389 protein-coding genes, 2 tRNA genes and 5 pseudogenes (1 of these 396 running past the window's edge) are annotated in these 461,373 nt (G+C 53.2%); 201 read left to right on the plus strand and 195 right to left on the minus strand.

What is annotated here, in order from left to right; all coding sequences use genetic code 11:
- On the plus strand, positions 1–849 hold the 3' portion of the coding sequence (locus HNV11_RS09950; RefSeq protein ID WP_171739520.1) for a LiaI-LiaF-like domain-containing protein. The gene continues 168 nt to the left of window position 1, outside the view; 849 of the gene's 1,017 nt are visible here — the last part of the coding sequence; the start codon falls outside the window, past its left edge; its stop codon occupies positions 847–849.
- 168 nt (positions 850–1,017) lie between these two features.
- Here the strand turns inward: HNV11_RS09950 and HNV11_RS09955 are convergent, their stop codons facing one another.
- The 17 genes and pseudogenes from HNV11_RS09955 to HNV11_RS10030 form a co-directional block, all read right to left on the minus strand.
- Positions 1,018–2,247: a multidrug effflux MFS transporter gene (locus HNV11_RS09955; protein WP_171739521.1), complete on the minus strand. Its 1,230-nt coding sequence runs from the start codon at positions 2,245–2,247 to the stop codon at positions 1,018–1,020.
- A 312-nt stretch (positions 2,248–2,559) separates the two neighbouring features.
- Positions 2,560–2,955, minus strand: coding sequence for a (R)-mandelonitrile lyase (locus HNV11_RS09960; protein ID WP_171739522.1), 396 nt, complete (start codon positions 2,953–2,955; stop codon positions 2,560–2,562).
- Positions 2,956–2,999: 44 nt separating this feature from the next.
- Complete coding sequence (locus HNV11_RS09965; RefSeq protein WP_171739523.1) at positions 3,000–3,575, minus strand: DapH/DapD/GlmU-related protein; 576 nt, start codon at positions 3,573–3,575, stop codon at positions 3,000–3,002.
- Between the two features lie 99 nt (positions 3,576–3,674).
- On the minus strand, positions 3,675–4,019 hold the full coding sequence (locus tag HNV11_RS09970) for a cyclophilin-like fold protein (RefSeq protein WP_240163895.1): 345 nt from the start codon (positions 4,017–4,019) through the stop codon (positions 3,675–3,677).
- 233 nt (positions 4,020–4,252) lie between these two features.
- On the minus strand, positions 4,253–5,251 hold the full coding sequence (locus HNV11_RS09975) for an NAD(P)-dependent alcohol dehydrogenase (protein WP_240163897.1): 999 nt from the start codon (positions 5,249–5,251) through the stop codon (positions 4,253–4,255).
- Between the two features lie 308 nt (positions 5,252–5,559).
- Positions 5,560–5,841, minus strand: coding sequence for an alpha/beta hydrolase (locus tag HNV11_RS23830; protein WP_205402750.1), 282 nt, complete (start codon positions 5,839–5,841; stop codon positions 5,560–5,562).
- A gap of 24 nt (positions 5,842–5,865) precedes the next feature.
- Positions 5,866–6,117 (minus strand): hypothetical protein, encoded by a 252-nt coding sequence (locus HNV11_RS23835; protein WP_205402751.1) that lies wholly within the window; start codon positions 6,115–6,117, stop codon positions 5,866–5,868.
- Positions 6,118–6,476: 359 nt separating this feature from the next.
- Positions 6,477–6,932: a Spy/CpxP family protein refolding chaperone gene (locus HNV11_RS09985; protein ID WP_171739526.1), complete on the minus strand. Its 456-nt coding sequence runs from the start codon at positions 6,930–6,932 to the stop codon at positions 6,477–6,479.
- Between the two features lie 8 nt (positions 6,933–6,940).
- Positions 6,941–7,405 carry a hypothetical protein gene (locus HNV11_RS09990; RefSeq protein ID WP_171739527.1) on the minus strand — a complete coding sequence of 155 codons (465 nt, stop codon included), beginning with the start codon at positions 7,403–7,405 and terminating at the stop codon, positions 6,941–6,943.
- Between the two features lie 69 nt (positions 7,406–7,474).
- Positions 7,475–8,047, minus strand: a complete 573-nt coding sequence (locus tag HNV11_RS09995) for an RNA polymerase sigma factor (protein ID WP_171742136.1) — start codon at positions 8,045–8,047, stop codon at positions 7,475–7,477.
- A 72-nt stretch (positions 8,048–8,119) separates the two neighbouring features.
- Positions 8,120–9,073, minus strand: a complete 954-nt coding sequence (locus tag HNV11_RS10000; RefSeq protein ID WP_171739528.1) for a transketolase family protein — start codon at positions 9,071–9,073, stop codon at positions 8,120–8,122.
- Between the two features lie 9 nt (positions 9,074–9,082).
- Entirely contained in the window at positions 9,083–9,652 is a 570-nt protein-coding gene (locus tag HNV11_RS10005) for a hypothetical protein (protein ID WP_171739529.1), read from the minus strand.
- The gene (locus HNV11_RS10010) at positions 9,646–10,629 is read right to left on the minus strand and encodes an AAA family ATPase (RefSeq protein WP_171739530.1); all 984 of its coding nucleotides are present in this window, start codon (positions 10,627–10,629) and stop codon (positions 9,646–9,648) included. Before HNV11_RS10010 ends, HNV11_RS10005 begins: the two co-directional genes overlap by 7 nt.
- 50 nt (positions 10,630–10,679) lie before the next feature.
- Positions 10,680–11,537, minus strand: coding sequence for a transketolase (locus tag HNV11_RS10015; RefSeq protein ID WP_171742137.1), 858 nt, complete (start codon positions 11,535–11,537; stop codon positions 10,680–10,682).
- Between the two features lie 56 nt (positions 11,538–11,593).
- Positions 11,594–12,043: a thioredoxin-dependent thiol peroxidase gene (gene bcp / locus HNV11_RS10020; protein WP_171739531.1), complete on the minus strand. Its 450-nt coding sequence runs from the start codon at positions 12,041–12,043 to the stop codon at positions 11,594–11,596.
- Between the two features lie 78 nt (positions 12,044–12,121).
- Positions 12,122–14,122 carry a M23 family metallopeptidase gene (locus HNV11_RS10025; protein ID WP_171742138.1) on the minus strand — a complete coding sequence of 667 codons (2,001 nt, stop codon included), beginning with the start codon at positions 14,120–14,122 and terminating at the stop codon, positions 12,122–12,124.
- A gap of 181 nt (positions 14,123–14,303) precedes the next feature.
- Positions 14,304–14,924: pseudogene (locus tag HNV11_RS10030) on the minus strand (fumarylacetoacetate hydrolase family protein); the annotation flags it as partial.
- A gap of 225 nt (positions 14,925–15,149) precedes the next feature.
- On the opposite strand from HNV11_RS10030, the gene HNV11_RS10035 reads away from it, so the two are divergent.
- Positions 15,150–15,980, plus strand: a complete 831-nt coding sequence (locus HNV11_RS10035) for a M48 family metallopeptidase (RefSeq protein WP_171739533.1) — start codon at positions 15,150–15,152, stop codon at positions 15,978–15,980.
- 76 nt (positions 15,981–16,056) lie between these two features.
- Here the strand turns inward: HNV11_RS10035 and sucC are convergent, their stop codons facing one another.
- Entirely contained in the window at positions 16,057–17,277 is a 1,221-nt protein-coding gene (gene sucC, locus HNV11_RS10040; RefSeq protein ID WP_171739534.1) for an ADP-forming succinate--CoA ligase subunit beta, read from the minus strand.
- Between the two features lie 140 nt (positions 17,278–17,417).
- On the opposite strand from sucC, the gene HNV11_RS10045 reads away from it, so the two are divergent.
- Positions 17,418–18,077 (plus strand): ABC transporter ATP-binding protein, encoded by a 660-nt coding sequence (locus HNV11_RS10045; protein ID WP_171739535.1) that lies wholly within the window; start codon positions 17,418–17,420, stop codon positions 18,075–18,077.
- 383 nt (positions 18,078–18,460) lie between these two features.
- Here HNV11_RS10045 and mtaB read toward each other — a convergent pair whose 3' ends face one another.
- Positions 18,461–19,792, minus strand: a complete 1,332-nt coding sequence (mtaB, locus tag HNV11_RS10050; protein ID WP_171739536.1) for a tRNA (N(6)-L-threonylcarbamoyladenosine(37)-C(2))-methylthiotransferase MtaB — start codon at positions 19,790–19,792, stop codon at positions 18,461–18,463.
- 444 nt (positions 19,793–20,236) lie between these two features.
- Here mtaB and HNV11_RS10055 point away from each other — a divergent pair, with 444 nt between their 5' ends.
- From HNV11_RS10055 to HNV11_RS10100, 10 genes are all read left to right on the plus strand, one after another.
- A complete protein-coding gene (locus tag HNV11_RS10055; RefSeq protein WP_171739537.1) occupies positions 20,237–21,265 on the plus strand; it encodes a glutamine synthetase beta-grasp domain-containing protein in 1,029 nt (342 codons plus the stop codon).
- 133 nt (positions 21,266–21,398) lie between these two features.
- Positions 21,399–23,588 (plus strand): glutamine synthetase III family protein, encoded by a 2,190-nt coding sequence (locus tag HNV11_RS10060; RefSeq protein ID WP_171739538.1) that lies wholly within the window; start codon positions 21,399–21,401, stop codon positions 23,586–23,588.
- Positions 23,589–23,674: 86 nt separating this feature from the next.
- On the plus strand, positions 23,675–24,862 hold the full coding sequence (locus HNV11_RS10065) for a M20/M25/M40 family metallo-hydrolase (RefSeq protein WP_240163899.1): 1,188 nt from the start codon (positions 23,675–23,677) through the stop codon (positions 24,860–24,862).
- 159 nt (positions 24,863–25,021) lie between these two features.
- Complete coding sequence (locus tag HNV11_RS10070) at positions 25,022–25,582, plus strand: hypothetical protein (protein ID WP_171739539.1); 561 nt, start codon at positions 25,022–25,024, stop codon at positions 25,580–25,582.
- Between the two features lie 94 nt (positions 25,583–25,676).
- Positions 25,677–26,522 (plus strand): AAA family ATPase, encoded by an 846-nt coding sequence (locus tag HNV11_RS10075; protein WP_171739540.1) that lies wholly within the window; start codon positions 25,677–25,679, stop codon positions 26,520–26,522.
- 75 nt (positions 26,523–26,597) lie between these two features.
- Entirely contained in the window at positions 26,598–27,806 is a 1,209-nt protein-coding gene (locus tag HNV11_RS10080) for a vWA domain-containing protein (RefSeq protein ID WP_171739541.1), read from the plus strand.
- Between the two features lie 67 nt (positions 27,807–27,873).
- Entirely contained in the window at positions 27,874–28,320 is a 447-nt protein-coding gene (locus tag HNV11_RS10085; RefSeq protein WP_171739542.1) for a hypothetical protein, read from the plus strand.
- Positions 28,321–28,368: 48 nt separating this feature from the next.
- Positions 28,369–29,067, plus strand: a complete 699-nt coding sequence (locus HNV11_RS10090) for a 16S rRNA (uracil(1498)-N(3))-methyltransferase (protein WP_171739543.1) — start codon at positions 28,369–28,371, stop codon at positions 29,065–29,067.
- A 26-nt stretch (positions 29,068–29,093) separates the two neighbouring features.
- Positions 29,094–29,750: a DUF4159 domain-containing protein gene (locus HNV11_RS10095; RefSeq protein ID WP_171739544.1), complete on the plus strand. Its 657-nt coding sequence runs from the start codon at positions 29,094–29,096 to the stop codon at positions 29,748–29,750.
- 103 nt (positions 29,751–29,853) lie between these two features.
- The gene (locus tag HNV11_RS10100; RefSeq protein ID WP_205402752.1) at positions 29,854–30,660 is read left to right on the plus strand and encodes an acyl-CoA desaturase; all 807 of its coding nucleotides are present in this window, start codon (positions 29,854–29,856) and stop codon (positions 30,658–30,660) included.
- Positions 30,661–30,727: 67 nt separating this feature from the next.
- Here HNV11_RS10100 and HNV11_RS10105 read toward each other — a convergent pair whose 3' ends face one another.
- Positions 30,728–31,255, minus strand: a complete 528-nt coding sequence (locus HNV11_RS10105) for a 5' nucleotidase, NT5C type (RefSeq protein WP_171739545.1) — start codon at positions 31,253–31,255, stop codon at positions 30,728–30,730.
- 209 nt (positions 31,256–31,464) lie between these two features.
- Between HNV11_RS10105 and HNV11_RS10110 the strand changes: the two genes are divergently transcribed.
- Both HNV11_RS10110 and HNV11_RS10115 read left to right on the plus strand, forming a co-directional pair.
- Complete coding sequence (locus tag HNV11_RS10110) at positions 31,465–31,956, plus strand: SgcJ/EcaC family oxidoreductase (RefSeq protein ID WP_171739546.1); 492 nt, start codon at positions 31,465–31,467, stop codon at positions 31,954–31,956.
- An 80-nt stretch (positions 31,957–32,036) separates the two neighbouring features.
- Positions 32,037–32,858, plus strand: a complete 822-nt coding sequence (locus HNV11_RS10115) for an AraC family transcriptional regulator (RefSeq protein ID WP_171739547.1) — start codon at positions 32,037–32,039, stop codon at positions 32,856–32,858.
- A 2-nt stretch (positions 32,859–32,860) separates the two neighbouring features.
- On the opposite strand, the gene HNV11_RS10120 is transcribed toward HNV11_RS10115, so the two are convergent.
- Both HNV11_RS10120 and HNV11_RS10125 read right to left on the minus strand, forming a co-directional pair.
- On the minus strand, positions 32,861–34,330 hold the full coding sequence (locus tag HNV11_RS10120) for a dihydrolipoamide acetyltransferase family protein (RefSeq protein WP_240163901.1): 1,470 nt from the start codon (positions 34,328–34,330) through the stop codon (positions 32,861–32,863).
- A 58-nt stretch (positions 34,331–34,388) separates the two neighbouring features.
- Positions 34,389–35,651, minus strand: a complete 1,263-nt coding sequence (locus HNV11_RS10125) for a competence/damage-inducible protein A (protein WP_171739548.1) — start codon at positions 35,649–35,651, stop codon at positions 34,389–34,391.
- A gap of 152 nt (positions 35,652–35,803) precedes the next feature.
- On the opposite strand from HNV11_RS10125, the gene HNV11_RS10130 reads away from it, so the two are divergent.
- From HNV11_RS10130 to HNV11_RS10140, 3 genes are all read left to right on the plus strand, one after another.
- Complete coding sequence (locus HNV11_RS10130) at positions 35,804–36,562, plus strand: DUF4197 domain-containing protein (RefSeq protein WP_171739549.1); 759 nt, start codon at positions 35,804–35,806, stop codon at positions 36,560–36,562.
- 101 nt (positions 36,563–36,663) lie between these two features.
- Positions 36,664–37,014, plus strand: coding sequence for a gliding motility protein GldC (gene gldC, locus HNV11_RS10135; protein WP_171739550.1), 351 nt, complete (start codon positions 36,664–36,666; stop codon positions 37,012–37,014).
- Positions 37,015–37,099: 85 nt separating this feature from the next.
- Positions 37,100–38,293: a thioredoxin family protein gene (locus HNV11_RS10140; protein ID WP_171739551.1), complete on the plus strand. Its 1,194-nt coding sequence runs from the start codon at positions 37,100–37,102 to the stop codon at positions 38,291–38,293.
- 67 nt (positions 38,294–38,360) lie between these two features.
- On the opposite strand, the gene HNV11_RS10145 is transcribed toward HNV11_RS10140, so the two are convergent.
- The 4 genes from HNV11_RS10145 to ispG all read right to left on the minus strand — a co-directional run bounded on the left by HNV11_RS10145 (position 38,361) and on the right by ispG (position 41,667).
- The gene (locus tag HNV11_RS10145) at positions 38,361–38,915 is read right to left on the minus strand and encodes a tetratricopeptide repeat protein (RefSeq protein ID WP_171739552.1); all 555 of its coding nucleotides are present in this window, start codon (positions 38,913–38,915) and stop codon (positions 38,361–38,363) included.
- A gap of 65 nt (positions 38,916–38,980) precedes the next feature.
- Positions 38,981–39,331 carry an MmcQ/YjbR family DNA-binding protein gene (locus HNV11_RS10150; protein ID WP_171739553.1) on the minus strand — a complete coding sequence of 117 codons (351 nt, stop codon included), beginning with the start codon at positions 39,329–39,331 and terminating at the stop codon, positions 38,981–38,983.
- 17 nt (positions 39,332–39,348) lie between these two features.
- On the minus strand, positions 39,349–39,537 hold the full coding sequence (locus tag HNV11_RS10155) for a DUF6728 family protein (RefSeq protein WP_171739554.1): 189 nt from the start codon (positions 39,535–39,537) through the stop codon (positions 39,349–39,351).
- A gap of 99 nt (positions 39,538–39,636) precedes the next feature.
- Entirely contained in the window at positions 39,637–41,667 is a 2,031-nt protein-coding gene (gene ispG / locus HNV11_RS10160; RefSeq protein WP_171739555.1) for a (E)-4-hydroxy-3-methylbut-2-enyl-diphosphate synthase, read from the minus strand.
- Positions 41,668–41,947: 280 nt separating this feature from the next.
- Between ispG and HNV11_RS10165 the strand changes: the two genes are divergently transcribed.
- Positions 41,948–42,259 (plus strand): hypothetical protein, encoded by a 312-nt coding sequence (locus HNV11_RS10165; protein ID WP_171739556.1) that lies wholly within the window; start codon positions 41,948–41,950, stop codon positions 42,257–42,259.
- Between the two features lie 33 nt (positions 42,260–42,292).
- On the opposite strand, the gene HNV11_RS10170 is transcribed toward HNV11_RS10165, so the two are convergent.
- Positions 42,293–43,270 carry an AAA family ATPase gene (locus HNV11_RS10170; RefSeq protein WP_171739557.1) on the minus strand — a complete coding sequence of 326 codons (978 nt, stop codon included), beginning with the start codon at positions 43,268–43,270 and terminating at the stop codon, positions 42,293–42,295.
- A gap of 92 nt (positions 43,271–43,362) precedes the next feature.
- The gene (gene prmC, locus HNV11_RS10175) at positions 43,363–44,211 is read right to left on the minus strand and encodes a peptide chain release factor N(5)-glutamine methyltransferase (protein ID WP_171739558.1); all 849 of its coding nucleotides are present in this window, start codon (positions 44,209–44,211) and stop codon (positions 43,363–43,365) included.
- A gap of 97 nt (positions 44,212–44,308) precedes the next feature.
- Between prmC and ribD the strand changes: the two genes are divergently transcribed.
- Positions 44,309–45,358, plus strand: a complete 1,050-nt coding sequence (ribD, locus tag HNV11_RS10180) for a bifunctional diaminohydroxyphosphoribosylaminopyrimidine deaminase/5-amino-6-(5-phosphoribosylamino)uracil reductase RibD (protein ID WP_171739559.1) — start codon at positions 44,309–44,311, stop codon at positions 45,356–45,358.
- 51 nt (positions 45,359–45,409) lie between these two features.
- On the opposite strand, the gene HNV11_RS10185 is transcribed toward ribD, so the two are convergent.
- The 7 genes from HNV11_RS10185 to HNV11_RS10215 form a co-directional block, all read right to left on the minus strand.
- Positions 45,410–45,919 carry a hypothetical protein gene (locus tag HNV11_RS10185; RefSeq protein WP_171739560.1) on the minus strand — a complete coding sequence of 170 codons (510 nt, stop codon included), beginning with the start codon at positions 45,917–45,919 and terminating at the stop codon, positions 45,410–45,412.
- 14 nt (positions 45,920–45,933) lie between these two features.
- Positions 45,934–48,888, minus strand: a complete 2,955-nt coding sequence (locus HNV11_RS10190; protein WP_171739561.1) for a TonB-dependent receptor — start codon at positions 48,886–48,888, stop codon at positions 45,934–45,936.
- 444 nt (positions 48,889–49,332) lie between these two features.
- Complete coding sequence (nagA, locus tag HNV11_RS10195) at positions 49,333–50,484, minus strand: N-acetylglucosamine-6-phosphate deacetylase (protein ID WP_171739562.1); 1,152 nt, start codon at positions 50,482–50,484, stop codon at positions 49,333–49,335.
- A 48-nt stretch (positions 50,485–50,532) separates the two neighbouring features.
- Positions 50,533–50,817, minus strand: coding sequence for a putative quinol monooxygenase (locus HNV11_RS10200; RefSeq protein ID WP_171739563.1), 285 nt, complete (start codon positions 50,815–50,817; stop codon positions 50,533–50,535).
- 39 nt (positions 50,818–50,856) lie between these two features.
- The gene (locus HNV11_RS10205; protein ID WP_171739564.1) at positions 50,857–51,600 is read right to left on the minus strand and encodes a shikimate dehydrogenase family protein; all 744 of its coding nucleotides are present in this window, start codon (positions 51,598–51,600) and stop codon (positions 50,857–50,859) included.
- Positions 51,601–51,603: 3 nt separating this feature from the next.
- Complete coding sequence (locus tag HNV11_RS10210) at positions 51,604–52,254, minus strand: DedA family protein (RefSeq protein WP_171739565.1); 651 nt, start codon at positions 52,252–52,254, stop codon at positions 51,604–51,606.
- A gap of 81 nt (positions 52,255–52,335) precedes the next feature.
- Positions 52,336–53,097 carry a phosphosulfolactate synthase gene (locus HNV11_RS10215; protein WP_171739566.1) on the minus strand — a complete coding sequence of 254 codons (762 nt, stop codon included), beginning with the start codon at positions 53,095–53,097 and terminating at the stop codon, positions 52,336–52,338.
- A 129-nt stretch (positions 53,098–53,226) separates the two neighbouring features.
- Between HNV11_RS10215 and HNV11_RS10220 the strand changes: the two genes are divergently transcribed.
- The 12 genes from HNV11_RS10220 to HNV11_RS10275 all read left to right on the plus strand — a co-directional run bounded on the left by HNV11_RS10220 (position 53,227) and on the right by HNV11_RS10275 (position 74,202).
- Positions 53,227–53,673 carry a PaaI family thioesterase gene (locus HNV11_RS10220; RefSeq protein WP_171739567.1) on the plus strand — a complete coding sequence of 149 codons (447 nt, stop codon included), beginning with the start codon at positions 53,227–53,229 and terminating at the stop codon, positions 53,671–53,673.
- A 139-nt stretch (positions 53,674–53,812) separates the two neighbouring features.
- Positions 53,813–54,130 carry a 50S ribosomal protein L21 gene (gene rplU, locus HNV11_RS10225; RefSeq protein ID WP_171739568.1) on the plus strand — a complete coding sequence of 106 codons (318 nt, stop codon included), beginning with the start codon at positions 53,813–53,815 and terminating at the stop codon, positions 54,128–54,130.
- A gap of 92 nt (positions 54,131–54,222) precedes the next feature.
- Complete coding sequence (gene rpmA, locus HNV11_RS10230) at positions 54,223–54,516, plus strand: 50S ribosomal protein L27 (protein WP_171739569.1); 294 nt, start codon at positions 54,223–54,225, stop codon at positions 54,514–54,516.
- A 132-nt stretch (positions 54,517–54,648) separates the two neighbouring features.
- Entirely contained in the window at positions 54,649–55,251 is a 603-nt protein-coding gene (locus HNV11_RS10235) for a NifU family protein (protein ID WP_171739570.1), read from the plus strand.
- Positions 55,252–55,447: 196 nt separating this feature from the next.
- Entirely contained in the window at positions 55,448–56,878 is a 1,431-nt protein-coding gene (locus HNV11_RS10240) for a DUF5723 family protein (RefSeq protein ID WP_171739571.1), read from the plus strand.
- A 149-nt stretch (positions 56,879–57,027) separates the two neighbouring features.
- Positions 57,028–59,136 (plus strand): ATP-dependent DNA helicase RecG, encoded by a 2,109-nt coding sequence (recG, locus tag HNV11_RS10245; RefSeq protein ID WP_171739572.1) that lies wholly within the window; start codon positions 57,028–57,030, stop codon positions 59,134–59,136.
- A 127-nt stretch (positions 59,137–59,263) separates the two neighbouring features.
- Positions 59,264–62,482 (plus strand): SusC/RagA family TonB-linked outer membrane protein, encoded by a 3,219-nt coding sequence (locus tag HNV11_RS10250; RefSeq protein WP_171739573.1) that lies wholly within the window; start codon positions 59,264–59,266, stop codon positions 62,480–62,482.
- Positions 62,483–62,496: 14 nt separating this feature from the next.
- Positions 62,497–64,359 carry a RagB/SusD family nutrient uptake outer membrane protein gene (locus tag HNV11_RS10255; RefSeq protein ID WP_171739574.1) on the plus strand — a complete coding sequence of 621 codons (1,863 nt, stop codon included), beginning with the start codon at positions 62,497–62,499 and terminating at the stop codon, positions 64,357–64,359.
- Positions 64,360–64,441: 82 nt separating this feature from the next.
- A complete protein-coding gene (locus tag HNV11_RS10260; RefSeq protein WP_171739575.1) occupies positions 64,442–65,149 on the plus strand; it encodes a hypothetical protein in 708 nt (235 codons plus the stop codon).
- A gap of 398 nt (positions 65,150–65,547) precedes the next feature.
- Complete coding sequence (locus HNV11_RS10265) at positions 65,548–68,835, plus strand: SusC/RagA family TonB-linked outer membrane protein (protein ID WP_171739576.1); 3,288 nt, start codon at positions 65,548–65,550, stop codon at positions 68,833–68,835.
- 20 nt (positions 68,836–68,855) lie between these two features.
- A complete protein-coding gene (locus HNV11_RS10270) occupies positions 68,856–70,706 on the plus strand; it encodes a RagB/SusD family nutrient uptake outer membrane protein (protein WP_171739577.1) in 1,851 nt (616 codons plus the stop codon).
- A gap of 106 nt (positions 70,707–70,812) precedes the next feature.
- Positions 70,813–74,202 (plus strand): VCBS repeat-containing protein, encoded by a 3,390-nt coding sequence (locus HNV11_RS10275; RefSeq protein ID WP_171739578.1) that lies wholly within the window; start codon positions 70,813–70,815, stop codon positions 74,200–74,202.
- 6 nt (positions 74,203–74,208) lie between these two features.
- Here HNV11_RS10275 and HNV11_RS10280 read toward each other — a convergent pair whose 3' ends face one another.
- The 6 genes from HNV11_RS10280 to HNV11_RS10305 all read right to left on the minus strand — a co-directional run bounded on the left by HNV11_RS10280 (position 74,209) and on the right by HNV11_RS10305 (position 80,456).
- Positions 74,209–75,969, minus strand: a complete 1,761-nt coding sequence (locus tag HNV11_RS10280) for an ABC transporter ATP-binding protein (protein WP_171739579.1) — start codon at positions 75,967–75,969, stop codon at positions 74,209–74,211.
- Positions 75,970–76,097: 128 nt separating this feature from the next.
- Positions 76,098–76,949 (minus strand): methylated-DNA--[protein]-cysteine S-methyltransferase, encoded by an 852-nt coding sequence (locus HNV11_RS10285; protein WP_171739580.1) that lies wholly within the window; start codon positions 76,947–76,949, stop codon positions 76,098–76,100.
- Positions 76,950–77,108: 159 nt separating this feature from the next.
- The gene (locus HNV11_RS10290) at positions 77,109–78,611 is read right to left on the minus strand and encodes a catalase (RefSeq protein ID WP_171739581.1); all 1,503 of its coding nucleotides are present in this window, start codon (positions 78,609–78,611) and stop codon (positions 77,109–77,111) included.
- Between the two features lie 256 nt (positions 78,612–78,867).
- Positions 78,868–79,563, minus strand: a complete 696-nt coding sequence (radC, locus tag HNV11_RS10295; protein ID WP_171739582.1) for a RadC family protein — start codon at positions 79,561–79,563, stop codon at positions 78,868–78,870.
- A 117-nt stretch (positions 79,564–79,680) separates the two neighbouring features.
- Positions 79,681–79,953 (minus strand): 30S ribosomal protein S20, encoded by a 273-nt coding sequence (gene rpsT, locus HNV11_RS10300; protein ID WP_171739583.1) that lies wholly within the window; start codon positions 79,951–79,953, stop codon positions 79,681–79,683.
- 104 nt (positions 79,954–80,057) lie between these two features.
- Complete coding sequence (locus HNV11_RS10305) at positions 80,058–80,456, minus strand: Dabb family protein (RefSeq protein ID WP_171739584.1); 399 nt, start codon at positions 80,454–80,456, stop codon at positions 80,058–80,060.
- A gap of 103 nt (positions 80,457–80,559) precedes the next feature.
- Between HNV11_RS10305 and HNV11_RS10310 the strand changes: the two genes are divergently transcribed.
- Positions 80,560–81,585: a zinc dependent phospholipase C family protein gene (locus HNV11_RS10310; protein WP_171739585.1), complete on the plus strand. Its 1,026-nt coding sequence runs from the start codon at positions 80,560–80,562 to the stop codon at positions 81,583–81,585.
- Positions 81,586–81,645: 60 nt separating this feature from the next.
- Here HNV11_RS10310 and HNV11_RS10315 read toward each other — a convergent pair whose 3' ends face one another.
- Positions 81,646–83,790 carry an FUSC family protein gene (locus HNV11_RS10315; RefSeq protein WP_171739586.1) on the minus strand — a complete coding sequence of 715 codons (2,145 nt, stop codon included), beginning with the start codon at positions 83,788–83,790 and terminating at the stop codon, positions 81,646–81,648.
- Between the two features lie 318 nt (positions 83,791–84,108).
- Positions 84,109–84,537 carry a ribose 5-phosphate isomerase B gene (gene rpiB / locus HNV11_RS10320; protein ID WP_171739587.1) on the minus strand — a complete coding sequence of 143 codons (429 nt, stop codon included), beginning with the start codon at positions 84,535–84,537 and terminating at the stop codon, positions 84,109–84,111.
- Positions 84,538–84,790: 253 nt separating this feature from the next.
- Between rpiB and zwf the strand changes: the two genes are divergently transcribed.
- Genes zwf through pgl form a run of 3 tightly spaced genes read left to right on the plus strand, consistent with a single transcriptional unit; the run spans position 84,791 to position 87,378 of the window.
- Complete coding sequence (zwf, locus tag HNV11_RS10325) at positions 84,791–86,293, plus strand: glucose-6-phosphate dehydrogenase (protein WP_171739588.1); 1,503 nt, start codon at positions 84,791–84,793, stop codon at positions 86,291–86,293.
- Positions 86,294–86,305: 12 nt separating this feature from the next.
- Positions 86,306–86,650 (plus strand): cupin domain-containing protein, encoded by a 345-nt coding sequence (locus tag HNV11_RS10330; protein ID WP_171739589.1) that lies wholly within the window; start codon positions 86,306–86,308, stop codon positions 86,648–86,650.
- A gap of 5 nt (positions 86,651–86,655) precedes the next feature.
- Positions 86,656–87,378 (plus strand): 6-phosphogluconolactonase, encoded by a 723-nt coding sequence (pgl, locus tag HNV11_RS10335; protein ID WP_171739590.1) that lies wholly within the window; start codon positions 86,656–86,658, stop codon positions 87,376–87,378.
- A gap of 20 nt (positions 87,379–87,398) precedes the next feature.
- Here the strand turns inward: pgl and HNV11_RS10340 are convergent, their stop codons facing one another.
- Positions 87,399–88,739 carry a histidine kinase gene (locus HNV11_RS10340; RefSeq protein ID WP_171739591.1) on the minus strand — a complete coding sequence of 447 codons (1,341 nt, stop codon included), beginning with the start codon at positions 88,737–88,739 and terminating at the stop codon, positions 87,399–87,401.
- Between the two features lie 209 nt (positions 88,740–88,948).
- Between HNV11_RS10340 and HNV11_RS10345 the strand changes: the two genes are divergently transcribed.
- From HNV11_RS10345 to HNV11_RS10455, 23 genes are all read left to right on the plus strand, one after another.
- The gene (locus HNV11_RS10345) at positions 88,949–89,362 is read left to right on the plus strand and encodes a hypothetical protein (RefSeq protein ID WP_240163906.1); all 414 of its coding nucleotides are present in this window, start codon (positions 88,949–88,951) and stop codon (positions 89,360–89,362) included.
- Between the two features lie 318 nt (positions 89,363–89,680).
- Positions 89,681–91,081, plus strand: a complete 1,401-nt coding sequence (gene fumC / locus HNV11_RS10350; RefSeq protein ID WP_171739592.1) for a class II fumarate hydratase — start codon at positions 89,681–89,683, stop codon at positions 91,079–91,081.
- A gap of 278 nt (positions 91,082–91,359) precedes the next feature.
- A complete protein-coding gene (gene glgP, locus HNV11_RS10355) occupies positions 91,360–93,015 on the plus strand; it encodes an alpha-glucan family phosphorylase (RefSeq protein ID WP_171739593.1) in 1,656 nt (551 codons plus the stop codon).
- A gap of 85 nt (positions 93,016–93,100) precedes the next feature.
- Positions 93,101–93,868 (plus strand): restriction endonuclease, encoded by a 768-nt coding sequence (locus HNV11_RS10360; RefSeq protein ID WP_171739594.1) that lies wholly within the window; start codon positions 93,101–93,103, stop codon positions 93,866–93,868.
- Positions 93,869–94,110: 242 nt separating this feature from the next.
- Positions 94,111–94,848, plus strand: a complete 738-nt coding sequence (locus HNV11_RS10365) for a LytR/AlgR family response regulator transcription factor (RefSeq protein ID WP_171739595.1) — start codon at positions 94,111–94,113, stop codon at positions 94,846–94,848.
- 258 nt (positions 94,849–95,106) lie between these two features.
- A complete protein-coding gene (locus HNV11_RS10370) occupies positions 95,107–95,742 on the plus strand; it encodes a hypothetical protein (protein ID WP_171739596.1) in 636 nt (211 codons plus the stop codon).
- A gap of 149 nt (positions 95,743–95,891) precedes the next feature.
- Positions 95,892–96,833: an NAD-dependent epimerase/dehydratase family protein gene (locus HNV11_RS10375; protein WP_171739597.1), complete on the plus strand. Its 942-nt coding sequence runs from the start codon at positions 95,892–95,894 to the stop codon at positions 96,831–96,833.
- Between the two features lie 70 nt (positions 96,834–96,903).
- Complete coding sequence (locus HNV11_RS10380) at positions 96,904–97,656, plus strand: tetratricopeptide repeat protein (protein ID WP_171739598.1); 753 nt, start codon at positions 96,904–96,906, stop codon at positions 97,654–97,656.
- Positions 97,657–97,786: 130 nt separating this feature from the next.
- A complete protein-coding gene (locus HNV11_RS10385) occupies positions 97,787–98,281 on the plus strand; it encodes a YybH family protein (RefSeq protein WP_171739599.1) in 495 nt (164 codons plus the stop codon).
- A 38-nt stretch (positions 98,282–98,319) separates the two neighbouring features.
- Entirely contained in the window at positions 98,320–98,859 is a 540-nt protein-coding gene (locus HNV11_RS10390) for a nuclear transport factor 2 family protein (RefSeq protein WP_240163907.1), read from the plus strand.
- Between the two features lie 83 nt (positions 98,860–98,942).
- Complete coding sequence (locus HNV11_RS10395; RefSeq protein ID WP_171739600.1) at positions 98,943–99,848, plus strand: alpha/beta hydrolase; 906 nt, start codon at positions 98,943–98,945, stop codon at positions 99,846–99,848.
- Positions 99,849–99,942: 94 nt separating this feature from the next.
- Positions 99,943–100,437 carry a RidA family protein gene (locus tag HNV11_RS10400; protein ID WP_171739601.1) on the plus strand — a complete coding sequence of 165 codons (495 nt, stop codon included), beginning with the start codon at positions 99,943–99,945 and terminating at the stop codon, positions 100,435–100,437.
- Positions 100,438–100,545: 108 nt separating this feature from the next.
- A complete protein-coding gene (locus HNV11_RS10405; protein WP_171739602.1) occupies positions 100,546–101,790 on the plus strand; it encodes a DUF1624 domain-containing protein in 1,245 nt (414 codons plus the stop codon).
- Positions 101,791–101,870: 80 nt separating this feature from the next.
- Complete coding sequence (locus HNV11_RS10410; protein WP_171739603.1) at positions 101,871–102,407, plus strand: GNAT family N-acetyltransferase; 537 nt, start codon at positions 101,871–101,873, stop codon at positions 102,405–102,407.
- An 83-nt stretch (positions 102,408–102,490) separates the two neighbouring features.
- Positions 102,491–102,895: a hypothetical protein gene (locus tag HNV11_RS10415; RefSeq protein WP_171739604.1), complete on the plus strand. Its 405-nt coding sequence runs from the start codon at positions 102,491–102,493 to the stop codon at positions 102,893–102,895.
- A gap of 18 nt (positions 102,896–102,913) precedes the next feature.
- Positions 102,914–103,426, plus strand: coding sequence for a YybH family protein (locus HNV11_RS10420; RefSeq protein WP_171739605.1), 513 nt, complete (start codon positions 102,914–102,916; stop codon positions 103,424–103,426).
- 114 nt (positions 103,427–103,540) lie between these two features.
- Positions 103,541–104,524, plus strand: a complete 984-nt coding sequence (locus HNV11_RS10425) for a dioxygenase family protein (protein WP_171739606.1) — start codon at positions 103,541–103,543, stop codon at positions 104,522–104,524.
- An 11-nt stretch (positions 104,525–104,535) separates the two neighbouring features.
- Complete coding sequence (locus tag HNV11_RS10430; RefSeq protein WP_171739607.1) at positions 104,536–105,024, plus strand: ester cyclase; 489 nt, start codon at positions 104,536–104,538, stop codon at positions 105,022–105,024.
- Between the two features lie 3 nt (positions 105,025–105,027).
- Positions 105,028–105,600, plus strand: a complete 573-nt coding sequence (locus HNV11_RS10435; RefSeq protein WP_171739608.1) for a YybH family protein — start codon at positions 105,028–105,030, stop codon at positions 105,598–105,600.
- Positions 105,601–105,671: 71 nt separating this feature from the next.
- A complete protein-coding gene (locus HNV11_RS10440) occupies positions 105,672–108,920 on the plus strand; it encodes a histidine kinase dimerization/phosphoacceptor domain -containing protein (RefSeq protein WP_171739609.1) in 3,249 nt (1,082 codons plus the stop codon).
- Between the two features lie 264 nt (positions 108,921–109,184).
- Positions 109,185–109,331, plus strand: a complete 147-nt coding sequence (locus HNV11_RS10445; RefSeq protein ID WP_205402753.1) for a hypothetical protein — start codon at positions 109,185–109,187, stop codon at positions 109,329–109,331.
- Positions 109,332–109,415: 84 nt separating this feature from the next.
- The gene (locus HNV11_RS10450) at positions 109,416–110,465 is read left to right on the plus strand and encodes a TolB-like translocation protein (RefSeq protein ID WP_171739610.1); all 1,050 of its coding nucleotides are present in this window, start codon (positions 109,416–109,418) and stop codon (positions 110,463–110,465) included.
- Between the two features lie 197 nt (positions 110,466–110,662).
- Entirely contained in the window at positions 110,663–111,112 is a 450-nt protein-coding gene (locus HNV11_RS10455) for a YybH family protein (protein WP_240163908.1), read from the plus strand.
- Between the two features lie 128 nt (positions 111,113–111,240).
- On the opposite strand, the gene HNV11_RS10460 is transcribed toward HNV11_RS10455, so the two are convergent.
- From HNV11_RS10460 to HNV11_RS10490, 8 genes and pseudogenes are all read right to left on the minus strand, one after another.
- Positions 111,241–112,887, minus strand: coding sequence for an amidase family protein (locus tag HNV11_RS10460; RefSeq protein ID WP_171739611.1), 1,647 nt, complete (start codon positions 112,885–112,887; stop codon positions 111,241–111,243).
- 291 nt (positions 112,888–113,178) lie between these two features.
- Positions 113,179–114,729, minus strand: a complete 1,551-nt coding sequence (locus HNV11_RS10465; protein WP_171739612.1) for a glucuronyl esterase domain-containing protein — start codon at positions 114,727–114,729, stop codon at positions 113,179–113,181.
- Positions 114,730–114,754: 25 nt separating this feature from the next.
- Positions 114,755–116,701, minus strand: coding sequence for a sialate O-acetylesterase (locus HNV11_RS10470; RefSeq protein WP_171739613.1), 1,947 nt, complete (start codon positions 116,699–116,701; stop codon positions 114,755–114,757).
- Positions 116,702–116,708: 7 nt separating this feature from the next.
- A complete protein-coding gene (locus tag HNV11_RS23920) occupies positions 116,709–117,749 on the minus strand; it encodes a hypothetical protein (RefSeq protein ID WP_394353886.1) in 1,041 nt (346 codons plus the stop codon).
- Positions 117,747–119,212: pseudogene (locus HNV11_RS23925) on the minus strand (glycosyl hydrolase 115 family protein); the annotation flags it as partial. The pseudogene HNV11_RS23925 and the gene HNV11_RS23920, both read right to left, overlap by 3 nt.
- 6 nt (positions 119,213–119,218) lie before the next feature.
- Entirely contained in the window at positions 119,219–120,307 is a 1,089-nt protein-coding gene (locus HNV11_RS10480) for an endo-1,4-beta-xylanase (RefSeq protein ID WP_171739614.1), read from the minus strand.
- A gap of 40 nt (positions 120,308–120,347) precedes the next feature.
- Complete coding sequence (locus HNV11_RS10485; RefSeq protein WP_171742145.1) at positions 120,348–122,225, minus strand: alpha/beta hydrolase-fold protein; 1,878 nt, start codon at positions 122,223–122,225, stop codon at positions 120,348–120,350.
- A gap of 93 nt (positions 122,226–122,318) precedes the next feature.
- Positions 122,319–123,095, minus strand: a pseudogene (locus tag HNV11_RS10490) (alpha/beta hydrolase); the annotation flags it as partial.
- Between the two features lie 46 nt (positions 123,096–123,141).
- Here HNV11_RS10490 and HNV11_RS10495 point away from each other — a divergent pair.
- Positions 123,142–123,893 (plus strand): IS5 family transposase gene (locus HNV11_RS10495; protein ID WP_171738033.1). Its coding sequence is split into 2 segments (ribosomal slippage): positions 123,142–123,457 and positions 123,457–123,893, totalling 753 coding nucleotides; the frame shifts between segments, so codons are not numbered across the junction.
- Between the two features lie 20 nt (positions 123,894–123,913).
- On the opposite strand, the pseudogene HNV11_RS10500 reads toward HNV11_RS10495, so the two are convergent.
- The 17 genes and pseudogenes from HNV11_RS10500 to HNV11_RS10580 form a co-directional block, all read right to left on the minus strand.
- Positions 123,914–124,258: pseudogene (locus HNV11_RS10500) on the minus strand (esterase); the annotation flags it as partial.
- 96 nt (positions 124,259–124,354) lie between these two features.
- Positions 124,355–125,434, minus strand: coding sequence for an esterase (locus HNV11_RS10505; RefSeq protein WP_171739616.1), 1,080 nt, complete (start codon positions 125,432–125,434; stop codon positions 124,355–124,357).
- Between the two features lie 12 nt (positions 125,435–125,446).
- On the minus strand, positions 125,447–126,610 hold the full coding sequence (locus tag HNV11_RS10510; RefSeq protein WP_171739617.1) for an esterase: 1,164 nt from the start codon (positions 126,608–126,610) through the stop codon (positions 125,447–125,449).
- Positions 126,611–126,676: 66 nt separating this feature from the next.
- On the minus strand, positions 126,677–128,773 hold the full coding sequence (locus tag HNV11_RS10515) for an alpha-L-fucosidase (protein ID WP_171739618.1): 2,097 nt from the start codon (positions 128,771–128,773) through the stop codon (positions 126,677–126,679).
- A gap of 64 nt (positions 128,774–128,837) precedes the next feature.
- Complete coding sequence (locus tag HNV11_RS10520) at positions 128,838–129,725, minus strand: alpha/beta hydrolase (RefSeq protein WP_171739619.1); 888 nt, start codon at positions 129,723–129,725, stop codon at positions 128,838–128,840.
- A 199-nt stretch (positions 129,726–129,924) separates the two neighbouring features.
- Positions 129,925–130,782: a sialate O-acetylesterase gene (locus tag HNV11_RS10525; protein WP_171739620.1), complete on the minus strand. Its 858-nt coding sequence runs from the start codon at positions 130,780–130,782 to the stop codon at positions 129,925–129,927.
- A gap of 36 nt (positions 130,783–130,818) precedes the next feature.
- On the minus strand, positions 130,819–132,393 hold the full coding sequence (locus HNV11_RS10530) for a glycoside hydrolase family 43 protein (RefSeq protein ID WP_171739621.1): 1,575 nt from the start codon (positions 132,391–132,393) through the stop codon (positions 130,819–130,821).
- Between the two features lie 139 nt (positions 132,394–132,532).
- Positions 132,533–134,215, minus strand: a complete 1,683-nt coding sequence (locus HNV11_RS10535; protein WP_171739622.1) for a glycoside hydrolase family 43 protein — start codon at positions 134,213–134,215, stop codon at positions 132,533–132,535.
- A gap of 183 nt (positions 134,216–134,398) precedes the next feature.
- Entirely contained in the window at positions 134,399–136,213 is a 1,815-nt protein-coding gene (locus tag HNV11_RS10540; protein WP_171739623.1) for a RagB/SusD family nutrient uptake outer membrane protein, read from the minus strand.
- A gap of 14 nt (positions 136,214–136,227) precedes the next feature.
- The gene (locus HNV11_RS10545; RefSeq protein ID WP_171739624.1) at positions 136,228–139,695 is read right to left on the minus strand and encodes a TonB-dependent receptor; all 3,468 of its coding nucleotides are present in this window, start codon (positions 139,693–139,695) and stop codon (positions 136,228–136,230) included.
- Between the two features lie 228 nt (positions 139,696–139,923).
- Positions 139,924–140,991 carry a FecR family protein gene (locus tag HNV11_RS10550; protein ID WP_171739625.1) on the minus strand — a complete coding sequence of 356 codons (1,068 nt, stop codon included), beginning with the start codon at positions 140,989–140,991 and terminating at the stop codon, positions 139,924–139,926.
- 54 nt (positions 140,992–141,045) lie between these two features.
- Positions 141,046–141,645 (minus strand): RNA polymerase sigma factor, encoded by a 600-nt coding sequence (locus tag HNV11_RS10555; RefSeq protein ID WP_171739626.1) that lies wholly within the window; start codon positions 141,643–141,645, stop codon positions 141,046–141,048.
- 478 nt (positions 141,646–142,123) lie between these two features.
- Positions 142,124–143,203, minus strand: a complete 1,080-nt coding sequence (locus tag HNV11_RS10560; RefSeq protein ID WP_171739627.1) for a glycoside hydrolase family 43 protein — start codon at positions 143,201–143,203, stop codon at positions 142,124–142,126.
- A 77-nt stretch (positions 143,204–143,280) separates the two neighbouring features.
- On the minus strand, positions 143,281–144,024 hold the full coding sequence (locus tag HNV11_RS10565) for a 3-keto-disaccharide hydrolase (RefSeq protein WP_171739628.1): 744 nt from the start codon (positions 144,022–144,024) through the stop codon (positions 143,281–143,283).
- Positions 144,025–144,198: 174 nt separating this feature from the next.
- Entirely contained in the window at positions 144,199–145,731 is a 1,533-nt protein-coding gene (locus HNV11_RS10570) for a malate:quinone oxidoreductase (RefSeq protein ID WP_171739629.1), read from the minus strand.
- Positions 145,732–145,844: 113 nt separating this feature from the next.
- Positions 145,845–146,585: a Mut7-C ubiquitin/RNAse domain-containing protein gene (locus HNV11_RS10575; protein ID WP_240163914.1), complete on the minus strand. Its 741-nt coding sequence runs from the start codon at positions 146,583–146,585 to the stop codon at positions 145,845–145,847.
- 72 nt (positions 146,586–146,657) lie between these two features.
- Entirely contained in the window at positions 146,658–148,394 is a 1,737-nt protein-coding gene (locus HNV11_RS10580; protein WP_171739630.1) for a DUF6909 family protein, read from the minus strand.
- A gap of 110 nt (positions 148,395–148,504) precedes the next feature.
- Between HNV11_RS10580 and HNV11_RS10585 the strand changes: the two genes are divergently transcribed.
- The gene (locus HNV11_RS10585; protein WP_171739631.1) at positions 148,505–149,482 is read left to right on the plus strand and encodes a DUF1028 domain-containing protein; all 978 of its coding nucleotides are present in this window, start codon (positions 148,505–148,507) and stop codon (positions 149,480–149,482) included.
- Positions 149,483–149,502: 20 nt separating this feature from the next.
- Positions 149,503–150,447, plus strand: a complete 945-nt coding sequence (locus tag HNV11_RS10590) for a DUF2279 domain-containing protein (RefSeq protein ID WP_171739632.1) — start codon at positions 149,503–149,505, stop codon at positions 150,445–150,447.
- Between the two features lie 7 nt (positions 150,448–150,454).
- Here HNV11_RS10590 and HNV11_RS10595 read toward each other — a convergent pair whose 3' ends face one another.
- From HNV11_RS10595 to HNV11_RS10615, 5 genes are all read right to left on the minus strand, one after another.
- Entirely contained in the window at positions 150,455–151,306 is an 852-nt protein-coding gene (locus tag HNV11_RS10595; protein ID WP_171739633.1) for a TIGR01459 family HAD-type hydrolase, read from the minus strand.
- A gap of 147 nt (positions 151,307–151,453) precedes the next feature.
- The gene (locus HNV11_RS10600) at positions 151,454–151,912 is read right to left on the minus strand and encodes a hypothetical protein (RefSeq protein ID WP_171739634.1); all 459 of its coding nucleotides are present in this window, start codon (positions 151,910–151,912) and stop codon (positions 151,454–151,456) included.
- Positions 151,909–152,727, minus strand: coding sequence for a hypothetical protein (locus HNV11_RS10605; protein WP_171739635.1), 819 nt, complete (start codon positions 152,725–152,727; stop codon positions 151,909–151,911). The genes HNV11_RS10600 and HNV11_RS10605 overlap by 4 nt, the downstream gene beginning before the upstream one ends.
- Positions 152,728–152,754: 27 nt before the next feature.
- Positions 152,755–153,201, minus strand: a complete 447-nt coding sequence (locus HNV11_RS10610) for a hypothetical protein (protein WP_171739636.1) — start codon at positions 153,199–153,201, stop codon at positions 152,755–152,757.
- 230 nt (positions 153,202–153,431) lie between these two features.
- The gene (locus tag HNV11_RS10615; RefSeq protein ID WP_171739637.1) at positions 153,432–153,959 is read right to left on the minus strand and encodes a hypothetical protein; all 528 of its coding nucleotides are present in this window, start codon (positions 153,957–153,959) and stop codon (positions 153,432–153,434) included.
- A gap of 510 nt (positions 153,960–154,469) precedes the next feature.
- Between HNV11_RS10615 and HNV11_RS10620 the strand changes: the two genes are divergently transcribed.
- Positions 154,470–156,890, plus strand: coding sequence for a hypothetical protein (locus tag HNV11_RS10620; RefSeq protein WP_171739638.1), 2,421 nt, complete (start codon positions 154,470–154,472; stop codon positions 156,888–156,890).
- A gap of 21 nt (positions 156,891–156,911) precedes the next feature.
- On the opposite strand, the gene HNV11_RS10625 is transcribed toward HNV11_RS10620, so the two are convergent.
- The 4 genes from HNV11_RS10625 to HNV11_RS10640 all read right to left on the minus strand — a co-directional run bounded on the left by HNV11_RS10625 (position 156,912) and on the right by HNV11_RS10640 (position 161,443).
- Positions 156,912–157,952 carry an aminoglycoside phosphotransferase/kinase family protein gene (locus tag HNV11_RS10625; protein WP_171739639.1) on the minus strand — a complete coding sequence of 347 codons (1,041 nt, stop codon included), beginning with the start codon at positions 157,950–157,952 and terminating at the stop codon, positions 156,912–156,914.
- 69 nt (positions 157,953–158,021) lie between these two features.
- Positions 158,022–159,380, minus strand: a complete 1,359-nt coding sequence (locus tag HNV11_RS10630) for a glutamine synthetase family protein (protein WP_171739640.1) — start codon at positions 159,378–159,380, stop codon at positions 158,022–158,024.
- Between the two features lie 206 nt (positions 159,381–159,586).
- Entirely contained in the window at positions 159,587–160,186 is a 600-nt protein-coding gene (locus HNV11_RS10635) for a hypothetical protein (protein WP_171739641.1), read from the minus strand.
- 204 nt (positions 160,187–160,390) lie between these two features.
- Positions 160,391–161,443, minus strand: a complete 1,053-nt coding sequence (locus HNV11_RS10640; RefSeq protein WP_171739642.1) for a S1C family serine protease — start codon at positions 161,441–161,443, stop codon at positions 160,391–160,393.
- Between the two features lie 190 nt (positions 161,444–161,633).
- Between HNV11_RS10640 and HNV11_RS10645 the strand changes: the two genes are divergently transcribed.
- The 4 genes from HNV11_RS10645 to HNV11_RS10660 all read left to right on the plus strand — a co-directional run bounded on the left by HNV11_RS10645 (position 161,634) and on the right by HNV11_RS10660 (position 167,800).
- Positions 161,634–161,810 (plus strand): hypothetical protein, encoded by a 177-nt coding sequence (locus HNV11_RS10645; protein WP_171739643.1) that lies wholly within the window; start codon positions 161,634–161,636, stop codon positions 161,808–161,810.
- Between the two features lie 62 nt (positions 161,811–161,872).
- Positions 161,873–162,280: a DUF4332 domain-containing protein gene (locus HNV11_RS10650; RefSeq protein WP_171739644.1), complete on the plus strand. Its 408-nt coding sequence runs from the start codon at positions 161,873–161,875 to the stop codon at positions 162,278–162,280.
- Positions 162,281–162,781: 501 nt separating this feature from the next.
- The gene (locus HNV11_RS10655) at positions 162,782–166,090 is read left to right on the plus strand and encodes a SusC/RagA family TonB-linked outer membrane protein (RefSeq protein WP_240163916.1); all 3,309 of its coding nucleotides are present in this window, start codon (positions 162,782–162,784) and stop codon (positions 166,088–166,090) included.
- Positions 166,091–166,138: 48 nt separating this feature from the next.
- Entirely contained in the window at positions 166,139–167,800 is a 1,662-nt protein-coding gene (locus HNV11_RS10660; protein WP_171739645.1) for a RagB/SusD family nutrient uptake outer membrane protein, read from the plus strand.
- Positions 167,801–167,894: 94 nt separating this feature from the next.
- Here the strand turns inward: HNV11_RS10660 and cdaA are convergent, their stop codons facing one another.
- The 6 genes from cdaA to HNV11_RS10685 form a co-directional block, all read right to left on the minus strand.
- Complete coding sequence (cdaA, locus tag HNV11_RS10665; RefSeq protein ID WP_171739646.1) at positions 167,895–168,716, minus strand: diadenylate cyclase CdaA; 822 nt, start codon at positions 168,714–168,716, stop codon at positions 167,895–167,897.
- A 112-nt stretch (positions 168,717–168,828) separates the two neighbouring features.
- A complete protein-coding gene (locus tag HNV11_RS10670; RefSeq protein WP_394353887.1) occupies positions 168,829–169,821 on the minus strand; it encodes a ribonuclease Z in 993 nt (330 codons plus the stop codon).
- The gene (locus HNV11_RS10675) at positions 169,787–170,203 is read right to left on the minus strand and encodes an STAS domain-containing protein (protein ID WP_171739648.1); all 417 of its coding nucleotides are present in this window, start codon (positions 170,201–170,203) and stop codon (positions 169,787–169,789) included. Before HNV11_RS10675 ends, HNV11_RS10670 begins: the two co-directional genes overlap by 35 nt.
- Positions 170,204–170,270: 67 nt before the next feature.
- Positions 170,271–170,420, minus strand: coding sequence for a hypothetical protein (locus HNV11_RS23930; RefSeq protein WP_240163917.1), 150 nt, complete (start codon positions 170,418–170,420; stop codon positions 170,271–170,273).
- Complete coding sequence (locus tag HNV11_RS10680) at positions 170,402–171,211, minus strand: phosphoribosylaminoimidazolesuccinocarboxamide synthase (protein WP_240163920.1); 810 nt, start codon at positions 171,209–171,211, stop codon at positions 170,402–170,404. Before HNV11_RS10680 ends, HNV11_RS23930 begins: the two co-directional genes overlap by 19 nt.
- Positions 171,212–171,238: 27 nt before the next feature.
- Entirely contained in the window at positions 171,239–172,246 is a 1,008-nt protein-coding gene (locus HNV11_RS10685; protein WP_171739649.1) for a nitrilase-related carbon-nitrogen hydrolase, read from the minus strand.
- Positions 172,247–172,454: 208 nt separating this feature from the next.
- On the opposite strand from HNV11_RS10685, the gene bshB1 reads away from it, so the two are divergent.
- A complete protein-coding gene (bshB1, locus tag HNV11_RS10690; RefSeq protein ID WP_171739650.1) occupies positions 172,455–173,174 on the plus strand; it encodes a bacillithiol biosynthesis deacetylase BshB1 in 720 nt (239 codons plus the stop codon).
- A gap of 143 nt (positions 173,175–173,317) precedes the next feature.
- Here bshB1 and HNV11_RS10695 read toward each other — a convergent pair whose 3' ends face one another.
- From HNV11_RS10695 to HNV11_RS10715, 5 genes are all read right to left on the minus strand, one after another.
- The gene (locus HNV11_RS10695; RefSeq protein WP_171739651.1) at positions 173,318–174,754 is read right to left on the minus strand and encodes a right-handed parallel beta-helix repeat-containing protein; all 1,437 of its coding nucleotides are present in this window, start codon (positions 174,752–174,754) and stop codon (positions 173,318–173,320) included.
- A 191-nt stretch (positions 174,755–174,945) separates the two neighbouring features.
- Entirely contained in the window at positions 174,946–175,944 is a 999-nt protein-coding gene (locus tag HNV11_RS10700; protein ID WP_171739652.1) for a hypothetical protein, read from the minus strand.
- A gap of 72 nt (positions 175,945–176,016) precedes the next feature.
- On the minus strand, positions 176,017–178,755 hold the full coding sequence (locus HNV11_RS10705; RefSeq protein ID WP_171739653.1) for a hypothetical protein: 2,739 nt from the start codon (positions 178,753–178,755) through the stop codon (positions 176,017–176,019).
- Positions 178,756–178,859: 104 nt separating this feature from the next.
- The gene (locus HNV11_RS10710) at positions 178,860–180,251 is read right to left on the minus strand and encodes a protoporphyrinogen/coproporphyrinogen oxidase (RefSeq protein WP_171739654.1); all 1,392 of its coding nucleotides are present in this window, start codon (positions 180,249–180,251) and stop codon (positions 178,860–178,862) included.
- Positions 180,252–180,362: 111 nt separating this feature from the next.
- On the minus strand, positions 180,363–181,124 hold the full coding sequence (locus tag HNV11_RS10715) for a glycosyltransferase family 2 protein (protein WP_171739655.1): 762 nt from the start codon (positions 181,122–181,124) through the stop codon (positions 180,363–180,365).
- A 304-nt stretch (positions 181,125–181,428) separates the two neighbouring features.
- Here HNV11_RS10715 and HNV11_RS10720 point away from each other — a divergent pair, with 304 nt between their 5' ends.
- The 3 genes from HNV11_RS10720 (at position 181,429) to HNV11_RS10730 (ending at position 184,941) form a co-directional block, all read left to right on the plus strand.
- Positions 181,429–182,358 (plus strand): EamA/RhaT family transporter, encoded by a 930-nt coding sequence (locus HNV11_RS10720; protein ID WP_171739656.1) that lies wholly within the window; start codon positions 181,429–181,431, stop codon positions 182,356–182,358.
- Positions 182,359–182,501: 143 nt separating this feature from the next.
- Complete coding sequence (locus HNV11_RS10725) at positions 182,502–184,247, plus strand: GMC family oxidoreductase (RefSeq protein ID WP_171739657.1); 1,746 nt, start codon at positions 182,502–182,504, stop codon at positions 184,245–184,247.
- Between the two features lie 55 nt (positions 184,248–184,302).
- Positions 184,303–184,941, plus strand: coding sequence for a gluconate 2-dehydrogenase subunit 3 family protein (locus HNV11_RS10730; protein ID WP_171739658.1), 639 nt, complete (start codon positions 184,303–184,305; stop codon positions 184,939–184,941).
- Positions 184,942–185,040: 99 nt separating this feature from the next.
- On the opposite strand, the gene HNV11_RS10735 is transcribed toward HNV11_RS10730, so the two are convergent.
- Positions 185,041–185,361, minus strand: coding sequence for a hypothetical protein (locus tag HNV11_RS10735; protein ID WP_171739659.1), 321 nt, complete (start codon positions 185,359–185,361; stop codon positions 185,041–185,043).
- Between the two features lie 295 nt (positions 185,362–185,656).
- Here HNV11_RS10735 and HNV11_RS10740 point away from each other — a divergent pair, with 295 nt between their 5' ends.
- From HNV11_RS10740 to HNV11_RS10755, 4 genes are all read left to right on the plus strand, one after another.
- Positions 185,657–186,088, plus strand: coding sequence for a MarR family winged helix-turn-helix transcriptional regulator (locus HNV11_RS10740; protein ID WP_171739660.1), 432 nt, complete (start codon positions 185,657–185,659; stop codon positions 186,086–186,088).
- 1 nt (position 186,089) lies between these two features.
- Complete coding sequence (locus HNV11_RS10745; RefSeq protein ID WP_171739661.1) at positions 186,090–187,418, plus strand: TolC family protein; 1,329 nt, start codon at positions 186,090–186,092, stop codon at positions 187,416–187,418.
- 31 nt (positions 187,419–187,449) lie between these two features.
- Entirely contained in the window at positions 187,450–188,559 is a 1,110-nt protein-coding gene (locus tag HNV11_RS10750) for an HlyD family secretion protein (protein ID WP_171739662.1), read from the plus strand.
- 75 nt (positions 188,560–188,634) lie between these two features.
- A complete protein-coding gene (locus tag HNV11_RS10755) occupies positions 188,635–190,191 on the plus strand; it encodes a DHA2 family efflux MFS transporter permease subunit (protein WP_171739663.1) in 1,557 nt (518 codons plus the stop codon).
- A gap of 81 nt (positions 190,192–190,272) precedes the next feature.
- Here the strand turns inward: HNV11_RS10755 and HNV11_RS10760 are convergent, their stop codons facing one another.
- The 11 genes from HNV11_RS10760 to HNV11_RS10810 form a co-directional block, all read right to left on the minus strand.
- Entirely contained in the window at positions 190,273–190,584 is a 312-nt protein-coding gene (locus HNV11_RS10760; RefSeq protein ID WP_171739664.1) for an AtuA-related protein, read from the minus strand.
- The gene (locus HNV11_RS10765; RefSeq protein WP_171739665.1) at positions 190,581–191,903 is read right to left on the minus strand and encodes an acyclic terpene utilization AtuA family protein; all 1,323 of its coding nucleotides are present in this window, start codon (positions 191,901–191,903) and stop codon (positions 190,581–190,583) included. Before HNV11_RS10765 ends, HNV11_RS10760 begins: the two co-directional genes overlap by 4 nt.
- Positions 191,900–193,195, minus strand: coding sequence for a CitMHS family transporter (locus HNV11_RS10770; RefSeq protein ID WP_171739666.1), 1,296 nt, complete (start codon positions 193,193–193,195; stop codon positions 191,900–191,902). Before HNV11_RS10770 ends, HNV11_RS10765 begins: the two co-directional genes overlap by 4 nt.
- 8 nt (positions 193,196–193,203) lie before the next feature.
- The gene (locus HNV11_RS10775; protein WP_171739667.1) at positions 193,204–195,231 is read right to left on the minus strand and encodes an alpha/beta hydrolase domain-containing protein; all 2,028 of its coding nucleotides are present in this window, start codon (positions 195,229–195,231) and stop codon (positions 193,204–193,206) included.
- Between the two features lie 91 nt (positions 195,232–195,322).
- Positions 195,323–197,659, minus strand: a complete 2,337-nt coding sequence (locus HNV11_RS10780) for a glycoside hydrolase family 3 protein (protein WP_171739668.1) — start codon at positions 197,657–197,659, stop codon at positions 195,323–195,325.
- Between the two features lie 139 nt (positions 197,660–197,798).
- Positions 197,799–199,445, minus strand: a complete 1,647-nt coding sequence (locus HNV11_RS10785) for a carboxylesterase/lipase family protein (RefSeq protein WP_171739669.1) — start codon at positions 199,443–199,445, stop codon at positions 197,799–197,801.
- A gap of 32 nt (positions 199,446–199,477) precedes the next feature.
- Entirely contained in the window at positions 199,478–201,055 is a 1,578-nt protein-coding gene (locus HNV11_RS10790; protein WP_171739670.1) for a carboxylesterase/lipase family protein, read from the minus strand.
- A 2-nt stretch (positions 201,056–201,057) separates the two neighbouring features.
- Positions 201,058–201,942 (minus strand): alpha/beta hydrolase, encoded by an 885-nt coding sequence (locus HNV11_RS10795; RefSeq protein ID WP_171739671.1) that lies wholly within the window; start codon positions 201,940–201,942, stop codon positions 201,058–201,060.
- Position 201,943: 1 nt separating this feature from the next.
- Complete coding sequence (locus HNV11_RS10800; RefSeq protein ID WP_171739672.1) at positions 201,944–202,855, minus strand: alpha/beta hydrolase; 912 nt, start codon at positions 202,853–202,855, stop codon at positions 201,944–201,946.
- A 3-nt stretch (positions 202,856–202,858) separates the two neighbouring features.
- A complete protein-coding gene (locus HNV11_RS10805; protein ID WP_171739673.1) occupies positions 202,859–203,734 on the minus strand; it encodes an alpha/beta hydrolase in 876 nt (291 codons plus the stop codon).
- A 40-nt stretch (positions 203,735–203,774) separates the two neighbouring features.
- Positions 203,775–207,845 (minus strand): glycosyl hydrolase, encoded by a 4,071-nt coding sequence (locus tag HNV11_RS10810; RefSeq protein ID WP_171739674.1) that lies wholly within the window; start codon positions 207,843–207,845, stop codon positions 203,775–203,777.
- A 155-nt stretch (positions 207,846–208,000) separates the two neighbouring features.
- Between HNV11_RS10810 and HNV11_RS10815 the strand changes: the two genes are divergently transcribed.
- On the plus strand, positions 208,001–208,759 hold the full coding sequence (locus HNV11_RS10815; protein WP_394353888.1) for an NUDIX hydrolase: 759 nt from the start codon (positions 208,001–208,003) through the stop codon (positions 208,757–208,759).
- A 68-nt stretch (positions 208,760–208,827) separates the two neighbouring features.
- Here the strand turns inward: HNV11_RS10815 and HNV11_RS10820 are convergent, their stop codons facing one another.
- Positions 208,828–209,220, minus strand: coding sequence for a response regulator (locus HNV11_RS10820; RefSeq protein ID WP_171739676.1), 393 nt, complete (start codon positions 209,218–209,220; stop codon positions 208,828–208,830).
- A gap of 421 nt (positions 209,221–209,641) precedes the next feature.
- On the opposite strand from HNV11_RS10820, the gene HNV11_RS10825 reads away from it, so the two are divergent.
- From HNV11_RS10825 to hemL, 4 genes are all read left to right on the plus strand, one after another.
- Positions 209,642–211,333 carry a CTP synthase gene (locus tag HNV11_RS10825; RefSeq protein WP_171739677.1) on the plus strand — a complete coding sequence of 564 codons (1,692 nt, stop codon included), beginning with the start codon at positions 209,642–209,644 and terminating at the stop codon, positions 211,331–211,333.
- Between the two features lie 117 nt (positions 211,334–211,450).
- The gene (gene yidC, locus HNV11_RS10830) at positions 211,451–213,304 is read left to right on the plus strand and encodes a membrane protein insertase YidC (protein WP_171739678.1); all 1,854 of its coding nucleotides are present in this window, start codon (positions 211,451–211,453) and stop codon (positions 213,302–213,304) included.
- A gap of 100 nt (positions 213,305–213,404) precedes the next feature.
- Positions 213,405–215,207 carry an amino acid ABC transporter substrate-binding protein gene (locus tag HNV11_RS10835; RefSeq protein WP_171739679.1) on the plus strand — a complete coding sequence of 601 codons (1,803 nt, stop codon included), beginning with the start codon at positions 213,405–213,407 and terminating at the stop codon, positions 215,205–215,207.
- A gap of 59 nt (positions 215,208–215,266) precedes the next feature.
- Complete coding sequence (gene hemL, locus HNV11_RS10840; RefSeq protein ID WP_171739680.1) at positions 215,267–216,553, plus strand: glutamate-1-semialdehyde 2,1-aminomutase; 1,287 nt, start codon at positions 215,267–215,269, stop codon at positions 216,551–216,553.
- 49 nt (positions 216,554–216,602) lie between these two features.
- Here the strand turns inward: hemL and HNV11_RS10845 are convergent, their stop codons facing one another.
- From HNV11_RS10845 to HNV11_RS10860, 4 genes are all read right to left on the minus strand, one after another.
- Positions 216,603–217,757, minus strand: a complete 1,155-nt coding sequence (locus tag HNV11_RS10845) for a glycoside hydrolase family 26 protein (protein WP_171739681.1) — start codon at positions 217,755–217,757, stop codon at positions 216,603–216,605.
- A 38-nt stretch (positions 217,758–217,795) separates the two neighbouring features.
- A complete protein-coding gene (gene mgrA / locus HNV11_RS10850; protein ID WP_171739682.1) occupies positions 217,796–218,797 on the minus strand; it encodes an L-glyceraldehyde 3-phosphate reductase in 1,002 nt (333 codons plus the stop codon).
- A 55-nt stretch (positions 218,798–218,852) separates the two neighbouring features.
- Complete coding sequence (locus HNV11_RS10855) at positions 218,853–219,725, minus strand: AraC family transcriptional regulator (RefSeq protein ID WP_171739683.1); 873 nt, start codon at positions 219,723–219,725, stop codon at positions 218,853–218,855.
- A 422-nt stretch (positions 219,726–220,147) separates the two neighbouring features.
- On the minus strand, positions 220,148–221,725 hold the full coding sequence (locus tag HNV11_RS10860) for a sulfatase family protein (RefSeq protein WP_171739684.1): 1,578 nt from the start codon (positions 221,723–221,725) through the stop codon (positions 220,148–220,150).
- Between the two features lie 324 nt (positions 221,726–222,049).
- Here HNV11_RS10860 and HNV11_RS10865 point away from each other — a divergent pair, with 324 nt between their 5' ends.
- Positions 222,050–222,895 carry a DUF1206 domain-containing protein gene (locus HNV11_RS10865; RefSeq protein WP_171739685.1) on the plus strand — a complete coding sequence of 282 codons (846 nt, stop codon included), beginning with the start codon at positions 222,050–222,052 and terminating at the stop codon, positions 222,893–222,895.
- A gap of 587 nt (positions 222,896–223,482) precedes the next feature.
- Here the strand turns inward: HNV11_RS10865 and HNV11_RS23935 are convergent.
- From HNV11_RS23935 to rbsK, 7 genes are all read right to left on the minus strand, one after another.
- Entirely contained in the window at positions 223,483–223,830 is a 348-nt protein-coding gene (locus HNV11_RS23935; protein WP_240163922.1) for a hypothetical protein, read from the minus strand.
- Between the two features lie 115 nt (positions 223,831–223,945).
- Complete coding sequence (locus tag HNV11_RS23940; protein ID WP_240163925.1) at positions 223,946–224,224, minus strand: hypothetical protein; 279 nt, start codon at positions 224,222–224,224, stop codon at positions 223,946–223,948.
- A gap of 78 nt (positions 224,225–224,302) precedes the next feature.
- Positions 224,303–224,785 (minus strand): DUF4249 family protein, encoded by a 483-nt coding sequence (locus HNV11_RS23945; protein ID WP_240163926.1) that lies wholly within the window; start codon positions 224,783–224,785, stop codon positions 224,303–224,305.
- Positions 224,786–224,833: 48 nt separating this feature from the next.
- Entirely contained in the window at positions 224,834–225,088 is a 255-nt protein-coding gene (locus HNV11_RS10875) for a hypothetical protein (RefSeq protein ID WP_171739686.1), read from the minus strand.
- Positions 225,089–225,438: 350 nt separating this feature from the next.
- The gene (locus HNV11_RS10880; RefSeq protein ID WP_171739687.1) at positions 225,439–226,434 is read right to left on the minus strand and encodes a GRP family sugar transporter; all 996 of its coding nucleotides are present in this window, start codon (positions 226,432–226,434) and stop codon (positions 225,439–225,441) included.
- Between the two features lie 9 nt (positions 226,435–226,443).
- The gene (locus HNV11_RS10885; protein WP_171739688.1) at positions 226,444–227,994 is read right to left on the minus strand and encodes an ADP-ribosylglycohydrolase family protein; all 1,551 of its coding nucleotides are present in this window, start codon (positions 227,992–227,994) and stop codon (positions 226,444–226,446) included.
- Positions 227,995–228,015: 21 nt separating this feature from the next.
- Positions 228,016–228,981, minus strand: coding sequence for a ribokinase (gene rbsK / locus HNV11_RS10890; RefSeq protein ID WP_171739689.1), 966 nt, complete (start codon positions 228,979–228,981; stop codon positions 228,016–228,018).
- A 206-nt stretch (positions 228,982–229,187) separates the two neighbouring features.
- On the opposite strand from rbsK, the gene HNV11_RS10895 reads away from it, so the two are divergent.
- From HNV11_RS10895 to HNV11_RS10930, 8 genes are all read left to right on the plus strand, one after another.
- Positions 229,188–229,739, plus strand: a complete 552-nt coding sequence (locus HNV11_RS10895; protein ID WP_171739690.1) for a hypothetical protein — start codon at positions 229,188–229,190, stop codon at positions 229,737–229,739.
- Between the two features lie 269 nt (positions 229,740–230,008).
- A complete protein-coding gene (locus tag HNV11_RS10900; protein ID WP_171739692.1) occupies positions 230,009–230,212 on the plus strand; it encodes a hypothetical protein in 204 nt (67 codons plus the stop codon).
- A gap of 234 nt (positions 230,213–230,446) precedes the next feature.
- Positions 230,447–231,979, plus strand: coding sequence for a TolB family protein (locus tag HNV11_RS10905; protein WP_317168102.1), 1,533 nt, complete (start codon positions 230,447–230,449; stop codon positions 231,977–231,979).
- 51 nt (positions 231,980–232,030) lie between these two features.
- On the plus strand, positions 232,031–232,798 hold the full coding sequence (locus HNV11_RS10910; RefSeq protein ID WP_171739693.1) for an NIPSNAP family protein: 768 nt from the start codon (positions 232,031–232,033) through the stop codon (positions 232,796–232,798).
- Positions 232,799–232,983: 185 nt separating this feature from the next.
- Entirely contained in the window at positions 232,984–235,128 is a 2,145-nt protein-coding gene (locus HNV11_RS10915) for an alpha-galactosidase (RefSeq protein WP_240163966.1), read from the plus strand.
- A gap of 24 nt (positions 235,129–235,152) precedes the next feature.
- Positions 235,153–236,232: an SGNH/GDSL hydrolase family protein gene (locus HNV11_RS10920; RefSeq protein ID WP_171739696.1), complete on the plus strand. Its 1,080-nt coding sequence runs from the start codon at positions 235,153–235,155 to the stop codon at positions 236,230–236,232.
- 40 nt (positions 236,233–236,272) lie between these two features.
- Complete coding sequence (locus HNV11_RS10925) at positions 236,273–236,509, plus strand: winged helix-turn-helix domain-containing protein (RefSeq protein WP_317168103.1); 237 nt, start codon at positions 236,273–236,275, stop codon at positions 236,507–236,509.
- A gap of 189 nt (positions 236,510–236,698) precedes the next feature.
- Positions 236,699–239,257 (plus strand): TonB-dependent receptor, encoded by a 2,559-nt coding sequence (locus HNV11_RS10930; protein WP_171739697.1) that lies wholly within the window; start codon positions 236,699–236,701, stop codon positions 239,255–239,257.
- 32 nt (positions 239,258–239,289) lie between these two features.
- Here the strand turns inward: HNV11_RS10930 and HNV11_RS23950 are convergent, their stop codons facing one another.
- The 5 genes from HNV11_RS23950 to HNV11_RS10945 all read right to left on the minus strand — a co-directional run bounded on the left by HNV11_RS23950 (position 239,290) and on the right by HNV11_RS10945 (position 242,649).
- A complete protein-coding gene (locus HNV11_RS23950; RefSeq protein WP_240163928.1) occupies positions 239,290–239,478 on the minus strand; it encodes a hypothetical protein in 189 nt (62 codons plus the stop codon).
- On the minus strand, positions 239,478–239,738 hold the full coding sequence (locus tag HNV11_RS23955; protein ID WP_240163930.1) for a hypothetical protein: 261 nt from the start codon (positions 239,736–239,738) through the stop codon (positions 239,478–239,480). The genes HNV11_RS23950 and HNV11_RS23955 overlap by 1 nt, the downstream gene beginning before the upstream one ends.
- Positions 239,739–239,803: 65 nt before the next feature.
- Positions 239,804–240,043 carry a carboxypeptidase regulatory-like domain-containing protein gene (locus tag HNV11_RS23960; RefSeq protein WP_240163933.1) on the minus strand — a complete coding sequence of 80 codons (240 nt, stop codon included), beginning with the start codon at positions 240,041–240,043 and terminating at the stop codon, positions 239,804–239,806.
- Between the two features lie 177 nt (positions 240,044–240,220).
- Positions 240,221–240,604, minus strand: a complete 384-nt coding sequence (locus tag HNV11_RS10940) for a LytTR family DNA-binding domain-containing protein (RefSeq protein ID WP_240163967.1) — start codon at positions 240,602–240,604, stop codon at positions 240,221–240,223.
- 38 nt (positions 240,605–240,642) lie between these two features.
- A complete protein-coding gene (locus tag HNV11_RS10945; RefSeq protein ID WP_171739700.1) occupies positions 240,643–242,649 on the minus strand; it encodes a glycoside hydrolase family 3 protein in 2,007 nt (668 codons plus the stop codon).
- Positions 242,650–243,053: 404 nt separating this feature from the next.
- Between HNV11_RS10945 and HNV11_RS10950 the strand changes: the two genes are divergently transcribed.
- The gene (locus tag HNV11_RS10950) at positions 243,054–244,061 is read left to right on the plus strand and encodes a glycosyltransferase (protein WP_171739701.1); all 1,008 of its coding nucleotides are present in this window, start codon (positions 243,054–243,056) and stop codon (positions 244,059–244,061) included.
- 86 nt (positions 244,062–244,147) lie between these two features.
- Positions 244,148–244,501 (plus strand): hypothetical protein, encoded by a 354-nt coding sequence (locus HNV11_RS10955; protein WP_171739702.1) that lies wholly within the window; start codon positions 244,148–244,150, stop codon positions 244,499–244,501.
- Positions 244,502–244,524: 23 nt separating this feature from the next.
- Here the strand turns inward: HNV11_RS10955 and HNV11_RS10960 are convergent, their stop codons facing one another.
- Positions 244,525–244,680 carry a hypothetical protein gene (locus tag HNV11_RS10960; protein WP_171739703.1) on the minus strand — a complete coding sequence of 52 codons (156 nt, stop codon included), beginning with the start codon at positions 244,678–244,680 and terminating at the stop codon, positions 244,525–244,527.
- A gap of 214 nt (positions 244,681–244,894) precedes the next feature.
- On the opposite strand from HNV11_RS10960, the gene hisS reads away from it, so the two are divergent.
- Entirely contained in the window at positions 244,895–246,271 is a 1,377-nt protein-coding gene (gene hisS, locus HNV11_RS10965) for a histidine--tRNA ligase (RefSeq protein WP_171739704.1), read from the plus strand.
- An 89-nt stretch (positions 246,272–246,360) separates the two neighbouring features.
- Here hisS and HNV11_RS10970 read toward each other — a convergent pair whose 3' ends face one another.
- The 15 genes from HNV11_RS10970 to HNV11_RS11040 all read right to left on the minus strand — a co-directional run bounded on the left by HNV11_RS10970 (position 246,361) and on the right by HNV11_RS11040 (position 262,184).
- Positions 246,361–246,633: a DUF4242 domain-containing protein gene (locus tag HNV11_RS10970; protein ID WP_171739705.1), complete on the minus strand. Its 273-nt coding sequence runs from the start codon at positions 246,631–246,633 to the stop codon at positions 246,361–246,363.
- Positions 246,634–246,749: 116 nt separating this feature from the next.
- Entirely contained in the window at positions 246,750–247,589 is an 840-nt protein-coding gene (locus HNV11_RS10975) for a class I SAM-dependent methyltransferase (RefSeq protein ID WP_171739706.1), read from the minus strand.
- Between the two features lie 56 nt (positions 247,590–247,645).
- Positions 247,646–248,044 carry an OsmC family protein gene (locus tag HNV11_RS10980; protein ID WP_171739707.1) on the minus strand — a complete coding sequence of 133 codons (399 nt, stop codon included), beginning with the start codon at positions 248,042–248,044 and terminating at the stop codon, positions 247,646–247,648.
- Positions 248,045–248,195: 151 nt separating this feature from the next.
- Complete coding sequence (locus HNV11_RS10985) at positions 248,196–248,666, minus strand: GNAT family N-acetyltransferase (protein ID WP_240163935.1); 471 nt, start codon at positions 248,664–248,666, stop codon at positions 248,196–248,198.
- 31 nt (positions 248,667–248,697) lie between these two features.
- A complete protein-coding gene (locus HNV11_RS10990) occupies positions 248,698–249,567 on the minus strand; it encodes a class I SAM-dependent methyltransferase (RefSeq protein WP_171739708.1) in 870 nt (289 codons plus the stop codon).
- Between the two features lie 149 nt (positions 249,568–249,716).
- Entirely contained in the window at positions 249,717–251,459 is a 1,743-nt protein-coding gene (locus HNV11_RS10995; RefSeq protein ID WP_171739709.1) for a cell division protein ZapB, read from the minus strand.
- A gap of 171 nt (positions 251,460–251,630) precedes the next feature.
- Positions 251,631–252,599 carry an NmrA family NAD(P)-binding protein gene (locus HNV11_RS11000; protein ID WP_171739710.1) on the minus strand — a complete coding sequence of 323 codons (969 nt, stop codon included), beginning with the start codon at positions 252,597–252,599 and terminating at the stop codon, positions 251,631–251,633.
- A 109-nt stretch (positions 252,600–252,708) separates the two neighbouring features.
- Positions 252,709–253,341, minus strand: coding sequence for a hypothetical protein (locus HNV11_RS11005; protein WP_171739711.1), 633 nt, complete (start codon positions 253,339–253,341; stop codon positions 252,709–252,711).
- A gap of 252 nt (positions 253,342–253,593) precedes the next feature.
- On the minus strand, positions 253,594–254,040 hold the full coding sequence (locus tag HNV11_RS11010) for a DUF1572 family protein (protein WP_171739712.1): 447 nt from the start codon (positions 254,038–254,040) through the stop codon (positions 253,594–253,596).
- Between the two features lie 83 nt (positions 254,041–254,123).
- The gene (locus HNV11_RS11015; protein WP_171739713.1) at positions 254,124–254,981 is read right to left on the minus strand and encodes a DUF5694 domain-containing protein; all 858 of its coding nucleotides are present in this window, start codon (positions 254,979–254,981) and stop codon (positions 254,124–254,126) included.
- A 272-nt stretch (positions 254,982–255,253) separates the two neighbouring features.
- The gene (locus HNV11_RS11020) at positions 255,254–256,009 is read right to left on the minus strand and encodes a hypothetical protein (protein WP_171739714.1); all 756 of its coding nucleotides are present in this window, start codon (positions 256,007–256,009) and stop codon (positions 255,254–255,256) included.
- A 237-nt stretch (positions 256,010–256,246) separates the two neighbouring features.
- Positions 256,247–258,385, minus strand: coding sequence for an AAA family ATPase (locus HNV11_RS11025; protein WP_171739715.1), 2,139 nt, complete (start codon positions 258,383–258,385; stop codon positions 256,247–256,249).
- Positions 258,386–258,604: 219 nt separating this feature from the next.
- On the minus strand, positions 258,605–259,198 hold the full coding sequence (locus HNV11_RS11030; protein ID WP_171739716.1) for a hypothetical protein: 594 nt from the start codon (positions 259,196–259,198) through the stop codon (positions 258,605–258,607).
- Positions 259,199–259,528: 330 nt separating this feature from the next.
- A complete protein-coding gene (locus HNV11_RS11035) occupies positions 259,529–261,148 on the minus strand; it encodes an aldehyde dehydrogenase (NADP(+)) (RefSeq protein WP_171739717.1) in 1,620 nt (539 codons plus the stop codon).
- A 109-nt stretch (positions 261,149–261,257) separates the two neighbouring features.
- Complete coding sequence (locus HNV11_RS11040) at positions 261,258–262,184, minus strand: sugar phosphate isomerase/epimerase family protein (RefSeq protein ID WP_171739718.1); 927 nt, start codon at positions 262,182–262,184, stop codon at positions 261,258–261,260.
- A 116-nt stretch (positions 262,185–262,300) separates the two neighbouring features.
- Between HNV11_RS11040 and HNV11_RS11045 the strand changes: the two genes are divergently transcribed.
- From HNV11_RS11045 to HNV11_RS11055, 3 genes are all read left to right on the plus strand, one after another.
- Complete coding sequence (locus tag HNV11_RS11045; protein ID WP_171739719.1) at positions 262,301–263,254, plus strand: threonine ammonia-lyase; 954 nt, start codon at positions 262,301–262,303, stop codon at positions 263,252–263,254.
- Between the two features lie 14 nt (positions 263,255–263,268).
- The gene (locus HNV11_RS11050; RefSeq protein ID WP_171739720.1) at positions 263,269–263,676 is read left to right on the plus strand and encodes a GNAT family N-acetyltransferase; all 408 of its coding nucleotides are present in this window, start codon (positions 263,269–263,271) and stop codon (positions 263,674–263,676) included.
- Between the two features lie 161 nt (positions 263,677–263,837).
- A complete protein-coding gene (locus HNV11_RS11055) occupies positions 263,838–264,077 on the plus strand; it encodes a hypothetical protein (RefSeq protein ID WP_240163937.1) in 240 nt (79 codons plus the stop codon).
- 98 nt (positions 264,078–264,175) lie between these two features.
- Here the strand turns inward: HNV11_RS11055 and HNV11_RS11060 are convergent.
- Positions 264,176–264,927, minus strand: a protein-coding gene (locus HNV11_RS11060) for an IS5 family transposase (protein WP_171738033.1) whose coding sequence is annotated in 2 segments (ribosomal slippage) — positions 264,176–264,612 and positions 264,612–264,927 — 753 coding nt in all. Because the reading frame shifts where the segments join, the coding sequence is not laid out codon by codon here.
- A 102-nt stretch (positions 264,928–265,029) separates the two neighbouring features.
- Between HNV11_RS11060 and HNV11_RS11065 the strand changes: the two genes are divergently transcribed.
- The 3 genes from HNV11_RS11065 to HNV11_RS11075 all read left to right on the plus strand — a co-directional run bounded on the left by HNV11_RS11065 (position 265,030) and on the right by HNV11_RS11075 (position 267,153).
- Positions 265,030–265,305 carry a PIN domain-containing protein gene (locus tag HNV11_RS11065; RefSeq protein WP_240163938.1) on the plus strand — a complete coding sequence of 92 codons (276 nt, stop codon included), beginning with the start codon at positions 265,030–265,032 and terminating at the stop codon, positions 265,303–265,305.
- A 70-nt stretch (positions 265,306–265,375) separates the two neighbouring features.
- Positions 265,376–265,753, plus strand: coding sequence for a DUF3471 domain-containing protein (locus HNV11_RS11070; protein WP_171739722.1), 378 nt, complete (start codon positions 265,376–265,378; stop codon positions 265,751–265,753).
- 83 nt (positions 265,754–265,836) lie between these two features.
- A complete protein-coding gene (locus HNV11_RS11075; protein ID WP_171739723.1) occupies positions 265,837–267,153 on the plus strand; it encodes a PQQ-dependent sugar dehydrogenase in 1,317 nt (438 codons plus the stop codon).
- A gap of 123 nt (positions 267,154–267,276) precedes the next feature.
- On the opposite strand, the gene HNV11_RS11080 is transcribed toward HNV11_RS11075, so the two are convergent.
- Positions 267,277–267,972 carry a 3-keto-disaccharide hydrolase gene (locus HNV11_RS11080; RefSeq protein WP_171739724.1) on the minus strand — a complete coding sequence of 232 codons (696 nt, stop codon included), beginning with the start codon at positions 267,970–267,972 and terminating at the stop codon, positions 267,277–267,279.
- Positions 267,973–268,261: 289 nt separating this feature from the next.
- Here HNV11_RS11080 and HNV11_RS11085 point away from each other — a divergent pair, with 289 nt between their 5' ends.
- Both HNV11_RS11085 and HNV11_RS11090 read left to right on the plus strand, forming a co-directional pair.
- Entirely contained in the window at positions 268,262–270,667 is a 2,406-nt protein-coding gene (locus HNV11_RS11085) for an ABC transporter permease (RefSeq protein WP_171739725.1), read from the plus strand.
- A 164-nt stretch (positions 270,668–270,831) separates the two neighbouring features.
- A complete protein-coding gene (locus HNV11_RS11090) occupies positions 270,832–273,303 on the plus strand; it encodes a glycoside hydrolase family 2 TIM barrel-domain containing protein (protein ID WP_171739726.1) in 2,472 nt (823 codons plus the stop codon).
- Between the two features lie 81 nt (positions 273,304–273,384).
- On the opposite strand, the gene HNV11_RS11095 is transcribed toward HNV11_RS11090, so the two are convergent.
- The gene (locus HNV11_RS11095) at positions 273,385–274,986 is read right to left on the minus strand and encodes a hypothetical protein (RefSeq protein ID WP_171739727.1); all 1,602 of its coding nucleotides are present in this window, start codon (positions 274,984–274,986) and stop codon (positions 273,385–273,387) included.
- Positions 274,976–275,581: an RNA polymerase sigma factor gene (locus tag HNV11_RS11100; RefSeq protein ID WP_171739728.1), complete on the minus strand. Its 606-nt coding sequence runs from the start codon at positions 275,579–275,581 to the stop codon at positions 274,976–274,978. Before HNV11_RS11100 ends, HNV11_RS11095 begins: the two co-directional genes overlap by 11 nt.
- A 172-nt stretch (positions 275,582–275,753) precedes the next feature.
- Here HNV11_RS11100 and HNV11_RS11105 point away from each other — a divergent pair, with 172 nt between their 5' ends.
- The 10 genes from HNV11_RS11105 to HNV11_RS11150 all read left to right on the plus strand — a co-directional run bounded on the left by HNV11_RS11105 (position 275,754) and on the right by HNV11_RS11150 (position 286,620).
- The gene (locus tag HNV11_RS11105) at positions 275,754–276,500 is read left to right on the plus strand and encodes an SGNH/GDSL hydrolase family protein (protein ID WP_171739729.1); all 747 of its coding nucleotides are present in this window, start codon (positions 275,754–275,756) and stop codon (positions 276,498–276,500) included.
- 234 nt (positions 276,501–276,734) lie between these two features.
- On the plus strand, positions 276,735–277,241 hold the full coding sequence (locus HNV11_RS11110; protein WP_171739730.1) for a VIT1/CCC1 transporter family protein: 507 nt from the start codon (positions 276,735–276,737) through the stop codon (positions 277,239–277,241).
- A gap of 170 nt (positions 277,242–277,411) precedes the next feature.
- Positions 277,412–278,668, plus strand: coding sequence for an efflux RND transporter periplasmic adaptor subunit (locus HNV11_RS11115; RefSeq protein ID WP_171739731.1), 1,257 nt, complete (start codon positions 277,412–277,414; stop codon positions 278,666–278,668).
- Between the two features lie 2 nt (positions 278,669–278,670).
- Positions 278,671–280,116, plus strand: coding sequence for a TolC family protein (locus HNV11_RS11120; RefSeq protein WP_171739732.1), 1,446 nt, complete (start codon positions 278,671–278,673; stop codon positions 280,114–280,116).
- 82 nt (positions 280,117–280,198) lie between these two features.
- Complete coding sequence (locus HNV11_RS11125; RefSeq protein ID WP_171739733.1) at positions 280,199–280,918, plus strand: ABC transporter ATP-binding protein; 720 nt, start codon at positions 280,199–280,201, stop codon at positions 280,916–280,918.
- A gap of 80 nt (positions 280,919–280,998) precedes the next feature.
- Positions 280,999–282,249, plus strand: coding sequence for an ABC transporter permease (locus HNV11_RS11130; protein WP_171739734.1), 1,251 nt, complete (start codon positions 280,999–281,001; stop codon positions 282,247–282,249).
- A gap of 82 nt (positions 282,250–282,331) precedes the next feature.
- The gene (locus tag HNV11_RS11135) at positions 282,332–283,486 is read left to right on the plus strand and encodes an ABC transporter permease (RefSeq protein ID WP_171739735.1); all 1,155 of its coding nucleotides are present in this window, start codon (positions 282,332–282,334) and stop codon (positions 283,484–283,486) included.
- A 58-nt stretch (positions 283,487–283,544) separates the two neighbouring features.
- A complete protein-coding gene (locus HNV11_RS11140) occupies positions 283,545–283,913 on the plus strand; it encodes a four helix bundle protein (RefSeq protein WP_171739736.1) in 369 nt (122 codons plus the stop codon).
- Positions 283,914–283,945: 32 nt separating this feature from the next.
- On the plus strand, positions 283,946–285,322 hold the full coding sequence (locus HNV11_RS11145) for a sigma-54-dependent transcriptional regulator (protein WP_171739737.1): 1,377 nt from the start codon (positions 283,946–283,948) through the stop codon (positions 285,320–285,322).
- Positions 285,319–286,620, plus strand: coding sequence for a sensor histidine kinase (locus HNV11_RS11150; protein WP_171739738.1), 1,302 nt, complete (start codon positions 285,319–285,321; stop codon positions 286,618–286,620). Before HNV11_RS11145 ends, HNV11_RS11150 begins: the two co-directional genes overlap by 4 nt.
- Before the next feature lie 100 nt (positions 286,621–286,720).
- Here the strand turns inward: HNV11_RS11150 and HNV11_RS11155 are convergent, their stop codons facing one another.
- The 3 genes from HNV11_RS11155 to HNV11_RS11165 all read right to left on the minus strand — a co-directional run bounded on the left by HNV11_RS11155 (position 286,721) and on the right by HNV11_RS11165 (position 292,010).
- A complete protein-coding gene (locus HNV11_RS11155; RefSeq protein WP_171739739.1) occupies positions 286,721–289,867 on the minus strand; it encodes an efflux RND transporter permease subunit in 3,147 nt (1,048 codons plus the stop codon).
- A gap of 121 nt (positions 289,868–289,988) precedes the next feature.
- Positions 289,989–291,131 carry an efflux RND transporter periplasmic adaptor subunit gene (locus HNV11_RS11160; protein WP_171739740.1) on the minus strand — a complete coding sequence of 381 codons (1,143 nt, stop codon included), beginning with the start codon at positions 291,129–291,131 and terminating at the stop codon, positions 289,989–289,991.
- A 177-nt stretch (positions 291,132–291,308) separates the two neighbouring features.
- On the minus strand, positions 291,309–292,010 hold the full coding sequence (locus HNV11_RS11165; protein WP_171739741.1) for a TetR/AcrR family transcriptional regulator: 702 nt from the start codon (positions 292,008–292,010) through the stop codon (positions 291,309–291,311).
- A 118-nt stretch (positions 292,011–292,128) separates the two neighbouring features.
- On the opposite strand from HNV11_RS11165, the gene HNV11_RS11170 reads away from it, so the two are divergent.
- The 3 genes from HNV11_RS11170 to HNV11_RS11180 are packed head-to-tail and all read left to right on the plus strand — an operon-like array spanning position 292,129 to position 295,962.
- Positions 292,129–293,145: an ABC transporter transmembrane domain-containing protein gene (locus HNV11_RS11170; RefSeq protein WP_171739742.1), complete on the plus strand. Its 1,017-nt coding sequence runs from the start codon at positions 292,129–292,131 to the stop codon at positions 293,143–293,145.
- On the plus strand, positions 293,138–294,496 hold the full coding sequence (locus tag HNV11_RS11175; RefSeq protein WP_171739743.1) for an HlyD family secretion protein: 1,359 nt from the start codon (positions 293,138–293,140) through the stop codon (positions 294,494–294,496). The genes HNV11_RS11170 and HNV11_RS11175 overlap by 8 nt, the downstream gene beginning before the upstream one ends.
- The gene (locus tag HNV11_RS11180) at positions 294,493–295,962 is read left to right on the plus strand and encodes a TolC family protein (RefSeq protein WP_240163939.1); all 1,470 of its coding nucleotides are present in this window, start codon (positions 294,493–294,495) and stop codon (positions 295,960–295,962) included. Before HNV11_RS11175 ends, HNV11_RS11180 begins: the two co-directional genes overlap by 4 nt.
- A gap of 12 nt (positions 295,963–295,974) precedes the next feature.
- On the opposite strand, the gene HNV11_RS11185 is transcribed toward HNV11_RS11180, so the two are convergent.
- The 3 genes from HNV11_RS11185 to HNV11_RS11195 are packed head-to-tail and all read right to left on the minus strand — an operon-like array spanning position 295,975 to position 298,802.
- Positions 295,975–296,475 (minus strand): O-acetyl-ADP-ribose deacetylase, encoded by a 501-nt coding sequence (locus HNV11_RS11185; RefSeq protein WP_171739744.1) that lies wholly within the window; start codon positions 296,473–296,475, stop codon positions 295,975–295,977.
- Between the two features lies 1 nt (position 296,476).
- The gene (locus HNV11_RS11190) at positions 296,477–298,153 is read right to left on the minus strand and encodes a S8 family peptidase (RefSeq protein ID WP_171739745.1); all 1,677 of its coding nucleotides are present in this window, start codon (positions 298,151–298,153) and stop codon (positions 296,477–296,479) included.
- On the minus strand, positions 298,107–298,802 hold the full coding sequence (locus tag HNV11_RS11195) for a hypothetical protein (RefSeq protein ID WP_171739746.1): 696 nt from the start codon (positions 298,800–298,802) through the stop codon (positions 298,107–298,109). Before HNV11_RS11195 ends, HNV11_RS11190 begins: the two co-directional genes overlap by 47 nt.
- A 208-nt stretch (positions 298,803–299,010) precedes the next feature.
- Between HNV11_RS11195 and HNV11_RS11200 the strand changes: the two genes are divergently transcribed.
- From HNV11_RS11200 to HNV11_RS11215, 4 genes are all read left to right on the plus strand, one after another.
- Entirely contained in the window at positions 299,011–300,168 is a 1,158-nt protein-coding gene (locus tag HNV11_RS11200) for a zinc-dependent alcohol dehydrogenase (RefSeq protein WP_171739747.1), read from the plus strand.
- Positions 300,169–300,201: 33 nt separating this feature from the next.
- Positions 300,202–301,251, plus strand: coding sequence for an SDR family NAD(P)-dependent oxidoreductase (locus HNV11_RS11205; protein ID WP_171739748.1), 1,050 nt, complete (start codon positions 300,202–300,204; stop codon positions 301,249–301,251).
- Positions 301,252–301,319: 68 nt separating this feature from the next.
- A complete protein-coding gene (locus HNV11_RS11210) occupies positions 301,320–302,408 on the plus strand; it encodes an NAD(P)-dependent alcohol dehydrogenase (RefSeq protein WP_171739749.1) in 1,089 nt (362 codons plus the stop codon).
- A 44-nt stretch (positions 302,409–302,452) separates the two neighbouring features.
- On the plus strand, positions 302,453–302,947 hold the full coding sequence (locus HNV11_RS11215; protein WP_171739750.1) for a DUF4126 family protein: 495 nt from the start codon (positions 302,453–302,455) through the stop codon (positions 302,945–302,947).
- Between the two features lie 102 nt (positions 302,948–303,049).
- On the opposite strand, the gene HNV11_RS11220 is transcribed toward HNV11_RS11215, so the two are convergent.
- The 4 genes from HNV11_RS11220 to msrA all read right to left on the minus strand — a co-directional run bounded on the left by HNV11_RS11220 (position 303,050) and on the right by msrA (position 306,884).
- Positions 303,050–304,096, minus strand: coding sequence for a hypothetical protein (locus HNV11_RS11220; RefSeq protein WP_171739751.1), 1,047 nt, complete (start codon positions 304,094–304,096; stop codon positions 303,050–303,052).
- Between the two features lie 108 nt (positions 304,097–304,204).
- Positions 304,205–305,233, minus strand: a complete 1,029-nt coding sequence (locus HNV11_RS11225; RefSeq protein WP_171739752.1) for a hypothetical protein — start codon at positions 305,231–305,233, stop codon at positions 304,205–304,207.
- 91 nt (positions 305,234–305,324) lie between these two features.
- Positions 305,325–306,056, minus strand: a complete 732-nt coding sequence (locus tag HNV11_RS11230) for a hypothetical protein (RefSeq protein ID WP_171739753.1) — start codon at positions 306,054–306,056, stop codon at positions 305,325–305,327.
- Between the two features lie 150 nt (positions 306,057–306,206).
- On the minus strand, positions 306,207–306,884 hold the full coding sequence (gene msrA / locus HNV11_RS11235; RefSeq protein ID WP_171739754.1) for a peptide-methionine (S)-S-oxide reductase MsrA: 678 nt from the start codon (positions 306,882–306,884) through the stop codon (positions 306,207–306,209).
- Between the two features lie 162 nt (positions 306,885–307,046).
- Between msrA and miaE the strand changes: the two genes are divergently transcribed.
- The 5 genes from miaE to HNV11_RS11260 all read left to right on the plus strand — a co-directional run bounded on the left by miaE (position 307,047) and on the right by HNV11_RS11260 (position 314,100).
- Positions 307,047–307,643 (plus strand): tRNA-(ms[2]io[6]A)-hydroxylase, encoded by a 597-nt coding sequence (miaE, locus tag HNV11_RS11240; RefSeq protein ID WP_171739755.1) that lies wholly within the window; start codon positions 307,047–307,049, stop codon positions 307,641–307,643.
- An 86-nt stretch (positions 307,644–307,729) separates the two neighbouring features.
- Entirely contained in the window at positions 307,730–310,705 is a 2,976-nt protein-coding gene (locus HNV11_RS11245) for a PD-(D/E)XK nuclease family protein (protein WP_171739756.1), read from the plus strand.
- Positions 310,706–310,999: 294 nt separating this feature from the next.
- A complete protein-coding gene (locus HNV11_RS11250; RefSeq protein WP_171739757.1) occupies positions 311,000–311,677 on the plus strand; it encodes a response regulator in 678 nt (225 codons plus the stop codon).
- 22 nt (positions 311,678–311,699) lie between these two features.
- The gene (locus HNV11_RS11255; protein ID WP_171739758.1) at positions 311,700–313,076 is read left to right on the plus strand and encodes a sensor histidine kinase; all 1,377 of its coding nucleotides are present in this window, start codon (positions 311,700–311,702) and stop codon (positions 313,074–313,076) included.
- Between the two features lie 211 nt (positions 313,077–313,287).
- Positions 313,288–314,100, plus strand: a complete 813-nt coding sequence (locus tag HNV11_RS11260; protein WP_171739759.1) for a sterol desaturase family protein — start codon at positions 313,288–313,290, stop codon at positions 314,098–314,100.
- A 51-nt stretch (positions 314,101–314,151) separates the two neighbouring features.
- Here the strand turns inward: HNV11_RS11260 and HNV11_RS11265 are convergent, their stop codons facing one another.
- On the minus strand, positions 314,152–315,558 hold the full coding sequence (locus HNV11_RS11265; protein ID WP_171739760.1) for a chloride channel protein: 1,407 nt from the start codon (positions 315,556–315,558) through the stop codon (positions 314,152–314,154).
- A gap of 215 nt (positions 315,559–315,773) precedes the next feature.
- On the opposite strand from HNV11_RS11265, the gene HNV11_RS11270 reads away from it, so the two are divergent.
- Positions 315,774–315,992 carry a heavy-metal-associated domain-containing protein gene (locus tag HNV11_RS11270; RefSeq protein ID WP_171739761.1) on the plus strand — a complete coding sequence of 73 codons (219 nt, stop codon included), beginning with the start codon at positions 315,774–315,776 and terminating at the stop codon, positions 315,990–315,992.
- A gap of 55 nt (positions 315,993–316,047) precedes the next feature.
- Here HNV11_RS11270 and HNV11_RS11275 read toward each other — a convergent pair whose 3' ends face one another.
- Positions 316,048–316,404, minus strand: a complete 357-nt coding sequence (locus HNV11_RS11275) for a SpoIIAA family protein (protein ID WP_171739762.1) — start codon at positions 316,402–316,404, stop codon at positions 316,048–316,050.
- Positions 316,405–316,580: 176 nt separating this feature from the next.
- Between HNV11_RS11275 and HNV11_RS11280 the strand changes: the two genes are divergently transcribed.
- The gene (locus HNV11_RS11280) at positions 316,581–317,525 is read left to right on the plus strand and encodes a PLP-dependent cysteine synthase family protein (RefSeq protein ID WP_171739763.1); all 945 of its coding nucleotides are present in this window, start codon (positions 316,581–316,583) and stop codon (positions 317,523–317,525) included.
- Positions 317,526–317,828: 303 nt separating this feature from the next.
- Here HNV11_RS11280 and HNV11_RS11285 read toward each other — a convergent pair whose 3' ends face one another.
- The 7 genes from HNV11_RS11285 to HNV11_RS11315 all read right to left on the minus strand — a co-directional run bounded on the left by HNV11_RS11285 (position 317,829) and on the right by HNV11_RS11315 (position 330,104).
- Positions 317,829–319,283 (minus strand): TolC family protein, encoded by a 1,455-nt coding sequence (locus HNV11_RS11285; RefSeq protein ID WP_171742153.1) that lies wholly within the window; start codon positions 319,281–319,283, stop codon positions 317,829–317,831.
- A complete protein-coding gene (locus HNV11_RS11290) occupies positions 319,261–322,482 on the minus strand; it encodes an efflux RND transporter permease subunit (protein ID WP_171739764.1) in 3,222 nt (1,073 codons plus the stop codon). Before HNV11_RS11290 ends, HNV11_RS11285 begins: the two co-directional genes overlap by 23 nt.
- An 89-nt stretch (positions 322,483–322,571) precedes the next feature.
- Complete coding sequence (locus HNV11_RS11295; protein WP_171739765.1) at positions 322,572–323,708, minus strand: efflux RND transporter periplasmic adaptor subunit; 1,137 nt, start codon at positions 323,706–323,708, stop codon at positions 322,572–322,574.
- A gap of 397 nt (positions 323,709–324,105) precedes the next feature.
- The gene (locus tag HNV11_RS11300; protein WP_171739766.1) at positions 324,106–327,246 is read right to left on the minus strand and encodes an efflux RND transporter permease subunit; all 3,141 of its coding nucleotides are present in this window, start codon (positions 327,244–327,246) and stop codon (positions 324,106–324,108) included.
- A complete protein-coding gene (locus HNV11_RS11305) occupies positions 327,246–328,340 on the minus strand; it encodes an efflux RND transporter periplasmic adaptor subunit (RefSeq protein WP_171739767.1) in 1,095 nt (364 codons plus the stop codon). The genes HNV11_RS11300 and HNV11_RS11305 overlap by 1 nt, the downstream gene beginning before the upstream one ends.
- A 9-nt stretch (positions 328,341–328,349) precedes the next feature.
- The gene (locus HNV11_RS11310; RefSeq protein WP_171739768.1) at positions 328,350–329,600 is read right to left on the minus strand and encodes a TolC family protein; all 1,251 of its coding nucleotides are present in this window, start codon (positions 329,598–329,600) and stop codon (positions 328,350–328,352) included.
- Between the two features lie 105 nt (positions 329,601–329,705).
- Positions 329,706–330,104, minus strand: a complete 399-nt coding sequence (locus tag HNV11_RS11315) for a hypothetical protein (RefSeq protein WP_171739769.1) — start codon at positions 330,102–330,104, stop codon at positions 329,706–329,708.
- A gap of 211 nt (positions 330,105–330,315) precedes the next feature.
- On the opposite strand from HNV11_RS11315, the gene HNV11_RS11320 reads away from it, so the two are divergent.
- The 3 genes from HNV11_RS11320 to HNV11_RS11330 all read left to right on the plus strand — a co-directional run bounded on the left by HNV11_RS11320 (position 330,316) and on the right by HNV11_RS11330 (position 335,242).
- On the plus strand, positions 330,316–331,647 hold the full coding sequence (locus tag HNV11_RS11320; RefSeq protein ID WP_171739770.1) for a Kelch repeat-containing protein: 1,332 nt from the start codon (positions 330,316–330,318) through the stop codon (positions 331,645–331,647).
- Between the two features lie 78 nt (positions 331,648–331,725).
- On the plus strand, positions 331,726–332,727 hold the full coding sequence (locus HNV11_RS11325; protein ID WP_240163941.1) for a DUF4249 domain-containing protein: 1,002 nt from the start codon (positions 331,726–331,728) through the stop codon (positions 332,725–332,727).
- A gap of 145 nt (positions 332,728–332,872) precedes the next feature.
- A complete protein-coding gene (locus HNV11_RS11330; protein WP_171739772.1) occupies positions 332,873–335,242 on the plus strand; it encodes a TonB-dependent receptor in 2,370 nt (789 codons plus the stop codon).
- 19 nt (positions 335,243–335,261) lie between these two features.
- Here the strand turns inward: HNV11_RS11330 and HNV11_RS11335 are convergent, their stop codons facing one another.
- Positions 335,262–337,337, minus strand: coding sequence for a glycoside hydrolase family 97 protein (locus HNV11_RS11335; RefSeq protein WP_171739773.1), 2,076 nt, complete (start codon positions 337,335–337,337; stop codon positions 335,262–335,264).
- 63 nt (positions 337,338–337,400) lie between these two features.
- Positions 337,401–338,414: a cation diffusion facilitator family transporter gene (locus HNV11_RS11340; RefSeq protein ID WP_171739774.1), complete on the minus strand. Its 1,014-nt coding sequence runs from the start codon at positions 338,412–338,414 to the stop codon at positions 337,401–337,403.
- 73 nt (positions 338,415–338,487) lie between these two features.
- Here HNV11_RS11340 and HNV11_RS11345 point away from each other — a divergent pair, with 73 nt between their 5' ends.
- From HNV11_RS11345 to HNV11_RS11355, 3 genes are all read left to right on the plus strand, one after another.
- Complete coding sequence (locus HNV11_RS11345) at positions 338,488–339,036, plus strand: NUDIX domain-containing protein (RefSeq protein ID WP_171739775.1); 549 nt, start codon at positions 338,488–338,490, stop codon at positions 339,034–339,036.
- A 102-nt stretch (positions 339,037–339,138) separates the two neighbouring features.
- Positions 339,139–339,780 carry a LysE family translocator gene (locus HNV11_RS11350; RefSeq protein WP_171739776.1) on the plus strand — a complete coding sequence of 214 codons (642 nt, stop codon included), beginning with the start codon at positions 339,139–339,141 and terminating at the stop codon, positions 339,778–339,780.
- Between the two features lie 4 nt (positions 339,781–339,784).
- Entirely contained in the window at positions 339,785–340,387 is a 603-nt protein-coding gene (locus HNV11_RS11355) for an HXXEE domain-containing protein (RefSeq protein ID WP_171739777.1), read from the plus strand.
- A gap of 29 nt (positions 340,388–340,416) precedes the next feature.
- Here HNV11_RS11355 and HNV11_RS11360 read toward each other — a convergent pair whose 3' ends face one another.
- Positions 340,417–341,970, minus strand: coding sequence for a GH3 auxin-responsive promoter family protein (locus HNV11_RS11360; RefSeq protein WP_171739778.1), 1,554 nt, complete (start codon positions 341,968–341,970; stop codon positions 340,417–340,419).
- Between the two features lie 81 nt (positions 341,971–342,051).
- Positions 342,052–342,828: a 5'/3'-nucleotidase SurE gene (gene surE / locus HNV11_RS11365; RefSeq protein ID WP_171739779.1), complete on the minus strand. Its 777-nt coding sequence runs from the start codon at positions 342,826–342,828 to the stop codon at positions 342,052–342,054.
- Between the two features lie 54 nt (positions 342,829–342,882).
- On the opposite strand from surE, the gene HNV11_RS11370 reads away from it, so the two are divergent.
- Entirely contained in the window at positions 342,883–343,413 is a 531-nt protein-coding gene (locus HNV11_RS11370) for a GNAT family N-acetyltransferase (RefSeq protein WP_171739780.1), read from the plus strand.
- The gene (locus HNV11_RS11375; RefSeq protein WP_171739781.1) at positions 343,410–344,354 is read left to right on the plus strand and encodes a glycosyltransferase family 2 protein; all 945 of its coding nucleotides are present in this window, start codon (positions 343,410–343,412) and stop codon (positions 344,352–344,354) included. Before HNV11_RS11370 ends, HNV11_RS11375 begins: the two co-directional genes overlap by 4 nt.
- Positions 344,355–344,401: 47 nt before the next feature.
- Here HNV11_RS11375 and trhO read toward each other — a convergent pair whose 3' ends face one another.
- A complete protein-coding gene (gene trhO / locus HNV11_RS11380; RefSeq protein ID WP_171739782.1) occupies positions 344,402–345,373 on the minus strand; it encodes an oxygen-dependent tRNA uridine(34) hydroxylase TrhO in 972 nt (323 codons plus the stop codon).
- 123 nt (positions 345,374–345,496) lie between these two features.
- Here trhO and HNV11_RS11385 point away from each other — a divergent pair, with 123 nt between their 5' ends.
- The 5 genes from HNV11_RS11385 to HNV11_RS11405 all read left to right on the plus strand — a co-directional run bounded on the left by HNV11_RS11385 (position 345,497) and on the right by HNV11_RS11405 (position 350,202).
- Entirely contained in the window at positions 345,497–346,141 is a 645-nt protein-coding gene (locus tag HNV11_RS11385) for a deoxynucleoside kinase (protein WP_171739783.1), read from the plus strand.
- 369 nt (positions 346,142–346,510) lie between these two features.
- On the plus strand, positions 346,511–347,011 hold the full coding sequence (locus HNV11_RS11390; protein WP_171739784.1) for a PleD family two-component system response regulator: 501 nt from the start codon (positions 346,511–346,513) through the stop codon (positions 347,009–347,011).
- A gap of 90 nt (positions 347,012–347,101) precedes the next feature.
- Positions 347,102–347,554, plus strand: a complete 453-nt coding sequence (locus tag HNV11_RS11395) for a PleD family two-component system response regulator (RefSeq protein WP_171739785.1) — start codon at positions 347,102–347,104, stop codon at positions 347,552–347,554.
- Between the two features lie 383 nt (positions 347,555–347,937).
- Entirely contained in the window at positions 347,938–348,801 is an 864-nt protein-coding gene (locus HNV11_RS11400) for a sugar phosphate isomerase/epimerase family protein (RefSeq protein WP_171739786.1), read from the plus strand.
- Between the two features lie 60 nt (positions 348,802–348,861).
- Positions 348,862–350,202 carry a Gfo/Idh/MocA family protein gene (locus HNV11_RS11405; RefSeq protein ID WP_171739787.1) on the plus strand — a complete coding sequence of 447 codons (1,341 nt, stop codon included), beginning with the start codon at positions 348,862–348,864 and terminating at the stop codon, positions 350,200–350,202.
- A 109-nt stretch (positions 350,203–350,311) separates the two neighbouring features.
- On the opposite strand, the gene HNV11_RS11410 is transcribed toward HNV11_RS11405, so the two are convergent.
- The gene (locus tag HNV11_RS11410; RefSeq protein ID WP_171739788.1) at positions 350,312–351,508 is read right to left on the minus strand and encodes a glycosyltransferase; all 1,197 of its coding nucleotides are present in this window, start codon (positions 351,506–351,508) and stop codon (positions 350,312–350,314) included.
- Positions 351,509–351,919: 411 nt separating this feature from the next.
- Between HNV11_RS11410 and HNV11_RS11415 the strand changes: the two genes are divergently transcribed.
- The 17 genes from HNV11_RS11415 to HNV11_RS11490 all read left to right on the plus strand — a co-directional run bounded on the left by HNV11_RS11415 (position 351,920) and on the right by HNV11_RS11490 (position 373,934).
- Positions 351,920–355,285 (plus strand): carbohydrate-binding protein, encoded by a 3,366-nt coding sequence (locus tag HNV11_RS11415; protein ID WP_240163942.1) that lies wholly within the window; start codon positions 351,920–351,922, stop codon positions 355,283–355,285.
- Positions 355,286–355,722: 437 nt separating this feature from the next.
- Positions 355,723–356,673: a glycosyltransferase family 2 protein gene (locus HNV11_RS11420; RefSeq protein WP_171739790.1), complete on the plus strand. Its 951-nt coding sequence runs from the start codon at positions 355,723–355,725 to the stop codon at positions 356,671–356,673.
- Positions 356,674–356,750: 77 nt separating this feature from the next.
- Positions 356,751–358,232: an O-antigen ligase family protein gene (locus HNV11_RS11425; RefSeq protein ID WP_240163943.1), complete on the plus strand. Its 1,482-nt coding sequence runs from the start codon at positions 356,751–356,753 to the stop codon at positions 358,230–358,232.
- On the plus strand, positions 358,219–359,439 hold the full coding sequence (locus HNV11_RS11430) for a glycosyltransferase (RefSeq protein WP_171739792.1): 1,221 nt from the start codon (positions 358,219–358,221) through the stop codon (positions 359,437–359,439). Before HNV11_RS11425 ends, HNV11_RS11430 begins: the two co-directional genes overlap by 14 nt.
- Before the next feature lie 4 nt (positions 359,440–359,443).
- On the plus strand, positions 359,444–360,301 hold the full coding sequence (locus HNV11_RS11435) for a TolC family protein (RefSeq protein ID WP_240163944.1): 858 nt from the start codon (positions 359,444–359,446) through the stop codon (positions 360,299–360,301).
- 4 nt (positions 360,302–360,305) lie between these two features.
- Entirely contained in the window at positions 360,306–360,713 is a 408-nt protein-coding gene (locus HNV11_RS23840) for a hypothetical protein (RefSeq protein WP_205402755.1), read from the plus strand.
- A 59-nt stretch (positions 360,714–360,772) separates the two neighbouring features.
- Entirely contained in the window at positions 360,773–362,539 is a 1,767-nt protein-coding gene (locus HNV11_RS11440; protein WP_205402756.1) for a GumC family protein, read from the plus strand.
- Positions 362,536–363,972: an MOP flippase family protein gene (locus HNV11_RS11445; protein ID WP_171739793.1), complete on the plus strand. Its 1,437-nt coding sequence runs from the start codon at positions 362,536–362,538 to the stop codon at positions 363,970–363,972. Before HNV11_RS11440 ends, HNV11_RS11445 begins: the two co-directional genes overlap by 4 nt.
- Before the next feature lie 29 nt (positions 363,973–364,001).
- Positions 364,002–364,958 carry a hypothetical protein gene (locus HNV11_RS11450; RefSeq protein WP_171739794.1) on the plus strand — a complete coding sequence of 319 codons (957 nt, stop codon included), beginning with the start codon at positions 364,002–364,004 and terminating at the stop codon, positions 364,956–364,958.
- Between the two features lie 170 nt (positions 364,959–365,128).
- A complete protein-coding gene (locus HNV11_RS11455) occupies positions 365,129–366,001 on the plus strand; it encodes an alpha-1,2-fucosyltransferase (protein ID WP_171739795.1) in 873 nt (290 codons plus the stop codon).
- 39 nt (positions 366,002–366,040) lie between these two features.
- Entirely contained in the window at positions 366,041–367,138 is a 1,098-nt protein-coding gene (locus HNV11_RS11460) for a glycosyltransferase family 4 protein (RefSeq protein ID WP_171739796.1), read from the plus strand.
- Entirely contained in the window at positions 367,138–368,235 is a 1,098-nt protein-coding gene (locus HNV11_RS11465; RefSeq protein ID WP_240163945.1) for an acyltransferase family protein, read from the plus strand. The genes HNV11_RS11460 and HNV11_RS11465 overlap by 1 nt, the downstream gene beginning before the upstream one ends.
- A 24-nt stretch (positions 368,236–368,259) precedes the next feature.
- Positions 368,260–369,126, plus strand: a complete 867-nt coding sequence (locus HNV11_RS11470) for a glycosyltransferase family 2 protein (protein ID WP_171739797.1) — start codon at positions 368,260–368,262, stop codon at positions 369,124–369,126.
- Complete coding sequence (locus HNV11_RS11475) at positions 369,119–370,597, plus strand: T9SS type B sorting domain-containing protein (protein WP_171739798.1); 1,479 nt, start codon at positions 369,119–369,121, stop codon at positions 370,595–370,597. Before HNV11_RS11470 ends, HNV11_RS11475 begins: the two co-directional genes overlap by 8 nt.
- A gap of 284 nt (positions 370,598–370,881) precedes the next feature.
- Complete coding sequence (locus tag HNV11_RS11480; RefSeq protein ID WP_171739799.1) at positions 370,882–372,126, plus strand: hypothetical protein; 1,245 nt, start codon at positions 370,882–370,884, stop codon at positions 372,124–372,126.
- 204 nt (positions 372,127–372,330) lie between these two features.
- Positions 372,331–372,618 carry a hypothetical protein gene (locus HNV11_RS11485; protein ID WP_171739800.1) on the plus strand — a complete coding sequence of 96 codons (288 nt, stop codon included), beginning with the start codon at positions 372,331–372,333 and terminating at the stop codon, positions 372,616–372,618.
- 215 nt (positions 372,619–372,833) lie between these two features.
- The gene (locus HNV11_RS11490) at positions 372,834–373,934 is read left to right on the plus strand and encodes a type I restriction endonuclease (protein ID WP_171739801.1); all 1,101 of its coding nucleotides are present in this window, start codon (positions 372,834–372,836) and stop codon (positions 373,932–373,934) included.
- 207 nt (positions 373,935–374,141) lie between these two features.
- Here the strand turns inward: HNV11_RS11490 and HNV11_RS11495 are convergent.
- Positions 374,142–374,223, minus strand: a tRNA-Leu gene (locus HNV11_RS11495).
- A 150-nt stretch (positions 374,224–374,373) separates the two neighbouring features.
- Between HNV11_RS11495 and HNV11_RS11500 the strand changes: the two genes are divergently transcribed.
- On the plus strand, positions 374,374–374,802 hold the full coding sequence (locus HNV11_RS11500) for a DUF3127 domain-containing protein (protein WP_171739802.1): 429 nt from the start codon (positions 374,374–374,376) through the stop codon (positions 374,800–374,802).
- Between the two features lie 62 nt (positions 374,803–374,864).
- On the opposite strand, the gene HNV11_RS11505 is transcribed toward HNV11_RS11500, so the two are convergent.
- Positions 374,865–374,940 (minus strand) — tRNA-Lys (locus HNV11_RS11505).
- A gap of 76 nt (positions 374,941–375,016) precedes the next feature.
- Here HNV11_RS11505 and HNV11_RS11510 point away from each other — a divergent pair.
- Complete coding sequence (locus HNV11_RS11510; RefSeq protein ID WP_240163946.1) at positions 375,017–375,742, plus strand: hypothetical protein; 726 nt, start codon at positions 375,017–375,019, stop codon at positions 375,740–375,742.
- A 149-nt stretch (positions 375,743–375,891) separates the two neighbouring features.
- On the opposite strand, the gene HNV11_RS11515 is transcribed toward HNV11_RS11510, so the two are convergent.
- Both HNV11_RS11515 and HNV11_RS11520 read right to left on the minus strand, forming a co-directional pair.
- Entirely contained in the window at positions 375,892–376,701 is an 810-nt protein-coding gene (locus tag HNV11_RS11515; RefSeq protein ID WP_171739803.1) for an SDR family oxidoreductase, read from the minus strand.
- An 85-nt stretch (positions 376,702–376,786) separates the two neighbouring features.
- Positions 376,787–379,042, minus strand: coding sequence for a T9SS type B sorting domain-containing protein (locus HNV11_RS11520; protein ID WP_171739804.1), 2,256 nt, complete (start codon positions 379,040–379,042; stop codon positions 376,787–376,789).
- Between the two features lie 70 nt (positions 379,043–379,112).
- Between HNV11_RS11520 and rlmD the strand changes: the two genes are divergently transcribed.
- Positions 379,113–380,561: a 23S rRNA (uracil(1939)-C(5))-methyltransferase RlmD gene (gene rlmD, locus HNV11_RS11525; RefSeq protein WP_171739805.1), complete on the plus strand. Its 1,449-nt coding sequence runs from the start codon at positions 379,113–379,115 to the stop codon at positions 380,559–380,561.
- Between the two features lie 85 nt (positions 380,562–380,646).
- Here rlmD and dnaB read toward each other — a convergent pair whose 3' ends face one another.
- Complete coding sequence (gene dnaB, locus HNV11_RS11530; protein ID WP_171739806.1) at positions 380,647–382,236, minus strand: replicative DNA helicase; 1,590 nt, start codon at positions 382,234–382,236, stop codon at positions 380,647–380,649.
- Between the two features lie 597 nt (positions 382,237–382,833).
- Between dnaB and HNV11_RS11535 the strand changes: the two genes are divergently transcribed.
- Positions 382,834–384,081, plus strand: coding sequence for a right-handed parallel beta-helix repeat-containing protein (locus HNV11_RS11535; protein WP_171739807.1), 1,248 nt, complete (start codon positions 382,834–382,836; stop codon positions 384,079–384,081).
- A 110-nt stretch (positions 384,082–384,191) separates the two neighbouring features.
- Here HNV11_RS11535 and HNV11_RS11540 read toward each other — a convergent pair whose 3' ends face one another.
- Positions 384,192–384,860 (minus strand): TetR/AcrR family transcriptional regulator, encoded by a 669-nt coding sequence (locus HNV11_RS11540; protein WP_171739808.1) that lies wholly within the window; start codon positions 384,858–384,860, stop codon positions 384,192–384,194.
- Between the two features lie 360 nt (positions 384,861–385,220).
- On the opposite strand from HNV11_RS11540, the gene HNV11_RS11545 reads away from it, so the two are divergent.
- Positions 385,221–385,613 (plus strand): response regulator, encoded by a 393-nt coding sequence (locus HNV11_RS11545; protein WP_171739809.1) that lies wholly within the window; start codon positions 385,221–385,223, stop codon positions 385,611–385,613.
- Positions 385,614–385,740: 127 nt separating this feature from the next.
- Here the strand turns inward: HNV11_RS11545 and HNV11_RS11550 are convergent, their stop codons facing one another.
- Together HNV11_RS11550 and HNV11_RS11555 are read right to left on the minus strand one after the other, a co-directional pair.
- Complete coding sequence (locus HNV11_RS11550) at positions 385,741–385,965, minus strand: hypothetical protein (RefSeq protein ID WP_171739810.1); 225 nt, start codon at positions 385,963–385,965, stop codon at positions 385,741–385,743.
- A 382-nt stretch (positions 385,966–386,347) separates the two neighbouring features.
- Positions 386,348–386,497: a hypothetical protein gene (locus HNV11_RS11555; protein ID WP_171739811.1), complete on the minus strand. Its 150-nt coding sequence runs from the start codon at positions 386,495–386,497 to the stop codon at positions 386,348–386,350.
- Between the two features lie 823 nt (positions 386,498–387,320).
- On the opposite strand from HNV11_RS11555, the gene HNV11_RS11560 reads away from it, so the two are divergent.
- The 3 genes from HNV11_RS11560 to HNV11_RS11570 all read left to right on the plus strand — a co-directional run bounded on the left by HNV11_RS11560 (position 387,321) and on the right by HNV11_RS11570 (position 389,339).
- Complete coding sequence (locus HNV11_RS11560; protein WP_171739812.1) at positions 387,321–387,653, plus strand: winged helix-turn-helix transcriptional regulator; 333 nt, start codon at positions 387,321–387,323, stop codon at positions 387,651–387,653.
- 9 nt (positions 387,654–387,662) lie between these two features.
- Positions 387,663–388,745 (plus strand): fatty acid desaturase family protein, encoded by a 1,083-nt coding sequence (locus HNV11_RS11565; protein WP_171739813.1) that lies wholly within the window; start codon positions 387,663–387,665, stop codon positions 388,743–388,745.
- A 237-nt stretch (positions 388,746–388,982) separates the two neighbouring features.
- Complete coding sequence (locus HNV11_RS11570) at positions 388,983–389,339, plus strand: hypothetical protein (RefSeq protein WP_171739814.1); 357 nt, start codon at positions 388,983–388,985, stop codon at positions 389,337–389,339.
- Positions 389,340–389,587: 248 nt separating this feature from the next.
- Here HNV11_RS11570 and HNV11_RS11575 read toward each other — a convergent pair whose 3' ends face one another.
- From HNV11_RS11575 to HNV11_RS11605, 7 genes are all read right to left on the minus strand, one after another.
- Positions 389,588–390,019 (minus strand): hypothetical protein, encoded by a 432-nt coding sequence (locus HNV11_RS11575; RefSeq protein ID WP_171739815.1) that lies wholly within the window; start codon positions 390,017–390,019, stop codon positions 389,588–389,590.
- Between the two features lie 218 nt (positions 390,020–390,237).
- Entirely contained in the window at positions 390,238–391,131 is an 894-nt protein-coding gene (locus tag HNV11_RS11580; protein ID WP_171739816.1) for a universal stress protein, read from the minus strand.
- Between the two features lie 215 nt (positions 391,132–391,346).
- On the minus strand, positions 391,347–391,739 hold the full coding sequence (locus HNV11_RS11585) for a hypothetical protein (protein ID WP_171739817.1): 393 nt from the start codon (positions 391,737–391,739) through the stop codon (positions 391,347–391,349).
- A 79-nt stretch (positions 391,740–391,818) separates the two neighbouring features.
- Positions 391,819–392,025, minus strand: coding sequence for a hypothetical protein (locus HNV11_RS11590; RefSeq protein WP_171739818.1), 207 nt, complete (start codon positions 392,023–392,025; stop codon positions 391,819–391,821).
- 66 nt (positions 392,026–392,091) lie between these two features.
- Positions 392,092–392,325, minus strand: a complete 234-nt coding sequence (locus HNV11_RS11595) for a hypothetical protein (RefSeq protein WP_171739819.1) — start codon at positions 392,323–392,325, stop codon at positions 392,092–392,094.
- A 37-nt stretch (positions 392,326–392,362) separates the two neighbouring features.
- Positions 392,363–392,563 carry a hypothetical protein gene (locus tag HNV11_RS11600; RefSeq protein ID WP_240163947.1) on the minus strand — a complete coding sequence of 67 codons (201 nt, stop codon included), beginning with the start codon at positions 392,561–392,563 and terminating at the stop codon, positions 392,363–392,365.
- A 166-nt stretch (positions 392,564–392,729) separates the two neighbouring features.
- Positions 392,730–393,230 carry a hypothetical protein gene (locus HNV11_RS11605; RefSeq protein WP_171739821.1) on the minus strand — a complete coding sequence of 167 codons (501 nt, stop codon included), beginning with the start codon at positions 393,228–393,230 and terminating at the stop codon, positions 392,730–392,732.
- 521 nt (positions 393,231–393,751) lie between these two features.
- Here HNV11_RS11605 and HNV11_RS11610 point away from each other — a divergent pair.
- Together HNV11_RS11610 and HNV11_RS11615 are read left to right on the plus strand one after the other, a co-directional pair.
- A pseudogene (locus tag HNV11_RS11610) lies at positions 393,752–394,152 on the plus strand (YihY/virulence factor BrkB family protein); the annotation flags it as partial.
- A 240-nt stretch (positions 394,153–394,392) separates the two neighbouring features.
- The gene (locus HNV11_RS11615) at positions 394,393–394,713 is read left to right on the plus strand and encodes a hypothetical protein (RefSeq protein WP_171739822.1); all 321 of its coding nucleotides are present in this window, start codon (positions 394,393–394,395) and stop codon (positions 394,711–394,713) included.
- Between the two features lie 28 nt (positions 394,714–394,741).
- Here HNV11_RS11615 and HNV11_RS11620 read toward each other — a convergent pair whose 3' ends face one another.
- Complete coding sequence (locus tag HNV11_RS11620) at positions 394,742–395,335, minus strand: Crp/Fnr family transcriptional regulator (RefSeq protein WP_171739823.1); 594 nt, start codon at positions 395,333–395,335, stop codon at positions 394,742–394,744.
- 160 nt (positions 395,336–395,495) lie between these two features.
- Here HNV11_RS11620 and HNV11_RS11625 point away from each other — a divergent pair, with 160 nt between their 5' ends.
- Complete coding sequence (locus HNV11_RS11625) at positions 395,496–395,912, plus strand: OsmC family protein (RefSeq protein ID WP_171739824.1); 417 nt, start codon at positions 395,496–395,498, stop codon at positions 395,910–395,912.
- A 378-nt stretch (positions 395,913–396,290) separates the two neighbouring features.
- The gene (locus tag HNV11_RS11630) at positions 396,291–397,145 is read left to right on the plus strand and encodes an N-acetylmuramoyl-L-alanine amidase family protein (RefSeq protein ID WP_317168107.1); all 855 of its coding nucleotides are present in this window, start codon (positions 396,291–396,293) and stop codon (positions 397,143–397,145) included.
- A gap of 59 nt (positions 397,146–397,204) precedes the next feature.
- Here the strand turns inward: HNV11_RS11630 and HNV11_RS11635 are convergent, their stop codons facing one another.
- Together HNV11_RS11635 and HNV11_RS11640 are read right to left on the minus strand one after the other, a co-directional pair.
- A complete protein-coding gene (locus HNV11_RS11635; RefSeq protein ID WP_171739825.1) occupies positions 397,205–398,083 on the minus strand; it encodes a c-type cytochrome in 879 nt (292 codons plus the stop codon).
- A 734-nt stretch (positions 398,084–398,817) separates the two neighbouring features.
- Positions 398,818–399,387 carry a type 1 glutamine amidotransferase domain-containing protein gene (locus tag HNV11_RS11640; RefSeq protein ID WP_171739826.1) on the minus strand — a complete coding sequence of 190 codons (570 nt, stop codon included), beginning with the start codon at positions 399,385–399,387 and terminating at the stop codon, positions 398,818–398,820.
- A 246-nt stretch (positions 399,388–399,633) separates the two neighbouring features.
- Here HNV11_RS11640 and HNV11_RS11645 point away from each other — a divergent pair, with 246 nt between their 5' ends.
- The 6 genes from HNV11_RS11645 to HNV11_RS11670 all read left to right on the plus strand — a co-directional run bounded on the left by HNV11_RS11645 (position 399,634) and on the right by HNV11_RS11670 (position 408,489).
- Positions 399,634–400,656, plus strand: coding sequence for a glycoside hydrolase family 43 protein (locus HNV11_RS11645; RefSeq protein WP_171739827.1), 1,023 nt, complete (start codon positions 399,634–399,636; stop codon positions 400,654–400,656).
- Positions 400,657–400,662: 6 nt separating this feature from the next.
- Complete coding sequence (locus HNV11_RS11650) at positions 400,663–402,957, plus strand: GH92 family glycosyl hydrolase (protein ID WP_171739828.1); 2,295 nt, start codon at positions 400,663–400,665, stop codon at positions 402,955–402,957.
- 31 nt (positions 402,958–402,988) lie between these two features.
- Entirely contained in the window at positions 402,989–403,813 is an 825-nt protein-coding gene (locus HNV11_RS11655) for an alpha/beta hydrolase (protein WP_171739829.1), read from the plus strand.
- Positions 403,814–403,976: 163 nt separating this feature from the next.
- On the plus strand, positions 403,977–406,826 hold the full coding sequence (locus HNV11_RS11660) for a glycoside hydrolase family 2 protein (protein WP_240163948.1): 2,850 nt from the start codon (positions 403,977–403,979) through the stop codon (positions 406,824–406,826).
- Between the two features lie 23 nt (positions 406,827–406,849).
- Complete coding sequence (locus HNV11_RS11665; RefSeq protein WP_317168108.1) at positions 406,850–407,533, plus strand: hypothetical protein; 684 nt, start codon at positions 406,850–406,852, stop codon at positions 407,531–407,533.
- Between the two features lie 146 nt (positions 407,534–407,679).
- Positions 407,680–408,489: a class I SAM-dependent methyltransferase gene (locus HNV11_RS11670; RefSeq protein ID WP_171739830.1), complete on the plus strand. Its 810-nt coding sequence runs from the start codon at positions 407,680–407,682 to the stop codon at positions 408,487–408,489.
- 297 nt (positions 408,490–408,786) lie between these two features.
- Here HNV11_RS11670 and HNV11_RS11675 read toward each other — a convergent pair whose 3' ends face one another.
- The gene (locus HNV11_RS11675) at positions 408,787–409,890 is read right to left on the minus strand and encodes a hybrid sensor histidine kinase/response regulator (protein ID WP_171739831.1); all 1,104 of its coding nucleotides are present in this window, start codon (positions 409,888–409,890) and stop codon (positions 408,787–408,789) included.
- 45 nt (positions 409,891–409,935) lie between these two features.
- Positions 409,936–413,568, minus strand: coding sequence for a sensor histidine kinase (locus HNV11_RS11680; protein ID WP_171739832.1), 3,633 nt, complete (start codon positions 413,566–413,568; stop codon positions 409,936–409,938).
- Positions 413,569–413,797: 229 nt separating this feature from the next.
- Here HNV11_RS11680 and HNV11_RS11685 point away from each other — a divergent pair, with 229 nt between their 5' ends.
- The gene (locus HNV11_RS11685; RefSeq protein WP_171739833.1) at positions 413,798–414,124 is read left to right on the plus strand and encodes a hypothetical protein; all 327 of its coding nucleotides are present in this window, start codon (positions 413,798–413,800) and stop codon (positions 414,122–414,124) included.
- A gap of 71 nt (positions 414,125–414,195) precedes the next feature.
- Here HNV11_RS11685 and HNV11_RS11690 read toward each other — a convergent pair whose 3' ends face one another.
- Positions 414,196–414,954: a response regulator transcription factor gene (locus tag HNV11_RS11690; RefSeq protein WP_171739834.1), complete on the minus strand. Its 759-nt coding sequence runs from the start codon at positions 414,952–414,954 to the stop codon at positions 414,196–414,198.
- Between the two features lie 571 nt (positions 414,955–415,525).
- On the opposite strand from HNV11_RS11690, the gene HNV11_RS11695 reads away from it, so the two are divergent.
- The 6 genes from HNV11_RS11695 (at position 415,526) to HNV11_RS11720 (ending at position 419,870) form a co-directional block, all read left to right on the plus strand.
- A complete protein-coding gene (locus HNV11_RS11695) occupies positions 415,526–416,629 on the plus strand; it encodes a sensor histidine kinase (protein WP_171739835.1) in 1,104 nt (367 codons plus the stop codon).
- Entirely contained in the window at positions 416,626–417,345 is a 720-nt protein-coding gene (locus tag HNV11_RS11700; RefSeq protein WP_171739836.1) for a LytR/AlgR family response regulator transcription factor, read from the plus strand. Before HNV11_RS11695 ends, HNV11_RS11700 begins: the two co-directional genes overlap by 4 nt.
- A gap of 244 nt (positions 417,346–417,589) precedes the next feature.
- Positions 417,590–417,760, plus strand: coding sequence for a Sec-independent protein translocase subunit TatA/TatB (locus tag HNV11_RS11705; protein WP_171739837.1), 171 nt, complete (start codon positions 417,590–417,592; stop codon positions 417,758–417,760).
- Positions 417,761–417,781: 21 nt separating this feature from the next.
- Positions 417,782–418,543, plus strand: a complete 762-nt coding sequence (locus tag HNV11_RS11710) for a dioxygenase family protein (RefSeq protein WP_171739838.1) — start codon at positions 417,782–417,784, stop codon at positions 418,541–418,543.
- A 20-nt stretch (positions 418,544–418,563) separates the two neighbouring features.
- Positions 418,564–419,154, plus strand: a complete 591-nt coding sequence (locus HNV11_RS11715) for a hypothetical protein (RefSeq protein WP_240163949.1) — start codon at positions 418,564–418,566, stop codon at positions 419,152–419,154.
- A complete protein-coding gene (locus tag HNV11_RS11720) occupies positions 419,154–419,870 on the plus strand; it encodes a pirin family protein (RefSeq protein ID WP_171739839.1) in 717 nt (238 codons plus the stop codon). Before HNV11_RS11715 ends, HNV11_RS11720 begins: the two co-directional genes overlap by 1 nt.
- An 88-nt stretch (positions 419,871–419,958) precedes the next feature.
- On the opposite strand, the gene HNV11_RS11725 is transcribed toward HNV11_RS11720, so the two are convergent.
- The 4 genes from HNV11_RS11725 to HNV11_RS11740 all read right to left on the minus strand — a co-directional run bounded on the left by HNV11_RS11725 (position 419,959) and on the right by HNV11_RS11740 (position 424,847).
- Positions 419,959–421,692 (minus strand): GMC oxidoreductase, encoded by a 1,734-nt coding sequence (locus tag HNV11_RS11725; protein ID WP_171739840.1) that lies wholly within the window; start codon positions 421,690–421,692, stop codon positions 419,959–419,961.
- Positions 421,693–421,734: 42 nt separating this feature from the next.
- Positions 421,735–422,274 (minus strand): gluconate 2-dehydrogenase subunit 3 family protein, encoded by a 540-nt coding sequence (locus HNV11_RS11730; RefSeq protein ID WP_171739841.1) that lies wholly within the window; start codon positions 422,272–422,274, stop codon positions 421,735–421,737.
- 87 nt (positions 422,275–422,361) lie between these two features.
- Positions 422,362–423,291, minus strand: a complete 930-nt coding sequence (locus HNV11_RS11735) for a sugar phosphate isomerase/epimerase family protein (protein ID WP_171739842.1) — start codon at positions 423,289–423,291, stop codon at positions 422,362–422,364.
- Positions 423,292–423,683: 392 nt separating this feature from the next.
- On the minus strand, positions 423,684–424,847 hold the full coding sequence (locus HNV11_RS11740; protein ID WP_171739843.1) for an AraC family transcriptional regulator: 1,164 nt from the start codon (positions 424,845–424,847) through the stop codon (positions 423,684–423,686).
- A 192-nt stretch (positions 424,848–425,039) separates the two neighbouring features.
- On the opposite strand from HNV11_RS11740, the gene HNV11_RS11745 reads away from it, so the two are divergent.
- The 12 genes from HNV11_RS11745 (at position 425,040) to HNV11_RS11800 (ending at position 441,076) form a co-directional block, all read left to right on the plus strand.
- Positions 425,040–426,161, plus strand: coding sequence for a FecR family protein (locus tag HNV11_RS11745; protein ID WP_171739844.1), 1,122 nt, complete (start codon positions 425,040–425,042; stop codon positions 426,159–426,161).
- A gap of 282 nt (positions 426,162–426,443) precedes the next feature.
- Positions 426,444–429,815, plus strand: a complete 3,372-nt coding sequence (locus HNV11_RS11750; RefSeq protein ID WP_240163950.1) for a SusC/RagA family TonB-linked outer membrane protein — start codon at positions 426,444–426,446, stop codon at positions 429,813–429,815.
- A 19-nt stretch (positions 429,816–429,834) separates the two neighbouring features.
- Complete coding sequence (locus HNV11_RS11755) at positions 429,835–431,397, plus strand: SusD/RagB family nutrient-binding outer membrane lipoprotein (RefSeq protein ID WP_171739846.1); 1,563 nt, start codon at positions 429,835–429,837, stop codon at positions 431,395–431,397.
- A 14-nt stretch (positions 431,398–431,411) separates the two neighbouring features.
- Positions 431,412–431,867, plus strand: a complete 456-nt coding sequence (locus tag HNV11_RS11760; protein ID WP_171739847.1) for a RidA family protein — start codon at positions 431,412–431,414, stop codon at positions 431,865–431,867.
- A gap of 47 nt (positions 431,868–431,914) precedes the next feature.
- Positions 431,915–432,637 carry a carbohydrate-binding family 9-like protein gene (locus tag HNV11_RS11765; RefSeq protein ID WP_171739848.1) on the plus strand — a complete coding sequence of 241 codons (723 nt, stop codon included), beginning with the start codon at positions 431,915–431,917 and terminating at the stop codon, positions 432,635–432,637.
- 23 nt (positions 432,638–432,660) lie between these two features.
- Entirely contained in the window at positions 432,661–433,881 is a 1,221-nt protein-coding gene (locus HNV11_RS11770; RefSeq protein ID WP_171739849.1) for a PLP-dependent transferase, read from the plus strand.
- Positions 433,882–433,907: 26 nt separating this feature from the next.
- On the plus strand, positions 433,908–435,155 hold the full coding sequence (locus HNV11_RS11775; protein WP_171739850.1) for an amidohydrolase/deacetylase family metallohydrolase: 1,248 nt from the start codon (positions 433,908–433,910) through the stop codon (positions 435,153–435,155).
- Positions 435,156–435,212: 57 nt separating this feature from the next.
- On the plus strand, positions 435,213–437,009 hold the full coding sequence (locus tag HNV11_RS11780; protein ID WP_171739851.1) for a c-type cytochrome: 1,797 nt from the start codon (positions 435,213–435,215) through the stop codon (positions 437,007–437,009).
- Between the two features lie 24 nt (positions 437,010–437,033).
- Positions 437,034–437,492, plus strand: a complete 459-nt coding sequence (locus HNV11_RS11785; protein ID WP_171739852.1) for a RidA family protein — start codon at positions 437,034–437,036, stop codon at positions 437,490–437,492.
- Between the two features lie 18 nt (positions 437,493–437,510).
- Positions 437,511–438,734 (plus strand): aminotransferase class V-fold PLP-dependent enzyme, encoded by a 1,224-nt coding sequence (locus tag HNV11_RS11790; protein ID WP_171739853.1) that lies wholly within the window; start codon positions 437,511–437,513, stop codon positions 438,732–438,734.
- Between the two features lie 82 nt (positions 438,735–438,816).
- On the plus strand, positions 438,817–440,100 hold the full coding sequence (locus HNV11_RS11795; RefSeq protein WP_171739854.1) for an amidohydrolase/deacetylase family metallohydrolase: 1,284 nt from the start codon (positions 438,817–438,819) through the stop codon (positions 440,098–440,100).
- A 55-nt stretch (positions 440,101–440,155) separates the two neighbouring features.
- Entirely contained in the window at positions 440,156–441,076 is a 921-nt protein-coding gene (locus HNV11_RS11800; RefSeq protein ID WP_171739855.1) for an SMP-30/gluconolactonase/LRE family protein, read from the plus strand.
- A gap of 12 nt (positions 441,077–441,088) precedes the next feature.
- On the opposite strand, the gene HNV11_RS11805 is transcribed toward HNV11_RS11800, so the two are convergent.
- Positions 441,089–441,697, minus strand: a complete 609-nt coding sequence (locus tag HNV11_RS11805; protein ID WP_171739856.1) for an RNA polymerase sigma factor — start codon at positions 441,695–441,697, stop codon at positions 441,089–441,091.
- A gap of 221 nt (positions 441,698–441,918) precedes the next feature.
- Between HNV11_RS11805 and HNV11_RS11810 the strand changes: the two genes are divergently transcribed.
- Entirely contained in the window at positions 441,919–443,964 is a 2,046-nt protein-coding gene (locus HNV11_RS11810) for a type 1 glutamine amidotransferase family protein (RefSeq protein ID WP_171739857.1), read from the plus strand.
- Positions 443,965–444,149: 185 nt separating this feature from the next.
- Here HNV11_RS11810 and HNV11_RS11815 read toward each other — a convergent pair whose 3' ends face one another.
- The 5 genes from HNV11_RS11815 to HNV11_RS11835 all read right to left on the minus strand — a co-directional run bounded on the left by HNV11_RS11815 (position 444,150) and on the right by HNV11_RS11835 (position 451,891).
- Complete coding sequence (locus HNV11_RS11815; RefSeq protein ID WP_171739858.1) at positions 444,150–446,573, minus strand: TonB-dependent receptor; 2,424 nt, start codon at positions 446,571–446,573, stop codon at positions 444,150–444,152.
- On the minus strand, positions 446,551–447,900 hold the full coding sequence (locus HNV11_RS11820) for an HTTM domain-containing protein (RefSeq protein WP_171739859.1): 1,350 nt from the start codon (positions 447,898–447,900) through the stop codon (positions 446,551–446,553). The genes HNV11_RS11815 and HNV11_RS11820 overlap by 23 nt, the downstream gene beginning before the upstream one ends.
- 4 nt (positions 447,901–447,904) lie before the next feature.
- Positions 447,905–449,026: an imelysin family protein gene (locus tag HNV11_RS11825; RefSeq protein WP_240163951.1), complete on the minus strand. Its 1,122-nt coding sequence runs from the start codon at positions 449,024–449,026 to the stop codon at positions 447,905–447,907.
- 97 nt (positions 449,027–449,123) lie between these two features.
- Positions 449,124–450,290 (minus strand): DUF4856 domain-containing protein, encoded by a 1,167-nt coding sequence (locus HNV11_RS11830; protein ID WP_171739861.1) that lies wholly within the window; start codon positions 450,288–450,290, stop codon positions 449,124–449,126.
- Between the two features lie 566 nt (positions 450,291–450,856).
- A complete protein-coding gene (locus tag HNV11_RS11835; RefSeq protein ID WP_171739862.1) occupies positions 450,857–451,891 on the minus strand; it encodes a LacI family DNA-binding transcriptional regulator in 1,035 nt (344 codons plus the stop codon).
- Positions 451,892–452,862: 971 nt separating this feature from the next.
- Here HNV11_RS11835 and HNV11_RS11840 point away from each other — a divergent pair.
- The 9 genes from HNV11_RS11840 to HNV11_RS11875 all read left to right on the plus strand — a co-directional run bounded on the left by HNV11_RS11840 (position 452,863) and on the right by HNV11_RS11875 (position 460,717).
- Entirely contained in the window at positions 452,863–453,174 is a 312-nt protein-coding gene (locus HNV11_RS11840) for a hypothetical protein (RefSeq protein ID WP_171739863.1), read from the plus strand.
- A gap of 76 nt (positions 453,175–453,250) precedes the next feature.
- Positions 453,251–453,916, plus strand: coding sequence for a mannitol dehydrogenase family protein (locus HNV11_RS11845; protein ID WP_171739864.1), 666 nt, complete (start codon positions 453,251–453,253; stop codon positions 453,914–453,916).
- A gap of 141 nt (positions 453,917–454,057) precedes the next feature.
- Positions 454,058–454,369, plus strand: a complete 312-nt coding sequence (locus HNV11_RS11850) for a hypothetical protein (RefSeq protein ID WP_171739865.1) — start codon at positions 454,058–454,060, stop codon at positions 454,367–454,369.
- A gap of 118 nt (positions 454,370–454,487) precedes the next feature.
- Positions 454,488–454,898: an SDR family oxidoreductase gene (locus HNV11_RS23965; protein WP_240163952.1), complete on the plus strand. Its 411-nt coding sequence runs from the start codon at positions 454,488–454,490 to the stop codon at positions 454,896–454,898.
- A gap of 205 nt (positions 454,899–455,103) precedes the next feature.
- Entirely contained in the window at positions 455,104–455,334 is a 231-nt protein-coding gene (locus tag HNV11_RS23970) for an SDR family oxidoreductase (RefSeq protein WP_240163953.1), read from the plus strand.
- 386 nt (positions 455,335–455,720) lie between these two features.
- Positions 455,721–456,686, plus strand: coding sequence for a PhoH family protein (locus tag HNV11_RS11860; RefSeq protein WP_171739866.1), 966 nt, complete (start codon positions 455,721–455,723; stop codon positions 456,684–456,686).
- Positions 456,667–458,022 (plus strand): M43 family zinc metalloprotease, encoded by a 1,356-nt coding sequence (locus tag HNV11_RS11865; protein WP_171739867.1) that lies wholly within the window; start codon positions 456,667–456,669, stop codon positions 458,020–458,022. The genes HNV11_RS11860 and HNV11_RS11865 overlap by 20 nt, the downstream gene beginning before the upstream one ends.
- Before the next feature lie 101 nt (positions 458,023–458,123).
- The gene (locus tag HNV11_RS11870; protein WP_171739868.1) at positions 458,124–458,576 is read left to right on the plus strand and encodes a GNAT family N-acetyltransferase; all 453 of its coding nucleotides are present in this window, start codon (positions 458,124–458,126) and stop codon (positions 458,574–458,576) included.
- A complete protein-coding gene (locus HNV11_RS11875) occupies positions 458,573–460,717 on the plus strand; it encodes a ComEC/Rec2 family competence protein (RefSeq protein ID WP_171739869.1) in 2,145 nt (714 codons plus the stop codon). Before HNV11_RS11870 ends, HNV11_RS11875 begins: the two co-directional genes overlap by 4 nt.
- 59 nt (positions 460,718–460,776) lie before the next feature.
- On the opposite strand, the gene HNV11_RS11880 is transcribed toward HNV11_RS11875, so the two are convergent.
- On the minus strand, positions 460,777–461,298 hold the full coding sequence (locus tag HNV11_RS11880) for a hypothetical protein (RefSeq protein ID WP_171739870.1): 522 nt from the start codon (positions 461,296–461,298) through the stop codon (positions 460,777–460,779).
- Positions 461,299–461,373: the final 75 nt, after the last annotated feature.

The raw sequence follows: 461,373 nt of genomic DNA on the forward strand, positions 1-461,373 counted from the left end.
AACCCGGCGGCCTTCGTTACGACGGTGATGCTGGCGGTGGCGGTTCCTGCTACTCTATTTGGGTTTTTCGCCCACGATCGGGACCGCGATGGATTCCACATGCGCTGGAATCACGACAACGATGACGACAATGGCCGGGATTCCGATGATGAGGATGACGACAACGAAGCGGATTATCGCTCCGAGCGCGATCGGCGGAGTGGGGAAAAAGTGCAGACCAGTACGTTTTCTGAGTCGATGGACGCCGACACGCAGGAGGCTGTTCTGAAACTGGCGGGCGGAGCAGGCCGGTTTATCATCAGCGATCCAACGTCTGAGTTGATCAAGGCAGAAACGAAACAGACCGTCGGAACGTATTCCATGTCTGTCGACCGCGACCAGACCACCCATGTGCCAACCATCGAACTGAAGCCAACGGACGAGCATCAGGAAATTGACCTGAATGATGGTAAGTTCGAAAATCGGGTAGACGTACACCTGAACGCCAAACCCGTCTGGACAATGGATATCGCGCTGGGTGCTGGTCAGGGCGATCTGGACCTGAGCGCTTACGCCGTAAAAAATCTGAAACTTGCCGCTGGTGCCGCCGATCTTGACCTGAAACTGGGCGCAAAAACCGACCAGTCGGACGTAAAACTCGACGTAGGGGCGGCTTCCGTTACGGTACGCGTTCCGAAAGAGGTGGGCTGCCGGATTAAAAAAGACGGTGCCCTGAACCTGCAGCAACTGGACGATTTTACGGAAGTCGGCGGGGGCGAGTTTGTCAGCCCCGGCTACGATGGAGCCGCCAAAAAGATGACCATTCGCTTCGACGGCGGCATCTCGCGCTTCAAAGTCGTCCGCTACTAACGCAGGGTGAAGCCGCCCGTGATGTCCTGAAGGGCGAACCTAAAAGTCCACAGCATAAAAAGCAGCAGCCCGATAACCTCATTTGAGTTATCGGGCCGCTGCTTTTTATTGGCGCATCTTTCGGGGATATGAACTAGACAATTGCAGCCTGCTCAACTCATAGAGAAACTAATGAAGCACTACTGTATCGGCGCCTTGTTGGAGGTCAACCTGCGTGGTTATTGTTCTTCGTCCCATCAGCAATACCAGCAGGGCAAGGGTTGCTGAGCCAGCCATACCCACCACCATCGGAATGGCCGAAGGAACTTCAAAAAGGCTTATAATTACCGAGATCAACGTACCCATGCCCATTTGTAGGGCACCCATCAATGCCGACGCGCTACCAGCATTTTTGGAAAAAGGAGCCAGCGATAACGCTGAGGCATTTGGGTTGGTAAAACCGATGCAGCAAAGGAACAGGAACAGAAAAACAAGGGTAATCGGAAGCGTCAGCCAGCCATTTATGGCTACTGTCAGAAACGTCAGGGCAACAATGACCTGACAAACCAGAGCCACGTTGACAATTTGATCGCTCCTGTAAGTTCGCAGCAGCAGGGTGTTTACCTGACTGGATCCAATAAAGCCAACCGAAAGAAATGCGAATATCCAGCCATATACTTTTTCGTCGGTATGGAATACTTCCATAAACAGAATCGGTGAGCCGGAAACATAGGCAAACAGACCTGAAAAGGCGATGGCCCCGGTGAAAGCATAGGTATAAAACTGGGGTTCGCGCAATACGCTCCAGAAATTAAGTAGAATCGGTTTCGGTTTTAGCGAAATCGACGGGTCGGGTTTATAACGGGCAGGCAACCAGAAGAAAACGGCGGCCAAAATAGCAACGCCCATCCCGGTGAGAATAATAAATACAGCCTGCCAGCCGAAGGCAGCGGTCACATACCCACCAACCGTTGGGGCGATCATCGGCGAAGCGCCTACGACGAGCAGTAACAGTGAGAACACCTTCGCATTGTCCTTCACCGGAAACAGATCGCGCACCATTGCTACCGAGGCCACCGCTGCCGCGCAACTTCCGATGGCCTGTATGACACGCATGACGATCAGGCCGTCGATACTGTCTGTAAAAGCGCAGCCTGCTGATGCCAGGATGTACACAATCAGCCCGATGTACAATGGTTTTTTCCGCCCAAACCGGTCGAGCAAGGGCCCGTAAAGAAGCTGCCCCACCGAGATTCCGATGAAAAAGCCGGACAGAGAAAGAGAGACTTTTGCCGCGGTGGTGTGCAGATCGTTGGCAATGGCTGGGAAGCCCGGCAGATACATGTCAATGGAAAACGGCCCCAGAGCAGTTAAACTACCCAGAATCAAAATAAGAAAGAAATACGTCTTTTTGGACATCAGGAGTTAATCTGGTGAATGCTAGTAAGGATTAAATGGGAAGAAAAGACATAACAGCCAGATGGAAAGGCATACTAGTCCGCCCAATTCATACTTGCTATTTATACACAGCCCCAATCGTTAAGGTTCGATTGTCCTGACAACCTTTGCCGAAATAGCCGTATGACTAAGTAGATTCATAATTTTCCAATAGATTGCCACATGGACAGTTCTTCGCTGAACCGGTTGTTGATGACCGCGCATTGACCACCAAATTACATGGCTGGACGGCTTCATAGGATTTGCGACCGGAATCTGATTCGCAATGACGGCTTATTTACGGTACTGCTCTTCACTCACCTTTTCCAGCCAATCGACTACTTTTCCATTCAGATTTTCCTGAATGGCAATGTGGGTCATGCCGGTCGTGGGGGTGGCACCGTGCCAATGCTTTTCGTTGGGCTCAAACCAAACGACGTCACCCGGATGAATTTCCTCAATCGGACCACCGTCGCGCTGTACCCAGCCGCAACCGGCGGTAACGATCAGCGTCTGGCCCAGCGGATGGGTGTGCCAGGCCGTTCGGGCACCAGGTTCGAAGGTGACACTCGCTGCGGCTGCTCGTCTGGCGTCATTAGCCGCAAATAACGAATCAATGCGCACGGCGCCCGTAAACCAGTCTTCCGGCCCCTTGCCGGATGGCTGCGTACCAATTCTGGTTATTTCCATGTGAACTCCGTTTCGTTTAATGGATTGAACCACTCTACTCGTTGTTACAGTGTTTTGACAGTCCTAGCCGGAACGCCAGCTACGACGGTGTTGGGCACCACATCCCGACTAACGACTGCACCGGCAGCCACGATAGCGTTTTCACCCACCGTAACACCCGGCAGAATGGTAGCTCCGGCGCCAATCCAGGCGTTACGTTTAATAACAATCGGCCGGGGCAGAACCGTCTTACGGTCGGCGGGGTCTAACGGATGATTTTCGGACGTCAGGTTGACGCTTGGGCCAATCTGGACATCATCTTCAATCGTGATACCACCGATGTCCAGAAACGAACAATTGTGATTGATAAAGATATTTTTGCCTAGGCTGATGAACCGGCCAAAGTTGGTGTAGAAAGGCGGGAACACCGTTGTGGATGCGTCCACTTCCGTTCCGATGATGTCACTCAAGCGGTCGCGCACCAGGTCAACGTTGGTGGCCGTGGCATTCATCTCGACGCATAACCGGATAGTGCGCGAGACAACTTCACCAAACCGAGCGTACTCAGAGTCGTCCTTTCGGAGCGGCTCACCCGCCCGCATCCGCTGGAAGATATCGTTACTAGCTTGTTCGTTACTCATATTCCTCTCTTATCAGATATAGCCCTGCCCATAACGCCTGTTAAACCTTGTATAGCAGCTTATCAGGCGTAATGGGCAGGGCTATTCGTGATGTCACGTTTACCGCTCCAGTTCAAAAGTGACCGTAACGCTTCCCGAACCCAATGTGGCTGCCAGTCCGGTGGTGTCATTAATGCGGCCGAGCTTTGTATACCGATAGGAAGTAGAAAATGCTTTATAGAAGAGTACCAGCGTATTAGCGCCATACAGCATCAAATCGCCGTTTTGAATGGTGCCGGGGTTTGATACGTTGACAGGCAGGTTGCCGGATAAATCAACGTATTTCTCATTGCCGTTCAGCTCGGTCATCCTAACGGTCATGGGCAACCGGGCTTTGAATGCGGTTGCGGTAGCATTGTCATACAGCGTTGCTGTGAACGTACTGGACCCAACTCTGATTCTCATTTGACTTCCTTTCAGATCAGGAGTACTGTTACTTGTTTTAGGGTTGCCCGACACAGAGGCATTTTCACCACAAGACGCCAAGCTGGCGAATAAGGAAGAAATGAAAAAAGCGACGACAAGTGAATAGTTCATAGTAGTTAAGCTTTTACAGACTTCCTTATCCAGCACTTTTTCTCAGGCGTCGTTGATTTCCTCGGCTTATCACCTGGATTTTCGGGTCAATGATACCGCGCTTATTTTTTCAGCGATGCCATGTCAATGACGAATCGATACTTGACATCACCTTTCAGCAGGCGCTCGTAAGCTTCGTTAATCTGCTGGACATCGATCATCTCAATATCCGCGGGGATATTGTGCTCGGCGCAGAAATCCAGCATCTCCTGGGTTTCCGCAATGCCGCCAATCATAGAGCCGGCAAAGCTCTTGCGACCGGGGATAAGGCTGAAGGCCGCAACGGGAAGCGGATGTTCCGGTGCGCCTACGAGGGCCAGCGAACCATCTACGCGAAGCAGGCCGAGGTATGCGTTAATATCATGCTCTGCCGAAACGCAATCCAGAATAAAGTGCAGTTTACCCCGGTAAGCAGCCATTTGCTGGGCATCTTTTGATAAGACCACTTCATCAGCGCCTAACCGTTTGGCTTCTTCAAATTTGGATTCCGATGTGGTGAATGCTACTACGTGTGCGCCCATGGCTTTCGCGATCTTTAGGCCCATATGTCCTAAACCACCAATGCCGACGATCCCCACTTTTTTACCCGGCCCCACATTCCAGTGCCGCAGGGGTGAATACGTCGTGATACCGGCGCAAAGCAGGGGAGCCGCTGCCGCAGGATCGAGGTTGTCGGGGATGCGCAACACAAAGTTCTCATCCACCACAATGCTTTCTGAATAGCCTCCGAAGGTTGGATTGCCCGGTAGGTGCTTATCTGGCGAATTGTACGTGCCGGTCATGCCGGGTTCGCAATATTGCTCCAGCCCTTCCTGACAGTACTCACATTCCCGGCAGGAATCGACCATGCAGCCTACGCCGACCATGTCACCTACGTTGAATTTACTGACGTGACCGCCCACGCTCACCACTCTACCCACAATCTCGTGACCGGGAACGCAGGGGTATAGAGAAGGTCCCCATTCACTCCTGGCCGTATGCAGGTCGGAGTGACAAACCCCGCAGAACAGAATTTCTATTTCCACGTCGTGCGGTGTGGGTTTCCGGCGGTTGATACTCATTTGGTTCAAAGGCGCTTCGGCTGCCTCTGTGCCAAAGGCTTTAATTTCTTTGACATTGGTGGCTGTTGCGCTTGCTTCTGCTGTTTTTACTGCTTCCATAATCGTTGTTTTCAGGCTATTACTTTTTGTGACCTTGTTTCAGCACCTTATTCAAGGGCTAAAAATGCAATTGACATGATTTTCCAGACCCTGTTTTCACCACGAACTCGTAGGGGTACCAATACTCAACCGGTAGGGGGCTTCTTTGTTGAGTGCTATTGTCCATTCCTTTATCAGTAAGAGAGGAAAACCGCCACCCGGAGCCTTCTCTATTTGCCTTCTACTGAAATAACCCCGACGCTCTTTTCCAGGGGCTTACCCGGCTTCAGATGTTCGGTAAAGAAGGCGGTTAGTTTATCAAAAGGAATGATAGCTAACTGGTCGTACAAATCGACATGACTGGCATCCGGAATAATCAATAGCTCTTTCGGCCCGGCGGCTGCTTTGTAAGCATCCTCGTTGAAATAACGGGAGTGTGCCTTTTTACCGGCAATCAGCAAAACCGGACGAGGTGCGATTTCTTTGATGTAAGTCAGCAAGGGCATATTCATGAACGACAGCGGATTGGTAGCGGTTCATGCACCATTTGAATTAATCGAATTGGAATGAAACCCCCGTGGCGTTTTATAATAATTGAAATAATCAACGACGAACTGCGGCTCGTTGCCCTGCAGCTTTTGGGGGAGATTATTGGTGGAGGGAGCGGGCGTTCCTTTCTCTGCATCTGCCCACCGTTGCTGGCTCAGCCCTTCCAGCACGTTCGTGCGTTGTTCCGGGGTAAGCTTATCAAAATAACCTTTGGCCATCACCCGCGACATATCATACATGCTGGTGGTTGTGATCCGATACAGTTTCTCCGCTTTGCGCGCGAGCCTGCCCCAGAAGCATGAAGGTTGCGGCTAGTATGAATGTTAACTTCTTCATTTATCTCTTGTTGAAATTGACTTGTCGCTGAGTTAATTATTTACCGCAAAGGTACCGGTCAGGACGGCCATCGGGGTAAAGAGATTCAAACTAATGATTAAGGATTTCAAACCTAACCGGTCCGCTGTGGTCTGACATTCCGGAGCGGCCGAACCGTTGATCAGGCCCTAAGGCATATGGTGGGGAAATGAACTATTACTGCCCGGCCATGAAAAAGCCGCCTAAATCAGGCGGCTTTTTCATGACTGGATAGATGAGTAGTCTAATTGTTCTGATTATTTAACCGTTTCAGAAGCATATTATTGAAGACCTGCTCAGTCTTATATAACTCTGCCAGTTGCGCGGGCGTAATAACCTTCAGAAACCGGTTCATATATTCGTCGTCCAGATCGGCGAGTTTTTGTTTGGTCGCGTTGACCTCCCGCAGGCCGTCCATCAACTGATTGTTATTCAAACCACCCCGCGACGGCTCATTGTTGAGTTGCCGGATTCGGCGGTTCAGCTCCTGCTTCTTCGCGTTGTATTCGTTATAAACCGCCCAGAACTGGGGAGCCTGATCGGTGGTCAGATTGAGCCGGTTCGTAATCATGCCTATCTTAGCCGATTCAATTTTCTGGCGTCCGCTGAGGTCGTTCTGTGCGACGGCTGCGTGCGTCATCAGCACCAAACCCAGCAGCCAACCAATCCATGCGTGTCTCATCGTCGTAAAATTTACCATTCTATAAATCAGGAGCCGAATTCTGAATTGCCAATCAAGTTCTGCTCCTCCATATGCTGCCGAATATCAGCAGGCTCTACGTCAAGGTATTCAATAGCGGTTGTGTCCGTCCCCAACGAGGAGTGAAGCTGCTGACTATCGGCTAGTTCGTAGGGATCCACGCCCTGCTCAGCCAGATAGGCCGCAATCACTTCATTGCTGACACCCGTTAAGGCTTCCGTACCTAATGACTCCTGACGCTGGGGTAATGTTTGCCACACCAGCACCGCAATCAGACTGGCACCCGCCAGTGAGGCCGCCGTACGCTGCCATGACCAGCTTATCGAAAAGGCCGGTTTCTGTTTCCGCGCCACCCGGGCCTGCACCCGCGATGGCAAAGCATCGAAATAGCCCTCCGGCACCGAAAAGGGCTGCTGCCGCAACGGATGCTCGGGGGGCAGTTCATCGAGCCGAAAGTAATTTTTATCGTCCATAGTACCTGTGTGTGCAAATCACACAATTATCGCTGCGTTTCAGATTTGACAGCCTAAAATACGTTAGGTTTAATCTGTTGTATCTGTTTTTGTCAGGTATTCCTCGATTTTTTTGACGGCAAGGTGGTACGAAGCCTTAAGTGCGCCAACCGATGTGCCGGTAATCTCTGAAATCTCTTCGTACTTCATATCGTCGAAGTATTTCATGTTGAACACTAACCGCTGCTTGTCGGGCAACTTCAGCAGCGCCTTCTGAAGTTTCATCTGAATCTCTTCGCCACTAGGCTCATTACCGGACGTAACGTAGTCCGTGTTGCTTTCGAGCTTCTCCATCAACTCGCCCTCTACGTCGCCGATGGGCAGAAAGAACCGTCGGCGTTTCTTGTTCAGAAAGTTCAGGCACTCGTTGGTGGCAATGCGATAGATCCAGGTATATAACTGACTGTCGCCCCGAAACTGTTCCAGGCTGTTCCAGACTTTTATGAACGTTTCCTGCACCAGATCATCCGCGTCATCGTGGTCGATGACCATCTTCCGGATATGCCAATAAATCTTCTGCTGATACTGTCGCACCAGCAGATTAAAGGCATAGTTCCGGCTTGATGGGTCGCGGTATTTGGCGAGGAGTTCTTCGTCTGTCATTGTTGGCATTCAGCGACAGGTAATTTGTAGTTGGCTCTAAGCCGTCCACTGCAAATTACCTGCCACCATCACTTATTTTCTTGCCATTACTTTTTTTACCTGCTCAACAATTTTGTCGGCAGTGAGGCCATATTTTTTCATTAACTGGTCGGGCGTGCCGCTCTCTCCGAACGTATCGTGAACACCGACGTATTCCAGCGGGGCCGGGAAGTTGCGGGCCAGCACCTGCGCTACGCTATCGCCAAGACCACCGTTCAGCATGTGTTCTTCGGCCGAAACGGCGCATCCGGTCTTTTTGACCGATGCCAGAATGGCTTCTTCGTCTAACGGTTTAATTGTGTGAATGTTGATAATATCGGCTTCAATACCTTCTTCGGCCAGCATTTCGCCCGCCTTGATGGCTTCCCAGACAAGGTGGCCCGTGCAGAAAATCGATACGGCATCGCCTTCATTGACATGCCAGGCTTTACCGATCTCAAACTTCTGGTCGGCCGGGGTGAAAACAGGGATAACCGGACGGCCAAATCGCAGGTAAACGGGGCCTTCGTACTCAGCGATAGCGATAGTCGCAGCTTTGGTCTGATTATAATCGCAGGGGTTTATGACGGTCATGTTGGGCAGCATTTTCATCATGCCCAGATCTTCCAGAATCTGGTGGGTTGCCCCGTCTTCGCCCAGCGTTACGCCCGCGTGCGATGCGCAGATTTTAACGTTCTTGTTAGAATACGCCACCGACTGCCGGATCTGGTCGTACACCCGACCCGTAGCGAAGTTCGCGAAAGTTGTGGCAAACGGAATTTTTCCGCCAATGGTCAGGCCCGCCGATACGCCAATCATGTTGGCTTCAGCAATGCCGCACTGCACAAACCGGTCGGGGTTCTCTTTAATAAACGTTTCGAGCTTGAGCGAGCCGGCCAGATCGGCGGTCAGCGCAACGACGTTAGGGTTCGATTTGCCCAGTTCGGCAATACCCGCACCAAAACCGGAACGGGTGTCTTTCTTTTCTGTGTATTCGTATTTTTTCATAGTCTGTGTTCAGTTCGCCGAAGCGAGGGTTTGCAATTTAGTTAGAAAATAGTGGGCACTCGGACAGTTGGGGTGCGCAGCCGCCCGCTCAATGGAGAAACCATACTTAAGCATACGCCGGGCCAGAATTGGTTTTGTGCCGACTCCCCGGCCAGTTTTGGCAAGAAATAACTGCCGAATGGTTTCAAATGGATCAGCTTCCTGCTCTGGGTAATCCATATGGAACGTAACGTCCAGCATTGTACTCATCGTGGCAGAATCGGCCAGGAACCAGGCTTCTGCAGCTCGAACGGCAATGACCGTGTGTTGATTCGGGTATTCGCCAATTCGTTGTCGTGTAGCTTCTACAGACGTATCGTCATCCTGATCAGTCAGCACCACAACATGTGCCGTACCAGCTTGTAGTAGGGCCTGCCGCTTTTCTTCAATATTATGTGGCAACAGGTTTCCATTGCCATCTGCATTTTGAATCGGCGATACGCAATGTAAACCTGCTGCGGCAAGCAGCGTTTGAAAGGCTTCTGATTTGACGATCTTTACTTCTGTGTCGCCCTCACAGATGAAACCAACGTTTACCATGCCAGCCCCCCGTTTAATGCGTTTGTGAGCCAGGCTTCATCAACGGACATCCCATGAAAATCTTCGTTCCGGAATTGCCGAACGGTGGTTGCTCCTTCTTTCTTTTCAACAACGACAAACTCATTTGGCCGGACGCGGGATGCCATCGATTGCGAGTGCGTATTCAACCAGATATAATGACCACGCTCTTCACACATGATGCGGAAGAAATCGACCAGCTCAGCCGCTACCTGAGGATGCAATCCGTTCTCTGGTTCTTCTATACAAAGGAACTGCGGCTTGTCGTCACTTTGATAAACAGCCGTCAGCAGAGCGAGGATGTTGAACGTACCGTCTGAAATCAGAGACTTTGTGAAGTGGCTTGATGAAAACTGTTCAAACCAGTGAAGTTCATTTCTGTCATCTATTTCGACAGCTTTGAACTCCGGAACAAATAATTCTAACCATTCAAATAACTCGTTACGTAGTATACTATTTGAAAGTATACGTTTCAAGACTAACTCTAGGTTATCTGCAGCAAAAGTCAGTCGATTATCATCCTTGAAGTTTAATTTCTGTTGTTCATCTTTTCCAACAAACAATCTAGAGAAATTATAAAAAGGATTTTTAGCAACGTAGTCAGATTGAGTTAGTGAATTGTTAATATATCCGAACTCTTGCAAATGAGCTGTTTCATTTGTTGAATGTTGGAGAATGTTGATATAATAACCACGCTCAAATCCAGAAACATCTGAATCAAAATGGACAGTGAACTTGCTTGCAGTATTGTGTCTTCTCAAAAAGTTTTCAGGGCCACCAAACAAACTCCCCGTTATTCCACCCATACGCTCCTGAAGATTCACAAATTCCAAAGCCTCGAAAATATTTGATTTGCCTGACCCGTTAGGGCCGACAAAGACCGTGAACGGATTCGGCTCAATGAGCTCGATCCGTTCAATGGACTTGAAATTTTCGATGACCAAGCTTTTGATCTTCATGGCTGGTATAGGGATGCTACATCCTAGCTCGTTCTATCGGTAATAACATCTTAATAATCCGAGTAACCAACCGTTAAAGGTAACTGGTTGAGAGCCTGCGTGAGCTGTTCGGCGTTGGGGGCAATGCCATGCCACTTATGGCTGCCCATCATGTAATCGACGCCATAGCCCATTTCAGTATGCATCAGAATCAGCGTGGGTACGTCGGGGTTCTCCTGCGATTTACGAAGCGTTTTTACTACGTCGGCCATGTCGTTACCCTTCATCTCATCAACGTGCCAGCCGAATGCTTTGTATTTAGCCCCGAGATCGCGGTTGTCATTTACGTTCTCCGTAGAACCGTCAATCTGCGCCAGATTAAAGTCAATGACTGCCGTCAGGTTACCCAGCTTTTTGTTAGGCGCGAACTGCGCTGCTTCCCAGATCTGGCCTTCCTGCTGCTCACCATCGCCCATCAGGACGTAAACGTGTTTGTCGTCGCCGTTCAGTTTCTTGGCGTAAGCGGCTCCACAGGCTACCGATAAACCCTGTCCCAGCGAACCCGAAGCAATCCGAATGCCCGGCAGATGCTCGGCCGTGGTTGGGTGTCCCTGCAGGCGGCTATCCAGCTTTCGGAACGTAGAGAGTTCTTCGATCGGGAAATAACCCGCCCGGGCCAGTACCGAGTAGAATACCGGCGAGATATGCCCGTTCGAGAGGAAAAACAAGTCTTCGTCGCGGCCATCCATATCAAAGATAGGCTTGCCGTTTGCGTCTTGTTTCCGGCGCATAATCTCAAAGTAAAGCGAAACCATAAAGTCGGTGCACCCAAGTGAGCCGCCGGGGTGGCCAGAGTTAACGGCCGCAACCATGCGGACGATGTCGCGCCGTACGGCGGTAGCAATTTGTTCGAGTTGCTCGATTTCCATAATGTATTGCGGACTGCCTGTCCGCAGGGGATTGTACAAAGTGCGGAGTGCCCGCGTTATTTTAAAATCTGTTCTGCGTGTTGTTTAGTATCTACTTTACCGATGATGTCAGTAATGATGCCGTTTTCGTCAATCAGGAAGGTGGTCCGAACGATGCCCATGTATTTGCGACCGTACATGGATTTTTCCTGCCAGACTCCATACGCTTCAGCTACCTGCCGGTCGGTATCAGCGATGAGTGAAAATGGCAGGTCATATTTACTGATAAACTTCTGATGAGACTTAGTGTCATCTAGGCTCACGCCCAGAACTTCATACCCTGCCGACTGAAGACCCGCGTAACTGTCGCGCAGACTGCACGCCTGCGCCGTACAACCCGACGTATCGTCTTTGGGGTAAAAGTAAAGCACAACCTTTTTGCCCCGGTAGTCGGATAGCCGGATAGGCTGGCCTTTCTGATCGATGCTGATGAAATCGGGGGCGGGATCGCCGACGGATAACTTCATCTGGTTATTGGTTTTCAGAATATAAATCTATGCGTTTGAACAGTTTAACTAGGGTCTGCCACTAACCCGAACGTTACGTTACCGCCTTCGCCGGCGTTTAACTGGGGCTTTTTTACGAACCACTGGTCGGGGCGTTTCAATTGTGGTCGTATCGGAGCCGATATTGCCAGACCGATCTTTCACCTGCACGATCACTTCAGCCCCAATCTCAAATGGTTCGTCAGGGTTCAGCTTATCCGACCACAGCAGTGCCCGTTTATAGTCGTACTGCATCAAAATCCACTCGCCGTTGACCAGCGCCCGAAACTGCGCAATGCCCGACAGGTCGTCACGAATCCGGGCCGAGATTCCGGCTGGTGTTGCCGACAGAATTTCAACCCGGGGCGGAGTTGCGTCCGTCAATAACTGAAAACGTCCCAGTGAGCGGGTTTTAAACTCGATCCGGCCTTTGTTCCAGGTTCCGCCCACAAAACTTTCGCGTCCGCCACTCGTCCAGTACGCTTTTGTCCGCATGGTGTCGATGGCGATGGGAAGGTTCGGGACGTATTGAACCGTCAGATAGTCGTTGAGCGGAATGGTAGGTTGGTTAATTTCCAGCCCTCCGCCCGGCACAGGCCGTACCGCGAGATGAAGTGTGTCAAATAAGGTCTTTGGGCCGAATTCCAGGCGGGCGTTACCGTCAACCAGGACTTCACTGCGGCCGGGCACAATCCGTTTTTTATAATTTGTTCGTACCACGCCCCGGCCAAACTGTACCGAATCCGGCAATGACTGGCGCAAATCTATAAGATAAATGGCTTGGTTGTTACGGACATAACTAACTGGCTGATCGGTCGTCGAACGACCCACGAAGAGTTTGGCAACTGGTGGATTCGTTGGGGATACGTTCCGAACCGTCAGTTTCAGCACGTTTTCGTCGGTCGTAATAGTCGCCGATGGAAGTCCGTCAAGCAGAGCCTCCGTTTCTCCGGTGTCGTCGCTATCGGCCTGGACAGCCAGCGAATCACTGCCAGCAGGAGCCGTAGCGGGCCGTTCGGGCAGAATTGTAAACGTTAGCCGGGCCGCATGATCGAAAGCATCAAACAGCGTCAGCGTAACTTCATGCGGACGCCCGTCGAGCAGAGGTAACCGACCCCGATAAGCCGCATTGGTAGGCAGTTTATACAAGTTCAGAATATTGCCGTCGGCTATGTAGCCCCGATGGTAGCGTTGCCCCGTGGTCTGCTCCACTTCATAATTCTCGTGGATATTCATGAACCGGGTTTGCTCATTGGGGAAGATGTTCATGTTGTACGCAAAGACCTCGCGACCGTCTAGCTTAATCTCTAGACAACTGATCCCATTCCGGTAGGGCGATCCGCTGGTTTTGTCATAACCCAGTACTTCCAGCCCAATCAGCCCCGATGCCGAGATGGGCTGCGTCAACGTATAACTGCCGTCGGCCCGGCGGACAGGCGCGTAACTGACGCGCTGGTATTCGCCGTTGATGCGTGAGGCTGGCGTCATGGTCTTCAGCGCAATCCGTTCAAAATAGGGGGGAACTTCGTCCTGAATTTCGGGGAAGTTAAAGAGCAGGGGGTTGATAAGGTTGTCATTCGCATCCCGAACCTCGAAGTGCAGGTGCGGCCCGCCCGAACCGCCCGTATTGCCCGACGCGGCAATGACATCGCCCTGCTTCACCGGAAACTGGCCCGGTGCGGGCCGAAGGTCGATTTCAAACGTTTTTTTATCGTACTGCTGCTGCCGAAGATACGTACCCAGCGTGTCATTAAGCGTCTTCAGATGGCCATAAACTGTCGTGAGCCCGTTGAGGTGCTTAATGAAAATGACATTCCCGTAGCCAGCCGTGAAGACCGCAATGCGCGATACGTACCCATCGGCGGCTGCGTGGACGTCCAGCCCTTCGCGTCCGCCTGTGCGGATATCCAGCCCCGCATGAAAGTGGTTCGCCCGCAAATCGCCCAGACCACCCGCCAGCGAGTTACGGCTGCCCGGCATGATTGGGAACAGAAAATAACCCGGTGGTGCAGCACTAACCGCCTTCGCGACAATCGGCTGATTGACGATAGACTCTGGCATTCGGGACGAACTCGTGCTGGTTTGCCCCAGCGCCAGGCCCGAACCCAGCAGGGCTAACAGGAAATTATGGATCGGTAATCGTTTCAAAAGCAAAAATTAGATAGAAAACGCCCTGGTTCAGATTCGGCTCCTGCAACAACGGTGCTGCTCTTGGCATACCTGCCTGTTGAACCAGCCCTAATTACTTAACGTCGAACTCAAGCATTTTCTGGTTCTCAATATAAGCCATCAGGCGATCACCAACCTGAACCGGCCCAACGCCTTTGGGGGTACCCGTAAACAGAATATCGCCCTGCTGCAGCAGAAAATACCGGGATACGAATGAAATCAGATAATCGATTTTAAACAGCATCAGGCTCGTGTTACCCTGCTGACGGGTTTCGCCATTTACCTCCAGGTGGAAGTTGAGGTTTTGCAGATCCGGGAAGTCGGTCTTCGGCCTGAACTGGGAAATAGGAGCGGAGCCATTGAAGCCTTTTGCCAGTTCCCAGGGCAGACCCTTTGCCTTTAATTTCGACTGAACATCGCGGGCCGTAAAATCAACGCCAATGCCGATTTCGTCGTAATACTTATGCGCAAACTTCTCGTCGATGTTCTTACCGACCCGGTTTATCCGCACCAGAATCTCAACTTCATGATGGACGTCGCTGGAGAATTCGGGATAAAAAAACGGCTCGTTCTTTAGCGGAATTGCCGTTTCGGGTTTCATGAAAATGACCGGATCGTCGGGTTGTTCGTTATTGAGTTCCTTAATGTGTTCGACGTAATTGCGGCCAACGCAGATAATCTTCATGCGGAAAAAGTCATTAAGTAGTCATTGTGTGGTCGGGGATTGTCATTCGTTAAAAATAGCTCAATTGACCATGAATGACAGGATAACCACGTAATGACTTTTTAAACGAATGGGAACGGCACAAATCTAAGGAGGAAAGAGAGCCTGACCGCACCAGTAAGGAAAAATTTGAACAAATCCAGCCGGTTGCAGGTCATATATCGTCGAATAACCATTCAACAAAAACGCAAAAAGATGAGAAACACACTTTTAGGTATGATGGCGCTGGTCGCTTTAGTAACCGCCTGCGCTCGCGTACCCCTAACCAATCGCCGACAGTTGCTGCTTGTACCGAACGACCAGATTCTGGCGCTTAGCAGCCAACAATATAAGCAGTTTCTCGACACCAGTCAGGTAGTGCGTTCCGGCGATGCCGAAATGGTTCGGCGTGTAGGAACCCGAATTCGTCAGGCTGTGGAACAGTATCTGAATGCTAATAATCTGGGCAGCCGGCTGGAAGGGTTCAACTGGGAGTATAACCTGGTGCAGAGTCCGCAGGTAAACGCCTGGTGTATGCCCGGTGGCAAGATTGTGGTCTATTCCGGCATACTGCCTTATACGCAGAACGAAGCGGGTCTGGCTACCGTAATGGGCCACGAGGTGTCGCACGCCATTGCCGAACACGGCAACGAACGCATGAGCGAAAGCCTGGTTGCCAATGGACTGCTTCAGGTAGGCCAGGCGTATCTGGGCTCGCAGGCGCAGCAAAGCACAACCACCCGGGCGCTGCTGATGCAGGCGGTTGGCGCTACGCTTCCTGCAGCCTATCAGGTTGGTCGGGCTCTACCCCACAGTCGGAGCCAGGAATCGGAGGCTGATCACCTTGGACTCATCTTTATGGCTATGGCAGGCTATAATCCGCAGGAAGCGGTTGATTTCTGGTCGCGCATGGCGAAAGCCAGCGCCGGAAAAAGCACACCCGAATTTTTGTCGGATCACCCGTCTGATGCGCGTCGGATCAGTGATCTGCAGAAGTTGCTGCCCGAAGCCACGAAATATTACAATAACTCCCGCCGGAATAGTTAGGCGTAACGATATAAACGAACGAAGCCGGAGCGATTGCCCCGGCTTCGTTCGTTTAGCATAAGTGCTGACAGTAGAATTAAACGACTTCTTTCAAAACCTGCTCTACTTTCTCAGCGGCTTCTTTCAGCAGAACAGCCGAATAAACTTTTAATCCCGATTCGTCGATGATGCGGGCTCCTTCTTCGGCATTAGTACCCTGCAACCGGACAATGATCGGCACTTTAATGTCGCCAATGGCTTTGTAGGCTTCGACAACACCCGTTGCCACCCGGTCGCAGCGGACAATACCCCCGAAAATATTAATCAGGATAGCTTTTACGTTCGGGTCTTTCAGGATAATGCGGAAACCGGCTTCAACTGTCTTGGCGTTTGCACCGCCCCCTACGTCGAGGAAGTTAGCCGGTTCTCCACCCGACAGTTTAATAATGTCCATCGTGGCCATGGCCAGTCCGGCGCCGTTCACCATACAGCCTACATTACCGTCGAGTTTTACGTAGTTGAGGTCATTCGCCGTCGCTTCGACTTCGAGGGGATCTTCTTCCGTAATGTCGCGTAGGTTGGCCAGATCGGGATGCCGGTAGAGTGCGTTGTCGTCCAGGTTTACTTTTGCATCAACCGCCAGGATTTTGTTGTCTGACGTTTTCAGCACCGGGTTGATTTCAAACATCGAGGCATCCGTATCGACGTAAGCTTTGTAGAGCGACGTGACGAACTTCACCATCTCCTTGAAGGCTTCGCCCTCAAGACCCAGTCCGAACGCAATCTTCCGGGCCTGGAAAGGCTGTAAGCCAACGGCCGGATCGATCCACTCCTTCACGATCTTCTCGGGGGTGCTGGCGGCTACTTCTTCGATGTCCATACCGCCCTCAGTGCTGGCCATGATGACATTGCAGGCTTTACTGCGATCGAGCAGGATACTGATGTACATCTCTTTCGGCTCCGATGCGCCAGGGTAAAACACGTCCTGCGCTACGAGCACCTTATTGACTTTTTTGCCCTCGGGGCCGGTCTGGTGCGTAACAAGCACGTTGCCAATGAGATTTTTGGCAATCTGACGCACGTCGTCGACCGACTTGGCGACGGCTACGCCCCGCTGTTCGCTCCCGACGACCTTGCCCTTACCACGTCCGCCGGCATGAATCTGCGATTTCACAACGACAAACTTAGAGCCGGACTGCGCCATGATCTGCTTGGCGGCTTCAACGGCTTTTTCGGGCGATTCGGCCACGATGCCCTCCTGAATCCGGACGCCGTACTTTTTGAGAATTTCTTTCCCCTGATACTCGTGTATATTCATGACAACTGCAACAAGGATTGTTGGAAATCGTATTTTTGCGCGGCAAATTAGTTATTTATTTTGGTTTGGAGTTTGAGGTTTAACGTTTGACGTTGCATCTGAAGCCAACTTCAAACAATAAACGCCGAACTTCGAACAGGATGCCGCTTCTTCAAGCCCTTGATTTACGCCGGAATTACGGTGATTTAAACGTTCTGAAAGGAATCAATCTGACAATCGATTCGGGCGAAGTAGTATCGATCGTAGGGGCTTCGGGAGCCGGAAAAACTACGCTGCTCCAGATTCTGGGAACGCTCGACCGACCGGATACAGGCGAACTGCACATTGACGGGCAGAATGTCTTTCAACTCAACGACCGGCAACTGGCCCGTTTCCGCAATGAGCAGATTGGCTTTGTGTTTCAGTTCAATAACCTGCTGCCTGAGTTTACGGCCCTCGAAAATGTGTGTCTGCCGGGGTTCATTGCGGGGAAGCTAGAACGGGACGTGCGCGAGCGGGCCGAGTCGCTGCTGTCCACCCTGGGCCTGCGCGACCGACTGAATCATCTGCCGTCTCAGCTATCTGGTGGTGAGCAGCAGCGAACGGCCGTTGCCCGGGCGCTGATCAATGAACCGGCTATTGTGTTTGCCGATGAACCCAGCGGGAATCTGGATTCGCGTAACGCCGAAGATCTTCATCAACTTTTTTTTCGACTTCGCGATGAACTAGGGCAAACCTTCATCATTGTTACGCATAATGAAGTATTAGCTGCCCTAGCCGACCGTACTGTAACCATCCGGGATGGGGTTTTATTTACCTGAAATGGGGCAGATCAATAAGTTTTCGGTCCGTACAGTTAGATTGTGTTGAGTAGTTATACTTAAAAAATGGTTTGTCAATTTTAAACTGTTCGGTTTAACGTATTGATTTGTAGGTATTTATTTGATTAGTATAAATTTTTTTTGCGAAAAAGAATTAATCTTCATTACTTTTGTTTTATAATTGTGTCGAAAAGAAAAGTTTTTCATAACGTTGAGTAAATCAGAAAGCCAAGAGAGTGTCTCGCTTGGCTTTTTTGTTTATAAAAGGTTAGCCTGATTAGTGCGGCCGCTTTTCTTCTGGTTTGGCTTTCAAACTAGCTCCAGGGCCGAAAACGACGACCATAAAAAAAGCCGGTTTCTCAACCGGCCTGAACTGTTGAAAACTACCCGTGTTTTTCCAGCACCGTTTCCAGTTCTTCGACTTCCATCAAGCCTTCGGCGGTTACGGCCTTGAGTCGAACAGGCAAAATCTCATTGATTAGCAGCGGGTCGTATTTAGCCACAACACGGACATAGTTCTCTGTAAAGCCCTGCATCAGGCCGTTTTCAACATCTTCTTCAAACAGGACCGTAGCGTGTTGATCTACCTGTAAGTCGTAAAAAGCCCGGCGTTTCTTGTCCGAAAGGATATGCAGCATTTTTGAGCGTTCTGCCCGGACATGACCCGGCACAACTGGTTTAATAGCCAGCGCGGTGGTATTGGGCCGTTCGGAGTACGTAAAGACGTGCAGGTAAGAGACCGGCAGCTCGTTCAGAAACTGATACGTTTCCTTAAACGCTTCGTCGGTTTCGCCAGGGTGCCCAACGATGACATCAACGCCAATGCAGGCGTGGGGCATCAAGTTCTTGATTTTAGCGATCCGGTCGGCATACAGTTCGCGTTTGTAACGACGGCGCATCAGTCCAAGGACCCCGTTGCTGCCCGATTGCAGCGGAACGTGAAAGTGCGGAACAAATCGTTTCGATTGAGCGACAAACGCAATGATCTCGTCGGTGAGAAGATTAGGCTCGATGCTCGAGATCCGGAACCGCTCGATTCCGTCTACGTCATCAAGTGCCTGCACCAGTTCAAAGAAAGTCTCCAGCCGGTGACCATTGACCAGACCAAAGTCGCCGATGTTAACGCCCGTCAGGACGATTTCTTTGACTTCCCGACTGGCAATTTCCCGGGCGGCTTGTACTACGTTAGCGACCGTATCAGATCGGCTTTTACCCCGGGCGAGTGGGATCGTGCAATAAGCGCAGGGGTAATCGCAGCCATCCTGCACTTTCAGGAAGGTACGCGTGCGGTCGTTCAGAGAATACGACGCGTGGTAATCAATCGCATGCTCGATGGGTGAGTTGAACACCCGCGCCGGCTGTCCGACCGGGACTTTCTCAAAAGTCGGCATCAGCTCATGCAGCCTGAATTTTTCGGCCGCTCCCAGTACCGCATCCACACCGGGAATCGCCGAAATTTCGGCTGGTTTTAGCTGAGCGTAGCAACCCAGGATCGCTACATAACCATCGGGGTTGATTTTCTGGGCCTCGCGGACAATTTTCCGACATTTCTTATCGGCATTGTCCGTTACCGAGCAGGTATTAATAATAAAGATGTCAGGCTGCTGGTTGAACTCCACCCGCTCATACCCCTGCTGCTCCATCAGCCGGGCCAGCGTCGAGGTTTCCGAGAAGTTGAGTTTGCACCCGAGTGTATAAAAAGCGACTTTTTTCACGAGTATCAGAAAATGTGTTTGGCTTACGGCCAGCGTAGCCACCCGACCCACAAGTTGACGAGGCCGGTTCTGGCCAATTTACAAAAAAACAGCGCAGCGGGTTCCTTATGCTCTGAATGAAAAGGACCTATCGTTAGCTGATATTAAAGGCTTTTCCGCGAAGGAATATTCGAGTTTGGCGGATATTAGCTTATAATACGAAGCTATTCAGCCGAAAACAGGCAAATAGTAGCTATTCATGTGTTTGGTTGACTTATTCTGGTTTTGATAAAAAATATGGCCCGTTTCTGTATCAAACGAATTATTATTATAATTTTTCCATAAAAACCATTAAAAATATGGCTAAAAGGCGGGTGTGCATTTAAAACTTATTGTGAAGCCGCATTATATTTGCTGAACGTATCGTAACAGACGCCCGATAACTAACCAATCCACCTGTATCCCATGGCAAAGTCGAAGTTAGAGTACATTTGGCTCGATGGCTACAAGCCCACCCAAAGCTTACGTTCTAAAACCAAAATTGAGGCCGACTTCTCGGGTAATCTGGAAGACTGCCCACTCTGGTCGTTTGATGGCTCCTCAACTGAGCAGGCTCCCGGCGGCTCGTCGGACTGCTTGTTGAAACCGGTTTTCATTTGTCCGGACCCGCAGCGCAAGAACGGCTTTCTTGTAATGTGTGAAGTACTGAACGCAGATGGTACGGCCCACGAGTCGAATGGTCGCGCTACGATTGAAGACGATGATAACGACTTCTGGTTTGGTTTTGAGCAGGAGTACTTCCTTTGGGATATGGCCATCGACAAGCCGATGGGCTTCCCGGCAGAAGGCTTTCCAAAACGCCCGCAGGGCCCCTATTACTGCTCAGTTGGGGCACAGAATGCCTTTGGCCGATACATCGTTGAAGAACACCTGGACGCTTGTCTGGACGCTGGCCTGAACGTTGAAGGAATCAACGCAGAAGTAGCAACCGGTCAGTGGGAGTTCCAGATTTTCGCGAAAGGCGCCAAAGACGCAGGTGATCAGATCTGGGTAGCCCGTTACATTCTGGAACGCATTGGCGAGAAATACGGTGTTTCGATCAACTGGCACTGCAAGCCGCTGGGCGCTACGGACTGGAACGGTTCGGGTATGCACGCTAACTTCTCGAACTCAGTACTGCGCACAGCCGGCAGTAAAGAAGTTTACGACAAAATCTGTCAGTCGTTTGCCCCGGTAGTTAAAGAACACATCGCTGTTTATGGTGCCGACAACGAACAGCGCCTGACGGGTAAGCACGAAACGCAATCAATCGACCAGTTCTCATACGGAGTTTCTGACCGGGGCGCTTCGATCCGTATCCCCATTGCTACGGTAGAACGCGGCTGGAAAGGCTGGCTCGAAGATCGTCGTCCGAACTCGGCAGCTGATCCGTATAAAGTAGCTGCCCGTATCATCAAGACCGTTAAGTCGGCAGATGTGCTGGAAGCCGTATAGGTCTGATTAAGTTCATACTGAACGAAGCCCGACTGCGCACGCAGTCGGGCTTTTTCTTTATTACCCGTTGTAATCCGACCGGATGGCATGTATGTTTGGTTGATTTTTGGACTAAACACCATCCGTATCGCACATGTCTAATTTCCGTTTTAAAGCCCTTGAAATTGCCCAGAGCCGGCAGGCCATACCCGTAACGGCTCCGACGGAGCGCGTCGGCGATTTCTTTGGTAGTAATACGTTCAATAATGAGGTTATGCGGGCGTTGCTATCGCCCGAAGCTTACCTTAAAGTAACCGAAGCCATCCAGACCAACGGTCAGATTGACCGAAACATAGCCGATGAAGTGGCCGGGGCCATGAAGTCATGGGCAACGTCACGAGGGGCCACGCACTATACCCACTGGTTCCAGCCGCTGACGGGGGAAACGGCTGAAAAACACGACGCTTTTTTCGACATTACGATTGATGGTAAAGCCATTGAGAAATTCAAAGGCAGCGCCCTGGTTCAGCAGGAACCGGATGCCTCATCGTTTCCGAATGGCGGCCTGCGTAATACGTTTGAAGCACGCGGCTATACCGGCTGGGACCCGTCGTCCCCTGCTTTCCTGATGGATAATGGCGCCGGTGGAAAAACGCTCTGTATCCCATCCGTTTTTATATCCTACACGGGCGAGGCTCTCGACTACAAAACACCTTTGCTCAAAGCCCTGTATGCCCTGGACAAAGCCGCAACGGCCGTCTGTCAGTATTTCGACCGGAACATCACTAAAGTTACCCCAACGCTTGGTCCTGAGCAGGAATATTTTGTGGTTGACCGCGCTTTGTTCTATGCCCGGCCGGATCTGGTCCTGGCGGGCCGAACGGTTTTCGGCCACCAGCCCGCTCGGGGTCAGCAACTGGACGATCATTATTTTGGTTCGATCCCGCCCCGAATCAACGCCTTTATGGTGGATTTTGAGTTCGAGTCCATGAAACTAGGCATGCCCGTCCGGACGCGCCATAACGAAGTGGCACCGGGGCAGTTTGAGGTGGCGCCGACCTTCGAGGAGGTAAACCTGGCTATTGACCACAATGCGCTGCTGATGGATCTGATGGAGAAAATTGCGCAGAAGCATAATCTGAAGGTCTTATTTCATGAAAAGCCGTTTGCTGGCATCAACGGTAGCGGGAAGCACAACAACTGGTCGATGGGAACCAATACGGGTGCTAACCTGCTGGCGCCCAGTACGAAGCCTAAAGAGAGTCTGCGTTTCCTGACATTCCTGGTCAACGTCATCAAGGCTGTCCATGATAATGCTGATCTGCTCCGGGCGAGCATTGCCTCAGCCGGTAACGAATACCGCCTGGGCGCTAACGAAGCCCCGCCGGCCATTGTGTCGATCTTCCTGGGCGAAACGCTGACGAGAGCCCTCAACGATCTGGAAACCAAATCGGAGGTGACCGTCAACAAAGGCGATAACGTGTACTATAAGCTGGGGCTGAACCGTATTCCAAGTCTGATGCGCGACAATACCGACCGTAACCGAACGTCGCCATTTGCCTTTACGGGCAATAAGTTTGAGTTTCGGGCCGTGGGTAGTTCGGCCAACTCAGCTTCAACCATGACCGTATTAAACGCCATTGTAGCCGATCAGCTCAACAAATTCAAAACCGATCTGGATGCCCGGCTAACCCGCGGAGAAAAGAAGGAACTGGCCATTGTCGATATCCTGAAAGAATATTTCGCCAACTCTAAACGGATTCTCTTTGAGGGCAACGGGTATTCTGACGAGTGGGTTGATGAGGCCGCAAAGCGTGGTTTGTCGAACATTAAATCGTCGCCCGAAGCGCTGAAAGTGTATATCCAGCCCGAATCGCTGGCGCTGTTCGAGCGGACAGGGATCATGAGCCATGCCGAGGTTGAGTCGCGCTACGAAATTGAGCTGGAGAAATACATCAAGAACGTACAGATTGAATCGCGGGTGATGGGCGATCTGGCCATGAACCACGTCGTTTCAACGGCCCTTAAATACCAGAATAAATTAGCCGAAACCGCCCGCAATATGGTTGAGCTGGATATGGCTACCGAGGCCGAACCGCTCAAGGATATTCTCCGCGAAATATCGACCCGGGTAATGGTTATTAAGAAAGGCGTTGAGTCGATGATTGAGTCGCGCAAGCGGGCCAATAATGTAACCGATACGGCCGGTAGGGCGCATCTTTACGCAACGGAGGTCAAAGAGCATTTTGACGCAATCCGCTACGAGGTCGATAAACTCGAACAGATCGTTGATGATGAAGACTGGCCGCTGGTGAAATACCGGGAACTGCTGTTTGTCAAGTAATCGAAACACTGCCGAAGCTGGAGCGGGATTTAGGTAAGTAGTATGAATGGTCTGATTTTACTTTATAATAGAAGTGAACAAATCAGGTGAATCCGGAAACGTACATAAATCCCGACTCTAATTTTCTTCGCGAACTGACCGGCCTGCCGCATCGCGGAGCCGCCACACCCTGCGAGATTGAAGCCGGTCGCCTGCTCGAAACCTATCTGACTGGCATGGGCGCTACCGTGCGGAAGGAACCCTTTCAAACGCCCCGAACCTACGTAACTATAGTCTATTGGCTTATTGGCGGCCTGTTGGCAGGTTTGCTGCTGGTGCCGGTCACGGGCGTAGCAATTGGTTTCGTCTGGTATTTTACGTGGCTGGCCTGGCGATACTTCAACTGGCGTTACTCCTTCATTACAAAATTTCCGGTTCAGCATACGGCCTACAACATAGTCGGCCGCTGGGCTTCTGATACAGCCGTCCGACAGAAAATAATCTTAATGGCGCATTACGATACCGCCCCGGTGTCGTTTCTGTATGGGCCGAAACAACAGGCCCGTTTTAGATCCTCGCTGATTGTGTCGCTGATTCTGATGGCGCTGGCGGCACTGGTCGCTACGTTTGAAGCGTTTGGGGTCGGTTTGCCGTACATACCGCAGATACGGTATGTCCTGATGGTATACCTGGTTGTGCAGGCCGTTATGAGTACGGCGGGTTACTGGATTAAAGGCTATACGAACGGTGCAAGCGATAATGCGACGGGCGTTGCAGCCGCGCTGGCCACTGCCGACCGGCTTCGGGAAATGGAACTGCCCAATCTGGATCTGGAAGTCGTGCTGACCAGTGCCGAAGAGGTGGGGATGATCGGGGCGCATCAATACGTAGAAGCCCATAAAAAAGAATGGAACCCCGCCCAGACGCTGGTGATCAATTTTGATACGCTTGGCGCCGGTAGGCTGACGGTTGTTGAGCGGACCGGAACGCTCGAAGTCATTCGCTACGACAATATACCCACCCAACTGGCCCGTAATCTGCTCCAGACCGACGCTTTCCGCAACCGCGCTCAGTTCGGCCGCTGGCACACCGCCGATTTTGATAGTGTGTGGTTCGTGCGTAACCGCATTCCTGTATTGGCTCTGTGCGCCCTGGATTCGGCTGGCCAGATGCCCTGCATTCACCAGCCCGACGACAAACTGGCTCAGATTGACCCGACGGTTATGCAGACAGCCGTCGATCTGGCCGAGGCTACTATTCACAAGTGGATGGCTGAGCCAATCATGGCTCGGTAACGGCTTCCGAGCGGGTGAGATATATCCAGCCCATCTAAGCTAACGGTGAAAACAACAGTAGGTTGGCTACATGAGCGACTGACTGGCTCGATCTGAGCTATGGTCTAAATGAAGTAATTTGCCTATTGCCCATAGGGCATTATCCATTACTTTTGCCGCATGGCTAATTACAAAAATGAAGGGTTCGATCCCGAAGAGATTAGCGCACTCAAAGAAGAGTGTCGGCAGGAAGGTAAATCGTTTGTCTACGTAGAAGACGACGATCTGGACGTACTGGAATCGGGCGAGTGCGTCCATGTTCAGTTTCCAGGACAGTATCAGGGCCAGGAGGTGATCTTTGATGCACTGGTTTATACACTCCGGCTTCACCACAGCAGCCTGGTTTACGAAATGGCTGTAGAACAGGTTCGAAAAACATATCCCGAATACGTACCGCCCGAAGACCGTAAGCCCGGTTATAAGATCTCGCCCGAGATGGAAGAGGAAGCCGAGACGGCCCTGACGGAAATTATTGAGGAAATCGAAGAAACCGAAACGGTTAAGGTACAGGAGCACGTTGAGGTCGATACCAATTTCGACTACGGGATCAGCCTGGACGTATGCCTGAACGTAGAAGAAATAACCGACGAAGTAGTGGAAAACTTTGTCCAGAATTTCAAGGCCAACGCCCTGCATTTAGACAATACGCTGTACTCGTTTACGAGTGAAAGCGACGAGTAAACCGTCATTCATAGTCATTGATTGTCATTAAGTAGTCATGCGGCAGGCGACTGTCTGACAGGAAATGATTATACGTGACAATCAATGAATTCCAATGGCTAGATTTTCCGGCACCGAAACTTACGTCGCCACCCGCGAGCTGAGCACGGCCGTCAACGCGGCTATGCAGCTCCAAAAACCGCTGCTGATAAAAGGTGAACCCGGTACGGGGAAAACCCTGCTGGCCTACGAAATCGCGCAGTCGCTCGGCAAGCCGCTGTACACCTGGCACGTAAAATCCACAACCTCGGCACAGCAGGGACTGTATGAGTATGATGCCGTGTCGCGTCTGCGGGATTCGCAACTGGGCGATGGAAAAGTCGGCGAGCTGAGCCATTACATCCGGAAAGGCAAACTCTGGGAGGCATTCGAGGCCGACGAGCAGGCCGTGCTGCTGATCGACGAAATCGACAAGGCCGACATTGAATTCCCGAACGATCTGCTGCAGGAACTCGACCGCATGGAGTTCTACTGTTATGAACTGCAGCGGACCATCACGGCCCGCCACCGGCCGGTGGTGATCATTACGTCGAACAACGAGAAAGAGCTACCCGATGCGTTCCTGCGCCGGTGCTTTTTCCATTTCATTCGGTTTCCCGATCGCGAGACCATGCAGCAGATCGTGACGGTTCACTTTCCGAACCTGCCCCAGGAGCTCATGACTAAAGCGATGTCGGTCTTCTACAGCATCCGCGACGTAAAGGCTCTCAAAAAGAAACCATCCACGAGCGAACTGATCGACTGGATTCGGCTGCTGCTCGTGGCGGGCGTCACCCACGATGATCTGAATGATCTTGATACGCTGAATGAACTGCCGCCGTATCTGGGCGCGCTGCTGAAAAACGAGCAGGATACCGATCTGATGCTGGCGTTACGTAGAAAAGGAAACCGGCCGTATTAAAATACAGAATGATAAACTCTAAATGCACGAACAGCCTATCATTTATCATTCTGTATTCATCATTCCTCTTCCCCCATGTTCCTCGATTTCTTTCTTCTCCTCCGCCAGAACGGATTGCCGGTTACGCTGCCGGAGTATCTGACACTGCTCTCGGCGATGCGGAGCGACGTGGGGGCTACGAGCGTTGAGGATTTTTACTTCCTGAGCAAAACGGCTTTGGTTAAGCACGAACAGCACCTCGACCTGTTCGATCGGTTGTTTGGCGAGTACATTGCCGACAGCCCGGCTTCCTCCGCCGAAACGCTGCCTGATGTGCCGCCCGATTGGCTTCGCAACGCGCTCGATAGCCAGCTCACCGACGACGAGAAAGCCGCTATCGAAGCCATGGGTGGCCTGGATAAGCTCTGGCAGGAACTCCGCGACCGGCTCAACGAGCAAAACGAACGGCACGAAGGCGGTGACCGCTGGATTGGCACCGGTGGAACTTCGCCCTTTGGCGAGCATGGCTATAATCCGGAAGGATTCCGGATGAACCCGGACGAGCCGGACAAATCGCAGCGTAACCACAGGGCTACGAAAATCTGGGAACAGCGGGCCTATAAAAACCTGGACGATCACGTAGAACTGAACACGCGCAATCTCAAGCTGGCCTTACGTCGGCTACGGATTCTAACCCGTGAAGGCGCTGACGATGAACTCGACATGGACGCAACCATCGACAGCACGAGCCGCAATGCCGGACTGCTGGACATCCGGATGCAGCCATCACGGAAGAACCGGGTCAAGGTGCTGATGCTGTTTGATGTGGGCGGTTCGATGGATGAGCACATTGACTTGTGTTCGCACCTGTTTTCGGCTGCCCGCTATCAGTTCAAGCATCTGGAGTTTCTGTACTTCCATAACTGCCTCTATGAGACGTTGTGGAAAGACAATACGCGTCGGCGGGAGCGGGTTCCTACCTGGGAAGTACTCCACAAATACAATCGGGAGTACAAGGTGATTTTTGTGGGCGACGCGGCCATGGCGCCTTACGAAATAACGATGGCCAAGGGGAGCGTAGAGCATTATAATCTGGAAGCGGGTATCGTCTGGCTCGATCGGTTCAAGGCGCAGTACCCGCACCTGGTCTGGCTCAACCCGAACATAGCCGCTTACTGGCCATACACCGTGAGCACGAATATGATCCGGGAGTGGTCAGGCAACCGCATGTTTCCGTTAACGCTCAACGGGCTGGAACAGGCGATGAAGTGCCTGAAGAATCCGAAGCTGGTGTTCAACGGATAGATTAGGAGCGACTTCGGCTTTTCTAGATAAAAGCAAGTAAGCCTCCTTTCTAAACCCTTCACACCGTATGGCACGCGTAATTTTTGGCGGCATCATCGCCGTTCTGTTATTGGGCCTTTACGCTTACGCCATCATCTACGCTATTCTTGCGGTATATTGTTCGCTCGAAACGGGCTGCACAGATTATCCCAAAAACCTGAACGAAGGCATCAATACCGTACTAACCCTCGTTGGCGGGCTGGTGTCGGCCCTTGTCGTGGCCGAGCTGGCCATCACGAAGCCGGGCGATACGCCCACGGCCCGCTTGCTGAATACCGGAAGTACACCGACGGCGAATAAAACGGTAGGCATTATTGCCGTCGTGTATATTGCTGTCTGGCTCGTTTGTGGTGTAGCGTCGTTGATTGTGGGCTATCTGCAGTACCCGGACGTAGTGCCGGTGCTGACCGCATCGGCTAAAGGCTGGCTGGGTCTGGCCGTCGCGGCTGCTTATTCCTACCTAGGCGTTAAATAGTCCCGCCCTGCACGCCGGGCCGCTAATTGCCGTATTTTTGGGTTACGTATGCATTTATTTTATCAACCTGAGCCTGTTCAGCACCTGACCGAAGAGGATTCGCGCCACGCCGTCCGAACCCTTCGCCTGAAAACCGGCGATTCAATTACGGTGACAGACGGACACGGAAACCGCCATTCGGCCGTTATTACTCAGGCCGATGCGCGCCGGTGTCAGTTCCGGATCAGGGACACCCAAACGACAGTTCCCCGACCGTTTTCAATTCGAATCTGCGTAGCGCCGACGAAAAATCTGGATCGTATCGAGTGGTTTATCGAAAAGGCCGTAGAACTGGGTATTGAGCGGATCAGCTTTTTTTATGGGCAGCATTCCGAACGCCGGGCGCTCAAGCTGGAACGGTTAGAAAAAATTGCCGTTGCGGCTATGAAGCAGTCGTTACAAAGTTTTGTGCCTATCCTCGATGAGGCCCTTTCGTTTACGGATTTCCTGAAAACAGTCAGTGAAGATCAGCGGTTTATTGCGCATCTGTCCGACCAGAAACCACCGGTCAGTCTGTTGAAAGCCGCTGCCACCGGCGGTCGGTATGCGGTTCTGATCGGGCCGGAGGGCGATTTTTCGGATGCGGAAATTCACCAGGCGGTTTCGGTGGGTTTTCAGTTGGTAACGCTCGGCCCGAACCGGCTTCGTACCGAAACCGCTGCCCTGACTGCCTGCCAGATTCTGAACGTCATTCAGTGGGAATATTAAGTGATTGTGTGTTGTTATAAGAGCCGATGAAACGAGTTGTCTTAGTTGCCTTCCTGATGGCCTGCTGTTCGCTGGCAGACGCCCAGTATGCTTACAAAATAGCGAAACTGAAATATAATGGTGGGGGCGACTGGTACGCCAATAAAACCTCCCTGCCGAATCTGATCAAGTTCGCCAACGCCAACCTGCGGATGAATATCTTCCCCGAAGAAGACATCGTGGAGCCGGGGAGTCCCGATTTGTTCGGGTATCCGTTTGTGCACATGACCGGCCACGGTAACGTAAACTTTAGCGATGCCGATGTGCAGAATCTGCGCCGGTACCTGATGTCGGGGGGCTTTCTGCATGTCGATGACAACTATGGTATGGACAAATACATCCGGCGCGAAATGAAGAAGGTGTTTCCCGAACTGTCGTTTGTCGAGCTGCCCTTCAACCACCCGGTCTATCAGCAGAAGTTCAAATTCCCGGCGGGGTTGCCAAAAGTTCATGAGCATGACGGCAAGGCTCCGCAGGGTTTCGGCCTGATCTATCAGGGACGGCTCGTCTGTTTTTACAGCTACGAATGCGATTTGGGGAACGGATGGGAGGACCAGAGCGTTTATAATGATCCGGAGCCGGTGCGTCAACAGGCTTTGCGTATGGGAGCCAACCTCCTGCAGTATGCAACTACAATAAATTAATTAAAGTATTATTTGGTGAGGGTGACCCAAATCCATTTAAATTTCGTTAGTTTTGTAGGAGTATTTTAAGTAACTCAGTCTTCACCTTTAAACAATCGACATTGTGATTGTACTGGCCGCATTTATTGGACACTGGTATCTGTCCCTATTCTGCCAAACCTTCTTTCTGCATCGCTACTCAGCTCATAAAATGTTTTTCATGAGCAAATTCTGGGAGCGTTTCTTCTACGCACTGACTTACGTGTCGCAGGGTTCTTCGTACCTGAGCCCACGTGCGTATGCCGTGCTGCACCGGATGCACCACGCCTTCAGTGACACCCCCCAGGACCCACACTCGCCCCATCATACCAAGAACGTTTTCACAATGATGTGGAAGACGAAAAATATTTACAACGCGGTTCTACACCGTAAAGCCCCTATTGATCGGCAGTTCGACCGGAACTACCCGGAGTGGAGCCTGATCGAGAAAATAGGCGATTCCTGGATGTCACGCGTTGGCTGGGGTGTTGTGTACAGCCTGTTCTACATCTTTGCGTTCATCTATTTGGACATGCACTGGGCGTTCTTCTTCCTGCTGCCGGTTCATTTCGTGATGGGACCTGTACACGGTGCAATCATCAACTGGAGCGGCCACAAATACGGCTATGCCAACTTTGACAACCACGATAAGTCGAAAAACTCGCTGATTCTGGACGTCGTTATGATGGGCGAACTGTTCCAGAACAACCACCACAAGCGGCCGAACTCGGCAAACTTTGGTGCCAAATGGTTCGAGTTCGATCCTACCTATCCGGTTATTGGCGTGCTGCACAAACTGCACATTATTCGTCTGCGGCCATCTGCCGAAGCTAAAAAAGCGCAGCAGGAGGTTGGTCACGACCGGTTGGTTAACGAAAAAGTTGAAGCGTAATAGTTAACACTGTATAACAGAAAAGCCCCGGAACCTTCCGGGGCTTTTCTGTTATAGACCCATTTGATCAGAGTAAAATCGTCGCAATATCCTGCCAGGACTTTACGCGCCGGAACTCCTTATCGTCGCGGTTATGGAGCGCGTCGAAGAGAAGTCCTTCGCCCTGAAAGGTGCGGAGGTTACGAGGCAGATCGTCGATGAGGTAAGCCGTATTGAGAATGCTTTTATCGCCCAGGAACACGTAATGGTGCCAGGTGATTGCCGGAAAATGCTCTTGGAGCCAGTCCCACTTTTCCCGCAGGGAGTTCGGGAACTCCTGTGCGGCCGTAGCAATAAACACATCGTACTTCGTCATCAGGTCGGCTATTACGTCCTGCGCGCCTTCCATAACGGGAATATCCCGGAAAAAGCCCGGCTCGTAAACCCGGCGGGATAAGATGTTGTATTCGTCTTCATCGAACAATTCGTGAAACGATTTTTCCTTTAGCTCTTTCAGGGTGTAGCGGGGCGTTTCGCCTGCAAGATAGAGTTGAACAAACTTGGCATGGGTATCGGCCATGACGTCGTCCATATCAATGGCAATGCGTTCTCTCATTCGATCAGGGTGTATTGCTGAAATCAATTTACGTACCAGACTCCTGGACGCAGATTCGCGAATCCGCGCCCAGGCCTAAGTTGGCCAAAGTTAGGGGCAAGATGTCGTTTTTTTACAAAGTGCGGCTGCGGACCCGGTTATAGTTTTGTCCTATCTAAACGCCCGGTCTCTCACTGAGCTAATCCGGCTCCTGCAAAACACCTTGTCTTATGTTTCACATCTTTAACCAATCCTGTGCCCTTGCGCTGCTGGCGTATGGCCTACTGAATGTAACTATGAGCAATGCCCAAACCCAAACGCCCGTAGCCAGCGAAGAAGAGCCGCTGCGGCAACTTGTTAAACAGGTAGAAAACGGCTGGAACGCGCATGACAGCCGGGCTTTTTCGGCTCCGTTTGCTGCTGATGCCGATTACGTTGTGGTAAATGGTATGTACCTGAAAGGTCGGGAAACCATTGATCAGGGGCATGCGGTTATCTTTAACAGCATCTACAAAAATAGTCATAACGTTGGAACGGTGAAGGCTATCCGCTTCCTGCGCCCGGACGTAGCGGTTGCGCATGTGGAGTGGGACCTGGAATTTCAGGCGGGTGATAAGCTCCAGAAAAGTAAAGCGCTGAACACAATGGTGCTGACAAAAGAAGCCGGACAGTGGCATATTGCAGCTTTTCACAATACACCTGTGCTCAACAATAACCGGTAAATAAGCGGTAGGGTAACCTGTTGACCATCAGTCTGTAAACGGCTAAATTTGCTTACTGACGGTCAGCAGGTTATAGCCCTATGCTCACGGTACAAAAAGCCGCTCCATCGGCGCCTTTGCAGGCTTATGTGATGGAGTACATTTTAATCGACGTTTCCATGTTGCCCAATGGCAACGGATCAACCTGGACGCGCCTGCTGCCGGCGCCGGTTGAGCAAACGCTGATTTATTACCTGTCTGGTGAAGTCAAGACGACCTACCACGATGGGCAGACAATAGAGGTTCCGCCGGGTAATCTGGTCGGCCAGCCTGTTCACCGTATCCTACTGACGAATTCGGCCAGCCTGACGATGTTCATGGTGCGTTTTCGACCTTCGGGCTTTTTCCGGCTTTTCGGTGTACCCATGCCGTTGTTTACGGATAGTCATGAAGACGTTACGCTGGTATTGGATTCGCCCGTGCGCAGTCTGCACGAGCAGTTGGTGAATGCCCCTACATTCGGCGAGATGGTTCTTCGGACAGAGCAGTTTCTGAGCCGTCCAGCAGTTAGTCCCCGCCATTCTACCCGACCCGTTGACTGGGCTATCGGGCGAATGTTCGACCCGGACGCCGGCGAAGAGCGACTCGATAAACTGGCCGACTATGCCTGTCTGAGCAGCCGGCAGTTTGAGCGGAGTTTTGTTGAGCGGGTAGGGGTACCCCCCAAATTATATGCCCGGCTGATTCGATTCAACCGGGCTTTACGTTACCGGCAGGCCCACCCTGAGGAAAGCTGGCTACAGGTAGCCTACGCCACGGGGTATTTCGATCACGCCCACCTAATCCGCGATTTTAAACACTTTGCTGATGTGTCGCCTACCGACAGCCAGATGCAGCAGCACCTGGCTCTACTGAATACGTAATGTTACAACCGGCGTTCCAGGTCAAACTGTTCCAGATAATCCGCAACACGCCGGACAAACTGCCCACCCAGCGAGCCATCGACTACGCGGTGGTCGTAGGAGTGCGACAGGAACATCAACTGCCGGATGCCGATGAAATCGCCCTGGGGCGTTTCGATGACGGCGGGTTTTTTGACGATCGCACCAAAGGCCATAATGGCTACCTGCGGCTGTACAATAATAGGCGTCCCCATCAGGTTTCCGAAGGTGCCAATATTCGAGATCGTATAGGTGCCGCCCGCCAGATCATCGGCGGTGAGTTTATTCTCGCGGGCGCGTTTGGTCAGGTCGTTCACCTTTCGGGTCAGGCCAACCAGATTATACTGGTCAGCATCATGAATGACCGGAACAATCAGGTTACCATTTGGCAGGGCCACGGCCATGCCAATATTAACTGATTTCTTAACGATGATCGAATCGCCTTCCACCGAGACGTTGATCATCGGAAAGTCTTTGATGGCTTTGACAATGGCTTCAACCAGAATAGGCGTGTAGGTGAGGTTTTCGCCGGTCTGCTGCTTAAACTGATCTTTCATACGCGTCCGCCATTGCACCACGGGCGTCAGGTCGGCTTCGACAAACGAGCTGACATGGGGCGATGTCTGCTTCGACTCGACCATCCGCTGCGCAATCATCTTGCGCATTCGGTCCATCTGGATGATGTCGGTCTGCCCACTGATGGAGCCATTGGTTTTTCCATTGACTGGCGTCGCCGGGACTGGTTGCGGTTCACTGCGGGTTAGGGCAGGAGCCGCTTCGGCCGGTATAGAAGCGGGCTGAGCCTGGGGGGCTTCCGCGCGATTGCTTACGTAAGCCAGAATGTCTTTCTTCGTAACGCGGTTATCGGCTCCAGAACCGGGTATGCGGTCGAGTTCATCGCGCGAAACCCCCTCTTCTTTAGCTATATTGAGGACAAGGGGTGAATAGAACCGATTGGCGAATACGGGAGCTGCTTCCGTTTCCGGAGTAGCGGCCAGGGTTGTAGCCGAAGCAGCTACTGCTTTACCGGGCGTTCCCCGGCTGCTCATGGCCGAGATGCTGGCTTCCAGGTCGTGGGCGGCCGTAGCCACATCGGCTTCCGGGGCCGCTTCTGCTTCGGCCTGTACATTCGCTAGGTCACCAACGCCAACGGGCGTTTGGTCGGCGTTATCGGGGCCCGCTCCGGCCGGAGTAGTCGGTTCAGCGCCGACGGTCTCTTCGGTTTCAATGCGGGCAATCGGCGCGCCAACGGCCACTACGTCGCCGTCGTTGACCAAAATCTCTTTCAAAATGCCGTTCTGCGGAGCCGGAACTTCGGTGTCGACCTTGTCGGTGGCCACTTCCAGCACGGATTCGTCGGCTTCAAGACGGTCGCCGGGCTGTTTGAGCCACGTAATGACCGTGCATTCCATAATACTTTCGCCCATTTTGGGCATAACCATGTCGATGAGCATATAGCAAAGAGTGAAAGAGCAATAGAGTGAAAGGGTGAAGATGCCACAAGAGCGCTCCTCATCCGTTGACGTTTTCGCTGATTGTTTCCCGCAGCAAATTTAGCAGATAAGTCGTGGTAAGCTGGATATTCTGGTCGCGGTACTGACCGAGTTTCAGCAGGCGCGTAACGGTCCGGTCGGGTATGGCGCAGGCAATCCAGATGGTGCCAACGGGTTTGTCGGGTGTGCCACCGTCGGGGCCGGCAATACCGCTCGTTGCAATGCCAACATCTGTGCCCAGAGTTTTCCGAACACCTTCCGCCATCTGCCGGATGGTTTCTTCGCTGACCGCGCCAAACTGCTCCAGCGTTTCCGGCTTTACGCCCAGTTGATTCACTTTTACGTCGTTGCTATAGGCGATGATGCTGCCCCAGAAATAGGCCGATGAACCCGGTACGCTGGTGATTCGGCTAGCAACGAAGCCGCCCGTACAGCTTTCGGCGGTTGCGAGGGTCAGGTTTTGACGAAGCAGGAGATAGCCGATTACGCTCTCCAGCGTATCGTCATCGTAGCCATACACGTTCTTCTCGATCAGGGGCAGAACGTTCTCAACCTGTTCGGCCAGTTCCCGATCAAGCACGGCTTCATCCTGGCCCGTGGCTGTCAGTCGCAACCGAACCCCGCCAAAACTGGGCAGATACGCCAGCCGGATATGCGGAGGCAGGGCGTCTTCCCAGGTTTCAATTCGCTCAGCCAGAAACGATTCGCCAATACCGGCCGTCAGGATCATTTTATGCTTGATAACCGGCGTTTCAAAACTCGCGCGCAGTTTGGGCAGAATCCGGTTGGCCATGAGGTGCTTCATTTCAAACGGCACGCCCGGCAGTGATACGTACACCCGCCCTTCGTAGTCAAACCACATGCCCGGTGCGGTGCCCCAGTCGTTCTGCATATAAACTGCATTGGCGGGCAGATCAGCCTGGCCCCGGTTCAGATCGGTCATTTCACGGCCCCGCTTTTCAAAAAACTGGGTAACCAGCGCCAGGGCCGTTTGATTGCGAACCAGCTCGACGCTAAAATACGTGCAGAGCGTTTTTTTAGTGATGTCGTCTTTTGTTGGCCCCAGGCCCCCTGTTATAATGATAACATCGGCGCGCTGGTGGGCTTCGTGCAGAATCTGCAGAATGGCTTCTGTCTGATCGCCTACTGACGACTTGCGCACGGTGCGAATACCAATATTGGTTAATTCGGTACTAATCCACTGCGTGTTGGTATCGGTGATCTGTCCGAATAGAATTTCGTCGCCGATAGTAACTACTTCGGCCCGGATGGAGTTGGTCATAAAGAATATGATCGGACTGGCGCGTTAACGAAACCGCTCCAGTAGACAAAGCAGACCCTTTTAAACCTATGGCTGCTCCTGCGGTCAAAAGTACGAAAAAACGATTTAGGCCTATTGGCCGTTAATCAGTGAATAACCTGGATTGAGAAGCAATGAAGAAAAAGGCAATAGGAGCCGCTCTGGTGGCCATTTCGTTAAGTACGACACTGTATGCACAGGATAGCACCCGGAAACAATCGTCTGGTAGCGGCATATTTGGCAGAATACTGGATGCCGTAACGCAGCCTGCGGGCGCGTCGGGTAGTCTGACCGGCAGCGACATTGCGGCTGGTTTAAAAGAAGCCCTGCGGGTCGGGATTAACAAAGGTGCTGATCAGGCATCGGCGAAAGATGGATACTTCAAAAACGCACTGATCCGGATTGCGTTTCCACCCGAAGCCCAGCAGGTGGCTACGCGCCTGCGCCAGATTGGGCTGGGGCCGCAGGTCGACAAGTTTGAGCTGTCGCTGAACCGGGCTGCGGAAGATGCCGCCAAACGAGCGAAGCCCGTATTCATCAGCGCTATTACGCAGATGACCATTCAGGATGCTGTTGGCATTCTGCGCGGGCAGGACGACGCGGCTACGCAGTATCTGCGCCGTACATCGGGCCAGCAACTGGTGGCCGAGTTTACGCCCATCATTGACAGCACCCTGAAAACCAACCGGGCAACGCGTTACTACAGTGATCTGGTGAATACCTACAACAAACTGCCTTTCGTGCAGAAAGCTAATCCGAACCTGACGGAGTACGCGACCAGTAAGGCTGTTGACGGTCTGTTTATTCTGGTGGCGCAGGAAGAAAAGAAAATTCGCGAGAATCCGGCCGCCCGCATCACCGAATTGCTGAAGCGCGTTTTCGGGGGGCAATAAGACAGGGGCGCGTTCGCTCGTGGGCAGAAATAAAGCTTTAATATTACGACTGCCCACGAGCGAACGAACAGGCCACGGTACAATTGCGTATTTTTGTTGCCATGAAAAAATCAGATATTCATTTTTCGGTTGAGTTAGACAATCAGAATATTCCCGACAAAATCTTTTGGGATGCTACCGACAACCCCAACGAAGGGCTGAGCGATACCCGGGCCATTGCCATCGCCCTCTGGGATCACTACCACAACAGTACCCTCAAAATTGATCTCTGGACCAAGGATATGGAAGTTGTGGACATGAAGCGCTTCCTGATCGAAATGATGAGCGGTATTGCCGACACGGCCGTCAACGCTACCGGCGATAAAAAAATGGCTGCCGATATTGAAAACACCTGCCGCATCCTCAGCAAACGGCTCGAAGAAGAAATCAAAGAGCAGAATCAACAGAAATAAGGCAATCTAATTGCGGGCCGGGAGACTTACCCCAATAGTCTGGTCGTTATTTTGCTATAAGTCGTACCGTACGACCTCATCTTTCATGAAGAATATTCTAGTTCTCCTGCTGTGTTCATCGCTGGCATTGGGTCAGGCGCAGAAGCCAGGCATTAAGTTTCGCGAAACGCCCATAGCGTCAGTATTTCAGGAAGCCCGCCGGACGGGCAAGCCCGTTTTTGTTGAGATTTATTCGCCTACCTGTCACGTCTGCCAGAGCTTTATACCAACACTGTCCGATATGCGGGTAGGAAAGCTTTACAACGACAAATTCATCAGTACCAAGCTGGACATTGGGCAGCCTTCCACGCGGGCTTTTCTGGACAGCCGCCATCTGTTTGTCCCGTCATTGCCGTTATTTCTTTACTTTGATCCGCAGCAGAACCTGATTCATTTCGCATTAAGCAACAACTCGACCGATGAAGTGATCCGGCACGGGACAACGGCGGTGAATCCACAGGCGCGTAGCCAGACCATGAAGTCAAGGTATCAGCGGGGTGAACGTTCGTCGAATTTCCTGATTGACTACGCCATGTTTGGGCGGGTTACAAAGGATACCGTCGCCAATATCGCGGCCATGAATGACTACGCCCGTCAGCAGTCGCCCGCTACGTATACCAATCAGACGAACTGGCTTGCCTTGCAGAAACTGGTGCTCGACTATGAAAACCCCATGTTTCAGTATATGCTGAATCATCTGGATGCGTACCGTAAGGCCTACGGCGCCGAACCTACCCAGCAGGTGGCTGAGAATATACTGATGTCGTCGCTTTATAGCGGACGTGGCTTGCAGTATCCGGTTACGAAGATTCTGGAGATTCGGCAGGGGCTGGCTAAAATTGGGATTGATCCCCGCGTGGCCGCCAACCGGACGCTGCTGCCGGAAGTGAATGCGTATTTCCGGGCACACCAGACGGCCAAAGCCGTCGAACGCATGGACGCTCAGGTCAACACCAACCAGTTGACGGTGCCGGAGTATTTATACATTTCGCGGCTGTTCAACCGCGCCAGTCCTGACGCAGCGGACGCCCCAACCGTAGCTAAGTGGGTCAACAAAGCACTCGCCTTAAGACCCAGCGCTAAAGAGCAGGCTGATCTTTACTACGAACTGGCGGAAGCCTACCGACGGGGAGGCAAAACGGCCGAAGCCCAGAAAGCAGCGCAGAAATCCATGGAACTGGCGCAGACGAGCCGGTTGGATACGCGCCGAAACGTAGAGCAGATGGGGAAACTGAAATAGTCAGCCCTAAACCGATAGAGAATGTGGTTAGTCTGGTACCGATATTGATCGGATCAGATTAATCACATTATTTTTTTTGGTAAACGGGCTTGGTGAACGGCGGTTTCAGAAGCAGGTGGAACGAGTTTTCATCACCTAAGGAAACCGCCCGTCGAAGATCACTTTCGGCCTGCGGAAGCTGCTTTACCTGAATCCGAGCCAGTGCGCGCCAGCGGTAAGCATCCGGCTGCTCGTCGCGGAAATGCCAGACGGCTTTGTCAAACTCCCGGAACGCATCGGTAAATTGTTCGATCCGGTAATACGCGATACCGCGGTCCAGATAGCACTCGGCTAAGGTATTGTCGCGGCTGATGGCCTGCGTCAGATCGTAGATGGCAGAGTAAAAGTTTTCCTGAGCGAGCTGACATTTACCCCGGTACGCGTATGCAAGGGCTGACTTGGGATACTGCCGGACCGCGTCATCGAAATAGCGGTGAGCCTGGGTGATGTCGCGGTTCTTCATGAGCAGAATGCCCTTCTGAAACCGTTTCCGATCTTTATCTGTAGGCGTATCATGATCAACCAGAAAATACCGGATGGTCAAATACAGCACAAACAGCAGACTCAACAGCGCAACTTCCATAACACAGTCTGGTTTTTCAACCTACGAAATTACAAATTTTGGCCCTGTTGGGGCAAACCAATCGCTCACATAAGTTGCTCCCGAACGACTTTGGGCAAGCTTTTTTTTACCAGTTCGTAAGAGTGATCAATCCAGTCCTGCATGTCCCGGCTGCGCACGCTGCCGTCGAGCGTAACCGTGTTCCAGTGGATTTTATTCATATGGTAACCCGCCGTTACGGCTGCGTACTCTTCCCGTAACTGAACAGCTCGCTCCGGATCGCATTTCAGATTGATCGTCGTGGGCCGACTTTCGGTGTCCAGCAGGGCAAACATTTTCCCGCCCACCTTAAACACCAGTGTTACCTCGTCAAATGGAAAGGACTCGGTAACGCCGGGTTTGGCTATACAGTATTCTCGTAAGGTCTCTGTATTCATGACTCCACGGCAAATACTCAACGCGTACAGGCCCGGAAAATCATGACGCCTACGCAGAACAGAAACATGATGATCGAAATCCGGTTGATGCCATGCATCATACGCAGGTTGGCGTTCGTCGGGTGATTAGGGTCTGGCTTACGGAAGACCCGCACAAAGTATTGAAATACCGGTCCTATTCTGAAATAATCCGCTATTTTGTTCACAGTTATCGGTGTTGCTTCTATCTTGATAAGGAACTGTTGACCTGAATTGTTCCCGGTTTTTACACCTATTTTCGGGACAATAAGTCGGTTTGCAGTTGATCAACTGACGGCCAGTTCCGGCTCAATCCAGCGGTCATCTTCGCGAATCAGTTCAATCAGTTCGTCGACAGCGCGGTCGGCGGGAACGGATTTTTTAATCACCTGCTGACCCCTGTACAAGGCTATTTTGTCACGCCCAATCCCAACGTAACCATAGTCTGCATCGGCCATTTCGCCGGGGCCGTTGACAATGCAGCCCATAATACCAATCTTAACTCCTTTCAGGTGATCGGTGCGCTGACGAATGCGGGCCGTCGTCTCCTGCAGATCGAACAGAGTCCGACCACAGGACGGGCACGAGATATATTCCGTTTTGGTAATGCGGGTCCGGGCCGCCTGCAAAATCCCGAACGCCAGGTTGTTCAGCCGTTTCAGTTCTTCGCCTAATGGTGCTTCGGAAGCTGACAGCATAATTCCATCGCCCAGACCATCGATCAGCAGGCCGCCAACATCCGTTGCTGCAAAGAGCGGAATGTCCTCCTCGGGCACGGCTGAGTAGCCGCGCTGCACCACTACCGGCGGGGTAAGTCCCTGGTTGATCAGTTCGACAATCAGCCGACGTAACTCCGGCATGGCGTGGGCATTTGCCGTCGTCAGAACCAGGACGACAGTCGGATCGATGCGTAACGTGCTGAGCAGATCGTCGGATAGTTCGGGAAGCGATACCTGCACAAAATTCAGGCGGTTGTGCAGCATACCAGCACCGGAACGAGCTTTGCTGTATTCGTGGGCCGTCAGAAGGGGTATCTTGTTAACCGAATCGGCTGCCTGCTGCCAGACGACATAATCCAGCACTTCTTTCAGACCATTAGGCAGCATGAAATCAGCCGGATGCTGACCCGTATAAATATAGTCCGCGCCAAGGTCGTTCATGCGCCACTTATCGGGCAGAGGCAGGTAAAAATGACCGATGGGATTCAGAACGTCATGCTCCGTAACGCGCACCCGGCTGAAGTCGGCAATGACGCGCGGCACGTTCTGCCCACCAAAATTTGCTACTTCGTGAGTTGTCCGGCGCGTATATTGGAACGGGTTGATGGGGTAGGACGTAACGCTCGGTATGGGCTGGCTATCAGTCGCCCGATGGGTATAGCGATCGATAAGCGCCTGCGCTACGGGGGCTTCACGCTCCGGCTCTTCGGTCAGAGACACCCGAACCGTATCGCCAATGCCATCTTCGAGCAGCGTGCCGATACCCAGCGCCGACTTGATTCGGCCGTCTTCCGCTTCGCCGGCTTCTGTTACGCCCAGGTGGAGGGGGTACGGCTGCAGACCTTCTTCGTCCAGACGCTGCACCAGCAGCCGGTAAGCCTGCACCATTACCTGCGGGTTGCTCGACTTCATCGACAGAACGATGTTGTAATACTGCTCGTCCTCACAGATGCGTAGAAACTCGAGCGCCGATTCCACCATACCCACGGGCGTATCGCCGTAACGGCTCAGAATCCGGTCCGATAGTGAACCGTGGTTCGTGCCAATGCGCATGGCCGTGCCATACTCTTTACAGATCCGGACCAGCGGTAAAAACTTGTCCCGGATCCGGTCCAGCTCGGCGGCATAAGCCGCGTCGGTATAGTCAATAAACTCGAAACGCTTGCGGTCGGCGTAGTTGCCGGGGTTGATCCGAACTTTCTCGACAATTCGGGCTGCGAGTTCGGCCGCGTTCGGTGTAAAATGAATGTCGGCGACAAGCGGGGTGGTATAACCCCGTACGCGTAATTCTTTGCGGATATTCTCCAGGTTCTGCGCTTCCTTCACGCTTGGTGCTGTAATGCGGACATACTCACAGCCAGCCTCAATCATCCGAATGGTTTGCTCAACCGAACCCAGCGTGTCCATCGTGTCGACGGTCGTCATGGATTGAACCCGGATAGGGTAATCCGACCCCATCGGCACATCCCCAATCTGGACCGTAATCGTTTTTCGGCGGCTATACTGAGTAAGCGAAGGAGTGTACAGGACCGGAGGATTGGACTGCTCCGGCGTACCGGTTGCGGTCGATATGGAAGGGGTAAGCAGTGAATCAAGCATACGAGTATCGGCGGGTCGTTTGACGCTGGCAAAGGTACGGAAAAAGCCGTTCTGCATCCGGTTACCTACCTGAAGGAAAACGTTGTGCCCGAACGAAATGTTCGTTTGGGCATTGAGTGTTGACAGGCGCGTATGCGGTTAAAATCCGATTTAATCGCTTGCTTTGCGGAAACAAAATCAGGCCCGACGGGTTTGATTTGCCGATGCGGAACTGGTTCTGGTATCGGCAATCGAAGTAAATAACGCGGGACTCTGTCTCCGAATTAGCGAATACAACCTTATGAAAACGAATGTATTGAGTGCACTGGCACTCGTTCTCTTTTTGGCAGTTAGCGCTAAGGCGCAGAGCAGTGCAAGAAACAGTACGCCAGCCGAACGGGCTGAACGGAAAGCTAAAGTGAAGGCCGAGCTGAAAGAAGCCGGTCAGAGCATCAAGGAGGCCGCGCAGGAATTAGGCGAAGGCGCTAAGCGCAATGCCAAAGTAGCCGGTGAAGCCATTAACCGGGGAGTCGATAAAGCCGGTACGGCCCTGGAGCGCGAGGCCGACAAGCTGAAAGCAAGACGGGATTCGGCCCGGCGGGATACGTTATAACACCCGCCAGAACCGGTTAAAGATTATCTGCACTTACCGGCCAATCGCCACTTTGCGCAGGATCGAATCGATAACCTGCAGGGTTGAAACGCCGTCGGCTTCGGCTTCGTAATTCAGCAGAATACGGTGGTTAAACACATCCGGCGCGACCTCCTTTATGTCTTCGGGCAGCACGTAGTCGCGCCGGTCGAAGTAAGCGAGGGCTTTGGCGGCCAGGTTCAGGTTGATGCTGGCGCGGGGCGATACGCCGAACTGAATGTAGCGGGCTTCGTCACGGAGATTATACTCCATCGGTCGACGGGTCGCAAAAACCAGTTCGATAATATAGCGTTCGAGCGTTTCGGAGATAGTGATGCCGTTGATCTCATCCCGAATGGCGATCAGATCTTCTTTACCGAGCACAGGCTGCACCTCGTAATCGAAGTTAAGATTTGACATCCGGCGCATGACGGCCAGCTCATCGTCTTTGCTCAGATAATCCACGAACACCTTCATCATGAATCGGTCGACCTGGGCTTCGGGCAGGGGATACGTCCCCTCCTGCTCGACGGGATTCTGCGTAGCCAGCACCAGAAACGGCCGGTCGAGGATAAACGTTTCTTCGCCAATGGTTACCTGCTTTTCCTGCATGGCTTCAAGCAGAGCCGCCTGTACCTTGGCGGGCGACCGGTTAACCTCATCGGCCAGGATCAGATTGGCAAAAATTGGTCCCTGCTTTACCTCAAACTCGGCGGTTTTCTGATTAAAAATCATGGTTCCGATCAAATCGGCGGGCAACAGATCGGGGGTGAACTGGATGCGCTGAAAATCGAGCTCCAGGACTTTGGCCAGCGTGTTGATCGTCAGAGTCTTCGCCAGCCCGGGTACGCCTTCGAGCAGAATATGGCCGCCCGTAAACAACCCGATGAGCAGCCGGTTAAGCAGGCGTTCCTGCCCCACCACGACCTGGCTCATTTCGTTGAAGACCTCACGTATTTTCGTGTGGTATGTAAATGAAGTGGTTGCTTCCATAAGGCCTTTGTCAGTTTGGCACTCGTGCAGACAGGGCTGATTGTCCGTGTTCAACGGGGCTTAGCCCAACCACCGGCTTCCTCATACGGCCTTTAAAAGGTTGCCCGAATGCTGCGGTCTTTGCCGTGGATGTCCTTATATACCTGAATGGTTGAGAAGCCCCGGTCAGAAAACACCTGCCGGGTAGCTTCGCCAAAGCGTTCGTTAATCTCAACGTAACACGCCCCGTCTTTCGTCAGATGACGGACGCAGAAATCAGCAACTGCTTTATAAAATACCAGCGGATCGTTGTCTTCGACGAACAGGGCCAGGTCGGGCTCATAATCCAGGACGTTGCGGTCCATGTCGGCGGCTTCCGACCGCGTTACATAGGGCGGATTACTGACGACACAATCGAATTTGCGAACCCGATCGGCGGGTACGTTCAGAATGTCCTGAATCTCAAACGTAACGTCGGCGTTGAGATGCTCGGCGTTACGTCGAGCCAGCGTAAGAGCCTCGTCGGAAACATCCCAGCCCGTCACGACCGACTGGGGTAGGAACCGCGCCAGCGTTACGGCGATACAGCCGCTGCCCGTACCGATATCCAGAATCGGCACATCGTCCCGGCGGTCGGCGAAGTCGTGCATAATCAGCCGGACCAAATCTTCGGTTTCGGGCCGGGGAATCAGGACGGCCGGTGACACTTCGAACTCCAGACCGCAGAAAATGGTCGTTCCGATCACGTGCTGAATAGGCTCCTGTCGGTTCAGCCGTTCCAGAATTTTGAACCAGTCGGGCTCGGTGCGGTTGGGGGGCAGCGGTTTGTCGGTGAGCACGTCGGTTTTGCGAAGACCGAAGTAATGGTCGAGGAGCATAAACGCCATTTCCCGCGCTTCTTCGGGCGGATAGGCGGTAATATTCTTGCTTAGGCGTTCGTATAAGGGTTTGGCGGTGGCCATTCGAGTGAGTCGCGTAATTTTGCGTAAAACTAAACAAGTTTTCGGTTTACGGTTTTTCTTCGTAAACCATTCCCTATCTCCCGAACCAAATACCACCATGTCTGATCGTTTCATGCTCCGCGCGCTCGAACTGGCTACTCTTGGCCGCGGACACGTCAGCCCGAACCCAATGGTGGGCTGCGTGATTACCCACGGTGCGGAAGGAGGGGAGCGGATCATCGGGGAAGGCTGGCACCAGCGCTATGGCGAAGCTCATGCTGAACGGAACGCCATCCTGTCGGTCCGGCCGGAAGAAGCGCACCTGCTGCCCGAAAGCACCGTGTACGTAACGCTGGAACCCTGCTCACATTATGGCAAACAGCCGCCCTGCGCCGATCTGCTCATCGACCGGTGCGTTGGACGGGTGGTGTGCTGCAATGACGACCCGAATCCGCTGGTGGCCGGACAGGGGTTTCAGAAGCTGCGCACGGCTGGCATTGCGGTCGAAACCGGCGTTCTGCGTGAACAGGGACGGGAGTTGAATGCCCGCTTCTTTACCTTTTTCGAGCAGCAGCGCCCGTATATCCTGCTCAAATGGGCCGAATCGGCCGATGGCTATATCGCCGGAATAGAAGTCCGTACCGTAAAAATCAGTGGCGATCTGTCGCATCGTCTGGTGCATCGCTGGCGAACGGAGGAAGATGCGATCATGGTTGGCACGAACACGGCCCGCCTGGATAATCCGCGGCTGAATGTTCGGCTCGTTCCGGGCCGCAATCCAACCCGCATTGTAATTGATAAGCAGCTAAAACTGGCCGGAAGCCTGAACCTGTTCGATAACTCGCAGCCGACGCTGGGCTACAATTACCTGAAAACCGAGACCCTTGGGCAAACGACTTATATCCAGCTTCAGCCGGACAAACCCTTCCTGAATCAATTGCTGGATGACCTGTATGGGCGCCGGATTCAGTCCGTGCTGGTTGAGGGCGGAACAACGCTCATCAATTCCTTACTGGAAGCCGGGCTATGGGACGAGATGCGGGTGTTTCGTAGCCCAATGGTTCTTGATGAAGGCGTGAAAGCGCCGGTTGTGCGGGGCCGGTTGGTGAGCCGGGAGCAAGTAGGGGTTGATGAACTGACTGTTTATAAAAATAGCCCCGGAAACTGATCCGGGGCTATTTGAGGAAAGTGATTGACGGGTGGAAAGAGTGGAATAAGCTTATAGCGATTGCGCGACGGGGGCTGCATTTGCACCAATGTTCCCCGTTGCCACCAGGGCAGAGCCGGTCATTATTTTTACGCTGGCGTTATAAGTGTTCAGCTTATCGTAGAAACCGGCTTCGCTGATCACAAAGTATTTATTGGTGGAAAACCCGCCCGTTGCTCCGCTCACGGCATCCAGTGGCTTCAACACGGTGGTTGAGTTGGCCGCCAGTGCACCCTGGTAAATGCCCGCCGAGTACGAAGAGCCGCTGGCCGTATTGTATAGACCCATCTGTACCAGCGTAACGGCCGAGCTGTATTTATAGAACACGACCCGTCCGTATATATTCTTGCTGTCGGCAGAGGTCAGGGTGTACGACTTATAAGTCGATACGGTTCCCCCGCCGGGTGCCACGCTCAGATTTGGCTCATAGTTCTGCTGCTCGCAGGAGGTCAGAAAAACGACCAGAGCGATAAGAAGATTAAGCAGGCAGAAAGCACTTCGTTTAATAGTTAATCGGTTCATTTTCGGAGAAAGCGTTAGAAGTTGAACATCACACGACCGTAGTAGTAAGCGCCGTTGGAGCCCTGCTGGTTGTTAGAGTAGAGATAGAAGCCCCGGTTCTCGGAGCGCAGCATCTCGGGGTATTTGTCGAAGATGTTGCTGCCACCCACCGAGAATTTCAGGTTACGGGTCATCGCGTAGCCGATGCTCAGGTCAAAAATCGTCTGAGGAGAGAAGGTCTGGTCGTAGAAATTGCCGTCGTTATCTGCCGAGACCGACCGTTCCGTAACCGAACCGAAATACGTGCCGCGTAGCATGACATCGAACTTATTGACGCGGTACATAATCGAGCCGATTAGCTTACTGCGTGGGGTTCCGGTCTCAAACTGGCCAATTACGTCCCGGCTCAGGTATTTGTCCACCACCTGCTCTTCGGTCAGATTGGCTACGTTCAGATTCAGCGTTTTACGACTCAGCACCGTGTTTCGGCTGAAAATGGTCGCTAAGCTGAACGTCAGGCTGTGGTTACGTGCCAGGTTGTACGTATAGTTTCCAACGGCTTCGATACCTCTGGAGCGAACGTTGGCGCCGTTGACAAAAAACTGCGCTTCGCCACCTCCGATTACTTCTCCGTAGTTATTTCCTACTTCAGATGCGTTGAAATAGCTGGTTCTGAAAATGCGGTTGTCTACGTCGATCTGGTAGGCATCCACGGTTACCTCAAACCCCTGCGCTGGCTGATACGTCATCCCGAAACCATAGGTGCGCGAGTTCTCCTGGCTCAATCCCCGAATGCCCAGTACCCGGGCCGCCGTGCTGTTGGTTGGATAGGTCGTTACGTCCAGAGGCTGCGGAATGCCGTTTGCATCCGGAACAAAGGCCGTAGCTGTGTGCGTATAATTCAACTCCTGCAGCGAAGGAGCCCGGAAGCCGCTGGCAATCGAGCCGCGGATGGTCAGGTTGTTCGTGAGCGAATAGCGGGCCGCCAGTTTCCCGATCGTCACGCCACCAAAGTCCGAGTAGTTTTCCAGCCGCAGCGCACCTGCAATCAGCAGCTTCCGGGCAACTTCGAGCTCGGCGTCCAGGTAAGCCGCCATGGTAGTGCGGAATTCGTTCCGTTCATTCTTGGGGCCAAAACCGGCAAAACACTGGCAGTTGGCCGACAGGCTTTTCACGGTTACCTGCTGACCTGCATAGACCGATAGCGGATTTCCGCTGGCATCCGTAATTGGGGTGCTGCTGGCATCCTGCAGTGGCTTGCCATCCGGACCAACCAGCAGGCCGGTTTGACTAACCGTCAGCGTACCTGCGTCGCCGTAGGTATAGCTTTCGTCCTGTCCCCGCAGAATCTTGTAATTCTCGACCCGCATTTCGGCGCCGAACGCAATGTTAAGGCCGCCCATGATCTCTTTGAAATAGCGGGAGAAATCCAGGTTCGTCGAGTTCTGGGTAAACTGGTGTGTTCCCAGATACATGTTTACCGGTGAGTTGGAGCCAAGCGACGCGTTCATGGTGTTGACCATACCCAGGCGCATGGTATTCCGACCGAAGGTATTGCTGAAATCAACACTGAACTCACCTACCCGGCTCCGGATACCGACCGTGTTGGAAATGTCGGATGTATTGGAGGTCATCTGTGGTCTGAAGCCGTTAGGATACAGCAGGTAGTTGAAGCGGTCGGTCTGCGAAGGGCGCCGGTAGTAGCAGGAAAACCCTTTCAGATACTTGTAGGAGGCCCCGCCGAAGCTATAGATTGTTGTTGTGGGGTTGATCTCATAGCCGGCATTATAGAACGTGCTTCCCAGCGTAACGGCGGGCATACCGGCATATACTGCAAAGTCGGCCCGGGTCAGGCCGCGGGCACTCAGCAGTCCATTTTCGGTTTTGAGGTTGGTTGCCAGTGCATTGTTACCGCTCGCCAGCGCGTTGATCAGCTCCGGGTTGGTAACAACCGGCTTGCCGTTTTTGTCGGTGCGCAGGTTGTTCAGATAGGTTTTGTCATAGATTTCCCAGTCGTTGACAAAGGGGCGTAGCGTTGGCCGACGCTGGGTAATCTGACCGGAAACGTTGAAATAACCTTTTTCGGCAATCTTGAACCCATAGTTGGCATCGAACTGATAGTTAAATCCGTCGGGTTTGGTGGCCTGGGTCAGGTCGCCCGCGTTACCACCCGAGTTCAGGTAGCCCCCGCCGGTCAGGTTACTGGTCAGTTTGTTGGTGCCTTTCTTCAGAATGATGTTCACCACACCCGCAACCGCATCCGATCCATATTGCGCAGCGGCTCCGTCGCGCAGAATCTCTACCCGATCAATGGCCGCAGCCGGGATCGTCATCAGATCAACGGAGGTGGACGGGCTGCCTACGGCGGTGCCGGTAATCAGCAGGGCCGAGGTATGCCGGCGTTTTCCGTTAATTAGAACCAGAATCTGGTTCGGGGCCATGTTCCGTAACTGCACCGGATCGACATGCGAGTCGAGGTCGCCCCCCTGCGACCGGACAGCGTTGAAGCTGGGCGCAACATAGGCCAGAATCTGAGCCAGGTCAAGCTGAGGTAGGTCGCCCATAATCTCCTTGATCGAGATGACATCCACCGGTACGGGCGTTTCCAGAACGGTTCGTCCGACGTTACGGGTACCGGTTACGATCAGTTCGTTCAGCTCACTCGCGTCTTCATCCAGAGAAACCGAAAAGGTGGTGTTGCTGCCAACTTTTAATTCTTTCGTTTTAAAGCCAATAAAGCTGAACACGAGTACATCTTCCGGCGTCGCTTCCAGGGAAAATGCGCCCTGATTATCCGTTACGGTGCCTCGGCGGGTATTGCCTTTTATGAGCACGTTGACTCCCTGCAAGGCCTCGGAATTTAACGTAGTGGTCACTTTGCCGGTTATGCGCCTGGTCTGGGCCATAGCGGTTTCCGGGAGGAGTGCGAGCATGACAAGTAGGGCAATCAGCGCCGGTGCGAGGTCATGTCTGAGTAATTTTTGCTTCATAGGTTGTCAGAAAATTGGTTACTAATTGCTGTTCCGGGGTTTGTTAGGTGTAAAATCTGGGCAATAAAAGACCGACAGCCGTTTTTGACGGCCTGGCGACTATAGCGAAAGTGACGTTGAGAAGAAAAGGCTGACGCCGTCTAACTGGGGGCGTTAATTAAGAGAGGCTGTCAGGTAAAGCAATCACTGAAAGGATTACCAATTAGCATATCGTAAAGATGATTTGATATTGTATTTTGTGAATTATGCCAATTTAAATTTTAATGTCAAGCTTTAAATGAAAATTTTGTGTTGTGTTATAAGTATAGTTCAGTAGAAAAATATATAATTCCTATTTCGTCCCAGTCGATACCAACGGGCGCAGTAGGACGCAACTGCGTTTGCAGTGGGGATAAAAACAAAAAATGGCTCATCGAGCCATTCTTATTCTTGCTGTGAGAGCCGCTAGGCCCGCCACACCTGCCGCACGTGGAGCGCCTGGTCGAGTCGAACCAAATTAGCTACGTAGCCGGGTGCAACATGACCAATCTGGTCGCTCAGGCCGAGAATCTTAGCCGGTGTCGTCGTCGCCATCCGTAGAGCGTCGGTCAGACTAAGGCCCACGCGCTCGACACATACGCGAACACAATCAATCAGTGTAATAGCTGATCCGGCCAGCTTTCCTTCATTATTGACATACCGGCCGGGCCCGTTCGGGTCGGATTCGTGATGGACCACAAACTGTCCCAGGGTAAACTCTGGCCGGGGCGGATTGGCAAACAGGGCGTCCGAAATCAGAAACAGGCGGTCGGGTCCCAGCAACCGGTAGGCTACCCGAATGGCAACCGGATCGCAGTGGTACCCGTCGGCGATGATACTGCTCCGGACGGTAGCATGATCAAACACTGCCCCGACAATGCCCGGTTCTCGGCTTTCAAACCCCCGCATGGCATTGTAGAGGTGCGTAGCCAGGGGGCAATCCGTTGAGAACGCCGTCATGGCCTGCTCATAGGTCGCATTAGAGTGCCCCAGCGAAAGCAGCGTGTTGGCGTGTTTACGGGTCCGAATGACTTCGAGTTGCTCCGGCGAGAAAATTTCCGGGGCAAGCGTCAGAATACGAATCGCGTCGGCATTGGTGCTGAACAGGGTTTCCAGTTCACCTTCGGCGGGTGTTCGAACAAAGGCCGGGCTGTGGGCCCCGCGCTTGATGGGGTTGAAATACGGACCTTCGATATGAATACCCGGCACTCCCAACGGTTTTTCGGTGCGCACAACCTGCACAGCCGCCGTGGCCTGCAGCATGATCTCGAGCGAGGTCGAGTGAATCGTAGGCAGCAGGGTTGTAGTGCCGTTGCTGGCATGGGATTCGTAAATATGTCGGACGGTGTCGGGCGTCGGCTCTTCGTTGAGAAACAGATTCGAGCCACCGTACAACTGCAGGTCAATCAGGCCGGGAATGAGGTAGTCGCCATTCAAATCGACAACGGTAGCCTGATCATTGGGAACGATGTCGTCTGCAACTTCCTGAATACGACCATTCGCAACATGTACCGTTGCGCCGGTCAGGAACGTTTCACCCGTAAAGAGGGTCGCGTTCTGAAAAAGAATTTCCTGCATGATACGGGCAGTCGAAAAAGCCTTTCCTGGGAAAGAAGTCGCGTGAGATTACTTGGCTATTTTGGTTAGTTCAACCGGAGCGGCAAACCAGTCTTTAGCCAGTTCGCCAAACTCCTTCATGTGCGGCATCTGCTCATGCGCCAGCAGCCCGGCTTCGTCGGTCCAGAGCTCGTGCATGATGAAATGGGTGGGATGTTCGGCGCTTTCGTAAAGTTCGTAAAGCAGACAGGCGTCTTCTTCGCGCACTTTGGCAACGAGGTTGAACAGGCCATTGCGGAGTTGAGCCTCACAGCCGGGGCGGGCATGAATGGTAGCAAAAACGGAGAGTGGCATTCGGTAAGAGTTTATTAGAAAAGAAGCATTGTCAGGAATCTACCCCTGCCAGATTGCCCACGCTTTTTCGGCCTGCAGCACCAGCATTGGATAACCATTCATAACCGCAGCCCCTCGCTCCTGACCAAGCTGCATAAATCGGGTTTCGGCGGGATTATACACCAGATCGTACAGCAGATGCCGGTCGGTGAGCAGGGGATAGGGCAGGGCCGGAGCCTGAACCACATTCGGGTAAGTACCCACCGGCGAGCAGTTGATAATCAGAGCATACGCTTGAATTACATTCTCTAACTCGTCATAAGTCAGATTGTCGCCGGTTTTTGTGCGCGACACGGCCTTGTATGGAATTGTTAGGTCTGTCAGGGCTGCGACGACGGCTTTCGAAGCACCACCCGTACCCAGCACCAGCGCCTGAAGGCCAGCTGTGGTACGTCCGAGCAACGCCAGCCACTCTTCGAGCGATTGGCGAAAGCCATAGTAGTCGGAGTTATAGCCCGTTACGGTTCCGTCACGCTCAAGCTTGATGACATTTACCGCGCCAACTTTTTCGGCCGAACTGTCGAGCCGGTCCAGATAAGGCAGTACGGCCTGCTTGTGCGGAATCGTTACGTTCAGGCCATGCAGATCGGGCGTCTGGAGTAACGCCCGTAGAGTCGTAATGTCGGGCATCTCGAACAACTCGTACTGACAATCCTTAATACCTTCACGGGCGAACTTCTCGGTAAAATACCGCTGCGAGAACGAGTGCGTAAGCGGAAACCCAATGAGACCGTAGCGCGTCATAGATTAGGCAGCCCGTTCGAGACGTTTGCGAACCGCCCCAAAAATGATGGGTAATACGGAAAGACCAACAATGCCAAAAACGACCAGTTCGAAGTTTTTCTGAACGAACGGAATATTGCCGAAGAAGTAACCCAGCAGCGAGATGCTCGTAACCCAGAGAATGGCTCCCAGAATGCAGTACCGAATGTAGGTGCCGTAGTTCATACTGCCCGCGCCCGCCACAAACGGTGCAATCGTGCGTACGATGGGCATGAACCGGGCGATAATCACCGTACGACCGCCGTGCTTGGCGTAAAACTTCTCGGTTTCGGCGATGTACTCCCGTTTGAAAAACAGAATCCGCTCCCGGGATTTAATCTGCTTGCCCAAGTATTTGCCAACGAAATAATTGACGTTATCGCCCAGCAGCGCGGCTCCAATCAGCAGAGGAATAATAACCCATACGCTCAGCTCATTCGTGTCGCGGGCGGCCAGTGCCCCGGCCGCAAACAGCAGCGAATCGCCCGGCAGCAGCGGCATGACAATCAGCCCGGTTTCGGTAAACACAATCAGGAACAGAATGGCGTACAGCAGGACGCCGTATTCATTCGCCCAGATATCCAGATAACGATCCAGATGAAGCAGAAAATCGAGCAGAGATTTGATGAGTTCCATTGACTAGTGATTAGTGAGCAGTAAAAAGCGGTTCGTCTTCTGGCAGATCGACATCGGCCACTAAGCACCTGAAACCCGCTGTTATTTAGTAAGGAAGTGCGTGAACGTATCGCCACGCAGGCCCAGACGGATGGTTTCTAACGGAATAACTTCGTGCGGAGCAATGTTGCCGACGTTGACATTAGCGCCGAGGAGCTTCACGAACCACACCTGCTGTTCTTTCTGGGGGGCCTCCCAAAGAATACTCTCAAACGGAATCTGCGTGAGAATCTCTTCGACCAGACCCTGCCGGACTTCGCCACTCGACCGGAACAGGCCAACTGTTCCGCCTTCGCGGGCTTCGCCGATGACCTTCCAGGCGCCTGCCTGCAATTCGGCTTTCATCAATTGAATCCACTTATAGGGTGGAATAATCTTGGCTTCGTCTTTCGAGCCGACCTCCGACAGGACCGTAACCTGCGTAGCCAGCTTACGGATATAATCGCATTTATCGTCCTGGTGCATTTCAATTGAGCCGTCCGATACTTCGGCGTATTCCATACCGTATCTGTCGAGGAGCTTACGGTAATCGTCGAACTGGTTGCGCACCACAAACGCTTCAAACAGCGTTCCGCCAAAATAAACCGGGAGGTTAGCCTCGCGGTAAATCGCCAGTTTTTCTTTCAGATTTGGGGTAACAAAGGAAGTGGCCCAGCCTAGTTTAATAATGTCTGCGTATTCGGCGGAGGTTGATATAAAATCTTCCACTTCCCGCAGACTTAATCCCTTATCCATCACCATCGTCAGGCCGCTTTGGCGGGGTTTGGCGGTGCGGTCAGGTATTTGCGTAAGCGTATAATTCATTCGTTTTGCTCAAGTAGGCGTGTTAAAATCGCCCAAAAGTAGCACAAGTCCCGAAAACCTCGCAAGAAAGTACACAAAGAATAGCGTCTGAAAGGCATTTGGCTTAGATAAATACTATTTTTGCCGGATATGGACAATTTAACAAATCCGCGTTTAGAGTATTTCCGTTCGCAGATTGGCCAGGATATGAAAGGCAGTATTTCGCCGTTTGGACGCTGGCTGAACGGAACCCTGCGCGCTGCTCACCATGGCCGTCTGGTTGCCGAGTATCGGGTTCGTGAGGAGTTGACCAACCCCGCCGGGGTGCTGCACGGCGGAGCCGTAGCGGGCATACTGGACGATCTGATCGGAGCTACAGTCTTTACGTTGGGACGCGAGTTTGCCTATACGTCGGTCAGCCTGAACATTGATTTTCTGCACGCGGCCCGGCTTGGCGACGTGATAACTGCAACGGCCGACGTGATCCGGGCGGGCAAAAACATTATTCACTGCGAAGGGCGCATCGTGGCGGCCGACGGCAAAATCATCGCTAAAGGTGCTTCCAATCTGATTCAGACATCGGAGAAACTGGGCTGATCAGGGGGCGGGATTACCCCGGTGAGTCAGATCGGGAGCTGATCCCAAGCTGAACACTTAAAAAAACAGGTTAACACATTGACTGATTAGCTGTTTTTCGCTACTTTTGCACCCTCATTTCCAATTTTATACACAACTCATGTACGCAATCGTAGAGATCGCAGGGCAGCAATTCAAGATCCAGAAGGGTCGCTCCATCTATACCCACCGGTTAGAGGGCGATGTGGACGCTGCACTTGCCTCCGACAAGGTGAAGATTCTCCTTGTTGATAATGAAGGGAGCATTACCGTTGGTGCTCCGACTGTCGCTGGAGCGACCGTATCGGCCAAAATCGTCGAACACCTTAAAGGCGAGAAAGTTATCGTCTTCAAGAAGAAGCGTCGGAAAGGTTATAAAAAGAAGAACGGCCACCGTCAGTATCTGACGAAGGTTTTGATTGAAGATATCACCATCTAAAGTTATAAAATGGTCCGGTTGTTAAGGTGTCTGGTTCCGCCATACGTACCTCAACAACTTCCAGCGTAGAACTTTAAACTTTTTTAAAGACAATGGCACACAAGAAAGGTGTAGGTAGTTCCAAAAACGGCCGCGACTCGATCAGCAAACGCCTTGGCGTAAAGTTGTTCGGCGGCCAGCAGGCTATTGCCGGCAACATTATCGTTCGTCAGCGCGGTACGAAACACCACCCCGGCAAGAACGTCGGTCTAGGTAAAGATTACACGCTGTTCGCTCTGGTTGATGGTACGGTTAAATTTCGTCCCGGCCGCAACAGCCGCTCGTACGTTGACATCATTCCAGTGGGCCCGTCGGCTGTTGAAGCCGCTCCGGTAGCCGCTGAATAGTCTCCACGAAGGCGTTCAGAGAACCCGTCTAACGAAAGTCAGGCGGGTTTTTTTATGCGCAAAAACTAAAAATCCGGCGCGGCTGTTAGACTCCCAGAAACTTAAGCGCTAAACGTCATAACGCCAGAGCCAATGAATCCTACACTAAGTCGTCCCGTATCCATATTCACGGAAGGCAGTCCAAACCCAAACTCGATGAAGTTTGTGGTCAATTTTGAGCTTGTCCCGTCGGGCCTGTCGTTCGATTACGCGACGCCGGGCGATGCGCTTCTCGATGGCAAAGCGTCGCCCCTGGCCGTTGCTCTGTTCGGGTTTGAATTCGTGCGCCGGGTCTTTATTTCGGGGAATTTCGTGACCGTCACGAAAGACGACGAGACCGACTGGGACGAAGTGCTGTTCGAAGTAAAACTCTTCCTGAAAGAATATTTCATCGAGCAGAAACCTGTTTTTGCCCAGCGGACCATGGATTCCAATACGACCAAGCTGGACATGGATTCGGAAACGGTGCAGAAAATAAAGGCAGTCCTGGACCAGTACGTCCGGCCAGCCGTAGAATCCGACGGTGGGGCCATTAACTTTCACTCGTTCGATGAGCCAAGCGGTACCGTAAAGGTCTTGCTGCAAGGTTCATGCAGTGGCTGCCCTTCGTCGACACTGACGCTCAAGGCCGGTATCGAGAATCTGCTTACGCGTCTGGTACCGGAAGTAAAACTAGTCGAAGCCGAAGGCGTATAACCCGCCCGGCTCGCTTATAACAAGCTCATTACGCAGGGTCGTGCCAATGCCGGAAACGGTGCTGGCGCGGCCCTGCGTGCTTTTCGGGGAGGCCGGAACCCGTCCCGCTTACTCGAAATAAAACCCTCCTCCGCTAACCGGGACGATCGAATGGCGTTTACTTTGCAGGACGCTTTGTCTTTTTCTTATTCACTGCATGAAGTCTTCGCTGTTTATTGGAGCGTGTCTGCTGGTCGCTACCGGCAGTTCGGCCCAGAACCTCCTTGGCCTGTCGACCAGCCGTTACGGAGGTACGAACCGGTTATACATGAACCCGGCGCTGGTTGCCGATTCGCCATCCCGTCTGTATCTGAACGTGGGGGTCGTCAATGCCCACGTAAATAATAATTACGTCCGCTATCAGGCTCCGTTTTCGCTGGTGCGTTTATTGAGCGGCAACGTACCGGCTCAATACAAAAACGGCGATGGCTCGCTCAATTTCTCGATTGATTACACGCGGGAAACGCTCGACGGTAAACCAAAAAATGGTACGATCTGGGGCGAGGTGCGCGGGCCGGCCATCCTGATACGGTCCGGGTCGGGTAGTGGGTTGGCCATTACGACGCGCTTCCGGGCCATTGGGGAGGTGATTGGCGCTTCGGAGTCGCTACTGTCGGCTGTGCGGGCGGGCCTGAACGACAACACGCTCTACAGCATACCCAGCAACAACAACCAGTTCAGCGTCAACACCAACACCTATTCTGAACTGGGGCTGACGTATGGCGGCACGGTCTGGGAAGGGGATGGCCAGCGGCTCCTGCTGGGGGCAACGGCGAAAGTTCTGCTTGGCTACAATGCCCAGCAGCTGATTAACCGGGGGCTGGATTACCGGATTGTCGCCGACCCGGTTATCCCGAACAGTGCCTATCTGGAAGTCGATAAACTGGATGCTACCCTGAACTACACGACCTTTCTGCAAAACCGGACGCTGGGCCCCCGGACGCTGTTCAGCCCATCGGCGCCCGGCCGGGGCTTTGGGGTTGACCTGGGCCTAACCTACATCAGCCAGTACGACGCCGATAGCCCGGCCCTGCGGCTGGGCGTAGCGCTGACCGATCTGGGTGGCATTACGTATAAAGGAGAGCAGTACACCTATACCGACATCGGGCAGCAGCCCATTCGGTTTACCGGTGCTGAGTTCAACAACGTAAGCGGGAGCGAAGAGATTCTGCGGATTATCCAGCAGAAACTCGATCAGGGACGCAGCCCGAACCAGGGTAGTTTCTCGGCGGGTCTGCCTACCTCGCTCAACCTGTCGGTCGATTACCAGTTGCCCGACGGCGTAGCGATTGGCGTTACGTATCTGAAAGACGTTCGGTCGGCGCAGGCGATGGCCGTCCATCAGCCGACGCTGCTGGCCGTTACGCCCCGCTACGATACGCGCTGGGTGAGCGTAGCCGTACCGGTAGCTTACCTCAACGGCGGTTTTACGGCCGGGGCTTCGCTGCGGGTGGGGCCCGCCTGGCTGGGCACCGATAATTTTCTGGGGCTGATTGGCAACACATCCAACGGCATTCAGCCGCGCGGTCTGGACGTTTACGGGGGGATTGCCTTCGGGCTGGGCCGGGCTGATGAAGAACAGAGATGAACTGGTCATGGGGTGTCATTCAGAGTGCCCACAGGTACTGGCACAAATGACTACGGAATGACTGCCCAGTGACCCCCTATGACAACTAATCATAGAATTGCGTAAATTTGGTCAAATCCCGTCTTTAAACCGGAGTTTGCAGGTCCGTTATGACCGAACGAGCCACCTATTTCGACACCCCACTTCTGTACCTTAAAGGGCTTGGCCCGCAGCGCACCGAACTGCTCAACAAGGAGCTGAACCTGTTTACCTATGGTGACCTGATTCAGTATTATCCGTTCCGCTATGACGACCGGACGCGCTACTATACCATCAGCGAACTAATGGATTCAATGCCGTCGGCGCAGGTGCGTGGACGGCTCCGCGACTGGTATCTGGAAGGTGAAGGGGCTAAAAAACGGCTGGTCGCTACATTCACCGATGGGACCGGGTCGATGAGCCTCGTCTGGTTTCAGGGGATTACCTATATTGAAAAGACCCTCCGTCGCGACGGTGAATATATCGTCTACGGTAAGCCGCAGTCGTTCAACGGACAGTTCAGCATCGTCCATCCTGAACTGGAAAATGCGGGCGCTGCTGCCGAACACGAACTGGGGTTCTTTCCAGTCTATAACCTTACCGACAAGCTCCGCAAACGCCATCTCGACAGCAAGATGATCGGGAAAGTGATGCGGGGTCTGCTCGAACAGTCGTGGCCGCACATCCGCGAAACACTTCCCGACTCGCTCATTCAGCAATACCGGCTGATTGGCAAACGGGAGGCCATGTGGAACATTCACCTGCCCCAAAATCAGGGCTGGCTGAAACAGGCCCAGCGCCGGCTGAAGTTTGAAGAACTATTCTACAACCAGCTGCGACTAATTAAGAACAAGCTGATTCAGAAAGAAGAGTTTCCGGGACAGGTCTTTCGGGATACGTCGCTGATGAAGCATTTCTATAACGAGCTGCTGCCGTTCGATCTGACCGGCGCGCAGCAGCGCGTGATTAAAGAAATCTACGCCGATTTCCTGACGGGGCGGCAGATGAACCGGCTTTTGCAGGGCGACGTGGGCAGCGGCAAAACCATCGTGGCGTTTATTGCCTGCCTGATGGCCATTGGCAATGGAGCGCAGGCCTGTCTGATGGCGCCCACCGAGATTCTGGCCGACCAGCACTACAACGGCCTCAAACCCTTTGCCGATGCGATGGGCCTGAACCTGGGCATCCTGACCGGCTCAACCAATAAGAAGCGCCGGGCCGTTCTGCACGAAGAACTTCAGGCAGGCAGGATGCATATTCTGGTCGGGACGCACGCCCTGCTCGAAGATGCCGTGCAGTACAAAAACCTGGGTCTATGCATCATCGATGAGCAGCACCGCTTCGGCGTAGCGCAACGGGCGAAACTCTGGCGTAAAAACGAAACCGTGCCGCCCCACATTCTGGTCATGACCGCTACGCCCATTCCCCGGACGCTGGCCATGACGCTTTACGGCAACCTCGACGTATCGGTAATTGATGAGCTGCCAAAGGGACGTAAACCCATCAAAACCGTGCATAAGTTCGACAAGCACCGCTCGGAAGTGTTTGGCTTCATGCGTCAGCAGATCGAGCTGGGTCGGCAGGTGTACGTCGTTTATCCGCTGATTGAAGAATCGGAGAAGCTGGATTACAAAGACCTCATGGATGGCTACGAAAGTATGCAGCGGGCCTTCCCTCGTCCGAAATACGAGATTGGCATCCTGCACGGGAAGATGCTGCCCTACGAAAAAGACGACGAAATGAAGCGGTTCATTAACCGCGAAACGCAGATTCTGGTTGCCACAACCGTAATCGAGGTCGGCGTAAATGTACCCAACGCGAGCGTGATGGTCATTGAAAGCGCCGAGCGATTTGGGCTGTCGCAGCTGCACCAGCTTCGGGGGCGCGTAGGTAGGGGAGCCGAACAGTCCTACTGCATCATGATGACGGGCTATAAGCTCAGCAGCGATACACGTACCCGGCTCGAAACGATGGTGCGCACCAACAATGGCTTCGAGATTGCCGATGTAGACCTGCAGCTACGCGGCCCCGGCGACCTGACTGGTACTCAGCAAAGTGGGGTGATGGACCTGATGATTGCCGACCTGGCCAAAGACGGCGCTATCCTGACGGCTGCCCGCGAGTCGGCACAGGCTATCCTGCTGGAAGACCCCGAGCTTGTTCTGCCGCAGCACGCGCCCATCCGGAATCATCTGGAAGGCATCAGGCAAACCGAAAACAACTGGGGACGGATCAGTTGACACACTCTTACGCCTTAAGGATCAGAAGTGTTGCAAAAAAACTTTTAAATATTTCAATTTTTTGAAGTAAAACTACCCATAGGCTACACTTTTCAATGTTGGTTCAACAATAATTAACATAAAGTGTATGCAAACAATTTTAAACAGACCGGTTCTCTGTCGATCCAGGGAGGGTACTCTGCCGACAGGATGGGCTAGCAGAAATCGCTTTTATGCATCCCTGCTTTTAGTGCTGGTCTGCGTAACCGGAGTATTCGCTCAGTCGAAAGTGACTGGTCGCGTAATTGACGATCAGGGGCAGGCTCTGCCGGGAGTAAGCGTCGTCGTCAAAGGCACCACAACCGGTTCGGTCACGGATGGAACCGGCAATTATTCCTTAACGGTACCGAACCGTACCGCCACCCTGGTCTTCTCCTACATTGGTTTCATTACGCAGGAGATCCCCGTCAATAACCAGGCAACGATTAACCTTACTCTGGCTACGGACACTAAGTCGCTGAGTGAGGTCGTCGTGGTTGGTTACGGTACGCAGAAGAAAGAAACCGTAACGGGTTCGGTTGTCGCGGTAAAAGGCGCCGACCTGGTGAAGTCGCCAACGACCAACCTGTCTAACTCGCTGGCTGGTCGCCTGCCGGGCGTTACGGCCGTTAACCGTAGTGGTGAGCCGGGTTACGATGGCTCCACGATCCGGATTCGAGGAACCAATACGCTGGGAAACAACAGCGCGCTGGTTGTCGTCGATGGTATTCCCGATCGTGCTGGTGGTCTGGACCGGATCAACCCGGCCGACATCGAGACAATCTCGGTGCTGAAAGATGCCTCGGCGGCCATTTACGGTTCACGGGCCGCAAACGGCGTTATCCTGATTACGACCAAGCGTGGCAAGACCGGCAAACCCCAGCTGTCGTATTCCTTCAACCAGGGATTTGCCCAGCCAACGGTTGTGCCCCGGCTGGCGAATGCGGCTGAGTATGCGACAATGCTCAATGATCTGAACGTGTATGAGTTACCGGTGTCAGAATGGGCCGCTGCTACGAAAGCGTATCAGACAACGGGTTCCTATACGCGCCCGGATGGAACGGTTCGTAAGGCTCCGTACACGCCAGACGACATGGCCAAGTATAACGATGGCTCTGATCCGTGGGGACACCCCAATACCGACTGGTATAAGTCGACACTGAAAACCTGGTCGCCCCAGACCCGGCACAACCTGCAGCTGACGGGCGGTACGGAAGATTTTAAATACCTGGCTTCGCTGGGTTACCAGAACCAGGACGCGTTCTACAAGCAGTCGGCGACGGGGTATAAGCAGTATGATATGCGCATTAACATCGATGCAAACATCAATAAATACCTCCACGTAGCTCTGGGCGTACTTGGCCGGGAAGAATTCCGGTTTTACCCAACCCGGGGGGCCGGTGCCATTTTCCGGATGCAGATGCGCGGTAAGCCGAACCAGCCCGCTTTCTGGCCTGATGGTCGGCCTGGCCCGGACATTGAAAACGGGGAAAACCCGGTGGTGATCACGACCAACGCAACGGGCTACGACCGCGACAAACGGGATTACATCCAGACCAACGGCCAGCTCGATTTCAAAGTGCCGGGTGTTGAGGGCCTGAAGTTCTCGGCCACGGCGGCTATTGACAAGCTGAGTCAGAACAACAAGCGGTGGGAGACACCCTGGACGCTATATGAGCGCGGCACGGGCGTTGATGCCAACGGCAACCCGAATCTGATCGCCAGCGTTCGGGGACCAGCCGAACCCCGCCTGACCCTCGGCAACAATACCCAGCTGAACATTCTGCTGGGCGGTATCGGAACCTATGAGCGCAAATTTGGTGATCACGGACTGACGGTGCTGGCCGGGGTGAACCGCGAAACCATTTCGGGCGACAACTTCAATGCGTTCCGTCGGTATTTCATCTCGCCAGCCATCGATCAGCTGTTTGCCGGTGGTGACCTGAGCAAAGACAACGCCGGTGGCGCTTTCAACCGGGCGCGTCTGAACTACTTCGGCCGGATTGCGTATAACTACAAGGAGAAGTACCTGTTCGAGTTCCTGAGCCGCTACGATGGTTCGGATATCTTCCCGGAGGCAACCCGTTACGGTTTCTTCCCGGGCGTAATGGCCGGCTGGGTAGTATCGGAAGAAAATTTCTGGAAGAACTCGGTTCCAGCGGTTAACTACCTGAAGCTACGTGCATCGTTCGGTCAGCTGGGTAACGACCAGATTTATCTGCCCGGAACGTCTACGTTAGCCACGTATCAGTACCTGGCGACGTATGGCTTCAATACATACATTATTGATAACGCGCAGGCCAAGACGCTAGCGGAGAGCCGGATTCCAAACACGACCATTACGTGGGAAGTGGCCAACAACGCCGACGTAGGTATCGAAGGACAACTGTTCAACGGAAAAATTGCCTTTGAATTCGACTACTTCAACAACCTGCGTACGTCGATTCTGTATCCCCGCAATGCATCGGTACCCCGCACAACGGGTCTGATTCTGCCGCCGGAAAACATCGGTAAAGTGCGCAACAGCGGTTTCGATGGTCAGGTGAGCTACAACGGTCAGGCGGGCCAGCTGCGGTTTACGGTTGGCGTAAACGGCGGTTACGCTCAGAACAAGATCATCTTCTGGGACGAAGCGCCGGGTGCGCCCGAATGGCAGCGGTCAACGGGTCGCCCCATCAACTCCTACGTTACGTACCTGTACGACGGTGTCTTCCGGGACCAGGCGGATATCGACGCCAACAAGCTCGATTACTCGGCCATCGTGAAGACCATCCGTCCCGGCGACATGAAGTACAAGGACTACAACGGCGACGGCAAGATCACGCCCGACGACCGCGTGCGGAACAACCGGACAAACCTGCCGCTGTTTCAGGGCGGTATGAACATGACGGCAGCGTACAAAAACTTCGACCTGACGATTCTCTTCCAGGGTTCGGCCGGGGCGCAGCAGTATATCAGCCTGGGTGAGTCGGGTAACATTGGAAACTACCTGAAAGAGATCTATACCGACCGCTGGACGGTAGACAACCCCAGCAGCGTTCACCCGCGCATTGCCAACCGCAGTGACCAGTACTTCTCGGGTGGCAACACCTACTGGCTGCGCTCGGCTGACTACATCCGCCTGAAGAACCTCGAAATCGGCTACACCATTCCGGAAACGATTGGTAAGAAAGTTGGTATCAGCAGCCTGCGGGTTTACGTGAATGCGTTAAACCTGGCTACGATTGTCAACAAGCTGGGTTCATTTGATCCGGAAGCGGATAATGCAACGGGGCAGTATTACCCCCAGTCGCGCATCATTAACACCGGCTTGTCGCTTCGCTTCTAATTCTTTTTCTGAACATGATACGCAATTTTAAAACCATAAGTTTAGCCCTTTTTGTCGCATCGTTTGCGGTGACGGGTTGTAACGATGAATTTGTGAATACCCAGCCGCTCGATCAGGTTGCCGGATCGGCGGTGTGGTCGGATGCGGCTCTGGCAGAAGCCTTCGTAACCGGCATTTATGCCGGACTGGGGCAGGGTGGTTTCAACGAGCAGCAACTCGCGTCGCTGACCGACGAAACCCTGTTTACCCACCCCGGACGTAACATTACGACCATTACGGAGTCGCGCTCGAACCCAGCTGATCCGGGCTGGATCAACGAAACGATCGACTGGAACAACATGTACCTGCGGATTCGGGCGTGTAACCTCGCGCTCGAAAACCTGGCCAAGCCGAATTTCGCCAATACCAACAAGATTGTGGAGCGGCTGACCGGTGAAGTTAAGTTTCTGCGGGCGTACTACTACCAGCAACTGGTCCGGTATTATGGCGGTGTCCCAATCGTTGATAAGGCGTACGGGTTAGGGCAGGCGGATTACACCATGCCCCGCAATACGATGGAGGAGTGTATTAACTTCATCGTTAAAGACTGCGACGAAGCGGCTACGCTGCTGAAAGGACGAACGATGGCGAAAGGCCGGGCTAGTGAAGCCGCTGCTCTGGCGCTGAAATCGCGTATTCTGATTTATGCCGCCAGCGATCTCTACGACGCAGCTACGGCCAAGAGCAAATCGTCGGCGCACGCGGCCTTCTCAAAGCCCGAACTGCTCGGCTACGTCAGCGGCAACCGGGCGGAGCGCTGGCAGAAAGCCAAAGAGGCCGCCAAAGCGGTACTGGACCTGCCGGCCTATGGTTCACAGCTGAACCTGACAGCGCCTGTCAGCAAAGATCAGGGCACGACCAACTACATGAACATCGCCCTGTCGCGGAATGGCGGTGAGCGCGACATGATCTTCTCTCGTTCGTACATCAATGGGAAGCAGGAAGCTGGTGGTCAGCAAGGCTTGTACAACGGTCCCAATGGCTACCACAACTGGGCAGGTAACACCCCGGTTTCGCTGCTGGTTGATGATTATGAGATGATGGATGGCGCTAAGTTTAGCTGGAGCGATCCGGCCAAGGCAGCTACGCCCTACACGAATCGTGATCCGCGCTTTTATGCGTCGATTCTCTACGACGGTGCCCCCTGGAAACCCCGTACCGCCGACGTAGCGGCTAAAGACCCGGTTAACCAGATTCAAACCGGTCAGTATGAGGTGGTGAATTCGTCGGGTACTAAGGTGAACATTGCTGGTTTGGATACCCGTAAGAGCACGGTTGAGGACTGGAATGGCAGTTATACGGGCTATTACATGCGCAAGTTCATCGATCCCAACCCGGCAATTGTTGACCAGAACACCTATCAGGAGGTGCCCTGGCCGTTCTTCCGCTACACGGAAGCGCTCTTCAACTACGCGGAAGCCTGCATTGAGCTGGGTCAGGACGCCGAAGCCCGGACGTGGCTCAATAAGGTGCGTTACCGGGCCGGAATGCCTGCGCTTACCGAGTCGGGCGATGCCCTGCGGCAGCGGTACCGGAACGAACGGCGGGTCGAAATGGTGTTTGAAGAGCAACGCTACCACGACGCCCGTCGCTGGATGATCGCTCCGACAACGCTGGGCCGTAAGGCAACCGGTATCAACGTCGTCGGCACGCTGAAGCCCGGAAAAACAGTTTCGTTGTATAAATACGACCCAACCAGCTACGATTATTCGTACAAAGTCTTCGAGATTGATCCGGGTAAGGAAAATCGTCAGTGGGCCGATAAGATGTATTTCCTGCCGATCCATCGGGATGAGATGAACCGGAACAGCAAACTGATTCAGAATCCGGGTTACTAATTAATTGATTTTAAGTATTGCAGCGGATGCCAGCGTAAGTATACGCTGGCATCCGCTTTTGGTATAAACCTATTCGTTGATCATGAAATCTGCCCTATTGATTGTAGCAATTGGATTGAGTCTCTATAGTCCCGCACGGGCCCAGTCATCGCAGGTGATACGGTTGAAAGGCGGAGCGGGTGGCGAAAAATCCGTACCGATCAACGATCGGTACCGGTATGATCGGTTTCGGGACGGTAAGGTTCTGTTTCAGAACGGCGCGTCGGCGGCAGCCCGGTTTAATTACAATGTGCTGCTGGGCGAAATGCAGTTCATTGATGCCCGGGGCGATACGCTGGCTATAACCAGTGAACCCGTTGTCCGGCTGGTTGGCATTGGCGAGGACGTATTCTGGTATGATCGGATCAAGGGTTATCTGGAAATACGTGCGGAATACCCCAACGCAAAGCTGGCCGTTCAGCAGGGAGTTAGAACGGCAAAGAACGAAAAGCGAGGTGGATATGAACAGTCGACCGGTACCTCGGCCATCACAAATTATCAATTTTACTCCGGCGGTAGTACCGCCATCAATAAACTCGACAACAAAGGGGATTTGCTGCTGATAAAGGGAACATCGTACTTTATTATAGATCAGAATGGCCGGTCCTACCCCGCCAATAAAGCCAGTGTACTGAACGTGTACGCCCGGCATCGCGGACGGGTAACAGCCTATCTGGAAGATATGCCCGTAAATTTCACGCAGGAAGATGACCTCAAACGCCTGCTTAACTTTTGTAGCGGACTGCTGTAAAACTGACGTACGCCCGTCCGCAGTCCGACCGGTTGCAGAAAATGACACGCAGATTAATGAGTATTTCTACAATCCAGGTACGCGTATGCAGGCCGGTTTCGGGGAAGTAGCGCAGAATCGCTTGCCTATTGTTAATACAGTATCATAAACGGCTCTTTACCAGGTTGAAGATTGAGGGATTGCTGGTCATGCGTTGTCATTAGTCATTATAGGTAAACTAGTTTATGCCCAAAAATAGACATTTAGGGTGTCTGGTTTTAGATGTATAAATTTATATATATAAAATATTGAATAATATTTAGTAAAAAAAAAGGTTGTTGCATCGCGGAAATTGTAGGTAAATAGGTAATATTACCCGCTTTAGAAAGTGTTTAAACTAGTTTAACAGTCTAAAGCTTATGCAAAAACGTTTTACTCGTCAAAAGGTCTACTGCATTGCCAGGAACGCCTTTTTGGTAGCGACCAGTCGTCCCCGGCAGGTTGCCTGCTGTCTTATGTTGCTGCTTGGCCTGCTGTGCTCGGCTGGCGCCTATGCCCAAACGAAAGTTAGCGGTAAAGTTGTCGACGCGCAGGGAGCCGCTCTGCCAGGAGTTAGCATCGTGGTCAAGGGGACAACCACGGGTACGGTATCGGACGCTGATGGTAACTATGCGCTGAATGTGCAGAACGGTAACGCCACGCTCGTCTTTTCCTACATCGGCTACACCAGTCAGGAAATTGCCCTCAACGGCCGTAGTTCGGTCAATCTTACTCTGGCCAGCGACGACAAGATGTTGAGCGAGGTTGTGGTGGTCGGGTATGGCGAGCAGAAGAAAGAAACCGTAACCGGCTCGGTTGCCTCGGTGAAAGGCTCGGAACTGGTGAAGTCGCCAGCCATAAACCTGACCAACTCCATTGCAGGCCGGATGCCGGGCGTTATTGCCACCAACCGCAGTGGCGAACCGGGTTACGATGGTGCCGCCATCCGGATTCGGGGCTCAAATACGTTAGGAAATAATGATGCACTCATTGTTATTGACGGGGTGCCGGCCCGGGCCGGGGGGATTGACCGACTAAATCCGGCCGATATTGAAAGCATCTCTGTACTGAAGGATGCGTCAGCGGCTATCTATGGTTCGCGGGCGGCAAACGGGGTTATTCTGGTAACCACCAAGCGGGGAAAAACCGGCAAGCCGGAACTGCTCTATAATTTCAATCAGGGCTGGGCGCAGCCAACGGTTATCCCTAAAATGTCGTCGGCGGCTCAGTACGCTGAACTCAACAACGAGATCAATGCCTATAACCTGCCGGCGCAATACTGGAAAGACGCGCTCACGGCCTTCCGCACCACGGGTACGTATACTCGCCCCGACAACGGTGCCGTTGCCAAGGCCGCCTTTACGCCCGACGACATCAAGAAGTTTCAGGATGGTTCGGATCCCTGGGGACACCCTAATACGAACTGGTTCGAGGCAGCTCTGAAACCCTGGTCGCCCCAGACGCGGCACACGCTTCAGCTGACTGGTGGTGGCGAAAATATCAAATACCTGGTGTCGGCCGGCTACCAGAATCAGGATGCGTATTACAAGAACTCGGCAACGGGCTACAAGCAGTACGACTTCCGGACGAACCTGGATGCGAAAATCAGCAAGCATATCAGTACCGTTTTTGGGGTAGTAGGCCGCCAGGAGAATCGCTTCTTCCCGACCAAGCCGGCGGGCGCTATTTTCCGGATGCTGATGCGGGGCTATCCGAACAAACCGGCTTACTGGCCAAATGGTCTGCCTGCACCGGACATTGAGAACGGTGAACAGCCGGTTCTGATCACGACGAGCGCAACGGGTTATGACCGCGATACCCGCTACTACCTGCAAAGTAACGCGAGCGTGAACATTACCAACCCCTGGATCGAAGGGTTGAAGTTTTCAGGTAGTGTAGCTCTGGATAAATTCATTCAGCAGGGGAAAACCTGGCAGACGCCCTGGTCTATCTATAGCTGGGATTACACTTCCTACGACGCGAACAAGCAGCCAATTCTGAACCGGGTTCAGAAAGGGCCCAACGCGCAGGCGACTCTGAACCAGTACACCAACGATCAGTTCAGCTCGCTCCTGTCGGGGATTCTGACCTACGAACGGACATTCGCGACCGATCATGCCGTAACCCTGCTGGCAGGTGTTACTAAAGAGGCCTCCAACTCGAACGGGTTCTCGGCCTTCCGGAAATACTTTGCTTCAACGGCCATCGACCAGTTGTTTGCCGGTGGTAATGCCGAGAAAAACTCCAACACGACGGCCGCCTGGCAGCGGGCACGGATGAGCTACTTCGGCCGGGCCGGGTATAACTACAAAGAAAAATACCTGGCTGAGTTCCTGTGGCGATACGATGGCTCCTATATGTTCCCGAAAGCAAGCCGGTGGGGCTTCTTCCCGGGGGTATCGGTAGGCTGGCGGCTGTCGGAAGAGGATTTTATCAAGCAGTCGATTCCAGCCATCAGCTCGCTCAAGCTGCGGGGCTCGTGGGGGCAGTTGGGTAACGACCAGGTATTTTTCAACAATACGTTGCGGGAGTATGACTACCTGCCAACCTATGCCTACGGTGATCCGGCCAACGCCAACTGGGGTTACGTAATCAACGGTCAGGTTGTTCCGACGCTGTACGAAAACGGTGTGCCCAATACGACTCTGACCTGGGAGGTAGCTAACAATGCGAACATTGGACTGGAAGGATCGTTGCTAAACGGAAAAATCTTCTTCGAGTTCGACGTTTTCCAGAACAAGCGTTCCAACATCCTATGGCGGAAGAGCGCTTCCATTCCGCAGACTACGGGGATGACCCTGCCGGCTACCAACATTGGTAAAGTAACGAACCAGGGCTACGAGTTTAACGTCGGTTATAACGGACAGTCCGGGGAGTTGAAATATAATATCAGCGTAAACGGCGGTTATGCCCGAAACAAGATAACCTTCTGGGACGAAACCCCCGGTGCGCCGGAGTGGCAGCGTTCGACGGGCAAGTCAATGCCGACCAACGTAAACGACCCGAACCAGGCCAACGGTACGCTCATGTATGTCTATGACGGTATCTTCGCTACCCAGGGCGAGATCGACGCAAACAAGATCGACTACAGTGGCGTCGGGGGCCGGTTGCTGCGGCCGGGTGATATGCGGCTCAAGGACATCAACGGCGATGGTAAAATCGACGGCGACGACCGGGTTCGGCAGGATAAAAACAACATACCGCGGTTCCAGGGCGGGTTAAACCTGGGGTTGCGCTACCGCAACTTCGACTTAACGGTTCTCTTCCAGGGGTCAACCGGTGCGCAGATCTTCCTCCAGACCGAGTCGGGAACGATTGGTAACTTCCTGGAGTGGAGCTATAATAACCGCTGGACGGTCGATAACCCCAGCACCGTTCATCCGCGCATTGTGGACCGGAGCAACCAGTACTTCTCGAACGGTACTACCTACTGGCTGAAAAGCACGGATTACATCCGCCTGAAGAACCTCGAACTGGGATACACGCTTCCCGCAGCCCTAACGACCCGGATTGGTTTGAGCAACCTGCGCGTATATGTCAACGGGCTCAACCTGGCTACGTACGCACCCCAGATGAAAGGTTTGTTCGATCCAGAAGCAGCCAGCAGCAGCGCGCAGTATTATCCGCAGGCACGGGTTATCAACACAGGGTTGTCGGTTAGTTTCTAAAAATATTGAATCCGTACAGTATGAAAAAATATATAAAGTTCTTGTCGCTGGGTCTGGCAATTGGCCTGGCGACGGCTGGCTGTAACAGTGATTTTCTGGACACTAAGCCACTCGATAAGGTATCGGGGGATGCAGTCTGGTCGGATGCAGCCCTGGCCGAGTCGTTTGTAACGGGCGTCTACAATGGTTTGCGGGATGGTATTCTGGATCAGATGAACCTGGACTGCCAGACCGACAACGCGCTCTATAGCTTCGGTAAGCAGGACATCAATGAGGCCAACGTCAGCCCGTCCAACACGGGTACGGTAAAGAACACGATGGAGTGGGGGGCCATGTATGCCCGCATCCGGGCCGCCAACATCGCTCTGGCAAACCTGATGAAGCCTGGGTTTGATAACAGCAATGGCATTGCTAGTCGCATGCGGGGCGAAATGTATTTCATGCGCGCCTACTTCTATAATCAGTTGCTGCGGTACTATGGTGGGGTTCCCATCATTAAAACGCCGTACACGCTGGAAACGAGTGATTTTTCCATTGCTCGTAATACGTATGAGGAATGCGTGAACTCTATCGTGACGGACCTTGACTCCGCAGCGGCTTTGCTGAAAGGCAAAAAGATGGATGCGGGAAGGGCAACTATGGGCGCGGCAATGGCGCTCAAAGCGCGGGTGCTGCTGTATGCCGCCAGCGATCTGCACGACATTCCGACCGCAAAGGCTAAGTCGGCGCTTATTGCCGGCTTTAGCAAGCCCGAACTGCTCGGTTACGTCAGTGGTGACCGCACCGCCCGGTGGCAGAAAGCCAGAGATGCCGCCAAAGCCGTGATTGACCTGAACCAGTATGGTTATAAGATGAACCTGACAGCTCCCGTTTCGCCGGCAGAAGGGCAGCAGAACTACATTAACATGTATCTGTCCCGGAATGGTGGCGAGGCCGACGGAATCTTCCTGAAGTACTACGTTCGGGCTTCCCCCGACGACTGGGGTTCGTGGTATCCGCGCAACAATATGCCCAACGGCTACCATGGCTGGACATCAAGTGAGCCGACGCAGAATCTGGTGGATGGCTACGAAATGATGGACGGAACCAAGTTCGACTGGAAGAACCCCGCCCATGCCGCGGCTCCCTACGACAACCGCGATCCGCGCTTCTACGCGTCGATCCTGTATGACGGTGCGAAATGGAAGCCCCGTACGCCCGACGGAGCAGGTATTGACCCATTCGGGGAAATTCAGATGGGCGAGTATGAAGTAGGTAATGCCAGCAGCCCGTCGAAGTTTTCGGGTCTGGATACCCGCAACAGCTCAATCGAAAACTGGAACGGAACCTGGACGGGCTACGGCATCCGGAAGTTTATGGACCCCGACCCCGGCCTGGTGGATATGAACACCCGGCAGGAAGTGCCTTCTATCCAGATTCGCTTTACAGAAGTGGTGCTGAACTACGTCGAGGCCCTTATGGCTCTTGGGCAGTCGGAGGAAGCCAAGACCTGGCTCAACAAAATCCGTTTCCGCGTGGGTATGCCGGCCATTACCGAAACCGGAGCCGCTCTGGTGGCGCGTTACCAGAACGAACGGAACATCGAAATGCTGTTTGAAGAGCAGCGCTTTTATGACGTTCGTCGGTGGATGACTGCGCCAACGGCACTGGGTAAGCAGGCACAGATTATAATCGTGACGGGCAAGCTGAAGCCGGGCAAAACCGTAACGACGTATAAGTATAGTAAGGAGAACTACGATTACTCGTACAAGGTACAGGATCTGGGAACCGGTAAAGAAAACCGGAAGTGGGACGACAAGGCGTATTTCCCGCCAATTAACCGCGATGAAATAAACCGCAATAAACAACTGGTTCAGAACCCCGGCTACTAGGCCGATCCAGGAGGTGCTTTTTCAAGAGCTAAAAATGCCAATTCTTACGGGGATTGGCATTTTTGGCTTATTTTTATAGAATTATCTGCCAACTAGTACCTATTTCGTGAAACGCCTTAGCTCGTTTATTTTGCTGGCCGCTGCCGTTGCGCTTACTGGCTGTAACAAATCATCTAATTCGTCGCCAGGCCAACAGTCCGCTGCCCCATCGGGTCCACCGCTGTTTACCTTGCTGTCACCCGACCAAACCGGCGTTACGTTCGCCAACAACCTGAACGAAGGGCTGAATACGAACGTGATGATGTATGAGTATTTTTATAACGGCGGGGGCGTAGCGGTTGGTGATCTGAATAACGACGGGCTGGAGGACCTCTACTTCACGGCCAATATGACGCCGAACAAGCTGTATCTTAACAAGGGAAACATGCAGTTTGCCGACGTAACGATGCAGGCCGGGGCCGGGGGGGGCGAAAACCCGTGGAAAACGGGCGTGACGATGGCCGATGTGAACGGCGACGGTAAGCTCGATATTTTTATCTCGCGCTCAGGCACCATCCGACCCGAAAACCGCCTGCCAGAGCTGCTCATCAACGACGGACCCGATGCTAACGGCGTTCCGCACTTTACCGACCGGACGGCTCAGTACGGTCTCGACCGTCCCGTTCAAAGTACGCAGGCGGTCTTCTTCGACTACGATCGTGACGGCGACCTCGACCTGTTTCAGCTTAACCACAACCCCCGTCTGCTGCCCATCCTCGACCCATCTGCTACGGCGGCTATCATGGAAAAGCCTAACCCCGAAATTGGCGTACGGCTCTACAAAAATACGGGCAACCATTTCACCGACGTAACCGACAGAGCGGGCCTGAGCAGTTCGGCCCTTAGCTACGGGCTGGGCGTTGGGGTGTCGGATCTGAACAACGATGGCTGGCCTGACCTGTATGTATCCAACGATTACGGTGTTCCGGACTACCTGTACCTCAACAACCAGAACGGTACCTTCCGGAATGCCCTGAAAACAAGCGTGGGTCATACGTCCAATTTCTCGATGGGCAACGATGTTGCCGACGTCAATAACGACTCCCGGCCCGACATCATGACGCTCGACATGCTACCCGAAGATAACCGGCGGCAGAAGCTGCTGCTGGCACCCGACAACTACGATAAGTATGCGCTTAGTGTGGAGTCGGGCTTTCACCACCAGACCATGCGGAATATGCTGCAGGTCAACAATGGCGACGGTACGTTCCGGGAGGTGGGGCAACTGGCGGGTATCTCGAACACCGACTGGAGCTGGGCCCCGCTCTTTGCCGATTACGACAACGATGGCTGGAAAGACCTGTACATAACCAACGGCTATGTTCGCGACTACACAAACCAGGATTTCCTGAAGTACATGAACGACTTCATGCAAAGCCGTCCGACCAATCCAAGTCGGGAGGACATTCTGGAATTAGTGCATAAAATGCCGTCGTCGAATGTGGCCAATTACATGTTCCGGAATCGCGGGGGCGATGGTGCTGGCGACGTATCGTTCGCCAATGTAGGCGCGGCCTGGGGGCTGACGCAAGTATCCAACAGCACCGGCGCGGCCTACGCCGACCTGGACAACGATGGCGACCTGGACCTGGTTACCAACAATACCAACCAGCCCGCCTTTGTCTTTCGCAACGAAGCCAGCGCCCAACTGAAGCATCACTACCTCGGGGTGACACTAATCGGCTCCGGCGCGAATACGCAGGGGCTGGGCACGCGCGTAACCCTGTACCGGGCGGGTCGGCAGCAGTTTCTGGAGCAGATGCCTACGCGCGGCTATCAGTCGAGCGTATCGCCCCGGCTGCACTTTGGTTTGGGTACCGACCCCGTCATCGACTCGCTGCGGGTCGTCTGGCCGGGAGGAAACCAGCAGTTGCTGACCAGCGTAAAAGCCGATCAGCTCCTGACCCTGAAGGAGTCGGAGGCCCGGTCGTCGTATCGCGGGGAGCGGGCTGTACCCGCTTTGTTCCGGGAAGCGAAGTCGCCGATAAACCACACGTATCCGGTTAGCAAAGTCAATGATTTCAAGCGGCAGCCGCTGCTGGTTAGCTCGCAGTCGTTTGTCGGACCGTGTCTGGCTAAAGCCGATGTGAATGCCGATGGTCTGGAAGATGTCTATGCCGGTGGCAGCTCGGGGCAGGCTGGCGTGCTGTTTATTCAGCAACCTAATCACCAGTTCAGCCGCCAGCCGCAGGCCGCCTTCGACAGCGACAAAGCCAGCGAAGATGCTGATGCGGTGTTTTTAGATGCCAACGGCGACAGTTTTCCGGACCTTTACGTGTGTAGTGGTGGGTACGGTAACTTTCAGCCCAATGACCCGCGTTTGCAGGATCGTCTGTATCTGAACGATGGGAAGGGAAACTTTACTAAAAGTGCCAACGCCCTGCCCGCTATGCGCACCAGCACCAGTTGCGCGCGGGTAGCCGACGTTAATGGCGATGGCCGACCTGATTTATTCGTGGGTGGACGGGTTGTGCCGGGCCGTTATCCCGAAACACCCCGGTCATATCTGCTCGTAAATAACGGTAAAGGCCAGTTTACGGACCAAACGGCTAAACTGGCTCCGGCACTGGCGCAAATCGGGATGGTGACCGACGCAGCCTGGACTGATCTCAATGGCGATCGCAAGCCCGAACTGGTCGTGGTAGGTGAGTGGATGCCCATTGCGATATTTAGCCAGGCCGACGGTCAGTTTACGGACAAAACCAGCCAGTACTTCGAGAAAGAATATCGGGGCTGGTGGAATAAACTGCTGGTCGATGACCTCAACGGCGATGGTCGGCCGGATCTGGTGGTGGGTAATCAGGGGCTGAACACGCAGTGCCGCGCCAGCGAGCAGGAACCCGCCGAGCTGGTCTACAAAGATTTTGACAATAACGGAAAAATAGACCCGATTCTGTGTCTGTACGTGCAGGGGAAAAGCTATCCACACGCCAGCCGCGATGAACTGCTCGATCAGGTTAGTATGCTACGTCAGCGGTTCACGAACTATGATTCGTATGCCAACGCCACGCTGACCGATGTCTTCACCGCCGACGAGCTGAAGGATGCAAAGAAGCTAACGGCCAATCAATTAAAAACGACGCTTCTGGTCAGTACGCCTGCGGGTAAATTCGTTGAGAAACCCCTTCCCCTGGCTGCGCAGGTAGCGCCGGTATTCACGCTGACCCCGCTGGATTACGATCAGGACGGCCAGAAAGACCTGCTGCTTTGTGGAAACACCACGCAGGCCCGGCTTCGCTTTGGTCGGGCGGATGCAAATTACGGTGTTCTGCTGCGGGGCGATGGCCGGGGTGGGTTTACCGCCGTACCGCAGGCTCAGGCCGGCTTCCGGCTGACGGGCGACGTGCGGAGCGTAATGCCGGTGGGCAACACCCTCCTGTTTGGCATCAACCAGCAGCCCGTGCAGGCGTACCAGCCGACTAAACCGGTAGCGGGGAATCAGATCAGCAAGCGATAGAGGTCCTTACACCATTTCCTTGTACTGCATGCGGTACAGATTGGCGTAGAAGCCTTCGCGCTGAAGCAGTTCTTCGTGATTGCCCTGCTCAACAATCCGGCCTTTGTCAACAACAATGATGTTATTAGCTTTCTGAATGGTCGAGAGCCGGTGGGCAATTACGATGGCCGTGCGGCCTTTCATCAGGGTACTGATGGCGTTCTGGATCATTTCCTCCGTTTCCGTATCGACCGACGACGTCGCTTCATCCAGGACAATAATTTTGGGGTCCTGCACCATGGCCCTGACAAACGAAATGAGCTGTCGCTGACCAACCGAGAGTGTGGAGCCGCGTTCCATTACGTTGTACTGGTAACCACCCGGCAGCCGCTCAATGAAGTCGTGTACGCCAACGAGTTTGGCCGCTTCAACCATTTTTTCGTGGCTGATGCGCTTGTCGCCGAGGGTAATGTTGTTTTCAATCGTGTCCGAAAACAGGAAAACATCCTGCAGCACGACACCAATATTCCGGCGGAGGTGACCGAGTTCATACTCGTGCACATCAACCCCATCGACCAGGATTTCACCTTTATTGATGTCGTAAAAGCGGCTCAGCAGGTTAATGATAGAGGATTTGCCCGCGCCCGTTGCACCCACAAACGCGACTGTTTCGCCCGCGCTCACCCGGAACGAGATGTCGCGCAGGACGTAATCCTCGTTGTTATAGGCAAACCAGACGTGATTGAATTCAACCTCACCCCGCAGGGTAGCGGGTGCGTGGGTGCCGTTGTTGAGCGTAAACTCGTCGCTGTCGAGCAGCTTCAGAATCCGGTCGGTGCTGACGATACCCATCTGAAGCGTATTGAACCGGTCGGCCAGCATCCGGATCGGCCGGAAGAACAGGTTGATAAACATCACAAAGGCCGTAACGGTCCCGAACGTAACGTCGGCATTGATGATCTGCTTGGCTCCGTACCAGACCACCAGGCCCACCGCCACCGCCGAAATGATATCAGCAACGGGGTAATAGACCGAATAATACCAGATAGAGCGGATGTTAGCCTGCCGGTGCTCGTTGTTAATTTCCTGGAACTTCTCGGCCTCGATCTGTTCGCTGCCAAAAATCTGGACGATGTTCATGCCGGTAATATGTTCCTGCACAAACGAGTTCAGATTGGCAACGGCCGTCCGGACTTCATTGAACGACTTTTTGATCTTCTCTTTGAACACATAGGTGCTGAACAGCATCAGCGGAATTGTCGAGAGACTAATGGCCGCCAGCCGCCAGTCGGTATAGAACATGACCCCGATGATCAGCACCAGTTGCAGAATGTCGCCCGCAATGGCGGCCATACCTTCGCTGAAGACGTCGGCCAGCGTTTCCACATCCGAAATAGAGCGCGTTACCAACCGACCAATGGGCGTATTGTCGAAGAACTTAAGCCGTAGTTGAAGAATCTTCCGGTAGAGCTGCACCCGAATGTCGCGGATAACGTATTGACCCAGCCAGCCCGACAGGTACGTATTCGAGAACTGAACAATCGCCTGCATGACCAGCACGCCGATCATAATCGCCAGCATAACGGTTAGCTGCTGGTAGTCGCCCATCCCGATTACGTTGTCGATGGTATAGCGAATGAGCAGGGGTGTCAGCGGAGCCAGACAGGCCGCCAGCATGATAATCCCGATCAGAAGATAGAATCGGCCCTGGTAGGGTCGAACGAAATCATAGAGTCGTCGGAGAATGGCCCAGTCGAAAATTCGACCGCTTTTATGTTCTTCGTTCACGGAGAAGCGAGGGTTGTGGGAAGTTCTATCGGGTAACAGCGATTTCGGATTGAACGTTTCCGCTAGGCGTAATTTGCGGTGCAACCTGCCAAATCCAAGAAGCTAACTGAGCCAGCGGCAACAGAAACTCATCGCTCTGCCCGGGCGGCTTCCCAGCCCAGCATGGCCTGCTTCCGTTCGGCACCCCAGCGATAGCCGCCAAACAGTCCCGTTTTTTTAATGACCCGGTGGCAGGGAATTAAATACCCGACCGGATTGCAGCCAATCGCCGTGCCCACTGCCCGCGAGGCTGTGGGCTGGCCAATCGCGGTGGCAATCTGGTCGTAGCTGGCTAAGCCGCCCTCCGGAATTTTCAGCAGGGCTTCCCAAACCTTTAACTGAAAGGCAGAACCTCGCAGCAAAACGCCTAGCGGTTTCTCTGGACCAGGTCTCATCTGACCAATCGCCGGAAATATATGCTCGGCCAGGTGCTGCACAGCCGCCGGATCATGGCGAAGCTGCACATCGGGCCAGGCAGCCGTCAGGATAGCATCGGGGGCATCATCGGCGTTCAAAAAGTGCAGCGAAGCGATTCTATCGTTGATAGCCCCCAGCAGATAAGGACCAAACGGACTTTCGAAAGTGCCGTGAATTAACGTCAGGCCCGAACCCGCCTGCCTGAACTGGCCCGGCGTAACGCCTTCAATATTGACGAACAGATCATGCAGCCGACCCGTACCCGACAGACCGGCATCGTAAGCAGCGCCCGCCAGGGAGACTCCGTTTCGCAACTGCCGTTTGGCGTATTCAAGCGTCAGGTACTGGCTGAATTTTTTCGGACTTACACCCGCCCACTCCGTAAAGAGCCGCTGAAAGTGAAACTCACTCAGGTTGACCCGTTCGGCGAGATCGGCTAGCGAAGGCTGCTCGCGGAAATAAAGTGCCAGGTATTCAATGGCCTGAGCAATCTGCTGGTAAGTGACTGGGCTGTTCGTGTTCATGCGCTGACGGACCGATGTATCGATCGTTTGACCTGAACAAAGGTCGCTAGTGGCTAACTGCCGGAAAACCCGATTCTTGCGGAGATAGTCTGAAAACAGCAACGCCGAACGAAAATCGTCCGGCGTTGCGCGCTCATTACGGTAGGTTACAATATTGTTTTATGCGTGCTGCTGAGGCATGGCACCCTGCAGGTTCTCCATGCTGATACCCAGTCCCTGCGCTACGGCCATCCCCAGCGACAGGTCGGCGCGGAACCAGTGGCAGAGTTGCAGGTTGATGATCTGGTCGCGCTTTGGCCCTTCAATGCCGCTCATCGCGCCTACGATGTTGCTCACCGTATTGATCTTCTGCTCCGGGGTCATCAGACGCCACAGGTTACCCGGCTGCGTGTAGTGATCATTCTCGCCCGGTGCGTTACGGTCATACCAGCCCGCCAGCGAATCATTCAGCTCCCAGGACGGCTGCTTATAGCTTTCGTCGGCCACGATGTTGTCGAAGCTATTCGGGAAATAGTTCGGGTTACGGCCACCGTTGCCATCCACGCGCATCTGACCGTCGCGCTGGTAGTTGTTGACGGCATAGGGGCAGCGGTTCACCGGAATCTGCTCGTAATTACCGCCCAGCCGGTAGCGGTGCGCGTCGGGGTAGGAAAGCAGACGGCCCTGCAGCATCCGGTCGGGCGAGTAGCTGATGCCATCGACCACGTGCGCCGGGGCAAACGCGGATTGCTCAACGTCGGCAAAGTAATTGTCGGGGTTCTGATTCAGCTCAATGACGCCCACATCGATAAGCGGGAAGTCAGCGTGCGGCCATACTTTCGTCAGATCGAAGGGGTTCCATTTGAACGTCTTGGCCTGTTCTTCGGTCATGACCTGGATTTTCATGTTCCAGCGTGGGAAGTCGCCTTTGTCAATTGAAGTCACCAGGTCGCGCTGCGCGTAATCGGGGTCTAGCCCCTTCATTTTCACGGCTTCGTCGTTGGAGAAGTTTTTGATACCCTGCGCGGTTTTGAAATGGAATTTCACCCAAACCCGCTCGTTGTCGGCGTTAATCAGCGAGAATGTATGCGACCCATAGCCATTCATGTGGCGGTAGCCATCGGGCGTCCCGCGATCCGACATCAGGATCAGAACCTGGTGCAGGCTTTCGGGGTTCAGGCTCCAGTAGTCCCACATCATCGTCGCCGACTTGCAGTTGGTGTATGGGTCCCGCTTCTGAGTATGAATGAAGTCACCGAATTTTTTCGGGTCTTTCAGGAAGAACACGGGCGTATTGTTACCAACCAGATCCCAGTTACCGTCTTCGGAATAAAATTTCAGCGCAAAACCGCGTGGGTCGCGCTCGGTGTCAGCCGATCCTTTTTCGCCACCTACGGTCGAGAACCGCAGGAAGATGCGCGTCTGCTTACCGATTTCGCTGAACAGCTTGGCCCGGGTGTATTTGGTGATGTCGTGGGTTACGGTAAATGTCCCGAATGCGCCAGAACCTTTGGCATGAACGACGCGCTCCGGAATCCGCTCCCGGTTGAAGTGCGCCATTTTTTCGTGCAGAATGTAATCCTGCAACAGCAGCGGCCCGCGCTGGCCAACCGACATCGAATTTTCGTTTTCAAAATACGGGCTTCCCGAAGCGGTGGTGAGTTTTTTGGGTTGGTTTTCCATAAAAACTGGAATGAGTGGTTTTATTGGGGATTACAACGTGGACGGTGAGTTTGTCCAGCAGTTTACAGGGCAAGATTAATGGGGAATAACTTATCAATCAAATTGATTTAATTGATAATGTGATAGCTTTTAGTGATGGAAGTTTGCAGAATAGCTGCATTCAATCCCATACAAACGGATAGCGGTTTGTAAGTCAGCTTACAGGCAAAAGCCGGACAGTTGCCCGGCTTAGTAGAAAAAATGAGGCAATATGGTTTTACAACAAACCTTCATCGGCAAAACTGAAATAAGCTTTATCGGTAAAGATCAGGTGGTCGAGCACAGGGATGTCCAGCAGCCGACCGGCGTCTTTTAACTTCCGGGTCAGGTCTTTGTCGGCCTGCGACGGCGTCAGGTTGCCGGAAGGGTGGTTATGCAGCAGAATCATCGAAGAGGCCAGGTGCTCAAGCGCCTGCTTGAAGATAATCTTTGGATCGGCAACCGTCCCCGATACGCCCCCTGCGCTGATCTGTACGGGTCGAAGGATTTCGTTGGCACGATTCAGCAGTAAAATCCAGAACTCTTCGTGGGGTTTGTCGAGCAGGTGAGGGAGCATTTCGTTGTAGGCGTCGCGCGAGCAGGTGATCCTGGCCCGCTGCGGCCGGTCCTGCTCCCGGCGCCGGCGTCCCAGCTCAAGTGCAGCCACAATACTGATGGCCTTGGCTTCGCCGATACCACGAAATTTAGAGAGGTCCTTAATACTGAGTCTGGCCAACTCGTTCAGATTATTGCCAACGCTTTTGAGAATGATTTTTGCCACATCGACGGCCGTCAGGTCAACCGTGCCGGAGTTAATGAGGATGGCAATGAGTTCGGCTTCCGACAGAGCGGCCTTGCCTTTCAGCATGAGTTTTTCGCGTGGGCGGTCTTCTTCAGCCCAGCTCTGAATATTGCCGGAGGTTTCGTACGTCATGAAAACGATAATGTTACGGAGGGGTGGGAGTTTACATTTCCGTTTTCAAAGTGCACAAAAAAACCTTACCCGCAAAATAGGTAAGGTTTCCTGAAAGAGTTACCTCAAAGGGCCCGATTACGCCTGTGCAGTCGTCGGACGGAGGGAGTTCACCAAACGAGCCAGTTTCGACTTGTTGTTGGCGGCTTTGTTCTTGTGGATGATGTTGCGCTTGGCGAGTTTGTCCAGAGCGGACGAAACCGACTTGAACAGCTCAACAGCCATTGCGTGATCGGTGGTGGTACGCAGTTTCTTCACCATGTTCCGGGTCGTTACGTGCTGATAACGGTTCAACAGCCGCTTCTTGGCGCTCGACCGAATTGCTTTTTTTGCTGACTTATGGTTTGCCATTGGTATGTAAAATAAAATCGTTGTCGCGATAAGAGGGCGCAAAAATAAGAATTTCGGAAGAAACAATCAATAGTTTCCTCCGAAATTCTATGCGTAGCCGGGTCTTACTGACGAATATCGGCGTTGACGATCAGCGTTTTTTCCCAAACGCCCTGGTTATCTTTTCTGAACTGCCGGTAAGCTTCGCTTTTCTCAAAAGTTTTGATGTCGGCTTCGCTCTGGAAAGTCAGATAATGCACAACATCGTAGTCTGCAACGGCCTGATTTGGCAAAATTGTCCGGCCGGAGGTGTAATTGACGATCTGCGGAATTTCATGCTTTAGAGCCGCAAAACCGTTCATATGCTGCTCAACAGCTGCAGTTTCGACCCCATTTTTGAATTTTACGCATACAATCTGCTGTTTTTGGGCTTTTCTTGCAGGTGAGTAAGCACCGTAGATTGTCAAAGCAAAAGCGCATAACAGCACCACAATGATAGCGTAGCCTTTTGATTTAGCATTCATGATTTCTTGTGTTTCCTGTATAAAACAAAATTTTGTTCTGAATAATATGGTACTTTGTCTGAATAGTTAAATTATTTGTCAGTAAAGTACCAAGATTCATCAAATGTACAACAGATTTATTTGGTCAATTGTTGCAGGCAGCCTTTTTTTTGGGAGTTTTTTTTACGGTCATGCTGCTTGTGCTGAGACCGGTAAAAAACCGTCTGTTCAGAAGCGGCCCGTCTGGGGCTTTTACGCCCATCAGCAGATCAATCGGCTGGCCGTGTTTACGCTGCCGGCTGACATGATCCCATTCTTTAAAAAACACATTGGGTATCTGACCGACAATGCCGTAAATCCCGACCGACGCCGGTATGCCGTAGTGGGGGAGGCTCCGCGTCATTTCATCGACCTCGATGTGTATGCCGATACCACGGCGGCAACCCTGCCGCGATTGTATAAAGATGCGGTCAGTCGTTACGGCGAAGACACATTGGCCCTGCACGGACTGGTGCCCTGGCAGATTCAGTTGACCAAGTATCAGCTCACCGAAGCATTCCGTCAGCGTAACGTCCGACGGATTCTGCGCGTGGCCGCTGATCTGGGGCATTACATTGCCGACGCCAACGTACCGTTGCATACTACGCGTAATTATAATGGGCAGTTGACCAACCAGCAGGGTATTCATGGGTTCTGGGAGTCGCGGTTGCCGGAGCTGTTCAGTACCGACTACGATTTTCTGACGGGACAGGCCGAATACATTGAGTCGCCCCAGCGCGCAGCCTGGCGGGCGGTGTTCGGTGCGCATGCTGCGCTGGATTCTGTCCTGCGAATTGAGCAGACGTTGACGCAGGAGATTGGCGAACGACAGAAATTTGGCTTCGAGGAACGGAATGGCCTGACTACGAAAGTCTATTCAGCCGATTTTTCGCGGGCTTATCACGAGCGGCTGCGCGGGCAGGTTGAACGACAGATGCGGGCGTCGGTCAAGATGGTTGGCGATTTCTGGTTTACCTGCTGGGTTGACGCGGGGCAGCCAGACCTGCGGCCATTAGCCAGCTACCAGATCACCGAGCAGGAACAAACCGAAGATAATGAAGAAAAGAAGAGCTGGCTGAAACGCCTGTTTTCGGCCCGGCCGGAGGATTGACCTAATGTGGTAGCCTGCTGCCCGACCGCTGAACCATTATGTCGGGCAACTTCACTTTAGTTAACCTACATGCCGTTTACGCTGCAGGCGCGAAACCAGCTTATGAATGTCGTTGCTGATCTGCTGGATAAAATTCAGCTGCTCACCCAGCAGCGGATCGTCGGACGTTGTGGCGGGTGTAACGCCCTCAGTTGGGGGTGGCTCGGCTGCAGTTTTTTCAACCACAGTGCCTAATTGCCGCTGGCTATCCGTCAGCACCGAAAGCGCCCGTTTGACCGGACGTAACAACGAGGCCGGATGCACTTTAGGTTCACTAGCCAGCAAGGCAGAGATAATGGTGGCGACATTGGCCGACAGTATGTGATTCAGCACCACGAACTCGTAAATCTGTTTGCCGTTCCGCTGCTTGTTACGGGGTTCCGAAACCATCCGGTCGAACGCTGCGCTCAGGTTGGCCGACGTAACATAAACATCTTTTCGCGCAAGCTTGTACTCAACGATGTCGATACGCCGGCCGGAGAGACTGTCGAGCAGAAGCTGGACGTAACGAACATTCGCGTTTAGCACATCCTGCATCGGTTTAGACAACTGTTCGGATTCCCATTTCGGAAAGAGCAGATAACCGGCCGACAGCGCAAGAGCTCCGCCCAGCAGGGTATCCAGTAATCGTTCTTCGGCCACGCCGAGATAATTTACGCCCAGGAAATTAAACAGGATCAGCACAAAAGGCGTTACGCAGACAACCATAACGATATAGTTGACACGCTGCGCGCTGTAGGTGCCCAGCATGAACAGCACCATAAAGATGAACTGCGCAATTTTGCCTGGTATAAAGGTTAGAATCAGGATACCAATAGCTCCACCAGCAAGGGTACCCGTTATGCGCTCCGTATTGCGCTGTTTGGTTAGGCTGAAGGCGGGTTTCAGAATGACCGAGATAGTCAGCAGAACCCAGTAGCTATAGTCGCCATAGGACAGAAGTTTGGTAAGCACAAAACCGGCCAGCATCGCAATGGCTACCCGCAGGGCGTGGCGGAAAGCCGACGAGTCGAGCGTCAGATTGTCGAGCAGCGATTTCAGATCAAATACCTGATGGGAAACAAACCGGTCATATTCAAGGTCGGCGTTGGGTACGGAGCCACTGCTGGGTGAGACAACGTGGCGTTGAATCGTGGCTACCCGCTGGGTCAGGTTTCGCAGACTAACCAGAATCTTCCTCAGCACCAGCGTACTGCCATCCTGATTACCCAGGGTGTCGATACTGCGTTTCAACTCTTCCAGCGAAGTCGTCAGATCGGCGGGTGATCGATTCGCCACCGGCGACTGAACGGCCAGGCCCAGGTGATCCAGCTCGACGGAAAGCTGGCGGATCAGGCGGGCGATCTGATCGAGCACGCCCGACTCCCCGAAGCGTTCCCGAATAGCTGTATAATCGTAATACATGGCTACAATCTGTTCGTAGAGGTCAACAACGTCCACGAATGTCAGCACCAGCAGCCGGCCTGTCTGGGTGGACTCAGTGACGAACCGGCGGCTTTTGAACAGAATTTCGCGCACGGCATCCTGCTTTTCGCTAACGGTTACCTGCTGTGACACCAACCGCCGATAATCGTCGTCCAGCCGCGTCGAGGTCGTATAAAAGTCGGCTTTGATCGCCATGAACTTGGCGATCTCATGAATGCACTGGCCCAGTGCCTGCTGAGCCGGGCGGTACGGCTGCAGCCCCGAAACCAATAAACTGATGGCGGCATACCAGACACCCCCCGCCAGCACCAGCCCACTCTCGCGGATGACTCCGGCCGGATCGAGGGGGCGGTCGAGCATCAGAATCATGATCAGCAGAGCCGCCGTACCGACCGAGGTGGCCCGGTTACCATAGACTGCGAAGAACGAGAAAATGAAACTGAAGAAGAAAATTTCGAGGCCGAGCGTATAGTCATTCATGCGGGCGAATCCCGTCACGAGCGTCACCAGACTACTAAGCAGCACCGTAGCCGCCATGCCATTACGTCGGTGCGAAACAGGGCCGGGAGCGTCGCTCAGGCTAACGCCCAATGCGCCCAGCGACATGGCCATCCCCAAGGGCAACTGACCAAACTGCGCCAGTATCAGCGAGGGCAGAAGAATAGATAAGGTAATCCGCAGGCCGTCGGAAAAGTATTGACTGGAAAGAAAATAACTGACCTGGCGGATACGCTTGTTCATGGTGGACTCTTTATTAACCCCGGGTGGCCGGTCATGCGCGCACAGTCAGTCAACCCTATTTTTCGTTTGCCGATCTGCTGCCGCCACATGGCGTAATATAGTGCCTTCCCGGCTACCAACGCATCATGGCGGGTGGTTACGATATTTGCTTTTTTGCCCGACAGGCGGAAAGCAATCCTAATCGTTTCGCACAGGACCGGCACCTTTCGAACTGGGTCGGCAATTTAGTGAACCCTGCCAATGTGATTTTGTCGAACAGAACCAGCACGGGAAGCGGTAGGGTTTCGGGTATTTCCAGAGAATGGGCATGGGCCGGTGCTACTCATCCAGTTCCTGAATACGGGTCAGGTGCCGACCTCCTTCAAAGGACGTATCGAGCCAGATCTGGACAAGATGCAGGGCTGTTTCTTCCGACATCATCCGCTGGCCGATCGAGATGACGTTGGCATCGTTGTGCTGCCGCCCCAGCCGGGCTGATTCTTCATTCCAGCACAGAGCCGCCCGCACGCCCCTGATGCGGTTAGCCATCATGGCCTCGCCATTCCCCGAACCGCCCAATACAACGCCCCGCTCAACTTCGCCAGCCGCAACGGCTTCGGCTACGGGCCGGATAAAACGCGGATAATCAACCGACGCTTCGGAGTCGGTTCCTTTATCGACAACCTCGTGGCCGAGGCTGATCAAAAACTGTTTGATGGCTTCTTTATAACGGAAACCGGCATGGTCGGAGCCAATAGCGATTTTCATACGATTGGGGTGATGGGCGAGCAGGCGCAAGACAGGCCGGCTTCGCCAGTTGGGTTCGGTACAAGCGTTAAACCGGGAATGGTCGCGCCCTGTTTGGATGGCTCCATAAAATCCGGTCGGACAGACAGTCTGATCCCGTCAGTTGACCTTGCCGATGAGCCGTCTGAAATCGGGCCGGGAAGAAACCTTAACCAAACAAACTTGTTCAGAACGTAGGCCGTCGGTAATTTGCGGCCGTCAATACAACCGACTTATGATTCCAGCCACCAACCAGCGGCCCTCCGCCACGGTGTTATTCATCTTCGGCGGCAGCGGAGATCTTAATCTTCGCAAACTTACGCCCGCTCTTTATAATCTGTTCATAGACAAGTATCTGCCCGAGCGGTTCGCCGTCGTTGGCATAGGTCGTAGTGCCTATACCGACGACTCCTTCCGGGAGCGGCTGCTGGAAGGCGTCCAATCGTTTTCCCGCCGTAAAAATGGTCCGGAAGATGCCTGGAAAGGGTTCGCTCCGACGATATCTTACCTGCAGATGGACGCCGGCAATGCCGAAGCATACAGCAAATTGTCGGATTTTGTAGCCGCCCGGCAGTCCGAGTGGGGCGAGCACCCGAATGTTGTGTTCTACCTGGCCGTTGCTCCGCAGTTGGTACCGGGTATTGCCACCAATCTCGGCAAGCTGCCGCTCTGCGACGATAAATCGCACGTGCGGATTGTGGTCGAGAAGCCGTTCGGACACGATCTCAAAACGGCCCAGGAACTGAACGCCCTGCTGGGCGGGCTGTTTGCCGAGGAGCAGATTTATCGCATCGACCATTATCTGGGCAAAGAAACTGTGCAGAATATTCTGGCGCTGCGCTTCGCCAACTCGCTGTTCGAACCCATCTGGAACCGGCGTTACGTGGAGTTTGTGCAGATTACAGCCGCTGAAACCGTGGGCCTGGAAGGGCGCGGAGGCTACTACGAAGGCTCCGGTGCGCTGCGCGACATGATCCAGAACCACCTGCTTCAGATGCTGTGCATGGTAGCCACTGAAGCACCCATCTCGTTCGAGGCCAACGAGGTACGTAACAAGAAAGTAGATGTGCTGAACGCCATCCGCCGGATTAAGCCTGAGGAGGTGAACGATGTAGCGGTGCGCGGTCAGTACGGTCCCGGCCAGGTGAACGGTAAGGACCTTCCCGGGTATCGGGAAGAGGAGGGCGTAAAGCCGGATTCGGCTACGGAAACTTTCGCAGCCATTAAGCTATACGTCGATAACTGGCGGTGGGAGAAGGTGCCATTTTACCTGCGTACCGGTAAATCGCTGCCCGAAAAGGCAACCGTCATCACCATCCAGTTTAAAGCGGCCCCCGATTTCGCCTTCCCCGACGAAGCAACGCAAAGCTGGCAGTCGAACCGGCTAACCATTGGCATTCAGCCTGCCATGGATATCCGGCTGCGGTTTCAGGCGAAACGCCCCGGGCAGACGCTCGCTATTGACCCCGTCGAGATGGTATTCAGCTACAAGGATGCTTATGATGGGCAGGATCCGGAAGCCTACGAAACACTGTTGCTGGACGTAATGACCGGCGATGCGACGCTGTTCATGCGGGCCGATCAGGTCGAAGCGGCCTGGAAGGTCGTTACGCCGATTCTGGACGCCTGGGAAAGCGAAGCCCCGACCGATTTCCCGAATTATGAACCCGGCTCATGGGGGCCTAAAGCCGCCGACGAACTGGTGGAAAAAGACGGATTTCACTGGATGACCAAATAAACCAACCCAGCCATGACCGTAAGACAACCCGCCACTCGTTTCGTTGACGATCAAAGCCTGCCCTGGGAGCCCGTGGCCGAAGGCGTGAAACGTAAGATCATGACCTATGATGCCAACCTGATGATGGTGAAAGTGGCCTTCGAAACAGGCGGCATCGGGGCGGTTCATAGCCATGTGCATACGCAGATGAGCTACGTGGAAAGCGGGGCATTCGACATCACCATCGCTGAAGAAACCCGAACCCTGCGGGCCGGCGACGCCTATTATATACCGCCGAATGTGCGGCACGGCGCCGTTTGCGTGGAAGCGGGTGTGCTGGTTGACGTCTTTACGCCTATGCGGGAGGATTTTGTATAAAAACTATGCAACTGATTGTCAGAAAAAATCCGGCCGATCTGGCTAAAGCAGCGGCTGATTTTATTGCGAAGCGAATCAACGATGTTCTGAAAAAACAGGACCAATTTACGATTGCGCTGTCGGGCGGCAGTACGCCGAAAGCTCTGCACGAACTGCTGGCCAAATCGCCTTACGTCGAGCAGATACCGTGGCTGCAGCTGCATGTTTTCTGGGGCGACGAACGTTACGTGCCCATCGACGACGAGCAGAGCAACGCGGGAATGGCATATGATACGCTGCTCGGCCATGTGTATACGCCGGAAGACCAGATTCACGTCTGGCGCACGGATCTTGAACCTGAAGCCGCTGCTGCTGACTACGACCGGGTTCTGCACGAGTATTTTGGCGACAGCGGTCCAACCTTCGACCTCGTGCTGCTCGGTATGGGCGACGACGGGCATACGCTCTCGCTGTTTCCAGGTACGGAAGTTGTTCATGAACAAACGGCCTGGACAAAAGCGTATTTCCTGACCCAGCAGGATATATTTCGGCTGACGCTGACGGCTCCGGTCGTAAACCGGGCGTCTTGTGTCCTGTTCCTGGTATCCGGTCCGAAGAAAGCCGCTCCCCTGAAGGAAGTGTTACGTGGCGACTATCAGCCCGACAAGTATCCTTCGCAGGTAATCAAACCATCGAACGGAGAATTAATCTGGCTGGTCGATCAGCAGGCAGCGAAGGAAGTGCAGTAGCAAAAAGAGAGCTAAGCCAGTTACACCGTGAACTGAGTGGATGACGGGAGCAAGGGAATCAGCACGCTGAACGAATCATCCGTTTCGCGGAATTCAGGCGTCGGCTGGTTCAGCAGTTTATATTTCATGCTGATATTCTGCAAACCTTTTTTGGTCGAAGCCATCCGGTTGATTCGCTTACGTTGCAGGTTGTTGCGGACCAGCAGCGTGCCGTTTTGATTCGTAGAAATGTGAATAAACAGCGGATTGTCGGCGGAGACCACGTTAGGCTTCACGGCATTCTCTACCAGCAACTGTAGCGTCAGGGGTGGTAGCTGACGAGTCTGATACAGGTCGTTGATAGCCACTTCCAGATTAATGCCCTGTCCATAGCGGGTTTTCAGCAGGTGGTAGTACGAATTGATAAACTTCATCTCTGTGGCCAGCGTCGTCAGTTCGCGGTCATTAGCTTCCAGCAAATAGCGATATACGTTCGATAGTTCGTCGACGAAATGCTCGGCCCGGGATGGCGATTCGGCGATGAGCGACGACAGCGAATTGAGGCTATTAAAGAGGAAATGTGGGCTGAGCTGTGCCTGCAGCGCTTTCATCTGCATTTCGGTTACCTCCTGCTTCAGGCGCTGCACCGCCAGTTCGGCTTCCAGCTGCGCCTGCCACCGCTGCCACCGTTCGCGGCTCAGCGCCTGCTCGAACATCACTTTTTTGATGGCGTCCTGCCGGTGCCGATACGCCAGACCGAGGGAGAAGAACAGGAGTTCCAGCACAATACCCAGTTGTATATACGTCAGGGGAGCCTGCCAGAAAACAGCCAGATGCGCACCCGCCCAGGTCCGCGTCAGCATCATGGATGTAAACGCCCCCAGCATCAGAAATGCCGATCCCGTAATAAACAATCGGGTGAGAAAATCCTTACGCTGGTAGATGCTGAAAATAATATACCCCGACAGCCCGGCCAGTATAAGCTGGACTACTAAATGCGCGAGGTCATGAGCGGGCTGCTGCCAGAAATTGGATAAAAAGCAGAAACCGGCCTCAATCAGAACATAAACCAGCAGTCCCACCTGCGTTGCTCTGAACACCTTCAGAAGTTTCGGCTGCGTTACGCCCAGGTTGAGGAAAGCAATGGTAAACTCGTAATAAACTACGTAGGCCAGCATGGACCCCGTTATGCGCACAAAACTCCAGACGTTATCGGAGAGGGGCATAAGCTGTCGAACAGAGAAGTAGCCCAGCCAGATAACCATATAGAGCGTATAGAGGCCGTAAATACGTTCGCGATAGAGCGCCCACTGCACGATATTATACAGCAACATCGCAATCAGGATACCCAGGAAAAGGAGCAGCCAGGTTTCGTAAATCATTACGTCAAAGGTGTTGCCTGGAAAGACGGCGTAAAACTAAAAAGGCTGCATCAAACGCAGGATAACTATTTAACGAAAGGTAGATTGGGCTCCATTTCAGGGTGATTTTACCGGATAAAAAGATCAGGTAATACCAGAGCGGATGCAACGTTTGCTAAAGATCAGGGTCTTATATAGTTGTTAGTTCCTCCAAAATCCACTTACTACGTATGTTTATCAAAGTCTTTCTGGTATCGATTGGCCTGCTGACGGCCAGCTTTTCAACGGGCCGCGCCCAGTCGACGGCTACGCAAACGGATACGCTTAGTCTGATTGTTGGCAAGTGGACCGGATCATTCGATGGAGCCGCTTCCGGCAATTTTGAACTCGTCCTGAATCAGGATAGCAACCGCAAGTTATCGGGGCAGGTCATTATGATCGCCGACGACGGAACCCGGCATCCAATTGACCTGAAAACGGTGGCCTGGCAAAACGGTCAGCTCAACGCTGCCTACACCGATCCGCAGGATGGGGGCGAGGTTACTTTTTCCGGCAAATACGTCAGCCCGGCGCTGAAAGGAACCTGGAAGTCTGATGGCGGACAATCGGCAGGAACCTGGCAGGTCGCCCGGGCCACGCGTTAACCATTCCCATTCGGCCGCCTGTCCTGAAGCAAACTGCACCAGGACAGGCGGCCGACCTATGTGCAGTAGGAGCGAGAAATCTATTTGATGTTGTCGGGGGTATTTGGCCGGTTCTTCAACCTGGGTTTCTTACGGTACACAAGTCGATCCGGGCGATAACGCTGATTAATGGGCAAAACTGCCGGACGGCATGGTTAACTACGTGTCCTGTTCTACCTTTGCCCCGAACTCATTGAGTGAATTAGTGAATGAGCGATTGAGTGAATAAATTCTTCAGCCATTCACTCAATCACTCAATCAATAAATCACTCATTAATTATGGAATACCGCATCGAAAAAGACACGATGGGCCAGGTACGGGTCCCGGCCAACGTCTACTGGGGCGCACAAACCCAGCGTTCAATCGAGAACTTCAAAATTGCGCAGGACATTAATAAAATGCCCCGCGAGATTATCCGGGCGTTTGCGTACCTCAAAAAAGCGGCCGCGCTGACTAACCTCGATGCGGGCATTCTGCCGAAAGAAAAAAGCGATCTGATCGGTCAGGTATGCGACGAAATTCTGGCCGGTAACCTCGACGATCAGTTTCCGCTGGTGGTGTGGCAGACGGGCTCGGGTACGCAGTCGAATATGAACGTAAACGAGGTGATCGCCTATCGCGCACACGTTCTGCACGGGGGCCAGCTGACCGACGAGAAGAAGTTTCTGCACCCGAACGACGATGTCAACAAGTCGCAGTCGAGCAACGACACGTTCCCGACGGCCATGCACATTGCAGCCTATAAAATTCTGCTCGACGTAACGATTCCGGGTATTACCAAACTGCGCGATACGCTGGCCGCCAAGTCAAAGCAGTTCATGCACGTTGTCAAGATTGGCCGGACGCACTTTATGGACGCGACGCCGTTAACGGTAGGGCAGGAGTTTTCGGGTTACGTCTCGCAGCTCGATCACGGCCTGCGGGCAATCAACAATTCGCTGGCGCACCTGAGCGAGTTGGCGCTGGGCGGCACGGCCGTTGGTACGGGCATCAACACCCCTCCAAACTATTCAGAAAACGTAGCGAAGCATATCGCCAGCGTAACGGGGCTGCCGTTCGTAACCGCCGAGAATAAGTTTGAAGCGCTGGCGGCCCACGACGCCATTGTGGAAGCCCACGGCGCGCTGAAAACCGTTGCCGCCAGCCTGATGAAAATTGGTAACGATATCCGGATGCTGTCGTCGGGGCCGCGGGCCGGTATCGGCGAATTGTTCATTCCGGATAATGAGCCGGGTTCCAGCATCATGCCAGGTAAAGTAAACCCGACGCAGTGCGAAGCCATGACCATGGTGGCCGCGCAGGTGATGGGCAACGACGTCGCGATCAACTTCGGCGGGGCAATGGGTCACTTTGAGCTGAATGTGTTCAAGCCGGTGATGATCTATAACTTCCTGCATTCGGCCCGGCTGATTGGCGACGTGTGCGTATCGTTCAACGACAAGTGCGCCGAAGGTATCCAACCCATCGAAGCGAACATCAAAAAGCACGTTGATTCGTCGCTGATGCTTGTGACGGCGCTGAACACCAAAATTGGCTACTACAAAGCCGCCGAAATCGCGCAGACCGCCCACAAAAACGGCTCGACACTCAAAGAAACCGCTCTTCAACTCGGCTATCTCACCGAAGAAGAGTTTAACGAGTGGGTAAAGCCCGAGGAAATGGTTGGAGAAATAAAGTAAGAACAGACGCAACATGAAAGCCCCGTTGAAGCCAGTACTCGTGGCTGCTTCAACGGGGCTTTTTGTAGAGATATCCTACGGAGTCTGATGGAGTCGTTTATCGGTTCAAAAAATGGTAGAGATACCCGGCATCCAGTAAATCAATTAACCAAATAATTCTATAAAAAAGCCGTGAGTTTATACTGCGGCTTTTTTGTTTGCCGAGGTTTTAAGTAAACTTGGGTCGGAAGGCTAACTCTAGAGACCTTTCGGACAATCCGTTCCTTACCCTCTCTCCAATGAACAACCAACTCCCTGTACCCTTTCGCGTTCCATACGAAGTTACCCCCCGCTTTAACAAGCCCGTCGTTTATTTTTCAATGGAAATTGGCGTCGATCAGGCGCTGAAAACCTATTCGGGTGGCCTGGGTTATCTGGCGGGTTCGCACATGAAAAGCGCCTATGAACTGGGCCAGAACCTGATTGGTGTGAGCGTCCTCTGGAAATACGGCTATTACGATCAGGTACGTAAGACTGACAATGCCATGGATGTGCAGTTTCGGGAGAAGGTGTATTCGTTTCTGCAGGACACGCAGATCGAATTCACCATCGAAATAATGCAGCGGCCAGTTCGGGTGCGGGCGTACTATCTGGAACCGACTGTGTTCCAGACTGTCCCACTGTTCTTTCTGACCACCGACATCGACGGGAACGATGGCGCCGGACGGCTGATTTCCTACCGGCTCTATGATAACGACGTGCGGCTGAAAATAGCCCAGTGTATGCTGCTGGGCCTCGGTGGGGCTAAACTGGTCGATGCGCTCGGTTTCGAACCGGAGGTCTATCACCTGAACGAAGCGCATGCTTTGCCAGCCGCATTTCACCTCTATAAACAGGAAGGCAGCGTCGAAAAAGTTCGCGAGCGGCTGGTGTTTACGACCCACACCCCCGAAGAAGCCGGTAACGAAAAACACGATATCAACCTGCTGAACGAACTAGGGTTCTTTGGCGGAGTGCCGCTGGAAACCGTCCGGCAGATTGGCGATATTCAGGATAACGTATTCAATCATTCGCTGGTCGCTCTGCGGATGAGCCGGCAGGCAAACGGCGTTTCCAAATTACATGGAGAGGTGTCCCGGCAGATGTGGGGTCGTTTTGAGGGTATCTGCCCGATTACGCACGTCACTAACGCCCAGAACCAGCGCTATTGGACAGACCCAGCCATCGAAGCAGCCCGACTGGCGGGCGATGGGGAGGCCATTGCCACCCGGAAAAAAGAGTTGAAAGCCCCCCTGTTCCGGGTAGTTGCCGATCAGGTGGGTAAACTCTTCGACCCGAACGTGCTGACGCTGGTGTGGGCTCGCCGGTTTGCGACCTATAAACGGCCCGACCTGCTGACCGAAGATGCTGAGCGGTTTGCGCGTCTGCTTAATCAGTCCAAATACCCTGTGCAGATTATCTGGGCGGGTAAGCCATACCCGATGGACGGTGGTGCTATTGAGGTGTTCAACCGGCTGTATTACCTGAGTCATCTGCACCCGAATATGGCCGTGCTGACGGGCTACGAACTGGGTCTTTCGAAACTCCTGAAAGACGGGGCCGACGGCTGGCTGAATACGCCCATTGTTACCCGCGAAGCGTCGGGGACGAGTGGCATGACGGCCGCCATGAACGGGGCGCTGAACATCTCAACGAATGATGGTTGGGTCGTTGAATTTGCCAAGCCGGGCGAAAACAGTTTCATTGTGCCAACGGCTGATCCGATGCTGCCTTACTACGCCCGGGATACCCACGACCGCGATTTGCTATTCGAGTTGCTCGAAAATGAAGTGTTACCCATGTACTACGACCGTCCCGCCGACTGGCAGGCCCTCGTCTTACGCAGCATGAACGACGTCAATGACTATTTCGGCGCCAACCGTATGGCCGAGGAATACTACGAGCGCATGTATTAAGTCAGCTTTTATAAATAACTCCTGTTTCAATAACGAAAGCTGGCGGCTATCTTCCGGCTTTCGTTATTTTATCCACACTCATCTCATGCCCGTACCCGATTACCAGAGCATAATGTTGCCATTGCTGAAACTCGTCTCGGATAAGCAGGAGTACAAACTGAACGATGTTACAGATATCCTGAGTGAGCAATTCAATTTAAGTGAGGAGGAGAAAAGCGAATTGCTGCCCAGCGGTCAAAGCCTTCTGTTTAGTAATCGTGTTGGCTGGGCCAGGACTTATCTCAAAAAGGCTGGATTGCTGGATGCACCCAGAAGAGCTGCTATAATCATTACAGAGCGTGGTATAAACGTTCTCAAGCAGCAGCCAGCAAAGATTGACGTTCGGTTCCTGAAGCAGTTTCCCGAGTTTGTTGAATTTCAGACGCCTAAAAAAGGAGAAAATACGATAGCTGAAGAGATAGTCACTATTGACGAAAGTAGTTCACAAACGCCCGAAGAAGCGCTTGAAAACTCTTATCAGAATATCCGTAAGGCCCTGGCACAGGACCTTTTAAGTAAAGTGGTATCGCTGTCGCCTGCTTTTTTCGAACGTCTTGTCGTGGAGTTATTGGTTAAAATGGGCTATGGCGGATCAATAAAAGATGCAGGTCGTGCCTTGGTGACTGGTAAAAGCGGGGATGAAGGCATTGACGGAACTATCAAAGAGGATAAGCTCGGTCTGGACATTATCTATATTCAGGCTAAGCGGTGGACGCCCGGTAACGTAGTGGGCCGTCCTGAACTGCATAAGTTTGTGGGTGCGCTGGCCGGACAGGGCGCCAAAAAAGGAGTGTTCATTACTACGTCCGAATGATTTTCGGACAAGACAGTATGAAACTTAATCTGTTTGATAGGTTTACTGAATTTCATAAATCCTTCTTAGCCTGATGGCTGCGCTTAATCAAGTTATTGGTTTTCATAACTATAAAATTTGAGTTTACTTCGTAGCGGATTTACAGTATTGATTACACTGCCAGCGCTACCGAGGATACGCGGTACCGAGTTCAACCGTCGGTACACGCGTAATGATTACATGACGAATGATCAACAAATAGAATGGACACCCCGTTGAAGTTGCTCGTCGTGGAGGACGACATGATCATTGCCGCCAACATCGCCCTGCAACTCACTAAACTTGGCTATGAGGTGAGCGGGATTGTGCCTCGGGGCGAAGAAGCCATCCTAAATGCTGAAACCAACCGGCCTGACCTGATTCTACTCGATATCAGTCTCAAAGGATCACTCGACGGTATCGACACAGCCCATGCTATCCACCAGCAGTGGAACATCCCGATTATTTACGTCACGGCCAATACCGACGAGGCCACCTTTGCCCGGGCCAAAAAAACGCATCCCTACGCTTACATCGCCAAGCCGATCCGGGCCATTGAGCTACAAAGGGCTATCGAGCTGGCCATAAGCCGCCTGGCCGACGAGCCGCCCACCGCTGCCAACCATGCCCCCGAAGCGCCCTTTGTGCTCAGTGACCGGATTTTTGTGCGGCACCGCGAAAAGATCGTCAAGATTTTCATCGCCGATATTCTCTATGTGGAAGCCGACCGCAACTATTGCCACCTCTACACGGCCGACAAAGAATACCTGCTGACAACGACCTTGAAGGTGATGGAAGACAAACTCCCGGTCAACTATTTTGTGCGGGTGCACCGCTCCTATCTGGCAAATCTGACGCAGGTCGATGAGGTAGGCGAAGGCCATATTGGAATCGGGGGTAAAACGATTCCGCTCAGCCACCTCCTGCGTGAGGCACTACTGAAACGAATCCAGACCATTTGAGGCCGCCGGGCAAAACCGGCATTACCGTTCACACATCCGGTAAGTAATTCCCGTCTTTCGGACAGTAAACCAGTGTGTTCGTCCTTGAGTACTTGGTTGGTGAATACGCTGGCGATAGTTTAGATCCGTTGTCGGCCAAATGGCGTTGTCGAGTCGATTGGGCCAACCGTTTCTAATCCACCCCCATCAGTACCCTTAACCATGCCGCTGCATTTCACTATTGTATGTGCTCAAGTAATTTTTTGCTTCTTCTGGTTAGTGCCCACTGCCATGCTGCAGGCTCAGACCATGCCCGCAAAACCGCAGTTCTTTCACATCCATGAGGCCCCCGTTCTACCAACGATGGTGGACCAGTACGAAAGGACATCGAAGGAGCTGGTCAGCCAATGCCGAAAGTACAGTATACAGAACGGCTGGCTCACGATTCAGGACAATGACCATCGGTATTACACCGTCGAGCCAATTGAGCACACAGCTGATCTCGACAAAGACCCGCTGGCTCGTTTGCAGAAGACGATGGGCGAAGAGACCTACGCGAAGTTATTCGCCAATTTCGACAAGTGCTATCCCAGCTACCGCGATTATACACTAGTGTACCTCCCGGACTATTCCTACGTACCTGACCAAACCAGTCAGTCAGAGTACGATTACTTCTATTACGAACCGCAGCATCAGCGTAAGATAGAAGCTCTATTTAACCGGTTTAAGGAACTCTACACCAGCAAAGCGGGAAAGATACCGTACAACGTATATATGAGCCGGTTCGGTACTACCGAAAATTTCATACTGGTCGAAGACCTGGCCAACAGTCAAGCCGACTTTAAAGCGAGAGACGAGGCTAATACTGAAGAATTTCGGGCCGGATTTAAGAACCTCTTTGCCGAAATGAAGTAATTCATCCGGCAAATAGAATCGAGAATTGGTCACCTGCGACCCGATTTGTCGTATTCGCCACCGAACTAATTATCTCCTGTTTTCTATAACCACGTCCAGTCAATTCCCGCTGGACTATAAAATACCCCTTAATTTAAACCTAAAACTTTATGCAAACAGTAGGCATCCTTGGCGGAGCCGGCTTCATTGGCAGCTACGTCACCCAAAAATTTCTGAACGAGGGCTATACCGTGAAGGTATCCACGACTGACCTTGCCAAACCCGAAAAATACCAGCATCTGCATCAGCTTTCTCACGCTGAAAACCTGACCATCAGTGAAGTGGACGTAACCAACGAAGCAGACCTTGGCGAGTTTTTACGGGATTGCAACATTGTGGTTCATAGCGGCACTCCATTTCAATTAGCCGCCGAGAATCCGCAGGAAGAGGTGTTCGAGCCGACCGTCCGCGGAACCGAAAACTTCCTGAAGGTGGTCAGCCAAACGCCTTCGATACAGAAGGTGGTGTTCGTAGCCTCGGTAGGTGCGCTCAACACGGCCTACCCAATGCCTAACCCCAACCAGCCCGCCGACCATGTCTATTCTGAAGCCGACGAGCCGTATCTGGACACCACCGCCATTCCGTACGCCCAGGCCAAATACTACGCCGATCAAGCCGTGCGGCAGTTTGTGGCAACGCACCCCGACACGGGCTTTGACATCGTGAGCGTGTCGCCTACGGGCGTGATGGGCAAACCGCTGTCGGCCCGCGACGACTCTACGTCGGTGGGCCTGCAATATCTGTTCAAAAACAAAATTGCCCCAAATCCTTTCGTGCAGATGCTGTTCGACCGGGATGTGGAGTTCGCCATTGTGTCGGTTTCCGACGTAGCGGAGGGCATTTTTCGGGCCGCCACCCGCCCCGGACTGCACGGTAAAAACTACCTGCTCACGGGCGAAAGCTGGCCTGTTTCGGCCCTGACCGCCATGCTGAACCACGAAACGCCCGCCAAAGCCGCCCGCTTGGTGTATAGCAACGCACTGGCTACGCAGGACTTAGGCATGGCGTTTCAGCCCGCCCACGTACCCCTGCATGAATACGCCGGAGTCTGACCCTATACCGCTTCTATCCGCACCATTTACCAATTAATTCTCTAACCAATCAAACCAAATCCAAAATCCAATGAAAACGCTAATCGCCTTATTCGCGCTCCTTTTTGGGTATATTACTACCATCGTGGCACAGGATTTTTATCTGCCTGTATCGTCCAAATCTAAACCGGCCATCGCTGCGTTGCATCGCGCTTCGGAACTATACGCCAATGTCCATTTTAAGGATGCCAAATCGGAACTCGACAAAGCATTGGCCGAAGACCCGAATTTCTTCATGGCTCACGTCTATGCCGTACAGTACGGGTCTAAAGCAGACCGGCCCGCATTGATTGAAAAAACGCTGGCCCTTGATACCAAAAAACTCACGAAAGCCGAGCAGATTATGCGGGACTTTATTGTCAACTGGCAGAAGGACCCCAACTACAAACCTGTCGAAGACATGAAAGCGTTAGTGGCGGCCTACCCGAAAACACCACAGGCACTGGAGTGGGCGTCCCTGCATTCGTTTTACACAAACAAAGACGCGGACGCGGGCTTAGACTACGCCCAGAAACTGGCCAAACTGAGTCCGAAGTACGCGCCCAACTACAACACGCTGGGCTATATGTATGTCCAGAAAAAAGACATGGAAAACGCCAAAGCCGCTTTGGAAAAGTACGTCGAACTAGCCCCCAATGAACCGAACGCCTACGACAGCCTGGCTGAGTTCTACATGACCAATAAGGACTACGCCAAATCGGCCGAATACTACGATAAAGCCGCTGCCATGGGCCTTCCTGATGCCAAAGAACGCGCCGACAAGGCGCGGGCCATGATGAAATAACACCATGAAGCCATAGAAATAAAAGTGGCTTTACACAAGTAGTTTAAGTTAAGAAACAGTAAACCCCTTCTCGCTGGGGAGGGGATTTACTTTCCTTAACCGTTCACAAAAAATCAGATTCCAAACTCCCATGAAAATCAACCAAGTACCCCTAATGCTGGGTGCACTTGCAGCTACGCTTTTATTCACTGCCAGCTGCAACTCGCCCGCCAAAGACAGTACCGTAACGGTCGATAATGCCACGCTTAAAAAAGAAATCGAAGCCGCTAATATTGAGTTCGCTGGTTTCATCGCCAAAGGCGACTCGGTGGGCATGGCCAATTTCTATACGGAAGACGCGAAACTGATGTTCGCGAACGCCCCAGCCATTGTGGGCCGCAAAAATATTCAGGCGGCCATACACAACGTCCTCGGTTCTGGAATCGCCAAAGCTGAGTTTACCACTATCGACGTATGGGGAACCGGCGATTTCATGTCGGAGGAAGGCCAGTCAAGCCTGTTCGATAAAGCCGGTACGCAGGTGGTCAAGGACAAGTACATCGTCCTCTGGAAAAAGGAAGCCGGTAAATGGAGGCCCTTCCGCGACATATCCAACTCCGATCTCCCCCTGCCTGCGGCTAAGTAAATCAACATAATCAATCCACCCTTTTTAACAATAGTCCATTGAAAACCAATCAAGTACTCCAGATGCTGGCCGTTATTACGGCCCTGTTCCTGTTTGCCGCCGGTTGTAGTTCGCCCGCAAAGGATAATGATACAAAAACAACCGCCGTGTCGGCAATGGCACCTGAGCAAAAGCAGGCGATTGAACAGGAGATTTCTTCTCTTGTGAAAGAATTCTTCCAGCAGGTCGAAAAACTGGACATCGAAACGTGTATGTCCTACTTTGAAAATACACCTGATTTTCAGGCCGTCAATCCCGATGGCACCTTCGGCGATTACGACGCGCTAAAAAAATTGAACGCAGACGGGTTTAGCCAGATGAAGACGTTGAGTGTCGTGCCAACCAAGGAAGCGATTCGGGTTTTGACTGACTCGCTGGTGCTTTATACCTTCTCGGTGGAACAGGATGCAACGCTCAAAACCGGCCAGAAAATAAAGTATGAACACGTAGCGGGAACAATGCTCTTCACCAAAATCAATGGCGCGTGGAAAGCGACGTTTTACCAGGAGTCGGCATCGGCACCGGTAGCAGTCAAGTAGCAAAGTCGGCCCATTCTTGGGTGCTGATAACGCAAAAGAATGGGCCGTACTATTTAATTGACCAACTTCATTAAATAAAGAACATGTATAAAAATAATTTACGCCTAATCATAATTACCTTATTAGTTTTAGTAGCATCGGCAGCCGTTCATGAATTAATGGGGCAGGCAAATTCCACGCCCGTTATTAATCAAAAAGCAGAACATGCGCTACAGTCAAGGATTAACAAGACTACGTATAATTTATCTATTTCATTGCCTCAACATTATTCTCCCAACGACACAGTTCATTATCCTGTATTATATATTCTGGACGGAGGATTAGCTTTTCCTATCGCCCATGCTGCCCGAACGTCAATGGACATGTTTGGCGATTTGGATAAAATGATAATTGTAGGAATTGACTACGAATGGAAACAATCATTAACGCCTTGGATGACAAACAGGTGGAAAGATTACACGCCAACAAAAGATGCCGCATTTGATGCAAGTCCTACGTACACCAAAGCATTTGGTTTAACTGAAGGTTCTTTATCATCCGGGGGAGCTCCTATTTTTTTAAATGTAATCAAAACAGAAATTATTCCATTTATTGATAAGAGCTACAAAACCACAACAGAACGCGGCATTTCGGGCCATTCATTTGGTGGATTATTTGTTAATTATTGTCTTTTTATGGCCCCGGATCTATTCGGCAGGTATGGCATAAATAGCCCCTCTTTATGGTGGAACAGTAAAGAAATGTTTAAAATTGAAAAGACATTTTCAGCAAAAAATCAATCGTTACCCGTCCAAATTTTTATGTCTGTTGGTAGCATGGAAGGTAAATCAATGACGCCTGTAATGACTGCGTTTGCAGATACGCTAAAGAGCAGAAATTACAAAGGGTTAACCCTAACTACGCACATATTTGAGGACGAAACGCACATGTCGGTAGTGCCAGCAATGATTAGTCGAACACTCAAGGTGTTGTATGGCCCAAAAAAATGATACACTACAGCTAACAGTTTAACCAAACAATGAGAGCACACTGAGCGCAAATAAAACCTATATCCTCGCAGCCTTTTCTCTATTCGATAGACCCATGAAAATCAACCAAGTTATTCATGCTTTTGCCGTCCTGCTTCTGTTTACCGTCGGTTGCAACACCTCCCCCCAAAAAGCAGATGAGAAACCAGCGGCTCAATCCGATGGACCGGAGTATTTTATGTTACGGCCTGAAGTCGAGAAAGCGTATGGCTATTCCCATGCCGTTCGGATTGGCAATGAACTGAAAATATCGGGTGCGGTCAGTATGGACGAGAAAGGAAACCTGACGGCCAAAGGTGACCTGGGCCAACAAATGAAAAATTGCTACGCCGATCTGGACAAAATCCTGAAGCACTATGGCTACACCTGGGACGACGTTGTGGTGGAGAATATTCTGACCACGAACATGCCCGAATTTGTGAATCAGTCGGCTTACCGAAATACGATCTATAAAAAGCAATTTCCGACCGGGTCGTGGTTTGGCGTAAAGGAGTTAGCCTTGCCCGGCCAGTTGATTGAGATTGAGTTAGAAGCCTATAAAGTGCGCTAATCCAATGAATCGAATTCGATGATGAGCCTCGTCATTTTTACAGATTCCTGCTTGAGGCTATCCCAAATCTCCCATGCCACATAGATGAGTTTTAGCCGCTGTACCGAAATGACCTTTCCGCTCCCCTATACATCTGCAACCGCAAACTCCCTCAGTCCAGCGCCTTCATTACTCAAAAGCCGCATCGATTCCATCGACGTCCTGCGGGGCCTGATTATGGTCATTATGGCGCTGGATCATACGCGCGATTTCTTCCACGCCCAAGCCAATACCGACGACCCGCTCAATCTCGATACCACCACGCCGGTCCTGTACGCCACCCGCTGGATTACCCATTTCTGCGCCCCTACGTTTGCCTTGCTATCCGGTACGTCCATCTACCTGCAGGGTTTACGAAAATCGCGCAGCGAGTTGAGTCTGTTCCTGCTGAAACGGGGTCTTTGGCTCATTGTAGCCGAGGTACTCCTGATTGTGCCAGTGGATACGTTTACCCTGTTTAATACCATTACGCTGGTCGTTTTCTGGTCGCTGGGCATCAGCATGGTGTTCATGGCCGGACTGACGTGGCTGCCGTTCCGGGCCATATTGGGCATTGGGTTAGCGATCGTTTTAGGCCATAATCTGCTGGATGCGGTGGAACAGGCACCGGGGTTTACGTCGGGTTTTTGGTGGGCGCTGTTCCATGGTGGCAGTCACCGTGTGTTTGACTACGAGCCTGGTCGGGCCATTGTGGTACTGTACCCATTTCTACCCTGGCTGGGGCTAATGATACTGGGTTACTGCCTGGGCCGTTTGTTTGAGCCAGCGGTTGAAGCCAGGAAGCGTCAACAACGGCTGTTTTATCTCGGTGCCGGAGCCATTGGGTTATTTGTGGGGCTGCGTTTGCAGAATGAATACGGCGACCCCTTCCCATGGAGCGTCCAGAAAGATGGCCTCACAACGTTGTTCTCGTTCCTGAAGGTGCATAAATACCCACCATCGCTGCTGTATATGTGCATTACGGTAGGGCCAGGGCTACTGGTACTGGCGTTGCTGGAGAATGTACACAATCGCGTTACGAGCGTGCTGCGTACCTACGGACGAACGGCCTTTTTTTATTACACGATCCATTTTCTTGTGCTCCATACCCTGCGCATGATTGTCTTTTTTGCCGCTGGCCACACCATGACGGAGGCCGATAAAGCGCTGCAAACCATACCGATGCGGTTTGTACTGCCCGGCGATGGAGGCTACAATCTTGGGGTGGTTTACCTGATCTGGATAGCCGTTGTCGCGTCGTTGTATCCCCTGTGTCGCTGGTTTGACACGTACAAGACAACGCATAAAGAGCAGTGGTGGCTAAGCTATCTATGATCAATCAATTCGGGATAAAACAACAGGCATTCGGGCGCTTTATCTGAACCCGTAGTGACCAACCAAAACCTATTAAGGAAATGAACACAAGTGAAAAAGTAAAAACAAGAACTGTTGTCATTCCTGACGACTTGGAAGCCGTTAATAAATTATGGTTTGACTATTTAGTTTGGGGTAACGACAAAATGCAGGAACTCTACGGCATCCATCCTCATAATCCCGAAGAAACTGTCGAACAGGATATCCAACAGATTGGCAAGTTTCAACCCCCTTACGGACAGTTACTATTGGCTATTTATGAAGGTGAAGTATGTGGGCTTGGAAGTCTGAAACGTATCAACTCCGACATCGGTGAGATAAAACGAATGTTTGTTGATCCAGCCAGTAGACGTATTGGAGCTGGACGAGCTATCCTCGCAGGACTTTTACTTGAAGCGAGAAAAGTCGGTTATAAAAAAATTCGGCTTGACAGTCCAAAGTTTATGGAAGCAGCTCACGCCTTATATAGACGTTTTGGATTTCGTGACATTGACGCGTATCCAGAAATGGAAATCCCCGCCGAGTTTAAAGACTATCTGTTATTTATGGAATTGAATTTAACGGACGACACTACATAAATCCGAAATCATGAGCACAGACAAGCCCAGCCTATACTGCTGGGGGATCGATTTTAAAACAGTCAAACCAATCAATCAAATTCATGAAACATCTCATGATTTCACTATCTGCACTTTGGCTGCTGGTTAGCCTCGGCATGTCGTCATCGGCACAGGCTCAGCAAACGTCAACGACCCAACTCAAAAGTATTCACCTTTTCGATATGCCAGCAGGTGTAACGGAGGCACAGCTGTCGGCGCTGATTGGCGAGTTGAACACGGTCATTAAACGCCTGGGGTACAGTAACGCCGGATACACACTCTACAAAGTAGAGGAAAAAGGAGCCGACAAATACCGCTACTTCTTCGAGGGTAATTGGCCCAATGCAGAAGCGTATAAGAAAATCCACGACGACAAATCGTTTCAGGAAGCAGATAAAAAATTGGGTACAGTATACGAGAAAATAAAAGCCGTCGAACTCTACCGTCGCTTAGTGAGAGTGCCCTAAATCGTTTAAACCAAAACTATGAAAACCAATCCATTTACCCTGATCTTGGCCGTTGTCGCTATTACGTCTGTCTGGGTTACCGGTTGTAACGCCCCCGCCCAAAAAGCAGACGCTACCACTGAGCAGGTAGCTGCTAAACTCGACATGGCCGCCATTAAAACGGAAATACAAGCCATCGAAACCGAATGGGCCAGCGCCACAACCGCTAAGGACATCGACAAAGTAATGGCACTCTACACAGACGATGCCATAGAAATGGCCGACGACGAACCCATGTCCGTAGGAAAGGCTGCTATCCGGCAGGTGTTGCTCAAAAGTATGAAAGCGCGCAAGGCCGGTACTACGGTTTCCTACGAGACGATGGACGTGTACGGCGATGGCAACGTAGTGACCGAAGTCGGGAAGACAACGGTTAAAGACGTGGCTGGCAACCTGGTGAGCACCGGCAAATACATGGGCATATTTGAAAAACGCGACGGAAAATTCATCTGCATCCGCGACATAAACAACGAGGATCAGAAGGGCAAGTGAGGAGTGCCAGACCACTAAAACCGCTGAAAAACAACTAGTTAATCCTGGGGTTAGTCTAAGGCAACCAGCCCTGCCCGGTCAGCTCATCAATATTGAAACGGTTCAATCACAATTATGGAACATCCACCAAACATCCCCCGTCGAAGCTGGCTTCGCTTAAGCGTTGGCCTGGCTGCCGGCACGGTCGGCACGGCGTTTACGCGGACCGATGCCAACAAAGACCGTTGCGCCGTTACGCCCCGTCAGGAACTTGGGCCATTCCCAACCATGCGGTTCCGGTCGCAGGCCGACCATGACGTTGACCTCACGCAGATAACCGGACAGGCAGGCATCGCTACGGGTGAGGTCATCATCGTGAAAGGTAAAATACTCGACACCAGTTGTCAGCCCATTGCAGGGGCTATTGTTGAGATTTGGCAGGCTAATCACCACGGCAAATACCGCCACGAGTATGACGACTCCGGCCAGTCGGACGCCAACTTTCAGGGCTGGGCGCAGGCGGTTACCAATGCAAACGGAGAATACCAGTTCAAAACGATACTGCCGGGATTGTATGGTCGGCGGGCGCGGCATATCCACTATAAAGTGGCCAAACGCGGCTACCACGAACTGGTTACGCAACTTTACTTCGATGGCGAGGAACGTAACAGGACCGACGAGATTCTGAACTCATTTACCCATGAAGAACAGATGCGGCTGACGGGTAAACTAGACAAAACTACCCCAACGCCAACCATCGAGTTTACGATCAACCTCGACAAGGTGGTGGTGGGCGCGCTGCCCGCGAAGGTCCTGGCTGACTATACGGGCGAGTATGTATTGCAGGTGAAGGGCACCGACTACGAGCAGCTTCTAAATACGTTTCTGGGCGGACCCTACGACAAGGTTACCATGCAGGTGGAGCAACAGGATGGTCTGCTTTATCTGACTACCACCAAGGCTCCCAAAGCCGAACTGTTCTGGAAAGCCAAAGATCAGTTCGATGCGGCTTCATTTTACGACACGGTGCTGACGTTTGGCCGCAATGCCGCCGGTAAGGTAGTGTCGGCCACGTTTCGGGCGCGGGATGGACAAGAGTTGCATGGCAGACGAGTGTAGAAAACAGAAAAATGAAATCATCAACCTACCCGGTCCTGATTGTTGCCTTTCTACTTTTTTTAAATAGCTGTACGTCGAACAGTCCTAGAAATGACGTAGAGGCCAATCGGGAGCTTATCCGCCGATACCATCAGGTATGGTCCGACGGCAACGTAGCCTCGTTAGATTCGATTCTGGCTCCTGATTTTGTGAATCACTTCCTCGGTGCCGTGGACTACAAGGGGGTCGAGGCTGGGAAAAAATTTATCGACAGCCACAGAACATCCTTTCCCGACTGGAAGGAAGAAATCGTGGACATGATTGCCGAAAACGATAAGGTTGTAACCAGGTATAAGTCAACGGGAACGCACCGGGGTACCTTCAATGGTCTTGATTCGACAGGCCGTAAGGTTATGATTTCGGAAACGTCTGTTTACCGAATCGCCAACGGGAAAGTAGCGGAGCAGTGGGGCTTCCCTGACGTAATGAGTTTGGATAACCAATTACGGGCTAAAAAGTAAGCTATGAAATCTACGCTACATCTGTTTACTATCTGTTCAGCCCTTACGCTGATTCGTTCGGGCCGGTTTTCGGTGCTGGCCCGGAAGCCAGGAGCACGGGAGTTTGGCATTCTATTGATCCTGGCCACTTTTACGGCCCTGCTTCTGTTGGCTGCTGGCTGCAACGTACCGGCAACGTCAACGCCCACTACGGCCGAAGATCTGTCGCAGATGAACCGGGATTTTGCCGCTGCGATCAATGCCAAAGATGCCGTGGCGGCTGCGAACTGCTATGCGAATGAGGCTACGTTGTATCCGCCCAATGAACCTGCCGTTACGGGTCGGGCAAACATCCTTAACTACTGGCAAGGTGCCATTGACGCGGGGGCTACTAATGTATCCGTCAAAACGATTGCGACGGGTAGTGAAGGGAACTTGGGGTGGGAAACGGGTCAGTTCCAGATGGACGTAAAAACGCCCGATGGGAAAGTGGTTGTCGATAAGGGCCGGTATACCGAATTGCTCAAACGTAATAATGACGGCAAATGGGTATCGATCATGGGTATGTGGAATGCCGATGCACCACCTACCCCTTGACAGATCGCGTCAGCTGGCCCCATAAACCTATTTTCGTATCTTGTGAGCTACACCATTCCGGTTGTCCCAATATGGGTAAATACGTTGTTTTTGGGTGGCTCCTCCTGCTATTGTGCCTGTCCGCGTCTGCCGGGCAGGCACAATCCACGTTGCTTTACTTCGACGAGCCCCCCAAAGAGACGCTGGGCCGCAACCGAAATCAACTAACCATCAATCGATTCTTTACCGACCGCGACGATTTTCTCTGGTTCGTCAGCGGCAGTGGCCTGAGCAGGTACGACGGCCATGAGATTGTAACGGTGCGCTTTGATCCGGCGAATTTGAACTCCCTCTCCTCGGCGCGGGTGGCGGATATGATTCAGGACGAGCGAGGCACGTTCTGGATAACCACCCGCGACGGGGGCCTTAATGCCTACAATCAGCAAACTGGCAACGTGGTCCATTTTCGCCACCTGCCCACCAACAAAACCAGTTTGTCGTCGGATAAGCTCCGGTTTCTTCAACGCGATGAATCTGGCTATCTCTGGATCGGCAGCGATTATGGCATGAATCGGTTCGACCCCAAAACAGGTAGCACTGTCCATTTTTTGCCCAAACCGGGCGAGGCAGGGCAGTTGCAGGGAAATCCGCTGTCGCCCATTTTAGTGGCCCCCAGCCATATTTATGTTTGTACAACGGCTGGATTCGAGCAGTTTGACAGAACCAGTAACCGTTGGCAGTGCTTTCCGACTGTCAATAAATTAGGGGTACCCGTCATCAACGCCACTGATGGTCTCAATGTGGTTAACGGCCTCTGCAAGGATCGTCGGGGCCTGATCTGGATGGGGGTTCCGGACCAAACCGGGCTGCGGGTCTTTAACCCTAAAACAGGACAAATCAATTGGTTCGATAAGCAAACGGCCGATGGCAAACCCATTCCGTTTCCAAAAGTAATTCTGGAAGATCGGGCGGGGCGGCTTTGGCTTTGCTGCGATAACGACATCTTCCGCATTTCAGCCGACCGGACCGTCGTGGAGCAATGCACACCCGTAGCCATCAGCAATGGGGAACAACTCAAGGAATTGGTAACCCTCTACGAAGATGGACAGGGGTTAATCTGGCTGGAGAGGATGAGCGACAAAAACCCGCTTTTTTTCGACCCCCGTCAGGAACGCCACGCCAACATTCCACTGCCCAGATTGAGTAACACCGCCGGTGCCATTCCGACCCGACCCGTAACGGAGTACCTCATGCCCGATTTGGAAGGCTTCCTTTGGATCAGTACCGATCTGGGCCTGATTCGATACAAGCCGGGCCAATCCAGGCTGGGTCAATCCAGGCCGGGTCTGGATGAGATGAAGGTTGTCTTAAAGCAACCCCTCACCTATTTCACCATCCCGCTGCCAGGTTCGGTTAGAACCAGCCTCGATCCATACCTGCTGGTAGGAGCAGAGGCTGGCTTGTTCGTATACAACAAAAAAACGGGTCGTCTTACACCTGTTCGTTTAGTTAAGGCCGGGAGTAAGACGATTCAGAACGCCATCGCTTCGGTTGTTGACCAGGATGGTGACCTCTGGATTTCGACCTGGGGTCAGGGGCTCTTCCGTATTCCGAAGGGCGGCTTATCGGTCGAGACGGGGCTGGTAAGTACGTATGAACAGTGGAAAAACGACCCCACCAATGCCAACAGTTTACTCTCAAACACGCTCCAGAAAATTGCGGTCGATGCCCAGAACACGGTGTGGGTGTGCGGAGCCGCTCACGGCCTTAGTCGGGTAAACAAACGAACCCGGCAAGTGCAGCGGTTTGTGCTCCGGCAAGGCGACCCCTACGGACTGGCCAGCAACTACACCTTTGCGCCCATGATTGATAAGCAGGATGATGTATGGATAACGAGTGGGTATTCGGCTCCCTTACAGAAGCTGTCGGTCAAAACAGGACGATTCAAAAAATATGGTGCAGTAAACGGGTTCACGGATGATTATTTTGCCCACGCTACCCTCGACAGAACCGGCAAAATCTGGTTCAACCAGCATCAGGTGGTCTCCTGTATCGACCCCCTTACCGAGCGCGTAACCACGTTTCCGCAGTTTGTCGGCAACTCGATTTACTCGACGCCCATTACAGCACTGGCTACTACCGGCGAGATTTATTTCGGTTGCCAGAACAACTTACGGCGGTTTGGGCCAACCGATACCATTCACAACATTCCTAAAGCCTCCTCACCGCTGCGGTTGGTGGGCGTTTCCTGCTTCGACATAGACGGAACGCAAACCATGCGGCCCATGCTCCCGGATCGCTGGCGAGCCAATGAGCTGGCATTGTCGCACCGGGAAAACACCTTAGAACTAAAATTTGCGCTGCTGGATTACCGCAACACCAGCAGTCGTGCCTATGCCTATTCCCTAACTGGACCGAATGACGAGCCACAATGGGTAAGCATCGGCCTGAAAAACACCGTTGATTTTGCCCAGATGAAGCCGGGAACGTACCTGTTCCACCTGAAAGCCCGCAACAGCGACGGAATTTGGACAAATCTGGCGCCCTTCCGCATACACATCAGCCCACCTTGGTGGCAAAGCTTTTGGGCTTATGCGGCTTATGCGCTGCTGCTGCTAGTCGGCTTTTGGTACTTATTGACGGTCCGTCTGCGTGAACAAGCCCGCGAACTAGCCCTGCAGGAAGCCGTCGTCATTAAACAACAGCGCGACGAGATTGCTCAGAAAAATGCTCAGAACGAACTCCTGCTGAAAGAGATTCATCATCGGGTCAAGAATAATCTGGAAGTGGTGTCAAGCTTGCTGGCCTTGCAATCGGCTAAAGTTACTGACCCCAACGTACAGGAAGCCATACAGGCCAGTCAAAACCGGGTGCAGAGTATGGGCATTATTCACCAGAAACTGTATCAGGGCAAGCAGTTAGGGGCTATAGAAATGCGCGATTATTTTAACAATCTGGGCGAAAGCATTCTCGATTCGTTCGATGCCGCCAGTCGCGTCACCATCAATTGTTCGATGCCCGAGCTAGTACTGGATATTGACACGGCGGTTTCCATAGGGCTAATAACGAATGAGTTAATGACAAACTCGCTTAAATATGCCTTTATCGGTAGGGACAACGGCACAATTCGCATCAGCCTGACGCGGATGGGCGACGATTCGTTGCTGTTGATGGTAGCCGACAATGGCATTGGTAAACAGCCTGTGGAAGCAGTCAATGAAACGGGCTTCGGCACCCAGTTGGTGGAACTGCTAACCCGCCAGCTCGATGGTATACTTACCTACGAAAACCAGAATGGGACATTGGTCAAACTCTGCTTCAAGCAGCCAGCCATTGCCTAGGTCCAGTCAAAATCAGAACCCGGTATTCTGCCGTTTGCTTATCGGGCAAACAATTTCCGGCTTTTCATAGGGGTCGTTTTTGTTCTGCGACGAACCTGATGATTACTGCATCATTTCGTCTCCTCCTTCTGGCCGTTTTCGACCACTAAAAGGGTCATTTAATTGGCCAAATGAGTTGATAATCTACTAATAATAAGCTGGTTGCTTTATTAATAGCAGTTATGGAAAACGTCTACGAAAACCTCCATTTTTTCGAAAGAAGCGTTGGATTATGTACCGCGTAATGAAACCAAGATCGCTTTAATTGACGGTGAGCAACTGGCGCAATTAATGATTGACTACAATATGGGTGTTACGTTGCAGCAGACGTATGAAATCAAACGAATGGATAACGATTATTTTGGCGAGTGAAATTTATGCTTTCGGCTTTTATTTACAACGGTTTTCGGCCAAATTGGGTCGTCGTCTAAGATCGTTCTCTAAACTCGTCAATACATGAAAGGCTTTCTGCTTATGACATGCCTGCTGGCAATTTTAGCTAGCTGTGACAAGGATCAGCAACAAAGTTATAAACCTGTATTTTCCGAAACCCCGGTAAATCTTGGTAAAATCAACTCGGTTGATGACGACTACAATTCTAACCTGAGTGTAGTCGGTGAGGTTATAGCTCTGACTTTTTCGTCAAAGCGGGGCGGCCGGTCAGATTTTAACTTTGTGCAGGAATCGTTTAACTACGCATTTGATACGAAGAAGGGTACCTTTTCATTTGACAATCAGCCGTATGGCGGGCTGGATGTTGTACAGGAACAGCGACCCGTTTACTGGGCGACCGATATCGCCAACTCAACAGCGAACGAACTAGGACCCTATATTCGTTCGTACGACCATGACATATTCAGGGATGGCTATACTCGACATTATGGAGAGTATTTGATGTTATTTGCTTCTGATCGGACAGGCAATCTGGACATCTACCTGACCCATAACTATCAGTCTACTACAACGACAACATCAACGAACAGCAACAATCTCAATGCAAAAACCTTTACACAACCGGTCCGCATACCATGTCTGAATTCGTCAGCCGACGACGGCTATCCGACATTCGACAAAACGTATAGTGCTATCTATTTCACCTCAAATCGAGCTGGTTCGTTCGATTTATATAAAGCAATTTTACCTGACGTTGCCCGTACCGAGTTACACAGCCAGTTGCCATCGTTGACAAACGTACGGGTAGAGCGCGTGGCCGAATTATCCTCAACGGCCGATGATAAATGCCCGTTTATCGACGGAAATATGATGGTTTTTACTTCAAACCGACCTGGCGGTTACGGTGGCTATGACTTGTATTATAGTAAATGGGATGGAAGCCAATGGTCCACTCCTGTCAACTTTGGCCCAACCATCAATACGTCGCATGATGAGTATCGGCCAATCCTGAACAATAAGCTGAAATTTAGTAATCAGCTTATGATTTTTTCTTCGAACCGGCCAGGTGGCAAAGGTGGTTTCGATTTATACATGGTTGGCATACCTCGATAGGTTACTTACTAATTAATGTGAGTTATAGCTGATTGGCATCTGCAGGCGTCACTTGTCAACGTAATGGCTACTGGACGCGAAGCAAACGATTACGTCTGCTGCTACCGTTTGATAAAGTCTTGATGCGGACTCTCGAAAGGTGAACGCGATGCCTGTTCTTTTGTTGATATTGCGCTCATAACTAACCCCTTAATGTGATGCGTATTTCATCCTTTACCTTCGTACTGTTGCTGCTTATAAGCTTATCGGCTTTTGCTCAGAAAGATATGAAAGCCGACATTATGGCTGCCAATCAGAAATTTATGGAGGCTTATCAGAAGGGGGCAACCACGCTGACCAGTCTCTACACGACCGACGCCAGATTATTACCTCCTAATAGCGAGCCTGTCCAGGGTGCTTCGGCTATCGGAGACTTCTGGAAGGGCGTTTACGGTATGGGCATTAAACGAGCCAAGCTTGAGACGATGGAAGCCGAACAGCAGGGAGACCAGGTTGTGGAATTAGGGCGTTATACACTCTACGGGCCTAACGATGCGCAGATAGATACGGGCAAATACATGGTTGTCTGGAAGAAAGAAAATGGGGACTGGAAACTGCACCGCGACATCTGGAATACCAGCGCACCCGCCAGCATGGCCGCCAAGTAAGACCGTGGTGAAACAAAAGGCCCGGCTATGGCAACAGAACCATAGCCGGGCCTTTTGTTTTCCTGTCATAAGAATTAACTTAAAGATAACGTGTACCGACACACGGCCTGGTTGTCGGGAGGCCGAGGTTATTTGTAATCGTCCGGTAACCGACGCGCCTTCGTGGCCTGCTCAAATGCAAAGCCAATCTTCAGAAGTTTGTCTTCCTCAAAAGGCCGGGCAATAAACGTCATGCCAATGGGCTCTCCGTTCGTTTTGTAGCCCATCGGTACGGTAAGGCACGGGTAATTGGCGGCTGCGGCCAGACCAGCACTTCGGTTGTTGATCGACAGGACAACGTCCAGCTTGTGCTGCTGCATGGGCTTTTCAAAATAACTCACCCCATTTTTACGGATGTTGCTCCGTAACTGAGCCATTTCGTCGGGGCTGGTCGTTGCTTTCGTGACGCCTGCAATACGTCCCTGCCCATAAGGCATTCGTTTGGTCGAATCCAGTCGGTTATAGGCGAGAATGTCGGCTACGGAGCGATAGGAGAGCGTGCCCGAGCCATAGTTTTTAATATAGCTCGGCAGGTCTGCCTGCATATCCGCGTTCAACAGCGTACTGAAGCCTTCGTTAGCCGCTGTCTCCATCTCAATCTCGACGACAGTACCACCCAGTGATTTGATTTTCTCGATATTCACGGCATAGACCGAATCTTTCAGCAAGGGTATGTAGGCCCCGAACCGGATGCCTTTCAGGCTGCCCGTTTTTACGTCCTGCCAATAGCGTTTGTCCTTCGGGTTGTTTTTCGTAGCCGGATCAGCCGGGTCTTCGCCCGTCATGGCCGACAGCAGAATGGCTGCGTCAACAACGGTTCGGGTCATGGGGCCGGGCGTATCAAACGTACTAGAAATCGGTACAATGCCGCCCCGGCTTAATAAACCCGTTGTGGGTTTGAGGCCAACAAGGGAGTTGGCACTTGACGGCGACAGAATGGACCCGGACGTTTCGGTACCTACTGCCCCGACGGCATAGTTAGCCGCTACGGTTGAGCCACTGCCCGAACTCGATCCACCCGTATCGAACCGTTTCCGGCCGTAGGGGTTCAGCGTCTGGCCGCCCATTGCACTGTAGCCATTCGGACAATCTAAACACATAAAATTGGCCCATTCGCTCAGGTTAGCTTTGGCCAGAAATATAGCCCCCTGATCCTGAAGCCGATCGACAATGAACGCATCCTTCGGGCTGATGTTGTTGCTGAAGGCCTGAGCCCCGGCGGTGGTGGGTAGGCCGCTCAGGTTGATGTTATCTTTCAGGATAATGGGCATCCCGTAAATCGGATGGCTGACCGCCGACTTATTTTTATCCCGCTGGCGGGCTTCGGCTACGGCATTGGGATTAATAGCGATCAGGTTATTCAGAAACTTGTCGCGGTCGTTTTCATAGGTTGCAATCCGGTACAGATACCATTGCGTCAGCTTCTCGTAGGTTAGTTTTCCCGATTGAACCGCAGCCTGCAACGTAGGAATGTCCTGCTCCAGAATGAACGGTTTAAGAGCCTCATAGTCCTTTGCAGAGAAATTGGTCAACTGCTTCGACACCTGTTTCCAGAGTTCATTTTTATCGAGGTTCCTCGACTGAATGAGCTTGAACCGCATGCGCTGGGATTCGTGGGTTGCGGTTTTGGCGAGCTCGTCCGATTCATCGTAGGGCGTCCAGGTGGGAATTGCCGATTTCTGGGTCACCTTGCACGAAGCCAGAGCTAGCAATAGCAGAATACATACTTTTTTCATCAGGTCAGCTTTTTGTCGACGAACAACAGATAGTTTATAGGCAAAAGCCGAAATTTAACTGAAGACCCTGGTGAAAACCAATTTTGGGCCGTCAAATAGTCCCCACTTTTCCTCAATCCATTGGGTGTTATACCTGTTTTCCGAAGGCCGAAGCACTACTGAATGAGTTGAGGCAGCAAAGGAAACGCTACCGGTTCGCTACCGCAGGCCAGCCCCCTGCGGTAGCGAACCGGAACCTAAATGACGATTAGGCAGATGCCGAGGCAGAGCCTACAAAAAAATCCCTGCCTCTTATCTGGCCGCCCGTTCGTACTTCAGCAGTTTACTGGCCCAGGGAATGAAATACTGAAAATTGGGCGCATCCGTATGGCCACCCGCATGTTGCCGCCAGGCCAGTTCGCCCTCCATCAGACCGGTCAGGACAGGCGGCATTTTTTCGGACGTATAATTGGCGCTTACGCCTAGGTCTCTGGCTCCGAGTAGCCTGAACACGGGTCCGGCGGCTACTGTAGCCTTATAGCTCCCGGTCTGATCGAGCCATTTAGCATCACCTTTTTCGGGGATTCCGTAGCTGACGAACGTAGGACGGGGCGCGCAGAGGGCGAGTAACTCATGCGCATCAACGGGAAGGTCGCAGCCGGTTTTGCGGCCGAAGGTCGATTCTTCGGTGGCGTATTTCAGGTAATTACCGGCCATCCAGTGATATTGGCCACTGCTGGCAAGGCTTTCCACAGCCTCTCCAAATACCCGGCGGTGTAAGGTGGTCCCGCCCTTGCCCGATGAACCGATCAAGGCCAGGGCAAAACGCTGGTCGAAGGCCATCGTAACCAAGGCCGCTTTCCCATAACGCGAAACCCCTTCGATGCCGACTTGTTTCGCATTTACCTGCGGTTCGGTCTCCAGATAATCCAGCGCCCGCGAGGCTCCCCAGGCCCAGGCTCTCAAGGCCCCCCAGTCGTCGGGTTTGCGGGGCTGTCCTTTGTTGACCAGACCAATGATTCCCCGTGTCAGTCCAGCTCCGTTATCCGCCTGAATACTGCTCGTTTCCACGGAGCAATACCCCCAGCCAGCCGCCAGCAGCTGTTCGGTCGGCGGTGAGTCGCCGGTTGGGGGTGGGGCAAAAAAATTAGGGCCGGGCAGTCGGGTTATGGGCGCATATGCCGGATACCGGTCAAAAATAGCCTTCATTTCCGGGTTCTGCCGGATCATCATCTCCTTGAACGTCGCGTTTAATTTTTCCATATCGGCGAGCGAAGGCTGTGCCGGAGCAGGCAGGGCCGGAGGAAAGAAGCTAAACATCATCAGGACCGGAACGGGGCCTTTCACGTTCTGCGGCAAAACCAGCACCATATTAATGTTTACGCTGATAAGCGGGTAGTCGCTGTTATCGACCCGGCCAATCATCTGCTTGGCCACCACCGGAATGCGGCCGACCACTTCGTTGTCGGTGACTTTAGCAGTCCAGGTCACCTTTGGCACGTTTTTAGGGACCCGGCCGTACACCTCTCGTTCAAACTCCTCGATCAGTTCGGGTCGGCGGACCTGCCACCATTGCTCGGGCGTTGTTACTTTTTTCCCGGCCCGGGTGGTGAGCACATCGGGCAGCTGCGGGCAGGGGTCTGCCAGGGCCTCGTCGTAGTTGGCATGGTTGGGGTCTGATTCGTTGGCGCTTGGCCCCGGTCGTAACTTTCTGATGCCCAGTTGCTGCATCATATTCGCCTGGTCCTGAATGGGCGTAAACGTTTTGAGCAGAGGATATTTGCTGCTATCGATAGCCGCCTGTTGGGCAATGGCGCCAAAGGGCAGGCTCATTAACAGCACAAAGGCCAGGTGTTGCGGCATAGTCGTTAGGGGTTTAGAACTCGGTTTATTGATCGGTTCGGAAAGGGGAGGCCGGCAGGCCTTCTTTATTATATAGATTGGGGTTGACCGGATTATCGGCCCAGGCATACCGGACGTACTGGGGGTCGGGAACTTCATCGCTCCACACCCGTACGTTGTTTCCTTCGATTATAGCTTTCGCCCACACAAATTTTTTGTCCTTTCCTGCAATGGCAAACTCGCTCAGTTCTTCGCCGTCGCGGGTGATCAGCCCCCCGCCGGTATTCGTAAAGCTAACCACGATTTTATTTCCTTCTATCGTTGCCGATTGATACAGCGGGCCGGAGTAAACGAGGTTTTCTCCGTAGGCTGTTTTCATGGCAGCGAGGGCCAGCCGTTCACCCACATCTTTCTTGTTGTCGGGGTGAATGTCGTTCCACTCGCCCAGGTCGATCGCTACGACCATGGCCGTGTTAGGAACCGACAGGGCTTTACGCTGCGCTTCTCTCAGCAGGGCCCAGTTGCTTTCTGAGGGCTGGTAGTTGTACTCCATGAAGCCGGGAAGCTGCACGTAAAGGAAAGGCAGGTTACCCCCTTGCCATTTCTGCCGCCAGTCGTTGATTAAGGCCGTCTGCAGCGTTTCGTACTCCTGCGGCTTACCCGCATTGCTTTCGCCCTGATACCAGCAAAAGCCCTTAATGGCGTAGTTTATGGCCGGGGCTACCATGGCGTTGTAGAGCGCCGTTGGCTGATTCTGGGCATTGACACCCCCACCGAAGCCGCCCCCTGCAATGGGTCGAAAAACGGACCCCACCTTATACTGCCAGGTCCCTTTCAGGTCGACCGTATCGGCTCCGGCGAAAACACAGTACGGTTTGTCGGGGACAAAGCCGCCCTTCCCGCCGTTGTTGGTAACCCGCACCACGAATACGTTTTTTCCGGCTTTCAACACATCGGCCGGCACCGCATACCGACGCTGAGGATACATATAGGTGGTCCTGCCAATTAATTTGCCATTGATATAAAGTTCATCGGCGTCGACGATGCGTCCCAGAAACACCCGGGCGACCTTACCCGTCATCGCAGCGGGTAGATCGACTTCTTTCCGGTACCACACCACCCCATTCAAATCCCGGATACCCTGATCTTCCCAATAGCCGGGAACGTTGATCGGACGCCAGCCTTTCGGTACGTAGGCGGGGTCATACCACTTGGCCGGACCGGCCATACCCAGGTCGGCCGGTGGCGCGGGTGGGCGGTTGCCCGATGCCCGCCGGGTAAGGCTGTTGATATACGTCGTGTCTTTATTTTTGTCAATGACTGCTTTCAGGTCCCTAAAATTGGTCAAACCTTCTTCGCTCGTCCAGGCTTCGATCGGCGTACCGCCTACGCTGGCGTTGATAATGCCGATGGGGACTTTATAGGTTGAATAGAGTTTTTTAGCGAAGAAATACGCCACCGCCGAAAACGGCCGAACGTCCTCGCCAACGGCGGCTTTCCACTGTCCGTTCGGAAAATCGCTTTGGGGAGCCTGCAGGTTCGTCAGGGTCGGCACCCAGAACTGCCGTATCTGAGGGTAGTTGGCTTCAGCAATGTCTTTGGCGTAGGTTACATCGTGAATGTTCATCTGGTGGACCATATTGCTTTGCCCACTGCAAAACCAGACATCGCCAATTAGGATATCCTTGATCTGAAGCCGGGAATTACCGGCAATCGCCATCGTAAACGGCCCGCCCGGCGGCATAGGCGGCAACTTGACCTGCCACTGCCCGTTAGCGCCGGTGACCGTTTTTGCCGTCCGATTATTGAACTGCACGGTGATTTTCTCGCCTGCACCCGCCCAGCCCCATATCTTCAGGGGAGCGTTACGCTGGAGCACCATGCCGTCGCTGACGAGCCTGGGTAAGCGAAGCTGGGCCGGCGAAGTAAGAGGGGTTGCCAGAAACAGACTGAGAAGGCACCGTTTAACGGCTGATAGGAGTCTCGATTGCATGGGCTATTTAATTGAGCGTTCGTTCCCGGGTTTCCGGCGGCCCCAGATAGCTCGGCTCCAGGCCGCCAACATCCAGAACCAGCTTTTGCAGGACCACGCCGGGGCTTACCATCCAGAATTTCACGGTATGCTTGCCGGGCTTCGTGAGCGTGTGCGTGCTGGTTTTGATAATAATGTTCTCGGCAACCCATTTATTCCAGATGCCTCGATCGCTCGTTTTGTCTTCCTTGTTGAGGCTGATGATCTGCGGGCTTTCGTCATCCACCGAAATAGCGTATTGCAGCCCATTCTCATCCCTGAACAGGTTAAGCGTGGGCGAGAAATAGGCATGGAGGGTAAAACTGCCCGGGCTATCGGTCTGGATGTCGTACTCCAGGTGCGGGGCATTGCCGCCGGGTTTCTGCTCACCGGCCGTTACGGGGAAGGGCGTGATGGCCGACCCGGTTCGGCCGTGGTCGGGCAGGATTTTCCATTGAATGCCGTTGGTGTTCAGGGCTTTGGTATAGTGATCCGCAGCCATCGAAATCGCCCGGTTTGCTTTCTGAACGGCATGGGCTTTACGCGCCACCGCCGAATCGGGCGGCAGGTACTGAACCGCCGGCATGTTCTGGGCTGGAGGCTGCTGCCAATACGTATAACCGATATGGGTCTGGCTCATCAGGTGGTTCCACTTGCCCCCATTCAGCTGGTGATACTTCCGGGTGATGATCGAATCACGGGCGTATAGCTCCTTTACTTTATCGGCATACCCATTTGCCTCGCTCCACCGGTGCCCATAGGCTTCTTTATTGAGTGCGACGTAGTAATACATGGCATTCAGGTTTGCACAGGCTTTGATGGGGTGCAGCACCAGCTGGAAACAAGCATCCTTATACGAAGCTGGCAAGAGGTCGTTGATAGCCTCCGCTTTGGTCAGCAGGTCCGTGTACTCGGCGACCACCCTTTTCCACTCGCCGGTGGCCAGGCTGTACGTGTTGGAATTGAGCAGTTCCGGCTTCCGGCGGGCATTGTATTTGGCGTACCTGGCCAGCAGAAAAGCAATGTCCATGGCGTGCTGTTTCCCAAACTGAGCGGCCGCCCAGTTTTCCGTGTAGGTCTTGAGGTCGTCAGCGCCGATCCGGTCGGGATTCCAGGCGTAGTCCAGAAAAAAAGAAATCGGAAACTCCATCGGCTTGATATCGCCCACGTTGACAATCCAGATATCGCGGACGTTATACGCCCAGGCCAGGTGCATCTGCTCCCAGATTCGCGGCAGCGGATTCGTATTCAGCCATTTGTAGTTACGGGGGCCACCTACGTAATCAAAGTGGTAATAGATGCCATACCCCCTTTGCGGGGTTTTTCATCAAGTCTCGGCAGTTTCCGCAGATTGCCCCAGTTGTCGTCGGCGAGCAGCAGCGTCACATCATCCGGCACCCGCATGCCTTTGTCATAATAGTCCTGTACTTCCTTGTACAGCGCCCATAACTGCGGGGTCTGGTCGGCCGGTTTGCCCGTTACGTCGCGGATGATGTCGCGCTGATCCGTCACAATCTGTTCCAGCAGCGCGGTGGCCGTTTCCCGCGACATCGGCGCATCGCCGTCGCCCCGCATGCCAACACTCACAATTTTTTCGTTGGTGGCCCTCTTGATACCCTCCCGCCAGAACTGCTGTAACTTTTCTTTGTTGGTCTCGTAATTCCAGGGGCCGCCCCCCGCCCGTCGCCATTCGTCGTGCGCCCGCATCAGCGGTTCATGGTGCGATGTGCCGATGACCACCCCGTATTTGTCGGCCGCCTGTATATTCAGCGGATCGTCGGCGTAAAAGGCATTGCCCCACATGGCTGGCCAGACGTAGTTGCCTTTCAGCCGAATCACCAGCTCGAAAAACTTCTCATAGAAACGGTGATTGAAGCCACCGAACTTTTCTTTCGTCCACCCGGACAGCGCTGGGGCTTCGTCGTTAATGAACAGACCCCGGTATTTTACTTTCGGCGCATCCGTCAGAACGACATCGGTTTTAAGATAAATCTCAATTCGCCGGGTAACGGGAACGTCGGCCCACCAGTACCAGGGCGAAACGCCTATCTGTTTCGACAGCTCGAAGACGCCATAAGCTGCTCCCCGCCGATCACTACCGGCGATAACCAGAGCCTGCGCGATGCCTTTTGCCGGATTGCGGACGGTTAGCAGCAGCGACGCTTCCCACTTACCCTGAAGGGCAGCCGGGTTTATCTTCTTCTGCGAAACCAGTTCATTCAAAAAACACGATTGCCCCAGCGTACCAATGGCAATGATGTTTTTGGGGGCTTGACTGATCTCCGAAATGAGGGCGATCTTCTTCCCCGTTACCCGTTCAATATCCTGCTGCAGGAGCGATGCCGCGGTTTTTACGAGTTCGGGTTCATGAGTATCTACGTAAATCACTGCCGACGTAACCGCAAACGATGATTTGTCGGCCAGTAGGCTCTGCGCCCAGCCCGTCAGGGAAATGAAAACGGCTAAGAGACTACCAATTAGTTTAACTTTCATTTAGGCCTAAAATTTCACCACCTGCTCAAACGCTTTCTTGGGCTTGCCGTTCTGGTCGAATAATAACGGATAATCTTTACGACCGGGAACGGGGAAATTATCCAGCCAGGAGTAGCGGTCGGTCAGGTTCCAGAACGTAACGCCGGTGATCTTGTCGCGGTGTTTACGGAAGAGATCGAACACCATTTTGTACTGAGCTGCCTGCCGGTCGTTCATCTCCGGCGTAAACTCACTTTTGTCGGTGTCCTTTTTAGCCCGACGCTCATGCTCTTTGGGATACACCGACATGTCGACCTCGGTGAACTGAATCTTTAGTCCCAGGCTGGCAAATTTGGTAATGGATTCTTCAAGTTCGGGTGCCGTAGGTTCGTAGATGGACCAGTGCGCCTGTAAACCCACGCCATTGATGGGGACGTTCTTTGCCTTTAGTTTTTTCAACAACTGGTAGATACGCTCCCGTTTTGACGCATTTTCCGTGTTGTAGTCATTATAGAACAACTGCGCCGATGGGTCTGCTTCGTGGGCGTACTGAAAGGCTTTCTCGATATAGTCTTCGCCGATGATTTCGTAAAACTTGGATTTGCGGTAGATATCCGACCCCGCGTCGGGAACGGCCTCATTCACCACATCCCAGGCGTAAACCTTTCCCTTATACCGGCTTACGACGTCGGTAATATGCCGTTTCAAACGAGCCAGCAACACATCCCGGCTGACGGTTTTGCCCGTTGAATCCGTGAAAAACCAACTGGGTGTCTGGTTGTGCCAGCAGAGCGTATGGCCCCGTAACCGGATGTTGTTCTGCTGAGCAAAGCTGGCGATGGCGTCGGCATCATTCCAGTAGTACCGATTCTCTTCGGGATGAATCGGCCCCATCTTCATGGCGTTTTCGGGCGTCATGCTATTAAACTGAGCTTTGATCAACTCGGCATCCGGACCGGGCTGCACCATACGCGGGTTTACGGCCACGCCAATGGGAAAGTAATTTTTATAAGCATCTTTCAGCGTGGGCTGATCCAGCGGATGAACTGGCTGTAGCGTTGCCCCTAAGGCGATAAAGCTTCCGATGAGAATGGATAATCCCGTTAATTTTTTCATGAAAAAATTGAATTAATACTAATGAATAGGTGAATCGGTTCTATTCCTTAAACAACAACTGAGCAAAGCCAGACAGGTCGTGCCGCCAGACGGGCCAGGTATGCCCGCCGGGGTACTCGCTGTAGCTGTACCTGACGCCCAGTTCATCGAACTTTTTCATCATAATCTGGCAATTCTGAAAAGCGATGTCTTCCTGACCGCCCATGGATATCCACAGGTGCTTCAGGTTGCTATTAATGGTGGCTGCGTTCTCCTTCATGAACGCGTACTGCGGGTCGGTGAGTTTGGGGTTATTGGCAAACCAGCCCGAACTGAATACGCCGAGGCTGGAAAACAGATTGGTGTTTCGGATACCGGCATAGAGCGTCTGCAGTCCGCCCATCGACAGGCCCGCCAGCGCCCGGTTTTTCGCATCTGTTTCGACCCGGAACTGACTTTCGACGAAAGGAATGGCCCCCTGTTTCAACTCGTTTTCGAAGGCCCGCAGCACGTTTTCGTTAAAGCCAGCCAGACCGCCACTGCTCACGTTGCCATCGAGCATAGCGATGACCATCGGCTTTGCCTTGTTTTGAGCAATCAGGTTATCCAGAATCAGGTCAGTACGGCCCTGCGTCGCCCAGCTACGCTGATCTTCGCCCCCGCCATGCAGTAGATACAGCACGGGATATTTTTCATTCGATTTGTCGTAACCGGGTGGGGTATAGATATACATCTCCCGCCAGGTATTGGTTGCTTTGGACAGGTAGCGTTTGATGCGGATGCCGCCGTGGGGGACGTCGTTCAGGGCGTAAAAACCGCCATCCCGATCAGGTATTTCAATGCCGCTGGCCATTCGTCCCATCCCGTAGAACGTTTCGCTGGCGGGATCCGCGACGGGTAAGCCGTCGATCAGCAGGGAGTAGTAATGAAACCCGCGACTGATGGAATCGGTGGTGACGCTCCAGAACCCGGCGGTATCTTTTACCATATCGTATTTTTTACCCAGGTCAATCTGGACTTTCTGCGCCTGCGGGGCTTTTACGTGAAACATGACGCGGTTGTCGGGCAGAATCTGCGGGTACTTCGCCGAGCGCACGTTGGTAGACGCCGGTGAACCCAATACGGTGTACCTGGTCAATGATGCGTTGTCAACTGGCTTGAACAGGAACTGCGAGAACATAAACAGTCCGTTTTTCCAGACCTTAAAATCGTGACCGCCCGGCTCAACGTAGTAAACATGAGGTACGTTGTTCTGGTACAGGTAGTCGTGGGTACGTTTGCTGAACGAGATCAGCCCGTCGGCGTCACCGCACGAAATCCAGAGCAGTTTCAGTTTCTTCTTCGCTTCCTCGGGATTAGGCACCAGTTCCTCGGGGCGTTTGGTGTTCGGAGCCGACGAGAAGCCACCTACCCAGGCAAACCGGTCCAGATTGCCAAGCCCGAAATTCAGCGACTGTCCCCCGCCCATCGACAGGCCCGCAACTGCCCGGTGTTCACGGTCGGTCAGGGTCGGGTATTGCTTCTCGATAAACGGAATGAGGTCGTTGAGCAGATCTTTTTCGAACGTAGCAAAGGCCTCTACCTTTTCCCGGTCGAAGACGTTGCCCACGGCGCGGTCGTCTTTCATAGCTCGTCCGTTGGGCATCACTACAATCATCGGCTCCAGCTTTCCGTCGGCATACAGATTGTCCAGAATTACCTGCGGGTTGCCGCCCCGGAGCCATTCCTTTTCATCCCCGCCAATGCCATGGAGCAGGTACAATACGGGATATTTCTTCTTTTTTGAATAACCGGGTGGCATGTAAACTAACGCTTTACGTTTCGTGCCTACCGTTTTTGAGTCATACTGCACCGAATCGAGCTTACCCGTAGCAATTCCATTACGAAGCTGATCGAAGCCTTTCGGCGCTTCTTTGTCGGTGGGTTGAGCAATGGCCATTGCCCCCGTTAACACAGCAAGGGCAATGGCTATATATGCCTCTTTCAGGAATAAAGTAGTCTTCATTGTTTAGGTTGGTATGTAGGCCATATCTTAGTTTTTAAACAGCAGCGGTGCCAGCTCATGTAAGCTACGGCGCCAGGTCAGGAACTCGTGAGCCGTTTTATCGGAGATATACGAAATTGCATTGTAGCCGGCCGCTTTCAGATCAGACGCTGCTTTGTTTACGCCATCGGGCCGTTCTTTGCTGCCACAGCTAATAAAAACGAGCTTCGGTTTTGCCTTGCCGTTGAGGTCGTCTGGTGCGTAGACGCCACCGCTGAGCAGACCGTAATACCCAAACGTCTCCGGCTTGTTGAGCGTGATCAACTTGGTTTCCATGCCACCCATCGACAGGCCCGCCATAGCCCGGTTATCGCGGTCGGCAAGGGTTCGGAAATTGGCATCTACGTAAGGAATCAGTTCGTCGGTCAGGACCGTCTGGAAAGCGTCGATCTTGAAATCCCGGATTTTGCCCCATTTCACCTCGTTGGTCATGCCGTAGGTCATTATAATAAGAAACGGCTTGATTTTGCCTTCGGCGATGAGGTTGTCCATAATCAGATTGGCGTGTCCCTGATTACTCCAGGCCGTTTCATCTTCGCCCCAGCCGTGTTGCAGATACAGTACCGGATATTTTTTCGACTTGTCTTTCTCGTAGCCAGGCGGGGTGTACACAAATGCCCGGCGTGATGTCTTGGTGCTTTTCGAGGGAAAAAGAATCTGCTGCACCATGCCGTGGGGAACGTCTTTCAGGGCATAGAAATCTTTATCGTGGGCGGGTATTTCAATGCCACTCTCCCAGCGGACGGAACCGTAATAGTTTAGGGCGTGTTGACAATTAGGTAAATATAGGAATGATTGGGAATTTTGTGCCATGCGTCGCTACGAGATTACGGACCAACAATGGCAACAAATCGCCCACTTACTACCCGGCAAAGTCGGTCATGTGGGCCGTTCAGCCGTCGATAATAGACTATTTATCAATGCGGTAATCTGGATCGCCCGCTCGGGTGCCCCTTGGCGGGATTTACCCGAGCGGTTCGGGCCCTGGAACTCGGTCTACCAACGCTTTCGACGCTGGGCTAAAGCAGGTGTATGGAAAACTGTTTTTGACGAGTTGCAGGAACCGGACTTAGATTGGCTAATGATTGACTCCACGACGGTGCGGGCGCACCAGCATGCAGCTGGTCAAAAAAAAGCGATCCTGCCAGCGAGTGCTTAGGTCAATCGGTGGGCGGCTGGACGACTAAGATTCATGCCGTTGTTGACGCCTTAGGCAATCCTATGCGGCTTATTCTCAGCGTCGGACAGCGAGCGGATATTACCCAGGCGAAGGGTTTATTGACTGGTTATGAAACAGATGCGGTGTTAGCGGACCGAGGCTATGATGCCAACGAATTGATTGATTGGTTAACAGAGTCCCATACGCAAGTGGTGATACCATCCAAAAAGAATCGACTGGCAGATCGACAGATTGACGAAAACTTGTACAAAGAGCGCAACCAAGTGGAACGCTATTTCAACAAGCTCAAGCAATACCGGCGGGTCGCTACTCGCTATGAGAAGACGGCCGTGAGTTTTGCTGGATTCATTTATCTGTCTTCGGCTTTGATTTTATTAGCTTGATTGTCAACACGCCCTAACGTACCGGGATCATTGAACGTACCTCCGTCAACGGTCAGGTGGTAATAGTGGAAGCCTTCGTCCATTGGCCCTTCCGTGGTGCCGGTCCAGAACCCATCGGTTCCTTTTGTGAGGATAGTTCCTCCGCGTCCACCGAGCCCCAGGCTCACCCGAACGCTATCGGCCAGGGGAGCCTTAATGCGGAATCTGACGTAACCCTGAGAATTTACCTGCGGAAATTCCTGCCCCGGCTGATTCAGCGTAGACGGTCTGAAATCCTCCGTTATGGCCGATTGGCCGGACTGCGCCAGACAGGTGGCGCTGGTGAGAGCAACGGCGAACAAGGTCGCTAATAGACTACGAATCATGTGGTTAAAGAGTTTAGTGAAAACGAATTTGAAGGTGATTGAGGCTATCCAAAAATCGGAATGATAAAACAGAATACCCTGACGACAAAATCTCTCTTACTTAAATACTTCCTGTAACGTCGTTGCCAGGTATTGCTTGCAGTTCATCCAGGTATGCCCACCCGGCACGATATAGCTTTTTACGGCCAGCTTCTTTTCCTGAAACATAGCGATGTTCTGCTTCACGGGCTCATACAAAAAGTCTTCCGTACCGACGCTGATCGTGAAGAGCTTCAGCTGTTTGTTCATCTGCCCGGCATCCGGTGTCCAGTTTGCAAAATTTTTCCTGAACTCATCCGTAGCCGTAAAAGGCGCGTACGAACACACGTAGGCGAAGGTGGATGGGTTGGTCAGGCCGATGTTGAGCGTCTGGCCACCACCCACCGAGAAGCCAGCCACCGCCCGACCATTGCTTTCTTTGATGACTGGGTAGTTCGCTTGGATGAACGGCACAATGTCGTTGATCATGTCTTTGGTGAAATCGGGCATGGGCGCCGGGCGAACGTTCCCGTAGGGCATCACAATCAGCATGGGTTTGGCTTTCCCCTGCGCTATGAGGTTGTCGGCAATCAGGTTGGCGCGGCCTACTTTCGTCCAGGTTTCTTCCGTGTCGGAGCCGCCGTGAATCAGGTACAGCACCGGGTATTTGGTCTTGCCGTTCGGATTAAAGCCTGGCGGGGTGTACACCAGCAGTTGCCGCGTGGTACCCAATGTACCCGATTTGTAGTAACGATAGCTGATTTTGCCATGGGGAACGTTCTGCAGTGAATGCACCAGCGGCTGGTCGCCGGGGACGTCAACGATGCTGCGTTTGAAGCGTTCATTGGCAAAGATGTAGGTATTGTTCGGGTCAGCGATTTGTACGCTATCTACCCAGAAGCTATACGGGTAAATGTCGGGTTTGACGGGCGGCACCGTCACGCTCCAGATGCCCGATGTGTCTTTGGTCATAGACACGGGCGCTTTCAGGAACTCCCCACCGAGGGTAACCCGGTTCGCTTTCCTGGAAAAATACCGGAAGGTGATGCTGTGGTCGGGATGTACCTCGGGCGAGCTGATAGCCGGTGGCCGTTGTTGCGCACGAGTCGGTAGCGACGCTGCGGTTATAACGATTAGCAAATATAGAATGCGTTTCATGGGCGAAGGTGCTTATGGTTGGAACAGCAGTGGGGTGGTCGCGGCAACGTACTTTTTTACATTCATCCAGGTATGCCCTCCGTCGGTGACCATACTCCTGAACTGGATAGTATGGGCTTTCAGGTAGTCCATGAACTCCGCCGTACCCTTGTACAGAAAATCATCGCTCCCCACGCTCACCCACAGCAGCTTGAATTGCTTGTTCGTATTGGCCGGATTGGCAACGATGGGTTTGTAGCTGCGCTCCATTTCGTCCGGCGACAGGTACGAACTGTAGCTGCATACCCACGCAAACTTGTCCATATGGCCGAAAGCAGTGCGGAGGGTTTGCCCGCCCCCGCGCGAAAATCCGCCAATGGCCCGGTTGTTCCGGCCCGGAATAGCCCGGTAGTTCTTTTCGGTGTATGGAATGACGTTGCTGACCAGATCGGTCGCAAAGTCGTTAGCCCGTTTCACCGCGTCGGCTCCATCCCGTACGGTCGGATCGGCGGGCTTGCTACCACCGTTTTGCTCGGCTACCCGCGCTGCAATATTACCGTAAGGCATCACGATGATCATTGGCTTCGCTTTACCCCCGGCAATGAGGTTATCCAGAATCAGATTGGTTTTGCCGACCTTGAAAAAGGTTTCTTCGGTGTCGGTTGTGCCGCTGATGAGGTAAAAAACAGGATATTTTTTCGAGGGCGATTGGTCGTAACCTGGTGGCGTATAGACCACCAGCGAACCCGTTGTTCCGTCTATGGAGGGGTAGTACTCGTAGCTGATTGTGCCGTGGGGGACGTCGCGCAGGGCGTGGACCAGGGGCGTATCGCCGGGAATATCGACCAGACTGGCTTTGAACCGCTCGTTGGGGAAGAACGCTACGTTGGCCGGGTCCATTGCGGTAACGCCATCGACTTGAAAGCTGTAGGGATAAATGTCGGGCTTCACTGGGCCCACCGTTACGCTCCAGATACCCTGCTCGTCTTTCGTCATGGGCACGGGCGCTTTCTCGAACTGCGCGCTCAGCTTTACGTCTTTAGCCGACGGAGCGAGATACCGGAACGTAACGGATTTATCCGGATTGATCTGCGGGGATACCACCAGTGGGCCTCGGGGTGGTTGGGCCAGTACTCCCGCATACAGGCAGACCATGGCCCATAAAAGACCCGATCGGCGGATTGTTAATTGATTCATAGAAAGTCAGGGTTAAGGGTTTATTGGCTTGTAACCGACCAGGGGGTAAGCGTATCCGGGCTGCTTTTATTGGGTAATAATGTCAATTTCAGCATAGCCCGGAGCCGAGCCTTCCTGCGTCGTTTTTAAAGCACGTAGTTTTATGTATCGGGCTTTGGTCGGCTCAAGCGGTTTGGTTTGCCAGAATGGATTGTTTTTAATGTTTGAAAACTCGCCCTCACTAACCCGTTTCCAGGTTACGTTATCGGCTGAAACCTCAAACTGATACTGGGTGATAATACTGCCTTCTTCCCACCAGTTTTGAGCAGGCAGATACTTAAAACCAACCAAATGCTCTTCTTTACCCAGATCGATAATTAAGTCCACGGGCAGTTTCTGGCTTTTGGCCTGATGCCATGAGGTACTGGGATTGCCATCTAAAAGCTGATATGCCGACCTGGCATCAGTACTCATAATTTTCCAGGCTGTGCGGGCAATGTCAAATTTTTCGTCGCTGACGACGCTGCTTTGTTTGGTGAAGGGGTTGTAGGCAATCGCTTTGATGGCTACCTGACCCCCGTCAGTTTTAACCGGAGCCGTGTATTGGTTGGCAGTTGCGGAGGGCGTACTACCATCGAGCGTATAGTACAGTGCTGATTCGGTATCCCCCGGCTTAAGATGAATGGTACCTGTCTGGTCACGGGTAATAATCGGGGGCGTTAGGATCAGAGGAGCGTTGTATACTTCGAGATTGGAGATCAGCGGGGCGCCTTTGGCGTCCAGAATCGTCAGCCGCAGTTTCGTGGCTTGGACCGTCGGAAACCGAAGTATACGTTTATACCCAATGGTTGTCTCTCTCGCAATTTCTTTCCAGCTGCCATCAACAAGAGCCTCAACCGTAAACGATTTGACCCGTTGCCCTAGCCGGATGGGTTCCTGCACCAGAAACCGGTTGAAAGCAGTAGGTCTATTAAAATCTATCGTTAACGATGCGTTCCGAACATCATCGTTCGTAGCCCAGTAGCTTTCTTTATCGGCGTCAATGGCTTGGCTGGCATCATAAACTGAACGGTTTGCTCGGACCTGTGAGGCCATGGCACGGGCATTCCTGACCAGATTTAATGCAAAGGCTTCGTTGACTGCTTTGGCAAAGTCCCGTACGGCTTTTTCATCTGTTTCGTGGATGAGCCCACTGGGCATGATTGGAAAATTGAGCAGCAGCGTAGCGTTCCGACCAATGGAGTTATAGTAGATATCCATTAGTTGGGGGAGGGTCTTTACCTTTTTATCTTCACGCTCATGGTAAAACCATTCGGGACGTATGGAGGTGTTTACTTCGCCGGGTACCCAGGTATCGCCATTTTCTACGCCGTAGCGCAGCATGTTCTCGGGGACATCGCCGGTTGCATTCAATAAGCTCCAGTTGGTTTCGCCTACATAGCCCGCTTCGGTACCCACCCAGCGTAGGTCGCCCCGATCGCCCCCATCATTCCAGATAACGATTTTAGGTTGTAGCTCACGAACAAGTTTATACGTATTGGGCCAGTCGTAATACGTCTTAGCGTCGATTTTCCGCGTTTCGTTGGCTCCGCCATAGTAACCCGACCCGCCGTTAGCTCCATCGAACCAGACTTCAAAAATGTCACCGTAGTTGGTTAATAGCTCTCTCAGCTGGTTGCGGAAATACGTGATATATTCAGGCTTACCGTAGTCAGGATGATTCCGGTCCCAGGGCGATAGGTATACGCCGAATTTCAACCCATATTCCTTGCAGGCATCGGCCAGTTCCCGCACGATGTCGGCTTTCCCATTTCGCCAGGAGACATTTTTTACGGAGTATTCGGTGTATTTGGAAGGCCAGAGACAAAAGCCACTGTGATGTTTGGCCGTAAAAATAATGCCTTTCATACCGGCCTCTTTACAGATACGTGCCCATTGCCGACAGTCCAGTTTGGTCGGGTTGAACAGCTTTGGATCTTCGTTGCCCAGACCCCAGGCCATATCGGTATAGGTGTTGATTGAAAAATGGATGAAGGCGTAATATTCCATTTTTTGCCAACGCAGCTGGTTTGCGCTGGGAAGCGGGCCAACGGGTTGAGGGGGCGTTGATTGCGTATAGCCAGCAAAACCGGTCAGCAAACAAAGTGCAAGGGTTGTGAATAAAGCTTTAGGCGTAACAGACATGACTTAAGATTTACCAGGTCAGTTGAAGTAAGGATACATCCTGCCGAAGCAGGCCAGCAGATTATTAGTTTTTGAGCCAGTTGTTCAGTTTCATCCACGCAAACAGGGGCTCCATCCAGCCGGGGTGACGGAAGATGAACCCGTGATCGCCCTTCGGGTAGATGTGCAGTTCAACGGGCACTTTCAGATGTCGCAGTTTTTCAAAATAAACGATGCTGTTGTCGACATCGACCAGTTTGTCGTCAGCCGCGTGGGTCAGGTAGGCGGGCGGTGTATTGGCGCGTACCTGTAACTCATTGGAAAAAAGGTCGGCATCTTGCCGGGACGGATTTTTACCCAGCAGGTTATCCCGCGAACCACCGTGCGTCAGGCTGTCCTGCATACTGATCACCGGGTAAATGAGTATCTGAAAATCAGGCCGCAGGCTGGTGCTGGTACTATTGTCGATATAGGCTTTCTCGAAATGCGTAGCGGCCGTTGATGCTAGATGGCCACCCGCCGAAAAGCCCATTATACCTACTTTGGTGGGGTCAATTCCCCATTTGGCGGCATTGTCGCGAACCAGTTTGATAGCCTGTTGGGCGTCCTGCAGCGGACCGATTTTCTTATCGGGCATAATAACATCGCTGGGCAGACGGTACTTGAGCACAAAAGCCGCCACACCCTTTTCGGCCAGCGCTTTCGCCGTGCTGACGCCTTCGCCTTTATACACGACCACGCCATAGCCGCCACCGGGAATGACAATGACAGCCGCCCCGGACGCTTTATCGGCAGCGGGTCTGAAATACTCCAGTGTGGGTTTAGTGATGCCTGTTAATACCCCCGATTCAGCCCCCGACTCCTGTATGTCCGATGCTTTTGAATTGGGTACTGCACCCGGATAAAGCGGGGTGATCTCCTGCGCTTTTGCGATGACCGGAGCAAGCCATAGCCAGCCAGTCAACGCGGCCATTGTCGCTGTTGCCCGATGGCTTTTAACCCATGTAATTGAACGAAATGATCTCATCTGATCCGAATTGACTGATTTCTTATTCTGGCTGTTTTAAACGGTTTTAACCGAAAGGCAGCATGTTTTAGTATCGTAGGTTTTTGTCGTACTCCGGGATGACAAACCGGTTAACCTGGGTCCAAAGACTTATTTAAAACTTACCTTAGTTAACGGCTGCTGGTTTATAGCCTAGCAACGACAGCATTTGAGTGGCATACCGTTTGCCTAATGCACGGTATCCAGCCGCATTAAAGTGCAGGTTATCGGCCGCATCGGAGCAACCCGCCGATGAAATCACATGGGCGTTTTTAATGGTTTGCGGCAGGGTAGCAATGATCCTGTTCATGCTGGCACAAATGCCGCCCTGGTCAGCATTGACTGTTTCACCAGCCAGCAAAGGCACTTTTTTGGGTTTCAGCTTCAGGTCGTTCAGCAGGTTATTGTAAACAATGTTCACCTTTTGGGTCCAGAGCGTATCGCCCGTATTCGACTCGCCCTGGTGGAGCAGAATACCTTTGATGACGCCGTCTTTCTGCGCCAGTTTCGCCATTTCAACCAGTCGGGCGTATGGGTTTCCGCCGTATTCGTTGATGAAATTTTTCATCCAGCCCGGCACATTAGCCGTATAAGCCTCGTAATGGTCTTTATCAAACAGTTCGATTTTACAGCCCCCTACGGCTACATTGATGACCCCTACTCTGACTTTTTCGGGAAGATTCGCCACCAGTTCGCGCCCGAAATAATCAGCAGGCGTAAGTCCGGTTCGGCAGCGGCACAACGGCGGGACGGCGGTATACCATTGTCCCATCGTACGGTTCAGGTTGGGGCAGTCAACGGCTTCCATCACCAGAAACCGGCTATTGACATTAACGGTATCCTGAGGCTCGAACTTTGCGTTTCCCTCCATGTTGGATTGCCCGAAGCAAAGAAAAATATAAAAGTTTTTGTCCTGCGCCAAAGCATTCAGGCCCAAAAACAACATGCCAATGAGAAGAGTACCGGTGGTAAATTGCTTTTTCATGAGGAGTTAGGGTAGGCGAAACGATGGAACTAGGCGTTAGTTAGACGAAATTGTGTCGGTAATCCGGAAGTAGTCGAAGTCGGCAAATCCACCCGTCTGTTGGGTAGCGTAGCTGAACAGCCCGAACCGGTAACCCATGAAGTGCGGGATGGTATAGGGCATCTTCAGCGCTTCGCCAATAGGAAGCCAGGCTTTACCGTCCAGGCTGTAGAAAAAATGAGCGATGTCTTTACGATTGCGGAAATCACATTCTGCTTTCAGGTACACCGTTTTCTGACTCAGAGGCACCCGCTGCACCTCCACCGGTTTTCCGGTAACTGCGCTGACCATGACTATCGATCTGCTGCCAGCTTCTGCTTTGACACCCACCAGACCATAGTTTTTCTGCAGCAGAATCAAACCGGCAAAGTCACCAGCCTTCAGGTTCGACGCATCAAGCAACGTAGTACCCGAGGATGCAGGACCTATCGTTCGCTGAGTGAGCGTATTTCGGGCCATCACAACGGAGGTATCGGTTCGTCCGGTCTTCAGGCGCAGAAAGCCTTTCCGCTCCGTCACCGACCAGAGGCTGTTGTTGGGGTTGTGATTCCACTGCCACACCAGCGGCAGGCCTGGCTCACCTTTTTGGCGGGTGAATTCGTCGGAAGCCACGATGCCGGGGATCAGTCCTGTGCTGGCCGGAAGGTCGAGTGTTTCGGGCACTTTACCGGTAACGCCCAACACCGGCCAGCCGTCTTCCCATTTAATCGGTACCAGATACGGAATACGGCCTACTCCGCCAAAATCACGAAACAGGTAGGCATACCAGCGGCCATCGGGCGTATCAATCAGGCCGCCCTGCGCTACGCCTAAATCCTGGAGCGCTACCCGGCCCTCCCAGGGACCGGTTAGCTTGTCGGCGCGGTGAATAACCACGGTGCGCATACCACCTTTGGGCCAGGTGATGTTGAACAGGTAATACTTGCCATTCACTTTGAACAGCTGCGACCCCTCGGCGGGTAAGCCTCCTCCGGTACCGGAGGGTGCGCTGGCGTTTTCAATCAGGACCTGTTCGGTAGTGCCGGGTTTCACGCCCGACACATCGGCTGTGAGTTCGACAAGTTTGAGTTTGCCTGCGCCATAAATCAGGTACGTTCGGCCGTCGTCATCAAAAAATAAGCTGTGGTCATGATACGAGGGTTTGAAAGATACCTCTTTCCAGGGGCCTTTTTCAATATCCTTCGTGGTGTACACATAGGTTTTTCCAGTTGTCTGGGCAAAGGTGGTTACGTAATAGAAGCCGTTGTGGAAGCGCAGGCTACTGGCCCACGAACCTCGTCCGTAGGTACTCTTGCCATTCGTCAGATTCAGCGCATCGACATTAGCCAGCGTATCATAGGCGTAACTAACCAGTCGCCAGTTTACCAGGTCTTTCGACTTCATGATTGGCAATCCCGGACTCAGGTGCATGGTCGTACTGCTCATGTAGTAGGTATCGCCCGCCCGAATTATGGCCATATCGGGTACATCAGCGAAAATAATCGGGTTCCGGGCATTCTGCGCGTTGGCTGAAAGCTGCGTCAGTACAAGCGCCAGCAATAACAGACCAGAATTAGCAAGCAGGCTTTTCATAGAGCAGCGGAGCTAAACGGAGATTCTTTTAATGATCAGGTGGACCAGCCGGTTCGGGGCTTGCACCGCGAAAGAATGAAGGGCCAGGCCGCTGGAGCGGTGACGTAGGCCGGGATCAGTCACTTACGTCACCGCTCTTTCATTTATACATTGGATCATCGCCCTGGTACTTCAGGAGCCGGAACGAAGCTGTATTCGTTGTAGGCTCTCCGGACGAAGTAGCATAGAGACCGTACACGCAGCCAATAAACCCACCCGCTGCTTTGGTGCTTAGGAATTTGCCGTCTACGTTATCTTTCAGTAGCGTCCAGTTCCTGGCATCCGTTGATACATGAAAGCTGTACGTATCCCCTGTTGAGCTAATGCGAAGGCTGGTTTTACCTGCCGGATTAGCCAAGGGCAGCTCGGCCAGCACCTCCATGTTTTTTTCTCTTGGCTTGCTTTTGTAGAGTTGAAGGACGGCCTTTCCCTGCGAGGTTGATTTGGCTAAAAAGTAAAAGTGGTCTTCATCCTGAAAAATCACTAATCCTGCTTTTTCATTGTCTGCTTTCGGGCTGAAATCCAGTTCGGTTTCAGCCGTGCTATAAAGGTGCTGCTGGCGTTTGCCGATAAATGCCGGGTTGCCCATTTTCATAACCGTCTCGGGTTTCAGCTTCAGGGTTAACCCTTGTTTTGGGGAGAGCGAAAACCAGCTTTTGTCGAGGGTGCGCATGAACAGCAGGGTGGGGTCAAGCTCCTTGTCGAAGGTCAGCGTATAGCCAAAATTACCCGATTGGGGCAACGCGCCTTTCGACTTTGCCTCCGGGTAGTTTACGGAGTAAACATACTTAATCTCCTTGCTGTCGGGGTTAATGATGGGCCAGTCGTCTTTCCACTCGACCGGTGCGATAAAAGTTTCGCGGCCCGTATTGTAGTAGTCGCCTTCGTAAGGACGAACAGCCAGGAAGATCGAATACCATTTTCCGTCGGGGCCTTCCACAAACTGCGCGTGGCCAGCCGAGGTAACCGGGTTTTTGCGATCGGCCGGTAAATCACGCTGCGTCAGAATCGGGTTATGCTCGTAGGGCACATACGGCCCCCAAACAGATTTACTGCGCAGCACAACTTCAGAATGATTGACGGAGGTTCCACCTTCGGCGGCATAGAGATAATACCAGCCGTTGCGCTTCAGAATATGCGGAGCTTCAATCCAGACGGGCTTTTTAGAAAGGTCTACGCCCCCGTTCACCAGTTGTTTTTCTTCACCAGTTACCTGCAGCTTGTTGTAATCGAACGCATACATTCGAATCGTCCGGTGACCCGAGTATAGAGGCTTATGGTCGGGGGCATCGCTGTTGTAGAGGATATAGGCCTTGTCCGTTGCTTCGTCGAAGTAAATGGATGGGTCGATGCCGCGTACCTGGGGAAGTTTCACCGGATTGCTCCACGGCCCGGCGGGGTTTGTGGCCGTTACGACAAAGTTGCCGTCGTGGTCAATGTCGGTGCAGGTAACGTAATACGTGCCCTTATGGTAACTGATGGCAGGAGCAAAAAGACCGCGTGTCATTCGTTCGCCCATAAAATCCATCTGTTCGGGGCGATCTATGACATTACCGACCTGCTTCCAGTTTTTCAAATCTTTGCTGTGAAATACCGGGATGCCGGGAAAATAGGAAAAGGTGGAGTTAACCAGATAATAATCGGGGCCCACCCGAACGATACTGGGGTCGGGATAAAATCCCGTCAAAATTGGATTGACCAGTTTAGTCTGGGCCGATAGACTGTGGCTCAGAAAGAAGCTAAGTAGTCCAAAAACAATTGAGAGCGTTCTCTTCGATAACATTACAGTAATTGTTAAGGTCAATCGGCAGTTTACTGGGGTGCCAGCCTAAATAGCAGCGTTTTGAGTCTTTGCCGGAGTATTTCCTGCTCCCCAGCAGGGCGCTAAGCACAGGGAAGCGAAAAAATGTAAGAGGATTCTTCAAGCAAATCCTCTTACGTCCGGCAAAGCGCGTTCAATCAACAATTAATAGCCCTGGTTTTGGGGGAATTTAGGTCCCTGAACAACCCGGTCAATCTGTGATTGCGGAATGGGTCGCAGCATATGGAAGTCCTGAATATAGGGAGCGGCTTCCGGGTTCCAGGCTTTCACGCGCCGTACCAGCGAACGGGTGCGCACCAGATCATGCCACCGCTGCCATTCACCAAAAAACTCGCGGCTCCGCTCATCCAGAATAAAGTCCACCGTAACGTCGGCAGCCGTAATAGTCAGGGCTGTGGCGGCCGCTGCGTTCTGGGCGGACGTATTGGTTTTGCGGAAAGCAGCCCGTTGTCTTACCGTATTGAGTAAAGCGACTGCTTTAGCAGCATCACCTGCTTTCAAATAAGCCTCTGCCCCCGTCAGATACACATCAGAAAATCGGTACAGAACAACCGGCCGGGTTGAGGGGTCGTTGAAGTTAGCTCCGCGGCTGGGGTCCATGAACTTCTTGAGCGATGGGAAAATGCCGTTGTTCCACAAGCTGGGTGGCACAACAATTCCTTTGAAGGGTCTGCTACCTACAAATTGCGGAGCACCGGCTATCTCGATATCGGGAATCCAGACGGCCGTATCAGCGCCTGCTACGGTCGTGTACCCAATGCCGCGCATGTTGTTGGCGGCATTGGGAGTGTTGGTAACCGAGGTATTGGCGATATAGACCGAATAGAACGAACTAGCGTAGCGCGAGTCAACATCTCGTTTTGTGAAGGCCTGATCCAGGAAATAGCTTTTCCCCGCGTTCGCTCCCGTGGGCCATTTATAGCTGTTTGGCCGCATCCGGACATACGGGCGTCCGTACTGTGAATCCCGGATCATGCCGGATGGGCCGCTGTTTACTAACGTCCCGGCCGTGTTTTTGAACGAGTTGATACCGCTGTTGTTGGGGTAGTTCCAGGTAGTAAACCAGGGCGTCAGGTTCTGGGCGGCTCCGCCACTGGCTCCGGCTCCAACCTGATAATAGCCATATTTAGGGTCCAGAACGTGATCGCTCACAAACATCGTTTCTTTTCCGTAATCATTGGCCGGTACGAACGCGTCGCCAAAATCCTGCCACAGATCGAGCCCATAAGACGACTTGCTGGCAATGATGTCGGCGCAGATATTGGCGGCCTGCGTGAAATCGGTCACATTATTGTTCAGCCAGCCCCGGGTCAGATAAGCCTTTGCCAGCAGCAGCTGAGCAACGGGTTTGGTAGCTGCTTTACCCAGGAACGGCGCGGTTGGCTGGTTGGGCAAATCGGCTGAGGCCTCCGTAAGGTCTTTGATGATCAGCTCGTAAACCTGAGCGGCCGGCTGCCGGGAGGCTTCCTGCGAAGGAACCGTAATAAATTGGGTATGAAGTGGCACATCCCCCCAGGTCTGCACCAGATAGAAGTACCAGAAGCCTCTCAGGAATTTGGCCTGGGCCAGATATTGCTTTCGGGTAGTTTCGGGTAAGTCAATTGTTTGTCCGTACTGCAGCACGCCGTTCAGCGTATTGATATCCTGAAAAGCGGTGCCCCAGGCTGATCCGAAATTGCTGCCGTTCAGGCCGTTGTAAGTATACGTAATTCCGCTGCCGGCGCTGGCTCCCATCAGGAACTCATCGGTACCCGCCTGCATTTCTACGGTGAACCCTTCGGTACCCCATTGCGACCGGATGTCGTTATAGACGCCGGCAATACCGCCCAACACACCAGCCGCGCTGTTGAAATAGGAGGGAACAATCTGGGATTGGGGGTTTTCTTCCAGTATTTTTTCGCAGCCAGTGCTAAGCAAAGCTGTGAGGGTAATCAGGCACCCAACTTTTATGGCTTTCATTGTCATGTCCGGGATTAAAATTTAAGATTCACACCCACCGTAAATTGCCGAATCGGTGGGTTATTCAGATTCACGGCGATCTGGCGCTCCGGCGCTCCGCGTTCGCTGGCTCCCTGTGGGTTCAGGGTGGCTGTACCCGAAGCATAGCTGTTCCCCTCCGGATCAATGGCCAGATTCTGGCTCACCAGTGGTGAATAAATAATGAATGGATTGGTGGCGTTGACGTAAACCCGGGCCGAACCAGCACCAATCTTTTTGATTAACTGGCTGGAGAAGGTATACCCCAGGTTAATACTTCTGCACTTGATGAACGAGCCATCGTAGTAACCCAGCGTAGAGCCAAAGTAAGCAACCGCACTACCGGCGTCCGGGGCAGGGAAGGCATTGGTCGGGTTATTGTCTGTCCAGTAGTCTACTTTCACCTGGTTCACCCGGCCCTGATTAAAGAACGCAAACCCGCCCGAGCCCGTTGAATTACCCGTGAGGTAAGGAACCAGCACTTTCATGCCCATCCGGGCAAAGGTTACAATAGACGCATCGAAGCCTTTGAAGGTGAATCGGTTCGTTAGCCCTCCTTCCCATCTGGGCTGGAAATTACCCAGTATCTGGCGGTCGCTGGCATCAATCTTATTGTCTCCGTTAACATCTTCCACCCGGATCTGCCCTGGAAACTGAACCGGTGAGGTTTGTTTTGCCAGCGTGCCATTTTCCTTATCTGATAATTGCCAGATGCCCAGTTTTCTGTAATCGTAGATGACCGAAAGAGGCTGACCAACAAACCACCCGGCGCCCAGGTTCGCTTTTTCTTCGGGCGTGGTCAGTTGCGTAATTTTCTCGCGGTTGAAGAAGTAAGTTACGTCGGCACTCCAGTTAAAGCCCTGCGGGTTTCTGAATATGTCGAAGGTTAGGGCCGCTTCCAGCCCTTTTCCTTCGGTCCTTCCCAAATTTTTCAGGGTCGAACCCGCTCCGTTGCTGGGTGGTAAGGGCACCGACAGCAAGATATCTTTTGTCTTTTGATGGTACCAGTCTACCGAACCCGTGATGCGGTTATTCAGGAAACCGAAGTCAATCCCGATATCCGTTTGCGAGGTTGATTGCCATCCCAGGTCAGAAGCTGGCAGGCTGGTAACGGTATAGGCCAACTGCTGGCCGGCCGTCCCGAGGCCAAAGTTATAATAGCCTGCCGACAAGGCTCCCAGCGTAGCGTAGGCGCCAACATTTCGGTTACCCGATATGCCCCAGCCAGCTCTCAGCTTCAGGTTCGATACAACCGGAACGCTTTTCATAAACGGCTCCTCAATAATGTTCCAGCCGGTTCCGACGGCGGGGTAGTTGAAGTACCGGTTGCTGGGCGATAGCGTCGATGATCCGTCCCGGCGCAGGGTCAGCGTTAGCAGGTAGCGGTCATTGTAGCTGTAATTGATGCGGCCCATGTAGGAGATCAGACCTACTTCCGAGAACGAGTTTCCAAAGTCGGAATTGGCAACGGGCTGCCCGGCGGCAAGTGAAAAGTTCGACGTTTTGATGTAATCCGCCGGAACCCCGGTTACCGTAAACCGGCTACCCAGCGAGTGGTTTTTGGTGATCTCATACAGTCCGGTAAAGCCTAGTTTGTGTTTTCCGGCAAACACTTTATCGTAATAGAGCAGGTGCTGGAAGTTGACGTCCCAGTACTCGGTATTGCTGATTTCGGCGTTCGACGAGGACTGAACCGTTGCGTTGTTGAAGTAGGTAAGCGGACCACCATAGCCATTGTAGTTCGACTGGCTGAAGTTCAGACCAGCATTAAACCGATAACGCAGACCGGGTAAAATATTTACCTCAGCGTACAGGCTATTGAACGTCCGCAATGACCGGGTGCGACCCAGATACGAATCTCTTTTTGTGAGAATTGTCAGCGGACTGATCGTGGCGGCATCAATGGAGCCTTCTGCCGGAAACAGATTTACGGAACCATCGGCATTGTAGGGCGCGGCCAGTGGGGTCAAGCGTACCAGTCCGCCCGGAATGCCGCCACCACCTGGCGTGTTCTGATAGATCAGCGTGTTTAATGTATTAAGACCAATCTTGATATTCTTGCCGAGTCGCTGGTCGAGGGTAGCCCGAATAGTAAATCGTTGGAAGTTCTGGCTGGGAATGATCCCCGTTTCGTTAAAATAACCGAGGCCCAACGAATATTGGGTGTTTTCGACCCCGCCCTGCATACTCAGCTGATGGTTGGTATTGAAGCCATTGCGGTAGATAAGATCCTGCCAGTCGGTAGAAATGCCGGCCGCCAGCGCATCCTTCTCTTTCTGGGTCAGCGGGTAAGCGGTTGTTCCGGGAGCCGACCGGTTATACGTAGTAGCATCCGCTTTAAACTGGGCATATTCCGATCCGGTCATGACATTGAACCGGCCCATAATGCTGGTGACGCCATGATACCCGTCGTAGCTAAACACCGGTTTTCCGATTTTTCCCCGTTTGGTGGTGATCAGAATTACGCCACCGGCCCCTCTCGACCCATAGATAGCCGTAGCGGAAGCATCTTTCAGAATTTCGAGGTTGGCAACATCATCCGGGTTGATGTCGTTCAGGCCGCCATACGGAATGCCATCGACGACAACTAAAGGGCCATCGAGCCCATCACTCGACCCGGAGTTCGTAGTTAAAGTTCGATTGCCCCGGATTCGGATTTGACCTTGTGCCCCGGGCGTAGAACCATTACTGACAACGGTCACCCCGGCAGCGCGACCTTTGAGCTGGCTAACCAGGTTTGGCGCGGGCACTTCTTTCAGCGTAGCCTCACTGACCGAAGCAACCGCCCCCGTAACATCCCGTTTGCGTTGCGTGCCGTACCCAACGACAACCACTTCATTCAGGGTTTTATCATCATTAGCCAGCGTAACGTTAATTACAGACCGGGCGCCTACGGTCAACTCCTGCGTTACGTAGCCAATGAAAGAGAAAACCAGTACCGTTCCGGCGTCCTCAGGCACGCTGAGCCGATAAGCGCCGTTCCCATCCGTAGTTGTGCCGCGCGTGGTGTTCTTGATCTGAATATTTACACCCGGTAAACCCTCGCCGGTTTCGCCCGTGACCCGGCCAGTGATCTGTTTGTCGACGGCAGCCTCCAGACTTGCTTCACCAGCAGCGTTCTGCGGAAGCTGCGTTGACGGAGCAACTTCTCTTTTGATCACGATTTGCTGGCCGACAACCTCATAACTCAGTTTAAGCGGAGTCAGAATATGGTCCAGCACCTGCGCGAGCTGTTCATTTTTAGCCTGGTAATTGATTTTACGCTTCGACTGGATGATTTCCCGGCTGAATAAGAACTGGACGTTTGCCTGTTTTTCAATTCGTCGGATCGTTACCTCAATATCCTCATTTTGGGCTGAGATACTAACTCGCCGACTCAGCAGTTCCTGGGCTTTGCCGTCAAGAGCAAAGCCTACATGGGTTAGAGTTAGGGCAAGCAAAAGTTGCAGGCTTGAAATTTTCATAATCCTGAGCCAGACATTGCTATTAATAAAACAGTGATACATACACGTTTGCGTTTAGGGCTTTTAGGGAAAAGGCAAAACATAACCTACTCGATGAAAGAAGAAATGTGTTTTTTTGACACATTTGTAGGCGCTCGATCGATAGTGTTGGTTGCACTATCGCTTTCTATTAAAAAGAGATAGTTTTTATACCATAGGTGATGATTTGATTACGTGTTAAAGAGACAATTACGTACAACCCTGGCTGTGGATAATGACCTGGTTGTCAATGATTTCGAACGTAGACTCAATCGTGAGGCAGATAAGCCGGATTTTCTCCAGAAAAGGTACGTCGTTGAGTTGTCCGGTAAAGGTGCAGTTTCTGAGAAGGTGCCGATCATACCGAATGGGCATATGATAGCTTGCTTCCAGTTGCGTAAAAATGTCGGGCACCGGCGCGAAGTCGAACTTGAATGGCTGATTGACAATGGCTGATGAATTTTCCTTCGACGAAAGGATACCGCCTTTACTGATCTTATCCGTTTTGGTTTCGAGACTAAGCTGTTCGTTTTTCATCAGCAGAACGGGTTCATCGGGGGAAGCGGCTGGGATAACCGAAACTTTACCCGTTTTTACCTTCACGTAAGCCGTTATTTCTTTGTCGAAAGAACGTACCTGGAAGCTGGTTCCCAGAACTTTAGTGGTTAGATTGGGGGTGTAAACGATGAACGGTTTAGCCGGATTCTTGCTCACTTCAAAAAAACCTTCTCCCTGCAGATACACCTCCCGGAGTTTATGTATGTACTGTTTGGGATAACGTAGCTGGCTACCTGATGATAGCAGAACCGAAGAATTGTCCGGCAGGAGCACGACTAATGGCTGTCCCGTTACGTTCTTTACCGTCTTCCACTCCTGCTCATTCAACTGCCGACTGTTGTGTTCAGCTAAGGTGGCTAAGCGGTCAGAGCCCAACCTATCGGATTGCCACCAGACAAGCAGGCAGACAACGGCGGCTGCGGCCATCCAGCGCCCCCAATGCCATAAAGGCCTGGTGATCGTAAGAGGAGAAGGAAGCTGCTCCAGAATTTGCTCTGCTTTATCTTTTCTCTGTTGGTCAGACACCTCAGCTCGCTTGCCCTGGATTACCAGAAAGGTTGCTACAGCCTGCTCGTAGAGGTCCCTTTTTTCGGGATGTTGAGCCAGCCATTGCTCCCAGTAGGCCTGATCGGCCGGGTGCCTTTCCCGAACCCACGTTCGAAAAGCATCATTCTCAAGAAAATCGTCAACGGTTGAAAGAGGGTCGGGCGGCTGCTGCATTGGTACTTTTCTACTATTTTTAATGATAGTATGGAGTTCCAGTTCGCTTATACCCTACTTCGAGAAGATATTTTGAAAAAAAAGGCAAATGACCACAAGTGTGTGAACAAGCCATCGACTTCGAAGCTTGTGAAGGGCTTTCTGTAGAAAATTGGATACCGATTGTCGATTTACATTCATAACCTCGGCAATTTCTGGTATGGATAGATTTTCGTAGTAACGCAAGTACAAAGCTTCACGCTCACGGGCAGGTAGTGCAGCCAGTTGATCCTGAATCATTTTCGTCATGCTGACCAGTGACTCCTCTCGAATCAGCAAGGTTTCGGAGTCCGTCTCTTCCACTACTGACGTATCCCAGTCCAGTTCTTCACATTTTAATCGTTTATGTGCCCGTAGATACTGAAGGATATGGTGCCGGATGGATTTTAGTAAGTAATGCCTAACGGAATCCGTTTCGTTAATCTGTGAGCGATTTTGCCAGAGCTGCAAAAACAACTCCTGTATACAGTCCTCAACTACCGCATCCTCAACCATGAATTTTAGCCCATAGTGCTTCAGCACACCATAATAGCGTTCGGCCAGTAAACCCAATGCCTGTTTATTCCCTGCGCGATAGTCCTGCCATAACGCCTGGTCCTGTGGCTGAAAAGTCATGAAGCTTTTATGACGTATAGCTGCAAAAATAAAAAATTATACAAATTTTTTAAATTGTGCAATAAGTAGTTCTGCCCGGTTGTGAAATAATCACAGAGTGGCAGGCAAAGAGGAACTTACCCGGCGTGTATAGCTTGACCATTCTCAGCTATATCTGGCTCAGGCGTCCTGGTATGGCAGAAGCTGGTGGTTGACCCTGATGGGGCCTTTTCCCGCTGCGAACTGACAGGGGCAGACAGACCGCCCGGAAGACTAATACCTAAAGCGCCTGGAAACGAACGCATATTCAATCATGGCGATACTGGAACTGGTTTATGTAAAATGGTATATAGCCAACCGTGTAGGGCTCAGTCATAGAACTTCAGTTGAGCGCATATCTGCCCTGTTACTGAGAAGTGTCAATACACTGTCTGAGCCGCACGGATGAGACAAAATTCAAGTCGCTGCTAAACTGCTTTACCTCTGCGTTTACTGAACGTTACTTGTCAGTTTTACTGGTATATGTTTCGATCAGCGTTTTGGCTTCTCCGAACGTCAATAGCGAAACACAACCATGCCGGGCTTCGGATGGAAAGCTTACGTCTTCTTCAACCGTCCAGTGAATCAAATCTGAGGAGTAAGAAGCGCCAAAACGGTTCGTCATGCAATAATCGTAGTACAACAGCCAGCCTGGTTTGAGGGGATCTTTGGCTACGGTTGGACCTTCGGTAATGACCGGAACTATCTGACCGTTATTCAGGGGGCCTTCAACGAGGGTGTATGGGCCCTCGGGGTTCCTGGCGGTAGCTACCCGAATGGCTCTCCGTTCTCCGGTTTTGGCACCAAATTCTTCCTCTTTATGGAAGAGATAATACGTTCCGTTGTGTTCCTGCAGGGTACCGTCAATTACCGAGTAGGAAGGCGCAAACAGTACGTTGGCCGGCGTAAATGTTTTCCAGTCGCGGGTTCTGCAGTACCAGAGCCGGCTTTCTTTCCAGCCGGCATCTTTAAAGGAGGAAGACCAGAGTAAGATATAATCACCTGTTTTATCATCATAAAACCATTCGGGCGCCCAGATATTTCGGGCCAAGGCTCCCGACTCATCCCGTACGTCTTTCATCAGGGGTAACGAACCTTCAACCTGCCAGTGAATCAGGTCTTTAGAGGTTAGGTAGAGACAGCTTGGCCCAACCTTTTCCCGGTCGAGCCCTTGTCCGCCCCCGGTTGACATGATTCGCCAGAGCCCATCCGGCCCCCGACGTACGTAAGGATCGCGCATATGCTGATCCGATACCGGTTTGTTATCGTTTAACGGCGTCCAATGGCGGCCATCAGTAGACAAGGCGATGTGTAGTTTATTGATCAGCATGGGGTCTGGCAGGGGCACCTCAACCGTATTTCCCTTAGCATCAATTTCAATCCGCGTCGGATACCGTTGACGGAAGTAAGTCAGCATCCAGACTGGTTTGCCTTTTTGGATGGTAAGCGCACTAACGGCTGCGGAAGCTGATTCTTTGTTCGATTGGGCCAAAGCTCCGCTGAAGGAGATAGCCAAAAGAATGAATAGGGTATGTTTCATTGGACTGTAATTTAAAGAGCGTGTTGCAGCCAACAAAGTGTGAGTTGTACAGGCTCAGGAAGGTTTTCAGGTGTAGGCTAATGGGCGGATAAGGGCTTTACGGATACTTCTTTGAAATAGACAACATCGTCTTTGAAATAGACAACATCGTCGTCGCCGTGATTTTGCAGACCAATGTAACCCGAGTCAGGTCGGCGACCGGGAAAAGGCTCAAAATCAAATTTTCGGGCGGGGGTGGGGTCACCTTCGCGGTAGTCGGTCACTTTTACGCCGTTGACGACGACAATCGTTCGTGGCCCGTCGAGGGTAATCTCCATAGTGTTCCACTGAGGGCCGGGCTTACCGGGTTTGGCTAAGGGTTTGGTGAGCGAATAGAGCGTCCCGGTAACGTGGTAATCGTCTTCACCCGAGGTTTCGGGGTGATTGTCGATCTGGACCTCATAGCCGTAGAAAACGGGCATCCACTCCTCGCGGGGTTCAATGGGTATGCGGATAAACACGCCCGAGTTGCTGTTTTCTTTCTGCATTCGGTACACTACCCGGATGGTACAGTTGCCAAATTTCTCGTTTGTCCAGTACAACAGACCCAGTCCACCTTTGCCACGAATCAGGCCGTTCTCGACAAACATGCTGCCCTTGCCTACGTGCCGCCAGCCGCTGAGGTCGGTGCCGTTGAAAAGCTGTCGCCAGCCGGTGTCCTGCCGGCTTGTAGCTAGTGTATCAGTTGATAAGTAAGGAGTAGCCGTGGCAAAGGGGCCGAAGCCAATCAGGCTGCACACTATTCCGGCGAGTCTGATTCGGGCGTTTTTGGGTAGCGTCATGAGCATAAGAAATGGACTGCGCCGGAGAGCGCCGTTAACGTATAAACAAGAAGGATAGGTTCGCTTACTTATCAGATACCAATTATGCCTCAGTCAACGTGCAGGGAGGCAACGAAAAAGCCCGGCTATGGTTCGTCGCCATAGTCGGGCTTTAATCCTGACGTAAGAAAAATCTTACCGGGTTACTTCGGGCATCTGCTCTTCCTGAGTCAGGCCCAGCACTTCACTGGTGTGTCGGCGAAGTTCATGCCCGAGTTGGGGGTTCTTCGCCAGAACTTGCCCGTAGGACGGGATCATTTCCTTTAGCTTTTGCTGCCACTCGGGTGAATCCAGTCGGGTCGGAAAGCACTTCTTCATTAGATCGAGCATGATGGAGACGGCCGTCGAAGCACCCGGCGAAGCGCCCAGCAAAGCGGCAATGCTGCCATCGGCCGCGCTGACTACCTCCGTGCCAAACTCCAGAACACCCCCTTCGTTTTCGTCCTTCTTGATCACCTGCACCCGCTGACCAGCAATCTCCAGGTCCCAGTCTTCCATGCGTGCGTTCGGGAAATATTCTTTCAGCGCGTTTAGCCGGTCTTCGGGCGACTGCATCACCTGCTGAATTAGATACCGGGTCAGCGGAATATTATGCAGACCGGCCATCAGCATGGGGGCCATATTGCTCAGTTGAATAGACTTCGGCAGGTCCATATATGATCCACTCTTCAGAAACTTGGTGGAGAAACCAGCGTAGGGACCGAATAGCAGTTCCCGCTTGCCTTCGATCATGCGGGTGTCCAGGTGGGGCACCGACATGGGCGGAGCACCGACCGACGCTTTACCGTAGACTTTGGCCTGATGCTGTTCAATAACGTCAGGATTGGTGCATTTGAGCCACTGTCCACTGACGGGGAAGCCACCGAAGCCCCGGCTTTCGGGGATGTCGGATTTTTCGAGCAGCCGCAGCGAACCACCACCAGCGCCGATGAAAATGAAATCAGACTGCACCTCACGGACCTGGTTGGTCGTTACGTTCTCCACCCGCATTTTCCATCCGCCCAGCGACTTGGAGCGCCACAGATCGCGCACTTCGTGAGCAAAATACAGCCGGACACCCGGCATATCGCTCAGCCGCCGGAACATGGCCCGGGTCAGGGCACCAAAGTTTACGTCTGTACCGATGTCCATACGGGTGGCGGCTACGGGCTGGGCCGGGTCGCGGCCATCCATAACCAGCGGCATCCATTCGGCTAACTGCGCTGGGTCTTCCGAGTAGTGCATGCCATGGAACAGATAGTTCTGCTGAAGCGCGTCGTAGCGTTTGTGCAGGTACTTTACGTTATCCTCGCCCCACACGAAGCTCATGTGCGGGATGGAACGGATGAAGTTGGGCGCGTCGCTCAGAAAACCCTTCTGGACGAGGTACGCCCAGAACTGTTTCGACTGTTCAAACGATTCGGCAATCTTGATCGCTTTCGAGGTTTCAATGGTGCCGTCTTCGCGTTCGGGGGTATAATTCAGCTCGCAGAAAGCCGAGTGGCCCGTGCCGGCGTTGTTCCAGGCGTCGGAGCTTTCGGCAGCCGCGCTGTCGAGACGTTCATAAATTTCAATAGTCAGGTCTGGTTGCAGTTCTTTCAGCAACACACCCAAAGTGGCACTCATGATGCCGGCTCCGATTAGAATGACATCCGGGCCTTTTTGATTTGTAGTCTTCTTCTTAGCCATAATGTTAGCTGGAGATTCCCCCGGTATATTACAATTTTGCCGGGTTGGTTGTTCCGGAAAGTGAAGCTAGGCCCGACAAAGTGACTTATGTGAAGTTGCGTATTGGATAGATACTATTCCGAAATTAATTTCTGGTTGACTGCATCAATAAACCGCTGCATGCGCTCGTGATGAGTGCCCCGCCAGTACACTTGTCCGCACTGCCGACAGCGCCAGAATAGGTCCTGCCCTTCGCGTACTTTCGGCGGGAGCTGCGCCAGTATGATTTCTTTGGCGATTGGCTCCAGCAGACCGTTGCAGGTCAGGCAGCGCTCGAATGGACGGGTCTCTGCGGTCAGCCGAAACCGGTGCAGAATCTCAACGAGCTGTTGTTTGGGGTTGGTGTGTCGGACGAAATAACCGTACTCAACCAGACTGCGCATCAGCAGGCCACGGTCCCGGGTTAAGAGCATCCGCCCCTCGGTATGCGAGATACAGGCCAGTTCCTCATCACTGTAATCGTTCCGGTAGAGCGTGTCGAAGCCAAACAGCCGCAGGTAGGTTGCCAGCGTCCCCAGATGCACATCCAGCACAAACCGAAATTCTGCCAGCGGCTCTGGCTGAACCCGCGAAACCGTTTTTACGTCGAGCTGGGCGAAAGCGGGATAGACGCTGATAAAGTCGGTATCCTGTACGAGATACGAAAAATCAACGGATTGACTATTGACCAGTAGCAGGCCGATTTCCGGATGAGGCACCCCCAGCGATTCAATTACGTCCTTGACCGATACGCGTCCGCTGATCGTATGCGAAAAGGCATTATACCGCCGACGATTCGGCAAAAAATCGTTGAGTTCACCGTAAAACCGAAACATAGCCATAGGGATACAACCGAAACACTCATGACTGCGTTTGCTTTCGAAAGCAAACGCAGTCATCCACGCGTCCTATTCAGCAACGGGGGCCTCCTGAGCCGTCACATGCTGGCTGAAAATTTTCTCCAGACACTTGATCGTGATGAGATACGTAGGCTTTACGCCCAGGGTGCCGAGGCTGCCCGACGCGAGCGTGCCGCCCGTAATGAGCGGGTTATCAGAAGCGTAATAGGCGTAACGCACCTTTACGTTCGGGGGCACGCTGTTTCGAATTGCTACGTGCGACTGAATGGCCTTCTGGTAATGCGCGCCTTCCATTTCCAGCCCCACCGCTTTCCAGGAGGAATTCCGGAAATAGCTCAGAATATCTTTATTCTGCAGCGACGTGCCCAGCACCGTAATCATCGCCCCTTCATAGACGGCGAGGCCGTGGCCTTCAAAATCGGCTTTGCAGAAATCGTTATCGAGCGGATAGTTATCGGCAGTACCTTCAAAAATGTGGGAGGTGGGCAGCATCAGATCGCCTTTGCCGCCGGTCAGAATCCCGGCTTTACCGATGATTGAAATGGAGGCTACGTTCAGCGAGTACGGCTCCTCATGCGGTTCGTAGGGTTTCAGTAGCTCATCCATAGCCTCAAAAGCTTGCTCGCCAAAGGCATAATCCATGACCAGTAGCAGCGGCTGGGCAGCCTGCACCTGCGCCGGATCGTGGCTGATTTCGGGAGATAGCTGGGGAATATTGATACGGGCCGTATCAATCAGCTGAACCAGCAGGTTGGTACCGCCCGTATCGGCGAGTTCATGCAGACCATGCGCCAGAGTATAGTCAGAAACCTGTTGGCGTAGCTCCTGCTGACCTGGCTGACTTAATTTCAGGGCCAGGTCGTAAAGGTCATCCCAGGTCGTTGTGTTTTCCAGAGCTGCCGGTCCGTATAGACAGTTCATAACGCTGTGCGGGTTGGCGCTGATGATGTGCAGGGGGCGTTCCTGGAGGTTGTTTTCCCAGATGTATTGTTTGATGCGGGTAGCCCAGCGTTCGCCGTAGAGATGCTGTCCAACGCGCTCGCGGAGCATGGGCGTGAAGTTGATCTCACGGTCAACCCCCGTTTCGCGAATCTCGCTTATAGAAACCATGCCCAGGTTATAGACAATCTGAAATAGCCCGTTATTGGTGCCGGCCGTTTCTTCAAACCGTCGGTAAGCGCGCTGGGTCTCTTCGAAGGTACGGCCCAGGATGGAACTCAGGTACGTAAGCGCCAGCTCGTGTTCATCTTCGTTGACCATACCTCCCGCCCGGATGATGGCTTCCAGCTTCTCCCATTCGCGGGTTTTGCTGCCCCGCTCCTGAAACGCGTTCCGCCGGATTTTATCGGCTTCCATGAACATGAACGTCAGGTGGGTCAGGATGTCGTAAATTTCACTGCGGCCATTGGTAACCTCAATCACCATCTGCTCCTGATCGACGCGGTAGCAGTTCCGCCGGCGTTTGGCGGGTACCAGCACCGGAAAGTGCGAATATTCGAAGCCTTCCCGCGAAGCCAGTGTAATGATCCGGCAGGCTTCAATGCCTTTGGGCAGCCGGTCCATGACGTAAACCAGCCCGTCGAGTTCGACCCGCTGCGGATCGCCCACCAGACCGTAAATTTCGGGTTGAAGGATAAGCAGCGCCCGGCGGATCTCTTCGCCCGATACGCCTGAGGGTTTATAAAAACCCCGGTTGAACAGGTGGCGCATGGTGATATATAAGCGTTCGATAGCCACGCGGGATTCCTGAGCGCGGGTCAGGGGAGGGGATTGTTCAAGACTCATAACTGGTAGAGTAAATGGCCGCAAATTACGGGTCTGGCGTTTCTAAGTAGTAGCATTCATGATAAATTAAGCGTTACCTGTAAATTTGACGACTATAACCTGAATGAATCATGCGTCTGTTTCTTTCCATTCTTCTTTTACCGGTTACTATATGGGCCCAGCACACGCGTAGTGGTGATCCTTTCGCCCATACGTTTTCCATCGTGGCCCGTGACGAAAAAACCGGCGATCTGGCCGTAGGAGTGCAGAGTCACTGGTTCAGCGTTGGCACGTCGGTATCGTGGGGCGAAGCAGGCGTTGGCGTTGTGGCGACGCAGTCGTTCACCAACAAATCGTTCGGTTTACGTGGACTGGCCTTGCTAAAAGCAGGAAAAACGGCGCAGCAGGCCCTCGACGAGCTGCTTCTCACCGACGAAGGACGCGACGTGCGGCAGGTGGCCATCGCCGACGTAAAGGGGAATGTAGCGGTTCATACGGGTAAAAAATGCATTGACTTTGCTGGCCACCAGAAAGGCACGAATTACTCGGTTCAGGCCAATATGATGCTGAACAACACGGTTCCGGCTGCAATGGCGGCTGCTTTCGAAAAAAACGCCGGACTGGCCCTGCCCGAGCGGGTTCTGTCGGCGCTCAACGCGGCCCAGGCCGTCGGGGGCGATATTCGCGGGCGGCAGTCGGCCGTTTTGCTCGTAGTGAAAGGCAAAGCCACCACAGAACCCTGGAACGACAACCACCTGGTCGACCTGCGCGTGGATGATGCCAATCAGCCCCTTGCTGAACTGGCCCGGCTGCTGCGGGTGCATCGGGCCTACGAGCACATGAACAACGGCGATCTGGCTACAGAGAAAAATGACATGAAAACGGCCATGCAGGAATACGGGGCGGCCATGAAGATGTTTCCCAAAAATCTGGAAATGCAGTACTGGACCGCCATCGCCCTGGCCAATACCAAACAGGTATCGAAAGCCGCCGGGATGCTTCGGGCTATCTACGCACAGGACCCGAATTGGCGCGAACTCACCCGCCGACTGCCCAAAGTTGGTTTGCTGACAGTATCCGAGGCTGAACTGGCGCAGTTGATAAAGTGATTTAAGCCTACTTTTACGAAATGAATAGTTGGATTCGGGCGCTGGTTCTGGTTGGTTTATGCGTCCTGATGCTCGGCCAGTCCCTTCGGGCGCAACCCATGCCCGCGATGCCGGGCCCCGCCGACCCGTCGGGTATTCGGCAGGGGCGCTTCCTTGGGGTTGTGGTCGGAACGGCGGCTTTCTATACCCTTACGCTCCTGATGCTGCGCAAGCAGTGGTATAAAAAGAGCGTTCCGTTTCATAGCTTCAACGACAATGGGGAGTGGTTGCAGATGGATAAAGTTGGCCACGCAGCTACCGCCTATTGCATGAGCCGGGGCGGCTATGAACTGATGCGCTGGAGTGGCGTGAACGAACGCGCCAGTATCCTGACGGGCGGGTTGCTGGCGTTACTGTTTCAGACTACCCTCGAAGTGTATGACGGCCATGCCGAAGGCTGGGGCTTTTCGAAAGGAGATATGCTGGCCAACGTAGCCGGGACTGCCCTGTTCGTGGGGCAGCAGTACGGCGCTGGTCAGCAGGTGGTGAGTATGAAATACGGTTTCCGTAAAACGATTTTCCCACCATATCGTCCTAACCTGCTCGGTAAAACGACCGGCCAGCAGATGCTTAAGGACTATAACGGCCAGCAGTACTGGCTATCGGTTAATCTGGCGTCGGCGTTGCCGGTGGGACCGTCGTTTCCGCGCTGGCTCAACCTGGATCTGGGGTATAGCGGCAGCGGGATGGTCGGCGGCCACGAAAACCCGCGCGTGTTCGATTCGAATGGCAACGAGCTGCAGTTTACGCGCTATCGCCAGTTTTTTCTCTCGCCCGATGCCGATCTGTCGCGGGTTGGAACGTTCTCACCCGCCCTGCAGCGGTTTATCGGGACGGCGCAGTTTTTCAAGATTCCGGCGCCTTCGCTGGAATTCAGCCGCGTTAAAGGCGTTCGGTTTCACCCGCTTATCCTGCCTAAGGAGTAGAGTCTGCTTATTCGGGAATCAGGACCGATTCGCAGATATAGGTCGGAATAATCCCGGTGCTTCGAATCAGAATCTCGGCGTCCTGCGGCTGGGTGTTGCCGCTGAGCACTAGCGCGGTATCCAGCCCAAATTTGTTCCCGCCGATGATATCTGTAAAGAGCGTATCGCCCACCATCAGAATGTCTTTTTTGCTGACATGGGCTGCGTTTTCGAGTCGTTCATAGGCAAACATGAACAACTGGGCGTCGGGTTTGCCAAACCGGATAAACTGCTTCCCGACTATCGTTTCGATCATTTCGGCCACGGCGCCGATGGCAATGGCAATGCGGTTCTTGGAGACGGGGTAGGTTTCGTCAGTATTGGCTACGATAACCGGAATGTTACGTTTCCGCAGCAGATTAACGGTTTTGTTGAGGTCGGTATTCCAGTCGAACCCTTCGTCGTCCAGCATCACCAGCGCGTTGATGTCGGCTACGTCGGTTAAGTCAACCTGACTGATAGGCAGGGTTTTAAGCCCGGTTGTTTCGAGGTAATGAGCCGAATTTTCGGTGCCCAGGTACGCCACGGTGCCGTGGTGTACTTTCAGGTCGAGGTATTCCCGCGCCAGCATACCCGATGAAATAATCCGGTCGGGGGGAATGCCGTAGAAACCCTGCCGGTAATAGGATTCGGCCAGTTCCCGCGGTCCGCGCGACGCATCGTTCGTCAGGACGTAAAACGATTTATCATTGTCGCGCATCCAGGCGAAGGTATGTTCGATACCCGGCAGCAGACCTTCGTAATTTTTGAGAACGCCGAAGGCATCGAAGAAAATGACTTTATAGTTGGCGGCTACCTCTTTGAAATCGGCGAGTTGCATGAATCAGGGTTTGGCACCAGTGATCGAATCGTTTTGAGCGTTCAAAACGTCCTTGCGTGGGTGCAGCGGCCACCAAAAATACGAGTTTGCCGTCAAAATAAGCCGAACGGAATCTGATCCACCAGCAAGTTGAGGCAATTCGTGCTGTTACAATGCCGAGAAGGTGAAGGTTAAGGTAGTTTTATAAGCTCCTTTGGGTTTAAATATATCGGTACCGGGGGCCAGCCGGTATTTGATTGTTATCGGACGAGACGAATAGGCTGAGCTGACTGTGCCGCTTAGAATCGTTTGGGCAGTTGTCGAAAGCTGTTTCTCCGCCTGTACTGGAGTCGAACTGGTGACCTGCACATACATTGAGCCAATGGGAATGCTGTTGACACCGCTGATAAGGTTCCCGGAAGCCCGTACCTGAAGCGTAATGTTTTTATTGGCAGCTACGGTCAAGGCTAATGTCTGCTCCGAAACTGAAACGCCGTTCTGAAAGTCTGCCGCCGTTTGCACATATAAGTCAATGGCCGGGTCAAGTATAGTGATGGCTGTTACCTGTCCACGTGCTTGTGAAATTCCCAACCAGCTTAACAGGCTTAGCCAGACCCAATGCTTCATGGCATATCGGTTTCAAGTTCGGCCACCTGCAGCGGAATATCAGTTCCGCTGTCAATAATAGCGATAATCAGATATCGCCCTTTGGCCAGCTTCTCGGGCAATAGAGTCTTCAACCAGATTCGCTCTCCGGGCATGGTGTTAACGGGCACCGGCGGTAGTTTAATTTCCTCAGCCGTCTGCAGGTTCGTTAACTCAACCCGTAACTGACTTTCCAGGTCGAGCTCACCTGCATTACGTACACGCACCTGCAGTTGCTGAACCTCTTTGTTGTGGCTGAGAAAGAGCGTATCAATCTCCATTGTTTTCAGTTTAACGGCGGCTGGTATATGGTACAGGTGAACCCCGATCTGAACTTTGAAGATAAACCCAGATTTACGTCCCTGGGCTTCGGCAATTTCGCGTTCGTTTATCTGCGTCAGCATCAGCATTCCATTCCGTAGCTGCTGATTGCCTAGCTTATCAGGATTGAGGGACACCAGCACCTCCTGTTGACTACCCGGCTCAAGTTCAACGGTTTCAGGCTGCACTCGCAGGTAGGGACAGCAGGAGGACGGTAACGAGCCGGCAGGGTGAAACTGCTTTTCGCCGAGCGAATCGCGTCGCCAGTCAACGCAGCTTGCCCGAATCACCATTCGCACAGCACTTGGGTTAGTGACTTTGATACGAACAGGAGCAAGTTTGTTATTTTTTTCCTCGAAATATACTTTCGGTGGTTCAACCTGAAAGCCAGCCTGTCCGAAGGTCCGGCTGGTTATGGCCAGGAATAAAAATAAAAAACGAAACAAGGGAATATCATTGCTATTGAACGAACGCATAGAAATTCTGCCAGAACGAGATGTGGATTAATTAGCTACAGCTGTAAACGTCAGGGTGGTTGTATAAGCACCCGCTGGTTTCAGAAATGCATTATTACCGGCGGCCGTGGAAAACTGCATGGAAATCTGTTTCGACATCGAAGCTGGAATTCCCGTCGCCAGCGACTGGTCGGTGGTCGAAAGAGCCGATACGACTGACTGCGTACCTAGCCCCGTACCGGTCGTCTGGGCTGAAATGTTGCTTACCGGAATGGTGTTGCTGCCACTCACCATATCCGTACCGGAGGTTTTGATTTTCAAATCGTAAGCACGGTTGCAGGTTATCGTCAGTTGGTTGGAGACTGCCGAGGAAACCCCATTGATATAATTTACCGGGGTTGTAAAGTTGAGGCTAACGGTAGTAACATTGACAGTTACCTGCAGTACGTCTGATATATTGGTGGTCAGCGTGGCGTTGCCCGACGACTGACCCATGACGGATCCATAGCTGAGGCAAAAGATAATTAGAGATAGACGTATAGCCTGCCTCAGTAAAGTAGTATAAAGCATATTTAACAATTTACGTTACGGTTGGCTGGTCTATGCCCGGTTGGAGTGTGTTCGCAGTATTATAAATTATCCCGGAGGGAATATGCGTACAGGCATTAAAAAGTAAACAAGGACCGGTCAAGACAGTCTTGACCGGTCCTTGTTTACTTTTTAGCCTAGTTGGCTGTAGCCGTAAACGTCAGCGTGGTCGTATAATCACCTGATGGTTTTAAAAAAGCGCTGTTACCGGCGGCCGTGGAAAACTGCATGGAAATCTGCTTCGACATTGAAGGTGGTACAGCCGTTGCCAGCGTTTGGTCGGTAGTCGAAAGAGCCGATACGACTGACTGCGTACCTAGCCCCGTACCGGTCGTCTGGGCTGAAATGTTACTTACCGGAATCAGGTTTTGTCCGTTAACCAGATCGGAGCCCGAAGTTTTGATCTTCAAATCGTAAGGACGATTCGACGTTACGGTTAACTGATTCGGGACGGGCTTGGTGACACCATTATTGTAATCAGCCGGTGTGGCAAACTCAATATCAACGTTAGCGGTGTTTATCTTCAATTCCAGCACATCGCTCAGCTTGACATTCATTGTTGATGTCCCCGACGACTGAGCAAAGGCCGGAATTGTTCCGAGCCCCATCATTAGTAGACTCGCAATAGCTAGTCGCTGCACATTTAATGTTGGTTGAAATACCATAAAAATAGGTTTTATAGATTAAGTAAAGTGAACTGTTAACTAAAAAGATACTATATTTACTCAAATGTAAAGTACTTAGTACTGGTATCAAAAAAAATAGAATTATTAATGATAAAATATTTACTGTTTAGTTGGTTTTTAACGTTTTCAGCACTAGCAAACTGGGTCGATAAGCCGCAGCCAACTCGCTTAGTTGTTAAAGAACCACACTTAGAGGGTGCGCCTGGAAGTACATTTTTTAATCAGATCACACTGACGAACTCAACAGATCAGGTTAGAAACGTACGACTTAAACTGATAGCACCTAATGCCTTTCGCCTGCTGACGCAGCTACCAGCCAGTTTGTCTCTGGCTCCCCACACATCCCGAAAGCTTTCGCTCAAATTTTTAATAGATCGCAGCTGGATTCAAACCGAGGCTGTAGTCCGCCTTGAAACTCTTCAGGATGACCCAGCTGAAGCATCCGTCATCGAGTTTGTCGTCAGGCAGAACAATAATATACCGTCAATATTGACGTTCTCGCTCATTCACGAAGCCCCCTATATTTCAGCCGGGCAGGATACGCTGCCTATACTACTAAACTTCTCTAATCAGGGCCCCCGACCCCGTAAGGTCCGATTAACGCTTTTTTCTATACCAGGAGGTTTTCGGCTGACGCAGCTGCATCCGGTGCTGACGGTTAGTGCCCGTACTGATACAATCCTGACCTTGACTTGTCTGGTTGGTAGGTCGGTGCAGTGGGATCGAACGTATGACCTGGCTATTGAAGCGCAGGAATTGCTGCCAGGCGACGTGGCTGGACTCCTTCTTGGCAGCATTGTTTGTCGACCGGTGCTGCTGTCATCGACCAAGCGACTAACGGAAAAACGCCAGAACGACCTTGCCGCGGGTGGCATAGCGCTGAGCCTTAGTCGGTTCGGTGCGGCCGGGATGGTGCGGGAGGTGCGGGCCTGGGGACAGGAAGATCTGGTTAAAGGAAGTTTGACCTATCAGGCTCACTACCTTAATTACATTGGTCAGCGTTACCATGAACTACGCGATACCTACCTGCAGTATCAGCAGTCCGATTTCCAGCTGCGAGTAGGGAGCCTGTTTGATTATCACGAACTGGCGCTGATTGGCGTGGGGGTGAAGTTTTCACATATGCTGGGCGAATCTACCCGTCTGGAAGGGTGGGCCTTACGGAATCAGTCGAACTGGCTTGCTAATTTACCCGGCATCAACCAGTCGGTGCCCGGTCTTAGCCAGTCGGGTGTCGACCAGACATATTCGCTGCGCCTGTCCGGGCGAATACCCTTGTCGGGCGTAGCGGTTTATGAAGCCAGCAGCAGCTATTATCGCCAGCAACGTTACAATCGGGCCGGAGTGCTGAACTTTGCCACGGCACTGTGGCAGCCTGACAAACGAACGAAATTTCGACTTATGGCGGGGCAGAGCATAGAAGCGTCGCCGGGACAGGCTAACCGACAGCAGACCGTTGGCTGGGCGCTGGCGGGCGGTTATGAACGAACAGGTGAAATCCTGGAGATTCGGGCGTCAGCTAATTTCAGCAGTCCCGTTTATGGAGGCATTCAGCGCGGGGCAGCTCTCATTGATCAAAGTTTGACTTATAAAAAATGGCGTACAACACAACTCGCTTATAGGTTTAGCCAGGTTCAGTATGATCAGCGAATTTACACGGCCGCAAAGGAGGTAAGTCGACAACGGTACGGCAACACCATAGCCGAGATGACGATGGCGCAGCAGTTCAATCGTCTGACCTGGCTGCTGCGGCCTTATTTCTGGATTCAGCAGCAGTCATTGCCCGGCAGCGCCATGCAGCGTTCAGAGTCGTATCGGCTGCTGACGTCCCTGCGGCTGGAAACCCAGAGAGGGGTGCGGTTGGAAGCGGGTGTGGATGCCGGACTGGTAAATGGTGTAGCACCCCCGACCGATAGATTTAAACAGCCTTCGTTTCGGTATTACGGTTCGCTGGGTATAAACCGGCTAAATCTGGCGGGTTTTTACCAGCGGGGGGTGTTTCTGATAAACGACCGACTGCCGGGAAGGGGAAGTCCGGGGGCTTACCGGCAAATTTCTATTTCTCCGTCGTGGCAGGTTCGCCTGCTCGATAATCGGCTACTGCTTAATGTCGGGGGCGGGCTCACCTTTAACAGTATCACCAGGTCATGGAGTGGGCTGTCGTACAATAGCATTACCTATGCGATGAAGGATAACCTGTTGGTTCGTTTTGAGGCTAATCTGCTTTCCTACGCAAATCAGTTTGCTGATATTGCGGCCGTTCCCTGGCAGGATTCACAGCTTCGATTTGAGGTGACAAAGTTATTCAAGCGGTCACCGTTTAAAACAAGTCGGACTTTACGGCTACGATTCTTCGAGGACCAAAACGCTAACCAGATGAAAGATGGCGACGAAAATTACCTCGATGGGCTAATCGTTAACGTGGGGACTGCGACGCTGATCACTGATAAAAAAGGAGCCGTCATCTGCAAAGATATTGCACCCGGGCTGCATCAGGTCCGGACAGTCAGTAAACTTGCGACGGGTGAGCCGGTCTGGTTTCAGGATACCCTGCGCGTGGGCAAATCCATGCAGCGGGATATAGCAATCCGTAAAACCTGGCGAGTAAGCGGTCAACTGCATTATAACCGGGTCAAATACGAAAGTCTGCCCTACGATCTCGAACAACACCGGATCGAAACCTTCGGACAGAGTGGTGAAGTTTATCGTACTTATGCCGACGCACAAGGCAATTTTACGCTTTATCTACCCGTAGGCCAGTACCAGCTTGAGATAGTACCCGTTCAGACTCCGTCCGTCCGGAAAACAGTCGCTTACCGGGTCGACCCAGATAATGCGCCTACTAAACTCAACATTGAACTCGAACCGAATGGCCGACCCGTGCGCGTCAAGCGATTTTCGAGCCGCTGATCTGCTCCGGGTTGAGAGGCTTCACAGTTTCAGCGCCCGCAGAATCTTATCGGTGTCGAACTGCTCAATCGACGGAAAATAAATCTCGTATGCTTCGCGCTGGAGCTTGGTGGCGTAGGTTCGATGGAAAAAGTATCGACCGTATTTTATGACGTAGTTCAGGATAAAGAAACGGTACACTTCGGGCAGAAAGCGAATCTCGTTCTCGGTCAGGGGATAAATCTTGTGGTATTCCTGCAGAAACAGCAGGAACCGGTCTTCGGCCAGCGGGCTAATCTGGTAACTAAAGACCGTCCGGTCGCCGACGTCGGAGGTAACCCGGCTGAAAAAGTAAAAATCCAGCACCCGATAGCTAATCCGGAACCAGTCGTAATCCCAGCGGGAATACAGTTCAAAGTTATCCGTTACCGAGAAATTGCCGATGTTCCAGTCCACGAATACGGGCATGGTTTCGACGGTTTTAGCCACGAGTTTCTGTCGGTTAGTGAGGAATAATTCACACTGTCGTTTCAGCTCATCGACATGCATCCGGTGTTCAAACTGCCCGGTTTCCGTTTCAAGCATATCGAGCATATCCCAGATGTCGGAACGTAACGTTTTCGATGATTTGGGTAATACCGTACTGACGCGCGCGCAGGCCTGATGAAACTTGGCTATCTGCCGGCCCAGCGCCTGAATCTGGTGTTCATCCAGCCGGCGGGGCAGCTTCCTCTGAATCCGGATTGGGTTATAGAACACCACCCAAGCATCGACAATCCCTTCCCGGTGCCGGTAAGTATACACCTGCCCGTCGCGCACCAGCGATTTCGCCAGTACATTCTCGAATGGATACAGCAGGTTGTTGGCCAGCGCGTGGATGATGCGGTGATCTTCCAGAAAATGTTCGTATTTCCCGAAATAGGAAAGTTTGGCAATAATATGGTCGCCGTTATCGAAGGTAACTTTGAACACGTGGTTGGTTGAAACCTTCGCGCTGATATCTTCAATGGTATGAATCTGCACCGAAGCGTCGAAGTCCGCCCAGGCTTTACGGATTATTGCAGGGTAATCAACAAGTCGCATGAACGCGTTTAAGGTTTGCAGTCTGTGGTTTGTAATTGGGTTTGATAACTACAAACGTTTAACTTTTTATTAAATTATTTCAAAATATCGCTTCAGTTCCCAGTCGCTGACCTGGCGGGCGTACTGCCGCCATTCCCAATCGCGGGTGCGGGTGAAGTGGTCAACGAATTCGGCTCCGAAGAGTTCGGTGGCGATAGGCGAGTGGGCCATTGCCATCGTGGCATCGGCCAGGTTCGTTGGCAGAACGCCGTTTTGTTTGTCGGCATAACCATTGCCAACTGAAGCAGCCACGGTGAGGGGAAGCTGGTGCCGGATACCATATAGCCCCGACGCCAGGGCAGCGGCTATGGCCAGATACGGGTTCGTGTCGGCGCCCGAAACCCGGTGCTCAACGCGGGTATAAGCTGCCTTATGATTCAGAACGCGCAGCGCCGTTGTCCGGTTGTCCATCGACCACGTAAGGGTAGTTGGTGCCCAGGCTCCTTCAACCAGGCGCTTATAACTGTTGATGGTCGGGGCAAACATAGGCGTAATATGGGGCAGGCAGTGCAGCTGACCGGCAATGAACTGGCGCATCAGCTCACTCATATTGTTCGGGCGGGCCGAATCAAAAAACAGGTTCCGGGTCTTGTTCAGATCCCACAGACTCTGGTGAATATGGCCGCTGCAGCCCGGCAGATCAGCATTCCACTTGGCCATGAACGTAGCCACCAGATCGTGCCGGTAGGCAATTTCCTTAACGGCCGTTTTGAAAAGAGCGGCTTTGTCGGCGGCCCGCACCACCTCGTCGTGCATGATGGCCGCTTCGTACACGCCAGGGCCCGTTTCCGTATGCAACCCCTCGAGCGGAATATCGAACTGAATCAGCCAATCAAACAGGTCGTGGTAGAATTTGCTTTCGAGTGAAGGCCGCAGAATCGAGTAGCCGAACATACCAGGCGTGAGCGGTTCCAGCCTCTGAAAGCCTTTCTGCTGCAGACTCTGGGGCGTTTCGCGAAAATTAAACCACTCGAACTCCTGCGCATATTCGGCATGAAAGCCTAGCTCACGGCATTGTGCGGCTATCCGTTTGAGCAGCGACCGGGGGCAGGCCGCCAGATCATTACCGTCGGGTCGGCTGAAATCCGCCAGAAAGAACGGGATGTTATTTTCCCAGGGTATCTGCCGCAGGGTCGTCAGATCAAGCCGGACGGGCGCATCGGGGTAGCCGGAATGCCAGCCGGTAAGCTGTCCGTTATCGTAGGGGGTGTCGGCAGAATCCCAGCCCCAGACAACGTCGCAGAAACCGTAACCATCCGTCAGGCCATCCAGAAATTTTTGCCGATGGATAACTTTACCCCGCAAAACGCCGTCAATGTCGGTAAAGGCATATTTAATTTTTTGAAAATCGCTCTGGGTAATGAAGTCGATACTGGCTTGCTGGTCCATAATGCATGGCAAAGTCTTCGGAATGTCAGCAGCAACGATCCGGAAGGCGTCCTGTTGAGCGCGCGAAAGGTACTAAAATTGGATTATTTGCGGGGTAAAACCTGATTGCATAACCGTAAAGAGCGCACGCTGCCTGTAAAAATCTACTTAAAGAACGCTCACAACCGGCGGTCGTAGAAGAGGGGTTGTCTGTATGCGAGCCGGGGTCAATACGGACCACCACCAATATCAACCCCAAGTTTCAGACTGAAGTAGGTATTGGCGCTCTCGTAATTGGTGCTGAGTCCATTACTACCAATCAAAACGCCTTTGGATGGCGGAACCAGGTTATACTCAAGGCCCAGATTGAAATGACCGGTTTTGAAACCCGCGCGGACCATCCCCCCAAATTTGTTCCCAACGGCAATCGAGCCACCGGTGTTGCCAGTGCTGCTGTTCGAGTTCAGGCTGGTGCCAGCCGTTGTAAACAGCCCAACTCCAACCCCAACGTAAGGCCGGAAACCGGTTTGTGAAAGCAGGTAGGTGCCAGTTGCCAGATACGAGCTTGCCGCTTTAAATTCACCTTCGGTGTTTTGGCCATTGAGAATATAAGCCCTTGCCATAGCGGCCAGTTCGATTCGCAGCCCCAGATCAAGCTGATCGTTAACCCCGTATTTGGGTTCGAGCGATGCCAGAATGCCGCCCGATGCACCGGAGCCCGTAGGTTTAGCATAACCCAGAGACAGGTTAAACTTAACCGGTCTGAAGTTCTGTGCCTGGGTTGAAAAAGCCACCAGAACGAGCAGGAGGGGAAGTATGCGCTTCATAGAGGGAGTGAAAGGTTGAATAATCACTGCGAACCTACATCAACCCATAAAAGTCTCCAAATTGACAGTGCCAGTGTAAAGCCCAGCAGATTGAATCATAGCACATTGGCCTTATACGTAATCCAGTAAATGTATTTGCCGGTAAAAAATATCCCGCCCGAAATATATTCTCGGGCGGGTTAAAAACAAACGGCTACGCGTCGGTTATTTCAATTCGCCCGGGATCACGATGATGCCTTTCTGACGGTTTTCGCGCAGAACTGACAGCTGAATGGATCGACCAATGGTATCGTCGGTCAGCAGCCGGTGCAAATCATCGACCGTCGAAACGGGCTGGCCATTAAACCCGACAATGATATCACCGGGTAGTAGTTCGGCATTTCCCGCGAAGCCATCAGCTTCGACGCTGGTAACCACGACGCCAGTTCTGACCGTGAGTTGATTATACAGCCTGATCCGTTCCGTCAGGTTGATGAGTTGACCGGCAATGCCCAGATAGCCCCGCCGAACGCGCCCTTCCATGATCAGCTTTCCGGCTACAAACGCGGCCAGATTCGACGATACCGCAAAGCAGATGCCCTGTGCAGGCAGTATAACGGCCGTATTGACGCCAATAACGTCGCCGTTGGAGTTCACGAGCGGCCCACCCGAGTTGCCGGGGTTCAGGGCTGCGTCGGTCTGAATAACGTCGTCGATGAGCCGTCCCGATTCGGAGCGGAGCGTGCGGCCGAGGGCGCTCACTACGCCCGCCGTCAGGGAGTACTGAAAGCCGTAGGGATTGCCAATGGCAATGGCAATCTGACCGACCTGTAGCTGTCCAGAGTCGGCAAACCGAATGGCCCGCAGGCCGTCGGCATATATTTTCAGCACGGCAATATCGGTGGCGGGATCGCGACCAATCAGCATAGCCTCATAATCGCGGGAGGGACCATCGGTTCGTTCGGGCAGGGACACGTCGATACGACTGGCTCCCGCTACTACATGGTTGTTGGTGATGATGTAGCCGTCGGTCGAGATGATAAAACCGGAGCCGGTTCCGCTGGCCTCTTCGCTGCCGTTGGGACGACGGCGGGGCTGATTCGCCGGTGCTGTAGGGATTCTTCGCCCGCTGACCTTGATCTGAACGACCGACGCACTGACTTTTTTGGCTACATTTACCACCGTATTAGAATACGCATCGAGCAAGATCGAATCCTGTTCGCCCAATCCGCCCGGCTGCGAAACCGGGTCGGGATAAGCCACAAGCTGGGTGTCCATAAAAGTTGTTTTGTTAGATGAACGGAGTCTCTGTCATGTTCTGTTCCAGGACAAAAGTTTCATAGATTCCCCGGCGGCAGCGCGTCATTCTGGCACTTTTGATGACCTGGTTCGGTCGCCTTTCACTGCGACGGCTCCATATAGCGCGGTAATTACCCTAAAAGCCTGCCTAAACGGCAGATTCATCTTCATGACGTTTGAGGAGTACCTTCTATTGAAGAAAATTGACGCAGAGCAGTTTCTGGCTGCCGAACCGGCGCGTTATGAGGAGTGGAAAGCCGAGTTTTCCCAAATGCATCCGGAAAGTTTCACCGTTCAAAAAAAATTTCTCCTGAACGATACCCGGAGAAAGTATCTTGTTTCCTGATAATGTGTCCAACGGTCTGAAGGACAGGCTGTTTTCGTATCATTTACTATACTGTTATAACTATGAGCATTACGTTAGGAGAACTACGGGGAATTACTGACCCGGTTCTGAAAGCGCTGAAAGGGCATGGATTAAATGACAGTGAAGCTTTGCTGGAAGCCGCCAGGACCCCCCAGAACCGAAAAGCGCTGGCCGATGCCACCGGTGTATCAACACAGGTGATTCTGGAACTCGCAAACCGCGCCGATCTGGCCCGAATTAAAGGCATTGGTCGGGTTTATAGTGATTTAATGGAAGAAGCAGGCGTGGATACAGTAAAGGAGCTGGCTCAACGGTCGGCCACAAATCTGCACGCAAAGCTGATTGAGATCAACAGCGTCCGGCAGTTTACCCAACGTCCGCCGTCCGTAGAACAGATTACTGATTTTGTGGAGCAGGCAAAGGCCCTGCCGGGTGCATTGGAGTATTGATGCGAAAGCCGGCTGAATTATCCTGACCGCTGTTCTGGGTTAAATCAGCCGGCTTTTCAGCTGTATGCTCCGTTAGCCTTACGTTCATAAGTTGCCAATACCATTCTGCACAGGTTACAATACCGCCATTTCAATAACTATCATCTGCTCTGTTGACAATCGCTGGCCGTTTCCGGTATCCAGCGTGTTTGTATGCGTCTATACTTGAGCCAACTTTAGATAAATTGTATGATAATGAAATAAAATTCTAAGTTTTTTATATAAGCCAAAATTAAATTTTGATTAATAAGGCAGGTCCTTATTTTTGGGCGATCATGTCGGTGATTTATAATCGAATTATCTAAATAATTTAATGACTAAAAACAAAAAGCGAAATGCTTTTATCGCCGTAACCAGTTCACATTTTCGCCCGGTCTCTCACTGAGCTAATCCGGCTCCTTTATCCCTGTTCCTACGAACAGTGACGCTATTCTGCTTTCTTACGTAAATCAACCTGAATACATGAAAAGACGTTTTTACCACTTGTGCCGCCTGCCCGGAATCAAGTGCATCGGCCTGATGCAGTTAGTCTTGATCGGCCAGTTTTCTACCGGCTCGTTTGCGGGTTTGCCTTTGTCGTCCGAATCGACTGCGCCGATTCGTCATAAGCAACCGGCGGTCCTGCCAATCAACGGGAAGGTTGTCGATGCTGCCGGTGAGGCTGTCCCCGGGGCAACGGTAGTATTGAAAGGAAGCTCTTCGCTGGGAACGACCACCGACGCCGAAGGCGGGTTTACTCTGAACGTGCCGGATGGGAGCACAGCGCTCGTGGTGTCGTCTATCGGCTATGTCACCCAGGAAGTCGCCATCAGCAACAGAACCCAGATTGTAGTCACGCTGCAGTCGGACGTAAAAGCCCTGAGTGAAGTGGTCGTAACGGGATACTCTTCTCAATCCCGAAGAGACATTACCGGAGCGGTGACTACTGTTGATACAAAAGAGCTGACCAAGGTAACGGCTCCCAACGTTGCCCAGCAGCTGCAGGGTCGGGTGCCTGGGGTAACGGTTACGTCGAATAACTCACCGGGTGGTGAGGCAACGGTTCGTATCCGCGGATTTGGCACGATCAACAATAACGACCCGCTTTATATTATTGACGGTGTGCCGACCAAAGGTGGTCTGAACAGCATTAACCCCAATAACATTGAGTCGATGCAGGTGTTGAAAGATGCCGCGTCGGCGTCAATTTACGGGTCAAGAGCCGCGAATGGCGTCATCATTATCACTACTAAAAAAGGAAAGGTAGGCACTCCGCAATTTACGTTCAATTCGAGGGTTGGGGTACAGGTCGGGAAAGTTGACCTCGGACTGATCAGGAACCCGCAGGAGTTTGGCGATTTGCTCTGGATACAGCGCCGGAACGCGGGTGTCTTAACCAACGGTAATCCTTCGCATCAGCAGTATGGCAATGGCCCCACGGCCGTTGTTCCGGATTATATTCTGGCCGGGTCAAGCTATGGTCTGTCGGAAGGCGACCCCCGAACCAATCCTTCACTTTACAACTACAATCGTACTGGGTTCTACCAGATCGTAAAGGCTAACAAAGAAGGCACGGACTGGCACAAAGCGATTCTGCGCCCGGCCGCCATCCAGGAATACAACATTGGCGCGAATGGCGGAACCGAAGCCGGGCGCTATGCCATTGCCCTCAACTACTTTAAACAGGACGGGGTGCTGATTCATACGTCGTTTGATCGCTATTCGTTACGGTCTAATACCGAGTTTCTGTTCAAGAAACGAGTGCGCCTGGGCGAGAATCTGGAAGTGAGCTATACGCAGAACAAAGGGTATTACAGCAACAACGGAACCGCTAGCACGGCGAATAACCAGGATGGCAACCCGATTGGAAATGGCTACCGGATTCCATCCATTATTCCGGTGTATGATATCATGGGCAACTTTGCGGCAACCCGGGCGGCCGGGCTGGGGCCTGCCACAAACCCGGTTGCTCAATTGTGGCGGGCAAGAAATAATCAGCTGAATACGTTCAGAGCGTTTGGCAATGCTTATGCCGAAATCGATATTCTGGAAAATCTGGTCGCCAGATCGAGCATTGGAATCGATATTACGAATGCCAACCGGGCCAGTTATACGCTTCTGGATCTGGAAGAGGCCGAAATTGAAGCGGCTAATTCCCTGACGAATGCCAACGCGTATGATATAAACTGGACCTGGTCGAATACACTGAATTATTCAAGAACGTTTGCCAATGTTCATAAGCTGAGTGTGCTGGCCGGCTCTGAGGCTATCAGGGGAACGGGCCGGGATTTCTCGGCCACGCGCACGACTTTCTTTTCGGAAGACCCCCAGTACATGTTTCTTAATTCTGGAACGGCCGGAATCAATAACTCAGGTTCTGGCTACGAATGGGCCCTCTTCTCGCTATTTGGGAAAGTCAATTACTCGCTGAAAGACCGCTATCTGCTCGAAGCTACCATCCGCCGTGACGGATCATCACGTTTCGGCCAGAATAACCGCTACGGAACTTTCCCAGCCGTCAGTGCCGGTTGGCGCTTATCCGATGAATCGTTTATGGCCGGACTAACCTGGATCAACGACCTGAAGATTAGAGCCGGCTGGGGCCAGACGGGTAACCAGGAAATTGGGAACTATAACGGTTTCAGCACGTATCGTTCCAGCCTGAGCCAGTCATCCTACGCCATTGACGGGTCGAACAATTCGGTTCAGTCGGGTTTTGACACTGAAGCCTTCGGCAATCCGGATGCCAAATGGGAAACCACCACGCAGACCAACATCGGCCTGGACGCTACGTTGCTGAAAGGCAAACTGGGTATCACACTCGACCTGTATGATCGTACCACCTCCGACATGTTATATCAGGTTAGCCTCCCGGCCACGCAGGGTGTGGCCACGATTCCGTTTGTCAACGTGGGCGAAATGAACAACAAAGGGATAGACCTTGGTCTAAATTTCAACGGTAAAGCGCTGGATGGAAGTCTGAGCTACGGCGTAGGCGTCAATTTTTCTACGTATAAAAACCGGGTCGTCCGACTCAACAGCAGTTCGTCGGCCGTCCTGCTCGGACCTGCTATTCGTAGTTACACCTGGACCCGATCGGTGGCGGGTATGCCCCTCTATTCGTTTTATGGGCTGAAAATTGACGGTATTTACCAGAACCAGAGTGAAGTCGACGCGGGACCGAAATACCCCGGTTATGCCGCTGTAGGCAAATACAAATACCACGATACCGACGGGGATGGCACCATTACCGATAACGACCGGATGTTTCTGGGCAACCCTCACCCGGATTTTACCTATGGTATCAACCTGAACCTGGGCTATAAGAACTTCGACCTCTCGGCTTTCTTCCAGGGCGTACAGGGGAACGAACTCCTGAACATGGTGAAACGCTGGGTTGACTTCAACAACCAGGCCGGTAACCGGAGCCTTCGGATGCTGTACGACTCCTGGACGCCGGAGAATCCGGATGCGGTTCTGCCAATTCTCGATGCCAATGACAGCCGCAGCCAGCAGCCGTCCAGCTACTTTATTGAAGACGGTTCCTATTTCCGGATGAAAAACCTGACCCTGGGGTATACGTTACCGGCATCACTTGCCCAGAAAATCAGATTCGAAAACGCCCGCGTCTTCCTGCAGGCGCAAAACCTCTTCACGATCACTAAATATAGCGGTATCGACCCGGAAGTAACCTCAGTTGGTTCAACGCCGGGCAGTACGGTTCTGGGCGTCGACCAGGGGAATTATCCGAATTCCAAAATGTACCAGATTGGACTCAATTTTGGCTTTTAACCAACGGCCTGTCAAAAAATTCACGCCGGTTGTCCGGCTCATACACGCATGAAAAAGAAATTCTTAGTCTTAACAACAGCCGTCGGCCTGGGTCTGATGAGTTCCTGCAGCAAGGATTTTCTGGAAACAACGCCCCTGGGTGTTGCCAATGATCAACTGCTTGCCAGCAAATCCGGTGTAAATGGCGCCCTGATTGCCGCCTATAGTCTGCTCGATGGGGTAGGAGCTGGCCCTACCAATACAGCATCGGTCAGCAACTGGATATTCGGTTCTGTCGCTTCAGATGACGCCTATAAGGGAAGTGACGTAGGCGATCAGGCGCAGATAACGACCCTTGAGCGCTACTCCATTCAGGCCGATCTGGGCCTATACAATGACAAATGGGTAGCTTTATACGACGGAATTTCCCGCTCGAACGACGTATTGAAGCTGATTCCCAGGGCCACGGACATGACCGATGCCGAAAAAGCGCAGGCCATGGGCGAAGCTCGTTTTCTGAGAGCCTGGTATCACTTTGAGGCCAAAAAAATCTGGAACATGGTGCCTTACGTCGACGAAACGGTGACCGATTTTATCAATCTGCCGAACGATAAGGATATATGGCCAAAAATTGAAGCTGACTTCCAATATGCAATTGACAACCTTGCGGCCACCAGGGCGCAGGTTGGCCGAGCGAGTAAGTGGACCGCTAAAGCCTATCTTGCCAAGGCTCACATGTACCAGCAGGATTATTCGGCTGCTAAACCTCTGCTGGACGATGTGGTTAACAATGGTCCTTTTTCGCTGGTCGCCAGTTTCCACGATAACTTCCGGATCGTTACAGAAAACAACAGCGAGTCGGTTTTTGAGGTCCAGATGTCAGTTGGCGATGGCGGCAGCGGGCAAAATGGTAGCTGGGGCGATAACTGGAATTTTCCGTACGGGTCAGCGCCCGGCGGGTGCTGCGGCTTCTATCAGCCTTCACAAAACCTGGTTAATGCTTTCAAAACCGACGCCAGTGGTTTACCTCTTCTGGATACGTTCAATAATGTTGATGTGAAAAATGATGAAGGGCTGGCTTCTACGGCTGCCTTCACGCCCTACGAGGGTACGCTGGACCCCCGGCTAGACTGGACCGTGGGCCGCCGGGGTATTCCGTTTCTCAACTGGGGCGTTCATCCCGGCCGAAACTGGATTCGTGACCAAAGCTTCGGCGGACCATACACGTTCAAGAAGTTCTTTGCCTACAGTGGCGAAAATGCCGGTGCCGAATCGCCCAGAGCGAATGCCAATAACTACCGGGCTTTACGTTTTGCCGACGTTCTTTTGATGCGCGCTGAAGTAGCAGCTGAAGAAAACGACCTGGCTACGGCTCTGAAGATTGTAAATCAGATCAGGTCCCGGGCGGGCAATGTAGTCGTGACCGACGCGGCTGGTAAGCCTGCGGCCAACTACCTGGTTAAAACTTACCCGGCTTTTCCCAGTCAGGACTTTGCCAGAAAGGCGGTTCGCTTTGAGCGACGGCTGGAACTGGCCATGGAGGGCCACCGCTTTTTCGATCTGGTGCGCTGGGGCGTAGCGAGTGACGTGCTAAATGCTTACCTGGCTAAAGAAAGCCAGAAACGAACCTATCTGAATGGCTCCACTTTTGTGAAAGGAAAAAATGAATTTTTTCCCATACCGCAGGCCCAGATAGACATTATGGGCGCTTCCGTGCTAAAGCAGAATTAACTATGGCTGCTGAGGGCAGGGGGTGAACGCAGCGAAGCCTCCTTCTGGCGACTTAAGTTCGGTCAGAAGGAGGCTTCGCTACGTTGTCCAAGGATTACTGCAACTCGGGTTTGGGCAGCCCGGGTTCGCGCAGATACCGACCCAGCCGGTCTTCCAGTTCGCCAATGGTCAGGTTAGTGAACAGCTCGCCGTTAAGCGCCAGCGCCAGCCGGCCGCTCTCTTCGGATACTGCGATGACGGCTGCATCGGTGGCTTCGCTCATGCCCACCGCGGCCCGGTGCCGGAAGCCCAGAGCGGGCGGCAGTTCATCATCGTCCGAAACAGGGAGAATGCAGCGGGCCGCCAGAATCCGGCCGTCGCTGATGATTACGGCCCCGTCGTGCAATGGACTATACTGACTGAAAATGGCCAGGAGCAAGGGCTTGGACACTTCGGCGTCAATCACTTCGCCCGACTGCGCGAACTTCTGCATATCGTCGTTTTTGCGGATGACCAGCAGGCCGCCCGAAAACTCGGTGCTCAGGGTTTTGCAGGCATCCAGGATAGGACGGAGGGGCGTTGTTGGCTCGGGCATGCCGGACTGACGCAGCAGCCAGCGCCGGAGCCAGCGGCTGTTGGCGACGTTGGTCGATTTGCCGATAAGCAGGAGAAAGCGCCGGATTTCCTGCTGGAAAATAATGATCAGCGCCAGCGCACCCACACTGATAAAATACTCCAGAATGGTAGTCAGCAGGTTCAGACCGAGGGCTTTCACCAGCAGATAGGCCAGATAAACGAGCAGATAGCCGATGAACACCCGGCTGGCTACACTGCCCCGGACAAGATTGTAAATTTGGTAGATCAGCAGGGCGACCAGCGCGATGTCGATCAGGTCGAGCCAGCCGACGTCCAGAAAGCCCAAGCGAAAGGCCAGCATTGAGGAACAGGTAATGGTTTGGGGTTAAAGATAAGCAGATTCTGACCGCTTTGCCTATCGCCGGTGACAAAAGCGAGTAACCTGTAGCCGGTTAGGTCGCGGGCTGGGAAAATCAAATAAGCACCGTCTGACCTTCTATCGCCAAATAAGTCTCTGGAAATACGGCCCGCGCTTCGTTCAGAAAGTCTTCATACTGCTTATACCGCGATGAAAAATGCCCGATCAGCAGCCGGCCCACTTCGGCGCGGGCAGCAATGGTAGCCGCCTGGCTGGCCGTTGAATGATAGACTTCGGCGGCCCGCTGGGCGTTATCGTCCAGAAACGTAGCTTCATGGTAGAGCAGGTCAACCCCCCGGAGCTGTGAAATCAAGCCTTCTACGTAGCGGGTATCGGAGCAGAACGCATACGAGCGGGCGGGTGGACCCGGCTCCGTTACGTCATCGGCTGCGTGGATAATCTGACCGTCCGCATTCAGAATATCATGTCCTTCTTTAAGCAGCTTCAGATACTGCACCGGCACATCGGCCGGAAGCCGCTCGCGCAGCAGCCGGCGGGCGTGGGGCTTCTCCCGAAAGAGATAGCCCGAGCAGTCGATCCGGTGCTGCAGTGGAATCGACTCGACGGTCAGTTGCGGATGATCAAGCAAGCGCATTGGCTGAGCCGGATCCACCACCTGAAAGTGCAGCCGGTAGCCCAGTCGTGAGTCCGATACCCGAAAGATCGTAGTCAGCACTTCATCCAGACCGCGCGGTCCAAACAAAAACAGGTCTTCGGTCCGACCGGAAAGATTGAGCGTTGACAGGAGCGGTGGCAGGCCGAAATAATGGTCGCCATGGAGGTGGCTGATAAAGATATAACGCAGCCGCCCCATCCGGATTTTCTGCTCAATCAGCCGAAGCTGGGTGCCTTCGCCACAGTCGATGAGCATATAATCGCTGCCAACCGTAAGCAACTGGGCGGTTGGGTGATAGCGCAGGGCGGGCGTGGCCGAGCCCGCGCCCAGGATCGTCAGCGTAAACGGCAGATTGGCCGGTCGGTGGTGTTCCGGTTCGTGGTGTGTGGTGCCCTGGTTAATCGGTGTCCCGGCTGAAGCCGCCCCCTGCATCGTACTCATCGTCGTCCTCACTGCGAAAATCGTTCTCCAATTCGTTCATAAACACGGCATCTATGGCTTCTTCCACAGTTGGCAGGATGATCAGGTCACTGATGCCGGCCGTGTCCAGCGATTCAATTAACTCATCGTTCTTAGTCACTAACACCAATATGCCAACTTCGTTAGTGCACTGCCGGTTTATTTTCCGAATGGTGCTGAAACCCGCCGGTTCCACCGTCTGCACGGGCGCCATATCAACGATGATGTTGCTGTAGCCTTCGCGGAAGAGATTCCGGCTCAGCGTTTCGAAGGTCGGGGTGATGTCTTCGTTGAATGAGCTTTCAGCCAGGCGAATCAGCGCGTATTGTTCGGTTTTTTCAATCGTGTAGTTCATACTTACTGGTTAATAGGTCGGGGCAAACTAATCAGTGCTGCGGGGCTGCCTGACTCGTTTTGCGAGGTTATGAATTTGTAATAGCCTGCAGGATATTGGCTTCAATCCGCGAAAGCGGATCGGTTTCGGCAGCAGCCGGCTGGAAGGTCTGACCCGTAACCGTCTCGAATAGTTCGATGTAGCGCCCGGAAATCTGCTCTACCCATTCATCTGACATGGTCGGTACGGTCTGACCTGTTTTGCCCTGAAACCCGTTCGCAATAAGCCATTCTCTAACGAATTCTTTCGACAATTGTTTCTGCGGCTGCCCCCCCGCTGGTTGTCGGCGTAAACGTCGGCATAGAAATACCGTGACGAGTCGGGCGTGTGGACTTCATCGATCAGGTAAACCTTACCGTCGAGGTTTCCGAACTCGTATTTGGTGTCGACCAGAATCAGCCCACGCTCCGCAGCCATAGCCGTACCGCGTTCAAACAGCGCCAGTGCGTACTGCTCCAGCTGACTGTAATCGGCTTCGTTAACGATACCCTGGCTCAGAATTTCCTCCCGGCTGATGTCTTCGTCGTGGCCCTCGTGGGCTTTGGTCGAGGGCGTAATGATCGGCTGGGGCAGGCGGTCATTCTCCCGTAATCCATCGGGGAGCGCTACCCCGCAGAGCGTCCGGTGTCCGTCGCGATACTGCCGCCAGGCGTGGCCCGCCATGTAACCGCGTACCACCATCTCGACTGCATAAGGTTCGCAGCGGAGACCGATGCTGGCATTCGGGTCTGGTACACTAAGGAGCCAGTTCGGCACAATATCGGCCGTTGCACGCAGAAAATACTCGGCGGTCTGGTTCAGCACCTGGCCTTTATAGGGAATAGGCCGGGGCAGAACAACGTCGAAGGCCGAAATCCGATCCGAGGCAATCATTACCAGTTTATCGGGAAAGGCATAGACATCGCGGACTTTGCCCCGGTAAAAACCTGTCTGGCCGGGGAATTGAAAATTGGTTTCCTGAATGGTCATCTATTCGGGTTGCAGTTCAATGCAATTTTAAGAATACAGTTTTTTAATGACTTCCTGCTGCGTCCGAACAAAATGCTGTCGTTCGGCCGGCTGACTCAGGAGCGTATTAGGCGGAAAAACGCTGTGCCGGGCGTAACTCTCCGCATATAGCTCGTAACGTTGCCGGGCGAGCAGGTTGCCCGCTGCCGGCCGCTGGCGAAAGTCGCGCAGGGCGGCCAGGTCAATATCGGCGTTCGCGACCATGCTTTCTCCATAACCAGCTTCGGCCAGCACAAGTCCTTTCGGATCAACAATCTTCGATCCGGCGTCCGTCGAGCCAAAGGGCATGGGGGAGTTGGCCAGTCCCGCGGAGTTGGCCGATACCACGTAAGCCATATTCTCTACGGCCCGCGCCAGTTTCGCTACGTTCCGCTGGGTCAGGAGCGGACTGCCCACCTCGGCGGTTGAGTGCAGCAGCACTTCGGCTCCGCGCATAGCCAGGCACCGGGCCAGTTCAGGATACAGAATCTCTTCCGAAGCAATGCAGGCCAGGTTGCCAATATTGGTTTTAACCACCGGGAACAGCGAATCGTACCCATAGGCATCCAGGTATAACTCCCATACGTCGTGGGGCGTGGGGGCATACATGGCGTTCAGTCGGCGGTAGCGCAGCAGAACATCCCCGCTGGGGCCGATGATAAAGCTGGTCTGGAAATAGAGTTCCGGAAAAAAAGGGTCCTGTTCATACGCGTTCCCGGAAAAATAAATCTGCTGACGCTGCACCATAGCGCCCAGGGCTTCATAAATACGGCCATTGATCTCCAGTGCAGCTTTTTCGCGCCATTGTTCAGTCGTTTCGCCCATGGGAAAACCCGTCAGGAAATACTCCGGCACAACTACCAGCAGCGTATCGCGGCCGATGTGATTAATCGACGCGCTCAGCTGCTTTTCGACGCGGTCAATACTTTTCAGCATGACGGTTTCGGCTTCGTCACGGGTTTGATACGGATTGACAGCGTGGCAGGTAAGCTGAAGAGCAAGGGCTTTATAAGGCATCAGTGAACAAGGGATATGAAATCTGTTCGGATAGGCGGGAAGCTGTGTTTGCTGATCGCAAACCGTCCCACGGCCAAAAATAAGGCATTTCAAACCAGAAACGCTAACGGGTCATTTGAACAAATTTCCGGATTGTTCGCTTGTTTATTCGTCCGGATGTTATCCCGGCAACTCTTTTTCTGAACTACCAAACTCTCGACTACACTGTATGACCGTTGATGTATTGGCAATTGCAGCGCATCCCGACGACATTGAAATGACCTGCGGAGGAACGATTCTTTCGCTGGGGGCGCAGGGAAAAACCATTGCAGGTATTGACCTGACCCGTGGCGAACTGGGCACCCGGGGCACTCCGGAAATTCGCCTGCATGAATCAGCCGAAGGAGCCCGAATTATGAATCTGGTTGCCCGCGAGAATATGGGCTTCCGGGATGGATTCTTCCGCAATGACGAAGAACACCAGATGGCCCTCATCCCATTGATCCGGCAGTTCCGACCCGAGATTGTGCTAACCAACGCCCCCGACGACCGGCATCCGGACCACGGGCGGGCCGCCGAACTGGTGGTGCAGGCTAGTTTTTACGCCGGGCTGCGGCAAATCAAAACCACCGGCAAAGATGGCCAGCCCCAGGAAGCTCACCGGCCAAAATTTATTTATCATTTTATCCAGGACCGCTCGCTCAAACCTGATTTTGTGGTGGACGTATCGCCTTACTGGGAAGGTAAACTGGCGGCTATCAAAGCCTACAAAAGTCAGTTCTTCGACCCGGAGAGCAACGAGCCGGACAGTTATATCTCGGGCGAAGCCTTTATGAAATTCCTTGAATCCCGTACCCGCGAACACGGTCACATGATTGGCGTTGAATTTGGGGAAGGGTTCATTAGTAAGCGGATGCTGGGCGTTGCCGATCTGTTCGCCCTGGTGTAACGGAGGCACTGGTAAGCACTTGTTTCGCTTGTCGATACCGCGTTATTCTGTCGCGGTAGGTGTCTGAACAGCTTCACTGCCAGTGAAAAGGGGATAAAGCCATGGCTCTATCCCCTTTTCACCGATTAACTGAACCAGCTGGACTAAAACGAATCGTAATCGTAGGCACCCATGTCGGGCCGATCATCTTCGGTCGACTTTCCGGTCAGGTCGTTGGTACCGGCGCGGTTGCGGTCACCGGCATTACGGCCCGGTGAGTTGGGAGCAAGCATATAGGGCGGGCGCACGGGATCACTTCCCAGGTTGAACAGAGGCTGGGCCTGCAGACTGTTACGGTCAAGTCCCTTGCTCTGGAGCTGCGCCAGCGAGGAGCTGCTCAGGTCTGTCTTGCCATTGGACCCTTTGATAAACAGACGACCGCTGCCCGACGGCTTGTAAAACAGATTGTAGTCGCTCACAAAGCTGGTGGCGTTGACCTGATATAGATTGATTATGGGGTTGGTGTTGCTGGTACCGTAATAAATATTGTTGACCAGTTCAATCGTACCCGACGACGCTTCGAGCGATACCAGTGGGCGGGAGGTGCCGCCTTCTATAAAGGTATTGTTGTTAATCTTGTAGTCGGCCGCCCGCAAATAAATCGCCGTCGCTTTCGGATTGTCGAACAGGTTGTCTTCAATAGTGATGTTACGACAGGCGCTGCCGCTGGCTGGCAGGAGCTGAAGGGCAGTCCCGTAAAGGTTATTGCTGCCCGACCGAATAAACGTGTTACGTCGGATGGTAACGTTCGACATTTCGTACAGGTCAACAATGGTCTTGGTAGCGCCATCGAACGTACAATCTTCAATCAGCAGTGATTTGAACCCTTTTAACTGACAGACGTTGTCCGAGCCGCTGAGGTTGGATTCGCTCTGATCGAGTGAAGTTTTTAGTCGGCGGAATACGACGTTGCCCACATCATTGGCTGCCTGCCCGAACCGGGGGCCACCAAAGCGGATTCCTTCCATCTGAACATCTTCAAGGGTAATGTCTTCACAGTTCACCGTCGCCCGCATGGCTACGTAGCCACCCGTAAAGCGAACGTTTTTCAGCAGGCTCTGACCTTTTACCGTAAAAAAGCGTACCCCAGCCGTATTGCCGGAAGTCTGGCTGTAATTCGTGATGACGAGGTTTTCAAGGATGATATTCCGGATATTGGCGGGGCCGGTACCATTGAACACAACCGCGGATTCCTTTTCGTTCGCGTCAAGTACGGCCTGTCCGTCAACGCCCCGCAGCGCCAGCGAGAAACTGCCCATTTTCTTGTTGCGAAGCGTAGCCGATGGAGACAGCAGGGTGCCACTCAACTGGAGTTCATAATCCTGATCGAACGTAGCAGGTAGTTCGTTAAAGGCTTGCTGCAGATCGGTATACGTTTTTCCGGTTTGAATGTTTACAATCTGTCCATTGGCAGCAAGCCGAGCTGCGGCCTGATGAGGAACCGGTTCACTGGAATGTTGAAGCAGATCGACATTCGTACAACTGCTGAGAAATACGGACGTGAGCAACAACCACGTCAGTTGGCGCGATAGGCAAATCATAAAGTTAGAGTGGGTTAACCGCGCGACTATCAAGCGTCACAAAACGATGCCGCAAGTTAATGACGGTTGATCACCCTACCATATAATAAATTTGTAATATAATGTGAATGTATATTGTAATATAAAGAATATTATTTTGGTAACCATAAAGTTACCAAAAATGTACATTTAAAAACTATATAAGATTGATTTTATAGACTAATAGTGCGGTAAATCTGCTGAAGCCAGAGTGACCGGCCCAGGCAATTCCAGTGGGTGTCACCAACCAGGTATGGCGACTGGGCGGACTGTTTGAAGGGAGAATATACGTTAACTGGTTTCACCCGTAAGGCCGGATGACTCTGTACCCGTTCGATGAGGTGATTATAAGGTCCCCGGTTAGGTTCCAGAATGCTGGCTTTGTTCGGGATAATAGACAGATAAACTTCATCGAAACCCAGCTTTATATACCGATCGGCCACGACGTTAACACTGTCAACCAGGTTACTGACCTCACGGTCGGTCAAGGATGCGTAGGACGATAAATCCGCTGTAGTATCGGTATCCGAGTGCAAAAAGATATGCTGGTGATTGCGGGACAGACTGACACCGGTGCTGGTCCGGTCGAACCAGTTCAGGGTAAATCTGGCTTTCAGTTCTTTGAACCAGAATGCCCAGTCGTGGCTGAACAGCGCCGATTCGAGTCGTTCCTCCATATCGCTCCGGTGCAGGTCATCGCCCAGTCGCCGACGCCACGAAAGTGTTGGCGCGGGCGTTCGGCTGGTGTCTGCCTGCACAACCAGTTCATTGACCGGCCGCGAAAAATGATCCCGAAAATGCCGTTCGACCGATTCCAGGAGCAGAACGTTACGCTTGCCGGGGTCTAATTGCGCCCGCTGCACAAAATCCCATTTGACGCGCTGGAAGTGACTTACCCGAAAATCATCTTTGTTAATACGCTGCTCTTCGGAGAAACTATCGCCTATAATATACAGGTGTGTCGACGCCGTATCGCTGGACCGGTTGGCGCGCTGGCAATTGGGCTGGTGATCTTTGAACTGGGGCAGGGCCGAAATGCGGTACAAATCCCCATAGCGGTAATCATCGACAATGATGCCCGCTTCATAGAGCCAGTGCGCAACGGTTGACGAAAGGCCGCCTGCCCACAACACGAGAGCAGCAAAAAGGACGGTATAACGCAGAAAACGCATAATAAGGAATCAGACAGGAAAAGCGCTGGAGAACGATGCATCTGTAAAAATTTCCACCTTTTTCCCTGCCATTTAACGTAATCGAATACTAAATAACTGCACCGCCTGCTTCGCGCCACTCAGAATGAATAGCTCATTCGAGCGTTCATCAAACTGTAGGGCGACTGGGAAATCGCTGGGAATGGGCCGATCGCCGATAATCCGGCCGTTCAGATCGTACAGGGTCGTAAAATTACCCGATTTTACGCTGATTAGCTCAACGCCCGCGCCAAGCCGGTGGTAGCGAACGTTATTGCCACCGGATTGCAGCGCCCGAACTTCAAACCGGCGCTGTCCCTGCTGGTCGAGTACGGCAATTTCGGTGTCGGTTGCCCGCAACAGCAGCCAGTTGGTTTGATCTTCGTCCGGGAACAGCCGGAACACGCCACTGCGTACGGGACGATACAACTGGGTCCGGTGCGCGATCAGACCATTGGCGTTGAGCCGCAGCAGCTGCCCGTTTTCGGTGATTGTCTGAATGTCGGTGCGGCCTACGGGCTGCAGGGCCGGTCCGGCAAATTTAACCTCTAGCTCATCTTCACTTGTCGACTCAATCCGCACCGGATAGTGGGGCAACTGCTGACCGTTCTCACGCCAGCGGTTTAGCGTTCCGTCGGGTTGCATCGCCAGGACCTCCATACCCGCTGGCATTGCAATCACCTGAAACGGTAGCAGGAGTGGAGCCTTATGCGCAGCGGCCATAATCTGGAAAAACGCACGGTTCTGGCGGTCGAGGGCGTAAACCTGCCCATTCTGATGCGCAACCAGAGCTACCCAGTTTCGTTGCTGACTACCGCGGGGGCGGGTCAGGAACGTAGGGTCCATGCCGGCTGGCAAGCGAATTGACTGCAACTGTACTTCTTTCCGGCCCTGTGCAGATGAACCCGGATCGGCGATGTAGAGCGTCTGGTCGGTCATGAATAGGTACTGCAGTCGGCCATTGTCCAGAAAATCAACGGGTAGGGTATTGCTGCGTATAGGTCCGTCGGTGCGGTCCTGAACAATCTTGTCGCCATCGGGCGTAACCAGGACAAACTGCCCGGCATCATTCTGGGCGTAGAACTGCACTGGTCCCTCGCTTAGACTACCGGCCACAACCGGCGCTGAAATCAGGGGGGCATTGAATTCTACTTTTTTCTGCAACAGCACCCGGTTCAGAACGGCCTGGCTGGCCCGGCGGGTCGTACGGCCCAGCACCAGTGTCGACAGAATATTCTGGTTGCCGTAGCTGGCCTGATAGGCAATGTTTTCGAGGTTGGCAAAGGCCGAGCGGGCACCCGTGGCGTTCGGGTGGTCGAGCAGGTTCTGCCAGGCAAGGGGCCAGCCAGCGGTGACCAGGGTTTGTGAACGATCAGACCCAAGCCGATTCAGCCGGGCAAAGGCCGTAAAATTCGCCGGACGTAACGTAGCGTTCAGCAGTTCGGCCTGACGTGCATCGGCCGACCAGACCGCTCCCCGCTGGACTTGCCGGAGGTATTCCTGCATCGCTTCTTCCGCATTGGCAACAATCAGCGACGAGCCGTGCTGCGTAACCCAGCTTCGCGGAAAACCGGCAAATAGGCTACTGAAAAGTGATGCCGGGAGTTCGGGAACATCCAGCCGCAGAATTTTATGCCCCAGAAACGTCTTCAGACTCGGTGATTTAGCGCCAGCCTGGAAAGCGGCCTGCTGATAGGCGGTCGAAAGCTGGCGAATATCCCGGGCGTTCAGCACCAGCACCTGCTGCCGCAAACCGGCTGGGGATTCCATATGACACAAGAGTATGTCGGCGCCAAGTGCCTGATAAAGTGCTTCGGTCGCCGGTTCAATCTGGCTGAAACGTTCACGCAGGAAATCGCTGGAAGCCGAACTAAGCAGCTGGCTCAGGGTCCGGCCAAATCGTTTGGCGTCGCTGATGCCGATGTGATAGAGCGTGGCCGTTGTCTGCGGAATCAGATCGGCACTACGAATCCGCCGGGGCGTCTGACCCGCAAAGAGAGAGGCTACGTCCCGGCGAGCACCGATTTCGTCGGCTGCGTAACCGATCAGGTGCGAACGGCTGACGGAGGGCCGGAATTGCAGATTTAACTCTTCGGGCAAAAACAACCGTACCAGCGAGCCGGCACTGCCGAACAGCGACTGAAGCACCTCGGGCCGGACGGAAAGACCCGCCCAGTGATCAGCGTCGACCTGAAAGCTGGGTTCGGTGCGCGGCAGTTTCAGGGACTGGTGCATCCGTTTAGCGACGTTCTCAATCAGGATGCCCGATATGCTCCCTACCAGAAAACCATCCATGAGGATAAACGAGCCAACCGCTTCTCCTGACCGCGATACCAGGTCCAGGATTTTCTCGCCCGAAAAAGTATGGTTGAGAACCCGGTACTGCCTTGGATTGGGGGTCGTGAGTCGGTTCAGAAACGCCTGATCAGCGCCAGACGTGGGGATGTAAAAGATGAATTCAAGCGTCGTCCTGGAGACGGGGTGGAGGGAATACCGAATATTTTTGCCCTTCACAAACCCGAGCACCGTCGCCGTATCGGCCGTGGCGTAGAGAAAGCGGTCGAGCCGCTGGCGGGCCTCATCAAAGATAGGGACCTGCTGCAACGAAATCTCCTTGCGTAACACCTGGGCCGATACGGTATCCTGCAGGCGGTCGCTGGCCAGCACCAGCACGGCGCCCGGCGGTATCAGCGAGCCGACTGTTCGATTCGACGGAGAGAACTGCCGGTAAGCCAGCCATCCGACAATCAACAGCACAACTGCGCCAACACCAATCCAGAGGCTTCGTTTCATTGTTGTCTGCCTGTTTGCTTGTTCGGTTGTCTGGCTGTTCATCGCCGAAACGGATTATGTTTTCACCAACAAACAACCAAACTGGCAAACAAGCAAGCAATCGTTTATTTTCCCCACATTGCGTTTGCCGTTTCGGGGAAAGGCATCGTTACTTCAGGAACATTAGTAGCCACGCGGTTTGCCCATTCAACTCCCTGCATCAGCGAGTGGTCCTGGTTGCTGACCTCGTATTTCCAGGCACCGAACCGGCCCCGTGAGTAAATGCCAAACGGCTCCAGTTTGGGCAGTACGGCCTTCAGAATGGCGTCGCGCTCAACAGAGGGTGTTGGGTAACCATACTCAAAGGCCATGTGCCAGGTCGATACAATCTCGTCTTCCGGCTGAATCAGCTGATCTTCTCGGAGCGCCCGGATCGTATCCTCAATCAGAGTCTCGCGGTTGACCGGCTTAGCCGACGACTCGCTCGTTTCGGTCATCAGCGACCAGTTCTGCGTAATATCCGGTACGTTGTTGGGGCTGTAGTTCGAGAATACCGTGACGCGGTAATACGGGCTGTTGTATTCCGGGAAGTACATCCAGCACATGGTTTCCAGACTCGGTTTGGGCTGTCCTTTCAGACCAACGCCCACGACGTTCGTTGACGAGTGTTTCAGGCCCTGCGCCGTTTCCACCGTCTGCGAGTCCAGTCCTTCAACCTTACGGGTAAAGATATCGAGCGGAACGGTACTCATCAGGTATTCGTACTGAATCGTTGATCCATCGGCCATCACGATTTTCTTCTCCGGCCCGATAACTTTCTCCACGGTGCAGTTCAGCTTTACGTTTTCGCGGCCAACCAGATCGCCAACGGATTCCCAGATGCCGCCCGTGCCGCCATGTTTGGGGAACTTGAACGTGCTGTTGGGGCCCCAGGAGAAGTCGTCCTGATTAAAGATAATATTCTTGGTAACTCGCTGCAGGTCGGTTACGGCCACGCGTTCGCCCACCCAGACCGCGTTCATTTCTTCCGGCGGGTAAGCCCATACCTTGAAGTTATAGGGAAACATGAACGTTTCGGCCAGACCGGGTCCGAAGGTCTGCAGAATCCACTCGCGGAAGTTGGCGGGCTTAGTGTTGGTGGGGAACTTATAGTTGTGAATGATGCCTTCGAGGCATTTCCACATGGTTTCGGGCGTGAGGTACTTGATGTTGTTCTGGAACGGATACGGAACGAACCGGTTCTCAATCCAGACCCACGACTCGCGCTGGTGGCTGAGCCAGCCGTCTTCGCCCAGTGCCTTGACCATCAGGTCGTCGAAATACTTGTAGTGCGAAAACTGAACGTGGCCCCCTACGTCCCAGGTGAACCCTTTTTCGTCAACAAAGCTCTTGGAGAGACCGCCAATGCGGTTTTCTTTTTCTAAAACGATGAAATCGGTGATGCCTAATTCTTTCAGGCGGTAAGCGGCTCCGAGGCCCGTCGGCCCCGAGCCGATGATTACATATTTGTAGTTCATAGATTGAGTTAAGACCTTATGGTCGTATCCGTATTAGGTTATATAGTCGCATAGCCAGCAGTCTGTTCGAGTGCATAGACACTGCCAGACCAGATAACCGAACAAATTTAATTAAGCTGCTACTGGCTCCGGTTTTTTCAGGGCTTTGACTTTACCCGCCAGTTCAAAGCGGAACTGAGCCAGTTCTTTAAAGCTCTGAATGCATACCTTCAGCAGTTTCCACTTCAGAATGGAAACCGTGCCGGTTTGCCGCTCTTTGTGCGTAATCGGAATATCGAAGGTGTTGAAGCCCGCTTTCTTGGCCATAACGGCCAGGAAAATATTCGGCGCAAACGGCGTTGGCGTTGGGAGCTGAGCCAGCAGCCGCTTCAGGAAGGTGCCCCGAATGAGTCGGAACGGGATATTGCTATCCATAATGTAGGTTCCGTAAATAAAGGCGATACTGAGCCGAAGAATTTTGGTGATTACCAGTCGGGCCGGGGCGTCGTACCGTTCTTCGCGGTAGCCCAGAATAAACGGCGATTCGTCGCGCTTAGCCCACAGCTTGCCAAAGTCGTCGGTAACAAACTGATCGTCGCTGTCGGTCTGAAAAATATATTCGGAATCGAGCGCAACGGCCTGACGATACCCGTTGACTACTGCATTGCCATGGCCACCATTGGGCTGATGAACAACCATCAGTTTGGGATACTTATCTTTAATCTGGTCCAGAATCTTGCCGGTGTTATCACGGGAGCCATCGTTGACAACAATCAGGCGGGTATTTTCAGCTGGAAACTGACGGGTTAACAAATCGGTCCATTGCTTGACAACGACTTCAATCACTTCTTCTTCGTTGTAAGCTGGCATTACAATTGACAGCAGGAGGCTCATGCAGCGTATTTATGAGGTTCATGATGGGCGGGCCATTGGGGCCGACCAATACGCCGAGCAAAGACGGCCGCGACGCAAAGGGTATCTATCTATAAAACACGACAAATATAGGGAAATGTTATGGGCCATTCCCTGAACTGAATAGGACATTATTTAGCGGGAAACCGTAAACAGCCCAAATTCATAGGATTTGGCAGGTGATCCTGAGTCTGGTCCTATGCCGGTTATTTGCTTATGCTGGTGAGGGTAAGTTATTTTACGGCCGGGCCTGCCTGTCGCGCCGGCCGAAAGAATTTTTCCGCCCATGCTGTTTTTAAGCCTTAGCATTCTGCTCTCCGTTGCACTGCTTCTGAATTTTCGTCTGTTTCCGCGCTACGAAGTCAATACGTTTCAAGCCATTGTGTTTAACTATCCGGTTTGTTTTCTAACCGGACTTTTGCTGTTGCCCGCCGGTCAGTCGTTTTCCATTGATTTGGGTCAGACCTGGACATGGCTGGCCCTGGGGCTGGGTGTTGGATTCATCCTAACGTTTCTGCTATCGGGCGCTTCGACCCAGCGGATGGGCATTACCGTTACGTCGCTGGCCAATAACCTGTCGCTGGTGATTCCAGTCTGTTTCAGCCTGTTCGTCTTCGGGGCAGGCGGCAAGTCGTTCGACCTGTTCAATTACCTGGGTTTAGCGCTGGCGCTTGTGGCGGTAGGGTTAAGTACGTTCAAAAAAGAGAGGCCGGTCGTTTCGACGGAAGATCAGCCAAAACCGCGTCGGCTGGGCGCTGGAGTGCTGTTGCCGGTAGGGGTTTTCCTGTTTTACGGCGCTACCAATACGCTGATCAATTACATGAACATCCGCTATATTCCGTCGGCCGATAAAACCGTTCAGGTAACGCTGACGATGGTCGTGGGGGCTATTGCCGCCGGGTTCGTCATGCTGACGGTGCGGCTGCTGCAGGGACGCGAAACAATCCAGTTCCGCAGCCTGATTGGAGCCGTTACGCTGGGGGTTCCCAACTTTCTGAGCTTTTACACGCTTCTACTGGCCCTGTCGCAGTTTGGCGGCAACGGAGCGTTTGTTTATCCGATTTATAATATCGGGGTTATTTTGCTGGCAGCCCTGCTGGCGTCTCTGTTTTTCCAGGAAGCTTTATCGACGGCCAACAAATTCGGGCTGGCGCTGGCCATTCTGGCCATTGGCCTGATCTCCTGGCAGGAACTGGCGCGGGTGTTTGGTCAGTAGGCCTGATTAGCCGACAAACAGGTTTGTTTTCGCTTAAATCGCGGAATAAGACGGGTTATAATAGGGTAATAAGTAGTCGTTTCTTTCTTTCCTACTATATTCAGGCTCATTTCCTGATTAATACGCATAAACCTTAGTTTCTGATGGATCCATTTCAGATTAAAAAGGCCCCTACCCAATACGACGTAGCCATCGTTGGCTCAGGAGCCGGGGGCGGCATGGCCGCTTATACACTCGCCAAAGCCGGGGCCAAAGTTGTGTTACTGGAAGCCGGTGGGTATTATGATCCCGCTGACCCTAAGTATATTACGCAGCTGAAATGGCCGTGGGAGTCACCCCGGCGCGGTGCCGGTACAACCCGGGCCTTTGGTGATTTCGATGCCGCCTGGGGGGGCTGGGAGATTGATGGTGAACCCTATACGACCGTAAGAGGTACAGAATTCCACTGGTTCCGGTCGCGGATGCTCGGCGGACGCACGAACCACTGGGGCCGCATTTCGCTCCGTTTTGCTCCCGATGATTTCCGGCGGAAAAGTATGACGGGTGTGGGTGAAGACTGGCCTATCGGCTACGACGATTTCAAACCGTTTTATGACCGCGTAGACCGGCTCATCGGGGTGTTTGGTTCCATTGAAAACATGCCCTCCGAACCCGATGGAATCTTTCTACCACCACCGAAACCGCGTCTGCACGAGCTGATGATTCGGAAGGGAGCGCGCAGTATCGGTATTCCGGTTATACCATCCCGGCTGTCGATGCTGACCAAGCCCATTAACGACGAACGCGGACAGTGTTTCTACTGTAGCCAGTGCGGTCGTGGCTGTCAGGCCTATGCCGACTTCTCGTCGTCGTCGGTTCTGGTCAAACCAGCGCTGAAAACCGGTAACGTAACGCTCATCAACGGAGCCATGGTTCGCGAAGTCCTGACCGACCCGCAAACCGGACTGGCAACGGGCGTCAGCTATGTCGATACCGAGTCGCTGCAGGAAGTGACCGTTAAAGCTAAAACAGTTGTGCTGGCTGCCAGCGCCGGCGAAACGGCGCGGCTGCTGCTCAACTCCAAATCGGCCCGTTTTCAGACGGGACTGGCTAATAGCAGTGGCGTAGTCGGGAAATACATCAACGACTCAACGGGTGCCAGCCGCTCGGCTTTCGTGCCTGCTCTGATGGACCGTAAACGCTATAACGAAGACGGCGTTGGCGGTATGCACGTCTTTACGCCCTGGTGGCTCGACAATAAAAAACTGGACTTCCCGCGCGGCTATCACATAGAATACTGGGGCGGCATGGGCATGCCAGCCTACGGTTTCGGCTGGGGCATTGAAGCGATGAATGAAATGATTCCGGGCCGTGATGGTAAGATGCGGCCGGGTGGTGGTTACGGCGCCAGCCTGAAAGACGATTACCGGCGGTTCTACGGGGCTTACGTCGGAATGGCTGGCCGGGGCGAACCCGTACCGCTCGAAAGCAACTACTGCGAGATTGACCCGAACGTAGTGGACAAATACGGGATTCCGGTGCTCCGTTTCAACTATAAATGGTCGGACTACGAAGTGAAGCAGGCCAAACACATGCAGGATACGTTCGAGGAGATTATCCACTCGATGGGGGGTATTGCGCTCGGCGATAAACCCAGTGCGGCCAATAACTACGGTCTGGCGGCTCCCGGTCAAATCATCCACGAAGTCGGTACGGCCCGCATGGGTAACGACCCCAAAACGTCGGTGCTGAACAAATACCAGCAGGCCCACGACGTCAAGAACCTGTTCGTGGTGGATGCCGCCCCGTTCCCCTCGCAGGGCGACAAAAACGTAACCTGGACCATTCTGGCCAGTTCCATGCGCACGTCCGAGTATCTAATCGATCAGGTTAAACAGAAAAACATCTAAACCCGCTGCAATCGGTTGCTTACGTAAGCAACCGATTGCGCAGAGACTGATAATTATGAAACGCAGAGACTCCTTAAAAGCCTTGTCACTGACTGGTTTTGGCCTGGCTGTCCAGCCCGTTGAAGCCGCTGTACCGTCACCTCCCGACGTAAAGCCGATTAAGATACCCGGTGGACGGCAAAAGTTCGAAGCCGAGCGCGACGCGCGCCTGATGGCCGAAAAATTCTTTACGCCCCATGAGTTGCAGACCGTTACGGTATTGTCGGATATTATTATTCCGGCCGATGAGCGGTCGGGGAGTGCGTCGCAGGCGGGCGTTCCGGCCTTCATCGAGTTCATGATGAAGGATCAGCCGAGAAACCAAACGCCCATGCGCGGAGGAATTCGCTGGCTCGATAACACCTGCGTTAAACGCTACGGTAAGCCCTTTGTGCAATGCACCAAAGCGCAGCAGATGGAAATAGTTGACCAGATTGCCTATCCCAAGCTGGCGAAGCCCGATATGACCCAGGGTGCGTCGTTTTTCAGTCTGATGCGCAACCTGACGGCAACGGGTTTCTATACCAGCCAGATTGGGATCAAAGATCTAGGCTACGTTGGAAACGTACCGAACCAGTGGGATGGCGTTCCGGAAGATGTACTCAAGCAGTATGGCCTGGCTTACGAAGAGCGCGAACTGACACAGGGTAAATAAAAACAGAGTTTGCAAAAAGGGCTGGATCAAGAAGATTCAGCCCTTTTTGCATTTAGTTACGGGTCATATTTTAGAACCCAGTTTGATGAATTGGATGGCTTAATCGACACCAGCTGCTTTTTTGGTCTTCTCTTTGGCAGCTGCTTTCAGTTCTTTAGCGTCGCTTTTAATTAACTTCTTCTCAGCCTTTTCCATTTTCCGATCGGCTTTGGCCATTCTCGTCTTAGGGTCCGAAACGCCTTTGATTTCAAGCCCTTTGTGCGTTCTGGCTTCCATTCTGTGCTCCTGAGCCTTAGCTACTTTCTTTTCAGCCTTCATTTCTTTTTTGGCGGCTTTGCCTTCCTGAACGGCCTGTGCAAAGCCAGTTTGTGCCACCGTCAGCAGCGCGCAGACTGAGGCTGCAATAATTAGTTTTTTCATAGCGGTTTTAGTGTTTGTGTAGTGGCCCGTCGTATGACAGGCATTTCAAGAGACGTAACCAGCAGGTAAGAACTTTGTTTAACTATCTGATTGATAAGTTATTGGTCTATATTTTCGATAGATATAATCATATTGGTGATTATCATGTCCATTAAACTTTGAAATGCCTTGTTCTAACTAGGTGGGAAGGCCTTAATCAGCAGTCTGTACTGTAGATTACATCAGAAACTTATGTTTAAACGAAATTTGTTTAAACGAATATTGGTTATACATTTACTCTCGCATATTGAATGAGATGAATAAACAGTACCGTAACCAGTACCATCAGCTGATCGCCAATCTGCATCAAACAGACGGCTACATCTTCAATTATTTCGGTCAGAAGCTGGCTCCGTTCGATCTTTCGGTTCAACAGTATGTTGTGCTGCGCCGACTCTCAGAAGTCTATCCCAACTGCCTGACTGCGGGTGAGTTAAAGGAGAAAATGACCGATATAAACTCGGATGTGACCCGGTTGACGGATCGTCTGGTGGCCAAGAACCTGATTGTGCGTGAGGTTGACCCGCAAAATCGCCGACGGGTGAATCTGCGGCTGACCGAAGAGTCGAACCGGTTTGTGGAAGCGGTTGCGGCCGAGTTTAAAGATTTTGAATCGATCGTCAGTCACCTGACCGACGAAGAGGTACGAATAATGAATACACTCCTGGATAAAATTAGAAATCGGTAAAATGAAAACGTACGTGATAGCGGCTGGACTCGGTTTGCTGAGCTTAGGATGGGCAGCTGCCCAGCCTGCACCGTCAGTTGTGCCACTTGACAAAGCCATTCAGCTGGCTTTGCAAAATAATAAAGGAATTAAGCTGGCCGACTCGCGGACGCTGGCGGCTGAAGCCCGGTCGCAGGAAACCAAAGACCGCAGCTTACCCCAGGCCAACGCATCGCTGGCCTACTCGCGGTATAGTCTGACGGGGCCGTTTTCGTTGGGCGCGGGTGCCGATGGAAAATCAGCCCTGAGCATTCCGGCGGGGGCTTTCAATGCTACCATTGGGGGCGTTACGGTCAGCAAGGAAGTTTTTGGCGGCTTTGCTGAGAAGTCAGCCGAGAAATCGGCGGAATTACTGGCCCAGGCCAGCCGACTGGATGCGCAGCGGAATCGTTCGGAACTGGTCTATACGGTAACCGAAGCGTATTACAATATTGTGAAGCTCATTCGGTCAACGTCCGTGATTGAGCAGAGCATCCGGCAGTTTGAGGAAAAGGAGCGTGAGGCCCGGAATCTGGAGAAAGAAGGAGTCGTAACGGCCAATGAGGTGCTGAAGATTCAGTTACAGAAAAACAACCTGCAATTGAGCCGCCTTCAGGTCGATAAGGCTCGCCAGACAGCACTGTATAATTTCAACCTGCTGGTCGGCCTGCCCGAAGATCAGGTGGTTACGGTCGATACGACCTTAACGAACCCCGTCACAACGGCTGAGCCGCTGAGCAATTTTCTGACAACGGCGACCCAGGGACGTCCTGAAGTACAGGCGAGTGCGTTACGTCTTCAGTCGGCCGAAGCTCTGCTGCGTAACACGAAAAGCAGTATGTATCCGCACTTGGGCGTATCGGCAGGCTACAATTATATCAACCCGACGACGCATCTGATTCCGGAAGCCAAATCATTTTTGAGCGCCTGGAACGTGGGTGCCGGATTGACGTATAACATTGGGTCGCTGTATAATCTGAAGGGAAAGCTGAACGGCGCCAAAACGGCCGTTGATCAGGCCAGTCTGCAAAGCCAGCAACAGGTCGATCAGATCCGGTCGGAAGTCGTTACGGCTTACAATAACTACCAGCTGGCTCTGGAGCAGCAGAAGGTTATCCGCACGGCTGTAACCCAGGCTCAGGAAAACTACCGCCTGACGGAATCCCGGTTCCGGAACGGACTGGTGGGGTCAACCGACCTGCTGGAGGCCGACAGCTTCCTGCTTCAGGCCCAACTAAACGTAATCAATGCTGCCGTAGATGCGCAGCTGGCCTACCAGCGCCTGCTGAAAGCTACGGGCAACAATCTTTAATTAATTCTCCGTTCGCTTTGCGAATACAACCATGAACAAGAAAACTTTATTCCGCGTAGGGGGCGTCCTGATACTGGCCATTGCGCTCATTTTCGGCTACAGTGAATTCCGCTACCTGCAACGCCATGAAACGACGGACGATGCTCAGATTGATGGCGACGTAAACCCGGTGATTCCAAAGGCAGGCGGGTATGTGAAGGCGATTCGCTTTCAGGACAATCAGTTTGTGAACGAAGGCGATACGCTCATTGTGCTGGACGATGCCGATTACCGTATCCGCGTAGCCCAGGCCGAAGCCGCTCTGCAAAGTGCACTGGCCAGTGCAGGCGTGACCCGCTCCAACGTGGGCGTCGCTTCGGCTACTGTCGAAAGCTCACAGGCGAGCGTACAGACGGCCCGTAATCAGGTAGCGACGGCTCAGGCCAACGTAACGGCCGCGCAGGCTCGCGCCCGCAAAGCCAATCAGGATTTTGAGCGCTACGGTCGTCTGCTGGCCGAGAAAACCATTCCACAGCAGCAGTTCGACGCTGTACAGGCCGAGCGCGACGCGGCTCAGGCCCAGTTGCAGGCCGCTCAGGCGCAGTTGCAAACGGCCCAGGCGCAGGTGAATGCCGCCGGTACGCAAACCGGGGTAACGAGCTCTCAGCGCCGGGCCTCGGAAGGTCAGATTTCGGTGGCGCAGGCCCTGATCAAACAGCGTCAGACGGAGCTGGATATGGCTCAGTTGCAGTTGTCGTACACGGTCGTGCGGGCACCGATCTCGGGTATTGTTTCCAAGCGGGCCGTGCAGGTGGGGCAACTGGTTCAGCCCGGACAGGCGCTGTGTTCCGTAGTTGGTAATTCTACGTTATGGGTTACGGCGAACTTTAAGGAAACCCAGTTGCAGCAGATGCACCCCGGTCAGGTAGTAGACATCGATGTCGATGCGTTCGAGGGGGAGAAACTGACGGGTAAGGTGGGTTCGTTTGCCGGTGCGACGGGCGCTAAATTCGCTCTGCTGCCTCCCGACAACGCGACGGGTAACTACGTAAAAGTGGTTCAGCGGATTCCGGTACGGATCGAACTGGACAAAAACAGCCCGCTTTACGCTAAACTACGCCCAGGCATGAGCGCAACGGTAGCCGTGGATTTACAGAAATAACGAGTCTCGGCCCGGCGTCAGATTGCTAATACGTAGCCGACGACGGGTCATTGCTCTCAATCGAGTTCGTTTATTATGAAATTAGGTTTTGATAAATGGGTCGTCGTTCTGACGGTGACAACAGCCGCCCTGCTGCAAACCATCGACTCGTCGATTGTCAACGTTACGTTGAATCAGATGATGGGCAACCTCGGGGCCTCGCTGGGCGATATCAGCTGGGTCGTAACGGGCTACGCGGCAGCCAGCGCCGTCATGATCACGATGTCGGGCTGGTTAAGCGCCAAGCTGGGGCGTCGGAATTATTTCGCGGCTTCAATCATCCTCTTTACGATAGCGTCTGTGTTTTGCGGTACGTCCACCAACGTCTGGGAACTGGTTTTCTTCCGGGTCGTGCAGGGTATTGGTGGGGGAGGGCTGCTCACCACCGCGCAGTCGATTCTGATTCAGACCTTCCCCAAAGAGGATCTGGGGATTGCTAATGCAATCTTCGGGATGGGCGTCATCATCGGTCCTTCCATCGGGCCGACGCTGGGTGGTTACATTACCGACAATCTCTCCTGGAACTGGGTATTCTATATCAATATCCCGTTCGGAATTCTGGCCACTGTTCTGACGTATATGTTTATTAAGGAGCCTGAGGAGAAAATGACGGCGGGTAAGATGGACTGGCTGGCGCTGGTGCTGCTGACCATGGGCATCGGCGGTCTGCAGATCATTCTGGAAAAAGGGCAGGAGAAAGACTGGTTCGATTCGGGCTTCATCGTGGGCATGTCGATTGCAGCGGCTGTCGGATTGATCGGGTTTATTTGGCGAGAATTAGCCGTTAAGTTGCCGATTCTGGACCTGAGTCTGCTGCGTCGCCGTCGGTTTGCAGTCGGAACCCTGTTTAATTTCATCCTTGGGTTTGGCCTGTTTGCGTCGGTCTTTATCATCCCGGTTTTCTGCCAGACCATTCTGGGCTTTACAGCCAGCCAGACGGGTTTACTGCTCATGCCGGGTTCGATCATGACCGGTATGATGATGCCAGTTGTGGGTGGATTACTCCGGAAAAATTATATCTCGCCTGTCTGGTACGCAGCCATTGGTTTTCTCCTGTTCTTCGGTTTCTCCTATGATCTATCCGCGATCAGTCTGAGCGCCGGACCGGATTATTTCTTCTGGCCGCTGATTATCCGGGGCATTGGCATGGGAATGATTTTTATTCCGCTGACCACCATTACGCTGTCGGATTTAAAAAGCGTGGAGATTCCGCAGGGATCGGCCCTGACGAACATGGTCCGGCAATTGGGTGGTACGTTCGGAACGGCCATCATGACAACGTATATTTCAACGCGTTCGGTGCTGCACCTGTCGCGCCTGAGCGACAACGTATCTATCTACAATCCATTCTCAGCCGACCGTATTCGGCAGTACACGGGTCTGTTTCTCTCGAAGGGCGACGCGTTAATGACGGCTACCCGAAAAGCCTACGGGCTGATGCAGGGCGGGGTGATGAAGCAGGCGATGGTGATGACCTATGCTGATTCGTTCCTGATTATCGGCGGGTTCTTCCTAATCTGCGTACCGCTGCTGCTGTTGTTCACCGGCAAGAAAATCGAAGCTCCGGCGCATGTCGATATAGCGATGGAGTAAACACTTATCATTTTTTATTGCTTATTATCTGACAGATAGGACGGTCACTTCAGGCCGTCCTATCTTTTGTTGGCGCCAATCTTACGTGTCAATCTCCATTTCCAGCAGGGCGTAGCTGAGGCTTTTGCCGTGCGTATCCATCATTAACGAGGTGGTTACGCCACCCGTCAGAGCCTGCTGGCATACGAACTGAAGCGCAGGCAGATTTGGGAGTTCATAGCGCGTGATGTCGCCCGCCACAATAGCCTGTAGATGCTGTTTTACGGCCTCGGCGGTTACCTTAGCGCATAGGATCGGGTAATCTTCCGGTCTATAGGGGATCAGCGACAACGTCAGGGTATTGCCTTTATCGCCCGCCCGGCTGTGAGCGAGGTCGTATAGCTTCGTTTTCATGCGTTGAGGACAGTTACGTTGCTTGTGATTTTAGCTCGGTCAATGAGCGTCGAAACAATGCCGACGACTTCATGAACATACTTGCGGGCGCCACCGCCACCAGCAGGGCCGTTTGTGTACAGGGCTTCCACTTCTTCACCCACCAAAGCGGCCTCTTTAGCCGTAGCGGCCCGTCCCGCAACTCGTAGCCGGATTTCGTAAGGCTCGGGATAATGTCCAAACGCCGTCCGGTGAACCGACGTACTGCCGATGTAATCGATACGTAAATCCGTGAATCGGTCGCGCAGTCGTTTCTCAATAATTGCGCCCGCGAGTTGGGCGCGGCCCAGCGCATTCGAGCCTGCGTAGGAAATTTCGCCTTCGCCCACAAAGCCCGCTTCGTACCCCACACTGACTTTCAGCGTATCGGGTCGGGTTTGACCCTTGCCGCCGGTAGCTTTGACCTGATTCAGTCCCACTTCTTCCAGACGCACCTGCGTAAAATCGGCGACAACGTCGGGCGTGAGGTAGTGGCTGGGGTCCATCACTTCGTAAAGGAGCTGCTCTTTGGCCGTAGCCACGTTGAGCAGTCCGCCTGTACCGGCTACTTTGCTAAATACCGCTATGCCATCTTTTGACACATCGGCGAAGGGGTGCCCCAGATGGGCCATATCAGGAATGTCTTTCCGGCCGGGGTCGGCAAAGTAGCCACCCGTTAGCTGTCCCGCGCATTCGAGCAAATGCCCAATAACGGTTCCCTGCCCAATCTGATTCGCATCATTCAGCGACCAGTCGAACGCATGAACAAGCGGGGAGACAAACAGCGACGGATCAGCGACGCGGCCGGTAAGAATGATATGGGCATCCGTAGCCAGGGCGGGCAGAATCGCGTCCGTACCGAGGTAGGCGTTTGCTGAGACGAGCGAGCCCGATTCCTTTAGGGGCTTCCCCGTTTCCAGAGCGGGTTCGTCGCCCGATAGCTGATCAAAGACATCGTCGCCCGTAACAGCGGCTACGGTTACGGACAGCTTCATCTGCCGGGCTATGGCACAAATCTTTTCGGCGGCTGCCAGGGGGTTGGCAGCACCCATGTTGGTAATTAGCCGAACGCGCTTATCAAGCAAATGGGGTAGCAGACTTTCGATACGTCGTTCCAGCAGCGGGTCATAGCCCAGCGCCGGGTCCTGCCGTTTGCGTTTCTGGGCCAGCGCAATGGTTCGTTCGGCCAGACACTCCAGCACGAGATAATCCAGCTGCCCCTGCTGAGCCAGAATCACTGCCGGTTCGAGCCGATCGCCAGAAAAGCCGGCTCCACAGCCAATTCGTATAGTTTCTTTCATAAATGAATAGAGCCGGTTAAGAGAGCGGCCAGGGTCATCACGAGCGTCGTGCCGAATGCCCATTTCAAAATAAATTTCTGATGGTCGCCTAAGTCAACTTCAGCTAGTCCTACCAGCAGGAAGGTCGAAGCCGTGAGTGGACTGACCGGAAAGCCGACGGTCATTTGGCCCAGCAGAGCCGCCCGCCCGATTTCCAGCGGGTCAAGCCCAAAGTGTGCAGCGGTCTGACTCAGAATTGGCACTACGCCGAAGTAATATGCATCGGGCGTAAAGAGCAGACTCGACGGCATACTGGTGATCGCCGTAAGCGTAGGCAGCCAGGCCGCGTGTTCCTGCGGAATAAGTGACACAAGTGAGGTCGCCATGGCATCGATCATTTTCGAGCCCGTCAGGATACCCGAAAAAACGCCCGCGGCAAAGATCATGCTCGACACCATGAAAATGTTGTTGCCGTGACTCCGAAGGACTTTCTGCTGATCGGCCAGCCGGGGGTAGTTGAGGAGCAGGACCAGCACCGCAGCCACGATAAACAGGGCAGGGGCCGGTACCCAGCCTTTCATGAGCGTAATAATCAGACCGACCGTCAGCAGGGCGTTAATCCAGATGAGTTTCGGTCGCCGGAACTGCCGCTGTTCCTCCGTCAGATTTTCGTGGTGCACATACTGCAAATCGGCGATACCCAGGCGTTTACGCTCCTTCAAACCAAACCAGTAGGCCACGGCCAGCACCCAGGCGATACCCGCAAGGATGGCTGGAAGATTGGGATTGAAGAGTTGAGTAGCGTCGGTTTTTAAGGTGGAGATCGCCCGCGCCGACGTACCCGACCAGGGCACGAGGTGCAGCGGCCCCACGCTCAACGCTACAATCCCCGGCAACATAAGCCGGTTAATCTTAAGCTGTTTGTAAATGGGTAGAAACGCCGACATGACGATCATGAACGTAGCGGTACCGTCGCCGTCGAGGTGGACGATCATGGTCAACAGGGCCGTGCCGATGATGACTTTCAGCGGATCGCCCTTGACGTAACGGATAATGGCGACAATGACCGGATCGAACAGGCCCGCGTCGAGCATGGTTGCGAAATACAGCACGGCGAACATCAGCAGAATGCCCGTGGGTGCCACCTGCTTGATACCGGCCAGAATCATCTCGCCCAGTTCTTTCGGGCTGAATCCAGCCAGGAGCCCCATCACTAAAGGCACCAGCACCAGGGCCGTCAGGACAGACAACCGCTTGGTGATAATCAGAAACAGAAATAAAACGATGGTGGCAAAGCCGAAAAAAGAAAGCATCCGGTGGATTAATTAGAAGTAAGAACAGCACTTTTCTGGGCGTTCACGAACTCAGTCTGAGCATCTTCCGGAAGCAGAAATCCCTCACGTACCAGGTCTTCGGCGGCTTTCCGGACGGCGGCTACGTAGGCGTCATGGGTACCGTAACGTTCTTCTAGCGACAAACGCGGATCATCAGCGGCCAGCCGCTCGGCTTTTGTGGTTTTGAACGGGATGAACATACCATTCAGCGAAGCCAGATCGCCCTCGCCATAGCCAGCCCGACGCAGGCTCCAGCCCGTATAGGTTCCCAGCGGCACGCGAATCGTCGTGTTCCGGATTCCGGCCAGTTCGTTACCATCCGGATCAACCTTGGGTACGAGCACGGTATAGGCGTTGGCTTTCAAAACTTTTGGTGGTTCCTGAAGGATTCCAGACATATATTTCTGCTGATAGCCAGGCCCTAAGTCCAGCACCGAAACCTCATTGACTCGTCCCGTAAAGGGTACGCCCGGAATGGCTGGCCAGCCAATTGCCTGCTGGTCATGCGCTACCAGCGTTTGGGCCGAAAGGGTGGGGTAGTTACTGACTGGCGGTTGTTTAGCGGCTAGTACCCATTGTTCCAGCGCAATAAGCAGAGCACGTAGCGGTTGCTGGAAGGGGTTATGATTCGTCGTAAAGCCACTGACCGGGTCCTGCGCACTAAACGGCGAATGCTGCGTGCCGGCAAAAAGATAGATCCGAACATTATCCGGAATAACCAGGTCCTTGCTGCCGGATGCATCCGTGGTCGTCAGGGAAGTTCTTGATTGCCAGTATTCAGTCGAACTAAGGGTCTGCATGATTTTCGGGCAGGTTCCCGTTTGCTGACAGGCTTCCAGAATACCGCCCGTGATGCCCGACACCGGGTCGGTGGTCGGGCTCCAGCTAAAGGGAGCGTCGGTGCCGGGAAACTGGTGGTCTTCGTGCTGCATACCACCCCCGCCCGGTCGGCCAAACCGAACGTTCAGCGTAATCCGGCGGGGCCCAATGTGAGCATTGATCCCATCGAAAACGGCGCGTCCCTGCTCATCCTGATTGAAGCCTAACTGCAGGAACGTACGGCAGAAATTACTGCATTGCGACACTCCCTGCATGACGGCCGCCTGAACAGGAAGGGTGGTGCTGGCGGGAGACAGCACCGGGTTCCGGTTGCCGGCTTCGTCGGTTGTCTGATTTCGCAGATACGAGCCTATGTCGCGGATGGCGGCAAACCCTAGCCCAAGAACCAGCGGATTTTTAGCCGTATAAACCAGCTCGTAAATATAGTTCGGGTCGAAGCCGTCCCGGAGTGAGATTTTTGTGGAGCTGGGTGTGCCGGGAAACGGTGCGGTACTGCAATCGGAAAACGCCCAGTCGTTGTTAGGAACCGGAACGCGCGGGTCGGTTTCGTGGATTCGGCGGGTCAGGACCAGCCCCGTGTTGTCCAGACTGACGGTTTCGTAGCTATGATGCGTCATGCCCGTGAAAGCGCCACTGCTCAGGTTCAGCGTTTTTGTGGGTGTAGTGACCTGGTACTCCGTTCGCAGCCTGCCGGTAATTTCTTTACCATTATCAGTGGCGATGGGCACCTGCATGGTCAGGCGCTGGTTGCCGGGCAGTACATCGCCCTGCCAGGCGCACCACAGGTACACGTAGCCACGTTTCAGCAGCGCTGTGTCGGCTGAGAACACATTCCCCCGGTTGGGCAGGCTCAGAAACAGCAGCCCGTTGCTTTTGCCCCTATCTACGGGCTGGAGCAGTACAAACTCGGAGACGTATTCCACCATTCCCCGCCTGTTTCTGGGAGCTAACTGAATATCCTGAATGATTTTGTTTCGGTCGGCCGCCGGGTCCACTTCGCCATAGGCCTGCCCAAACACCCGTTCGTAAGCGCCGGCCGCGCCAAACGCTCGACCACCAGCGTAAGGTTCGGTTTTAGTAATGGTGAGCTTTACGATGCGGGCCTGCGCCGGCAGAGCGAGCAGCAATGCACCAACAAAAAACAGGACAGAAGGACGGGTGACGATCAACGACATCGGGTAAGGATATAGTCAGATTAACAAATCAGCTTCCTGTTCAGGAAGCTGATTAACTACCAAAAATACTTGTACTTCGCTGGAAGAGAGGTTACTCCTGCCTGTCTGTTTTCTTGAATCGGGCGGTTCGTGCGTCCCGGATGACACCTTTCCAGTTCAGGCCAAAGCCGAAGTCGTAGGTGTTTCCTTCCGAATCGCGGTAGCACTGCACATCAAAGGGAACATCTTCGGCCTGCTTTTCTACTGTGCTCATCGAAGCGGGCATCTGCATGGGCAGCAGGGCCGACGGTTCGGCCTTTCCGGACAGGATGTCCAGCAGGGCCTGGTCCTGCACACCAAAGCTGGTCAGCAGGGCATTAGCGTCACTTTCAAACTCGGCGAAAACCATCGGGTTTGATACGCTGACCGAAACAATGACGGGCTTGCCGTTCATCTGTTGCCGTGTCTCCTTCACCAACTGCACGTCGGTTACGTTCCGGGCTTTGGTGGTTTTACCCTTATACGACCGGTTCGTGAAATTCTCCATCGGGTCGCCCCCGGCCAGGCTGGTTTCGCGGGCTTCGGTAGCCGTATACTCACCGTATTGCAGGCTGATAGGGACGTAGCCGTTACCGCCGTTTTTTAGGTCTTCTTTGTCGTAGCCAATGCCGCTCTTTGGGTTTTCAATGAACACAAGCGCTACGTCGGCTTCGGCGGGGTTATCGGTCACCTTAAAGTATTTCTTTACCAGGTCGATGTTCACCGGATAGTCGGTCGAAGCGGGCGTTTCTGCACCGAGGAAGTTACGGCTGGCGGCCACGAAACGCTTGGGTACGTACACCGTTTTGCCGCTGGTGAGTGGCAGGGCGTTGGTTTTATTTTTCAGCATCACCACCGATTTGAGCTGGGCGTCGTAGCCAGCCTTCATATAGTCCGGTTTGCCGACAGTTTGCTTTGTCTCCGCCGGGTTCAGATACGGATTTTCGAACAGGCCGACCTGGAAAATATTCCGCAGCAGCCGCACCGCCGACTGCTCCATCCGGGTACGCATGGCCGCTTCGCCCTGCTCTTTTACGCCTATCTGATAAGCTTCCAGAATCGGTTTGGCGTCGTTATTGCCGCCGAACTGGTCCACGCCCGCCATCAGAATTTTATAGTGCCGTTCGGTCGGGGACAGCTTCTCAACACCCCACGATTTTCCGTCGAGGAACGAGTCCATCGCTTTGTGGTCGCCCGTTACGTTCCAGTCGGTGCAGACTACGCCATCGTAGCCATACTTCTTGCGGAGCAGATCGTTGATGATGTATTTATTATAATTGTTCGCTATGTTTTCACCATTCTTGTTGTCCTGGTTCCACGAGATGGTGTAGTACGGCATTACGGCCGATGCCATGCGGGTTTTACCGTTGAGTTTGAACGCTCCCTGAATGAACGGAATCAGATGCTGGGAAAAGTTATTCCCCGGGTACACGGCGTATTTGCCGTTGGCGTAGTGGGCATCGCGACCGGCTTCGCCCGCGCCCCCGCCCGGCCAGTGCTTCACCATGGCGTTGACCGAACCAAAGCCCCAGCCCCCGGTAATTTCCTTCGCACCAGAAGAGGTCTGAAAGCCGTTGCAGTACGCCTGCGCCATGGCCGCTGAGATAGCCGGACTTTCTCCGAACGTGCCCTCAAACCGGCTCCAGCGTGGCTCGGTGGCGATATCCACCTGGGGTGAAAGGGCCGTCGTGATGCCCAGCGCCCGGTATTCGTCGGCGGCTATTTTACCGAATTGCTCCACCAGCGCCGGGTCGAACGTAGCGGCCATGCCGAGGGAAGACGGCCACATAGAGATCCGTCCGCCAGCGGCTGCGTTATACTCGGCGCGGGCCACGGTGCCGTGCCGGGGGTCCGAGCTATTGTTGGCCGGAATGCCCTTACCAACGCTTTCGCAAAAAGCCTGGAGTTTGTTGTTCCATCTGGCGGCTACCTCCGGCGTCTGCACGGACGTAACCAGTACGTGTCGCAGGTTGTCATCCTTGAGAAACTTTTGCTGCTGATCGGTGAGACTGGTCGGGTCCGTTTCGCCTTCGCTGTAGGGCTTGCCTCCGTAGGTTCCCGCGAAATAGCCGCTCCCGCGCGCCGGAATCGACTGGTGCGATGAATACAACATTAGCCCAGCGATTTCCTCGACGCTGAGCCTGCTGGCTAAATCTTTCGCCCGCCGGTCAAGGGGCTGCCGCCAGTCCTCGTACGGGTCCAGTTTGCCGTTTTTGTTAAGGTCTTTGAACGCAAGGCCGTTGACGGTCAGGATTTTTACGCCCGATTCAGGTGCATACCCCAGCGTTTGCCCACCCGGATTGTTTATAATCTTATGGGTGTCAATGGTCGACTCGGTCCACTTCTGTTGTGCTACGGCACTGCCCGTCAAAGTTAAGCCAGCGAGTCCGGCAAGGAGTATGGTTTTCATGGAATGTTACGGTCAGCAGTTGATAAAAATCTTATTTAGACTGATGCGGATATGTCTGATTTTGGTCGGTTTAGTGAACAACAGGAGACGTTAGTCCAGTAAGCGAACGGGCCAGCCTAAGCAGGCCCGTTCGTATGTTTTATTTACCGGTAGCCGCGGCAATGGGTTTTCCGGTTGCCACTTCAATCAGCTCCTTGTCATGGTGATTTTTTACCTGGCTGACGTTATCGAAAATCATCGTCGCGCCATTGTCGGCATTGTATTGCGGCCAGGTGGGCAGGCCCTTATGATTCGGATTGCCGGTGCGGGCAAAGGCAATCCAGGCCCGGCTCATTTTGTCGGCCAGCATCTGGGCGTCTTTACCACCGCCGGTCATTTCTTCGCAACGGCTGATATTGTCAAAGGCAAACGGAATTTCCATGCAGTGCATCGACTTATACATGCCATCGTTTACGGGTGAAGCCCAGCTAAACACGTAAGCATATACAGGAGCCGCTCCGGCAACGCCAGCCTTCTGGCTAGCCTGCCGAATGGCACCCGCGCGGAAGTTAATGTCAACATCCATGTAGTCGGAAGGATTCGCTGTTTCAGGATAGGCTTTCTTCACCGCAGCCATATAGGTATCTGTTTTGCCGGGATACCGCTTCTCCAGAGCCGCCTTGGCAGCTTCCATGTCCGTGACGCGGTTGGCCGGGTTGAAAGGACCAAATTCGGTCTTCGTGCTGCCGACCAGCAGCGGAATGTTTTTGGCTAACTCAATTGCTGCTGTCTCCGAAGGTTGATAGGGCAGGAAGTTACCGTCGTGAATAGGACCCCAGCCCAGACCAAAAGCCGGTCGGCCTTCGCCTTTCAAACTTTCACCCACTTTACGTAGAGCCTTCTTGCCGGCTGCGTTCAGTTGCTCGTACGTGATTTTCTGCAGTTCATCTACCTGATTCGGTTGCAGCTTTAATTCCTCCAGCATGGCCGCGCTCACTTTCTGGGCCAGTTCGCCTTCGGTGAAGTTGGTGATGTAGCTGCCGCTTTGCACGATAGCTTTGTGGAACAGACCTTTGGCCGACGGCGCGTTCATCAGGCTCGTCACTTTACCGCCCCCGCCCGACTGGCCGAAGATGGTTACGTTGTTGGGGTCGCCCCCAAACTGCGCGATGTTCTGCTTCACCCACTGCAGGGAAGCTACCAGATCCATCAGACCCGCGTTAGCCGAGTTCTTATACTTATCGCCATAAGCCGACAGGTCCAGAAAACCCAGTACGTTCAGCCGGTGGTTTACGGTTACGACGACTACATCGCCTTTTTTCGTCAGGTTTTCACCGTCGTACGAAGGCAGCTCGACCGACGAGCCGGCGGTGAAGCCACCGCCATGAAACCACACCAGAACGGGTCGCTTTTTGGCGTCGGTCAGTTGTGGCGACCATACGTTCAGGCTCAGGCAGTTTTCATTGGTGTAACCCCAGTCGTGGTGGAAAGGGAACTCAATCTCATCGTTGGTCGAGGTGGTCGGGTCCATCGGGCAAACCGGGCCGTAGGTCATCGAACTCCGTACGCCAGACCACGAATCGGGTTTGGTGGGCGCCATAAAACGCTCAGCTTTGGCATAAGGAATCCCCTTGAACGTATAGGTGCCGTTATGGATATAACCACGCACCTTACCCGATTCAGTCGGAACCACGGCGATGTCTTTGCCAGCCATGATGGGCGTAACGGCTGGTTTAGACGGTTGGGCTACCGTCAGCAACGGTAACGTAAGCACCGCCAGCGATAGTAGAATGGAATTCGATCTCATGAACTTGATTGTTAAAGTTTGTATAATCTGGTTTAGTTGGTTCTTGTGGGTTGATTTTTGCTCATCAGCTCAAACAGGAAATCGAGCGAGGCTGCATCGGGTAGGGGTTGCGCCTGAACGTTATCGCCCAGCATCATCACCTGCTTGTCTTTGGTGGAGTAGGCGGGCCATTTTGGTAAACCCTTTCCGTTGGGGTTACCGTCTTTTACGAAATTCACCCAGTACGTTGAGATCGTTTTCGCCAGCTCGTCGTCTTTGGCTTCCAGCGGACGCAGCTGGCGATCAATGAACCGCAGGTTGTCGTAGGCGTAGGCCACCTCGCCTGTGTGAAATGCGCCGTATCGGGCGTATTCGCCGGTGGCCGGAAGCTTTCGCGTGAAGCGATACACATACACGGGCTTGCCCTGCTGACTCTGCAGGTTCGCCCAGGCGTAGTTCTGAGCGCCAAAGATCATATCCCGCGAGATTTTCATCTGCGAAGCAGCTGCTTCATCGTCCGTACCGGCTGGATAATACCTGAGGAAATTCTGAGCATCGGCACCGTACTGCTGCTCAATCTGCTTCCGATACTCGTCTGCCTTTTTCGCCGGACCGAACGACATGCCTTCATCTTCATTCCAGCCCGTCAGTAACGTAATGGGGTTCGCTTTGCCCGTCGAAAAGATGGTCGCTATCGATTGGGGGAGTACGTAGCCGTCAACGATTGGGCCGCGCATACCCTGCGCTTTTTTTAGGATTTCGTCGGCTGGTTTGGCCCGGAGTTCGGCCAGCGACGTAGCGCCTAGAGCTTGCATGGTTTTTAGGCCACCCTCTTCGGCCTGTTGTAGCGTTGGGTTGGGCCGGGCCAGACTGGCTCCGCTCTCGGCAATGGCTTTGTTGAACAAACCTTTAGCTAAGGGCGAAGCAACGAGGGCATTGACGCTCATTGAACCCGCCGACTGACCGGCAATGGTTACGTTGTTGGGGTCGCCCCCAAACTGCGCAATGTTCTGCTTCACCCACTGCAGGGCGGCAATCTGATCCATCAGGCCGTAATTCCCCGACGCGTTATGACCAGATTCTTTTGTCAGTTCCGGATGCGCCAGGAAACCAAACGGACCCACGCGATAGTTGGCGCTGACAAACACGACGCCTTTCTTGGCCGTTGCTTCGCCGTCGTAAATAGGCACGTTGCTGCCACCGCTGTTGAAACCGCCCCCGTAAATCCAAACAAGCACCGGGCGTTTTTCTTTGGCCGATTTGGCCCCCGACCATACGTTTAGGTACAGGCAGTCCTCGCTGATGGGTTCTTTCGGAATTAGATACTCGGCGCTCCACGGACCAAACGGAGCCGGGGCACCCTGCATCGGGCTCGCTCCAAACTGATCGCATTTCCGAACACCCGACCAGGGCGTAACGGGTTGGGGCGCTTTCCAGCGGAGATTGCCAACGGGTGGTGCGGCAAAGGGAATCCCTTTGAAAATCTGCACATCGCCGTCCTGGCTGGTGGTGCCGGAAATAAGCCCCCCGGTGACCTTTACGGTATCCAATTCAGCCGTTACCGGAGCGAAGGCTATAAAGCCAAGCAGTCCGACGGACGCGAGGCATACGAATACAGTCGATCGTTTCATGATTAAGGAATAGCTACTTCGTTGGCTTTGAGAATCTTGCTGAAAAACAGGAGTTGGTAAGGCAGGGCGTTGCCCCAATACTCCCAGGTATGCGCGCCGGGACGCTCAATGTAGTCGTGGGGCGTTTTGTTTTCGACCAGCCGTCGGTGCAGATCGCGGTTTGTTTCAATCAGAAAATCATCGACGCCAATATCCAGAATGAGGGGCAGGTTGTTCGCTTTAAGCTTGTCGGCGAGGGTGACCATCGTATAGCCGGGATACGGTACGTCGCCTTCTTTGGCAGGTCCCAGCAGTTTCGCAAAATTCTCCGCGCGGGACTTAGCGAACTCGGCGGGTACTTTCCAACTGGCCGTATTGATGTTCATCACCCCGCTCATGCTGCCGGCAGCCGCATACAGCTCCGGGTGGCGGCTCGAAATAAACATGGCTCCGTGTCCACCCATCGAGAGGCCCGCGATAACCCGGCCTTTTTTGTCGCGGACGGTGCGGTACGTATTGTCAATTTTTTCGATTAGCTCTCTGGAAATAAACGTCTCAAACTGACTGGTTCTAACCAGAGGGCTGTCAAAATAATAGCTGGTTGGGTCGCCGTCGGGCGTAACGATGATCAGATTGTACTGATCGGCCATGCGGTGCAGCAGGGTTTTGTCGGGCACCTTGGTCAGCCAGTCGCGGAAACTGCCTGTGCCCCCATGGAGCAGATACAGCACCGGGAAGGACTGCTTTTTTGCTTTTCGGTACGTTTCGGGCAAGACCACAGCCGCCCGGAGGGTCCGGTTCATGCTGGCGCTTGAGACGTCGAGCGTATCGACTTTGGCCGCTACCGCATTGAGCGACAACAGGCACCCGATCAGGAGAATAGAGGCTTTGGAAAAGGGTCTGGGCATATTACTGGGCAGTGGAGCCGTTTGCTTTCAGGACGTTGCTAAAGAATAAAACGTGATTAGGCAGTGAGTTCTGCCAGTACTCCCAGGAATGACCGCCGGGGCGTTCGGAGTAATCATGGGGTGTCTGGTTGAACACTAACCGTCGGTGCAGTTCACGATTCGGCTCAATCAGGAAGTCGTCCACACCGCAGTCGATAACCAGCCTCAGGCCATTGGCTTTCATCTTATCGGCCATGCCAACCACGGAGTAAGCCGCCCAGCCGTCCGCCGACTGCTCGTAGGAGCCCAGAATTTTCTCAAACTCGCGTTTAATATTTTTTGTGGGGTCGGGAGGCAGCTTCCAGGTAGTCATATCCGGATTTAACGCTCCGCTCATACTGCCAGCCGCGCAGTACAGATCAGGGTGGCGCGTCGCTAGGTATAACGCGCCATAACCGCCCATGCTCAGGCCCGTAATGACGCGTCCCTTTTTATCCCGTATTGTGCGATAGGTGTTGTCAATTTTATCAATTACGTCTTTGGTTAGGTAGGTTTCAAACTGACTGTTCTGCAGGATCGGGCTGTCCAGATAATAGCTGAACACGTCTCCTTCGGGCATGACGATAATCAGGTTATACTGGTCGGCCAGTCGGTGCAGCAATGTTTTGTCCGGCGTTTTTGCCAACCAGTCGTTGAAGTGGCCGTAGCCGCCATGCAGCAGGTACAGCACAGGATAAGCCGTCTGCGCGGCTGCCTTTTTGCTTTTGGCTGATCCGGCAGCGGCATACGAGTCCGGCAAAACCACAGCCGCCCGGAGGGTCTTTTTCATGCCTGCACTCGGAATGTCGAGCGTATCGACTCTGGCCGCAAACGTCTTCAGCGAAAAAAGACAACCCAGCGCAATGAACAGAAATTTAATACAGGGTTTCAGCATGGATTATTGAGCAAGGGTACCGTTGGCTTTCAGGACTTTCTGGAAAAACAGGACATGATAGGGCAGTGAGTTCTGCCAATACTCCCAGGTGTGGCCACCGGGCCGTTCGGTATAATCATGCTCAACCTTGCTGTAAACCAGCCGCCGGTGTAATTCACGGTTCGGCTCGATCAGGAAATCGTCCACGCCACAGTCGATGATCAGCTTCTGACCATTGGCTTTGATTTTATCGGTCATGTTCACAACCGAGTTAGCCGCGTAGTAGTCGGGTGTTGACCCCATGGGGCCCAGAATTCGGGTGAAGCCTGGTTCAATGCGTTTGGCAAATTCCGGATCAATGCGCCAGTTAGCCGGATTTAAATCCAGAGCGCCACTCATGCTACCTGCGGCACAATACAGTTCCGGATGGCGGGTAGCCAGGTACAGCGCGCCGTGTCCGCCCATCGAGAGACCCGTAATTACCCGGCCTTTTCGGTCGCGGATGGTGCGGTAGGTGTTGTCGATTTTGTCGACTACTTCTTTTGCTACGTAAGTCTCGAACAGGTTATCCTTCTGAACCGGGCTATCCAGATACCCGCCGAGCCGTTCGCCTTCGGGCATGACGATAATCAGGTTATACTGATCGGCCAGCTTATGCACGAGCATCTTGTCGGGTGTTTGTTTCAGCCAGTCGCTGAAGGTTCCACCGCCCCCGTGCAGCAGGTACAGCACCGGGAAAGCCGTTTTGCTTTTGGCGTACGATTCCGGCAGAACTACGGCCGCGCGCATGGTTCGATTCATGGCGGCACTGGGCACGTCGAGCGAATCAACTTTCGCGCAGATTCCGGTGAATGATAAACCCAACAGGCTGATCGAAAGGAAGAGACGGGTTAAATACATGGGGGCAGGGGGTGTTTAAATGAATAGATTTTTCAATTGATCAAACTACATCGGGTTGCCTCAGGTAGGCCATGCGCAGCGTAACCGGCCCAATCAACCCGGCTTCGAGTAAGGGCGAATCTTTATCGTAGTGTTTCCAGGTCGTGAAGGTTACACGGCCGTCGTTAGGTTTGGGTTTGCCCTGTTTATACCAGTCCGGCAGTTCCTGAATAGCGCCATTACTCAAACTGGCAAATCCGCTGGCTCCTCCGCCAGCCGTAAACTTGTCGACATCGGGTAGTTGAGCGTCGCCAATCAGGCGGTTGGGCCACTGATTCGTTACCCGCACTTCCAGTTGGTTGGTCCCGGCTTTAACGGCATCGGTAATGTCTACCCGGTAGGGTCGCTTCCAGAGTGTACCCAAGTCTTTGCCATTAACCCGTACGGCGGCAAGCACCTCCACGCTGCCTAAATCCAGAAACAGGCGTTTGCTGGCCGACAGGGCAGAGGCCGGAACGGAAAACGACTGGCTATAGGTAGCCGTGCCGGAGAAATAGCGCACTCCTGCTTCGGGATGTGTATGCAGGGATTGAAGTTCAGGCAGGGTAATCTGCGCCGGAGCGCCCAGATTGGGCGGAAAACTAACCTGCCAGGGTTGGGTTAATGGAATGGGTTTTTCCAACTTGTCAACCTGAAAGGGGGTTTCCTTACCGCTGTTGCTTAGAAGCGTATAGCGCCCGTTCTGCCAGAAGAGCAGCCCCGGTTTCTCGCCTGCGGCAGCCTCAACTAGCGGTGTCTGTTGGTGGCTAAGCGGCCGGCTGGCCGCCAGTTGCTGAATGCGGTCGGCCGGGAGTACTTCCGTATAGAGTTGCGGCTCGCTCATATCGCCGTTATAATACGACGCGCCGTCGCTGAGATACGCCTGCCCCAAGCCAGGGTGCACAATAGCCCCGGCGCTCTTGCCTTGCTGAATCAGTTTACCATTGACAAACACCGATGGTATGCCATCCTGATACACAATGGCTATATGACTCCATCCGGAGAGTGAGGCCGGAGCTGCCAGCACCATGGCGGGGACGCCTGCGCCCCGCTCCCAAACCGCTACGCCGTTGCGACCAATGGCTAACCCGCAGGTGGTGTGCCCGGAACCATACAATTCCTGTCCCGAAGCCGGGTAAATGGCGTAATTATCCGTCCAGGGGGCGGCAACGCCTTCCATCAGGCCACGAGTGCTGAGCATTACGTTCAGCTCCGGTTTCGCCCAAAGACTAAGGGTAAAGTTGTTCGTTACGTCTTTGTATAGCTTGCGGGAATTAGCTGAAAACGGTTTCGTGGTCAGTAGGGGCGTTCGGTCTTTCAGAACCGCCTGGATGCGTTTAGGAGCGGCCGGTGAGCGGAACACGACGAATACAGAACCGGCCGGACTCAATACGAGTGGCATTCTGACACGGCCATCGGTCAGCTCATACACACTAACGGGCGTAATCTGGCCGGTATCGGCGTCCCATAGTTCGGGTTGTCTGCCCGCCACCCGGAAGGTGCAGACCAGTTCTTCCGTCGTACGGCGCTGATTGGCCAGGAAGTAAACATCGGTGTCATTGATCCGGCGATGAATAAACGTAATGGGCGCATCGCCCGAGCGGGACGAAACGTCAACATCCGGTTTTATGGCCAGGGTTTGCAGAAGGGTAGTCAGCGGCTGTCCCCAGAATACGCGCCCCTTGCCAAGTCGGTTTTCGCCAGCGGAGGAGCCGTTGCCTGTGCCCCAAAGCTCCGACATAATCTGCCGAAATTCGGCATCGCCGTTGGCCGCACTCTGCAGACCCAGCGAATGTTCAGGACGGTTGCCTACCACGAGCAGACCCTGATTGACGAGATCACGAAGTTTTTTCAGCAACGGAAGGCTCAGGCTTTTAGTATTCTGGAGCAGGAGCACCCGGTAACGCAGGCCATCGGGTAAGGTCAGTTGATTGTTTGCTACGGTGGCCCGCTTAAGAATCGTTTCGCCGTTGATCAGGTCGTAATCATAGCCGGTCGGTGGAATAGGCGTCAACTCCTCCGGTCCTGCTTTGGCATAGGCATTTCCTTCCTCGCCGGTGAAGTAAGCCAGGTCGGCCACAAACAAACCTTGCTGTAGCAGGCTCTGGCAACGCGACAAATAGCTGATCCAGGCTTTACCGGGTTTCCACCAGGTATTCGTCCGGTCGAAGTGAATACCCCAGGGGCCCATGGTCATGCCGGGCAGGGCCGTAGGATGAGGCTGGTGAGCGTACCGGTGGAAGATGACCCGGTTCAGCCCCTGCGTAAACAGCTTGTCGCCCAGGGCTTTCATGCCAAACGGGTATTCCTGCCAGCGGGCCGATTCCGGCTCGCCCGTGAACGCTTCGGCACCGACTACCTGAAAGCCATCGCTCCGCTGACCGTTGATATGAGCAATGGATGCCGCCAGTTTCGTGGTTCGGCGCATAGTCCAGTTGTTCTGAAACAGGGACGACAAACCGTTCCAGAACTCCCCCATGTTAACGTCCACCCGGGAGCCAATCTGCATTTCTTCCATAGGGCCCCGATCGTACGGCTCCGTGTAGGAAATCAGACCGTGCTGATGGCATAACTTGGTCAGTTGTCCGTAATAATTATCCGCAATCAGATCGGCCTGCGTCCGGCGGAGGTCCCAGAGAAACCGCTCGGTGGTATCTACACTGTCGATCAGGCGGCCCGTCAGGGCGGGTAGGTAGCGCAGCAGATCATAGCCGCTGCGTTGCTGAAAAACCTGCTCAAAGCCGGGCGTCCAGTTTTGCATACCTACTTCATAGCTATCGATGAGCAGACCGACTTTTCCTTTTTTGGCCAGCGGTTGCAGCGTCGGCAGCAGGTTTTCCATCATCTTATTGAAGTGGAACGTAATGGCCGCCTGACTATACTTATCGCATTCGAGACCAACGCCGGTATCCGGAGCCGAGCGGTTCAGGGTGCCGGTGGGCGTAAAGCCAACCCGTAAAATAGTCCAGTTACCCGCCGGCGCATTCCAGCTAAGCTGGCCGTCTTTGTCTAAGTTCGTGGTCAGGTTAACGATGGCGGACAGCGGAATAACCGACCCGGCTGCGGGTGTCGCTGTGTGCGGTTTTATCCCGGCTGAGCCACTAAACTGAAAGTTCGTTTTTTTCCGCCAGTCGGTTAATCGGTCAGCACCCGAGAGCCGGACCTGAGCGTAATGAAGCGGCTGAGCGGAAGAAAGCCGGAAGTAGCGTGCGGTGGTGGCCGGAAACTCCGCCAGTACGAAGCCATCGCTGACACTGGCCGTTGTGAGTTTCCGAAATTCAACGCCGTCACTGGATGCTTCGACCGTAACGGCTGGTCCGCCCCCAAAGCCACCCCCGCCCCCGCCAACGCGGGTGCCCAAAAAGCCAATCGAACGGGCTTCGTAGGGTTGGGTCAGCTCCAGTTGCAGATACGCGGCCGGACTGCCTTCGGCTTTCGTAATCGTTACGCCCTTTGGGTCTTCGCCCGTGAGTTGCTTCAGATCAATCGGCCCGGCGCCGGATGTAGCCTTGCTGACCAGATCGGTCAGGTCGGCTTCGCCGGTCAAGGCCGGAAACGCCAGAACCGCCACGTCCTGATACCGGTCGAGTTTTGAATAGGGTCGGGGGAGGTTTAGCTGAACCGCTTTTCCACCCGTTACGTGGGTTTCGCTCCAGGTCATTTCCTGCATACCTAGCTCGGGGGTTATCCACGGTCCACCACTCGACGACCAGCCGGGACAATTGTGCATGGTGAACTCAAGCCCCAGACGGTCGGCCTCCCGGATCGTGTGTTCTTTCAGCGCCAGCCACTCCGGACTTAAATACTGGATGGGGCCTTTCGGAATGCCCGTACCGGCGTCGAAATTCTGGAAGCCACCCAGGCCGATTTCCTTCATCGCTTCCAGGTCTAATGTAATTCCCTCGCGGGTTACGTTGCCGTTCATCCAGTGCCACCAAGTTTGGGGACGTGCCGAATGAGGTGGGTTCTGGAAGCTATTGAGCAGCGAGCCTGCTTTGGGTGTCTGATTGCCAAACTGCACCAGACCGGTTGGGGTAATGAGTGCCACAAGGCCGGCGGCAGAGCTATTTTTTAAGAATTGACGGCGTTTCATAAACGGCTAAGGGCGTGCGTATAAACGAACCTACGCACAAGTAAATAAAAACTCTGGGCGGCAGAGATAATGAACTCTCTGTTATCTTTACGTCAAAAGTACACAAAGAAATCTTTACGTTCAAACTACGTAAAGTCATATTATAAGATTTTATGATGGATTCTAAGGACCCGGTGGTTCAGTATTACCAGGAGGTTTCTGAACAGTGCATCCACTACCTGTCTATTGACGGGGTCATCTTTGGCTTTCATCAGAATCAGCTGAAGGTGTTGCTGCTGCGCTGGAAAGGAACGAATGAATGGAGTTTACCGGGCGGATTTATCCGAAAAGCGGAATCGGTTGATAAAGCGGCCCAGCGGATTATGCAGGAGCGAACGGGTTTACAAGAACTTTACCTTCGGCAGTTTCACGTCTTCGGCGAAGCGCTGCGTTACGATCAGGAAGCAACCTGGCAAAAAATAAACCTGCCAATTAAAGGCGTCAACTGGTCGGAACGAACCATTTCACTAGGGTATTACGCCCTGGTCGAGCATTCGAAAGTTGTTCCCACGCCGGATTTCCTAACCGAAGAATGTCGCTGGTGGAGCTTGGAAGAAATTCCCGCTCTTCTGTTCGATCATAACCACATCATCGAGGTTGCGCTTCAGTCGCTGCGCAGCCAGTTGGGTGATTTACCGATCAGTCATTTACTGCCCGACATATTCACGATTCCCGAGTTGCAGCGGCTGCACGAAACGATTCTGGGTCATCCGCTCGATGCCCGCAATTTTTATAAGAAAGTGATGGCTTCCAATGTGTTGCAGCGACTTTCGGAGCGACGGGCGGGTACTCCGCACAAAGCGCCGTATCTATACCGATTCAGAACAGGTTCGACATCGGCCGAACCATACTCAGGCATTGACTACGTAGACTGAATGCTGAACCAGACCGGGTGTCTGGCGGCTGCGCTGATGTGAACGGCTTCGTTAAAGCCGCCAGGTCGTTACTGTGCCCGCCAGCAGTCGCTGATCGAAGCCAGCACATCGGATAGCGACTGAAAATCAGCGGGTTTAGTCAGAAAACCATCCGCCCCCAGGGCATAGGAGCGTTCGCGGTCATTCTGGTGATCAGAAGTGGTCAGGATAATGGTTGGAATAGCCGTCCAGTCCGGATGTTTTTTCAGAACTGCTAAGGTCTCAAAGCCATTCATGAACGGCATATTCAGATCGAGCAGGATGAGGTCGGGCAGCGCATGGGGCTGGCCGTTAAGCTGATGGATCAGTGCGCTGCCGTTATGAAACGACCGTAGTTCGCAATTGGCTTTAGGCCGTAGGGTATGCTGAACCAGAAAACAGTCGTCTTCATCATCATCAACTAAGAAAATTAACTGCTTCATGAATGTACGGTGCGTACGGGTGGAAAATAGGCTATACAAAGTTACAGATGCAATGATAAGCGAATAAGCGGTCAAACTGATTAAACTGCTGTTAATCTTCTAAACACGACCTGTTTAGAGGACGGTATGCCTACTGGCTGAACGCAGAGCCTATTGGGCGGGCAGGGACGCTTAGTAACAGGCGTTATCTGATTTACGTAAGTAAAACGCAGGTGATGTTTTCAGATCGTTGTATCCAGCGACGGCCGCTGGTAAATACGTCTGCTCAGGGTTGAAGAGGCTGATTGGTTAACGTGCCGACAATCAGCCATATGGCGGGTAGCCGGGCAGCACCCGCCAACTTTTTTCCCGGTCGGCTACGTCTTTCCTCCCAAAACCTTCGTACCTTTATTCCCCGTAACGACCAAAACAGGTTTCAATCATGGCGGCTACGGGACCAAAATCCGCGAAATACATTTTTGTTACGGGCGGGGTAACTTCATCACTCGGCAAGGGCATCATTGCCTCTTCGCTGGCCAAACTTCTTCAGTCGCGGGGACTGTCGGTTACGATCCAGAAGTTCGATCCGTACATCAACATTGACCCCGGAACGCTCAATCCTTACGAACACGGCGAATGCTACGTAACCGACGACGGGGCCGAAACAGACCTCGATCTCGGGCACTATGAACGCTTTCTGAACCGGCCAACCTCAAAGGCGAATAACATTACGACGGGGCGCATCTATAATAACGTCATCACCCGCGAACGCCGGGGTGATTTCCTGGGTAAAACCGTGCAGGTGGTACCGCATATCACCGACGAGATCAAACGGAACATCCGGCTGCTGGGCGATACGGGTGAGTATGACATCATCATCACTGAAATTGGCGGTTGTGTGGGCGATATTGAGTCGCTGCCGTTTGTGGAGGCCGTGCGGCAGTTAAAGTTTGAACTAGGCGAAAAAGATACGCTCGTGATTCACCTGACGCTGGTGCCGTATCTGCAGTCGGCGGGCGAGCTGAAAACCAAACCCACGCAGCACTCGGTCCGGATGCTGCTGGAAAACGGCGTTCAGCCCGACATTATCGTTTGCCGCACCGAACACCCGCTGCCGCAGGACATCCGCCGGAAAATTGCCTTATTCTGCAACGTACAGGTTAGCTCTGTTATCGAAGCCATTGACGCCGGCACCATCTACGACGTGCCCCTGCTGATGCAGAAAGAGCGGCTCGATCAGCGCACACTCTATATGCTCGACCTGTACAACGACAAAGACGCCGACCTCGACGCCTGGAAACAGTTCCTGGGACGGCTCAAGAACCCGGGCGATACCGTACGCATCGGGCTGGTGGGTAAATACATTGAGCTGCACGATGCCTATAAGTCGATTGCGGAGTCATTCATCCATGCCGGGGCCGAGAATGAGTGTAAAGTGCAGCTGGAGTGGATTCAGTCCGAAACGCTGGCCGACGAGCATCACTGCGCCGACGTTCTGCGCGATCTGGACGGCGTGCTGGTCGCGCCCGGCTTCGGCGAACGCGGTATTGAAGGCAAAATCAACGCCGTCCGCTACGTTCGCGAACGCGGTATTCCGTTCCTGGGTATCTGTCTGGGTATGCAGATGGCCGTGATCGAGTACGCCCGTAACGTGATGGGGATTGAAGACGCCCACTCGACGGAGATGGACCCGCACACGCCGAGTCCCGTCATCAGCATGATGGAAGAGCAGAAGAGCGTCACCGACAAAGGCGGTACGATGCGGCTCGGGGCGTATGCCTGCAAACTCAAACGCGATTCACTGGCTCACCAGATCTACGGGAAAACCCAGATCAGCGAGCGCCACCGCCACCGGTACGAGTTCAATAACAATTACCTGGAGCAGTTTGAGCGGGCCGGCCTTCGGCCAACGGGTATCAACCCCGACACGGGTCTGGTTGAAATTGTAGAGCTGGCAAACCATCCGTGGTTTGTGGGCGTACAGTTTCACCCCGAACTGAAGAGTACCGTAATGAATCCGCACCCCCTGTTTGTGCAGTTCGTACGGGCGGCTCTTACCTATAGTCAGCAAAAACGCACCGCCAGTACGTCAGACCGCGCCGTTCCCGTAGAAACGGCCGACGTGGTTGATTAACCCGGCTGATTGGCGTAATTTTGCCAGAAATTCTGTTTGCAGAGAGTGGTCTGTGGTTTATGATCCATTCGTGATGATAAACCACAGACTCCTGTATGCAGACAACAAACAAACCAAATGGATCGTAATCAAATTATTGGCATTGTCCTGATTCTGGCGATGCTGGTCGGCTATCAGCTACTGGTGCCGAAACCCGCGCCCGAGAAGGAACCGGCCCAAACGACACAGACAACCAAGCCGACTACCGCTTCCGGCGCTGCGGCTGCCGTTAAACAGGCAGAACAGCCCCTTGATTCTGCCGCTGCCCGGGCGCAGTTCGGCGATTTTGCTGCTGTCGCTTCCGGCCAGGCGCGCGATATTGTGCTTGAAAACAACGATATCCGGGTGACTTTCAGCACACAGGGTGGCCGCGTGAAACAAGTTTTGCTGAAAAAATACAAAACCTATGATCAGAAGCCGCTGGTTCTGATTGATGAGCAGAGCAGCCAGACCCTGCTTGAGCTGCCCACGAACCGGGGTAAGGTTGATCTGCATAAACTCTATTATCAGACGAATGCGCAGACGGGTACCGTAGCGGGCTCCCCCGAGCAGATTACCTTCCGGGCCGAGATAGCGCCGGGCGAATCGATTGAGCAGGTGTACACCATGCCGGCAGACGGTTATGTGCTGGATTACGCCCTTAAACTGAACGGCCTGCAGAACACCGTAACGAACGACAACATCCGGTTTTTCTGGCAGGATAAAATGCGCCAGTATGAAAACGATATGTCGAACAACCGCCGGGCTGCCACCATCAACTACCTGACGGCCGACGAGAATTTTGAGAAGCTGACGGAAGGAGAAAGTAACGAAGAGGTTACGCTCGAGGAGCCGGTGAAATGGTTCACCATCAAGCACAAATACTTCCTGTCGGGGTTTGTCGCTAAAAACGGGGCGATGCCGAAGGCTGAATTCCAGACGCTGGTCAATCCGGCGGATAGCAACACGGTTAAAACCGCAATCGCCGACGTAACGCTGCCGATGGCCGACGTTAAAGCGGGGAAAGGCGAATACAAGTTTTTCTACGGTCCCAACGATTTTCAGTTGCTGGGCGACGTAGCGCCGGAGTTCGACCAGAATGTTTATCTGGGCTACTCGATACTGAAGCCAATCAACAAGTATTTCTTCGTTCCGGTATTCAACATTCTGGAGAAGTTTATCACCAACTATGGTCTGCTGATTATTGCGCTGGTGGTGTTCGTGAAGCTGATTCTGACCCCGTTGACGTATAAGTCGTACGTCAGCATGGCGAAAATGCGGGTGCTGGCTCCGGAGATCAATGCGATTAAAGAGCGCGTTGGCGACGATATGGCCAAGCAGCAGTCGGAACAGATGAAGCTGTATCAGGAAGTAGGCGTTAGTCCACTGAGCGGTTGTGTGCCGGTGCTGGCTACTATGCCGATTCTGTTCGCCCTGTTCATGCTGTTCCCGAATTTGATTGAACTGAGGCAGAAGTCGTTCCTGTGGGCCGACGATCTTTCGACCTACGACGCGTTCATTACGTTCCCCACGATTCCGTTTATTGGCAGTCACCTCAGTTTGTTCACGGTGCTGATGACGGCATCTTCGATTGCCTACGCCTACTACAACAACCAGACGACGCCAACCCAGCCGGGCCCGGTGAATATGAAAGCCCTGAGCTATATTTTTCCGCTCATGTTCATGTTCGTGCTGAACTCATATCCGGCCGGTCTGACCTTCTATTATTTCGTGTCAAACGTTGTTACCATTACCCAGCAGCAGCTCATCCGCCGGTTCGTGGATGAAGATAAAATCAAAGCGGTACTCGATGAGAACCGCCGGAAAAATGCGTCGGGTCAGGGCAAAAAGCCGGGTGGTTTTCAGGCATTGCTTCAAAAGCAACTGGCAGCGGCTGAAGAAGCCCGCAAACAGGCCGATGAAGCACAACGTAAGCCTAAGCAAAAGAAATAAGGAATGCACATCAGCAGGGCCAGCCCCCGGTGGTCTGAGAATAAATTGTTAACAAAAGCAACGCTCAGGCGTTGCTTTTGTGCATTAGCCCCTTAAAATCATGACCGGTAAGATATATCGGATATATCTAGTACTAATTGGCCTGCTCTGGCTGGTTAACCAATCCACGGCGATCGCTCAGGTGCCGGCCGATCAGCTAAAACGCTATAAGGCGGCTGTTCAATCCATACAGTCTGGTCAAACCGGCGATTATGAACGAGCTAAATTTGAGTTGAACGCCATCGCGCAGAAGGGTGGGCCACTGGCTCCGTATGCTCACTATTACTACTCGCTGGCGGCCTTCCGGCAGAAAAACTTCAATCAGACGCGGCTGATGCTGAAGCAGCTGACAACGCGTTTTCCGGATTGGCGTAAATTGGACGAAGCCCTGTATCTGCTGGGGGCCGTCAACGCCGAAATGAATCAGTTTGAAGACGCGCTGGACGCGTTGCAAACCATCAGTGACCCAAAAATCAAGGCGGATGCCGTCAGGCTCGAACAGTATTTTCTGAGCCGGCTCACCGACCTGGAGCGCCTGAAGCAGCTGAATCGGGCCTTCCCCAACAACCGGAACGTAGGGCTGGCCCTGATTGACCTCATTCAGCAAACCGGCAGCGACAAAGACGATCTGGAACTGTCGGATCGGCTCACCAACCGATTTGGCGTGCCGCCAGCAAGAACGTCGCGGCCAGCTGCGTCTACCACCTCCACTGCCGGTACTGTTCGTCCGGGTACGTCACCGGGTCAGCCCAGCCGGAATACACGCCCGAAAGGTTATTACAACGTTGCGGTGATGTTTCCGTTCCGACTAGACGAGTTTAATGCTGACAAGCGGGTGCGGGGGAATCAATATGCCTTCGACATGTATAACGGCATCAAGATGGCCAGGGCCAAATTGCAGGAAGAAGGCATTACGGTCAACCTGTTTGCGTATGACGTCGAGAACGACCCGAACCGAACGCTCGAACTGATTAACAGCCCGGCGTTTGCGCAGACCGACCTGATCATCGGTCCGCTCTACGTAGAACCCAACCGGATTGCATCGGCCTATGCCAATCAGAACAATATTCTGTTATTGAATCCGCTGGCAACCAGTAGTGAACTGGTGACGAGCCAGCCTATGTCGTTTCTGGCGCAGCCGTCCCTGGCGCGACAGGCTCAGAAAGCGGCCGAGCTGGCGCGGCAGGTTGGCCTGGGTAATCGCCGGGTAGCGATTTACTATGGTTCGTCTCGTAAGGATTCGCTGCTGGCTCAGGCTTATCAGGCCGAGCTTACCCGCCAGAACTATCAGATCGTTGATTTTAAGAAAATAAGCGGCTCATCGCAGGCCATGGCGGATGCCATGAGTTTCACGGCAAACCTGACGGCGACGCGGTCGGCAGAAGCCGTAACACCGACGACGAACGTAGCGCTCAGTCATGTGTTCTTCGCCAGCAGTAATGATGATGACGGACCCCGCTTGCTGGAAGCGCTCAGCCGTCGGCGGGTAAGCGGGGCGGTAATTGCTACGTCTACTGCATTCGATTTTTACCGCAATTCGGCCTCAACCTTTACGCGCCGGAATCTGTATCTGCTTTATCCCGATTTCATTGATTCGACGCGGGAGCCCGTCATCACGTTTCAGGAGCAGTATCTGGCCAAACGAAATACCATTCCATCGGTCTTTGCCAGCGTTGGCTACGACATGATGTTATTTTTTGGCAGGCAGCTTGCCAAAAATGGGGCGCCCTTCCGGAACCGCGCCAGCTTCCGATCCGACACGGACGATTACCTGCTGTCGGGTTTCGATTATACGCAAAGCAACGAAAACCAGATTGTCCCTATCGTGCAGTACGAAGATGGGCGGTTTGTAAAAGTTAATTAAGAAAAGCCTGCCGGCGATGAAAAGACATACACCGCTGGGTAGGCTTTTATGTTTCAAGTATGACAACGAGCGAACAACTGTTTGAAAAAGCCCAAACGCTGATTCCGGGTGGAGTTAACTCGCCGGTACGGGCGTTCCGGGCCGTAGGTGGTACCCCACTGTTTATTAAATCGGCCAAAGGACCCTACATCTATGACGAAGATGGCCGACAGTACATTGAACTGATCAACTCCTGGGGGCCGATGATTCTGGGCCATGCGTTCGAGCCGGTCGAGAAGGCCGTTCGGGACGCTATTCAGTACTCCTTCTCATTCGGAGCACCGACCCGTAAGGAAGTCGAAATGGCCGAACTGATTACTGAGATGGTGCCGTCAGTCGAGAAAGTCCGGATGGTTAATTCCGGTACGGAAGCGACTATGGCGGCCATTCGGGTGGCGCGGGGATTTACTGGCCGCGACAAGATTATCAAGTTCGAAGGCTGTTACCATGGTCACGGCGACTCGTTTCTGATTGCGGCCGGGAGCGGAGCCGTTACGCTGGGCGTTCCCGATTCCCCCGGCGTAACCAAGGCAACCGCGGCCGATACGCTTACGGCGCCGTATAATGACCTGGCGGCCGTCGAAATGCTGTTTGATAACAACCTGAATCAGATCGCAGCCGTCATTCTGGAGCCAGTAGTCGGGAATATGGGCTGCGTTCTGCCCCAGCCGGGCTTTTTGGAAGGTATCCGGTCCCTCTGCGACAAACATGGCGCTCTGCTGATCTTTGACGAAGTCATGACCGGCTTCCGACTGGCGAAAGGTGGTGCGCAGGAGCGGTTCGGGATCACCCCCGATCTGACGACCCTGGGCAAAATTATCGGGGGTGGGATGCCCGTTGGCGCTTATGGCGGACGCCAGGAGATCATGGATGTCGTTGCGCCGGCCGGACCTGTTTATCAGGCCGGAACGCTCTCGGGCAATCCCATTGCCATGTCGGCGGGGTTAGCCATGCTGCATCACCTGAACGATCATCCGGAGGTGTACACGCGTCTGGACGAGGTTGGCGGAAGACTGGCCGAGGGCTTCCGGGCGGGTTTGCAGAAAGTGGGGTTGAACTATACGATTAATCAGATCGGTTCCATGTTTACGCTGTTCATGACCGAGCGGCCCGTCACGAATTTTGCCGAAGCCAAATCGTGTGATCTGCCCCGGTTCGGCCGGTATTTCCACGAAATGTTGAAGCGGGGCGTATATCTGGCACCTTCGCAGTTCGAGAGTTTGTTTGTGTCCGTAGCCTTATCCGATCAACTTATCAAGCAGGTTATCCAGGCGAACGAAGAAGCCTTACAGAGTTCTATGGAATAGCCAAGTAAACACCGGGCGAAGAAAAGCTTTCCTTCGCCCGGTGTTTTTATTAGAAAATCAGCCACCTGCGCCGGTACATATTCGGCAAATCAGTTTCAAACAGCGTATAGGGATCTGCGTAAAACTTCATAAAGTCGGCCACACTCGTATGACCCGGATAAGGCGCGTAATAGTGCGTTGGGCTGCGGACATCGTTACGCCAGACAAGCACATACGCCAGACGCATCTTCTCTGTTTTTAGGGCTTTGAGCAGCGTTTCGGTCCACCAGCTAGTGTTTGGAATAGACTCCAGCCCCGTTTCCGTAAAGGCCGCCAGCTTACCGGCCTTGCGGGCGTAGTCTGATACAATCTTCAACTTCTGAATCCCAGCCGTGAGGTTGTACCGACCGTCGCGCCCAAAGTCGGCATAATTATCGACGCCCACCATATCCACCCATTCGTCGCCCGGATACCGTTCCAGATAATCGGCTTCTGTCTTGTACGTGCAGTCGGGTGAGAAGGCGTAGAGGAAGTTATGCACCTGCACGCTGTCGCGCAGGTAGGAGACCGTGAACCGCCAGAGCGACACGAACTCGTCGCGGGTGCAGTGCGGCTTGCCCCACCAGAACCAGCCCCCGTCGAACTCGTGATAAGGCCGGAAAATCATCGGCGCCAACTTACCATCCCTGCCTTTTACGGACTTGGCAAATTCGCCCACGCTCCGCAGAATCTGCTTGTATTTTTCGTGGTGCGAGCCGCCCGGAACCAGGTTGGCTACCGCGGGCGCCGATACGGAGTCTTTCCAGTAAAATCCGGTTTGCTCGGTGACCGGATTGGTAAAGTGCCAGGCTACCGTCGTTACGCCCCCGCGGTCGTAGGTGTCGGCAATCGACCGACGTAACGTTTCTTTCGTGCGTTCAATAACCGGCTCCGGCCGACCCGACAGCCCGCTGAAGTCAACGCCAATGACGGCCGGATGCGAACCACTCACCAACTTTACGTCCGACCGGTCGGGATCGCCGGACCAGCCGTGACCGTACTCGGTAGCGTGCTGATGCCCAAACAGAATGTGTTTTTTAGAGAGTTTATGAAGATTTCGGTAAAGGGCTACCGTTTCCTTCGTCGCCTTATTGTCGATGGGTTTGTTTCGAGAGCCAGCCGCGTTACTGCTAAAGGTCAGCGTTCCCAGCAGACCACAGCCAAGGAGAAACAAGGTTTTTTTCATGAATAAGATAAAGCAGAAATTTATAGACAATCGTTGAATTAACTTTTAGTGACCGGGCAGATGGCATCAATGGCATCGAGTTCCGAATCGTCAAAGTCCAGCTTATTCAGACACTGCAGGGAGTCGGTCAACTGTTCGGGTTTGCTGACGCCGAGCAGCACCGACGTAACGCGGTGATCGGACAGCAGCCACGATAAAGCCATCTGGGCCAGCGTCTGCCCACGTTTCTGCGCCAGTTCGTTCAGTTGCCGGATTTTATCGAGGGTTTCGGGCGTAAGCTGAGCTTCCTGCAAATGGCCGTGGGGCTTAGCGGCCCGCGAGTCGGCCGGAACGCCCGACAGGTATTTAGTGGTGAGCAATCCCTGCGCCAGGGGCGAGAACGGGATACAGCCCACGCTCTCTTCTTCCAGCAAATCGAGCAGACTTTCTTCCACCCAGCGGTCGAGCAGCGAATATCTGGGCTGGTGAATCAGGCAGGGCGTGCCGAGATGCTGGAGAATGCCAAAGGCATCTGCGGCCTCCTGGGGTTTATAATTCGATAACCCAACGTAAAGCGCCTTGCCCTGCCGCACGATATCGGCCAGGGCCGTCATGGTCTCGTCCAGGGGCGTGTCGGGATCAGGCCGGTGATGATAAAAAATATCCACGTAATCCAACTGCATCCGTTTCAGGCTCTGGTTCAGGCTGGCCATGAGGTATTTACGGGATCCGCCATTGCCGTAGAGCCCATTCCACATGCCATAGCCTGCTTTGGTGGAGATAATGAGCTCATCGCGGTACCCGTTGAAATCGCTCTTCAGAATTTGTCCGAAGTTCTCTTCGGCCGAGCCGGGGGGCGGCCCGTAGTTATTGGCCAGATCAAAGTGAGTGATACCCCGGTCGAAGGCCAGCCGCAGGATCTGGCGGGCATTCTCCAGCGCATCGATATGGCCGAAATTGTGCCACAGACCCAGCGAGAGGGCGGGTAACTGGAGGCCGCTGCGACCACAACGGCGATAAGGCATAGTCTGGTAACGAGCTTCGTCGGGAACGTAAGGCATTCGAGTTGAGCTAAAAGAAAGAAAAGTTAAGTGGGCAGAAATCGCCTGCTCTGAATCAGATGAACACGCGGGTGCCCGAGTAATTACAGCGGAACTCACGGGGTGTACAGCCATGCTTCCGGCGAAAAATCCGGTTAAAATACGACAGGTTGTTGAAGCCGCACTTACACGAAATCTCGGCGACCGTATGGGTTGTATCGATCAGCAGCCGGGATGCGTGCCCCAGCCGGATATCGTTTAAACTATCGATGAAGGTTTTGCCAGTTTGTTTCTTGATGAACCGACTGAACGACACATCGAGCATACTGACCGTTTTGGCTACGTCGGCGAGTGAAATGTCTTTGTTGTAATTGGCCTGCATAAACGCAAAAGCCTGCTCCAGCCGGCGACCGGTGTACGTGATCGGATCGTTGCTAACGGTCGTGTTGGACAGCGTACGCATATTCCGTGACGTTGACAGGTCGTGCAGGATGGAAAGCAGTTCCAGAACGGAGTCGAAGCCGCTCTTCTGCGTCATCGCTTCAAGGCGGGGCCGGATGGCCTGGGTGGTTTCCTGAGAGAACAGAATTCCTTTCGCCGAACGCTCCAGCAAGGCCCGGATAAAGCTCAGTTGATTGCGACTCAGCCATTTCTCATCAAACAGATCCCGGTGAAACTGGATGGTAATCTCGTAAATTTCTTCGCTGCGGCATTGATGCGTAAACCAGCCGTGAGGTAGATTGGTGCCGACCAGCACCAGTTCCAGGTTGTCAATCACCTCCGAGTGGTCGCCAATAATACGTTTGGTTCCCTGCGCATTGGCGATAAAGTTCAGTTCGAATTCCCCGTGATAATGCAGCGGAAAATCAAATTCTTTTTTAACCCGGGAGAATAGCGTAAAGCAGTCACTCTGCGTCAGCGGGGTGATCTCGCGGAAAATGGTGTTCATACAGGTAGTTACGAGTATTGCATGGGCTGGCGATGCAAATATATGGAGTCTATAGTGATAAAAAAGTGCCTGTTTTCAGATTCGTTCTAACTAAGAAAAAGAGCAATGAATCTACAATCCGCACCAATTATGCCCCGTCAATCGAGCCTCTTTAGATAAATCGATGGCTGATTGCAATTCTGATGTATTGAATTGTCTGATAAATAAGTTAAAAAAGTATTATATAAGGCGACAGCTTTCGTAAAGTCAGGGTTAATGAATCAACTGTCTACCCTAAACCGAAGCCACCGTCCGACGAGCCGCAGGATGGAACTATATTATCCTGAAATCGCCGAAGACCTGACGGCAGCGGGCTGCATCCATACGATTAACGGATATAGGCTGGACAGCTTTAGTGCGAAGTTCGGGGACTACAACGTCGATTATTTCAGAATCAGTTCATCGGTGCTGGCCCCGTAGGCATCGCCGACTACCTGCTTCATCTGTTTTTCCATCGCTGTTCGTTTTACCGGGTTCGTCCGGGCCAGATTTGTGCGCTGTTGCGGGTCGGCGCTGAGGTTATACAGCTGGGGTTCCCGGCTCAGGCCGGTTTCGATATTTACCTGTTCGTTAAGGGCTTTGCCAGGATAGGGCGGAATAAATACCCAGTCGCCCGACCGAAAGGCCAGCTTTCCACTTGCTTCGAGCACCAGCGCGTCCCGTCCATTGGCCTGATTTTTCGCTGCCTTTCCCAAGAAGGTATTAAGCAGGTTCTTACTGTCGCCGGTTTTTATGTCGCTCCCCACTAGAGCCGCCAGTGAAGCCAGCAGGTCCATCTGGCAGACCAGGGCATCCGACACCTCTTTTTTCAGGCGGGCAGGCCAGGATACAATGAATGGCACGTGCGTACCCGCGTCGAACAAACTGTATTTGCCGCCCCGTAACCGACCGGCGGGCGTGTGCCGGCCATTTTTTTCGACGGCCTCATCGTTATAACCATCATTCAGAACGGGTCCGTTATCGCTCGAAAATACAACCAGCGTATTGTCGGCGAGCCCTTCCTGGCGGAGCTTTTTCATCAGTTCACCCACGCACCAGTCGGCTTCCAGAATGGCGTCACCCCGTGGGCCGAGCCCTGATTTCCCCACAAATTTCGCACCCGGCACCCGGGGTACGTGGGGCTGGTGCAGGGCGTAATACAGAAAGAAGGGTTTACCGGCTTTTCGGGTCTGGTGGGTATCGATAAACGCTTTGGCTTTGTCCAGAAAAACTTCTGCCATCTGTTCATCCGTCCACAGGGCCGAACGACCACCTTTCATGTAACCAATGCGCGGAATACCGTTATGCACACTTTGGTTATGCCCATGATGCCACGTCATTTTGGTCATCAGCTCCGGGTGGGTTAGGGCCGTGGGCTGTCCGGCGAAATTGCTGTCGTATCGGACGTAGAGCGGGTCATCGGGCGTCAGGCCCACCACGTGCCGGTTCTCGACATAAACCGTCGGCACCCGGTCGCCGGTAGCCGCCATGATAAAGGAGTAGTCGAACCCCAGGTCATTGGGCGTTTTGCGGATAGTCCGGTTCCAGTCTATATCCCCATTGCCCAGCCCCAGGTGCCACTTACCAACAACGCCCGTTGCATACCCCTGCTTTTTTAGCAGACTGGCCAGCGTCACCGACGTAGTATCGATCAGCAGGGGAGCGTTGCCGGGCAGGATTTTGGCATTTTTATCGCGCCAGGGGTAGGTACCGGTTAAGAGGGCCAGTCGGCTGGGCGTACAGGTTGCCGAGGTAGCGTACCCGTTTGTGAACCGGATACCAGTTTCGGCCAGTTGGTCGATGTTAGGCGTCTGGAGCTGTCCCTGCCCGTTAGCGCTCACATCGCCATAACCGAGGTCGTCGGCGTAAATAATTACAATGTTGGGATTCGCATTGGAAATCGCCGGATTCTGCTGTCGACAACTGAATGCCGCCAGCAAAATCAGACCCAGAAACCATTGTAGAGGGGAGGGACAGCTCATTCAACAAGTAGCAAGAGTATGCCAGAGGTAAATGGATAATGTGAAACCAATGCCATTAAAAGACTCAAAGCATAGGAATTACTGTAAAATCATACGCCAGGAAACACGCGTCACGTACCAAATTAATCAGCCCGCAAAAAAGCCGTACCCAAAGGACTTGAACTCAGCCTTTACGTTAGAGGTATTGTACGAAGAAATCACCACACTTCTATCGTCAACGGGTTGCTCCGCAGTAAAAACATAAAACATTTAGCATTCTAAGCTATTCTATTATGTCAAAAGACCGATTACGCTGAAAGCAACCTATATAAAACGATTTAGATAATGAACTTATCCAGTATCTCCTCCCACATACCCTCGCCCCAGCCTCAATGGGTCAAGCCCCTAGCCAAATTTGGTCTGGCGGCCAAAGGAGTTGTCTACTGCTTGGTTGGTATACTCACGTTTATGGCTGCTTTTGAAATCGGCGGCAGCTCAGAACGTAATCTGGACAAACAGGGGGTTTTTCGATGGATACTGGATCAACCGTTTGGGCAGGTGTTGCTGGCACTGGTGGCCGTAGGGCTAGTCTGCTACGCCCTCTGGCGGCTAACGCAGGCTTTTCTCGATACCGAGCAGAAAGGTACCGACGCAAAAGGAATCGGTCGACGGGTAGGTTATGCCTTCAGTGGGTTGGTCTATGGGTCCTTGGCTTATTATTCCTTCCGGCTGGTACTGGGTAGCCAGAATAAGCAGGGTGGGGACAACTCGCGCAGGACCCTGGTTCGGGAACTCCTGCAGAAACCGTTTGGCCAGTGGCTAGTCGGCCTGATTGGTCTGGTAATCATCGGCATCGGCTTGTACCAGATCTACCGGGCCCTGTCTGGTAAATACCTGAAAAATGTTCAGACTTCCGCCATCAAAACGGAACTGAAGGAGATAATTATCCGGTTCGGGAAAATTGGTTATATCGCCCGAGGAATCGTTTGGGGTCTGATTGGCTACCTGTTTATCAAAGCGGCCCTGGCGGCTAACGCCAGCCAAGCCGGAGACAGCAGCCGTGCTTTTGCCTTTCTGGAGGAAGCCCGTTACGGCTCGTTTCTGCTGGGTGCCGTAGCGCTGGGCCTGTTTGGCTACGGTCTATTTATGTTTGTACGAGCCCGGTACGAAGTGATCAACACCAGTACTTAATTCACCATAGGCTACTAATTGGAATTGACAGTTTTAATAAAAAATTGTTCAATATCATTCTTCCAACGCAGCATAAAAGCATCCGGCAAAAGGAGGGTATGTTGAGATCAAGCACCTACCTGTCTGCTTGTGCATAAGCGATCATCATTGGCCTTGAAGAAGAGGTGATCGTTAGAGGGGTACTGAGCTATTAGCCCTGCTCGGAAGGTTTCTGGTTGACCAGTAACCGAATCCGAACCAACGTACCTTGCGGCCCCGTTTCAATATCCATACTGCCTTTCATCAGTTCACAGGCTCTTGACGATGAAAAGCGTCTGATCAAACGCCCCATTTATAGAGTAGATACATGAAAGCCTCTTCGTCTTGTGTAGGAGAGTTTATCCAGATCTAGTAATTGCATTAGTACAATTCGGGAGTTGCTAGCTACCTAATTTTGCTTTTGTCATTTCGCGCAACGCTGGTTAGTTCATTACAGGATGGCTAACAGCTCCTGAGTCGTCTGCTAAGGCCCGTTCTGCCGCTGTGCCTGATGAGTCGTTTTTCGGTGATTTTACGTCTGTCCAACTTAATCGAGTAGCGTGCGGTCCTTATTCCTGCCATCCTTCGGGTTTGAATGGTGTTTGGTTGTCCCGTTGCAGACAGGGGGCTAAGGGAGGCCGGTCGGCGTTTGGCCATAAGCGCACTTTGGCTTTCTCCCGTTCTCCCAGATAAGGCGGGGCAGGTTCCGGGTTCGGCTGACGTGCGTTGAACGCATAGAACAGACCATCTCTACTCTTCGTGTAGGAACCGGTTGGCTGGAGGGTATCGGCCGGACTAATCGCCCCATAGGCCAGGCCTTGCGCGTCTTTGCGATTCAGCCAATAATGAACCAGCGAAACGGCCGAAGCCGAAAAGTAACCTACTATATTAACCTGAGGATTGCCTACCTGACTCACATTGCCCGCTAAAGCCGTGGGTAGGGTGTCGACCAGCCCGCCCGTGTGCTGGGTCTGCGCCTAGAAGAGTTTATAGTACCGGTAGGTATCGGCCGTCAGCGAGAGTTGACGGACATCAACCAGACACGGCTGAGGTGTTATAAAAGGGAATCTGCGCCACGCGTTGCTGACTAATCAAGCCACCGTTCGTGTAGCGATCATCGAACACCGCAATGTTATACCCGTAAATAATCTGCCAGCAGGGCGTGCGGCACGGATAATCATAAATCCAGTCTTCCAAGGGCACTTCAGGCGCTTCTTCAGCTACTTTCCCCGGCCGGGGGCTGAAGCAGTCCTCAGCAAGGTCAGTGCCGGTCACGAAGTAATCTCTATCCTTGTAGACATTGGGTAGCACCTTATAGATGGCATAAACACCCTGTCTACAGCTATGACACCAATTCTGACGCTCCCACAGTTTCCATTCCCACCGATACTAATTATGTTCGCTGGCAGGGTCCTGGCTGGTAATGAACACATCATGGGCTGCCCGATAGCCGTTTAGTTGCTGAAGGGGTAAGCTGCTGGCGTTAAAGCGAGCGTCTATTCTGTCAATCGGGGCGACGGCTGGCCTAACCTGCCGGGTGGACAGGTAGCGGGTTCCATCGGGGAGCGTAAAGCGGAGTTGATAGGCGTGCCCAGCCTGTCCTCTGAAGTCAATGGGTAGCTGAAAGCTTCCATCCAGGGTCTCATGACAGGGCAGCACTTGCGCCGAATCGATAATAACCTCCATCATGGCCTTGGTAAGCGGTACGGTACTGAATTGACCGGTCAATCGATCGGCCCGAGCCAGACTAAGTTTAATAATCTGGGTTTCTGGCAGATTGGTAATAGTGCCATCCACAACGAGAATATTGGTTGTGCTCTGTAGAACACTATTTTCCGGGTCAATACAGGCTACGGGCAGGGTGAGGGTCACTAACCCGATGAGCAACGTAAATGCAACTGAGCGCCTGAGAGCGTTTACCTAAGCTATCATCTGTTGTCTTTGTTTCCTCACTTTCCAGATTAACAGACCTAAACCAATGCCCATAATCAACCGGGTGGTCATCTCGTAGGTATCAGTGATGGCTGCCAGATGGAATCTGCTATCGCCTAAAGCCTGGGATAAGTTTCCATAAAACCAATAAGCACTGACCAGACTTAGCCCGTACCAAACCAGAGCATAACCCATAAAAAATAGACAGGTAAAGCCTGCCACGAACGCTAGTTTAGAAATCATAAAGAAAGGGGATTGAGGGCGGTTAAATAATTGAAAGCGAAAGTTTAGAATTATCTCAATCACTTTCTTACTGTTAAATGAAGTAAGTCTTTGGTACTCTATAAATGCTGTAGCTGTTGTGAAAAAATTAATACCTACACTTGCCGGAACAATGAATAAGGAGTTTAAGCAAAACGCTATTATCTGTTTTGATTAAATATATTCCTAGCCCTTTTAAAGCTGGTTAGTATGGGTTGAATATTTCAATCCTGCTTGTGTCGTTGACCTTATCGCTTAAGAGGTGGGCATTCCGTTAGGGCTGTAATAGTCGATAGATTCGTGCGATTTTATTTGCAGGAACCTCGGCTTTGTTAGCGGGCCATAATCAGCAGACTAATGCCAATCACGTAACAGACCAGCATGGCGTTCAGCAGGGTACTGACCCCTTTAGGTGCGGCCCGAAACTCCCGCCAGACGTAGATACCCCAGAGGGCAGCAACCACCGTAGCACCCTGCCCCAGTCCGTAGCTGATGGCCGGTCCCGCTTTGTCGGATGCCAGAATGCTGAACAGCATACCCAGACACCAGATCATGCCGCCCAGCACTCCCGTCAGGTGGTCGCGGGAGCTACCCCGGAAATAATCCCCGTAGTGGACCGGCGTACCCACAAACGGGCGACGCATCAGCAGGGTGTTAAAGAGCAGGTTGCTGAGCAGGATGCCGACCGAAAAAAAGAAAACCGCCGTGTAGGGGCTGAGCTTGCCCGGCTGGGGCACCGCAAAATCGGGAAACATGGCCTGGGCGACATTGCCGTAGAACAACCCCATCAGACATCCCGCCACCACCGACAGGACCAGTCCCTTTGTGGATAGGCCCGTTGTGCTGGTGGCCGTCCGGCGGTAGGCAAAGGCGTTAAGCAGAATGGCCACTACAATCAGGGCCATGCCGCTAAACAGCAGGGCTGCGTTGCCCACGGGGGCGTTGAGGTAGTTGACCACCACCCCAATGACCAGCGCCAGCCCGATACCTACGGGGAAGGCCACCGACATGCCCGCAATGGCGATGGCCGACCCCAGCAGGATGTTGGCCGCGTTAAAGAGCACCCCGCCCCAGAGCGCCGACCCCAGGTTGCCGGGGTCGGCCTGCCGGATGTCGGCCAGAAAGGAGCGGCCCCCTTCACCTATACTGCCCAGCGTAAGCGCCGACAGCAGGGCGAAGGCTACAATACCCAGCACGTAATCCCAGTAGAACAACTCAAAGCGCCAGGTGCCGACAGCCAGTTTCTGGGTGTTGGCCCACGAACCCCAACAAAGCATGGTGATGAGGCAGAAAAGAACGGCCGTGCCGTAGGTGTCGATGATAAACATGGGAGAAAATTAGTAGCGGGCCAGTACGGGTTTATCACCAAAAACGATCAGGTTCTGTAGCTTCAGGGCTATATCGGTGGTGGGGTTCAGCCATTTCAGCCGCAGGGTATGCTGCCCGGCGGGTAGCTGGTACTTCCAGGCCAGGTCGTACCGACGGCGGGTAAAACTGGCGGGCAGACTGGCCGTTTCCTGCTTCTTCCCGTCGATGTACACGTCCATTTGCGCTACGTAATCGCTCTCGTAGTTGTAGGCTGCCATTTGCCCTTTGGGCCGGGCCTCTCCACTAAGGATGTAGCCATTCCCTTCGAAAGTCGTGGTGTATTCGTCGGTCAGGTTCTTGTTGATACTACGCTTTTCGAGGGGAAAATGACCCGTGAAGGCCTGTTCCAGCCGAACCGGTTTGGGGGTCTGCAGTGCAATCGAGATTTGATTGCCCTCTACTTTACCGCCGTTGCGTTCAACTACCTGCAGGGCGTGCTTCATGCCAATACTATACACGTCGTTGAGCGACATGGTGGTGTACTTGAAATCGATGTCTTCGGCTTCTTTCAGGCCCTGTTTCCAGTAAACGGGGATTTTGTCGTAGCCCAGCATAGTGCCCAGAATCCCCCCCGCCGACGACGGGTTGCAGTCCGAATCCTGACCGGCGCGGGTGCTGATCTGCATTGTCTTGGTGTAGTCGCCCTGGCCGTAGAGCAGCCCCAGCACAATGTAGGCCGAGTTTATCTTCGCGTCGATGTTGAAGGTAGCAAATACGCCATCGGGGCAGCCCACCTCGTCGGACCATTTACGCTGAACCTCGAACCAGGTTCGTTTCCAGTCGGCTGGATACTGCTTGTGCCAGTTAATGACATCGTTGATGCACTGGTAAAAGGTGCTCTGCTGCGGAATGGTCTTGAGGCTTTCGCGCACAATATAGTTGACATCATCGCTGACGAAGGCCAGCGAATACATAGCGCCCACGTACACCCCCCCGTACCAGCCGTCGCCATAGTTCATGATGTGGCCAATGGGGTCGCCAATCTGCACGGCGGTGTTGGGCATACCGGGGGCCATCAGGCCGGAAAAATCCGCTTCGATCTGAAAATCGATATCGTCGGCGTGGGGATTGTTGAGCCAGTGGCCCGATTCGGGGGCTTTCATGCCACTAAGGATGTTGCTGCGCCCCACCTGGTTAGCGTGCCAGAGCATGTACCCGGCTTTGGCAAAGGCATTGGCGTGTTCGGATACGGGGGCGTCGAGCCCTTTTTTCTCAAACACATCCACAAACGTGAGATCCATGTAGAGGTCGTCATAGAGCCCAAAATTCTCGATCATCGTCTTTTTGATGTAACCATCATACCAGGGAATGGGCTGGTAGTCGTTGATCATGGTGCCGTTGAACTTAAATTCGGTCGGCCCGCCGAAGGTGCAACCAATGACCTGACCCGCCCAGCCGCCTTTGATTTTGTCCTGTAAGGTGGCTTTGGACAGGGTAACGGTGGCTGGTGGCCGGGAAGCAGGGCCGGGAATGAAGGCCAGCAGCGCTAGTAAGGGCAGGAGAAAATACGTTTTTTTCATTGGTTTATAGGCTTCTAAAGTTCAGTTCAGTATAAGGGGTAAGGCATCTACCTCGGCGCGGAGGGGCAGCGAGGCCTGGGCACCCAGCCGGGTAACGGAGATGGAGGCCGCTTTGCAGGCAAAGGCCACTGCATCGGTCAGGTTTTTTCCTTCGGCGAGGGCTACGGCCAGCGCTCCGTTGAAACAGTCGCCGGCAGCCGTGGTATCGACAGCCGTAACGGGCGGAGCCGCTATAATAGCGGGCGCAGTATTGCTCCCATCCGATGATACATAAGCCCCCCGCGCGCCGAGGGTGATAACCACGTTGGGCACACCCAACTGGTGCAGGTGCTGAGCGGCCTGGCGGGCGGTGGCTTCGTCGGTAACGCGGATGCCGGTGAGGAGTTCGGCTTCGGTTTCGTTCGGGGTGATGGCGAAGAGAAAGGCCAGTACTGCCGGGTCGAGCGACTGGGCGGGGGCTGGATTCAGCACCACCCGAATGCCCCGCTCGTGCCCCCGCCGGATGGCGTATTCTACCGTGGGAAGGGGCGTTTCCAGTTGCAGTAGGATAACCGTATAGGCGGGGGCACTGATGGACGCCAGGGCATTAGCGACCTGCTCCTGGTTTAGCCGGGCATTGGCTCCCGAAGCAACCATGATGCTGTTTTCGCCCCGACCGTCGACGCCAATCAGGGCTACGCCGGAAGGTTCATCGGCATCGGTCGAGATAAACTCACTCCGGATGCCTTCCCGCTCGAACTGCTGGAGGGCCTGCCGCCCGAATACATCGTTGCCCAAGTTGGCCACAAACGTAACGGTGGTTTGGTCGCCCGAGTGGGGCGAGGTCATGGCTAGCCTGGCGGCCGCAACGGCCTGATTGGCTCCCTTGCCGCCAGGGTTCATCAGAAACGTGCCGCCAATGACTGTTTCGCCGGGAGCGGGTAATTTTTCGGCCTTAATGACCATGTCGGTATTCGAGCTGCCAATCACAAAAACTGTTGCGGACATAAAGATTCGGGTTATTGAACAAACCTATCAAAAAATGGTATTGTGCTAAGGATATATTTTAGAAGATTAGCTAGTTCCAAGTTGAAATTTATTGGTAAAACCTATGCCTAATTAGCTGAATACACTACTTTCATTAGCACAGCCACCTAATTCTATCTTCATTGACCGGCTTCGGCTGATCGACACCCGTTCAGGGCCTGAACCGCATGGTGCCGTATCTAGTGCTGTATTTTTCGCTGCTGCGCCTGGTTGATCAGAAACACTATGCAGATGCGGTTGCTCTACTGGCTTCGCACCAGATAGATCTAGCGGGGTTTGAGCGGGGTATAAGCCAATTGCCGATGACTACCCGCACGGAGTTTAATTTACTGCTGGTTCGGCTGGGAATAGGGTGGGGTCAGCTTTCAGCCCCACTGGTACGGCTCAACCGTGTACTGGCGCTACCCGTTCGCTCGTTGCCGGGCACGCTCTCTACCCAAAGTCGGCTGCTGAATCTGCTGCTGTACGCCCGGCTGGGTAACGCCGATTACCTGACGCACGCCCTGCGGTCGGTCGAGCGGAAGCGGAAAAAGAGTAGTCAGACATTAACGGGGGAGCAACTGGTGATTGACTTGCTTCGACAGTGGCTTGGGGGTCGGCTAACGAAGGCGAGTCTAGCCCAAACAGACGCGTTCAGCGGCAGCCCCGCCGATCGGCAGTTGCTGCAAAATCTGGATTTGAGATGCTGGATACAGAGTGTTCTAGGTATGTATTCTTAGGAAATTACAACAGTCTGCCAGTTTTCCCCGGTTGGTCCGATGCTGGTTTAACGCGCTTACTCAATGTCTCACCCCTGTGTTCATCGCGGTTTTGCGAGGAAGCAGCCTAAGTGAAAATGACTGTAAGTGATTATTGACACCCATAGTATGATAACTCGCCCCGCCATTGTGAATAGGGTTACTGTAAGATAACTCCACCCAGGGCAATACCTCCACCTCGCCGTGCCGACAAAGGTTTTGCTATCGGCCGAAGCTATAAATACGGTGCAATGCATCCGGTGCGACCCGCCCGCCCCACTCACGTTGGCACCCGGCTGCATTCCGCTGTCCCGCGATTAGGCCACGATGTGCTATTGACCAGTCTGCAGGTCGACATGTGCACCTTACCCGGCCGGGATCAGCGGCTGTCCTGCGGAAACCAAAACAAGGCCACCTACCGGCCCGTGACGCTGCGGGGAGCTGGCTCGAAATAGCAGTGGCCTTAACAAGGATGAACTGAGAAAACACCACCTTTTTCAGGTTAATCAAGCATTGCTGGTGCTTGTCTACAATTTTTTGCCTGAATAACGGGCGGAGAGTGCCGGAACATTCTGAACGGCTACATTCTGATGGCAGTGTTGCCAAAAGCAGACCTTTACAGGCATAAATTAACGCTGGTCTGGAGTCGCCTGTCAAGTAGAATGAACCCTCATTCTCGTTTTGAATACATGTTCACCAAACTTCTATATACTGGCTTAATCACCATAGGGATGGCCAGTCTTTGCGTATCCGCTTCTGCCCAGGGGCAGGGTTCAGTAGGTCAGTTCGATGGCCAGACTGATGTGGGTAAGGTAAAACGGCCCGGATCGGCCAGCTACGACCCCGCCAGACAGGAGTACGTCATCGAAGGCTCCGGCACCAACATCTGGTTCGACCACGACGAGTTTCACTTTGTCTGGAAACGGATGAAGGGCGACTTCATTCTCCGAACAAACGGCGAACTGCTGGGAAAAGGCGTTGACCCACACCGTAAACTAGGCTGGATGGTTCGGTCGAGTCTGGATTCCAATGCGAGCCACATCAACGCGGTTGTCCACGGCGACGGTCTGACATCGCTGCAGTTCCGGCGCACCAAAGGCGCAATGACCGAAGAGAAGAAGTCGGCGCTAACCGGGGCCGATGTGGTTCAGCTAGCCCGCAAAGGCAACACCTACACGATGTCGGTGGCCCACAATGGCGAGCTGTTCGTAACGGAGCAGGTCACCGACCTGGCGCTGGGTGATGAGGTATACGTGGGGCTGTTTGTGTGTTCGCATAACCCGAACGTATCTGAGAAAGCCCGCTTCCATAACGTCCGGATTGTTGTACCTGCCCGCGACAACTTCGTGCCTTACCGGGAGTACATCGGCAGTAATCTGGAAGTGATGGACGTGGCCACCGGCCACCGTAAAATTCTGTATCAGTCGCCGGAGTCGCTGCAGGCGCCCAACTGGCTGCCTAACAACAAAGCCCTGATCTACAACAGCAATGGTCGCCTGTATCGCTTTGATCTGGCGAAGAAAACGCCGACCGAAATCAACACCGATTTTGCCACCAGCAATAATAATGACCATGTGCTGTCCTTCGACGGCAGGATGATCGGCATCAGCAACCACAGCAAGGAAGACGGTGGTAAATCTATTGTCTATACGCTGCCCGTGGGTGGCGGCAAGCCTAAACGCATCACGGCGGTGGGCCACTCGTATCTGCATGGCTGGTCACCCGATGGTAAATCACTTATCTACACGGGTGAACGAAACGGAGAGTTCGACATTTATAAAATTGGCGCGAACGGCGGTTCCGAAACCCGCCTGACCGAAGCTAAAGCGCTGGACGATGGTTCCGAGTACTCGCCCGACGGTAAATACATCTATTTCAACTCGACCCGCAGTGGTACCATGCAGATCTGGAGGATGAAGGCCGATGGCAGCGACGAAGAACAGGTGACCAATGATGAGTTCAACAACTGGTTCCCGCACGTATCGCCCGATGGCAAGTGGATCGTGATCCTGTCGTTTGGCAATGATGTATCGCCCAACGATCACCCTTTCTACAAGCATGTGTACCTGCGGCTGATGCCTGTAACGGGTGGTACGCCCAAGGTGATTGCTTACGTGTATGGCGGTCAGGGCACGATCAATACCCCGTCGTGGTCGCCCGACAGCAAGCAAATCGCTTTTATCAGCAATACTGATTCCATCGAGAAAGCCACGGTTAAATAAATCCTGAACCTATACTATTATCTCACAGTCGCTCATTGCGTAAACCCAGGCATGAAAAGAAGAAATTTTGTAGCCTCGTCTCTGTTAGCTGCTTCAGCGCTGACAACCGCCCGCGCCGAAAAACCCACCGCCGAAAAAGCCGTCTATGAATGGCGGACGTATGAGCTTCGGTTCGGCTCTCCGCAGTCCAACATCGAGAATTACCTGAAGGAGGCTCTGATTCCGGCGCTGAACCGCCAGGGAGTGAAAACAGTAGGCGTATTCCGGGAAATGGGAAAGTCGGACCCGGCAAAGCTGCACGTCCTGATTCCCTATGCATCCTGGAATGCTTATGCCGGAGCCGCCGGCCGGTTTGCATCGGATCAGGTCTTTACGCAGGCAAGTCAGGCGTATATGGCTTTGCCTCCCGACAAGGCGCCCTATGCCCGTTATACCACTTCGCTGATGAGCGCTTTCGACGGACTGCCGCAACCGGTCATACCAGCGAAAGAACCCCGGATTTTTGAACTGCGGACCTACGAAGGCTATTCGGAGGATGCGGTTCGGCGGAAGGTCAAGATGTTCAATCTGGATGAAATTCCCGTTTTTTACCGGACCAAGCTTACGCCCGTGTTCTTTGGGGAGGTAGTGGCAGGCGAACACATGCCGTGCCTGACCTATATGCTGACGTTTAAAAACATGGAGGAGCGCGACGCCAACTGGAAGCAATTCAGCGCCGATCCCGACTGGAAACGCATCTCGCAGGCACCCGAATATGCCAACACGGTTTCCAATATTATCCGGATTTTTCTGGAACCAGCAGCGTATTCGCAAATTTAAACGGAATTTTGGGCTGACTTGCTGACGGCAGAAGTCGCCGGCGTATGGGCAGAGGGTGTTGAACCGTTCGCTGTCTATACACCGGTGACTTCTGCGTTTTGGCGGGCGCACTGTTTTTAATCCATTTCAGATCAATGAGACAAATTGTCTTTCTCTTAGTCAGTTTTCTTTCTGTCACCGTATCCATGGCCCAGACGCCATCGGCTATGCAGCACATCGCCATCGAAACCCGTCGAACGGCGCTGGTCATCCGGGTAGACAAAGATCAAAACCCAACGATTGTTCATCTGGGACAGCGGCTAAGTCGCCCCGAAGAATACGCCCGGATTCCGGAAAACGGCAAGCGCGGAGAAGATTATACCGGCCTGTATAATTCGGTATACACGCCCGCCGGAAGCCGTAACCTGCTCGAACCGGCTATTCAGGTCACCCATGCCGACGGGAATCCGTCACTGGATCTGCGTTACGTCCGGCACGAAAGCAAACCAGCCGGGGAGGGGGTTGAACTGACGACGGTTTCGCTGAAAGACCCGCAGTACCCGTTTGAGGTAACGCTGTACTTTAAGGCTTATCAGAACGAGGACGTCATCGAGCAATGGTCAACCATCCGGCATACAGAGAAAAAAGCCGTTACGCTGCACAAATACGCTTCGGCGAATCTGTACATCCCGGCTCAGAATTATTACCTGACGCATTTCCACGGCGACTGGGCCAGCGAGATGAACCCCACCGAAGAGCCCCTGACCGAAGGCATCAAGGTGCTGGATACCAAGCTGGGCACCCGCGCTGATCTATTTCAGCCGCCTTCCTTCCTGGTGGCGCTGAACCAGCCCGCACAGGAAAATCAGGGCGAAGTGGTAGCCGGAACGCTGGCCTGGTCGGGCAACTACCAGATCGCCTTTGAAGTCGACCCCCTGCACAACCTGCGGTTTATGGCGGGAATCAATCCCTACGCATCGGCCTACACGCTGGCGCCAGGCAAGGAGTTTACAACCCCTGCTTTCCTCTTTACGTATTCCAATACCGGCAAGGGTACCGCCAGTCGGAACCTGCACCGCTGGGCACGGAAGTTCCGGATTCCGCAGGGTGAAGGCAACCGCCTGACGCTGCTGAACAACTGGGAGGCTACGTATTTCGACTTCAACGAAGAAAAACTATCCGCCCTCTTTAAAGACGGCAAAAAGCTGGGCGTGGATCTGTTCCTGCTCGACGATGGCTGGTTCGGCAACAAATACCCCCGCAACAACGACCGCGCCGGACTTGGCGACTGGCAGGAGAACGTCAAAAAGCTGCCGCATGGACTGGGGTATCTGGTTAAGGAAGCCGAAACCGCCGGGATTCGGTTTGGCATCTGGCTGGAGCCGGAAATGGTAAGCCCCAAAAGCGAACTCTACGAAAAACATCCCGACTGGGTGCTGAAGCTGCCCAACCGGCAGGAGTATTACTTCCGTAATCAGCTCGTGCTCGACCTGAGCAACCCGAAGGTGCAGGATTTTGTGTATGGTGTCGTTGATGGAGTCATGTCGAAGAACCCGACGTTGGGGTATATCAAATGGGACTGCAACGCCGTCATTTATAACGCCTTCTCGGCCACCAATCCGAACCCGTCGCATGTGTACGTCGAATACGTGCAGGGTTTGTATAAAGTGCTGGAGCGCCTGCGGGCCAAATATCCGACTCTACCTATGATGCTCTGCTCGGGCGGGGGCGGCCGGGTGGACTACGGCGCGTTACGTTATTTCACCGAGTTCTGGCCGAGCGACAACACCGACGGTATGGAGCGGATTTTCATCCAGTGGAACTACTCGTATTTCTTCCCGAGCATCGCCACCTGCAACCACGTAACGGACTGGGGCAAACAGCCCATCAAGTTCCGCACGGACGTAGCGATGATGGGCAAGCTGGGCTACGACATCGTGGTGAGCAAACTGGATGAAAAGGAACTGCAATTCAGTCAGGAAGCGCTGAAAACCTATGACCGCATCAAGAACGTTGTGTGGCAGGGCGATATGTTCCGGCTGGCCTCGCCCTACGAATGGGACGTAGCATCGCTGATATACGTTAGTGAGCCGCGGGATCGGGCCGTCTGGTTTACGTACCTGACCAAAAGCCGCTATAAGGCGGGCAGTGTCGCGCCGATTCGCCTGCAGGGGCTCGATCCGGCCAAAAACTACACGGTTCGCGAACTGAACGTGTATCCCGGCTTAACCTCCCGGCTCAACAACGATACGACCGTGTATTCGGGTAATTACCTGATGACGGTTGGCTTTAATCCCAATGTCGATGCCAGCCGGACCAGCGTCGTGCTCGAACTGACGGCAGCAAACTAATTGAGTTGATTAACGTAAGCGTACATGGTGCGGAACATCCTGATCCTGGTTTTTCTGTTTATGTCGGTGGTTGGTTTTGCGCAGCCCAAAGCGGTACAGCCGTCGGTCCGGTTTATTCCGGCCGACGACCCCGCGATTCAGTACACCGGCCGAATTGATTTCTCGAACCCAAAACGGCCGCGTTTCTGGGCAGCGGGTGTCTATATCAGGGCCACGTTCACCGGACGCTCGTTCGACTTGCTGATCAACGACGAAGTACTCGGTGGTAACAACCACAACTACCTAGAAATCGTCGTTGACAACGACGCGCCCATTCGGCTGCAGACCAAAGGAAAGGCCGACACCATCCGGGTCGTGCGCGACCTGCCGGATAAAGAGCACACAATCACCATCTGCAAGAATACCGAATCGGGCATTGGGTATCTGGAACTGGTGGGTTTTCGCTGCAAAGGGGTAGTCGCGTCACCCCCGAAACCCACGCGTAAAATGGAGTTCATCGGGAATTCCATTACGTGCGGTACGGGAAGCGACCTGTCGGTGGTGCCCTGCGACAAAGGCTTGTGGTACGACCAGCACAATGCGTATGTGTCGTACGGCCCAACGGTGGCCCGGGCGCTGAATGCGCAATGGCATCTGAGTTCGGTGTCAGGAATTGGGATGATTCATAGCTGCTGCAACATGACCATTACCATGCCCGACGTATTCGATAAAGTCAACATGCGGGCCAACGCCATTCCCTGGGATTTCAGCCGATACGTGCCCGATGTGGTCACGATCTGCCTGGGCCAGAATGACGGTATTCAGGACTCGACGGCCTTCTGCAGGGCTTACGTCAAATTCATCGGCACCATTCGGAGCCATTACCCAAACGCGCAGATTGTTTGCCTGACCAGTCCCATGGCGGATGCCAAACTAACGGCGGCTCTGAAGAACTACTTGACAGGGATTGTATCTTATGCAAACAAACAGGGCGACCCGAACATCCATTCGTTCTTTTTCGCCCGCAGCTACAACAGCGGCTGTGGCGGCCATCCTGACTTGGCTGAACACGCGCTGATGGCGGGTGAACTGTCGGCCTTTCTAAAAAGAACCCTGGGCTGGTAAGGGAACGCTTCGAATCCGAGAAATCCGCAATAACGCAGTTATGACAATACAGATTAAGGGACGTATCTGGCTGGAAGCGCAGGATCGTTTTTTCGGCATTGGCCGGATGGAGCTGCTGGAACACATTCAGCGTACCGGCTCGATCAATCAGGCGGCCAAAGCGATGAGTATGTCGTATAAGCGGGCCTGGGAATTGGTGCAGTCCATGAACGGCCAGGCCGACGCCCCCCTGGTCATCACCCAAACCGGGGGAGAAAAGGGGGGGGAGCCGTTGTGACCGAGGAAGGGCTTAAGTACGTAACCTATTATCGGGGCCTACAGGAGCGTTTCAGGCAGTTTCTGGCTCGTGAGGCCGATCATTTACCGCGTTAGTTAACAACTGATTAGCGGCAGTTAATCAATTTTAGGCCGTTATGGTTTTTCGGGAATAACGATTCGTTATTTTTGGTGGAACATAACGATTTTTATGTCCTATCTGTCTCTGCTGCTGGCCGCCATTACGCAAGCGTCAACCCCCGCCGATAGTTTACCCAAAACCAGCCGGATAGACTCCCTTCGGTCGGTGCAGCTAACCGAGATCGTGGTGTCGGCTTCGCGCGTGCCGGAGCGGGTACTTCGCTCGCCCGTCAGCATCGATGTGCTCAACGCCCGCCAGATCCGGCAGTCGGCGCAGCCGTCGTATTACGACGCCATCGAGAATCTGAAAGGGGTGCAACTGCTGACATCCAGTCTGGGTTTTAAGGTGTATAACACGCGTGGTTTCGCGAATACGACCAACGTGCGGTTTGTTCAGCTTGTGGATGGGCGCGACAATCAGGCTCCGCACATTGGCGCACCTATTGCCAATGCGCTGGCACCGTCGGATCTGGACATTCAGCGGGTAGAGGTGGTGCCGGGCGTAGCGTCGGCGCTTTACGGTCTGAATGCGCTCAACGGCCTGGCGACGCTCATAACCCGCAATCCGTTCGATTCACCGGGGCTGAGCATCAGCCAGAAAACGGGTGCCAATCATGTTGCGGAGACCGGTTTGTCGGCCAAACTCTATTCCGAGAGCAGCCTACGGTACGCCCAGCGCATTGGCCAGAAACTGGCGGTAAAAGTCAATCTGGTGTATCAGCGGGGCTACGACTGGGTAGCTAACAACCGCGCCGACCTGAACCCGAATGCCAACGTATCGCTGAGCCTGACCGGTTCAACTAATCCAGCTCAGGACCCTGTCAGTTCCTACGGGAATGAATCCTCCAATCGTCGAACGCTTACGCTGAGGGGCAAGAAATACGTCGTGGCCCGCACTGGCTATTATGAAGAGGAGGCAACGGACTACCAACTTCGGAACCTGCGGGGTGACGTATCGGTACATTACCGCCTGACACCCACGGTCGAGCTGGCCTATACCTTTCACGGGGCTACGCTCGACAACGTGTATCAGCGAACCAACCGCTTCCGGCTGGAAAATTACCGACTCGATCAGCACAGCCTGACGCTTTCCTCGCCCTCGGTGCAGATTAGGGCGTACCGTACCCGCGAAAACACCGGCGACTCCTACAACATCCGGTCGATGGCCGAAAACATCGATAAGGCGTTTAAGCCGGATAACCAGTGGTTCGCAGATTTTACGGGTCGTTTCAACGCCGATACCCGGGCGGGAATGCCCGTTCCCGATGCCCTGCTCGATGCCCGGGCGCTGGCTGATCAGGGTAGGCCGCTGCCGGGTACGCCTGCCTTCAACGAACTGATTACCAAACTACGTACCATCAACAACTGGGACGTTGGCGCGGCTCTGCAGGTGCAGTCGTGGCTGTACCACGTTGAAGGACAGGTTGAACCGACCAAGGTGCTGTGGCAGCGGTTCCGTCAGCGAACGGGCATCGATCTGCTGGCTGGCTTCGATTTCCGGCGCTATGTCGTCTTTCCCGATGGCAACTATTTCATCAACCCGACTGAACCAGAAAACAACCTGATTTACGGGAAAGCCGGTGGGTTCGTGCAGGCCGCGCGGATGTTCTTCGCCGACCGGCTTAAGCTGACCGGTTCGCTGAGGATGGATAAGAACACATATTTTGACGCCCGGCTCAACCCCCGGCTGTCGGCAGTGTACTCACCCACAGAGAGCCATAATTTCCGGCTGTCTTATCAGAACGGCTACAGGTTTCCGTCGCTGTTCGAAGCGTTCTCCAACGTCAATTCGGGCGGGGTAAAGCGCGTGGGCGGACTGCGGATCATGTCGCAGGGGATTTTTGAGCAGTCCTATCTGCGTACCTCGATTGATGCTTTTCAGGCAGCCATCAACACCGACGTAAACACCAACGGCCTTACCACGGAGCAGGCTATCCAGAAAAACAAAGGGCTGCTCAGAACCAATCCATACAGCTACCTCCAGCCCGAGCGGGTGAACAGCTTCGAGGTAGGCTACAAAGGATTGCTGTTCCGGCAGCGGCTCTACGTCGATGCCGACTTTTACTATACCATCTACCGCCAGTTCATTGCGCAGGTAGAGGCCAACATCCCCAGAACCACGAACACCGATTCGCTGGCATACTCTCTCGCCGACCGCAGCCGGCAGGACCGCTACCGGCTCTGGACGAACTCTAAAACGACCGTCTATAACTACGGGGTCAGTCTGGCCTTACGCTATAGCATCAACGGCTACTGGTCGGTAGGCGGAAATGCGGCCCTGGCGCGGCTGGATCGTCTCGAAAGCGGGGACGGTCTGGAAGAAGCCTTCAATACACCCCAGTGGATTGCCAACCTGACCGTCTCGAACGCCAATCAGTGGCAGGGCGTCGGGCTGTCGGTGAGCTATAAGTACCAGAGCGCGTTCCTGTGGCAGTCGGCGCTGGCAACGGGCATGGTACCGGCCATCCATAATCTGGACGCCCAGGCCAACTACCGGCTGCCCAAAATGGGCCTTTCAATCAAGCTCGGCGCGACGAACCTGCTCAACCGGCTCTACTACACATTCATTGGCGGCCCGGCCGTAGGTGGGTTCTACTACACGACCCTGATCTGGGAAACCGGTTTCTGATGGATTAACAGACCGATACAAGCCGAACAAGTTTATTTGTTCGTACCCTGGTATCGGGAGCCAACCACATCGAACGTAACTCCGCTTGGATACAGTGTGCTGAAAACTTCCAGCACCAACCGGTCGGGAATCTGGCCCGAGTGATTCCACCGGCTCCAGAAGCTCGACGTCGTTAGGGTTAGATACGTACTGGGCGAAAGGTGACCGTTATACTTGCCCATTACGTTAAACCGTTTAAAATGCTGTGGGTTGTCAAAAAATGAATCGCTGTAGGAATACTCAGGAAGCTATATAGGCCGATTGATCCTGGGCACGCGCCATCCCGGTTTCGGCCCGTCCGAAAAATGACGTTCGGCCCCAACAGGTTCAGCCCGGTCACCGCAAACCGAATGTCGGTGCCGTGGTCGAGATCAAAACCACGCAGGAAAAGCTGCTTGGCCTTGCCTCCGCCTGCGTGCTGCCCAATGAACAGACCCGGCATCAGCCGTAAGATCTCCTGGAATTGGTAACGGGGCGAAGCCTAATGTTCGGATAGCTGATCAACTGCTAATCGTGGGCCTTCAGTGCCGACACGGTCACTTCATATAAGGCAATGGGCACGGTTGAGAGCCGCGTCTGAACCGTTGTCACATGGTCGGCCTGAACTACCACAGAGACCGTCTGGCTTTGGTAGCCGACAAACGAAAGTTCTAATCGGTAGGGTGAGGGCGGCAAATTCACAAACCGATACTGCCCCAATTCATTCGTAACCGTCGCCCGCCCCAGTAAGGCCACCGAGGTAAGCAAGAACTAAGGATGCGTTACAAAAAATGAGGAAAGAAGTTGCAAAAAAATCTCATGAAAATCTCTTTTCAAAGGCTTCCGGAGATACAAGAATGCATTACTAGGACAAAGTTGCTACCAATTTAAGAATTTATGTTGGCCATCAGCTATAATGTTACCAGCCTCACCAGTTGGGGTAAATTACCGGCGGAACAGACTGCAGAACTCTTTTTCGTAGCTGCTGCCAATTGGTATTTCTTCGTCTCCAACAAGAATCATCCGGCTGCGAAGCGCCTGGATTTTACCGGTGAACACCTTATAAGAGCGGTTCACGCGAATGAAGCTTTCGGCTGGCAATTTATCCAGCATAGCTTTCATGGTCAGCCGTACAACCAGAAGCTCACGTTCGCAGAGATGAATTTTTAAGTAGTTATCTCTGATTTGCCAGCCTATGCCGCTCCGGTCTGTGCGGTGGTTCAGACTGTACAGTGAACTCCCCCACTGGATGCACGGATTTCGCCCCTTTCTTCCAGGGCCTCTGCAATAGGGCCAGCCGCCCGTCGGACAAAATCGCCGAATGAGCACCAATAGTAGGGACTCTTTATAATCAATTATTTTAACGATCAATAGCTGATGCCTGTACCAAATTTGAAGAGGGCGTATCCATCAGGTTCCTGGTAGCCCGGTACATCCGACAGATTCTCAGCGACGGCTTTCTCCGAGGCCGGTATGGTGAAAGGCAGCTTTCCGGTTGGTTTAAACGCACCACGAACAATGTCGAGTAAGGCATCGGGAGTGGTGCCAAACGTAGCCAGCAGAGTTCTGACGGCACCTTTATCCAGTTCGTCCATTACCCAGGGGCTGGAAAAGTTAATTGCCAGCACGGTGGGCTTACTGTTCAGCAGTTCGTTGACGTGGCCAATGTCGACGTGATTTTTCGATAGGCTCAGTTCGATGGGCTTGCTGGTGCTGCTGAATAAACCGCCACTGGTGGGAATCAGCCACAGCAGCACGACGTCGGCTTCGTCTTTCGTGGCCACAAATTCGATGTCCGCATCAGGAAGCGTTGGCCGGTTGACCTTTACGGGATTGCTGCCCCGTCCGTTGTCATAGTACGTTTCGAAGTAAACCTTCGTTTTGGGCTTCAGGGGGAGCAGCGTGGCCTCATTGCGGAGCAGAACAATGGATTTCCGCTGGGCCAGATCGGCGCGTTTCTGGAAATCAGCATTTCCCACAAGCTGGCCGGCCTTTTCTACATCGACATACGGATTTTCGAACAGGCCCAGCGCAAACTTCTCCGTCAGTAACCGCCGGACGGATTCATTGATGCGGGCTTCCGAAACCAGACCCTGCCGAACGGTTTCGAGCAGGAGAGTTGGATCGGCAGTTCCTGAGAAAATATCAACGCCAGCGTCGAGGGCTTTCTGGTAGCGCTGATGCAGGCTTAGCTTTTCAACCCCCCAGGGCATCATGTCAATCGGGCCCGTGTCGGAGTTGATGATGCCCTTAAAGCCCAGTTTCTTCCGCAACAGATCCTGAATCACGGCTTTATTGTAGGAGAAGCCCACTTCTTCAAACTCTTTACCCCTGGGGGCTGAATAATACGGCATGATGGCGGAGGTGCCAGCCTCAATAGCGGCTTTGAAGGGCTTTACATGGTAATCGAAGTTACCGCCTGGGTAGTGCGCAAATTTCCCCCAGTCAAAATGAGAGTCCAGCCCATTCACCTGTGGTCCGCCACCGGGGAAGTGTTTAGTCGTCAGAGCTACCGAGGTACTGCTCAGTTTCGTTCCCTGAAACCCAAGCACCACTTCCCGGATCATGCTGGCTGTTAAATCGGCGTCTTCGCCAAAGGTGCCTTCAACGCGCTGCCAGCGGGGTTCGGTCGCCAGATCTGCCATATACATGTATCCTTTCCGTAAGCCAACGGCGGCCCACTCTTTAGCCGCCGTCTGGGCAAATTCCCGGGTGAGTGGCAGGTCACGCATGGCAGCCAGCCCCAACTCACCCGGCCATTTAGAGAAAGCCGTCGTTCCCACGCTCAACCCAACAGCCGCATCAATGGTCACATGGTTACGTGGATTCGAGGCCACGATGGCGGGTATACCCAGCCGCGAGGATTCACAAAGAGCCTGTAGGTTATTCGCCCACTCGGCGATGACACGAGCGGAGGGATTAGCGCGCAGGATAAAATGCCGCAGGTGATACTGCGTTACGCCTTTGGTGGTGCCGGCTGCCGATAGGGTCGGCGTCGGTAGGGGTTGACGGGTGAAAATATTGTTTGCCTGAACCAGATCTTCTTCGTTAAACCTACTGGTAATTTCCGTTCTGGGTGCGTTAGCCTGAAACGCATTATCGCCCGCCATTCGGGTGGTGCTGATGAGCATAAACCCAACCTTTTCTTCCAGCGTCATCTGGCCGAGCAGGTTATTGACCCGTGCCTCGATCGGCAGCCGCCAGTCTTCGTACGGATCTAGTCTGTTATTCTTGTTCAGGTCTTTGAACGTCAGCGACTTGTCCTGTAAAAGCGTGACGCTCCGCTTACCCAGTAGGGGTTGAGTGGACGACTGGCCAAAGGTTACACCGGTGATTAGCAGACCGGTAATCAGATACGCGCAGGCACTTCTCATAGCATTCGGTTTGTAAAGGTTTAGGTACTTATTACGACAAAGGCGGAGAACATCTGTATTTACGTACAGCCTCCGAGGTTGAAGCACACAAATTGTTTGCACATGGGTTCATCCGCTTTTGGGAAAGCTAGGTACAGTGGGCAGGTAGATCTTTGGTGATTTTCAATTAATGCAGCGCAGATTCTGCATCCTGGCAATAAACTCACAGGCAAGGCTCAGATAGAGAGAGGGGTATTTTATGCTGCCACGCTCGCGGGAAGTGAAGTAGCTGCGTATCCGCAGAAGGGCAGGGAACCTCTACCTGCCCTCTTTGCTATAGAAACAAGCCCGTTTGTGATTAGCTTTGCCGCTAAAAAATGCCGGAAGGTGCAGTCCCTTCCTGGGCATCTGGCTGGCCTGTGTCTATGAAGTTTTCCGTTATCATCCCCGTTTTCAACCGCCCCGACGAACTGCGTGAACTCTTGCTTAGTCTGACTCAGCAAACGTATTCAAACTTCGAGGTGCTGGTTATCGAAGACGGCTCGATTCTTACCGCTGAGCAGGTGGTACAGGACTTCAACGGCCAGTTAACCATCCGGTATTACGTTAAGCCGAACTCCGGGCAGGGCTTCACCCGGAATTTTGGTTTTGAGCGGGCCACAGGCGATTATTTCGTGATATTCGATTCCGACGCCCTCGTTCCCCCGCATTATTTCGCCGTCGTGAATCAACGATTAGAAACGGACTGGCTGGACGCCTATGGCGGTCCGGATGCGGCTCACCCTAAGTTTACACCTGTTCAGAAAGCCATTAGTTACTCCATGACCTCGCCCTTCACGACGGGCGGTATCCGGGGCAGCAGGAAAAACCTGGGCGGTACGTATCACCCGCGCAGCTTCAACATGGGGCTGTCGCGGAAAGTCTGGGAAACAATTGGGGGCTATAAACTCAGCCGCATGGGCGAGGATATCGAGTTCGCCATCCGCATCATCGAAAACGGCTTTAAAACCGGTCTGATCCCCGATGCCTTCATTTATCACAAACGTCGAACGAACTTCAGACAATTTTTTCGGCAGTTGCGGTTCTTTGGCCGGGCGCGTATCAACATCTCGCGCTACTATCCCCGTGAGCTAAAACTTGTTCACCTGTTTCCGGCACTGTTTACACTGTTCGTGTTTTCGGTACCAGTCTGGGTACTGGTCAACGGAACTTTGTTTGGGCTGGCGCTTGGTGTTTTGCTCGTATTTTCGGTACTTATCTTTCTCGATGCATCCCGTAAAGAAAACAGCCTTTACGTAGGTTTGCTGAGCGTGGCAGCCGCCTTTGTTCAACTGATCGGTTATGGAACTGGCTTCCTGAGTGAAGGCTGGAAACGGCTCCGGGAGCCCAAAGGCTTCCGGGAAACCGGTGCAACGATTGAATATCCGACGTAAAAAGGTCAGGCCCGGATAACCCCACGTTAACAACGCAACAGGATGCCGCGTTAAGAAAATTAATCCTGAAACTCTATCTATACAGCATGGCCAAAATTGCCAAACCGCCCGGTCAACAACTAGTTAAACGAATGAGTACCCGCACCAAGTGGCTGATTCTGGCGCCGTTGAGTCTGTTGCTGATTGGAGCCGGACTGTGCGTCCTGAGTGAGGCCAGTAATGCCAAGCATACGGGTGCGCCGTTTCGTCAGTGGTTTTTGTGGGGCACCTACGCGCTGATTCTGGTCAACGGCGGCCTGTCGCTGTTTGGCCAGGCCGTGCGGTACCGGGTGCAGCTCGACTACCGCCGGTTTGTACGCCGGGAGCTAAAGAAGCGTGAGCGGGACTGGAGCCGGATGCTCCAAAAACGAAAATCCTCACCGGGGCGGGGTGAGGATTGAGTTGAAAGCTGAATCGTAGCGGATTAAGCTTGTTTTTTCTCCGCGAACGAAGCTTTGATCGCTTCTACGTCAACGTTCTTGATGACCGGCTTACGCAGCAGTTGCTTGATAGCGGCCGTTTTGTTATTGGCGATGGCGCGGTTCCGGCGACCTTTACGCTTCAGTTCAGTTATTCCCATGATTATATCGTATGTTAACTTGTCGGTTCGATTTTAGGGTGCAAAAATAAGGATATTTATGACAGGATTAGAGGTTTGGTCGGTTTTTTTCTAAAGGCAGTGGTTGACCTGGGCCGAACACAGGTGCCAAACCGGGACTGACGCCGAGTAGGGAAAGTAACAAGAATCTGGTCAGCCCTGTCAATTCTGTACGGCTGTGCCTTAATTTTGCGGTATGCAAAAACCGACCTTACCCAAAGGTACCCGTGATTTCGGGCCGGAGCAGATGCGCAAACGGCTCTTTATTTTTGATACTATCCGCCAGACCTTCCAGCGGTTTGGCTTCCAGCCTTTAGAGACCCCGTCCATGGAAAACCTATCCGTGCTGATGGGGAAATACGGCGACGAAGGCGATCAGCTTCTGTTTAAAATTCTGAATTCCGGCGATTTTGCGGCTGGCCTGACCGAGCCCGATCTACAATCGGGCTCTAAAAATATAACTCCTAAGATTGCCGAAAAGGGATTACGGTATGACCTGACGGTGCCTTTTGCCCGTTACGTAGTGATGAACCGCCACGCCCTGCCGCTGCCCTTCAAACGGTATCAGATGCAGCCGGTGTGGCGGGCCGACCGTCCGCAGAAAGGCCGCTACCGCGAGTTCTACCAGTGCGACGCCGACGTGGTCGGGACGGATTCGCTGCTATGCGAGGCCGAGATTGTGCTGATGATCCACGAGGTGTTCCGGAATCTGAACATTCAGGACTTTACGCTCAAAATCAATAACCGGAAAATTCTGTCGGGGATTGCTGAGGTGATTGGACGGCCAGGGCAGGAGGGAACGCTGAGCGTGGCGATTGATAAACTGGATAAGATTGGCCGGGGGAAAGTGCTGGACGAACTGCGCGAGCGGGGTTTCTCTGACGACGCCATCACCAGCCTTGAGCCTTTGTTTGCTTTTGATGACCTCTCGACCGATCAGGTGCTAACTCAGCTCGAAACCTGGCTGGCTACGTCCGCTACGGCGCAACAGGGCATTACCGAACTACGCGAGACCCTCCAACTGGCCGCCCAGTACGGCCTGACGGATACGCACGTGCAGATTGACCCGACGCTGGCGCGGGGGCTGTCGTATTATACAGGCGCCATCTTTGAAGTAAAAGCCAACGGCGTATCCATCGGCAGCGTCAGTGGCGGTGGTCGTTACGATAACCTGACGGGCACGTTCGGCATGCCGGGGCTATCGGGGGTAGGTATTTCGTTTGGCGTCGACCGGATTTACGACGTAATGGACGAGCTGAACCTGTTTCCTGCCGGAGCCGGTCAGGGAACGCGGGTACTGATCGTGCCGTTCGATGCCGAGGCTCGTGCAGTGGCTCTGCCGCTATTGAGTCAGCTTCGGGCGTCGGGTGTGGCGGCCGAGGTGTATCCCGATCTGGTGAAGGTGAAAAAAATGCTTGATTACGCCAACGCCAAAGCCATTCCTTACGTCGTCCTGATCGGCTCGGAAGAAGTGCAGACGGGTGAGTTAACCGTCAAAAATATGCTGACCGGCGAGCAGCAGAAATTACGTAAAGACGATATTCTAGCGTTCATGCAGGAAAAGTCTGAGTAATCGTCAGTAGAAATAGAAGAAAACCCTCTGGCTAAACCCTGTTACGTGCAGGTTTGGCCAGAAGATTTTCTAAGCAACTAGTCGCCAGTTTACTCGGCAGTTGTTGGGTCGATGATGGTCGCTACTTCATTCACCGAATTCGCTGGAAAGCCGCCCTGACGGGCGTGTTCACGGACCATGTCGGCATTGGGGGCAATGTAAACGCAGTAGATTTTGTCGCCGGTTACGTAACTCTGTACCCATTGGATTTCCGGTCCCATATTCTGCAGGACACCACAGGAGGTTTGCGAAATACCTTTGAGTTGTTCAGACGTTAACGCACCGGCTCCCGGGATTTCCCGCTCAATTACATATTTAGGCATTGTTCAAGGTATTTAGTGTTTTCCTACTCGTCTGGCTTTTCGGTATCGCCCCGTTTTTTAAGTGGTCGCTGGATTCCACCATATCGTCTGGCTGCTGGTCTGCCAGCCGGACTCTGCTATTTTTCCGCTGAAATGACGATGGCTCCGTAGTCAATAGCCGTATTCGGGTATTTCTGATCGACTAAATCGAACACATCGTTCCGGATTTTCTGCTTCATAGCCTCAGCAGCCTTGCTCATGGCAGCAACTACCGGGGCCACTACGTCGTTCATGAACGTCCAGTAGGTTTCTTTATCACCGTACTTCACTTGACCGGTTATTTCCTGTTCTGAAATATTCTTCAGACCGGCCTTCCGGAACAGATCGGCAATGAAGCCCGGATTGCCGCAACGAAACATGCCCGGTGCGCCGGGTGGCGGAGCTGGCAACTGCATATGTTTGTTGAGGGTACTCATGGTAGCGGTCACCCAGAAATTTTTGTCGGGTGTGCTCCAGACCGCCGTAGCAATTCGGCCACCGGGCTTTAGTACCCGCGCCATTTCGTTGGCGGCCCGTTGCATATCGGGGAAAAACATAAACCCGAAGCGGCAACTGACCGCATCGAAGGTTTCATCGTCGAAGGGTAAGTCGCAGACGTCGCAGAGGACGGTTTCGTAATTGGTGATGCCTTTCTGGGCAGCCTTGTCGCGGGCTACGTCGAGCATCCCATCGGCCAGGTCCGTGATAACGACTTTTCCGTTTTTCACGATGGTGGCTATCGTCAGGCCCGGCTCACCGGTGCCGGCGGCAATATCGAGAACTGTATCCGTGTCGTTCAACTGAAGAGAATGGATAATCGCATCGCCCATGGGTCTCAGAAAATCCATGGTAAAGTCGTCCCATTTACGCCAGCCGGGCGAGAACTTGTTCCAGGTTTCTTTTTGCTGGTCCCGAATCTGTTCCATTTGTGCTTCCATAGCATCTGGGTTTAGTTGTTGATTACAAATGAACTCTGCTGCAAACGAGCCTGCCGTTACCGGGTCAGGGTAATGCTGAGCCCGTTCCGCAGCGTATTATGGATTTCGGCGATCTGGTCGGTGTATGTAATCAGAGCTTCAATATCAGCCGTTGGGGCGTCGGACATGACGTTGGCTGTGTAGTTGAAATTGGTGCCGGGCTCACCGGCTGCGCCAAAGTCGCCGGTAAACGCCACCTCTACGCCCGAAACCGGGATATTTCGTTTGGCGGCCTCCCGATAGATGTCGTTGCAGAAACAGGTCGCCAGGGATAGGAGCAGGAGTTCCCCACCATTTATGGACGAGCCAAAACCAGAGGGCTTGGGCGAAATCTGCAATTCCTTGACCGATTCATCGGTCCTGACGGTGATTTCATGCTGGTTGAAACTGCTTTTTATATTGGCGGAAATACGCATGCTTGTACTGGTCATTGGCAAACGGGAGTGGTCCTGAACAGAAAAACCTGGCTTGGCCGGCGTCTGAAAACGCACGTGCTGGAACCAAGGTTAAATAAAGCTGAAAAGTCAATTTGAGAGCTAAACTCTTGATTTACTGGTTATAGGAAGCCTAAGGATTGACGGAACGGACGGCGCGGTCCAGTCTATAGAGGTCAAATCCCGCTGCCCAATAGTCCTTTACTATTTCCCGAAGTTCGAAGCCAAAGCGCTCGTAGAATGGATAAACGAACTGGGATGTCCTGACTTCAATCGTCTTTACGCCGACAAGCTGCTGAATTTGCTGAATCCTGAATTTCGTCAGGGCGGAACCCAGCCCCTTACCCTGGCTTTGTGGATGAATAATGTCCCAGGATAACCGGACCGTAAGGCCATCGACCATGACGTTGAAGCCGCCACAGCCCTGTATGACGTTGTCAGTTTCCACTACGTAATAATGATCGCTGTGATCGTCCAGATAATAAAGCAGGTCCTGTTCTTCGTCCGGCGAAAAGTAATCCGGAGTGTTCAGCCGTAACAGATTTAGGATGTCGTTTCGGTCAGATGCCCTGTGGAGCCTGATTGTTATGTCGTTGGCCATCATGCCTTGTTTAGCTGCAGTCAGTACAAGTGTGTTAAGGTTTCTCGCCAACCGCTACGACCATTTCGCAGGGACCTTCGAACCCGTTTTCCGTTTCAAATTTCTGAAGTTCCTGCTCAATTTCCTCCCAGACCGACGCTTTCTCGGCGTCCGACAGGCTGCTCATCATCTGGTGCAAAGCGCCAAATGATTCTTTCTCAAATTTGACGCATTCGCTGGCGGAGCTAAGCTGCAGGGGCGAGTCAATCCGCTCGGTCCTGACGTTGCTGAACCCGGCATGCGTAAACGCCTGTTCGAGTACGCCTTCGGCGCCCAGACTGAACGGTCCCGGCTGACCCGGAAGGGGAGGAGGCAGCTTGGCCCGATTGCGGATAATAGAGACCGGAACCGAGAAAAACTTGTTCTTGTCTGGGGTTGAATACACTATGGCCGCCACTTTTCCACCTGGTTTTAGAACGCGCAGCATTTCCTTCAGCGCTCGTTGCTGATCAGGGAAATAAATCAGGCCCACCCGAGAGATCACGGCATCGAACGTTTCATCGTCAAGCGTCAGATTCTCGCCATCCATTACCTGAGTTTTTACGTTGTTTAGGCCGGCCTGTTGCGCCATTTGTTTGGCGTAATCCAGAATGTTGGACGAAATATCGGTTGCCAGCACATATCCGGAAGGTCCAACTCGCCTGGCGGTCGTGATGGACTGTTCACCGGCCCCAGCGGCAATATCCAGAACCCGGTGGCCGCTGCCAATACCGGCCATATCCAGCATTTTGTCGGTGGCTTTGCCGAGCCATTGATTGAGCGTAGAGCTCCACCGGTACCAGGCTTCAGCGGCTGTCTGCCACTGGTCGTGGGTAGTCTGTTTGTACTTAACCGGGTCAAATTGAGGGGTAGCGGTCGTTTCCATAGTATTATAGGTATAGGTTTATAGGTAGAGATATTTTCGTAAAAGACTACTTTATACATATCCTGAACCGGTACGCCATCGGTTAAGAAGCGATGTCGTACCGGTTCTGACGAACGAGTTACCGAAGAAAGCTGATCGTCTCAGCCAGCTTAATTCTTCAACTGGCTGAGACGATCTTCAATTCGCTGCTGCCGCTCGCGTAACTCCTGATTCGCCTGCTGTTGTTTGACCAGCAGTGCCCGTAACGTATCGAGCTGACTAGCCTGCGTAGCTAGCCGCTGATTTTCCTTCTGGAGTTCAATCAGGTGCAGGGTTAGCTCCTCAATTTTCTCCAGTAGTCTGGCGTCCATCTGCGCTACGTCAAGACCTTCCCGAACAACTTCCTGAGCCGAAGGCACACCCGGCAAGTGCTGATGCTGCTGGATATAGCGTTCCACCTCCGGCAGACTTCTAAGCTGATAATTCCGGTCAAACACCTTGTCGCTCCACTGATCGGTGCTGCTGACGGCCACCTTCACCTTTTCGGTCAGGATGCCCTGGCCGACATACAGACTATAACCCGTTGGCGTGCGGCTTACGCCTTTACCAATAACCACGCTCTGATTCTCAACGGCCTTTAGTAGGGGCCCCTGCTTCTGCCAGAAGACTTCGCTGACACCTTCCCGCGTGGTAGAACCGTTGGTAGAGCCCAGGATAAGGTTTCCAGAGCCATCGACCGTAAGAAACTTGGTGGCATTGGTTACACTGGCCGAGCTGGCACTGGTCAGGTTCTGCAGCCGAACCCCGGATGTATTGGCGGCTGCGCTCACGATGTGCAGTTTGTTAGACGGGGCGCTGGTGCCAATGCCCACGTTCGCATTGTCGCCCAGCACAACCGCGTTGGAGATATTCACCAGGGCGTTCGGACCAATGGCCGTGGCGTTGGTCAGGCTGCCGGCCCCGGCATCGGCCCGGAAACCCAGAAACAGGTTGGTATTTCCTCCACTGTTGAGCCGACCGCTTTCAAAACCAATGGCCACATTGTTGTCGCCATTCACCCGTGTTCCGTTGCCCGCGTTGGTGCCTAAATAGATGTTGTAGCCCCCGCTGGTGTTTTGCCCACCTGCATTATCGCCCAGAAAATAGTTGCCTGTGCCGATTGTATTACTGGACCCGGCGTTGGTGCCCAGCATGAAGTTCGACGAACCGGTGGTGTTGTTCTGTCCCGCCTGAACGCCCAGAAAGGTGTTGAACTGGCCACTGGTGTTGCTATAACCCGCGCGGAACCCGAAAAACATATTGGCCGTGCCGGTATTGTTGTAGCCGGCCAGGTAGCCCACGAACGTGTTCTGATTACCGCTCTGATTTAAATAGCCGCTCTGATAACCAATAAACGTGTTACCTGTTCCAGTTGTGGTATTATAGCCTGCCCGATACCCAAGAAAACTACTTTCGCTGGCCGTGATATTATAGCCGGCCTGATAACCCAGCATGGCATTTCTGGAGGCTGTGGTGCCGAAATAACCGGCGTCTCTGCCAACATAGGTGTTATCGGAGCCGGTGGTTGTTGAGCCGCCGGCAAACCGCCCTAAAAACACGTTGTTCGCGCCGGTTGTGTTGGCCTGACCGGCGGATGAACCCAGAAACACATTACTGACACCTTGCGTATTAAACCGGCCCGCCGAGCGACCGATCATGACGTTAGACTCACCACTTGTGTTTACGTAACCGGCATAGTTTCCCAAGAATACGTTATAACCACCCGTCATGGTATTGTTACCAGCGGTGGTTCCAACAATAACGTTTTCAGTACCGGGCGTTGGCGATGAAGGCGACGTAATAACCAGGTTGCCCTGAGCCTGTAGTTCAAGCGTTGCTGCGGATAAAAGCAGAAGCAAGTAGATCTTTTTCATGTGTTCTGGTAAAGGTTGATTAAGAAGTAAGCCCAATAAAAAAGTCAGCCGTTATCAGCTGACTGAAAAATAGATGAGCGCGATAGAGAAACGTCTCGTTTTTTGTGTGAAACGACCTGCCTTTTAGTTATCGGTTAACGTATATAGGTATAATTAACTTTTCGGGGCCTACTAACCGGAATAGGTGTCTGTAAATTCGTTTACACGTGCCTGCTTCGTTTCGGTTGAGCGCGTTGCCAGCACGTCCCGCACAGGTGTCCATCGGATAGCGGGGTACCGGTCATTGTCAAGCGGCTCTAATTTAGGTTGACCGGAAAGCATATTGTGTAGGTACTGCATCCCCTGCCAGGCCGGAAACACTTCGGTCGGTTGCGGAAACAACGTCCGGGTTACGGTAATCATGGTTTTAAGAAAGCCCAGCCCACCGACTCGTAACAGGCCAAACGGCTCTCCGGTTGCCTCACTGGCGGCCTGCTGTAACTCCCGAATGGTAGCCACCTGACCCGCGATACGAAGATATCGGGGGGTGGCTGGATCGAGAGCGGCAGCAGCCGTAAAGGCGGCTGTATCCTGAATCGTTGTAAAGTCCAGGGGCTGATCGGGATTACCCCAGTAAATGATCCGGTTGAGTCCGAACTGAACCAGGGGCGCCTGCCCGGTCAGCAGATCGGTGAACATACCGTTCAGGATGGACGTAGCGGCTATGGGCGCTTTGTCCAGCCGCTCGCCGAACGCCCGGCGGAGGTCGAGGTTGCGGTTGAGGCCGGGGGGCAGCTTTGTATAATCGATGGAATAATCAGAGGGAATAAACCGGGGAACGCCAGCTTCAACTGCGGCCTGGAGCAGGCGCGTCTGCACGCCAATCAGTACGTCCTGTAGTCCTGACAAGGCCGAAACGACGCAGGCCCCGCCCGAGCAGGCTTGGGTCAGCTCGGAAACGTCGTTGTAATCGACCTTGAGGATGGACGCGCCCTGCTTACATAAGAAGTTGATTTGTGAGCTGGCGCTTCCCCGTCGGACCAGCGCCCGGACCGTAGCTCCGCGTTGCAGCAGATGCTGAGCAATCTGGTGGCCGAGTTCGCCTGTAGCGCCAGCCAGAATAATTACCTGGTTTTTATTTCTGATTTCGTTTGAATGCATAGCGTTGAGTCTGAAAATCCGGATGTGAGACTCCGGAAGAATTACAATAGCAGGCTCAACGCTATGTTTCAATAAAAAGTTACCATATAGAACTGGCTACAACCAAAGGTTAAGCGGACTTTACCACTTTTATCCGGCTTTCAAACGTTCGTATGACCTCATTCAATTTCGTCAGCAGGATTTTGGTATCAATATCCAGGGATGGGCGTTTCCAGCCGTTCGTAGCCTGCTCGGGATTATATTGGGGCCAGAATACAGAATTATAAAAATAGTCCCAGGGTTTGCGAATCAATTCGTCGTCGGTGTATACGAGTAATTGTTTCTTTGCTTCATCCTGATGGCAGTAATCGCCATACAGGTTTATGAAAGTGACATATTCCTCAAGAACCAGACTGGTAATAACGCCTTTTTCCAGGGATGTTATAATATATCCTACGTCGCAGACGCTATTGGCTTCGGGCTCGAATGTCTCCAGATCGGCGAGCCATGAATCCACCTTGCCAAAACGTAAGAGAGTATCGCTCTGGTTGAGTAGAGCTGTTTTTAACTCGGATAGGGAATCTGTAGCGAAAATCTCGCCGGTCTGAAAGATCACAAATCGATCGGTCTGCTCTTCGTCCGTATCCATATACAAGACAAAAAACAAGGGATTATCGTACGTTGGCGAGTTGTATTGGATGATCCAGGTCAAATAATGCTGACACAGATCATCAAACGTTTTTATGTCGTTCTGCTGAGCCATAGCGAAAGGCAGGAGAAACGAAAAGGCTTTGCCAGCCCAGTTCTACCAGCCTTGCCTCGTTGACCTGGCCGAAGACAGTGGCGTTTACCTGATAACTGTCCGAGAAATCCCCATGGATTTCCTAGCCTGTTTTCTACGTGGTGGGCTAATGAAGGGGAATAGCCAAAGTTTTGACCAAAAATGACGAAAGCGAGACATCGCTACATCGCTTCCATCTGCTACCTAAATATCAGGAAACTGGTATAAGCTGTTTTATCTATCAATAAATCGTCTGTGGTAATTGATTTGGCCTAAGTGGTAGGTTAAGTGAGTAGCCAGATGCACCAACAAATATTCGAAAGAGGTTACTTCTTCAAACACCAGAATAGGATATTCAGTCGGTAAATCAGTTTCGTTCAGTTTATCAAGCGATTGATTGACGACCAGAATTGTCTGGTCAATTTTATGGAGCAATTCGGTTCGGGAGACATTTTTTAATGAAAACTCCGATTCCCTATTTCTTATATAACCCGTCTTGCCAATTTCCTGTCCGATATACGTATTCAGGTTACCAACCAGATGCAGACAAAGGTTACCGGCAGAGTTAGCAATGTCGCCTTCCGTTTCCCAAATGTTTTCCGCCTGTTTGTATAACTCGATTTCGTTACGTAGCCTGGTCAAATCTCGCGTGAATAATGACTGCAAGGTTTTGATCAACATCTATTTATTTCGTTGAAGGTTAGTTATGTGCTGCGGTTGGCTGGGTCGGCCAAGGGATGGCCGCAAACGGCCTGGAAATGGAGTCACTTCTGTAAAAATTTGTTTGTGTCTACCAGGTTGTATTCGTCATCATCACGAAAGATGCTTTTCAGCGAACCGATATGCGCAGCGCCAATGATCAATAAGACTCGTTTGGCTCTGGTTTTCATTTGAGTGGTAACGATGTTGGAATATATTTTGTAATCTCTATTTTTAAAAATAGAAGTGAGTTCTGCACCAATGTACTTCGGGTTGATAAATGCCGTGTCGACCATAGCATCCGGGTTTTTGAAAGTCCCGTTTGTTACGCGTAATGGCGTTATGTATCGTAGACGGTACACTTTATTGTAAGTGCTGGGCTGATTTATGAAGGCCAGGTAGTCCTTCAATGATAGCTTATTTTCCTCGAACGCGCTTATCTTTTCCATCACCATCGCTCTTAGGGCGCGGCCCTCTTCTTTGTACAGGTTTATGTTGTCACCATTATCCAGAATGCTCTGGGAGGTCCCGCCGGGGGCGTTTACACAGTATATTTTGGGTAATCTCAATTGCCTGGCCAGGCGAAAGGCTAATTGATATACTTCGCTTCTGCCATCCTCTATATCCTCAAGGTTTATTTTATCCGAAACGTAAAGCGCATATAAACTGTCTATTTTCTGCTGGTTTTCAGGTAGGACTTCAACTAGTATCTGGTCAGGGTTATACCGTATAACCGACGCTATAAACTCGTTGATTTCTTTTTGGCGCTGAGGGAGTAGAACATCCGTATTGGGATTACTACTCTTGTAGAGTTGACTAAAATGGTCCGATCCCAAGAGCATAATATCCGTTTTCTGGCTATACGCTGAAAAGGAGCAGGCTAAAGAAACTAGTGCTGCGAAAAAGACAAACCTAATTTGCATTTTCAAAAGGTTGATTGAGCACAACGTTGAAGCATTGGCGTTGTGGCGATATTCCGTAATTCATCAGCCCGGTACCGATGGTAAATAAAATTACAAAGATAAATTAATGAAAAGTTCTCTACGTAGTCACGTCGCGCCCGATGCAGCTGAGCAGCGAATAGAACGACGAGTATATATTGTCAGCCGCCATAGCGCCTAACCAATGTTGTATGCAGCCCTTTTGGTCAGCGTCGCCAATTTATTTCGGGGAATTTAATCTAAATCTATAGACATCAACCTGTTGAACTGCTTCCAGAAACTTTTAAATTAATTTCAGAGTTTACTTTCAATTGTGAGTTATGTTCAGATTTTATAGAAGTTGGAATGGCCTTTAATTTATGCTGAATTACATCGTAAAAAATTGCATATTCGTTATTTACCAAACAAATCAGTTGAAAGAAGAAGTCAGTCAACTTATCAGATGCATATTCAATATTCATGTCAGTGGCGTCATTCCAGAGGTATTGGTTGTCATCCCATGCGGCCCCACTGATAATACTTGTTTTCAAGAACGGAATTTTTAACAGACCGAGATCATCAAATAGCAAAGGAACTTTTTTTCCGTGAATTACAATACTCCTTGCTTCATAAAACTTGTGGATTGATTCTATGAATTTCCGATTATCATAGTCCAAAGCATCAGATGCTTTAATTGCTGTATCGTGAATTCTTCCCAGTAGAGCAAATGCCGTAATGAACGCTTTATTAAATTCGATATAACTATTAAAGGTTGTAATGCTTTGTTCAAGTATTTTGCTTTCAAGGATATTATGAGTCATGAAAAAAGACTCCAAAACAGTGTAACTGTTTTCAGCAAAATGTTTTCTTTTCTTTTCGTCGGGGTAATTTGGTAAATCTGCGATTGATTCATTTCCTTTGTTTCCGATAAAAATGCTCCAGACGCTCTCATAATAAGGGAAATAACTCCTTATTAACATTGTCGCTTCCTTTTCAAGAAGGTCTCCGTGGTCCTGTACGTTATAACTCATAGAGCTCAATTTAAACAAATGTTCCTATAGGGTTACATACAACGTTAAAGTATTGATGACGTGGCGGTATTCTTTGTTTCGTCCGCTCGGTACCGCTGCTGATTAAAGATAAAAAAGCTCATTGTTTATTCTTCTTCCTGGCGTTATTCGTCTGCTGAAACCGATGCCGATTAGTGAACAAAAAGCTGAGGATATATTCGTCGCCCCGCCATATTGTCAATGCAATGTTAGGCACAGTTATTTTTTGTCTCCCTCAACAAGCTTTGTAAATAATGCAACCCAAGAATTTTTAAGCTCGGCTGGCACACCTTCCATTATTTTTTCAAATCGATTCTGAGCAACTCTTGCAACTTCTACTTTCCAGCCTTCGGCAAGTGTAATATTATTTTTACCCGCCCAAGCTTCTATTTGATTTACGATAGGCAAACCTTTTTGATAATCATCTTCAAAATATTGGTCACTTCTATACATTCTATCAATAATTGAGATTAGGCTCTTAGGTGGCATCAAATCTTCAATTTCAAACTCACCTTCTGATAAAAACTGTGAAACTTCTAAGACTTTATCTTTCTCATCTCGATACCTACCATTTATAAGTTGTTTTAAATAGTCCTTTCCTGTTTTGTCAGAGTCTAATAACACGAACGGTAAGGAATCATCTCTTGAAGAAACCAATTTTGTTACTGGTGCCATTCCTCTAACACCACCTGTCGGAATAAAAACTATCTCTTTTGAATTTTTAAGTTCGCCAATGCTTATGAGATGTCGTTTAATTAGACTTAAATAAATCTGGTCACTAGGTCCTTCCACGAGTACAGGTAAGCAACCTAAGAGTAACGTATCTGAAACAGTCAAGCCAAGTGCTGCGTGAACAGGATAAATTGACTTTGCGGCATCTGCTTCATTATACCTCAAGTTGGAAGAAATTTTTGTTCGTCCTGTTTCTGTGTCAACATATACAGCTTTGACATTACTTAGATTATCCATGTCGACAAGGAAAGGCGAATGAGAGGTATAAATTAACTGATTGTCCTCAGACAATTTTCTGAAAAATTTAGCCAAGTCGAATTGAGCGATAGGATGCAATGATAAACCAGGCTCGTCTAAAAGTAGAATAGTGTTGCTATGTCCTTCTTTAGTCTCTACTAAGAATACAAGAAAAAAACTGAAGAACCATTGTAGTCCTCTACTTCGTCCTTCTAATTCGATTGGTTCTGGTCTAAGTTTGTCCGAAACGTTTATTCTGAAATGGTGTCCGTCAGCTTCAAATGCGAAAATGTAATCTCCTTGTAACCACCACTTTTTAAAACTTAACGTTAACTGTGTAGCTGCAGAACGTAACAAAATCCCTCTTTCTCTTTTCTTGTCTGCCCATTCTCTAATTTCTTCTTCAGAAAGGTCTTGCTCTTCTGTACTAACTATCTGGTTATTATAATTCATCTTCTGAATTACAATTTTTCTATCGTTGCCAAGTTCGTAAATTTCTTTTGGTGAGAGCTTTACGTACTTAAACAATACGTCTAACGTCCTGGCTTTTGCTCTTGCAGATTCCGATAAATCGTCTCTTTCAAAATCTTCTATTACCCTAGGTAGAAAAATTTCACTGTCAAGATTTCCATAATCAGAATAGTAAACGAATTTTGGAATCTCTCTAATTACCCTTTCTCGAATTTCCTTGGTTGTCTCTATTGGCTTACCTTCAAACGCTTCAAGGAACTTTTGGATATGTGATATTAAATGGGTCTGAAAGTATTCTGGCAAATTTTTTTTCTTTCCAAAATTTTGTTGAATAAAAGTTTGGGTGGCATTTATAATATCTTCTGCTTCTTTTTTTGAAAAAAAATTTTCTGGAATTTCGTCAAGCAGGTTAGTATTAAATGTTTTGATAGTCTTTTGAAGGTCAGCAGACTCCTTAGTAAAAACTTCGTCGTTAAAAAGTTTATCGTTAAATGAAGTAATAATTTCTTTCAGTCGGTCAACTGAATATGAATCAATTTTTGAATAAGGGAAAGTAACGTAATACGAACCTTTGTACATTCTTCGTACCAACACACGCCTAATTTGCTCAATATCACAACCCAACTGTTTTGCAATATCATTTTGAAATTTCTCATCCAAAATAAAATCTGCTGCTATAAAGACATCCTCACTATGCTTATCTGCTTTATAACGACTGTATAGGTGCCTTGGGAAGTCGTCCAAAGGAACGATAGGTTCTGCGTTTGCGGGATTAAGTTTCCAAAGTGCAATCAACAAATTTGTCTTACCTGCTTCGTTTGTGCCAACCAAACATGTATTGTCGGATACTTCAATCCAATCACTTTCTTCGATTGAACGAAAGTTGTAAACTTTAAACCTGTCAAGTGTTGTCGCCATATATAATTTTAGGGTGTCTTATAATTGTGCCTAACGTCTATCGGCTTAGCGTTCGGTGGGGTATTTTACAACGTCCAGCCGATAACGGAAGCTGAATAGAACTTATGATGATGAAATTAAGAACTAAAGGTGAATGGAATTACGTCTGACCGAACAAAAGCTGATAGCAATTTGCAGATGAGAATTTATTCGTCGAGCCCCACTGACGCCAAACCGCTGTTAGCCGCATACTTCAGTCAAGATATATTTGTGTGATTTGTCTAAGTCTTTCCAAGCTAGATTATATGAATGATTTAGCGTCACAGTTTTAAGTGCTTTTTTTTCCTCGTCTTTTCCAGTAGGTTTCATAATTTGTCCACATAAGCAATCAAAAGGTGGTCGGAAAAATTTATACGGTGACACCACGCCTTTTCCAGCCCAAAAATCTTTGTTGTCAGCTAGAAATAACGAAAAGCAACGGTCAAAACCCAATGCTTTTAATTGTTCTAAGAACATGAGGTCTTCGCACACTTCAAACATTCTTTCGGGGACTTTTCCTTGTTGTCTCGTTGAATACTTCAACTCTATTACGGTCTTGTGTGATTTGTCCGGTGTATATATAACGATGTCGATTTCCCTTTTACGTACATTGGTTTTTTGTACGGTAAAAAATGACACATTTCTTTCGAGTTGTATTTTTAATCCTGTCCCATGTAATTTTTGTCTCAAGAAGATAGCCATTTCGTGTTGTAGTCCTGGCTCATTATACAATTCTACCTGTTCGTCTCGGCAATAATTTAGAAAGTCAACAATCAATTCCTTCGGGTCTGTCATTTTAAGTTGCGGCTAACTTGTAAATATATGAACTTTTTTGGTTCTATTGGTTATAGAACTAGCCTTGTGGGGATTTTTAGGGTAGAAATTATTATAGTACATAAGTTCTTGTAAGTCAGATAGTTGTTTTTAGGGTAATTGGTGTTCTGTTGATAAAAATACAAAATACGAAGTGCGTATTTTGTATTGTTGTTTTTCTAAACAATACAAAATACGCACTTCGTCAATGACTCTATATTGACCTGATTGACGCTGGCTTTTTAGATTCTTCTATCGGTATTGCCTGGCATCCCCTTACGGTTTTGAGGTGTGTGTCATTACGTTCAAAACTCAGCAAGACTCCTTCGTCAAGTTACCATCTACATTCCGCCAGATGCCCAGAGGGTTGGCGTTCTGGAGGGCTAGTGGCAGGAGGGCGTCCGGAAAGCTCTGATACGTAACGGGCCGGACGAACCGCAGAATGGCACCCGAACCCACGGAGGTCGTGCGGCTGTCCGACGTAGCCGGGAAGGGGCCGCCATGGGTCATGGCTTCGCAGACTTCTACGCCCGTGGGGTAGCCGCCAAACAGCACCCGTCCCGCTTTGGTCTGAAGCAGCGTCACCCAGTCAACCGACGATTGCCGGAGTTCGTCGGGCGTGGCAAACAGCGTCGCGGTCAACTGGCCTTCGAGCGATTGCAGGCAGTCGGCGAGTTCGGCTTCGGTCTGGCAGATGACCACCAGCGACGAAGGACCAAAAATCTCCTGGCTCAGGTCCGTGTTGCTCAGAAACAGCGGTGCCGTTGTCGTCAGCACCGCCGACCGGCCTTCGGTCCGTTCGTCGTCGGCTTCGGTTTCGGCTTCAGCCAGCACGTGAACACCGGGCAGGACCCGAATCTGCTGGACGCCTTTTTTATAGGCCGAGTGAATACCCGCGTTGAGCATGGTCGCCGGGGCCGACGCCCGAATTTTCTCCGCTACGGTTTCCAGAAAGCTCTCCGTCAGGGGTGAGTCGAGCAGGAAAACCAGACCGGGATTGGTGCAGAACTGCCCGACGCCCAGCGTTACCGACGCAGCCAGTCCGGCGGCTACTTTCTCGCATACACTCGTACCCGCCTGATCGCTGATGCCCCCCGGCAGAATCACCACCGGGTTCACCGCGCTCATCTCGGCATAGACTGGAATCGGTTCGGGCCGTTCCTGCGCCACTTTCAGCAGGGCAAGACCACCACGCCGGGAGCCCGTAAAGCCAACGGCCTTTACGTCCGGATGGGCTACCAATGCCTGCGCTACTTCGTTGTCGGCGTGCAGGAGCGAGAAAATGCCATCGGGCATGCCCGTTTTCCGGGCGGCTTCAATAATAGCCTGTCCCGCCAGCGACGACGTACCGGGATGCGACGGATGCGCCTTGACAATGACCGGACAGCCAGCCGCCAGCGCCGAGGCCGTATCGCCCCCTGCTACCGAAAATGCCAGTGGGAAATTGCTGGCCCCGAACACGACCACCGGACCCAGCGGCACCAGCATCCGGCGCAGGTCCGGACGGGGCAGCGGTTGCCGGTCGGGGAGAGCTGGATTGATGCGGGCGTCCACCCACGAGCCTTCGCGCAGGAGACTGGCGAACATCCGAAGCTGACCCGTAGTCCGGCCGCGCTCGCCGGTGATACGTCCCGTTGGCAGCCCGCTTTCCAGGACGGCCCGCTCAATGAGCTCGTCGCCCAACGCTTCGATTTCGGCCGCTATGGCGTCCAGGAAGTCGGCCCGCTGGCCGGGGTGCAGTTTGCCATAGGCCGCAAACGCAGCTACGGCCTTCCCGACCGCCTGGTCGGCCTGCTCGACCGTTACGTTAGTAAACTCGTCGGAGAGATAGGCATGGCTGGCGGGCGCAAACGCCTGAAACGAGTCGCCTTCGCCTAAAACGGCCTCATGGCCGATGAAATTCATGTTGAGTTGAGCCTGAGTAGCTTGCATGGAGCTGAGAATTGGACTGGTTAGCTGGTTATTAATGCAGAGGCACAAAGAACCCGAGTCTGGCTTGCCCCTACGGTATCCTTTGTGCCTCTGTAACGTAAAGAGTTGGTTAAACCGCTATCCCCACGCGCTGGAGCAGGGCTTTGGTCTGGCGGATGCCTTCGTATTCATCCAGTTTATTGCCTTCGTACTCGATACCGGCGATGCCTTTAAAGCCGCTTTCTTTCACAATCTTCAGGATGCGGTTATAATCCGTTTCGACGCAGTTGCCGTTTTCATCGAACGTATAGGTCTTGGCCGATACGCCTTTCGCAAACGGCATCAGCTCGGCCGTACCCTGATAGCGGTCGTATTCCTCGGCGCAGGTACCACCCGAACCCCGCTTGATACAGAAGTTGCCGAAGTCGGGCAGCGTTCCCACGTTTTTCATGTTCACCTGCTTCATGACGCCCGACAGCCACTGTCCGTTGGAGGAGTAGCCGCCGTGGTTTTCGACGATGACGTTGATGTTCATTGTTTTGGCAAATTCACCCAGCTTGCTCAGTCCCTCAACGGCCGCCTGGCTGACCTCTTCGGCGGTGCCTTTCCCGGCTGCGTTGACCCGAATGGTTTTGCAGCCCAGATACTTGGCGCATTCCACCCAGCGGTGATGGTTCTCAACCGCCTTCATACGTTCGGGGGCATCGGTCGCGCCCAGTTCGCCTTCGCCGTCGATCATGATCAGGTGGTTGGTGATGCCATTATCCTTGCAGCGCGTCAGCAGATCGTTGAGGTAGGTTTTATCCTGCGCTTTGTCCTTAAAGAACTGGTTGACGTATTCAACGATGCTGATGTCGAATTCCTTGCGGGCGATGGCCGGAAAATCCAGGTTCGTAATCTTCTTAGAAAATAAGGCTTTGTGCAGAGACCACTCGGCCAGCGATATGTCGAAGAACATTTTTTTCTTACTGACTTCGGCAAAGGCGCTGGGCAGCACGGCCATACCGGCCAGTGACCCGGCGGCCTGCTTCAGAAACGAACGGCGATTGGTGGTCATAACGCAATCAGTTTGGGGTTTATCGTATATAGTTTGATGTTTGTAATCCGATGGTTCGGCGTCTGGCCGCTAAACTACATACTCTAAACATCAAACTGAAACCAATATACCCATCTATGCTTTCTCTGGAGATTATTCGCGAGGCCCACGATCGTATCCGGCCCTATATTCACCGGACGCTGGTGCTGACCAACCAGACCATCAACGACCGCGCCGGGGCGGAGCTATATTTCAAGTGCGAGAACTTCCAGAAAATCGGCGCGTTCAAAGCGCGGGGTGGTCTGAACGCCGTGTTGCAGGTCGCTCAGAACCACGAAGGAACGGCCATTACGACCCACTCGTCGGGGAACCACGCGCAGGCCGTGGCGTTTGCCGCCCGGCAGGTTGGACTTCCGGCCTATATCGTCATGCCGCGCACAGCCCCGCAGGTCAAGAAAGACGCCGTTCGGGGTTACGGCGCGGAGGTGATCGAATGTGAGCCGACGCTGGAGGCCCGCGAAGCCGGGGTACGGGCAGTCATGGCACAGACCGGGGCCGTGCTGGTGCATCCATTCGACGACGACCGCGTCATTGCCGGACAGGCCACGGCTGCCAAAGAGCTGATCGAGGATTTCGGGCAGGGCGATCAGCAACCCTTCGACACGATTCTGGCGCCGGTGGGTGGGGGAGGGCTGCTCAGCGGTACGGCGCTGATAACCAGGTATCTGTCGCCCACCACGCGGGTCATTGCGGGTGAGCCGGAAGGCGCGGCCGATGCCATCCTGTCGTTCCGCAGTGGGCAGGTCGAACGCGCGCCCTATATCCAGACCATTGCCGATGGACTCATGACCACCCTCAGCGAACGCACGCTGGCTATTATCCGGGCGCACGTAACGGATATTCTGACCGTTTCTGATCCGGAGATCATCGCGGCCATGCGGCTGGTCTGGGAGCGGATGAAAATTATCATCGAGCCGTCCTGCGCGGTGCCGTTAGCCGCCGTGCTGAAGCATCCGGATCAATTCGCCGGACAGAAAATCGGGATCATCCTGACGGGCGGGAACGTGGACTTAGGAAAATTACCCTTTTGATTCCGCCGGACACCATGCCTGATATCCGAACCATTACGCCCGAAGAAACCTATACGCTCCGCCATACGGTTCTGTGGCCCGACAAGCCGCTGGATTATGTCAGGATTGACAATGATGCCAAAGGCTACCATTACGGTGCGTTTCTGGATGACAAGCTAGTCGCCGTAATCTCCCTGTTTGTGGATGGCGAAACGGCACGCTTTCGGAAATTCGCGACCCGCCCCGACCGCCAGCGGCAGGGCCTTGGAACGGCCTTGCTGAATCATGTCATCGCCGAAGCGCGTCGACTGGGTGCCCGGTCGATCTGGTGCGACGCCCGACTCGACGCGACCGACTTTTACCGGCGATCCGGTATGGAGGCCGTTAGCGAGGTGTTTTACAAAGGAACGATACCATATGCCCGATTTTCGTTAACGTTGTAAAGGCGAGGAGTTTCGGAGAATCCAGTCTGCTGGTCTTTATGAAGTAATCAGGTTACTGGCATGCTTGTACCTTAGCCAGTACGCCGTTGCGAGAGTAAGATACAAAATGGATATTCGCGCCTGTTTTTGTTAGGTTTGCGTAGGGATATTATTATTCTGTTATGACTGCTTCACGATTGACTAATGCCCAACTGGCTTTGCTGGAAATGTTTAGCTTTGAGATGAGTGAAGCCGAACTGCTTGCCATGCGCCAAACGTTAATGCAGCACTTCCGGGCGCGACTGGAAGAAGAGGCCCAAAAAGCTATGCAACAGAAAGGGTTGACCACGACTCAACTCGAAGCCCAAATGAAATTCGATAACCGCACCGAGCAGTTACGCCAGATGCGGTCCAGCCAGTGAAAGCCGTTATCGACACCAACGGCCTGCTTCAGTCGGTGCCTCGCGACGGCTCTTATCGCTGGCTTTACGACGCCTTCGAAGCTAGGGCGTGTTGACAATCAAGCTAATAAAATCAAAGCCGAAGACAGATAAATGAATCCAGCAAAACTCACGGCCGTCTTCTCATAGCGAGTAGCGACCCGCCGGTATTGCTTGAGCTTGTTGAAATAGCGTTCCACTTGGTTGCGCTCTTTGTACAAGTTTTCGTCAATCTGTCGATCTGCCAGTCGATTCTTTTTGGATGGTATCACCACTTGCGTATGGGACTCTGTTAACCAATCAATCAATTCGTTGGCATCATAGCCTCGGTCCGCTAACACCGCATCTGTTTCATAACCAGTCAATAAACCCTTCGCCTGGGTAATATCCGCTCGCTGTCCGACGCTGAGAATAAGCCGCATAGGATTGCCTAAGGCGTCAACAACGGCATGAATCTTAGTCGTCCAGCCGCCCACCGATTGACCTAAGCACTCGCTGGCAGGATCGCTTTTTTTTGACCAGCTGCATGCTGGTGCGCCCGCACCGTCGTGGAGTCAATCATTAGCCAATCTAAGTCCGGTTCCTGCAACTCGTCAAAAACAGTTTTCCATACACCTGCTTTAGCCCAGCGTCGAAAGCGTTGGTAGACCGAGTTCCAGGGCCCGAACCGCTCGGGTAAATCCCGCCAAGGGGCACCCGAGCGGGCGATCCAGATTACCGCATTGATAAATAGTCTATTATCGACGGCTGAACGGCCCACATGACCGACTTTGCCGGGTAGTAAGTGGGCGATTTGTTGCCATTGTTGGTCCGTAATCTCGTAGCGACGCATGGCACAAAATTCCCAATCATTCCTATATTTACCTAATTGTCAACACGCCCTAGAGAGTTTACATGGGTGGTTAGCAACGAAATCCTATTCGAATACGCTGAAATGACGGCTTTCTACTTCAGTCCTGTCGCGGCCGAACTGGTCACCTCGCTATTGCTGGCCGCACCCAATCACCTTCGACAGGAGCCATATTTTCGGTTTGGGCAGATCAAAGATGACCTCGACGACAATAAGTTTGTGGATTGTGCCATTGCCGCCGGAGCTGACTGGCTGGTATCTGACGACCGCCATATTCTGAACCTGCTCCAGGAAAAAGATCGGTTTCCACCCGTGCCCATCTGTTCGTTTGCCGAGTTTAAGCAACTACTGAACCGGTAAATATAGTAAAGAGGATAAGTAAAGAAGTAGTGTAGTTTTGGAAGCAATACAAAACCCAATAACTGTCTGTATGAAATCATTCCTTTGTCTGGTCGGCCTGATTGGCCTGTTAACAGTTTCTGGCGTATCCTACGCGCAGACCACCCCTGCCTCAACGCCCGCAGCTGATTCTACTACCCTTCAGAGTTACGTTGGCACGTACACTTTCAACAGTGGCAGCCCCATTCAGAAATTCACCGTAACAACCGAGAAGGGCGAGTTGTACGGCGAGGCCGATGACTTTGGTAAGAACCGTCTGGTGAAGCAGGCCGGGGCCGATACGTATAAATCGACCAGCTCTTATGGCTCCATCATTACGTTCGTGCGCGATGCCGCTACCCGAACCATTACGAGTTTGACCCTGGCCGCGCAGGGCGCCGAGCTGACGGCGAAGAAAGCAACTCCATAACCAAAAGGTTACTCAGCCAGTTGAGTGGTTACGTGGCCGGTGCGCCAATCAGCACCCGGCTACCTACACGAAAAAACTCAACGATGAAAGCTTTACCGTTTGTTGTTTCGGCCGCACTCGCAACGGCCATGTTTGCCTGTGGCTCCAAGAAAGAAGACACGAACACAGCCAGCACTTCGGTCGAAACGGCCGATACCACGCTGAATCTGCCACCGCCCAATGCTACAAAGTCAGCAGTTCATTTCAGTGAGGTAATCGGCTGGCCCGAAGGCAAAATGCCAAAAGTCCCGGCTGGTTTTACAGTCACGGAGTTTGCCCGCGATATGGCCAGTCCCCGCTGGATTTACGTCGGGCCCAATGGCGACATCTTCGTCGTGGAAGCCAATACCGAGCCCAAGGGCATCAAGAAAGAGATTACGTCCGCCGTTACGGGCAAGAGTAAATCCCAGCGCAGCGAAGCCAGCGCGAACCGCATTACGTTGTTTCGCGACACCAACAAGGATGGCAAACCCGACCTGCGCGAAACATTCCTGGCGGGACTGAACCAGCCGTTCGGAATGCTGGTGCTCGATAACAGGTTTTACGTCGCCAATACCGACGGAATCATGCAGTACCCGTATCAGCCGGGTCAGACGAAAATCACCGCGCCGGGCAAGAAAATACTGGGTCTACCCGCCGGGGGCTACAATAACCACTGGACGCGTAATCTGCTAGCCAGTCCCGACGGAAAGAAGATTTATGTTTCGGTGGGATCGGCCAGTAACGTGGGCGAGCACGGTATGGAAAACGAAGAGCGTCGGGCTAACATTCTGGAGATTAATCCGGATGGCTCCGGCGAACGCATCTATGCCAGTGGTCTGCGTAACCCCGTGGGCATGGACTGGCAGCCCGAAACGAAAAAACTGTACGCAGCCATCAACGAGCGGGATGAACTGGGCGATGAACTCGTACCCGATTACCTGACGAGCGTTCAGGAAGGCGCGTTTTATGGCTGGCCGTATTCCTATTTTGGTCAGCATGTAGATCCCCGGCGGAAAGGTGAACGGCCGGATCTGGTTAAAAAAGCAATTGTGCCCGATGTGCCGCTGGCCGCGCACTCAGCCTCGCTGGGCCTGGCGTTCTACGACAAAACGGCATTCCCGGCTAAGTACCATAATGGCGCGTTCATCGGCCAGCACGGCTCCTGGAACCGTTCGAATTTTTCGGGTTATAAAGTTGTGTTCGTGCCCTTTGAGAATGGTAAACCCGGCAAGCCGGAGGATTTCCTGACGGGGTTCATTGTTGGCGAAGATAAGGAAGTCTACGGCCGGCCGGTAGGCGTAACGGTAATGCCGGACGGCGCTATGCTGGTCGCCGACGATGCCGCCGGGCGCGTCTGGCGGGTAGCTGCGAGCAAATAAGTCTGGGGCAGCCAAACGGCTGCTATAGTTTTATGAGCCATCGTCTTATTGGGTTTTGTCAGATAATGATAAATCCGGTAAGACGATGGTTTTCTGCTTTGTCGATACGGCTGTGTCAGAGACTTACAACCGTCTGACTTTAATATCTTTCAACCAGATTTTCTGGCCGTGATGCTGAAGCATAATCAGCCCGTCGGTGGACTTCGCAAATTTGGGGTTGTTCTTAAATTTGCTGTTGCTGATTAACTGATTCAGTTCGGGAGAGCCTATTTCGTACTCAACCACTTTACGGCCATTCAGCCAGTGCTCGACGTGGTTGTTATTGACAAGTAACCGGGCCTGGTTATACTCGCCTACCGGCTTCAGTTGTTTATTAGTTGGAATGATCAGATCATAGAGCGAACCCGCCGAGCGAATGGGGGCTTTGTCATTGAAGTTGATATCGTCCAGAATCTGCATCTCAAAATTGTCCAGCCAGTTCGGGCTATTACCGTTTCCAGCCTGTTTATCAGCTTCTTCGTTGACATAGAAAAACACGCCCCCATTGCCTGCCACCGACACTTTCCAGTCGAAGACCAGTTCGAAATTCTTATAGCTTTCCTTGGTCACCAGATCGATATTGGGCACTCCAGTTTGCGCGACTAGGGCGCCATCTTCAATCTTCCAGGCCTCGGTCGGGAACGACGTCATTTTGTAGCCTCGCAACGGCTCGGCCGATTTGCCGTCGAATAAATATGTCCACTGGGAGTTTTGCTGCGCACGGGCAACTGTACCTGCGAACAGTAACGCGGCAATCAGGAAAATAGGTAACCGTTTCATACGTAGGTTGTACAGCATAGGATTTTGCTATATGCTGTTTGTCGAAAAGTACTGATATCCGGCTTTCTACTGAGGGTTTATTTCTTAAGGAAGCCGTTTCAGTAGGGGAACGGATGTGAGGAATGAAAACCTGCTCTTTCATAAAAACCTGTCCATTCCTGAACGGCATCTGTCCGTTAGCGGACGAATTGTAATAAGGTCTATGAGAAAATGTTATTGATATTCAGCGGTTTAGTGAGCTTGGCCTGTTATTTGACGGAGGTTGACCGATTCCAGACGAACGTTAGCCATGCTTCGTAACTACCTGCTCATTACCCTGCGTAACCTGCGCAAACACAAAGCCTTTAGCTTCATCAACATTGTTGGCGTGGCCGTTGGCCTGGCGTGTTTTCTGCTGATTGCTCTCTACGTTAGGGATGAACTAAACTATGACCGCTACAACCAGCATGCCGACCGGATTTACCGCGTAACGCGGACATTCCTTTCGTCGGATAAAGCGCCCTCGCTGCGGCTGGCGCAGCTGGCTCCGCCCTTTGGACCCCTGCTCAAACAGGAATTTCCCGAAGCTGAGCAGGTGGTTCGCACGCTGGACAACAATAGCCTGCTGCGGTACGGTGAGCATTCGTTCAACGAGCAGGACCTGTTCTTCGCCGAAGCGAATCTGTTCAACGTGTTTAGCTTTAACCTGGTGAGCGGCAATCCTGATCAGGCGCTGGCGAACCCGTTCTCGATTATGTTCTCCCGACCGATGGCTGAAAAATACTTTGGCAACGAAAATCCGGTTGGGAAAACGGTTCGGCTGGAAAATCAATACGACCTGACTGTTACGGGGGTCTTTGAACCGCTGCCTGCACAGGCTCATTTTCATCCGTCGTTTCTGCTGTCGTTCTCTACACTGAACGATCCGCGCGTCTATGGAGCCGAGGGCCTGCGGGTCAACTGGAGCAATAACTCATTCAATACGTACGTGCTGCTGCAGCCGGGGGCCGACCCACATCGGATGGAAGCCGCTTTCCCGGCCTTTCAGAATAAAGTTGTGCCGAAAGAAGACGGCCATAACCCGTCGGAATGGTCGGTGCTGAACCTGCAGAAACTAACCGACATTCACCTGTACTCGCACACCGATTCGGAAGTGGAGCCAACCGGCGATATGAAGTACGTGTATCTATTTTCGGTGATTGGCCTGTTCATTTTGCTGATTGCCTGCATCAACTACATGAATCTGGCAACGGCCCGTTCGGCTGGTCGGGCCAAGGAGGTTGGGATGCGCAAGGTTGTAGGGGCCTTGCGCGCTCAGCTTATCGGGCAGTTCCTGAGCGAGTCGGTACTGGTTGTGACGCTGGCTCTGGTCCTCGCTCTCGGGCTGGTGCTTATCGGGTTGCCCCTGCTGAACGACTTTACGCAGAAACAACTCGCCTTCAGCCAACTGCTCGATCCGGTATTTCTGACTGTTCTATTCGTGATTACACTCCTGACGGGGCTGGTAGCCGGGAGCTACCCAGCCTTCTTTCTGACCTCGTTCCGGCCAATTGGCGTGCTGAAAGGACAGGTTGCGTCGGCCATCCGAACAGGTAAACTCCGGCAGGTATTGGTCGTAACGCAGTTTGCCATTGCCATTGCCTTAATCATCAGCACGGCGGTGGTGTACAATCAGATGCGTTATATACAGGATTACCGACTGGGCTACCAGAAAGACCAGATGCTGCTGCTGCCCGACGTTGGCGATTCGGCAACGAATTACGAAACCCTTAAACAGATGCTCAAAAGCACCGGCCAGGTGCGGGAAGTGGGTCGGTCTTCGCGAATTCCGTCGGGGCGATTGCTGGATTCCTACGAGGCCCGGGCCATGAAAGGCGATACGCTCGCGCCGGTGAATATTAACCTGCGGGGGCTGCGGGTGGACTACGATTTTATTCCGACGTATCAGATTGGCATGGCTGCCGGACGAAATTTCTCGCGGGCCTATTCAACCGATACGTCGATGGTGGTTCTGAACGAAACAGCCGCGCGACTGCTGGGCTGGACGCCCGAACAGGCCATCGGCAAATCATTTCAGTATGGGCCAGCCAAAGGCCAGATCATCGGCGTAACGAAGGATTATCATTTTGAATCCCTGCACCAGCGCATGTCGGCGATTGCGATGATTCTGTCGCCCCGGCCGCTGAACTGGCTGTCGATTCCCATCACCGGCAATATTCCGGTCGGGGTTCAGCGCGTGGAAGCAGTCTGGAAGCAGTTCTTTCCCGAGCGGCCGTTCGACTACCAGTTTCTGGACACGCGCTTCGACCGGCTCTACGCCCGCGAACGCACTCAGCAGACGCTGTTCAGCGTCTTTGCGGGCGTAGCGGTGCTGATTTCCTGCCTGGGACTCTTTGGTCTGTCGATGTTCATGGCTGAGCAGCGTACGAAAGAGATTGGCATCCGCAAAGTGCTGGGCGCGACGGAGCTGAGCCTGGTGACGCTGTTCTCCAAAGACTTTCTGAAACTCGTTTTGATTGCCCTGCTGATTGCTTCGCCGGTGGCCTGGTACGCCATGCACAACTGGCTGAATGGCTTCGCCTATCGGACGGGCATTCATTGGGGCGTGTTTGTGCTGTCGGGCGCTTTGGTGGTCGGGATTGCCCTGCTGACGGTGAGTTTCCAGAGCGTAAAGGCTGCCCTGATGAACCCCATCCGGAGTCTACGCAGCGAATAGCCAGCTTTTCGAGGGAAGACTATAGACGTGCCTCTGCTAAAAAAAGAAGCCGGTAACTAGTAGAGTCGGGCTGGTGGTCTGCTTAGAGAGGTGACGTCATCAGCGCCGTAAAGCTGATCAACGCCAGGCTACAATAGGTCTGGCGTGGTTACGTCAGCTACCAAATGAAAATCTGGATTCTTTTTAGCGGCCTGCTCTGGGCCTGTTGTGCGTTCGCGCAGCCAAAAGCCACGGCATTACGTCAGGTTTCTGCTGGGGTAGCTTCGGCCCGAACCTGCCTGTTTGACCTCGATTGGCGCATCTCGCCGGATAGTGCGGCCGGAGCGCAGCGACCGGACTATGACGACAGCCGCTGGCGCCGGATTGATTTGCCCCACGACTGGAGTATCGAAGACCTGCCCAATCAGGGGGCCGAGGGCATTGCCGGGCCGTTTGCCAAAGCTAGTCCGGGGGCGACGTCAACGGGCTACGCGGTGGGCGGCACCCGCTGGTACCGTAAACGCTTCCGGCTCCAACCGGCTGAACGAGGCAAAACCGTTGCCATTCTGTTTGATGGCGTCTATATGAACGCCGATGTCTGGTTAAACGGCCATCATCTGGGCAATCATCCTTACGGCTACACGCCGTTTCAGTATAATCTGACACCGTATCTGCGTCCGGTCGGGCAGGAGAATGTCGTGGCCGTTCGGGTGAGAAACGAAGGCAAGAATACCCGCTGGTACACCGGCTCGGGCATCTATCGGCACGTCTGGCTGGCGGTTACCGAACCCGTTCACGTAGCGCCCTGGGGCGTTTCGATCACGACCACGCAGGGCACTGGCGGAGCGGCTCAGGTGCAGGTAACGACGACCCTTGATGCTGCTCGTAAACCAGCCACGCCCATTATTCTGCAAACAATCCTGCTGACACCCGACGGGAGGATAGTTGGGCAAAGCCGGCAGCCGACTACCGTAACCACCACCCAGTCAACCGGGATTCAGCAGACCGTTACGTTGCCTGCTCCAACGCTCTGGTCGCCCGAAACGCCGTATTTGTATCGGGCGAAGGTCGCTGTTCTGATCGGTAAACGGCAGGTAGACAGTGTCGAAGTGCCGTTTGGGGTTCGGTATATCCGGTTCGATGCGCAGGAGGGGTTTACGCTGAATGGCAAGCGGGTGTTGCTGAAGGGCGGCTGCGTCCATCACGACAATGGGCCGCTGGGTGCCGTAGCCATTGACCGCGCCGAAGAACGTAAAGTAGAATTGCTGAAAGCCAACGGCTTCAACGCCGTCCGGTCGAGCCATAACCCGCCCTCGACGGCATTTCTGGACGCCTGCGACCGGCTGGGCATGCTGGTGATCGACGAAGCGTTCGATATGTGGCGACTGCCTAAAAAGCCGGACGATTACCACCGCTTTTTCGATGCGTGGTGGCAGCGCGATCTGCAGGCTATGATTCGCCGGGACCGAAACCATCCGTCAGTTATCCTCTGGAGCATTGGGAATGAGATTGCCGAACGGGCCGACTCATCGGGGCTGGCCATTACGCGCCGGATGGTGGACGAAGCTCATCGTCTGGACCCCAGCCGACCGGTCATGGAAGCGATCTGCGGCTTCTGGGAACGGCCCGGAACGCCCTGGTCGGCCTCGGCAAAAGCCTTCGCACTGCTGGACGTTGGCGGCTACAACTACGAATGGAAACGCTACGAATCCGACCATCTGCAGGCCCCTAACCGGATAATGGTGGGCTCGGAGACCTTCGCCCGCGAGGCTTTTGAAAACTGGCGGCAGGTCGAAACGCATCCGTACGTCATCGGCGACTTTGTCTGGACCGCTATGGATTATATAGGCGAGACCGCAATCGGCCATTCGCTGCTTCAGCCGAAAGGCGACAAAGACAGCACCCGGGCCGTACTGCCGTGGCCGTGGTTTAATGCCTATTGCGGGGATCTGGACTTGACTGGATTCAAGAAACCGCAGTCGTATTACCGGGATGTGGTCTGGCGCAACCGCCCGATCGCCATGGCCGTTCATAGCCCAATTCCCGATGGCCTGAAAGAAACCGTAACCAACTGGGGCTGGCCTGATGAGCGGCAAAGCTGGACCTGGCCGGGAGCCGAAGGAAAGCCGCTGGAGGTTCGGGTCTTCTCGCGCAGTTCGGGTGTGCGCCTGGAGTTGAATGGAAAGGTGATTGGCGAAAGAAAGCTGTCCGACAGCTCCATCGTAGCTTCCTTTACGGTGCCCTATCAGCCTGGTCAGCTCAAGGCCGTCAGTCTGGAGAATGGCCTGGAAACCGGAACGGTGGAACTCGCTACAGCGGGTCCCGCCCACGCGCTTCGGCTCAGCCCCGACCGGGCGGCAATCCGGGCCAGCCGGAATGACCTGTCGTTCGTGACCGTCGAGGTAGTGGATGCCCATGGGCAGGTTGTTCCGGATGTGGCCATACCCGTTTCGTTTCAGGTCAGTGGTAAGGGTGAACTGGCAGCCGTCGGTAATGCCAACCCGACGGACATGGCCAGTTTTCAGCAACCGAAACGGACTACGTTCCGGGGGCGGTGTCTGGCCGTTATTCGTCCCCAGACAACATCGGGAACGATCACGCTAACCGCTACGGCCGCCGGATTACAGCCCGCTGAGGTAGTCATCAGAACCCGGTAGCCAACAGGGTACGTAAGCTCTAAACGCGATACGGGGAAGCTATCAGCAGCTTCCCCGTATCGCGTTTAGAGATATTAAGTATTAAAACTGGTAGAATACCCGGCCGCGTAAACCGACCGATGCTCCCTTGTACCAGTTCCGATCGTTTTGCGTGGGCATCGAGGCAACCGGCCCCGCCTGGAAAGCCCAGTGCTTATGCTGCCATTCCAGCCCGGTTGCCAGCGTCAGGTTATTGAACGCATCAACCCGGCAGGGAAGCCGGTAGCTGGCTGCGTCGAAACCGCCCCGCAACGGCTGTCGGTAATAGAACGTAACCTGTTCATTACTCTGCAGATTCAGGTTCGTGCCGACCGTGGGTAACAGGGACAGCGTCTGGCTGAGCGGAATCCGGTACCCCAGATAAAGAGGCACCTGAATGCGGGTGGTCCGCGTGCTGATGTTCAGAATCTGGTTTCGGGGGTCGATACCTCGTGCGTATTCACGCCGGAAATCGCGGTGCGTGCGCATATAAAAATCTTCATCGGTAAGGAAGGTGCCACCCGCATACGAAGCCACGCTTAAACCGGCGCCAACCAGCAGATGCTTGCCGCCCAGCAGTTCGGCATAAACCCCGCCGTTGATAATCTTCGGGGCTACCTCGGCACCTGGGCCAACCCGAAAGTGAACCAAAAATGGCTCAATAGAGCGGCCAATGGGCGACTGTCCACCTGCCAGCGTAACCCGGGCGGGTCGCATGCGTTTTGCCCGGCGAGCCAGCAATTCGTCCCAGTACACGGTGTCCAGACGGATTGGTCGGCTTGCCGCCCGTTCAAAGCTTACTGTGGGAACGGCAGGTTCCGCTCCGTCCGCGTCCGATGCTGAACGGGAGGGCTGTGACTGACCCGACCGGTCGGGTGTTGAGACTGGGTTGGCAGGGTTATAATCCCCTGCTGCGTTCTGCCGATTACGTGCGCGCTGACCAGAAGGCGCGGCAGCGACCAAGTCGGAGCGGTTCCCTTTGTTTCGTCCTAATTGCCCGCCCCGATCTGACGTTAGTGGTGAGCGGGCAGTCCGGTCTGGCAGGTTAACCGTTGGCTGAGAGGCCTGTACCGCCGGGCTTTCAACCGACGCGCCCGGAGTTGCGGGCTGGTCGGTGGTGGCGTAACGTTCCGAACGGGGAGCTGGACGACGCTCTACATCTGGCCTAGACTGCGAAGCCGGGGCCGGAACGGAAACGTAGCGCGTGATATAGACCGTATCGCGTTTCACCACTCGTTTATCAGAGGAAGCCACGGCGGGTTCATTACGTTCGGCCGGAGTCGTTGCCGAGGCTGTCGTTCCAGACGGGCGCCGATCGTCTGATGGGGTCATTGCGGGCTTCACTTCCGCTGGGGGAGCTTCGGTAGCGCCGGGTTGCTGACCAGAAGCCGACGGATGAGTAGCCTGAACGGTTTCGCGTAGATGTTTCAATTCATAGTGTTGCCAGAGGGTAGTTGTCAGGAAAAATAAAGTGCCGATGGTCCCGGCGGCTACGAGGTGGGTGGCATAACCACCAAACGGTTGTCGCGGGATAGTGGGCAGTTGCTGCGGGAGGCCAGCCTGCTGCATCGTGGCCTGCATCCGTTCCCAATCTTCATCGGCAAACTCGGGTCGGATACTGTCCAGCTTTCGCCGGATGATGTCGGCAAATCGGTCAGTTTTCATAATATCCAATGGGGGCACCAGGGCCGTTATTTGTGTGGGACGAATACGCCTTCTGAATCATCTGCTGTAATTTCTGGCGGGCGCGGGAATAATTGGACCGAACAGTGGCTTCGTTGTGCGACAGCAGCCCGGCAATTTCATGCAGACTGTATCCGTCAACAACGTGCATCATAAACACCGTTCGGTAGGTTGGGCTTAGCTGCTGAACGAGCGCCAGGATTTCTTCGGCGGCAATCTGGTCCACCACATCGTCATTGAACGCCACCTGTCCGCCCGACTCCAGGCTGGTATTCTGCTCCAGCTGCTGGTTCCGGCGGTAGTGGCTGATGGCGGTATTGACCAGAATGGTGCGTAGCCAGGCCTTGAAGGGCTGCGTTTCGTCGAAGCGATCCAGATGCTGAAATACTTTCAGAAAGCCTTCGTTCAGCACGTCTTCGGCCTCTTCCCGATTGGATGTGTAGCGCAGGCAGATACTTTTGGCATAGCCAAAAAACTGCTTGAACAGCGTCCTTTGCGCCCGTGGGTCGTTGGCACGGCAAGCCCGAATGACACTGGTCAGGTCATTTTCGGCGAACGAGGGCGATTTCCTGAACAACGTTTGTTCTGATTAAAGTGAGTAGCTACATACCAATACGGGTACGCCGACAGGTAGCAAAACGTTGCACCAGCGATTTACAAAAACTTCGCTTTTTTTAATGGTTTTCTGCCACGTTTAACTTAAAACGGGCGTATAGGTAAATAAAGGCATAGTAAGTGGTACTTCACCAATGAAAATTCTGGTTATCGGCGACCGGCATGTTAGTGGCTACGGGCTTACAGCCGGGCGGCTTAGTTTTCTGGAGCATTTTAGGCGGCAGATTAGTCGGTCAGGGCAATCGGTTCAGCTCGAAGCGTACGTGCACGCGACACTGTCGGCCGGGCGGCTTACGTTATCGCAACTGCCACTGGATCAGTACGATCTGATTGTGGTGCAGACGGGGCAGGGGTGTGTCGATCATCCGGCCGGCTTCGGGGCGCTGTTTGTTCGCTCGTCTGGCGAGCAGGCTGATCTGACCGGATTGCTGTCGCTGCCGACTTCCCTGCAGGCGGTTGCCGGGCCGAAACGCGCTATCCGTCAGGGGAAAACCTGGGCCCGGCTGTTTCTGCTGAAGAGTCTGGCGGCCATTAACCAGCTGCCCCGCTTGCGGACCGTCCGGAACGAACTGGCCGACCTGCTAACTACCCTGCGGCCACACCGGCATAAAGTTTTGCTGATGAGCCCCTTTACGCAGCAGGAACCCGTGCGGCAGTGGCTCAGACAACAGGGGCGGGCGTTGCTGATCGAGGAAGGAGAGCGTCAGGCGTTCAGCGTATTTGATACCGATACGGTTATTCAGCCCCGGGAAGAGTATTTCCTGGCGGATAGCGAAGACGATCTGAACGCAATCGGACATGAGCTGGTAGGTCGGGCCTTATTCGATTTCTATCAGGCTGCGCCAACTATCGTGGCGATTCGTTCGGGAGGTCGGTCGTAATCGATGGTCCTCTGGCGTTAGCCTGTAAGACTACTAATCAGTTGACGTAAACGGTGCGTTTCAGGGCGTTCGTTCGAAAAATAAGTTAGTGAGAGAGGAGGAGCGCGGTCTTTACGGGAGCTTACCGCTTTTGGGGGGACCGTTTTTTTGGGTGGTGACAAGTCCGGGATTCCTGAACCCTTTAGACTGTCGGCCGTTGTATAGCAAAACTGTTGCTGTCTGCCGGATACAACCATGACCAATGCTTCCAGCGAAACCACCCATCCTGACCATACATTTGTTCTCCAGAAAGTTCAGCCCGCTTTGCTGGGTCTGATGGATGGTTCGGTTTCTACGCTGGCACCGCTGTTTGCCGCTGCTGAACTCACGAACCAGTCGCACGCGGCTTTTTTCGTTGGCCTGGCGGCTTCTATCGGGGCGGGAATTAGTATGGGGCTGGCCGAAGCGCTCTCCGACGATGGCACCGTTACGGGCCGGGGAACTCCGCTCGCCCGGGGCCTGATTACGGGAGCGGCTACCACCCTCGGCGGTATGCTTCACACCCTGCCATTTCTGATTACAACGCTATCGCTGGCCCTGCAAATTGCCTATCTGGTCGTCTTTGTTGAACTGCTATTCATTGCGTTTATCCGCTATAAGTACATGCGGTCTTCGCTGGCGTCTACGGTCGTGCAGGTCATTATCGGTGGAGGAATCGTATTCATGATCGGGCTTTGGCTAGGCAAATTAGGCGGAGGGTAAGTGCCGAGGGCATTATGGCTTCAAGCTCGCATTATCAGGCTGTGCGCACTAGCACCGATTGTGCGATTTCGCACGAGTATAAAATTTATATTTTATATAAACTACTGGTAGTGAGTTGATTATTTCCTGGCACGTCGTTTGGCTTATTTGTATGCGAACGAACCAATGCCATGGACCGAGAATTAGCCCCAGAACTAATTTCCCAAACCCGCCGAAAAAGCTGGCTGATTGGCGTAGCCGTGGCGGCAGGCCTGCTCGCTGCCATCATCGGGCTGCAGTCGCTGCTGCAAACGTCGGTCGAAGCCACTCGAATCCGGACGGCGATGGCGCAGGTGGGCCCCGTTGAAAACACGCTCAACGCAACCGGCGAAGTGGTCCCGGCCTTCGAGCAGATCATCGCCAGTCCGATTCGGGCCAGCATCCGGCGGGTGCTGCTCACCCCCGGCACGCGTGTACGGCCCGGTCAGGCGATCCTCGAGCTGGACAAATCCATGACGCAGATCGAATACGAGCGGATGCAGGACAAACTGGCCCTGAAACGGAACGGTGTCGATCAACTGCGAATGAAGCTGGACAAGGACTTCTATGATGCCGACATCAAAGACAAAATCAAATCTCTTAACATCAATCGGCTGCGGGCGGTACTGAACGATACCCGTCGGTTGCAGCGGGTAGGGGGGAGCACGCAGGAGGACGTAACGAAGGCGGAGAACGACCTGAAAATTGCTGAGCTCGAGAAACAGCAGCTTGAAAACGATCTGTCCTACAACCGTCAGTCGATGGGGGCGAGTCTGCGGGAGTCGGCCCTGCAGGCCCAGATCGAAGAAAAGAACGTACACGAACTGGCGCAGAAGTTACGTCAGGCCGATATTATTGCTGACCGGCCGGGGGTGCTGACCTGGGTCAACGAGCACATTGGCACGGCCGTTAATGAAGGCGAAATACTGGCCCGGCTGGCCGATCTGGGCAGTTTTCGGGTCGAAGCCTCCTGCTCCGATATCTATGCCGAGCAGGTGAAAACGGGCCTGCCGGTCATTGTTAAAGTAAACGAGACAGCCCTGCGCGGACTGATTACGCAGGTGAAGCCGGCGGTTCAGAATGGCGTAGTGCAGTTTGCCGTGCAACTGGACGACAATCATCATTCGTCGTTACGTCCTAATCAGAAAGTCGAAGTATTCATCGTTACGAACCGCGTAGCGCGGGCCGTGCGGGTTGCCAATGGACCAGCGTTTAAGGGCAAGCGGAAGCAGTTTGTGTTCGTCATGACAGGCGAAAATCAGGCCAGTCGGCGGGAAGTCGAACTGGGTCTGTCGAACTTCGACTGGGTGGAAATCAAAAGTGGGGTGCAGGTAGGCGACCGGGTCATTCTGACCGATCTGAGCGAGTACGAACATTTGAATCAGCTCACCATCGACCCGAAACCCTGACCATGAGAACAACCTTATACTGGCTTTTCTGGCTAACGCTCATCGGGTACAAAACAGCGGCCCAGTCCCAGAGGCTTACCCTCGACGAAGTGGTGCAACTGGCGCGGGAGCAGTCGATTGCGGGAAAGCAGGCGGCTACGCTCCGGAAAACAAACTACTGGAAATACCGCACGTTTCTGGCCGATTTTAAACCGCAACTAAGTCTGGAAGGGTCGCTGCCCAGTTTCACCCGGTCGTTCGTGCAGGTCATCCAGCCCGACGGAACCATCGCCTTTCAGCCGGTATCGAACAATAATTCCGTGCTGAGTCTGTCGCTGAGCCAGAATATTCCCCTAACGGGCGGCTCGATTTACGTGCAGCAGCAGCTTCAGCGCTTCGACAATTTCCTGAACCGCAGTACGCTGTACAACGGCATTCCCTTCGCTGTGGGCTTGAGCCAGCCGCTGTTTCGGTTCAACCAGATGAAGTGGGATCGGCGGACCGAGCCGCTGCGGTATGCCGAAAGCAACCAGCAGTACATCGAAACGATGGAGCAGGTTGCACTGGACGCGACGAGCTTGTATTTTGACCTGTTGGTGGCGCAGGTGAACCTGCAGATTGCCGAAACCAACCGGGTAAATAACGATACGCTGTATAAAATTGCCGAGCACAAGCTGGAGCTGGGCAAAATCTCGCGGAATGATCTGCTCCAATTGCAGCTGAGTGTGCTGAATGCGCAGAAAGATCTGACTTCGGCGCGGCAAACGGCGGAAGTGTCCTCGCTGAAATTAAAATCTTACGTCGGCTCGCGGGATAACAACCGGTTGGAACTGGCCGTGCCGACCCAGCTCAGCCTGTTTGGCATCGATATTAACCAGGCGCTGGCCGAAGCCTTCGCCAATCGGTCCGACGCCATTGCCTTCCAGCGTAGACAGCTCGAAGCCGACCGCGACGTAGAAAAGGCCCGGAAAGAAAACGGTCTCAACGCTATGCTCAACGCCGATTTTGGCCTGTCGAACCGGGGTGTCCGGCCCAGCGATGTATACGTGCGACCGCAGGATCGGGAGTTCGTCGAAATCCGGTTTACCATTCCGGTCATGACTTGGGGACGGGCGCAGGCCCGCACCGAAACGGCTTATGCAAATCAGCAACTGGCCGTGCAGACGGTTGAGCAGGCCAAACGGAATTTCGAACAGCAGATTTATACGCAGGTGACGCTCATTCAGATGCTGCGCCAGCAGGTAAAGCTAACCGCCGAAGCCGATCAGATCGCTCAGAATCGCTACCAGATTGCCCAAGAGCGCTTCAAACTCAGCGACCTGAGCGTAACGGATCTGGGCATTGCTACCCAGGATAAGGACCGCGCCCGGCGCGATGCCATCCTCGCCCTGCGGGACTACTGGCAGGCTTATTACACGCTGCGTCTGCTCACCTTATATGATTTTGAAACAAACCAGAAACTTAAATAGAATAGGGCACAGGGCAGGTGCAAGGGGTAAATAGATACTCTGAGCCCTCTGCTCCAGGCCCTCTGCCCCAAGCCAGATAACCATGATCACGCTTAAGAACATCGAAAAAGTTTACCGCACCAGCAGCATCGAAACGCTGGCGCTGACCCGCCTTAACCTGCATATCCAGGCAGGCGAGTTTATCTCCATCATGGGGCCAAGCGGCTGCGGCAAGTCCACACTGCTGAACCTGATGGGTCTGCTCGACGCACCCAGCCAGGGACAGGTCGAGATTAGTGGCCAGGCCGTTACGCAGTATCGCGACAAAGAGTTGGCCCGGCTCCGCAACCAGCGGATCGGGTTCATCTTTCAGAGCTTCCATCTGATCAATGATTTGTCGGTGCTCGATAATGTGGAGATTCCGCTGCTCTACCGGAAAGGTGACGCCACTGGAGCTTCGCGCCGACAACTGGCGGGTGAAGCCCTGGAACGGGTGGGACTCAGCAACCGCATGAAGCACTTCCCGAGCCAGTTGTCGGGTGGGCAGAAGCAGCGGGTGGCCATCGCCCGGGCCATCGTCGGTCGGCCCGACATTATCCTGGCCGATGAGCCGACGGGTAACCTCGACAGCGCAATGGGTACTGAGATCATGAACATTCTTCAACAGCTGAAGGCCGACGGCAGCACGATTGTGATGGTGACGCACGACGAAACAATGGCCAAAAGGACGCAACGACTGGTTCGGCTGTTCGACGGGGCGGTTGTGGGCGACAGTGTGCTGGGAAGCGAGGGTAAAAAAGTAATGATGGATGATGAACGATAAATGCGAATTACTCTCAGTAAATCCAAAGCCACACGTTAAGTTATTTAGCTACTATCATTCATCATTGATCTCCAAGTCCTATGCTCACAAACTATATAAAAATTGCCTGGAAGGTGTTGCTCCGGCATCCGTTCTACACGTTCATAACGCTCTTCGGCATCAGCCTGACGCTGACAGTCCTGATGGTGCTGACCTCCTTTCTGGATCATCTGTTCGGGAGCCATTACCCCGAAACCCGGCGCAATCGGACGCTGTATATCCAGCACCTGCTTCAGATGGATTCGACCCGGAGTTCCCGGCAGGCGGGGCCGATGAGCTTCCGGTTTCTGACCGACTACGCTAAATCAATGAAGACGCCGGAACGGGTAACTATCTGTTCGTTTTTCAATAGCTCGAATGCCTACGTCGGTTCGCACAAGATCAAGCTTAACACCAAGTTCACCGATGCTGAATTCTGGCGGGTGACTGAATTTGAGTTTCTGGAAGGCAAACCCTACAACGAGCAGAATATTGCCAACAGTGATAACGTAGCGGTCATTACCGACGACTTTAAACGGCAGTATTTTGAAAACACCGACGAATCAGTCATTGGTAAGGATGTTGAAATCGAGAATATTCATTACCGGGTAATCGGGGTCGTGCGGGGGAGTTCCTACACCCGGTTGTTTACCTACGCGGACGTGTATTTTCCCTACACGGTTCCCAAAAGCAACTATCAGGATCCGGGTATGCGGGGGAATTACGTAGCCATGGTGCTGGCTAAAGATAAAGCTGATCTGAAGCCGATTCAGGATGAGTTTCAAAGCAACATCGGTCGGATTCCGCTGCCCGGTGTTCAGAATGGGTTTAAGTATGCCGTGCTGGAAGTGAAAAGCGAGCCTTACGTAGAGAATTTTCTGAGCATGATTCTGGGTGGGGGACCGGGCCTGAAAACCATATTCTTCGGCGTCATTGCCTTCATCATGTTCATGCTGATGGGCTTACCGGCGATCAATCTGGTAAACGTAAACGTCAGCCGGATCATGGAACGGGCTTCCGAAATCGGCATCCGGAAAGCCTTCGGGGCGCCCGTGCGTACGTTGCTCTGGCAGTTCATCGTCGAGAATATATTCATCACCTTCATTGGCGGAGCAATTGCCCTGGTGCTGACGCTGATCATTATTCAACTGATCAACCGCAGCGGCTGGATCGCCTACGCCGACCTGACCATCAACTTCAGCGTGTTTCTGGTCAGCATTCTGGTGTGTCTGGTTTTCGGGTTGCTATCCGGCGTGGCCCCAGCCTTACGGATGTCGAAACTGAACATTGCCGACGCGTTAAAAGCTAATTAGTGGATAAGCGATTGAGTGAATAAATTCTTCAGCCAATCGCTCATTCGCCCTTTCATGCATTCGCTCTTTCACTCTTTACGCCATGATACGTCATCTTTTTAAATTAATCTGGAACAAGAAAAAGGCCCACGCTTTGCTGATGGTGGAGATCTGGGCGTCGTTTATGGTGCTCTTCGGCCTGACAACGCTGATTGTGGTCAACGTCAGAAATTATAGCCAGCCCCTCGGTTTTGCCTATCAGAACGTATGGGCCATTGAGCTGAACAACAACCAGGATACGATGGCGGTTGCCGAAAAAGCGAAGGCAATCTTCCAGCGGCTTAAGTCCTATTCCGACGTGGAGTCGGTGTCGCGGATGAGCAACAACTTCCCGTTCTCGGCCAATACCATGAACAACATGGTGGAGCACAACAAAGCGCGTACGCTGGCCCATCAGTACGTGACCGATGAGAATTTTGCCCGGACGCTGGCCATGCCCGTTCTTGAAGGGAGCTGGTATCGCCGGGCCGACCGGGTGGGAAAATACAAGCCGGTTGTCATCAATCAGAAAGCCCGGGAAGAGTTGTTCGGGGACGAAAATCCGCTGGGTGGAATCATCAGTGATAACTTCAAGGTTACGGGGGTAGTCGGAAATTTCAAGGCTAAAGGCGAGTTTATGGCTAACCAGCCCGCCATGTTCGAACTTCTGGATGAAGATTCTTCGTGGGACAAAACGATGCTGGTTCGCGTAAAACCCGGCACCGACGCCATCTTCGAGGCCCGGCTGGTCAAAGACATCACATCCATGGCGAACGGATGGAGCGTGGAAGTTGACCACCTGACCGATTCCCGTCAGAATCAGCATAACCTGACGCTGGTGCCGGTAATCATTTTTCTGATCATCAGCAGCTTTCTGCTGATCAACGTCGGTCTGGGTTTATTTGGGGTGCTGAACCTGAGCATTGCCCGGCGACGGGGCGAAATTGGTCTGCGTCGGGCGTTGGGCGCTACCGGCAACGGCATCTCGACGCAGTTCATCGGCGAAATCTGGGTGCTGGCCACCTTCGGGCTGCTGATTGGGCTGCTGTTTGCCATGCAGTTTCCGCTGCTGAACGTGTTTGATCTGGAAGCGGGCGTCTACCTGACCGCCATCGTCATGTCGGTTATCGTCATCTACGTCATCGTTACGTTATGCGCCCTGTTCCCCAGCCGGCAAGCCGCCCAGATCCAACCCGCCGTGGCCCTCCATGAGGAGTAGGGGCATGGGGTAAGAGGTAAAGTCGTATTTTGGCGGCTTAACCGTAATTGTGCGAAAAATGAAAAGAAGCTTCCGGTTTGAAAGCCTTGAGGTTTGGCAGATCAGCATTGAACTAGGCGATCAATTGTTCGATATCGCTGACAATCTGGAGCAGATGAAACGTTACCGATTTGCCGAGCAACTTCGTGGAGCTGGAATGAGTATCTCCAACAATATTGCCGAAGGTTCCGAGTCAGTTTCGAAGAAAGAATTTTATCAGTTTTTGAATTTTGCCCGGCGATCCTGTTTTGAATGCGCAAATATTCTAATTGTCGTGCAGCGGAGAGGATATGTTTCTGAGGAAACAAAACAGCGACTTTTTGCTAGTCTGGATGAACTTAGCCGTAAGATCTCCAGCTTTCAGAAGGTTCTCTGTCCCGCCGATTAACCCTAAGCTCGCTGCCCCAAGCCCTTTGCCCAATGCTGCTCATTATTGACGACGACGTTGCGATTCAAACCTCACTTTCGCTGCTGTTCCGGCGGGAAGGCTTCGCCGTGCGCGTAGCCGACGGACCGTTTGAAACCCGCGAGGTGCTGGATGAAGAAACGCCGGAGTTGATTCTGCTCGACATGAACTTCTCGGTAGATACGTCGGGCGACGATGGATTACGGCTGCTCCGTCAAATCCGTGAGCGGCTGCCGCAGGTGCCGGTGGTTCTCATTACCGGCTGGGGCAGCATTGATCTTGCCGTCGAGGGCATGAAGGCCGGAGCCCGGGACTTTATTACCAAACCCTGGCAAAACGACCACCTGGTTCAGTCGGTGCGGACGGCACTGAAGCTGGCTGGTTCCGAACCTGCCTCTGCCAGTCGGCGGCAGCTGGATAGTCAGTTTCAGTTTGACAACATCGTGGGGGATGACCCTAACCTGCTCGATGTGTTAACCACCGTCGGGCGTGTGGCCCCAACAGATGCGCCGGTCCTGATTACGGGCGAAAGCGGTACGGGCAAGGAGCTCGTCGCCGAAGCCATCCACCAGAACAGTCGGCGCAAACGTCATCCGTTTGTTAAGGTTAACCTCGGGGGTATTTCCAGTACTTTGTTTGAGAGCGAACTGTTTGGCCACGTACGGGGTGCGTTCACCGACGCCAAAGCCGACCGTGTGGGTCGGTTTGAACTGGCTAACCGGGGCAGCATCTTTCTGGATGAAATTGGTGACCTCGACCCGGCCTCGCAGGTTAAACTCCTGCGCGTGCTGCAGGACCGCACCTTCGAGCCGCTCGGCAGCAGCAAGAGCCGCACGGTTGACGTCCGGGTGATCTGCGCTACGAACCGGAACCTGGAAGAAATGGTGAGCCGGGGCCAGTTTCGGGAAGATTTGTTTTATCGGATCAACCTGATTACGGTCCGGCTCCCGGCATTACGCGAACGCCCCGGCGATATACCGGCCCTGGTCAACTACTTTGTCAGCAACCTTCGGACCATCTACGCCCGGCCCGATCTGCGCGTCAGCCGGGAGGCCATGAACTGGCTCAAAACCCTGTCCTTACCGGGCAACATCCGGCAACTAAAAAACCTGGTCGAACGGACTGTCCTGCTGGCTCCTGGCAACGAACTGACCATTGCCGACTTCGAGAGGAACCGAACCGGATTGACGGACCGTCCCGTCCCCGCGACCGACACGTTGCCGGCGGTTGGGAGCATGACGCTCGAAGAAATCGAACACCAGATGATCGTTCGGGCCATGGCCTATCATAATAATCGGGTCGCCCGGGTGGCGCGGGCACTGGGTATTACCCGTTTTGCCTTGTACCGGCGTTTAGAGAAATTTGGCATTCCCTATACCGCCGAGGAATGAAGCTTTCGCTACGGTCCCGTTACCTGATCTATATCATTGTTGTCCATCTGGCGCTAGTCGGACTGACCTGGCTGGTGCTTCAAAAAGACAAGCTCTGGTTTATCGCTTCGGAGTTGCTGATTCTCACTTCCGCATACATAGCCATTCGCATTTACAAGGCCTTCCGGCAGCCCTCGGAATTTATCGCGTCGGGTGTAGAAGCCATCAAGGACAAAGACTTTACCGTGAAGTTCGTGCCGACGGGCAACGACGAAGTTGACGGTCTGATTCACGTCTATAACCTGATGATTGACCAGCTTCGCCAGGAACGTACGCGGCAGGCGGAACAGCGGTTTTTTCTCGATAAGCTAATCGAGGCTGCCCCCATTGCCATTCTAATTTTCGATTACGACGAACGCATTGCCGAAGCGAACCCGAAAGCCGCTGAACTGCTTGGGCAATCGGCCGATGCGTTGCGGAGCCGAACCATCGGCCAGTTAAATCATCCCGTGCTCAATCAGCTGGCGGGCGCGCCGGTCGGACTGACGCATACCGTAAAGCCGAATGGGGTTGAAACCTACCGAATCCTGCGGGGACAGTTCATGGACCGGGGTTTTCAGCGTCAGTTCATGCTGATCGAGGAGTTGACCGCCGAGATCATTGAAACCGAGAAGAAAGCCTACGGCAAAGTCATTCGGATGATGGCCCATGAGGTTAACAATTCCATTGGCGCCGTCAGCTCAATCCTGACCGTAACCGAGTCGGAGCTGGAAAACGCTGATCTGAAACGGGCCGTGCGCGTCGCCATTGAGCGTAATGACCGGCTGAATCGGTTCATGCGCCGGTTTGCCGACGTTGTGCGTTTGCCCGCCCCTATGCTCGTTGCTACCGACGTTACTGAACTGGCCCGCAACGTGCACCAGCTGATGGAGCCGCAGGCCAGCGCCCGCGGTGTTTCGCTAACGCTGCAAGTGCCGGATAGTCCGGTGATACAACCCGTGGATGTTGGCCAGATGGAGCAGGTCCTGGTGAATGTGGTGAAGAACGCTATTGAAGCCTGTGGACATGGGCAGACCGTGGTGATTCGGGTATCGGCGCAGCAGTTGATCGTGCGGAATGATGGAACGCCCATCCCTGATTCGGTGGCTGCTAATCTGTTTAACCCGTTTTTCAGCACCAAGCCCGACGGCCAGGGTATTGGGCTGACGCTCACCCGCGAAATTCTGCTGAATCATGGCTTTACGTTCTCACTCCTGACGGAAGCTGATGGCTGGACAGCCTTCACCATCCGGTGGAATGGCGTGCAGTCCTTTGCCTGATTGGCTCATAGCCTAGTGGTTACCCGCAAACAAAAAGGCCTGAACGTCGTGTTCAGGCCTTTTTGTTTGCGGACTAGTCTGGTCAGTGTAATCGCACCGGCTAAATAACTTCCATTTCCTCCGGCTTTTCCGTATCGCCCGTTTCGCGCCCGTCGGGTTGGGGCAGGGGCCGTTTTTCTTTAACGCCTTCTTCCGGTTGAACGTCTTTCCGACGGCTCAGATATGTATAGATCACCGGCACTACGTAAAGCGTCAGGATGAGTGAGAAGAGCAACCCGCCCACAATAACAATCCCCAGAGGAATCCGGCTTTTTGAAGCGGAACCTAAGGCGAGCGCCAGCGGCAGGGCGCCAAACGCGGCTACGAGCGTCGTCATCAGAATCGGACGAAGGCGCAGAGCGGCCGACTCGGCAGCGGCTTCAAATTTGTTTTTGCCGGTTAACCGCTGTTCATTGGCAAACTCCACGATCAGAATCCCGTTCTTGGTTACCAGACCAACGAGCATGATGATACCAATCTGGCTGAAGATATTGAGCGTCTGGTTGAACATCCAGAGCGAGAACACGGCCCCGGCCAGCGCCAGCGGTACCGTAATCATGATAATGAAGGGGTCAACAAACGAATCGAACTGCGCAGCCAGAATCAGGTACACCAGAATCAGGGCCAGCCCAAAGGCAAACAGCGTATTACCCGAGCTTTCTGCGTAATCGCGCGACGGACCGGAGAGGGCCGTCTGGAAGGAGTCGTCCAGCGTTCGGGCGGCAATCGCCTGCATGGCGGCTACCCCGTCACCTACGGTTTTGCCCGGAGCCAGACCGGCCGATACGGTCGCTGATTTGAACCGGTTGTAGTGGTAAACCTGCGGGGGGCTGCTCACCTCCTGGAATTTCACCAGGTTGTCCAGCTGAATCAGCGTACCCTGATTGGTACGGACGTAGAACGAGGCCAGATCGACGGGTTCGTCGCGGTCGCCCCGGGCTACCTGACCAATCACCTGATACTGTTTTCCATTCATCAGGAAATAAGCCAGCCGCCGGTTACTGAGAGCCAGCTGTAGCGTTTGCGCTACGTCCTGTACCGATACGCCCAGGTTGGTCGCTTTTTCGCGGTCAATGCTGATGTTGAGTTCAGGCTTGTTGAATTTAAGGTCAACATCGGAGTTCTGAAAGGTAGGGTCTTTCTGCACCTCTTCCAGGAAAGTTGGTAGTTTTTCCCGCAGCTTTTCAAAGTTCAGGTTCTGAATGACGAACTGCACGGGCAGACCACCGCCCCGGCCGACCTGAATGGTCTGGTCCTGGGTGGCGAACATGCGGGCCTCGCTGAACCGCTTCAGGTTTTTGGTCAGATAATCGACAATGTCCTGCTGCGACCGCTCGCGTTCGCTGGGGTCGGTCATGTTGACCATAACGAACGAAGAGTTGACGGCTCCTGCTCCCGAAAAGCCGGGGGCAACGACGCTAAACGCCAGTTTAGTCTCAGGAATCGAGTCAAGGACAAACTGCATAACCCTGTCGGTCGTAGTCGCCTGCGATTCGTAGCTGGTTCCTTCGGGCGACGTAATCGCGATCCGGGTCCGGCTGCGGTCTTCGAGCGGGGCAAGCTCAGACTTGAGCAGGGAACCTAAACCGAAAATCAACAGCAAACACGCGCCGATCATGACAAAGGCCCAGCCCCGTTTGCGCAAGAACGACTCCAGCGAACTGCGATACGATTGATCGAGCCATTCGAAAAAAGGTTCGGTTTTTCGGTAAAACCAGGACCGGCCGTGGTTTTTGCTGGTTAGTTTTACGCTCAATACCGGCGTCAGGGTCAGCGATACAAACGCCGAAATCAGAACGGCTCCTGCAACAACGACGCCGAACTCCCGGAAAAGCCGACCCACAAACCCCTGCAGAAAGATAACCGGCAGAAACACAATCGCCAGGGTAATACTTGTGGCAATAACGGCGAAGAAAATCTCATTGGAGCCTTCCTTCGCAGCTTGTTTAGTATCCATGCCCTGCTCAATCTTCTTGAAGATGTTCTCTGTCACGACGATACCATCGTCCACAACCAGACCCGTAGCCAGCACGATCCCCAGCAGCGTCAGGACGTTGATACTAAAGTCGGCTACGTACATAATAAAGAACGCACCAATGAGCGACACCGGAATGTCAATCAGCGGCCGGAAGGCGATCAGCCAGTCGCGGAAGAAGAAGTAAATCACCAGTACGACCAGTACGAATGAAATCAACAGCGTTTCGCCGACTTCCTCAATAGCCCGACGAATGAACGTAGACCGGTCAATCCCGATACTTACCCGAATATCGTCCGGCAGGTCTCTTTTTAAAGCGTCGAAACGTCGGTAGAACTCGTCGGCAATGCTCACGTAGTTGGCCCCCGGTTGCGGGATCAGGGCCAGAACAACACCCACCACGCCATTCTGCTTCGAGATCGTTTCTTCGTTTTCAGCGCCCAGCGTGGCCGTTCCCACATCCTTAAAGCGAACGATCTGGTTTGCCGTCTGCCGAAGGATCAGGTTGTTGAAATCATCTTCCGTTGTAAGCCGACCAACGGCCTTAACGGTCAGTTCGGTATTGTTGCCATACACTTTACCGCCCGGCAGTTCTACGTTCTGCGAGGTCAGCGCATTCTGAATATCCTGTGTGGTCAGGCGGTAAGCCGACAGCTTGATTGGATCAATCCAGAGCCGCATGGCCTGACGTTTGAGACCATACACGTTGGCCTGGCTAACGCCCGGAATGGTCTGGAGCCGCTCCTGCAGCACGTTTTCGGCGTAGTCCGACAACTGAGTCGGATTCCGCGTCGTACTCTGAACGGTCATAAAAATAATTGGATCGGAGTTGGCGTCGGCCTTCGTCACCACGGGCGGAGCGTCAATGTCCTGCGGAAGCTGACGCTGCGCCTGAGCGACCTTATCGCGCACGTCGTTGGCAGCCTGTTCCAGGTCGGCGTCGAGGTTAAACTCTACGGTAATGGTGCTGGCACCCAGGGCGCTATTGGAGGAGATCGTCCGAATACCCTCGATGCTGTTCAGCGATTTTTCGATGGGCTCCGTAATCTGCGACTCAATGATGTCCGGGTTAGCGCCGGTATAGTTCGTCCGCACGGATATAACCGGCGGGTCAATGGCCGGATACTCACGAACGCCCAGGAACGTAAAGCCAATGATACCGAACAGCACGATAACGATGGACATCACCATCGCAAAAACGGGTCGGTTAAGACTTAATTCGGGGAGACTCATATAGTTGAGTTATAAAGATTTAAGTTTCAGAGTTAAAGAGTTGTACGGTCATAAAGTTTAAGGGTTTGAATAAATAGGCCCCAAACCCACGGATGACTTCATGCCGCACCAACTCTACGGCTCAGTTCTGCGCTACCTTCGGCCCGCTGCCCGGCAGGGTTATGACCCGATTGACCTTAACCGGCACGTCGGGCTTGAGAAACAGCAGACCGGTAGTTGCTACCGTATCGCCCGCCTGTACGCCCGATAAAACCTGAATGGTGCCCGCCGTGCGAAGCCCCGTCTTTACGTCGCGAAACTGAGCTTTGCCGTTTTTTACAACCACCACCTGGTTCGTCCGGGTCTGGGGAATGATGGCCTGCGTAGGAACTACGAGGCTTTTTTCGTTCTGGATCGTCAGCGTTACGCGGGCGAAGGTGCCGGGTCGGAACCGCAACGAAGGGTTACTGACGCGCGCCCGGATACGCAGGTTACGTGTTTCCTCTTCTACGCCTGGTTCAATGGCGTAAACAACGCCCTGACTGGGATTGCTGGCGCCGTCAACCAGGAAAGAGATCGTGCTGCCGGTATGAACCGACTGCCCGTATTTTTCGGGGATGGAGAAGTCGAGTTTCAAGGAGGAAATCTGCTGAAGCCGGGCAATCAGCGTATTGGGCGATACAACCGCTCCTGAACTGACGTTACGCAAGCCGATAATACCTGAAAAAGGCGCCCGAATTTCGGTCCGCTGTAGATTGGCCCGAACCAGCTCAATGTCGGCCAGACTGCTGCGTAAATTGGTGGTGGCAATGTCGAATTCCTGCTGGCTGATACCGCCACGGTCCAGTAGTTGCTTATTCCGCTCTTCGGTGCGCCGGGCGTTGTCGGCCTGGGCCTGCAGTTTCTGGAGCTGCGCCCGCAGATCGGCGTCAAACAGCTTGACCAGCAGATCGCCCTTCTGGACCGGCTGACCTTCGCGAATGTTGAGTTGGGTGATGCGGGCCGATATTTCAGGGTAAATGTCTACCTGTTCGGCGGCCAGGAGTGAGCCACTGGATACTACTTCTTCTTTCAGACTCTGGGAGACAACTACGAACCCATTTACCGCCGGGGTGGGACCCCGGCCAGCACCGCCCGGCCCGCCTTTTCCAGCCCCGCCTTTTCCACCGTCGCCACCGCCCGGTGCGCCCGATGAGGCTCCCGGAGCCGGATGTAACACTTTATTGTACACAATTATCCCGCCAAGAACTAAGACGACGAGACCGATAGCAATCCATCTTTTCACAGGTAACTATTTTGCAGGAGAGAACTTAAGTAGTAACGTTAAAAAACAAAGATTTTGTTCTTCTACTGCAAAGCTATGACCGTTGACGAGTATATCAATCTGAATATGCCGAACGGCAGGGGATTTGGGCTGAATCGGCTAATTTGCCAGCTGAATGCCTGCTGCGAAACGCTGCTTCTACGGGGAGGTCGGTGTATCCAGGGCCGAAAACAGGAGATGCCGCATGAACCTCAGCAACTTTGTGGAGTCGCCCCCCGTATTGCCCGGCTTTGATGCGAAGTCGGTCAGGGACGGCAGGTTCTGCATGAAAAACGTTTGGTAATGCGCCGTTTCGATGAGCGAACTGGCCACCGAGCGGGCATAGGGGTAATCAGGGTGGTATTCCAGAATAATGCCCGCAATGCGGCTGCATAGGTCTTTATATGGTTTAAATAACTGATGCCGGTTGTCTTCTGTAACGTGCCGGGTCAGATACGCCTTACTCGACTCGCGCACGACGATACCGTGAAGCGCCCGGATGTCAATGTCATCCGTAGCCGTTGGGGCCACATCCTTCAGTAATACCAGGCGCAGCAGCCGCTCTAGCTTCTCGTGCGGGTCCGCGAGATTATTTGTCTGAAAAACAAGCTGAAATTCCATCCACTGCCAATACCAGGCTACCAGATAAACCAGCAGTCGGTGCTTATTTTCGAAATACCGATAAATGCTGGCTTCTTTGGTATTCAGACGCTCGGCCAGTTTTTTAAACGTAGCCTCCTCAAAGCCGACTTCGTCAAATAATAACGTCCCCTGTCGGACAATCCGTCGTCCTAAATCAGACCCTTCCGGGTCGCGTAAAAATAAGTGCGCGTTCATGCGCACATGCAACGAATACTCCATTTATCCAGCCGGTTGTCCTTTCGACTAAAATTCAGCTGCCAAATAACAAACTTTTATGGTTAAAAGTTATGTTTGTATAAATGATAGTTATACTATCAATCATAATAGCACTTGTCTTATGGCAGTTATCGAAGCAATTGAGTCGCCACCGTCGCCTGTGCAACGGCTATTCCGGCTTCTGTCGAATGAAAAAAAAGATATTGGGTACATCTATCTGTACGCCATCGTAACCGGTATTATCAGTCTGTCTCTGCCGCTGGGCATTCAGGCTGTTTTTAACCTGGTGTCGGGTGGGCTGGTGTTCAGTTCTGTCTACGTGCTCATCGGACTGGTCATTGCCGGCGTTATCATAGCCGGTCTGTTGCTGATTGGCCAGATGGTTCTGGTTGAGATTTTGCAGCAGCGCATTTTCGCCAAAGCGGCTTTTGAATTTGCTTACCGCCTGCCGCGTATCCAGCCCGAAAGTTTCGGCGGTTATTACCCGCCCGAATTGATGAACCGGTTTTTTGATGTGATGACCATTCAGAAGGGTCTGCCGAAACTGCTGATCGACCTGACAGCGGCAGCGATGCAGATTCTGTTCGGCATTATTCTGCTGTCGTTTTATCACCCCGTGTTTCTGGCGTTCGGTTTGTTTACGCTGCTGGCCGTAACGGGAATTGTATTGATCAGTGGTCCGGCAGGATTACGGACGAGTCTGCGCGAATCGAAGGACAAATACAAGGTGGTTGCTTATCTGGAAGACATTGCCCGTGACCTGCCTGGTTACCGCTACCGAACCGCTAACGGCTCGGCCGATCAGCTTGAACTGATTGACCATATGGATGCGTTGGTGACGAATTATCTGAAGAATCGGCAGCAGCATTTTGGCGTGCTGAAACGGATATTTTACAATGGTCTGGCCTTCAAAACGCTGATCACGGCCGGCCTGCTCATTCTGGGTACTACGCTCGTGGTGGGCCGGGAGATGACGCTGGGGCAGTTTGTGGCCTCGGAGTTAGTGATTGTTCTGATTACGAGTTCGGTTGATAAGCTGCTGTCGGGTATTGATACCGTATTCGATCTGCTGACGGCCGTTGAAAAAATCGGGAGCGTAACTGACCTGCCACTAGAAACTGAAACGGACCATGCTTAACCTGTCACGGCAACGGGTAGATGAAGCCTTGCTTAAGCACTATCCCCTCCGAACATTAAAAAATCTGCCTCAGCCTAACGGCGGACGACGGCTGGGACGCTGGATGCTGGCGCTGCTGGCGCTATCGCTTCTCATTATGTTTCTGCCCTGGCAGCAGAACATCAATGGCGAGGGTGCTGTAACGGCATTGACGCCCCAGGACCGGCCGCAGACGGTGCAGAATGCCATTCCGGGCCGGATAGAACGCTGGGCCATCCGGGAAGGGCAACGGGTCAGCAAAGGCGATACGCTGCTGGTGATCTCTGATATTAAAGACGATTACTTCGACCCGAATCTTCAGCAGCGACTGGACGAGCAGTTGACGGCCAAGCAGGGTAGCCGGAGCGCATCGGAAGCCAAGATTGCGGCCCTGAACAGCCAGTTGACAGCGCTGGAAAGCGGTCTGCGGGTCAAACTGGCCGCTGCCCGCAACAAGGTTCGCCAGAGTGAATTCAAGGTCGTCAGCGACAGCGCTGATCTGGTATCCATCCGGAAAAATTACCAGATCGCCCTCGACCGGCTCGACCGCTATGAGAAAGGTTACAAAAACGGCCTGTTCTCGCTGACGGATCTGGAAGCCCGTCGACTGAAAGTACAGGAGGATGTCGCGAAGGTAGTAGCTCAGGAGAACAAACTGAACGTGTCGCGGCAGGAGCTGATCAATGCCCGGCTTGACCTCAGCACGATCCAGGCCGATTACCAGGAAAAGGTAGCCAAGACACTTTCGGATCGAAGTTCGGCAGTCTCGTACCGCGCCGACGCCGATGGCGAAATTTCGAAGCTGCAGAATAAAATCAGCAGCGTTTCCGTCCGGCAGGGGCTATACGTAGTACGGGCTCCGCAGTCTGGCTACGTGGTGCGGGCGCTGAAAGCGGGTATTGGCGAAACCATTAAGGAGGGCGAGTCCATCGCAACGCTGCAGCCTGAGAATCCTCAACTGGCGGTGGAACTCTCGGTTCGGGCCATGGACGTACCGCTGATCCAGCGCGGGCGCGCCGTGCGCTTAGAATTTGACGGCTGGCCGGCCGTTCAGTTTTCGGGCTGGCCGCTGGTGGCGGTAGGGACGTTTGGCGGTGAGGTTGCCGTAATTGATGCTGTCAGCAATCCCAACGGTACGTACCGGCTGCTGGTTACGCCTAAAGCAACCCAGAACGATCAGCCCTGGCCGGAGCAGTTGCGCGTTGGCTCACGGGTTTATGGCTGGGTCATGCTCGACGATGTGCCGATCTGGTACGAGCTCTGGCGGCTACTGAACGGCTTCCCGCCGAGTCTGCAAAAAGAGCCGAACGAAGAGAAAGGAGCGAAAAAATGAGAACGCGTATGTACCCGTTCGGGAGGCTGGTTTTCGGGCTGTTGTGTTACGGTCTGATGGCCGCGCCGGGATTTTCCCGCCAGTCTGACTCAGCTATGCAGCCGGATTCCGCCGTTTTCCCGGCACCGGTTTTTTACGAACTGATCCGGCAGAATCACCCGCTGGTCAAGCAGGCCGATCTGTTCGGTGAGGAAGCGCGGCAGGTACTCGTACAGGCGCGGGGCGCCTTTGACCCGAAATTGACGTCATTCTACGACCGCAAGGAGTTCGGGAATCAGCTTTACTACGAACGCTGGCAAAGCAAACTGGCCGTGCCCCTCTGGCCGGGAGGCATTGACCTGAATATATCCTACGACCGCAACACGGGAACTTACCTCAACCCCGAAGAGAAGGTGCCGGCATCGGGCTTGTCGGGGGTAGGCATAAGCGTACCGGTTGGGCAGGGACTGCTGATGGATACCCGGCGTAATGCGGTTCGTCAGGCGCGGCTGGTGCAGAATCTGGCCGAGGCCGACCGGCTCAAACTAATCAATAAAACTTTATTCGACGCGGCCAAAACGTATTGGGAGTGGTTTCTGGCTCACCAGCAGCAACGGCTGCTGACCGAAGGACATGAACTGGCCGAGCGCCGGTTCCGGGCCCTGCGCGAACGGGCCCTGCTGGGAGATGCCGCCATCATTGACACGACCGAAGCTCTGATTACAGTACAGGATCGGCTGGTTCAGCGCCAGCAGGCAGAGGTAGAAGAGCAGAATGCCCGCCTGCGGGTAAGTTCGTTTCTGTGGAATGCCGATGGACAGCCGGTTGAATTGCCTAAATCGGCCATACCGCAGGAACTCGCGCTGGTAACCCTCAGCGAAGCGACCTTACAGAGCCTGCTTGACCGGGCTGCCCAGCAGCACCCCGATCTGCTGAAGCTCGACGTCAAGACCCGCCAGCTTAGCCTGGAGGAACGGTTTCGGCGGGCTATGCTCCAGCCCCAGATTGTTCTGAACGCCAGTATGCTCAGCCGAACGCCAACGGCCGATGTCAGCTACGACTGGACGAGCTATTATTCGCTTCGGCCGCAGAACCATAAAATCGGCGTTGATTTTGTTTTTCCGCTATTCCTGCGCAAAGAGCGGGGAAAATTGCGGGAGGTTCAGGTCAAAAACCGGCAGGTCGGGCTGGAACGTCAGCACGCGGGTCGGCTCATTACCAACACCGTACAGTCGGCCTATAATCAACTGCAGACACTGGCGCAACAAGCCGCTATTCAGGAGCAGACCATTCGCAACCAGCAGCTTTTGTTACGGGCCGAGCAGCAGAAGTTTGAACTGGGCGAAAGCTCGCTGTTTCTGGTCAACGCCCGGGAAAGCAAGCTGATCGATCTGCGGGTGAAAGGGGAGGAGCTGAAAACTAAATACCAGAAGGCCGTGGCCGAGCTGTATTTCGTAGCCGGAACCAGCGAACAGGCTGGCAGCTAACGAAAGGCTCGCTCAGACCCGACTTTGGTAAATGGCATAATTTTCCTCATCGAAACAAACGAAGAGTACCTCCTCAACAGAGGAAGGGTGCTCCAGAAAGCGGTTGACGGCGCTAACAGCTACGTCGGCCGCTTTTTCTTTTGGGTAGCCGTAGATCCCCGTACTAATGTTCGGAAAAGCAATGCTCGTCAGATTATGCTCAGCGGCCAGTTCGAGCGACCTTCGGTAACAACTGGCCAGCAAATCAGCTTCGTCCTGCGAGCCACCCCGCCAGACCGGCCCCACCGCATGAATGACGTATTTGGCAGGTAGCCGGTAACCTTTGGTGATTTTGGCATCGCCAGTCCGGCAGCCGTTCAGGGTTCGGCATTCAGCCAGGAGTTCCGGTCCGGCCGCCCGATGAATCGCGCCGTCAACACCCCCGCCCCCCAGCAGGCTGGTGTTGGCTGCGTTCACAATTGCATCGACGGCCTGTTTCGTCAAATCGCCCTGGATAACCCGGATAGTCGCCATCTTACCGCTTTATGATTTTAATGGTTCGCTTCTGGTCGCCCGCCACCAGCGTTATAAGATACATTCCCGCCGACAGTTGTAGATTGGGCAGGACAAATACATCCAGGCCGCTGGTTACGTACTGGTTGCGCCAGACTACCCGGCCGGTCAGATCGGTCAGGGATGCATCGAGCGCGGTATTGAGCGCCAGTTCTCCCCAGCGTACTGCCAGCGGCTCGGCATCGCTGAACGGGTTTGGATATAACAGCAACTGACTATACGTTTCGGCCAGCGCCGACGCCCGGCTGAAGTTGGGAATCCCGTAGCCCAGCAGATCGTCGGGGGTGTTGTACTGACTGCCCGACCGACGCAGGGCATCCGTTATCTGTCCGGCCGTAAGTTCCGGGTGAGCCTGCCAAAAACCCGCTGCCAGGCCCGCTACGAGGGGAGTCGCGAAGGAGGTGCCATTGCCCGCGCTGATCTGTCCGCCCGGACTGCCAATTATGGTTCCCTGCCCGCGCGCGGCCAGGTCTGGTTTGACGCGTCCATCGGCCGAAGGGCCAAATGAACTGAAACTGGCCCGTTGTCCTACCTGCGTAACCGCCCCGATAGCCAGTGCCGAAACTGCATCGGACGGAGCCGACAGGTAATGCCAGGCGTCTGCCCCTTCGTTGCCGGCTGCCACCACAACCACCATGCCTACCTCCGCGGCAATCTGCGCGGCCCGGGTCGACAGGGGCGTTCGGCCGTTCAGATCCTGGTACGTATAACTGGTACTGGCATCGTCAAATTGGGTGTAGCCCAGCGACGAACTGATAATGTCAACGCCCGCGCTGTCGGCGTATTCCACCCCGAAGAGCCAGTTGGCTTCTTCAACCCGGCTCTCGCTGAAAACATCCTCCGTACGTAGCAGAACAAACTGCGCTTTGTAGGCCGTGCCGTAGAGCTGGTTATCGGCGGTGGCGGCAATCGCCGACAAACACGCCAGGCCGTGGGAATCGTCTTCGTAAACACTTTTCTCCTTTCGGACAAAATCGTAGGTGGCCAGCACCCGGTTTTCGGTGAACAGGGGCCGCAGAAAGCTGACTTTATCGGCGTTCAGAAAGCCCGCGTCCAGCACCCCAATCAGCATGCCTTCACCGTGGTATCCCTGCTCATGCATCTGGTCGGCACCGAGCTGGGTAATCTGTGCTAGCGAATTTCCGTAGTTGAGCGCCTGAATGCTGCCCAGTTTATCGGCGCTGGCAACGGGCGTCAGGCGGTTGGGCAGAAGATCGGCGCTGATTCGGGCGTTGGAGAGCGACCGGCCAAATTCCAGCCCCTTCACAAAGGGTAGTTTTTCAATACTGGCAATTGTAGCGTCGGTCGATTCAACCAGTACGGCGTTGAGCCAGCGCGACGTAAACCAGACCGTAGCACCGGTTTGCCGGAGCTGCGTTACGTAGGCCGGATCAACCGGCAGATCACGTTCCAGCACCGGAATGCTTTGCTTCTGTCGACGCAGGATAGCGCGCGCTGACAGAAACTGATCGGGGCGGCCGATGCTATAGGGTGTATTGGTTTTGTCGCGCAGCAGAACCAGGTATTTGCGGGTCGTCTGGCCAAAACAGGTTAGCTGAACCAGTAGCATCGCCAGCAGCAGCCAGCGCGGTTTATTCAGTCCCATACGTTCGGATGCGGTAAACTTGTCGGATGCCATAGTCGATCTGATTTTTTCCTCTGCAGGCGGGCGACGAGGAGCAGTACTGCAACTGCGTCCGTTCTTTATAGATAAGCCCGACCTGCCGGGCGTAAACCTCCACCCGTTTGTCCTGCGAAACCAGCGTTGAGTCATTCTGTGCCACGACCGTCACGGTTTCGTCGAACTGTTTGTCTAATACGCGGTAGGGCTGCGGATTGTTGCGTAGTTCATACGCATCTTCGCCATAGATGTTACGTCGATTACCGTTCCAGCGCAACTGATCGCTGAACGGAAACACCAGCTTGATAAAATCCAGCCCGTTTTCAGTGCGGATGGCTTCGTTGTTCACCAGCCGTGCCGACCAGACGGAGTCGGCCTGCCACGACTGACCTTCGGCCAAACGACGGTAGCGCAGCAGGCGATAGGCGGTCTGGCCGGTTACGTCTCTGTACACGTCACCAACGACTTCTTTCAACTGATAGGTCAGCTGCAGGGCGGGCGCATTGAGCGCATACCGCTGTTCCTGTACGTCGTAAATAATATACTGCTGGGATTTCAGCGGGAAGAAATCCGTATCGGATACGATGGGGACTGGACTAGTGGTCTGACAACCCGCGAACAGGAGCAGACTTAGTAAAGCGAAGAAGGACGGAAAACGGATAAGCATGGAGGTACGGTGAATGGATCTCCGAATATACAGGTTTGCCCGGAAACCTAACGAGCCAAAACGAGCTTATTGATACCCTACTAAACCGGCTCATTTAGTTAGTTATTCAAACCAATCGGAAGCAGAGTCGTTACGAATTTAAGGCGGTTGTTCTGTCTACGGACAAGGGTATCGGCCTGGTGACTAACTCAACTTTCTATCGCTTCGCATGAAAGCAGCCGTATTCCACAAAGTAGGCGACATCCGTTACGAAACCATGGATGACCCTAAAATCGAGCAGTCGCGCGATGTTATTCTGCGTATTACGTCCACCGCCATCTGCGGCTCCGACCTGCACATCTACGACGGGTTTCTACCCCAGTTACGGAATGAAGTGCTGGGTCACGAGTTCATGGGCATCGTCGAAGAGACCGGCTCGGAAGTGACCAACCTGAAAAAAGGTGACCGGGTGGTGGTCCCCTTCACCATTGCCTGCGGTAAGTGTTATTTCTGTCAGCACCAGCTGCAGATGCACTGCGAAAACTCCAATCCCGAGTTTTACGGTCCGGATGGTGGGCTGCTGACCGAAAAAGGCGGGGGGCTGTTCGGGTATTCTGATCTTTATGGCGGTTATGACGGGGGGCAGGCCGAGTACGTTCGGGTACCTTTCGCCGACTACAGCCTGCGCCACGTTCCCGAAACGCTCAAGGACGAACAGGTGCTGTTTCTGACCGACATTTTTCCCACGGGCTGGAGCGCCATTGAGTGGGGCGAGTTGAGAGGGGGCGAAACGGTCGCTATTTTCGGCTCCGGTCCCGTCGGTTTAATGGCGCAGAAGTCGGCCTGGCTGCAGGGCGCCGGACGGGTCATTGCCATTGACCCCCTGAACTACCGGCTGGAACGGGCGAAGCGGGTCAACAACGTGGAAACGCTCAATCCGAACGATGTGGATGTCATTGAAGCGCTCCGCAGCATGACCGAAGGTCGCGGTCCTGACCTTTGTGTGGACGCGGTCGGGATGGAAGCACACCGAACTGTTCTGGATAAAGCCAAAGCGGTTCTGAACCTGGAAAAAGGAACGGTCAGCGTGCTGGAGCAATGTTTCCGGGCGGTGCGCCGGGGTGGTATCGTATCGGTGGTTGGGGTGTATGGTTCGCCCACCGACAACTACCCGGTAGGTCGCATTTTCGACAAGGGCCTGACGGTTCGCTACGGTCAGTCGCAGGTACACAAAAACATCGATCACCTGCTGGATCTGGTCGTGCAGGGTAAAGTCGTGCTGGACGATATCGTGTCGCACATCCTGCCGCTGTCCGAAATCTCACGGGGTTACGATATCTTCAAGAAGAAAGAAGACGACTGCACAAAGGTCATCCTGAAGCCTTAAAGGCGTAGTAGGAACTCATAAACTAACTCAACGATGGTAGAACATAAAAATGGCAAAACAGCCCTCATTACGGGCGCCAGCAGCGGCATCGGCCGCGAACTCACCCGACTCTTTGCGAAAGACGGGTATAACCTGGTTCTGGTGGGACGCGATCAGGATAGCCTGGACCAACTGGCCAGTAACTTCCACAACCAGTACGGTACGCAGACAACCATCCTGAACAAAGATCTGGCCGACCCGAAGGCTCCCGAGGAAATTTACAGCGAAACCAGCCAGCAGGGACTTCAGATTGATGTTCTGGTGAATGACGCGGGTTTCGGCGAGTATGGCCTGTTTGCCACTGAGACCGACCTGCAAAAGGAATTAAGCATCGTGCAGGTAAATGCCGTAGCGCTGATGCACCTGACCAAGCTGTATCTGAAGGACATGGTCAGCCGCAACGATGGCAAAATTCTGATGCTGGGCTCCGAAGTATCGGTGGCGCCTAACCCAATGATGGCTGTGTATGGTGCCACCAAAGCGTTTATCAAGTCGTTCTCGGAGGCCATTCGGAATGAGCTTAAGGGCACGAACGTAACGGTTACAGTGCTTATGCCGGGGGCCACCAATACCAACTTCTTCAAGGTGGCTGGCGCCACGGAGGCCAAAGGAGCCGATCCCAACAAAACGGCCAGCCCTGCCGACGTAGCCAAAGCGGGTTACGAAGCCCTGATGAGTGGGCAGGATCATGTTGTGGCGGGCTGGATGAACAAAGCGCGGGTGGCCATGTCGCATATCCTGCCCGACCCAATGGTAGCGGCCAGCGTACGTAAAGACATGATGCCGAAGGAGCAGGCCGACCAGCAGCAGAAGCAGGCAACCGCGATTGCGCTGGCCGTGGGCGTTGTGGCCGTGCTGGGTGGTCTCTGGGTGCTGTCATGCAATCGTTCGCTGCTGCCGGTCAGTGCCTACGATCAGGCCCGATATCGTTACAAAGCCCATAAAGCCAGTCAATCAGCCAGTAATGCGGTAGACTCTGTAGTAGATTCCGTCAAAGGAGCTTACCACAACGCGAAATCAACAGTCGAGGAAGCTCTCGCATAAACTGTTATGAGGTCAGCCGTTCCGTTCCGGGCAGCCTGTCTGGGAGCGTAACGGTTGATTTATGAGCTATGGAGACCATCAAGACTAAAGCATACGGCGCAAAAGCGACTCTGATTGATCGGCTGAGCAGTCTGTCCCGCATGGATATTGAGCGGAAGGCACCGAAAGCCGACGAGGTTCTGATCGACATTCTGTATTGCGGAGTCTGTCATTCCGATCTGCATCAGGTAAAGAATGATTGGGGAAACACCATCTATCCGTGTGTTCCCGGCCATGAGGTTGTTGGCAGGGTGGTTCAGGTCGGCAGTGGAGTAACGAAATTCAGTGTGGGCGATATAGTGGGTGTGGGCTGCATAGTCGACTCGTGCGGCAAGTGCCGATCGTGCGTTGAAGGCGAAGAGCAGTACTGCGAAGGACCGGTCAGCTGGACAGCCACGTATAACGGGTACATAAAACCCAACGGGACTGGCTACAACACCTTCGGTGGCTACTCCACGACGCTGGTCGTGAAAGAATCGTTCGTGCTGCGAATTCCCGATAAACTCGACATCAAGGCGGCTGCCCCCATCCTGTGCGCCGGTATAACGACCTATTCACCCCTGCGGCACTGGAATACCAAACCTGGTGATAAGGTCGGCGTAGTGGGTATGGGCGGTCTGGGCCACATGGCTGTCAAACTGGCTAAGGCCATGGGCGCTCAGATAAGCGTGATTACGCATACGGAAGATAAGCGGGCGGCTGCCGAGGCTATGGGCGCACACGAGGTTATTCTGTCGACCGATAAAGAGACCATGAAAGCGCATGAACTGACGTTCAACCTGATCCTGAGCACGATTCCGGACCCGTATAATATCAACCCGTATGTCAAGATGCTCAAACGCGACGGAGCCCTGGTGGTGGTCGGTGTGCTGGGCCCGTTTAAAGGCCCGACCAACAACATGGAGGTTGCGCTGCATCGGCGATCAATCGCGGGCTCGGTCATTGGCGGTATCCGCGAAACACAGGAAGTACTGGATTTCTGCGCTGAACATTCTATCCTGCCCGACGTAGAACTGATTCCCATCCAGGATATCAACAAGGCGTTCGACCGAATGCTGGATAACGACGTTCGGTTTCGATACGTAATTGATATGCAGTCGCTCAAAGACGAAGAATGATAGCCTCATCCCAGTCTCTTTAGTCAATTCTGACAGGAAACCCCATGATAAGAACTTATTTCAAAGCATTTCAGATCGGTCTGATTGCGGGTATGCGGACGCTGACGGCACCAGCGCTGCTCAGTCATAAACTGGTCCGGACGATCCCGGCCAAAGAACCTCAGAAGCCGATTCACTGGCTGGCCCAACCGCCGGTGTCCATGGCGCTGAAGGTGCTGGCCGGTGGCGAAATCATAGCCGATAAGCTGCCGAATGCCCCTAACCGTACGAAGGCACCTCTGTTAATTACGCGGATTGCATCGGGGGCTACCTGCGGAGCTTTTGTGAGCGAGGTGGAAGGGCAGTCGAGTCCGTTGGGCGCCGTGGCGGGTGGACTGGGTGCCGTTGCGGCTACGTTCCTGTTCTTTAATCTGCGACAGTTACTGAGTGACAATCTGGGATTACCCGATATGGTCGGCGCTTTGGCAGAAGACGCACTAACCATCAGCGCGGGTTGGTCGGTTGTCAACCATATTGACTCCCGAATGCAGTCAGCCTGAAGCGCATGGCCTGCTGGCGGTTTGAGTGCGTAACGTATTTCGTCCAATAAAAAGCGCCGATGGGGTCAACCCATCGGCGCTTTTTAGTAGAGTTTGACTGGTTTATCTCAGCGTAAGCAAATACCCAATCGTGAAGTTGGCATCCCAGTCGAAGACGAACTGGTCGCAGCCGGTCGCGTCGGCGATGGCTTTGTAAATGTTCAGGCCCGCCTTCGATTTGGCGTTATCGAGTTTATAAGCCGAAGGCGCGTCGAGAACCGTATACCGTTCCTTGCCATTCCGAACGGCCTTGGCTAGTTCAAACGGTACGCCACCGATAATGAAGCAGGTTTTCCGATGATCGGACGGGATCTGTTTGGCTTTCGAAGCAACTTCCGAGGCTACGGTTTCATCGCTGGTATTATTCTGGTAGTATTTCGCACCGTACGTTTCGAGGGCTTTTGTCGAGCCGTTCTCTTTCCACGAAATCTTGGTATTGCCCGAGCCAATGTCTACGACAAACGAGTTGCTGGCATAATCGGCGGGCAGCACCGACCGTAACGCCAGCGAACCTTCCTGCTCCGGCGTTACGGTGTTGACGACGTAATTCAGCGACTTCAGCGCCTGCGTTATTTTGGCGGTTCCTTCTGCTTTGGCCGCGCCCGAACTGACGACAAAATGAATGTCGCGCCCCCCTACACCGAAATCGAGCATTTTTCCGATATAATTTTTTAGACCCGATCGGATGTCGTCCTGGCTCGCCATGTTTTCGAGCACTAAGCTGTTGTTGAACTCGGCCTTTTCGAGTTTCCAGTTCTTCTGGTCATCAACGCGGATGATGAACGAGTTGAAACCGCTGGCGCCTAACTCAACGACACCCTTGAGCTTACCGTTCTGAGGAGCCGGGGGCGTGTAGGTAAAGGTTTGCCGGGCACCGCTGACGGTTGCCGAACCTGCTTCCGACTGGTTCTCCGTCGCCACATCGGATGCGACGGCCGGATCGTTCGGTCGTGGAATGTTTTCAGCCTCATTGACGGTAGGGGTAGCATCCCGTTGAGGGGCGAGTTTACGCAGGGCTTTGTTGCCACCAAAGTATTGAAACCCGAAGAAAATAGCGGCCACAATCAGGGCCGTGATAAGCAGCCTGCCGGCCACGGTTAAACGTTGCATGTGATAAAGAGTGAAAGGGTGAAAGAACGAGTTAGCGAAAGAGTGAATGAGCGAAAGAGCGAAACAGACATCAGCTAAGCGCTCTTTCACTCATTCACTCTTTCGCAGTTAATCTAAAAGATTCCGGTAGCCAGCATCTTTGGGCGGATTGATCTCTCCCGGCCTTGGCGCAGTTATCGGGTTCGCCGTTGGCGCATCCAGCTGGACTATCCTAAACTCACCTTTGTTGTAAGCTTCCAGCAAGGCCTCGCCTTTGTCCGACAGAATGCCGTTCTGGATGTCGACGCCGTTGATGAAGTCCATCGAAAGGTCCATCGCCCGCTTCATCTCGCCCAGTTTCTGGCTCATATCATCCTGGATATACTCCATCGACTGGTCGAAGTAAAACCGTTTGTCGGGGTCGCCCTTAAAAATGCTGACGGCCGTTTTGAGGGCGTTCGAGCTCTCCTTCACAATCTGGTACTCGGTTTCCTTCAGGCGCACCTTGATTTCGGTCTCCTTGATGATGTAGTCGGCGCTCTGGTTCACTTTTTCCATGAAGGCCAGCACCGTTTTCATGTTGCGCTGGAGCGGCAGGAGTTTTTCGTTCATCTCCTGCAGACCCGCGCCCTCAATGGTCGCCAACTGGGCCGACTCGCGCATACCGGGCTTGTCGCTCATGGAGTTGGCTTTGTTTGCTTCCGCAAACTTCTGCTTGATCGCTTCGTTGTTCTCGCTGATCTTCTTGTTGAGCTTAACCAGTTGTCCGGCCAGCGTATCAATCTGACCCTGCATCTGCTGCCGCTTCTTTTTAAGATCGTCGATATAAATCTTCATGATGGCAATCGGGTTCAGTTGAATCACCGTCCCCGTAAGACTGCGCATCAGCGACTTGAACAGAAAGAACACCGCCGTGCGGACATCGCGGCTGGTGAACAGGAAAATCAGGACAGCCAGTACGCCCAGCAAGAGCGCCAGTTCCAGTATGTTCGACGTGGCCCGGATCAGAAACTCAACGATCCGGTTAAAATAAACCAGACCTAAGCCAGCCACACCGGCCAGCACAATCATACCGAGCATACCCTCGGGACGGCTCCAGAACGATCGTTTTTCCACGTCCGCACTGCCGCCAAGTTGAGAAAAGTCAGGAGTAGCCATTTGTTTAAATTAGTCGTTTGCCGTGTATATCGGTATAAGGTTGCAAGGTTAAGCCGGAAAACCAACTGAACCGCTAATCCAGCCGGTTTACCTATCTAAGGTACTGCGTTATTTTGGCGATATCGCCTTTAATCTGATCGGTGAAGTGCGCAAACGTTACGTCGTAGTTCTGTCGGTTCTGCGTAATCTTGGCGCTCTGCTCTGAAATTTCGCCCCCAATGGCGTTCAGCCGGCTGGCGTTGGCGTCGATCCGTTGCTGAATTTCCAGCAGCTGCCTGGCGAGGGCTTCGTTTTCAGATTGCAGTCGTTTCTGTTCGCTCTGCAGCCCGCCAACGCGCTCCGCCAGCGTTGCTTCGACACTCCGCGCAAATGCTTCCCGATCTTTAGCCAGGACCGTTACGTATTGGTTAGCCGTATTGGTCAGCACCGATGCGTCGGCGGGACCCCCCAGGGCTTTGAAACTTGCCCAGGCGGCCTGATACTGCTTTTCTTCGGTCAGACCCAGGTTGCCCAAGCTGCGGAGCGTTTCGCGAAACTCGAAATAATCGGGGCCAGGCGGGTTATGCTGAGCCAGCACACTCGCAAAATGCTCGGCAAATTTCGGATCGATAGTGCCCGGCGTTGCCGAACCCGGTGGTGCGCCTGTCGGTGCTTCAGCGGGTCGTCCGGCTGGTGATGCGCTGGCGGGTGCCGTACTGCCTGCCGGGCGGGGTGGGGCCGGGGAACCAGTGGGTGGCGTTCCCGCAGCGGTCCCCGCAGGGTCTTCTTCCTTAATGAAAAAACTCAGAATTTTTCGGCCAAGAGATTGATCGGATTCGGGCATGGGCGTCAGTCGTTGGTGAAAGACTGAACAATGTTACGAGGTTCCCCGCAATCCATCAATACTCGTTTAAGTCGAACGGTTGTGGGACTGTGGAAATGGCGATTTTGACGTTGTGAGCGTAATTTTCACCAGAGTCGCCACAGGCTTTGGTTATTGTACGGCTTCGGGTTTCAGCCACTTCGCCATACGTTCCCGGAACTCCTCAACCTTGGGCTGTGAAACTTTGCGGATATAAAGTTCATCGGGGTGCAGACGGTAATAGCCCTGGTGATACACCTCCGCCGGGTAGAACGCCTTAAAGGGCACCACCTGCGTAACGATTCGATCCTGATGGTGTTCTGACGCGTTTTCGCGCTGAATGGCGGCTTCGATACGCACTTTTTCGTCGGGCGTACGGTAGAAGGCGATCGAGCGGTACTGCGTGCCCACATCGGGACCTTCGCGGTTGGGCGTGGTGGGATCGTGTCCCGCAAAGAACCCATCCAACAGGACATCGTAGGAGATCACCTTCGGGTCGTAATAAACCTGAACGGACTCGGCATGGCCCGTCTGGTCGGTGCCGACCTGCTCATACGTCGGGTTTTCGAGATCACCTCCTGCGTAACCGGACACGACTTCGCGAACGCCTTTCAGCAGTTGCAGTTCTTCTTCCAAACACCAGAAACAGCCACCGGCAAACGTAGCGACGGCCTCGCCGGGCTGCAGTTGAGGCAGCGTTGCCGGACGCGTATCTTTAACGGTGTTGGTGGTGGGTTGCTGGTTGCAGCCAGTCAGCAGCAGGCAACTCAGTAAGGTAACGTAAAGAAGCTGAGTGAATCGGGTGAACATAAACAAAACTGGTTATACCAACCTAACACCAAACCCAGTCCGTAGGTTGCGCTGATTGTAACGTAACGCATAGCCGGTGTTTGCTGGATTGGAGTCCGTAATACAGCGACCCAAAGTCATTTTTGGTAATTTTGTGCTGAACCGGTTTTCTGCCCTTTATCCATGTCGCTAACTACGTTAGGTCTCGAACTGCCAACTGACCCACGCTGGGTCAATATTGCCGAAATGAACATCGGCGACATCCTGATTGATCACGCCTACTGCGAACAGAAAGCCGCGTCGTCCTGCATTTCGCTCATCGTCAGCTATTCCGACAAAGAAACTCTTGTTGAAACATTGACGCCCGTTGTGGCCGAAGAATGGGGGCATTTTCAGCGGGTGCTGAAAGAGCTGCGCAAGCGGAATATTCCGCTGGGACGGCAACGTAAAGATTTATACGTCAATCAGTTACGGAGTCGCCTGCGCCGATCTACCGGCGACCAGAACGAGCAGTTAATGGACAATCTGCTCATCAACGCCTTGATTGAAGCCCGGAGTTGCGAGCGTTTTAAACTGCTCTCCGAACACATCGCCGACGAAGGGCTGCAGAAGTTTTACCGCGAACTGATGATCTCGGAAGCGGGTCATTACCGCAACTTCATCGAACTGGCCGAAACCTACCTGCCCGCCGAGCGCGTCCGCGAACGCTGGAAAGAATTCCTGGCGGTGGAAGCCGATATTATGGCGAATCTGGAAGTGCGGGGCGACCGGATGCACTGAAAATACTTGCACTTGTCCATAAATTCTGAGCCGGTCAGTAGAGGACATGTTGTACCTTTACTAGTGACTCCTGTATTACCCCCTGAATGACGTTTCTTCAACAAACCGCCCAGCGCATCTTCGAAACCCACGGTCCCAGCTTAAGCGACGTTTGGGTTATTCTGCCAACGCGCCGGGCTGTTTCAGTATTTCTTGACGAACTGGCGTCCCTGTCGGAGCGACCGTTTCTGGCCCCCCATACGCTGGCCGTCGATGACTTTATTACCCAGGCCGCCGGGGTGCAGCTGATTGATTCGGTTAGTCTGCTGTTCGAGCTTTACGATGTTTTCAAAGTCATTGACCCGCAGGTGGAGTTCGAGCAGTTCATCGGCTGGGCGTCGGTGCTGCTGGCTGATTTCGACCGGATTGATCAGTACCTGATTAATACCGCTGAATTATTCAATTACCTGACAGCCGCCAAAGCCCTGGAACGCTGGCAGGTCGATCAGCCGACCCGGCCCGTTACCGAAACGCCCGGTACATCGCGCTATTTTAAGCTGTTTGAAAACCTGAATACGGCCTATCACGCCCTGCAGGAGCGTCTGGCGCGGCAGGGACTGGCCTACCGGGGCATGGCTTACCGCCTGCTGGCCGACAACGTCGAGTCGCTGATCCGCGATAACCTGGCTTATGAGCGGGTGTATTTCGTGGGCTTCAACGCGCTGAGCCGGGCCGAGGAACAAATCATCCGCGTGTTGGTCGATGCGCAGAAAGCCGAGCTCATCTGGGATGCCGATCAGTACTATCTGGACGATAAGCACCAGGAAGCCGGTACGTTCCTGCGACGATACCGCGAGAACGGCTGGTTTTTCTCGAAACAGAACCATGAAGACCTCCGCAATTCGTCGGACAACCTGCTCGGTGCCGAGAAAAATATTCGCATCGTGGGCGTTGCTAACGCCAGTATGCAGGCCAAAGTGGCGGGCCGGATTTACCAGGATTGGAGTCAGGAACAGGCGTTGAACGCAAGGTCCGGCCAGACCGCGCCCAAAACGGCCATCGTTCTGGCCGACGAAACGCTGCTGGTACCCGTGCTCTACGCGCTGGATGAGAGCGTAACCGACCTGAACGTAACGATGGGCCTGTCGCTGCGGTCGTCGCTGCTGTTTACGCTGGTTGATACGCTGTTTGAAATGCAGCGTACCATTCACGAGTTCCGCACGAAAGACGGGCGCAATCTGCGGATTCCCAAGTTTCACCACCGCCACGTGATCAAGTTGCTGAACCATCCGTTTGTGAAGCAGTACGAGCGGATTCATAATCTGCTGTCTGCGGAACAGGTCACGGAAAAAGGCGAGGTCATACCGCCGGAACCTCTGTTTCAGTGGATCGCCAAAACGATTGTGAAAGAGCAGCGCGTTTACCTGACCGAGAGCGACATGCGCGAACTGGGTCAGGATGATCCGCTCGTTCAGGTATTGTTCGCACGCTGGCCCAACGAGGAGCCGATGAAGGCTATTCAGACCTTCTATGCGCTCATCGAACGCTTCCGGGACGTATATCGCAGCAGTCAGGACGCAATCGAAATTGAGTATCTGTATCTGTTTTACACGCTGCTCAAACAGCTCGAAGCGACCCTGGAAAAACAAACCGAACCCGTTACGGTGCGGAGTTTTCGGCAGTTTCTGTACGAGTTGATCCGGCAGACGAGCATTCCGTTTACAAGCGAAGGCCGAAGCCAGTTGCAGGTGATGGGTATGCTCGAAACGCGGGCCCTGGATTTCGAGCGGGTTATTATCCTGTCGGTCAACGAGGGCGTTCTACCGCAGTCCCGTAAACAGAACTCCCTGATTCCGTTCGACATTGCCCTGGAACTGCACCTGCCGACCTATCGCGAGCAGGAAGCTGTCATGGCCTACCATTTTTATCGGCTGCTGCAGCGTGCCAGTGAGGTAGTCATGCTTTACACGACTTCGACGGACGCGTACGGCAGCAGCAAGGGCGAGCGCAGTCGGTTCATCCGACAGATTCAGCATGAACTGGTGCCCAGGTCAAACGGACGCATCCGGATCAGTCAGCCAACAGTACGCTTTGGTCGGCCGGGTCACGAAAAAATCCCCGACCTGACGGACCTGCAGGTGCCTAAAACCGAGGCCATCCGGGCAGACCTGATCAGGCTGCTGACAACTAAAGGACTTTATCCGTCCTATCTCAATCAGTTCGTTTCCTGCTCTATGCGGTTTTATTTCAGCCGGATTGTGGGCGTCAGTGAAGAGGATGACATTGAAGAAAAAATGGGTGCGGCCGATTTCGGAAACTGGCTGCATAAGGTTCTGGAGCGGCTGGACCTGGAATATCACCTGCAGAACCGGCCGATTGACGAAGGGATTATTGTGCAGTTACTACAGGAAGAGTTTTCAACGCACATGAAGGGCCGCGTCATCGAGTCGGGGATGAACCTGCTGCTGTATGATATGGCCCGGAAGCTCATGCTGGATTTTCAGCGGCAGCAAGCCCAGCTCGCCGGACTCACCGTCATCGGCACCGAACAGACGCTTGAAACCTACCTGACGGTACCTATCGAAGGAAGCGAACCTCTGCGGGTGCGTATTGCCGGGAAAATTGACCGGATCGAACGGTACGGGGATCAGATTCGGATTGTGGACTACAAAACCGGTAAGGTTGAACTGCCCGGAAACGCCCCCCGCGACCTGGCCGAAAAGCTCCTGAGCGACGGTAAGAACGATAAAATGCGGCAGCTATGGCTTTATCGGTATCTGGCGCTAAAAAATATTAGTCAACATGGCGGACTACCTCGCGACAAAGCCAAACGAGACATTTATCCAGCCGCCGGGCTACCGGTTGAGGCTGGGTTCTATTCCTTCCGCGACGTAAAGGGTGGCTTCAAAACAAACCCGGTTGTGTTCGGAGACGACGACAGCCCGGCGCAGTACATTATCAATTCGGAGAATTTACTGCGGGAAATGATCCAGCAAATGCTCGACGTTGACAAACCGTTCCGCAAGACCGACCAGCTCGAAACCTGCCAATACTGTGATTATAAGGGCATTTGCGGGCGGTAAAAACACGTCTATAAAAAAAGGCTGGTCGTAGCGCGACCAGCCTTTCCAGTTTTGAATACAACCTGAATTGAAAAAGCAATACCTGATGCTGTCTGTCAGATCAGCAAGTGAGCCAAAATTGGTAAATAAAAAGATTTAATACAACTATTCGCATAAATATAGTTTGTATTCTGATTAAACGCCCGGGGATAACACCCGGAACTTATAGGGCCGGCTCCGACTGGCTTATGGCTGTACGTTGTGAACAAGTAACAGATTAGCCGGTTAAGGACTTCGTGACGTTTCGTTTCCACTATGAAGATTTTAGTTGTTGAGGATGAACCCAAAACCTTACAGGCCATTCAGCAGGGATTGGAGGAAAGTCAGTTTGAGGTTGATATTGCCTACGATGGCCTGATTGCGAAGCGGTTGGCCTTGAAAAATACCTATGCGCTTATTATCAGTGATGTGGTCATTCCCGGCCTGAACGGCTTCGAGCTGGTTCGGGAGTTACGTCAGCAGGGACTGACAACTCCGGTTCTTTTGTTGACAGCCCTGGGCGAAACAGAAGATAAGATCAGCGGCTTCGACGCCGGGGCCGATCAGTACCTGACCAAACCTTTTCAGTTTGCTGAACTGCTGGCCCGCGTGCGATCGCTGACCAAACGAAGCTCCATGGTGTCTATGACGGCCCAGACGCTTCGCTATGCCGGACTGGAAATGAATCTTGATGCGAAGGCTGTCAGCCGCGATGGTCAGCCGATTGATCTGACCGCTCGTGAGTTTGCCCTGCTTGAGTATTTGATGCGTAATCAGGGCCGAGTGTTGTCGAAACCCGACATTGCCGAACACGTCTGGGACCTGAATTTCGATACGGGCACGAACGTCGTGGAGGTGTACATCAATTACCTGCGAAAAAAGGTTGATAAGGATTTTTCGAAAAAACTGATCCATACGCAGTTCGGGATGGGGTACGTTCTGAAAGAAGATTAAAGTAGCCGTCTGCAAGATTACCATGACCATTCGCACCCGTCTGACGCTGCGCTTTACCGGCCTGGTTTCGGCCATTCTGGCCCTGACGTTCGCCAGTATCTACGGGTTTTGCTGGTATTACATTACGTCCGACTTCAATAACCGGCTGGACCGCAAAGCCCACACCTACGGCGAACTGTTCCTGCGGCAGCAGATGGAGCCGCAACTGCTCCGGCGTATGAACCAGCTTCGTAAAGATCAGCTTCCCGATCAGAAGATTATGATCTACGACGCCCGGAATACGCCAGTTTTTACCACCAACGACGCCATCCGGCTGGGCCTGCCCGCCCGCGAATTAGACGAGATCCGGCGGCAGAAACGGCGTGATTTCCGCTGGCATCGCTATTATGTATCGGGTGCCCGCTATGACTTGCCGGGGGGAACGTACGTTGTCGTGGCCAGCGCCCGGAACGTGTATGGCGATCAGTTTCTGCTCTATATGCTCTGGACATTCGGGAGTCTTTTTCTAGCCATCGTCGGGATTGTAGCTTTCGCGGGACGGCTTTACGCGGGCGATGCGCTCCGACCCATGCAGGATATTGAAGAGCAGCTTAGCGATATATTCCCGCGTACGCTGCACGAGCGGCTGCCTGTCAGCCGGGAAAACGATGAAATCAGTCGGTTGTCAACAACGATCAACCGATTGCTCGACCGCCTGGAAGAATCCTTCCGGCTGCAGCGCATGTTCGTAGCCAACGTGTCGCACGAGTTGAAAAACCCCCTGACGCAGATCAATTCGCAGCTGGAGGTGAGTCTGTTAAATCGGCGCGAGCCCGAAGCCTATCAGCAAACGATCCGGTCGGTGCTGGAAGACGTCGGGAATCTGTCCACGCTGACGCGCGAACTCCTGCAACTCTCGCAGGTGACTGAGGCCGACGCAGCCGGATTGCTGACCGATTCGGTGCGGCTGGACGAAATTGTGTGGGATGTGCGGGAGGAGGTCAGTGGGATTAACACACGCTACGACGTAACGGTTGACCTGGGCGAACTACCCGACGATTTCGACCAGCTCACGATACTGGGCAATACGTCGCTGCTGCGAACGGCCATTAAAAACCTGACCGAAAACGCCTGTAAGTTCTCGTCGGATGGCCGGGCGTTGCTCTCTGTCGAGTTCAGGGAAGATGCTGTGTGCGTCAGTGTGCAGAACGACGGCGACCCTATTCCGGCCAATGATCTGCCATATATTTTCGAGCCGTTTTACCGAGCCCGCCAAACGGCCGACGTGCGGGGCTACGGGGTAGGACTCCCCCTGGTAAAACAGATCATTCGTCTGCACCAGGGCCAGCTGACGGTTACGTCGGCAGAAGGTGAGCCGACCGTATTTCAGGTGAAGCTACCACGTCGCCAGGCGCTCTGAGCCAATCGCAGGTATCATCCAGCGCATTATTCTTTTCTGCGAGAAGACCTATTGCCAGAGATTTGTCCCAAACACGATATAATCTGTCCCAACTTTGAAAAAGCTTCTGAGAAAAATAGCCGAGGTTTGAGTCTTTACAATCAGACGCGAACAAACCAGTAGACGCAGGTGCTCAGGGAGTTGTTCGTGGAAATAGACAGATCTTAAACCGATGACAGCCGAACAACTTGATGGGTTTCAGCCGTATGTCCTTTACGGTTCGTTGGGCCTGTATCTTCTTCTGGAAACAGTTGTGCCGCTGATTGGCGGACGTGAACGCCGAATCTGGCACGGTGCCAATAACATGGCTCTGATGCTGATCGGGCTCGTGTGCAATGGCTTGCTGGCGGTTTTTCTGGTAGAAACCATCGCCTGGGCCGAGCGCCATCAGTTCGGTTTGCTACGTCAGGTTGACTTACCGCTGGGCGTTGAAGTTTTGTTAACCGTAGCACTGTTTGACTGCACGGAATACTGGACTCATCGGATGATACGGCACCGAAACCCGCTCATCTGGCGATTTCATCGCGTTCATCATGCCGATGCCGACCTCGATGCGACAACCACCGGGCGCGTTCATCCGGGCGAGTTGATTGTTACCATCCCGATTCAGATGGTTTTACAGCTGATTGTCGGGTATCCCCTGCTGGGGGCGTCGGCTTACTTTCTGACCTTTACGGCCTTTACCATGCTGCAACACGCCAACCTGTCGCTGCCCCATACGCTCGACAAATGGCTGAGCTACGTCTTCATTACGCCCAATGTGCACAAGGTACATCACTCAGATTACCAGCCGGAAACCGATTCCAACTTCGCTGATATTTTCTCTGTCTGGGACCGGCTGTTCGGTACGTTTCGCTATCCGGCGGATGTACGAGCCATTCGCTTTGGACTGGTAGAGTATCCGCGTGAAGTTTCTACGTCGCTCTGGCATCTGCTGGTCATGCCTTTCCGCAACACAGGCACCAGCCGGGAACGTAATAGCTAGTCGGGTAACAATGTCGCCGGAAGGAACGAAACGGGCCAGACCTTGCACCGGCTAACCGACAGGCTGCTTCTGCGGTTTATGAGCCGGGATTTCGGACGGGGTCTGCGCGATGGTTTCGCGAACGAATCCTTCTTTCAGGTGTTCGTAGAACGATACCGGATCAATCAGCGACGCGGCTCCCTGCGCCATCAGAGCGCCCAGCAGCAACTGGAAAATGGCTGAATGGCGATCTGTCATTTCCAGCACCAGGATGGCCGCGGTGAAGGGCGAGCGCACCACCCCCGTCAAAAAACTAACCATGCTGACCAGTATAATCAGATTATGATCGCGGGGGGCTACATGCGCCAGCCGGGACAGCCCATCGCCGAGGACAGCCCCCGCGCTCAGCGACGTAGCGAATATGCCCCCGGCACCCCCACCGCTATAGCTGAGCGCCATACCGGCAAACCGGACGGGAAACAGATACCAGGGTGTTTGACCGGTATTCTGAAAAAGGAGTCGGTTAATGATGGGTTTGCCGGTTCCAAAGGCATCGGCACCAACCCAGAAGGCCAGCCCTGCCAGCAGGAGTCCACAGCCCGCTACCCAACCAACCTGCGAAGCCGTTGTGGTGAAACGTTGCCGATATCGGTTCAGCCATAACAACGTTTTGGCGAATAGGGCCCCGGCCAGACCACACAGCAGCGCAACCAGCACCACCACGCCCAGAAACCAGCCGGCCGTAGCCTGTACTTTCGGAAAGCCAAGGTATAAATAAGGTCCCTGAATAGCCTGGGCTGTCATACCGGCAATAATGACGGCCGTAAACACCGCCGTCCGGAAGCGGGTGATATGCGTCTGGGTGAGTTCTTCGACCACGAACACGATACCGCCCATGGGCGTATTAAACGCGGCTGCCAGTCCGGCCGCACCACCCGTAATGAGGGCAATTTGACGAGACAACTGGGGCCAGCCAGTTGGTTGCAATCGGTTGATCGCCCGGAAGATGGCCGCCGAAATCTGGATGGTTGGGCCTTCGCGCCCGATGACGCCCCCGCCCAGCAGCAACACCGCGCTGCTGAGAACTTTAACGATAGCTACGCGCAGACTAAGCAGATAGGCCGTGCGGCTGTGCATCGTTGGGCTCGATAGTTCAATACCCGCCATGACCTGCGGAATGCCGCTTCCCCGCGCGGCCGGGGCCAGTTTCTTTACTAAAAGCCAGGAACCCAGAAAGGCGATGGGCGTCAGCACAAACGCCAGCAGTGGCTGGGCATACAGCCACTCAAAACAAGTTTCCTCAGCCCAGACGAACAGTTCTTCGTAACCAACGGCCGTCAGACCGGTCAGCAGCGAGGCAACCCAGAACGGAAGACTTTGCAGAATAACCCGACGGACGCGCTCGGTATAGAGTAAACGAATGATGTGCTGGTCGATCCAGGCCAGTAGCCGCGTATATCGGGAAGTTTTCTCAGGCATCCGGTAAGAAGATAGTAGCGGTTTATGGAGTAACGACAGGCTTTGGAAACTGATTAACGACGCGCTTAAATTCTAAGGAAATTCTAAGCTCTTTTTTTGGCGTTTCGCTGTTTACCAGACATACAGGACGATTCTAAATGGCCTTTCTGTCATTTTAATCAGGCATGTCAGGCTGATTTTTAGTTACAGGAAGAAAAATAGACAAAAGTAAATCTATGGAAACACTCAATTTCAAAACCAATATCAAATGCAGTAACTGTGTGGCGACCGTAACGCCTTATCTCAACGACATTGAGCAGGTGGATGGCTGGAACGTCAACACCGATAGCCCCGATAAACTCCTGACGGTGCAGACAACCGACAACCGCATTGCCGACGTAGTGAAGCAGGCGGTCGAAAAAGCGGGGTACAAGGCCGAACTCGTCAACGCCTGAGCGCAGGATGTCCGGATAAGCCAGCCTGTCTGAACATAGGCTGGCTTATCATTTCCTATCTTTTTACCCACTGACGGGCCTGTTCCTGCTCGGCAAATGTAAAGAATTTTACGTCCAGCCCCGGAATCAGGCCAACCAGTCCCGCCGAAAGGCCAATCCAGTCCCGGTCGGTTACGATGGCGGCTTTCTCAAAGTCGGTCAGGTGGGAAAAATTAAATTTCAGGTCTTCCCAGACGGCGGTCAGTGAGACATCTTCAACCCCTACGTATTCGGCGTAAAGCCGCATTTTCTTGTGTTGCTGGAGCTTGGTTTCGAGAATATTGACCAGTGGCCGCATCTCACTGGCTCTTACTTCCCCCTCAATACGGTAGGCAAAGACATTGTCGGCCTGTAAATCGATTGGCTGTATCATGGCTTGGCTAGTTGTTGGTCATTAACTTAACTATCCACCTGCCGCGCCGGTTTGAAAACGGCAGCACGAAGCCCTGCCGCTTCGTAATATCAATACTGCGACAAGCTAGCCAAAATTGATAACTTGCTACCGGGCCGACTCGCTGGGAGTCAGCCGGTATGCTTCCTGCCAACCCTATGATCCAACCCGCTACCCATACCGAAAGTCTTGTCGGCGCTGTAGGAAACACGCCCCTGGTTCGATTAATAAACATCGTACCGCCCGGCTGTGCGGCTATTTACGTAAAACTGGAATACGTTAACCCCACGGGTTCGTATAAAGACCGGATGGCCCTGGCCATCATTGAAGAAGCCGAAAAACGAGGTACGCTAAAACCCGGCATGACCGTTGTTGAATGCACCGCTGGTAGTACGGGCAGTTCGCTGGCGTTTGTGTGCGCGGTAAAAGGTTATCGGTTCAGGGTGGTATCGTCGGACGCCTTTGCGCGGGAAAAACTTCAGTCGATGCGACTGATGGGCGCTGAACTGGAATTAATACCCAGCGAGGGCGGCAAAATTACACCCGACCTGATTCCACGAATGATCGAACGAGCCACTGAAATCGGCAGTCAGCCCGATGCCTACTGGACACAGCAGTTTCAGAATACCGACGCGCTGGCGGGCTATGGGCAGATGGGCCGGGAAATTCTCGCGCAGCTGAATAAACCCATAACGGCCTTCTGCGGGGCGGTTGGTACGGCCGGAATGCTGATGGGAGTAGCGCAGGAGTTAAAACAGGCAAACCCCGCTACCCGCGTGGTGGTGCTGGAACCGGCCTCGTCGCCCATTATTTCGCAGGGCCGAAAAGGCAGCCACACTGTTGATGGAGTCAGCGTAGGCTTTGTTCCACCGATGCTGACGCCAGAGGGTTACGATGAGGTTCGGACCGTAGAAGAAGCCCGGGCCCGCGAGATGGCCAGATTGCTGGCCGCCCGCGAAGGCATTCTGGCCGGAACATCCAGCGGACTAAACGTAGCGGCTGCTATTGATCTGGGTCTGGAATTGGGCCCTGATCAGGTGGTCGTAACCGTGGCCTGCGACTCCGGCCTGAAATACCTGGCCAGTGGTCTCTTTGATGGGTAAATTCTAATGCCCGCATCCGATAAAGCCGAACGGCGCACCTTTCTGAGTGCGCCGTTCGGCTTTTAGGCTGTTTCTATCTCTAAGCGAATTCTAAGCTTTTATTAAGCCCACTCTTAGGTTCGTACCGGATATTGCCAATGTGAGTACTTCTGACGAGGATTCACGTAAAGCTAGACCAAGGCTTTTCTTCATAGTTGTTTTAGGTGTTAAGGAATCCTACTGGAGCATATAGACTACCGGTAGGATTTTTTTTGACCACCTAATATTTGTGTGTACGTCCGCAGTACCCGAACCATACGCGGGCTATTCCCAGCCGCCACCCAGTGCCCGATACAAATCCGTCAGGGCCAGATACTGCGCCTGTTTGGTATTGATCAGGGCCAGTTCGGCTTCCAGTACGCTCCGCTGGGCCGTAATAACCTCCAGATACGACGCATATCCGCCCACAAACAGATCGTTTGAGATTGATACCGCCTGCCGCAGCGCGCCTACTTCCTGCGCCTGAATTTCCGCGACATTCCGGTAATTCTCTACCCCCCGCAAACTCGTCGTTACCTCGCTGAACCCCGTCAGAATCGTCTGCCGGTACCGATAGAAGGCTTCGCGGCTCTGAGCCAGCGACCCCTGATAGTTGGCTTTGACAAAACGCCGGTTGTACACCGGGGCCGATAGTCCGCCCAGCAGACCCGCGGCAATGGAGGCCGGATTGAACAGGGTCGAGGCCCGAAAAGAGTTCAGACCCAGATAGGCCGACAGGTTCAGGCTGGGCAGAAACTCCGCCCGCGCTACGTCTATGTCGATGTTTGCCGCCTGCAGTTCGAGTTCGGCCTGCCGGATGTCGGGTCGGCGGACGAGCATCTGCGCGGGTATGCCGGTTAAAACCTGACCGGGCAGTTCACGTTCCTGCAGGGAGCGACCCCGGATAATCGACAGCGGATACCGACCCAGCAGCCGGTTGAGCTGGTTCTCAGTCCCGATGATTTGCTGTCGTACCTGGCCCTGCCGCCCCCGGGTGTTCAGCAACTGAGCCGCAAACTGCTGAACGGCCAGCTCCGTTACCCGGCCGGCCTGTTTCTGAATCCGGACCAGTTCAAGGGCATTCTGCTGGAAGTTGATGTTCTTTTGAAGAATTTCCAGTTCACTATCCAGAGCGAGCAAGGTGAAATAATACCGGGCGATTTCAGCCACCAGCCCCGTAATTACCGCGTGACGGCCTTTTTCGGAGGCCAGCAGGCGTAGGTAGGCAGCCTTGCGCCGGTTGCGGAGCTTACCCCAGATGTCGATCTCCCAGTTGCTGCGGGCACCCAGGAAAAAGTCGGGTGTAGGGTTAGGAATGACAAGGTTCCCCTGGATATTATCCGACAGATTCGTGTCGAAGTTACCCACTCCGTTCAGCGTATTACGTCCGTACCGGTCCACCCCGGCCGACCCTACGGCGTTGACCTGCGGAGCCAGAAATCCCCGGCTATAGGCAAAGGTGGCCCGGGCCTGCTCAATCCGCTGCGTGGCAATGCGCAGGTCAAGATTGCTGGCGAGGGCGGTGTCGATCAGCTCAACCAGGTTGGGGTCGCCGAAGAAGGTGCGCCAGTTCAGACTCGCAATACCCGCAGAGTCGGAGCTTCCGGCAAACGAAACCGGCATGGGCCGTGCCGTTGGCTGAAGCACGGGGCTGGGCAATTGACAGCTGCTGAACGCCAGCAGAGCCATGAAGAAACAACTAAAGGTTTTTACTGATTTATGAATGAACAACGGAGCCATTGACATGATTTTGGGTGGATACTGCAATTTGATCACCTTCGGACTGCTGCGAATGAGCATCCTGAGGTTCGTCGTCGGTAGGACGTTTAGACCCGAACCGCTCACCGAGTTTGGCAAAAAACACATATAAACCCGGAATTATGAACAGGCCGAAAAGAGTACCGGTAAGCATACCTCCCGCTGCCGCCGTTCCGATAGAGCGGTTTCCTACGGCTCCGGCTCCGGCTGCCATCATGAGGGGTACCAGACCCGCAATGAACGCAAACGAGGTCATTAGAATGGGTCGTAGCCGGGATACGGCCCCTTCAATAGCTGCCTTCACAATAGGGATGCCTTCTTTCTGCCGCTGGTTGGCAAACTCCACAATCAGAATGGCATTCTTACCCAGCAAGCCAATGAGCATGACCAGCGCCACCTGCGCGTAGATGTTGTTCTGCAACCCCAGCACCTGCAACAGCAGGAACGAACCGAAAATACCCGTGGGCAACGACAGAATAACCGGCAGCGGCAGTAGCACGCTTTCGTACTGAGCCACAAGCAGCAAATACACAAACACCAGACAGATGGCGAAAATATACAGCGCCTGGTCGCCCGACATGACTTCCTCGCGGGTCATGCCCGACCATTCGAAGCTAAAGCCCCGCGGCAGGGTTTGGGCAGCTACTTCTTCAATAGCGGTAATCGCGTCGCCACTGCTGTAGCCCGGTGCAGCCTCACCATTGATCATGGCCGAGGTATACATGTTGTAGCGGGTAAGCTGCTCGGGTCCATAGACCCGTTCGAGCGTAACGAAATTGGAATAAGGGACCATCTCGCCCTCGTCATTCTTTACGCGCATAGTCAGCACATCTTCGGGCTTGGTGCGGTAACTAGGATCAGCCTGCACATACACCTTGTACATTTGCCCAAACCGGATAAAGTTCGACGCGTAGTAGCTACCCATCAGCGTTTGCAGCGTGCCCATGGCGTTTTCTATCGAAACACCTTTCTGAGCTGCTTTTTCCTGATCGACGTGGATCATGTACTGCGGGAAGTTGGGATCGAAACTCGTAAAGGCATTCCGAATTTCGGGCCGCTTACCGAGGGCCTCAATGAAGGCTTTATTGACGTCGGTCATCTTCTGCAAATCGCCACTCCGGCCCACATCGAGCAACCGTAGTTCAAACCCACTGGCGTTGCCAAAGCCCGGTACCGTAGGTGGGGGAAAAAACTGAATACTGGCGTCCGATATGGTTTTAGCTTTTTCTTCTAGTCTGGCAATCATATCCTGCATGGATTCTTTACGCTCGTCCCAGGGCTTGAGGTTAATCATACCCATGCCATACGACGCGCCGGCACCATCGGTGAGCAAACTGTATCCCGCCAGCGTCGAAACGTTCTCCACGGCATCTTCTTTGCGGGCCAGGGCCTCAATCTCGTCCAGCACTTTCTCCGTTCTCGATACGGTTGCCCCGGCGGGGGTTGTTACGTTGGCGTAGATCATGCCCTGGTCTTCGGTAGGAATGAAGCCGCTGGGCAATATGGCATTAACGCCCCACGTACCGAGGACAAACGCAGCCAGGATGCCCCAGGTAATGACACTACGGCTGAGCAGCGGGCGCAACAGGCCACTATACCAGTTGGCAAGTTTATCATACCCTTTATTGAACCGGGCAAAGAAATTGCCCAGCAGTCCTTTTTTGCCACCCGGCTCATGCGGACGCAGCAGAATAGCGCATAGCGCGGGCGTTAGGGTAAGGGCGTTGACGCCCGAAATGACGATGGAAATAGCCAGCGTCAGGGAAAACTGCCGGTAGAAAATTCCGACCGGCCCAGTCATGAACGCCACCGGCACAAACACGGCCGACATGACCAGCGTAATGGCAACAATGGCTCCGGCAATTTCGCCCATGGCTCCGAACGTGGCTGCTCTGGGCGAAATGTGCTCTTCTTCCATCTTGGCGTGAACGGCTTCTACGACCACAATGGCATTGTCTACCACAATACCGATGGCCAGCACCAGCGCAAAGAGGGTGAGCAGGTTAATAGAGAAACCAATGATATTCATAAAGGCGAACGTACCCACCAGGGCAACCGGCACCGCCAGGGCGCAAATGAGCGTAGCCCGCCAGTCCTGCAGGAACAGGAACACAATGATGAACACCAGTACAAAGGCCTCAAACAGCGTGTGCAGGACGTTGTCGATGGATGCATCCAGAAAACGCGACACATCGTAGGCATAGTTGTAAGTCATGCCCGCGGGAAATGACCGCTCCTTTAGCTCAACCATGCGGGATTTTACGTTGGCAATTACCTCGCGGGCGTTGGAGCCGGGCCGCTGCTTGAGCATAATGGCTGCTGATGGTTTGCCATCCGTCTTTGATAAAACGCCGTAGTCGGCAGAGCCAAACTCTACATCAGCTACGTCTTTAAGCCGTAGCAGTGACCCATCATCGTTAGTACGAAGGACTAAGTTCTCGTACTGGGCAGGCTCGAAGAATTTCCCTGTATACCGCAGCACGTACTGAAGCGTTTGGGGATCGCGGTCGGCACTTTCACCGGCTTTACCGGGGGCTGCCTCTACGTTCTGCTTCCGGATACCGGCAATCACATCATCGGCAGATACGCCATAGACCGTCATGCGGTCGGGCTTGAGCCATACCCGCATGGAGTAGTCCCGGCTACCCATAATGGCCGCAAAACCGACTCCATCTATCCGCTTGAGCTCGGCCAGAATATTGATATCGGCAAAGTTGTAGATAAACTTTTCATCGACCGTTGGGTCGTCGCTTACCACGTTGAGGTACAGCAGCATACTGTTTACCTCTTTTTCCGTTACAACCCCTGCCTTGATTACTTCTTCGGGCAGTTCGTCGAGTACGGTCGTGACGCGGTTCTGAACGTTTACCGATGCCAGGTCGGGATCAGTACCTACCGCAAAGAAAACGGTAATGATCGATGTACCGTCATTCCCCGATACCGACGTCATATAGGTCATACCCGGCACGCCGTTGATGGCTCGCTCCAGGGGCGTCACCACGGCTTTTACGCTAACGTCGGCGCTGGCGCCGGTGTACCTGGTCGTTACCGTTACCGAGGGTGGTACAATATCGGGGAATTGCGTAACGGGCAGGCTCGACAGTGCCAGTACCCCCAACAGAACAATCAGGACAGAGATGACAGTTGAGAGTAAGGGCCTCTTGATGAAGGTGTTAAACATAACGGTTAAATTTGTGGGTTTGCCATACCCGACCTGAGCAGGTGATGACAATGACGGTTAGACAATGACGCTGCAACGACTGAGATTCGTTAACGGGCCATTGCATACATTGCCCGCAGGCTATCGCTCGGAAGGGTTCTGGGCACAATGGTCATGCCGTCTTTCAGGTTCTGTAACCCCTCGTACACAATCCGGTCGCCGGGTTTAAGGCCCGACTGCACAATATAGAACTGGTCGACCCGGCTGCTCGGTACGAAACTGCGCGTGCTTACCTTATTTCGGGCGTCAACGATGTAAACGAAGTTCTTATCCTGCACTTCAAACACGGCCTTCTGGGGCACCAGAACCGCGTCGTCGACGTCGGTCGTTATGCGTATTTTGCCGGTAGCACCGTGGCGGAGCAGCCGGTTCGGGTTGGGAAAGCGCGCCCGGAAGGCAATTGTACCCGAGTTGCCTTCAAAGACCGTTTCTGCCGTTTCTATCTTCCCTTTATGGGGATACTGCGTGTCATCGGCCAGCAGCAGATCCACCTCCCGTACGGTTGTTTTTTCGGGATCGCGCCGTTTCTTAACGAAAGACAGATACTCTTTTTCGGATACGTTAAAATAGGCGTACATCTCCTGCAGGTCGGAAATGGTTGTGAGCAAAGCACCGTCTTCAATCAGGCTGCCCTGCTTATACGGCAACCGGTTAATAACCCCGTTGAACGGCGCGCGAATACTGGTCAGCGAAACCAGCAGCCGGGCGTTGGCCAGTGCGGCCTTGGCCTGATCGATGGCGGCCCTGGCGGTTTCTTTTTTGGCGCGGGCGAGTTTTAGTTCGGAAGGCGAAATGACGTTTTTGTCGACCAGCAGCTTCACCCGGCTCATCTCTACATCGGCCGACTGCGCCTGGGCAGTGGCACTTTCCAGACTGGCCTGCGCTTCGGCCACTTTAACCTGATACTCCGCCTGGTTGAGCTGGAACAGCAGCTGGCCTTTCCGGACGGACTGGCCTTCATCAACCAGAATTTTATCTAAATAACCAGCCACCCGAGCCCGAACCTCTACGTTCTGAACAGCTTCCAGGTTGCTGGCGTAATCATGATCGAGCGTGGCATCCTGTTTGCTCAGCTGAATAACCGGAAGACGTGGACTTTCATCCTCTTTTACGGTCTCGCTCCGGGTTGTACAACTGGCTAGTAAGAGACTTATGAGCAGGACTTTTATGCCTGAATAATAATCCATAGAGAAGTTGGGCTGGATAATAGATCTTGTTCTACGGTGAAAAGACTGATTTATTGAATACTGGCTTTAATGCGGTTTTAATCTGTTTGCAAGTTGTAAAACTTAACTAAAGAGTGGCTTAGAAAATTCTTAGAATTTCCTTAGAATTAAGCTGAAAGGGGAGGGAGAGATTAAAATATTACAAAAAAAGTATAATATAAACCTATTGGCATTGTCTGCGCTGAAAGCACTAATCGATTTGCTTCCCAGTAGAATTTAATCCTCACAAGGGGAGCTGAAGAAGAATTCCTGCGTAAAGGGGAGTACGTAAACGCTCTGATAATTCAGCTTCAGGCGGGAGAAAAACAAAAAGGGGAGGCCAACATAAGCCTCCCCTTTTTGCCTAGATTATGGCTGATTACGCTAAGGTTGTGTCCGCTGATTTTCGGCGATTTCGCCGGGTGATCGTGTGCGCTCGGTGCCGGTTAAAAAACCGGTAGATAATTGGAAAGATGAGTAGTGTCAGTACGGTCGCTGTAATAAGGCCGCCGATGACGACAATGGCCAACGGCTTCTGCGTTTCGGAGCCGATGCCGGTGCTGACGGCTGCGGGCAACAGGCCAATGGCGGCCATCATGGCGGTCATAACCACCGGCCGAATGCGGGCGCTGACTCCCTCGGCAATCGCCTGATCAAGCGTCATCCCATCGTTCAGGTTGTTGTTGAAGACGGAAATCAGGATTACTCCATTCTGGACGCAGATGCCAAACAGAGCGATGAAACCCACCCCCGCCGAGATGCCGAAAATGGTGCCGGTCGCGTGCAGAGCCAGAATGCCGCCGATGAGCGCAAACGGAACGTTGAGCAGGACCAACCCCGCATCTTTTACGTTGCCGAACAGCACGAACAAAATCACGAAAATGGCCAGCAAACTAATCGGCACCACCTGACTGAGCCGTTTCGTGGCCCGAACCTGGTTCTCGAACTCACCCGTCCATTCTACGTCGTAACCCCGCTCAAACTTCACCGACTGCTGTACTTTCCGCTGGGCTTCGGCAATGGTGCTGCCCAGGTCCCGTTCCCGAACCGAGAACTTGACGCCAATGAACCGTTTGTTCTTGTCGCGGTACACAAAGGCGGGACCGGTAAGTGTACGAATTTCGGCGATTTCCTTGAGCGGAATCTTGTTGCCCCGTATGGTAGGCACCATCAGCCGGCTGATGTCTTCTTCGTTCTTGCGGAAGTCGGGCTGATAACGAACGCGGATGTCGAAACGTCGTTCGCCCTCGTATAACTGACTGGCCGTTTTGCCCCCAATTGCCATTTCAATAACCGCTTCGGCATCGCCCACCCGAACGCCGTAAAACGCCATTTTCTGCTTATCAACGAAAATGCTCATTTCGGGCTGGCCAACGTTCCGCAGAATACCGACGTCTTTTACGCCCGGCACATCGCGGATGGCCTCAATGACCTGATCAGCGTAGTGGTCTAGTTCGTCGAGGTCGTTGCCGAAAATTTTGACCGCGTTGCTGGCGTTCATACCCGCAACGGCTTCGGCTACGTTGTCGATGATGGGCTGCGAGTAGTTGTAGTTGATGCCCTGAAACTGTTTCAGTTTAGCATCCATCTCCTCAATCAGCTGATCGGTCGTGATCTTACGGGTCCACTCTTTTTTGGGCTTCAGATTGACCTGCATCTGTACGTAATAAAAACCCGACGGGTCGGTACCGTCGTTGGAGCGGCCCGTCTGCGACAGCACTCCGTTCACCTCCGGAAAGCCCATCAGTTTGCTTCGCAGAACCCGCACCATTTTGGTCGTCTCGTTTAGCGAACTGCTCATGGGTAACTTGGCTTCTACCCACAGGGCGCCTTCATTCAACTGCGGCAGGAACTCCGTACCCAGCAGCGAAGCCGATGCGAACGTCAGACCCATGAACGCCAGTGCCAGGAGCATACTCAGTTTGCGGTGCGCGTAGGTCCAGCCGAAGCCGCGCGTAATGATGCGGTTGAAGAAGTTAACGACCGGATTGTTTTTCTCCTTTACGTTCCGGTTCAGCAGGATTGAGCAGAGTACCGGCACCAGCGTCAGGGTGAAAATCAACGCGCCCAGCAGGGCGAACCCTAGCGTCCAGGCCAGCGGACTGAACATTTTGCCCTCCACTTTCTCGAACGAGAAAATGGGCAGCAGGGCCGTAATGATAATCAGCTTCGAGAAGAAAACGGCCTTGCCCAGCTCCGTGCCGGTTTTGCGAATCAGACCGAGCTTGGCCAGCTTATTGAATTTAGCCATGCCGACCTGGTGCGCCCGGTGATCGAGCACGACGAAGATGCCTTCTACCATCACCACCGCGCCGTCGATGATGATGCCAAAATCAACGGCCCCCATCGACAGCAGGTTGGCCGACATGCCCCGCAGCCGCATACATAGGAAGGCAAACAGCAGCGCCAGCGGGATGATGATGCTGACAATGAGCGTTGTGCGCCAGTCGGCCATGAACAGAAACACGATTACCGTCACGAACAGAATCCCTTCGGCGAGGTTGTGCAGCACTGTTTCGGTGCAGTACGTCATCAGATTGTCGCGGTCGTAGAAGGTGACCATTTTGACGTCGGAGGGCAGCACTTTTTCGTTTAGCTCAGCAATTTTGGCTTTCACCCGGGCCAGCACTTCGCTGGGGTTTTCGCCCTTGCGCTGCACGATAATCCCCTCCACAACGTCGTCATTGCCATTCAATCCCACCTGACCCACGCGCGGCTGGTTGGATTCGATGACCTGCGCTACGTCGCGGACGAGGACCGGCAGACCGCCCTGTTCATCAACGATGATGTTCTCGATATCGGCGATGTTCGTCAGCAGACCAATGCCGCGCACGACGTAAGCCTGCCCGTTTTTCTCGATGACGTCGCCCCCCACGTTGAGATTATTCTGGGTAACCGCGTTATAGACTTCGGAGGGCGTAATCCCGTATTTCTGGAGCTGCATCGGGTTGACGCTTACCTCATAGGTCTTCTCCCGCCCGCCGAAAGCAACGATGTCGGCTACGCCCGGCACGGCCCGGAGCTGCCGGTCAATGACCCAGTTCTGCAGGGTCAGCAGTTCGCGGGTGTCGCGGCTGTCGGATTTGAGTGTGTACCGGAAAATCTCGCCGGTGGGACCGTAGGGCGGCTGAATATCCGGATCCACACCCTCGGGCAGCGAGACGGTTCGGAGCTGGTTGGTAACCTGCTGCCGGGCAAAGAAATCATCCACGTTATCCTCGAAAATAATCTTCATCACCGACAGGCCGAACATCGTAATCGAGCGTACGTTGGTCTTGCGCTGCACCGAATTCATGGCCACTTCAATGGGTACCGTAACGAAGCGTTCGACCTCCTCCGCCGAGCGCCCGTTCCACTCCGTCACCACAATAATCTGCGTGTTGGTTACGTCCGGAAACGCTTCGATGGGGGTGTTGAGATAGCTATAAACGCCAGCCGCCACCAACGTGCCAACCATAAAGAACACGAAGAACCGGTTCTTCAGGGAAAAGCCAAGAATGGATTTGATGAGGTTGTTCATTAGTCGTTTAGGGCGTCATAGATCAGTAACTGTGACTGCGTGATGACCCGCTCGCCTGGTTTCAGGCCCGAGCGGATATAGGCCACATCGCCCTGCGAGCGGTACACCTGCACCTCGCGAGTGTCGATCCGTTTCCGGTCGTGGAAAACCATCACAAACTGCTTGCTCTTGTCGAAGATCAGAGCTTTGGCCGGAATCACCGGCAGGGTGCCGCCCTCCTCAAAGGAGAGGGTGACGCTGGCGTTCATGCCGGGTTTGAGCAGCATCTGCTCGTTTGCCAGCCGGACCCGTATCTGCATCGTTTTCGTGCTTTGATCCAGCACGTTGTATACCTTATCGACGGTACCGTGAAACACCCGGTCGGGATAGCTCAGCGTCTGAATCTGGGCCGACAGACCGGTTTTTATCCGGCCAATGTCCGACTCGTTGACGTTGGCCAGCACCCAGATTTCGTTTAGCTGCGAAATGGTGAAAACCGCGTTGGCGTCATCGGAGCGAAGCTGCGTACCCCGGTTGATGTTCTTCTCTAGGACGTAGCCGGAAATGGGTGCTTTCACCAGCGACTGCGATTGCTGATCGGCACCGTAGATCTGAAGGACTTCCTTCAGGCGGGCCAGTTCGGCCTGTTCGCGTTCCACCTCCTTGCGGGCCGCCAGCACGTCGCGCTCCGAACTCAGCTTGTCGGCAAACATATCCTGCGCCACCTGAAGATTTTTCTGCGCCAGCCGGAGTTCGGCCTGCGCCTGGGTTAACTCGCTGTTGTAGCCAGCCACTTCGCCCGACTGAATTATGGCCAGCGTCTGACCTTTCTGGACATAGTCGCCCAGTTCGGCCCGGACATCGCGGACATTGCCACCCACCAGCGGAAACACCCGGATGACGCGGTTCTCGTCGGGTACAACCCGGCCAATGAGCCGCAGCTGACTCCGGATCGGTTCGGGTTTGACTTCTTCGGTCTGGATGCGGCTCAGCATGGTATCCGTCAGGGTAAACGCTTCCTGTTTCGAATCATCCTGAGCCGGTTCGGGTTTGGTCGAACAGGCTATAAGCAGGCCCAGCAGACCTATATTGATAAGGACTTTGAGTGCATTCATGAAGGTTCGTTACTTGAACAGGTCGGTGCCGACCGTGAAATTGAGTTGTTCGTAGGCGTTAATGCGGTCGGCACTGAGCCGGTTGAGCTGCTGTACGTTCTGGAGATAGGTCTCGAACAGATCGACAAACTCAATAAGCGACAGATTCCCCCGTTCGAAATTGCGCAGCACGCCCTGGTTGAGTTCGTCAAACTGCGCCGGGAAGCTGCGATCAATCGACTGGTAAGCGGCTTCGGTCTGCTGAATCTGCTGCAGGGCGGCCTGCACCTCGTTTTCAACCATTGTCCGGACGTTACGCTGAGCCAGCCGCAGGTAATCGGCCTGCGCCCGCGCCGAGCGAATGTTTCCCTGGTTTTTATTGAGCAGCGGCAGGTCCATGCTCACCGTTACGGCCGTGTAATTAGGTGTATAGCTCGCGTTCTGGTCGTAAAGTCCGCCGACGCGTAAGTCTGGTGTGGCCAGGGCTTTTTGCAGCGACAGATTGGCGTCGGCCTGCCGTACGGCCACTTCGGCCCCGCGCAGATCGGGTCGGTTCTCGAAAGCCAGATCAATAGCTCGGCTCAACTCGGGCAGGGTAGCGCCGTAGCGAAGCAAATCGGTGTTCGACGTAACAGGCCGGATGGTAGCCGTTGTCTGCAGCAGCGTTCGCAGGTCGCGTTGCTGCCCGGCCAGTTGGTTCTGAAGTTCCAGCTGATCGTTATTCAGCTGAAGCAGCAGGGCTTTGAGCCGGACCAGTTCGCGCAGGGCTACGTTATTTCGATTATACTGCCGCTCAAACGCCTGAACCGTTTCGGTCAGCCGGGCCCGCTGGCTGTTATACACCGACAGCGTGTTCTGCGTGAAATAAATTTCGTAAAAACGGCTACGCAAGTCGAACCGGAGCGACCGGAGCAGATCGGCAAACTGGAGTTCGGTCAGTCGGGCCTGCTCGGTGGCAACGGCCACGCGCTTACTGCGTTTGCCCGCCAGCAGGATTGTCTGCTGAATGGAAAACGCTTTCTGCCCATTTGAGCCTACATCAAGCGGTCGGCGCAGGGCCGGATTATATGCATTCAGCTCGGCATTGATCGTTGGGTTATCGAGCAGCCGGGCCTGAATGATCTGGGCCTGGGCTGCTTCGATCTGGTAGCGGCCCGCCAGCGCCAGCAGGTTACGCTGCAGGAACAGACTATCGACCTGCCGCAGGGTAATTGAAAGCGTATCCTGTCCCTGAGCGCTCAGGCCAAACAGCAGGAGTGCCCAGATGATTAGCTTAATCATTAGGAAAATCAATTGATGAATAGATAGGTACGATCGCCGGGGAACACCTCAGAGCGGTCACCGGGATACAGTTGGGCCGTAGGAAGACGGCTCATTCAGGAAAAATTACACCAATTGCGGGGGAGGAGACAGGACGTCTGCCGTATGCGATGCATACGGAAATGGAAGGAAAGCGATAAGCACTTTTGGGGAAACGCCAGCGCAGGACGGGGGGAGAAGCGTGTAGATAGACGTGGATGGGATCAGCCAGTGAACAAGCGATTTGGTGAGCTTGCCGTGATCGTCGGGCTCGTCGTGTTCAGGAACCATTAAGTCAAACAGGTGCTCCAGAACCCATTCGCCAACGCTTTCCATTTCGTTAATGGACAGGTCCTCCCGCATGGCACCGGTTGTGGTTACCTGCACATGGTGATCGGGCGGGTCCACACTGAAGTTCAGCACGTGGAGCCCCATCAGCAGGCAGAATAGCCGGTGGAGTAAGGAAAATGAACGCCGGGGTTTCATAAAGTCTAACTCGCAAAGCTAAGTAAATATACGCATGTCGCCGGATGATGTTCAGAATATTTCTGACCGGTGAGTCGGCAGGCGGGTACGTGATGTATACCCAAACTGATTTATTTTGGTGAATTAGTTCTATTCATTCCGTGTAAATTGCAAGGTGATCAGACGAAACCTGCTTTGTTGTATCGCTAGGCTTCGCGAGGCAATTCAATTCATGGGGATTGTCGCCTGTGTAATTGGCTGCCGAACGACGCCCGAGGTAGCACCCATCCTTGACGTTGGGGTTGTGCGGCCCGCCCAGGCCGCTATTGTTTCGGTATTGCCCGTGGGTTCCGATGCCGCTGAGGTGCAGATCAAGGATAGTCCCAATCTGAAATCGTCTTACCAGCTGACCGTCCTGACGGCTTCGGGCGCGGCCTTACCCCTCACACCCATTACGGAGCCGGTTCCGGCTAATCCCTTTAACCTGCCGGTTCTTTTGTATCCGTATCGGTTGACCCGCTACCGGGTATCTGGTCTGACGGGTAGCCAGACCTACCGCTTCCGGCTGAATTTCCGCTATAACAATACCGATACGCTGACCGTCGAGCGGGCTTATGTGCACCGTCCGGCGGCCAACTGGACGCGGCTGGCGCACCTGCCCTTCGATACGGGCGACTTTACGGGATCGCCCGTGGCTCTGGATGAGGCACGTTCCGGGGATATTGTGTCCTTGTTTCGCTATGTGGATGAGAACACCATGACACCCCTGGTTTATTACCGGTCGATTGATCTGTGGCAGAATGAGCCGAATCCACCGCCTTTGCCGACCCCCCGGCCGGGTATGGTGCAGTTTGTTCTGTATTACCAGAATAGTGACCGCTACCGGTTCTGGGGGCTAGGCTACCAGACCAGCGATCTGTTTCCGGGCAAATACGTTTACCTGCGCGATTTGTATCTGCGAACGCCCCCGCCTTATAGTCAGCTCAATATGATTCTGCCGTCGTACCTGGGCGAAGTTGGCGAAACCGCGTTTTTTACGACGACCGATCAGGCTTTTTTTCTAACCCAGAACCGCTCTCCGGCTATGTTTGCCATCACTGCCGTCGGCGGTCAGCGGGCCTGCCAGCCCCTGCCAGAACCGCCCGGTACGCTGGCTACGTTTTCGGTCGATTCGGTGGGTTACGTGGTAAATCAGACAGACAATGAGGCTCCGCATCTGTGGGCCTATGATGCTCATCTGGATCGCTGGTCCCGCAAAGCCGATTTTCCCGGTCAGGTGCGCAGCCGGGGCGTGGGCTTTGCAGTGGGTAGCAAAGGCTATTTTGGTTTAGGAATCTCGCTCCAGCAGGAGAAGGGTTACCGCGACATCTGGGAATACGACCCCGCCAACAACCAGTGGCAGTACGTGACGGACTACCCCGGCCAGGGCCAGCGCTACGTAATGGCCTTATCGACACCGAAGCGGGCGTTTCTGGGGCTGGGTTACGAAACGCAGCCCGTCGTTGCTCGCGACGCCGTGACGCGGCAGGTAGGCTGCACCGATTTCTGGCTATTTACACCGTAGTGGAACGACCGTAGTGGAACGAGGATGGATCAGAACCGATCAGGACGAAATACGTTAGTTAGGCTGCGACTGTTGAAAATGCTGCTCATCACAACCGGGATGATGGCCTGCGTGGATGAAGTGCAGCTACCCATCCGGCAGGTGCAGCCCCGCCTGGTCGTGGAGGGCATGATCACCGACGAAGCTCCGCCCTACGCCATTAAGCTGACATATTCAGGACAGTTTACGTCGCGCTCGCATCTTCCCGAAAACCTAGTCGTTAACGGGGCCATCGTCACCCTCCGCGACGACCGGGGCCGAACAGTACGCCTGGAACAGGACCCGCTCACGCCGGCTTATTATTGGATGCGCGACACCACATTTCGGGGCCAGCCGGGACGGACCTACACGCTCAGTGTGCGTCTGCCCGATGGAACAGTCTATGTTTCAACTCCTGAATACATGCCAACGGTGCCTGACATTGAGCGGATGTATGCCCGTTACGTACCCGCTCCGAACGAGGGGCTGCAGCCGCCCCATTTCCGCATCCAGCTGGATACCAAAGACCCGGATACCGTCGGCAATTACTACCGCTGGTCGGCCTATGCCTATTTGCCCCGCTGGGCCACGGGTGATCCCTATGGTTGCTGTACAACCTGCTGGGTGCCCGATTATGGTTTACTCAGCGACGTACAGTCGGACGCGCTCATTAATGGCAACCGCATCAGCGGCCGGGTGGTCTATGATATTCCGGTGCGGGCGATTGGGATGCAGTACATCGACGTGCGGCAGTACTCATTGACGCGAACGGCCTATCAGTACTGGACACTCTTCGGGCAGCAGGTATCACGCACCGGTTCGCTCTTTGATCCGCAGACGGCCTCCATTGAAGGCAACGTGCACCGCGTAGAGGATGCCGGTACGCTGGCGCTAGGTTACTTTGGTGCGTCGGCAGTGAGCCATCAGCGGCTCGTGGTCAGCTCAGCCGACACGATCGACGTACCGAAATTTGTCTTTCGCTACGACAAGCTTTTCCGGCTGCCGGGCAGTTGTCTGCAAATCTATCCGCAGGCGCAGTTGACGCCCCCACCAACCTGGTGAAAACGGTATGCATTAGCTCAGGAATGACTATTGATAATATTGCATACAAGCGATCTATTACCGGCTATGGCGGCTTGTTGGTGGGTAGCTTCGGCTCCTGATTTTACGGGATAGTGAGTGCGCCACGCGGTCAATTCAACAAATTATGAATGCCATTCAAACCAGATTCTACCTGCTTGGTCTGTTGCTGTCCGTAGCGTTTGCCGGGCACGGGCAAACCCGCTATCTGATTCGGGGGCGCGTAACGGACGGCACGACGAACCGGCCTGTAGCGAACGCATCAATATACGACCGGAAGCAGGGCGCCGGAACCCGTACCGACAGCACCGGCGCCTATAGCCTGCAGGTGCTGCCCGGCGCTTACAACCTGACCTTTTCGGCAGTCGGCTATTACACCCGCAGCCGACTGGTGGATATGAGCCGGACCGACGCCGTGGTTGACGTTGCACTGAATCCCGACGTGCGGCAGCTCGACGAGATTAACGTAACGGGTCGCGCCCCCGACGCCAACGTAACGGCCACCCAGATGAGCGTCGTGAAACTTGACATGAAGAACTTGCGGAATATTCCGGTGGTGTTTGGGGAAGTAGACGTACTCAAGGCCCTGACGCTGCAACCCGGCGTCAGCACCGTAGGTGAGGGGGCTGGTGGTTTCAACGTGCGCGGAGGACGTACGGATCAGAACCTGGTGCTTCTGGATGGAGCCCCGCTGTTCAATACCAGCCATTTGCTGGGCCTGCTGGGTAACCTCAATGCCGACGCTATTCAGGACGTAACGCTCTATAAGGGCGGTATCCCGGCGGCCTATGGCGGGCGATTGTCGTCATTACTGCTGATGAATACCAAATCCGGCGAGACCGAACGGCTGAGCGTCAGCGGGGGGATTGGATTAATGACGAGCCGCATGCTGGTGCAGGGCCCCTTGACAAAGAGTAAAAAGCTGACCTTTCTGGCGGGTGGACGAATAGCCTATCCGTCGTTGCTGCTGCGGCTGTTTCCGGCCCCGACCAATAAAAACCGGGCGTCGTTTTACGACCTGAACGGGCGACTAACGTACCGGATCAACGCCGGTAGTCAGGTTACGGCCACCGTGTATCGCTCCTTCGATACGTTCCGGTTTCCGCAGGATACGCTTTACACAACCCAATCGACGCTGCTGACGGCCCGCTGGAGCCAGCGCCTGACGCCAACGCTGTCGTTCAACCTGACCGGAACCCAGAGCGACTACCAATTTTTTCTAAACGGCCTGAGTGCCGCCAACACCTACCGGTATCGCTCGACCATCCGGCAGCGCGACGCCCGGCTCGACTGGCTTTGGGTTCCGGCTCCGGCGCACCGGATGGAGTTTGGCGGGACGCTGACGGACTACCATCTGCTGCCGGGAGCCATTGCCCCAACCGGCGAAAACTCCAACGTCGTCGCGCAGACGCTGGCTAGGGAGCAGGGGCAGGAATGGGCAGGCTACTTCTCCGAAGAATGGACACCCATGCGGACGTTGTCGGTTCAGGCGGGCGTTCGCTACGCGCAGTTTACGAACCGGGGGCCGGGGGTGGCCTACCGGTACGCCGAAGGATTGCCCCGCAGCCGCGAAACCATCACCGATACGTTGCGTTATCCCAACGGTCAGGCGCTCGCCCGGTATGGCGGCTGGGAGCCGCGCCTGACCGTGCGGGTCAATCTGACGCCCGTGAGTTCGCTGAAGATCAGCTATAACCGGACTCGCCAGTATCTGCACCTGATCTCGAATACGACGGCCATTTCGCCGGTCGATTTCTGGAAAGTGAGTGATGCGCTGGTGCCGCCCCAGATAGCCGACCAGTTTGCGCTGGGGTATTTTCAGAACTTCCGCGACAACCAGTATGAAACCTTGGTGGAGGTGTACCACAAAACCCTGACGAACCTGGTGGAGTACCGGAACGGCGCAACGCTGCTGCTGAATCCAGCGCTGGATGCCGACCTGCTGCGGGCCGAGGGGCGGGCCTATGGCGTGGAAATAAGCCTTCAGAAAACGCGCGGTCTGCTGACCGGGCTGGTCGCCTATACGTATTCGCGCACGCTGGCGCGGGTCCCCAGTCCGTATCCCACCGTTCAGATTAACGGCGGCAACTGGTATCCATCTACCTTCGACCGGCCCCACAACCTGACCATTGCTACCCAGTGGAAATGGAGCCGGGGCTGGACCTTCGGCACCAACTTTGTGTATACCAGTGGTCGTCCCACAACGTTTCCCGACGGTACGTACCGGCTTAATGGGTCCAAGGTACTCGATTACTCGCAACGTAACGCCGATCGCATCCCCGACTACCACCGGCTGGATGTAGCGTTCACCCGCGACGGTCGCCGAACGCCGGGGCAACAGCGGTATAGCAACTGGTCAGTATCATTCTATAACGTCTACGCCCACAAAAACCCCTATTCGATTTATTTCCAGCGGGTCAATACCACAACCAGAAGCTATCAACTATCGGTTTTCGGCACGATCATTCCGTCGATTAGCTGGAATTTTGTGTTCTGAATAGCAGTCCTGGAAACACCTATCGCCTGATGAACTGAATCGCGCAGCCGCCCCCGTTGGCTAAGTGCAGGGAGAGTTTTGTCTTGGCCGTCACCGACTTCTTTTCGATAACATAGGCTTCCGGGTTCGTATCCCAATCCGCATTGGGCGCGTCGCGGTAAAGTACGGCCTCATACGTTTTGCCGGCTTCCAGAAAATTCAGGCTAAGACTAAGATCGCGGCTGTTTTCGTCGGTAATGGCGCCCACATACCAGTTGGCGGCCCCTTTTTCTTTGCGGGCAATCAGAACGTAATCGCCCGGTTCGGCCGCCAGCACCTTGGTATCGTCCCAGTCGACCGGCACATCCCGGATAAACTGAAAGGCATCGAGGTGTTTTTCGTAGTTTTCGGGCAGATCGGCCGCCATCTGCAGGGGGCTGTAAATCGTTACGTACAGGGCCAGCTGTTTGGCCAGCGTCGTGCGCACCCGTGTCGTGCGGGTTTTGTCGAACTGATCCAGCTTAAACCGGAACAGGCCGGGCGTGAAGTCCATCGGGCCACCCAGCAGTCGGGTAAAGGGCAGAATGGTCGTGTGTTCGGGCGTGATGCCCAGCGTTGGGGCATTGTTGAATTCGCTGCCCCGGGCTGCTTCGCTGGCCAGCCAGTTCGGGTAGGTGCGATGAAGCCCCGTCGGGTGCGCGGACTCGTGCGAATCGATCATGATCCGGTACTGAGCCGCTTTCTGGGCTACGCGCTCGTAATGGTTGATCATCCACTGGCTGTCGTGATGTTCGCCCCGGGGAATGATCCGGCCTACGTAACCCGTCTTGACGGTATTGATGCCCTGCTTGTTCATGTACTGAAAAGCCGCGTCCATCCGGCGTTCGTAGTTCGTTACCGAACCCGACGTTTCGTGGTGCATAATCATGCGAACGCCTTTCTGCTGCGCATAGGCCGTGAGTGAGTCCAGATTGTAGTCGGGATAGGGCGTAACAAAGTCGAACACATCCTCTTTCCAGTTGCCGAACCAGTCTTCCCAGCCTACGTTCCAGCCTTCGACCAGCACCCCGTCGAAGCCGTATCTGGCGGCAAAGTCAATGTATTTCTTTACGTTCTGCGTGTTAGCGCCGTGTTTACCACCGGCCTTTTCCCAGGTAGCTTTACCAATGTGCATCTCCCACCACATGCCGACGAATTTCTGCGGCCTGATCCAGGACGGGTCGGCAATGGTCGATGGTTCGTTGAGGTTCAGGATGAGTTTGGAGGCCAGCAGGTCGGTGGCTTTGTCGCTGATGATCAGCGTTCGCCAGGGCGTTTGCGCCGGGGTCTGGAGATACGCTTTGTTGCCAACAGCATCGGGCACTAACTGAGCGGTGAGCGTCAGGGTGGGTTTGTCCAGTTGCAGGTGCATGACCGGGTAGTTCCGTAAAGCCGCTTCGTAGAGGCTGATATAAACGCCATCCGCCGTTTTGAACAGCAGAGGTGTCTGGACGGCATTCGGGCCAATAACCGTTTTCAGCGCGGTGTCTTTTTCCTTATCGGCGGCTGTTACGGCGTCAACCTCGGTCAGCCTGGTGAAATTATACAGGTATTCGTTCGAGTCGTAGTCGCCCGGCATCCAGAAGGTGCGGTGGTCAGCAGCCAGCCGGAACTGGGTCAGCTCATCGGCGATGATGAAGTGCGTCAGCGCCATTTGCTGCGGAAATTCGTAACGAAACCCGACGCCATCGTCGAACACCCGAAAGCGAACGCGCAGGCTAATGCCTGAGCCGGATTTGTCCTGCAAACTGAGCAGAAGCTCGGTATAGTGGTTTCGAATCTGGCTCACCTCGCCCCAGACCGGCTTCCAGGTTTCATCCCGGCGGGTCGAATCAACGCCCGTAATCGTGAACCGGGTTAAGGCTACCTGTGGTTTGCTCAGGGCAAAACCCAGCCGCGAGGGTTCAAGGATCGGTTTGTTTTTATACCGAACCTGGTAGGTCAGCTCACCCGCGGACGTCAGGCCTACGGCAACGGCGATGGATCGATTCGGAGAGGTAATCGAAATGGGTTGCTGGGCGAACAGGCTAACCAGAGAAAAGCCAAGCAGCAACAGGGTCAGTAGAGAGTTGGTCATAGAAGAAATCCGCCGGGGCGGAGAAATAGTCAGACACTTCAACTGAATAGGCAGCCCGCTGGTTTAGTCCGACGTTCCGGGTACCGTAAGGGGCACGAAATGCTTTTGATTCAGGGGCAGATTCTCGGCGGTCCACTCCACATCGCGCACAAAGGCAAATGCCCGAACGGGGCAGTCGGCCACGCGGCAGTAGTGACAGCAGGCCTGTTCGCAGGGGTCGGTATGAACAAAAATCTCAACTTCGTTGCGGAAGCCATCCTTGAGCGTATCCTCAAACTGGTGCACCTGATCATGCACCTGATTCAGATTCCAGTAATAGGGTAGGGTCAGGTGGCAGTCCACGTGCAGGTCGGCGCCGTATTTCTGTACGCGCAGGTTGTGAACATCGATCCAGTTACGGTCCTTGTGCACGTTGAGCAGGGCAACGACCCGTTCGAGCGTGGGCGCATCGGTTTCGTCCATGAGCCGGGCTACCGACTGCCGGATGAGCTGAAAGCCATTGTAAATGATCACAAATGACAGCAGTAGCGAAAGAGCCGGGTCAATCCAGGTTTGGCCTGTCAGGCCCACCAGCGCAACGCCTACCATAACGACCACGCTGCTAAACGTATCGGTGAGCAGATGCCGTCCATCGGCCGTCAGGGCCAGCGAATCCGTCTGCCGACCGGACCGGATGAGCATCCACCCTACAAAAGCATTGGCTGCGGCCGTCAGGCCCACCAGTGCAACGCCCCAGTCGAGATTGGTCAGTACTTTCGGCTCATAAAAGCTTAGAATTGCCTGCCAGAGAATAACCAGACCCGCCGAGAGGATCATAGCCCCTTCGAACCCCGAGGAGAGAAACTCGACTTTACCGTGTCCGTAGGGGTGGTTCTGGTCGCGGGGCTGCCCCGCCAGATAGATACTGTAGAAAGCAAACCCACTGGCTACGACGTTGACAATCGACTCGACGGCATCGGTCAGGATTGCCGTGGAAGAGGTTAGAAAATAAGCGGTAAACTTAAGGACCAGCAGGACTATACTTAACCCCAGAGAGACGCCCATCCAGCGGTATTTAGTTCGTTGATTGGCCCTCATGAAGTCCTGATGAATAGTGTTTGGAGCAACAAAGTTAACAATTCGTAGTGGGAAAGTTCGTACTTTCGTCGCCATGAACGTAACGGAAAACCCCTGGCAGACGCTTAATTCGTCGGTTCGCTATGAGAATAACTGGCTAAGCATCAGACACGAAGAAGTCGTTACCCCCGCCGGTACGCCGGGTATTTATGGCGTCGTTAGTTTTAAGAACAAAGCCGTTGGGGTGATTCCGATTGATGCCGACGGCTATACATATCTGGTAGGCCAGTACCGCTACCCGCTCAACGAATATTCCTGGGAGATTCCGGAAGGCGGCTCTCCGCTCAGCACCGATCCGCTCGAATCGGCCAAACGCGAACTCCGCGAAGAAACCGGTCTGGAAGCCCATCGCTGGACAAAAATTGCCCGGATTCATACGTCTAACTCCGCCACCGACGAAGAAGGGTTTCTGTACATTGCCGAGGACCTGGTTCAGGGCGATCATGAGCCCGAAGAAACCGAAGATCTGCGCATCTGGCGGCTTCCCCTTGCCGAAGCGATTGACATGGTCATGAGCAGCCGGATTACCGATGCGCTCAGCGTGAGTGGCCTGCTGATGGTTGCCCGGCTGCGCGGAATCTAACAGTTCGGGGCTTGTCGGGTTTACAGTCATAAACCTGACGGGTTGGTAGACTCCCGCTAGCTACCAACCCCGACAACTGTCCATTTTTTAACCCGATTATCTGTGTTTTTACCAATCCTTTACGGTTTCCTGACGGGCGTGGCCCTGTGTCTGACGTTCGGGACCGTCTTTTTTGCCCTGATTCAGAACAGCGTAGACAATGGCTTCCGGTCGGGACTGAAAATTGTGCTGGGCGTGATCATTGGCGATACGTTATTCGTGCTGGCGGCCCTGCTGGGAACGGCCTTCGTTCCGAAAGTGCAGGGCTTCGAAAACCTCATGGCCGTTGTGGGCGTGCTATTCCTGACGGCCATGGGTCTGGTCAATATTCTGAAGGGGACGCCCCGACTCGCTTACCCACAGACCCGTTTCGGTAATTTTGTGTACTACTTCACCACGGGCTTTTTCCTGAACGCCCTCAACCCCATTAACTTCGTGTCGTGGGTGGCCATTGTGGCCTATATCCGCTCGCACCTGCATTACACCGTAGCGCAGCAGTATGGGTTCATGAGCGCGGCACTGGTGGGCGTGTTCGTGACCGAAACGGCACTGGCCTATTATGCCAACCGCCTGAAACACTTCTTTACGCCCCGCGTGGTAACGGCCTTTAACCGAACAACCGGGTTCGTGTTCCTGATCGTGGCTGGTCAGATTGCCTATACGCGGCTTTACGAACCCATCACCCGGTGGATATCGCAGTGGTAAACCGATGCTGAATTTTCTGCGACAACACTGGTTTGACCTGGGAGCGGGGCTAGCCCTGGCCAGTCTGCTTTATTTGTATGACCATCCTGACCTGTCGGATCTGTCGTTTCTGCTCTGGCTGAACCTGATCGGCCTATTTGCGCATCAGTACGAAGAATATCGCTTTCCCGGTACGTTTCCCCGGATGCTTAACCGGGTGATGTACCGCAGCGCACAACCCGACCGCTTTCCGCTGAATCCGCAGACTGCCCTGCTGATTAACGTGGGCTTAGGCTGGACGCTCTACGCGTCGGCGGCTTTTCTGGCGGATAGGGCGCTGTGGCTGGGCATCGCTGCGGTGCTGGTGTCAGCTGGGAACTGGCTGGCGCATACGCTGCTGTTCAACTGGCGGGGCCGAACATTTTACAACGCCGGGATGCTGACGGCCTGGGTGTTCTTTCTGCCTATCGCGGGGTTTTTCTGCTGGTATATCATCCACTTTGACCGGGGCAGTCCAATGGATTACGTAGCGGGTACCGGGCTGGGGCTGCTTGTTAGCGGACTGACCGTTAAACTCATCGGCTGGCTGGCCGACCCGCAGACGCCCTACGCCTTTCGGGGACGATAAGCGGCTTCAGATCGGCCAGTTGTAAAAACTCAGCTGAGGTTCCGGTCCGCCAGAAACGACTGCCAGTCGGCAATCAGGTTCTTTCTGAGTACACGCGGAAACTTATTCTGCCCACCCAGCTTGCCCCGGGCTTTCATCCAGTCGTAGAAAGTTGCGGCTGGCAGCACCGTTACGGTTATATCTTTCAGCGCGTGTCGACGCTCAACCGCGTAGTCGTCGTTCAGTTCCTTTAGCTTGGCGTCGAGCCGGTCGCGCAGTTTATCGGCATCAACCGGATCGTCGGTGCCGACGTACCAGTGGTGGGCAAAGAGCGTGTCGTGCGAAACACCTGCTACCGTAAACTCCCGGACCGAAATGCCGAACTCGTCGGAGACCGTTTCAATCGCCTTGTTCATGTTGTCGACCGACAAATGTTCACCACACAGACTCAGGAAGTGTTTGGTTCGGCCCGTAATAACGATCTCGGCCCGGCGTTTGGAAACGAACCGGATAGTATCACCGATCAGGTACCGCCAGGCGCCCGAGCAGGTCGAAAGCAGCAGGGCATACTCTTTGCCTTCTTCAACCTCGTCGATCATCAGCGTCCGGGGCTTGTCAACCAGTTCTCCATCGGCGGTGAAGTTCTGCTCGTTAAACGGGATGAACTCAAAGAACAGCCCGTTGTTCAGCACCAGCTGCATCCCTTCGGCATCGGGGTGGCTCTGGTAGGCAATGAAGCCTTCCGAAGCCAGATACGTTTCGATATACGTAATGGGGTGGGCGAGGAGCTTTTCGAATCCGGCGCGATAGGGCTCAAATGACACTCCTCCGTGGCAGAACACCATCAGGTTGGGCCATACGTCATGGATGGTTTTGACGTTGTAGCGGGCAATGATCTTTTCCATCAGGAGCTGAATCCAGGCCGGAACCCCCACCACATAGCCAATGTCCCAGTCACCGGCCTGCTCCGTAATTTCGTCGAGTTTAAGCGCCCAGTCGCGCTCCTGCGCAATTTCCCTGCCGGGCTTGTAGAACCGCTGGAACCAGAACGGAATCTGGCTGGCCGTAATTCCGGACAGGTCGCCTTCGTAATGGCCCTCGCGGGCGTTCAGGTTCGTGCTGCCGCCCAGCATGAGGTAGCCTTTTTCATAGAGCGTGGAGGGCAGGTTCTGGTAGCGGCCAAGCGTCAGAATCTGCCGGATGCTCGTGCGCTGAATGGCCTTCGACATGGCCTTGGTGACGGGAATATACTTGGAAGCCGCTTCCGAGGTTCCTGAGCTCAGGGCGAAATACTTGACCCGGCCCGGCCAGGCAATGTCGCGCTCGCCCGCCAGCGAACGTTTCCACCAATTGTCGAACATCCGGTTATAATCGTGGATGGGCACGTGTTCCTTAAACTTCTCGTAAAAGGCTTTGTCCGGACCGAACTCGACCGCGTTGAGCAACTCCTCAAAGTGATATTTCTGGCCAAACTCCGTGAACCGGGCCTTGCTGATGAGCTTACGAAACGCCTTCCGTTGCTGCCGCAAGGCGTTAGCTTTGCGTAGCCGAACCGCGTTCGTCAGTCGAATGCCGCTTTTAAGCATTCTGCCTAGTAGTGCCATGTTTGAATGATGAAAGATGAACCCATGCCAATGAATCTAGAACTGAACCGTACGGCATTGGTTATAACTCGGTCAGGATAATCACAATTGCCACTCCTTCAGTGTGTCCATCATGCTGTAGGCCGTCATATCATACTGACATGGCACTACGGACGTATAGTTCTGCGCGAGTGCAAACTCGTCGGTATCTTCGGCATGGGGGTCGTGGTTGACAAACTCACCCGCCAGCCAGAAATACCGGCGACCGTGCGGGTCGCGCCGTTCGTCGAAGATCTCCTGCCATTTGGCATTGGCCTGCCGACAGATTCGGATGCCTTTGAGCGGCTCGGCCGCCCGCGCGGGAAAGTTCACGTTCAGGGCTGTGCCTTTCTTCATGCCGCGCTCCAGAACGTTGCGGGCAATGGTCAGAATGTGCTCGTGGGTATGCGAAAAATCGGGCTGGCGGGTGAAGTCGCCTAGCGAAAAGCCGATGGCCGGGATGCCTTCGATAGCCGCTTCGATAGCCGCCGACATCGTACCCGAATACAGCACACTGATGGACGAATTGCTGCCGTGGTTGATGCCGCTGACGACCAGATCCGGTACGCGGTCTTTCAGAATGTGGTTCTTGGCCAGCTTTACGCAGTCGGCAGGCGTACCCGAACATTCATAAGCTGGAACGTCACCGAAAATGTCGGATGGATACAGCCGCAGCGGATTCGCTATGGTGATGGCATGACCCATGCCCGACTGGGGGCTGTTCGGAGCGACCACCACGACTGAACCGAGCTGTTTCATTAACTCAACCAATGTTCGGATGCCGTGGGCTGTAATGCCGTCGTCATTCGAGACCAGAATCAGGGGTTTTTGTTCCGCCATGTATCGTAGGATGTTGTACTTTCGTAGCGCAAACCTACGCAAATACACCCGAACGTGCCGCCGAAACTTCGTCTTGCTCAGCCCGCCGATATTCCTGCCATTATCCAGTTACAGCAACAGATCTGGGAGCCTACCTACCGCGCCATCCTTTCCGCCGACCAGATTACGTATATGTTCGAAGCCATGTATTCGCCCGAAGTACTGGCTAATCAGATGACTACACAGGGCCACACGTTCGTGCTGGCCGAAGATGCGGACCAACTGCTCGGCTTTGCGGCCTTTGCGCCCCTGGAGCCGGAAAGCCCTATCTTTAAACTGCATAAAATTTACGTCCTGCCCGTTACGCAGGGAACCGGCCTGGGTAAACACCTGCTCAGCGAGGTAGAATCGCGCTGCCGATCACTAGGCGGAACAGAACTGCTGCTGAACGTAAACCGGTACAACCCGGCGCGGGGGTTTTACGAAAAACAGGGCTTTCGGGTGATTCGCGAGGAAGACATCGCCATTGGTCCGTACTGGATGAATGATTTTGTGATGGCCAAACCGCTGGTGAGCCAGGTGGATCAAAACCCGATTGCGGCATGATTGCCAATGAGCTGATTTCGGTTGTCGTTCCCCTGTACAATGAAGCGGAGAATGTGCAGCCGCTGCTCGAACGGATTCGTACCGCCCTGACTGCACTTCGGTATGAGTTGATTCTGGTCGACGATGGCTCGCGCGATGCAACGGTTCGGCAGGTGCGTCAGTATGCCGATGCGCAAACCAAACTTGTGGTGCTGGCCCGCAACTACGGACAGACCGCAGCCATGGCCGCTGGTATCGACGCAGCGCAGGGCGACTATATCGTTACGCTCGACGGGGATTTGCAGAACGACCCCGCCGACATTCCGGCCATGCACCAACTGGCGCAGACGGGCGACTGGGACGTAGTGGCTGGCAACCGGGCCAACCGGCAGGATGGGCTTCTGTTGCGTAAGCTACCCAGCCGATTAGCAAATGCCCTGATCCGGCGACTGACGGGCGTTTACATCGACGATTACGGTTGTACCCTCAAGCTGTTCCGGCGCGACATTGCGAAAAACCTGGGTCTGTATGGCGATATGCACCGGTTCATTCCGCCCCTGGCGGTTCTGCAGGGCGCGCGCATTACGCAGATGAATGTCCGGCATCATCCGCGCCTTCATGGCGCATCGAAATATGGTCTGGGCCGAATCGGGCCGGTGCTCAGCGACCTGCTGCTGGTGCTGTTCTGGCAGCGCTATTTCCGGCGCCCCATGCGGCTGTTTGGTCCGCTCGCGGCTGTGTCGCTGCTGGCAGGAGCGGGCGTCAGTATATATTTATTGATTCAGAAACTGATGGGCGCAACGCTGGGGGGCAATTCACTGCTGTTGCTGGCGGCCGTGCTGTTGCTGGGCGGTTTTCAACTGCTGGCCTTTGGACTAATCGCCGAGATGCAGATGCGAACCTACCACGAATCGGCCCATAAACCAACCTACCGCGTTCGCGAAATAATTGAGGCCGAATAACGTAACGCTATCCGGCCCTGATAAAAATCTATGAGCTGAACACGCGGCTATTTCTCAGCCGAGAGAATGCTGCGTTGCCCTTGCCGGCTTTTGTAGCCCTGAATGGGTGAGTAACTCTGGGTTTGCTTACCGTAGTAGCCGGTGCCATCGTAAGAGCGCAGATCCGGATCATTCTTGCAATCGTCAGTGCAGGTGCCGCCATGTTGGTGGCCGCAGGCTTCGCAGAGCGTAACGTGGTTGTTACAGACTGGACTGGCGCAGTTAATCATCCGGCTGGTGGGCGTGCCGCAGCGGTAGCAGGTCGAAACCGTGCTTGGGTTCACCTGATTAACTTCCACCGTCAGGCGGTTATCGAATACGTAACACTGCCCGTCGAAATCTTCGCCACCGGCTTCCATGCCGTATTTAATAATACCGCCATGGAGCTGGTACACGTTCTGAAAGCCCCGCGCCAGCAGGTAAGCCGACGCTTTTTCGCACTTGATGCCGCCCGTGCAGTACGTAATGATCTTCTTATCTTTCAGGTGTTCGATCTCGTGGATATGCTCGGGGAGTTCGCGCAGGTTTTCCATGTCGAACGTAACGGCGCCTTTGAACTTGCCAACGGCATGTTCGTAATTCGAACGCATATCGATCAGCACTACGTCGGGGTCGTTCTTGAGCTGGCGAAAGTCTTCGGGTTCGAGATGAACACCCGTTTGCCGCAGCGGGTCAACGGGTAGGTCGGAATGAACGATTTCGGTCTTGATCCGGACGTGCAGTTTCTGAAACGCGTGGCCTTCGGCTTCGTCTACTTTAAAGTCAATCCCGGCAAAACGGGGGTCAGCGTGGAGAGCAGTCATATAAGCCTCGCAGTCGGCCGCCAGTCCCGAAACGGTGCCGTTAAGACCTTCGGGCGCAACGATCACGCGCCCCAGCAGGTTTAGCTTCAGACACAGCAGATGGTGTTCCTCGCGGTACTGCTCGGGATTTTCAATGGGCGAATAGATATAGTAAAGAAGGACGCGATACGGTTTCATAGTACAAAAATAAACCCATTTGCCCAAAGTTCGTTCAATAGGCAAGGTGAGGCAGAACGGATAGCGTGAGTAAGCTCCGAAACCGGGCTTTGGCCCCTGGCTTACACCTTAATTCATAATCGTATGCACGTTGCTATCACGGGAAATATTGGGGCTGGCAAAACGACGCTGGCCGAACGGCTGGCTCAGCATTATGGCTGGGAGGTTCTCTACGAAGCGGTGGAGGGAAATCCATACCTCGCCGATTTTTACGAGGATATGCCCCGCTGGGCGTTTAACCTACAAATCTATTTTCTGAACAGCCGGTTTTCTCAGGTTAAAAAGATTATGACGGTTCGGGAGGCCAACCAGGTCAACCCGGCGCTGGCCCGAACGGTCGTGCAGGACCGGACCATCTACGAAGATGCCGCCATCTTTGCCCGGAATCTGTACCAGAGCGGCCGCATGACCGAGCGGGATTATCTGACCTACCGGGCCCTGTTCGACAATATGATCAGCCTCGTTCACCCGCCCGACCTGATGATTTACCTCCGGGCGGATTTACCCAAGCTCCGCGAACAGATCCGGAAACGGGGGCGGCTGTTCGAGCAATCCATCAGCGATGAGTACCTGTTGAGTCTGAATCAACTGTATGAAGAATTTATTACGTCATACAAAGCGGGCGAACTGCTGATTCTGGACGTCAATACCCTCGACTACGCTGATCGTGCGGCTGATTTTCTGGAGGTGATCCGCCAGATTGACGCCCGGCTGACGATTCTTTCCTGATCCGTAGCCGACATATGCCGGCTCGTATCCAATGATAGACTACTGCTGTAGCTGATTTTTAAGTACAGCTTGATTATGAGTCGGTTTCGTCGTACAATCAAATCGTCAATCGAAGTAAACATACCACGCCCCAGTCTCGTTTAGGTCAAAGGTTACGGTGAAAGAAGCCTGGGTTTCTTTCACGAGCCGTAAGCTTATTCAGGTTGATCCAATGGACTACTGTTTTTACAACTAAAAACAGTAATTTTGTTTAGCTATTCTTCTACAAAGAAATTTTCGGTTCATATTTGCTTTATTCCTAATATGAAGCTTAATTGCTTGACCAATAGATGCCTAAATTAGTTCTGGTATTAGAAGCTGACAATTTTTATGAGCCTTACGTCAATTCTGCTACTCTCCACCAATCAGAAAGAATGCGAATTGTTAACTAAAGCATTCACAAACAAAGGTCTGATTGTGCATTGCATTGATTCGCCAGCGGACGCCGATGTCATGCAAAAGGTGGATAACGCCCTGGCTAATCATGCCGACCGTGTATCCCTGATAATTCTGGATTTAGATGGACCGCAGGGTTATAGAATGAGTCTGCTGACTGCTATAAAACAGCACCCCTACAGTCATAGAGTACCCCTGCTGGCGTTCAGCCAGAATAACGACAGCTTCTTTGTCGGGCATATTTACCAGATGGGCGTTACGTCAGTTTTTAAACGTCCCGTCGACTGGGAACAATTTGCCCAGTCAGTAACGAGTTACTGGGGATACCCGGGCATCCGCCTGCCGGATGAAGCAGGGCACAGTGAAAAACGGACCCAGCCAACGGGCAGCAAAGTAAATCGTATGAATTATTATCCCCGCTCTCAATCGGAATAAATCAGACTTTTAAGCCGTAAAATTTATCTAACTTTCTTAATTAAGTTACCTTTGTCGTCCAACGACTCACCACCGTTCTCTGCAAAGTCAATGCGAAATCTGCCCTCAAAAACTATCCTGGTAATCGAAAACGACAGAGTGCATCAGGAATATATTAGCAGTTTCGTTGATGAAGATTCAAGCATTGGCTTAATTATCAAAGAAGACATTCGCTCGGCGATTACCTACCTCGAGACCATTCAGCGCAATCACTTTTCCCTGCCCGGCATCCTGCTGGTAAACTTTCAGGATTTTGATCAGGAAAGCTCCAGGCTGTTCGATGAACTTAAAAAGCGGGATTTACGGGGATGCATCCCCGTCGTTGCCGTGAGCGACACGGACGAGAAAAATCGGATCGATGCTGCCTACGATCAGGGGGTTGCCTCCTATATTGTAAAGCCGACCGAAGAAAAAGAATGGCACTCCTGCATTACGGTGCTTATCCGGTACTGGTTCAACGAAGTTACGCTGCCCAACTACAGCATTGTCCGTAAAGGATTCTAACGGATACCACGCTCCACTACTTCAATTTTGATTATAACATCCTGCAAACCAGCCCGAATCACGTTCTGTGGCCGGTTTCACAGTATCCCATTGATGGCAACTCGAAGGGATTCATCAGCCTGAAAAAAGGGTATGCCGGTGATGAGCGGAACATCCCGGCTCTGACGGGGATTTCCCGGCAAGACAAGTGGAGCTGGCAGATTGCAGCTGATCAATAGTAAAGAAATCTGTTCCTCTGCTTTTTCTGATACCAACGCTCCGGGCCGCTGGGTGGTGAGCCAATCAACCGCCGGGCGGGCCGGGCCTACAGGGCCATCGGAGAAGAAGGTTTCTGACCTGTTTCGTCGTGGCTCTATCCTGAAAACCGTTTAATATTCCTACGGATGAATACCCGAAGATCTTTTCTGAAAAAAGCAGGTGGCTCGGTAGCGCTGGCTACGATAGCTCCGGCGGTTACGCTGGCCAATACCCCGCAAACCCGGGGCCGCACTGATGAGGACCTGTTTAAACTGGCCATGGCCGGGTACAGCTTCGTGCACTTCAAGCTCGATCAGGCGCTTGAGATGATGAAAAAAACAGACGTGCACTACCTGTGTATAAAGGATTTTCATCTGCCCTACAACAGTACAGACGAGCAGATCAGGAACTTCCATGAAACGCTGAAGCAGTCCGGCGTAACGGGCTATGCCGTCGGGCCGATCTACATGAAGACTAACCAGGAGATTGATAATGCTTTCGACTATGCCAAACGCGTGGGGGTTAAACTGATTGTTGGTGTGCCTAACGTTGAGGTTCTGCCGTACGTCGAAAAAAAGGTGAAGGAGTTCGATATGCGGTATGCGATTCACATCCACGGGCCGGATATCAAGCTTTGGCCAAACGCATCTTCCGTGATTGATGCCGTTAAAAATCTGGATTCGCGCATGGGCCTTTGTTTTGATATGGGCCACGATACGCGTTTTGGCGATGATGCCATTGCTGATCTGGAAAAATACGCCAAACGTATCTTCGACATTCACCTGAAGAACGTAACGGCAGCCTCGAAAGAAGGAAAAACCTGCGAACTGAGCCGGGGCGTTATCGACATACCGGCTTTCGTTCAGATGCTCCGTAAGGTGAAATATGACGGAATGTGCAGCTTGGAGTATGAGAAAGACATGAAAGACCCGCTGGCTGGTATTGCTGAATCGGTCGGTTATTTTAAAGGTGTTTGCGATGCGTCCCGGTCGGGTCGGCGAAAAGCATAACCTGCCGGGGCCTATAATTGCAATGATCGTGGACGAGCCAGTCCCTAACATCCTAATCAAGTGACAACAAGACGAGAGTTTATCAGAAAAACGGCCCTGGGCACGGCCGGGCTTACGGTCGGTGGGTTAGCCACCGGTATGTCGGCTAAGAGCTACGCCAGAATTATCGGTGCCAACGAGCGGATCAACCTGGCCATTATTGGGCTGGGTCGGCGGCTGGGCGCGTACTATGACCCTATCTCGCGGAAAGACAGCAATGTCGAGCTGGTGTACCTGTGCGACGTTATGAAGAAACAGCGCGAAGCAGGGCTGCAGAAGTTTTCCAAGCACATCAGCTACACGCCCAAGCAGGAAAACGACGTCAGGAAAGTCATCGCCGACAAGCAGGTGGACGCCCTGTTCATTGCCACCCCCGACCACTGGCATGCGCCGGGTACCTGGATGGCCGTGCAGGGCGGCAAGCACGTGTACGTAGAGAAACCCTGTAGCCACAACCCCCGCGAGGGTGAAATTCTGGCCGAATGCCAGAAGAAATACGGCAAGGTAATCCAGATGGGTAACCAGCAGCGGTCGGCCCTCGAATCGATCGACATCATCAATCAGATTCACAACGGCGCCATCGGAACGCCCTTTAAGGCGGTCGCGTTCTATGCCGCCACCCGGGGTGAGGTGCCCATTCCGAAGAAAGCGCCCGTTCCCGACGGACTGGACTGGGAATTGTTCCAGGGACCGGCTCCCCGGATGCCCTATACGCACGATACCTGGGACTACAACTGGCACTGGTACGGCTGGAACTACGGCACCGCCGAAAGCGGCAACAACGCTACCCATGAGCTGGACGTAGCCCGCTGGGCCCTGGGCGTGGAGTATCCCGAATACGTAACGGTTGAAGCTGCCAAACGAGCTTTCCCAGAAGATGGCTGGGCTGTGTACGATACGATGGACGCTACGTTCCGGTTTCCCGGTAACAAGATCATCAAGTGGGATGGCAAGAGCCGGAATGGTCACAAGACCTACGGCAGCGACCGCGGTACAATCATTTACGGCAGCAACGGCAGCGTGTACGTAGACCGGGACGGTTATACGCTGTTTAACCGCGAAGGCAAGGCGATCAAAGACAGCAAATCGAGTGGTTCGGAAGCGGGTACGGCCCTGGGTGGCGGTGGCGATATGACCACCCGGCACGTAGTGAATTTCTTCGACGCCATTCGGGGTAAAGCTAAGCAGGCTTCGCCCATTGAGGAAGGCGCGAAGAGTACCCTGCTTTGCCACCTGGCCAACATTGCCTACCGCACCAACAAGTCGTTTGCCGTGGACCCGAAAAACGGCCATATTCAGGACCGTGACGCCATGAAGCTTTGGAGTCGTGAGTACGAAAAAGGCTGGGAACCCCATATCTAAGGACCTGCCCAGAAACGAAGCAGGGGAAAACCGGTCTCGGTTTTCCCCTGCTTCGTTTTAATCCGGCAAGCAATCAGACAGCGATCAGTGAAATCCTGTTTTGGGATTCTTAATACTCCGCGCTTAATTCAGCGGCTACAATATGGGGAGTATGTAAGAATACCTTGCCCGCCTGTCGGAAGCTCAGTAAGGATTTGAACATACTCAGAATAAGCAGGGGCAAGATGAAAAAGTCACGCACAGACAGCTTGTTGTATAGGGAGGCCGGAATGGACACGGCCAACGTACTGACCATCAAGGTTAGCAGGCTCCCCGAGAATAGTTGAAAGACCTCATTGCCAATGGGCAGGCTTACCAGAAAGAGCAGCGCCAGGAACGTCAGTAAAATCATCCGAGGAAGCAACAGTGACCGTACCAGCGCATTGAATGCCTGACCATTCCCATTCAGTAGCTGCTGAACACCAATCTTAAAATACGCTTTAACGAAATACAGCTGAGCCGCGATCCAGCGGGTTCGCTGACTTTTGAAAACGTCAACGTTCTGAACTTTCTCGTCGTAGATGACGGCATCCTGCAGGTAACCCACGCGGATATGGTCAATGGTCAGCAACATTTCGAGTTCTTTATCGTAGCCGCCAACCGTTTTGATTTCATTCATGGCCTGTTTTAGCAGAGCGGGTTCAAAGGCCATGCCCGAGCCCGTACACATGGCCGAAAGGCCCAGTGCCCGCTGCCCTGCCCGGAAAATGTTGTTATTAACTTCTTCATTCATAGCATCAAAAACAGCAACGCTTCGATTGGTGTTCTTGGCTTTCCGATGGCCCTGAACCGCGCGCCAGCCTTCGCTGAACGCCTTGTTAATGCGGGTTAGGAAATCAGGGGCCATGTGATTATCCGCATCGGAAATCACCACAATGTCGTAAACATTCTCGGGGAGTGTCTGGAGCGCATACGAAATAGACTTTTGAACCGTCGACTGCTCAAACTCCACGCGTAGGATATTGACCGGATAATGCGAGAGCGTTTCCAGAGTTTCCGCCCGAAACGAATCGGCGATGACAATCAGGTCATACAAATCGGCTGGATAGTTCTGCTTTAGGTTCGCCTTCACGGAATCTACAATAACGGCGTCTTCCTTATAAGCCGGAATCAAAACCGCAATTCGTCGGAGGTGGTCCACCTCATTCGTAAGAACGCCATCATCAGCCCGGCCTAGTCGACCAGCCACTGCGGAGAGGAAAATGTAGCCAACGTTAAAGGCCAGGTAGCCAAAAATTAGAGCACAAGCTACGTGTAGGAGTATCATATTATTAGAATTAGTAAAGTGGTGGGTAATCAGTTTGCTTTGAACGTGTTTAATAAGTCAGGAACTCGGTTTCATTCATGCCCTTCGAGCGATTGCTGGTCCGGGTAGTTGCCCCGTTTGCGCGGAGGCTGGACGGATTCAATACGTTTAATGTGATTAATTAACCTGTTTTAATGCATATTTAATGTTAATTAATTACGTCGTAAAGTAACATTTCATATATACTTTAGGCAACTTATGGTACCATTTAATACATTAAATTTTGATTAAGTGTTATTACTCATACGTTTAATGATAAATAACCCTAAAAAATCTACTGAAATGGGAAGAACTATATACTCTATAGGTGTATTAGTTTCTATAATGTTTAGTGTGACTACGCTACTATCTGGTAGCCGTGGCTTTACTTTAATGACTCAAGTCGAGCCGGACAGGTACTCTGGTCGAGCCCCTGGTCTGGATGCGTCGAGTCGGATTGAAGCCGAGAATTACATCGCCATGCAGGGCATTTCGACCGAAGCATCGGCTGACGAGGGGGGCGGGCAGAATGTCAATCAGATCGATACCGGTGACTGGATGGACTATACCGTTAATGTGCCGCACAGCGGTGTTTACACCTTCTGGTTTCGTGTTGCCAATGGGTATGGCGATGGCTCTGCGTTTGAACTCCGGCTGGCCGATGGGACGGTAGTAAGCACGGTTAGCGTGCCCCGCACGGGCGGTATTCAGAACTGGCAGACAGTAGGCGCAACGGCCCGGCTGAATGGGGGCAGTCAAACGCTGCGGATATACGTAGTAAAGGGCGACTGGAACCTGAACTGGTTCGAAACCACGGAAAGTCGCCCGCTGCCGGCCAGGCTGGAAGCCGAATCCTTCGACCTGGCGACCGATGTACGTCCAGAACAAACAACCGATGCGGGCGGTGGAGTGAATCTGGGCTATATCGACGATAACGACTGGATGGATTACAACGTTACGGTGCCCTCGGCAGGCGTGTATACGTTTCAGTTCCGGGTGGCTAATAGCTGGGGAAACGGACTTATTCAGATACGGGACGAATCGGGCGGGGTTTTGGGCAGCGTCGACGTACCCCGCACCGGCGGCTGGCAGAACTGGACAACCATCAGTACCACCGCTACGCTGCCCGCCGGCAGTCAGGTGCTTCGCATCTACTCCCTTCGCGGGGCCTGGAATCTGAACTGGCTGAACGTAACCCAGGGCGGGATCGTGCTAGCGCCGGCCGTTATCAATTTTGCCGCTCTGCCCGATAAGACAACCGACGACGGGGAGTTTAATCTGGTCGCGGCCAGCAGTAATACCGATACACCCATTACGTTCTCTTCATCCAATCCCTCAGTAGTCAGTGTGTCAACTGTTAACGGTTCCTGGAAGGCCACGATAATGGCTGCCGGAACGGCCATCATTACGGCCTCGCAGGCGGCTTCTTCTTCCTTTCTGGCGGCCGAAAACGTAGATCGGACGCAGGTCGTTCGGGTTTCATCCATCATTGCAGCCGACCGAAAAATTCCTATCGATCCGAAACGATGGTATCAACTTACCAATGTAAGCAATGGACTGCAGGGGCTTTTTGACGGCATTACGGATGTTAACGTCGAAACCGGGTGGGGAAAAGTCCTGCCGCAGTATGATGCCTATTATCCCTTACTGGACGGCGAGTCGATGACGCTCGAAAGTTTGCGGTTCTACGATTTCGTAGGCTCGTGTCAGGATAACCCAATGACCCTCTGGATTATCAACGATCAGTGGCAGCGGATTCCGGTCGCTACGTTTACCGGCACGGACTATGCCGCCTGGGTGGGGCCTTATCCGGATCGGAATACCTCCGGCAACATGCGGTTCAAGCTGGACCAGCCCATCAGCAATGCCCGGTATCTGGTGATCAACACCTACGGCGCTTTCCCGACCGAGATTGAACTCTACGGTTCCTACACCGCACCCACTCAGGTGCTGACCCCCGCGCCGGCAAAATCCGTTAAGCTCGGCGATATGCTGGGCGTAAATGCCTACGAATGGAACTTCGCGGATGGTAACTCGCCCTGGATGGTCAATGAAGCGAAAATGAACATCGTCAAAAGCTTCACTGGCGTCCGGCACTACATCGACTGGAACAAGCTTGAATCGACCGAAGGCAGTTTTTCATACAGCCCGACGATAAACGGTGGCTGGAATTTTGACGCTATCTACGAACGCTGTAAAGCTGAAGGCATTGAGGTCCTGGCCTGCATTAAAACGATTCCTGACTGGATGGTTGATACGTATCCTCCGGATCAGCGCGACTCCGAGAATAATCCGTTGCGGTTCGGCAAAGACTATTCAGACCCGAACTCCTATCTGGAGCAGGCAAAGATGGGTTTTCAGTACATGGCCCGCTACGGCAATAACCCGAACGTAAACCCCGCCCTATTGAGCGTTAACTCAACGCCCCGTTGGGCCGGCGACACGCCCAATTCGGTCAAAATAGGCATGGGGGTCATCAAATACATCGAATGCGACAACGAGCGGGATAAGTGGTGGAAAGGCAGAAAGGCCTACCAGACAGCCCGGGAGTACGCTGCTAACCTGTCGGCCTTTTATGACGGACACAAAAACACCATGGGCGCTGGTGTCGGGGTTAAAAATGCCGATCCAGGTGTGAAAGTGGTGATTGGCGGTCTGGCTTCGGCATCGAGCGGATCGGATTATATAAAAGGTATGATTGACTGGTGTAAGCAATACCGGGGCTATAAGCCCGATGGCAGCGTTAACCTGTGCTGGGACATCGTTAACTACCACATGTATTCCGATAATACGTCGTCATCGCAGAGCGGAACCTCCACCCGGGGAGCGGCCCCGGAGGTTTCGCCCATCAATCTGATAGCACAGGATTTCCGGAAAACGGCGCATCAGTTGTCCTATGACATGCCCGTCTGGGTCACCGAAGCCGGCTACGACATACACCAGGGAAGCCCGCTGCGGGCCATTCCCATCGGAACTAAATCGGCGCTGGAAACGCAGGGGGACTGGATTTTACGGACCGCTTTGTTTTACGCCCGGCAGGGTATAGAAAAGCTGTTTCTGTATCAGCTCTACGACGACAACTCTACGGGAGGCATGTTCGGTACGTCGGGTCTGGCGAATGGCGATAACATAACCCGTCGGCCAGCCGCTGATTATTTATATCAGACGAAAAAGCTTTTCGGGGAGTACGCCTATAAGGAAACACTGAATCAGAATCCGTTCGTGGATCGCTACGAGCGGAATGGGAATTCAATGTATGCGCTGGTCGTTCCGGACGAAGTTGGACGCACCGCTTCCTACACGCTGGATCTGGGTAGTTCTGCACAGGCCCGTATCTACCGACCCAAAGTGGGCAGCGATGATATGGATATGGAGGTTGTTACAACCAATCAGGGCAAGCTGCAGCTCACGGTGACCGAAACACCGATGTTTGTCGTATCCGGCAATGCGGCTCCTAACGCCCGTAAAGCCGCCGTCGTGGCAACCGATGTAAAAAGCCTTGACGAAGTGGTTCAGGTGTATCCGAACCCGGTAGCCGATTTCGTGACTGTACAGGCAGAACGAACATCCACAACTCCGCTTAAAGTGTATGTCTTCGACACGGGGACGGGCCGGATGCACCAGCAGGTAAAAATTGCGGGCCAGGGTAACCATTTCTCAGGCAAGATCAATCTATCCCAATTGCCTGCCGGAACCTACTTTCTGGAAATCAGGCAGGGTGGCGAGCGAGCGGTTCGGAAGGTGCTGAAGATAAATTAATTGGATTGCGGCCTGGTGAGATAGTGGACACCGGGAGGTCGTTTTGCGGAGTGCGCAGCTAACCTGTTTAGTTGCGCACTTTTCGTTTAAACAAGAATGTGCATTTGAGTAATACTGCTTAGAAACGAAGCTGCCTAAACCGGAACACCGCTGGGCACTAAACCCTTATTAGAAATAGAAAATATTTTTGTTTACTATTTCAATAATAAGTATATAGTGAGTATATATTTGTGGTTTGAATATTGCTAGTGATTATAATATGTTCTTAACTAATAAACATCCAATTTGATATATGAATCAATACAAAATCCTGAGTAGCTCTAATAGAAAAGATAGCTAATCGAAAATACAGCTCTCTACGGGAAGCAGTAGTCTCGATGCTCTGACCTATTTCCCCGGAGGCAATTCTGTCTTAGCCACTATTAACGTTCAACAACATGGCAAAAGTCTCTCCGATAAACGACCTGCCTCTTATTTCACTGATTACAGTCAACTATAATCAGGCGCAGGTTACCTGCGATTTGCTGGAGTCGATTCGGGGCCTTACGTACCCTCATTTTGAAGTCATAGTTGTTGATAACGGGTCCCGCGAAGATCCTACTGAGCGTATTCTACAGGGCAATTATCCGAACGTAAGCGTAATCGTCAGTGCGGAGAACCTGGGGTTCTCGGGCGGTAATAACCTGGGGATTCGTCATGCGCGGGGCGACTATTATTTTCTGCTCAACAACGACACGATTGTTACGCCCGATTTGCTGGAACAGTTACTGGAGCCATTCCGTCTCGACCCGACGGTGGGAGTCAGCTGTCCTAAAATTCGTTTCTATGACCGGCCGAACACCATCCAGTACGCTGGCTACCACCCGCTGAGTGCATACACCGGCCGGACCTGGGCCATTGGATTGATGGAAACCGACCAGGGACAGTATGAGCAGCCGGGGCCAACCTGGTTTGCTCACGGCGCGGCCATGCTGGTGAGTCGGGCCGTGCTGAAGCGGGCCGGTTACCTGGACGAAAGCTTTTTTCTGTATTACGAAGAACTCGACTGGTCCATGCGTATCCGGCAGGCAGGATTCAGGATCTATTATCAGCCGAAAGCCCTGATTTACCACCGCGAATCCATGAGCGTTGGCAAGGAAAATCCGATGAGGGTGTACTACCATACCCGTAACCGTCTGTGGTTCATGCGCCGGAATGTATCGGGGCTGCCTCTGCTGGTTTTTTACCTGTACTATCTTGGCCTGGCTGTCCCTAAGGCGCTAGTCTACTACACGGTACGCGGGCAACGATCGTATCTCAATGCGGTCAAAGCCGCCCTCATCTGGAATTTGAAACATTCAGTCAAGCCCCCTCTGTCTACGGCTTCGCCCGTAACAATAGCGGTCTGAGCAGCACCACAGGAATAATGGAAAGAAACCACAACTAATTAACGCAGATACCGGCAATGACTTCGCCCAACTTTATCTTGAACAGGCACTTAGGTAGAGGCCAATTCTGGCTGTATACTCTCCTGGGAGGGGTATATACCGTTGCGTCGGGTTGCCTGGTCAGCAAAATGGGCATGCCGGGCGCTCTGATGGCGGTTGTGGCGCCTGTCGCGTTCCTGCTGGTTTTGCTGGTACTGATGGAGCCACGCTGGGGCTTGTTGCTGTATGTGCAGCTCAGTTTTATGCTGGGCTTTACGCGCTTTATACAGACCGACGTGCCGGTTGGCCTGCTGATCGACGGGCTGTTGGTCTTAACGGTATTCAGCCTGTTTCTGAACGGACAGCGCATGGAATGGCAACGATTACGCAGCCTGACGTTTACACTGATCGCCCTTTGGTTACTGTACACGCTGATCGAACTGATCAACCCCGAAGCGCCCTACCGACCGGCCTGGTTTTACCACGTCCGGCCATTCTCCCTGCACTGGTTTCTGGTAGCCTGTATCATTCTGGTCGTGCCACTCACCCGGCGGGACGTTCAGATTTTTGTGAACACCTGGCTGATCTGGTCGTTTTTAGCCGCGCTCTGGGCGTTTAAGCAGCATTATCTGGGCCTGACCCCCGCTGAGGTCGACTGGCTGAACAGCGGCTTCAATGCCCGAACGCACATGCTCTTCGGGCAACTGCGGTGCTTCTCGTTTTATTCGGATGCGGCTCAGTTTGGCGCCGAAATGGCGGGGGTAACGCTGGTTGCACTCATCCGGGTTTTTGAAGAGAGAAAGCCCCTTATAAAAGGCGCGTATGTCCTGCTAACGCTGGTTTTCTTCTGGGGCTATGCCGTTTCGGGAACCCGTAGCGCCTTGTTTGTTCTGGCTGCCGGATTTGTGTTTTATCTGCTGCTGAAGCGCGATGTGCCCAAACTCCTTGTAGGCATGGCGCTGGCTGTCCCTTTGTTTTTGCTGCTGATGTACACCAGCGTCGGGAGTTCCAATTATCAGGTGCAGCGAATGCGGTCGGCCCTGACCCCCATGAACGATCCCTCTTTCCTGCTCCGGCTGCAAAATCAGGAGAAACTAAAGACCTATCTGCAGGATCTGCCCTTTGGCGCCGGTATCGGTACGTCGACGGATATGGGTGCGCGGTTTTCGCCCTGGCACTGGGCCGCCCAGATTCCACCCGATAGCTGGTACGTTGAGCTTTGGATTGAAACCGGCTGGGTTGGGGTCACCCTATACATTTTGATGCTGCTGGGACTGGTGGGTATTGGTAGTTATAGGGTCTGGCAGTTAAAAGACCCCTGGCTCAGTATGGTCATGTATGGATTCCTGGCTGAATTCGTCGGGATAGCGCTCATGGGCTATTCGAATCCAGTGCTGGGTCAGTTTCCGACCAGTAGTGTGATTTTCATCAGTACCATCCTGGTGGCTACCTGCAACCGCTGGGATACCGCTCCGGCAGCACAGAATACCGTAACCGAATCGTCTATCCCGCCTAAGCCAGATTGGTATGAAGCAATTTGACAGTATCGTCTGTATTACACAAACCCAATGGTCCGGCGACTTCCAGAAGGCCGTTGTGCAGCTCATGACGGAGTTATCGGCCAGTCACCGGGTTCTGGTTGTCGATTACCTGTATACCCTCAAAGACCTGGCGACGGGACGTAAGGATTTGCCCATCTGGAAAGTGGTGCGGGTGAGCGACCCCTTAGTCAGAATAGAAACTGAACATGGCGGAGAGCTATATGTGTGGACTCCTCCGCTGATGATGCCCATCAACTGGCTATCCCCTAAATCGCACGATCAGTTGCTGGGCTGGAACATCAACCAGCTGACAACCAGCCTGAAGGAAGTCATGCGGCAGTTGGGGATACACAAGCCATTAGTCATCAATGCGTATAACCCGGTGTATGGATTACCCCTGCTGGGGAAGCTAAATGAGTGCGCCACGATTTATTACTGCTTCGACGAAATCACGCGCGCCGGAGAATGGATGAACCGGCATGGACATCGGTACGAAGATAAATTCATTCGGAGTGTTGATGCCGTTATAACCACCTCGGAAACCTTATTGGAAGATAAGTCCAGGCAGCAGACCAGGGCGTTCTGCGTGAAGAACGGCGCCAATTTTGACCTGTTCAATCAGGCGTACCAGCTGGCCAGGGAGACCCCACCCGTAAAACCCGTCGTTGGCTACCTCGGCTTCGCCGACAACCGGATCGACATCAATTTGCTAGAGTACTGTGCCAGTACGATGCCGGATGTCCAGTTTCAGTTTATCGGCGAGGTTTCGGAGCCCGATATACTCAGCCGATTGAGCGGTTTTTCGAACGTAACGTTTATTCCGCCCCACCAGCCAGCCGATCTGCCTCCCTTACTGGCAAAGTTGCGGGTTGGCATTATTCCGTTTGTGTGCAACCCGCATACCTACACGATTTACCCACTTAAAATTAACGAGTATCTGGCGGCCGGTCTGCCGGTCGTATCAACGCCATTTTCAAAACTGGACGACTTCGCCGGGGTCATCGAACTGGCCGAAACACCTGAACAGTTTGCCGAAGCTCTCCGGCGGGCGCTGGCCGATACGGAGGAAGGACGGGTTCTGCAGCGGGTCCAAATGGCCCAGGCAAATTCCTGGAAACAACGGGCCCATGAGTTCGAACGGGTGATTCAGAGTCTGCCAAAAGCCTGGCGGCAACAGGAGCGCGTTACGTCGACCGCCAGCCATTAACGATATGAAGACAGCCATGAGTTTATTCAGCAAAACAGTCCGCATGAAAGCAGGGCAGAATAGCCTCCTTCACCAGAAATGGATACTGGGACTGATCGTGTGGGCAGTGATGGAGAGCGTTAGCTATGGGCAAGGGTCGGTTTCTTCATCGGCCGTTACGGCGAAGCCCGTTGGATTGGCCGCCGAAGGTATGCCTCTTGATAGCATGACGTTCGATTTTAACCGGGACATTACGGTCCAGCTAATCCCGTTTGACGACATGTTCAAACTGGCGTTAGCCTACTCACCGGCGGTTAAGTTTGAAGGTGCCGTTGCCAATTCACAACTGTCGGCCTATCAGCTCGCCAAGCTACAGGTCCTGCAGAACCTGACCGGATTCGTCAATTACTCGACGGGTAATCAGGCTATTCTGTCAACCGGGACGAACGCTACGGATCAGTTAGCCCAAATCTCGAACGGATATCGGGCGGGCGTAAACGTCGTGATCAGCCTGCACGATCTGTTCGCCCGGCCGCAGCAGATTCGTCTGGCCAAGGCGAACCATGATGCCACGCTGGAACGTAAACGCATCGCTGAAATCTATCTGAAACGCGAGCTGTATAATCTGTATCAGGACCTGATCCTGTCGCAGCGGGTGCTGCAGATTCGCTTACGCGACGATCAGGCATCGCTGGCGGCTTTTCGGATTGCCGAGGTGGAGTTGCAGAAAGGCAAAATTACGCCCGAAGCCCACGCATTCAACAGCAACCGATACGCCGAAACCCGCACAACGGTCGAACAGGCCAAGACCCAGTTCATCAAAAATATCTATGCCCTCGAACTGTTCGTAGGGGTTCCTATTCATCAACTGAAACGCGACTAGCCCTATGACACTACAAGGACTTTGGCGGCTTTTCAAGCAGCATCTCATCTGGTTTATCCTGTTTCCCGGCCTGGCTGCCGGAACGGTATATTACTTCACGCAACACGAGATGAAGGTTTATAAAACCAAAGCAACGCTGTACACGGGCTTTACGTCGGGCTATTCGCTGCGTTCAGCGCAGGAAGGGTATCAACACGATTACTCGGCCGTCAGTAATGCCTTTGATAATATCCTGACCACGCTCAACTCCAACCAGACGCTCTATTACGTGGGCGTAAACCTGCTGAGCGAACACCTGCATTTAACCAAACCAAACCCGTACCAGTTATCGGCTACCAGCTTTCAGGCACTACAGAAAGCCATACCCGCCCCGGTCTGGCAATCTCTGATTCAGGGGGGGGGCCAACTCTGACTCGTGTCCGGATTGACAGCCTGGCGAAGAGTCAGACCGATAACCCCATCCGGCAACTTTTGCTTGGTTCAGACTCGTATTACTCTGCCGAACATATCGGTAAAAAGCTGAAATCGACCCGCCGAAGCGGGAGCGATATGCTGGATCTGGAATACGAAGCCGAGGACCCGGCCGTTGCGCAGCAAACCCTGAGTCTGGCCATTACCGAACTCAATGATCGTTATACTGCGCTGAAACGGGGTGAAACCAATCCTGTTGTCAAGTATTATGAAAATAAGGTGAAGGACGCCAAGCGGTTGCTGGATAATGCCGAATCCAAACTGCGGGCGTTTAACGTTGAGCATAATGTCCTCAATTTTGAAGATGAACTGAAGAACCGCTCGGCGACCCGTGAGGCTCTGGTTTCGGAGTACAACACCGAGGTGATGCGGAATCAGGGCGCTAAAGCCGCAATGAACGCCCTGAATCAGCGCATGTCGCAGGGAGGCAGCTTACTCAAAATAAACACGGCGCTTACGGACAAACAGGCCGAACTGACGGCTGCAGAATCCCGACTGATCAATGCCCGCGCCAACGGTCAGCCACAGGCTGTTCTGGACCAGTATCAGGCTAAAGTCAATCAGGCGTCGGAAGAGCTGAAGCAGATCGCCCAGAATTATTTCGCGGCCGATAACTCGGCCGAGTCCGTCCCGAAAATGAAGCTGGTCAACGAATGGCTGGCAAAAGTGCTGGACTTCGAGGAGTCGGGAGCCCGGATGGCGGCAGTCAAAAAACGGCTGGACGATTACCAGGCCGAATCGACAACGTTTACGCCCCTGGAGTCGGAGCAGCGGCAGCTTACCCGCGATATGGGCGTAGCCGAGAAAGAATACCTGACGTTGATTCAATCGCTGAATCAGGCCACTACCCAACGGCAGGATATTACTATTGACGGCTCGTTATCGGTGCTGGACCCGCCCGTTTTTCCGCTGTCGGCGCAGGCACCCAAACGCTGGCTCTTCTGCGCCATTGCTGCCGGAGCGGGCCTCGTCATAGCCCTGCTGCTGGCCGCTCTGCGTGTCTGGACCGACAAGCGAATTCATTCGCCAGAGCAGGCCGAACAATGGATGGGCGGTTCCGTTACGGCGGTGTTTCCGGTGGTTAAGAAGTTTAGTGTCAATTCGCGGGCCAGCCGGGCCGCTGTGGGGATGTTCAGACAACTGGGAAATGCCATCAATATTGAGATTGCCGACCAGCGAAGTCTGGCCGGCCCGCCCCTGATTACGTTGTTCAGTATGCGGGCAAAACAGGGCAAGACCTGGCTGGCCCACGGTCTGGCCCGCATGTATGCCGAGTCGGGTGAGCAGGTTGCTTATTTCTATCCCCGGCTGTTGGAGACCGATAAGCGGTTTGAACAGGAAGGGATTGTTTTTCAGCCGTATGACCTGCATCCGAATCTGATGAATGTGCGGGAGCTGGGCGAGCTGTTGACCGAGGAAGATACGCTGCCATTGAGCACGTTTACCAAGCTTATTCTTGAACTGCCCCCGCTGGTTAGTAGTCCAATTCCACTCCATCTCGTGAATCGAAGTGCCGTATCGCTGCTGGTGCTGACGGTCCACACGATCTGGGGACGCCGGGATAAACAACTGCTCGAGCTATACAACAAAGCCGCCCGGCGTCCGGTAATGATTGCTCTTAACAAAGTCCAGGGTGAAACGAACGACGCGCCGACACTGAAGGATATTGAACAGGCAATGACTCAGACAAAGCTGTATGCCGAACCCGGTAAGCTGGGCGCTAACGAGCCGGTAACTGAAAAACTTCTTGACCAGCCCGCCGAATGAGTCATAAACAACAGGCAATAAGCGGGGGGAAGTGGATGAGTATGTCCACGGCTATTTCTACGCTTTTTCAGTTTGGTCAGGTGGCCGTGCTGGCCCGGTTGCTGGAACCGTCGGTTTTTGGAATTGTGAGCGTCAGTACGCTGCTGATCGCCTTCTTCAGCATTTTTGCCAACCTGGGTTTTTCGAACTCCATTATCTACAAGCAGGAAGAGGACCGGCAGGTGTTGTCAACGATCTATCTGCTCAATCTGGCGTTGGGCTTACTCATTGGCGTTATCGTTTTTTTTAGCTGGCCGCTGGTTGTCGCCTACTACAACGAGCCTCGCCTGGAGCAGGTTATCAAGCTATCGTCGCTGTATTTCATCATTGTTTATCTCGGTCAGATTTATCTGTTCCTGCTTCAGAAGGAACTCCGGTTCAAAGCGGTTGCCAGCATCGACATCACGGGTACAGTTGTCGGCAGTACCGTAACCATACTGCTGGCTTATAATGGCTATGCCGAACTGTCGCTGATTTACGGTCAACTGGCACAGCAGGCTGCCAAATCGGTTCTTCAGGTAATTTACGGCAGGGGTTTGTTTTCGCCCGTACTGAAATTTGATCTGAGCCTGATCAGGGATCACCTGCGGTTCGGTCTCTACAACGTGGGCGACGGGATTGTAGGATTCATTCAGGCCAACTCAGATAATATTCTGGTAGGGGGGATGCTGGGCGTAAAGCAATTGGGTTATTATACGCTGGCGTCGCAGCTCGCAGTTTTTCCGATCTCCAGGCTGAGTCCAATCGTACTGCAGGTCGCCTATCCGATTTTGGCGCGGTTCAAGGGAAATACAAACGAGCTGAAAAAGTCGTATCTGACCATTCTCGATCTGCTCAGCTACGTGAACCTGCCGCTTCTGGCGGGCCTGTTTGTTACGGCCGATAGCGTAGTGCCGCTCTTCTACGGCCCCGGCTGGGAGCCAACGATTCTGCTGATCCGGATTTTCGTGTTTGTCAGCCTGTTCACCTTCCTGAGCAATCCGCTGTTTACGCTGGCTTTCTCGAAAGGAAAGCCCAAACTCCTGTTTTACCTGAACGTCATTACGCTGGTTATCAAGATTCCCTTGGTTTATCTGTTCGCGCAGTACTGGGGCGTAGTGGGCATTGCTATGGCTTTTCTGACGGCAACCCTAGCCAATCTGCTCATCAATTTCCGGATTGTCCACTCGCTAGTTGGTTCGTTTCTGGGTGAGTTTGCTCAGAATATCGCCAAGCCAGTTCTGTTCTGCCTGGTCATGTTTGGTGCCATCTCGCTTTATAAAGCTTATGCTGATTCCATTAACCTTGTCAATACCTGCGTGGAAGTTGGCATTGGCGCGCTGATTTACATAGGACTGACCTTTCGCTATAAATACTCCCTTACCGACCTAAAAACAATGGGTAAAGTCGCCTGACCCCACCAGAACCTGTAGTTGAGCCACCGATGGAAAAGTTAGTATTAAAATCATTGTATGTCGTAGCCCGGCTGAAATACCCGGAACTGCCTAAGGATTTAGGCTATTTCGTGCGGGATAATTATTACTGCAAGCTCGTGCAGGGTCGGCATGCCCTTCGCGACTATGTCCTGAAAAAGAAATATAAAGTCATTAGTTACCACGGCGAGTTTGATCAGGAGTTACGGTATGTGATCCCGTTTGCCTACTGGCATTACCTGAACGGAACACTGGACAAAACGATTTCGACAAAACAGACCAGGGAGTTTTACTTTTTCAGCTCAAACCACGAAGAACGGTTTGAGAAGCGAATCTGGACGGAGTCGTATGCACACTACAACGTGCCTAATATGACCCACAGCAACTCCTACAGCTTCCGGAAATGGGTGCGGGTGCCGTATAAGGAGCATTTCAAAAACGATGTGTTCGTCTTTGATAAGCCGATTTTAGTAATCGCGAACAAATACAATATGGAGTGGGATCAGCCGCCCATTAATTTCCTGGACATTCCCACCCTTGACCGGATTATCAACGAGTATAGCTCCCGATACCAGATTATCTATAATAGGCCCCTGCCCAATCAGATCGTTCAGGACAACAGCGAAACGTTGCGATTGGATGAGCATGCCTGGCTCAGGAAGAACCACCCGCAGGTGATCTTAATGGATGACCTCTACGCCCAGTATCACCCATCGGTTGTCAACAACTTTAATCATCTGCAATTGATGGTGTATGCCAACTGTAGCCACTTTATTTCAATGCATGGCGGCACGGCCGCACTGGCCAGCTATTTCGGCGGCACCAACATCATTCTGTCTGATCCGAACTGGGGAAAAGAACATCCATTTAACGAATACGAGAACCTGTTCCCTAATTTGTCAGGCGCCAGGATTCTGCACGCCCGTAATAGGGCCGAAGTCCTGGCTCATCTATTAAAATCGTTTTAATTTTGTTTATGATATTTGTAATAAGAATACATAATTAATATTTTTATGGATAATTATTTTTATGAGGTTAACTTATTTTTAGATATAAATTAAGGTAAACATCTGGTTAGGCTGTCCACCTGCTAACTGGAGCTACAGAAAACCATTAACCAGGTTGGCAGCCTTTATCCATGATTATCAGCAGAATTACCAGCGGCTTAGGCAATCAGCTTTTTCAGTACGCGGCTGCCCGGCATCTTGCGCTGAAAAACAAGACAAGCCTGTATCTGGACTTGAGTTATTACCGGCAGCAGTACGATACGGACACGTTGCGACACTTTAAACTGGGGAATTTTTCGGTTCCGTACCGGCTGTTGCAGCAATCACCCCTCGAATACGTGTCCAAAGCCACAAAACTGCTGCCGAAACGGAGCCTGCCGCCCCTGTTCCTGTTTCTGAAAGAGCAGCATTTTCACTTTGACGACAGCGTCGTTCAGGCCCGTGCCAACTGCATTACGCTGGATGGTTTCTGGCAGTCAGAAGCGTATTTCCGGGATAGCGCGGCTACCATCAGGCGCGAGCTTACGTTATCGGGTACGCCCAGTCCCGAATTCCCGGACTATAGTCGGCAGATTCAGAACGCGTCAACGGCGGTATCGCTCCATGTCCGGCGGGGCGATTACGTCAACCATCCGGAATTCAGTAAAACGTTCGGATTCATCGGGCTTGATTACTACCGGCAGGCGTTGAACCAACTGCATGAGCGACACCCAAACGCCCGGCTGTTTGTGTTCAGCGACGATCAGGCGTGGGTTCGCCAGAACCTGACCCTGCCCGACGATACGGTGTTTGTGCAGAACTCCGGTCTCAACGCCGATGTCGCCGATCTGATGCTGATGAGCCAGTGCCGCCACCACATCATTGCGAACAGTTCCTTTAGCTGGTGGGGTGCCTGGCTCAACCCCAGCCCCGATAAGTTCGTCATTACGCCCCGGCAGTGGTACAAACAACAGCCGACCTGGAATACCAAAGACCTGCTGCCATCGGGCTGGCTGGCCCTTTAACCCGTCAAGCCTAACCCCTTCTATCCGACCGTTGTGTCTATGACAAAAGTATTTATCGACCACCAGAAATTCAGCACGCAGAAGTACGGAGGTATTAGCCGGTACTTTGCCAACATCATTCAGGGAATTAAACGCACCGATACCATGACGTATCGGCTGGGGGTGATGCACGCGCAGAATCACTATATCCAGAAGGAGCCCCTGCCGATGAAAGGAAGGCTAAGCAACCTGATCTTAAACCGAAACCAACGGTACGATTATCGGCTGAATCAGCTTTACTGCAGGCGGCTGCTGGAAAAAGCCGATTTCGACGTGTTTCACCCGACCTACTACGATACGTACTATTTTCAGCAGTTGACGAAACCGCTGGTCATTACGATTCATGACATGACGTATGAGCGGCTTCCCGAGTATTTCTGGGCTCAGGACCCGCTCACCCGCCAGAAGCGCGAGAATATTCTGCGGGCTGACGCCATCATTACCATCTCGGAAACGACCCGCAAAGATTTGCTGAGTTTTTTTAATGTTGACCCGCAGAAGGTGTCGACCATCTACCATGGAATTGATAGCGAAAGTTCGCTGGTCACCCGGCCCGTTGACGATTTGCCCGAGCAATACGTCCTGTTTGTGGGCGATCGGAGCGGCTACAAAAACTTTTACCTGTTTCTGAATGCGTTCAGCAAGCTGGCGTCTCGCTTCCCGGACTTACACGTAGTACTCGCCGGTGGGGGAAAGCTGGAAGTAGCTGATCTGGAATTCATTCAGCGGTTGAAGTTGACGAAACGGGTACAGCACATTGGCGCTACGGACGAACAGCTGAACTACCTGTATCAGAACGCGCAATTGTTTGTCTATCCTTCTCTTTATGAAGGCTTTGGATTGCCCATTCTGGAAGCGTTCAAGGCCCGGTGTCCAATTCTGTTAAGTGATACCGAATGCTTCCGTGAGGTAGCTGCCGATGCCGCGGTGTATTTCAGCGCCACCGATCTCAACGATCTGGTTGAAAGGCTGACGGTTACGTTAACGGACACGGCGCTGAAAGCCAGACTGGTGGAACGGGGAACCGAGCGCATAAAAGATTTTTCGCTGCAGAAGTCGATTGATCAGACCCTGAACGTCTATAAATCTCTGGCCTGATGAATACACCGGATACGATGCGGTTCAGAGCGGTCGATACCTTTCGGGGTATAGCTGCCATTCTGGTTATTCTGTTCCATTTGCAGCACCTCAATCTGCTGTCGGGTAATGACTTTATCGCCAGGAGCGACATTTTCGTCGACTTTTTCTTTGTGCTGTCCGGGTTTGTCATGACCCATAGCAATTACGGTAAAATTACGAACCTGGCCAGTGTCCGGCTCTTTGTCATAAAGCGGTTCAAACGCCTGTACCCGCTTCATGTATTCACGCTCCTGCTGGTGCTGCTGTTTGAAGTGTTTCGGTACGGAGTGGATCGGTACGTTGTTAAGTTAGCCAATCCCGTTTTTGCGGATGACAAAAGCCTGCCTTCGTTCATCGCGAATCTGACGTTGACCCAATCACTGAATCTGTTTGATCGGGTTACCTGGAATGGCCCCAGTTGGAGCATCAGCGTTGAGTTCTATACCTATATTCTCTGGGCGCTGGGTTTGCTGCTGTTTCGAAAAAACCTGCTGCTTCTGGGCAGCGTTGGGCTTGGGCTGGCGGCCTGGTTTATCGCGCAGCATGGCGGCAACATTATCTTTAATTACGATTATGGCTTGATTCGCTGTCTATACAGTTTTCTGATCGGGATGCTGGCGTACCGACTGAGTCGTCGGCTGCCGTTTACGTTCAGTTACGGACAGTATTCGGCTGCGGAGATTCTGCTGATTGGCCTAGCTATGCTGACGGTCAGCTCGTTTACGCACCCCGAAAGCTGGCTGATGCCGCTGTTCTTTGCCATCCTGATTATTGTTTTTTCCCGCGAAGGGGGAGTCGTCTCGAACCTCCTGGTGAAAGAGCGTTTTGAATTTCTGGGGAAACTGTCTTATTCCTATTATCTGAATCACACGCTCGTGCTGGCAGTCATGGATCTGCTGCTGTTTAAGCTGGTCAAGCTGCCTCACACATCACTGGCAGAACTCCTGTACGTCGTTGTCTGCCTGGCCTGTGTTCATGTGCTATCTGTCTTTACGTACCGACACGTTGAATTAATTCTTCAATCTGTTTCATCAAATCGAGCCCCGAAAACAGCCGTCGACATGGCCGTTGTCTGAGTTTATCCCTATCCGAACTGTACTATGAACCTTCTGAAAGCACCCCGCTGGCTAAGCCAGTTTAACTTCCCTTACGAGTCCTTCGAGACTATTCCGCCGTCAGTTTTTGAGACCATTAACCAGAATCTGGATAAGCTTCAGCATCCTGAACCACTGGTCAGTATTGTCATTCCTGCCTGGAACGAAGAAGTAAATATTCTCCGGAGTATTGCGTCCCTGGCTAAACTGAAAACAACCATTCCGGTGGAGATTCTGGTCGTCAACAACAACTCGACCGACCAGATGCAGAAAACGCTGGATCAGCTTCACGTCCGCTCAGTCTTTCAGCCAATTCAGGGCTGGGGACCCGCGCGACAGATGGGTCTGGAACAGGCACGAGGTAAGTATTTGCTGACGGCGGATGCCGATGGTATTTATCCGCCCGAATGGCTCAATGAAATGATGGCCGTCCTGCAGCAGCCGGGGGTGGTTTGTGCCTGTGGCCGCTACTCGTTTATTCCCTCGCCGGGGTTTCCGCGCTGGGTGCTGACGCTGCACGAAACGCTGAAAGACTGTCTGGCCGACGCCCGCCACCTGAAACGGCCGTACCTGAATGCCTACGGGATCAGCAACGGGTATGTTCGGGAATACGGCCTGAAAATCGGTTACGTCATGCGCAAAGTTCGGGGCGAGGACGGACGGATGTGCTTCGACATGATGCAGTACGGTAAGGTAAAGCAGGTCAGATCAGCAAAGGCCCGCGTCTGGACTGGCACCCGTACGCTGGAGAAAGATGGCAACGGAAGTTATTTCCGGGCGCTCTGGATAAAAGTAGGTATCGAGCTGCGCCGTCTGACCTGGTTGTTTGTGGCCCAGCAACCCCATGATACAAAAACGTCGCTGAATGAGTAGGGGAGTGGCGTTCGTCATCCTGCCTTTGCTGGTGATCCTGTCAGGCGTTGTATGCCGGGCGCAATGCAGTCAGGGCGCTATCATCTGCGAAACGTTCGGCAGTGGTCCTAAAGGTCCGCTGCCAACCGGGATAACGAATTTCACGTACCGATCCAGAGCCTGCCCGGACGATGGCGAATACACGGTGATAGATACCGTAGCCGGAACCTGCCACGGTCAGGCCTGGCATGCCGTATGGGAAGATCATACGCCGAACGATGGGCGAGGCAATATGCTGGTGGTGAACGCGTCTTATAAGCCCAGCGAATTTTATAGTCAGAAAGCCGTTGGGCTTTGTCCAGGCGTCATTTATGAGTTCTCCCTGTGGGTAATTAACCTGAACAACGTTCTGCTGCCCGGCGCCTGTGATGAATACCAGCTGCGCAATCCGGTTATCGCCATGCGGATTGAACAGCCCGATGGTACGCTTATCAATGAAGTGGTGCAGCCGGCTGTAGCCCGCACCCGAGCGCCGGTCTGGGTGCATCTATCCATGCGGTTTTCAATACCCACCAGCAGCAATGATATTGTCGTCAAGCTTATCAACAAAGGTCTTGGCGGCTGCGGCAACGATCTGGCCATCGACGACATTGGTTTTCGCCCGGTTCACCCAGATCTGTCCATTCGGTTTGCCCAGTCACCCGATGCTCAAACGACGGTATGCGCCGATACCCGCCTGACGCTCACCGTTGGCGTAGCTACTGGCTATATCAATCCGGTGTATAGATGGGAGCAAAGTCGGGATAACGTCAACTGGACAACCATACCCGGCGCCGAGCAGGCAACGTACACGATCAGGGCCGTTAAGCCAGGGCGTACGTACTACCGACTCCGGAATACCCAATCCATTAACGCAGCCGCCGTCGGTCGGGCCCAGTGTTCGACCGAATCGAACGTTCTGCTGGTGGACTGCATAGCGAATGCGCCGTTCAGTCTGGGCGCTGATCTGATCCTGTGTGAGGGGACCACTCAGTCGATACAGCCTTTAGAGCCGTTACCCGCTGGTACGACATTTATGTGGTCTGACCAGAGCAGGGGGGAGCAGTTAACGGTCGCCAAGTCGGGCACCTACTGGCTGGAAACCTCCCTGAACGGATGCCCGTACCGGGACAGTATCGAGGTCGAATCGCCAAACTGTCGCTTAGAGGAACTATACGTCCCCGATGCGTTTTCGCCCAATAACGACAACTACAATGACCAGTTGGTCGTCCGGCATCCCGGTGCGTTTATAACCTTTACGTTTCGGATTTATGACCGCTGGGGCAGTCCGATCTTTTTAAGCCATCAGCTCGACCAAACCTGGGACGGCACCTTCCAGAACCGCCCCTGCACCGAGGGCGTTTACGCCTGGACGGCTGATTACCGGGTTTTAAATCCGTTGCATGGTGAGCAGCACGTAATCAGGAGCGGTCGGGTTCTGCTGGTTCGGTAATAGGAAAGCAGTTGAGAGAAAGCAACAATCAGGCAAACAGAGTGGGTCTTCAGGGAGCATCTGACCCGTTTAGAAAAAAAACGGCGATTACGTTGTATCTTATTTTTTTACCACCTTGCTTTGTGAGACAAAGTACTTTATAATTGTCTGATATAGGACAGGATTAAAGCGCTAACAGACTATTGGCAAATACCTGAAAATGCTATCGGGAGAGGCTATGAACGTAAACGGAGCAATAAATTCCCGTACAGAAGATAAACCATAATCACTTAATTAACTGTCTTATGAAAGACGAGATTCTGTCAAATTTAGACAATCCCGGACAGCTTGAACGGTTGTACAGGGCCGACAAACCAACGTTTAAGCGAGCGTTTAACACGTTGTATGCCGAACGTAAAGACAATAGTCTGCTTAGCTTTTGGCATGAGCGGCTGAATTACACCAGCGAAGAAATTTCCTGGGGGACCAGTCAGGATTTGACCTTTGTGCTTATGGCCTCGCTCGTGGCAGGTCTGATTGCAAAGCTGCCCGTTTTTTTAGGTCTGAACGAAGAGTTTTTCTTTTCCAGGAATATTGGCTTCATCATTTTCCCGATGCTGTCAGCCTATTTCGCTTGGAAGAATAATTTATCAACGCGTAAAATCGCTTTTATAGGGGGCACAACCCTCCTTGCTCTGCTTTTTATCAATTACTTACCGAACAGCCCGAAAAGTGATACGCTGGTTCTATCCTGCATTCATCTGCTGCTGTTCCTGTGGTCAATTCTGGGTTTTGCTTTTGTTGGTGGGATTAAAAACAACGATGAGAAACGGCTCGGCTATTTAAGGTATAATGGCGATTTGATTGTTATGACGACACTCATCCTGATTTCGGGGGCAATCATGACCGGTGTAACCATCGGGCTTTTTGAACTGATTGGACTGGATATTAAAAAATTCTATTTTGAAAATATTGTCATTTTCGGCCTTCCTGCTGCGCCAATTTTAGGCACGTATCTAACCCAGACCAATCCGCAACTGGTCGGTAAGGTGTCACCGGTAATTGCCAGACTATTCAGCCCGCTGGTACTGGTGATGCTGGTGATTTATCTCGTAGCGATAGTTTATTCCGGGAAGGACCCCTATAACGACCGGGAGTTTCTGCTGATTTTCAATGCACTGCTGATTGGCGTGATGGCCATTATCTTCTTTTCGGTTGCGGAAACGTCCAGGATAACAAAAAGCCAGACCGAAGTCTGGGTTCTTTTTCTGCTGTCTGTGGTAACTATACTGGCTAATGGAGTTGCGCTGTCGGCTATTCTGTTCCGTATTTCCGAATGGGGCATCACGCCCAATAGAGTTGCGGTGCTGGGTGGTAATGTCTTGATACAGATAAATCTTCTGCTGGTGACGGCCCAACTGTTCAGAGTACTTTCGCGGAAGGCCGACATAGCTCAGGTTGGGAAAGCCATTGCTTCCTACCTGCCGGTTTATTGCTTGTGGACAGTTGTCGTGACCTTTTTATTCCCGTTCCTGTTTGAGTTCAACTAACTAGGCAGGGACAGATCGGGTAATGGAACCAGCTCTTTTTTTACGTCAAAACTTTGTAATGCAAAGTTCTTTAAGTGTGGTGCAAAAAAGCTTACTTGTGCATCTGCTTACAGACCAACGGCACTCAATTCCTGAACGGCCAAAAGCGAATTTTAATCAGGAGAAATCAATAGTTAAAACCCAGTTACGTAAACAGAAATAACCATGCAGAACACGTTAAGTATTGGAAATATAGCCAGCTCGCTATTCGGTATAGTTTTTCTGGCGATTGGCGTAGTGAATACATTTTGGGGGAACGACCCTGGTTTCGGGATTTTTATCGTTTTACTTTCATTCGTTTATTTCCCACCGGCGAATGCGATTCTCAAGAGAGTGACTGGTTTCTCGATTCCGTTGACCGTAAAGGTCATTCTGGGGCTTTTTATTCTCTGGGCAGCGTTAGGCGTGGGTGAATTGTTCGATAAGATCGAGTTGATGAAGATGAGTTTTTGATACCATATTCATGACTTTCTAGACTGATTACTATCTTCTCAGACAAAAAGGAAATTGCTGTCTTTACAAACATGCACGTCAACAAGACCATGCTGATCGAAGAGTGTAATTATCATAATGTCCCAAATCCGACAAAGAATGTCCTAAATCCGATAGTTGGCTAAATTAACAGTTATTGATATTTGATGCTGTGATTTACCCTTAACTAATCAACAATGGATTTTAAAGACCACATCAAGCAACTGGGCGACCGTGTCACACGCCTGAAAGATTCCATTCTAACTGAAGAAGCTACAAAGACGGCACTTGTTATGCCCTTTTTAAATGTACTGGGCTACGATGTTTTTAATCCCTTTGAAGTTGTTCCTGAGTTCATCTCCGACATTGGCACCAAAAAAGGTGAAAAGGTAGATTATGCCATAATGCGCGAAGAGAACGGCCACGCTGAGCCTTGCATGCTCATGGAATGTAAACACTGGAAGCAGTCCCTCACTTTACATGACAATCAACTCCTGCGATACTTCCACGTTACGAAAGCTCGCTTTGGCATCTTGACAAATGGTATAATCTATCGCTTCTATACCGATCTGGAAGAGCCTAATAAGATGGATCAAAAGCCCTTTCTAGAGGTGAATATGCTTGATCTGCGGGACAATCAAGTCGAGGAGCTAAAGAAGTTTAGTAAGCCCTACTTTAACGTTGATGATATTATCTCAACGGCCAGTGAGCTAAAGTACACAGGCGAGCTAAAGTCAATTATTCACCAGGAAATGACCAATCCGTCGGACACCTTAGTGAGGCACTTTGCCAAGCAGGTTTATGGAGGGCAGTTGAACCAGCGAATGATGGAGTACTTTACTAACCTGGTCCGCAAGTCCTTTCAGCATACATTTTCTGACCAGATCACCGATCGGCTAAAAACAGCGCTCGTCCAGGAAGAACTAACCGTTCAGCCTACGACCACTGACCCAACTCCTGCCCCCACCAGTCAGGAGAAGGAGGGGCCAGTTATTAACACCACTGCTGAGGAACTTGAGGGCTTCTACATCATCCGCTCTATCTTGCGTCCACACGTCGAAGCTTCTCGAATCGTGCATCGCGACGCGCAGAGTTACTTCGCCGTTTTACTTGACGACAATAACCGCAAGACGCTCTGCCGCCTACACTTTAATGGACAAAAGAAGTACATCGGCATTCTTGATAGTGATAAGCGCGAGACGCGTCAGGAGATTAATTCCCTTGATGATATCTACAAGTATTCCGAGCAGTTGCTCGCTACACTCAGTGGGCTAATAAAGGGTAAAGGCGGGGAGTAGTCCAGCAGCTTCGGTAATAGTGACATTGATGCCAGCGGCACCTGCCGTCAACATACTGATAAGCAGATGTACTATAGGAAAGGCTATAAGGGATAACGTTGACCACAGCACAATATTCTAAATGCCATTTTTGTAGCAAAAGCTGTACCCAAGAAGTAAAAAAGCACTTACATAAAATTGTAAGTGCTTCATCTGTAACCATTTGTGTGACCACGGGGAGACTCGAACTCCCATGCCTTGCAGCACCACCCCCTCAAGATGGCGTGTCTACCAGTTTCACCACGTGGCCAATCCCTGATTGCGGGTGCAAATATAGCCGTTTGGTCATATTGTGCAAAATGCCTAGCTTAATCTTTTTCCTTTTCGGGCTCGTATAGCCCAAAAATGGCCAAAAATTCGTATCTTTATCCTTCTAAAACATCCCTAACAGTCATTCATCATGGCCTTAGAAATAGTCGGAAAATTGATAAAAGTTCTGCCCGAAGTAAATGGTCAGAGCCAGAAAGGACCCTGGAGCAAGCAAGAGTTCGTTATTGAAACCTTAGAAGCGCAGTACCCCAAGAAAGTGTGCATGACCGCCTGGGGCGAAAAAGTAAATGATCTGAAACAGTTTGCTGAAGGCGATACGCTGAAAGCAACGTTCAGCGCCGAATCGCGGGAGTATAACGAGCGCTGGTACACGGAGCTGCGGGCCTTCCGGATCGAACTGGCTGAAGGTGGTGATTCGGCTGCTGCTTATTCGGCACCGTCCCGCCCGGCACAGGCACCGACCGAAGCACCCCGTTCGCGTCCGGCTCAGCAAAGCCAGCCCGCTGCGGTTCCCTTCAATACGTCTTTCGACGATGAAAGCAACGATCTGCCGTTTTAAGTAATGAGCGGTCTAATGAAAAAGGGAGAAAGGATTCACATCCTTTCTCCCTTTTTCTCTGGTGGTGATTCGGCTGGGATTCGAACCCAGGACCCATACATTAAAAGTGTATTGCTCTACCAGCTGAGCTACCAAATCAGGCGAGCGGGTTGTCTATATATGAACGAACCGTATTCGGTAATTGTGGTGCAAAATTATAGCCTTCATTGGTTCAATGCAAGCCCTACGTCTTAAAATAAGCCTATTTTTTTGTTTTCTGACCAGCTTTCTAACAGCCTCGGCGGTAACGCCCGCCGATATTCGCCGGGCAGATTCGCTGTTTGCGGCTGGCGCTCAGACGGATGCAGCGGCCCTGTTTGAGACGGCCCTGGCTGAGGGCCACACCGCCACTGATGCCATGCTGCTAAAACTCGCCAGTACCTATGAGCGGCAGAATGACGTTCCCCGGCTGTTGTATTACCTGCAGGTTTATTTTGACCGTCACCCCGACGATGCGGTGTTACGTCGGATGAACGACATTGCCCGCGCTAACAACCTCAATGGCTACGAAACCGACGATCTGAATTATTTCTATCTCTTTTATAAAAAATACGGCATCTATTTTCTGTTATTTCTGATCCTGCCCGCCGGTTATGCATTTGGGGTACTGATGGTGAAGCTGCTGCGAAAAGTGCCTATTCCTCAGCGTCAGAAGTGGGTATTGCTTTTTTACCTGATCGGCCTGTTGCTGTTCGTCAATCTGCCCGAGAGTGTGCAGTCGGGTATTACGAGCCATGACCGGGTCCTGCTCCGCACCAATCCGTCAGCAGCCGCGCCGGTAGCTGAGGTGATTGGCCGGGGGCATAAAGTCAACATATTCGGCAGCCGCGATATCTATCTGCGTGTTCTCTGGAACAACGAAGTCTACTACATTCGGCGCGACAATGTGTGGGTAATTTAAAGAGTGAAATAGCGAATGAGTGAAAGAGTGATTCGGGGCATTGGTGATTGGGCGAAAGAGCGATTGAGTGAATTGCTGCGCTACACTCCTTATCCCGCAAATCGCTTCCCAACCCACTCAATCGCTCTTTCACTAATTCACTCTTTCGCTCATTTCTTCAGCGGTGAGTCTTTCTCTTTGGCGAGCGTGTTGAAAACGAGCTTGTCGGCCAGACCGGGCAGCAGCTTGTTGACCAGAACGGTTAGTTTGCCTTGTGTCGTCAGGATCAGTTCCCGCTTACGGGCTTTTACGGCGCGTAGAATATGGTCGGCGCATTCTTCGGCGCTCATCATCGAGCCTTCATCCCGAACGGTTTCGCCGGTAACCTGCCCGTGTGCGTCGAGGGCGGAGTAACGAATGTTAGAGGTCGTAAAACCAGGGCAGGCCGTCAGCACGTGAACGCCCGAATGCAGCAGCTCGGTCCGGACCGCTTCCAAAAATCCGTTCATGGCAAATTTTGACGCTGAGTAGCCGCTCCGTACCGGTAAACCCCGATACCCGGCAATGGACGATATACCCACGATGGAGCCTTTGGCTTGCTGAATATAAGGCAGGGCATAGCGCGTCGCGTAAACCGTCCCCATGAAATTAACGTCCATCACCTTCTGAATGACCGCCGGATCAGTGTCCACCAGCATCGAACGCATGGTGATACCGGCGTTGTTGACCAGGATATCCAGCCGGCCAAAGCGGGCAATCGTCTGTTCGATAAGCTGCTTTACGTCGGCTTCAATGCTTACGTCGGCGGTGAGGGCCAGTACGGTAATGCCCGCCTGACGGAGTTCGTCGCTAACCTGCTGAAGCGCATCGGCTTTACGGGCGCAGATAACGATGTGGGCACCTTCGCGGCCAAAGGCGAAAGCCAGCGCTTTGCCAATGCCGGACGAGGCCCCGGTAATGAGTACAATCTTATCCTTCATAATCGTGGCCGCGAAGATAAGCGATTGGCCGAATTAGTTGGCGTGGCCGATTTTTGCTACGCCGATTAATTCCCGGCTTCATAACTCACCGGATCAGGGTGACGGGGCCTTTTAATGTGCGTTTGCTCGTCGTCAGGAGATAGTAATACGTACCAGCGGGGTCATCGGTACCGTACCACCGAAATTTGGGGTCTGAAGACGTAAAGACCGTGCGGCCGTATCGATTTGTGATGACAACCGTTTTGAACTGTTCAGAACAGGCGTTTTCCGGCAGGTCTTTTACCGCAAAATAATCGTTGATACCGTCGTTATTCGGCGTGAACACGTTTGGAACTTTGATGTCGGCGTTTACCGATGGGTCGCGCAGGCGGAACGTAACGGTGGTGGTATCGGTGTGATTAGGCTGGCAGGAGCGGTCGTCGGCCACAAAATCAACCACAAAGAGGGCTTCTGTTCTTCCCGCCATCAGCTCGCAGGTCGGTTTCCAGCCAAAAGGGGTTTGCAGCATGACTTTGCCAGTTTTGTTCGTGAACGTCATCCCCGCGGCCTTTATGTCGAACCCTCGTCCAATGGCCGTCAGTCCGATGGTGTCCAGGTCTGCGTCGTCACCAATCACGGTAAATGTACTGCTGCCGGTTGAGTCGCTCGCGCCAACCAGCATATCGACCACCGGCTGAGGCAGGGTCGTCCGGACGGTGGGCGGGCGGCTTGGCAGGCCAACAGCCGCGAGATTAACCGTCACGGTGTCGCGCAGGTTGCGGTTGCAGCGGGTATCCGTAACGATGAAATCGACGAGATAGGCCGACCGCGTCGCGTCGGTGCAGGTTGGCTTCCAGGTAAAGGCCTGCGATACTTTGCCAGCGCCCGAAGCCGAACCGAAACTCATGCCTGCCTGGGCCAGGTTGAAGCCGCGCCCTACGGCCTGGATGGTGATGTTGTCATTATCCGGGTCGGCACCGAAGGCCGTGAACGAGAGCGACGACCCAACCGTTACGCGGGCGAGGTTATTGGCCAGGTTGGTGCTGGCCACTGGCTTGCCGTTCGGGGAAGGAATCACATTCAGCCGGATCGTGAGCGTATCGCTCAGTCCCTGCGGACAGCCTTCGTCGGTAGCCCGGATCATCAGCGTAAAGGGCTTGCCGTCGCCCCCCACACATTCGCCAAAACAAAATTTAGCCTGCAGCGTATCGTGCGCCGTCCGGGTAAGCAACTGGCCGGGGTTAAGCGTCAGGCCCGGCAGGGAACCGCTCATGTTGATGATCTGAATCCGCTGGTTCGGGTTGGGGTCGGTTACGTAGAGGTTGAGGCAGTTTGTGTCTTTCTCCGTGATCGTGATGACGGTGTTTTCGGCGTAAAACCCTTTCTGTCCATCGGCCCGGAACAGCAGTCTGGGCGGATCATTTTTGGGACAGTCAACAACCAGAATCTGGTAATCACGCCGGACCCGCCCGATGGCTTTTCCCTGCCGGTATTCGACCACTTCAACCGAAAAAACGTGGAGACCGGTTTTGTTAGGCGTTACGGTCAGCAAACCCGTTCGGGCATTCACGCGCAGGGGTTGGGTACCGGGAACTTCATTGGCTACCGAAACACCGGTTATCCAGCTAATCAGCGAGTAAGGACCCGCGTAGAACGTGGGCGGGTTAAACTGGTTCAGGGCACCGGGATTCGGCACACCTTTGGTGCTGAACCCATTGTAGGGTGTTACCAGCGTATAAGTTAGACTGTCGCCGTCGGCATCTTTGGCGCTAAAATCAAGACTGAACGGCTGACCGATGCAGGCATAATCCCCCCGGGGAATGGCAAAAACCGGCGAGGAATTGTTGACGCTCGCCTGCCCGTTCCGGATGGCGGGAAATTCCAGATAGAACGTAGAACCGGCATCGCCCGGACTCTGAATGTTGACTATACTCCCGTTCCGGCAACAGCGCTCCCAGGACAGATAATACCCGCCAGGATCGTTGAAAATATTTGGGTCGAGCGTCAGGTCCGTGCTGTGGCGAATAAGCCGCGTGCGCAGGTAGGCCGTCTGGCAGGTCGTGTTGGTGTAGGGAACGTACTGGCTGCTCACCCGCAGCAGAGGAACGTACCCGATGAGCTGATTGGTCCGTTTAGAGAAAATACCAACCGTGACCCGCCCGTCGTCGGCTCCCTGATCGCCGTTAACGTCATCGAAATATAGATTCAGGTTGATGCGGTGCGTATACGTACTCTGCGTGCCGAGGTAGCGCAATTCCAGTTCTCCGCCAACAATATGCGTTGCACTCACCATCCGACTGATTACCAGCAGAAAGCCAGTTAATCCCACCATCCAGCAACGCCTACGGTACATGTCAATCATACAAGGAAACGGTTCAGTATTGGGGCCGTCCGAAAAGGACTGCTTAAATTAGCGGTTTTTTCGGACACTCATGCGTAGAAAGAGTCATAAAGCACCCGAACGGTTGCAGAACGTCGTCATTGATGCCGTTGCCGCCGAAGGGAAGTGTATCGTCCGTACCGATGAGGGCGTTATTTTCGTCGAAAACCCTACCGGTGGGCCGGGTGTAGCCCCGGGCGACGTGGTGGATTTGCGGGTTACGAATCGCAAAAAACAGTACCGCGAAGCCGTAGCCGAGCACATTCGCGAGCGTTCGCCGATACGTACTGAGCCCTTCTGCGAGCACTTCGGTACCTGCGGAGGCTGCAAATGGCAGCATATTCGCTACGACGAACAACTGCGGTTCAAGCACCAGCAGGTAGTCGATCACCTGACGCGTATTGGGAAGGTGGACCTGCCCGAAATCCGGCCTATTCTGGCCGCCCATCCGACCCAGTATTACCGGAACAAACTCGAATTTACCTGTGCGGAAGGGCGCTGGCTGACCCAGGCCGAAGCTGCTACCCACGAACCCATGGACCCCCGCGCGGTGGGCTTTCACGTGCCGGGGCGCTTCGACAAGGTGCTGCCAATTCGTCACTGCTACCTTCAGCCCGACCCGTCCAACGCCATTCGGCTGGCCGTAAACGATTATGTCTTCCGGCATGACCTGACGTTGTATAACCTGAAAGCCCATACTGGTTTTCTCCGAACACTCATCATCCGTACAGCCGACACTACGCAGCAACTGATGGTAACGTTGCAGGTAGCGCAGGATAATCCCGAACTGCTGGCTGGGCTGATGAATTTTCTGCAGACGACGTTCCCCCAGATTACGTCGCTGAACTATATCCTGAACACCAAGAAGAATGACAGTTATCAGGATCAGGAGGTTGTCAATTGGTCGGGGATGCCCTATATCGAGGAGCAGATGGACGATGGCAGCGGGACGCCACTAACCTTCCGCGTGGGGCCGAAATCATTTTACCAGACCAATGCGCAACAGGCGTTTAACCTGTACAAGATCACCCGCGACTGGGCCGGACTAACGGGTCAGGAACGCGTCTACGACCTCTACACGGGCACGGGCACCATTGCGCTGTTCGTTGCCCGACGGGCCAAAGAAGTGATTGGAGTTGAATATGTCGAAGCATCCGTGGCCGACGCTCGCGTCAATGCGCAGGTAAACAACATCACCAATGCCAGCTTCTACGCGGGCGATATGCGCGACATTCTGACCGACGACTTTTTTGACCAGCATGGCCGACCGGATGTGGTCATTACCGATCCCCCGCGGGCGGGTATGGACGAGGCCGTTACGCGCCAGCTCCTGAAAGCGGCTCCTAGCCGGATCGTTTACGTAAGCTGCAACACCGCCACCCAGGCGCGTGATCTGGGCATACTGGATGAAGGCTACCGCGTGGCCGACGTGCGACCCGTCGATATGTTCCCACACACACACCACGTCGAGAACGTAGTGCTGCTGACGAGAAGAGACTAATGATTAGTCTCTTGTAAAAACGCCAAAGGGTGTACGTATTCCAGACGGAGCTACGTACACCCTTTGGCGTTTCTTAAGTTACGCCTTAAAATGGCGTTTCCTGACTCGGGTCGGCATGGCCGAAGTTGGAGAGATTGTTGGCCTTGCTTTTAAAGACGCTGCCCGCCGAGGGTTGCGGTGCGTCGAAGCTGCTCAGTCCGTTAACGTCGGGCGCAAAGCCCTGCGTGGGTATCGGCTCGAAGTAGGTATCGAGGTCGCAGAATTTCGTGAATTTGTTGATGAACCGGAGCTGGATCGTGTCGAGCGAACCGCTTCGGTTTTTGGCAATAATTACTTCGCCGATGCCCGCGGTTGAGTTGCCGTTTTCATCCTGCGTAATGTTGTAATATTCCGGACGATAGAGGAAGCAGACCATATCGGCGTCCTGCTCAATAGATCCCGATTCCCGAAGGTCGGATAATTGGGGTTTTTTGTCGCCCCCGCGGGTTTCGACGGCCCGGCTTAGCTGGGATAAAGCAATGACCGGTACGTTCAGTTCCTTGGCGAGGTTCTTCAGTGCCCGCGAAATCGAAGCAATCTCCTGTTCACGGTTGCCGCCCGCGCGCCCGGACGTATCGCCCGACATGAGCTGGAGATAGTCAATAACGACCATCTGGATGTCGTGCTGCGCTTTCAGACGGCGGCATTTGGCCCGCAGTTCCAGAATGGATAGGGCAGGGGTATCGTCAATAAAGATCGGAGCCTCCGTGAGCCGCTGGATCTTGTGGTGCAGCTGCGTCCACTCGTGCGGAGCCAGCGTACCTTTCCGGATCTTCTCCGAATCAATTTCGGCTTCGGCCGAGATAAGCCGGTTGACCAACTGCACTGACGACATCTCCAGCGAGAAAATAGCGACGGGTTTACCGTGGTCAACAGCTGCGTTACGTAGGGCGCTCACGACAAAGGCTGTTTTACCCATGGCGGGTCGGGCGGCCAGAATAATCAGTTCGGTTGGCTGCCAGCCCGACGTAACGCGGTCGAGGTTGGTGAAACCCGATGGAACACCCGTCAGACCTTCCTGGTTCTTTTTCGTTTCCAGTTCATTGAGCGCCATCCGGACGATGGTGCTCATGTCGGCGTAATTCTTCTTGATGTTCGATTCCGAAATCTTGAAGAGCGACTGTTCGGTGCGGTCGAGGAGTTCGAATACGTCGGTGGTATCCTCGTAGGCGTCGCGCAGAATCGTGGACGACATCGCAATCAGGGCGCGTTTGAGCGCCTGCTCTGACACAATCCGGGCGTGGTACTCAATGTTGGCCGCCGAGTTGACCCGGAACGTCAGCTCCGATACGAAACCACCCCCGCCAACCAGTTCGATTTCGCCCGTCTTACGAAGCTGCTGCGTAACGGTGAGCAGGTCGATCGGATCAGAGTTGCCAAACAGCGTCAGGATAGCGTTGTAGATACGCTGGTGGGCCTCTTTATAGAACGTTTCTGGTTTGAGAATATCAACAACCGAGGAAAGGGCATCTTTCTCAATCATCAGCGCCCCCAGCACCGCTTCTTCAAGATCAAGCGCCTGCGGGGGTAATTTGCCAAGGCCCGTATCAAGCCAGTGGTTACCGGCCTGCTGACGACCTCCGGCAAAGGCCGACGGTTTACGAAGGTGCTGGTTGGGGCGTGCGTTGTTCTCCATCTCTTACTGCAAGTTTACGCAATATGACCCGCATGAGGCAAGCCCCTTCCGCCCGGCTCCGGAGCCGGTGACTGAAAAAACACCCGTAACATTCTGGTAATGTTGACGCTACCCCACCGAAAAATTTTTCGGTTTTTTAAGCAACGCTGGCGGAGCATTTTGACGTACATAGTACTGAAATGCGTAGGAGGCTGTGTGTCAGAAAGGTAGCAATTTTTTAATATAAAATAGGGTAGCTACAGGATGGATGCAGATTAAAAAATTTGCGTTAGCTAAAATGAAGAAATTTCTCTTTTAAAAACGCGCAAATGGCCGTTTCTTGGCTAAGAAATTCCAATAATCCTGCTTGCAGAGCGTTCAGGCATCAAGACAGTTACGGTCTTTGTCCAGGCTGGTTGGTTCTGTCGCCACTGGATGTCTGCTCGCAACGGATTCTCCTGCCTGATACCCGCCGGTGGTCTATCGCCGATAACCTTGTTTCAACCTGAGTACGTAGTGCCTCTGCATCACACCCGATACAGACAGAATGGGTTATGCGGCTGCTCACATCAACTGCATGAACAGATTTACAGACAAGCAAACAACCTGAAATACATAATGAAGCACCTTTTGATCCTTCTCACTGCCCTGCTGCTGGTGACGTGTAAGCGGACCATCGATGATCCCGCCGTCACGCCAACACCTACCCCGCCCAAGCCATTCGTGCCTAAATTCATTATTGATAAGGCAGGCGTACATAATGGAGCCAGCCTGGGCGTGCAGCCCGGCGATACCGTAGCCATTCAGGCTGGCACCTACACCAATCTGATTTTACAGGGATTCGTCGGTGCTCCCGGTAAACCGATTATTTTCCTGAATTATAAAGGCCAAGTGCAGATAAAAGGCACTACCCAGAACAACGGGAACTTCAGCATCAACGGTTGTTCCTACTTTGTCCTGACGGGTTCGGGAACAGAAGGGGTGCAGTATGGCTTCGATGTCAGTTCCACCTATAAGGACGTTTCGGCGCTGGTCGTTGCGGGCAAATCAACCAACTGCGAAATCACCCGGGTAGAGGTATCGCAGTCGGGTTTTGCCGGAATGATGATCAAGACCGACCCGAGCAAAAACGATCCGACAACCTGGCTGGGTAATTTCGTGATGAAGGACGTTCATGTGCACGACAACTATGTTCACGACACGCTGGGCGAGGGGTTTTACATTGGCAACTCGTTCTGGAACACGGGCCTGAATGGTCTGTATCCGCATGAAATCCAGGGTCTGCACCTGCACCATAACATTGTAAAGCGCGCCGGCTGCGAAGGGATTCAGTACAGCTGTTCGCCGGGCGCGAGTGTTCACCATAACCGGGTTAGTCAAACGGGTATTTCGCCGTTTTCCAACAGCCAGAACGCGGGCGTACAGATCTCGGGTGGGTCATCGGGTGAATTCTACAATAATACCATCGACTCGGCGCAGGGCGTCGGGCTGATCATTGTTGGTGCCGTTCGATCCGGCGATAGTCTTGTGGTACGTAACGTGTTGGTAACGAACAGCAACCAGTTTGCCGGTGCCGATAAACTCCCGGCGGAGACCTGTGCGGTATTTGCTGATGAGCGGAACACTCCACCGGGGGTTGTGGTAGGTGGCAGGCTGATTTTTCAGAATATAACCGTTGAAGGGGCCCGGCTCGACGGTATCCGCCTGTATAATCAGAGCCAGAGCAACATTATCCGTAAATCGATCGTGCGTGGTTTTACCCGGTCGGCCATCGACCGATCGCCTAAGTCGGTGCCGCTGCTGGAAGTAGAGAATTACTTTGGGGTAATTACTGCGCCGGCAGGTATTGGCTATCAGACCAATTAAAACCCAGACCGACTACTCAGTTACCAGAAAAGGGTCGTCCCGGTTGGCGTATGGAATTACACGCTAACCGGGACGAGTTCTTTTGAGTTATCGGATAGTTTAGCTTGAATTTACCAGTCCTCAACAACCAGAGACAACGGGCTTATTGCCACAGGAATGGGTGACGACTCAGCCGGCGACTGCTCAATGGCTTTGAAAATTTGTTTAACCGCTTTCTCAACACGCTGCCAGCCTGCCTCACTACGCAGGTTGATACCAATCATTTCCCGATTATTCTGAGCCAGAATCGTTAGATACGATAACCCGCCCATGACAATGGCGGACAAGGCCCGGTGATCGGCACCCTCCGAAAATGTGAGTTGATCAACCATTTTGGTCATCTCTTCGTCCTGGGCCTGACTAACTACATCGGCCAGCGTGTCCTGTTCAATAACCCGGGCTTTGAGCACCTCACGCGCGGCTTTAGACGCCCGAAATCGCTTAAACAGTTGCAACGCCTGAGCCGACCAGATAGAAGCCGGATTTCCCTGGTGCATATGATATAGCTGATCCAGCACAGCCGGCGAATAGTGAGCAAACACCGGGCTCGTCCGGACGTAATAATCCAGTAAACCGTCCAGACTGCCGAAGTAGCGGTAAATGAGTACTTTACTTACCTCGGCTTTTTCAGCAATCAGGTTGATGCCTACCCCGTCAAGTCCCCGCTGAGCCATCAGCTCTTCCAGCGCATCGACAATGCGTTGGGTAGTGGCTGCCCGATTCCGTTTCTGCTTGATCATATCATTAAACGTTGGATGTTGTTGTAAAATCAAAATAGGGTCTATTAAGTTTTAATGTATACTTACCCTATTCAGTTAATTATTTGCAAAGTAATGTAAACAGTAAGGTGAATAAAAGCCGTTCGATAAACAATAAGTAACTAAGCTGAAATTATTATAGTAGCCCTTTCAAAAAGCGTTCTGATGTTGTCTGTTACTCATCTAGTTGATTAATAAATACATCCGTGCAAAAATGTACATTGACTGCAGGAGAGTGGAAGGCTGTTGAAGTCTTTTAAATAATAAAAGTTAATTTAATTGACTACTATGCCTATTGATTAGTTGTTTTGCTAATAGATACTATAATAAATCTGTTTGTTTATGCCTTACACCATACTCGTCGCTGAGGACAATGAAGACTACTTCACTTTGTATGCGCGTCATGTCGAACGTTTTTTTGACCAGGTGACCTTGATTGGAGCGCAACATGGGGGCGAAGCTTTGGAGAAATTGCAATCGGGTCTAATCCCTAACCTGATCTTAGTGGACATTAAAATGCCTGTGATGGATGGTTACGAATTCCTCACCAGGCTGCGGGCCACTGAAGCATGGCGTTACATACCGGTTATTATCTGGACTGGCTATACATTATCCCGGGCTGAAGTGGTTCGTTTTTATACTGCGGGGGCTAACTCGGTCATGAGCAAGCATGATTCCATGAAAGATATAAAGGCATTCTGTCAGTACTGGTTTGAGATGGTTCAGATTCCCTAACCGAAGAAATCATGGAATAAGCGAGTCAATCGTAGTAGATTAATGCGCTTAAAAGTAATGGGTTACGTACCCGTTATGTATCGGGAGCTACGTAACCCATTGCTTTTAAGGGGCTTCTACACTGTAATCATTGATCCATCGAAGCGGTTAGCCAGAACCCGCTGAACGGTTTATTGTAATTGCTCTCCTGCTCTTCCAGAAGTCCAATGGTAACCTGTTCACCCAGCACACAATGAATCCGGTAATGAATTCCGGCAGCGTTTCTGCCAATAGACAGGTTTAACGCCAGTTTGTTCCGTTCATGCCCAACGGTCAGGTTGAGGCTCCGCCCACAGGCCTGAGCGTAGTCCATTGGTTGTCGGATCATCAGGTATCAACCGGGCTTCATTAAGCCATGCCCTCAATACCGTATAGCTGGTGAATTTCGTGATTAGGGAGTTAGCCGCCTGGGCTGCCTGCGAAGCCGGATCGGAGTACCGGCTAAAATGCTTGTCCCATAGCATGGTCATCCAAAGCGGCTTAGCCATTGATGACGAGTATTGCTGTGCTGAAATAACCACCTCACGCAAAAGCCACGCCTGTTGGAGCTGAGCGCGGCTTTTGTAAGCTGATAAACTCCCCAGCTCGGTCTTTGATGTTCAATTAGCGTACGAGCCAATATAGTTGATAGAACCGCAGGTTGTTCACACAACGTTTCTAAAAAATCTGTCCATCATATTGGGGGCTAAAATCCATTATTTCTTCTTTTCCTTAGGCGACAGGTCGGCTACTGAAAATCCAGATTGATTCTGTTCATATTTAGGAATTCTGGGGGCACCATGTACCTTGGGAGCCTTGGTGGCTACCTTTTTGACGTTTTTGTTTTTCTTTTCTTCGTGGGCCATGCTCTTGAGTTTATCTAAAGAACACTGATTCGCACAAAACGCTTTAATTTATTACGAAGTCTTTCCGTAAAAGTTTACCAAATAGGGAATTAAACGATGTTTAAAGGACTCCTGAAGAGTTATTCAGGGCTGGGTCCTGCAGTTTATGCGCAGGCCTTTCGCCTTGAAACATTTGTGGCTTTGCCCGGGCGGTGGATCGTAGAAGGTATAATTGCAGGCACAGTCGCTGGAGTGTTGATTACGAGCGGTGTCGATCAAATCGTCGGAAGTCACGAGTCGAGTGGTTCTTAAAACGGCTTTACATACCATTTTTAAAGCAAAGGCTTTCCGTCAAACGACCGAATGATTTTGAGATAAGACAATTTACGCTAGAATTGATTGACACGCATCCGTGTGATAACACGCTTATTTTGCCGACTTTTTAATTTTTATAAATGCAACTGATTCTGAACTAACTATGTAGTAAGCTAGTTACTATATAGACAGTAACTTACCTTTTGATCATATCCTCTCTGCTCGCTAAAATCTTTGCCTTTTTCGTAAGTAACACCGCAAACTACCTACGATTTTAGACGTCCGTCTTTTAGCTTGTCCGGCATTGATTCCCATTTCGACCCAATTAAATCAGTCGTTCTTTTCTCAGGCTCCTTATCAAACACCTTTAACGTACATTTCTTCTCTTAGCAAAATCGTTGGTCAATCGGTCTGGTGCCGGCTTCCTGGCTATAAGCTAGTGGCTAACTAACGATCCCTTCGGTCCTCATTTCACAACTGCTTCGGCTTGGGCTAATCCCTGACTCGGTTCAGCAAACGCCTACCGACCATGACCACGAGTGACCGCCCTGACCAGCCTTTCGAGCCCAGTCTATTATTGATTAGCCATGCCTTGTCGATTCTATGCGGCAAATGGCGGCTGTATATAATGCTGGTATTGGGTGAGCAAACGCTCCGGTATGGCCAATTGAGCGAACGGTTGCCTGACGTAAGCCAGAAAGTCCTGGCTGGTGAGTTGAAAGCCCTGGTTGCTCTGGGCGTGCTACAGCGAACTGTATATACCGAAATTCCGCCCCGGGTGGAATATCAACTTGCCCCAAAAGGCCTTTCTGCTTTACCTCTGCTGAGGCAGATTCAACAGATTGGTCAACTCATCACATAAGTGTTCTTTATGGCAACCAAACTCAAATTTATAAACACAAGCCAATCTGCCTTTTTTGCGACGGTTCGCGGGCGGGTCGATGCCTATTTTGCCCAGCGAGCCATCTCTCCCCACGCCAACCGAGCCATGTGGGCTAAAGCAGTCTTTTTTCTTGGTGGTTACGCGCTGTTTTACGGGCTGATTTTTTCTAATCATTTTGGCCCCTGGGTGATGTTGGGGCTAGCCATTGGCCTGGGGGTCTTTGCTGCCTGTATTGGCTTTAATGTCTCGCATGATGCGTTACACGGCGCTTTTTCAGCTCGTCCCTGGGTCAATAAACTATTAGGGGGGAGCTTTTATCTGCTGGGCGCTAATCCCTACGTCTGGAAGATTACCCACAACGTCGTGCATCACACCTACACGAATATTCCCGGTCATGACGAAGACATTGAAGTCGCCCCAGGACTTATTCGGCTTGATCCCCTGGAAAAGCTTCAGCCCTGGCATCGGTATCAGCAGTGGTATACCTTTCCCCTTTACGCCCTGGCTTCGCTATCCTGGGTATTGCGAAAGGATTACGTAAAGTTTTTCAAGAGCAGGATTGGCCACCACGACACGGCTAACCACCCCTCCCGTGAATATATTAAGCTTTTTGTGTCAAAAGGACTCTATTACGTATTTTTTCTCGTGCTGCCATCAATGGTGCTAAGTGTGGCCTGGTGGCAGGTGCTGATTGGGTTTATAGTCATGCACCTGGCTGAAGGATTAGTACTTGGTCTGGTGTTCCAGCTGGCGCACGTAGTGGAAGGCACCACTTTTCCTTTGCCCGATGAAACAGGTAATGTGCAGGACGCCTGGGCGATTCACCAGTTGCAGACAACCGCCAACTTTGCCCCCCAATCAATGCTTGCTGCCTTTTTCTGCGGTGGTTTAAACCGCCAGATTGAGCACCATCTGTTCCCTAAAATTTGCCATATCCATTACCCAGCCATCACCGCTATCGTTAAACGGACCGCGCACGAATTTGGCTTACCTTATCTGGAAAATTGTAGCTTCGGCTCGGCGCTGTATTCTCACTTCCGGCTATTGCGGGCCCTCGGCCGGCCGGTTTAGTGTCTGGTTGGTCATTCGCCCGTGGCTAGTATTTGCAAATGTCTATCTGAGCAATGACCTTTAGTGCTTGCTTAGGTAGACATTTGTATTGAACAGAATCATCTCACCCCTAATCGAAACGATCGGATAAACGTTCTGTCACCCTGGTTGATCAGGGCAGGAGCTGATTGCTACCCGCGGCTTCAGACAGGCATTTTATAAAGAGCGAATCGATCAACCCAGTTAATTACGTCGATAATGATTAAACAAATTTATGTAGTACAAGCAGCTGATTGGGCTAGAGTTCATGGTTTTGCCGATATAAAAGCGAACGCCGAGGGCTATCCAACACCGATTGCCTATGGCCGCCAACAGGATGGGGAATCGTTCACTCCGGATGTAACGGGCAAGCAGTTCAATCATACATCCTACTTTGAGGTGGTGCTGAAAACCAGTGAACGGGAACATCTGTTATCCAAGCTCAAACTGCTTCACCAGCTCGCTACGTTACAGGGCGGACAACTTTACCTGATGGCACCAAAAGGCCACGCGCCCTTTGCCAAATCGATACTACTCAGCAGTCGTATATCGGCCGAAGTTATCCCCTTACAATAAAGTGTTGGGGATGCGGTAAACAGGCAGGAAACCAAGCCTTATACAAACGTTCAGACCGTCTGTGGACGGCCTCGTTCCTCCAGACGGTATCCAATAAACTGGGTGGCGTAGCTATTCTTGTTGGGTAGCGTACTTTATGCGCAGAATTCATGGGGGACACGCCGTTCGCCAACGGACTCGTGTCCCCTGGCGTCTTGCAATGAGGAGAATGACAGAAAAGCGGCAACCCGTTTCAACCGACTTTTTCACTATTGAAATTCCATGTCGGCGCCAAAGGTGTGTTGGGGAATTAACCCTGCAACGAACTTATTAATGCGAATGGTTTGACCTACCCTTACGGTTTTGTCAATCACTTGGTCACTGTGGCCTACCTCAACACCCAAATCCGAGTAGTAGAAAAAACGTAAACGTATGGTTGTATAGTCATGCTGCTTTGAAGCGTTATAAATTGAAAACGAATGCAAAGCCATTGACCCGGCTTCCCCTTTCTGCCAGGTGTGTTTATTGATAGTTAAATCTCTCCTGGCATTTGGCCTGGCTGCTTTGATCACGGCTGCTTTCTGTTGGTTTTCTAAACCGTCAATTTCAGCGGGCGTGGCTTTCCGGGTTATTCGACCAATCAAACTCAGCACGAGTAAACCACCCAGGACATATAGTGTAATTTTTAAGCACTTTTTCATACAAGGGGGCTAGGTATAGCTACTAAGCGAAAACCAGAATTCTCAGGATACGTATAGCGCATTTGTTACTGCCTACCCATCTCATGGCTCGGCAGGCAGAATCAGTGTGGCATTCAGTGGCTCAGCCCAAGATTAGTGTAAACTAATAGTAGGTCGGCATAGTATCCATCTGCTGTACAAGGCTACCAGGCGCAGTTGGGTTGCCGGTCCAGGCACGGCTAACCAGCCAATATAAGCGGCTTATAGGGTTGACGAACATAAGTTCTCGTCGCTAGCCTATCGGCTGACTTAGATTGAGCTTTACTACCGTCGTCATAAAGCGTCAGCATGGGTACCGATGCAATAAAGGGCTGTGCGTGTTTTTTGCGGCCACTGGCCAGCCTATCTGTCCGCCATCTGTGATAGGGAATTGTCACCAGTAGATCAACTGAATGGGCAGCCAGATAAGCATCTATACCCTGACGGGCATCCAGCGCCTGCAAGTGAACGATAGCCGGTTGAATGGGGGTGAAATACTGCTGGATGAGTGTTTCCTTTTCGTAATGCATGACGCTTTTCGGTGGAGTGTCAATATTCAACAGAACAAGGGAAGCGCCTTTAATGGTGATCAGCTCTTTTAAAGAGCTAAGTTGTTCGGTATCCACTGGATTAGCTAAATCAGTTGCCAGCACCACCTCGTGAACCCGTCTGGAGGACATATTAACGGGCACGATCAGCAGATTTGACTTGAGTTGGTCAATTAAATTCGTTGCGCGTTGACCAAACCACTCGAAGCTATCTTTTCTGGCACCGATGACTACCAGATCATAGCCTTCCAGAAGGACGGCCCGCTCGACCGTCTGGAGCAATTGCCCTGGGCAGACTGATGACCGGAAGGTATGCCTTTCCGTGCTGGCCTGGCCCTGTAACTCCATCAGTAAATTCTGAAACAGGTCATCATAGTCTACGCGGGCGGTTCCGAAATTAAATAAAGGCGTGAAGCCTTGAGATCGCTGCGGGTGGACACAGAGCAGATTAAAATCAGCGTCGATTTCGCTAAACAACGAGCGAGCTACAGCCAGGGCGTTATGAGAGGCTTCCGAAAAGTCGGTCAGCACAAGAATCTTTTTCATGCATGAATGGGTAGTTATGGCCTAATAAATAGCGTATTGGAAAGCCCGGGCAGGGCTCCCTGCAGTAACGATGTTTTGGTCGGCCCTGTACAACGAGCCATCTGGGCAACATTGTTGATCATCGGCCGTAATGGACCATGCTGGTAGGGTAAATCGTAAGTACCTGAGAATGTACTGCCGTCAAGTCGGCCATCCGCTATTCATAAGCGCCGACGCTAGCCCACTACACCAGTGATCCTATGGATACCTGCTTCAATTGTCACGTGTAGACTCTTGCCAATCCATTGCTGCAGATCAATGCCCCCGCATTCACTCGCCTTGGGGCTTGTGCCTTTACCCAGTACCGGTCCATCTAAAATGCGAACAGGAACGCGGCAAACCAAGCCACTATTCGTCTGGGTAAACAGATATTGAAAGATAATGCTCATGGCTGGTATGAATGGCCGGGTTGCCCGTTGCTGAGGAATTAAGTCGAATCGTTTGGTGGCATGTTCGACGGTCTTGTATAAAAAAGTACGGGGCTCTTCCTGTACCAAATACGGCTTATTATCTACCGGAATAGGTTGCAACGCAATGGGATGGTGCTGTTTTTGAACGGTTTTTGTCATGTTAGTAGCTGTTTTCTTCCAGTAATAATACCTTGGGTAGAGAAACGCTTCGTTCGTTGTCTCCCACAATTCACGTCAGCTACACCAGGGCAATATCTCCATTGGCTCGAATTACCAATTCGTCTTTAAACAGAAGGCTCTTTACGCTCACATCCCGCACGCCTGGATGTTGCGCCAGAAAGCGTTGATGGGCCTTTTCTTCACTAATGTTCAAATAAGCCCTCTTCCAGGGTTTAGGGCTAATCGAACCATATCCTGTGACTACAACTAAGGTGTTAGCTTCCATGGGTGAAATGAGAGTTGACTAAGGGACGGCCAGCCGTTGAAGAAAAGCCTGAAGAGAAAGCCGGGATCAGGCTACAGCTAAACCAAGGATATAATGTTCCTCGATGCCCTTAAACTTACGAAGCTCAACAGCCAGATCCTTACCCTGCCAAGTGATCGGATCAACGCCGTTAATCGTGTTTTTGCTCATACTGAGCTCAGGACCACCCTGAAAAACATTCATGATGTTAATCTGTACTTTGGGAGTCATGACTTGCCCGTTTACAGCAAAGAGCGTATCAAAATTTATGCGCATAGACATCGGATTTGTTGGTTAATAGTGAAAGAAAAGTGTATGACTAAGAGCGGTCCATCTCGATAAAGCCAGTACCTGTATACTGATCAGCCAGGCGTTCAAACTGAGGAATCAAATCGAACCGGTTTGCGGCCTGGGCGCCAGTCAGATACACCAGTGTGTCGGCTTCACCCCGGATGAGATAAGGCTTTTTATCTGCAGGAATTGGCTGCAAGGGAATCGATTGGCGCTGTTTTGAGGACATCTTGGGCTGGTTATACATACACTATTTAGTTTAATTCGGGTTATTGGCGTCAGGCCACTTACTGCAGCCTGAGCAGCTACTCGGCCAGGCTTATGGACGCTTATTGACATAGACGGAAGAGAAATCGAAGCCCATACCCAGAACTGGTAGCTCAAGGTACTTTGCTTCAGGCATCGACCAGGTAGCGGCCAGCCTGGATGAAGGCCCGCATCAGATGTCGGTAGAAGTAAACCCGGTCCCGACCGATAAAGAACGCTTGTTCATTCTTATGCTCGCAGCTAAAAGCCAGGCCATTGGAAAAACATCCGCTGCCCGCTCCGTAAAAGTAATTGAGGCCAGGAGAGAGAATTGTTAGGCCGCGCTGGGTAGGCCCTACCGGGCTGATGACAAAGGCAGACTGCCGCATCACGTCCAGTAGACTGGTAATGTCCTGGGGTTTACCGTCTGCACCTACCTCATCCGTAAAGTCAATGCGCTTACCCCTCAACGAAGCCTGCCTTACCAAGGCGCTGATGGCTAGAATCAGTTCAAGCCAGCGCGCCTGACTCTGAGGGGTGAAGGGCGCAGAAGGTTTGAAGACCGGTGATTGGAACAGGTGGGCAATCTGGGATAACTGGTCAGTCAACTGCGGCTTGGTCCAGATTGCATCGGGATAATCGATCATCATTGGCGGCCTTTGACGGTCGGTTAGCATGCACGCAGCAAAGCTGTTACACTGTAAACACGATTGATAACGAAATGATTACAGTATATTCGAAGATAGTTAGCTACTTTGATAAATACAGCCTAAGGACGTGGCGCCCATGGCTGACGGATGAGTCTAATGCTTGTTGAGCGCTCGCCCAACAGGGGTTATCATTCAGTTTAAAACGGATAAACAACCCCCTTTTTCTCGCTCGCTTGATGTATTAAGAAATTGCGTCCCATTGAGCGTCGGTCAGAACGTTCAATGGGACGCCGGGACGCCGGAGTAGTCATTACTTTGTATCAGGGTCGATCCACAACCGTTCGGTGTTGCCCTTTTTACAATTCCCGATACGTTCTTAAAATCTCATAAAAACTCCCGATGATCAGGCGTATTGAGTAATCCGCTAATTCTATCCTTGTTCGACCCTATTACACGTGAAAACCAGATAACGAAACAGTGCACGGACAGAAACGATTATAGAATCAAAGCCATAACAGCTCATGCGACCACTTCAGAACCGTTACCCTATAGCGCCAACTTTGGGCGGTTTTCTCGATGATCGCTGTCTTAAGCTGAGCGAAGCCCTGGCTTATTACACAATGTTCTCACTGGCTCCACTGCTGGTATTAATCATGTCGCTGGCAAGTATCTTTCTAGGCCAGGAAGCTATTCGTGGTCAGATCTTTGGCCAGCTAACGGATTGGTGGGTAATGAGGCCGCTGCGCAGATTCAGGACATAATCAAAAAGGTAGAGCTGTCGGGTCAGACCAACACCGTTTTGATTCTGGGCATTGTTACCTTACTGCTGGGAGCCACCAGCCTCTTCGTTAAAATTCAGGACTCGGTCAATCTGATCTGGCGTGTTAAAGCCAAACCCGAGAAAGGGTGGCTCAAACTGCTAATACACCTTGTTTGTCTTAGGACTTGCTGGTATCATTTTTGACACGGCCAGGATGCCGGTGCGATCAGAAAGTTAACCTCTTTGTTTAATTACGCTTCAGATAGACCTGAATCAGCGGTTCCGGCCGGAATACATGCTCTCTGCTTACTAGTGAGCGGCCTTTTAACCGGTTGAAACGCCGTAGGCGCTATCAAAACGGGTGATTGAGGAGTTATGTGTCTGAGTAAACCAATTTTTCGGATGATTATAGAACTGTATGCCGCTCAGCCGGCGGAGGCAGCCGGAGCGCCTGACTTACCCGTTTCCAATTTACAGGGCGAACTGCCCGAACAGGAACCCGCGCTCGACATGGGCGATTTGTTGGGGAGCTTCCCGTCCAGAGAAGAAGCAATGAATTTTGTCCAATACCGGGCAGCGGCTCACCAACGGGAAGTAGTGGATACCCACAGTGCTCCGTTCAACGATTACGTGCATATTGAGTGGCTAACGGTTACATTCAAAAATGAAGACCAGTCAACCCATTCAGAGGGGTATTATCTGGTATCCGACGAAGGGTACTAGCCTCGCTATCCGGAATTCAGACCCGGATTTATTTATGGGTCAGCTGCGCTCTGATCCGGCTGAGCGAAGGGCCTTTGATACCCAGGTACGACGCGATGTGGCCTAGCGAAACGCGATTGAGAATATCGGGCTGGTTTTCGATCAGGGCGACGTAACGTTCTTCGGCGGTCTGCGTCAGTAGGCTCTCAGACCGGGTCTGATTGAACAGGAAATACTGTTCGGCCAGAATCCGGCCGAACCGCTCCCAGCCGTGGGATTGTGCATACAGCTGTTGCAGGTGTTCATGCTCAATAACCAGCAGTTCGGCATCTTCCAGGGCTTCGATAAGGTAAGGGCAGGTCGTTCGGGTCAGTAAACTTTTCAACGAGGTTAAAAACGTATTTTCGGCGATGAAGTACAGGTTATGTTCCAATTCAGTGTTGGGATCGACGTAATAAACCCGGAATAACCCTTTCAGAACAAAGCCAACATGCCGACAGATAGAGTTGCTGAAGTTGAAAAATTCGTGCCGGCCCATCGTCCGGAAACGCCAGTATTTATTTGCCATCAGCATATCGGCTTCGGACAGCTGCGCAAACTGTTTTAGTTGATGCTGTAAGATAAGATGCTTTGCAGAAATCATTCGCCAGTGGGTTATCAGTCGTTCAGCGGGGGGCTTGACCCGAAGCCAGGTCTGGAGGCCATTCTGTCACTTTTTAACATAAGTGAAAAATTGCCAGCGACGCTCCCTGTACTTTTGGCCTATCATAAACCAAATCGCTAACAAATCTAATTCATAGAGTATGAAAATCACCCGTAAATCGTCGGCCCACTGGGCAGGAACTGGCAAAGATGGTAAAGGCACGTTAACCTCGGCCAGCACAGTCCTGAACAACACTCAATATTCGTTCAACACCCGGTTCGAAAATGGCGTCGGTACTAATCCAGAAGAGCTTGTTGCAGCTGCCCATGCGGGCTGTTTTGCCATGCAACTGGCCTTTAATATTCAGAATGCGGGTTTCGCGGCCGATTCACTGGATGTTCAGTGTGCTGTCACGCTGGAAGATAGCGGTATCACCAGTTCAAAACTAACGCTTAACGCCAGCGTACCGGGTTTGGATAAGGCCAAGTTCGATGAGTTGGTTGATCATGCCGAACACAATTGCCCCATTTCGAAGCTGTTGAATACCAGCATCAGCGTTGAGGCTACCTTAGCGTAAGCAGGCTTTTTCAATCCAAAACAAGCGGGCCCGTGATGTGCACGGGCCCGCTTGTAATGAAATCAACCGCAGCAGAAGTTATCCCAAGAAATTACGTAACCTCGCCAGGAGCTTAGCTATCGGTTTGGCGCCCCATGCTGAAGCCGGTACTTTTGTGCATCCATTTTGGGTATTGAGCGTTCGTGGGTTTGGATAAGTTGTGATCCAGAAACCCTGGAATGCCCTAACTTCACGAAGCCCGCCAGCATTTTGCAGACGCTTTTAGTATTCTTGCTTTTCGTTACGTTCTTCTGGAATTCCGGTAATTCTTCTTCAGCCATCCATTCAGGTTTCGTTGCGGGTCTGGTAATCAGACAACCGGTATTTACCGGGTCTGCGTTGCGACCGCAGTCAACGATTCAGCAACCGGATCAGCGACGAGTCCGAACGAGCCGCGCCAAACAGGCGCAAGTTCGGAAACGGACGGCTACAAAAGCCCGGCCGAAACCGATAAAAAAAGCTGGAAAAACCAAAAGCTCTCAACGAACGCGTTCGTCTACCCGTAAACTAGTCTCCCGAAAGCCGCTCAGCGGAACCATATTTTACCTGGCGTCGGGGCACGGCGGTCCCGACCCCGGCGCAATTGGCCGGTTTGGTCGATTCCTCCTGCCCGAAGACGAGTATGCCTATGACGTAACCATCCGGCTGTCGCAGATTCTGAAACAACAAGGAGCCACAGTATATATGATGGTGCAGGACCCCAACGACGGCATTCGCAATGACGCTGTGTTGAAGCTGGATCAGGACGAAGTTGCTTACCCCAACCAGCGTATTCCTTTGAACCAGACCGCCCGGCTCCGGCAGACCACCACGGCAGTTAACCGGCTCTACGCCCGTCATAAGGGCGCTTACCAGCGGTTTATTACCATTCATGTTGACAGCCGCAGCCGGGGGCAGACCATCGACGTTTTCTTCTATCACCATGAGCGTAGCGCGGTTGGTAAACGGCTGGCCGAGCATATCCACCGGCGCTTCCGGACGAATTACCGGCGTTACCAGCCGGGGCGGCCGTATCTGGGCAGCGTCTCGACTCGTAGTAGTCTGTACGTCGTCCGGAACAGCCATCCGCCCACGGTGTTCATCGAATTAGGGAACATCCAGAACCGGCAGGACCAACGGCGGTTTCTGCCGGCCTCTAACCGGCAGGCGCTGGCCAGCTGGCTGGCGCAGGGGATTCTTGACGATTACCGGTAGTACACCTGAAATAAGTTCTTTACAGCGCCTGATCAGTCAACTCATACAACCGACTTTCCTTAACGAATCGACCGGACGTACTGATAAATTGACGCCAGTTCTTTGGTGTCGTACTGGGCCGTCATTTTCCAGGGCATATTATCGTTGCTCATCTGATGCCCGCCAGGCGTTTTTCCGGTGCGCAGCGTCTGAATAAACTGGGCTTGTGTCCACTTGCCCACGTTGCCGCTGCTGGTGATGTTCGGCAGGGGCGGGAAACCGGGCGCTACCGGGTCGCCCCCTTTCAGGTCGGGCCGGTGACAACCACTGCACGACACGGTCAAATATTTTCCCTGCGCAATACCTTCAATGGTGTCGGCCATGGCCACCATCGGTTTGGCATGATCAATCTTTTCGACCGACAAAAGCGGCATCTTATCCAGATACGTCATCAGACGGACCACCGGCCCAAGCTTGTTGCCGGGCAACTGATTATTGACCGGCGGCAATTGCTGGCAATAGGCGATAATCGCGGCCATATCGGGTTTAGAAAGCAGCGTCGTTTCGTGCGAGGGCATGAACAACAGCGGCTGTCCCGACCGGCTTACGCCATGCCGCAGGGCCATCACCCAATCGGTAGTGGTGTAATCAATGGGCAAACCACCTCGGCCTTTCGTCAGGTTGCGGGATACCAACCGACCCAGCGGAGCATCGTCCATCATGACTTTACCGGCCAGATTTGTGCCGTGGCAGTCGGTACAGCCTTTAATGGCCACCAGGTGTTGCCCCCGGTTTAGGGTCGCTGTATCGGTCGGAATCGACAGGTTTTCTTTCGCAAACGAGTACGTTTTTTCGGTGCGGCTGGTGATGTTTGTTGAGATCGCAAAATACGCAATGAGCAGTAAGACGATCACGGAGCCCAGCACAATGCTGGTCCATTTAAGGATGTTTCGGAACATGGTTTCGTTTAGTTACCAAAGAGTTTGTGAATGGTGAGCGGGTACCCGTTGCGTGGACGATCGGTTGGTTGGGGTACACTGGTTAGCAGCCAGCCGCTCGGTTACTGAGCCGATGGAGAAATCCTCCCATCGGCGGTAGCGGCATCAGCCGTCTGTACCGACAGACTGTAGGCCTAAAAGGCACCGATGAAAAAGTGGGAGCAAAGAATAGCGGGCAGCAGGCAGTGTCTGATTAGCATCTGTATGGACACAGGTTTTTCATAACCTGATGCCCAAAATTGCCACTACGAACCCGTTCTGAATGAGGAGTGAAGAATCAACTGTTAAGCTATATGCATGAAACCGCAGAAATCCCGTTGAATTGTAAAGTGCATGGGAGTAAGGAACTCGCAGGCGTTAAGCGGCCGTCGTTCAGATGTAGTAGGGCCCGAATGGATTAGCCGGGCCATTGTCTCAATAGCGTGTAACTTTATTGTAGGGAACAAACGTTAGTAGCTGCAGGAGGAGTGTTACCATGGGTACTTATGTCATAATCAGTATAACCGCCGGTGTAGTAGGGCTCAGTGTGTTTGCGCTGTGGTGGGAAGCGCGCCATACCAAACAGAAAAAGCACAGGAAGAAAAAGAAGAAAAAGCGGAGTGCCGTGTAAGCATCCCTATAAACAAAGAGTCGTCCGAAGCGAATTGGCTCAGACGACTCAGACCGGGTATCTATCCGGCTAAAATCCAGCGCGCTCAGGCGTGCTGGCGATTATGAATACCTTCTCCGATTTCTTCAATCATTTTCCGATTGAAGGCCGGAATATCATCGGGTTTACGGCTGGTAACCAGACCCATATCAACCACCACTTCCTGATCGACCCAGTTCGCACCCGCGTTACGCAGATCGGTTTGCAGCGAGGGGTACGATGTCAATTTGCGGTTCCGCACTACGTCAGCTTCAATGAGCATCATAGGTGCGTGACAGATGGCGGCAACAGGTTTTTTCTGTTCAAAAAAATGCTTGACGAACTGCACGGCTTTAGGCTCCATCCGGAGTTTGTCGGGATTCATGACCCCGCCCGGCAGCAGCAACGCGTCGTACTGGCTCGGGTCGGCTCCATCCAGCGGCAGATCGACAGGGTAACTGTCGCCCCAATCCGTTTCATTCCAGGCTTTTACCTCACCACCTTTCGGCGCAATAAGCTGCACGGTTGCTCCGGCTTCTTCAAGGGCTTTTCTCGGTTCGGTATATTCGACTTCCTCAAAGCCTTCCGTCATCAGGGCGGCTACTTTCTTGCCTTGCAGCTTCTTTTGATTTTCCATGCTGTTGAGTCATTAGATTCTGAAATTTCAACTTCTGTTTTTTGAAAAAGTTTTGAAAGTACCCGTTGTCTGTAACCTGGTTGACTAAAGACGCTGTTCTTTATTTGATGAAGATCAGGCCGATAAGTGTGCCGGAAGATGCCCGTTTGAACGGCTCGTTTCAACGTCCGATAGGAGGGATATCGGCCCGTAATTAAACCGGATTCAGTAGCTTTGGCGTATTGATTGAACGTAGCGAATAACGAAATGAAATTAGTTCTGTCCAGCGGCTTCGTTTTAGGGGCGCTGTTGCTTTCCCTGCCGGGTGTTAATCTGGTCAACGAGCCCCAACCGATTAACCGCCAGCTAACGCAGACGCGCTTCATCAGTAAAAACCCCATTGTAGACGGCTGGTATGCCGATCCGGAGGGCGTCATCTTCGGCAAAACGTACTGGATTTACCCGACCTATTCGGCTCCCTACGACGAGCAGACGTTTTTCGACGCGTTCTCCTCGCCCGACCTGGTTCACTGGACCAAACACAGCCGGATTCTGGACACCCAAACGGTAAAATGGGCGAAACGGGCGGTCTGGGCGCCCTCGCCCGTGTATGCCAACGGCAAGTACTACCTCTTTTTCGCGGCCAACGATATCCAGAATAATCAGGAATACGGCGGGATTGGCGTGGCGGTATCCGACAAACCATCCGGCCCGTTCCAGGACGCGCTGGGCAAACCCTTGATTGATAAATTCCAGAACGGTGCCCAGCCGATTGACCCGCATGTTTACGTCGATGACGACGGGCAGGCGTATCTGTACTACGGCGGCTGGCGGCACTGCAACGTAACGAAACTAAGTAAAGACCTGCTGAGTCTGGTGCCCTTCGCCGATGGAACAACGTACAAGGAGATTACGCCCGACAAATACGTCGAAGGACCCTGCATGCTCAAGCGCAACGGCAAGTATTACTTCATGTGGTCGGAAGGGGGCTGGACGGGGCCGGATTATTCCGTGGCTTACGCCGTGTCCGATTCGCCCTTTGGGCCGTTTAAACGCGAAGGGAAAATTCTGCAGCAGGACCCCGCCGTCGCGACCGGTGCCGGCCACCACTCCGTCATTCACCTGCCCAATACCGATACGTACTATATCGTCTATCACCGTCGCCCGTTGGGGGAAACGGCCGCCAATCATCGCGTAACGTGCATCGATCACCTTCACTTCAATCCGGACGGCACGATCAAGCCCGTTCAGATCACGGCGGAAGGCGTAACCCCACACTTGATTAACTGAGTCCTGATGCGAACTACGTATATTCTGCTGGCTCTGTTAGCCGGACTGACAACCGCCTGCCGTCAGCTTAAACCCGCTCAGACCTCCCTCAACCGGGTTGAATCGGTCAACCCACTAATGGGAACCGACTCTAAACCGTCGCTTTCCAATGGCAATACGTATCCGGCCATTGCGCTGCCCTGGGGCATGAATTTCTGGATGCCACAGACCGGTCGAATGGGCGACGGCTGGGCCTATACCTACGCGGCCGATAGAATCCGGGGGTTCAAACAGACGCACCAGCCGTCGCCCTGGATGAACGATTACGGGCAGTTTTCGATCATGCCCCTGACGGGAAAGCCTTATTTTGAAGAAGACAAACGGGCCAGCTGGTATTCGCACAAAGCCGAGGTTGCTAAACCCTATTACTACAGCGTTTACCTGGCCGATCATGACGTAACGACCGAAATTGCTCCAACGGAACGGGCCGCGTCGTTCCGCTTTACGTTCCCCGACACCGACAGCGCCCAGGTGGTTATTGATGCGCTGGATAAGGGCTCGTATGTGCGGATCATTCCCGGCGAGCGTAAAGTGATTGGCTACACAACCCGCAACAGCGGGGGCGTACCCGCCAATTTCAAGAATTACTTTGTGCTGGTCTTCGACAAACCCTTTGACCGTCAGGCCATCTGGCAGAACGGCCAGTGGGTGAGCAGTCGGCTGGAACTACAGGCCGACCATGCCGGGGCGGTGGTGGGTTTCAAAACCCGTAAAGGTGAACCTGTCCATGTTCGGGTGGCTTCATCGTTCATCAGCATCGAACAGGCCGAGCGTAACCTGAACGAAATCGGCGCCGATAGTTTCGAGACGGTCAAAGAAAAGGCGAAGACGGCCTGGGACCGGGAGCTGAACCGGATTCAGGTGGAGGGCGGTACGGTCGAACAGACCCGGACGTTTTATTCGTGTCTCTATCGGTCGCTGCTGTTTCCACGTAAATTCTATGAGCTGGACGAGGGCGGTAAAGTGGTGCATTACAGTCCCTATAATGGCAAGGTCCTGCCCGGCTACATGTTCACCGACACCGGCTTCTGGGATACCTTTCGGTCGCAGTTTCCGTTTCTGAACCTGCTGTATCCGTCGCTGAACGAGCACATCCAGGAAGGACTGGCGAATGCCTACAAGGAAGGCGGCTGGCTGCCCGAATGGGCGAGTCCGGGTCTGCGGAACACGATGATCGGCTCCAATTCGGCGTCGATTGTGGCGGATGCCTATCTGAAAGGCCGACGTAATTATGACATCAACGTACTCTACGAAGCCGTGCTTAAAAATACGCAGCACGAAGGCCCGATGGATGCCGTTGGCCGCCGGGGCGTAAGCTATTACAACCAGCTTGGGTACGTACCCTATGACGTAAAGATCAACGAAAATGCCGCCCGAACGCTCGAATACGCCTACGACGACTTTGCAATTTATCAGTTAGCCAAAGCTCTGAAACGTCCGCAGGCCGAGATCGACCTGTTCGCCAAACGCTGCCAGAACTACCGGAATCTGTTCGACCCGAAAACAGGGCTAATGCGGGGCCGCAACAAAGACGGTTCGTTCCAGTCGCCCTTCAACCCCTTCAAGTGGGGTGATGCTTTCACCGAAGGGAATAGCTGGCACTACACCTGGTCGGTCTTTCACGATGTGCAGGGACTGATGGACCTGATGGGCGGCTCGAAGAAGTTTGTTGCCAAGCTGGATTCGGTCTTTACGTTGCCCCCGGTTTATGACGAAAGCTATTACGGCAGCGTTATACACGAAATTCGGGAGATGCAGATTGCCAACATGGGCCAGTATGCCCACGGCAACCAGCCGATTCAGCACATGATTTACCTCTATAACTACGCGGGCGAACCCTGGAAAACGCAGTACTGGGTACGTGAGGTGATGAACCGCCTATATCTGCCCACCCCCGACGGGTACTGTGGCGACGAGGACAACGGGCAGACCTCGGCCTGGTACGTTTTTTCGGCAATGGGCTTCTACCCGGTCTGTCCCGCTACGGATCAGTACGTGCTAGGCGCGCCCCTGTTCAAGAAGATGACTCTGCAACTGGAAAACGGCAGGCAGATCGTAATCAATGCGCCGGACAACAGTGAGCAGAACCGGTACGTCAAAGCCCTGAAAGTGAACGGTAAAGCAAGCAGTAAGAACTGGCTCAGTCATCAGGCGCTGATGCAGGGCGCTACCCTTACGTTCGACATGGCGGCAACTCCCAATCAAGGGCGGGGGACGCAGCCGGCCGATTTCCCGTATTCGTTTTCAGCCCAGAAGCCCTGATTCCCTTTCGTTTTAGAATAGATTCTAACTCATGAATAAACGCTTTCTTCTTTCAATTGCCTGTTTTCTGCTCATCAATCTTTCGGTTCGGGCGGGGCGGGTCGATACCATTCAGGTCGAGAGTAAGGCCATGCACAAAGCGATCAAGTGCGTGGTCATCACGCCGGATCGATACAGCACGGCCGCCAGTGAGCGGTTTCCGGTGGTGTATCTGCTGCATGGCTACAGCGGCAATCATAGCGACTGGATTCGCAAAGCGCCCGAGCTGACAAGCTATGCCGACCGCTACGGGGTGATTATTGCCTGTCCCGATGGGCAGAATAGCTGGTACCTCGACAGTCCGGTTAATCCGGCGAAACGCTTCGAGACCTTCGTGACGGGCGAACTGCTGCCCTATATGGATGCAAACTACCGCACGCAGGCCGACCGGCAGCACCGGGCCATTACGGGTTTATCGATGGGCGGACACGGAGCGCTGTATCTGGCTGTGCGGCACCGGGATTTGTTTGGGCAGGCGGGTAGTCTGAGTGGTGGGGTAGACCTCCGGCCGTTCCCGAACAACTGGGACCTGAAAAACCTGCTGGGCGAAGAAGCGACCAACCAGAGCAACTGGGACACCCACTCGGTTATCAACGTCATTGATTCGCTGCAGAACGGTGATTTGCGGCTGATGGTCGAATGCGGTACGGCTGACTTTTTCTACGAAGTAAACCGGAATCTGCACCAGAAACTCCTCCAGCGGGCCATCGCCCACGACTATATCGAACGACCTGGCGCCCACACCTGGGACTACTGGCGGGGTAATATCGAATACCAACTGCTGTTCTTTCGCAAAGGCTTCCCCGAAGAAAAATAAGCATTCGGCTTGATTAGCAGGTAACAGGCGGACAGGATACTTATCCTGTCCGCCTGTCTTATTAATAGGGATCATTGGCTGAAACTTGCCGGCCGGAGTAAATAGAAAATGGCAGCTCGGATCTTTTACCCGTAAACGGAAGAAACGCCGAACCGACATTCCTATGCACGTCTCGATAAAGCAACTAGCCTTGCGCCGGTTTTTATATCTGTTGGTAACCCTCAGCGGGCTGATGCATGCCGCCATGGCGCAAACCCCGGCGACGGCGACCATACCCCTGCCCGAGCACCCCCGGCCGGATTTTGAACGGACGAACTGGCTGAACCTGAACGGCGACTGGGCCTTTCGCTTCGACTCAGCGGATGTGGGCCTGCGCGAACACTGGTTCACGGGTACCCAGACGTTTCCCCTCACCATCCACGTACCATTTCCGTGGGGAGCACCCCTGTCGGGCGTAAAAGATCAGGCCGATATCGGCTGGTATCAGCGTTCGATCAGCGTACCGGCCGACTGGCGGGGGCAGCGCGTCTTTCTGACTATCGGCGCCAGCGACTGGCTGACGACTGTCTGGCTCGACGGTCAGGAACTGGGCAGACACGAGGGCGGTTACACGCCCTTTTCATTCGAGCTCACGCCCCATCTGAAACCCGGACAGGCGCAGCGGCTCGTCGTGCGGGTGGATGACAAACGGCGGCAGTTTACGCTCTACGGCAAGCAGGGCTATGGCAACGCCCGGGGTATCTGGCAGACACCCTATCTGGAAACGCGGGGCGACGCTTACATAGAAGCCCTGCATTTTACGCCCGATATTGACGCCAATAAAGTACGGGTAACCGCCTACCTGCCCAGTCCAGCCCCGAATGATCTGCGGCTTGCCCTTAACATAGGAGAGGGCAATTCGGCTGTCAAGACTCAGCAGACCATCCGGAAAGGTCAGCAGCAGGTAAGCGTTGACGTAGCCCTGCCCAATGCCCGTCGCTGGACCTTAACCGACCCGTATCTGTATCCAGTTGAGGCCACCCTGAGTGGCAGCGGCAAAACCAGTGATAGGGTAAAAAGCTACCTGGGTATGCGCAAAATCTCGGTCGTGAACCTGCCCGGCACCCAGATTCCTTACGTAGCGCTCAATAACGAACCGATCTATCTGCAGCTTACGCTCGATCAGTCGTATCATCCGGAGGGGTACTATACGTTCCCCAGTGATGCGTTCATGCGCGAAGAAGTGCTGAAAGCCCGTCAAATCGGGCTTACCGGCATCCGAACCCATATCAAGGCCGACATTCCGCGCAAGCTGTACTGGGCCGATCAACTGGGCGTGCTGGTCATGGCCGACCTGCCCAATAGCTGGGGCGAACCCGATTCGCTGGCACGTCGGGAGTCGGAATACACCCTGCGCGAGATGATCAAACGCGATTATAACCACCCGGCCATTTTCTCCTGGATTACGTTCAACGAAACCTGGGGACTAACCACCAAACAGAAAAAAGACGGTAAAGATGTGGCTAACTACCTGCCCGAAACCCAGAAATGGGTAGCGTCGGTGTACCGACTGGCCAAATCGCTGGACCCCTCGCGGCTGGTAGAAGACAACTCCATCTGCTGCGGACGGGGCCATACCGAAACCGACCTGAACTCCTGGCACGAATACCTGCCGGGCTACGAATGGGATGCGTATCTGAGCAAGCTGACAAAGCAAACCTTCCCCGGCTCGACGTTTCATTTTGAAAAAGGCTATAAACAGGGTAACCAGCCCATGTTCAACTCTGAGTTTGGCAACGTCTGGGGCTACGAGGGCAGCACCGGCGATGTGGACTGGAGCTGGGATTACCACCGGGCCATCAACGCGTTCCGCCAGTATCCGCAGGTGTCGGGCTGGCTCTATACCGAACATCATGACGTCATCAACGAATGGAACGGCTACTGGCGCTATGACCGCTCGGAGAAGGAACTGGGCGTTGGCGAACTAGTGCCGGGCATGACCATCCGCGATTTCCACGCTCCGCTCTATATCTCTACCGGGCAGGACATTGCCCGCACGGCCCCGGCAGGCGCTACCGTCGCCATTCCGCTCACGGCGTCGTTTATGACCGGCCAGACCGATCTGGGTCAGAACCTGACGCTCACCGCTAAACTTTACGGCTGGGATGCCCTCGGGCAGTCGAAGACCTGGTGGTCGGCTACCCGGAGTGTGCCGTACAAGCCCTATCTGCAACAGAACCTCGACTCCCTGCGGGTGCCCATGCCCAACGAAAAAGCGGTGGCCGTACTGGCGCTGGTGCTTACCGATGCGTCGGGCGCGGAGCTGCACCATAACTTCATGTCGTTTGTGGTGAATGCGCCGGTACCGGCCACCGTTACGCTGGCCACCAACCGAAAAGCCCGCGTGCTGACGACCCCGGCCAGTCAGTTCAAAAACGCCAAGTGGAGCCTGAAGCAGTGGAACGTACTGGAGGGTAAAAAGGTGAATGGGGCCGGGTCGGGCTTTGTGGAATACCGGATGACCTGGCCAAAGGATGTTTCGATAAACGGCGTTGAATCGGCTTCGTTTCTGGTTGAAGCTTCGGCCAAACAGCTCTTTACCAAAGACCGGGAAGGCATAACGATGAAGGATGCCGACACGGATTATATGCTCGGCAAGGGCGTCAACGACCCGAGCAAGAACCCGAATGCCTATCCCATGACCGACCAGACGCGCTTCCCGAGTGCCGTGACGGTGCGCTGCAACGGGCAGGTTGCCGGTCGCTACGAACTCCCCGACGATCCCGCCGATCACCGGGGCATTTTGTCGTGGCACGCCCAGCCGCAGGATCGTAAACTCCGCGAGGCTGGCTCGTATGGGTATAAGCTAACCGTACCGCTACCCACGGAGGCTCTCCAGCAGGCAGCCCTAACGGGCGAGCTGGTGATTCGGCTGGAAGTTGACGACAGCCTGCCGGGCGGACTGGCGATCTATGGTTCCGAGTTTGGCCGCTACCCCATCGACCCGACGGTGCTGCTGGTGCTGAAGCCCTGATTGAGCCTGAATACATCGCCTTTATGACCTTCACCATGATCGTTACACGCTTACGCCTGGCTGCGCTGCTTGCCCTGAGTCTTCTGGGCAACACCTATGCTCAACCCAGGCCCAATGCCAGTCAAAACTCCGCGCCCTTTGCCGGTTACGTTAACAATCGCCACCCGCTGCGGCCGAATCCATATATTGAACTGCCCCTGGGAGCTATAAAAGCGCAGGGCTGGCTGAAAGAGATGCTGATCCGGCAGAAAACTGGCGCTACCGGACAACTGGATGAGCTGTATCCCCTCGTGATGGGCAAACGGAATGGCTGGCTCGGTGGCGATGGTGACCAGTGGGAGCGGGGCCCTTACTGGATTGATGGGCTATTGCCGCTGGCCTATCTGCTGGATGATCAGGCGCTGATTGCCAAAACCAAACCCTGGGTGGAATGGGCCATTAACAGCCAGCAGCCTAATGGTTACTTCGGCCCGTTAAACGATTACCCACACGAAGCGGGCATGCAGCGCAACAACTGCCAGGACTGGTGGCCCAAGATGGTGATGCTAAAAATCCTGAAGCAGTACTACTCGGCAACCAAAGACCCGCGCGTGATCAAGCTGATGACGAATCGCACCGACAGTTCGGGTGGTAATACAAAACAGGAGCTGGCGGCCGGGCGCGACAAGGTGCTGGAAACCGCCCTGAATCGACTAGACAATCTGTAAATTGAATAACGGGCGAATGGCCGGGGGTATGTCGGCCAGACCGTTCGCCTGCTATATTTACGGATAGCTGAGAATGCCTCAGACGGCCGGTGGCATGATTTACTCTGATCAGGACCGTAATGCTCAAAGTATAAACCCGTACGATAATGTCAGATCAGACTGCGCAGGAGCGCGCCCGAATGCCCACCGGATGCAATCCTGTACTGGAGCGAAGAACCGTTGAAAATGGGAACCGTAACCTCCTGAAATACCTCCGGCCAGGTCTTTCGGTGCTCGATGTGGGATGCGGTACGGGTGCCATTACGCGCAGCATGGCGCGGCTGGTCGGGCCAACGGGCCACGTGTTGGGGATTGACCCCAATGCCGACCTGATTGCGCAGGCTCGTCAGCAGGCCACCGACCTGCCCGGACTGGCTTTTCAGCAGGCCGACATTTACGCCTTTGACACGACGGAGCAGTTCGATCTGGTGACTTGCGCCCGCACCCTGCAATGGCTGGCTCGTCCACGCGAAGCGCTGTTGCGCATGAAGCAGCTGGTAAAACCGGGCGGGTATCTGGCCGTCCTCGACTTCAATCACGAGAAGATACGCTGGACGCCCGAGCCACCCTCTGCCATGCAGACGTTTTACCGGGCGTTTCTGCAATGGCGGCAGGATGCGGGATTTGATAACGCCATCGCCGACCATCTTCAGGAACTGATGACCGGAATTGGTCTGGAGGCCATACGAGTTGACGATCAGTCGGAGGTGGCGCAACGTTCTGATCCGGATTTTAACGTAACAAGCCGACTGTGGGCCGAGGTCGCCGAACTGCGTGGCCCGCAGCTGGTAAAGGCCGGTTATCTCACCGAAGACGAACGACTGCGGGCCATCGCCGACTATGATGAGTGGATCGCCAGCGCGGGCGAGTCGATGACGGTGTATCTCCTCGCCGTAGAGGCACAGCGTACGTTATAACCTGAGTGCAAGAACCTCGTGGGCCAGTTGCCAGCGGCCGTTACGTTTGCGCCAGATGCGCAGAAACCCCTGCCGGACTGTCCCCGCTTTTGGGTTACCATAGGGGTATAGCCCAGGTCGCCCGAAGCAGCCGTAATGGCTTGCAGAGGCTGGTAATCAATTTGCTGGGTTGATGCCATAGCCAGTTTTCTGGCGGCTTGTCTGAACGATGGCATAGCTCCTTCGCGCATCAGACGAATCGAGTCGCTGGCGGGCAGTACGGTCGTATCGAATGAGCTATCAATTGAATCTGAAGCCTTATGTTTCGACAGTTAGAGGAAGCCGAACCGTAACCTGCGTTGGGCCAGAAGCCGAGCTGGCAATGGTTAACTGGCCCCGGTTGAGTTCAACCAGCTTTTTGGCAATAAACAGGCCTAGTCCCGAGCCCTGCTGTTCATAATATAGGCGGTCGAACTGCGTATAGGGGGCAATATAGGCTATGTCTTCGGCCTTAAATTCACGTCCCCAGTTGGTCACCGTGAGGATATACTGCTTTTCCGTTTGTTGGCCTGTTACCTCAATCTCACAGCGGGGAACCGAGAACTTTATCGCGTTGTCGATCAGCTCTTCCAGAATCTTGGTCAGATTCTGGGCGGATATCTGGATAGGGGCGGCTGCTACCGTAATCTGGGCGCTGAGCTTCAGTTCATGTTCCCTGCGGATAGACTTATAAATCTGCTGGACCAATGGCTCGAACACCATCGAGCTACCGGTAGAGAATGACTCATAAGCTGCTGATCGGCTGTCTAACCGGATTAGCTGGTTCGTTAGCCGTTCATTGTCCAGCGTTCGTTTCAGGCGAAGGCTACAAACCATCATCATCTCCAGCATGGACTGGGTTTCGTCCTTATCGAACGAGCCAAGTCCGTCCTTCATCAGATTGATTAGCCCCATAATGCCGGCCAGGGGCGTGTTGTGTTCATGCAGTGATACCCGCCCGAGGTTCGCCAGATATCTATCCAGCTGAAATTGCAGATCGGAAGCCCGGTTTTTCTCGCGCTGCAACCGGCTTTCAATTGCCTGCACCAAATCTTCATTGGTGAATGGCTTAAACAGGTAATCGTCGGCACCGAGCGACATACCTCTGCGCAGATCGATCGCTTCAGCTTTGGCCGTCAGAAAAATAAACGGAACTGTACGTAAAGCGCGATCGGTCCGAATGGCTTCCAGAACCTGGTAGCCGTCGAGTTCAGGCATCATTACGTCGCACAGGATCAAATCGGGTTGCGACTGCATCGCCTGAATAATGCCTGCCCGCCCATCAGCGGCTGCCTCAACCGAAAAGCCCTGCAGGGTCAGGAGTTCGGCTAAATTCTCCCGAATCTGTAGTTCATCTTCAATGATTAATAACTGCGGTTTCAACGAAACGAGCTGATTTAAGTGTCACGAAAAATCGTCAATAACTAGTTAGACGACAGAAGGTCCGCAGGTAACAGGCAACGTAACCGTTACGGTCGTCCCCTGATTTTCAATACTTTCTACGTGGATAGTCCCCCCGTGTAGTTCCACGAACTGGCGGACAATTACGAGCCCTAAACCGGAACCATGAATATTTACGGCGTTTCGGGCGCGGAAAAAGCTGCTGAACAAGTTCGGTAATTCGTCGGCGGGGATACCAATCCCCTGGTCGGTAACGGCTATCGTGAGCTGCTGATTGAAACTGATCGAGAGTTCAGGATTGGTGGACGAGAATTTAAACGCGTTCGAGAGCAGATTAATCAGCGTATGCGTGATCAATTTGGGGTCCACACGGACCAGACACGGGGCTCCCCGGACAATTACGTTCACCCGCCGGTTGTCTTTCCATTCACTGAAATGCGTGCTCACAACTTCATTCGTTAAGGCTAACATATCGACTGGCTGCGGAGAAAAAGGAATCTTCCCGGCGTCCATTTTTCCAAGCATCAGCACATCGGCAAGTAGTTCACTGAAATTGGCGATTTCCCGCTCAATGACATCCAGATGTCGCCCGACTGCCGGAAGCCCCGTTTCGGGGGGGCGCTCCAGATACAGACGGATCAGGTCAACACTCGATTGGATGGTTGCCAGTGGCGTTCGGAATTCGTGCGACGCGGTGGCAACAAACTGCGATTTCATCCTGTTCAGTTCCTGTTCCCGGATCAGGGATTGCTGCAGCACCAGTTCCTTTTCCTTCTGATCGGTAATATCACTGGCAATGCCAATGAAGCGGAGGGGTTTGCCGTGCTGGTTCTTCAGAGTAAAGGTTCGCGAGTTAATCCAACGAACCGAACCATCAGCTTTCCTGATGCGGTACTGAACCGTGGAAGGTTCACCATCTTTATAACTCACCAGGGCCTTTCGGGATGCCGGTCGGTCTTCCTCCAGAACCCGCTGGAAAGCCGAAGACTGATCGGCATATAGACTCTGGCAGCTTAAGCCCCAGATACGCTCGTAGGCAGAATTAACGTACTGTAGTTCGAAGGGATTCGCCGAATGGATAAAAATAACCTCGTCGATGTTTTCGGCAAATTCAAGAAACCGCTGATTGCTTTCATGAAGCGCGTCCAGCGTTTCCTTCCGGTCGGTGATGTCGGTTATCGTGCCGGTGGTGCCAACGGGAGCCCCCTCGTCATTGACCAGCAACTGACAGAACACTTCAGCCCAGCCCAGATCGCCGTTTTTTTGCTGATACCGGATGGTGTGGCGGAACGACGAGTGCGGAGTCGTCAGCAGGTTTTCGAATAGACGATACAGCTGCAACTGATTCCGGCGGGAAAGAAACCGATGGAAAGGCTGCCCCAGCGATTCCTCCGTGGGCAGACCCGTCAGAACAGTCCAGTAAAGGTTCAGAAACGTCCAGTTGCCCTGTAAATCGGTTTTATAAACCACTTCCCTGAGGTTATCGACCAACTGGCGGTACTGCTCTTTACGCTTCCGGAGCGTCTGTTCGGCCTGCTTTTGTTCCGTTACGTCCCAGACAACCCCAACCAGGCGAGCCGGCTTTCCGGTCTCGTTCCGCAACACTACGCCCTTGCATTGAATGTAGCAGAAACGACCACTGGGCTGGATTATGCGCTGCTGGAAGTCAAAATAGTCTGTCCCCTGTTCAAGATCGGCTAATCTTAGCAGTAACTGCTGCCGATCGTCCGGGTGCACATGCTTCATAACATCCGCCAGATTTGTGATGGTCGTTTGTTCGGAGAGGCCATAAACCCGGTAGAGCTGCTTATCCCAGACTACGGTATCCTGATGAAGGTCATATTCCCAGATACCCTGTTTAGCCGCCTGAGTAGCCAGTTGCAGCCGTTCATTGACCCGTTGCAGCCGGGCTGCTGCCGATCTGGATTCGGTGATATCGCGCGCGGATGTATAAAACAGGTTACCGTCCAGAACCAGCCGCCATTCGATGAGCCGATAGCTACCGTCTTTTGACCGCATCCGGTTGACCAGCTTATCGACATAACCCCGCGTGAGGCCTTCCTGAACCGCAGCTAACGTATACGCAGTATCGTTAGGGTGAAGATAAGTGAAAAGGGACTTGCCCTGTACCTCAGCGGTCGAGAGACCGAGCATAGTTTCCCAGGACCGGTTTAGCCGGACAATGGTACCGCCTGGCGTGGCTATACAATGCAGGTCGAGCGAACTGTTAAAAAACACGTTCAGCTGGCGGTTCTTCTGCATCAGCTCCTCCTCGGCTTTCTTCAGGGGTGAAATGTCGGTAGCCAGGCCAATATAGCCAATGAGGTTGCCTGCCTCATCGCGCATGGCCGTTGTAGTGAGCAGAACAGGCATCCGTTGTCCCTGTTTAGTCAGCAGCCTGCATTCATCCCCATGGGAGTACGACTCCAGCTTATGAAAGCTAAACCGGAGTTTAAGCCGGTCGGGGCGATGCGAGACAAACGGGCCTTTAGCTTCCGGAGGATCTATTGACTCCATGAACCGAGTGCTGATTTTTCCGATCAGCTCATCGGCCGTATAGCCCAGTAGGCGTTCAGCCGCCGGATTGACCGTCTGAATCCGGCCTTTGGTATCGGTCGAGAGGATGGCCTGCCCGGCATGATTCAGAATGGCTTTCTGCATGGCCAGCAGGTGGCTCATCTCGGTTGTTCGCTCCGCAATAATCTGCTCCAGGTTTTCGGTATGGGCCTGTAGCTGCTCCTCAATTTTTTTGAGAGGGGTAATATCCTGAATCGTCAGCAGCACCCGCTCCCCAACCGGAACCAGGGTAATTGTACTCCATACCGGACCCGTCGGTAAGTTGAACTGCGGTTGAAAATGACGCGGTTCGCGGGTTTGAACAACCGTTGTCAGTTGGTCAAACATACCCTGCCGAACAACGTTCGGAAACAACGCCTTCAGGCTGTTTCCGTTCATGGCTTCAACGCTGTAACCCGTAATAGCCGAATTGGCCGGATTCGTGAAGACGTACTGGAAATCAGTGATGGTTTCCCTGTCCCGCAGTACGTCCAAGAGAACCAGCCCGGCCGGGCAGTTGCTGACCACCGCCTGCAGAATATGGTTGCTATCGTGAAGCTGCTGATTCGCTTTTTTAAGCAGATTCTGACTTCGACGCAGCTTCAGGAGCGAAACGACCTGTCGGGCCAGGGCTTTGAGGGTCGTTACCTGTTTTTCAGAAAGCCGCCGGGGCTGGTGATCAACGACGCATAACGTTCCTAAAGCCTGCCCGGCCTCGTCAATGAGCGGCACACCGGCATAAAATATAACCCCCGGTTCCTGCGTGGTGTAGGGAAAGTGCGCAAAGCGTTCATCCAGGCGGGTATCCTGAATTTCCAGTAACTGCTCCGGAGTCTGAATCGCGTATGAGCAGAAAGAATACTGGCGGGGCGTTTCTCTGACTGCAATCCCGTGGGCTGACTTAAACCACTGGCGATGCTCGTCGACAAACGTAATCAGCGAAACAGGCGTCTGACAGATATAGGAAGCGATCTGGGTGATGTCGTCATATTCCTCTTCCGGTAACGTATCCAGAATATCGTAGCTGGCCAGCGCTTCCAGTCGCTGCATTTCGGCTGCGGGTTGCGACTGCTGCTGGAGGGAGTCTGCTTTAGTGGTGTTCACAGGTCTGCAAAGGAATGAGTCAGGTTGTTTACTGGTATTTTTCACCCTATTGTCTGTACGTCGGTCCTTCTAAACTAAGAAAACAGGAAACTTTCATGAATGACCATAGGAACATTCTAAAAAAAGAGAAGTCTGGTACAAAAATTGTTTGATTAGTTTTGCTTGCGTTGATCCACCCGGATCCCCTCGTAATTTTTGTTGTTCTTTTTTTCCATTCTCCGTACGCACGATGAACAGTATTGTTACCAGATCAACGGTTGAGACCGGCAGTAGACCCGTAAGCCTACTTGCCTGGCAGCATGAGATTGAAAGCCTGTACAATATCTATTATCTGATCGATTCGCTGTTGGGTCAGTCACTCCGTTTGCCGGCAGAAACCACTGACCGATACCGAAACCTGCAATGGCTCCTGATGAAAACGGTCGAGCAGTTTCTGGCTGAGATGGATGAGCAAACAGAACTGGATAAATCGCAACCCACGACGATGGAGCTGTTGAGAAAGCACATAACAATTATGAAACGACTTAATGCGTACGCGAATATGGTTCTCAGTTAATGACTGCCTGATTCCTTGCTGGTGAGATAGATACAAGCCTACGACTGACAGAAGCCGTAGGCTTTTTTTCATTAATCGGGGTTTGCTCTCAGCTGGTGTTTCTGCCGGTAGCGAAGCGGAGACTGACCGTTAACTTCTTTGAAACAGAACGAAAAATAGGAGAGACTCGAAAACCCACACCGGCTGGCGATCTGCTGCAGGCTCAGGTCCGTCCGGACCAGAAAGGCCGTTGCCCGACGCAGCCGGTAGTCTCTCAGGATCTCGCTGAAACTTCTATCAAGGTATTTTTTCAGATTGCGCTGCAGGGCCGAAAGACTCATGTTCATTGTTTGCGCCATACATTCGGCGGTCAGCGAAGCATCGTCCAGATGACGCTCTAACTGCTCCGTGAATGATTTAACAAACTGAATCTCTGTTTCATTGCCCACTGCCGACTGCGCTGATTGCTGAAGTAAAAACTCCGTTCGAAGATTCGTAAGGTTATTAATCTTCAATAACAGCTCTTTGTGCAGAAAGGGCTTGAACAGATAATCAACCGCGCCTTCTTCCAGCCCCTGAATCATATCCTGCTGAGCGACTTTGGCCGTTAGGAAGATGATTGGTATAGAGCGATAGCAGATGTGACGCTTAACGGCCCGGATAAACGTAATCCCGTCCATCTGAGGCATCATAATATCGCACAGAATTAAATTAGGCGAAAAACCAGGGAGTAACTCAAAGGCCTGAACGCCATTCGAAGCTGATCGGACCTGGTGGTTGTTGAGCTCAAGCTGTTCACAAATATTTTCCCGTAACTGCACATCATCCTCAACCACTAAAACTCTCGCCATACTTATACCATATACTAACAAAGCTGTAAAGATACGCTTAATTGTCAAGCTATTTCCCCAAAGGAGGTTTAAAAGGCCTTGTTTGTATACATGAACGATATATTGGGTCTCTGAATGTGAATCAGGGTTACATTGCTTATTCGTTTAAGGGTGCAGAACTACACAGCAACATGCCAGCAACGTATCTAGAAAGAAAACCAGCCTCGTAGATTTTTTTTCGAGTATAGGCATATTGATATCTATACCCTTTGTAGCTGTGACTGTAATAAGTCGTCTCTTTCTGCCCGACAGCGTTCAGAACGATGTAAGATCATTGAAGTGGTTGGCCTGGCACTTTAATACACTTCGGCCCAAACGAAAAAAGTGCAGATCATGCGTCGTTGGGATGCTCCCTCCCTTAAAAAAACTAAGCGGTAAATTCATAGAACGGAGTGAAAGCCAGCTTGAATTTCGCCTTCCAGTTACTAAGCTGATCGAAGCTTTTGTCGTTTACCGGCAGTTTACGCCACTTTACCGTGATTCCCGACATCTGTGGGGGAGATATGCTAACTTTCTGACTTCATGATTGCTTATGAGTCGAAACGCAGCGCTTGTTGTCATTCACCTGCTGGCTTGTCTGGCTTTTCTGGCCTTGCCATACCTGTTCATTGAAGACGGGTTTTCCAAATTGGCCGAGCTGCCTGTCAATCCGCATGAGCAGCGGAATCTGCTGTCCTATCTGCTGACCATCGCGTTTTTCTACGTCAACTTTTTCTGGCTGATTCCCCAACTCTACTTCGGGCGGAAATACGTGCTGTACGGGCTGTGTGTATTGGGATGCTTTTTGCTGGTGCAGGGAACACTCACTACGATTAATCGGCACGGGATTCCGTTCACCAACCGCCCGATGCAGTTACCACCGCCACCTCAGGAGGCCGGACCAACCGGGCCGCCCGCCGGTCAATTACCTCAACGGCCTTCTGCACGACCAGATCGCGCACCGGTGCAACCGGGTTTGCCTCCTGAAATCAGCCAGACGTTTTTTCTGTTTCTGGCGGGGCTGCTGCTGTCGCTGGCCATCCGGATCAACAACCGCTGGCGCGAAACCGAGCGGGCACGGCTCCATACCGAACTGTCGTACCTGAAAGCACAGATTAATCCGCACTTTCTGTTTAATACGCTCAACAGCATTTATTCGTTGGCTATCGAGCAGTCGCCGGCTACGGCCGACGCCATTGTGCAGCTTTCGTCGTTTCTGCGGTACGTCATTGCCGAAGGCCATCAGAACCGCGTAGCCCTGAGCCATGAACTGGCCTACATCGGCCACTACATTGCCCTGCAGCAACTGCGATTGGCGGATACCGTACCAGTTCAATACACCACGGAGGGTAACCCCGGTAATTTGCAGATTGCCCCGCTGCTGCTGATTTCCTTTATTGAAAACGCCTTCAAATACGGCGTCAGTCCGCAGGAGCCGTCCCGCATCGATATACGTATCGAGCTGACCGGAAACCGACTTTACGGTTACATCTTCAATCGGAAAGTTCGCGTGGCCGATTCGACGGCCGTTGGCAGCGGCATCGGTCTGTCCAACGCCAACGCCCGCCTGCAACTGCTGTATCCGGGACAGCACGAGTTGCGAATCCTGGATGAACCGGATAGTTTCACGGTCGAACTCTTGCTAACGCTGTCATGATCCGCGCCATCGCTTTAGACGACGAACCGCCCGCGCTGCGGGTGCTGAGCCACTTCTGTCAACAGGTGGAGTTTATCAATCTGGAAAAAACATTCACCCGCACCGACGAGGCCCAGCAGTACCTGACAGACGTAGGCGCCGACCTGCTGTTCCTGGACATTAACATGCCGTTCATCTCCGGAACGGATTTTTATCGGGCGATCAGTCAGTCGGCGAGCCAGCCGCCCATGGTGATTTTCACCACGGCATACGCCGAGTATGCCGTGGAAGGCTTTACGCTCAACGCCGTGGACTATCTGCTCAAACCCTTTACGTTCGAGCGGTTTTTGCAGGCCGTTACCAAGGCGCAGGATTACGTCCGCTGGCAGCAGCGCACCAAATCAGCCGAGGAGTATCTCTTTATCCGAGCCGATTATACCGTTTACAAGGTTGTTCTAACCGATATCCTGTTCATCGAAGGTCTGGACGACTACCTGAAAATTCATCTGGAGTCCAGCAACCGACCGATTGTGGCGCGGATGACCATGAAGTCAATTCTTGAAAAATTGCCGGGTGCCGATGCGCCCAACAGCCCGTTTGTGCGGGTGCATCGGTCGTTTATCGTGCCCTTTAGCCGGATCGAAGGCATCCGCAACAAGACCATCCTGCTGGCCGGGCGCGGAATCCCCATTGGCGCCAGCTACGAGCCGGGCTTGCTGGGGCGTTTTCGGTCGTAATTCATTTCTTCCCAAGTAGTTACGGGATTTGTTGCCGAATCTGGAAAAGGCAACAAACGGCTGCTCTTTGCTGTCATCCGGGCCTAATTACTGACCGCTATCCGTTCTTATAAGCGCATCGAGTTCATAAACCGACACATTAAGCCAGTTTACCGCTAAGTCGCGAGGGGTTGCAACGGAGCCCCGGGTCCACTGCGTTATGTAGATAAATAAGGCTAGTAACCAACCGATAAAATCATCCCCTATGTTTGGCTTAGGCACTTCCGAGATCGTGCTGATTCTCTGTTTTATTCTCTTGTTTTTCGGCGCTAAAAAATTGCCCGAATTAGCGCGTGGACTGGGTAAAGGCATCCGCGAATTCAAGGATGCGACGAACGATATTCAATCAACCATCGACGAAGCCTCGATTCGCTAACCCCCAGTTAAATAAAGTACTATGGAACGTAAAGAATTTTTGAAACGCGGCTTCAGCAGTCTGTTGGGCGTAGCGGCCCTGGTTCCTGTGATGGGGGCCTGCTCGGATACAACCGTCGACCCAGCCAGCACTACCAGCACAACCACGGGCGGTACGACCACTTCGACCGGCTCCACGAACGGCAGTTCCTCCAGCGACTGCACCGTTACGGCCTCCGAAACCGAAGGACCGTTCCCGACGAAAGTGCCGGCCAACTTCGTTCGTAAGGACATCCGCGACGACCGTACGGGTATTCCCCTCGCCATTACGATCACCATTAAGAATGCAAATAGCAGTTGCGCTGCGCTGGCGGGTGCGCTGGTGGATATCTGGCACTGCGACAAGGATGGTTATTACTCCGAGTATGGCGGGTCGGGTATGCAGAGTGTCAATCTCACCAGCGTTGACTTTTTGCGGGGGCGTCAGACGACCAACGCCGATGGTTCGGTTAGCTTTACGTCAATCTTCCCCGGCTGGTATTCGGGTCGGGCACCGCATATCCACGTACATGTGTATAACGCCAGCGGAAAATCATTGCTGGTGACCCAGATTGCGTTCCCCTACGATATCACCAACACCGTTTACACAACGGGGCAATCGTATGGCTACACGAAAGGCGCGCAGGATACCAAAAACGAACGCGACAATGTGTTCGGCGACGGCTACACGAATGAGTTGGGCACGGTTTCGGGTAGTAACAGCGCAGGCTATGCGTTAACCCACACGATTGTGGTCAAGGCTTAATTCAGGAAACACCCTGCCGGATGGATAAGCGCATCCGGCAGGGTGTTTCTTTTTCGTTTGCCCTTCGGGGGCTAAATCAGCAGATGGCAAAGGGTCTTATCCAGTTAAGTTATTGCAAGATTATCGACGCTTCGGCCTCGAAGCCCTGGGATAAAGCGGTGTTTGACGATACCTATCAGGAGTTTTTTATGCAGGCGCAGCTCTATAACCCCGAAGCGAAATACCAGACCTTCCGGGAGCTACTCGACAACGTACCAAATGCCGAGCAGTTGCACTACCTGACCAGTCGGGTAGCAATGGGGGATCTGAAGCAGTTGAACCAGCAGATCCCGGACGTGGTCAACGCTTTCGGGAGACTTTTTTTGCCCTTCACGCAGTTTAAATTCGAGATTCTGGCCTCACATGTAAAGAAGAAGGAAGCGCACCGGATTGCCATCTTCTTTTACAGCGACCCACTGACCTGGATTGATACCGTAGCGGACAAACTTCTGATTGCCTACGGGGATCAGCGGGCGGCTTTGCAGGCGGGGCAGGAGGTGAACACCGACCTGGTTGCGCTACAGCCAAACCTGAGCATTTGGTCCTATCAGCCTTTAAACTCTGTCGGATAATGGATACCCAGACAATGGCTCAGATCTACCTGGCTGATCAGCGGGGACGCTCGGAAAGCGCTTCGGTCCATAGCCGCCATACCTTCAATGTCGGAGACTATGCGGCCGAGGGGCGCGAGCCGTTCGGGGCTCTATTACTTCTGAATGAAGATACCCTACGGGCCGGGGCCAGCCTGACGATGGCGGTTCAGGAGCCGACGGAGGTAGTGCTGCTGCCGATTGTGGGCGGGCTTGAGTATGCGTATGCGGGAACATTCAGCTTTGCCGAGCCCGGCCAGTCGGTGGTGCTGTCGCTTGCCGCCGGAATGGCCTACACCGTCAGCAATCCGTATGAAAGCGAGTTTATCAACTATATCCAATTCTGGTTAACGAAACCCCAGTACGATTTTGCCCCGGTCGTCAGCCAGACCGAATTTGATCTGGCTAGGATGAATACGTTGCTGCCGTGCTTCGGCGAGCCATCCGGCTATCAGGGATTTATAGGCCGGTATTCTGGGCGGCAGGAGGGGACGTATACTGTGACAGCAGCGACTGACAGGCAGAACCGCCAACTGTTTGTCTTCGTTGTACAGGGTGTTTTTGAAGTGGCGAACCGGCTGCTGCACGACCGGGATGGCCTGGCGTTAACCTGCGATCAGGCCGAGGTACTTGAATTTGAAGCCCTGTCGAATGACGCCGTTCTGATTGTGATCGACCTGGCAACTGCCGATCAATAGCGTTCAGGCTGCGTTCGACACGGTTAAAACGTAAAACGGGGCACAACGTCAAGTGCCCCGTTTTACGTTTTTGCCTTTTAGTATTCGTTTATAGATTCCCTTTCCGAAGTTCTTCAACTGCATGGTTGGCGGCCCGGGCCGTAATGGCCATAAAGGTCAGCGACGGGTTCTGCGTCGAGGTCGAGGTCATGCAGGCCCCATCCGTCACGAAAACGTTTTTGCAGGTATGGAACTGGTTCCACTTATTGAGCAGCGAGGTTTTGGGGTCTTTACCCATCCGAACACCACCCATCTCGTGAATATCCAGTCCCGGCGCTTTATTCGGGTTGTCGTGGGTCTGGATGTTTTTGAAGCCGGAAACCGTCAGCATTTCGCTCATCTGCTCGTGGAAATCCCGGATCATCTTCTCGTCGTTATCGTCGTAAGCCACCGAGATTTTCAACTGCGGAATCCCCCAGGCATCGGTCAGGCTGGAATCCAGCGCTACGAAGTTACTTTCTTTCGGGATGGTTTCGCCCATCATGTGGGAGCTTACCCGCCAGTTGCCGTACTTGGGCTGCATCAGGCTGTTTTTCAGGTCTTCGCCCATGCCCGACGTATCGACATCGGTCGCCCGGCTGGAACCGAAACCGGCCGCATAACCGCGCAGGAACCGGGACCCCGGACCGGTCGTTTCCTGCTTGAATACGTTCCGGAAGCGGGGAATGTAGCTGCTATTCGGGCGGATGCCTTCGGTGGTCGTATCCTGAAAACCATCGTGCTCGGCCGAGATCCCTGTGCGGAAGTTGTGGAATGCTACGTATTTGCCCAGCAGGCCGTTGTCATTACCCAGTCCGTTCGGGAACCGGTTCGATTTGGAATTCAGCAGCACCAGGTTGGTATTCAGGCAGGCTGCATTGACGAAGATGATTTTGGCGTAATACTCCGTCATTTCTTTCGTATGTGCGTCAATGACCCGAACGCCCGTAGCCTTGTTTTTCTTTTCGTCGAAGATGATCGAATGCACGACCGAGTCGGGGCGGAGCGTCAGTTTGCCGGTTTTGGCGGCCCAGGGCAGGGTAGAGGAGTTACTGCTGAAATAGCCACCGTAGGGGCAGCCCCGCTGGCATAACGAACGATTCTGACACTGACCCCGGCCCTGCTGTAAATGGATCGGCTGAGGCTTGGTCAGGTGCGCGCAACGTCCGATAATGATGGGGCGCGTACCGTTGTAATGCTTCGCCATCTGCTCGGTGAAGTGCTTTTCCACGCACGACTGCTCATGCGGAGGTAAAAACTCGCCGTCGGGCAGTTGCGGCAGGCCGTCTTTATTCCCCGAAATCCCGGCGAACTTTTCGACGTAACTGTACCAGGGGGCAATATCGGCGTAACCAATGGGCCACTCCACGGCGAATCCGTCGCGCGCCGGACCCTCAAAATCGTACTGCGACCAGCGTTGCGTACCCCGCGCCCACATCAGCGATTTTCCGCCCACCTGGTAGCCCCGAATCCAGTCGAAAGGCTTCTCCTGCACATAAGGATGCTCGGCGTCTTTGACGAAGAAATGGTTGGCATCCTCCCGGTTTGCGTAGCAGCGGCTGGCAATGGGGTTGGCGTCGCGATACTCTTTGGTAAGCTGGCCGCCATGCTGAAATTCCCAGGGCTGCATCATGGTGGTTGGGTAGTCGGTAACGTGCTTTACGTCGCGGCCACGTTCCAGAACGAGCGTGCGTAAGCCTTTGCCGGTTAATTCTTTGGCGGCCCAGCCGCCACTAATGCCCGAGCCAACCACAATGGCGTCGAACGTGCGTTCTTTAGCGGAATCTATATTTAAAAAAGACATGCGATTTCGGGATAAAAGGAAAACTGAATACGTAATGCCGGGTTACTTCGTACCATTCACGGCCAGCTTGGATACGGGTACGCAACCATGATAAAAACCCGGAGCCATGGTGAACTTCTGTACATTAACCAGGTAATACTCTGAGTTGGTGTAGCCCTGAATGGTCAGGCGTTTAGCGAGATCGACAAAGGGCTTACCCGCCGGATCGGTTGAGGCCACCATTCGGGAAAGAACGTCCAGCCGCTGGGGGGCATCACAGGCCGCGAACGCTTTGCTATACGCCTGCTGCGCGGTGGTTTCGGTCAGGGCAAGTCCCTGCTGTAAGGTTGTCTGCGCGGATTCGCCGTAGCAGTCCTTAATCATCCGCAGGGCAAACTGGTGAACCTTCAGCGATTTGGCACCGGGGGTACTAGTTTCCGGAATGAACGTTTCGACGATTTCGCCCAGCAGGGTTTCCTCGTCGAACGATACCAGAGAAACAGGCCCGACGGAATCGGGCGTCCAGCTTGATGCCCAGGCCGGAAGGCTCACTAGGCCGCCGAAGGTCACAGCCAGGCTTTTTAGGGCAGAACGTCGTTGCATAAGAGACTTGTTAGGTAAACGTCAGACGGCCATCGGACCGTCCAATCGGTTATGAATTGGGTATATTCAGGTAATCAGGGTAATACGTTACGAAACAGTTTGTCCGGCCCGTTCGAGGAGCTGTTTGGTGGCGCGGATGCCGTCGTCTTCACTAAGCCGGTTGCCGGAGTATTCAATACCGATGTAGCCCTTGAAGGCAGAGGTCTTTCCTTTCTTGGCGATCTGCAGCATGCGTGGGTAATCGATAGTCGTTTCATTCCCCTGCGCATCGAAATCGCGCGATTTGGCACTCACGCCATTAGCGAAGGGCATCATCTCCTCAACGCCCAGATAACGATCATATACCGATGTTTCGTTTAGTTTGAAGTTGTCGAAATCGGGCAGTGTACCGGCGTATGGGTTATTAATCTGACGGATTACGTTCGTGAGCCACTTGCCATCGGACGAATAGCCGCCGTGATTCTCGACAATAATGCCAATCATGTTCTTGGCCCCGTACTCGGCCAGCCGCCCCAGCCCGTCAATGCTCGCTTTGGCAACGTCCTCCGCCGAGCCTTTACCACGCAGGTTGACCCGGATGGAATGGCAACCCAGGAACCTGGCGGCATCGACCCATTGATAGTGGCTTTCGACGCCCTGCTTCCGTTTGGCATCATCGGTATCCGCCAGTGGTCCGGCCGTATCGACCATAATCAGGACATTACGTACCCCTAAGTCGCCGGTACGTTTTTTCAATTCGCTCAGGTATGGCTGATCCTTGGCTTTGTCTTTGAAAAACTGATCGACATACTCTACGGCACTGATACCAAAGTCATTTTTGGCTTTGGCGGGGAACTCCAGGTTCGTCAGTTTGCCCGCCTGCAGTGTCCGGTGCAGCGACCACTCGGCCAGAGAAATAGCAAAGAATGGCTTTTTAGTGGGAATTCCGCCACTTGCTTCCAGCGGAAGGTTAGCCAGTAAACCCAGGCCGGTGGTCAGGCCAAGGTGTTTCAGAAAATCGCGACGGGATGAATACATAACAATAACCGTAAAAAATGTTGTCTAGTTCGGAAGGGCATCGGGGTGGACTCATTGCGAACGTAAGTCGTGCGTTCGGTTTCTGAGCTAAGCATAAAGAGGACAGTTACCAGCAGAGAAAACATTAGCAGAATCAGCCAGAACCGGTTGGCTTTCGCCGATCACGATAGCGTATAGACACGGCCCATATCCAGCGCCTTTACACTCGTTAACGAGACCTTCTGAAGTACGTTAGGGCCAGAAGTTTTATAAAGAAGGCTACTGGTTAAAGTTAAAATTAACTGGGAATAGTCTAATCCTGAACAATCCCAAAGGTACATCAAAAAGCCCGGTCGAACTGCGTAATTTACGTAATATTGTCCTCAATTTGCGCAGTGGGCGGCTTCGATTATTTAAAGTGGCATGGAATGAAGCTGACGGTATTCATTTGGAGAGCAGCCTTTTACGTCTCTAAACTGACGGGCCAGGTTCTTGGTGTCCGGAAAGCCGCACTCAATAGCCAGCTCATAAATTGATTTATCCGTTTCGAGCAGTTGCCGTGCAAACTTGTCCATACGTAGCCGGAGAATATACTGATATACCGGCAGGCCGGTGATGGCATGAAACCGGATTTCGAAGGCTCGTCGGGAGAGGGCTACCTGCGCTAACACCTGCGTTACGCTAAGATTCTGGTCGATATGCTGGTGAATGTAGCGCAGCGCCTGCTGGATAGCCGGATCGCTGGTTGCGAACATATCGGTCGATGCGCGCTCAATCACCTGAATGGGCCGGACAACAATGCTGGGTCCGGTCAGCGACCGGCTGCTCATCAACTGGTCGAGCAGGGCTGCGGCCTGATACCCACCCTGCACAGCCGCCAGACTAATGCTGGACAGGGCCGGGTCGGAGATGTTGCAGATAATATCGTCGTTATCGACGCCCAGCACGGCCACTTCTTCTGGAATGCGGATACCCGCGAGTTTGCAGGCTTCGGTGATGTGCTGGCCCTGGTCGTCATCGCAGGCCATTAGGGCAATCGGTTTAGGCAGGGATTTCAGCCACTGGCTGAGCGACGAGGGTTTGTAGTACCAGAGTTCGCCCGATCGGGCTTTTTCGTGCTCAAAATAATAGACCGTGTGGCCGTGCTGTTTCAGCGTCTCTTCGTAGCCCTGCGCCCGCTCCCTCGACCAGACGAAGGTGTTGAAGCCATAGAACGCAAAGTGCGCGTAACCTTTCTGGAGGAAATACGTAGCCCCTAGTTTTCCGGTTTCGTAATAGTCGCCGGTAATGTTCGGCACATTGCTGAACCGTTCTTTAAAGTCCTGAGCGATCAGCGGAATTCCCGCCTGGGTAATCACCTCTGCGTCTTCTTCCCGGTACAACTGCGCGATCAGGCCATCAGTGCCCCAGTCTCTGGCCCATTGCAGGATTCCATCAGCCCCCAGCGTTTCGCGAAAAAACAGCGGCATCCGGCAGAATACCCAGGGGCCATGTTCTTTAGCGTAGGCTGTAATTCCGCGAAGCAGGCTTTTGCCGTAATCTTCCGAAAAATCGGAAAGTAAAATGACCTTGGGCATAGCGTAATCTAACGGGCAGTGCGCTCGGTGACGGGAGGAGCAGCAAACCGAACCTCGACTAACCGGCTCCCCATGCTCCAAAAATGCAAAAAAAAGGAGATTTGAAAATTTTTAAAATATTATTCGGTGTAAAAGAGTATCGGCCGTTTGTTCCTGCATCTTTCCTTAAAATGGCATAACGAGTTTTTTTGTATGCAGGATAACAGGCATTTCGAGCCCGAGGATTTAGCGACTGATCCTTCTTTCCAGCGTTGGCAGCTGCACGACGACCCCGTCGAGGCTAGTATCTGGCAGGAGTGGCTGGTTCAGAATCCGGACAGAAAAGAATCCATCGAGAAAGCGTCGGTACTGCTGAACAGCATTCGGGTGGGATACGCAGAGGAGCCTGAGGGAAATCGAACTGTTTCTGATCGGGAGGTTCAGGAAGAGATCCACCGGCTATACCAGTCCATCGACGCCCCGCGCGTGCTGTCGGTGAAATGGTTTCAGCGCACGCCCGTTCGGTATGGCATGGCGGCCAGCGTACTGGTTATCCTGGGGCTGTTTGGCTGGTATCTGCTGCATCCGTTCCGGGCTCAAACCGAGGTTACGTATGGGGAACTGGTGGCGCAGGCCCACAATCCCCTGAAAGAAGTGATCAATACGAGCGCCAGTCCGCTCGTGGTGAACCTGCCCGATAAGAGTACGATCCTGCTTTATCCCCGGAGCCGGGTTAGCTATTCAAGTCATTTTTCGGGCGTCAGGCGTGAAGTGTATTTACTGGGTGAAGCGTTTTTTGAAGTTTCGAAGAATCCATTAAAGCCTTTTTACGTGTATGCCGATGGTCTGGTTACGAAGGTGTTGGGAACCAGTTTTCTGGTGCAGACCAACGAACGGGCCGGGCAGGTGAAGGTAATCGTGAAGACGGGTAAAGTGTCCGTATTTGCCCGGAATCAGATGCCTTCACCGGAACAGAAAGAGGACTACAAACTGGGTGGTACGGTGCTGACGCCAAACCAGCAGGTGGTTTTCTCGGCCGAGGAAACCCGCCTGGTGAAAAGTGTGGTGCAGGACCCGGCCCTGCTGAAAAAGTCAATTCAGAAAGAGTCGTTTAATTTTAAGCGCACCCCGATCACGAACGTATTCGCTACGCTTGAGCAGGCCTACAGCATCAAAATCATTTACGACGAGGAACTGATGAAAAACTGCTATCTGACGGCTACGCTCTACGATGAGCCCCTGTTTGAAAAGCTGGATCTCATCTGCCGAACCATCAACGCCGACTACGAGCAGCTCGATGGCTATATCGTCATTAACAGCCCCGGCTGTAACTAATCCATCAACGTTTCAGAGGAAAGTCGAAACTCTTTAAAACCGCAGCCTAACCTATGACGTAACCCGGAACTCTCTAAAAAAGCAAAGTCGAAGATGCGCCAACATCTTCGACTCAAAATGCCCCAATTGTGTAAGCTCATTACGACGTCCGCAACGCGGAGAGGGACCTTATTGTGCCGAATTTTTAATCCGACAACAGCCAAAATTATGTCAAAACGAATACTTTTTCAAAAGCACATACAGAAAATTATGCGCGCTGGATTATACCAAGCCTTTCTTTCTGTGGCATTTGTAACCCTGGCGCAGGCCTTCGAGGTCAGCGGCCAGAAGGTTCTTGAGCAAAAAGTAACGCTGCAACTCACCAACGTAGAGATTGAAAAAGTCCTGGAAAAAATCGAGACGGTGACCAGCGTGAAGTTTATGTATAATCCGCAGATTTTCGGCGCGGAGCATAAAACCAGCTATAAATTCCAGAACGAGCCCCTGTCCAGCGTCCTGAACAAAGTTCTTTCGCCCCACCAGGTGGCGTACGAAGTCCTTCAGGAACGAATCATTTTACGGCGAACTCTGGCTCCCGACTCTCGCCCGTCGGGCCAGACCGAAGCACCCAAGCGCCGGATCACGGGAACCGTCCTGGACGAGAAAGGAACGGGCATGCCCGGCGTGAGCGTCGTGCTGAAAGAAACGATGCGCGGCACGACCACCAATGCCGAGGGCGCTTTTTCGCTGGAAATTCCCGACCAGACCGCCAACGGCGCACCGGCCGTACTGGTGTTCAGCTTTGTCGGCTACAAAAGCCTGGAGTTAACGGTTGGTAATCAGACTAGTTTTTCGGTAAGTCTGGTTCCGGAGGCCAGCACGCTCAGTGAAGTGGTCGTTACAGCCTTAGGCATCTCGAAAGAGAAAAAAGCCCTGGCCTATGCCGTTTCCGAAGTAAAAGGCAGCGAATTTACCCAGGCGCGTGAGAATAACGTAGCCAATGCGCTGACTGGCAAAATTGCCGGCGTTAACGCTACCGGTATGGCCACCGGACCGGGCGGCTCCAGCCGAATCATCATTCGCGGGAACGGCTCGCTGAACGGCAATAACCAGCCGCTGTACGTCATCAATGGGATGCCGATGGACAATAGCATTCCTGGGGGAGGGACGGCCTCGGATGGTAACGGCATGAACGTAGACCGGGGTGACGGAATTGGGGGAATTAACCCCGACGATATTGAGTCGATCAGCGTGCTGAAAGGTGGCCCCGCAGCCGCGCTGTACGGGGCCCGTGCCTCGAACGGCGTGATCCTGATTACGACCAAAAAAGGCCGTGGTCAGAAAGGGATCGGCGTGGAGATCAACAGCAACACCACGTTTGAAAGTATTTCCGTGATTCCGAACTGGCAGTATGAATTCGGTCAGGGCGTAGACGGGAAGAAGCCAACGACGCTTACGGAAGCCAAAAGCACGGGCCGCCTTTCGTACGGTGCCCGCATGGACGGTCTGCCGACTATCCAGGTTGACGGCCAGCTGCACCCATACTCGCCCCAGCGGGACAATCTGAAGAATTTCTACCGGACGGGCAGCAACTATATTAACTCGGTTGCCTTCACGGGCGGTAACGAAACGGTGAACTTCCGGCTGGGCCTGAACAATACCCAAGCGAACAGCATCGTACCCAACTCCTCGTTCAACCGGAAAATCGCTAACCTGAACCTTAATGCCTTCCTGGGTAAAAAGCTGAGCATTGAAACGGTCTTTCAGTACAATCTGGAGGAAGGCATAAACCGGCCGAAGGTAGGCTATGCCGATATGAACCCGCACTGGGCAACGTATCTGGTGGCTAACGTGGTAGACATCCGCAGCCTGGCACCCGGCTATGACCCCGTTACGGGCAAAGAGATGGAGTGGAACCCGGTTCCGGCGGCACCCAACCCATATTTTGTGATCAACAAGTTCAAGAACGACGACACTAAGCACCGGTTCATCAGCCAGGGAAGCCTGCGCTATGACATTCTGGATAACCTGTACCTGAAAGGCAGCGTAAGCCAGGATTACTACAGCTTCCAGTCGGAGTACGTACAGCCAACCAACAACGCGTATCAGCCTTTGGGGACGTATGAAGCCCGCAAAACGACTTCCTCGGAAACCAACGGCATGCTGACGCTGAACTACAATACCAACTTTTTCAATAACCTGAGTTTTTCGGCGCTGTTAGGAGCCAATGCCCAGCGGGCGATCTACGACCAGACGGTGATTGCGGGCAGCGAGTTTACGGTACCTTACTTTTACAGCTATACGAACCTGGCCGCATCCACAACCACGCCTACGTATCTGAAAAGCGCCATCAATTCGGTCTTCGGCTCGGTGGACTTTGGCTATAAAAACGTGGCCTACTTAACCCTGTCGGGTCGGCAGGACTGGTTCTCGGTCCTGAACCCAAAGAGCAACAGCATCTTCTATCCGTCGGTCGGCGGGTCGTTAATTCTGTCTGATGCGTTCCAGTTGCCCAAAGCTATCAGCTTCGCTAAGCTCCGGGCTTCGTGGGCGCAGGTGGGCGGTGCGACGGTCAATGCCTACCAGATTTACCAGTATTACTCGATGCAGCAGGGCGGACATAACGGGCGGCCCGTGCAGGTGTTGTCGTCGTCGCAGGTGCCGAACCCGGATCTGAAGCCGCTGACGTCAACGACCTATGAGGGCGGTATTGAGGCCAAGTTCATGAACAACCGCCTGGGCATCGACCTGACGCTTTATAACCGGAAAACCACGGACGATATCGTTACGTCCAACATCGCCCTGTCGTCGGGCTATACCTCGGCGCTGCTAAACGTGGGTGAGCTGAGCAACAAGGGGATTGAGCTGATGCTGACCGGAACGCCGATCAAAACCGGCAATCTTGGGTGGGACGTGAGCTACAACATGGCCTACAACAAGAGCAAGATCGAGCGGCTAGCCGAAGGCCTGACGGGTATTGACGTGGGCAGTGGAGTCGGGGGCGGACTGGTGCGGAACGTACTCGGCAGACCGTACGGAACCGTTTGGGGCTACCGGAAGAAAACCGATGCCGCCGGGAACGTCGTCTTCAACACCGCCAGTGGATACGCCGTTCGGGGCGATCTGGAAGAGATCGGGCAGGGCACGCCACCCCTGACGATGGGCATCACCAACAACTTCCGCTACAAGAACTTCTCGCTGAACGTCCTGATCGACGGCAAATTCGGCAGCATCGTGTACTCGAACCTCTACCAGTATGCCTACCGCTTTGGTCTGCCCCAGGAAACCCTGCCGGGCCGCGAAACCGGAGTTACCGTAACGGGCGTAACCCCCGAAGGCAACCCGTTCACCAAAACCTGGAAAAAGGAGGAGGTCGATACTTACTATGACAACGACAAGAACTACACATCAATGTTCATGTTCAACAACGACTTCGTGAAGCTGCGCCAGGTGATTCTGACATATTCGCTGCCGGTCAGCAAGCTCTCATTCCTAAAGCTGCAGGGTGCATCCATCTCGTTTGTGGCGCGGAACCTGGCTATTCTCTACAAGGACAAGAAGAACCAGTATTTCGATCCGGAGTCGGGCTATACCAGCACCAACGCGCAGGGCCTGGAAGCCTTTGGCGTTCCCAGAACCCGCAGCCTGGGCGTGAATCTAATGGTGAAATTCTAACCTAATGCATCCTCTCACTATGAAGCGTTTCATACATAAACTCATCTGCTCAGCTCCGTTATTCCTGCTTTTATCGTCCTGCGATAAAGGATTCGAGGAAATGAACGTTGACCCGAACAAATACTCGCAGGTTGTGCCCGAGTATCTCTTTACCCGCGCGCAGCTGGACGGCGTGAGCACCAATTTTACGGGAGCTGCCTACCTGACGATTGGTCAGTCCATGCAGCATTTTGCTACGTACAAAGAAGTACCGGCGGCTGGGGATAAATACTTTAATTACGGCTATTCGACCGGCAACTGGAATGCCTACGCCGGAACGGCTGCCGGGCAGGGGGCTATCGTCTCTATCCGTCAGGTGATCGATGCGGTTTCGGCCAATCCCGCCAACGTAAATAAGCTGTCGGCGGCCCGCATCTGGAAAGCGTATATTTTTCATCGCCTGACCGATCTCTACGGCGACATCCCGTATTTCGATGCCGGAAAAGCCCTGTCGGACAAGAACTACGGCCCGAAATACGATACGCAGCAGGCCATTTACGCCGATCTGCTGAAAGAACTGGACGAGTCGATCAAGGCCTTCGATCCGGCCAAAGCGACCTTCGGCAACGCCGATCTGATGTATGGTGGCGACGTAACGAAGTGGAAAAAGTTTGCCTATTCGCTGATGCTGCGGCTGGGTATGCGCCTGACGCAGGTCGATGCGGCACTGGCTAAAACCTGGGTCGAGAAAGCCATTGCCGGGGGCGTTATTCTGGAAGATGCCGACCGCGCCGTGATTGCTTACGTCGATGGTTCGCAGGTCGCCAGCCGAAACTTCATTGCCAACGGGCTGCTAAGCACGGACTATATTACCCCCGGTGGCGACAACGTAGAAGGCGGCAAGCTGGCTAAAACGCTGATTGATCATCTGAAAAGTACTAAAGACCCGCGGCTGAACGTGATCTCAATTGTCTGGACCTCAACCGACGGCAAGACATTTACTGCCGATACCACAACGGCCCTGCAGAACGGAATGCCCAATGCGGCTTTCAATAACCTGCCGGCTAACTTCAATTCGTTTTCGGAACCCAATCCGGCTACGCTCCTGAGATACAGCGCACCACTGATTGTGATGGGTAACGCCGAAATGAACCTGCTGCTGGCCGAAGCAGCCATTCGAGGCTGGTATAGCGGCAGTACGGCGGCAGCGGCCTATACCAATGCGGTGAAAGCGGGTATGCGGCAGTGGTCGCTGTTCGGAACGGGCGGTGTGATCTCCGAGGCAAAAATGAACGCCTACCTGGCGGCCAACCCGTATAAAACGGACGGTACGGTGGCCCAGCAGATGGAGCAGATTCAAACGCAGAAATGGGTTTCCATGTTCCTGGAGGATGAATACGAAATCTTCTCAAACTGGCGCCGGACGGGCTACCCGGTGCTGACACCGACGAACTATCCGGGCAATCTTACCGGTGGGAAAATACCCACCCGCTTCGTGATTCCGGATTCGGAAGAGACGTATAACAAAACCAACTTCATCGAAGCGCGCACCCGCCAGGGCGGTACCAATACGCTGTCGAGCGTTGTCTGGTGGGATAAGTAAAGATAGAAACCGTCATGAAAGCAGAACGCCGATCAATTTTAAAACGCCTGTTTGCATCCGTAGTTGGAGTTACCGGCCTGCGCGTCGCTACGGCCGGAACCGTAGTCGAGACCGGTCGTGTCGATAGGTCCGATGACTTGCAGCAGGATGTGCCGCTCTATTCCGGTTCCACCCGACTGGGGAATCTGGTCTTTATTCAGGGCATCGGCGCTCATTTTGAGGGCGACGTAAAGGCTCATACCGACCATGTTCTTAAAGAAATAGAGAAAGAGCTGGTCAAAGCCGGCTCGTCAATGGCGAAGGTGTTAAAGGTTAACGTTCTGCTGCATGATCCCAAGGATTACAAAGCCATGAACGAGGTGTATAAAGGTCGGTTTGGAAGCAAACCACCCGTTCGCACAACGGTAGGCGTTCGCAGTGGCGTACCGAACAAGTCGCTGGTCGAAATGGATTGCATAGCCTACGTTTAAAAGTTTGTTTCTCAGTTGGCTACGTAATAAATCGTTGCCCGTAATTAATGAAAAACTTCGTTTTACTTACGTTTCTGCTTGGACTGGCCAACCTGGGTGCTGCGATGTCGGCATCCGGCCAGGACTCCACCCAGATACGGATCAGGAAAACGGCGGATTTTCAGATTGACGGAACCGGCGACAATGCAGGCTGGGCAAAAGCCAGTTGGGTGCCCATTACGATTCAGGAATCGGCGGGGCGCCTGCTGGCAACCCAGACAAAAATGCTGTACTCCGATACAGGACTGTATTTTCTATTCCAGTGCGAGGATCAGCAGCTAACGGCTACGATTCAGGAAGATTTTGGGGCGTTGTTTAAGGAAGACGTGGTCGAGGTTTTTATCTGGCCCGATCCGTCCGTCCCTATTTATTACGAGTACGAGCTGTCGCCCCTGAATTATGAACTGATTATTCTGGTGCCGAACATCAACGGGCGTTTCCACGGCTGGAAACCCTGGTCGTATAAAGGAAATAGCCGCGTGCAGCACGCGACCAGTGTGCAGGGGGGCGAGAAGAAAAGCGGCTCGGCCGTAAAAGGCTGGACGGCGGAGTTTTTTATTCCCTACCGGTTGCTGAGTCCGATGGTGGTTTCTCCGCCTACTTCGGGCACCCAGTGGCGCGGCAATCTGTACCGGATTGATTATGATCAGGGCTACACCACCTGGTCGTGGCAGAAAACGAGCGGCAGCTTCCACGAGTACAAAAAATTTGGTGTCTGGATTTTTGAGTGAACTATTTAACTGGTACCTATCTCATGATCAACCGAAGAGAGATTATTAAACGCCTGTCGGCCATGCCCCTGCTGGGTGGATTGCTGGATACGTCGGCCCCGGTGCAGTCGGTTCTGCCGGCGCCCGTTATGGCTTCCCGAAACCTGGTAAAAGAGCTGGGCATCCGCACCTTCATCAATGCCGCTGGAACGTATACCGCCATGACGGGCTCGCTTATGGAAGACGACGTAATGGATACCATCCTGACTTCGTCGAAAGAGTTTATGATGCTCGACGACGTGCAGACGAAAGTGGGGGAGAAGATCGCGGCTCTGACCCATGCCGAATCGGCGGTGGTCACGGCGGGTTGTTTCTCGGCCATGACCCTGGGGCTGGCCGGGGTGCTGACGGGCATGGATCAGAAAAAAGTCGAGCAGCTGCCGCATCTGGCCGGAACCGGCATGAAATCGGAGGTGATCGCCCAGAAAGCCCATAACATCGGCTATTCGCACGCCCTGACGAACACGGGCTGTACAATTATCCAGGTTGAAACCCTGGCCGATGTGGAAAAGGCTATTAACGAAAAAACCGCTCTGCTCTGGTTCCTGAACATCCAGTCCGATAAAGGCCAGATTACGCACCAGCAGTGGGTTGACCTGGGCAAAAAGCACAACATCCCGACCATGATCGACATTGCCGCCGATGTGCCGCCGGTCGAAAATCTCTGGAAATTCAACGACATGGGTTTTGATCTGGTCTGCGTATCGGGAGGGAAAGCCATGCGGGGACCGCAAAGCGCGGGCCTGCTGATGGGTAAAAAAGACATCATCGCGGCTGCCCGGCTCAGTATGCCCCCGCGCGGTTCGACCATCGGCCGGGGCATGAAAGTCAACAAGGAAGAAATCCTGGGCATGTACGTGGCGCTGGAAAAATTCGTAGCCATGGACCACCAGAAGGAATGGAAGATGTGGGAAGATCGGGCTGCACACATCGCCAACACGGCAAAAAGCGTGAATGGCGTAACGGTCGAAACCTTCGCGCCTGAACTGGGTAACCACACCCCAACCCTGCGGGTCGCGTGGGCTACCGACAAAGTGAAGCTAACCCCAAAAGCCCTGCAGGAGCAGCTCCGTAACGGCAATCCATCCATTGAGGTGGTTGGTGAGCCGAACGGAATCAGCATGACGACCTGGATGCTCAAACCGGGTCAGGAAAAGATTGTGGCCACCCGGCTTAAGGAAGAGTTGACCAAGGCGTCGGTCTGATCCGGTGCTATCCATTGATTACACGTATGCAGAAACTGTATTCTTTACTGGCTGTACTTTTCTTCCTGGGTAGTGCAGCCAGCGCCCAGACGTATAGTATTGTCATCAAGGGCGGCCACCTGATTGACCCCAAGAACAATATCAACGCCGTGATGGATGTGGCGATCACCGACGGTAAAATCGTACAGGTCGCCAGAACCATTGATGCGAAGCAGGCCAAGCAGGTCGTTGATGCCAAAGGGCTGTATGTAACCCCCGGCCTGATTGACATCCATGGGCACGTATTCGCTGGTACCGAACCCGACCATTACCTCAGCAACGGCCTCGTGGCGGTTTCGCCCGATGGGTTTACGTTCCGGGTGGGTGTAACGACCATCGTCGATGCGGGCGGTGCCGGCTGGAAGTCGTTCGAAACCTTTAAGACGAATGTGATTCTGCCGTCGAAAACCCGGGTCCTGGCGTTCCTGAACATTGTGGGCGAAGGTATGCGGGGCGGCCGGTTCGAGCAGGACACCACCGATATGGACCCGAAGATGGCGGCTAAAGTCGCCCTCGAAAACAGGAACGACGTGGTCGGGTTTAAAGTCGCCCATTTTCAGGGGCCAAGCTGGGCACCCGTCGATCATGCGGTGGAGGCCGGGAAGCTGGCCAGCATGCCCGTCATGATTGATTTTGGCGGCAACACGCCCCCGCTGCCGCTGAACGATCTGTTCCTGAAGCACCTGCGGTCCGGCGACATTTATACCCATGCCTATACGCTGCTGGAAGGAAATGTCCGCGAGACGATCGTGGATGAAGCCACCAAAACCGTTAAGCCGTTCGTGTGGGAAGCCCGCAAAAAAGGGATTGTCTTCGACGTCGGTTACGGGGGCGCCAGCTTCAATTTCTCGCAGGCGATGCCGGCCGTTAAGAGCGGGTTCTATCCGACGACTATCAGCACCGACCTGCACACGGGCAGCATGAACGGCTCCATGAAAGACATCCTGAGCATCATGTCGAAGTTTCTGGTCATGGGCATGGATCTGCCCAGCGTCATCAAAGCCAGTACCTGGACGCCCGCTCAGGTCATCAACCGCGAGAATCTGGGTCATCTGTCGGTGGGGGCCATTGCCGATGTCGCGATCCTGAGCCTGCGAAACGGTACGTTCGGCTTTTACGATAAGACCGGCTATAAGCTGACGGGTAAGCAGAAACTGGAGTGCGAAATGACAATTAAGGGCGGCCGGGTCGTCTACGACCTGAACGGAATCGCCAACCCGATCAGTACCCGATAAAGCCCACTGCCTTTATCTATACATACCCTAACGAAATCTATCTGCTCTGTTTATCTCATGTCACGAGTTCACGTAAAAGGTCTGATTTTAAGTCTGGTTGTATTCGCTGGGTTTGTTCAGCGTGAGTCCCGCAACGGTCTGCCCGTTCAGACCGATCAGAATGGGGGACTCTTTTTGCCCGATGGGTTTGAAGCTACCGTCGTCGTGGACAGTCTGCCCGCCCGGGCGCGGCACATGGCCGTCAATGACAACGGCGACATTTACGTAAAAGCCCGCTTTGCCCGCGACAAAGACGAATCGGTGATTGCCCTAAGGGATACCAACGGCGACGGTCGGGCGGATATTATGAAGCAGTTTGGCGGGCTGGCCCGGGAACGGGCCTACGGTACGGCCATGCGGATTTATAACGGCTATCTGTATTTCAGCTCCGAACTCCAGGTCTACCGCTACAAGCTGAAACCCGGCCAGTTGGTGCCCGACAGTCCACTGGAAGTCGTTTTAACCGACGACCATCCGCATGGCATGCACGAGCACATCGCCAAACCAATCACCTTTGATAATAACGGCAACATGTTTGTGCCGTTCGGGGCGGCTTCCAACGCCTGTCAGGAAAAGAACCGCACGCCCAGCTCCGTCGGGATTGATCCCTGCCCCATGCTGGAAGATCACGGCGGTATCTGGCGGTTCGACGCCAACAAAACGGGGCAGACTCAGAAAGACGGCTACCGCTTCGCTACGGGTCTGCGCAGCGTGGTGGCGATGGACTGGAATCCGGTCGATAATAACCTGTATGCCCTGCAGCACGGGCGCGACGATCTGCTCATGCTGTGGGCGGGGGTATTTTCTCCCTGGCAGAGCGCTGTGCTGCCCGCCGAGGAATTCTTTCGGGTAACCGACGGCCTGGACGGCGGCTGGCCGTATTCATACTATGATCAAATGCAGGGCAAGAAAGTCATGAACCCGGAATACGGGGGCGACGGCAATCTGGTGGGTCGGGCCGCTGGTTATGAAAAGCCCATCATTGGGTTTCCGGGCCACTGGGCGCCTAATGATCTGCTGTTCTACCGGGGCACCGGAGCCGCAAAGGGATTCCCCGAGCATTATAAAAACGGTTCATTCATTGCTTTTCACGGCTCAACCAACCGGGCGCCCTACCCGCAGGCCGGCTTCTTTATCGGGTTTGTGCCGGCGAAAGCCGATGGTATGCCGTCAACCAACTGGGAGGTATTCGCTGATGGGTTTGCCGGAGTTGATCCCATTGTTAACGTAAGTGACGCGGTTTATCGGCCAATGGGTATCGCCATGGGGCCGGATGGATCGCTATACGTTGCTGAAACGGAAAAAGGGAAAATCTGGCGGATCACCTATACCGGCGACAAAAAACAGTTCGGAACGGCGCAGCTCGCCCAGATGGAAAAGCGCAAGGCGATGTCCAACATCCGCACGCCCGACAAAATTACCGATAACCTGGACCGGGGTAGGCCCATTGCCGGTGGCAAGGTCTACGGCGTCTATTGCTCGGCCTGTCACCAGCGTAACGGCCTGGGCGACTCGCAGCGGTTTCCGCCCCTGGCCGGATCGGAGTGGGTGCTGGGCGACAAGAAAAAGCTGATCACCGTCCTGCTCAAAGGACTGGAAGGGCCTATTGAAGTAAAAGGGCAGTCGTATAACAGCGTCATGCCGCAGCACAGTTTCCTGAACGACGCCGATATTGCCGAAGTGCTGACGCATATCCGGTCCAACTTTGGCAACACAGCCGACGCCGTTACGGTGGCCGAAGTGAGCGACGTTCGCAAAAGTTTAGACAACAAAGCCTCAGTACAGCGTAAAACCCCAGTTAATCGTAAAAAGTAATTCGTTCATTTTTTCAATTCTACCATGAAAGCACAACGCCGTTCCATTTTAAAACGCCTTTTCGCTTCGGTCGCCGGGGTCGCCGGGTTGGGTACCGCCACGCAGGTGATGGCCGAACCCCAGGCCGAAAAAGAAGTCTTCAATGTCGTCAATCATCAGGATGTTCCTCTGTTTTCGGGTTCGACCAAGCTGGGGAATCTGGTATTCGTAGCGGGTAAAGGCTACCATAAGGAAGGTGATATCAAGGTACATACCGACGAGGTACTTAAGGAGCTGGAAAAAGAGCTGGTTAAGGCAGGTTCGTCGATGGAAAAAGTTCTGAAAGTAAACGTCTATCTGCACGATCTGAACGATTACAAGGGCATGAACGAGGTGTATAAAGGTCGGTTTGGCAGTAAGCCGCCCGTGCGCACAACTGTCGCTGTCTATGGCGGGGTGCCGGGTGACTCGCTGGTGGAAATGGATTGCATTGCCTATATCTAACCCGTTGAAGAGACTGATATGCTAAGCAGACGTAAACTCATCAAGCGCTTGTCGAGCGTTCCCGTTCTCGGCGGGCTGGTCGGCGGTGGCCTGCCCCTGGTTGCGACCGAGGCTCTGGCCGCAGCGCCTAAACGGGACTTGTTTAAGGAACTGGGCGTGCGCACGTTCATCAATGCCGCCGGTACGCTGACCTACATGACTGGCTCCCTGATGCCGGACGAAGTTCTGGAAGCCATCAACTATGGGGCGAAAGAATTTTGTCTGCTGGATGAGATTCAGGATAAGGTCGGCGAAAAGATTGCCCAGATGGTGCATTCCGAAGCGGCTGTCGTTACCTCCGGTGCGTTCTCCGGCATGACCCTGGGGCTGGCGGGAATCCTGACGGGGATGGACCTGAAAAAAGTCGAGCAACTGCCGCACCTGGCCGGGACCGGCATGAAAACCGAGGTTATTTGCCAGAAAGCCCACGACATTGTTTATAACCACGCCCTGACGAATACGGGCTGTAAGATCATCCCGGTCGAAACGGCCGAAGAGGTCGAGAAAGCTATTAACGAACGGACGGCACTCATGCATTTTCTGCACATCGAAGCCGACAAAGGCAAGATCATGCACGAAGAATGGGTGGCGCTCGGTAAAAAGCACAACATCCCTACCTCGATTGATATTGCCGCCGACGTGCCGCCGGTGGAGAATCTGTGGCGGTTCAACGACATGGGCTTCAGTTTCGTGGTCATTTCCGGGGGGAAAGCCATGCGGGGGCCTCAGAGTGCCGGTCTGTTGATGGGCAAGAAAGACATTATTTCGGCTGCCCGGCTGCACATGCCCCCGCGCGGGTTCAATATTGGCCGGGGTATGAAAGTGAACAAAGAGGAAATTCTGGGTATGTACGTAGCGCTGGAGCGGTTTATTAACCAGGACCACGACAAGGTCTGGAAGAGCTGGGAAGATGGAGTTGCCCATGTTGAAAACACAGTTAAGGCGGTCAATGGAGTCGAGACGAACGTGCATGTCCCGCCCCTGGGTAACCACACGCCAACCCTGCGCATTGCCTGGGACCCGGCCAAACTGCGCATCACGGGCAAAGAACTGCAGGAAGCCCTGCGCAAAGGCGACCCGTCCATTGAAGTAGGCGGGGGCGGTCCCAGCAACATCAGCGTCACGGTCTGGATGATGAAGCCCGGCCAGGAGAAAATAGTTGCCAAACGTATTAAGGAAGAACTGTCCAAAGTGGCAGCGTAAGAATATTCGCTTGTCCGCAGGTCCGCGCAATCAGGAGCGGACCTGCGGGAGCTTAACCCCGACCTTGGCTGGCCCTCAACCCATGAAAAAAATCAAACTTTTAGTTGTTGCCCTGTTCTGCTCGCTGGTGAATCTGGCCGTAGCCCAGACCTATAGCGTCGTCATCAAAGGCGGTCACGTCATCGATCCGAAGAATAACATCAACGGCATTATGGACGTCGCCATTAACGACGGCAAGATCGTTCAGGTCGCCAGAAATATTGATCCCAAAGGCGCCATTCAGGTCGTCGATGCCCGGGGGCTCTACGTAACGCCCGGCCTGATTGACATGCATACGCACGTTTTTTTCGGCACCAATCTGGACCAGACCTACAGCAACGGTCCCAATGCGCTTCCGCCCGATGGCTTTACGTTCCGGAATGGGGTAACGACCATTGTGGACGCGGGTTGTTCGGGCTGGCGTGATTTTGAGACGTTCAAGAAACAGACCATCGACCTTTCACAGACGCGGGTTCTGGCTCTGCTCAATATTGTCGGCAGCGGCATGCGGGGCGGTACATTCGAGCAGAACATCGCCGACATGGATGCTGGCAAAACGGCCGAGATGGCCAAGAAATACCCCGAACAGGTCGTCGGCGTCAAGCTGGCCCACTTCAACGGCTACGACTGGACTCCAACCGACCGCGCGGTTGAAGCCGGGAAGCTGGCCAACGTTCCGGTCATGATTGATTTCGGCGGGAGCACGCCCACGCTGTCGATCGAAGACCTCTTTCTGAAACACCTGCGGCCGGGCGATATCTTTACCCACTGTTTCGGGCAGCTGAAAACCCGCGAAGCGATTGTAGACGTGACCACCAACAAAGTGAAACCGTTCGTCTGGGAGGCCCAGAAAAAAGGGCTCATCTTCGACGTAGGCTATGGCGGTATCAGCTTCGCCTTTTCACAGGCTATTCCCGCGATCAAAAGCGGTTTCCTGCCTAACACGATCAGTACCGATATTCATACCGGCAGCATGAACAACGCCATGAAAGATATGCTGAACGTGATGTCGAAGTTTCTGGCGATGGGGATGGATCTGCCCAGCGTCATTAAAGCCAGTACGTGGAATCCGGCCAAAGCCATCCGGCGCGAAGAGTTGGGGCATCTGTCGGTGGGGTCGGTGGCCGATGTCGCCATTCTGAAGCTGCACGAGGGCAAGTTTGAGGTGCGGGATACGGGTATGTTCGGGTTCTTTGATTACACGGGCCATAAGATTGAAGGCAAACAGAAACTGGCCTGCGAAATGACCATCCGGAACGGCCGGATCGTGTATGATCTCAACGGCATTGCCAACCCGGTCGTCGTCACCCAGAAACCGCGTTCCTGAGCCCCGGCAATCCATCCTGCTAATTCGCCCAATTCTTGCTGCTCACCTATTTGCCATGCAAAATCCCTGTTCTGTTCTTCTTTTTGTTACGTTAGTCATTGCCGGAGCCATCGGTACGGCTGTTTCTCAGGACAAACCCGCCGAAATCCTGTTCAAATCCAGCGTTTTTACCCAGGCGAATGGTTTTACGTCTGGGGTGGAAGGGCCGGCCGTTGATCAGTCCGGTATGCTGTACGCGGTTAATTTCGGACGGCAGGGGACTATTGGCCAGGTGACCCAGACAGGTCAGACCAGCGTGTTTGTCGAGCTGCCTGAAGGCAGTATCGGCAACGGAATCCGCTTCAACCGGCAGGGCGACATGTTCATTGCTGATTATCCGAAGCATAACATCCTGATAGTTAAGTCCGGTAGTCGGCAGGTGCGTGTTCTGGCGCACGAGTCCCGCATGAACCAGCCCAACGACATTGCCATTGACCGCAAAGGCCGCTTGTACGCGAGCGATCCGAACTGGAAAGCCAACACCGGAAACATCTGGCGCATTGACCCATCCGGCGAGGTTACGCTGCTGGAAGCCAACATGGGTACGACCAATGGCATTGAAGTAAGCCCCGACAATAAAACCCTGTACGTAAACGAGTCGGCCCAGCGCAAAGTCTGGGCTTACGATCTGTCGGCCGCCGGGCAGATCAGCCACAAACGGCTGCTGATCGAGTTTCCTGATTTTGGCATGGATGGGATGCGCTGCGACGCCAAAGGAAACCTCTACATTGTCCGGTACGGCAAGGGTACCGTTGCGAAAGTGTCTCCGACCGGAACGCTCCTTCAGGAAATCGCCCTGATAGGAAAAAAACCGACGAACATCGCCTTCGGTGGCAAAGACGGGCGCACAGCCTACGTAACGCTCCAGGACCAGGGGAATATCGAAACGTTCCGGGTGGACGAGCCGGGGCAGGAGTGGGTTCTGAATACGAAGTAAAAAAGGGGTTCGTCAGGTAAGCAGCACCAGCGTAATGACCCAGTAATTGAAAAAGGTCATCTGGCTTTTCAGGGCGACCAGCGCCTTGTAAAGCAGGTTGGCGACCGACTGTCGGTTAATGTCCATCAGTTCCGCGATCTGGTCATTCTCAAGTCCTTTGTAAAATTTCAGGAAAACGGCTTCCTGCTGGCGTTTGGGCAACGTATCGATTGCCTGACGAATCCGGCGCTGGCTTTCAGAGTCGGTCTCCGTCTGTTCGATCTCCGTTTCGACCGTCTGCCAGTCCGACAACTCGCTAACTTCCTGACTGTATACCGACGAAAACGGTTGTTTGCTCCGTCGAAATTCCTGCATCAGTTCATTCCGGAGCGATTTGAACAGGTAGATTGAAACAAATTGAATCGTGAGGGATGCTCGTTTTTCCCAGATGCGGATAAATATGTTCTGGATAGAGTCCTTGATGAATTCGCGGTCGTCGGTGAAGTTGGTGGCGTAACTGAACAGGGAGCGATACTGCGTCTCGGCCAACTGGCAAAAGGCGACCTTGTCTCCGGTCTGTGATTTAAACCAGAGTTTCAGTAAGTATTCGTTCTCGTCAATAATACGCTGCCGCTGATCCAAAATACTTCTTCCTGTTCTACCTGTAAAGAAACGGAAATATAGAAAAATTGCGAATAAAAACCTGTGTAAGCCGCCGTCCGGCAAATATTCCCTCTTTAAGAACAGAAAGAACTTGTTATTGTATAAGGTAAACGACTGAGTAAAAACCCACCGGCCTGCGCGGACACCAATAGGTTTAGGGCTAAATCGCCTTAAGAATTGGACTGGGTACCTTATCACGAATGAAACAAACACTTTCGCTTTTCCTGACAGTATTAATCCTTAGTGACGTGCTGGCTCAGTCTGGTTCGGCGCCATCAACATCAGTCAGAGCCCCGCTGCGCCGGAGCGAAAGCTTCTTCGGACTGCACTTCGATTTTCACGCCGGAGCCGGTGATCTCAACATTGGACAAACACTAACCGAAGGGCGGATTGATTCGCTGCTTACGCTGGTCAAGCCCGATTTTATTCAGGTGGACTGCAAAGGGCATCCGGGCATATCCAGCTACCCGAGCCGGGTTCCGACCACGACCAGCGCTCAGAGTTTTATCAAAAATCCACTCCAGCTATTTCGGGACGTAACCCGGCGGCATGGGGTGGCGCTGTACGTGCATTACTCGGGCGTTTTCGACCAGGCAGCCGCCCGAAAATTTCCGCAGTGGGCCGTCGTCAACGCCGACGGGCAACGTAATCCCGACAAGATGTCAGTGCATAGCGCTTATGTCGATTCACTACTGATCCCGCAACTTAAAGAAATTGCCGACTATGGTGTGGATGGCGTCTGGGTTGATGGCGAATGCTGGGCTACCGAACCCGACTATTCGCCCCAGGCATTGGCGGCCTTCAGGGCCAGAACCGGCCTTCAGACCCGGCCCATTTCGCCAAATGATCCTACCTATGAATCATTCCGAAATTTCGCCCGGCAATCGTTCATCGATTACGTGGGGCATTACACCGACGCGCTGCACCGCTATAACCCCCAGTTTCAGGTCTGCTCCAACTGGGCCTTTTCGTCGATGATGCCGGAACCGGTGACCATTGATGTCGATTTTTTGTCCGGCGACCTGACGCCCGGCAATAGCGTCAATTCGGCGGTACTGATGGCCCGGGTGATGGCCTCGCAGTCGCGGTTCTATCAAAAACCTTACGACCTGATGGCGTGGGGATTTTATCATAGTTTTACGCCCCCCGGCTCATCGGGCGACCCCAAGACGGCTCTGCAATTGCAGCAGGAAGCCGCCGAGATCATGGCGATGGGCGGAGGTGTGCAGAGTTATTTTCTTCAGAACCGGGACGCGTCGATTAGTCGTCAGGACTGGCCGGTCATGGCCGAACTGGCCCGGTTTATCCGCGCCCGCCAACCCTACTGCCAGTACACCATAGCAGTACCGCAGATTGCCGTGCTATATTCGTCGGCCAGTTTTCGCAAGTATAACCGCAGATTGTACGACGGGGGCCGCGATGCTGGGGTGTTGGGGATCACTACGGCGTTGATGGACGCCCAGTATCCGACCGAAATCCTGATGGAGCATCATCTGCACGGCAATATGAAACGTTACGGCTTAATTGTGATACCAGAGTGGCCCTACCTGACCGATGCCTTTCAAAAAGAGTTACTCGACTACGTGCAGGGTGGTGGCAACCTGCTGGTCATTGGCGCCGGGGCTACCAGAAATTTCTGGACGGAGCTGGGCGTAATCCCCGCTGGCCCCGCCCGGAAAAAGACCACCTGGGTTTCGGTTGACGGTCAGGTGACGACTCTGTCCGATTCAATTCAGACCGTACAATTGCCGCCGGGCGGGTCTGCTCTCATCACGGCCTTTGCCGATCAATACGTCAAAACGAGTGAAGGGGCTCTGGCCACGAGCCGACAGCTGGGAAAAGGAACCATTACCGGTCTGTATGCGAATATCGGCCGGGACTATATCCGGCATCAGGCCCCCAACCTGCGCAGGCTGGTAGCCGGGCTGGTAAAGCCACTGTTTCCCAATCCAATCGTTGAGATAAGCGGCACGAATCTGGTGCACGTAGCGGTCAACCGGCTGCATAAGCAATTGGCCGTAAACCTGATCAATACGGGGGGGCGTCACGCCAACGAAGAGGTGTTTACGTACGATGAGGTGCCGCCGTTGCAGGCGATTAAGGTTCGGTTGCGGCTGGACCGAAAACCCGGCCGGATTGTGCAGCAACCTGAAAACAAGGTTCTGCCGTTTAGCTATAGCCATGGCGTATGTACCCTAACGGTACCCGAGCTGGCAGTTCATTCTATCCTGGTTGTAGTTAATTAACCGAGAGAAAACTCATTTAGCGGTATTGACTGATGTAGCCGATAACGTTAAAAACTGAGAAGTTGCTGTAAGTAACTAAGTGTTTTTGAGGTTAGCCACAAATAACCCCAGTTACCGGGTACTGGTGATCTATAGGTTCTCTTTAAAGGATAGTTAAGTTTTATGAACCTATAGATTAGCTTACCCTATAACCTTACCTGCAGCGTCAGGTAAAGTGAGCGACCGTCAGAGGGCAGGATGCCCGGGCCTGGGTAGCCGGTTGCTCGCCGGGTAAAATAAAAGACATTGGTTAAATTGTTAAGGCTTCCTTCCAGCCGAAAACGACGGAACTGGTAAGAGCAGCTCGCATCCAGTATATGATAGGCCGGAATTAGACCAATAACCGCCGATACACCACCCTCACGGGCGTTGGTGGCATCCGTGAACTGTTCAGAAAGGTAGGTGTACTGGAGCGACGTTTTAAGGTTATTTATGCCAAACCGGACTCCCGTCTTCAGGTTAACAGCCGGTACGAACTCAACCCGGTTACCTACCACCCCGGGAATTTCACTGACTGCATAGCGGGAATGGATGAAGGCCAGATTAGTAAACAGAACCCCACTGAGGGTGGTACGTTGAGGTTGGAGCAGTCGCAGCAGGTCTGCCTCTGCATAGGACTCCAAGCCTAGAATCAGCGCCTGGCCGATATTACTCCGGCGCCGGAGAACCCGATCGCTCTGGTCATAAAACTGCACTTCCCCAATGCGATTGTTATAGTTAAGCACAAAACCACTTACATCAAAGCTGTAGAGGGTAGTCTGTGTACTTCGCACGCCTACGTCAACCGAATAGCCACGTTCATCCTTTAGATTGGGGTCAATTACCTGCGAAGGGTTGGCAATGCGCATGTCGCTGAAGGTAATGGAGCGGTAATTCTGGGATAGGTTGGCATAAAGGTCCAGAAGACTGCTCGGCTTAACGCTCAGCCCCAATCCACCCAGCAGGAACTGACGACCGTTCATACGCTCTTCGGGGGTACGGCTGGCACTTAAGATATTACCCGCCAGATCCCGGGTAAGCGTACCGTAAAAGCCGTTGGCCCGGGTTAGGATGTATTCATACCGAAGGCCCGGAGTGAGCGAAAACTTATCGCCTATATAAAAGATATTCTCGGCAAACAGAGCTACATTCTTATTCGGAAAGCGGTAATCGGATGAGATACCCTGTTGCTCATCAATAAACGAGAAATCATGCCCCTTTCCCTTACTACCTAATCCCTGCACGTTGTGATTAAAACCATGGTAGTACCGGCTGCCTACCAGCCCCACGGCCTGATGAGAACCTATGGAGTAACGTTTTAAATAGCGGGCCTCAGCACCCCAGTTGGCGAAGTCGCCTTTTATCAGGTCCCGCTCACTTAAATCATCCGGACTGGCCACCCGATTAGGCCGAAACCCTAAGGAATACCGGTAAGCTGACAACCCAAATAACCTTACATTAACCTCACTCGAGACACTGAATTTATGGTCAAAATGCAGGGCAGGCAGCGTCCAGTTAACGGCAAACCAATTACGCTCCCGGTTACTCTGTCGGGGATTCTCCCGAAACATGGCATCGGTCAGGCCACCCGGCTGCTGGGCCAGATAGCTCATCTGGGTCAGCTCAGCACCCAAGGTTGTTTTAGGCGAGATGAGATAGTTCACATTGCCATAGGCTGTATAGTTGCTGAAGTGGGAATTCGGGCGCCAGCCATTCCCCACCTTATATTGAAAGAACGTATAGTAGCTTAGCTTGCCTACGGTACCGCTGAGACTCGTAAAAGCGTTGTAAAAGCCAAATGAACCAAGCGTCTGGCGAGCCGTCAGCTCTAGTTTGCGGTTCGTAACGGGCTTTTTCATGACAAAGTTGAGTAGCCCCCCAAACTGAGTTCCATACTGCAGGGAAGCGGCTCCTCGGACGATCTGTATCCGACCAATGGCTTCAACCGGGGGCGTATAATAACTCTCAGGATAGCCCAGCGCATCGGCGCTGATGTCATAACCGTTCTGACGTACGTTAAAATTAGCTGTTCGGTTGGGATCCAATCCACGCCCACCAATACTCAATTGCAGGCCAGCACCTTCATTTTCATAAATATTCAGGCCAGCTACACGGGCATAGATCTGGCGAGCATTGTTAGTAGCCAGATTGGCTACTAACTGCTCAGGAATGATTACCTCGGATTTTTTTCCTTCATAAATTCCCATGTTCTCTACCCCCCGCATGCGGGTAAAGCCAAAATCCGTTCGCTTATCCGTGACCACCAGTTCGTCCAGCGTTTGGGTTCGGCTGTTTAGCCACAGGCTTACGTATCTGTTCCCATTGTGGATGGATACGTCCATCTTTGCAACCCAAAAGTCTGGATGGATCACCTGTAACGTGTATTGGCCATTCGCCAGATTGGTAAACTCAAACCGTCCTGAACTATCCGTGGTGGTGACAAGACGGCCATTCGCCAGATAAACCCGGCAACCAGCCTGGCCGGTGCTGTCAGCTCGTGATCCAACTCTGCCTGATAGGTTATATTGCCCAAAGGCTAACGAGGAAAGCAGCCAAAAGAAAAAAAAATTAGAAACCAATGATTTCATCATCAAAAGGGGTAATCCACGTTTTTGGAGCGAACGAGTCTTCCAGTCGGGCCAGGTTAATGGTGGGGGCAACCAGTGGTTTACCCAGCCGGCCATTCAGCGCTACGTACGAATCCACATACACTTGTGGTTGGTGAAAGCCCTGCTGCGCATAATGGTTCCGTAGCAGGTGGGCATATTGCAGGAGCATGTCCGGCTGAGTAGCCATCATCTTTTCCTGCAATGGAGTCAGGAAGGTAGAATTATTCACGACCACCTGATGCCCCCGGTCGTCTTTCACCGTAAACTGAGCATATCCCGCCTTTTCCATAAGCATAACCCGCCAGGAAAAGCGGTAACCCTGCTCACTCCAAAAAAGCTCCCCTGGATACAGCAGGTAGCGAAAAGGAAGCAACAGTTGTACCACAAAAAAAAAGAGCAGCAGAATCAGTATGCAAAACTCGGTTGGCGGTGTATACCGGGACAGCCGTGTGGATTCCATGAACGCTTGCGGCAGGGCCAGCCACTGGGCCAGTCGGTTTAACACGCGTTGGTGGAAGTCGGGGGAGAAAAAAAGCAGTCCCGTAACAATCATAATGTAGGGAAACATGCCAATAGGAAACAGCAGGGCTGTCAGACCATGAAAAAGCACAACGGCGACATAAGCCAAGAGCCGGGTCGGGGCGTACCAGAGTAGAAAGGGAATGCTCAGATCATACAGACAGCCGATCCAGCTAAAAACAAAGGCAACCCATTCTTCATTTAACAGGAAGCCAACCAAGGGCAGATCATTATGGGCTGGTAACCAGATACGCAGGGGCAGGGCATGGAACAGCCAATCGCTGTTTAGCTTGGCCAGGCCAGCGTACACATATAAAATAGTAATGAGCAGTTTTAGGGAATCGATGGTCCAGGCCGGAACCTGATGGCCAGGTTTTACGCGTCCTTTATAAGCATCAACGGAAAAGTATACCTGCGCGGGCAGGACAATTAACAACAGACAAACCAGACTGGTGAAGTAGTAGTGGTTGAGGTACGTAGACTTATCAATTAGCTCAATATAAGTAAAGCTCAGAAAAAGGGTTATTGCTGCAAGCCGGTAATACCAGCCCAAAGCCACCAATAGAGCTGCCACAGCACAAATAGCAAAGAGCCAGTACGTATAGGAACCTAAAGGTTTGATAAATTCAAACCCGTAAAAAGGGAAAAAAAATGTGGGCTGTATATAGAGCTCGTCGATCCAGCCCTTACTCCAGAAGCGTATGATGCTACCCAGGAGCATTAGACCAAAGATCATTCGAAAAACCACCAGCGGGGTTACCGATGTCGTTTTGTGTAGATAAGCCCCCATCTGCTTAATCGCCGTCGTTATCTGTGTAGGTAATGGTAATGCTCATGGCCGTGGTCATATCCACCTTAAGCATGCGGATGGCCTTCTGCATCTCTGTATATACACTCGTCACAGCCGCTGTATTGAGGGTTACCTCGTCGTAAAGAGACGGCTTTAAGGTGTTAAGCCGATCCTGGACTGAGTTAAACTGAGTGTTGATCAGGTCGGTCAGAAGAGTGCCTGTACGACTATCCTTTGCATTCAGCCCGTTGAGGTAGGTTTTCAGACTGGGCCCTTCCAGTCCGTTTTTAACCCCTTTGCCATTGAAGAAATCAACAGCTGCTGTATGGGCCGCTTTGGCCAGAGTCAAGCCAAGCCCTTTGCTGTAAAGGGCCTCTACCTTATCAGGCATAGGCGTGCCATTGGTCATCGCTCCGGATGGGATACCGAATTTACCCGACCGGATATAGCGCTCATAATGCATTACGTAACCGTTGACTAACTTGGAGGTCGAGCAGCCCGCATCCAGGCCGGTGCAGTTCACGAACGTATCCCGGTACCCCCCCGTCCATTCGCTGTAAACGGTATTGAAGAGCGTTTTCATCTGCGTTGTAATGCGCTTTAAGTACGCCAGCCGTTTGGCCGCATCAGGCGCCGATGTATAGCGAGCTACAATCGCTTCATCGCCGGAATCTAATCCGTTCAACAGGTAGTCAAGGGCCGGAAAACCCTGACGGGGATACGCAGCCGGTACGTCAAGCGGAGCGGAGGCTCCAATGCTAATGTACTCCTCAATGCCAATGCCATTGGCCGGGTATATATTAAAGAAATTGCGAAGCGTGTGCCTTTCGGCGGGTCCAACATCATACAACTCTACTTTCTGCCATTCTGTATACGCCGTAGCCCAAGCCCGGCGCAGATCCGATAACGTTGCTTTGCTTGGCTTAGCGGTAAACGCATCCACCCTGGTGAGCATGTCATCAAAGGTCGTTTCAAAATTGGCGTAGCCTGGCAGAATGATGTTATCAGCGATGTTCGTAAGCATTGCCTGGCGATTCGTGCCCGCCCCGTCCGTGGGCTGAGGGTTCGGTGTTTCCTGAGCGCTCTTTGTCGAGCAAGCCCACAAAATGCCGATCAGTATTCCCATTAAAAAAACCGATTTCCACGTGCGCTGTCGCATAGCCATAGAATAGAGATACCGGAAGACAAGTTGTCTTCCGGTAAAGGATTTAATTAAGAAGTGATTAATTGAGCTGTTTGAACTCAATGCGTATGGCGTCAGCGGCTGCATCAATTTTGGTGTTGGTCAATCCCCAGAAACCATTTGGAGCTGCATACACCAGGTTAGTTAACAGGTTATCCGAGAAGGTGGCATCCCCACCATTCAATTTGGCGTAGCGTAAGCTGTAAATAAAGCCAAGGCCCTCACCAATCGCATGGGCCCGAGCCGCATCGGTGGTGCCCGTCTTCCATTTGCCCAGATAGCCCACGGCGGCAGAAGCCACCGCTTTTTCCATTTCGGTGCGTAGTAACGTAGCCTGAGCTTTCAGCGTCTGCTGGTCGTTATTGACAATTGCTGCCCGTCCTTTCAGTAGTGCCGGATGAATCTTGGCAAAACCATCTTTATTATATTCCCACAGGTAGGAGCCCAGAAAGCTTTCGCCCGAGGAGGTGGTCGTAGCCTTACCGCCGTAAACGGGGTTGGCCGTCAGGATACCATAGATCTGATCCCAGTTCTGCTCCAGAGCTGTGTAGTTTTTGCCCGCAACCAGGGTGGAGTTGTCTGCCGACAGGTTTTTGTCACTCAGGAGCACGTTGGCAATATAATCTAGCTGAAAGGCGCCAATAAGCGACTTTTGAATAATCTGCGCCCATTCAATGCCTTTCTCATCAACCAGGTAGGTGCCTAACTTGCCAGCTTTGCCTTCAGACGCCGTCTGGCCTACCGATTTGCTGGCGTTAGCCATGGCCGTGAAGCCAGACTCAATGGTTAGGCGTTCTTTCTCGGCTTCCCCTGCGGGTAGTGATGAGGCCGTCACACTGCGCAGCTGCACGCCCGAGGTGTTCAGAGTTGTGAGCGAACCAGAGAAAGGACTACTGGCATTGGCAAACATATTTTTAAGCTGGATGGCATCTAATGTAGCCCCGGTGCTGGCCGCAGTTCCATTGTAGGTATTAATAGCCCGAAACATCAACAGGCGATTGCTGCCATTGGTCAGATCAACAGTCGACGTTTTCTTCTCATCAAGAAAACGGGTGGCATACGTTGCTGTGTCTGAGAGCGAGGCATAGTCGATCTTCGGTCGAAGTTGGGGTGTAACGGTGGTTTCTTTCTCGGTAGAGCAGGACCACAGGCTGGTAGTCAGGAGAATAACAGACAGAGTTGAAAAGCGTAGAAAACGTGAAGTCATGGTATCTGCGAATTAGAACAGGTCAAAACCTGCACAAAGAACTTCTTTATTTAGATTAAATACAAATAAAATGCCCAAATAACTTTTTATCATATTACCTACTGGGGCTAACGTATTTGATGAGTAGATGTAATTTTTTCCTTCAATATCTTTCTCTATCAATCGGTAAAGCTATTACAGCACCTGAGGAATCAAAAGGTTGTTCGTTAGGAACAAGCACAGTTTTTCAATAGCAGAATATTTCTTCAAGGCTGAATCTCAACAGCATTCAGTTAAAATGAGGGTATATAAAGAAGCTTTGCTGGGGACATAGGCAACCTTATCGAAAGTGGAATTGCGGCAGAGTTAGTAGCAAGATTGATCCGCCAGTTTGATAACCATGTTTACAGCACAGGATGTTGAACTAAGATTATGATAGGATTACAAAAGCTTTGACGATCAGCCGGATGTGTGAATAGAAACGAATGTTTTTACCAGGGTTATAATTAAAGTATAAACAAACGTTGGCGGTCTGGTTGAAGATAGAGCAGAACGGATCAATCTGTGTAGAGGTATCTTGCCGGGTTTTAATCAAGCAGACTAACAGCCAGGGGTTGGGTTGATGCCTGGACGACCAGTGTTGCCGGAAGGTTTGCCTGCGTTATTCGATTATTGGCGGACATCGTTTCCAATAAAATCCGGGTGGCTAGTTGTCCCATCTCCTGTAGCGGCTGCCGAACATAGGTGAGCGGGCTATGGAACAGATCATTAATATCCGTTTCGTCGAAACTGACAACGGCTACGTTATCGGGTATGCGAATGGACTGCGATTTAAGCTGCCGTAAGCCACATAACGCCAGCGTATTCGACGCGAACACGATCGCTTCTACGGGATTGTGCCCGGCCGTAAGCTCATGAATCGCTTTAGCTACTTCGGGTATCAGGTTACTACGGCTGATTTCCCTCAGCCAGCGTTTTTTGAAGGGAATCTGATGGTCGTTCAAGGCTGATCGGTAACCTCTCGTGCGTTCATTAATGTGGGTAAGCTCCGTCTGGAACGTAAGCATGCCGATTCGCCGAAAGCCGGACCGGATCAGGTGCTCCGTGGCCAGATAAATTGCCTGATGATTGTCCAGGGCCACGTAACTGGTCCGCAGGTCGGGAAAATAGCGGTCAATAAGCACGAAAGGGGTCGCCTGTTGCTGTAACTGAATGATCTGATCCTGCGTACCTTCGGGAGGGGCGATCAGTAAGCCATCAACGTTCCGGCTGAGCAGGGTGTTTATCAGCTTCCGGAATTTTTGAGGATTCTCATCCGAACTGGCGAAGATAAGCGTGTAGCCCTGTCGGTCGGCTTCGTCTTCAATATACCGGGCCAGAGAAGAAAAAAACGGATTGGCAATGTCGGCTACCAACAAACCCAACGTGCGGGTTTTGTTGGTTTTCAGGCTTTTAGCGATCTGGTTGGGCTGGTAATTTAACTCCTGAGCGGCTTTGCGGATTTTTTGCGCAACGGCCTTACTGATCCGGTTCTCCCGCTTGTTGTTCAGAACGTAAGAAACAAGAGCCGTAGAAACCCCTACCAGCTGAGCTATATCCTTTAAGGAAGTTCGTTTTGCCATATCTGCAACATAAAAATAATTCAATAAATTATTTAATCGTTTAAACATGAAATTGTTTCATAAGAGAGCCGTAGGGGTTGAAACTTCATAAAATAATTCTAAATTGGTCATATTAATTGTATTATTATTGTATATATGGATGGTTATACGAGGAAATTTGCCCATAAAGAGCGTTTATTGGTTAAACGTTTAAACTTTTGTCCTACCGAGTCCGTTTCTTTGCTGAAGCCTTGAGCGTAAGTGAGTTAAATGAAACGGAGATCATCTCTCGTTTAATCACATCGATTTATACAACGGATCAAAGCTGTCGAGGTAGGTTGAATCTGGTCAACTGCGTAACAAGTGGATTGACGCCTGTTCACGGGCAATCACGTTCGCCCAATGACAAGCAACAGACCGGGGTTTATCAGGAAGGAATCGTTGAATCACCAGACTGATGCACAAGCAACAAACTGACCATGGAACTGACACACATTACTATAAAAAAGGCCTTTCTGGCCAACTTTCGCTTTTTATCTAGACAAACGCTGGCTAAGAGTCTCAGCCAATGGACAGAGGTATTTGAAGCCCTGAGCCGACATGGCGCCCCGTTTGGGGAGAACTGGCTATCCACTAAACCATCAGTATCGGGTGGAAGCCATCGGATAAGCCAACCTTAAACAATATTGCGTTGAAATCCAGTATCGGCATGTGATTCGAATTGATACCTGAACGACCGGCTAATTATCAAACCAAACATACCGTAAAGGCCGGCTGGTCGACAGCGCAGCAGTTAAATCGTCTTTGTTCAATTGGGTATTCGTGCAAAAGCAAGCGCATCGGGGGCTTAAACACAGAATCTCCGGCGGCTGACGATAGCCAATCTACATTGACTGACTGCATTAATCCTGACGTAATACGATCCGGTTTACCGGCGTATAAGTCTGTATCGCCCGGTCACGGGCATTCATCTCCAACAAGATCATTCTGACATGAAACGTTATTCAGTTTTATACCTGCTCCAGGAGCAGTACCACCATATTGGCTGCACCAGCTACGCCCAGGCCCGAACCGTGCTGCAAACGCTGCTGCAGGACAGCCGCCGGACGCCGGTAGGCATCTATGATGCCAAGACCGAGCTGTTTGAGTGGGAGCCGGGCGGCCAGCAGGCCTACAACCAGGCCAGCATCGAAGAGCAGAGCCGGCAGGCCGAGCAGGTCATCACCATCGCCCAGGCATTACGGCGTCGCGACGCGAGCTGGCATCCGGCACTAAACTTCCAGCGTCCCAGCTTTTTCGCCTGAACTAAGTCTTTCGAAGACCCGGACACTTTCCGGTTAGGTTTCCAGGAATAATTAGACCAGCTAAATCCAACTGAATATGCTGACTACCATTCAAAACCAATCAACAACCGATCTGCTGAATGCTTCGCAGTGTATGCTATCGTATCCCGCCTATCTGGCCGGATACCGAACCGTACAGGAGGCTATGCAGGATCGCCTGTTCAATGCGTATCTGAACGCCTTTCTGAATGCCACCCAAGATTGCCCGGATTCAAGGCGGCTTTCCGGTTTAAGCGGGGGAGGCAACGAATCGTTACTTGCTCAGCTGACAGATACGACGTCCGACACCGAGCTGGAAGAACTCTGTCGGGATGGCGCGTCCAGACTTTCGGCGTTTATTTTGCCAATTCTGCTTGATCGGCTTAAACGAGGGCGGGAGATTTCCTGCCTGGCGTTTCTGCTGGCCGCTTATGGCCATTATCTGCATACCGGCATGGATGATAAAGGGGAAATCTATACGGTCGATGAACCACACCTGACTGATGAAGACTGGCTGCGGGTGAATGATCTCGACACGACGGCGTTTTTAGCCATGTCGCCCTTCGCAGCGGCTAATCTGCTGGATTTTCCGCAATTGGTTGCACCGTATAAAATCTATCGTATCCAGATTGCCTGCTATGGACTTGTCTTTTCGCTAAAACAAGCTTTGTGTGCCTTCTGGGAAACTCAGCCGGAGGTGTCGGAAAGTAGCTCTTGCAGCTAGCGGTCGCCAGGCAACCGGTGGGTATTATTAAACAACCCAGCAACCTCTTCGGTTAAGTAAAGAGAATATCAGGAAGTTAATCGGCGGGCAGGGTTACGTTTTTCAGTATCCTGCCCGCCGATTTGTACAAGCGCTCACGTTATGAAACGATACTCTGTACTTTACCTGCTCCAGGAGCAGTACCACCATATTGGCTGCACCAGCTACGCCCAGGCCCGAACTGTGCTGCAAACACTGCTGCAGGACAGCCGCCGGACGCCGGTAGGCATCTATGATGCCAAGACCGAGCTGTTTGAGTGGGAGCCGGGCGGCCAGCAGGCCTACAACCAGGCCAGCATCGAAGAGCAGAGCCGGCAGGCCGAGCAGGTCATCACCATCGCCCAGGCAATCCGCTGCCGTAAAGCAAATCTTCCGCCGGTTCATGAGGTGCAACGACCTGTTGTATACGCCTGAACGGTGCTGGGATCGTTGCCCTGTTTTTTAGCCGATTGGCCACGTATTCTCAATCATTGGTCCGCGCAGGGAGTTCAGTGGAATAGTTTTCCAAGGCTAACTCATTGTTTGAACCAGGATGAATACGACAGCTAACAGTACCGCCACATCGCTGGTTGACCCGCTGACGAAGTACCCGAAGCCACCCTACCCGGCGAAACCGTGGGCAGTGCCCGGCACTGAAGCCCAGATGCAGTTCAGCGCCGACCATGGCGAAACGTCGTATCAGGGATCGGGTAAGCTGATGGGACGTAGAGCGCTCATTACCAATGCCGGAGTCGTGATTTCGTATCTGAACGAAGATCAGGATGCCCGGGAAACCGCGCGTTACAGTGAAGAAGCGGGCCACAAAGCCGTGCTGGTACCGGGCGACATCGGCGATGAAGCCCACTGTCAGCAGCTTGACCGGCGGACCGTGGAAGAACTGGGTGGTCTGGATATTCTCGTCAACAATGCAGCCTATCAGGTGGCGCACAAGTCGTTGCAGTAGATTACCAGCGACGAGCTGGATCACACCTTCCGCACAAACATTTATTCCATGTTTTACCGTTGTAAAGCGGCCAAAGAGCACCTTAAACCGGGTAGTTCGGTGATCAACCCACATCGGTAAACGCCTATAAACCCAGACCAACGCTGCTGACCTATGCCGCCACGAGGGCCGCCATTCAGAAATTTTCGGTGAATCTGGCTCAGGTGTGGCTGAAAAAGGGATCCGGGTGAACTGCGTGGCCCCGGGCCCGATCTGGACTCCGCTGATTCCATCAACCATGCCTGAGGAAGAGGTGAAAACCTTCGGTGAGTATGTACCGCTGAAACGCGCTGGTCAGCCTGTCGAACTGGCCCCGATATACGTACTGCTGGCCTCCGGCGAGTCAAGTTACATGACCGGACCGGCAGCACCGTGCAGGAAACGGGCGGTACGCTAACGATTTAAGCCCGGGATTTATAGCCAGAAACAGAGCGGATGCCTGGTCATGCCCATACGTTTTCTGGTATTCAGCGGAGGGTAAAGATTTTTCGGGCTAACCAGACATGATGGCGCGTCAGGGGCCTTAACCGATTTCGGCCAGGCAGAAAAAGCGGAACAATCGCTGTCCTAACACCAGTGGGTTTTGCTGCTGGAAAATACAAACCGGTTTTCGGCCGTTATCCTAAGCGTCTAACCCGATGCGTCAAACCGGCGGCCAGGTCTTACCGGTTAAAAGTTTCCTCTCATTAGATAGGCTAAAACGAATAAATTTTTGGTAAATCGTGTTGTAGAAGCAGAGAAATCGCTTACTTTTCGGAATCACACTTTAACCCTATTCAGCATTTGGTCGAAAAAGTCATAACCCTCGACAATGTCTCGCTCATCGACTTTCTGGGCGTAGAGAACCACAATATCAAAGAAGTGGCCGCTGCGTTCCCGATGAGTAAGATCATCTCGCGCGGTAACGAAATCCGCATTAAAGGCACTACGCCCGAGATATCCCGCATCAGCGACATTCTGGATTCGCTGATGGAGCATTACCAACGATACGGCAAAATCACCCACGAAAACGTGCAGAACTATATCAGTCATAGCGGTCAGCCTGCTAACGGAACGGGCGTTACCCCCCCCGTGGTGCCCGATGATGACGAGGTGCTGGTGTACGGAAATCGGGGCGTCGTCGTTCGCGCCAGAACCGATAATCAGAAACGACTGGTCGAAGCCGCCGAGACGCACGATCTGGTCTTTGCCATCGGTCCCGCCGGAACGGGTAAGACCTATACTGCCGTGGCGATTGCGGTTCGGGCCTTGAAAAATAAAGAGGTTAAGAAAATCATCATTACGCGGCCAGCCGTAGAAGCGGGTGAAAACCTGGGTTTTCTGCCGGGCGATCTGAAAGAGAAAATCGATCCGTATCTGCGGCCCATCTACGACGCGCTGGACGATATGATCCCGGCCGAAAAGCTGAAATTCTATACCGAAAACCGGATTATTGAGATTGCTCCACTGGCGTATATGCGCGGTCGGACACTGAATAATGCGTTTATTCTGCTCGACGAAGCGCAGAACACGACTCCGATGCAAATGAAGATGTTCCTGACGCGGATGGGGCCGTCGTCGAAAGCGATCATCACCGGCGACCGCTCGCAGATTGACTTACCCAACCGGCAGAAGTCCGGTCTGATTGAATCGGTTGATATTTTAAAATCTATTAAAGGCATCTCGTTTGTCGAGCTCGACGGTCGGGATGTGGTGCGGCATCGACTCGTGCGGGAAATTATTACGGCCTATGAAAAAGCCGGTCAATAACGGGCAAACCAGATTTTGGCAAACCGGCTGGCGTTGGCTGGCCGGTTCTTTTATTTGCCTGCTGACGCAGGCTGGCTGGGCGCAGGTGTCCGAAACCGACGTGCTACACCGCTGCGGTACGGTCGAGTACGAACAGCATGTGCTGCAGCGACGTAACCCGCGACGGCTTCAGCAACTGAACGAGCTGAACCAACTCTTGAAGCAGGCCGAAACCGACGGGATGAAGCTGCGCCTGAAAGCCGACGACGAGACGATCTACCGGATTCCGGTGGTGGTTCATGTCATTCACAATACGGCGTCGGGAGCGGTTGGCGGCAGCACCAATTCGAACATTTCTGACGAGCAGATTGCCTCGCAGATTCAGGTGCTGAATGAAGATTACCGGCGGCAGCCCGGTACGAACGGCTTTAACGACAACCCGATTGGGGCGGATGCCAAAATCGAGTTTTTTCTGGCCCAGACCGATCCGCAGGGACAGCCCACCACGGGCATCACCCGCCATTATTACCCCCAGAAAACGTCATTCAACATTTTTACGGACGACGTTCTGCTATCGCAGATTGCGTACTGGCCGAGCGATCAGTACCTAAATATCTGGGTAACGACGCTGCAGGATAATTACCTGGGGTTCACGCAGTTCCCAACAGCGGCCGATACGCTGTCGGGTTTGCCGGGGGATACGAATGAATTTGTGGATGGCTCGATTATCGATTACCGGTACTTTGGCCGGCAGATTGGCACGGTGCGCAGCCCGACCTATGGGTATGGCCGCACGGCTACCCACGAGATAGGCCACTGGCTGGGCCTGCTCCATACATGGGGCGACGGCGACGGCTGTAACGAGGACTACGTAGCCGATACACCGCCCACCAAAACGGCCAACCAAACGGTTAACTGCAACGAAACCTTTTCAAACTGTTCGGGGAAGCGCACCCGCGATCAGATTGAAAACTATCTGGAGTACTCGCCGGATCTGTGCATGAACCTGTTTACGAAGGGGCAGGTGGACCGGATGCGGGCCGTACTAACACTTAGTCCACGGCGGGCGCGGCTCATCCGGTCCGTTACGAGGCTACCCGAAACCGAGACGCTGACGCTCACGCTATATCCAAACCCGACCCGGAGCGGTTCTACCGTCGATGTGCAGCTTAAAGGCTTTCAATCGTTCACGGTCGATCTGATCGACATAAGCGGTCGCCTGATTCACACCCGTAACTATACGGATTCACCAAGTACCAGCGTGTCGCTGCCAGTGAGCAGCCTCACGGCCGGTCTATATATCGTTCGGGTTAAAACCACGAACGAGACGGTTAGCCAGCGATTGCTGGTGCAATAAGTATTTACCCAGTTATTCGGACGCCTTTCGGCTTGCTTATTTCTGCCAGAAGAAGGAGAAATAAATACCCTGACCAGCGCCGAACTGCTTACTTTGCTATTATGATTGATGTTTTACCAATTTCCAGTCCCGCCGATCTTGACCTAGCGTTTGCCATTCGCCGACAGGTATTTGTCGAAGAGCAGAACGTTGCGGCCGAGGAAGAATACGATGAATTTGAAGTAAGCAGTACCCATTTTCTGGCCCGTGCCGATGGTACGCCCTGCGGCACCGCCCGCTGGCGACGTACATCTAACGGTGTTAAGCTGGAGCGATTTGCCGTTCTGCGCGAATTTCGGGGGCAGGGGGTCGGCAAGGCGCTTGTTCAGGCTGTTCTGGATGACGTATTCAGCCAGCAGCCCGAACCTATCGAACGCATCTACCTGCATGCGCAGCTAACAGCCATGCCGCTGTACGCAGGCTTTGGCTTTGTGTCGGTCGGGCCGATATTCGAAGAGGCCGGTATCCAGCACTATAAAATGGTTTTGCCCGGCTCCGCCTTTTCGCACCAATGAGCAAGGGGGCAGTCGGCTACCCGTTCGTGCGCGCAGCGGCCGGACTGGCAACGGGAATCCTGCTTTACGTGGGTTTGCCGGATTGGTATGACCTGCCCTGGGCTGCATTCGTCACGGGTTTGCTGCTTCTGGGCTGGGGGGTCGGGCGCAGTGCAGGCTCGGTTCTTAAACCAGTTCGCGCTGGCTATGGTATTGGTAGCTTTCTGATCCTGCTGGCGCTCGGCTGGGCCATTACGTATCAGCGCACAGCCAGCAACCGACCCGACAACATTCTGCATCTGGCGGACACCCTGCAGGCTTATGAGGGCGTGATCGTTGCCCAGCCCGAGGAGCGGGCCCGCACGTACCGCGTTGAGCTGGATATCCGCCGGGGTAGATACTGGCGTTTATCGGCCGGGCGTGCTCATTCATTGCCGAACTGGCACCCATTGAGTGGCCGGATTATTGTCTATCTGGACAGAGCCGATTTGCCTATGCCCCGTTACGGGGAAGTCTGGCTTGTATCGGGACCACCCCGGCCCATTGACCCACCTTTGAATCCCGGTGAGTTTAACTATAAGCGATACCTCAGCTACCGAAACATTTATCATCAGCAGTACCTGCGTCCGTTTCAGCGGCAGATTCTGGCCTATGATCCACCTAATCCGGTAACCAGGCTGGCGACGGTTGTTAACCGCTGGGCTGACAGTCTCTTTACGCAGCAGATTGGCAGCCGGGCCGAGTACGGGATTGTGAATGCCATGATTCTGGGCGTCCGCGACGATCTGGACGCTGATTTGTACCGGTCTTACTCGGCGGCCGGGGCTGTGCATATTCTGTCGGTGTCGGGGCTGCACGTCGGGATTCTGTTTCAGGTGCTGACCCTGCTGCTAAGTTTTCTCGTCAAACGACCGCGGGGCAAACTCCTGATGGCCGGTTTGCAACTGCTGATTCTGTGGTTCTATGCACTCGTAACGGGACTGTCCCCGCCGGTTTTACGGTCGGCCGGGATGTTCTCAGTTGTCATTGTGGGAAACGCATTTGGTCGGCAGCAGCAGCTGGCCAACACATTAGGCGTATCGGCGTTTTTCATCCTCTGCTTCGACCCATATGCCTTATTTTCGGCCGGGTTTCAGTTGTCGAATCTGGCCGTGGCGGGCATTGGGGCGTGGCAGTCATCCGTGTACCAGGCGTTTACGTTTCGGCATCGCTGGCTGAACAGAATCTGGGAGTTAACCGCCGTGGCGATTGTTGCCCAGTTGATTACGTTCCCGCTGGGGGTATTCTATTTTCACCAGTTTCCAACCTATTTTCTGCTGGCGAACCCGGCCGTTATGGTCCTTTCGTTTGTCCTGCTGCCGATGTCCATGGCTACGCTGGCCTTCAGCTGGGTGCCGTTTCTAAATTATGGGCTAAGCTGGCTTTTGCAGAAAACGGCCTGGCTGCTTAATTTGGTGGTTACCCAAACCAGCCAGCTACCCGGCGCGGCCTGGGAGGGACTGTGGCTTTCGCCGGAAGCCCTCTTGCTGATCTACGCTATTATCCTGTTCGGAGCAGCCTTACTGCTGACCCGCAACCGGGCTTACCTCTGGGCTACCTGCGCAGTTGCGGTATTGCTGGCTGGTTTGACCATCCGGGACGATTACGGCCAGCGTCACCAGCGGCAGCTGGCGGTTCATTTTCTACCCCATCGCACGGCCGTCAGCCTGACCGATGGGCATACCGCCACGCTGCTGACCGATCTAAACACCACCGACACGCGCTCCTTCGAGTTTTACCTGAAAAACACCTTCGGGCAGTGGGGCGTTTCGAACCTGACCGTTGCCCGTGCACTCGCCGATTCGGTAAGTGCCATTCCAGGTTATCATCGCACGCGCGACTATGGGCTCTGGGTTTGGCAGGGTAAAACGGTGCTGCTGGTGAACCGGCTGACGGGCCGGAACCACTGGCGACTCCCGGCCATTGTGGATTACCTTATCCTTCGCCGGAACGCCCTGCGGGAGTGGAATCAGTTGAACGGCCGGATTGTTGCGCGGCACATCATCTTCGACGATTCGAATAAAACGCCCTTAACCGACAGATTGCTGGTGGAGGCTAAGCAACGCGGAATAACCTGCTACTCGGTGCGGCAGATGGGCGCCTACGTAGCCAGCCTTGACTGACTGGGTTATTCTTAGCAAACTGGCTCGTGCATGCACGAGCCAGTTGAGGAAACAAAACGTTATAAGGTAGTGGCCCTCGGCGCCGTGGCGGTGGGTTTCGCCGGTGGACGGAAACCGCCAATAGCCTTCTGCATGTCTTCTTTCTTAGACTGATACAGGGTCCACTGATCCGGCGTTAAGAGGGTTTTCAGCTTATCTTCTTTCTCTTCGTTCAGCATCAGCATCATTTCCTGCACCTGTTTCCGGGTTTCAGGTGTTGGCTGAGCACCCCCGCGCAGGATGTCTTTCAGGGCGTCCTGCTGCTGGTCAGCGTACTCGTTATTGAGCTTCTTAACGGCCTTGGCCTGTTCTTTATCGAGGGACAGGTTTTCTTTCAGCCACTTGGTTTCTTTGTTCGCCATGTCGCCGGCGATGTTGGGAATTGGACGCGAGCTGCTACCCATATTCTGACTGCCCATGCCCATACCTCGCCCCATACCCCCGCCTGAATAGCCCGGATAATACTGGCCAAAACTTTGCAGGCTTAGAAGAAGGCCCGCGCTCAGGCTCAGGAGACTCAGAACTGCTTTTGTCGTGTTCATGACCACTGGTTAATCGAATTTCAATCAATCTGGAAATTAACTGTGAAGTACGGTAAAAAACAGGAGTAGACCGTA

Source organism: Spirosoma taeanense, from assembly GCF_013127955.1.
Taxonomy (GTDB): domain Bacteria; phylum Bacteroidota; class Bacteroidia; order Cytophagales; family Spirosomataceae; genus Spirosoma; species Spirosoma taeanense.

Excerpts from the sequence above, each read along its gene's own strand:
- HNV11_RS11550 (WP_171739810.1), bottom strand. The coding sequence starts at position 385,965 with ATGGACTACGCTCAGGCCTGTGGGCGGAGCCTCAACCTGACCGTTGGG.
- HNV11_RS11725 (WP_171739840.1), bottom strand. The coding sequence starts at position 421,692 with ATGTCTTTTTTAAATATAGATTCCGCTAAAGAACGCACGTTCGACGCC.
- HNV11_RS10900 (WP_171739692.1), top strand. The coding sequence starts at position 230,009 with ATGCATCCGGTGCGACCCGCCCGCCCCACTCACGTTGGCACCCGGCTG.
- HNV11_RS10805 (WP_171739673.1), bottom strand. The coding sequence starts at position 203,734 with ATGTATTTAACCCGTCTCTTCCTTTCGATCAGCCTGTTGGGTTTATCA.
- HNV11_RS11325 (WP_240163941.1), top strand. The coding sequence starts at position 331,726 with ATGCTGCTCATCACAACCGGGATGATGGCCTGCGTGGATGAAGTGCAG.
- HNV11_RS11825 (WP_240163951.1), bottom strand. The coding sequence starts at position 449,026 with ATGGGAATACTGATCGGCATTTTGTGGGCTTGCTCGACAAAGAGCGCT.
- HNV11_RS10605 (WP_171739635.1), bottom strand. The coding sequence starts at position 152,727 with ATGCGTTCGTTCAATAGCAATGATATTCCCTTGTTTCGTTTTTTATTT.
- HNV11_RS09975 (WP_240163897.1), bottom strand. The coding sequence starts at position 5,251 with ATGAGTATCAACCGCCGGAAACCCACACCGCACGACGTGGAAATAGAA.
- HNV11_RS23930 (WP_240163917.1), bottom strand. The coding sequence starts at position 170,420 with ATGTCAGATGAATGGGTAGAGCAGATTTCCGGGCGCTACATCGAACTA.
- dnaB (WP_171739806.1), bottom strand. The coding sequence starts at position 382,236 with ATGGAGAACAACGCACGCCCCAACCAGCACCTTCGTAAACCGTCGGCC.
- HNV11_RS11355 (WP_171739777.1), top strand. The coding sequence starts at position 339,785 with ATGCTGAATTTTCTGCGACAACACTGGTTTGACCTGGGAGCGGGGCTA.
- HNV11_RS10915 (WP_240163966.1), top strand. The coding sequence starts at position 232,984 with ATGGCCCAGACGCCATCGGCTATGCAGCACATCGCCATCGAAACCCGT.
- HNV11_RS10460 (WP_171739611.1), bottom strand. The coding sequence starts at position 112,887 with ATGAAAAAAGTATGTATTCTGCTATTGCTAGCTCTGGCTTCGTGCAAG.
- HNV11_RS11760 (WP_171739847.1), top strand. The coding sequence starts at position 431,412 with ATGAAAGCAGAACGCCGATCAATTTTAAAACGCCTGTTTGCATCCGTA.
- HNV11_RS11580 (WP_171739816.1), bottom strand. The coding sequence starts at position 391,131 with ATGAAAAAGATTCTTGTGCTGACCGACTTTTCGGAAGCCTCTCATAAC.
- pgl (WP_171739590.1), top strand. The coding sequence starts at position 86,656 with ATGCAACTGATTGTCAGAAAAAATCCGGCCGATCTGGCTAAAGCAGCG.
- HNV11_RS10075 (WP_171739540.1), top strand. The coding sequence starts at position 25,677 with ATGGCTAGATTTTCCGGCACCGAAACTTACGTCGCCACCCGCGAGCTG.
- HNV11_RS11815 (WP_171739858.1), bottom strand. The coding sequence starts at position 446,573 with ATGATGAAATCATTGGTTTCTAATTTTTTTTTCTTTTGGCTGCTTTCC.
- HNV11_RS10380 (WP_171739598.1), top strand. The coding sequence starts at position 96,904 with ATGAAAACGCTAATCGCCTTATTCGCGCTCCTTTTTGGGTATATTACT.
- HNV11_RS11435 (WP_240163944.1), top strand. The coding sequence starts at position 359,444 with ATGAAGACAGCCATGAGTTTATTCAGCAAAACAGTCCGCATGAAAGCA.
- HNV11_RS10145 (WP_171739552.1), bottom strand. The coding sequence starts at position 38,915 with ATGGAAGTTGCGCTGTTGAGTCTGCTGTTTGTGCTGTATTTGACCATC.
- HNV11_RS10895 (WP_171739690.1), top strand. The coding sequence starts at position 229,188 with ATGGTGCCGTATCTAGTGCTGTATTTTTCGCTGCTGCGCCTGGTTGAT.
- HNV11_RS11450 (WP_171739794.1), top strand. The coding sequence starts at position 364,002 with ATGGAAAAGTTAGTATTAAAATCATTGTATGTCGTAGCCCGGCTGAAA.
- HNV11_RS11275 (WP_171739762.1), bottom strand. The coding sequence starts at position 316,404 with ATGATACAGCCAATCGATTTACAGGCCGACAATGTCTTTGCCTACCGT.
- HNV11_RS11255 (WP_171739758.1), top strand. The coding sequence starts at position 311,700 with ATGACCATTCGCACCCGTCTGACGCTGCGCTTTACCGGCCTGGTTTCG.
- HNV11_RS10465 (WP_171739612.1), bottom strand. The coding sequence starts at position 114,729 with ATGCCGCAACACCTGGCCTTTGTGCTGTTAATGAGCCTGCCCTTTGGC.
- HNV11_RS10885 (WP_171739688.1), bottom strand. The coding sequence starts at position 227,994 with ATGAAAAAAACGTATTTTCTCCTGCCCTTACTAGCGCTGCTGGCCTTC.
- HNV11_RS10210 (WP_171739565.1), bottom strand. The coding sequence starts at position 52,254 with ATGGAACTCATCAAATCTCTGCTCGATTTTCTGCTTCATCTGGATCGT.
- HNV11_RS10735 (WP_171739659.1), bottom strand. The coding sequence starts at position 185,361 with ATGAAAAAACTAATTATTGCAGCCTCAGTCTGCGCGCTGCTGACGGTG.
- HNV11_RS10090 (WP_171739543.1), top strand. The coding sequence starts at position 28,369 with ATGCATTTATTTTATCAACCTGAGCCTGTTCAGCACCTGACCGAAGAG.
- HNV11_RS11870 (WP_171739868.1), top strand. The coding sequence starts at position 458,124 with ATGATTGATGTTTTACCAATTTCCAGTCCCGCCGATCTTGACCTAGCG.
- HNV11_RS11185 (WP_171739744.1), bottom strand. The coding sequence starts at position 296,475 with ATGGCGACTATCCGGGTTATCCAGGGCGATTTGACGAAACAGGCCGTC.
- HNV11_RS10365 (WP_171739595.1), top strand. The coding sequence starts at position 94,111 with ATGGACACCCCGTTGAAGTTGCTCGTCGTGGAGGACGACATGATCATT.
- HNV11_RS10025 (WP_171742138.1), bottom strand. The coding sequence starts at position 14,122 with ATGCCAGAGTCTATCGTCAATCAGCCGATTGTCGCGAAGGCGGTTAGT.
- HNV11_RS10415 (WP_171739604.1), top strand. The coding sequence starts at position 102,491 with ATGAAACATCTCATGATTTCACTATCTGCACTTTGGCTGCTGGTTAGC.
- HNV11_RS11200 (WP_171739747.1), top strand. The coding sequence starts at position 299,011 with ATGAAAGCAGCCGTATTCCACAAAGTAGGCGACATCCGTTACGAAACC.
- HNV11_RS09960 (WP_171739522.1), bottom strand. The coding sequence starts at position 2,955 with ATGGAAATAACCAGAATTGGTACGCAGCCATCCGGCAAGGGGCCGGAA.
- HNV11_RS10110 (WP_171739546.1), top strand. The coding sequence starts at position 31,465 with ATGTTTCACATCTTTAACCAATCCTGTGCCCTTGCGCTGCTGGCGTAT.
- HNV11_RS10855 (WP_171739683.1), bottom strand. The coding sequence starts at position 219,725 with ATGAACACCATTTTCCGCGAGATCACCCCGCTGACGCAGAGTGACTGC.
- HNV11_RS10670 (WP_394353887.1), bottom strand. The coding sequence starts at position 169,821 with ATGCAGGGGGCGGCTTCAGCCGGGACACCGATTAACCAGGGCACCACA.
- rpsT (WP_171739583.1), bottom strand. The coding sequence starts at position 79,953 with ATGGCAAACCATAAGTCAGCAAAAAAAGCAATTCGGTCGAGCGCCAAG.
- HNV11_RS10580 (WP_171739630.1), bottom strand. The coding sequence starts at position 148,394 with ATGAGTCTTGAACAATCCCCTCCCCTGACCCGCGCTCAGGAATCCCGC.
- HNV11_RS10285 (WP_171739580.1), bottom strand. The coding sequence starts at position 76,949 with ATGAACACGAACAGCCCAGTCACTTACCAGCAGATTGCTCAGGCCATT.
- HNV11_RS10565 (WP_171739628.1), bottom strand. The coding sequence starts at position 144,024 with ATGACGCTACCCAAAAACGCCCGAATCAGACTCGCCGGAATAGTGTGC.
- HNV11_RS10485 (WP_171742145.1), bottom strand. The coding sequence starts at position 122,225 with ATGGCCATTGCTCAACCCACCGACAAAGAAGCGCCGAAAGGCTTCGAT.
- HNV11_RS10845 (WP_171739681.1), bottom strand. The coding sequence starts at position 217,757 with ATGAAAAAAACCTTGTTTCTCCTTGGCTGTGGTCTGCTGGGAACGCTG.
- HNV11_RS10680 (WP_240163920.1), bottom strand. The coding sequence starts at position 171,211 with ATGACCATTCAGGAAACCAATTTTCAATTCCCCGGCCAGACAGGTTTT.
- HNV11_RS11375 (WP_171739781.1), top strand. The coding sequence starts at position 343,410 with ATGATTGCCAATGAGCTGATTTCGGTTGTCGTTCCCCTGTACAATGAA.
- HNV11_RS10250 (WP_171739573.1), top strand. The coding sequence starts at position 59,264 with ATGCAAACAATTTTAAACAGACCGGTTCTCTGTCGATCCAGGGAGGGT.
- HNV11_RS10860 (WP_171739684.1), bottom strand. The coding sequence starts at position 221,725 with ATGAGCTGTCCCTCCCCTCTACAATGGTTTCTGGGTCTGATTTTGCTG.
- HNV11_RS11420 (WP_171739790.1), top strand. The coding sequence starts at position 355,723 with ATGGCAAAAGTCTCTCCGATAAACGACCTGCCTCTTATTTCACTGATT.
- HNV11_RS11345 (WP_171739775.1), top strand. The coding sequence starts at position 338,488 with ATGAACGTAACGGAAAACCCCTGGCAGACGCTTAATTCGTCGGTTCGC.
- msrA (WP_171739754.1), bottom strand. The coding sequence starts at position 306,884 with ATGTTCACCCGATTCACTCAGCTTCTTTACGTTACCTTACTGAGTTGC.
- HNV11_RS11155 (WP_171739739.1), bottom strand. The coding sequence starts at position 289,867 with ATGAGTCTCCCCGAATTAAGTCTTAACCGACCCGTTTTTGCGATGGTG.
- HNV11_RS23920 (WP_394353886.1), bottom strand. The coding sequence starts at position 117,749 with ATGGACATTGCTTTTCTGCTGGCCAGGTACGCCAAATACAATGCCCGC.
- HNV11_RS11220 (WP_171739751.1), bottom strand. The coding sequence starts at position 304,096 with ATGCAACGTTTAACCGTGGCCGGCAGGCTGCTTATCACGGCCCTGATT.
- HNV11_RS11535 (WP_171739807.1), top strand. The coding sequence starts at position 382,834 with ATGAAGCACCTTTTGATCCTTCTCACTGCCCTGCTGCTGGTGACGTGT.
- HNV11_RS11040 (WP_171739718.1), bottom strand. The coding sequence starts at position 262,184 with ATGACCACCAATCGCCGTTCGTTTCTGAAGCAGGCCGCCGGGTCACTG.
- HNV11_RS11775 (WP_171739850.1), top strand. The coding sequence starts at position 433,908 with ATGCAGAAACTGTATTCTTTACTGGCTGTACTTTTCTTCCTGGGTAGT.
- HNV11_RS10330 (WP_171739589.1), top strand. The coding sequence starts at position 86,306 with ATGACCGTAAGACAACCCGCCACTCGTTTCGTTGACGATCAAAGCCTG.
- HNV11_RS10410 (WP_171739603.1), top strand. The coding sequence starts at position 101,871 with ATGAACACAAGTGAAAAAGTAAAAACAAGAACTGTTGTCATTCCTGAC.
- HNV11_RS11735 (WP_171739842.1), bottom strand. The coding sequence starts at position 423,291 with ATGTATTCATCCCGTCGCGATTTTCTGAAACACCTTGGCCTGACCACC.
- HNV11_RS10770 (WP_171739666.1), bottom strand. The coding sequence starts at position 193,195 with ATGCTTTCTTTTTTCGGCTTTGCCACCATCGTTTTATTTCTGTTTCTG.
- HNV11_RS10760 (WP_171739664.1), bottom strand. The coding sequence starts at position 190,584 with ATGAAAACGAAGCTATACGACCTCGCTCACAGCCGGGCGGGCGATAAA.
- hemL (WP_171739680.1), top strand. The coding sequence starts at position 215,267 with ATGACAACGAGCGAACAACTGTTTGAAAAAGCCCAAACGCTGATTCCG.
- HNV11_RS11390 (WP_171739784.1), top strand. The coding sequence starts at position 346,511 with ATGAGCCTTACGTCAATTCTGCTACTCTCCACCAATCAGAAAGAATGC.
- HNV11_RS10795 (WP_171739671.1), bottom strand. The coding sequence starts at position 201,942 with ATGCCCAGACCCTTTTCCAAAGCCTCTATTCTCCTGATCGGGTGCCTG.
- HNV11_RS10910 (WP_171739693.1), top strand. The coding sequence starts at position 232,031 with ATGAAAAGAAGAAATTTTGTAGCCTCGTCTCTGTTAGCTGCTTCAGCG.
- HNV11_RS11140 (WP_171739736.1), top strand. The coding sequence starts at position 283,545 with ATGAAAAGAAGCTTCCGGTTTGAAAGCCTTGAGGTTTGGCAGATCAGC.
- HNV11_RS10015 (WP_171742137.1), bottom strand. The coding sequence starts at position 11,537 with ATGGAAATCGAGCAACTCGAACAAATTGCTACCGCCGTACGGCGCGAC.
- HNV11_RS11620 (WP_171739823.1), bottom strand. The coding sequence starts at position 395,335 with ATGATTTCTGCAAAGCATCTTATCTTACAGCATCAACTAAAACAGTTT.
- HNV11_RS10310 (WP_171739585.1), top strand. The coding sequence starts at position 80,560 with ATGTACAACAGATTTATTTGGTCAATTGTTGCAGGCAGCCTTTTTTTT.
- HNV11_RS11685 (WP_171739833.1), top strand. The coding sequence starts at position 413,798 with ATGAACAGTATTGTTACCAGATCAACGGTTGAGACCGGCAGTAGACCC.
- HNV11_RS11400 (WP_171739786.1), top strand. The coding sequence starts at position 347,938 with ATGAATACCCGAAGATCTTTTCTGAAAAAAGCAGGTGGCTCGGTAGCG.
- HNV11_RS10975 (WP_171739706.1), bottom strand. The coding sequence starts at position 247,589 with ATGGAAGCACAAATGGAACAGATTCGGGACCAGCAAAAAGAAACCTGG.
- hisS (WP_171739704.1), top strand. The coding sequence starts at position 244,895 with ATGCAAAAACCGACCTTACCCAAAGGTACCCGTGATTTCGGGCCGGAG.
- HNV11_RS10140 (WP_171739551.1), top strand. The coding sequence starts at position 37,100 with ATGAAGAATATTCTAGTTCTCCTGCTGTGTTCATCGCTGGCATTGGGT.
- HNV11_RS11670 (WP_171739830.1), top strand. The coding sequence starts at position 407,680 with ATGTCAGATCAGACTGCGCAGGAGCGCGCCCGAATGCCCACCGGATGC.
- HNV11_RS11560 (WP_171739812.1), top strand. The coding sequence starts at position 387,321 with ATGACCACGAGTGACCGCCCTGACCAGCCTTTCGAGCCCAGTCTATTA.
- HNV11_RS10405 (WP_171739602.1), top strand. The coding sequence starts at position 100,546 with ATGACCTTTCCGCTCCCCTATACATCTGCAACCGCAAACTCCCTCAGT.
- HNV11_RS11065 (WP_240163938.1), top strand. The coding sequence starts at position 265,030 with ATGACGGCTTTCTACTTCAGTCCTGTCGCGGCCGAACTGGTCACCTCG.
- HNV11_RS11705 (WP_171739837.1), top strand. The coding sequence starts at position 417,590 with ATGTTTGGCTTAGGCACTTCCGAGATCGTGCTGATTCTCTGTTTTATT.
- HNV11_RS10600 (WP_171739634.1), bottom strand. The coding sequence starts at position 151,912 with ATGAAGCATTGGGTCTGGCTAAGCCTGTTAAGCTGGTTGGGAATTTCA.
- HNV11_RS10435 (WP_171739608.1), top strand. The coding sequence starts at position 105,028 with ATGAAATCTACGCTACATCTGTTTACTATCTGTTCAGCCCTTACGCTG.
- HNV11_RS10820 (WP_171739676.1), bottom strand. The coding sequence starts at position 209,220 with ATGAAGCAGTTAATTTTCTTAGTTGATGATGATGAAGACGACTGTTTT.
- HNV11_RS10470 (WP_171739613.1), bottom strand. The coding sequence starts at position 116,701 with ATGCAATCGAGACTCCTATCAGCCGTTAAACGGTGCCTTCTCAGTCTG.
- HNV11_RS11170 (WP_171739742.1), top strand. The coding sequence starts at position 292,129 with ATGGCAGTTATCGAAGCAATTGAGTCGCCACCGTCGCCTGTGCAACGG.
- HNV11_RS10750 (WP_171739662.1), top strand. The coding sequence starts at position 187,450 with ATGAACAAGAAAACTTTATTCCGCGTAGGGGGCGTCCTGATACTGGCC.
- HNV11_RS11595 (WP_171739819.1), bottom strand. The coding sequence starts at position 392,325 with ATGTCTATGCGCATAAATTTTGATACGCTCTTTGCTGTAAACGGGCAA.
- HNV11_RS09965 (WP_171739523.1), bottom strand. The coding sequence starts at position 3,575 with ATGAGTAACGAACAAGCTAGTAACGATATCTTCCAGCGGATGCGGGCG.
- HNV11_RS11270 (WP_171739761.1), top strand. The coding sequence starts at position 315,774 with ATGGAAACACTCAATTTCAAAACCAATATCAAATGCAGTAACTGTGTG.
- HNV11_RS11635 (WP_171739825.1), bottom strand. The coding sequence starts at position 398,083 with ATGTTCCGAAACATCCTTAAATGGACCAGCATTGTGCTGGGCTCCGTG.
- HNV11_RS10660 (WP_171739645.1), top strand. The coding sequence starts at position 166,139 with ATGAAAAAGAAATTCTTAGTCTTAACAACAGCCGTCGGCCTGGGTCTG.
- HNV11_RS10650 (WP_171739644.1), top strand. The coding sequence starts at position 161,873 with ATGAGCATTACGTTAGGAGAACTACGGGGAATTACTGACCCGGTTCTG.
- HNV11_RS11115 (WP_171739731.1), top strand. The coding sequence starts at position 277,412 with ATGGACCGAGAATTAGCCCCAGAACTAATTTCCCAAACCCGCCGAAAA.
- HNV11_RS10720 (WP_171739656.1), top strand. The coding sequence starts at position 181,429 with ATGCTGTTTTTAAGCCTTAGCATTCTGCTCTCCGTTGCACTGCTTCTG.
- HNV11_RS10345 (WP_240163906.1), top strand. The coding sequence starts at position 88,949 with ATGTTTATCAAAGTCTTTCTGGTATCGATTGGCCTGCTGACGGCCAGC.
- HNV11_RS11500 (WP_171739802.1), top strand. The coding sequence starts at position 374,374 with ATGGCCTTAGAAATAGTCGGAAAATTGATAAAAGTTCTGCCCGAAGTA.
- HNV11_RS11295 (WP_171739765.1), bottom strand. The coding sequence starts at position 323,708 with ATGGATTATTATTCAGGCATAAAAGTCCTGCTCATAAGTCTCTTACTA.
- HNV11_RS09995 (WP_171742136.1), bottom strand. The coding sequence starts at position 8,047 with ATGACAGACGAAGAACTCCTCGCCAAATACCGCGACCCATCAAGCCGG.
- HNV11_RS11850 (WP_171739865.1), top strand. The coding sequence starts at position 454,058 with ATGAAACGATACTCTGTACTTTACCTGCTCCAGGAGCAGTACCACCAT.
- HNV11_RS10480 (WP_171739614.1), bottom strand. The coding sequence starts at position 120,307 with ATGAAAAAATTAACGGGATTATCCATTCTCATCGGAAGCTTTATCGCC.
- HNV11_RS11865 (WP_171739867.1), top strand. The coding sequence starts at position 456,667 with ATGAAAAAGCCGGTCAATAACGGGCAAACCAGATTTTGGCAAACCGGC.
- HNV11_RS11110 (WP_171739730.1), top strand. The coding sequence starts at position 276,735 with ATGACCAATGCTTCCAGCGAAACCACCCATCCTGACCATACATTTGTT.
- HNV11_RS10450 (WP_171739610.1), top strand. The coding sequence starts at position 109,416 with ATGAAAGGCTTTCTGCTTATGACATGCCTGCTGGCAATTTTAGCTAGC.
- HNV11_RS10645 (WP_171739643.1), top strand. The coding sequence starts at position 161,634 with ATGACGTTTGAGGAGTACCTTCTATTGAAGAAAATTGACGCAGAGCAG.
- rbsK (WP_171739689.1), bottom strand. The coding sequence starts at position 228,981 with ATGTCCGCAACAGTTTTTGTGATTGGCAGCTCGAATACCGACATGGTC.
- HNV11_RS10440 (WP_171739609.1), top strand. The coding sequence starts at position 105,672 with ATGGGTAAATACGTTGTTTTTGGGTGGCTCCTCCTGCTATTGTGCCTG.
- HNV11_RS11745 (WP_171739844.1), top strand. The coding sequence starts at position 425,040 with ATGCAGGATAACAGGCATTTCGAGCCCGAGGATTTAGCGACTGATCCT.
- HNV11_RS10385 (WP_171739599.1), top strand. The coding sequence starts at position 97,787 with ATGAAAATCAACCAAGTACCCCTAATGCTGGGTGCACTTGCAGCTACG.
- HNV11_RS09990 (WP_171739527.1), bottom strand. The coding sequence starts at position 7,405 with ATGGACGATAAAAATTACTTTCGGCTCGATGAACTGCCCCCCGAGCAT.
- HNV11_RS10520 (WP_171739619.1), bottom strand. The coding sequence starts at position 129,725 with ATGGCCGCGTTGACTGGCTGGCTATGGCTTGCTCCGGTCATCGCAAAA.
- HNV11_RS09985 (WP_171739526.1), bottom strand. The coding sequence starts at position 6,932 with ATGGTAAATTTTACGACGATGAGACACGCATGGATTGGTTGGCTGCTG.
- HNV11_RS10150 (WP_171739553.1), bottom strand. The coding sequence starts at position 39,331 with ATGAATACAGAGACCTTACGAGAATACTGTATAGCCAAACCCGGCGTT.
- HNV11_RS10775 (WP_171739667.1), bottom strand. The coding sequence starts at position 195,231 with ATGTCGTTGATCGTCACCCGTCCTTCTGTCCTGTTTTTTGTTGGTGCA.
- HNV11_RS11520 (WP_171739804.1), bottom strand. The coding sequence starts at position 379,042 with ATGATTGACATGTACCGTAGGCGTTGCTGGATGGTGGGATTAACTGGC.
- surE (WP_171739779.1), bottom strand. The coding sequence starts at position 342,828 with ATGGCGGAACAAAAACCCCTGATTCTGGTCTCGAATGACGACGGCATT.
- HNV11_RS11465 (WP_240163945.1), top strand. The coding sequence starts at position 367,138 with ATGAATACACCGGATACGATGCGGTTCAGAGCGGTCGATACCTTTCGG.
- HNV11_RS11000 (WP_171739710.1), bottom strand. The coding sequence starts at position 252,599 with ATGCATTCAAACGAAATCAGAAATAAAAACCAGGTAATTATTCTGGCT.
- HNV11_RS11335 (WP_171739773.1), bottom strand. The coding sequence starts at position 337,337 with ATGACCAACTCTCTACTGACCCTGTTGCTGCTTGGCTTTTCTCTGGTT.
- HNV11_RS10185 (WP_171739560.1), bottom strand. The coding sequence starts at position 45,919 with ATGAACCGATTAACTATTAAACGAAGTGCTTTCTGCCTGCTTAATCTT.
- HNV11_RS10825 (WP_171739677.1), top strand. The coding sequence starts at position 209,642 with ATGGCGGCTACGGGACCAAAATCCGCGAAATACATTTTTGTTACGGGC.
- HNV11_RS11880 (WP_171739870.1), bottom strand. The coding sequence starts at position 461,298 with ATGAACACGACAAAAGCAGTTCTGAGTCTCCTGAGCCTGAGCGCGGGC.
- HNV11_RS10985 (WP_240163935.1), bottom strand. The coding sequence starts at position 248,666 with ATGATGGCCAACGACATAACAATCAGGCTCCACAGGGCATCTGACCGA.
- HNV11_RS11625 (WP_171739824.1), top strand. The coding sequence starts at position 395,496 with ATGAAAATCACCCGTAAATCGTCGGCCCACTGGGCAGGAACTGGCAAA.
- HNV11_RS11320 (WP_171739770.1), top strand. The coding sequence starts at position 330,316 with ATGGGGATTGTCGCCTGTGTAATTGGCTGCCGAACGACGCCCGAGGTA.
- HNV11_RS11125 (WP_171739733.1), top strand. The coding sequence starts at position 280,199 with ATGATCACGCTTAAGAACATCGAAAAAGTTTACCGCACCAGCAGCATC.
- HNV11_RS10105 (WP_171739545.1), bottom strand. The coding sequence starts at position 31,255 with ATGAGAGAACGCATTGCCATTGATATGGACGACGTCATGGCCGATACC.
- HNV11_RS11330 (WP_171739772.1), top strand. The coding sequence starts at position 332,873 with ATGAATGCCATTCAAACCAGATTCTACCTGCTTGGTCTGTTGCTGTCC.
- HNV11_RS11130 (WP_171739734.1), top strand. The coding sequence starts at position 280,999 with ATGCTCACAAACTATATAAAAATTGCCTGGAAGGTGTTGCTCCGGCAT.
- HNV11_RS11665 (WP_317168108.1), top strand. The coding sequence starts at position 406,850 with ATGACCTTCACCATGATCGTTACACGCTTACGCCTGGCTGCGCTGCTT.
- HNV11_RS10765 (WP_171739665.1), bottom strand. The coding sequence starts at position 191,903 with ATGAAAGAAACTATACGAATTGGCTGTGGAGCCGGCTTTTCTGGCGAT.
- HNV11_RS10080 (WP_171739541.1), top strand. The coding sequence starts at position 26,598 with ATGTTCCTCGATTTCTTTCTTCTCCTCCGCCAGAACGGATTGCCGGTT.
- HNV11_RS10535 (WP_171739622.1), bottom strand. The coding sequence starts at position 134,215 with ATGTTATCGAAGAGAACGCTCTCAATTGTTTTTGGACTACTTAGCTTC.
- HNV11_RS10700 (WP_171739652.1), bottom strand. The coding sequence starts at position 175,944 with ATGCGTTTTCTGCGTTATACCGTCCTTTTTGCTGCTCTCGTGTTGTGG.
- HNV11_RS11445 (WP_171739793.1), top strand. The coding sequence starts at position 362,536 with ATGAGTCATAAACAACAGGCAATAAGCGGGGGGAAGTGGATGAGTATG.
- HNV11_RS10945 (WP_171739700.1), bottom strand. The coding sequence starts at position 242,649 with ATGAGAAGTGCCTGCGCGTATCTGATTACCGGTCTGCTAATCACCGGT.
- HNV11_RS10880 (WP_171739687.1), bottom strand. The coding sequence starts at position 226,434 with ATGTTTATCATCGACACCTACGGCACGGCCGTTCTTTTCTGCCTCATC.
- HNV11_RS10970 (WP_171739705.1), bottom strand. The coding sequence starts at position 246,633 with ATGCCTAAATATGTAATTGAGCGGGAAATCCCGGGAGCCGGTGCGTTA.
- HNV11_RS10590 (WP_171739632.1), top strand. The coding sequence starts at position 149,503 with ATGAATAGTTGGATTCGGGCGCTGGTTCTGGTTGGTTTATGCGTCCTG.
- HNV11_RS10115 (WP_171739547.1), top strand. The coding sequence starts at position 32,037 with ATGCTCACGGTACAAAAAGCCGCTCCATCGGCGCCTTTGCAGGCTTAT.
- HNV11_RS10255 (WP_171739574.1), top strand. The coding sequence starts at position 62,497 with ATGATACGCAATTTTAAAACCATAAGTTTAGCCCTTTTTGTCGCATCG.
- HNV11_RS11590 (WP_171739818.1), bottom strand. The coding sequence starts at position 392,025 with ATGGAAGCTAACACCTTAGTTGTAGTCACAGGATATGGTTCGATTAGC.
- HNV11_RS10000 (WP_171739528.1), bottom strand. The coding sequence starts at position 9,073 with ATGAAAAAATACGAATACACAGAAAAGAAAGACACCCGTTCCGGTTTT.
- HNV11_RS10220 (WP_171739567.1), top strand. The coding sequence starts at position 53,227 with ATGGACAATTTAACAAATCCGCGTTTAGAGTATTTCCGTTCGCAGATT.
- HNV11_RS11695 (WP_171739835.1), top strand. The coding sequence starts at position 415,526 with ATGAGTCGAAACGCAGCGCTTGTTGTCATTCACCTGCTGGCTTGTCTG.
- HNV11_RS10085 (WP_171739542.1), top strand. The coding sequence starts at position 27,874 with ATGGCACGCGTAATTTTTGGCGGCATCATCGCCGTTCTGTTATTGGGC.
- HNV11_RS11105 (WP_171739729.1), top strand. The coding sequence starts at position 275,754 with ATGAAAATTCTGGTTATCGGCGACCGGCATGTTAGTGGCTACGGGCTT.
- HNV11_RS11755 (WP_171739846.1), top strand. The coding sequence starts at position 429,835 with ATGAAGCGTTTCATACATAAACTCATCTGCTCAGCTCCGTTATTCCTG.
- HNV11_RS11715 (WP_240163949.1), top strand. The coding sequence starts at position 418,564 with ATGGATAAGCGCATCCGGCAGGGTGTTTCTTTTTCGTTTGCCCTTCGG.
- HNV11_RS11765 (WP_171739848.1), top strand. The coding sequence starts at position 431,915 with ATGAAAAACTTCGTTTTACTTACGTTTCTGCTTGGACTGGCCAACCTG.
- HNV11_RS11415 (WP_240163942.1), top strand. The coding sequence starts at position 351,920 with ATGACTCAAGTCGAGCCGGACAGGTACTCTGGTCGAGCCCCTGGTCTG.
- HNV11_RS11180 (WP_240163939.1), top strand. The coding sequence starts at position 294,493 with ATGAGAACGCGTATGTACCCGTTCGGGAGGCTGGTTTTCGGGCTGTTG.
- HNV11_RS10955 (WP_171739702.1), top strand. The coding sequence starts at position 244,148 with ATGGCCAAAATTGCCAAACCGCCCGGTCAACAACTAGTTAAACGAATG.
- HNV11_RS11645 (WP_171739827.1), top strand. The coding sequence starts at position 399,634 with ATGAAATTAGTTCTGTCCAGCGGCTTCGTTTTAGGGGCGCTGTTGCTT.
- HNV11_RS10215 (WP_171739566.1), bottom strand. The coding sequence starts at position 53,097 with ATGAATTATACGCTTACGCAAATACCTGACCGCACCGCCAAACCCCGC.
- HNV11_RS11835 (WP_171739862.1), bottom strand. The coding sequence starts at position 451,891 with ATGGCAAAACGAACTTCCTTAAAGGATATAGCTCAGCTGGTAGGGGTT.
- gldC (WP_171739550.1), top strand. The coding sequence starts at position 36,664 with ATGAAAAAATCAGATATTCATTTTTCGGTTGAGTTAGACAATCAGAAT.
- HNV11_RS11340 (WP_171739774.1), bottom strand. The coding sequence starts at position 338,414 with ATGAGGGCCAATCAACGAACTAAATACCGCTGGATGGGCGTCTCTCTG.
- HNV11_RS10525 (WP_171739620.1), bottom strand. The coding sequence starts at position 130,782 with ATGAAAAAGCAATTTACCACCGGTACTCTTCTCATTGGCATGTTGTTT.
- HNV11_RS11315 (WP_171739769.1), bottom strand. The coding sequence starts at position 330,104 with ATGAAACCCCGGCGTTCATTTTCCTTACTCCACCGGCTATTCTGCCTG.
- HNV11_RS23955 (WP_240163930.1), bottom strand. The coding sequence starts at position 239,738 with ATGCCGGGTCTGTTCATTGGGCAGCACGCAGGCGGAGGCAAGGCCAAG.
- zwf (WP_171739588.1), top strand. The coding sequence starts at position 84,791 with ATGATTCCAGCCACCAACCAGCGGCCCTCCGCCACGGTGTTATTCATC.
- rpiB (WP_171739587.1), bottom strand. The coding sequence starts at position 84,537 with ATGAAAATCGCTATTGGCTCCGACCATGCCGGTTTCCGTTATAAAGAA.
- HNV11_RS11030 (WP_171739716.1), bottom strand. The coding sequence starts at position 259,198 with ATGACAGACCCGAAGGAATTGATTGTTGACTTTCTAAATTATTGCCGA.
- HNV11_RS11195 (WP_171739746.1), bottom strand. The coding sequence starts at position 298,802 with ATGCTTATCCGTTTTCCGTCCTTCTTCGCTTTACTAAGTCTGCTCCTG.
- HNV11_RS10865 (WP_171739685.1), top strand. The coding sequence starts at position 222,050 with ATGAACTTATCCAGTATCTCCTCCCACATACCCTCGCCCCAGCCTCAA.
- HNV11_RS11080 (WP_171739724.1), bottom strand. The coding sequence starts at position 267,972 with ATGAAACGGTTACCTATTTTCCTGATTGCCGCGTTACTGTTCGCAGGT.
- HNV11_RS11025 (WP_171739715.1), bottom strand. The coding sequence starts at position 258,385 with ATGGCGACAACACTTGACAGGTTTAAAGTTTACAACTTTCGTTCAATC.
- HNV11_RS11540 (WP_171739808.1), bottom strand. The coding sequence starts at position 384,860 with ATGATCAAGCAGAAACGGAATCGGGCAGCCACTACCCAACGCATTGTC.
- bcp (WP_171739531.1), bottom strand. The coding sequence starts at position 12,043 with ATGAAGTTATCCGTCGGCGATCCCGCCCCCGATTTCATCAGCATCGAT.
- HNV11_RS11145 (WP_171739737.1), top strand. The coding sequence starts at position 283,946 with ATGCTGCTCATTATTGACGACGACGTTGCGATTCAAACCTCACTTTCG.
- HNV11_RS10035 (WP_171739533.1), top strand. The coding sequence starts at position 15,150 with ATGAGAAACACACTTTTAGGTATGATGGCGCTGGTCGCTTTAGTAACC.
- HNV11_RS11710 (WP_171739838.1), top strand. The coding sequence starts at position 417,782 with ATGGAACGTAAAGAATTTTTGAAACGCGGCTTCAGCAGTCTGTTGGGC.
- HNV11_RS11020 (WP_171739714.1), bottom strand. The coding sequence starts at position 256,009 with ATGAGTTATAACGTACAGGACCACGGAGACCTTCTTGAAAAGGAAGCG.
- HNV11_RS10170 (WP_171739557.1), bottom strand. The coding sequence starts at position 43,270 with ATGGAAGCAACCACTTCATTTACATACCACACGAAAATACGTGAGGTC.
- HNV11_RS10640 (WP_171739642.1), bottom strand. The coding sequence starts at position 161,443 with ATGGACACCCAGCTTGTGGCTTATCCCGACCCGGTTTCGCAGCCGGGC.
- HNV11_RS10510 (WP_171739617.1), bottom strand. The coding sequence starts at position 126,610 with ATGAATCAATTAACAATCCGCCGATCGGGTCTTTTATGGGCCATGGTC.
- HNV11_RS11075 (WP_171739723.1), top strand. The coding sequence starts at position 265,837 with ATGAAAGCTTTACCGTTTGTTGTTTCGGCCGCACTCGCAACGGCCATG.
- trhO (WP_171739782.1), bottom strand. The coding sequence starts at position 345,373 with ATGAAACCGTATCGCGTCCTTCTTTACTATATCTATTCGCCCATTGAA.
- HNV11_RS11395 (WP_171739785.1), top strand. The coding sequence starts at position 347,102 with ATGCGAAATCTGCCCTCAAAAACTATCCTGGTAATCGAAAACGACAGA.
- HNV11_RS10425 (WP_171739606.1), top strand. The coding sequence starts at position 103,541 with ATGGAACATCCACCAAACATCCCCCGTCGAAGCTGGCTTCGCTTAAGC.
- HNV11_RS10635 (WP_171739641.1), bottom strand. The coding sequence starts at position 160,186 with ATGAAGCGCATACTTCCCCTCCTGCTCGTTCTGGTGGCTTTTTCAACC.
- HNV11_RS10595 (WP_171739633.1), bottom strand. The coding sequence starts at position 151,306 with ATGCAACTCGCCGATTTCAAAGAGGTAGCCGCCAACTATAAAGTCATT.
- HNV11_RS11010 (WP_171739712.1), bottom strand. The coding sequence starts at position 254,040 with ATGTTGATCAAAACCTTGCAGTCATTATTCACGCGAGATTTGACCAGG.
- HNV11_RS10200 (WP_171739563.1), bottom strand. The coding sequence starts at position 50,817 with ATGCCACTCTCCGTTTTTGCTACCATTCATGCCCGCCCCGGCTGTGAG.
- HNV11_RS11655 (WP_171739829.1), top strand. The coding sequence starts at position 402,989 with ATGAATAAACGCTTTCTTCTTTCAATTGCCTGTTTTCTGCTCATCAAT.
- HNV11_RS11035 (WP_171739717.1), bottom strand. The coding sequence starts at position 261,148 with ATGCAAGCTACTCAGGCTCAACTCAACATGAATTTCATCGGCCATGAG.
- HNV11_RS11190 (WP_171739745.1), bottom strand. The coding sequence starts at position 298,153 with ATGGCATCCGACAAGTTTACCGCATCCGAACGTATGGGACTGAATAAA.
- HNV11_RS11470 (WP_171739797.1), top strand. The coding sequence starts at position 368,260 with ATGAACCTTCTGAAAGCACCCCGCTGGCTAAGCCAGTTTAACTTCCCT.
- HNV11_RS23965 (WP_240163952.1), top strand. The coding sequence starts at position 454,488 with ATGAATACGACAGCTAACAGTACCGCCACATCGCTGGTTGACCCGCTG.
- HNV11_RS11575 (WP_171739815.1), bottom strand. The coding sequence starts at position 390,019 with ATGAAAAAGTGCTTAAAAATTACACTATATGTCCTGGGTGGTTTACTC.
- HNV11_RS11790 (WP_171739853.1), top strand. The coding sequence starts at position 437,511 with ATGCTAAGCAGACGTAAACTCATCAAGCGCTTGTCGAGCGTTCCCGTT.
- HNV11_RS11150 (WP_171739738.1), top strand. The coding sequence starts at position 285,319 with ATGAAGCTTTCGCTACGGTCCCGTTACCTGATCTATATCATTGTTGTC.
- HNV11_RS10995 (WP_171739709.1), bottom strand. The coding sequence starts at position 251,459 with ATGAAAAAGATCTACTTGCTTCTGCTTTTATCCGCAGCAACGCTTGAA.
- HNV11_RS11120 (WP_171739732.1), top strand. The coding sequence starts at position 278,671 with ATGAGAACAACCTTATACTGGCTTTTCTGGCTAACGCTCATCGGGTAC.
- HNV11_RS11300 (WP_171739766.1), bottom strand. The coding sequence starts at position 327,246 with ATGAACAACCTCATCAAATCCATTCTTGGCTTTTCCCTGAAGAACCGG.
- HNV11_RS10395 (WP_171739600.1), top strand. The coding sequence starts at position 98,943 with ATGTATAAAAATAATTTACGCCTAATCATAATTACCTTATTAGTTTTA.
- HNV11_RS10125 (WP_171739548.1), bottom strand. The coding sequence starts at position 35,651 with ATGACCAACTCCATCCGGGCCGAAGTAGTTACTATCGGCGACGAAATT.
- cdaA (WP_171739646.1), bottom strand. The coding sequence starts at position 168,716 with ATGCTGGCCTTTCGCTTGGGCTTTCTGGACGTCGGCTGGCTCGACCTG.
- HNV11_RS11175 (WP_171739743.1), top strand. The coding sequence starts at position 293,138 with ATGCTTAACCTGTCACGGCAACGGGTAGATGAAGCCTTGCTTAAGCAC.
- HNV11_RS10315 (WP_171739586.1), bottom strand. The coding sequence starts at position 83,790 with ATGAACAAGCGTATCCGCCAGGTCAGTTATTTTCTTTCCAGTCAATAC.
- HNV11_RS11460 (WP_171739796.1), top strand. The coding sequence starts at position 366,041 with ATGACAAAAGTATTTATCGACCACCAGAAATTCAGCACGCAGAAGTAC.
- HNV11_RS09955 (WP_171739521.1), bottom strand. The coding sequence starts at position 2,247 with ATGTCCAAAAAGACGTATTTCTTTCTTATTTTGATTCTGGGTAGTTTA.
- HNV11_RS11555 (WP_171739811.1), bottom strand. The coding sequence starts at position 386,497 with ATGGCCCACGAAGAAAAGAAAAACAAAAACGTCAAAAAGGTAGCCACC.
- HNV11_RS10120 (WP_240163901.1), bottom strand. The coding sequence starts at position 34,330 with ATGCTCATCGACATGGTTATGCCCAAAATGGGCGAAAGTATTATGGAA.
- HNV11_RS10545 (WP_171739624.1), bottom strand. The coding sequence starts at position 139,695 with ATGAAAATTTCAAGCCTGCAACTTTTGCTTGCCCTAACTCTAACCCAT.
- HNV11_RS11225 (WP_171739752.1), bottom strand. The coding sequence starts at position 305,233 with ATGGCTACTCCTGACTTTTCTCAACTTGGCGGCAGTGCGGACGTGGAA.
- HNV11_RS11810 (WP_171739857.1), top strand. The coding sequence starts at position 441,919 with ATGAAACAAACACTTTCGCTTTTCCTGACAGTATTAATCCTTAGTGAC.
- HNV11_RS10920 (WP_171739696.1), top strand. The coding sequence starts at position 235,153 with ATGGTGCGGAACATCCTGATCCTGGTTTTTCTGTTTATGTCGGTGGTT.
- HNV11_RS10755 (WP_171739663.1), top strand. The coding sequence starts at position 188,635 with ATGAAATTAGGTTTTGATAAATGGGTCGTCGTTCTGACGGTGACAACA.
- HNV11_RS11650 (WP_171739828.1), top strand. The coding sequence starts at position 400,663 with ATGCGAACTACGTATATTCTGCTGGCTCTGTTAGCCGGACTGACAACC.
- HNV11_RS10505 (WP_171739616.1), bottom strand. The coding sequence starts at position 125,434 with ATGAAACGCATTCTATATTTGCTAATCGTTATAACCGCAGCGTCGCTA.
- HNV11_RS10675 (WP_171739648.1), bottom strand. The coding sequence starts at position 170,203 with ATGAACTACACGATTGAAAAAACCGAACAATACGCGCTGATTCGCCTG.
- HNV11_RS10710 (WP_171739654.1), bottom strand. The coding sequence starts at position 180,251 with ATGAACTACAAATATGTAATCATCGGCTCGGGGCCGACGGGCCTCGGA.
- HNV11_RS10990 (WP_171739708.1), bottom strand. The coding sequence starts at position 249,567 with ATGGAAACGACCGCTACCCCTCAATTTGACCCGGTTAAGTACAAACAG.
- HNV11_RS11640 (WP_171739826.1), bottom strand. The coding sequence starts at position 399,387 with ATGGAAAATCAAAAGAAGCTGCAAGGCAAGAAAGTAGCCGCCCTGATG.
- HNV11_RS11305 (WP_171739767.1), bottom strand. The coding sequence starts at position 328,340 with ATGAATGCACTCAAAGTCCTTATCAATATAGGTCTGCTGGGCCTGCTT.
- yidC (WP_171739678.1), top strand. The coding sequence starts at position 211,451 with ATGGATCGTAATCAAATTATTGGCATTGTCCTGATTCTGGCGATGCTG.
- HNV11_RS11510 (WP_240163946.1), top strand. The coding sequence starts at position 375,017 with ATGCAAGCCCTACGTCTTAAAATAAGCCTATTTTTTTGTTTTCTGACC.
- HNV11_RS10340 (WP_171739591.1), bottom strand. The coding sequence starts at position 88,739 with ATGATTTACGAAACCTGGCTGCTCCTTTTCCTGGGTATCCTGATTGCG.
- HNV11_RS11570 (WP_171739814.1), top strand. The coding sequence starts at position 388,983 with ATGATTAAACAAATTTATGTAGTACAAGCAGCTGATTGGGCTAGAGTT.
- HNV11_RS10610 (WP_171739636.1), bottom strand. The coding sequence starts at position 153,201 with ATGGGTCAGTCGTCGGGCAACGCCACGCTGACCACCAATATATCAGAC.
- HNV11_RS11285 (WP_171742153.1), bottom strand. The coding sequence starts at position 319,283 with ATGGCTCCGTTGTTCATTCATAAATCAGTAAAAACCTTTAGTTGTTTC.
- HNV11_RS11600 (WP_240163947.1), bottom strand. The coding sequence starts at position 392,563 with ATGTCCTCAAAACAGCGCCAATCGATTCCCTTGCAGCCAATTCCTGCA.
- HNV11_RS10265 (WP_171739576.1), top strand. The coding sequence starts at position 65,548 with ATGCAAAAACGTTTTACTCGTCAAAAGGTCTACTGCATTGCCAGGAAC.
- rpmA (WP_171739569.1), top strand. The coding sequence starts at position 54,223 with ATGGCACACAAGAAAGGTGTAGGTAGTTCCAAAAACGGCCGCGACTCG.
- HNV11_RS11515 (WP_171739803.1), bottom strand. The coding sequence starts at position 376,701 with ATGAAGGATAAGATTGTACTCATTACCGGGGCCTCGTCCGGCATTGGC.
- HNV11_RS11690 (WP_171739834.1), bottom strand. The coding sequence starts at position 414,954 with ATGGCGAGAGTTTTAGTGGTTGAGGATGATGTGCAGTTACGGGAAAAT.
- miaE (WP_171739755.1), top strand. The coding sequence starts at position 307,047 with ATGTCGCTAACTACGTTAGGTCTCGAACTGCCAACTGACCCACGCTGG.
- HNV11_RS11055 (WP_240163937.1), top strand. The coding sequence starts at position 263,838 with ATGACTGCTTCACGATTGACTAATGCCCAACTGGCTTTGCTGGAAATG.
- HNV11_RS10655 (WP_240163916.1), top strand. The coding sequence starts at position 162,782 with ATGAAAAGACGTTTTTACCACTTGTGCCGCCTGCCCGGAATCAAGTGC.
- HNV11_RS11830 (WP_171739861.1), bottom strand. The coding sequence starts at position 450,290 with ATGACTTCACGTTTTCTACGCTTTTCAACTCTGTCTGTTATTCTCCTG.
- HNV11_RS11770 (WP_171739849.1), top strand. The coding sequence starts at position 432,661 with ATGATCAACCGAAGAGAGATTATTAAACGCCTGTCGGCCATGCCCCTG.
- HNV11_RS09970 (WP_240163895.1), bottom strand. The coding sequence starts at position 4,019 with ATGAGAATCAGAGTTGGGTCCAGTACGTTCACAGCAACGCTGTATGAC.
- HNV11_RS10925 (WP_317168103.1), top strand. The coding sequence starts at position 236,273 with ATGACAATACAGATTAAGGGACGTATCTGGCTGGAAGCGCAGGATCGT.
- HNV11_RS10010 (WP_171739530.1), bottom strand. The coding sequence starts at position 10,629 with ATGAAGATCAAAAGCTTGGTCATCGAAAATTTCAAGTCCATTGAACGG.
- HNV11_RS11660 (WP_240163948.1), top strand. The coding sequence starts at position 403,977 with ATGCACGTCTCGATAAAGCAACTAGCCTTGCGCCGGTTTTTATATCTG.
- HNV11_RS11085 (WP_171739725.1), top strand. The coding sequence starts at position 268,262 with ATGCTTCGTAACTACCTGCTCATTACCCTGCGTAACCTGCGCAAACAC.
- HNV11_RS10430 (WP_171739607.1), top strand. The coding sequence starts at position 104,536 with ATGAAATCATCAACCTACCCGGTCCTGATTGTTGCCTTTCTACTTTTT.
- HNV11_RS23840 (WP_205402755.1), top strand. The coding sequence starts at position 360,306 with ATGACACTACAAGGACTTTGGCGGCTTTTCAAGCAGCATCTCATCTGG.
- rlmD (WP_171739805.1), top strand. The coding sequence starts at position 379,113 with ATGCGTAGAAAGAGTCATAAAGCACCCGAACGGTTGCAGAACGTCGTC.
- HNV11_RS11385 (WP_171739783.1), top strand. The coding sequence starts at position 345,497 with ATGCACGTTGCTATCACGGGAAATATTGGGGCTGGCAAAACGACGCTG.
- HNV11_RS10585 (WP_171739631.1), top strand. The coding sequence starts at position 148,505 with ATGCGTCTGTTTCTTTCCATTCTTCTTTTACCGGTTACTATATGGGCC.
- HNV11_RS11005 (WP_171739711.1), bottom strand. The coding sequence starts at position 253,341 with ATGGCTCAGCAGAACGACATAAAAACGTTTGATGATCTGTGTCAGCAT.
- HNV11_RS10055 (WP_171739537.1), top strand. The coding sequence starts at position 20,237 with ATGGCAAAGTCGAAGTTAGAGTACATTTGGCTCGATGGCTACAAGCCC.
- HNV11_RS11095 (WP_171739727.1), bottom strand. The coding sequence starts at position 274,986 with ATGAAAACTGACCGATTTGCCGACATCATCCGGCGAAAGCTGGACAGT.
- HNV11_RS11045 (WP_171739719.1), top strand. The coding sequence starts at position 262,301 with ATGCTTTCTCTGGAGATTATTCGCGAGGCCCACGATCGTATCCGGCCC.
- HNV11_RS11605 (WP_171739821.1), bottom strand. The coding sequence starts at position 393,230 with ATGATGATCGATTATCCCGATGCAATCTGGACCAAGCCGCAGTTGACT.
- HNV11_RS11090 (WP_171739726.1), top strand. The coding sequence starts at position 270,832 with ATGAAAATCTGGATTCTTTTTAGCGGCCTGCTCTGGGCCTGTTGTGCG.
- HNV11_RS11360 (WP_171739778.1), bottom strand. The coding sequence starts at position 341,970 with ATGGCACTACTAGGCAGAATGCTTAAAAGCGGCATTCGACTGACGAAC.
- radC (WP_171739582.1), bottom strand. The coding sequence starts at position 79,563 with ATGACGTACGAAACCTCCGGCAATATTCAGAGCTGGGCTGAAGAAGAC.
- HNV11_RS10455 (WP_240163908.1), top strand. The coding sequence starts at position 110,663 with ATGCGTATTTCATCCTTTACCTTCGTACTGTTGCTGCTTATAAGCTTA.
- HNV11_RS10515 (WP_171739618.1), bottom strand. The coding sequence starts at position 128,773 with ATGTCTGTTACGCCTAAAGCTTTATTCACAACCCTTGCACTTTGTTTG.
- HNV11_RS11730 (WP_171739841.1), bottom strand. The coding sequence starts at position 422,274 with ATGCAACGACGTTCTGCCCTAAAAAGCCTGGCTGTGACCTTCGGCGGC.
- HNV11_RS10555 (WP_171739626.1), bottom strand. The coding sequence starts at position 141,645 with ATGACTTTTCAGCCACAGGACCAGGCGTTATGGCAGGACTATCGCGCA.
- HNV11_RS10060 (WP_171739538.1), top strand. The coding sequence starts at position 21,399 with ATGTCTAATTTCCGTTTTAAAGCCCTTGAAATTGCCCAGAGCCGGCAG.
- HNV11_RS11215 (WP_171739750.1), top strand. The coding sequence starts at position 302,453 with ATGATAAGAACTTATTTCAAAGCATTTCAGATCGGTCTGATTGCGGGT.
- HNV11_RS10980 (WP_171739707.1), bottom strand. The coding sequence starts at position 248,044 with ATGCGTATTTCCGCCAATATAAAAAGCAGTTTCAACCAGCATGAAATC.
- HNV11_RS10530 (WP_171739621.1), bottom strand. The coding sequence starts at position 132,393 with ATGAAAAGCCTGCTTGCTAATTCTGGTCTGTTATTGCTGGCGCTTGTA.
- HNV11_RS10130 (WP_171739549.1), top strand. The coding sequence starts at position 35,804 with ATGAAGAAAAAGGCAATAGGAGCCGCTCTGGTGGCCATTTCGTTAAGT.
- HNV11_RS11290 (WP_171739764.1), bottom strand. The coding sequence starts at position 322,482 with ATGTTTAACACCTTCATCAAGAGGCCCTTACTCTCAACTGTCATCTCT.
- glgP (WP_171739593.1), top strand. The coding sequence starts at position 91,360 with ATGAACAACCAACTCCCTGTACCCTTTCGCGTTCCATACGAAGTTACC.
- HNV11_RS11165 (WP_171739741.1), bottom strand. The coding sequence starts at position 292,010 with ATGGAGTATTCGTTGCATGTGCGCATGAACGCGCACTTATTTTTACGC.
- HNV11_RS11050 (WP_171739720.1), top strand. The coding sequence starts at position 263,269 with ATGCCTGATATCCGAACCATTACGCCCGAAGAAACCTATACGCTCCGC.
- HNV11_RS10875 (WP_171739686.1), bottom strand. The coding sequence starts at position 225,088 with ATGATTTCTAAACTAGCGTTCGTGGCAGGCTTTACCTGTCTATTTTTT.
- HNV11_RS11545 (WP_171739809.1), top strand. The coding sequence starts at position 385,221 with ATGCCTTACACCATACTCGTCGCTGAGGACAATGAAGACTACTTCACT.
- HNV11_RS11280 (WP_171739763.1), top strand. The coding sequence starts at position 316,581 with ATGATCCAACCCGCTACCCATACCGAAAGTCTTGTCGGCGCTGTAGGA.
- HNV11_RS10550 (WP_171739625.1), bottom strand. The coding sequence starts at position 140,991 with ATGCAGCAGCCGCCCGACCCTCTTTCAACCGTTGACGATTTTCTTGAG.
- bshB1 (WP_171739650.1), top strand. The coding sequence starts at position 172,455 with ATGACCGTTGATGTATTGGCAATTGCAGCGCATCCCGACGACATTGAA.
- rplU (WP_171739568.1), top strand. The coding sequence starts at position 53,813 with ATGTACGCAATCGTAGAGATCGCAGGGCAGCAATTCAAGATCCAGAAG.
- HNV11_RS10205 (WP_171739564.1), bottom strand. The coding sequence starts at position 51,600 with ATGACGCGCTACGGTCTCATTGGGTTTCCGCTTACGCACTCGTTCTCG.
- HNV11_RS10540 (WP_171739623.1), bottom strand. The coding sequence starts at position 136,213 with ATGAAAGCCATAAAAGTTGGGTGCCTGATTACCCTCACAGCTTTGCTT.
- HNV11_RS11410 (WP_171739788.1), bottom strand. The coding sequence starts at position 351,508 with ATGATACTCCTACACGTAGCTTGTGCTCTAATTTTTGGCTACCTGGCC.
- HNV11_RS11845 (WP_171739864.1), top strand. The coding sequence starts at position 453,251 with ATGCTGACTACCATTCAAAACCAATCAACAACCGATCTGCTGAATGCT.
- HNV11_RS10165 (WP_171739556.1), top strand. The coding sequence starts at position 41,948 with ATGAAAACGAATGTATTGAGTGCACTGGCACTCGTTCTCTTTTTGGCA.
- HNV11_RS11070 (WP_171739722.1), top strand. The coding sequence starts at position 265,376 with ATGAAATCATTCCTTTGTCTGGTCGGCCTGATTGGCCTGTTAACAGTT.
- HNV11_RS10950 (WP_171739701.1), top strand. The coding sequence starts at position 243,054 with ATGAAGTTTTCCGTTATCATCCCCGTTTTCAACCGCCCCGACGAACTG.
- HNV11_RS10930 (WP_171739697.1), top strand. The coding sequence starts at position 236,699 with ATGTCCTATCTGTCTCTGCTGCTGGCCGCCATTACGCAAGCGTCAACC.
- HNV11_RS10780 (WP_171739668.1), bottom strand. The coding sequence starts at position 197,659 with ATGAAAACCATACTCCTTGCCGGACTCGCTGGCTTAACTTTGACGGGC.
- HNV11_RS10570 (WP_171739629.1), bottom strand. The coding sequence starts at position 145,731 with ATGGCTAAGAAGAAGACTACAAATCAAAAAGGCCCGGATGTCATTCTA.
- HNV11_RS10305 (WP_171739584.1), bottom strand. The coding sequence starts at position 80,456 with ATGAATGCTAAATCAAAAGGCTACGCTATCATTGTGGTGCTGTTATGC.
- HNV11_RS11475 (WP_171739798.1), top strand. The coding sequence starts at position 369,119 with ATGAGTAGGGGAGTGGCGTTCGTCATCCTGCCTTTGCTGGTGATCCTG.
- HNV11_RS10705 (WP_171739653.1), bottom strand. The coding sequence starts at position 178,755 with ATGAAACGAAGCCTCTGGATTGGTGTTGGCGCAGTTGTGCTGTTGATT.
- HNV11_RS11310 (WP_171739768.1), bottom strand. The coding sequence starts at position 329,600 with ATGATTAAGCTAATCATCTGGGCACTCCTGCTGTTTGGCCTGAGCGCT.
- HNV11_RS10360 (WP_171739594.1), top strand. The coding sequence starts at position 93,101 with ATGCCCGTACCCGATTACCAGAGCATAATGTTGCCATTGCTGAAACTC.
- HNV11_RS10260 (WP_171739575.1), top strand. The coding sequence starts at position 64,442 with ATGAAATCTGCCCTATTGATTGTAGCAATTGGATTGAGTCTCTATAGT.
- HNV11_RS11210 (WP_171739749.1), top strand. The coding sequence starts at position 301,320 with ATGGAGACCATCAAGACTAAAGCATACGGCGCAAAAGCGACTCTGATT.
- HNV11_RS11230 (WP_171739753.1), bottom strand. The coding sequence starts at position 306,056 with ATGCCCGAATCCGATCAATCTCTTGGCCGAAAAATTCTGAGTTTTTTC.
- HNV11_RS10290 (WP_171739581.1), bottom strand. The coding sequence starts at position 78,611 with ATGGAAAACCAACCCAAAAAACTCACCACCGCTTCGGGAAGCCCGTAT.
- HNV11_RS11455 (WP_171739795.1), top strand. The coding sequence starts at position 365,129 with ATGATTATCAGCAGAATTACCAGCGGCTTAGGCAATCAGCTTTTTCAG.
- HNV11_RS23830 (WP_205402750.1), bottom strand. The coding sequence starts at position 5,841 with ATGAATATGCCCTTGCTGACTTACATCAAAGAAATCGCACCTCGTCCG.
- HNV11_RS10695 (WP_171739651.1), bottom strand. The coding sequence starts at position 174,754 with ATGATTTGCCTATCGCGCCAACTGACGTGGTTGTTGCTCACGTCCGTA.
- HNV11_RS11135 (WP_171739735.1), top strand. The coding sequence starts at position 282,332 with ATGATACGTCATCTTTTTAAATTAATCTGGAACAAGAAAAAGGCCCAC.
- HNV11_RS11720 (WP_171739839.1), top strand. The coding sequence starts at position 419,154 with ATGGATACCCAGACAATGGCTCAGATCTACCTGGCTGATCAGCGGGGA.
- HNV11_RS10190 (WP_171739561.1), bottom strand. The coding sequence starts at position 48,888 with ATGAAGCAAAAATTACTCAGACATGACCTCGCACCGGCGCTGATTGCC.
- HNV11_RS11245 (WP_171739756.1), top strand. The coding sequence starts at position 307,730 with ATGACGTTTCTTCAACAAACCGCCCAGCGCATCTTCGAAACCCACGGT.
- HNV11_RS11265 (WP_171739760.1), bottom strand. The coding sequence starts at position 315,558 with ATGCCTGAGAAAACTTCCCGATATACGCGGCTACTGGCCTGGATCGAC.
- HNV11_RS10095 (WP_171739544.1), top strand. The coding sequence starts at position 29,094 with ATGAAACGAGTTGTCTTAGTTGCCTTCCTGATGGCCTGCTGTTCGCTG.
- HNV11_RS10810 (WP_171739674.1), bottom strand. The coding sequence starts at position 207,845 with ATGAAACGCCGTCAATTCTTAAAAAATAGCTCTGCCGCCGGCCTTGTG.
- HNV11_RS11785 (WP_171739852.1), top strand. The coding sequence starts at position 437,034 with ATGAAAGCACAACGCCGTTCCATTTTAAAACGCCTTTTCGCTTCGGTC.
- HNV11_RS11700 (WP_171739836.1), top strand. The coding sequence starts at position 416,626 with ATGATCCGCGCCATCGCTTTAGACGACGAACCGCCCGCGCTGCGGGTG.
- prmC (WP_171739558.1), bottom strand. The coding sequence starts at position 44,211 with ATGGCCACCGCCAAACCCTTATACGAACGCCTAAGCAAGAATATTACC.
- HNV11_RS10045 (WP_171739535.1), top strand. The coding sequence starts at position 17,418 with ATGCCGCTTCTTCAAGCCCTTGATTTACGCCGGAATTACGGTGATTTA.
- HNV11_RS10740 (WP_171739660.1), top strand. The coding sequence starts at position 185,657 with ATGAATAAACAGTACCGTAACCAGTACCATCAGCTGATCGCCAATCTG.
- HNV11_RS10835 (WP_171739679.1), top strand. The coding sequence starts at position 213,405 with ATGACCGGTAAGATATATCGGATATATCTAGTACTAATTGGCCTGCTC.
- HNV11_RS10905 (WP_317168102.1), top strand. The coding sequence starts at position 230,447 with ATGTTCACCAAACTTCTATATACTGGCTTAATCACCATAGGGATGGCC.
- HNV11_RS11800 (WP_171739855.1), top strand. The coding sequence starts at position 440,156 with ATGCAAAATCCCTGTTCTGTTCTTCTTTTTGTTACGTTAGTCATTGCC.
- HNV11_RS10615 (WP_171739637.1), bottom strand. The coding sequence starts at position 153,959 with ATGGTATTTCAACCAACATTAAATGTGCAGCGACTAGCTATTGCGAGT.
- HNV11_RS11875 (WP_171739869.1), top strand. The coding sequence starts at position 458,573 with ATGAGCAAGGGGGCAGTCGGCTACCCGTTCGTGCGCGCAGCGGCCGGA.
- HNV11_RS10715 (WP_171739655.1), bottom strand. The coding sequence starts at position 181,124 with ATGAGCCTCCTGCTGTCAATTGTAATGCCAGCTTACAACGAAGAAGAA.
- HNV11_RS11840 (WP_171739863.1), top strand. The coding sequence starts at position 452,863 with ATGAAACGTTATTCAGTTTTATACCTGCTCCAGGAGCAGTACCACCAT.
- HNV11_RS11795 (WP_171739854.1), top strand. The coding sequence starts at position 438,817 with ATGAAAAAAATCAAACTTTTAGTTGTTGCCCTGTTCTGCTCGCTGGTG.
- HNV11_RS23835 (WP_205402751.1), bottom strand. The coding sequence starts at position 6,117 with ATGTATGATATGTCGCGGGTGATGGCCAAAGGTTATTTTGATAAGCTT.
- sucC (WP_171739534.1), bottom strand. The coding sequence starts at position 17,277 with ATGAATATACACGAGTATCAGGGGAAAGAAATTCTCAAAAAGTACGGC.
- HNV11_RS11615 (WP_171739822.1), top strand. The coding sequence starts at position 394,393 with ATGATTATAGAACTGTATGCCGCTCAGCCGGCGGAGGCAGCCGGAGCG.
- HNV11_RS10575 (WP_240163914.1), bottom strand. The coding sequence starts at position 146,585 with ATGTTTCGGTTTTACGGTGAACTCAACGATTTTTTGCCGAATCGTCGG.
- mgrA (WP_171739682.1), bottom strand. The coding sequence starts at position 218,797 with ATGCCTTACGTTCCCGACGAAGCTCGTTACCAGACTATGCCTTATCGC.
- ispG (WP_171739555.1), bottom strand. The coding sequence starts at position 41,667 with ATGCTTGATTCACTGCTTACCCCTTCCATATCGACCGCAACCGGTACG.
- HNV11_RS10800 (WP_171739672.1), bottom strand. The coding sequence starts at position 202,855 with ATGCTGAAACCCTGTATTAAATTTCTGTTCATTGCGCTGGGTTGTCTT.
- HNV11_RS10625 (WP_171739639.1), bottom strand. The coding sequence starts at position 157,952 with ATGCGACTTGTTGATTACCCTGCAATAATCCGTAAAGCCTGGGCGGAC.
- HNV11_RS11205 (WP_171739748.1), top strand. The coding sequence starts at position 300,202 with ATGGTAGAACATAAAAATGGCAAAACAGCCCTCATTACGGGCGCCAGC.
- nagA (WP_171739562.1), bottom strand. The coding sequence starts at position 50,484 with ATGCAGGAAATTCTTTTTCAGAACGCGACCCTCTTTACGGGTGAAACG.
- ribD (WP_171739559.1), top strand. The coding sequence starts at position 44,309 with ATGTCTGATCGTTTCATGCTCCGCGCGCTCGAACTGGCTACTCTTGGC.
- HNV11_RS10745 (WP_171739661.1), top strand. The coding sequence starts at position 186,090 with ATGAAAACGTACGTGATAGCGGCTGGACTCGGTTTGCTGAGCTTAGGA.
- HNV11_RS10790 (WP_171739670.1), bottom strand. The coding sequence starts at position 201,055 with ATGAAACGATCGACTGTATTCGTATGCCTCGCGTCCGTCGGACTGCTT.
- HNV11_RS11565 (WP_171739813.1), top strand. The coding sequence starts at position 387,663 with ATGGCAACCAAACTCAAATTTATAAACACAAGCCAATCTGCCTTTTTT.
- HNV11_RS10005 (WP_171739529.1), bottom strand. The coding sequence starts at position 9,652 with ATGGTAAACGTTGGTTTCATCTGTGAGGGCGACACAGAAGTAAAGATC.
- HNV11_RS11490 (WP_171739801.1), top strand. The coding sequence starts at position 372,834 with ATGGATTTTAAAGACCACATCAAGCAACTGGGCGACCGTGTCACACGC.
- HNV11_RS10630 (WP_171739640.1), bottom strand. The coding sequence starts at position 159,380 with ATGGACCAGCAAGCCAGTATCGACTTCATTACCCAGAGCGATTTTCAA.
- HNV11_RS11485 (WP_171739800.1), top strand. The coding sequence starts at position 372,331 with ATGCAGAACACGTTAAGTATTGGAAATATAGCCAGCTCGCTATTCGGT.
- HNV11_RS11780 (WP_171739851.1), top strand. The coding sequence starts at position 435,213 with ATGTCACGAGTTCACGTAAAAGGTCTGATTTTAAGTCTGGTTGTATTC.
- HNV11_RS11015 (WP_171739713.1), bottom strand. The coding sequence starts at position 254,981 with ATGCAAATTAGGTTTGTCTTTTTCGCAGCACTAGTTTCTTTAGCCTGC.
- HNV11_RS10560 (WP_171739627.1), bottom strand. The coding sequence starts at position 143,203 with ATGAAACATACCCTATTCATTCTTTTGGCTATCTCCTTCAGCGGAGCT.
- HNV11_RS10730 (WP_171739658.1), top strand. The coding sequence starts at position 184,303 with ATGAAACGCAGAGACTCCTTAAAAGCCTTGTCACTGACTGGTTTTGGC.
- HNV11_RS10685 (WP_171739649.1), bottom strand. The coding sequence starts at position 172,246 with ATGCCTTATAAAGCCCTTGCTCTTCAGCTTACCTGCCACGCTGTCAAT.
- HNV11_RS23950 (WP_240163928.1), bottom strand. The coding sequence starts at position 239,478 with ATGGGCAAGTATAACGGTCACCTTTCGCCCAGTACGTATCTAACCCTA.
- HNV11_RS11740 (WP_171739843.1), bottom strand. The coding sequence starts at position 424,847 with ATGCCCAAGGTCATTTTACTTTCCGATTTTTCGGAAGATTACGGCAAA.
- HNV11_RS10270 (WP_171739577.1), top strand. The coding sequence starts at position 68,856 with ATGAAAAAATATATAAAGTTCTTGTCGCTGGGTCTGGCAATTGGCCTG.
- HNV11_RS11820 (WP_171739859.1), bottom strand. The coding sequence starts at position 447,900 with ATGGGGGCTTATCTACACAAAACGACATCGGTAACCCCGCTGGTGGTT.
- HNV11_RS10240 (WP_171739571.1), top strand. The coding sequence starts at position 55,448 with ATGAAGTCTTCGCTGTTTATTGGAGCGTGTCTGCTGGTCGCTACCGGC.
- HNV11_RS10960 (WP_171739703.1), bottom strand. The coding sequence starts at position 244,680 with ATGGGAATAACTGAACTGAAGCGTAAAGGTCGCCGGAACCGCGCCATC.
- HNV11_RS11260 (WP_171739759.1), top strand. The coding sequence starts at position 313,288 with ATGACAGCCGAACAACTTGATGGGTTTCAGCCGTATGTCCTTTACGGT.
- fumC (WP_171739592.1), top strand. The coding sequence starts at position 89,681 with ATGGAATACCGCATCGAAAAAGACACGATGGGCCAGGTACGGGTCCCG.
- HNV11_RS10235 (WP_171739570.1), top strand. The coding sequence starts at position 54,649 with ATGAATCCTACACTAAGTCGTCCCGTATCCATATTCACGGAAGGCAGT.
- HNV11_RS10400 (WP_171739601.1), top strand. The coding sequence starts at position 99,943 with ATGAAAATCAACCAAGTTATTCATGCTTTTGCCGTCCTGCTTCTGTTT.
- HNV11_RS10785 (WP_171739669.1), bottom strand. The coding sequence starts at position 199,445 with ATGAGATCGAATTCCATTCTACTATCGCTGGCGGTGCTTACGTTACCG.
- HNV11_RS11480 (WP_171739799.1), top strand. The coding sequence starts at position 370,882 with ATGAAAGACGAGATTCTGTCAAATTTAGACAATCCCGGACAGCTTGAA.
- HNV11_RS11585 (WP_171739817.1), bottom strand. The coding sequence starts at position 391,739 with ATGACAAAAACCGTTCAAAAACAGCACCATCCCATTGCGTTGCAACCT.
- HNV11_RS10375 (WP_171739597.1), top strand. The coding sequence starts at position 95,892 with ATGCAAACAGTAGGCATCCTTGGCGGAGCCGGCTTCATTGGCAGCTAC.
- recG (WP_171739572.1), top strand. The coding sequence starts at position 57,028 with ATGACCGAACGAGCCACCTATTTCGACACCCCACTTCTGTACCTTAAA.
- HNV11_RS11430 (WP_171739792.1), top strand. The coding sequence starts at position 358,219 with ATGAAGCAATTTGACAGTATCGTCTGTATTACACAAACCCAATGGTCC.
- HNV11_RS10070 (WP_171739539.1), top strand. The coding sequence starts at position 25,022 with ATGGCTAATTACAAAAATGAAGGGTTCGATCCCGAAGAGATTAGCGCA.
- HNV11_RS10420 (WP_171739605.1), top strand. The coding sequence starts at position 102,914 with ATGAAAACCAATCCATTTACCCTGATCTTGGCCGTTGTCGCTATTACG.
- HNV11_RS11250 (WP_171739757.1), top strand. The coding sequence starts at position 311,000 with ATGAAGATTTTAGTTGTTGAGGATGAACCCAAAACCTTACAGGCCATT.
- HNV11_RS10815 (WP_394353888.1), top strand. The coding sequence starts at position 208,001 with ATGGATTCTAAGGACCCGGTGGTTCAGTATTACCAGGAGGTTTCTGAA.
- HNV11_RS10725 (WP_171739657.1), top strand. The coding sequence starts at position 182,502 with ATGGATCCATTTCAGATTAAAAAGGCCCCTACCCAATACGACGTAGCC.